General features: G+C 34.9%; 335 protein-coding genes, 1 tRNA gene and 14 pseudogenes (1 of these 350 only partly in view). 87 read left to right on the plus strand and 263 right to left on the minus strand.

All coding sequences use genetic code 11. From position 1 onward, the window contains the following. From DN392_RS12715 to DN392_RS12885, 37 genes are all read right to left on the minus strand, one after another. Positions 1-4,547 carry the 5' portion of a phage tail protein gene (locus DN392_RS12715; RefSeq protein ID WP_149238031.1) on the minus strand. 634 nt of this gene lie to the left of the window's left edge, so the window shows 4,547 of its 5,181 coding nt (coding positions 1-4,547); it begins with the start codon at positions 4,545-4,547; its stop codon lies beyond the left edge, outside the window. Positions 4,548-4,550: 3 nt separating this feature from the next. After that, positions 4,551-6,509, minus strand: coding sequence for a hypothetical protein (locus tag DN392_RS12720; RefSeq protein WP_149238032.1), 1,959 nt, complete (start codon positions 6,507-6,509; stop codon positions 4,551-4,553). A gap of 11 nt (positions 6,510-6,520) precedes the next feature. Continuing rightward, entirely contained in the window at positions 6,521-7,348 is an 828-nt protein-coding gene (locus DN392_RS12725; protein ID WP_064470339.1) for a phage tail domain-containing protein, read from the minus strand. Positions 7,349-7,350: 2 nt separating this feature from the next. Beyond that, positions 7,351-10,986 carry a phage tail protein gene (locus tag DN392_RS12730; protein ID WP_149238033.1) on the minus strand — a complete coding sequence of 1,212 codons (3,636 nt, stop codon included), beginning with the start codon at positions 10,984-10,986 and terminating at the stop codon, positions 7,351-7,353. Positions 10,987-11,001: 15 nt separating this feature from the next. Then, the gene (locus tag DN392_RS30780; RefSeq protein ID WP_223697466.1) at positions 11,002-11,190 is read right to left on the minus strand and encodes a hypothetical protein; all 189 of its coding nucleotides are present in this window, start codon (positions 11,188-11,190) and stop codon (positions 11,002-11,004) included. A gap of 26 nt (positions 11,191-11,216) precedes the next feature. Next, positions 11,217-11,573 carry a hypothetical protein gene (locus tag DN392_RS12735; RefSeq protein ID WP_149238034.1) on the minus strand — a complete coding sequence of 119 codons (357 nt, stop codon included), beginning with the start codon at positions 11,571-11,573 and terminating at the stop codon, positions 11,217-11,219. A gap of 4 nt (positions 11,574-11,577) precedes the next feature. Next, positions 11,578-12,174, minus strand: coding sequence for a major tail protein (locus tag DN392_RS12740; protein WP_149238035.1), 597 nt, complete (start codon positions 12,172-12,174; stop codon positions 11,578-11,580). Next, positions 12,175-12,504 carry a hypothetical protein gene (locus DN392_RS12745; protein ID WP_149238036.1) on the minus strand — a complete coding sequence of 110 codons (330 nt, stop codon included), beginning with the start codon at positions 12,502-12,504 and terminating at the stop codon, positions 12,175-12,177. It abuts the gene before it with no gap. Continuing rightward, on the minus strand, positions 12,504-12,845 hold the full coding sequence (locus DN392_RS12750) for an HK97 gp10 family phage protein (protein WP_149238037.1): 342 nt from the start codon (positions 12,843-12,845) through the stop codon (positions 12,504-12,506). Before DN392_RS12750 ends, DN392_RS12745 begins: the two co-directional genes overlap by 1 nt. 1 nt (position 12,846) lies before the next feature. Then, positions 12,847-13,200 carry a phage head closure protein gene (locus tag DN392_RS12755; protein ID WP_149238038.1) on the minus strand — a complete coding sequence of 118 codons (354 nt, stop codon included), beginning with the start codon at positions 13,198-13,200 and terminating at the stop codon, positions 12,847-12,849. A gap of 1 nt (position 13,201) precedes the next feature. Next, positions 13,202-13,495 (minus strand): hypothetical protein, encoded by a 294-nt coding sequence (locus DN392_RS12760; protein ID WP_149238039.1) that lies wholly within the window; start codon positions 13,493-13,495, stop codon positions 13,202-13,204. Positions 13,496-13,500: 5 nt separating this feature from the next. Continuing rightward, on the minus strand, positions 13,501-14,655 hold the full coding sequence (locus DN392_RS12765) for a phage major capsid protein (protein ID WP_149238040.1): 1,155 nt from the start codon (positions 14,653-14,655) through the stop codon (positions 13,501-13,503). A 3-nt stretch (positions 14,656-14,658) separates the two neighbouring features. Beyond that, positions 14,659-15,402, minus strand: coding sequence for a head maturation protease, ClpP-related (locus tag DN392_RS12770; RefSeq protein ID WP_149238062.1), 744 nt, complete (start codon positions 15,400-15,402; stop codon positions 14,659-14,661). Further along, on the minus strand, positions 15,402-16,547 hold the full coding sequence (locus DN392_RS12775; RefSeq protein ID WP_149238041.1) for a phage portal protein: 1,146 nt from the start codon (positions 16,545-16,547) through the stop codon (positions 15,402-15,404). The genes DN392_RS12770 and DN392_RS12775 overlap by 1 nt, the downstream gene beginning before the upstream one ends. Positions 16,548-16,555: 8 nt before the next feature. Next, entirely contained in the window at positions 16,556-18,223 is a 1,668-nt protein-coding gene (locus DN392_RS12780; protein ID WP_149238042.1) for a terminase TerL endonuclease subunit, read from the minus strand. After that, positions 18,220-18,531: a P27 family phage terminase small subunit gene (locus tag DN392_RS12785; protein ID WP_002128755.1), complete on the minus strand. Its 312-nt coding sequence runs from the start codon at positions 18,529-18,531 to the stop codon at positions 18,220-18,222. The genes DN392_RS12780 and DN392_RS12785 overlap by 4 nt, the downstream gene beginning before the upstream one ends. 123 nt (positions 18,532-18,654) lie before the next feature. After that, entirely contained in the window at positions 18,655-18,990 is a 336-nt protein-coding gene (locus DN392_RS12790) for an HNH endonuclease (protein WP_098849606.1), read from the minus strand. Further along, entirely contained in the window at positions 18,977-19,423 is a 447-nt protein-coding gene (locus DN392_RS12795; RefSeq protein WP_149238043.1) for a hypothetical protein, read from the minus strand. Before DN392_RS12795 ends, DN392_RS12790 begins: the two co-directional genes overlap by 14 nt. Positions 19,424-19,459: 36 nt before the next feature. After that, the gene (locus DN392_RS30380) at positions 19,460-19,615 is read right to left on the minus strand and encodes a hypothetical protein (RefSeq protein ID WP_176547059.1); all 156 of its coding nucleotides are present in this window, start codon (positions 19,613-19,615) and stop codon (positions 19,460-19,462) included. Positions 19,616-19,918: 303 nt separating this feature from the next. Beyond that, complete coding sequence (locus tag DN392_RS12800) at positions 19,919-20,965, minus strand: GH25 family lysozyme (RefSeq protein WP_149238044.1); 1,047 nt, start codon at positions 20,963-20,965, stop codon at positions 19,919-19,921. 172 nt (positions 20,966-21,137) lie between these two features. After that, on the minus strand, positions 21,138-22,022 hold the full coding sequence (locus DN392_RS12805) for a M23 family metallopeptidase (protein WP_149238045.1): 885 nt from the start codon (positions 22,020-22,022) through the stop codon (positions 21,138-21,140). A gap of 319 nt (positions 22,023-22,341) precedes the next feature. Next, positions 22,342-23,358 (minus strand): lysozyme family protein, encoded by a 1,017-nt coding sequence (locus tag DN392_RS12810; RefSeq protein ID WP_149238046.1) that lies wholly within the window; start codon positions 23,356-23,358, stop codon positions 22,342-22,344. A 240-nt stretch (positions 23,359-23,598) separates the two neighbouring features. Then, positions 23,599-23,985, minus strand: a complete 387-nt coding sequence (locus DN392_RS12815; protein ID WP_098849647.1) for a hypothetical protein — start codon at positions 23,983-23,985, stop codon at positions 23,599-23,601. 37 nt (positions 23,986-24,022) lie between these two features. After that, positions 24,023-24,145, minus strand: a complete 123-nt coding sequence (locus DN392_RS12820) for a DUF3983 domain-containing protein (RefSeq protein WP_098849661.1) — start codon at positions 24,143-24,145, stop codon at positions 24,023-24,025. 444 nt (positions 24,146-24,589) lie between these two features. Beyond that, positions 24,590-24,889 (minus strand): hypothetical protein, encoded by a 300-nt coding sequence (locus tag DN392_RS12825; protein WP_098849648.1) that lies wholly within the window; start codon positions 24,887-24,889, stop codon positions 24,590-24,592. A gap of 27 nt (positions 24,890-24,916) precedes the next feature. Continuing rightward, positions 24,917-25,105: a Fur-regulated basic protein FbpA gene (gene fbpA, locus DN392_RS12830; protein WP_149238063.1), complete on the minus strand. Its 189-nt coding sequence runs from the start codon at positions 25,103-25,105 to the stop codon at positions 24,917-24,919. Between the two features lie 30 nt (positions 25,106-25,135). Beyond that, entirely contained in the window at positions 25,136-25,570 is a 435-nt protein-coding gene (locus DN392_RS12835) for a hypothetical protein (protein WP_179955923.1), read from the minus strand. Then, positions 25,570-26,043, minus strand: a complete 474-nt coding sequence (locus DN392_RS12840; RefSeq protein ID WP_098849651.1) for a hypothetical protein — start codon at positions 26,041-26,043, stop codon at positions 25,570-25,572. The genes DN392_RS12835 and DN392_RS12840 overlap by 1 nt, the downstream gene beginning before the upstream one ends. An 11-nt stretch (positions 26,044-26,054) precedes the next feature. Further along, positions 26,055-26,969: a DnaD domain protein gene (locus DN392_RS12845; protein ID WP_149238048.1), complete on the minus strand. Its 915-nt coding sequence runs from the start codon at positions 26,967-26,969 to the stop codon at positions 26,055-26,057. 93 nt (positions 26,970-27,062) lie between these two features. Continuing rightward, positions 27,063-27,401: a hypothetical protein gene (locus DN392_RS12850; protein WP_149238049.1), complete on the minus strand. Its 339-nt coding sequence runs from the start codon at positions 27,399-27,401 to the stop codon at positions 27,063-27,065. A 147-nt stretch (positions 27,402-27,548) separates the two neighbouring features. Further along, positions 27,549-28,262, minus strand: coding sequence for a hypothetical protein (locus tag DN392_RS12860; protein ID WP_149238051.1), 714 nt, complete (start codon positions 28,260-28,262; stop codon positions 27,549-27,551). A gap of 18 nt (positions 28,263-28,280) precedes the next feature. Further along, on the minus strand, positions 28,281-28,715 hold the full coding sequence (locus tag DN392_RS12865; RefSeq protein WP_149238052.1) for a replication terminator protein: 435 nt from the start codon (positions 28,713-28,715) through the stop codon (positions 28,281-28,283). 26 nt (positions 28,716-28,741) lie between these two features. Then, on the minus strand, positions 28,742-28,930 hold the full coding sequence (locus DN392_RS12870; RefSeq protein ID WP_149238053.1) for a hypothetical protein: 189 nt from the start codon (positions 28,928-28,930) through the stop codon (positions 28,742-28,744). Between the two features lie 11 nt (positions 28,931-28,941). After that, positions 28,942-29,706 (minus strand): ORF6C domain-containing protein, encoded by a 765-nt coding sequence (locus tag DN392_RS12875; RefSeq protein ID WP_149238054.1) that lies wholly within the window; start codon positions 29,704-29,706, stop codon positions 28,942-28,944. Between the two features lie 16 nt (positions 29,707-29,722). Next, a complete protein-coding gene (locus tag DN392_RS30385) occupies positions 29,723-29,878 on the minus strand; it encodes a DUF6906 family protein (RefSeq protein ID WP_179955924.1) in 156 nt (51 codons plus the stop codon). A 13-nt stretch (positions 29,879-29,891) separates the two neighbouring features. Continuing rightward, positions 29,892-30,164, minus strand: a complete 273-nt coding sequence (locus DN392_RS12880; protein ID WP_149238055.1) for a DUF771 domain-containing protein — start codon at positions 30,162-30,164, stop codon at positions 29,892-29,894. After that, positions 30,164-30,349, minus strand: coding sequence for a helix-turn-helix domain-containing protein (locus tag DN392_RS12885; RefSeq protein WP_149238056.1), 186 nt, complete (start codon positions 30,347-30,349; stop codon positions 30,164-30,166). The genes DN392_RS12880 and DN392_RS12885 overlap by 1 nt, the downstream gene beginning before the upstream one ends. A 270-nt stretch (positions 30,350-30,619) precedes the next feature. On the opposite strand from DN392_RS12885, the gene DN392_RS12890 reads away from it, so the two are divergent. From DN392_RS12890 to DN392_RS12900, 3 genes are all read left to right on the plus strand, one after another. Beyond that, on the plus strand, positions 30,620-31,042 hold the full coding sequence (locus DN392_RS12890) for a helix-turn-helix domain-containing protein (protein WP_149238057.1): 423 nt from the start codon (positions 30,620-30,622) through the stop codon (positions 31,040-31,042). 15 nt (positions 31,043-31,057) lie between these two features. Continuing rightward, a complete protein-coding gene (locus DN392_RS12895) occupies positions 31,058-31,483 on the plus strand; it encodes an ImmA/IrrE family metallo-endopeptidase (protein ID WP_149238058.1) in 426 nt (141 codons plus the stop codon). 66 nt (positions 31,484-31,549) lie between these two features. Then, positions 31,550-32,713: a site-specific integrase gene (locus DN392_RS12900; RefSeq protein WP_149238064.1), complete on the plus strand. Its 1,164-nt coding sequence runs from the start codon at positions 31,550-31,552 to the stop codon at positions 32,711-32,713. Between the two features lie 43 nt (positions 32,714-32,756). On the opposite strand, the pseudogene DN392_RS12905 reads toward DN392_RS12900, so the two are convergent. The 4 genes and pseudogenes from DN392_RS12905 to DN392_RS12920 form a co-directional block, all read right to left on the minus strand. After that, positions 32,757-33,536: pseudogene (locus DN392_RS12905) on the minus strand (anaerobic carbon-monoxide dehydrogenase catalytic subunit); the annotation flags it as partial. Between the two features lie 750 nt (positions 33,537-34,286). Beyond that, on the minus strand, positions 34,287-35,060 hold the full coding sequence (bla2, locus tag DN392_RS12910) for a BcII family subclass B1 metallo-beta-lactamase (protein ID WP_000742464.1): 774 nt from the start codon (positions 35,058-35,060) through the stop codon (positions 34,287-34,289). Positions 35,061-35,195: 135 nt separating this feature from the next. Further along, complete coding sequence (locus tag DN392_RS12915) at positions 35,196-35,933, minus strand: glycoside hydrolase family 25 protein (RefSeq protein ID WP_000727828.1); 738 nt, start codon at positions 35,931-35,933, stop codon at positions 35,196-35,198. A gap of 34 nt (positions 35,934-35,967) precedes the next feature. After that, complete coding sequence (locus DN392_RS12920; RefSeq protein ID WP_001028127.1) at positions 35,968-36,249, minus strand: MazG nucleotide pyrophosphohydrolase domain-containing protein; 282 nt, start codon at positions 36,247-36,249, stop codon at positions 35,968-35,970. A 117-nt stretch (positions 36,250-36,366) separates the two neighbouring features. Between DN392_RS12920 and DN392_RS12925 the strand changes: the two genes are divergently transcribed. Next, a complete protein-coding gene (locus tag DN392_RS12925) occupies positions 36,367-36,657 on the plus strand; it encodes a DUF3784 domain-containing protein (RefSeq protein WP_000151619.1) in 291 nt (96 codons plus the stop codon). A gap of 29 nt (positions 36,658-36,686) precedes the next feature. Here DN392_RS12925 and DN392_RS12930 read toward each other — a convergent pair whose 3' ends face one another. Next, entirely contained in the window at positions 36,687-36,968 is a 282-nt protein-coding gene (locus tag DN392_RS12930) for a hypothetical protein (RefSeq protein WP_000397706.1), read from the minus strand. Between the two features lie 133 nt (positions 36,969-37,101). Here DN392_RS12930 and DN392_RS12935 point away from each other — a divergent pair, with 133 nt between their 5' ends. Then, a complete protein-coding gene (locus tag DN392_RS12935; RefSeq protein ID WP_000819667.1) occupies positions 37,102-37,296 on the plus strand; it encodes a hypothetical protein in 195 nt (64 codons plus the stop codon). 111 nt (positions 37,297-37,407) lie between these two features. After that, the gene (locus DN392_RS12940; protein WP_001050180.1) at positions 37,408-38,445 is read left to right on the plus strand and encodes a serine hydrolase domain-containing protein; all 1,038 of its coding nucleotides are present in this window, start codon (positions 37,408-37,410) and stop codon (positions 38,443-38,445) included. Positions 38,446-38,481: 36 nt separating this feature from the next. Here the strand turns inward: DN392_RS12940 and DN392_RS12945 are convergent, their stop codons facing one another. The 3 genes from DN392_RS12945 to DN392_RS12960 all read right to left on the minus strand — a co-directional run bounded on the left by DN392_RS12945 (position 38,482) and on the right by DN392_RS12960 (position 40,179). Continuing rightward, positions 38,482-38,730 (minus strand): hypothetical protein, encoded by a 249-nt coding sequence (locus DN392_RS12945; protein WP_000666944.1) that lies wholly within the window; start codon positions 38,728-38,730, stop codon positions 38,482-38,484. 389 nt (positions 38,731-39,119) lie between these two features. Then, a complete protein-coding gene (locus DN392_RS12955) occupies positions 39,120-39,473 on the minus strand; it encodes a glyoxalase superfamily protein (RefSeq protein ID WP_000632387.1) in 354 nt (117 codons plus the stop codon). 13 nt (positions 39,474-39,486) lie between these two features. Continuing rightward, a complete protein-coding gene (locus DN392_RS12960) occupies positions 39,487-40,179 on the minus strand; it encodes a cyclic nucleotide-binding domain-containing protein (RefSeq protein ID WP_000754838.1) in 693 nt (230 codons plus the stop codon). Positions 40,180-40,287: 108 nt separating this feature from the next. Between DN392_RS12960 and DN392_RS12965 the strand changes: the two genes are divergently transcribed. From DN392_RS12965 to DN392_RS12975, 3 genes are all read left to right on the plus strand, one after another. After that, positions 40,288-40,734: a DMT family transporter gene (locus tag DN392_RS12965; protein ID WP_002107980.1), complete on the plus strand. Its 447-nt coding sequence runs from the start codon at positions 40,288-40,290 to the stop codon at positions 40,732-40,734. A 13-nt stretch (positions 40,735-40,747) separates the two neighbouring features. Next, the gene (locus DN392_RS12970; RefSeq protein ID WP_000965808.1) at positions 40,748-41,212 is read left to right on the plus strand and encodes a DMT family transporter; all 465 of its coding nucleotides are present in this window, start codon (positions 40,748-40,750) and stop codon (positions 41,210-41,212) included. A gap of 89 nt (positions 41,213-41,301) precedes the next feature. After that, positions 41,302-41,796: a hypothetical protein gene (locus DN392_RS12975; protein WP_074650912.1), complete on the plus strand. Its 495-nt coding sequence runs from the start codon at positions 41,302-41,304 to the stop codon at positions 41,794-41,796. Between the two features lie 40 nt (positions 41,797-41,836). Here DN392_RS12975 and aiiA read toward each other — a convergent pair whose 3' ends face one another. From aiiA to DN392_RS12995, 4 genes are all read right to left on the minus strand, one after another. Continuing rightward, positions 41,837-42,589 (minus strand): quorum-quenching N-acyl homoserine lactonase AiiA, encoded by a 753-nt coding sequence (aiiA, locus tag DN392_RS12980; protein ID WP_000216610.1) that lies wholly within the window; start codon positions 42,587-42,589, stop codon positions 41,837-41,839. A 338-nt stretch (positions 42,590-42,927) separates the two neighbouring features. Further along, positions 42,928-43,794, minus strand: coding sequence for a DUF4097 family beta strand repeat-containing protein (locus DN392_RS12985; protein ID WP_000608748.1), 867 nt, complete (start codon positions 43,792-43,794; stop codon positions 42,928-42,930). Next, positions 43,784-44,347 carry an HAAS signaling domain-containing protein gene (locus DN392_RS12990; RefSeq protein WP_000159076.1) on the minus strand — a complete coding sequence of 188 codons (564 nt, stop codon included), beginning with the start codon at positions 44,345-44,347 and terminating at the stop codon, positions 43,784-43,786. Before DN392_RS12990 ends, DN392_RS12985 begins: the two co-directional genes overlap by 11 nt. Further along, the gene (locus DN392_RS12995; RefSeq protein ID WP_001102638.1) at positions 44,334-44,663 is read right to left on the minus strand and encodes a PadR family transcriptional regulator; all 330 of its coding nucleotides are present in this window, start codon (positions 44,661-44,663) and stop codon (positions 44,334-44,336) included. The genes DN392_RS12990 and DN392_RS12995 overlap by 14 nt, the downstream gene beginning before the upstream one ends. A gap of 308 nt (positions 44,664-44,971) precedes the next feature. Here DN392_RS12995 and DN392_RS13000 point away from each other — a divergent pair, with 308 nt between their 5' ends. Beyond that, a complete protein-coding gene (locus DN392_RS13000) occupies positions 44,972-45,991 on the plus strand; it encodes a zinc-binding alcohol dehydrogenase family protein (RefSeq protein ID WP_000643746.1) in 1,020 nt (339 codons plus the stop codon). A gap of 47 nt (positions 45,992-46,038) precedes the next feature. On the opposite strand, the gene DN392_RS13005 is transcribed toward DN392_RS13000, so the two are convergent. Beyond that, entirely contained in the window at positions 46,039-47,430 is a 1,392-nt protein-coding gene (locus DN392_RS13005; protein ID WP_001284429.1) for an amino acid permease, read from the minus strand. A gap of 579 nt (positions 47,431-48,009) precedes the next feature. Next, positions 48,010-49,209 (minus strand): multidrug effflux MFS transporter, encoded by a 1,200-nt coding sequence (locus DN392_RS13010; protein WP_000758002.1) that lies wholly within the window; start codon positions 49,207-49,209, stop codon positions 48,010-48,012. Between the two features lie 364 nt (positions 49,210-49,573). Here DN392_RS13010 and DN392_RS13015 point away from each other — a divergent pair, with 364 nt between their 5' ends. Both DN392_RS13015 and DN392_RS13020 read left to right on the plus strand, forming a co-directional pair. Continuing rightward, positions 49,574-50,125 carry a DUF5823 family protein gene (locus tag DN392_RS13015; RefSeq protein WP_000570028.1) on the plus strand — a complete coding sequence of 184 codons (552 nt, stop codon included), beginning with the start codon at positions 49,574-49,576 and terminating at the stop codon, positions 50,123-50,125. A 106-nt stretch (positions 50,126-50,231) separates the two neighbouring features. After that, positions 50,232-50,660 carry a cytidine deaminase gene (locus DN392_RS13020; protein WP_000021272.1) on the plus strand — a complete coding sequence of 143 codons (429 nt, stop codon included), beginning with the start codon at positions 50,232-50,234 and terminating at the stop codon, positions 50,658-50,660. 111 nt (positions 50,661-50,771) lie between these two features. On the opposite strand, the gene bshB2 is transcribed toward DN392_RS13020, so the two are convergent. Both bshB2 and DN392_RS13030 read right to left on the minus strand, forming a co-directional pair. Beyond that, complete coding sequence (gene bshB2 / locus DN392_RS13025) at positions 50,772-51,434, minus strand: bacillithiol biosynthesis deacetylase BshB2 (RefSeq protein WP_000439469.1); 663 nt, start codon at positions 51,432-51,434, stop codon at positions 50,772-50,774. 15 nt (positions 51,435-51,449) lie between these two features. Continuing rightward, positions 51,450-51,800, minus strand: a complete 351-nt coding sequence (locus tag DN392_RS13030) for a YojF family protein (protein WP_000407039.1) — start codon at positions 51,798-51,800, stop codon at positions 51,450-51,452. A 251-nt stretch (positions 51,801-52,051) separates the two neighbouring features. Between DN392_RS13030 and DN392_RS13035 the strand changes: the two genes are divergently transcribed. Further along, a complete protein-coding gene (locus DN392_RS13035) occupies positions 52,052-53,377 on the plus strand; it encodes an ArsB/NhaD family transporter (RefSeq protein ID WP_000438012.1) in 1,326 nt (441 codons plus the stop codon). Between the two features lie 149 nt (positions 53,378-53,526). Here DN392_RS13035 and DN392_RS13040 read toward each other — a convergent pair whose 3' ends face one another. Continuing rightward, positions 53,527-53,754 carry a coiled-coil domain-containing protein gene (locus DN392_RS13040; RefSeq protein ID WP_001047301.1) on the minus strand — a complete coding sequence of 76 codons (228 nt, stop codon included), beginning with the start codon at positions 53,752-53,754 and terminating at the stop codon, positions 53,527-53,529. Between the two features lie 372 nt (positions 53,755-54,126). Between DN392_RS13040 and DN392_RS13045 the strand changes: the two genes are divergently transcribed. From DN392_RS13045 to DN392_RS13055, 3 genes are all read left to right on the plus strand, one after another. Beyond that, positions 54,127-55,014: an ABC transporter ATP-binding protein gene (locus tag DN392_RS13045; RefSeq protein ID WP_064057404.1), complete on the plus strand. Its 888-nt coding sequence runs from the start codon at positions 54,127-54,129 to the stop codon at positions 55,012-55,014. 125 nt (positions 55,015-55,139) lie between these two features. Further along, the gene (locus DN392_RS13050) at positions 55,140-56,108 is read left to right on the plus strand and encodes an ABC transporter permease (protein WP_345956187.1); all 969 of its coding nucleotides are present in this window, start codon (positions 55,140-55,142) and stop codon (positions 56,106-56,108) included. Between the two features lies 1 nt (position 56,109). Next, on the plus strand, positions 56,110-57,408 hold the full coding sequence (locus DN392_RS13055; protein ID WP_064057402.1) for an ABC transporter permease subunit: 1,299 nt from the start codon (positions 56,110-56,112) through the stop codon (positions 57,406-57,408). Between the two features lie 93 nt (positions 57,409-57,501). Here DN392_RS13055 and DN392_RS13060 read toward each other — a convergent pair whose 3' ends face one another. The 4 genes from DN392_RS13060 to DN392_RS13075 all read right to left on the minus strand — a co-directional run bounded on the left by DN392_RS13060 (position 57,502) and on the right by DN392_RS13075 (position 61,251). Continuing rightward, positions 57,502-58,053: a GNAT family N-acetyltransferase gene (locus DN392_RS13060; RefSeq protein ID WP_064449748.1), complete on the minus strand. Its 552-nt coding sequence runs from the start codon at positions 58,051-58,053 to the stop codon at positions 57,502-57,504. Between the two features lie 216 nt (positions 58,054-58,269). Continuing rightward, positions 58,270-59,178: an iron-hydroxamate ABC transporter substrate-binding protein gene (locus tag DN392_RS13065; RefSeq protein WP_048565945.1), complete on the minus strand. Its 909-nt coding sequence runs from the start codon at positions 59,176-59,178 to the stop codon at positions 58,270-58,272. 21 nt (positions 59,179-59,199) lie between these two features. Further along, positions 59,200-60,216 carry a FecCD family ABC transporter permease gene (locus DN392_RS13070; protein ID WP_048565944.1) on the minus strand — a complete coding sequence of 339 codons (1,017 nt, stop codon included), beginning with the start codon at positions 60,214-60,216 and terminating at the stop codon, positions 59,200-59,202. Then, entirely contained in the window at positions 60,217-61,251 is a 1,035-nt protein-coding gene (locus DN392_RS13075; protein ID WP_064449749.1) for a FecCD family ABC transporter permease, read from the minus strand. It abuts the gene before it with no gap. 275 nt (positions 61,252-61,526) lie between these two features. On the opposite strand from DN392_RS13075, the gene DN392_RS13080 reads away from it, so the two are divergent. Continuing rightward, positions 61,527-62,291 carry a DUF817 domain-containing protein gene (locus DN392_RS13080; protein ID WP_000965754.1) on the plus strand — a complete coding sequence of 255 codons (765 nt, stop codon included), beginning with the start codon at positions 61,527-61,529 and terminating at the stop codon, positions 62,289-62,291. Between the two features lie 127 nt (positions 62,292-62,418). Here the strand turns inward: DN392_RS13080 and DN392_RS13085 are convergent, their stop codons facing one another. Both DN392_RS13085 and DN392_RS13090 read right to left on the minus strand, forming a co-directional pair. After that, entirely contained in the window at positions 62,419-63,405 is a 987-nt protein-coding gene (locus DN392_RS13085; protein WP_000631194.1) for a DUF4003 domain-containing protein, read from the minus strand. 263 nt (positions 63,406-63,668) lie between these two features. Then, on the minus strand, positions 63,669-64,145 hold the full coding sequence (locus DN392_RS13090) for a DinB family protein (RefSeq protein WP_116891135.1): 477 nt from the start codon (positions 64,143-64,145) through the stop codon (positions 63,669-63,671). A 184-nt stretch (positions 64,146-64,329) separates the two neighbouring features. On the opposite strand from DN392_RS13090, the gene DN392_RS13095 reads away from it, so the two are divergent. Continuing rightward, positions 64,330-64,818, plus strand: coding sequence for a DinB family protein (locus DN392_RS13095; protein ID WP_000902419.1), 489 nt, complete (start codon positions 64,330-64,332; stop codon positions 64,816-64,818). Between the two features lie 204 nt (positions 64,819-65,022). Then, positions 65,023-65,480, plus strand: a pseudogene (locus tag DN392_RS13100) (GNAT family N-acetyltransferase). A 108-nt stretch (positions 65,481-65,588) separates the two neighbouring features. Here DN392_RS13100 and DN392_RS13105 read toward each other — a convergent pair. The 3 genes from DN392_RS13105 to DN392_RS13115 form a co-directional block, all read right to left on the minus strand. Continuing rightward, the gene (locus tag DN392_RS13105) at positions 65,589-66,065 is read right to left on the minus strand and encodes a DUF2690 domain-containing protein (RefSeq protein WP_000771045.1); all 477 of its coding nucleotides are present in this window, start codon (positions 66,063-66,065) and stop codon (positions 65,589-65,591) included. Positions 66,066-66,081: 16 nt separating this feature from the next. Further along, positions 66,082-66,594, minus strand: coding sequence for a DUF2690 domain-containing protein (locus DN392_RS13110; protein ID WP_000473729.1), 513 nt, complete (start codon positions 66,592-66,594; stop codon positions 66,082-66,084). Positions 66,595-66,895: 301 nt separating this feature from the next. Further along, positions 66,896-67,789: a LysR family transcriptional regulator gene (locus tag DN392_RS13115; RefSeq protein ID WP_000403925.1), complete on the minus strand. Its 894-nt coding sequence runs from the start codon at positions 67,787-67,789 to the stop codon at positions 66,896-66,898. 123 nt (positions 67,790-67,912) lie between these two features. On the opposite strand from DN392_RS13115, the gene DN392_RS13120 reads away from it, so the two are divergent. Further along, positions 67,913-68,878: a quinone oxidoreductase family protein gene (locus tag DN392_RS13120; RefSeq protein ID WP_149238059.1), complete on the plus strand. Its 966-nt coding sequence runs from the start codon at positions 67,913-67,915 to the stop codon at positions 68,876-68,878. Between the two features lie 50 nt (positions 68,879-68,928). Here DN392_RS13120 and DN392_RS13125 read toward each other — a convergent pair whose 3' ends face one another. The 4 genes from DN392_RS13125 to amyS form a co-directional block, all read right to left on the minus strand. Further along, entirely contained in the window at positions 68,929-69,639 is a 711-nt protein-coding gene (locus DN392_RS13125; RefSeq protein WP_000797119.1) for a histidine phosphatase family protein, read from the minus strand. A gap of 160 nt (positions 69,640-69,799) precedes the next feature. After that, entirely contained in the window at positions 69,800-70,324 is a 525-nt protein-coding gene (locus DN392_RS13130) for a GNAT family N-acetyltransferase (protein WP_000256484.1), read from the minus strand. A 6-nt stretch (positions 70,325-70,330) separates the two neighbouring features. Continuing rightward, positions 70,331-72,232, minus strand: coding sequence for an endonuclease MutS2 (locus tag DN392_RS13135; protein ID WP_001095198.1), 1,902 nt, complete (start codon positions 72,230-72,232; stop codon positions 70,331-70,333). Positions 72,233-72,759: 527 nt separating this feature from the next. Continuing rightward, positions 72,760-74,301 carry an alpha-amylase gene (amyS, locus tag DN392_RS13140; protein WP_064449751.1) on the minus strand — a complete coding sequence of 514 codons (1,542 nt, stop codon included), beginning with the start codon at positions 74,299-74,301 and terminating at the stop codon, positions 72,760-72,762. A gap of 216 nt (positions 74,302-74,517) precedes the next feature. Here amyS and DN392_RS13145 point away from each other — a divergent pair, with 216 nt between their 5' ends. Both DN392_RS13145 and pepF read left to right on the plus strand, forming a co-directional pair. Further along, positions 74,518-75,309: an arylamine N-acetyltransferase family protein gene (locus tag DN392_RS13145; RefSeq protein ID WP_000129223.1), complete on the plus strand. Its 792-nt coding sequence runs from the start codon at positions 74,518-74,520 to the stop codon at positions 75,307-75,309. Positions 75,310-75,427: 118 nt separating this feature from the next. Continuing rightward, entirely contained in the window at positions 75,428-77,215 is a 1,788-nt protein-coding gene (gene pepF, locus DN392_RS13150) for an oligoendopeptidase F (protein WP_000137561.1), read from the plus strand. 49 nt (positions 77,216-77,264) lie between these two features. Here the strand turns inward: pepF and DN392_RS13155 are convergent, their stop codons facing one another. From DN392_RS13155 to DN392_RS13190, 8 genes and pseudogenes are all read right to left on the minus strand, one after another. Next, the gene (locus tag DN392_RS13155; RefSeq protein ID WP_061672808.1) at positions 77,265-78,311 is read right to left on the minus strand and encodes an agmatine deiminase family protein; all 1,047 of its coding nucleotides are present in this window, start codon (positions 78,309-78,311) and stop codon (positions 77,265-77,267) included. 96 nt (positions 78,312-78,407) lie between these two features. After that, positions 78,408-80,150: an amidohydrolase gene (locus DN392_RS13160; RefSeq protein ID WP_071743462.1), complete on the minus strand. Its 1,743-nt coding sequence runs from the start codon at positions 80,148-80,150 to the stop codon at positions 78,408-78,410. 81 nt (positions 80,151-80,231) lie between these two features. Continuing rightward, positions 80,232-80,315, minus strand: a pseudogene (locus DN392_RS31180) (MerR family transcriptional regulator); the annotation flags it as partial. A 129-nt stretch (positions 80,316-80,444) separates the two neighbouring features. Beyond that, positions 80,445-81,575, minus strand: coding sequence for an RNA-guided endonuclease InsQ/TnpB family protein (locus DN392_RS13170; protein WP_000599316.1), 1,131 nt, complete (start codon positions 81,573-81,575; stop codon positions 80,445-80,447). 634 nt (positions 81,576-82,209) lie between these two features. Continuing rightward, positions 82,210-82,968 (minus strand): MerR family transcriptional regulator, encoded by a 759-nt coding sequence (locus DN392_RS13175; protein WP_000288085.1) that lies wholly within the window; start codon positions 82,966-82,968, stop codon positions 82,210-82,212. Between the two features lie 38 nt (positions 82,969-83,006). Then, entirely contained in the window at positions 83,007-83,984 is a 978-nt protein-coding gene (locus DN392_RS13180; RefSeq protein ID WP_000435527.1) for an agmatine deiminase family protein, read from the minus strand. Between the two features lie 377 nt (positions 83,985-84,361). Further along, positions 84,362-85,519 carry an agmatine deiminase family protein gene (locus tag DN392_RS13185; protein ID WP_000724910.1) on the minus strand — a complete coding sequence of 386 codons (1,158 nt, stop codon included), beginning with the start codon at positions 85,517-85,519 and terminating at the stop codon, positions 84,362-84,364. A 281-nt stretch (positions 85,520-85,800) separates the two neighbouring features. Continuing rightward, positions 85,801-86,928: a serine hydrolase domain-containing protein gene (locus tag DN392_RS13190; protein ID WP_000915182.1), complete on the minus strand. Its 1,128-nt coding sequence runs from the start codon at positions 86,926-86,928 to the stop codon at positions 85,801-85,803. A 262-nt stretch (positions 86,929-87,190) separates the two neighbouring features. On the opposite strand from DN392_RS13190, the gene DN392_RS13195 reads away from it, so the two are divergent. Further along, positions 87,191-87,421 carry a hypothetical protein gene (locus DN392_RS13195; RefSeq protein WP_064056690.1) on the plus strand — a complete coding sequence of 77 codons (231 nt, stop codon included), beginning with the start codon at positions 87,191-87,193 and terminating at the stop codon, positions 87,419-87,421. 109 nt (positions 87,422-87,530) lie between these two features. Here DN392_RS13195 and DN392_RS13200 read toward each other — a convergent pair whose 3' ends face one another. Beyond that, the gene (locus tag DN392_RS13200) at positions 87,531-88,763 is read right to left on the minus strand and encodes an MFS transporter (RefSeq protein ID WP_064449756.1); all 1,233 of its coding nucleotides are present in this window, start codon (positions 88,761-88,763) and stop codon (positions 87,531-87,533) included. An 85-nt stretch (positions 88,764-88,848) separates the two neighbouring features. Between DN392_RS13200 and DN392_RS13205 the strand changes: the two genes are divergently transcribed. The 3 genes from DN392_RS13205 (at position 88,849) to DN392_RS13215 (ending at position 90,974) form a co-directional block, all read left to right on the plus strand. After that, positions 88,849-89,691, plus strand: a complete 843-nt coding sequence (locus DN392_RS13205) for a LysR family transcriptional regulator (RefSeq protein WP_064449757.1) — start codon at positions 88,849-88,851, stop codon at positions 89,689-89,691. Between the two features lie 2 nt (positions 89,692-89,693). Beyond that, complete coding sequence (locus tag DN392_RS13210; protein ID WP_064449758.1) at positions 89,694-90,203, plus strand: DUF3916 domain-containing protein; 510 nt, start codon at positions 89,694-89,696, stop codon at positions 90,201-90,203. A gap of 93 nt (positions 90,204-90,296) precedes the next feature. Beyond that, positions 90,297-90,974 (plus strand): YdcF family protein, encoded by a 678-nt coding sequence (locus DN392_RS13215; protein ID WP_064449759.1) that lies wholly within the window; start codon positions 90,297-90,299, stop codon positions 90,972-90,974. A gap of 48 nt (positions 90,975-91,022) precedes the next feature. On the opposite strand, the gene DN392_RS13220 is transcribed toward DN392_RS13215, so the two are convergent. The 5 genes and pseudogenes from DN392_RS13220 to DN392_RS13240 all read right to left on the minus strand — a co-directional run bounded on the left by DN392_RS13220 (position 91,023) and on the right by DN392_RS13240 (position 96,152). Beyond that, complete coding sequence (locus DN392_RS13220) at positions 91,023-91,967, minus strand: glycerophosphodiester phosphodiesterase (protein ID WP_064056694.1); 945 nt, start codon at positions 91,965-91,967, stop codon at positions 91,023-91,025. Between the two features lie 537 nt (positions 91,968-92,504). After that, positions 92,505-93,296: a hypothetical protein gene (locus DN392_RS13225; RefSeq protein ID WP_000501776.1), complete on the minus strand. Its 792-nt coding sequence runs from the start codon at positions 93,294-93,296 to the stop codon at positions 92,505-92,507. Next, on the minus strand, positions 93,271-93,924 hold the full coding sequence (locus DN392_RS13230) for a hypothetical protein (RefSeq protein ID WP_000417242.1): 654 nt from the start codon (positions 93,922-93,924) through the stop codon (positions 93,271-93,273). Before DN392_RS13230 ends, DN392_RS13225 begins: the two co-directional genes overlap by 26 nt. Positions 93,925-93,940: 16 nt before the next feature. Further along, a pseudogene (locus DN392_RS31185) lies at positions 93,941-94,312 on the minus strand (WXG100 family type VII secretion target); the annotation flags it as partial. A 220-nt stretch (positions 94,313-94,532) separates the two neighbouring features. Beyond that, on the minus strand, positions 94,533-96,152 hold the full coding sequence (locus tag DN392_RS13240) for an FAD-dependent oxidoreductase (RefSeq protein WP_088321412.1): 1,620 nt from the start codon (positions 96,150-96,152) through the stop codon (positions 94,533-94,535). A gap of 508 nt (positions 96,153-96,660) precedes the next feature. Here DN392_RS13240 and DN392_RS13245 point away from each other — a divergent pair. From DN392_RS13245 to DN392_RS13265, 5 genes are all read left to right on the plus strand, one after another. Beyond that, on the plus strand, positions 96,661-97,065 hold the full coding sequence (locus DN392_RS13245) for an ArsR/SmtB family transcription factor (protein WP_048550281.1): 405 nt from the start codon (positions 96,661-96,663) through the stop codon (positions 97,063-97,065). A 110-nt stretch (positions 97,066-97,175) separates the two neighbouring features. Further along, positions 97,176-98,174 (plus strand): NADP-dependent oxidoreductase, encoded by a 999-nt coding sequence (locus tag DN392_RS13250; protein ID WP_064056697.1) that lies wholly within the window; start codon positions 97,176-97,178, stop codon positions 98,172-98,174. Positions 98,175-98,352: 178 nt separating this feature from the next. Further along, on the plus strand, positions 98,353-99,819 hold the full coding sequence (locus DN392_RS13255; protein ID WP_061672824.1) for a protein adenylyltransferase SelO: 1,467 nt from the start codon (positions 98,353-98,355) through the stop codon (positions 99,817-99,819). Positions 99,820-100,074: 255 nt separating this feature from the next. Then, positions 100,075-101,169 (plus strand): response regulator aspartate phosphatase, encoded by a 1,095-nt coding sequence (locus DN392_RS13260; RefSeq protein WP_061672825.1) that lies wholly within the window; start codon positions 100,075-100,077, stop codon positions 101,167-101,169. Further along, positions 101,166-101,354, plus strand: coding sequence for a Phr family secreted Rap phosphatase inhibitor (locus tag DN392_RS13265; protein ID WP_061672826.1), 189 nt, complete (start codon positions 101,166-101,168; stop codon positions 101,352-101,354). Before DN392_RS13260 ends, DN392_RS13265 begins: the two co-directional genes overlap by 4 nt. 73 nt (positions 101,355-101,427) lie before the next feature. Here the strand turns inward: DN392_RS13265 and DN392_RS13270 are convergent, their stop codons facing one another. The 6 genes and pseudogenes from DN392_RS13270 to DN392_RS13295 form a co-directional block, all read right to left on the minus strand. Further along, positions 101,428-102,027, minus strand: a complete 600-nt coding sequence (locus DN392_RS13270; RefSeq protein ID WP_061672827.1) for an FMN-binding negative transcriptional regulator — start codon at positions 102,025-102,027, stop codon at positions 101,428-101,430. Between the two features lie 143 nt (positions 102,028-102,170). Continuing rightward, positions 102,171-102,239 (minus strand): annotated as a pseudogene (locus DN392_RS30785) (GrpB family protein); the annotation flags it as partial. 23 nt (positions 102,240-102,262) lie between these two features. Next, a complete protein-coding gene (locus DN392_RS13280) occupies positions 102,263-102,610 on the minus strand; it encodes a DUF4260 domain-containing protein (RefSeq protein WP_001172043.1) in 348 nt (115 codons plus the stop codon). Positions 102,611-102,622: 12 nt separating this feature from the next. Then, positions 102,623-103,591: a bile acid:sodium symporter family protein gene (locus DN392_RS13285; RefSeq protein WP_000865830.1), complete on the minus strand. Its 969-nt coding sequence runs from the start codon at positions 103,589-103,591 to the stop codon at positions 102,623-102,625. Positions 103,592-103,595: 4 nt separating this feature from the next. Next, complete coding sequence (locus DN392_RS13290) at positions 103,596-104,987, minus strand: FAD-binding oxidoreductase (protein WP_000406953.1); 1,392 nt, start codon at positions 104,985-104,987, stop codon at positions 103,596-103,598. A 171-nt stretch (positions 104,988-105,158) separates the two neighbouring features. Then, positions 105,159-105,557 carry a DUF2871 family protein gene (locus tag DN392_RS13295; RefSeq protein WP_000737899.1) on the minus strand — a complete coding sequence of 133 codons (399 nt, stop codon included), beginning with the start codon at positions 105,555-105,557 and terminating at the stop codon, positions 105,159-105,161. A 255-nt stretch (positions 105,558-105,812) separates the two neighbouring features. Here DN392_RS13295 and DN392_RS13300 point away from each other — a divergent pair, with 255 nt between their 5' ends. Then, positions 105,813-106,316, plus strand: coding sequence for a GNAT family N-acetyltransferase (locus tag DN392_RS13300; protein WP_061672829.1), 504 nt, complete (start codon positions 105,813-105,815; stop codon positions 106,314-106,316). A 537-nt stretch (positions 106,317-106,853) separates the two neighbouring features. Here the strand turns inward: DN392_RS13300 and DN392_RS13305 are convergent. Continuing rightward, complete coding sequence (locus DN392_RS13305) at positions 106,854-107,687, minus strand: YwqG family protein (protein WP_061672830.1); 834 nt, start codon at positions 107,685-107,687, stop codon at positions 106,854-106,856. A gap of 194 nt (positions 107,688-107,881) precedes the next feature. Between DN392_RS13305 and DN392_RS13310 the strand changes: the two are divergent. Continuing rightward, a pseudogene (locus DN392_RS13310) lies at positions 107,882-109,313 on the plus strand (IS4 family transposase). A gap of 130 nt (positions 109,314-109,443) precedes the next feature. On the opposite strand, the gene DN392_RS13315 reads toward DN392_RS13310, so the two are convergent. Further along, entirely contained in the window at positions 109,444-109,746 is a 303-nt protein-coding gene (locus DN392_RS13315) for a hypothetical protein (RefSeq protein ID WP_000717601.1), read from the minus strand. A gap of 205 nt (positions 109,747-109,951) precedes the next feature. On the opposite strand from DN392_RS13315, the pseudogene DN392_RS13320 reads away from it, so the two are divergent. After that, positions 109,952-110,445 (plus strand): annotated as a pseudogene (locus DN392_RS13320) (DinB family protein). Positions 110,446-110,698: 253 nt separating this feature from the next. Then, positions 110,699-110,932, plus strand: a pseudogene (locus DN392_RS13325) (GNAT family N-acetyltransferase); the annotation flags it as partial. A gap of 328 nt (positions 110,933-111,260) precedes the next feature. Here DN392_RS13325 and DN392_RS13330 read toward each other — a convergent pair. Continuing rightward, positions 111,261-112,691, minus strand: coding sequence for an IS4 family transposase (locus DN392_RS13330; RefSeq protein ID WP_064056699.1), 1,431 nt, complete (start codon positions 112,689-112,691; stop codon positions 111,261-111,263). A gap of 227 nt (positions 112,692-112,918) precedes the next feature. Between DN392_RS13330 and DN392_RS13335 the strand changes: the two genes are divergently transcribed. The 6 genes and pseudogenes from DN392_RS13335 to DN392_RS31190 all read left to right on the plus strand — a co-directional run. Beyond that, positions 112,919-113,611, plus strand: coding sequence for a response regulator transcription factor (locus DN392_RS13335; protein ID WP_000277460.1), 693 nt, complete (start codon positions 112,919-112,921; stop codon positions 113,609-113,611). After that, positions 113,608-114,603 carry a sensor histidine kinase gene (locus DN392_RS13340; RefSeq protein WP_000765295.1) on the plus strand — a complete coding sequence of 332 codons (996 nt, stop codon included), beginning with the start codon at positions 113,608-113,610 and terminating at the stop codon, positions 114,601-114,603. Before DN392_RS13335 ends, DN392_RS13340 begins: the two co-directional genes overlap by 4 nt. 115 nt (positions 114,604-114,718) lie before the next feature. Further along, positions 114,719-115,480, plus strand: coding sequence for an ABC transporter ATP-binding protein (locus DN392_RS13345; RefSeq protein WP_000072383.1), 762 nt, complete (start codon positions 114,719-114,721; stop codon positions 115,478-115,480). Next, the gene (locus tag DN392_RS13350) at positions 115,470-117,317 is read left to right on the plus strand and encodes an FtsX-like permease family protein (RefSeq protein ID WP_000009437.1); all 1,848 of its coding nucleotides are present in this window, start codon (positions 115,470-115,472) and stop codon (positions 117,315-117,317) included. Before DN392_RS13345 ends, DN392_RS13350 begins: the two co-directional genes overlap by 11 nt. A 232-nt stretch (positions 117,318-117,549) precedes the next feature. Next, entirely contained in the window at positions 117,550-118,260 is a 711-nt protein-coding gene (locus DN392_RS13355; protein WP_048565930.1) for a TraX family protein, read from the plus strand. A gap of 307 nt (positions 118,261-118,567) precedes the next feature. Next, positions 118,568-119,354, plus strand: a pseudogene (locus tag DN392_RS31190) (MBL fold metallo-hydrolase); the annotation flags it as partial. A gap of 310 nt (positions 119,355-119,664) precedes the next feature. Here the strand turns inward: DN392_RS31190 and colA are convergent. After that, positions 119,665-122,580, minus strand: a complete 2,916-nt coding sequence (gene colA / locus DN392_RS13365; RefSeq protein ID WP_000679574.1) for a collagenase ColA — start codon at positions 122,578-122,580, stop codon at positions 119,665-119,667. A gap of 203 nt (positions 122,581-122,783) precedes the next feature. Further along, positions 122,784-123,461 carry an MgtC/SapB family protein gene (locus tag DN392_RS13370; protein WP_088321560.1) on the minus strand — a complete coding sequence of 226 codons (678 nt, stop codon included), beginning with the start codon at positions 123,459-123,461 and terminating at the stop codon, positions 122,784-122,786. Positions 123,462-123,764: 303 nt separating this feature from the next. Between DN392_RS13370 and DN392_RS13375 the strand changes: the two genes are divergently transcribed. Both DN392_RS13375 and DN392_RS13380 read left to right on the plus strand, forming a co-directional pair. Further along, a complete protein-coding gene (locus tag DN392_RS13375; protein WP_088321561.1) occupies positions 123,765-124,283 on the plus strand; it encodes a GNAT family N-acetyltransferase in 519 nt (172 codons plus the stop codon). Then, positions 124,280-125,197, plus strand: a complete 918-nt coding sequence (locus tag DN392_RS13380) for a hypothetical protein (RefSeq protein ID WP_000749722.1) — start codon at positions 124,280-124,282, stop codon at positions 125,195-125,197. The genes DN392_RS13375 and DN392_RS13380 overlap by 4 nt, the downstream gene beginning before the upstream one ends. Before the next feature lie 21 nt (positions 125,198-125,218). Here DN392_RS13380 and DN392_RS13385 read toward each other — a convergent pair whose 3' ends face one another. Together DN392_RS13385 and DN392_RS13390 are read right to left on the minus strand one after the other, a co-directional pair. Continuing rightward, the gene (locus DN392_RS13385) at positions 125,219-126,127 is read right to left on the minus strand and encodes a VOC family protein (RefSeq protein ID WP_000249892.1); all 909 of its coding nucleotides are present in this window, start codon (positions 126,125-126,127) and stop codon (positions 125,219-125,221) included. 189 nt (positions 126,128-126,316) lie between these two features. Next, entirely contained in the window at positions 126,317-127,228 is a 912-nt protein-coding gene (locus DN392_RS13390; protein WP_000488975.1) for a VanW family protein, read from the minus strand. Positions 127,229-127,590: 362 nt separating this feature from the next. Between DN392_RS13390 and DN392_RS13395 the strand changes: the two genes are divergently transcribed. Further along, on the plus strand, positions 127,591-127,932 hold the full coding sequence (locus DN392_RS13395) for a hypothetical protein (protein WP_306426526.1): 342 nt from the start codon (positions 127,591-127,593) through the stop codon (positions 127,930-127,932). 117 nt (positions 127,933-128,049) lie between these two features. Beyond that, positions 128,050-129,141: a DUF3900 domain-containing protein gene (locus DN392_RS13400; protein ID WP_000345047.1), complete on the plus strand. Its 1,092-nt coding sequence runs from the start codon at positions 128,050-128,052 to the stop codon at positions 129,139-129,141. 239 nt (positions 129,142-129,380) lie between these two features. Here DN392_RS13400 and DN392_RS13405 read toward each other — a convergent pair whose 3' ends face one another. The 9 genes from DN392_RS13405 to DN392_RS13440 all read right to left on the minus strand — a co-directional run bounded on the left by DN392_RS13405 (position 129,381) and on the right by DN392_RS13440 (position 134,504). Further along, positions 129,381-129,728, minus strand: coding sequence for a hypothetical protein (locus tag DN392_RS13405; RefSeq protein ID WP_000566109.1), 348 nt, complete (start codon positions 129,726-129,728; stop codon positions 129,381-129,383). Positions 129,729-129,758: 30 nt separating this feature from the next. Then, positions 129,759-129,920, minus strand: coding sequence for a hypothetical protein (locus tag DN392_RS30390; protein WP_000387289.1), 162 nt, complete (start codon positions 129,918-129,920; stop codon positions 129,759-129,761). A gap of 192 nt (positions 129,921-130,112) precedes the next feature. Further along, the gene (locus DN392_RS13410) at positions 130,113-130,958 is read right to left on the minus strand and encodes an exonuclease (RefSeq protein ID WP_000426515.1); all 846 of its coding nucleotides are present in this window, start codon (positions 130,956-130,958) and stop codon (positions 130,113-130,115) included. A gap of 189 nt (positions 130,959-131,147) precedes the next feature. Further along, positions 131,148-131,348 carry a cold shock-like protein CspB gene (gene cspB, locus DN392_RS13415; protein ID WP_001179147.1) on the minus strand — a complete coding sequence of 67 codons (201 nt, stop codon included), beginning with the start codon at positions 131,346-131,348 and terminating at the stop codon, positions 131,148-131,150. 216 nt (positions 131,349-131,564) lie between these two features. After that, positions 131,565-132,464: a WD40/YVTN/BNR-like repeat-containing protein gene (locus DN392_RS13420; RefSeq protein WP_000449522.1), complete on the minus strand. Its 900-nt coding sequence runs from the start codon at positions 132,462-132,464 to the stop codon at positions 131,565-131,567. A 16-nt stretch (positions 132,465-132,480) separates the two neighbouring features. Beyond that, a complete protein-coding gene (locus DN392_RS13425; RefSeq protein WP_001062770.1) occupies positions 132,481-132,924 on the minus strand; it encodes a flavodoxin in 444 nt (147 codons plus the stop codon). Positions 132,925-133,063: 139 nt separating this feature from the next. Continuing rightward, the gene (locus tag DN392_RS13430) at positions 133,064-133,684 is read right to left on the minus strand and encodes an acetate uptake transporter (RefSeq protein WP_000070936.1); all 621 of its coding nucleotides are present in this window, start codon (positions 133,682-133,684) and stop codon (positions 133,064-133,066) included. An 86-nt stretch (positions 133,685-133,770) separates the two neighbouring features. After that, positions 133,771-134,166: an NUDIX hydrolase gene (locus DN392_RS13435; protein ID WP_000620841.1), complete on the minus strand. Its 396-nt coding sequence runs from the start codon at positions 134,164-134,166 to the stop codon at positions 133,771-133,773. Next, positions 134,163-134,504: an ASCH domain-containing protein gene (locus DN392_RS13440; RefSeq protein WP_000639514.1), complete on the minus strand. Its 342-nt coding sequence runs from the start codon at positions 134,502-134,504 to the stop codon at positions 134,163-134,165. Before DN392_RS13440 ends, DN392_RS13435 begins: the two co-directional genes overlap by 4 nt. A gap of 140 nt (positions 134,505-134,644) precedes the next feature. On the opposite strand from DN392_RS13440, the gene DN392_RS13445 reads away from it, so the two are divergent. Then, positions 134,645-135,202 (plus strand): CatB-related O-acetyltransferase, encoded by a 558-nt coding sequence (locus DN392_RS13445; protein WP_000898179.1) that lies wholly within the window; start codon positions 134,645-134,647, stop codon positions 135,200-135,202. Between the two features lie 101 nt (positions 135,203-135,303). Then, positions 135,304-136,411 (plus strand): annotated as a pseudogene (locus DN392_RS13450) (IS3 family transposase). A 71-nt stretch (positions 136,412-136,482) separates the two neighbouring features. Here the strand turns inward: DN392_RS13450 and DN392_RS13455 are convergent. The 12 genes and pseudogenes from DN392_RS13455 to DN392_RS13510 all read right to left on the minus strand — a co-directional run. After that, positions 136,483-136,569, minus strand: a pseudogene (locus tag DN392_RS13455) (5-deoxy-glucuronate isomerase); the annotation flags it as partial. 13 nt (positions 136,570-136,582) lie between these two features. Beyond that, positions 136,583-136,822, minus strand: coding sequence for a hypothetical protein (locus DN392_RS13460; protein ID WP_000570181.1), 240 nt, complete (start codon positions 136,820-136,822; stop codon positions 136,583-136,585). Further along, positions 136,822-137,058 carry a hemolysin XhlA family protein gene (locus tag DN392_RS13465; protein ID WP_000348873.1) on the minus strand — a complete coding sequence of 79 codons (237 nt, stop codon included), beginning with the start codon at positions 137,056-137,058 and terminating at the stop codon, positions 136,822-136,824. The genes DN392_RS13460 and DN392_RS13465 overlap by 1 nt, the downstream gene beginning before the upstream one ends. A 78-nt stretch (positions 137,059-137,136) precedes the next feature. Then, positions 137,137-137,433, minus strand: a complete 297-nt coding sequence (locus DN392_RS13470) for a hypothetical protein (RefSeq protein ID WP_000185567.1) — start codon at positions 137,431-137,433, stop codon at positions 137,137-137,139. A 383-nt stretch (positions 137,434-137,816) separates the two neighbouring features. Continuing rightward, positions 137,817-138,779 carry a M23 family metallopeptidase gene (locus DN392_RS13475; protein WP_001051383.1) on the minus strand — a complete coding sequence of 321 codons (963 nt, stop codon included), beginning with the start codon at positions 138,777-138,779 and terminating at the stop codon, positions 137,817-137,819. Positions 138,780-138,885: 106 nt separating this feature from the next. Beyond that, on the minus strand, positions 138,886-140,004 hold the full coding sequence (locus tag DN392_RS13480; protein ID WP_088321562.1) for a lysozyme family protein: 1,119 nt from the start codon (positions 140,002-140,004) through the stop codon (positions 138,886-138,888). A gap of 399 nt (positions 140,005-140,403) precedes the next feature. Then, a complete protein-coding gene (locus DN392_RS13485; protein WP_071743449.1) occupies positions 140,404-141,456 on the minus strand; it encodes a glycoside hydrolase family 25 protein in 1,053 nt (350 codons plus the stop codon). Between the two features lie 132 nt (positions 141,457-141,588). After that, entirely contained in the window at positions 141,589-142,473 is an 885-nt protein-coding gene (locus tag DN392_RS13490; RefSeq protein ID WP_001051382.1) for a M23 family metallopeptidase, read from the minus strand. Between the two features lie 265 nt (positions 142,474-142,738). Continuing rightward, positions 142,739-143,755, minus strand: coding sequence for a lysozyme family protein (locus DN392_RS13495; protein WP_048565923.1), 1,017 nt, complete (start codon positions 143,753-143,755; stop codon positions 142,739-142,741). Between the two features lie 237 nt (positions 143,756-143,992). Continuing rightward, a complete protein-coding gene (locus DN392_RS13500; protein WP_000460741.1) occupies positions 143,993-144,379 on the minus strand; it encodes a hypothetical protein in 387 nt (128 codons plus the stop codon). Positions 144,380-144,479: 100 nt separating this feature from the next. Then, a complete protein-coding gene (locus tag DN392_RS13505; RefSeq protein WP_000510884.1) occupies positions 144,480-145,382 on the minus strand; it encodes a DnaD domain-containing protein in 903 nt (300 codons plus the stop codon). An 86-nt stretch (positions 145,383-145,468) separates the two neighbouring features. Next, the gene (locus tag DN392_RS13510) at positions 145,469-145,705 is read right to left on the minus strand and encodes a helix-turn-helix transcriptional regulator (protein WP_000527105.1); all 237 of its coding nucleotides are present in this window, start codon (positions 145,703-145,705) and stop codon (positions 145,469-145,471) included. A gap of 137 nt (positions 145,706-145,842) precedes the next feature. On the opposite strand from DN392_RS13510, the gene DN392_RS13515 reads away from it, so the two are divergent. Together DN392_RS13515 and DN392_RS13520 are read left to right on the plus strand one after the other, a co-directional pair. Further along, on the plus strand, positions 145,843-146,271 hold the full coding sequence (locus tag DN392_RS13515; protein WP_000580595.1) for a helix-turn-helix domain-containing protein: 429 nt from the start codon (positions 145,843-145,845) through the stop codon (positions 146,269-146,271). Positions 146,272-146,293: 22 nt separating this feature from the next. Then, positions 146,294-146,722 (plus strand): ImmA/IrrE family metallo-endopeptidase, encoded by a 429-nt coding sequence (locus tag DN392_RS13520; protein ID WP_000673783.1) that lies wholly within the window; start codon positions 146,294-146,296, stop codon positions 146,720-146,722. A gap of 74 nt (positions 146,723-146,796) precedes the next feature. Here DN392_RS13520 and DN392_RS13525 read toward each other — a convergent pair. Beyond that, positions 146,797-146,870 (minus strand) — tRNA-Ile (locus DN392_RS13525). A 28-nt stretch (positions 146,871-146,898) separates the two neighbouring features. Next, positions 146,899-147,078 (minus strand): annotated as a pseudogene (locus tag DN392_RS30800) (M4 family metallopeptidase); the annotation flags it as partial. Positions 147,079-147,507: 429 nt separating this feature from the next. On the opposite strand from DN392_RS30800, the gene DN392_RS30805 reads away from it, so the two are divergent. Continuing rightward, positions 147,508-147,636, plus strand: coding sequence for a hypothetical protein (locus tag DN392_RS30805; RefSeq protein ID WP_000789922.1), 129 nt, complete (start codon positions 147,508-147,510; stop codon positions 147,634-147,636). A 188-nt stretch (positions 147,637-147,824) separates the two neighbouring features. Here DN392_RS30805 and DN392_RS13535 read toward each other — a convergent pair whose 3' ends face one another. Continuing rightward, complete coding sequence (locus DN392_RS13535; RefSeq protein WP_071743447.1) at positions 147,825-155,297, minus strand: DUF7507 domain-containing protein; 7,473 nt, start codon at positions 155,295-155,297, stop codon at positions 147,825-147,827. Positions 155,298-155,413: 116 nt separating this feature from the next. Here DN392_RS13535 and DN392_RS13540 point away from each other — a divergent pair, with 116 nt between their 5' ends. Then, positions 155,414-156,163 (plus strand): (S)-benzoin forming benzil reductase, encoded by a 750-nt coding sequence (locus DN392_RS13540; RefSeq protein WP_149238060.1) that lies wholly within the window; start codon positions 155,414-155,416, stop codon positions 156,161-156,163. A gap of 35 nt (positions 156,164-156,198) precedes the next feature. Here the strand turns inward: DN392_RS13540 and DN392_RS13545 are convergent, their stop codons facing one another. The 6 genes from DN392_RS13545 to DN392_RS13570 form a co-directional block, all read right to left on the minus strand. Beyond that, positions 156,199-157,038, minus strand: a complete 840-nt coding sequence (locus tag DN392_RS13545; RefSeq protein WP_002107915.1) for a GNAT family N-acetyltransferase — start codon at positions 157,036-157,038, stop codon at positions 156,199-156,201. A 60-nt stretch (positions 157,039-157,098) separates the two neighbouring features. Next, complete coding sequence (gene argH / locus DN392_RS13550; RefSeq protein WP_074650939.1) at positions 157,099-158,625, minus strand: argininosuccinate lyase; 1,527 nt, start codon at positions 158,623-158,625, stop codon at positions 157,099-157,101. A gap of 82 nt (positions 158,626-158,707) precedes the next feature. After that, a complete protein-coding gene (locus DN392_RS13555; protein WP_064057557.1) occupies positions 158,708-159,817 on the minus strand; it encodes a serine hydrolase in 1,110 nt (369 codons plus the stop codon). A gap of 117 nt (positions 159,818-159,934) precedes the next feature. Continuing rightward, positions 159,935-160,867: a nucleoside hydrolase gene (locus tag DN392_RS13560; protein ID WP_000756435.1), complete on the minus strand. Its 933-nt coding sequence runs from the start codon at positions 160,865-160,867 to the stop codon at positions 159,935-159,937. 119 nt (positions 160,868-160,986) lie between these two features. Beyond that, the gene (gene panF, locus DN392_RS13565) at positions 160,987-162,426 is read right to left on the minus strand and encodes a sodium/pantothenate symporter (protein ID WP_001104813.1); all 1,440 of its coding nucleotides are present in this window, start codon (positions 162,424-162,426) and stop codon (positions 160,987-160,989) included. A 3-nt stretch (positions 162,427-162,429) separates the two neighbouring features. After that, positions 162,430-162,708, minus strand: a complete 279-nt coding sequence (locus DN392_RS13570; protein WP_000800717.1) for a YhdT family protein — start codon at positions 162,706-162,708, stop codon at positions 162,430-162,432. A gap of 272 nt (positions 162,709-162,980) precedes the next feature. Between DN392_RS13570 and dhaS the strand changes: the two genes are divergently transcribed. Next, the gene (gene dhaS / locus DN392_RS13575; RefSeq protein ID WP_000080285.1) at positions 162,981-164,465 is read left to right on the plus strand and encodes an aldehyde dehydrogenase DhaS; all 1,485 of its coding nucleotides are present in this window, start codon (positions 162,981-162,983) and stop codon (positions 164,463-164,465) included. Positions 164,466-164,516: 51 nt separating this feature from the next. Here the strand turns inward: dhaS and fabG are convergent, their stop codons facing one another. After that, positions 164,517-165,257 (minus strand): 3-oxoacyl-ACP reductase FabG, encoded by a 741-nt coding sequence (gene fabG, locus DN392_RS13580; RefSeq protein ID WP_000395032.1) that lies wholly within the window; start codon positions 165,255-165,257, stop codon positions 164,517-164,519. 133 nt (positions 165,258-165,390) lie between these two features. Here fabG and DN392_RS13585 point away from each other — a divergent pair, with 133 nt between their 5' ends. Further along, positions 165,391-165,540, plus strand: coding sequence for a YfhD family protein (locus DN392_RS13585; protein WP_001035806.1), 150 nt, complete (start codon positions 165,391-165,393; stop codon positions 165,538-165,540). A gap of 73 nt (positions 165,541-165,613) precedes the next feature. Here DN392_RS13585 and DN392_RS13590 read toward each other — a convergent pair whose 3' ends face one another. The 17 genes from DN392_RS13590 to fdhF form a co-directional block, all read right to left on the minus strand. Further along, positions 165,614-167,467, minus strand: coding sequence for a terpene cyclase/mutase family protein (locus tag DN392_RS13590; protein ID WP_000928141.1), 1,854 nt, complete (start codon positions 167,465-167,467; stop codon positions 165,614-165,616). Positions 167,468-167,566: 99 nt separating this feature from the next. Continuing rightward, positions 167,567-167,992, minus strand: a complete 426-nt coding sequence (locus DN392_RS13595; RefSeq protein ID WP_000447816.1) for a divergent PAP2 family protein — start codon at positions 167,990-167,992, stop codon at positions 167,567-167,569. 78 nt (positions 167,993-168,070) lie between these two features. Beyond that, on the minus strand, positions 168,071-169,012 hold the full coding sequence (gene rarD / locus DN392_RS13600) for an EamA family transporter RarD (protein ID WP_000535553.1): 942 nt from the start codon (positions 169,010-169,012) through the stop codon (positions 168,071-168,073). A gap of 91 nt (positions 169,013-169,103) precedes the next feature. Beyond that, entirely contained in the window at positions 169,104-169,352 is a 249-nt protein-coding gene (locus tag DN392_RS13605; RefSeq protein ID WP_000871327.1) for a DUF1294 domain-containing protein, read from the minus strand. Between the two features lie 158 nt (positions 169,353-169,510). Then, a complete protein-coding gene (locus tag DN392_RS13610) occupies positions 169,511-169,909 on the minus strand; it encodes a nucleoside triphosphate pyrophosphohydrolase family protein (RefSeq protein ID WP_000367290.1) in 399 nt (132 codons plus the stop codon). A 42-nt stretch (positions 169,910-169,951) separates the two neighbouring features. Then, the gene (locus tag DN392_RS13615) at positions 169,952-170,176 is read right to left on the minus strand and encodes a hypothetical protein (protein ID WP_000752392.1); all 225 of its coding nucleotides are present in this window, start codon (positions 170,174-170,176) and stop codon (positions 169,952-169,954) included. Between the two features lie 15 nt (positions 170,177-170,191). After that, a complete protein-coding gene (locus DN392_RS13620) occupies positions 170,192-171,241 on the minus strand; it encodes a P-loop NTPase (protein WP_000632628.1) in 1,050 nt (349 codons plus the stop codon). A gap of 60 nt (positions 171,242-171,301) precedes the next feature. Further along, complete coding sequence (moaD, locus tag DN392_RS13625) at positions 171,302-171,538, minus strand: molybdopterin converting factor subunit 1 (RefSeq protein ID WP_000628506.1); 237 nt, start codon at positions 171,536-171,538, stop codon at positions 171,302-171,304. A gap of 4 nt (positions 171,539-171,542) precedes the next feature. Then, a complete protein-coding gene (gene moaE / locus DN392_RS13630; protein ID WP_000529381.1) occupies positions 171,543-172,007 on the minus strand; it encodes a molybdopterin synthase catalytic subunit MoaE in 465 nt (154 codons plus the stop codon). Further along, positions 171,988-173,295: a molybdopterin molybdotransferase MoeA gene (gene moeA, locus DN392_RS13635; RefSeq protein WP_000442217.1), complete on the minus strand. Its 1,308-nt coding sequence runs from the start codon at positions 173,293-173,295 to the stop codon at positions 171,988-171,990. Before moeA ends, moaE begins: the two co-directional genes overlap by 20 nt. 18 nt (positions 173,296-173,313) lie before the next feature. After that, positions 173,314-174,330 (minus strand): molybdopterin-synthase adenylyltransferase MoeB, encoded by a 1,017-nt coding sequence (locus DN392_RS13640; protein ID WP_071743445.1) that lies wholly within the window; start codon positions 174,328-174,330, stop codon positions 173,314-173,316. A gap of 24 nt (positions 174,331-174,354) precedes the next feature. Next, positions 174,355-175,134 carry a formate channel gene (locus tag DN392_RS13645; RefSeq protein ID WP_002107908.1) on the minus strand — a complete coding sequence of 260 codons (780 nt, stop codon included), beginning with the start codon at positions 175,132-175,134 and terminating at the stop codon, positions 174,355-174,357. Positions 175,135-175,334: 200 nt separating this feature from the next. Beyond that, the gene (gene moaA, locus DN392_RS13650; RefSeq protein WP_000805854.1) at positions 175,335-176,351 is read right to left on the minus strand and encodes a GTP 3',8-cyclase MoaA; all 1,017 of its coding nucleotides are present in this window, start codon (positions 176,349-176,351) and stop codon (positions 175,335-175,337) included. A gap of 20 nt (positions 176,352-176,371) precedes the next feature. Next, positions 176,372-177,169, minus strand: a complete 798-nt coding sequence (fdhD, locus tag DN392_RS13655; protein WP_001068303.1) for a formate dehydrogenase accessory sulfurtransferase FdhD — start codon at positions 177,167-177,169, stop codon at positions 176,372-176,374. A gap of 16 nt (positions 177,170-177,185) precedes the next feature. Further along, positions 177,186-177,530 carry a Na-translocating system protein MpsC family protein gene (locus DN392_RS13660; RefSeq protein WP_000039582.1) on the minus strand — a complete coding sequence of 115 codons (345 nt, stop codon included), beginning with the start codon at positions 177,528-177,530 and terminating at the stop codon, positions 177,186-177,188. Between the two features lie 115 nt (positions 177,531-177,645). Further along, positions 177,646-178,128 carry a helical membrane plugin domain-containing protein gene (locus tag DN392_RS13665; protein WP_000729894.1) on the minus strand — a complete coding sequence of 161 codons (483 nt, stop codon included), beginning with the start codon at positions 178,126-178,128 and terminating at the stop codon, positions 177,646-177,648. A 12-nt stretch (positions 178,129-178,140) separates the two neighbouring features. Further along, positions 178,141-181,080, minus strand: a complete 2,940-nt coding sequence (gene fdhF / locus DN392_RS13670; RefSeq protein WP_001063660.1) for a formate dehydrogenase subunit alpha — start codon at positions 181,078-181,080, stop codon at positions 178,141-178,143. A 296-nt stretch (positions 181,081-181,376) separates the two neighbouring features. Here fdhF and DN392_RS13675 point away from each other — a divergent pair, with 296 nt between their 5' ends. Genes DN392_RS13675 through DN392_RS13685 form a run of 3 tightly spaced genes read left to right on the plus strand, consistent with a single transcriptional unit; the run spans position 181,377 to position 185,146 of the window. Further along, the gene (locus tag DN392_RS13675) at positions 181,377-182,915 is read left to right on the plus strand and encodes a spore germination protein (RefSeq protein WP_000534527.1); all 1,539 of its coding nucleotides are present in this window, start codon (positions 181,377-181,379) and stop codon (positions 182,913-182,915) included. After that, positions 182,912-184,009: an endospore germination permease gene (locus DN392_RS13680; protein WP_000166511.1), complete on the plus strand. Its 1,098-nt coding sequence runs from the start codon at positions 182,912-182,914 to the stop codon at positions 184,007-184,009. The genes DN392_RS13675 and DN392_RS13680 overlap by 4 nt, the downstream gene beginning before the upstream one ends. After that, the gene (locus DN392_RS13685) at positions 184,010-185,146 is read left to right on the plus strand and encodes a Ger(x)C family spore germination protein (protein WP_001252183.1); all 1,137 of its coding nucleotides are present in this window, start codon (positions 184,010-184,012) and stop codon (positions 185,144-185,146) included. A 78-nt stretch (positions 185,147-185,224) separates the two neighbouring features. Here the strand turns inward: DN392_RS13685 and DN392_RS13690 are convergent, their stop codons facing one another. From DN392_RS13690 to DN392_RS13710, 5 genes are all read right to left on the minus strand, one after another. Further along, a complete protein-coding gene (locus DN392_RS13690; protein WP_001116178.1) occupies positions 185,225-185,359 on the minus strand; it encodes a hypothetical protein in 135 nt (44 codons plus the stop codon). A 57-nt stretch (positions 185,360-185,416) separates the two neighbouring features. After that, positions 185,417-188,779 (minus strand): tubulin-like doman-containing protein, encoded by a 3,363-nt coding sequence (locus tag DN392_RS13695; RefSeq protein WP_088321563.1) that lies wholly within the window; start codon positions 188,777-188,779, stop codon positions 185,417-185,419. Between the two features lie 73 nt (positions 188,780-188,852). After that, positions 188,853-190,952: a vWA domain-containing protein gene (locus tag DN392_RS13700; protein ID WP_064471126.1), complete on the minus strand. Its 2,100-nt coding sequence runs from the start codon at positions 190,950-190,952 to the stop codon at positions 188,853-188,855. Between the two features lie 256 nt (positions 190,953-191,208). Then, positions 191,209-191,547, minus strand: coding sequence for a VOC family protein (locus DN392_RS13705; protein ID WP_000693977.1), 339 nt, complete (start codon positions 191,545-191,547; stop codon positions 191,209-191,211). Between the two features lie 70 nt (positions 191,548-191,617). Next, the gene (locus tag DN392_RS13710; RefSeq protein WP_000843273.1) at positions 191,618-191,953 is read right to left on the minus strand and encodes a hypothetical protein; all 336 of its coding nucleotides are present in this window, start codon (positions 191,951-191,953) and stop codon (positions 191,618-191,620) included. Positions 191,954-192,087: 134 nt separating this feature from the next. Here DN392_RS13710 and DN392_RS13715 point away from each other — a divergent pair, with 134 nt between their 5' ends. After that, on the plus strand, positions 192,088-192,477 hold the full coding sequence (locus DN392_RS13715; RefSeq protein WP_064460211.1) for a hypothetical protein: 390 nt from the start codon (positions 192,088-192,090) through the stop codon (positions 192,475-192,477). Between the two features lie 40 nt (positions 192,478-192,517). On the opposite strand, the gene DN392_RS13720 is transcribed toward DN392_RS13715, so the two are convergent. From DN392_RS13720 to DN392_RS13770, 11 genes and pseudogenes are all read right to left on the minus strand, one after another. After that, positions 192,518-193,237 (minus strand): class I SAM-dependent methyltransferase, encoded by a 720-nt coding sequence (locus DN392_RS13720; protein WP_088321564.1) that lies wholly within the window; start codon positions 193,235-193,237, stop codon positions 192,518-192,520. Positions 193,238-193,427: 190 nt separating this feature from the next. Further along, positions 193,428-195,134: a peptide ABC transporter substrate-binding protein gene (locus DN392_RS13725; RefSeq protein ID WP_088321565.1), complete on the minus strand. Its 1,707-nt coding sequence runs from the start codon at positions 195,132-195,134 to the stop codon at positions 193,428-193,430. Positions 195,135-195,437: 303 nt separating this feature from the next. Beyond that, on the minus strand, positions 195,438-197,144 hold the full coding sequence (locus DN392_RS13730) for a peptide ABC transporter substrate-binding protein (RefSeq protein WP_000728452.1): 1,707 nt from the start codon (positions 197,142-197,144) through the stop codon (positions 195,438-195,440). Positions 197,145-197,453: 309 nt separating this feature from the next. Then, positions 197,454-199,157 (minus strand): peptide ABC transporter substrate-binding protein, encoded by a 1,704-nt coding sequence (locus tag DN392_RS13735; protein WP_000727407.1) that lies wholly within the window; start codon positions 199,155-199,157, stop codon positions 197,454-197,456. Between the two features lie 349 nt (positions 199,158-199,506). After that, a pseudogene (locus DN392_RS13740) lies at positions 199,507-200,769 on the minus strand (dicarboxylate/amino acid:cation symporter). A gap of 193 nt (positions 200,770-200,962) precedes the next feature. Then, positions 200,963-202,000, minus strand: coding sequence for an LCP family protein (locus DN392_RS13745; RefSeq protein ID WP_088321566.1), 1,038 nt, complete (start codon positions 201,998-202,000; stop codon positions 200,963-200,965). A 17-nt stretch (positions 202,001-202,017) separates the two neighbouring features. Further along, entirely contained in the window at positions 202,018-203,016 is a 999-nt protein-coding gene (locus tag DN392_RS13750; protein ID WP_016135128.1) for a hypothetical protein, read from the minus strand. A 12-nt stretch (positions 203,017-203,028) separates the two neighbouring features. Continuing rightward, positions 203,029-203,562: an RNA polymerase sigma factor gene (locus tag DN392_RS13755; protein WP_000864725.1), complete on the minus strand. Its 534-nt coding sequence runs from the start codon at positions 203,560-203,562 to the stop codon at positions 203,029-203,031. Positions 203,563-203,689: 127 nt separating this feature from the next. Beyond that, complete coding sequence (locus DN392_RS13760; protein WP_001108393.1) at positions 203,690-204,061, minus strand: VOC family protein; 372 nt, start codon at positions 204,059-204,061, stop codon at positions 203,690-203,692. A gap of 50 nt (positions 204,062-204,111) precedes the next feature. Beyond that, positions 204,112-204,918 (minus strand): ABC transporter permease subunit, encoded by an 807-nt coding sequence (locus DN392_RS13765; protein ID WP_001041451.1) that lies wholly within the window; start codon positions 204,916-204,918, stop codon positions 204,112-204,114. After that, positions 204,911-205,804 carry an ABC transporter ATP-binding protein gene (locus DN392_RS13770; protein ID WP_000626596.1) on the minus strand — a complete coding sequence of 298 codons (894 nt, stop codon included), beginning with the start codon at positions 205,802-205,804 and terminating at the stop codon, positions 204,911-204,913. The genes DN392_RS13765 and DN392_RS13770 overlap by 8 nt, the downstream gene beginning before the upstream one ends. Positions 205,805-205,968: 164 nt before the next feature. Between DN392_RS13770 and DN392_RS13775 the strand changes: the two genes are divergently transcribed. Then, on the plus strand, positions 205,969-206,562 hold the full coding sequence (locus DN392_RS13775; protein WP_088321567.1) for a TetR/AcrR family transcriptional regulator: 594 nt from the start codon (positions 205,969-205,971) through the stop codon (positions 206,560-206,562). Positions 206,563-206,656: 94 nt separating this feature from the next. Here the strand turns inward: DN392_RS13775 and DN392_RS13780 are convergent, their stop codons facing one another. Further along, a complete protein-coding gene (locus DN392_RS13780) occupies positions 206,657-207,601 on the minus strand; it encodes a helix-turn-helix transcriptional regulator (protein WP_000750568.1) in 945 nt (314 codons plus the stop codon). 82 nt (positions 207,602-207,683) lie between these two features. On the opposite strand from DN392_RS13780, the gene DN392_RS13785 reads away from it, so the two are divergent. Beyond that, positions 207,684-208,127 (plus strand): VOC family protein, encoded by a 444-nt coding sequence (locus DN392_RS13785; protein WP_000171332.1) that lies wholly within the window; start codon positions 207,684-207,686, stop codon positions 208,125-208,127. 58 nt (positions 208,128-208,185) lie between these two features. On the opposite strand, the gene DN392_RS13790 is transcribed toward DN392_RS13785, so the two are convergent. The 8 genes from DN392_RS13790 to DN392_RS13825 all read right to left on the minus strand — a co-directional run bounded on the left by DN392_RS13790 (position 208,186) and on the right by DN392_RS13825 (position 219,149). Beyond that, positions 208,186-209,217 carry an oxidoreductase gene (locus DN392_RS13790; protein ID WP_000719730.1) on the minus strand — a complete coding sequence of 344 codons (1,032 nt, stop codon included), beginning with the start codon at positions 209,215-209,217 and terminating at the stop codon, positions 208,186-208,188. 229 nt (positions 209,218-209,446) lie between these two features. Continuing rightward, positions 209,447-211,870 (minus strand): DNA topoisomerase IV subunit A, encoded by a 2,424-nt coding sequence (gene parC / locus DN392_RS13795; RefSeq protein WP_061672854.1) that lies wholly within the window; start codon positions 211,868-211,870, stop codon positions 209,447-209,449. A gap of 1 nt (position 211,871) precedes the next feature. Continuing rightward, the gene (gene parE, locus DN392_RS13800; protein ID WP_001062189.1) at positions 211,872-213,836 is read right to left on the minus strand and encodes a DNA topoisomerase IV subunit B; all 1,965 of its coding nucleotides are present in this window, start codon (positions 213,834-213,836) and stop codon (positions 211,872-211,874) included. Between the two features lie 374 nt (positions 213,837-214,210). After that, positions 214,211-214,624 carry a CoA-binding protein gene (locus DN392_RS13805; protein WP_000151391.1) on the minus strand — a complete coding sequence of 138 codons (414 nt, stop codon included), beginning with the start codon at positions 214,622-214,624 and terminating at the stop codon, positions 214,211-214,213. A gap of 79 nt (positions 214,625-214,703) precedes the next feature. Next, positions 214,704-215,945 (minus strand): S1C family serine protease, encoded by a 1,242-nt coding sequence (locus DN392_RS13810; RefSeq protein WP_000542652.1) that lies wholly within the window; start codon positions 215,943-215,945, stop codon positions 214,704-214,706. Between the two features lie 202 nt (positions 215,946-216,147). After that, positions 216,148-216,825: a response regulator transcription factor gene (locus DN392_RS13815; RefSeq protein ID WP_001044675.1), complete on the minus strand. Its 678-nt coding sequence runs from the start codon at positions 216,823-216,825 to the stop codon at positions 216,148-216,150. 18 nt (positions 216,826-216,843) lie between these two features. Continuing rightward, the gene (gene nrdG / locus DN392_RS13820) at positions 216,844-217,296 is read right to left on the minus strand and encodes an anaerobic ribonucleoside-triphosphate reductase activating protein (RefSeq protein WP_000867065.1); all 453 of its coding nucleotides are present in this window, start codon (positions 217,294-217,296) and stop codon (positions 216,844-216,846) included. After that, a complete protein-coding gene (locus DN392_RS13825; RefSeq protein ID WP_064449865.1) occupies positions 217,293-219,149 on the minus strand; it encodes an anaerobic ribonucleoside triphosphate reductase in 1,857 nt (618 codons plus the stop codon). The genes nrdG and DN392_RS13825 overlap by 4 nt, the downstream gene beginning before the upstream one ends. 225 nt (positions 219,150-219,374) lie before the next feature. Here DN392_RS13825 and plsY point away from each other — a divergent pair, with 225 nt between their 5' ends. Together plsY and DN392_RS13835 are read left to right on the plus strand one after the other, a co-directional pair. Further along, positions 219,375-219,971 carry a glycerol-3-phosphate 1-O-acyltransferase PlsY gene (gene plsY / locus DN392_RS13830; RefSeq protein ID WP_000258967.1) on the plus strand — a complete coding sequence of 199 codons (597 nt, stop codon included), beginning with the start codon at positions 219,375-219,377 and terminating at the stop codon, positions 219,969-219,971. Positions 219,972-220,079: 108 nt separating this feature from the next. Beyond that, positions 220,080-220,370, plus strand: a complete 291-nt coding sequence (locus DN392_RS13835) for a HesB/YadR/YfhF family protein (RefSeq protein WP_001054449.1) — start codon at positions 220,080-220,082, stop codon at positions 220,368-220,370. 26 nt (positions 220,371-220,396) lie between these two features. Here the strand turns inward: DN392_RS13835 and DN392_RS13840 are convergent, their stop codons facing one another. Together DN392_RS13840 and DN392_RS13845 are read right to left on the minus strand one after the other, a co-directional pair. Next, positions 220,397-220,816: an acyl-CoA thioesterase gene (locus DN392_RS13840; protein WP_000495804.1), complete on the minus strand. Its 420-nt coding sequence runs from the start codon at positions 220,814-220,816 to the stop codon at positions 220,397-220,399. Between the two features lie 164 nt (positions 220,817-220,980). Further along, a complete protein-coding gene (locus DN392_RS13845) occupies positions 220,981-222,099 on the minus strand; it encodes an RNA-guided endonuclease InsQ/TnpB family protein (RefSeq protein ID WP_000978850.1) in 1,119 nt (372 codons plus the stop codon). A 317-nt stretch (positions 222,100-222,416) separates the two neighbouring features. Here DN392_RS13845 and DN392_RS13850 point away from each other — a divergent pair, with 317 nt between their 5' ends. After that, the gene (locus DN392_RS13850; protein WP_000614855.1) at positions 222,417-223,709 is read left to right on the plus strand and encodes a glycoside hydrolase family 18 protein; all 1,293 of its coding nucleotides are present in this window, start codon (positions 222,417-222,419) and stop codon (positions 223,707-223,709) included. Positions 223,710-223,777: 68 nt separating this feature from the next. On the opposite strand, the gene sspN is transcribed toward DN392_RS13850, so the two are convergent. The 4 genes from sspN to DN392_RS13870 all read right to left on the minus strand — a co-directional run bounded on the left by sspN (position 223,778) and on the right by DN392_RS13870 (position 225,879). Continuing rightward, on the minus strand, positions 223,778-223,912 hold the full coding sequence (gene sspN / locus DN392_RS13855) for an acid-soluble spore protein SspN (protein ID WP_000527987.1): 135 nt from the start codon (positions 223,910-223,912) through the stop codon (positions 223,778-223,780). A gap of 43 nt (positions 223,913-223,955) precedes the next feature. Continuing rightward, complete coding sequence (locus tag DN392_RS13860) at positions 223,956-224,099, minus strand: FbpB family small basic protein (RefSeq protein WP_001254698.1); 144 nt, start codon at positions 224,097-224,099, stop codon at positions 223,956-223,958. A 141-nt stretch (positions 224,100-224,240) separates the two neighbouring features. Next, positions 224,241-225,188 (minus strand): 3'-5' exonuclease, encoded by a 948-nt coding sequence (locus DN392_RS13865; protein ID WP_088321568.1) that lies wholly within the window; start codon positions 225,186-225,188, stop codon positions 224,241-224,243. Between the two features lie 115 nt (positions 225,189-225,303). Beyond that, the gene (locus DN392_RS13870; RefSeq protein WP_000269058.1) at positions 225,304-225,879 is read right to left on the minus strand and encodes a redoxin domain-containing protein; all 576 of its coding nucleotides are present in this window, start codon (positions 225,877-225,879) and stop codon (positions 225,304-225,306) included. 249 nt (positions 225,880-226,128) lie between these two features. Here DN392_RS13870 and DN392_RS13875 point away from each other — a divergent pair, with 249 nt between their 5' ends. Next, positions 226,129-226,386, plus strand: a complete 258-nt coding sequence (locus tag DN392_RS13875) for a hypothetical protein (RefSeq protein ID WP_001083870.1) — start codon at positions 226,129-226,131, stop codon at positions 226,384-226,386. A 32-nt stretch (positions 226,387-226,418) separates the two neighbouring features. Here the strand turns inward: DN392_RS13875 and DN392_RS13880 are convergent, their stop codons facing one another. Together DN392_RS13880 and acnA are read right to left on the minus strand one after the other, a co-directional pair. Further along, positions 226,419-228,059 carry an ABC transporter ATP-binding protein gene (locus DN392_RS13880; RefSeq protein WP_064469923.1) on the minus strand — a complete coding sequence of 547 codons (1,641 nt, stop codon included), beginning with the start codon at positions 228,057-228,059 and terminating at the stop codon, positions 226,419-226,421. 116 nt (positions 228,060-228,175) lie between these two features. Further along, positions 228,176-230,899: an aconitate hydratase AcnA gene (gene acnA / locus DN392_RS13885; RefSeq protein ID WP_064057576.1), complete on the minus strand. Its 2,724-nt coding sequence runs from the start codon at positions 230,897-230,899 to the stop codon at positions 228,176-228,178. A 291-nt stretch (positions 230,900-231,190) separates the two neighbouring features. Here acnA and sspO point away from each other — a divergent pair, with 291 nt between their 5' ends. After that, complete coding sequence (gene sspO, locus DN392_RS13890; protein ID WP_000518050.1) at positions 231,191-231,340, plus strand: small acid-soluble spore protein O; 150 nt, start codon at positions 231,191-231,193, stop codon at positions 231,338-231,340. Between the two features lie 41 nt (positions 231,341-231,381). Here the strand turns inward: sspO and pdaB are convergent, their stop codons facing one another. Continuing rightward, on the minus strand, positions 231,382-232,107 hold the full coding sequence (gene pdaB, locus DN392_RS13895; protein ID WP_096001630.1) for a polysaccharide deacetylase family sporulation protein PdaB: 726 nt from the start codon (positions 232,105-232,107) through the stop codon (positions 231,382-231,384). A gap of 45 nt (positions 232,108-232,152) precedes the next feature. Further along, positions 232,153-232,416: a hypothetical protein gene (locus DN392_RS13900; RefSeq protein WP_071743425.1), complete on the minus strand. Its 264-nt coding sequence runs from the start codon at positions 232,414-232,416 to the stop codon at positions 232,153-232,155. A gap of 121 nt (positions 232,417-232,537) precedes the next feature. Here DN392_RS13900 and DN392_RS13905 point away from each other — a divergent pair, with 121 nt between their 5' ends. Then, positions 232,538-232,660: a small acid-soluble spore protein P gene (locus DN392_RS13905; protein WP_000517650.1), complete on the plus strand. Its 123-nt coding sequence runs from the start codon at positions 232,538-232,540 to the stop codon at positions 232,658-232,660. Positions 232,661-232,792: 132 nt separating this feature from the next. Beyond that, the gene (locus DN392_RS13910; RefSeq protein ID WP_000516738.1) at positions 232,793-233,179 is read left to right on the plus strand and encodes an Hsp20/alpha crystallin family protein; all 387 of its coding nucleotides are present in this window, start codon (positions 232,793-232,795) and stop codon (positions 233,177-233,179) included. A 242-nt stretch (positions 233,180-233,421) separates the two neighbouring features. Here the strand turns inward: DN392_RS13910 and DN392_RS13920 are convergent, their stop codons facing one another. Both DN392_RS13920 and DN392_RS13925 read right to left on the minus strand, forming a co-directional pair. After that, positions 233,422-234,660 carry an MDR family MFS transporter gene (locus DN392_RS13920; RefSeq protein WP_071743422.1) on the minus strand — a complete coding sequence of 413 codons (1,239 nt, stop codon included), beginning with the start codon at positions 234,658-234,660 and terminating at the stop codon, positions 233,422-233,424. 65 nt (positions 234,661-234,725) lie between these two features. Beyond that, the gene (locus DN392_RS13925) at positions 234,726-235,133 is read right to left on the minus strand and encodes a hypothetical protein (protein ID WP_071743420.1); all 408 of its coding nucleotides are present in this window, start codon (positions 235,131-235,133) and stop codon (positions 234,726-234,728) included. A gap of 137 nt (positions 235,134-235,270) precedes the next feature. Here DN392_RS13925 and DN392_RS13930 point away from each other — a divergent pair, with 137 nt between their 5' ends. Beyond that, positions 235,271-236,473, plus strand: coding sequence for a serine-tRNA(Ala) deacylase AlaX (locus DN392_RS13930; protein ID WP_000435904.1), 1,203 nt, complete (start codon positions 235,271-235,273; stop codon positions 236,471-236,473). A gap of 44 nt (positions 236,474-236,517) precedes the next feature. Here DN392_RS13930 and DN392_RS13935 read toward each other — a convergent pair whose 3' ends face one another. Next, the gene (locus DN392_RS13935) at positions 236,518-236,961 is read right to left on the minus strand and encodes an NUDIX hydrolase (RefSeq protein WP_048565889.1); all 444 of its coding nucleotides are present in this window, start codon (positions 236,959-236,961) and stop codon (positions 236,518-236,520) included. Positions 236,962-237,065: 104 nt separating this feature from the next. Between DN392_RS13935 and DN392_RS13940 the strand changes: the two genes are divergently transcribed. Further along, the gene (locus DN392_RS13940) at positions 237,066-237,647 is read left to right on the plus strand and encodes a DUF6434 domain-containing protein (RefSeq protein WP_071743418.1); all 582 of its coding nucleotides are present in this window, start codon (positions 237,066-237,068) and stop codon (positions 237,645-237,647) included. A gap of 7 nt (positions 237,648-237,654) precedes the next feature. On the opposite strand, the gene DN392_RS13945 is transcribed toward DN392_RS13940, so the two are convergent. The 8 genes from DN392_RS13945 to DN392_RS13980 all read right to left on the minus strand — a co-directional run bounded on the left by DN392_RS13945 (position 237,655) and on the right by DN392_RS13980 (position 245,699). Then, positions 237,655-238,746, minus strand: coding sequence for an acetyl-CoA C-acyltransferase (locus DN392_RS13945; RefSeq protein WP_001077975.1), 1,092 nt, complete (start codon positions 238,744-238,746; stop codon positions 237,655-237,657). Next, positions 238,739-240,202 carry an acyl-CoA synthetase gene (locus tag DN392_RS13950; protein ID WP_088321569.1) on the minus strand — a complete coding sequence of 488 codons (1,464 nt, stop codon included), beginning with the start codon at positions 240,200-240,202 and terminating at the stop codon, positions 238,739-238,741. The genes DN392_RS13945 and DN392_RS13950 overlap by 8 nt, the downstream gene beginning before the upstream one ends. 65 nt (positions 240,203-240,267) lie before the next feature. Beyond that, positions 240,268-240,843, minus strand: coding sequence for a biotin transporter BioY (locus tag DN392_RS13955; protein ID WP_001093322.1), 576 nt, complete (start codon positions 240,841-240,843; stop codon positions 240,268-240,270). A gap of 123 nt (positions 240,844-240,966) precedes the next feature. Next, complete coding sequence (locus DN392_RS13960; RefSeq protein ID WP_064057581.1) at positions 240,967-242,580, minus strand: long-chain fatty acid--CoA ligase; 1,614 nt, start codon at positions 242,578-242,580, stop codon at positions 240,967-240,969. Positions 242,581-242,716: 136 nt separating this feature from the next. Continuing rightward, on the minus strand, positions 242,717-243,367 hold the full coding sequence (locus tag DN392_RS13965) for an ABC-2 transporter permease (RefSeq protein ID WP_088321570.1): 651 nt from the start codon (positions 243,365-243,367) through the stop codon (positions 242,717-242,719). Beyond that, a complete protein-coding gene (locus DN392_RS13970) occupies positions 243,368-244,219 on the minus strand; it encodes an ABC transporter ATP-binding protein (RefSeq protein WP_088321571.1) in 852 nt (283 codons plus the stop codon). A gap of 45 nt (positions 244,220-244,264) precedes the next feature. Continuing rightward, positions 244,265-245,053, minus strand: a complete 789-nt coding sequence (locus DN392_RS13975; protein ID WP_000505630.1) for a helix-turn-helix domain-containing protein — start codon at positions 245,051-245,053, stop codon at positions 244,265-244,267. 442 nt (positions 245,054-245,495) lie between these two features. After that, positions 245,496-245,699 carry a hypothetical protein gene (locus tag DN392_RS13980; RefSeq protein ID WP_000810209.1) on the minus strand — a complete coding sequence of 68 codons (204 nt, stop codon included), beginning with the start codon at positions 245,697-245,699 and terminating at the stop codon, positions 245,496-245,498. A gap of 152 nt (positions 245,700-245,851) precedes the next feature. On the opposite strand from DN392_RS13980, the gene DN392_RS13985 reads away from it, so the two are divergent. Both DN392_RS13985 and DN392_RS13990 read left to right on the plus strand, forming a co-directional pair. Further along, positions 245,852-246,664 carry a GNAT family N-acetyltransferase gene (locus DN392_RS13985; RefSeq protein ID WP_000104263.1) on the plus strand — a complete coding sequence of 271 codons (813 nt, stop codon included), beginning with the start codon at positions 245,852-245,854 and terminating at the stop codon, positions 246,662-246,664. A 171-nt stretch (positions 246,665-246,835) separates the two neighbouring features. After that, a complete protein-coding gene (locus tag DN392_RS13990; RefSeq protein ID WP_000160411.1) occupies positions 246,836-247,048 on the plus strand; it encodes a CsbD family protein in 213 nt (70 codons plus the stop codon). A 22-nt stretch (positions 247,049-247,070) separates the two neighbouring features. On the opposite strand, the gene DN392_RS13995 is transcribed toward DN392_RS13990, so the two are convergent. From DN392_RS13995 to DN392_RS14005, 3 genes are read right to left on the minus strand one after another with little or no spacing between them, the layout of a single operon-like run. Beyond that, on the minus strand, positions 247,071-247,322 hold the full coding sequence (locus DN392_RS13995; protein ID WP_001983516.1) for a DUF2164 domain-containing protein: 252 nt from the start codon (positions 247,320-247,322) through the stop codon (positions 247,071-247,073). 17 nt (positions 247,323-247,339) lie between these two features. Continuing rightward, positions 247,340-247,792, minus strand: a complete 453-nt coding sequence (locus tag DN392_RS14000; protein ID WP_000402951.1) for a peptidoglycan recognition protein family protein — start codon at positions 247,790-247,792, stop codon at positions 247,340-247,342. A 15-nt stretch (positions 247,793-247,807) separates the two neighbouring features. Beyond that, positions 247,808-248,611 (minus strand): protein phosphatase 2C domain-containing protein, encoded by an 804-nt coding sequence (locus DN392_RS14005; protein ID WP_064057583.1) that lies wholly within the window; start codon positions 248,609-248,611, stop codon positions 247,808-247,810. Between the two features lie 144 nt (positions 248,612-248,755). On the opposite strand from DN392_RS14005, the gene DN392_RS14010 reads away from it, so the two are divergent. Further along, complete coding sequence (locus DN392_RS14010) at positions 248,756-249,565, plus strand: YitT family protein (protein ID WP_000251343.1); 810 nt, start codon at positions 248,756-248,758, stop codon at positions 249,563-249,565. Between the two features lie 20 nt (positions 249,566-249,585). On the opposite strand, the gene DN392_RS14015 is transcribed toward DN392_RS14010, so the two are convergent. After that, a complete protein-coding gene (locus DN392_RS14015) occupies positions 249,586-249,957 on the minus strand; it encodes a VOC family protein (RefSeq protein WP_001246939.1) in 372 nt (123 codons plus the stop codon). A gap of 235 nt (positions 249,958-250,192) precedes the next feature. On the opposite strand from DN392_RS14015, the gene DN392_RS14020 reads away from it, so the two are divergent. Then, a complete protein-coding gene (locus tag DN392_RS14020; protein WP_048565880.1) occupies positions 250,193-251,725 on the plus strand; it encodes a BA3702 family sensor histidine kinase in 1,533 nt (510 codons plus the stop codon). A 47-nt stretch (positions 251,726-251,772) separates the two neighbouring features. Here DN392_RS14020 and DN392_RS14025 read toward each other — a convergent pair whose 3' ends face one another. From DN392_RS14025 to hutP, 11 genes are all read right to left on the minus strand, one after another. After that, positions 251,773-252,384: an alpha/beta hydrolase gene (locus tag DN392_RS14025; protein WP_000975462.1), complete on the minus strand. Its 612-nt coding sequence runs from the start codon at positions 252,382-252,384 to the stop codon at positions 251,773-251,775. Positions 252,385-252,408: 24 nt separating this feature from the next. Beyond that, positions 252,409-253,347, minus strand: a complete 939-nt coding sequence (locus DN392_RS14030) for a ring-cleaving dioxygenase (protein WP_000412753.1) — start codon at positions 253,345-253,347, stop codon at positions 252,409-252,411. A gap of 340 nt (positions 253,348-253,687) precedes the next feature. Continuing rightward, positions 253,688-255,166 carry a sodium/proline symporter PutP gene (gene putP, locus DN392_RS14035; protein ID WP_000687609.1) on the minus strand — a complete coding sequence of 493 codons (1,479 nt, stop codon included), beginning with the start codon at positions 255,164-255,166 and terminating at the stop codon, positions 253,688-253,690. A gap of 325 nt (positions 255,167-255,491) precedes the next feature. Continuing rightward, complete coding sequence (locus tag DN392_RS14040) at positions 255,492-257,060, minus strand: FMN-binding glutamate synthase family protein (protein ID WP_000005188.1); 1,569 nt, start codon at positions 257,058-257,060, stop codon at positions 255,492-255,494. A gap of 67 nt (positions 257,061-257,127) precedes the next feature. Continuing rightward, positions 257,128-258,255, minus strand: a complete 1,128-nt coding sequence (locus DN392_RS14045; RefSeq protein WP_000204417.1) for an alkene reductase — start codon at positions 258,253-258,255, stop codon at positions 257,128-257,130. A gap of 1,112 nt (positions 258,256-259,367) precedes the next feature. Further along, a complete protein-coding gene (locus DN392_RS14050; protein ID WP_170771247.1) occupies positions 259,368-259,829 on the minus strand; it encodes a CarD family transcriptional regulator in 462 nt (153 codons plus the stop codon). Positions 259,830-260,110: 281 nt separating this feature from the next. Next, positions 260,111-261,082, minus strand: a complete 972-nt coding sequence (hutG, locus tag DN392_RS14055) for a formimidoylglutamase (protein WP_048565879.1) — start codon at positions 261,080-261,082, stop codon at positions 260,111-260,113. Then, a complete protein-coding gene (hutI, locus tag DN392_RS14060; protein WP_048565878.1) occupies positions 261,061-262,332 on the minus strand; it encodes an imidazolonepropionase in 1,272 nt (423 codons plus the stop codon). Before hutI ends, hutG begins: the two co-directional genes overlap by 22 nt. Positions 262,333-262,344: 12 nt before the next feature. Continuing rightward, positions 262,345-264,003, minus strand: a complete 1,659-nt coding sequence (gene hutU / locus DN392_RS14065) for a urocanate hydratase (RefSeq protein ID WP_000416700.1) — start codon at positions 264,001-264,003, stop codon at positions 262,345-262,347. Between the two features lie 23 nt (positions 264,004-264,026). Further along, positions 264,027-265,544: a histidine ammonia-lyase gene (gene hutH, locus DN392_RS14070; protein WP_000631835.1), complete on the minus strand. Its 1,518-nt coding sequence runs from the start codon at positions 265,542-265,544 to the stop codon at positions 264,027-264,029. A gap of 103 nt (positions 265,545-265,647) precedes the next feature. Continuing rightward, positions 265,648-266,088, minus strand: coding sequence for a hut operon transcriptional regulator HutP (gene hutP / locus DN392_RS14075; RefSeq protein ID WP_000926520.1), 441 nt, complete (start codon positions 266,086-266,088; stop codon positions 265,648-265,650). Between the two features lie 194 nt (positions 266,089-266,282). On the opposite strand from hutP, the gene DN392_RS14080 reads away from it, so the two are divergent. Next, positions 266,283-267,338: a class I SAM-dependent methyltransferase gene (locus DN392_RS14080; RefSeq protein ID WP_048565877.1), complete on the plus strand. Its 1,056-nt coding sequence runs from the start codon at positions 266,283-266,285 to the stop codon at positions 267,336-267,338. Here the strand turns inward: DN392_RS14080 and DN392_RS14085 are convergent. Both DN392_RS14085 and DN392_RS14090 read right to left on the minus strand, forming a co-directional pair. Next, positions 267,244-267,816 carry a DJ-1/PfpI family protein gene (locus tag DN392_RS14085; RefSeq protein ID WP_074650964.1) on the minus strand — a complete coding sequence of 191 codons (573 nt, stop codon included), beginning with the start codon at positions 267,814-267,816 and terminating at the stop codon, positions 267,244-267,246. The two genes, DN392_RS14080 and DN392_RS14085, sit on opposite strands and share 95 nt — an antisense overlap. Next, positions 267,813-268,400, minus strand: a complete 588-nt coding sequence (locus DN392_RS14090; RefSeq protein ID WP_061672865.1) for an AAA family ATPase — start codon at positions 268,398-268,400, stop codon at positions 267,813-267,815. Before DN392_RS14090 ends, DN392_RS14085 begins: the two co-directional genes overlap by 4 nt. Positions 268,401-268,644: 244 nt before the next feature. Here DN392_RS14090 and DN392_RS14100 point away from each other — a divergent pair, with 244 nt between their 5' ends. Then, a complete protein-coding gene (locus DN392_RS14100) occupies positions 268,645-268,941 on the plus strand; it encodes a hypothetical protein (RefSeq protein ID WP_000262395.1) in 297 nt (98 codons plus the stop codon). 103 nt (positions 268,942-269,044) lie between these two features. Further along, positions 269,045-269,476, plus strand: coding sequence for a DUF2621 domain-containing protein (locus tag DN392_RS14105; RefSeq protein WP_000889390.1), 432 nt, complete (start codon positions 269,045-269,047; stop codon positions 269,474-269,476). A 71-nt stretch (positions 269,477-269,547) separates the two neighbouring features. On the opposite strand, the gene DN392_RS14110 is transcribed toward DN392_RS14105, so the two are convergent. From DN392_RS14110 to DN392_RS31195, 3 genes are all read right to left on the minus strand, one after another. Beyond that, a complete protein-coding gene (locus DN392_RS14110) occupies positions 269,548-270,054 on the minus strand; it encodes a CcdC family protein (protein ID WP_001028637.1) in 507 nt (168 codons plus the stop codon). A 90-nt stretch (positions 270,055-270,144) separates the two neighbouring features. Next, positions 270,145-270,852: a cytochrome c-type biogenesis protein CcdA gene (gene ccdA, locus DN392_RS14115; RefSeq protein ID WP_001152685.1), complete on the minus strand. Its 708-nt coding sequence runs from the start codon at positions 270,850-270,852 to the stop codon at positions 270,145-270,147. Between the two features lie 16 nt (positions 270,853-270,868). After that, positions 270,869-271,012 (minus strand): peptidase T, encoded by a 144-nt coding sequence (locus DN392_RS31195; RefSeq protein ID WP_087947101.1) that lies wholly within the window; start codon positions 271,010-271,012, stop codon positions 270,869-270,871. A 325-nt stretch (positions 271,013-271,337) separates the two neighbouring features. Between DN392_RS31195 and DN392_RS14125 the strand changes: the two genes are divergently transcribed. Together DN392_RS14125 and DN392_RS14130 are read left to right on the plus strand one after the other, a co-directional pair. Continuing rightward, entirely contained in the window at positions 271,338-272,246 is a 909-nt protein-coding gene (locus DN392_RS14125) for an EamA family transporter (RefSeq protein WP_000947035.1), read from the plus strand. An 88-nt stretch (positions 272,247-272,334) separates the two neighbouring features. Further along, a complete protein-coding gene (locus DN392_RS14130; RefSeq protein ID WP_000729787.1) occupies positions 272,335-273,480 on the plus strand; it encodes a M20 peptidase aminoacylase family protein in 1,146 nt (381 codons plus the stop codon). A gap of 38 nt (positions 273,481-273,518) precedes the next feature. Here DN392_RS14130 and DN392_RS14135 read toward each other — a convergent pair whose 3' ends face one another. The 3 genes from DN392_RS14135 to DN392_RS14145 form a co-directional block, all read right to left on the minus strand. Then, entirely contained in the window at positions 273,519-274,463 is a 945-nt protein-coding gene (locus DN392_RS14135) for an ABC transporter permease (protein WP_000482785.1), read from the minus strand. Next, entirely contained in the window at positions 274,456-275,367 is a 912-nt protein-coding gene (locus tag DN392_RS14140; protein WP_000180637.1) for an ABC transporter ATP-binding protein, read from the minus strand. Before DN392_RS14140 ends, DN392_RS14135 begins: the two co-directional genes overlap by 8 nt. 108 nt (positions 275,368-275,475) lie before the next feature. After that, positions 275,476-276,033, minus strand: coding sequence for a hypothetical protein (locus DN392_RS14145; protein ID WP_000050589.1), 558 nt, complete (start codon positions 276,031-276,033; stop codon positions 275,476-275,478). A 174-nt stretch (positions 276,034-276,207) separates the two neighbouring features. Here DN392_RS14145 and DN392_RS14150 point away from each other — a divergent pair, with 174 nt between their 5' ends. Further along, complete coding sequence (locus tag DN392_RS14150; protein WP_001220611.1) at positions 276,208-276,807, plus strand: hypothetical protein; 600 nt, start codon at positions 276,208-276,210, stop codon at positions 276,805-276,807. Positions 276,808-276,863: 56 nt separating this feature from the next. On the opposite strand, the gene alsR is transcribed toward DN392_RS14150, so the two are convergent. Beyond that, complete coding sequence (alsR, locus tag DN392_RS14155; protein WP_000423221.1) at positions 276,864-277,769, minus strand: acetoin biosynthesis transcriptional regulator AlsR; 906 nt, start codon at positions 277,767-277,769, stop codon at positions 276,864-276,866. A gap of 152 nt (positions 277,770-277,921) precedes the next feature. Between alsR and DN392_RS14160 the strand changes: the two genes are divergently transcribed. Together DN392_RS14160 and DN392_RS14165 are read left to right on the plus strand one after the other, a co-directional pair. Continuing rightward, positions 277,922-278,287 carry a CidA/LrgA family holin-like protein gene (locus tag DN392_RS14160; RefSeq protein WP_000872362.1) on the plus strand — a complete coding sequence of 122 codons (366 nt, stop codon included), beginning with the start codon at positions 277,922-277,924 and terminating at the stop codon, positions 278,285-278,287. Continuing rightward, the gene (locus DN392_RS14165) at positions 278,284-278,961 is read left to right on the plus strand and encodes an LrgB family protein (protein WP_000578955.1); all 678 of its coding nucleotides are present in this window, start codon (positions 278,284-278,286) and stop codon (positions 278,959-278,961) included. The genes DN392_RS14160 and DN392_RS14165 overlap by 4 nt, the downstream gene beginning before the upstream one ends. A gap of 12 nt (positions 278,962-278,973) precedes the next feature. On the opposite strand, the gene DN392_RS14170 is transcribed toward DN392_RS14165, so the two are convergent. Then, the gene (locus tag DN392_RS14170; RefSeq protein WP_000442959.1) at positions 278,974-279,387 is read right to left on the minus strand and encodes an NUDIX hydrolase; all 414 of its coding nucleotides are present in this window, start codon (positions 279,385-279,387) and stop codon (positions 278,974-278,976) included. A gap of 143 nt (positions 279,388-279,530) precedes the next feature. Between DN392_RS14170 and DN392_RS14175 the strand changes: the two genes are divergently transcribed. Next, entirely contained in the window at positions 279,531-279,731 is a 201-nt protein-coding gene (locus DN392_RS14175; protein ID WP_088321573.1) for a DUF3903 domain-containing protein, read from the plus strand. A gap of 315 nt (positions 279,732-280,046) precedes the next feature. Here DN392_RS14175 and DN392_RS14180 read toward each other — a convergent pair whose 3' ends face one another. The 15 genes and pseudogenes from DN392_RS14180 to DN392_RS14250 all read right to left on the minus strand — a co-directional run bounded on the left by DN392_RS14180 (position 280,047) and on the right by DN392_RS14250 (position 294,986). Beyond that, entirely contained in the window at positions 280,047-280,802 is a 756-nt protein-coding gene (locus DN392_RS14180; RefSeq protein WP_088321574.1) for a sulfite exporter TauE/SafE family protein, read from the minus strand. Between the two features lie 98 nt (positions 280,803-280,900). Next, positions 280,901-281,047, minus strand: coding sequence for a BC1881 family protein (locus tag DN392_RS14185; protein WP_000644411.1), 147 nt, complete (start codon positions 281,045-281,047; stop codon positions 280,901-280,903). A gap of 246 nt (positions 281,048-281,293) precedes the next feature. Then, the gene (locus DN392_RS14190) at positions 281,294-281,860 is read right to left on the minus strand and encodes a hypothetical protein (protein ID WP_081252631.1); all 567 of its coding nucleotides are present in this window, start codon (positions 281,858-281,860) and stop codon (positions 281,294-281,296) included. 6 nt (positions 281,861-281,866) lie between these two features. Further along, entirely contained in the window at positions 281,867-282,886 is a 1,020-nt protein-coding gene (locus tag DN392_RS14195) for a nuclease-related domain-containing protein (protein WP_064473176.1), read from the minus strand. Positions 282,887-283,094: 208 nt separating this feature from the next. Beyond that, positions 283,095-284,071 (minus strand): annotated as a pseudogene (locus tag DN392_RS14200) (GH25 family lysozyme). Between the two features lie 207 nt (positions 284,072-284,278). Further along, the gene (locus DN392_RS14205) at positions 284,279-286,042 is read right to left on the minus strand and encodes an ABC transporter ATP-binding protein (protein WP_000136741.1); all 1,764 of its coding nucleotides are present in this window, start codon (positions 286,040-286,042) and stop codon (positions 284,279-284,281) included. Beyond that, positions 286,042-287,793 (minus strand): ABC transporter ATP-binding protein, encoded by a 1,752-nt coding sequence (locus DN392_RS14210; RefSeq protein WP_000862360.1) that lies wholly within the window; start codon positions 287,791-287,793, stop codon positions 286,042-286,044. Before DN392_RS14210 ends, DN392_RS14205 begins: the two co-directional genes overlap by 1 nt. A 124-nt stretch (positions 287,794-287,917) precedes the next feature. Further along, complete coding sequence (locus DN392_RS14215; RefSeq protein ID WP_001123316.1) at positions 287,918-288,139, minus strand: YneF family protein; 222 nt, start codon at positions 288,137-288,139, stop codon at positions 287,918-287,920. A gap of 78 nt (positions 288,140-288,217) precedes the next feature. Next, positions 288,218-288,658: a sporulation inhibitor of replication protein SirA gene (gene sirA / locus DN392_RS14220; RefSeq protein ID WP_000860645.1), complete on the minus strand. Its 441-nt coding sequence runs from the start codon at positions 288,656-288,658 to the stop codon at positions 288,218-288,220. Positions 288,659-288,814: 156 nt separating this feature from the next. Beyond that, the gene (gene tkt, locus DN392_RS14225) at positions 288,815-290,815 is read right to left on the minus strand and encodes a transketolase (protein ID WP_061672869.1); all 2,001 of its coding nucleotides are present in this window, start codon (positions 290,813-290,815) and stop codon (positions 288,815-288,817) included. 223 nt (positions 290,816-291,038) lie between these two features. After that, the gene (locus DN392_RS14230) at positions 291,039-291,521 is read right to left on the minus strand and encodes a hypothetical protein (protein ID WP_048565870.1); all 483 of its coding nucleotides are present in this window, start codon (positions 291,519-291,521) and stop codon (positions 291,039-291,041) included. A 74-nt stretch (positions 291,522-291,595) separates the two neighbouring features. After that, a complete protein-coding gene (gene phnE / locus DN392_RS14235) occupies positions 291,596-292,399 on the minus strand; it encodes a phosphonate ABC transporter, permease protein PhnE (RefSeq protein ID WP_048565869.1) in 804 nt (267 codons plus the stop codon). Further along, a complete protein-coding gene (phnE, locus tag DN392_RS14240) occupies positions 292,399-293,193 on the minus strand; it encodes a phosphonate ABC transporter, permease protein PhnE (RefSeq protein ID WP_000996079.1) in 795 nt (264 codons plus the stop codon). Before phnE (DN392_RS14240) ends, phnE (DN392_RS14235) begins: the two co-directional genes overlap by 1 nt. Next, complete coding sequence (phnC, locus tag DN392_RS14245) at positions 293,190-293,963, minus strand: phosphonate ABC transporter ATP-binding protein (protein ID WP_000569233.1); 774 nt, start codon at positions 293,961-293,963, stop codon at positions 293,190-293,192. Before phnC ends, phnE (DN392_RS14240) begins: the two co-directional genes overlap by 4 nt. 84 nt (positions 293,964-294,047) lie before the next feature. Beyond that, a complete protein-coding gene (locus DN392_RS14250) occupies positions 294,048-294,986 on the minus strand; it encodes a phosphate/phosphite/phosphonate ABC transporter substrate-binding protein (protein WP_088321576.1) in 939 nt (312 codons plus the stop codon). A gap of 184 nt (positions 294,987-295,170) precedes the next feature. Here DN392_RS14250 and DN392_RS14255 point away from each other — a divergent pair, with 184 nt between their 5' ends. Next, positions 295,171-296,754, plus strand: coding sequence for a bifunctional metallophosphatase/5'-nucleotidase (locus tag DN392_RS14255; RefSeq protein WP_074650970.1), 1,584 nt, complete (start codon positions 295,171-295,173; stop codon positions 296,752-296,754). A gap of 39 nt (positions 296,755-296,793) precedes the next feature. On the opposite strand, the gene DN392_RS14260 is transcribed toward DN392_RS14255, so the two are convergent. Then, positions 296,794-297,033, minus strand: coding sequence for a DUF896 domain-containing protein (locus DN392_RS14260; RefSeq protein ID WP_001190582.1), 240 nt, complete (start codon positions 297,031-297,033; stop codon positions 296,794-296,796). A gap of 45 nt (positions 297,034-297,078) precedes the next feature. Then, the gene (locus DN392_RS14265; protein WP_000991476.1) at positions 297,079-297,735 is read right to left on the minus strand and encodes a YneB family resolvase-like protein; all 657 of its coding nucleotides are present in this window, start codon (positions 297,733-297,735) and stop codon (positions 297,079-297,081) included. A gap of 141 nt (positions 297,736-297,876) precedes the next feature. On the opposite strand from DN392_RS14265, the gene lexA reads away from it, so the two are divergent. Beyond that, on the plus strand, positions 297,877-298,497 hold the full coding sequence (gene lexA, locus DN392_RS14270; protein WP_000413737.1) for a transcriptional repressor LexA: 621 nt from the start codon (positions 297,877-297,879) through the stop codon (positions 298,495-298,497). An 87-nt stretch (positions 298,498-298,584) separates the two neighbouring features. On the opposite strand, the gene DN392_RS14275 is transcribed toward lexA, so the two are convergent. The 32 genes from DN392_RS14275 to hflX form a co-directional block, all read right to left on the minus strand. Further along, entirely contained in the window at positions 298,585-299,391 is an 807-nt protein-coding gene (locus DN392_RS14275; RefSeq protein ID WP_033658712.1) for a DUF4097 family beta strand repeat-containing protein, read from the minus strand. Further along, the gene (locus DN392_RS14280; protein ID WP_000032405.1) at positions 299,392-299,934 is read right to left on the minus strand and encodes a DUF1700 domain-containing protein; all 543 of its coding nucleotides are present in this window, start codon (positions 299,932-299,934) and stop codon (positions 299,392-299,394) included. Further along, positions 299,927-300,250, minus strand: coding sequence for a PadR family transcriptional regulator (locus DN392_RS14285; protein WP_001102620.1), 324 nt, complete (start codon positions 300,248-300,250; stop codon positions 299,927-299,929). The genes DN392_RS14280 and DN392_RS14285 overlap by 8 nt, the downstream gene beginning before the upstream one ends. Before the next feature lie 228 nt (positions 300,251-300,478). Beyond that, complete coding sequence (locus tag DN392_RS14290) at positions 300,479-302,275, minus strand: ABC transporter ATP-binding protein (protein ID WP_048565867.1); 1,797 nt, start codon at positions 302,273-302,275, stop codon at positions 300,479-300,481. An 11-nt stretch (positions 302,276-302,286) separates the two neighbouring features. Further along, positions 302,287-303,474 carry a nucleotidyltransferase domain-containing protein gene (locus DN392_RS14295; RefSeq protein WP_048565866.1) on the minus strand — a complete coding sequence of 396 codons (1,188 nt, stop codon included), beginning with the start codon at positions 303,472-303,474 and terminating at the stop codon, positions 302,287-302,289. A gap of 1 nt (position 303,475) precedes the next feature. Further along, positions 303,476-303,949 (minus strand): lasso peptide biosynthesis B2 protein, encoded by a 474-nt coding sequence (locus tag DN392_RS14300; RefSeq protein WP_048566292.1) that lies wholly within the window; start codon positions 303,947-303,949, stop codon positions 303,476-303,478. 48 nt (positions 303,950-303,997) lie between these two features. Continuing rightward, complete coding sequence (locus DN392_RS14305) at positions 303,998-304,291, minus strand: lasso peptide biosynthesis PqqD family chaperone (protein ID WP_000990396.1); 294 nt, start codon at positions 304,289-304,291, stop codon at positions 303,998-304,000. Then, positions 304,242-305,219, minus strand: coding sequence for an aldolase (locus tag DN392_RS14310; RefSeq protein ID WP_048565865.1), 978 nt, complete (start codon positions 305,217-305,219; stop codon positions 304,242-304,244). Before DN392_RS14310 ends, DN392_RS14305 begins: the two co-directional genes overlap by 50 nt. A gap of 103 nt (positions 305,220-305,322) precedes the next feature. Continuing rightward, positions 305,323-305,448, minus strand: a complete 126-nt coding sequence (locus tag DN392_RS14315) for a paeninodin family lasso peptide (protein ID WP_000711189.1) — start codon at positions 305,446-305,448, stop codon at positions 305,323-305,325. 14 nt (positions 305,449-305,462) lie between these two features. Next, positions 305,463-307,400 (minus strand): lasso peptide isopeptide bond-forming cyclase, encoded by a 1,938-nt coding sequence (locus tag DN392_RS14320; RefSeq protein WP_001274524.1) that lies wholly within the window; start codon positions 307,398-307,400, stop codon positions 305,463-305,465. A 274-nt stretch (positions 307,401-307,674) separates the two neighbouring features. Beyond that, the gene (locus DN392_RS14325; RefSeq protein WP_002107861.1) at positions 307,675-308,820 is read right to left on the minus strand and encodes a DegT/DnrJ/EryC1/StrS family aminotransferase; all 1,146 of its coding nucleotides are present in this window, start codon (positions 308,818-308,820) and stop codon (positions 307,675-307,677) included. 16 nt (positions 308,821-308,836) lie between these two features. Further along, the gene (locus tag DN392_RS14330) at positions 308,837-309,469 is read right to left on the minus strand and encodes an acetyltransferase (protein ID WP_048565864.1); all 633 of its coding nucleotides are present in this window, start codon (positions 309,467-309,469) and stop codon (positions 308,837-308,839) included. Beyond that, entirely contained in the window at positions 309,466-310,080 is a 615-nt protein-coding gene (locus DN392_RS14335) for a sugar transferase (protein WP_048565863.1), read from the minus strand. The genes DN392_RS14330 and DN392_RS14335 overlap by 4 nt, the downstream gene beginning before the upstream one ends. Before the next feature lie 245 nt (positions 310,081-310,325). After that, positions 310,326-312,656, minus strand: a complete 2,331-nt coding sequence (locus DN392_RS14340; RefSeq protein WP_048565862.1) for a right-handed parallel beta-helix repeat-containing protein — start codon at positions 312,654-312,656, stop codon at positions 310,326-310,328. A 264-nt stretch (positions 312,657-312,920) separates the two neighbouring features. Beyond that, positions 312,921-314,459: a lipopolysaccharide biosynthesis protein gene (locus DN392_RS14345; RefSeq protein WP_088321577.1), complete on the minus strand. Its 1,539-nt coding sequence runs from the start codon at positions 314,457-314,459 to the stop codon at positions 312,921-312,923. Positions 314,460-314,532: 73 nt separating this feature from the next. Next, positions 314,533-315,501 carry a glycosyltransferase family 2 protein gene (locus DN392_RS14350; protein ID WP_001068408.1) on the minus strand — a complete coding sequence of 323 codons (969 nt, stop codon included), beginning with the start codon at positions 315,499-315,501 and terminating at the stop codon, positions 314,533-314,535. Between the two features lie 22 nt (positions 315,502-315,523). Next, complete coding sequence (locus DN392_RS14355) at positions 315,524-316,702, minus strand: glycosyltransferase (protein WP_000832351.1); 1,179 nt, start codon at positions 316,700-316,702, stop codon at positions 315,524-315,526. Between the two features lie 140 nt (positions 316,703-316,842). Further along, on the minus strand, positions 316,843-318,042 hold the full coding sequence (locus DN392_RS14360; RefSeq protein WP_000727032.1) for a glycosyltransferase: 1,200 nt from the start codon (positions 318,040-318,042) through the stop codon (positions 316,843-316,845). A gap of 33 nt (positions 318,043-318,075) precedes the next feature. Beyond that, positions 318,076-319,257, minus strand: a complete 1,182-nt coding sequence (locus DN392_RS14365; protein ID WP_061672875.1) for a glycosyltransferase — start codon at positions 319,255-319,257, stop codon at positions 318,076-318,078. Between the two features lie 67 nt (positions 319,258-319,324). Beyond that, positions 319,325-320,527 (minus strand): glycosyltransferase, encoded by a 1,203-nt coding sequence (locus DN392_RS14370; protein ID WP_046957682.1) that lies wholly within the window; start codon positions 320,525-320,527, stop codon positions 319,325-319,327. Between the two features lie 62 nt (positions 320,528-320,589). Beyond that, a complete protein-coding gene (locus DN392_RS14375) occupies positions 320,590-321,738 on the minus strand; it encodes a glycosyltransferase family 1 protein (RefSeq protein WP_000476157.1) in 1,149 nt (382 codons plus the stop codon). A 42-nt stretch (positions 321,739-321,780) separates the two neighbouring features. Continuing rightward, positions 321,781-322,845 (minus strand): EpsG family protein, encoded by a 1,065-nt coding sequence (locus tag DN392_RS14380; RefSeq protein ID WP_000154271.1) that lies wholly within the window; start codon positions 322,843-322,845, stop codon positions 321,781-321,783. Positions 322,846-322,878: 33 nt separating this feature from the next. Beyond that, positions 322,879-323,772 carry a glycosyltransferase family 2 protein gene (locus DN392_RS14385; RefSeq protein WP_088321578.1) on the minus strand — a complete coding sequence of 298 codons (894 nt, stop codon included), beginning with the start codon at positions 323,770-323,772 and terminating at the stop codon, positions 322,879-322,881. Positions 323,773-323,777: 5 nt separating this feature from the next. After that, complete coding sequence (locus tag DN392_RS14390; protein ID WP_061672878.1) at positions 323,778-324,887, minus strand: glycosyltransferase family 1 protein; 1,110 nt, start codon at positions 324,885-324,887, stop codon at positions 323,778-323,780. Continuing rightward, complete coding sequence (locus DN392_RS14395; protein WP_046957678.1) at positions 324,872-326,029, minus strand: glycosyltransferase family 4 protein; 1,158 nt, start codon at positions 326,027-326,029, stop codon at positions 324,872-324,874. Before DN392_RS14395 ends, DN392_RS14390 begins: the two co-directional genes overlap by 16 nt. 33 nt (positions 326,030-326,062) lie before the next feature. Further along, positions 326,063-327,889 (minus strand): polysaccharide biosynthesis protein, encoded by a 1,827-nt coding sequence (locus tag DN392_RS14400; RefSeq protein ID WP_000222380.1) that lies wholly within the window; start codon positions 327,887-327,889, stop codon positions 326,063-326,065. A 288-nt stretch (positions 327,890-328,177) separates the two neighbouring features. Further along, a complete protein-coding gene (locus DN392_RS14405; RefSeq protein WP_000323607.1) occupies positions 328,178-328,840 on the minus strand; it encodes a CpsD/CapB family tyrosine-protein kinase in 663 nt (220 codons plus the stop codon). Continuing rightward, entirely contained in the window at positions 328,789-329,529 is a 741-nt protein-coding gene (locus tag DN392_RS14410) for a YveK family protein (protein WP_001031068.1), read from the minus strand. The genes DN392_RS14405 and DN392_RS14410 overlap by 52 nt, the downstream gene beginning before the upstream one ends. Before the next feature lie 471 nt (positions 329,530-330,000). Next, positions 330,001-331,335 (minus strand): type I glutamate--ammonia ligase, encoded by a 1,335-nt coding sequence (glnA, locus tag DN392_RS14415; protein ID WP_000135336.1) that lies wholly within the window; start codon positions 331,333-331,335, stop codon positions 330,001-330,003. Positions 331,336-331,383: 48 nt separating this feature from the next. Beyond that, entirely contained in the window at positions 331,384-331,773 is a 390-nt protein-coding gene (glnR, locus tag DN392_RS14420) for a transcriptional repressor GlnR (RefSeq protein ID WP_000656785.1), read from the minus strand. A 175-nt stretch (positions 331,774-331,948) separates the two neighbouring features. Then, positions 331,949-333,220 (minus strand): methionine gamma-lyase family protein, encoded by a 1,272-nt coding sequence (locus tag DN392_RS14425; protein ID WP_000460296.1) that lies wholly within the window; start codon positions 333,218-333,220, stop codon positions 331,949-331,951. Then, entirely contained in the window at positions 333,213-334,487 is a 1,275-nt protein-coding gene (hflX, locus tag DN392_RS14430) for a GTPase HflX (RefSeq protein WP_142292474.1), read from the minus strand. Before hflX ends, DN392_RS14425 begins: the two co-directional genes overlap by 8 nt. Before the next feature lie 92 nt (positions 334,488-334,579). Between hflX and DN392_RS14435 the strand changes: the two genes are divergently transcribed. Continuing rightward, a complete protein-coding gene (locus DN392_RS14435) occupies positions 334,580-335,203 on the plus strand; it encodes a trimeric intracellular cation channel family protein (RefSeq protein WP_000312271.1) in 624 nt (207 codons plus the stop codon). 99 nt (positions 335,204-335,302) lie between these two features. Beyond that, positions 335,303-335,440 (plus strand): hypothetical protein, encoded by a 138-nt coding sequence (locus DN392_RS30395; protein ID WP_000181498.1) that lies wholly within the window; start codon positions 335,303-335,305, stop codon positions 335,438-335,440. A gap of 30 nt (positions 335,441-335,470) precedes the next feature. Here DN392_RS30395 and spoVK read toward each other — a convergent pair whose 3' ends face one another. Then, positions 335,471-336,427 (minus strand): stage V sporulation protein K, encoded by a 957-nt coding sequence (gene spoVK, locus DN392_RS14440; RefSeq protein WP_000438186.1) that lies wholly within the window; start codon positions 336,425-336,427, stop codon positions 335,471-335,473. 262 nt (positions 336,428-336,689) lie between these two features. Between spoVK and DN392_RS14445 the strand changes: the two genes are divergently transcribed. After that, complete coding sequence (locus DN392_RS14445; RefSeq protein WP_000450306.1) at positions 336,690-337,655, plus strand: tyrosine-type recombinase/integrase; 966 nt, start codon at positions 336,690-336,692, stop codon at positions 337,653-337,655. Positions 337,656-337,768: 113 nt separating this feature from the next. Then, positions 337,769-338,412 (plus strand): collagen-like protein (locus DN392_RS14450; RefSeq protein WP_149238061.1); only part of this gene is annotated, 644 nt, incomplete at its 3' end.

Genomic DNA, 338,412 nt, shown 5'->3' on the forward strand with positions numbered 1-338,412 from the left:
GAGTTTTCATACATAAAGATACCGTTTGGCGCGCCTTCAATCCTATATTTTCTACCTTCCCACTCAATCCCTGTACTTGTTATAGAGGTATGCCAGCCTTGGCGTGGTTGGTCAATTTGAATAGCTGGTTTCCAATCTAAGTGCTGTACGTATGCTCTTGCTGAAATACTTTTTGTTTGTCCATTATCCATTACAGTAAATCCACTAGCTCCATAATTGGAATTATCATTACCCATATCAAATGATGCACCTAAGGCAGTTATTTCACCTCTATATTTTTCTTTCCCATCCGATCCGAACGTTTTAGCAAATAAAGCTCCACCCTCTAAACCAGTTTCAAATCTAGCTGTATTAAAGTTTGCTGGATCCGGAGTAGTTTTCCATTCTGAAAATATCCGTCCACTAGCTGTCATTTCGGCTTTCTTATTTCTATCATTCGGATCAATCGCTCTAATAGTAAGACCCTCTAGCAATTTACCTGCAATAGATTCTGCTGTAACAGCACCTCTTAGGTTAATTCTTTTTGCATCTAATTGAATTGTTTCTTTAGAAATGTTTATGGCAGCAATAACATTGCCTTCTTTAACAGAAAGATTGATATTTCTTTCAGCCACATCAATACGAGCTTCCATCGTTTTTACATAAGCAGTAGTTGCAAACGTTCCATTAGCTTCTACTCTCGTATATACTTCTGTTTTTTTAGCAGAAAGTCCGATACCCTCTTCATTAATTTTAAACCTATTATCAATTTCGGTTGTTTTCTTGTTATAATCTGCCGTGGCTACTTTATCAGCAATTTGTTTTAGAGCTTCCTCACGGTTTTTATCAACGGTATTCTTTAAAGCCGGAATTTGAAAACCACCAACATAATCTTCTACTTGCTTAATATTTACCTTTGCTTCAATTAATTTTGCTTGTTGATCTAATTTTGAATTGGCATCAGTAATTTGTTTACCTTGATTCGTAGTGGTTTGCGCAAGTTGCGAAACAGAATTAGAAAGACCATTTGCAGTTTGTTCCACAGTAGTCATGCGCTTTTCAAATCCAGATTGACTATTTTGGACACCTGTTACAGTAGTTTTAACGCCTTCCACACTCTTCTCAATCTCTGTTGCTTTTTTAGTAAATTCAGCATTTGTTACTTGATTTTCTGGAGCTGGTGTCCAGTCTTGCGGTTTATTACCTTTATACAAAGCAACCCATTCCACAACAGCTTTTGTAGTGTTACTTGGAAAGTTATACAGACTTAGCTTTCTTTCATTTCCACTTGTTGTTGCTACAGCTTTAAAAGTTACATAGGTAATTCCATTCGCATAAACACTTATTGCATATCCAACATGACTTGTGCCGACATTTTGCCAAATTCCAAATTTCTGCCCTTGCGGAACGCTGCCTTTAATTACGAATGTATATTCCTCACCTACTGAAAAGTTTTCAGATAGCATGTACAGATTAATTAAATAATCGTTTTTTTCATATTTAACATTTGAATCTAATAAAAGGTTACGACCTCCAGCTTTATCATTATTAACTTTTGTTTCTACACTAGTTAACTTTTCACTGATTTTTCCTGCTTGCTCTTTCATTTCAGTTGTAGTCTTTTTGAGTGCAGAAGTATCAGACTGTACATCGGAAATCGTCTTTTTTGTACCTTCCACAGTTGATTCAACCGTATTTAATTTATTACTAATATCAGTATCTTTCTTAGTTAACGATTCAATAGAAGTTTTAAATCCATCTGCGGTTTGTTCTGATTTGGTAACGCGATCTGTGAGCTTCCCTTGTTCATTTTGCACATTGGAAACAGTAGTGTTAATCCCCTTAATAGTCGTCTCAATCTCTACTGTTTTTTTATTGAAATCCGTTGTTGTTACTTGGTCTTCTGGTGCTGGTGAATACTCTGTAGCAACGGTCCCCACTTCCACTTTCCATTCTTTAAGTTCAACAGTACCTTTAAGATCACGAATTAAAGAATTTGCTGTGATAGATTCGATCTCCTTATCTTTCATTTGATGTGTAAAGTTATATGACTTCCAATCAGAATCCGCGGGTAACGTAGTTTCGGCACGAATACCTAACCAAGAGGTTTCGCCGTCTTTATATTTAACAGTAAGTTCTAATCCCGCGTATGGTTTTTCTGCGCCTTTAGAAACCCCTTTTGATTTAGCTTTTAAACTAATAGTAAATGATTTACCTCGTAATAGAAGGGGAGCGTCAGCAGTAAGCTTGAATGATTTACTTACAGAAACCGTCGGTGTAGTGTTGACGCCAGTTAGCACATTATCAGTATTTAATAAGATATTACGCACACTAATTACCGTATTATCAACTTTCGTTTTAAGTTCAGTAAGAGTCTGCTTCGTACCATCAGCCGTTGTCTTAATCTCATTCGTTGTTTTCTTGAGAGATGCTGCTTCCGACTGTATGTCAGAAATCGTCTGTTTCGTACCGTCAACAGTTTCTTCTACTTTGTTTAATCTGTTACTGGTAGTTCCGTTTGCTGTATTCAACGATTCAATAGATTTTTTAAATCCATCAGCAGTCTGTTCTGATTTCGTTACACGTTCACTGATCTTACCTTGTTCGGTTTGTATGTTTGTAACTTTTGTTGAAACGCCATTAATTGTCTCTTCTATTGCAGTGGTCTTCTTGTTAAAATCGGTAGCAGTTTGGCTTATTTTAGAGTCCACTTGCGAAATAGTACGTGTATTACCATCAGCAGTCTGTTTTGCTTCGTTAGCCACTTTTGATACTTGTGTTAGGTTGTTTCCTAAATCAGTAACACTTTCCTTTGTTGCAAGATGCTTAATTGATTCATTTGTTTGCACAACAGAAGTGCTGATTTCTTGGAACTTCTTAACGTTTCCCTGTTTATCGGTTTCATAGATTTGTTTACCAATGAATCCATTATTAATTTCATCTTTTGTAAAAACACCAGACTTATCAGCCTTACCTTTTATTTGCTCCTTAACAAAATCGCTATCGACCTTACCATTAATATCTTTTTGGATATTTAAAATTTGACCAGAAATTGTTTCTGTCTCATTTTTAACAGCAGCTACTTTTTCATCAAGGTTCGTTTGTACCTCTCGTATTTGCGTATTAACTGCATTCTCTGTCTCTGCTTTTAACTTTTCTACTTTTTTATCAAGGTCTTGTTTTGTAACCTCTATATCCTTATTCACTTGTTGCAACGTTTCATTTTTTATTGCTTCTACATCCGCAATAATAGACTCCCACGTTTTACCGTTCCATTTCTTTAAAATGCCCGGCTTGCCTTTTGATGTATCTAACCACAATGACTTTCCAGCTTCTAAATAATCTGTTGGTGGTACATTACTTTCAACTATAGTAGTTTGAAAGTTTTTTTGATTTTCTTTTACTAATTCAGCAAGTTCTTTTGCTGCTTCGCTTTCTTGCCGTACTTCTTCAACTTTTTCTTCAGTAATTTTATTAAGTCGATCCGAATAATCATTAGATTGTTCTAATAACTTTTTATCCAATTCTTTTACAACAGATAAAATGTCAGAAGTCCATTTCTTTTGTTCTTCTGTACGATCCACCAATTCATCACGCTTGTTGCTAAATTCATAGACATTTGGCGTTTGTTCAAAAGGATAACGTCTACGTTTTACTACACGTACATCGAAATCCATATTGTACTTATGATGTTGTAGAATTGCTTTGTCTCCTACTTTAGGTTCATTTGTATCATCAAAACTAGCTTCCTTATGATCTACCGTAATAGAAACAATAGGAATATCATTAACAGCTTCCTTACACCTTTTTAACGCTGTTTCCTTATCTTTAATTTTGTCATCTTCAATATTTTCAGCTTGTCGATGACGAATGAGTTCTGGCATTTGATATTTCAGTGGTGACTCATAATAATATTGAAATTGCGAACCGCCACCTTCTTCTTCCGAAGGTGTATGTCCTAGTAACAAAACAGAGAACGAACAATTGCTGTCATCAGTTGTCTTCTCGATTGCATTCACATTGTATCCAAACTTGTATAATTTATCTGTTGTTTTTCCAATACGATCCGCAAAAATAACGGTCATATTATCAAAAATACATTCGATATCGTATCGTTTGATTAAGTTCTGAATCATGCTCATTCTGTTTGCGCCACCAAAGTTTTCAAAATGTACCTGATTCTTTGGAGAACACTGGTTAATATATTTGAAATTACTCCCTTTGAAAATATGAGCAAGCCCTTCTTCAATAGAAAGATACCCTGTAATTTTTTGTTCTTGTGTTTGTCTAGACAGTTCTGCACCAACTTGAATCGCATCACAATCTTTAAACCCTAATTCATTTAATTTATTGACTAATAGAATGTAATACTGTCCTTCAAAAACAAGTAGGTTTCTGTCCTCTACATATTCAAATACCCTTTTATTATTTTCTGTATCTGGAACTTCAAAGCGAATAGAGGACGGTTCATTTTTGCCCTCTATCACTTCAAATACATTCATATCTACAAGGTGAAACTGTTCACCAGTAGAAAGTTGTTCGATTTTCGGTCTTTCCACTCGTTTCATGTATTACCAACCCACTTCTAAATAGTCGATTTTATTGTTGAAATCGTTTTCGTTATAAGTGAAACCGCCGCCTTTAACAATTACATTCGTAACAATACTGTCTTGAATTCCAGTTAACCATACGGTCCTTGCTTGACAGTTTGCAAGAATAGCTCGGAATGTTTTCTTTCCTCCACCTTCACCTATATGAATATCCGCACGCGGCCATCCTCTCTGATTGTTGTATTTTACGACACCGCCTATACAGCTCCAGTCTAGTGTGAAGTAACACCAAATCCCATCCTCTTGGCAATAGGAAACATCTGGATTCGTGATTCTTACACCATATCCATAATCTGTTACGATTCCAGCATTCATAGTCTTAATAACAGGATTTAAAATGCGCACCTGTTGATATTGCGGTGCATTGTCACCCTCTTTAGATTTAAACCAAACACCACGTGAAGATTCCTTGTTTTTTCCATTACGTATATTGATACCTTCTAGCGTAAAATCTTCACAGGAATCATTTAAAATTTGAAAAATCAATCCATTACCAATATCATTTGCAAAGACTCGTTCCGTACGGAAATAGGATACATTGTTAAAAAGTCCTACCTCTTCTGAAACATTTTCCGCCTGTACATTATAAGTAATGTTTTTATGAATCACTTTATCTATTACAGCAATTTCAACAAACCCTTTTTTTACATTCTTTAGTTTTAAATTTACCTTAATCCCGTCACACGGTGTTAAATCATAAGGCTTAGTATTTTGATTTGTGAGTGTGTTTTTATCATTGAATACATAAAGCCCCACTATAGCACCTATCGACGTTGTGGCGTTACAATCTAGAGCTTCTATATGTATTTCTGTGTCTTTCACAGCATTTAAAACGACATATGATTGTGATTCACCGCCATTGATAACTTTCGTATCGACTTTTACATCTTGGCAATGGGAGAGTACAAATGCTTTTGCATCTTTCACCTTTTTTAAATCAAACAATCCACCCTTAAAAGTGATACTTCTTGTCTTATCGTATCCTCCAATATTAACGGTATCTTTATTATTAAAAAATGTAGTGCTACCTGCTTTTAAAATAAAAATAGCATTCGGATCAGCCCGAATACTAATGTTACTTGGGATATTTAAATCACCAATCGTATATTTTCCTGCGGGAATATCTAATGTTTTTCCTTCTGATTCATCTAATGCTTTTTGAAATGCCGCATTATCATTACCATAATAATTGACACTGTTATACGGAATCAGCGCTCTAATCGCTGTATCCAATGAAGTATGAGCACCTTTCACCTTGTTGACTTCATTCTTGATGTCATCGTATGCGCCTTCAAAAGTGAACGTCTCCCATTTATTTGAAATACTGCCTTTATGGACAGTTTGTCGATACATCTTACCTGTTTCACTATCAATCGCCAACATAACAGTATGTTCAATAGACGAAAATGAATTGGCGATAATACACCCGACCTTACTACCTTGTGGCTGTCCTTTTATCCCGTCTCCGTATATGCTATAAGTGAAAAAACCACATTTACCTACAATCTCATTAATATCTTTTATACGTATTCCTATTCCGGTGTCATTGGTTAATTTAACTTGTTGGAACTTGTCTGTATTGTCCAATTTCACCTTCATTTTTTGGTTAAAATCACGTAATGTCTTTTCTCCTAGTCTTGCTGCGGTCACTTCATCAAAATTAGAGGGTTTTGATACAAGAAAATCTGTGATCATTTTTTCAACTACATTTAAAACATTCGTATCTCCATCTAGAATCATTTTTTCTAGGGCTACTTTGTCCATGCCATATCGTTCTAAAAATTTATTGAAGTCATCGACTAAATCTCTATGATTGATTGCGTTCTTTGTTATGCCTCCATAAATCAAATCAATTTCTTCGTTTAATTGCATTCGTTCATCAGCATTAATAGCACTATTAATATGATGTTTTCTTTCCACATTCTCACCCCTTACAAGTAATAGAATTTCGAGTCAATTTCACACCAATGGAATGAAGAAGATTCGATTTTAATTTGATTAATACCCGGCGCAAGATGAATTTCTCCAGCATCAGCATGACGAACTAAATTACGGCCATATTCATCTTCAATATGAAGTCCTTTTATAACAATGATCCCCTGTGATACTGCGCTAGGATTATAAATAGTCAATGCATCATTTGTTGTGAAGTTAGTAATTTTCACATAGCGTGGATCACATTTAATTCGCCATATAATATCGTGTTGAGATGGGTTAATTTCCATCGTCCCAATATTTTTGAAATAGAACATTTTATCTTTAAATGTATAATCGTATGCATCATCCCATTCTAAACCCATGCCCCATGCAAATTTATTCGCGTCCCATTCTTTTACATCTGTTGATCTAAAGATACTTTCTCCGAAACCATCTGGTATAGAGAATTCAATAACAATTTCAAACATTAAAGAACCGGACGGACGATTAATTTTCATGTCTTCATACTCAACACGTCGTCGTATGCTCGGTTCTCTTGAATAAATAATATAAAAGTCTTCTAATCTACCAAATAGGGCGTATAGTTCATTTCTTTTTTCATATACGCCCTCAATATCCCCTGTATTCACAAGAACCCTTAATTGACACCCTCGCTCTGTATAACTTTTATTGTAATGACGAACGCCGAATTGCCCTTTCATCTTCATCTTGTCCGACTCTTTCCGAGGTGGATCAACTATTAATTCTAAAGTTTCAACATTGTAATCTTTTCTAAGGGAGCAAGTTTGTCCATTCTTAAATAAAAGTATTGTATCCTGCATATTTATTGCCCCCTCTTTAAAAAGTTAATATTGTCTTCACGATAATTTTCTTTTTTAACAACACGCTGAACTGTGCGACCATCCACGATAACCGGCTGATCTACTACAACTTGTACAATCATATCTTGTGGAGAAGTAGGAACGGGACCACCTGCATTTATAATTGGAACACTCATTGCCCCTGCTTCATTTTCACTCATAGCTTGTCTACTATTTGACATATTTCCATATACACCACTCATAACGCTTTTCAGCCCTGATAATTGATTCATAGAACTAGCCATCATACGGCTCATATCACCCATTAATTGATTCATAGTTCCAGTAATACCAAGTGATTTTTCTTTTGATGATAAAGGTGTAACTGTGATGGAATTACCTTTTTTCGTAAACAATTCCGGGCCAGCTTCACCTGTAATAAATGAACCATCACCTACAGGTTTTCCACCTTTAGCAAGCATTGGTACATGTGGAATAGTTGGAGCACTAACACCTGGTATATTATTTAATAATTCCGCTGGTGTATTAAATCCATCTATGAATTTATTAATGATACGAATGATTCCATTGATAGCTGTACGAATGCCACTTTTAATACCATCCCATACACCTAATACCGCTGATTTCATCCCCTCGAACGCTCCGCTCACAGCATTTGTTACCCAGCGGACAGGAGTCATAATAGCATCTTTTAGTCCATTCCATACAGAAGATGCGGTGGATTTAATACCTTCCCAAATGTTTGAAAGCGTGGATTTAATCCCATTCCAGATACTACTACTTGTACTACTGATCATATTCCAAACAGTAGAGATAGCTTGCTTGATGTTATTGAATACCGAACTTGCTGTAGAAACAATTGAATTCCATAGACTAGAAAGATAACTTTTAATTGTATTCCATACCGCACTTGTAGTGGAGCTAATTGTGTTCCAGGTGTTTACAATCCAGTCTTTTATTGAATTAAATATTGGCGTCACAAAAGCAACTAATCCATTCCAACATGATTGTAAGAAGTTTTTCACTGCATTCCATACAGTCATTGTTGCTGAACTGATTGCATCCCAAACGGTTGTAATTGTATTTTTAATCCAATCAAATACAGTTGTCGCAATTGATACTATTCCATTCCAACAAGTCTTTAAAAAATTTGTAAGTGCATCCCACACCGCTATAGCTTTTTGCTTAACAGCTTCCCATACCGAAGCTAAAAACTCTCGTATAGATTCGAAAATTGGAGTGGCGAAATATAAAATTGCTGTCCAAATCGCTTGTAAGTATTGAGTGATAAAATTCCATACAGTTTGAATTACTGTGGAAATACCATTCCAAATCATAGAAAAGAAATCTGCGATTCCTTGTAAAATTGGAGTTAAAAAGGCAACTAATCCATTCCATGTCTCTTGGAAAAACGTTGAAATTGAAGTCCATACCTCAGTGAAGAAGGTTGCTATTCCCTGTAAGACAGAAGTAAGGTATTCGACAATTCCATTCCAAATTTCCATACAGAAATTAAAAATAGAAGTCCAAATACCAATGTATGCTTCTAGAATAGCGGTTCCCCAGGTTACAACAAACTCAACTATTCCATTCCATAAGGCTATTAAGAACTCCTTAATTGAATTCCAGACTTCCGATGTAGTTTCACTAATACTATTCCAGGTATCACTTGCCCATTGTACAATCCCATCCCATATTCCTACTAAGAACTCTCCAATTGCATTCCAAGCATCAATGGTCCATTGCCTTATAGAATCCCAATTTTGATAAATTAGAACGCCCAAGGCAACTACAGCGGCTACAACTACGGCAATTAGTGCGACCCACCCCATCATTGCAACCCCTATACTCGATATAACGACAACGATTGGCGCCAAAGCCATAAACGCTCCTGCAATTACTCCAATGGCTATTGCAATGGCTGCCAGTGTGGCTGCTAGTTTTGGGTTATTAGAAATCCAATCAGCAATTTTAGCAACAACATCAGCTATAACACTTAGAACTGGTTTGAGAGCTACTTGTAAATCTTGCATTGCTTTTTGAAACTTAACTGCTGGGTTTGCATCCATTTTCTTAACGGAATCATTTAATTTGTCCTGTTGCTTTCCGAAATCAACTGTTTTATCTTTCGCACCTAGCAAAGTATTAATAATATTTTGCCCTTGATCCTCGTACATCGTACCGAAAAATTTAACACCTAATTCATTACGCTTTGTTTCATCCTCAACTTCTGATAAAGCCTGTGCAATTTCAGTCATAGCTGCCGAACCATCTTTACCACCTTTAGCTACTGCTTGCCCCCATTTTTCAACTTGTTCCGCTGAAATTTTTGTGCCTTCAAGTGATTCTTTCATAGCTTTATCGACACCTTGACCGAACTCAGCTGCTTTGATACGCCCTTCTTTCAGTCCATCCAATAGATTGTCGATGTTCCATGTACCAGTTTCAACCCCAGCTTCCATAATTGCTTGTACTTCTTCAGCATTGTATCCTGCTCTTGTAAGTTGCCCACCATATTCAGCAATGATATCTAATTGTTCAGGCGGAAATCCTAACTTGAGTAAAGCGTCCGCCATACCAAGAGCGCCTTCTTGCGAAATTCCTAATTCATTGCCGATTTCATTTGTTTCCTGAATTAACTCAGTAAAATCTATACCTTCATAGGATTGTGCAATTGCGGCTGCTCCTTTTACAATTGCTGCATTCGCTTCATCGCTCACGCCTTTATTTAAAGCCCATTGTCGGCGTACACCCTCTAAAGATGCTTCAGCATCCACTCCATAAGCTGAAATTCCTCTTACAGCTTCTTCTACTGATTTTTTCGAGGATTCAGGGACATCAAAAGATATATCAATTTTCGTTTGTAACTTTGACATATCCATTGCTTTTTCAATTGCGGTTGCAATTCCCCCACCTGCTGCTAATCCGCCAATAACATTTTCTAACCCTATTTTCAGACCTTCAAACTTCTTCTCTGTTCTACCAGCCTCTTGTTGTAAATCTCTTAATTCATTTTGCACTTGCCGTATTGAGTTTCCGCCATCCACAGAACGAAGAGCACGTTGTAATTTATCAATATCTGTTCCTGCTCCTAATGCTTCACGACCAATAATTCCAATTGCTTGCTCTAATTGCTTACTTGTAGCCGTTCCATTTCGAATTGCATTCACAAGACGATTTCCTAATGCACCTGCAAAATCATCAACACTTTTCCCGGTTGCGCTAAACAATGTTTCTAATTGCCTTGTGGAACTCGCTACATTATCTTGTTCAGCCTTCATATTTCCAAGCTTATTTTTCAGACCATTAAGAGACCCTTCTGTAAATTCAATCTCACGCCTAAAAGCACGATATTGTTCCTCAGAAATTTTACCGTTTTGAAATTGTGCTTGAACTTGTTGTTCAGCTGCTTTTAATTTGTCTAGCTTTTGTGTTGTATTTTCAATTTGTTGTGTAAGTAACTGTTGTTTTTGGGCTAATGCTTCCACATTACCAGGATCAAATTTTAACAGCCGCTCAACATCTTTCAACTCTTTGGTTAAATCATTACTTCGTTTATTTACATCTTTTAAAGCATTCTGAAGTCCTGTGGTTTCTCCACCAATTTCAATCGTAATTCCTTTAATTCTTCCTGCCATTTTTTCACCCCTTTCTTAGAATGAATCGAAGTCTTTTTGATTTGCTTTTCTAACTTTTTCTTTATCTGGATTCTCCATTTCAGCAAATTCAGCGATGTAGTCAAAACAATCACCAATTGTCATAACTTCCAAATCCCAATGCGTTAATTTCGCTTTATAACAAAGAGCAAGGAACGTATCAGTGGTTAATTCTTCATCACTGATAGCTCCTTGCTCTCCATTACTTTTCTTTATTTTTTTTTTGCGCCCATCGTACTTTGAATCATGTCCATAATTTCTGGAAGAATCTCAGAGATAGGGAACTCATCAAAACCATCTAACCATGTAATTGGATCATCAATTTCTGGATTTGCTGTTTTTGCATATAACCAAACTAGATCATAAACAACCTCAAAATCTACTTTACTTAAATCCGCATTCGCTAAATCAATAGTAGCGCCAGCTTGAGGATTGGAAGGAGCAATAACGCCTAATTTGAGCATATCTGCAAATAAATCACGTCTAAATTGAGCTTTATAACGTTTAACTGTTGCTGCTGTACTTTTTAATCTGACTTGTTTTCCGTCTATTGTAATTGTCTTTTCCATTTACTTATGCTCCTTTTGGTTCTGCTGGTTTTTTAATGTACACTTCTTTGTACCAGTTATCGTAAATTGCTTGAGTCGTTTTAGAAGTTGTTTTTGTTTTAACCATTGGTCTTCCGCCAGGTGCTAAAATAATCGGACTAGATACAAACTTTAATTCATTTGTATTTGGTTCAGCTGAATTTGTTTTTGTTTTAGATGCGATTGTCGGACGACTCGCTGCACAGTTATACATAACGTGTCGAGTTGCATTTACATCGCCATCGAATTCAAATAGTAATGCAAATGATTTTCCTTTGGCATCAGCTAATTCATTTAATACACCGTCTGTTTCATCTAATTGCTCACCTAATGCATCGATAGCAAATTGCTCTGGAATAGTTGCAATAGATAGCGTTCCATCGTAACCTTGGTTATTACTTGCTGCGTAATAAAGCATGTCATCCGCATAGAATTCAATTAAATCACCGCGCGGCTCAAATGTTAGTTCCACCCCACCAGGTAATGGGATTGGCGTACCAAACTTTACTAAAAAATCTTGAATATCAATTGGGACATAATGTACATTTTTCAAACCAAACGTAACTTTATTTTCTTTAGGCATTTATATCAACCTCGTTTCATATGTTTTCTGATACATTTTTTCAGATTCAATAAAAGTCCCATACGAGTCATAAGGGATCTCATGATCGTCTAGGACTTTTTCAAGTTTTGCTTCTGCAACTAAATCTTTTTTAGCTGTGTAAAGCTCAATATTTGCATCATCTATCCTGTGATAAACCTTGTTATCAGCCATTAAATTTGCTGATCCATCCACAAGAATACAAATATAAGGTGGCGCCGGCACCGGCTTGCCTGGAGTTGCTATGAAATGCGAATAAGCCACAGGATAACCTGTAGCTTCAAGGATCTTTGTTAATTCACCTAATGTCATTATTCAAGCGCCCTTTCAATCCGTCTTGGTAATTCATTAATTACATACTCTTCAACTGGACGAATATGCACTTGAGCTGGAACACGTCCACCACCAACCTTTGCATGACCATTTTCCAAAAGATGCGTTAGTTGTCCTTTTGTATTGTGGACGACAACGCTATTACCTTCTTTTTTCTTACGCCACCCTTTACGATAAGCACCTGTTTTTTTAGGACCACTTTGTCTTAATTTACTTACAGCATGATCAGCTACTTCTTCTTGCGCTGTCAGTAATTCTTCTTCCACAACATTCGCATACCTTTGTAATTCTCTAGCAAGATCGCTCGCAAAATCGTTCATATTAAACATACTCCTTTGCGATAATAGTCAATGTTTGATACATTTCATCATCATTCATTGGCGGTTCGATAATGTCAAAGATACGACTCTTCATAGTAATTCGCATTAATTCTGTAATACCTGTTGTATAAGGAATTACAAACCTATAAATTCTTGTAGATTGTGAAGCCGAAGCTTCAATGTACTCCGAACCTTTTACCGTTTTTATCATTGCCCACGCTTTTTTAACTTCTTGCCAATTACCTGTTTCAACTTCTTGATTCAAATCATCTTTTATTACTTCAGGTTGTTCAATGATAATTCGATTTCTACAATCACCTGTATTCAGTGGTTTCTTGTACTGAAAAGGACGCATATTAATCACCGTCCAACTTAATTTCTTCTAAAGCTTTTGCAATACCAAAACTATTAATTTCGGTTAAAAAATTCTTAGTAAAATACTCAAGCGCATCGTTATAAACATAACGAGAACGTTCAAAAACTAATTCTTTGAACGTCTCATCTTCGCTTATGTCATATGATCCACAGTCTTTTATTAAAGCTTCATTGGATGCAAAAAGGATGCGTCTCAGGTTATCATCTTCATCATCACCTAAGTGCATCCTGTCTTTAAATTGCTGTAATATTTCATTCGAAATTACCTTATCCATTCACATCACCCTTGTGTTGGTGGGGTTACTTCTTCAAGTTTCAATGTGTAAACTTGTGAAGTGTATTTATCCTTTGGTTTACCTGTAGCGTATTGTTTGGCGATATAAAGCGTTGCATCTTCTAAAGCTAGTGTTTCTTCAAACTTTTTGATTGGCTCCGTTCCGCCCATCGCTGCAATATACTCTCCTTTAACAAAGAACACCACTTGTCCTTGAGGTACAAATACAGATTCTGTTGGGATTGGATTAAAAGGTAAGCTCATTACATATACACCTGCCGCATTTTGAATTGTAGCATTTGCTTGAATGTCAAAAGTATCGAATGGATTTGTTACCATAACTACTTTACCAGCTACATTTTTTGGTCTATCTGCATCTGTTTTACCATCAGGATTTAATTTTTTAGCCAATAATTTGACCACGCCTTTTAATTCATTAATTGTTTTACGACCAGGCTCGAAAGTTAACGTTCCAGCAACTTTTTTATCTGGATATACTCCATTCGTGACACTTCCACTAGGGTCTTTTAATAATCCAATAGGTTCATTTTTACCCGTACCAGCTACAAAACCACGCTCTAAACCTACCGACATTGCTTCTGTAATCATAGTACGAACATATCGTTCCACCCATACTGGACCAAGCTTCAACATATCATTTGCTAATGGAATAAATGCTGTTAATTTTAGTTGAGTAATTGATTCTTTTCGGAATGTAGCATTTAATTGTCCTTTAATATCACCAAATAGCGGTCCCCATACAGCTGCACCCTCTGGATCTCCATAAATAAATTCTGTCACGGCTCCTAAATTCTCTAAACCGATATGATCTAGCAACGGATGACCTTGAACTAAATCATCAAAAATTCTCTCTTGTGTTGTCTTAGGTAAAGTTTCAGTAGATTTAAAACCACCTTCTTCCACAACTGCATTAAAGAACTTCATTTCTTCACTTGTTAATACATTAGCGCCACGAGAATGCATAATAGAACGATCTACCATTGATTCATTTACTTGATTTAAAATATCAGCTCGTACATCTGTAGCAAGTGCTTCAATCATGGAATTTAAAGCTGCTGTTTGTTCTTCTGGCGTTCCTTCCTGCGTTGCTTTTGCAAAAGCTAGTTTTTTATCTTCAAAGTTATTAAATTTAATTACCATAATTTATTTTCCTCCTAAGTTTAAAAAGAGCGTACTCAGATTCTGTTTTGTTTTAACAGGCTCTTGAATAAGCTCTTTTGGTTTTTGATTATTTGGCTGTTTCGTATACTTAGCTACTAAATCTTCTTTAAAATTTTCTACAACTTCCTCTTCTTCCTCTTCCTGCGTATCATCTATTTCAATTTCATCAGCAATTTCATCAGCTAAACCAAGAGCAACTGCTTCCTCTGCCGTTAGCCAAGTTTCATCTTTTAAAAGTTGTTTTAATTCTTCATCTGTTCCAACAAAACGTTTCTTATAAGATGCTGCTAAAGCTGAATCAATCTTCCGTAGATCTCGTGCTGTTTTTTCAAATAGATCTGCATTTCCATATTCAAAGGTACTCGCTTGATGAATCATCATCATAGTATTACTAGGCATAATGATTTTATCACCTGCCATTGCAATTACAGATGCGGCACTAGCTGCCCAACCATCAATATGAACTATAATTTCTGCACTATGCTGCTTTAACTGATTACAAATTGCTACACCATCAAAAGCGGAACCTCCACCAGAATTAATATGAACGTGAATTTTTTCTGCTTTAACATCTTGAATTTTTCTTCTTACTGCTTCAGCATTGTTTTCACTAAACCATCCACCAATTGACCCATAAACAGTTAATTTGTATTCATTTTCACCTTTAGCTTCAAAACGAATATCTCGTTTTAAGTTCAAAATCTTATTCATATTCACATGCTCCATCATTTCTCACCCCCTTCAGATTCATTTAATTTTGTATAGTTCTTCGTAATATGATGGATATTTAGATTTGGATCATCCGACTCTTCATAATCTACTTCTGAACGAATTTCATTTCCTGTAAATGCACTTGAAGAAATGAGTTTATCAATACTTGTCGCAAGATCAAATATACTTTGATAGGAAACAGCCTTAACCTCAATTTTTCGTCCTAAAAGATATTCACTCATTTCAAAGAATTTAACGTTCGCTTCATCAGATAGCTTTTTTAATAATGGTCGTACTGTGAAAAGCATATAATTTTTCGTTTGCTTTTCTACATCAGCCATTTCTCCATATATCAGAGCTATAGGAATACCAATTGCCATAGCTACTTGATTCAAGAAACCATTTGTTACTTTATTGATTTCTTCCACACTTGGACCATTTGCAACACCATTGTATATCTCGTTATAATTAATACCTTTTTGCTGTGGAACAATAGCTATATCTTTCGAACCGATTGACTTATACATATTGTCTATAAACTCTTGTAACTTTGCTATTTGTTCCTCAGTTTTAGCACCAATCATATCCATATCAACCGTGCCACGAACTTGATTTTTACGTTTCTGTGAGTTTAATATTCTACCAAATAAATCACCGTAATCTGCAAATAATCCATCAATAAGTGGAGATAATTTATCATTTCGATACTTCAAATGAATAACTTCGCTTTGCTTAAAACTTCTCTTAAACGTATAATCTTTTACCCTTACATCAGTAAAAGTATCTTCAAACACAGCATACTCATTATGTTGAAATCCATCTGCAATAAGTAAATCACCATCATCTGCTTGTATGACTAAACACTCATTATCATAAATAAGTTTGCGAACAAACTTTTCCCAAAAGGTACTTGCGGTCATATTCTTGTTTGGTCTTACGTTTAATCGATAATACAGCTCATTCTTCTTAAATTCTTTACCATTTCTTACTCTAAATTCAGATTGACTAATCGTCCTTCCTAAAAATGAGACACATGTATCAATTGCCAAACGTTTCATATGAAGCCTGTTTGCTGTATCGGTTAATGCATCCAGATCCAACATAAATTCTAGTTCTTTATTTCTTCTAAACACTGAACCTAACCATCCAATGATTATCACCCCCTTTATTAGAATTTAATGTTGCCTATAACAAAGTCAGTTGCTTCTTGTATCTCATCCGCCCGATAAAGAGCGTGAACGAAACATTGGAACCCATCTGTTTTTCTACGAACAGGCTCTTTCTTTTCATATATTTTATTTCCATCACCTTTGATGACAACCAACACATTTTGCGTATACCAACGCATTAGCGGATTATCGTCAAACACAATTTGTTTATTTGCAAATGCCATTTCAATCCGTGGCGCTAATAAACTATGAATTGCTTTAGGGTTTCTTATAACTTCTATTTCAAACCCTTCTGCTACTAATAAAGGTCTTATCGCTTCCATTCGGAAGTTATCAGCTATAATTTTTTTAATGCCATATTGTTCACGCATTTTTACAAACCAATCAACAATGTGTTGAGGATTGATAGTTGGCTCGTCCACAACAGTTAGCAAGCCTTGTTCTTCCCATTCTTTTATTGGCGCAAACTTCTGTTTTTTGAACTCTCCTGCTTTTTTTGAATATCCATAATAGATATCAACAAATTCTTTTCGTACAAAGGAATGCGTTTTAAAAATATACTCTCCAGTTTGTCTAAATAAAAGACCACATGCCGCGAAATCTCGAATGCTTGCAAAGTCTAACGATCCAATGCATTCTTGTCCGTGTAAATCTGGAAAAGGTCGATCTGTAGCAAGAATTTCTGACCATTTTGCAACAGAGCGTTCTAAATTAGTAACAGGTAAGTTCATACGCTTTGTCATGAACTCTTCTCTATTACTAGGGTCGTCTTCTAAATCTTCATATTCCTCCTTAATTGTTTCAAGTAACCCTTCAGCATACTCACTTAAAGGCTTAGATAACATGGGATTCGCAAGCTCCCAATTATCAAGATCATCTACTTCAGTTTCGTCATTCAATTTACAAATAAAAGGAAAGACAGCATTCGGACGTGCTTCGCCGTTTAATACCTTCATTGCCTTTTCTTTTTGCTTATCTAAGAAACCGTCACGAACATATCCATCTGTACCAATGTAAAATTCACGTGGGTTTTTCTTTTTCCCTAAACCACTGATATGAACACGGACATCTTTATTGCTTTCGTATTGATGTATTTCATCAAATACAACCGCACCATCACGCAAACCATCTTTTGTATCTCCATTTGAAGTTCTAAACTTCAGTACACTTTCAGTAGCCTTTGAAACTGTTTGAGTTAACGTTGTTTTAAAGGCTCTTTTCAAGACCTCATTCTTCTTCACACATTTATGAACTTCGTCAGGGCTTGTTTTTGCTTGTTCTTCACTATTCGCTACAACTGAAATGTTATACTCTGAAATGCCATGTAATTCACTAATTAAAAAGTGAATAATAACAGAAATCAGACCGTTTTTACCGCCGCCACGTCCTAGCATCCATAGGAATTTACGATAAAATACACGTCCATTTTTCTTATAAAATAAAAAGACGAATGCTATTAAGAATTTTTGAAATGGCTGCAACGGAAAATACCACTTCTCACCAAAGTTGATACAATCCTCAATCATTTCATCATCAAAATACAAATCGTCTCTGTTTAAAACATATTTTTCTAGATATTTAATTAACAGTTCTCTTTCTTTATTGAACTTTACTTTCCCACTTCGATAAAGTTCAATATATTCTTCCACATACTTTTGCTTAATCATGTAAGATCACTTTTGCTATAACCTGTATTAGGGATAGTATTCTTAACAACAAACTTTATATCTCTCCCTAATGCAATTAAAGAACTGTTAATTTTATTCCTCTCACTTATAAGAGGGTGGGCCTTAACGAAAACTTGAGTTCCATTTTTAATTGTTACGGATTCCCCTTCTTTAGTTATCGTTTTATTAATTTTTCGAAATGCTTTAACTAGATCAATATAGCGTTCTACCTTTTCAACTTCAACTAAATCTGTCGTATCAATACTATTCATAAGCTGTTCCTTTAACCTTACAATACTAACAGCCATCTACCCCCCCCCCTTACGTGCGTAATTCCGAAAAAAACCTGACAGTTAACCCCCTCCTCCGGTGCCCCTTAGAGCAATTTTTGATGAAATATTTTAAGGGGGGGTATTACTATCAAAGCATTTTCACCACTTTTCATCGTGTTCCCATTTATTTTGTTTCTTCTCGTAAATTCTTCCGTGTTCTTTGTTGTGGCAATTAACACAAACTGTTTCAAGATTATCTATATCAAGTGCAAGCTCTGGATGATGTTCTAGTTCTTTTATATGATGGACAACGAGTTGAATCTTCTTACGCTTCGCACTCTCACTGTATTCATTCGTGTCTGTTTGTACTCGACCATTTCGTTTACACTCTTGGCACTCATAGTTGTCACGCTTCTTTACTTGTTCACGTATACTCTTCCACTCACCGCTGTCATAGAACTTACGCTTCTGTTGTTTAGTTTTATATTCTTTCATAACCGATAAGCTCTACCTGTTCTTCCACAATAGGATGATTGTGTTGAATGATTTCAGTATTGCAACGCTTATTATCAGATGGTACATGTTCAATATGAATGTATGTCCGATTAATCTTATCGATTGATTGTGTTTCCCAATCGAATGCAACCCGTACCTTTCTATCTATCTGTTTACCTTTGTACTGAACTATTGGTACAGAATCTATATCAGTTAATGTAATGATTAGTAATGGTTCTTCATTAGCCTTTATACCATCACATTGTTTGTACTTCTCTACTTTATACACATCTACAAATGCACCATTACATTTCGGACAAACAGTTACTTCTTGATATTCTTCTTTAACTGAACGATATACCTTATCTAGATAACCACAAACTAAACATCTAGAAGTGTTATAATATTTAATTTCTGTACGTACATCACACATATTCTTACACTCCTTTTCTTCCTTTATTGCCTTCAATTATGCAATTTCCTTTTCAACCATCTTATCGATAGGATCATAGAATTGTATTGTAGTTGGTTTTACTTGTTCACGATTAGTACCTTTGAATAATTGAATGGTATGTTGAAAAAGAGCAATCACATCATTCATAAACATTTTAAATATCCTAAACACACGAAAAACCACCTATGTAATTTTCATATAATAAAAGGCACTTCCTAAGAATTACGGTAAAATTAAAAGGCATGATTCTTTACAATACGAAGGTACTGAAAAAGTGATTGCTTTGAAAAAACAACATGTATTTTATCAGTATGTTGAAAATAGAAAGGGGTCCATCACCTGTATATAGTAGGTGATGGACCCCTTTTTCTTATGAAGTGGACTTTTTCAGTGGCCTCTACAATACCGGATTCATGCCCAAGAAGCTACTTATCTAACCTTTGGGTGCCACTTCAATAAGAGTTGTCTCTTTTATTATCGAATCCAACGGATGATTTTTTCGTCAAATTCTACCCAGCCTTTATCTTTAATGTAAATCCAGTTGTTATCTCTAAACTCAATTTCCCACTGACCAACACCTACACGATCACGTATGCCACTATTATAATTTGCATGATGGTAACACTCTAATCCATCCCATTCATTCCAAATAACACCTTTACTTTTACCGTCTTTTTCGATACGCATTGCTGTTTCGGGAATCCAATTGTCATTTGCAATTTTAAACCAAAATCTTTTTCCGTCCCATGCGTTCTCTAAATAAACATGACCACTGCCAAGAGGAATCTTTCCTACTACTTCCGCAAACTCATTTGGCTCTTTATATACCCAAGATTGGCGTTCCATACATTGCAGCCAACCTAAGTTATTGGTTAGCCAATCAGACGGTAGTGTCACATTTTTACGAGTATCTACATCCGTAGGATCAGAACCATTTCCTATGAACCATTCAATAGATTTATTTCCAACTAAGTAGTTTAAATCTACATTACCAGAATTACCAGATATGCCTGCAACGCTACCACTATCAGTATATTGCCAAATATCACAACTATAAGCAGGTTTACTGCCACCATAACGAGGAATCCATAGGAAATCTGCACTTACACTATTTAATCCATAACTTGTATACATGTGATGTGATACATAGAATCCAACTTTCCAACCTGCTGCACGGCAAGTATCAATGAAAGCCTGAGACGCTTTTGCCAAATTAGTTGGCCCACAACTAGCAAGGGTATCATCTTCTACATCCAATACAAGAAACTTTGCATCCTTGTCAGCACGTGCCATAAAATCATTTGCTTCTACAATAGCGTCCTGAACGCTTGAATAACAGCCATAAGCATAATGACCGAATGGAACTCCATATGCTTTACACCCCTGTACATATTCCTTATACTTCGAATCAATTTTATTAGATCCATACTGTACACGAATAATTACAAGCTCCAATTCTTTACTCGCTTCTGCCCAATTAATAGTTCCATTATAATAAGATATATCTGCTATTTTCTTCATTCTTACATACTCCTTTTCTCTATAGTCATCACCTCATGGAGAGGTCCACTTCGTATTTATTAACGTAAAATCCTTATATTCATATACTTTCTATAACAAAGCTATTTTTAAGTTTATTGTTATTATTGATGTATAATAACAAAGAGCCGACTCATAAGAGCCCGCTCCTTTTTTATCGAATCCAACGGATGATTTTTTCGTCAAATTCTACCCAACCTTTTTCTTTAATGTAAATCCAGTTGTTATCTCTAAACTCAATTTCCCACTGACCAACACCTACACGATCACGTATGCCACTATTATAATTTGCATGATGGTAACACTCTAATCCATCCCATTCATTCCAAATGACACCTGTACTTTTACCGTCTTTTTCGATACGCATTGCTGTTTCGGGAACCCAATTGTCATTTGCAATTTTGAACCAAAATCTTTTTCCATCCCATGCGTTCGCTAAATATACATGTCCACTTCCAAGAGGAATCTTTCCTACTACTTCCGCAAACTCATTTGGCTCTTTATATACCCAAGATTGGCGTTGTATACATTGCAGCCAACCTAAGTTATTGGTTAACCAATCAGACGGTAACGAGATATTCTGACGTGTATCTACATCTGTAGGATCAGAACCATTTCCATTGTTGCCACCGTCCTCTTTCCCCAAGTAATCTAACGGGTTCACAGCATTACTCTTACTAGCATTCCAGCGACCTTTATGCAATTCAAAATGTAAGTGTTGGCCACTAGACTGCCCTGTATTTCCCATAACTCCAATTGTTTGTCCTTGTGTAACATAATCGCCTTCTTTAACCGTTCGAGAACCGCTGCGCATATGGGCGTATACAGTTTCCCACGTAACTCCATCAATATTATGCACAATCATAATACATTCACCATAACTGGATGAAAGATAAGAACGACTAACTTGCCCGCTAGCCGCTGCATAAATCGGATGATCACCTGCTTCAGCAAGGTCTACCCCATGATGATCTGGTCTACTACCTCTAAAACCACTTGTTACTCTCATTGTATCTGTTGGATAAATAAATTTTGCCATATGAATCTTCCTTTCTATTTTTACACAATATAAAAAAGGTACTTACATGAGCACCTTCGTTCACTATCTATATTTATTATTTTTCGGATATATTATAGTCTTTCAAATCTTAAGATAAACAGAACGAAAAGCTCTCTGTCGTTACCTAATATCAAAATATTCTTCTTTTAACTACGTACTGTTTCCAAAATATAATATAGTTTATTCATACCAAGCTGCACTTAAAATAAGATACGGTGTTTAATCATTAATTACGCTACCCGTAAAATATCCACTGCCTAACCTTTAGGTGTTACTTCAATAAGAGCCGTCTTTTTTATTATCGAATCCAACGGATGATTTTTTCGTCAAATTCTACCCAACCTTTTTCTTTAATGTAAATCCAGTTGTTATCTCTAAACTCAATTTCCCACTGACCAACACCTACACGATCACGTATGCCACTATTATAATTTGCATGATGGTAACACTCTAATCCATCCCATTCATTCCAAATGACACCTGTACTTTTACCGTCTTTTTCGATACGCATTGCTGTTTCGGGAACCCAATTGTCATTTGCAATTTTGAACCAAAATCTTTTTCCATCCCATGCGTTCGCTAAATATACATGTCCACTTCCAAGAGGAATCTTTCCTACTACTTCCGCAAACTCATTTGACTCTTTATATACCCAAGATTGGCGTTGCATACATTGCAGCCAACCTAAGTTATTGGTTAACCAATCAGACGGTAACGAGATATTCTGACGTGTATCTACATCTGTAGGATCAGTTCCTCCATTAAAATCCACATATTGTTTAACAATTTCAGCATAGAAAAAATTTCCACCATTTTTATATTTATAGCCACCATTGTATGTCACAGCGATAGGGTGACTATATCGAACCATAGCACCAGTGTTATTTCCAAGAGATGGTGCAACAACAGTTTTAGAATACAGACCTGCCACCGGTAGTGAATGCTCTTTATTGTTAGAAGCTAACCAACGAATGTAAGCACGTCCAAAATTATATGCTTGAACAATAGCACTTAAATCAGTAATACCATACTTCTTTGCATCTGCAAAAGCTCCTTTTAAGTGCATTACTCCGTAATGAATTGACTCCTTAGGGTTGTCAATTGAATTCATAGGTCTTTCTTGGGATTCACTTGACTGCATAATATCGGGGGTCTTTTCAGCATCCCCATCACTTTCCACCATAATAATTCCAAGCACATAAGGTACTAACTCAGGTACACCTTGTACATTACATTCTTGTTCTACCATTGTATGCCATCGTAGAACCTGTTGCGGCAGATTAACGGTTTTAGCTGAAGCAACTAATTGATTCATTACTAAACATCTCCTTATTTTACCTATTATTTTCTGTCTACAAAACCTACTACTTTACTAAGTACATCTAACTGCTAAATGCCCATTTTTCTATAAAATTACTTCATGACACTCACCTTCTTTCACAACAAAAAGAGCAACCATAAAATAGTTGCCCTTTCGTGGAAACCTTATATTACTACTATAAATCATTTTTTCAATGGTTTCTGTACACCACATGTAACCTACAAAAAGGTAACATTAAAATTCATCTAGAAACTTGACAATCTTTTTTATTTCAGCATGCTTACGTCGGATATAGCCTGTACTATAATGCAAATCAAAAGCTATTTGTTCTAAAGTCATTCCGTCCACATATTTCATTTTTAGTATTCGATTTTCTAATCCTGTAAACTTATTAATCAAATACTTTAAATCATACACTTCATTCATCTTATATGCTAATTCATATTCAATCGTTTCAATACGTTCTTCTACCTTTGCACCTTCCGATTCAGCGGTTAAACGCACCTCTCGCAAATCACCACTGACCCAGCGTTTTAATTCAGCTTTTGTTTTGTCTAAGTTGTAATCTAAGTATGCGATTCGTTCCTCTAATTTCTGATAGTCTTTCAGCCAGTCAAACAAATGATGATTCACCTACTTTCTTTGGATCTTCCACAATCTAATTCACAATACCAGCTTTTACAAAGATGTTTCTCCATGATTTATCAGTTTGGTATTTATCAACGGCTTTTGCACGTTTAGCAAGATGTTTCTTTAATTTCTTTTTCTTATGATTACTCATGTTACTCACTCTCCTTCTATGTTTAATCCGTTGTCTTCTAAATGAATTAATACGTTGATATTTTTTTACCGCTCGTACTATTTCTCTTATATGATCCAAAAGTATTTTAATAAAATTAGTAACAGAATCCCATAAATCCTTCATCATAATATTGAACTGTTCCATTTCTGGACTGTTCATGATTTCTTGAACCATTTCCCTTTTCTTGTCTTCATCCCGTTCATTTAACACCAATATTATTTGTTCTTCCAAATCATCAAACATTTTCACACCTACCTTTCTACTAAGAAACTATAAATCTCATAAAACCGTTCATTTTCCTTTCTAAGACGTTTTAACATTCGCATGATAAATTGTATTAGGATTGAAAAACGCCTTAGTTTTCTCTTAATCTGAAGAGTCATTTTTCAGAAGATAGAATTAAAATAGCTTTTTTATTAAAAATTAGTCATTCCACTTAAAATGAATGTAATGTTCGTAGTAAGATCCACCTAAAAGGCTCTTCCTTTCTTCTTTCTTAAATTCAACTTTCACACCGTCCACCAATTCTTGTAACTTTTCTATAAAAATTTTCGAAAGCATCATATGCTTATCTGGGTCATCATAACGAATTTGATACTTATAACCTGAATATCCCTTTCCAGCACTTTCGATTATTGCAGCTTCCATTTCCTCTGCAAATTCCAATACTTTTTCATCAATGGCTTTTTCTTGTATTTCTTTCAAATTCTCCACTAAGGACATTTCCATTCTCCCTTTCTTAATAAAAATTCAAAATCTATTAAAATTACTATTTTGCTCACCCAACAAATCTAGTAATTCCTTCATAGATAGTTCATATAATTGTCTGCCATCATTAGCTTTATATATTTGATGTTTATCTATTAATTGGAATATCACTTTTTGTTTCTTAAACTGGTATCTATCTAACGTCCTAAAAACAATCATAATTACCAACATGGAAAATATTGAAAGTGAAAACAATTCGCTTCACCCTGCCATATCTTCTTTAAAAAACAATGGTTCTAACTCTTCTGCAGCAACTTGATATGTTTTAGTAGAATTAACAACACCTACTGTTACAATGTCATCATCTTGATATAGTACTGTTAGTGCATTTACATCATCCGTTACCCAGTCACCTGTAATAAACTTCCCTGGAACTCTTCCTTTACGTCTAAATACTTCACGCCAACTTTCCATATCAATTTCTTCTGCAGTAGCTAAACGGCACTGATCTATATGATTGAATCCCCATTCCCCTTTAATTGAACCTTCACTTTGCCAAAATCCCCATAGAGCCAATTTATTACGAACGTTATTGTTAACAGCTTTTTCAACCTTTGTAATTTGTGGTCCATCTTCCATTTCACAAATAACCCATTGCCCTTTAATTTCTTTTTGATTTGCTATTTGTAAGTTCATTAATTCTCGCTCCATTCTGCTTGTCCTAATGTAATAATCATTTTTCGTTCCAAAACATTTCCCATCACAGCATTCATCCATAAATGAGGATTAATTTTTCTCTTTAGAAATTCAACGACTGTAATTAACTCTTGAGTAGATAGTGATACAAATTCGCCTAAAGGTTCTTGATTAAACTTGCCACCACGTTTTTCTATAGTTAGAACCACTTCATTTTCAATAACGTATCTTTCTGCAGTTACTAAATTGAATTGACGGACCTTATCACGCCCAAACCCTCTTATTAATTCCTTTAGCAAATCGCAAATCAAGCGAAAATCTATTACTTTTAACGTTTGCTCTATTTGTCCACTACAACTTTTACACAATGTTTTCTCTAAACCATCAATGTACATATTTCTTTCATCAGTAGGCGGAATAGAATTACCGCAAATATCACACCATTCCCCTACATCAGCAAAGATATCTAACATGTAAATCACTCCTATGATTTATATTTGTTTAATACTTCTTGCAATCTCTCACGTTCTTTATCAGTAGATTGTAAGTTTTGTTTTTCTAATTCTTTTTTAGTTGGTTCAACATCTTCACGTAACCAATCTGGAACCATTTCTTTTCTATTCGAATGACCTGCACCCGATCTATTAGATTTCCTGTTCTTATTCATTTCAAAACGTCTATCTAACGCAGCGACATCATCTAACGTTTTTACTTTTTGCTTTTGCCAATTCTTCAATATTGCTTTTATGTAATTCCATTTAGGTGCATTTTCGTCAATTGCTTTATTTGTCGCATGTAGAATTAACTCACGACCAAACAAATCACAAAACTCTCCTAATTCCGTAATTGCAATTTCACTTAAAGGAATGCCTTTCTCTCTTAAAAAGTTGTAACTGATTTTAAACTCTTCATCGACTAATACATGTGATTTTGATTCATCCTTATCATCATGATGATGATTAGTATTTGGTATATTAGTATTTAGTTTATTAGTACTTGGTATATTAGTATTTAGTAGCTCGGGATTTCCCACCGGCGGATTTTCCACCGGTGGTTTTTCCACTGGTGGCTCTTCCACTGGTGGAAAATCCGCCAGTGGCTCCACTTGTGGAACTTCATGAATTACTGTTTCCCAACTGACAATTTTATTTTTATCGTTTCTAATTGGAAGTCGTTGTAAATATCCGTATTCTTTCAACTCTTTCATGCCACTTCTTAAACTATCCAGACCATCTTTCGCATGTGTAGCTAACTCTTCTCTATAAAATACCCAATCATCCGGAAGTGTAAGGATATACGCTAAAATACCTTTCGCTTTCCATGAAAGCCTTTCGTCTCTTAAACCGGTATTATTTACGACAGAATAATTTTTGTTCTTTTCTACTCTTACAATTCCCATATTCCCTACCTCTCCTGTTTGCAAAAAATCATTTAATTGCTATAATACATATTGTTGTTTTTACTTTAGGACCCGTTGCAGCGGGTTCTTTTCTTATGCATTTCTTCGAATCGCTTCAACAACTTCTTTTCTTCCACCTACTTTTTCTAAGCGATCTGCTACATCTAGAACATCTTTGCTCTTCTTAGAGGAATCATTCTTCAACTTCTTAAAGTACATAGCTGATAACTCTTTTGATACTTCTAAATATCGTCCGGTTTCTTTTTGGTATAATTCATGTAGCTCATAATAAACATTCTTGTCACCGTTTCGATTCGCTTGTTCCATTTGTTTATATAAAAACTGCTGATTTTGTATACTTTCCCTACGCTCTTCTTCTAATTTCATAGCTTTTTCTAGATGTTCTGGAAGTACTCTGTTTTCTGTCCCCATTATTTAATCTCTCTCTTTCAAGACGATCACTTTCATCAAACTTTTGTTCAATGAAAGTACCGCCTTTATAAATTCCATACGCAAGTATCACTATCCCTAATCCGAAGATGCAGACATTCGTTGTACTTTCTACTGCTGTAATGTCCATTAGGCTAATACAAACACCTTTTTAGACTCTATTTCTTGTGCTAGTTCGTTGTTTAAGTACTCTTTAATGTTATTCATTGCTTCTAACTTCCAAGCCCCACCATCGGCTTCAAACAAACCGCAACGTGCACCTTCACGCATTCTAAATACAAACCTACTTTCCGGTTGTTCTACTTCAACAAATGTTCTATATGGGCTTAATTGAACTGGATTCGGTACTTTCGCATTCCCTCTACTAGCAACTCCTGTTTTCACAGTTACAGCTTGTGATACACCATCATCTCCAATTTCCTTCACATCATTTTCTACGACAGTACCTACTACCTGTAAAACGATGTCTCGATGATTGTTTTGTACAAATCCTGATTGCAATGCAATATTAAATTCTTCTCTATCATAAAAGCTTCCAAAATTAAAACGTGGAATGGATGCTTGTGCTTGAATATATGTACTTCTAGCCTTATCTCCATTAACTGCAGTAAAGCAACTTACCGTTGTTGGATTTTCAATATGGATCATCAAAGGCTCTGCAGTATCAAATTCTGATTTCACATAACCTACCAAACCAGATAAACTACGTACAACAACTTCTGCAGGTGTTGGTTCTTGCACAAGGTGTAATCGTTGTGTTGAATATGTCTGTTCACCGATTTCGTGTGTTTTAATTGTTCCAATCTCTAATACTTTATCAATTGCATCTCTTGTCATAGTCATTTTTTATTTCCCCTTTTCTTAATTGGATTTAGTTTTCAAATAATCGATTACTACTGTTTGCTTCTCAGCAGCTTTATTTTGTTCTAACTCTTCTACTTCTGCTACAGGTTGTCCAACATCTGTTTTCACATCACCCTGTAGATCCATATAAAACTGCCCTTGGATTCCAGAAGCTAACTCTTGACCAACTAAATTTCCGTTTTGGTCCATATCTAATAGAATCTTAGACTCTACCGCTTCCGTTGGTGCTAGTTTCGAAGTTGCTTGAACCTGACAATTCCATACATCACGCTTTTTATCACCAGCAAACGAAAGTGTTAAAACAATCTTTCTTGCTTTTTTCGGATCAGTATTTAAATCCGCCATATTTTCCATTACGCGCTCAAACTCTTGATGAAACCTTTCAGCAAGCGCACCATCAGCAAACGTATTTAAATCAATCATGACTTCCATTTCTTCTCTCACCTAAACCTTTCTTATTAAAATTCAACATCCACTTGAATATCGATATTCATAGGAATCTCTTGTGTTACACGGATTAACTTTGGGCTGATTCCTTTTTTAATCAACTTTTTAACTTCTTCTTTTGCAGCTTCTTTTGTGTCGAATTCGCTAATCCCTGGAAAACCCGCGAAATTACTAGTAATCACTAAAATCTTTTGTTGCATGCTTTCTCCTCCTACTGAACTTCCGTCATATTTATTTGTGCATTTGTAGCTGTAATTTCTTCATCTAAAATGGTTGGAAGTGAATATTCTTCATTTATAATTTGAATAGCTCTATCTAAATGATGGCGTTTTATAGCTTTATAACTACTAATCCCAAACTCTCTATGTAATTGACTATAAATATCGCTATATACTTTCTTTCTAAGACTGACATCCTGATAAGCATTAGATCCTTTACCGCCTATTAAAAGAACGCCTAACTTTCTTACAGCCTTTGATACTTCATCACATTCGATAGCATATAAAGGAGCATTTTCACGTAAGTCCTTTACATCAGATTTAATATGCTGAATTTCTTGGGCTTGTCCTTCCAAGGCTTCAAACGTTAATTTCAAAACACTCATTGGATCTTTTGGTACTTTTTGCTGATTTTGTATGTGTTGTTTCATTCGTTTGAATTCTTCAATAAACTTAATTTTCATTTGAACAGCTTCTTTTGTGTTGTATCCCATGACAACTAATGTAAAAGCTTCTTCTGTTAGGTCGATTTTAGGATAACGACGTCCTCTATTTTCATAAGTTCGCTCCTTAAAATTTAGGAGTGAAAATTCTACCCCTGCATAATCCATTTGAGTTTTAATATCAGTCATAACATTGTCATGACGTTTATTAAATACTTCTGCAACCAGCAAACTATCTGTAACAACTTTTCCATTACTTTCAAATACCAGCTCATTATGTATTGGCATTTCATTCACTACAGCTATTTGATTCATTTTAATTTCCTCCTATTTATAAACTTGGAATAACCCTAGTTTTGTTCATATTCTGATGTACCAAATGTAATTCATTACTTACTTTTTTGAAGATTAACCAATTATCAGGATTAAGATTGTATGATTTGATTTGAGTTTTTTCCTTCTTAGTTGGATTTTTACCGTTCTTCAATTCCACTCGCCTCCTACAGCTCATCAAAAAATTTAGAAAGAAATTCTTTCATTTCTTTTGCCTTAAACAACCAACGATTATTTTTTTGTTTCGCAAATTCTTGTACACGAGGATCACAAACTACATATTCCATTAACCAGTCATAGCTGCGGCTAGTTTCATATTGAAGTCTTTTCATATCCCACCAAGTACCAACTCCCATATCGGCTAACCTTTCATTAACTTGACGAGAAACTTCTTTTTGCAAGTAAGTTTCATCAATAACAACTTGCACAGTTGCTGCCATTAACAAATCTCCTCACTTTCCAACATTCGATTTATTTTTTCTTTCACTTTTTTACCTTCTCTTTTACCGTGTAAAATATCAGAGAGATATGGACCGGAAACATTAAGCATCTTTGCTAATTCTCCTTGTTTCATTTCATTAACAAATAGCCACATTTTCACTTTCTTGCCAAAAGCTTTATCCATACCGACACCTCCTCCTATACATTTAGCTAATATTTTAGCTTTCTATTGACTATTTCTATCCGATTAGATAAAATTAAATCATAGCTAAATAAACCAAATTAAATTGCCTTTTAAACGTTGAGGGACGTGCAATATAGGCTTAATTTCTAATGGTTTGACGGCTAAATAATTAGCTTATGAACATAGTTTAATATCCAATTAGATAAAAGTCAATATTTTTGTATCCATTTGGATAGAAAAGTGTTCGTAGCTTTATTAAGGGTGGTTTAAATGTCTACATTCAACATAATTAAAGAGCTTGCGAACAAGAAAGGTATATCTTTATCTGATTTAGCGAAGCAACTAAACATGGGAGAGAATTCACTGTATAAGTGGAAAACTCAAAAACCTGCTATTGATAAACTTCAACTAGTAGCAGATTATTTCAACGTAAGTGTTGACTACTTATTAGGTAGAACAAACAAAGAGTATTGGGAACTTACCGAGAAGGATGAAAAAGATATACAAAAGAAATTAGAAGAATTAATAGAAGATATGAGTAAATCAGATGCTCTTGCTTTCTCTAAAGACTCAGAACCTATGTCAGAGGAAACTAGACAATTGTTAATTGTCTCATTAGAAAATTCTCTTAGATTAGGAAAGCAAATGGCTAAAAAGAAATTTACACCTAAAAAATACAGAAACGAAGAGTGATTGGAGTGGATCGTGTTGGTCTCAAAACAACAAATCAATTTAAAAATAGACGAACTACTTAGACGATATAATACCAGAGATCCATATCTAATTGCCGAAGAAAAAGGAATTATTATCATCACAGAAGACTTAGGGGATATTTTTGGATACTATCACAAAATATCTCGTATCCCCTTTATTCATATTAACGAACGACTTTCATATCAAAATCAAGTATTCACCTGCTTTCACGAATTAGGACATGCTATCTTTCATCCAAATGAAAATACACCAAAATTATCTAAGGTATCGCTTTGTTCTGAAATCCGTATAGAAGCCGAAGCGAATTATTTTGCGACAAGGTTTCTTATAGATGGAAGTCATCATGATTACTACATACAAACCAAACAAGAATTATTACAGCATTATGGAATACCTAAACAAATGGAAAGATTCATTTGAAAACCACTATATAATTTCACACCGAAAAAAGAACATTCTTACAAAAAATAGAATGGAGTGATTACAATAGCTAGTTTTAGAAAACGTAACGACAAATGGGAATATCGGATTAGATACAAAGAGATGGGAAAATACAAAGAAACCTCTAAGGGTGGATTTAAAACAAAAAAAGAAGCTCAATTAGCTGCCGCTAAAGTTGAAGAAAAAATAGCTAACGGAGTGGATGTAAACAGTCATAATATAACATTTAATGACTATATGTACGAATGGTTAAATACTTATAAAAAAGGAACTATTTCTGAACGAACGTATACAAATTACGAAAAGAATATCCGATTGTTCATATTACCTAAATTTAGTAATATAAAATTAAAAGATTTGACTCGTGCTAAATATCAAAAATTCATAAATGACCTTCTAAAGACACGCAGTAAGAAAACTGTAGCACAGATTAACTCTACAATGCACAATGCATTAGAAATGGCAGTTTATGAACTAGAAATTCTCACTAAAAATCCTACAAATAAAATTAGTATCAAAGAACATCAAGTAATCGACAAACGAGCAGAAATTAAATGTTTTGACATAGATGAATTAAAAGCATTCTTGGACTATGTTTTGAATGAACAGGCTTCTTTTAAATATTATTCCCTATATATGTTTTTGTCGAGAACTGGTCTACGAATTGGAGAATGTCTGGCTTTACAATGGGATGATATAGAATTTGATAAAAAACATGTCTATATCAACAAAACATTAATCACCACACATAGAAATCAACCTATTAAATTCGGACCACCTAAGAATAAAGGTAGTATCAGGACACTTACTCTGGATGATTCTACTTTGGCACTTTTAAAGCAGGTGAAAATAGAACAAGCTAAGAATACTTTAAGGAATGGGAAATATTACGAGGATTATAGCTTTGTATTTGCCAATGAAGATAACTCTTGTATATTGCGAGCTACAGCGCTAATATTTTTAAAAGAAACATGCAAAAAGGGTAAATTTGAATTTATTAAATTGCATGGTTTCAGGCATACACATGCTGTTCATCTGCTACAAAGTGGAGCAAATCTAAAATATGTTTCTGAACGTCTGGGGCATTCCACTATCAACATGACAGCGGATGTTTATCTACATGTAACACAATCTATGGAAGTAACCGCAGTAAATCAATACGATGAATTTTTAAAATCACGTGGGCAAATTGTGGGCGAGCGGTTTTGATAAAATATACAAACCGCTTGAAATAGAGGGATATAACCCTATATAATGATAATACTGTATTATGATGAAACCCTGTTACTAACTGTTCATCCGACTCCATATGTACTTCTGGAAGTTCTAGCGCCTTTTGAATCAACGGTGCAAAATCATCATTTTCAATTTTTTGTACACCCTCTAAACCTGCAATATCATATGAAAAAAATCGATCAGAGTATGATCCTTTAATTGGCATAACACAGTTCGTTGTCGCTAATATAGCACCTGTAAATTTTTCAAAAAGACGTCGTTGATCATACCATGCCTTACCAATGTTTCCTTTTAAATGTTTATATTTTTTCAGCTGCGGATAACCGTGTGCTGGTAACATTTCAGAATGCGTATAAATATTAATTTCTTTTCCTTCTGTTTGCTTTAATAACTCTTCTAACGCAAATAAATTATGACCAGTAACTACAATTGCTTTACCTTCTACATGGTTTTGTGTAATTTGAACAGGCTCTGGAACACCAAAGTGATTCGTATGTGCCTCATCTAACAACTCCATTACTCGTAAAGCCGATCTCCCTACTTTCATAGCCATATCAATATGTTCTTGTTCATTAAAGTTAGAATTGGTTAATGTCATATACAGTGCTTCTTGCGTTGTAGCATCTACAAATGCATCAGTATACCCTAGCTGAGCAGCATGCGTACGATAAGCTGCAATTCCTTTTAGCCCAAACACAATCGTATCTTGTAAACTTGCAATTGTTTCATTTTTACCGCAAACACCCATCACTTTACATCCACCTGTTGGCGTTTGTTCACATTGATAACAAAACATTATCATCCCACCCTCTCCCAATCATTCCTTACAAATCAAGCATAATACCCATTAGGAAAAAAGGATGTGATATCAATCACAATAATATGTATAAATTTGTGACAATTTATATTGTTTACATAATATTTTTATTGGCACCCAAAAAAAAAACCATTACATAATCCTGTTGTTAAAGTTTTCAAATAGCTAGACTATTACTGAATTACATATTTAACTTTCTAGTTCATAGTACGAAATGAAAATTTCGTACTATAAATCTCTTAAGCAAACAGAAATAGACATACAAAAACGCTATTCTTTCTTTTTATCATTCAACAGAAAGAATAGCGTTTTTTCGTTTTGAAGAACTATCAATTTTTTGATTAAGGATTTTATGAAAAATCACTTTTTTTACAATATATTTACACTATCTTTACAATGTTTACATTTTTTATATGATATATTTATATAGAATCTACTTAAGAAATTTCATGTACATTGTTATCTTTATAATCTCTGATCTGATTGATAAGAGATTATGTTATATTTTCATACCAGGGGTGAATTAGGATGACTGAAACTTTAAAAACACTTATAATGCTCGATATTACTTACGTTGTTATAGCAATTATGACGGTACTGGTATTTGTATACTTGGAATTAAAATCTCAGTAACGTATGCAGGCATAATTGATAGCTTCGCATTTAAATATAGCTAGAAGAAAGCGAGGAGAAAATTGTTTCTCCTCGCTTTTATATTCCCATAATTTCTTATTTCAACAAATCCAATGTATGTAAAAGTAACCCTCTGTCCCCTACTTCTCCATGACCAGGCACTACTGCATTTATGTTCCCATATCGCTTCAGCACATTTTCAATCGATGTAGACCATTCATTTACATAGGCATCAGCGACATTCCCTAAATTTTTAGCTTCCGCAGATTTCACTAAACAACCTCCAGCTAAAATGTTATATTGCGGTAACCATACAACGATATTATCTTCTGTATGTCCTTTCCCTGGATAAAACGTTTCTACTTTCATATTTTCAAACTTTAATTTCGTAATTGTTTGTAAATCTCCAAGTGGCTCTTCATATCCATTTTTCTTTGCTAATTCCGCAGTTAATGCCGTACTATGCGCTTTAATGCCTCTTTCTTTCAACGTTTTTATTCCGCCAATTCGATCAGCATGCGCATGTGTAATAATGACATCCGTTACGCGCTGCTTAAATTTCTTTTCTACCATCTCTATTAATTCCTTCGTTAACTTATCATCCCAAGAAGAATCGATAAGTACTAAGCCTTTTGAAGTAGTAAGAACTAGACCGTTCGAAGGAACTGCTTCTCCGTTAAAATAACCTAACTCCGTATGAACCCATACATTTTTGTTTAACTGAGAAATTGAAATAGTTCCTGTCTCATTTTTTATTACTTTTTGCTCTAGCTTTTGTTCCGCTTTCACAGAAGAAACTGTACTAACAAATTGAGTTGTTCCTAGCAAACTAACACATACCCCTAATTTTAATAATGTATTCTTTTTCATTTTCTCCACCCTTTCTTTCAAACGAAATAGTTATTACCTATATTAGACAATTCATCTCAAATGTTTGTTCCATCTTTTTTACATATTTTTCATACCATTAATAAAAAGCGCACAAAATTTTGTGCGCTTTAAAACTTAACCTTTTATTCCATAATTCTCAAACTCTTCCTCATTCCCATAAAATACATTCAAATCAATATACTTCTCTTTTCCATTATAACCATTTAATCTCCCGCGATTCGTGTATTGCCAAAACGTCCATTTTCTCTCATCAGATAAACTCGGTTTTGTAAAGACACTACGAATCCATATATCACATTGGGGATACGCATCCTTTATATACAGATCATATGCCTCTTGAGTTGCATACAATATTACTTTCTTACCGTAATGTTTTTCTAGCATTTCAATCATGACCGACAACTCTTTCGCAACATCTTCACGCTTAGGCGGATTATCTTTTTTATTAGCGTAAAACTCAACATCAATTACGGGTGGCAATGCTTGTTTATATTTTGGAACAGTTCGTATATATTGCTCTGCTTGTGTTTCACCCTTACTATCAAAACTAAAAAAATGATACGCTCCGACGCGCATACCTGTCTTATTCGCATTCGTCCAATTTTTCGAAAAGTACTTATCCACAAACGCGCTTCCTTCAGTAGCCTTTATAAACGCAAACTTCATATTTTGCTTTTCCAACTCTCTCCAATCTATATCCCCTTGATATGATGCAACATCTACACCTTTTATTTCATACTTATCCGAACTTATTTGATTCGGAATAAATATGCCTTGAAATACTAAGTAGGCGAAAACACTCATTACACTAATTAAGGTAAAGACTCCTCCTATAATAAGCTTCTTTTTCATTCGTATCCCCCATCTTTACACATTAATATTCCACTTACCATTCACGTTTTTTATTAATCATCATTTTTTCTTCAAATGCCTTATCTAAATCAATTTCTAACTTATTTGCTAAATCACATACATTCCAAATTACATCAAACATTTCTAAGCCAATCTCTCTTTTCGAATCTTGTATTTTATCACGCTTTAATATCACTTCCGCTAATTCACCCAATTCCGCCATCGTATACATCGTACGCTCTTCAATGGTTGTATCTTTAAATCCTTTTTCTTTACTGAAATTTGATACATATCTCTGGAATTCCACAATATTCATACTTAATCTCCCTTCATGATAAATACTCCGTTTTTCTATTACACTTAAAATCTATTTTGTTAAATTATAACATTCATACTATAATTTATTTATAGCCCTTTAACGGAGGTGTTTTCAATGACTATCTTCGCTTCCCCATCATTATTCATACTAGCAATCATTTCATTTGCACTAGCCTATTTCATCGGAGTTAAACAATACACTTGGCTCTTATCAGGATTCAATGAACGCCGTGTGCCAGATAAAGGTAAGTTATCAAAAATAGTTGGTCTTTATAATTTAACTGCTGGTATTATCGCCACAATTGGTAGTGTCTTCACTACTCCTAATGTCAAAATCTTATTTCCTATCATTATAATTGGCCACGTTATAATCGCTGCTTATGTAAATACACGTATGGTACAATGAAAAAAGACCATCCAATCGGATGATCTTTTTTATAATTTATCGACATATTGCTTCGCTTCTAGTAAAGAAAACCCAAAAGCCTCTCTTACTCTCTTAACTGCTGTAACTGTTTTACCTTCTTCCATAAGCTGACGCAACTCTTTATTAATTTCAGGTTCTCTATCTACAATTCCCATTTCTTTCGAAATTAGCTGTAATCTATCTTCCATCCTCTTTAAACGGGCATCCGTTTTCTTTTCGATTCTATTTAATTTTTCAGCAATATAAATAAATCCAAAGACCGCTATCGGTATGATCATCCAAAATTCCATGACTATTCCTCCTCATTAGCTTTCATTTGTTTTATTTCACTAACTTATGTAAATTTTACCACAAGACACATTTAATGTATAATAGTAATATACAACACTGTTGATAAAACCTTTTATTTTAGGGGGGCACTTCATGAAAAGATTTTTAAATACGCTACTACAATTTGTAGTTCTTTCAATGGCACTACATTTATTATTTGATATCGTTGGCTGGCTTGTTTTCAATGCGCCAATTCAAAACAAAGAAATCATTATCTCTTTACTAACAACCTCATGGCTTATGTACATGTACCGAGATAAATTTTTTAAAGCATTCACTTCGAATTAACTAAAAGAACTTCATCGATAAAAGATGAAGTTTTTTCTTTTTCTCTCATCCTCTCTATTAACTACTGTATAATAGAACTAATATTCTGTCTTTTATAAGAAAGGAGTCACTATGAACTTAAAAAGCAACACTATATACGAGAAAATGAACCAATATTCCGTTGCAGGTTTAAGCCTTGCCGTTATACGTGATGGTAAACTAGATGAAGCAACTGCCTGCGGAACACTTGAATCTGGAACTAATAGAACTGTTACTACAGATTCCATATTCAATTCTTGTTCTATTAGCAAATTCATCACCACAATTCTTGTACTAACATTATCAGATCAAGAAATCGTACATTTAGATGAAGACGTAAATGATAGACTCACATCTTGGAACATCCCTACCAATCTATTTACTTCACAAAAAAAGGTCACATTGCGAAACTTGTTATGTCACCAATCTGGAATCATTGATCCTCCTAATAGCTTTGAACATTATCTACTTGCACAAGGGCAACCAAACATGTCTGAACTCCTTGCCGGTAAAACATCATATTGTCCCGTACCGATAGAAATAGCTTATAAACCAGAAAGCGAATTTCACTACTCTGATGCAAACTTTTGTATTATCGAACTACTACTTGAAGATATAACTGGAAAACCATTCACCCTTTTACTTGAAGAATATATCTTTCAGCCACTCCAGCTAAAGAATAGTACGGTATTCTCTCCTGAAGATATAAATAAAATGGAGCCCTTTGCTTGCGGGCATAATAAAGATGGCACCATTACAAATGAGAAGTATCCATTTTATCCATTCGCAGCTGCTTCAGGCATTTGGACAACACCCACTGACTTATCAACTTTAGTAATTGAAATCATTCATTCCTTACAAGGAAAGGGCAAACTAAAACTTTCTCAAATAACAGTACAAGATATGATTTCTCCTCAAGGTTGCTCAAAATGGACTGGACTAGGTGTTTTTCTAGATGATTCTAACGAAGACTTACAAATGTATTCACTTGGCTGGGGCGTGGGATTTCAATGTATGATGGTATGCTATCCATACCGAGGTAATGGTGCCGTTATAATGACGAACGCCGACTTAGGTGTTCATCAAATGGAAGGGATTATTGGTGACGTTTTTAAAACGTTATCCTTATAATGAAAAGAAAGAAGCTGTTCCTTCCAGCTTCTTTCTTTATATTACATTTTTCGCAACAATTTTTATATGTTCTGGTGCGATAATCTCCGTTATACTTTCTTGGAAATCTTCCCGCAACAATTCTTCAATATGTTCTAGCTGCACTTCAACATGTGTGCATTCTAAATTATGTATATTTAATAGTGCATAATGATCTTTTTTCTTAATTACTAAATATTGATTTTCCTCTGTTACAAGTACCGATCCTAATCGGACTCCTAGTAGGCGTTGATCATCAAACTTCACAATCATTTCCCCCTTCCTTAATCCAAAACACGATTACTGTGTAATAAAATAACATTTTATGTAATCTATTCTTTATAAACTATATCACAATTTATTAAAATATAAATATCATATTTCCTTTTACTAAAAATCCCTATTCTTTTATATATTTCGATACAAAAAACTTTCTCAACATAAAATTAGAATTTTCAGTTTTTATTCTCATGAAAATCTATTATAATAAAGTTAATAAATGTTTGACCTCTCCTAATTCATGTACATATGGATGATCAGTAGTTGCTGCTACTGATCTATTTTTTTGCTCCATATCTCTAAGAGTAGTTCATTATTTTATTCGCCAAGCCATTCACTCACCAGTTCAATCTAATAGAGGTTTAGTAATGCTAATACTAAACCTTTTCCTCATAAAATATAATTCTATTTGAAAACGGATCAATCACAGTTAATTCCATTGTATCCCACGGTGTTCTCTCTATATCAGGTTTTGAATAAGCATAATCTTTACTTGATAAAATAGCATAATAACTTTTTAAATCCTCTATTTTCACCCGAATCGCACCGCCTGGCGAAGCATCACCATGATGTTCTGATAAATGTATTACAGCATCATGTAACGAAATTTGCATATATAATGGCATATGCTCCTCATACCGATGTTCCCAATCCAGTTTAAATCCTAAAAAATCTATGTAAAATAGCTTTGCTTTTTCAATATCAAAAATTCTAAATATAGGTGTAATCATTTATAATCTCCTCCTATTTATAAACATCTGCCGCCAGTTCCCTCAAAACATCCACATTTACTACTTCAAAGCAACCATTATTTTTCTTTATAATCTCTTTATCACAAAAAATATTTAATGTACGTAATAGGTGCCGATAACTAGTTCCTAACAATTCAGCTGTTTCCGTTAAATTCCCACTAAATACAATTCGATTTCCGTGCTGCACCGCTCGTTCCCCTGCTGCTAACATATAACTCGCAAGTCTATTTTCAAGTGGATATAATAAATTAATTGTACTATTTTTTGAAAGTCGGTTTAATTTATGTGCTAACGATCCACAAATACACCGTAAAAATTTCGCATCATGAAATAGTTGATTTCTCACTTTCCCTAAAGGCAAACCAACACAATATGAATCTGCCATTACTTGTACGTTTGAAGCAGTCTTTTGAGAATGAATTAACTCCACATCTCCTAACAGCTGCAAACTATCATAAAAGCATAGTAATACAGATTTCCCGTTACTTAATGTATTAAACGCTTTCGCTTTTCCCTCAACGAAGAAAAATAAATAATCTATCTCTTCATTTTCTCTACAAATAAACTCATTCTTTTTAAAAAATATTAATTCCATATACGGCTTCATATCATTAGTAAAAAATGCGTCAATATTATTTTGTTTCATATACTCTGCTAATTTAATAGAATTACATACTTTCTTCATAGTCCCCCACCTTTACAACTACTCCCCATTGTAATCAAAATTTTCTTCTTCCACTATGACATATGTCATAGTAATAGACAATTTCAGCATGATACAGTCATTACAAATATGAAATATAAAGGGGATATTACATTGTATAACTTTCTTTCTGTCTTTATTGGTGTGCTTATTGCCATTATGCTCCCATTGAATGGGATTTTATCTGAGTTAATTGGCAAGTATACCGCAAGCGTTGTCATTCACCTTGTCGGTTTAATTGCAGTTATTTTCGTTTTAATCATAAACAAAAATAAAATCCATTTTAATAAAGGGATTCCACTTTTCTTATATAGCGCTGGCGCGATTGGTGTATTCACTGTTCTTTTTAATAATATAAGTTTCTCCGTCCTTGGTGCCTCCATTACAATCGCATTAAGTTTATTCGGTCAATCCATTGCTTCCATCGTTATTGATCATTTTGGCTTATTAGGAATGAAAGTTTCAAAGTTTGAAAAGAAAAAACTAATTGGATTATGTTTCATCTCTTCTGGAATTATAATCATGACAATTTATTAATGGGGGCAAAAAAATGTTATATATTACTATCGCTATTTTAGCTGGTGTTTCTATCGTTGTTGCTAGAATTATTAATGCGAATTTAGCAGCGAAGATTGGAAATTGGGAAGGCACGTTTTTTAATTATATTACTGGATTATTTTTCTCTATGTTATTTTTACTTTTCAGTTCAGATTCATTGTATATTCCAATGCATACATTACAATCTATTCCTATCGCTGTTTACTTAGGCGGATTAGTAGGCGTTATCGTCATCTCATTATCGAACTATATCACTCCTAAAATATCAGCATTTTATTTAACGTTACTCATCTTTATTGGACAGTTATTTGCGGGGACTATCATTGATTTCATTTTGTCACACGAACTCTCAATGGGCAAAGTTGTCGGTGGCATTTTCGTATTAATTGGGCTCACTTACAATTTACTCGTAGATCGTCCGATAAAAACTGTGAAGCATAACCAAGTTCAACTATAATACTTTACGCTTACCTATCATATATTAATAGAAACGCTCTTCATACGAAGTAATAGAGAGGAGAATATTCTATTAAAAAAATCATTTTACTGCTTTGTAGCACATTGATTATTTTTGGTATCGTATGGTTTTTCAACTCAGAAAAATCTATTCAAGACTTCTATACAGCAAATAAGCCAAAGAAGAAAGCTACTATCATTTCAACTCAAAGAGACCCAAATGAGCCCCCTGTCTTTTTAGGAAAACAGGAAATAAAAGATATTCATGTCGAGTCAATTAAAACAAAAAAGGATATCTTTCTCACAAAAACAGATGAATTAAAAACGTTTATTAACAGTATGGATACCGCCAAAAAAGGCAAATTAACATTAGATGAAGAAGGATCAGATTTAATAGATTGTGATATGTGGATTACTTTCGAGGATGGAACTTATAAAAAATATTTCATATGGGTAGTTGATCATCACAGTAGTGAAGTGATGATTGCTCAGCAAGATACTCCCGATGATGTAAACCTTACGTACTATCAATTAAATGAAGATAGTTCAAAAAAAGTTTATAACTTATTCAAAAAAATTATTTAAACGAAAAAGTCATGAGCTCATTCGCCCGTGACTTTTTGCACTATATATATTCCGGGAACACTTTACATCCCTTTTCCTGCTCTATATCATGCCCAAAGAAAACAATCGGCTTCTCTTTTATCACAACTTCTTTTAAACGTTTAATTGAAGATAAAGCTAATTCTGGATCAAATCCAGCAAACGGCACTTCCTCTTCAAAATTCTCTTTCGTATAAGATGCATCAATCGTTAATAATACAGAACCGGATTTTTCCGTCTCAATTAATAGCGATTGATGCCCTGGAGTATGGCCTGGTGTATGCAATAATTGAACTCCTGATACGACTTCATAATCACCTTCAATGATTTTGTAGTTTAAATTCGGCAATATACATTCTTTCAAATATTCTTCGCTATGCTGCGCCGCCTCATATTCAGCACGCTGTACAATGATTGGTGTATTTATAAAAGCGCCATTTCCTCCTGCATGATCAAAATGCAAGTGAGAACTAATAATATAAAGAAGGTCTTCCGGCTCATAACCAACCCGTTTTAAAATATTCACGATTCTATCTTCTTCAGTCATTTTCGGTAAAATCTGCCCTTCAACAAATGTACCGTTAAAAAGACCTTCATTATTAACTGCACTTTCTGGCATACCTGTATCTACTAAAATAGGTCCTTCTTCAGTCTCCAAAAGATAACACCAAACCGGTAAGTCTAATAATTCTCCTGGTGTTAATGTACTATTAACAGACGAATGATCCAACATACAACGACCTGCTGGGACGAAATAAAGCTTCTTTACTGTCATTATGTATCCACCTTTAAATTTAGTTTTGAATAAAACAATACAGTAAAGAATTCCTCTTGCTAGAAATAAACTCCTTCTCACTTTTCATTGTTTCAGCTATTATTTTTGAGTCATTCACAAATTCTTCTTACACTATTAATTATTATTCGTTATTTTTCTAAGAATCCAGGGTAATAAATCAACTGTTTGTATTTTGAAATACGAAAAGGATACACACTTAAACGAAGGTTACATAAAAAAAAAAACCGACTACCTATATGTTGAAAAAAGGAGTCGGTTCTTTTTTATTTATTATTGCTCTTTATGTGCGACGAGCTGAGATTATAAAAGGTAATATGCTATTGGTTTTTCACTGTAATATTTCCGTTATGTGTGTTTAATTTAATTATATTTTCTCCCTTTCCAATAACCGTATTCCCGTTATATTTATTCAGGATATTCGCGCTGCCGTTGTCGACAGAAACATTAAATTGAACATTAGTTGGTTCTTTTTCGGTTTCAATATTAATTTTCCCATTATGAGTCATAAAATTGAGATTTCGATCCAGTTCATTCGTTTTAAGAGTAAGACTTCCATTTTTAGTTTGCCCCTCTATTTCACCTTCAACATGGTCTAGCATTATTCGTCCGTTGTTCGATTTCACATGAATATTTTGTGCCAATACATCTTTGAAATCCATAATTCCATTGTTTGCTTCTGCGATAATTTTTGGCGAATTGATTTCTCTTAATTCAACATGTCCATTGCTTGTATTGATATTAAAATGTGTTGCGTTTAGTTTTTTAGCAGAAACGTAGCCATTATTATTGGAAACTTTTAATGAATCATATTGTTTTTCAGGTAGATACACATTTAATGTTAATGGAGCCAATACTTCAGAAATATTAAAGTTGAACCAGCTCTGTTGTTTTTCTTTATAAGAAATGAGAAGCGTTGAATCTTCCTCATCCGTAGCTAATGTTCTTTTTACGTTTGGATTAACCTCGCCATCTAATTTTACTTTCACGTTACTATCTTTTGTAGGATTGATATTAACACGAACGTTATTTGTATCAATAATGACGCTTGACACATTATTATTATTAACGACCTTTTCTTCTGAAATTGGTACTGCAGCAATTGAACGATAAGTGAATAAACTTCCGATAATACCAATAATGAAAATAATACCTGCAATGATTGAAAGACTCTTTTTATTTATCATGCTTCAAACCACCTTTTACTAATGCTATATTGAACTTTAAATAACGAACAAATCCATTCTTTGCTAGCTTCGTTAAAAATAACATAGCAATAACAATGAAATATCCAAGTCCACAAAGTGCTAAAGAAACAAAAAGATTAAATAGCAAGAATGTATTTGGATGTATAATCGTATCAACTAAAACAAGTAATGGTGCGCCTAAAAATGAGATACCTAGAACCCATCCTGAAAAAATTAATGCCGCTAATGTAATTGCAGGTCCAAGCACGATTAACAAATTAAAAAAACCTAATCCAATTACTGCCCAAATTGCCCGAAAAACATTTCCTGTTGTTGCACTTGCTGTTACTTTCTCAATATGATAATCTGCTAATAACTCTTTGGCGATTTGAGCTGGAGAGCCTAATGAAGTTGCAATTTCTTCTTCACTTTTCCCTTCCTCTAATCCGAAAGTAAAATGTTCTTCATAATCTTTTAAAATTTCTGCACGCTCTTTATCAGATAACCTTTTTAGAGATACATTTAATTGTTGTAAAAATTTATCTTTCGTCATTACCTACACCTTCTTTAATTAATTGATTGACACCTTGTGAAAACTCATTCCATTCCTCCAAAAGTTGATACAAATACGTTCTACCTTTATCCGTCAGTGTATAATACTTTCTTGAAGGGCCTTCTGAAGACTCCTGTAAATACGTTGTAAAATATTCTTCCTTAGTTAGCCTTCGAAGAAGAGGATAAACAGACCCTTCTGATATTTCAATTCGATTGGAAATATTTCGAACTAATTCATATCCATAACGGTCTTGCTTATCCAGTAAGACAAGAACACAAAGTTCTAAAACTCCTTTTTTAAATTGTACATTCAATATTCATTCACCCTATTCTAATTGATATCCACTACTGTTTATTATTTAGTACTATTTTATAACTAATAACTACAAGTATAATATAACACTTGGTATTGTTCATTGCAAGGTACACTGGAAAAATAAGTATACCTCTCATCCGACGCTTATAAAATCAGAGTGATGGATGTTGCTCGCCAGTTACAAAGTTCTAAATGAAGTTGAAACAGCTCTTTTACAAAATGGAAAGAACTCAACTTTTTTACATAATGACGCTTTACCTACTATAATAAAAGAGAAAAACTCTTACTTTAATGGAGGGAATACAAATGAAAGCAATTGGTTTACATGAATACTTACCTATTGAAGAAGAAAACAGTTTAATTGATATTGAAGTTGAAAGACCTGTTGCTACAGGAAGAGATATACTTGTTAAAATTAACGCTATTTCCGTTAATCCAGTTGATACAAAAGTTCGCTCTCCGAAAGATAAAAAAGAAGATGTAGCGAAAATACTTGGCTGGGATGCTAGTGGTGTCGTCGTACAAACGGGCGAAGGTTGTACGTTATTTAAAGAAGGCGACGAAGTATTTTACGCTGGAAGTATTACGAGACAAGGTACATATAGTGAATACCACCTAGTTGATGAACGAATCGTTGGCAAGAAACCTAAAACGTTAAGTGATGCTGAATCTGCAGCACTTCCTTTAACAGCTATTACGGCTTGGGAAGGTTTATTTGAACGTTTAAGCATTGATTATAATAAGAAAGATGAGAATACATTCAAAAACATTTTAATTATCGGCGGGGCTGGTGGTGTAGGTTCAATTGCAATTCAACTTGCGAAATGGGCTGGACTGAATGTAATCACAACTGCATCTCGTAATGAAACGATACACTGGGTTGAAAAATTCGGTGCCGATTATATCGTTAACCATCACCAACCTTTACAAGATCAAATATTAGAATTCGGGATAAAAGATGTAGATTATATTTTCTGCTTAAACAATACAGATCAACATTGGCAAGCAATATGCGACCTCATTAAACCACAAGGAAAAATTTGCTCTATCGTAGAAAATGAACACCCTCTTGAGATGGGTATTTTAAAAAGTAAAAGTGCTACATTCGTTTGGGAATTTATGTTTACAAAAGCGATGTATGAAACTGGTGATATGATTACGCAGCACGAACTATTAAATAAAGTAAGCGAACTATTAGATGAAGGCATTTTAAAGACTACTCTAAATGAAACATTAACACCAATTAACGCTGAAAACGTAAAGAAAGCACACGCACTACTGGAAAGTGGGCGTACAATTGGGAAAATCGTTTTAGAGAAATTTTAATAACAAAAAGTCCGATTTCTTATTTGGAAATCGGACTTTTTTCACCTTTATTTACTTGAAATCTCTTGATCATTTTGAACGTCTAACGGAGCTCGTTTCCCTATTCCGAAAGCATAGAAACTAATTGTTACGATAGCTAAGAAAACAATACCTACAACTAGTGAAATACGCGTATCATCATTAAACCACATTCCAATTAATACCATAATTAAAAAGGCAATTGTTAAATAGTTTGTAACAGGAGCAAATGGCATTTTGAACGGATGATCTTTCATCTCTGCCCCTTTTGCTTTTCTAAAATTAATTTGACTAATTAATATGACGAACCATGGTACCATACCAGGAAGTACGCTCGCACTATATACATATACGAATAAGTTTTTCGGTGCGATATAACTTAATACAACACCGACTGCTAAACCGATAATTACACCAACTGTACCGAATAAAGGCACACCATTTCCAGAAAGTTTCGTGAAATACTTCGGTGCTTGTCCATTTACACCTAACGTATAAAGCATACGGCCCGCACTATAAATACCACTATTACAACCCGACATTGCTGCTGTAATAACAACGAAGTTAATCAGTCCAGCTGCTGCCGTAATACCAACCTTCGCAAAAGTTGCTACGAACGGACTACCAATTGTACTTAATTGATCCCACGGATACACAGTTACAATAACGAAAATAGCACCAATATAGAAAATTAAAATACGCCAAATTGTACTTTGAATTGCTCTTGTAAGTGTCTTCTTCGGATTTTTCGCTTCACCAGCAGTAATACCGATTAATTCCACACCTTGGTATGCACCAACTACAAGTGATAAAGCAAAGAAGAATCCTGAAAAACCACCTGTAAAGAAACCGCCATTTGACCAAAGGTTAGATATACCAATCGCTTCTCCGCCGTTACCAATTCCAAAGAAAATAAGTCCAAATCCCGCAATAATCATTAATAGAATTGTAACGATTTTAATCATCGCAAACCAAAATTCAAATTCACCAAATGACTTAACAGAAATTAAATTAGCTGCGCCAAGAATAACCATTGCGATTACACCTGGTATCCAAGCTGGTAAGTCCGGGAACCAATATTGCATATATGCTCCAACCGCAATAATTTCTGACATCCCAACGATAACCCACTGGAACCAGTTACTCCACGCTGTCATATAACCAGCTAACGGATGAATATACTTATGACCGAACGTCGCAAATGAACCTGTACTCGGCTCCATATACAACATTTCACCCATCGCACGCATGATGAAGAAGATAAAAATACCTGCAATTGCATAAGCAAGCATAACTGACGGACCTGTCCATTTAATCGTGCTGGCCGACCCCATAAACAAACCAACACCAATCGTTCCACCTAAAGCAATCATTTGAATATGACGTGCTTCTAAGCCCCTTTTCAATTCCTTGTTTGCCACTTCATTTCCCCCTCTTAGATGATTCATAGCCGCATTTTAAAACAAGATGCTTTCCCCTAATTCCTTTCGGCCCTGAAAATGGTGAAGCAAACGTCATTTTACACTAGCTTTAAAGCTATCCTAAAATCGTTTTTTGCCTCTTACAAAATTCTCAAAACCTTTCATCTTCCAATATTCTATAAATCTTAAAATTACTTACCTTATATTAATTCATTTATCTGAAAAGTTCAATTATTTTTTCAATAAATTATTATACATAAGTCTGATTAATTTTTAACTAAATTAACAATAAAATACATCTATTCAATATGATTCCGGTATGAATATTATTACAATATAAATAACCGAGGAGAGTATTTCTTCCTCGGTTTCACATCTCATGTACTTCAATCTTTATAGTTGATAACGCAATTTCCCACACGTCCGATTTATATACCAACCAGAAATTTAATATATTAATAAACTACTAACTTCTTTAATCCAGCCCAATTTTGAGGCAGGAATCTTGCTGCCTCAAAACAGCGGGATAAAATATAAAAGAGTCTCATTAAAAAATGAGACCCTTTTACCATTTCATATTTAACTCATTTTTGAAGTTTCTTTACCTAAAATAAACACTTTAGTAAACACCATCATGATAACTACAATAACCAGAAAATAAAGTGGCATCACGAGTAAAGAGCCCGTATGCAGCTGACTCATTCCCCAAATTGTTATCGTTACAATGACATAGTACCCTAAGCTAAACAAAGCTCCGGCTGTACCAATGACATCTTGAAAATCTACTAACGCTAAACTTAAACAGTTAGGTAGCGCTATCCCAATTCCTAATAGCAATATAAACATCGCTACTAAAAATACAATCATATATATTATATTCGGATTTGATCCAACCGAAGTAATAATAGATAAAGCGACTGCTCCCCCTGTCATTACAAGACAACCAATATATATAATTTTCTCTGGTTTATAAGTAGCAAGCAATCGTTTTGAAACTTTCGCTCCAATAATAGAAGCAGAAGCAACAACAATTCCTAAAAATCCATACATACTAGGCGATAACTGAAAGTATTCAATAAAGATAAACGGCGCTTCTGCATAATAGCTAAATAAAACACCATTCGCTCCTCCAATTAATATCCCATATGTTACTACTTTCGGATTTGTAATTAACCTCTTCAAGACTGAAAGCACATTTATTTTATTCGTTATTGAGTCCGTTTTTGTTTCCGGAAGAGAAACAAACGTATACAGAAAAATCCCGACACTCATAACTACTAAACTTAAAAATACGATTTTAAATCCAAACATTTGATCAAGAAAGCCACCAATTAACGGTCCTATCGCTGGTGTAAAAGCAATGACTGCCGAGATTTGAGCAAACATAACATGCCTCTTATGCCCTTCTACACTTTCACGAAGAATCGTTTGTGTAACAACAGAGCCAGCACTTGCTCCAAACGCTTGAATAAAACGACTTACCAATAAAACTTCAATGGAATTTGCAATAAAGCATAAGAAACTCCCAACGCCATATACGACTATTCCAAATAACATTGCCGGGCGACGGCCAATTATATCTGATAACCATCCAATAAAAAATACACCTAAAGCAAATCCAGCGAAATACACACTAAGCGTTAACTGTACCTCATTATTACTTACATGTAGCGCCTGTGAAATGTCAGGTAAAGACGGTGTGTAAATCGTTTCACTAATTTGCGGAAATGCCACAAGAATAATCATTAACAAAAGTGATGGTACTGAGACTTTTTTCATTTTTCATACCCTCCTATAACTTTGAAAATCTCAGAAATAAAAAGACTTTCCTAAGCTACGGAACAGGAGGGGCCATTATAGAAATTCGATCATAAAACAACAAAGAAAACACCTCAATTACGTATGTTAATACTTATAGGAGGGTAATATTAACATTGATTTTAATATATACTTTTTCAATTATATTACATATTGCGTTTCTTTTTCTAGTGCTAGGCCTTAGAGTATTTGTTAAAAAGATAACTTGATGCCACCACCTTTTTATGGAATAATTAGGAATAGTTTGAATTGATAGATCAAATTATTGCACGATAGACTAGCATATTTTAATGTCGCAAAGCTTACACACAGGAGGATTTTTGTAATGATTGAAATTTTGAGGACAGTAATAAATTTCCTGGTTGCTCTATTCTCAGGAGAATTACCAATTGTATATTATGTGTGGATTATTATCCTATTCCTAATTCAAATAAGCCAATCTACTCTGAATTATAAACTCTTTAACAAGAAAGATAATTTCAGCACTTATACATCGGAAGGATTACTTGCTTTTATTATTTTATTATTTGGAGGTATGTTAGTATCTAAGTTACTTGCTTACATAATAGACGATCCTACTATTAGTATGACAAATGTAACACATTATTTTATTTCTCTTATTATATTAACTATATTTGTCGTCATAAGCTGTCTTAAAGATTTTATAGAAACATCTATCAAAAATAAAAATGTGTCTCTTTTTAGCTTTTTAGTAGTTTCCTTAATAACAAGTATACTTTCATTCAAGTTTTTATCACCTTTAATCGAAGGTTCTTTTTCTCTTTCTAAATCCTTTATAACCACTTTAATCATTCTTGTAACTATATCAATTCCTCTATTAATTGCCTTAGAGGAAAAGTATGCAGATGAAAAGTAATTCTTGCATTTATAGTTTGAAATTGAATGTCTATTCTTTTTTAACGGTATTACTAAAAAAATAACAGTCATTGAATCGAAAATTAAGCAGAAATGAGGAAATACAATTGAGCATTGAACAACAATTATATGATGCAGTGAAAAATTTAATTGACCAAAGATATCCACATAATTGGGGCGGAGCTGCAGCAATCCGTGTAGAAGATGGATCCATTTATACAAGTGTGGCCCCTGACGTAATAAACGCTTCAACAGAACTTTGTATGGAAACAGGTGCAATTTTAGAAGCACATAAATTTCATAAGAAAGTTACACATTCTATTTGTCTTGCAAGGGAAAATGAGCATTCTGAATTAAAAGTATTATCACCTTGTGGTGTATGCCAAGAACGGTTATTTTATTGGGGACCAGAAGTACTATGCGCCATTACAAATTCTAAACAAGATATCATTTTCAAACCGTTAAAAGAGTTGCAGCCATACCATTGGAGCGAAGCATATCATGATGAATTTACAAAAGAATGGAGTACACGATAAAGTGAAGGTTACTCTCAAATAGCGGAGAATAAAAATTATTCACTAAAAAAGCACCGTCACAAATGACGGTGCTTTTTCTATGTAAGAGCTACTAGAAGGTTCCCTTCTAGCCTACTCCCATTTATAAGTCCAAAATTGTTCAAGTTGCAGCCATTTTAACGTTGCTGCATCTTTATTTTTTATTTTTGCATGTGTTTCTTCTAACATCGCTTCTGTTTGTGAACGATGCGCACCTAGTGCAGCTAATTTATGCTCGAATACTTCACTAATATTATTTACAACATCCGGCTCACCGAGTACTGCTTCACGATTTTTCGTAATCGCAACCGCATGAATAACTGGACGTTCTTCTTTTGACATACGTGATACAGCGCGAACTACAGCGCGGCCAAATGCATCATGATCTGGATGTACGCCGTGCTCTGGATAAAATGTAATAATTCGAGATGGATTTACTTCTTGAATGATTGCTTCAATTTTATCTGCAACGAAATCAACATCTTCAAATTCTAACGTTTTATCATGGAAACCAAGCATTCTTAAGTCTTGAATCCCCATCGCTTCACATGCATCTTTCAATTCTTTTTCACGGATATTTGGAATCGTTTCACGGTTAGCGAATACGTTTTTCCCCATATTACGTCCCATTTGTCCTAAAGTACCACATGCATACGTTACAGGTACTCCTTGATCTGTTAATAAGCGAATTGTTCCTCCCGCCGCAAATGCTTCGTCATCTGGATGCGGAAATACAACAAGTACATGTCTCTCCATAAGTTTCCCTCCTTCTTACTTAAATGGCGTTAAGCTTAACTCAAGTGCAACTGCTAAGCGACCTTGATTATCGTGCCCTGCAAGTAATAAACGCTCTTTATCGTCTACTTCCCAGTGCGTAATACCTTCTGCATATACCCAGCCATGATCCATTTTTAAACCAACTCGGTATGGATTTGTTCCAGTAATCTTCCCACGTTCAAAGCGAATAATTGCATTTCGAATGAATGCTCCAACTGTCATCATCTTTTCGTTAAAGTGTGACGCATACGCTCCGTTCGTTGTTTCTAAATGAATATATACATCTTTATTTACAAAACGTTCAATTTCATTTTGAATAAGAGAACTATCTTTTACTATTTCCATCGGAATTCACCTCTTTAAACCATTTTACGCAAAAATAATGTAAATTGCTATCTCTATATTAGAGGACAACGCCCACTTTTCCTAATAATTTGCACTGTGTTTCTTTATTTTTTTATATCATATGTAAAAAACACATTTTTTCCTTCACTTTGTTAAATAGTTTTCTTTCTTTTTTGAATTTGCTACAATATAAATTATGCAGAAGGATGCATGTTTACAATTGAATACATACTTTAAAGAAGGTGACATGATTGGAACAATCAGCACATGAAGTAGCAAATTGGCAATATTATTTTGCAATTGCCGTATTTTTAGTCACGTACGGATTTATTATTTCTGAGAAATTGAATCGTGCTGTAATTGCACTATTCGGTGCTGCTATTATGATTATTTTTGGAATTGTAGATTTACATACCGCTTTCACATCACATATTCAATGGGAAACGATCACCCTTTTAATTGGGATGATGATTCTCGTACATATTACGAGTCAATCAGGCGTCTTTGAATTTGTGGCCATTAAAGCAGCGAAGGCAGCTGGCGGAAAACCAATCCGCATTTTATTATTGCTATCCCTATTAACTGCTGTCGGTTCAGCATTTTTGGACAACGTAACAACCGTATTATTAATCGTACCTGTTACACTATCTATTACACGTATTTTAAAAGTAAATCCTGTTCCTTATTTAATTTCAGAAGTACTATTTTCAAATATAGGCGGAACAGCAACATTAATCGGTGATCCACCTAACATTATGATTGGATCAGCAAATAAGCATTTAGATTTTAATGCCTTTTTACTAAACTTAGCTCCAATCGTAATTATTATTTCTATCGTGACACTTGGCATTATTTACTTCCTGTATCGTAACAAACTAAAAACAACACCTGAGCAAATCAAAAAATTAATGGCATTAAATGAAAAAGATTATATTAAAGATCAAAGCCTCCTTTTAAAATCCATTTCGATTTTAGGACTAACTATTTTAGGCTTTGTACTTCATTCGATTATTCATGTAGACGCTGCGGTTATCGCGATGACAGGCGCTACACTTCTTATGCTAATTGGCGTGAAAGAACATGATATTGAAGATGTATTTGCCCACGTTGAATGGGTAACTATTTTCTTCTTCGCTGGACTATTCGTTCTCGTTGGCGGGTTAATTGATATCGGACTTATTTCTTCACTCGCAAAAGAAGTACTCGACGTAACGAATGGTGATATCGGTTTTGCCGCTATACTTATCTTATGGGTATCAGGCATCGCATCTGCGACAATTGACAATATCCCATTTGTCGCAACGATGATCCCACTTATTCAAGATTTAGCTACAGGGCTCGGACTATCTGTCGATTCTCCGCAAATCGAAGTACTATGGTGGGCATTATCACTTGGAGCTTGCTTAGGAGGAAACGGAACGTTAATCGGAGCATCAGCAAACGTAGTCGTTGCTGGTATTGCAAAACGTGAAGGACATGCTTTCTCATATATGGACTTTTTAAAAATTGGGTTACCGTTAACTATTATTGCATTATTGTTATCACACGCTTATATTTATTTACGTTATTTAATGTAAAAGTTGTAGTGTGTGAAATTATATCGATCGTTTCTTCGAATATATCAACGATTTTCTAATTATATCGACGATTCGACAGAAAATATCGACTTACCGACAAATAACGACACTAAAAGAGGTATGCAGCGTTAAACTGCATACCTTTTTCATCACCAAAATATACCGATAATTGCTAATCCACCTAAAATCATACCGCCAATTTGTCCGATGATTGCTGGTGATAGTTGAACACCCTTTCGCACTTCAACAACCGGTCTTTCGTGCCTTAGTTGCTGCACTTCGCTTTGAAGTTGATGTACACTTCCGTGCAATTCTTTAATTAGTTCCTTTAATTCAGCGACCTCTTCATTTACTGGTTTTGCTTTTTCTAAATTCATTTTGCATAGCTCCTTATAAATTCAATCAGTACACTGTAAATTTTCGCCAATAATTACTCTTTTCCTTTCTTTATCTGCTTATTTCCAAATTATTCTTATATTTAATTTCAAGCTTAAATGAATAATATGCATATTATTAAATCAAATATTTTGTTAGCTTCTCTCCCTTTTATATAAACATACAGAAATCTACTTTTTTAACTACATCCCTATTATTCTTACTCACTATAAATCTTTATTTATTAATACATAAAATACTTAGAACAAAAACTAAAATTAAATTTCTTTCTTTACTTAACTGAATTTTCAGTTATAATAAAAGGTAGTAATTACATTTTTTTGAAAAACTTCCAAAAAGAAGGGTGATTGTGATTGACTATTCTATCCATCAATAATTTATCCAAAAGTTACAAACATAAAAAAATATTAGATGGAATTAATCTCACCATCAACTCCCCAGGAATTTGGGCTTTAGTAGGTCCTAACGGTGTTGGTAAAACTACTTTTTTAAATGTAGTTACCAATCTTTTGCCCGCTACATCCGGAAATATTGAATTGATAGGAAAATCTAACAAAGATGTTTCAGTGTTTAAAGACGTTTCTTTTTTACAGGACAATTCTGTACTATATGACTATTTAAACGGCTACGATCATCTTGCATTCATTTGTGATGTGCAAAAAATTTCAAAAGAACGCATGAATGAAGTTGTAAAATATGTAGGAATGGAAAATTATGCGAAGAGGAAAATTAAAGATTACTCCTTAGGTATGAAACAACATCTTCTCTTAGCGATGGCAATCTTAAACAAACCAAAGCTTATGTTCCTTGATGAACCTCTGAATGGTTTGGATCCAACTAGTGCGATACTGATGAGAAACATTTTATTACGCTTAGTAGAAGAAGGTACAACAATCATTCTTTCTTCTCATAATTTATCAGAAATTGATCGTGTTACAAAGAAGATTCTTTTTTTAAAAGACGGCAAATTACTAGAAGAAGATATGGCAAAGTACGAAAAAATTTTTTATCACTTCTTATGTTCAGATTTAAAACACGCACAACACGTTTTATTAGAAGAAAACGTACAGGCAGTGTTAACTAAGAAAAGCCTTCGAATCCAAATAGAACACCAAACCATCCAAGACCTTATTAATATATTTCATTCTCATAAAATTAATATTATTGATATCCAAAAAGAAGTTATCGGTTCTGAAAAAAGATATGAAGAACTATTTAATGTACATGGTGATACGACATGAAAATATTTCTATTCGAACTAAAAAAAATGCTCTACTCTAATATTCTCTTTACTTTAATCATTGCTACTATACTAATCATCTGCGGATTATTTCTTCATAATGCGCTTAAAAAAGAAATAGTCCAAATGAAAAAAATCGAATTATTTTCTAAATATGAAACAGAAGTTTCTAATCAAGTTATAAGAGATCAAGAGGACTTAAAAAAAGAATCTAACGCAAAAATTGAATCTCGATTAGAGATCGGACTTCCGCTATTACAACATTTAAATCAACTTATACAAGAAGTAAAAGATAACAAGTGGAAAAATGAATTACAAACTGAAATGAAAGTGTATGACTTAGCTATGCGCTTTGAGCAAGTAGAAGGAGGTTTCTCAGCTAGCGAAAAAGATATGAAAAAAGCAATTCAACTGAATGAAAACTTATTACAACAAGGCTTACCAAAAGAAGACCTTGACCTTTCCATTCAACCATCTCTATTTATGAAAAAAGTAATTTCACTACTACTCAATGCCCCAGGATTCCTGATTTTACTGCTCTTACTAGGTACAGCCATTACGAAAGAATTTGAAGACCATACGATTAAGTTAGCCTATACTTTACCTATTTCTCGTAGTCACTATGTCTTAATAAAATTTTTTAGTTTACTTGTTGTTAGTCTCCTATGGATTTTACTAGTATTTTCACTGTCTTATATACTGCCGACAATATTCGGAAAATCTACCGGTAATATTTTTAATTATCCACTTTTCACAAAAACAGAAACTATTACTAGTTCAGGTACATACTTAAAAACAGCTCTCACTTACAGTCTATGTTATTCCACTGTGGCTATTTCCTTGTTAGTACTTATTGGATTTTGGATAAGAAATACTCTTGTTACATATTTAATTCTCACTTTTATTTTGAGCAGTGGTTTCATTTTATCAAAAATCGGCTTTAATCCGTTTCTATCTCCCCTTTCCTATCAACAAATAGATCGCGTCATTTTAGATAATAATGAATATTATCCATTAGGTGCAGTGGCGCTAATTGGAAGTACACTTTTGCTCTTACTATGTGCTATATGCATGAATCGAAAGCGGGGTGTGTAACATGAAACAACTCTTCCAATTCGAATTCAAAAAAGCTTTTAAGAAAAAAACAACATGGATCGCAGTACTAACCTCTATTCTTTTCATTAGTAGCTTATATTTCTTGAATTATTCTGTTGCGGAAGATATCCAGCGTGGGAATTTATCATTTGCACAAAATAGCGTTAACATTTCGCAACAAGTTTTAAAAGAACTAGAATTACAAAAGATTGAAGCTGAAAAGAATGGCGATGTTGAAAAAATTACAGAAAATAAATTAGCTATTCAAGAATATCAGCAATCTCTTTCAAAGAAGAACACATGGATTGCAAACTATTCTCAAGGTAATTGGCAAGAAATATATGAAGAAAATATAAATCATTTACAATTTATGTTTAAGAGTTCAAAAGGCTCAAACTCTTTCCCTCATGCAATTGAGAAACAAAATATTTCATTATTTACAGCACGGGCAACGTTGGAAGAATTATTATTACTGAAAAAAAATAAAGCTGAACCATTCATTCAAAATACCATTTATACACCCTATCTATTTACAATTTACGATCAATTTACAGGTAGTTCCTTAGAACAATGGGAAAAGAGTACTATGCGTTATGGTACAACTGGCTCTCTATTTTTATATCAAATAATCCAGTACTACTATATACCAGTACTCATTTTATTGGGATGCTTTATTTTCGGAAATAATATTTCTTCTGAAATGAATAATAAGAAGCGTGGTTTGCACTTTTACTATACTTTGCCTATTAAACGAAAATCATTATTTATAACAAAGTATTTTAGTGGATTCCTTTCTATACTTGTTTTCGTTTTACTAATGCTACTCATTCCTTTGTTATGTAGCTATTTCACGAAAGGAATAGGAAATTTTCATTATCCAGTCCTTGTATACGAAGGATCAGAGCCTAATCCATTTGGCAGTGAGTACAATAGTTTAAATCCCATTAAAGATCAATTTCACTTTATCACTTTGAAAAATTACTTCGGACAAGTATTATTACTAACTGTTGTACTAACATTTTTTCTATATTCTTTTTACTATATTTCATCACTTTTACTAAAAAGCCTAAGTATTACAACGTCTTTTGTAGGTATTATAGCTTTTATTGGAATGAAGAGTTTTTCTTCTCCTTACAACCCATTTACTTACGTGAATATTCACAGTGTTCTAACTGGCGAAACAGCGACTTTAGTTTTTAATCCTTCTATTAATCTTTCAACTGGGGTAATGTTAACATTCGCTTTAGGCTGCACCCTTTTATTCACAGGATACAAACTATTTATAAGAACATATAATTAGTAACAAAAATAAAAAAGGAAAACTAGTACCTACCTAGTTCTCCTTTTTATTCAATTATTCATAGTATGAATAATTAACTTGTTACCACCATTTTTATTTTTGTAGCTCTATCCACTCATCCCACAATATCCCCATAATGATACGATCAAAACACTTCCCATCTCTTTGAACCGCTTCTCTCATACAGCCTTCCATCTGAAAACCCATCTTTTTATACAACTCAATAGCAGCTTTGTTATAAGAAATCACATCCAGACCGATGCGGTGCAAATTCAATTCATGAAATGCATACTTTAAAATAAGATGAATTGCCTCTCTTCCATATCCCTTCCCTCTATCATTCGCATCTCCTATACCAATAGCTAATAAACCTGTTCTGTTATTCCACTCTATGCCATGAATCGCTACAAAACCAATTAAGCGATCTTCTTGAACTGTCCTTACCATGAAAGAAACACTGTTGGATCTCCGTCCTTTTAATAGCCCATCACTTGCTATTTCTTGTATCGATTGCGGGAATGCCAAATCTGTATCGACATTCCTTAAATACTCACTATCTTCTTGCCACATAGCCATTACTGCAGCGTCTGCTTCTCTCATAACTGATAATTTAATCGATTTATTTTGAAAAAGATTCATTGTCATTTCAGGCTCCCCCTTTTTTTATAACGGGGATACTTATTTTAGCTTATTTATCCCCTTGTTCCATAAACTGTTTCTTAAACGGGATACTTACAATAAGCGCTGACATTGGCACATCTCCTCTACATTAAATTACATTCATTGTATAATTTTTCATTTATTCTAACAATAAAAAAAGACCCTCAAAATTTAGAGGATCTTCCTAACAACGAATCGATATTATTTCGTAAACATTTTCTCCGCTTCATCCATTGCCATTTTGTTACCTAAAGCAGAATAGTCAAGCCATGGTTGGTCATTAATGATGTATACGTGCTTACCTTTAACTGCTTTTAAGTCTTTCCAAATTGGTGTTTCTTGAAGTTGTTTAAATGCAGCTTTTGCCTTATCGTCTCTATTTACAACAACGAAAATAGCATCTGCATCAAAGTCAGGTAATACTTCTTGTGAAATGACTTCGAAAGGACGGTTTCCATCAATTTTCTCTACACCGTTTGCAGGTTGTAATCCTAAGTCTTGGAATAAAATTGGTCCCATCGGTCTTTTCGTACTAAATACACGTAATTCTTTTGCAGTAACACGAATTGCCATTACTTTTTCGTTATTACCTAATTCTTTATCTATTAAACTTTTTACTCGTTTTGATTGCTCTTCGTAATCTTGAATATATGTATCCGCTTCTTTCTCACGGTTTACAAGTTTACCAACTTGTTTTAACTGATTTCTCCACGTACCTTCATCTAAATTGAAAGAATGTGTTTTTGCAATTTTTTCGTATTTCGCTAAATCTTTGCCCGCGTATTTTTCATCCACATAAATGTCAGTTGGCTTCAATTGAAGTAATGCTTCCATATTCGGATCTGTTACAACACCAAGTTTCTTCGTATCTTTCAACTGCTCTTTTGCATGCGGTAAGAAATCTTTTAAATCTCCACCAATAACAGAGCCTACAGGTGTAATTCCTAATGCCAGTAAATTATTCGTTAAGTGAATAGACATAGAGGCGATTTTCGGATCATTACTTTTTTCAGTTTTTTTCGTTGCCTCTTCATTAGATTTCGTTTGACCACATGCTGCTAATACTAAAATACACATCATGCTAAATAAAATAGTAAGTTTCTTTTTCATATGTTCTCCTCTTTGAAGTATTTATTTTGTTTTTGTAAGTAAATAAAGAAAATACGGTGCTCCTAAAGCTGCCACTACTACACCAGCTGGAATAGAATTTGGCTCGAATATAGAACGACCTATCGTATCTGCTAGTACTAAAATAATCATTCCGATAATGCCAGCAAGCGGAAGGAAATGTTGATAGGTAGTACCTACTAACTTTCTTGCAATATGCGGAGCAACTAAACCGATAAAACCAATTCCTCCTGCCATCGATACACTTGCGCAAGATAATCCAACCGCTGTAGCTAAAAGTAGTAACCGTTCTTTTTGAACAGAAACACCAAGCCCTGCTGCCACACTATCACCTAGTGACAATGCATTTAACGTTTTAGATTTTAGCCATGCATACGGGGTTAGTATGAAAATCCAAGGTAATAATGCTAAGACATGAATCCAATCCCTTCCCCACACGTTACCAACTAACCATCTAGAAGCGAATGTATACGTCTCATCATTTAACTTGAGGGAGAAAAATAACGAAATCGCACTAAATCCAGCCGAAATAGCAATACCAACGAGAATAAGTCTAATAGGAAGTAAACCTTTTGACCGATCATGCGCAAGTATAATAATTAAAAACGCAGCTAGTACTCCCCCGCCAAATGTAAATAACGGTATTAAAATCGATGCATTCTCATTAATAGAATGAAAGAAAGTAACGAATATAATTAGCCCGAAAGATGCACCTGAATGTAATCCTAAAATACCAGGGTCTGCAAGTGCATTACGTGATAGCCCTTGCAAAATCGCACCGGAAATCCCAAGGCCAATACCGGCTAACATTGTAATTATAATTCTTGGCATACGATAATCGTATAGCACTGTTGCGCTCTCAAAATCACCATAACCGAAAAGTGTTTGAATTACTTTGAGCGGTGCAATGCTCAGTGTCCCTGTATTTAAACTAATTAAAATGACAGCGATACTCATACAACCAAAAATTGTAGTTACAGTAATGGCTCTCTTTTTATCTGTGTTCAAAAGATCCTTCACTTATAGCTCCCTCCCAACTTTACGTGCTATATAGAGGAAGAACGGAACTCCAACAAGAGCTACCATAATTCCTATTGCAAGTTCTTTAGGAGGGTTTACTGTTCTTGCCCCTAAGTCAGCTAAAACTAATAACATAGCTCCTAAAAATGCTGACATAGGAATAATGAGTCGATAATTCACACCAACTAATTTTCTAGCAATATGCGGGATAACTAGTCCTACAAACCCAATAGAGCCAACAGCTGAAACAGATACACCTGCAAGGGTGACTACTATAATCATCCCTAGTATTCTCGTTCGGTTCGTTTTTACTCCTAAATTCGTAGCAACATCATCCCCCATTGATATGAGTGAAATAGATCGCCCTAACACTGTCGCAAAAACAATCGTTATGAGAATAATAGGAACTAAAAATTTCAAGTGTTCCCACTTAACCCCTGCAACACCACCAGCGTACCAAAATGCTAAATCTTGACTTAAATCATAATAAATTGCAACACCTGAGCTTAACGAATGCAAAAGCGCTGCCATAACTGCTCCAGCAATCGTTAATCTCATCGATGTTAATCCGCCTGATGTTGCTGATCCGATAATAAAAATGAGCACTGTACTTAAAACCGCTCCAATAAAGGAGACAATCATTAAATAGGAATACGGCATATGCGGGAAAAAGGCAAAACTAAGTGCTACTACAAACATCGCACCTGCATTTATGCCAAGCACACCTGCATCCGCTAAAGGATTTCGTGTTACTCCCTGCATAACAGCGCCAGCCACCGCAAAAGCCGCTCCTACAATTGCTGCACCAATTACCCTCGGGAGTCTTAATTCATAAATAATTTGGTGCTGCGTTAATTTCGGATTATAATCAAAAACCGCTGCCCATACGGTTTCCAAATGGATATCCTTTGCACCAAATGCAACAGCTAAAAATATAGAGCCGATTAAACATAAAATTGTTAAGCTCATGAAACATATGAACTTAATATGTAGCCAGCGATTATTGCCAGCATATACAGCAGGCTTATGTAACATGTTTCATTTCATCCTTTATATTCAGTTGTTTTTTATAAATATTTTTTATTTGTAATTATTATTGATAATAATTATCAATTTCATTTAGATATTATATCTCCACTTTTTTTAAATAGCAAACTATTTTTTCACTTCGCTAAATATTAAAATACCTATTACAACTTCCTTCCAAAAATTACAAATACACGCCAAATAGACTACTAGCTTATTTTTAAAATTGTAGTATACTTAGTCATTATTTTGAGTTTTCAAATAAAAATATCGAAGGTGACACAATGTTATATATAAAACAACTACTATACTTCACTTACGAGCAAGCATTATCTTGCTTATTCCCAGTCGTTATTTTCTTAACACTAGCCCTTTCAAAAATCATTTCTATCCCAGGGTTATACCGCTACGATTTCATACTCATCGTATGTCTTCTTATGCAGTGGTTTATGTATAAAACTGGACTTGAGACGAAAGACGAATTAAAAGTAATTACCGTCTTCCACCTCATCGGCCTTTTACTAGAAATATATAAAGTACATTTCGGTTCATGGAGTTATCCGGAAGAGGCATATTCAAAGGTTTTTGGAGTTCCATTTTACAGCGGCTTTATGTATGCAAGTGTTGCAAGTTACATATGCCAAGCGTGGAGAAGATTGCATTTGCAAATGCATCATTGGCCGAAAGCTATTTTTGCAATACCTCTAGGAGCAATGATTTACTTCAATTTTTTCACACACCACTTTACATACGACTTTAGATGGATATTAACTTTACTACTATTCATTGTTTTCTCTCGCACATTTGTAGAATTTTCATTACAAGGCGTTACATATAAAATGCCACTCGTTCTCTCCTTCTTCCTTATCGGTTTCTTCATTTGGATTGCAGAGAACATCGCAACATTTTTCGGAGCATGGCAATATCCAAATCAACGGGAAGCATGGAATCTCGTTCACTTAAGCAAAATTAGCTCATGGTTTTTACTCGTTGTTATTAGCATTATGATTGTTACACAACTCAAATATTTGAAGGAATCGAAAAGATAATGCTGATTATGTAAAAACAGTTAGCCCATCACTCATTAGAGAGTGATGGGCTTTTTTAATAATATTTTTTAAACCGCCCTTATCAAAGTAGTTATGAATTACAAGAGCATAAGCCATTCGTTGCACATTATGAACTACTACTAGCAGAAGATGTTGCTGCAGATGAAGCGGCAATCGTTGCCATCATAGCTGCTTGTTGTGCTTGTATAAGGACTTCTATCATAGTTTGTAAACCTGTGTTGGTAGCTTTACTTTCCTCACCTTTCTGACTTACGAACAGCTGAATAGCAATAAGAATATTTGTATCTGTATGCCAACGGAACAATTTCTCCCCCTGCAATTTTTCAATCAATGCTTTAATAGAATGAATCTCTTTTTCTCCATCTTCAAGTAACGCTAGTAGCCCGATAGCTGGATAATGCATCTGTTTCACTTTTACCTTTTCTTGTTTTAACAAATTCCATATGTTTGTACATGTTGCAACTAACATTTCTTCACGGACATCCTTCTTTAGTGAGAGGATATGACTTAAAAATTGAAGATCATTCCCTTTACGCAAACCAGCTTTCGCTAGTTTCTGATACAGACGTTCTACTCGGTCCATAAGTGTTTCTACATTCTCTGATTGTCCTGCTAGTAAAACCGCGAGCGGATAATCATTTGTACCTGTAAGAAAAAGATGATCCTCTTTCATACGTTTATATACTTGCATCGAACGCTGAATGTGCGTGCCATGCTGTTCATTTTCTTCTGTTAAAAGCACAGCTGCTGCGAGATAAGTAAATATACTTCGGCTAAAACCACCAGCGACCAATTGTTCATATAAATCTAAAAACTTCCGGAAAGCTTCCTTGTAATCTGTAAAGTGAATATCTAAAGTTGCGGCCACCACAAAGCGATGATAAGACTTCAAGTATGAAAACATCCCTACCTGATTCTTAATATAACTACTAATTTCTAAAAAACGTCCGAGATCAAACAATTTATCACTACCTGCATACATAGCAGCAATCATCATTCCTGTTCGAGAATCACTCGTTTTCCATTTTAGTTCTCCCTTTAACTGTCCATACGTATGTGTGTATTGCTCCAACTTTTGTTCTAATGTAATCATAGTATTCACCCCTATTTCTAGTTCTTCTCTATTATTATACTTATATTTCGTACGGCTTTTGCAACCTTAATTCTGTATTTCCTTCAATATTTTTCTATTATGTAAAACAAATATAATAACTATACCTACTTTATCAGTATCACGATGACAATCGTTCATAATTCTTTAAGCTCAACGACAAAAAGGATAGATAATAAATTATCTATCCTTTTTGTCATTATAATATTTCACAATATAATTTCGTTTTTTATATGCAATTACAACTAAAGAGCCTTAATAATACGTTCCATCGCCTTCATTTGTCCAATATGATCAGCTTCATGATAAAGCATCATACCGTAAAGCTCCCCTACTGTTTCCAATCCTAGGAATGGCTCTGGCAGTTTATTTTCAAATGCTTCTGCTGGAATTTCGTTAATACGTTTTGCTTGTTCTTTTAATTGAGTCGTTAACACTTCTAACGATGGTCCTTCTGTTTTCCATTTAGACGGTCTTGATCCATACCCAAACATACCTGGATATTCAGTTGGTAATTGTTTGAATTCTTTTCCAAACATGAAAACTTCTGCTGCCGTTAACACATGACCGATATGCCAACGAATTGTATTGTTAAAACCCTCTGGCTGCGTATCCGCAGTTTTATCATCTAACGTTTCAATAAATTTAACTAATGCCCCACGCGTTATTTCAAATTGTTTTAAACCAATTATTCTATTCATTTTATCGTTCCCTTTCTTCATGCACAATTTATTATGAACTAAGAATGTTCAACTTATTAAAGTTTCACCTTGTTTAATCTATCAGAAACGATTAAGAAAAACATCTAATATGCTTAGTAATAATATTTAAAAGGTTCACCCCTAATAAATATAGAATTACTTACTACACAGTTAGTTTAGTAAATAATAGAGGAGTGTCAATTACATGTTACATATTTTAAAACAACAATATAATCTTATTAGTTCTACAAGAGAAACTCTATTTACATTTTTGGGAGAAATCCCACTAGAAAAATTACATAGCACTGTTCCAAATTTCGGAAGCGGTAGCATTATAAAGACGCATATTCATGTAGCCGATTGCTACCGATACTGGCTTGGATCATTCGCATTCAAGCAAAAACGGGCAGATTTTTCATTTGCTAGTGATTATGAAATTGAGCATGCAGATATCGAGAAAGTCCGTGATAGATTTAAGTTAGTAGATGAGGTTGTAATACGTTTTTTAGATGAATACAATGACCGATGGCTCGAAAATATAGCAAATGAAGTGAAATGGCAAAAAGAGCCTTGGAGCACAACTCCGCTATGGCTTTTAACTCATACAGAGACTCATGAGTTTCACCATAAAGGACAAATTGTATCAATGACTCGTCACCTTGGATATACTCCTCCTGATACAGATCTTAGTTAATTCGACTATTAAAAAACTTGTTGATGCATTTTGTTATGTATAAAACTTTTATTATTTGTTTTAGGTATACCATATCATTATAAAATTCATGTAACATCAAAGTAAGACACATACTTTTCAAACAATACACAAAATAAAACTCTTCTTCCATGTAGAGCAAAAATATTTATATACTCTATCACCAAACTTAAGGAGAAATTTATAATGAGATTAGAGAGTGAAAGAATTTATTTAAGACCTCTTTGCGAACTAGATGCCCCAATTCTATTAGAAAGTACGATGGATACAGAGATACGTTATATGACTGGAACCAAACCTACTTTTTCATTGGAACAAATAAAGACACATATAGCTCATATAAATAATGATTCGAGTCGCTACGATTTCGCTATTTGTTTACAAAGCAATGACGAAATGATTGGAGAGTTGTCGATTTTAGATATCGATGAGGGTAACAAAAGAGCAGGCTTCCGAATATCGATGCTTTCTATGTCATTAACAGGAAAAGGCTATGGAACTGAAGCTATTAAATTAGAGCTTATGAAAAAGTTGGGTTTGTAAAAGAAGGAACCTTACGTCAATCTTTATTTTATAACGATACATACTCGGATGAAATTATTATGGCAATACTTAAAAGTGATTATAAAGATATATCATTGTAAATAACTGTTCTTAAACTATCAACAACTTGAAAGAACCTTACCACAATAAAATGCAGTAAGGCTCTTTCATTTTTATATCCAATAACAACTCTTAACTCATGTATTATATTAATACCAAATTGTCTCCGCATAATTATATGCATCACTATTCGGAATAGCATGTTTCCCTTGCGCTTGTGCCTTTCTTGGATCTAAATCATATACCATTGGCGTATAGCATGATGTTTGCCCTTTATTCACAACACCATTTCCTCCAGCACTCCCGCAAGTATATGCCTTTCCATCTGTTTTTCTTACGATTCTTGCATCAGCTTCGTTATTATATACTGCTGCACGAGTTACTGTAACTTTCGCCCATGCTGTCTTACACGTCGTGCTAAACTTTAATTCTACATAAGAATTGGAATCAATCCATTTCTTTTCTTTCGTTACAGCGGATTGATCACAGCTATTATAGTAAGGACTTTTCCCATCATACGAATGATCTTCTGCATATGCTTTATCGCTATTCGTCGTACTAAACACACTAGTTAAAACGAGCAATGATAGACAAAAACATGCGCTTAGCTTTTTTAAAAGTTTCAAAGTATTCCACTCCTTTTTAATAGCGTCCTGTTTTTCCATAACCGTTATTAAACGTAACCGCTTCAGCATCTGCTGTGTATCCGAAATCAGCAGTTAAATCAAATACCATTCCTGTATAAGTGCTCGTTTGACCTGTTTTTATTGTGCCGTTTCCCTGATTAGAAGTGACTGATTTTTGGAATACACCATTTTTGTATTTATTCACAACAGCGTACGCATACACTCCTCCAGAAACAGCTGGTGCTGGTTGATCTAAAACAAGCTTAGACCATGCTGCATGACATTTATTACTGTAACGTAAATACACTGTTCCTACTTTTTTACTACCTTCGTACACGGCTGTAGACTTTGCATTAAATCCATCAGCATCACACGTTGTACTTCCCCCGTATACCTTTGTTGTTGCTGGATTTTTTCCGTCATAATAACTACTTAAATCAGTAGCTGCAAATGTACTTTCTTGAAAACTAAATAATACCCCGACACTCACTACACTTAACGCACATACTTTCATTAGCTTTTTAAACATTTTAAATCTCCCCCTCAAAATAAGTACGTATAATAAAGACAATCTATCCCCTATGTACGCCCCTCCTTTCATACTTCCTAGAGGCATCTTACAGAAACCAATAAACGTTGTAAATTTCCTTATGATTATTGGAATATACGAAGAAATTTACGTATCCATCTAAGAAAAAAAGTTGAGAAATACACATTTTATAGCATCCTTTATTTAAAACATAAAAGAACCGATACTCGTTTCATGCAAGCATCGGTTCTTTATACAAAATTGCCATTTTTACTACTATATAAAATAAATATTTCTCCACTTAATCCGTTGTAAGAAACTCCCTCGTTACATCAATAAATTGCTGCAGTGGCACTGTCATCCATTTATCTTTATGCCAAGCAATTTGTGTATAAATCGGTGAAATTGCATTTTCTACATGTAACTCTTTTATCGTTCCCTCTCGTATATCTTTTTCTACTACTATCGCGGGTAAAACGGCTATACCTAAATCTGCAATAACACATTGTTTAATTGCCTCTACACTAACGAACTCAATTTTATTTGCTGGATACACATCTTCTGTACGAAGTAGCTCTTCAAATAAAGTCCGGTACGAGCACCCTAGCTCTGTTAGCAACAGCGTCTCACTTTCTAAATCTTTTGTAGAAATGGAAGCTTTCTCGAGTAAATGATGCCCTGAAGCAGCTACTATTTTTAATTCTTCTTTCATAAGCGGCTCCACATGTAAAGCATCTTCTGTTTTACATTCGTCCAAAATAAAGGCAAGATCGACTTTTCCCTCCATCAATTGTTCCTTCGCATCTTTATTGGAATGCGCTGGTTTAAATATAAGTTTTATTTGAGGAAATTGTGCTTTAAACCTCTTTAATATAGAAGGAAGTCTATATGTACATTGACTTTCCTGCGCACCGATTATTAATGTCCCTGCTATTCCCTCATCATCTTTCACAGCCATTTTTGCTTCGTTACTGAGTGCAATCATCTTGTCGGCATATAGTTGAAACTTCCTACCTGCTTCAGTTAAGAAAAGGCGTTTTCCTAATCTTTCAAATAACGGCGTACCTAGCTCAGCTTCTAACGTTTTAATTTGCGCTGTTACGCTCGATTGAGCAAAGTTTAATTTCTTCGCAGTTTGTGTAAAATTCAAAGTGTCCGCGGCTATTTTAAATGTAACTAATTGTTTTATCTCCATTTCTCATCCCTCTTTTCAATCGTAATTTTCGATTGATTTCATCGAAATAATCCTCTTTGTCTATCGATATTTGTATTGTATGATAAAGAGCATCGACAAACAATATAAATGGAGGTATTCCATATGAAAGCACTTTGTTTCGAACAGTTCGGAAATCCGGATGTACTACAATATAAAGAACTAAATGATCCAATCATAAATCCAAATGAAGTTCTTGTCCGTACGAAAGCAATCGGTTTAAATTTCGCCGACATTTATAGACGCCGCGGTGATTATCATCTCGCTGGCAACCCGCCGTATATATTAGGTTATGAAGGGGCTGGCATTGTTGAAAAAGTAGGAGCTGACGTTACGAATATTAATCCTGGAGATCGTATTGCATTTGCTGACGTTCCATTCTCAAATGCAGAATTAGTTGCCGTTCCATCTGAAAAAGCAATTACACTTCCAAATTCTATTTCTTTTGAAACAGCCGCTTCTGTCTTATTACAAGGATTAACAGCACATTATTTAACGAAAGATAGCTATGAAATAAAACAAGGTGATATAGCTTTAGTACATGCCGCAGCTGGTGGTGTTGGGCAACTTCTTATCCAAATAATTAAACTACTAGGCGGAACAGTAATCGGCCTCACGTCATCAAAAGAAAAAGCACAAATAGCTACATTAGCTGGTGCTGACCACATATTTTTATATACGGAAGCATGGCCGGCGAAAGTACTTGAAATAACAAACAGTAATGGAGTAAATGTTGTATATGAATCAGTAGGTTCTACATTAGAGGAAAGTTTTAGCGCTACTAAAACTGGTGGCACTATCGTATTTTACGGAATGGCCGGCGGTAACCCTGCGCCCGTTGATCCGCGTATGCTGATGGATACTTCAAAAACTTTAACTGGCGGAGACCTTTGGAATGTGCTTACTACTTTTGAAGAACGTAAGCAGCGCTCTACTCAATTATTTGATTGGATCACTACTGGAAAATTAAACATTGCGAATCCTACTACATTCGCCTTACAAGATGGTGCTCTTGCACATAATTTATTAGAGAGCAGAAAAAGTACAGGGAAGATTTTATTAATCCCGTAATTCACAAAATGAAAAGGAAGCTAGATTTCTCTATCTTCCTTTTCTTATTTTTATATTTCCACACTTTCTTTCCCTTTTGCAACGTAACTCATATCCCCAACAGACTCGACTGTATATGTTCCATCTTGATATACAATCTTTGTCACACTTGCATTTTCCACTCCAAGTTTTGTTTTACTACTGTCTAGCATTTCAATTAATGCAGTAATCAAAAGCCCATGAACGACAACTAAAACGTTGCCACCTCCATTTGCAGCAGCTTCTTCACTAACTTTATCAATCTCTGCTTTTATACGAGTAGAAAATAATTCCCAATCTTCCGCCTGTTTCGTAGGGTCTGCTGCTCTAATCAGATTAATCACTTCTTGAATAGAAAACTTCATAAGTTCTTCTGGTGATGCAACGCCTGCAGCTTTTCCAACCACATCCCACATATTTTCAAGTTTTTCACCTTCAAAAATACCAAAATTTAATTCTCGTAATTTTTTTCTTTTCTCAAGTTTTAACTTTGATTGCTCACTATATTTTAATACTAAATTAGCAGTTTCAATCGCTCGGCCGCTATCACTACTATACGCATTCGTAAAATGAACATCTTTTAATCCTGTTCCTAAATTAGAGGCAACTTCAACACCTTTTTCTACTAACGGGGAGTCTGCCCAGCCTTGCGCGCGATGATTCGTATTTAATATTGTTTTTCCGTGTCTTGTAACATATAACGTAACTACATTCTCATTGCTATCTGTTTCTCTATTCTTCATCCTTTTCTCTCCTTTTACATTTCTATATCAATTTTACCATCTTAATTATTCATTGAGCAAAATATACGTAAGTGAATTTGCTTAATAAAAAAAGCTATCTTTCTGTATATCTCTACAAAAAGATAGCATCTTTTATGATTACATTTCTTAACTGATATTCCTACTCAGCAAATGCACTCGAATACTGAACAACTCCTTCTACACCTTCAAGAGCATTCTCCCTTAATTCCATCACCATAAACACCTCTTCAGGCACTTCAAATGGTGCTTTTATATTCCACTTACTTGCTTTCTTAAAGCCAAATTTCGGATAGTACTCTGGATGTCCTAATACTACAACTGACCCGTATCCAAGTTCTTTCGCTTTTTCTAACGCAGCTCCAATAAGTTTTCCACCAATTCCTTTTTTCTGATGGCCCCTAGCAACTGAAACTGGTGCAAGTGCTAATGATTCTTCAGAAATCCCATCCTGTTCTATCGTAATTTCCGATAACATAATGTGACCAACGATTTCCTCATCTACTGCAACGATTGATAATTCAGGAATAAATGCGTCACATTCTCTAATACGTTTTACAAGTTCATGTTCCTTTTTATCACTAAATTCTTCATTTAAAAATGCTTGTTGTACAACTTCTTCTGTTTTTCTGTAATCATTTTTTTGTTCTTGTCTAATCGTTACCATTCTATATTATCCTCTATTCTTCCTTATTTCTTTTTGGATTTTACGAAGCGCTTTTTTCGATCCGCGCTCAATATCATGTTGCATTTTTCTTTCTTTATAATCGACAAATAGTGTATTTAAATCATATCCCTCTGGGTATAATTCCTTCGCCGCTACCTCTAAAGTAATACGTTTTACATTCACTTCAACAAATTCACCGTTATAATATACAACGACGTTATAGAAATTATCTATTTCCTTATAGATAATACCAAAATCATCATAATCTAATACATTTACACGATCGCCGATTTTGTACTCGTAATGATTTTCTCTTTTTCCTTGCACAAATTTCGGTTTTCTAATTTTGCTTTCATTCACTTTTTCTAGAGCGTACTCTTTATTTCCCATATACTCTTTCGCTCTTTGCAGTACACGCTCTCTTACGTTCATTTTATTCGCAATCCAAAGCGCATTACTTTCACCTGATTTACCGATTACTAATTTATAAAGTGGTTCTAGCGTCTCACTATTAAATTGCATCGCCGCATTCATAAAATCATCATGCATTTCTGAGAATCGTTTAATTTCACCATAATGCGTACTCGCAACTGTAATACATCCCGCAAGATAAAACTCCTCTAAAATAGAAATTGCAAGTGCTGCCCCTTCATTCGGTTCAGTCCCGCTTCCTATTTCATCAAATAATAGTAGCGTATTATTATTTGACATCCTCATAATTTCAGATAGATTTTTCATATGAGATGAAAATGTACTGAGTGCATTTTCGATACTTTGATTATCACCAATATCTACAAATACATTTTCGAAAATAGCAATTTCTGTTTCTTTATCTCCAGCGATATGCAATCCTGACATTGTCGCTAAAGTTAACAATCCGATTGTTTTTAATACAATTGTTTTCCCGCCTGCATTTGGTCCTGTAATAATTAAACTACGATAGTTTTGACCGATTTCAAAGTGTAACGGTACTACTTTTCCGCTTAAAAGCGGATGCTTACAATTTACTAAATGAATGTAGCCATGATCATTTAACTTTGGCTCTATTCCATCGATCGATTTACTAAACTTCGCTTTTGCAAATACCATATCATACTGACTAATTAATTCCATATTAATTTTTATATGATAAATATTTTCTACTACCATTCCTGATAAAGTCGCTAAAATTTGATACTCTTCCATCGCTTCTTCTGCTTTCAAACTAGCGAGTTCCGCATTTAACTTTGTAACAGTGTGTGGTTCTATAAATACAGTAGAGCCTTTAGCGGACGCTTCAACTATACTTCCCGCAACTTGATTTTTATAAGAAGATTTAATTGGAATTGTATACCTATCATCCTTCTTACTAATAAAGAACTCTTGAATATACTTCTTATTTGCACTACTATTTAAAAACTTCGTTAAGCGCTCTTTTATTTTTCCGTCTACAGAATCAATGTTATTTCGAATTCGTTTTAACTCTTTACTCGCAGCTGCATCAATACTATTACCTTTAATGGAAAAGTTGATTTCCTCTTCAATACTTTTATATTCAGTCATTGAATTCGCATAAGAAGCTAATACTGGCGCAAAAAATTCTTTATCTAACATAAAATTTTTAATCTTTCTACAGCCACGTAAAAAGTCTGAAACACTTACTAATTCTTCTGGATCTAAAATCATCCCTTTTTCTAATTTTTGAATTGTACTAGCAATATTTGAAATGCCGAAGAAAGGAACATGCCCTTCTGCATCTACTATAGCTCGTGCTTCTGTCGTTTCATTCAAGCGATTCCTCACTACTTTTATACTCGTACTCGGCTCTAATTTATTTAATAATTCTTTACCTAATCCACTTACACAATAAGATTTCACTATATCCTTTAATTCGTTATATTGTAACTTTTCAAAAGTCATCGTATTCATTTTGTTTCTCCTCACTTTGATTGATTTCTATCATAAATGAAGATACCTACTCATTAGATTCCAATGAGCCCTACATTATTCAATTACCATTTTTATACATTTAAAATATATACAAAAAAGCTGCGGGGATACCGCAGCTTTTACATTTACAAGGCATGAGTAATAACATATGAGGAAATAAGCCATAAAAACGGATGGCAATCCCCTTATTACACGCTTTATAAAGTATTGTAGGTATCTTCATAGGTATCGAAATAAATCCATGACAAAATTAGGGGTATGATATACATAAAAATCCCCTGGTCTTATCCGATTTATTTCATTAAATTTTTCCTATTTAGTACCTACCGCACTCACAAAAAGCACCTCTCATTAATTTATATTATAGTCATTGAAATCTAATTTACTGAAATCATCATACTATATGTTTTGTGAGAAGTAAAGGTGTCATACTTTTATAACTATACAGAATATAAAAAGAAGAGGAAACTTATATTTCAGTCTACCTCTTCTTTTTCAACACCAATTTACTGCTGAACATATATAGAAACTGAGCCTCCACTTACATGGAATTGCCCCCATCCATCCTTATTAATTGTTACAGTATTTGTTTGATTACCCGTAATATCGTACCATACTTCCCCTGCGTTATTCTCTCCAACTTCCATCCACTTTGCCCCTCCTGGTCCATCAGAGATTAATGTTGCTAAACCAGAATTAGCATGTACACTATCACCTTCTCTTGTCCAGCCAATCACATCTGGATGATCCAAATAATCACGCTGCGTACCATATGCAAAGTTTTTTCGTGCCGTTAAAATCGGATCAATTTTGTCCTTTAACGCTGGAATTTCATAGTTACTATTTCCTTTTGTACCATAGTAATCACCATAGAAAACAGAAGGATATCCCTCTGCACGCGTTAAAATAAATGCATATGCCAACGGTTTGAACCAAGGGCTCACTACAGATTCCAATGACTGACCAGGCTGTGAATCATGATTTTCAACTAGCGTAACTGCAAGTGTAGGATGATTCGCAACTACTGTTCCTTTTAAAATATTTCTCATATCATAATTCCCATTTCCTTTTGAAGCATAATGAAAATTATAATGAAGCGGTGCATCGAACACAGATTGATTATAATTGACCTTCGCTAAATAATTATTTAAAGTCTGGATATCATTTTGCCAATATTCAGCTACTGCAAACATTTCTTTCCCCGTTTGCTGTCTAACCTGATTTACCCAATCGCGTAAATATTCATGATCAATATGTTTAACAGCATCTAAACGAAATCCATCTAAATTTAATTCATTCGCATACCACGTTCCCCATTTTTTCATTTCATTCGCAACATCTGGATGATCAAAATCAAGATCCGCATACATCAAATAATCATAATTTCCATTCTCGCTAGACACTTCCCAGTCCCACGCTTTACCTATGCCCCTAAATTTATAAATTCGGTTTAATTCCCTTCCTTCATCCCAATCCGTTCCGTCAAAATGATACCATTTCCATTTGAAATTAGAATAAGAATCTCCGCGCCCCGGAAAGTTAAATCCCGTCCACGCACTAATTTCATAATCACCTGATACTTCAACATTTCGATTGCTCGGATCTACCTCAACTGCTGTGACAGTTTCCGTATAATCAGCCCCACCTTTATGATTCATAACTACATCACCGTATACATCGATGTTTTTCTTATGTAAAGCGTCAATTGCAGATTTCAATTGTTCTTTCGTCCCATATTTCGTCCGCACTGTTCCCTTTTGATTGAATTCACCTAAATCATATAAATCATATGCTCCATATCCTACGTCATTTTGCGTAGTTCCTTTATATGCAGGTGGTATCCAAACAGATGTAATTCCTTTTTGCGCTAAATTTTCAGCATCTGAATGCAAGCGATTCCAATGATTCCCATCATTCGGAGCATACCACTCAAAATACTGCATTAACGTTCCATTGTTAACCGTATCTGCATACACTTTACTTCCCCCATGTATACTAGGTAAAAACAAAACAACCGACAAGCCGACTACTGTTATTTTTTTTAACATATTTACAACATCCCCTTCTAAGAAAACGTTTGCATAGTTTATCGGAATTATTATAATATTCGTTCTAGAATTAGTAAAGTAGCAATCTCTCACTCTCCCACATTATTTTTTAATCTAACATCAAATATTCACCAAATACTGCACCGTAGTTTTTATTTCACATATTATTCAAGATTGTTTACAATTTATCTATAAACGCATAACGGAGGGATTTCTATGACGGACTTTCAAAAACAATTTTTTTCAAGATTACATATAGAAGAAAAACACAAAGTTTCATTTGAAGATTTACCTAACATTATGTGCGCAATGGCACAAACTGTCCCTTTTGAAAACTTAAATATTCTCGAAAACAGCTTTACACAAATATCAAAAGAAAATCTAAAAGAAAAAATTTTAGTAAACAACCGTGGCGGTCTTTGTTATGAACTCAATCCTACTATGTATTACTTCCTTAAAGACGCTGGATTTGATGTTCATCTCGTTTCAGGAACAGTGTACAATGCTGCAAATTCTATATGGGCTGTGGATTCTGGCCATATCGCAACTGTTTTAACACATCATAATGAACTTTATTTAATTGAAGTAGGATTCGGATCATACTTACCTCTTGCACCTGTCCCTTTCTCAAGTGAAGTCATTCACTCCGTTACAGGAGATTATCGTATTCGTAAAGAAATGACTGAAAAGGGAAACTACATGTTAGAGATGCGTAAAAATAATGAGTTTTTGGATCAATCTTCTGCTGATGATTGGACGTTAGGCTATGCATTTTATATAGAAGAAGTAGATGAAGAAAAAGCAAATGCAGCACAAAAAATTATCGTTGAACATGAGGGCTCACCATTCAACAAAGTACCTCTTATTGTAAAATTAACTGAAGATGGGCATGCATCTTTAACAAAGGATAGTCTGACAATAACGAAAAACGGTAAAAAAACGAAAGAAAACGTTACAGATGTGCAATATAAAAAGCTTTTACATTCAAAATTCGGCATTACATTATAATTTTTTAAGCCTTGCTATTTTTAGCAAGGCTTTTCAATTTTCAGCAGGGATTTTTTGCAATTTGTTGTATTTCATAGTTATATAGGAATATAACTACATATTTAGAAAGGAAATGATTATGACAGAACTTAAAGATCGACTACAAGTAGCTGATAAGGAGAAATGGGATTTAACGGATATATACCATAGCATTGAAGATTGGGAAAGCGATTTTCATAAAATTGAAGTATTAACGAAAGACTTACATGAGTTTAATGGCACTATTCACGACGGCAATAGCTTATTAGCTTATTTAACAAAGAGTGAAGAAATTTCTAGCATAATATCTTTAATGTTCGCTTATGCGCGATTACAATCTGACCTTGATACGCGCGATACTGACGCCCAATCTCTTGTCGATAAAGTATCACAATTACACGTGAAAGTAAGTGCGGCTAAATCTTTCTTTTCCCCATTCTTACTTAGCGTAGATGAAAACACATTACATTCTTACATAGAAGAAGCAGAAGGCTTACAATATTATAAAGAAGATTTATTTGAATTATACCGTTATAAAAAACACGTATTGAATAAAGACCAAGAAGAGATTTTATCACAAATGGGTGAAGCACTTTCCTCTCCGCAGCATACATATGGCATGTTAAATAATGCGGATATACTATTTGGTGAAGTGACTACTGATGATGGAGAAAAAGTTACTTTAACGCGCGGAATGTATGCAAAGTTAATAGAAGATGAGAATCGCGAGAAACGTAAAGAAGCCTATAAAGCTTATTACAAGCCATACGTTCAATTAAAGAATTCTATCGCTTCTACTTTATCTGCTGCTATTAAAAATAATGTTACTGTTTCAAAGCTAAGAAAATATCCATCAGCTTTAGAAAAGTCATTATTTGGCGACATGGTTCCGAAAGAAGTATATGAAAATTTAATTGAGACGACGAAAAAAAATATTCAATCACTACATACCTATAATGAACTTCGAAAAGAAAAATTAAATGTAGATGAACTACGTCAATACGACTTGGGCGTTGATTTAGTAGCGGGTGTAAAACAAGACATTCCATATGACAAAGCATTTGACATGATGATCGAATCACTAGCTCCATTAGGTGAAGAATATATTGAAACATTAAAAAGCTTTAAAGATAAACGCTATATCGACGTAAGAGAAACACCTGGAAAACGTTCCGGCGCTTATAACTTTGGTGTATACGGTGTTCATCCTTTCATTCTTTTAAATCATCACGATGATTTAAATAGCCTTTTCACTCTTACTCATGAATGTGGACACGGCATGCATACACATTACTCACACGGATACCAACCAAGAATTTCTGCACACTATACTATTTTTGTCGCAGAAGTTGCTTCTACAGTAAATGAAGTGCTATTAATTCATCATTTATTAAAAGAAGCCAAAGATGCTAATGTACGTAACCATTTAGTAAACCATTTCATCGAGAAATTTAAAGGCACTTTCTTTACACAAATCATGTTCGCTGAGTTTGAAAAAATCACACATGAAATGGTGCAGCAAGGTAAACCATTAAATGCCCAAGTCTTTAGCGAAGTTTATGAAAACTTGTTTAGAGAGTATAATGGCGACTCTCTCGTATTTGACGAAGAAGTAAAATACGGCTGGGCTAGAATACCGCATTTCTATCGTCCATTTTACGTGTACAAATATGCAACTGGATTCGCTTCTGCAATCCAAATTGCTGATAAGTTATTGAGCGGCGACCCAAATGCTCAAAAACATTATATTGAATTCCTTAAAGGCGGAAGTTCTGACTATCCATTAAACTTACTGAAAAAAGCTGGTGTTGATTTAACTACGCCAGAACCGATTGAAAGTGCATTAAACCGTTTTAGCTCACTTGTTGAAGAATTTTCAGCATTATAAAAAAGCATGCAGAGTATATACTCTGCATGCTTTTTTCATTTCGGTTACTTTATGCTAAATGTTGCTGCGTCACACAGTGAATCATGCCACCATACGCAAACAGTTCATTTACATAAATACCGACAATTCTTCTTCCCGGAAACTGCCCTTCAATGATTTGAAGCCCTAACTTGTCATGCTCATCTCCATATATAGGAACTAATACAACTTCATTTCCAATATAAAAATTCAAATATGAGCCCTTACAGTCTGCTTCTTTTACCATTTTTCTTGTCACCGGTACTGGTATGAGCTGAAATGGTTTTCCATCTATATTTCTTGCTTGTCGCAATTCTTGATAATGCTTTTCGTATGCTTCCAAAAGGTATGATTCACTTTCCCCGAAAGGATCATATTCATAAAGAATTGTATTTTCATTTACAAAACGCGCTGCCCCATCAATATGGTAATCTGTATCTTCATCATAATTATCCTCTCCGCGAATACCAGTTATCCATATAAAATTCGTTACTCCCAGATACTTCGTTAACTCTATTTCAATCTCTTCCTGACTTAGTGTAGGATTTCGATTTTCGTTTATAATAGAAGTTTTTGCCGCCATTAAGGTGCCATTTCCGTTTATCTCTATTCCCCCGCCCTCCAAACAGACACTAGATTTAACTTTTGGAATGCTAAACATTTCACTTATTTCCGCCGGAATACCCGCATCATTTTCATACGGATATTTCTCACCCCACCCATTAAAAATCCAGTGTGTTAAGCAGAGATTGCCTTCCTTATCTTTTACAAAAATCGGTCCATTATCCCTTACCCACACATCATCCGTCTCTTGAACTAAGAAATCAATTTTATCCATATCCACTTTCGCTTCCATTAACTTCGATTGGACATGTACTTTTTCTTCTTCATCATATACAACAATATGCACAATTTCTCCGTAATGAAGCTCCTTTGCCATCGTTATCCAAATATCATCTAGCTTAGCTCTGTAACCTCCACCTCTATGAGCTTTATCATGAGGCCATTGGAGCCATGTCCCCCCATGCTTTTCCCACTCAGCTGGCATATAAAACAAACTATTTTCCATATTTCTCATACATGTTCACCCCTTCTTCGAATGTAAGTTCAGTCTAAACTTTGACATCGTGTTAAGGTCAACAGAAATATATTAACTACTTCATAAACTGATTCTTTATTTCCCCTTGTGATACACTACTTCTCCTTGTAAAACCGTCACTAAAACTTTCGCATTCGGAATCTTATCGGCACTCATTTTAGTAATATCTTCATCTAGTAATACCATATCGGCTGATTTACCTACTTCAATTGAACCAGTAATAGTATCAAGACCTAATGCTTTGGCGGGCTTAATTGTATATGCATCAATAGCTGCGTATACATCAGACAAGCCCTTTTCATCAATACTTAGCGCATTCGAAATCGTCACAAGTGGATTTAGTTCATTTACATCCCAATCACTACTAAGCGATACGTTTGCTCCTGTTTTCCATATGCGTCCTAACGGCATAATTCGTTTCATCTGTTGATCTGAAAAATACGTACTTGCCCAGCTTTGTTTAGGATCTTCTGCAAAATCATGACCTACTTGGAAATCAGCACTAATACCTAACTTAGCAAAACGATTTATATCACTATCTGCTACCATCTCAACATGCGTAAGCGTATAAGGCTGATTCGCCCCTTCTTTTTTCGCTGCTTCAATTGCATTTAAACTCTCTCTTACCCCGCCATCTCCAATCGTATGAATGAGTGCACCGTAACCAAGTTTATTCAGTTCCGTCAACCACCATTTCATTTTTTCTTCTGGAATATAGTTCAAACCGTACGGTGTTCCTTTAAACCACTCAAATTTATATTTTTCTAGTATTTTAGCTGTACTGTTAATGCTAATTCCATCACTATACATTTTCACTTGATTAATAAGCATTCGAGATGATACATCATCACGTTTAATTTTTTTGAAATACTCCATTTGTTCTGCTTCATTTAAGTTCGGATATACCCACGGACGAAGTACTACTCGTGATGTTAACTTTTTCTCATCATTAACTTTATTCCAAACATCTAACCAGCCTCGTTTCCAATAGAGACGTCCATCGCCGACTGTAGTAATTCCATTCTTCGCAGCCTCATCTAAACCGTCTAACAAACCGTCATAATTTTTTTCAAAGAGATTAGGTTGAGAATTCCATGCTTTTTCCATTACGATATCCCCTGCTGTATCATACAGAATTCCAAAAGGTTCTCCTGTCTCTGGATCCCGGATGATTCTTCCGCCTTGCGGATCTTTCGTCTCTTTATTTATTCCCGCTACTTCCAATGCTTTTGAGTTAACCCATACAGAATGAGAAGTTCTTTCCATAATTAATACTGGGTTATTGGGAAATAGCTCATCAAGGACTTGTAATGGCGTTTGATGTTCTGATTTTTCATCCATATCTTTTAACAGCTCTTCTAAACTGAATCCTGTTCCGCTTATCCATTCCCCTGTCTTTACATCTTTTTTACAAGCTTTTAAATACGATCGTTGTTCTTGCAGCGCAGCATCCGGTGAAACACTACAATTCCCTGCTGCTGGTGATTTTGCTTCAAAAATATGATTATGGTTATCCACAAAACCAGGGAGAATAAAACGTCCTTGTAAATCCACCACTTTCGTATCTTCATTTATAAATCCTTCTACATCTTTGTTTGAACCAACAAATGTAATTTTCCCTTCTTTAACGGCCACAGCCTCTACAATGTCTTGCTTGCCATTTGAAGTATAGATCGTACCATTTTTAAACACTACATTTTTGGGCAACTGATTAGGTAGAACAAAGCTACCATTCTCACCTTCTCCTACTCCAGGAGTACAAGCTGAAACCCATGTCACACTTAGAATCAGACAAACAATCATAATTGTTCTTTTCATATTTTTTCTCCTTTTTATTATGATGAATTGCTTACATAAATAGAATAAGGATTGACATAGTGTTAATGTCAATCCTTATCTTCAGTCTATTTTCATCACTAAAAAACAAATTTGTGTCACATATTCCTCTACTAAACAATCACATTCAGGTCCGATACGATAAACTTAACTAAATCTATACAATTCAATCAAATTTACACAAGTTAGTGCTTCATCGTGTTCTCGCAGCCCCAAAGGGACGAGGGGTATAACACTCCACACGAGGCAGTATCGTTACCTCCTATTATCAAGCATTTATTTTACCCATCTTGATAAATTTATCGCAGCATTTACATCCCTATCGTGATGGCTATTGCACCCAACACAGTCCCATTCACGAATCTTTAAACTCCACTGTCCTTCTGGTTGAACTGAATGGTCGTATTTACCTCCGCAACATGAGCAAATCTTGCTTGAAGCGAACCATTTATCAGCTTTTACATACTCAATGCCGTACTTCTCACACTTGTATGATAAACATTGAAAGAAGAAGTTTAATTTTTGAAAGGAAAATGCTTTCGATAGTTTTTTGTTTTTTAACAGGCTTGAGATAGATAAGTCTTCCACAACAATCCTCATTGGTTTGGTTTTCACCAATTTAGCTGTTGCTTGATGGATATGGTTATTTCGGATATTCGTAATTTTCCTAGATAACCGCAGGTGCTCAGCTTTCGCTTTTTCATATCCGGCAGATTGAATTTTTACACCTTTTTTAAATCTCCTAGACATATCTCTTTGTGTTGACTTTTTCCTTTTCAAAAGTTTTTTAACCTTGGCATCTTTGTTTATATTTCGTTCTTTCATACCATTAGAAGCTACAAACAGCTCTTTTAAACCAACATCCACACCGATCGACTCATTGGTTAGTTCTTGTAATTCAAAGTCTTCTTGGAATCCTACACTCATCCACCAGTGACGACCGTCAAATGTAACTCTTGGATTGGATGGTTTTTTGTTTCTTGGTAGTTGTTGGCTTGTTTTCACTTCTCCAATAGACTGAATATGAACTACTTTCTTTCCTATAATCAGTCTTTCATAATTGGCATAAAATCCTTGGATTAAATCTTTTTTAGATTTATAAGAAGTATGATAACCATTTTTGTACTTTTTGAACGAATTTTTCCTCGCCGTATCAAAATCTTTTGAAGCCTGTTTAGGAACTTGTGCGTTGATGTCATTTAACCACTCATATCTCTTTTGCTTCTTGATCTTTGTAAATCGTTTCTGTAAAGCTAACTGTGAAACAGATTTTCCAAATAGCTTATAATATCTATCACTCATTCTTTTACAATAGTTATAAGCGAATCTTGCAGCACCAGCATGGTTTCTAAGCACTTTTTCTTGTTCAGGCGTTGGAATTAGTCTGACTTTCTTCGCCAATATCATCAGAATGTAACTCCTTTAATGAAAGATTTGTTCTTCTGAATCGTAGCGTGTTCCACCAGCATTCTCCTGAGACCCCTCGGATGCAAACCTGTTAATTCTGATACTTGACTAACTCGTAAAAATTTCATTATTATTCTTACCTCATTGAACCTAACGTAGCACATACGTTCGATACATTCAATGAGGTTTGATAGATTTAATTAAATGTATCTCGTTCAACTAAGGGCGCAATTCCTTAGCCAGTTCTCTTATGAACTTCTCATGTTTTCACATGAGCGCAGACTATATGTTTATCTCTTTAGAGATAGAGGATTTTTCCACCACCATAGGCTTGTGGTGTACTCTCGTCAGTTATACGAGATAGTCGTTGAACGTTCATCTTATCCATTTTGACTTAGATGATTCGAGGCGGAAGACCCATTGTTCTAGTGTTTAGGATTTAACCTTGCACGATCTGATTGATTTTTTCTGCTTTCGCGACATTCACGCTCGCTATTTCTAGCCACGTTGTAGTTCAATCAGCTTTAGGGATTGCCCGCAGTTAACCCTCACTACTAGCCAATCACTTGACTAGCAGGGCTTACTGATATATTTAATTAACTTTCTTTATAATTGGTTAAATAAATCGTAACAGTTAGTTACCCTTTACGTAAACCTCATATGGCGAATCCTCTATTACATAACCATTTCTTTCAATCCATTTTTCTAACGCAATATATGCGTAACCTATATAGTCATAACTTCCATAATGCATAGTAGTAACAATTTGATGCGGATTTAGTTTTTTTATTTCATATTCTTGTACTACATCTTTATTGTTCCTATGCATGACCGGAATTCTTAATTCAATTTCGCTCTGATTTGGAATATACTCTTCATCATAAAAGACTGTAGAGGGCGAACCGACTATTTGAAAGTTACTCTTTTGTACTTTTTCATATAAGTCATAAAAATAATCATCCATATCATCTATATTTATTTGCAGTCTTTGAGCAATTACTGTTATTTCATTTCTCATTCCAATAAATATATCGTAATTTCTATTGCGAGCGATATTTAAACCATTATTCATACTTACCATTTCATTCATTTCTGAAATAACCTGTAAATTTTGTTTCACCTCATGAGATAACTCTATAATTTGTGCTTGCATATGTTTCACAAACGAATCTTGATCTGACGACTGAAGAATGATTTTAATTTTTGGTAGCGGGAACTTATACTCCCTTAACTTTTTTATTTTCAACGCTATTTCTAACTGACCTTGCTCATAATATCTATACCCATTTTCCGGGTTCACATATGCTGGTTTTAATATATCCTCTTTGTCATAATGCCTTAGCATCCGTGTACTCATTTTACAAATCCGTGAAAACTCAGTAATTGTATACATATACTTACCCCTTGAATACATTTTCTTATACGCTTATTTTAAAACCAATCAAAAATCTTCCTTACTGAAAAATCTCCATTCTGATTTTTCAAGCTCTTCATTTTTGAAGGTAGCAAATGATGAGGACAGTACCACGTTAAACAATTTATTGCGCCTCCCATTGTTGATATTTCTCCTACATGAATTTGAATAGCTTGTTTCTCCGTATGTTGTTGAATATATCGTAAAACTTCCCTATCCTTAGCTAATCCAAACTTAGGAACGTAAATCGTTTCACATGTTTCTAACATATTTATATACAAACCTTTTGCCGATGCTATTTCTTGATCATATTGCCCCTTTTCTGTATATGATGACGGAACAACTATAAATTCAGCTTCTGGCATTTGCTCTTGAATAATTTCTTGAACATTATATCTAAATTCATGATCCCCTAAAAAATCACTAATAAACATTGTATGTTCATCAATAAATTTAACCATTCCGTCTGCGTGTGCAAGTACATCTCCTTCTTCAGCAGGAATAATAATAACTCGACTCACATCTAAATCCCATTCCAGTTGCTCTATAATTTCTTCTTCCGTCCACTCATAATTATCATCAAATATGCGTTCCGTTAATATAACAGTATCTTTTTTATTCCAAATCAGATTTCCACCATCTAATATCAATGGAGATTTCACATATTCAAAGTCATTCTTTTTCAACCATTTATTAAATTGTTGATCTAAATATCGCCCTTGATCTTTCGGTAAATAATTTGGGCGATATTTAAATTTAACTAGATGACTTGTTACAACTGGCGCAACATCTCTTAGCCAAATATCATCATACTCAAAAGAGCTTGTATGAAAGCCTTGCTCTTCAACAGATAAAGATATAAGTTGATCAGTAAATGCTTTATTTTCATTTAAGTATTCATTAAAATAAATCAGGTCTTCATAAAATGGACGATAATATGCATTTGATTTATCTGGTATTGCAGTAAAAATAATTCCATTATGTTTTTGTTCCATACTATTTACCTCGCTTTTTAATAATGGTTGAATAACTAATTTCACTATGTCAACTATTTACCTTTTCATAACAATTTTCGAAACGTGCACATTTCATGAATGGATTATAGCACGGAGAAATATTATATATTTATATAAATATATATAGCCGTGGTTGAGCGGAAAATTGACTCTTGACAGGTTTTTAAAATACAATAATAAAAATTTATATGAAAGTATGAAATTTAATAATAGAATCATAAGCCCTATCATTAGGAAACTAGTTAATATTATTCCTTTCAATGCCCTTGCTCCTTTTTACAAAAAATAAAACATGACAAAATAGATAAAGGTAACAATGTACCTATTTTGTCGGAAGGTTGCTGAATTTCAATCGATTATTTCAATTGAATCGGTTGTTGCTGTGTAACACAATGAATCATGCCGCCATTTTTATAAAGCTCTCTCACATCAATACCAACTACTTTACGATCTGGATATAACTTCTGAATCGTATCGTTTGCGATTTTATCATTCGGATCATTATAATTAGGCACCAATACAACTGTATTCCCAATATAATAATTAATATACGACCCCTTATAATCGAGAACTTTTCCATTTTCTAAAGTAACTTTATCTTTACTAAGAGGTAAGTATTCATACTTATATTTCTGTCCTGACGCATTTTTTGCATCTAACAATGCATCCATATCCTTGTTTGACAAACCCCATTCGGCTAGGTCATCTTCTTTCATCGTTACAATCGTAGATTTACCATGGAATTTAGCAAATCCATCAATATGAAAGTCAGTAATATCTAAATTAGGCACTCCGTCTAACCAAATAAAGTTTGTTACCCCAAGATCACTAATATATGTTTCAATGTCCTTTTCTGATAAATCAGGATTTCTATTTTTATTCGTCACAGCACTCCGGGTTAATAAAGCAGTCCCATTACTGTCTAATTCAATTGCACCACCTTCAAGGACAAACTTTCCCCAATCAATTCTTTCAATCCCTGATTGTTTACTAACATTCTCACGTATACGAGCATCATTTTTATAAGGAGTTTTCTTCCCCCAACCATTAAATGCTGGATCTAATATTTTGAGATTTTTATTATTGTCATAAACAAAAATTGGTCCACTATCCCTTGCCCATACATCATCAGTAGGCGAGATAAAGAAATCAATTTTATCCATATTCAGTCCTTTATCTATCAAAAGCTTATTAATGCGCTCTTTCTCCTCCTCATCGTATGCAACAATGTGGACTTTTTCACCTTCAGTTAATGCACTTGCCATCTTAATCCAAATCGGTTCCACTTCCTGCTTATACTCTTCACCATATGTAAATTCATGAGGCCATTGTAGCCATGTACCTTCATGTTTATCTTTTTCATCTGGCATCGTATATTTCCCAGCATTTTTCTGTACCTCTACTTTTTCACTCTCTTTCCCTTTAGCATTTTCATTATTCCCCTCAAAAGAGCATCCACTAATAATCGTTGTAGATAATGTAGCCATTAAGCAAAACTTTACTATTTTTTTCATTTTGTAAACCTCCTGTTCTTGTCTCCAATAATGTAAAGCTTCACATAGTGTGAAGCTCAAGCTTTTTTGTAGATGTAAAATTTAACAATTAATCTTACGCATAAATTCAATACGAACAGATGAACTTCACGCAGCAACTTTCCTATATTTAACATACATATCATTTAACTTCCTATATAAAATTATTCTAATAATCCCTCTTCATAGTTACTTCTTCATTGAAATTTCCCAAATAAAAAATCGGTATTGATAATTACATATCAATACCGATTTACAAATTATTATTTTCCTTCTATTAAATCATTCGCCATTTTCCTAAACTCCTGATTAAACGTATCATTCATATCATTTTGTACGTTAGAGAATAATATTACAAACGTTCGTTTATCCCGGTTAAAATTATTAAATGTATTCCAACCAGCTAATACACCATGATTATGATAATAATCTGGATTAGTATAGAAACTAAATCCATATTTTCTTACAGGTGATGCAGTAAACATATCTAATACACTTTGTTTAGACAGCAGTTTTCCATCCATAATAGCCTCATCTAATCTTTTCATATCTTCAACAGTCGTATACATTTCACCACACCCATACAACCAATTCATTTTTAAGCGGGGTGCAGCTATTAACTCATTATCTTTTTTCGTATAACCTTCTGCTAAGAAAATATCTTCAGGAAGGGTAGCCCCCATTCCTGATTCATGCATTTCAACAGGCGTAAAAATATTTTCTTTCACATATTCAGCGAGCGGTTTATTCGATATCTTTTCTACAATATACGCAAGCACCATATAATTATAATCTGTATATTTCCACCCAGTCCCTGCAGGAAATTGCAATTTTTGTGCACCAATCCACGTTACTAACTTTAATCGTGACGCCGCATCAACCCTACCTTGTCCCTGATCTGGCAACCCAGACGTATGTGTTAACAAATTTCGTAACGTAATGTTTTTATCTGCCGGAAATGAAGAAATATACTTATTTACATTGTCTTCAATGTTTAATTTCCCTTTTTCTTTTAGTTGCATAATAGATATTGCAACTACTGTTTTCGTAATAGAACCAATACGATATTTCGTTCTTGGCGTCGTGACTACTTTATCTTTCACATTCGCATACCCATAACCTTTTCGTAAAATCACATGATCTTTACTAGCTACAAGAACACTCCCATTAAATCCTTTTTCTTTTAAATATTGATCTAGTTTTCCAGCTACAACTTCATAGCGCTTTTTTTCATTTGCATCAACTTCTTGCATACCGTCCTTTTGCTTACTATTTAAATTAGAAAATGCCTTTATATCATATTTCTTACCTTTATTTACATGTATTAGTGCAACGACACTCCCACAAAAAATAGCAAAAATAAAGAAAACAATTAACCATTTCTTTAGCATAATAGGAACCCTCTTTTATCTAGTTTCACTTAACGCGCATCCATTCTATTCTATATCTTTTAATTTTCAAATATTTCATAATATTATCTATCTATTATTCACCTATTTAAACTAGATTCCTTTTTCTCATATTCAGTTTTTGGCTACTCTCTATTGTATTTCTTTCTTGCAAAATTTCCACCTTACAATCGGATACACCCTACTATAATTTCAACAGCTTATGTAACATTTGTTACACATAATAAGAAATGGAGTTGTTACGATGAAAAATACCGATAAACACAATCGTTTAAATGATATGATGTTCCATTACAGAGTAACAAAAAATAACATAGTTTTAATTGAATATTACGGAAAACAAATTAAAATATTAAAAGGAAATGATGCTGAAAAATTTTTAAACAAAATAAATCATGCACATAACGATACAGAAAAACAACTCATTATGGCTAAAGTAACAGGTAATTTCAAAAGAGGCAATGAACGTCATTGAAAACAAATCTCATTTATTTTTTGATTATATAACATATAAAAAAGAAATGTCGCACATTCGGCATTTCTTTAGATTTTCTTCATATAAAATTTACATTACTAACTTTCTTTTATTTTTTGTTTTTACTATATAAACTCACTGCCGAGATACATAGTAATACCACTATACATAACCACGCATACGTATAGCCTTTTTCATCTACAATATAACCAAATAAAACAGGTGCAACAATAATCGCAATTTGATTGAATGTCAGTGCCAAACTAACTGTTATTCCAACACGTTCTTCACTTGCCAATTCAGCAACTTCGACGATAAAAAGACTAAACCAACCAATCGAAAAGAAGCCTAACAATGCACTTATACCATATAATACTCCACTCGTTACTGTATGTATGCACATTACTAACAATAGAATCAAACCGATAGAAGCGCAGACAGCTATAAATAAAGGTATGTGCCGATTCCCCTTATAAAACAAATCACTAATAGCTGCTAATATAACACGGCCAATCATTCCAGAAAAAAACATAACCGAAAATATTGTTCCGGCTACAATAGATGGAATTGATTGTTCCCTTACTAGAAATTTCATAAAGTGCCCAACTAACACCATTTGCAATGAAATCATGCAAATCCCCGTTATATAAATTGGATACAACTCTTTTTTGCATATCACTACTTTTAGCTGCGTCCAAAAAGAAATTTTAATATGTTCTTTCCTTACTTCCTCCTGAGCATATGGCTCTTTATAAAACATAAAAAATAATAAACCTCCAATTATACAAATGCATGCCATACTATTTATCGCGTAAGTCACATTATATTGTATCGTAAGAAAAGGGATTAACACTCCCGCTAACGCACCACCAATCGGTATACCAGCTTGCCTTATTCCCATCGCTAATCCACGATTTTCTTTTGAGAACCATTTTAAAATCACTTTACTTCCTCCTGGCTGGGAAACACTATAAAACATTCCTACTAATAAAAGTACAAATAACAGTCCATTAAATCCACTTACTATATTGGTTAGTAAAAGCGAACCTCCTAGCAAAAATGAACTTATAGAAATTAACAACTTTTCATTATATTGATCAAGTAGCCGCCCAACAAAAAGCATACAAAATAATGGTCCAACATTTACAACACTTACTAACAATCCACTCTCCATATTCGTAAGCTCATATTCTTCTTTCCAAAATAACGCCAAAACTCCAACACCATACGTTATAAGTGTCGCTGTTGTTTGAGCAATCGTCGCAACAATTAACATCATCCACTTATAAGTACTTTTCATCCTTTCTTCGATTAACACAATCATCCCTCCACCCACTTCCATTGTATGAAAGTTCTGATATCATATAAAATAAAGATTCATCATATAATCCATCAAAAAAATTGATACCTTTTCGGAGGGATGATACGTGGACATAAAAGATTTAACTGTATTTTACGAAGTTGCGAAGGAAAATAATATTTCTCACGCAGCTAAAAATTTGAACTATGTACAATCAGGCGTAACAATGCGTATGAAACAACTAGAAAATGAATTAGGCGTGCCTTTATTTTACCGTAACGGAAAAGGTGTAACTTTAACTTCTAACGGTGAGATTTTATTAACATACGCTAAACAAATTATCCACTTAATGGATCAATCTATAAAAGCGGTTCAAAGTAATGGAACTGAGCCAAAGGGCACGTTGAAAATTGGATGTACAGAATCTACAACTGCGGTAAGGCTTCCCTCTATATTAACGGCCTACTATGAGAAACACCCAAAAGTCGAATTGATTTTAGAAACAAATACGACCGAACAACTAATTAGGCTAGTGTTAGAAAGAAAACTAGACGGAGCGTTTATAGCTGGCTCTACTCAGCACGCTGAACTTCATACAAGTGTCTTTCGGGAAGAAGAATTAGTTCTCATTAGTAAAAAACCTTTATCCTCCTTTAAAGACATAGGAGACATGAATTTACTTGCCTTTAGTCACGGGTGCTATTATAGAAGTTTATTAGAAGACTGGCTTCAAGAAGAAGACATCTCGCCTAAACGAGTATTAGAATTCGGAACAATTGAAGCGATACTTGCATGTGTAAAATCAGGTATGGGCGTAGCGATTATGATGAAATCAATTTTAAAGGAGCATGAACATGACCTATCATTCAATCCTTTACCAAATAGATTCAAAAAAGTTCCTACTACTTTTATTACTAGAAACGATATATATCACTCAGCTGCATTACAAAAATTTATGGAGATGATTTAACAATGCGTGAAAAGAAAATACGTGGTATGAAGCGTAAAACTAACACGATGATAAAGCGAATTGAAGAACATACAAAAACGTTCCCTTCTGCTTTCTGTGACGATGAATATTGGTATATGCCCTTACCAGTTTCTCAAGCTTTTATCGAGTCTCATAAAACACCTAGAAAAGTAAAACGATTATGTATACAAACCTTAATAGATCGAGTAAATCATTTAATAAAAATAAAACCGAGTGATACACATACATATCGAGTTATTACTTTAATTTCTATAGAGAATTTATGGAGATCGCAAATTATCGTATTCAAAAACGATGACTACTTTCATAAATTTTTCACTAGAAATAATGAATTTCAAAAATGGATACTTCTTTCGAATGAAATTGATTTTTGGGAAACATGGGGAATTTCAATTTGTCCTACTGTCCAAATGTTACACTTTCAAGAAGTCATTTATGATGAGGATGCAATCTATGAAAAAGAGATTTGGTTTGTTGGAGAGTTATCTTAAAAGGGGAACTTTCAAATAAAAAGCTTCTCTTTTTCTACTTAATAAAATCGCTATATAATGAATTTATCATTTTACTATATAGGAGGTTTTCAAATGGTAATCCCTAAATATCCTGATGTCCCTACTCTTACGAAAAAACAAATCGATCAAATTACAGAAATCACTTTTCTAAAAGAAACCACACCACAAAAATGTGATGCCATTTTCGTTTTTGGCGGTTCTCATCCTGGCAATTGGCAAGCCCCTCTAAAAGCTTATCAACAAGGCTTAGGAAACCAAATTATCGTTACAGGCGGTACTAGTTTGCATGGCATGAAACATCCGAGCTGGAATTACGGGGATTTATCAGAAGCAGAAGTAATTGTAAATAAATTAATGGAACATGGCGTACCAAAAGACGTTATTATATTCGAGACAAACTCCCTCCATTCTATCGCTAATGTAATGGAAGCGAAAAAGATTTTTGATTTCACAAAGATTAATCGATTACTCTTTGTATGTAAAAGTTTAGGAGCTGGTCGACAATATAGAGTATTAAAAAAACATTTACCTAAAACAATTACTTGTATCCCATATACATTTGATACAAATTTCGATGGTGAGTTTATAATTAATAGATATAATTGGATGGAAAATAAGAAAAGCCGCTCTATGATTTTTGGAGAATACTTGAGAAATGTTTGCTACGGTAGAAAAGGCGGCATTGAGCCACCTGAAAAAGAAGTTCAAGGCTTAGAAGAATATGTATCCTACTACTATAATCTAGCATAATAGAAAAAGGTATACCACAACGTCGGTATACCTTTTATGCTATCTTACTTATCTTTCTTTTAACACACTATGTAATCGATCTGGATAATTTGTAAACATTCCTGTAGCACCCCATTTCATTAACAATCTCATATCTGGTTTCTCGTTAATTGTATACGGGTGAATTAACAGTCCATTTTTCCTAGCCATTTTCATATATGACTCATCAATAATTAATTCTCCGTTATCATTACGTAAGTTCGGTCCAATACCAACTGCATATTTTTTAATTTCTTGAAAATCATCATTCGTTACACTTTTCGGTTCATGTGTAATACCAGACCATTCAACAATCTCATTGTTTTCATTTGGATAATACCAAAGCAGTTGAACTAACGGAATATTTTTATTCATACTATGAATCTTTGTTAAACTGTCTTTACTAAATGATTGAATCATAACACGGCTAGAAGACATGTTTTGACCTACTAAATTATATTTTTTTAATAAAGCTAATAATTTCTCTTCCATTCCTGGATACACATCTGGTGATTTTGTTTCAATGTAATACTTCATGCTTCTTCCGTACTTTTGGAAGATTTCTTCAAGAGTCGGAACCTTTTGACCAACGTACTCTTGCTTAGCCTTTTCTGGATAAGCTTTATTGAACCAAGATCCTGCATCTAAGCTTTTTATTTCACTTAATGTTTTATCTCGTACTTCACCTGTTCCATTTGTAGTGCGATCAACTGCTGTATCATGCATTGCAATTAATTGGCCATCCTTAGTTAATTGAATATCTAACTCCAAATAATCCGCTTTCATTTTTTTCACAAGATCATAAGAAGCAAAAGTATGCTCAGGTGCATGTCCACTTGCTCCGCGATGTGCAATATTTAAAAACTTATTCGTATTCCACTCATGCTTTCCTTCTGCTTTCGCATGAACAGCTCCCCCAGCAAAGATACTTCCCGTCATAAAGAAAATAACTAACACGCTAATAATTTTTCTCATCCTTCTAACCCTTCCTACGTTGTAAATTTCAACAAGTTAATGAGATTTACACGAAATAGAAGATATATTTTCATTATTTTTATAAGCTTATATTAAAATTTCAGTCTTACGAATATACTTTCCTTATGTTATTAATATAGAAAACTATTTATTTTCTATACCCCTCCTTTCCACATGTAACTTCCCTATTGTGTACGGTTCATCCAATAAAAAAAGCCATAATTTATTTAGAGGACACTTCTGTACCCCTAAATAAATTTATGGCTTATCTCAAATATCTCCGGCCTCGATTAACTTGTCGAAATTAATCATACCAAACCTATTAAAATTTGTGAATATTATTTTTTCAGTACGGTAAAGCTTTAATCAGTATAAGTTATATATCTATCTTATACTAATTAGTATTTGAACACATCGAATTTTCTGTACAGCCTAATTCCTATCTAACTTCTTTAATTTCCATTCATACAAGATAAAATTCTATTGTCATTTGACGTGATATTTACGTAAATCTAGGTTTTACTTAATTACAAATTCTTAATTTCGTATATCCTTTCTTGCAAGTTTAGGTTTCTTTTGAGAATGTGGTATATTTACATGTCCCGAAGCAGCCACGGATTGTCTCCTTTCCTTCCTTGACAATTTAGGTTTCTTTTGAGAATGTAATTCTTTTAAATGTCCCGAAGTAATACCTTGTTTTCTAAAATCAAAGTAAAAATATACATGTGTACTTAGAGCTAAGAACACAACGGAAAAAAATGAGAAGAGAATGATTAATAAAATAGCCATAGCCTTTTGGCTCAAAATTCCAATACTAATTTGACCAATCATATAACCTAAACTTGAAAAAAATACAATTTTAGGGATTTTTACATCTTGATCCGTTGTCCCTCTTAAGCGGGCTGTAAAATATTTAATCCAGAATAATTCAGATTTATAAACAATTAAACTATATGCAATAAGCGATAAAATAAAAAATAAAGGCGACTCTATTTTTACGAATTCGTAAGCTAACTTTTGCACAGCTATAAAACTACAAAATGAAATACTTAATGAAACAAATCCAGAATATAGTAAATGTTGCAACTGAGACTGCCGGGGCTTATAAATGGAAACCCAAATCCCCCATAGATTACATATCACATAAAATGGTAAGGCTACGTAGGAGTATATATTGAACGGTGGAAATATGAATAAAATGATAAGTAGCATAAAATTCATGATAACCCACATAAAGGCCCCTACTACATTCCTTATATCAAATGGTATTAATATTCGTATACAATTCACTATGTTGTTGCCATTATATTTGTCCATTATGCATCCCATCCATTTCCTTCCTCTTCAAATCAACATATACCCATATGTATACGCCATATACACTACACACAACAGCCAATAAAGAAAAGACTAAAATTAAGACCGTCGCTAAACCGTTTTGTGATAATGTACCTATACATATTTGTCCAATAACATATCCCAATCCTGATAAATAAACAATTGGAGAAATTTTTATATTGTCATTTTCTTCATTGTTTAATCGCTTTAAAAAACTTTTCACTCCAATAGAAATCAATTTATAAATTGTAAAAATGTAAAGCACAAAAGTAACAATAAAAAACAGAGGTGTTTCAATTTCAATAAAAGTATATGCAATCTTTTGAATCACTATAAAGCTTCCAAAAGAAAAAGTTATTCCCATAAATCCATTATATAAAATGTGTACCAACCTTGGCTCATTTGGTTTACAAAAAAATACCCATCCCCCCCATATATTAGCAATGAAAAGAAAAGGTAAAATTACATATAAGTATATAGTAAAGGTTGGAGGAAATAAAAATGGGGTTAAAATCATAAAATTAATAACTACCCATACCATAACGACACTCGATCTTACACTGCCAGGCATCAATTTCTGAATAATTTGTTCCGTGCTCTTTCCGTGGTATTTTTCCATATTAATCTCCCAAAAACTAAAAAATTTTATCTAAAACTGCTCCGATTCCAGATTTAACTCTATCTTTTATCGAATCCTGTTTACCATCATGATTCCAATCACCTTTGTTAAACTTAATTCCATCTGTTACTATACTAGCTCCTATAGAAACACCAAAGCCAATACAAGCTCCAGCAACAGTTCCGATTGGACCTCCCAAAAAAGTTCCAACCAATGCACCTGCTTTGGCTCCCGCAAAGGCACTTACAGCAGTTGTACCAACCCCAATTGCTGCATAGCCTAAAGCACTTGTTTTTAATTTTAATCAATCTTTAAGAAATTCTTTTGGTGATAAAATATGTCTTTTTACATCGTCTATTTGCTTTACTTCGGCTAGAGGTAATGTAGTATGTAATCTCTAGGAAATATAATACAATAAAAAAATGATTCAATCTAGTAATTGCCAACACTTATATCTAAAAACTAAAAAAATTCTAATAACAACAAAAAGAAAGAGAATTAATTTACATATATTTTTATAATAATAATGTCTCTTCACTACACAATCTTTATTTTTTAAGCTAAAAAAAGAAGTATCGTCCTATAAAAGACAATACTTCCTTAGTTACTTAAAAATCACATAATAAATTAACCATTACCTCTTCAAGCACTACATCTAGATTTACTACCTCTTTTTCCGAACGCCATCCTATAAAGCCATCTGGTCTAATTAATACAGCTCCTCCATTCTCTATCCCATATAATTTACTAAAAATATCTTCTTGAGCAATAAAGTCTCCCCTTAAACCAACGCTATAAAATTTTATATTTATTCCTAATGTAGATGAAACATTCTGTACACACTCAGCCCAAGTACGATTTTCTGCTATAGTAAGTAATACAAAATCGTTACCCAATAAATCAAGTATTGAAATTTCTTTCCCATCATATGTTCCAAAAAAGTGTGGCGCTCGCGTTCCAGGTCTCCCGTTCAACTCTACGCTATCCATTCTATGTGGAGTGACTGAGTCATCTATAATCGCCTCTGAACAATACTGATATCCAACTGTAACAGCTAAACCGTCCATATTATTTAAACTACCTTCTTCTCTATTCGCCGCATGAAACAGTAAACTACTCGCATAATCTGTCGTTAATTTTGCAACAGGATATCTCTCTTTATGATATGTTTCTAACAATTTTGGATTTGCTTTCCCTTTTATAACAGCCGCTAATTTCCAAGCTAAGTTATGCGCATCTTGTATGCCTGTATTTGAACCAAATCCTCCAGTTGGCGGCATAATATGGGCAGAATCACCAACTAAAAAAATGCGATTATCTTGAAATTTTGTAGCAGTACTTTCAGTCGCTTCCCACGGTAAAACACTTACTATTTCTGGCTCAACATTTGTGCTTCCAATTGCGGTTTGAATAATTTGTTTACAGCGTTCTATAGTGAAATCCTCTGGTCCCTCTACTTTTAATGGATCGTAGGATACATGGTAAATCCATTTTCTTTTGTTATCAACTGGTATAAGCGCACCAAGTACTTCCGGATGAAGTACCATAGTAAAACCAAATGCATCTCCTTGTATAAACACACTTAAATCCGCTTCAAAATAAATATTCATATAATAGCCACCGATTGTACCTCGTCCCTCAGTACTTATCCCTAGTTGCTCACGTATTTTACTATTCGCTCCATCTGCTGCAATTACATAGTCACAATGTATGACACTTTCTTTTTCTGTTTCACGATTTCGAATCGTTGCTTTTACCCCGTTTTCATTTTGTTCAAATGAAACTAATTCATGATAAAAAGATAGTTGCCCGCCTAGCGTTTTCGCTTCTTGTAACATCATCTCTTCTAAAATTATTTGATAACACGCAGTTTGTTTTGATGGACTAATCTTTTCTATTTTTTGAAGTAACTCTTCATCGCTTCCGTATTGCGTCGCTCTCATTTGTTCCAATTCTTCTTTATTCGCCTCAGCTATTGTATGAACTACTATTCTTCCTCGGCAGTTCTCTAATGCTTTACCTTCCAATTTAATTCTTTGTTCCAAACCTAATTCTCGAAATAACTCCATTGTACGGAAAGTAAGACCGCCTGCTTTCGGATGAATGGCAGTAGACGGATGCCTTTCAATAAGTAAGTACTCCATGTTATGTTTTGCAAGGAATAGCGCAGATGCTAATCCTGATAATCCTCCTCCAACAATTAAAACTGGTACATCATTCGATTTCATAAATTTACCCTCCACATCATTGTTCTGAGCTCAGTGATATAAATATAATCAAAAAAAACATTAAAATATAGACTTATATTTCATTTTGAATTATCATATAGATAGATTACGCCCCAAAACACTTTTACATTTTCATACATCTATAACCCACCTAAATTGTGTCTGTATGAAAATGTAAAACAAAAGAACTTACTTTACGTTGAACCATGTTCTATCGTAAAAATCAACGATAATACAAATATTATAAGCTGTTGTAACCTTATGGATTATATAAGGTTACAACAGCTTATTTTATTGTTACATCATTTTTTGTTTTTAAAACTTCATCTATTGTGTTATGTAGTCCTTCTAATCCCTTTTCTATCTCCCTATAATTTTCAACATAAAAAATTCATTCGTCTCGATTTTCTTTCCCAATATTGCAGCTCATACAACAATCATGTAGCATTATCGTATCGAAGTAATGGTCCATCATCTTAAACCTTTCGACTAATTAGCAGGAGGTAAAGTGATTGAAATGAATAAACAAGAACAATTAAATATTATAAAAAGAGATTTTATTGATTCACAAAAAGTGTTATTGGCAATTGGTGATGAAACACGGCAAGCTATTTTGTTAGTTCTAATGGAAACAGAATGTCAAACCGGATTACGTGTAGGCGAAATTACGAAACAAACACATCTTTCTCGACCAGCAGTATCACATCACCTTAGAATTTTACGAGAAGCCGGTATTATTTTAATGCGAAAAGAAGGTACAAAAAACTTTTATTATATTGATATACGTACAAAATTAAGTTTATTAAAAAATCTTGTATTAGATATTGAAAAGCTATTGCACAACTTTTATCCCACTTTAACGGGCAGTAAGACCCCCACCTCAGAATTCAGCGAAAGCAAAGAATTTAGATAGGGGATCAACTGCCCATAAAAGTCCGATTGGTGAGGGCTAATAATCAGTGGGGGATGGAGAATCCCCCACTGATTAAAGTTTCACTTTATTGAAATTTGGAGGTATAAGAAATGAAAGCGATGATAATTGATAAGTACGGAAAAGTTCCAATGCGTATGGCCGAGGTACCTACTCCTGAAATAAATGAGTATGAATTGCTCGCAGAAATTCATGCAGCTAGTATTAACCCAATTGATTTTAAAATACGTGATGGAAAAGTTAAAATGTTACTGAAATATGAAATGCCTCTAATCCTTGGGAATGACTTTTCCGGTGTCATCACGAAGGTTGGATCAAAAGTAACTCGTTTTAAAGTCGGTGATGAAATATATGCTCGTCCAAGAAAAAATAAGATTGGTACTTTCGCGGAGTATATAGCCATTCATGAAGATGATATAGCTTTAAAACCAAAAAATTTAAGTTTTGAGGAAGCGGCGTCGATTCCACTCGTTGGCTTAACATCTTATCAAGCTTTACATGACATCATGCAATTACAAAAAGGACAGAAGATTTTAATTCACGCTGGATCTGGTGGTGTTGGTACTTTCGCAATTCAGTTAGCAAAAATAATGGGTGCTACCGTTACGACGACTGCTAGTGAAGCTGGTGCGAATTTAGTAAAGTCACTTGGTGCAGATGAAATTATTAATTACACAACAGAAAAATTTGAAGATATGCTAACAAATTATGATGCGGTATTTGATACAATCGGCGGGACAACACTTGAAAAATCATTCAATATTATAAAAAGCGGTGGCAACATTGTTTCTGTTTCAGGTATGCCGAATGCTCGATTCGGTAAAGAATTCGGTTCAGGATTTTTCAAAACACTCTTATTTTCATTAGCAAGTAAAAAACTTACTGCACTTGAAAAGAAGCATAATGCTCAATATTCATTTTTATTTATGAAGCCAAGCGGCGATCAATTACGCACTATTGCAAACTATATTGAAGCCGGAAAAATCAAACCTGTAATCGATCAAGTTTTCCCTTTTGAAGATGCTCAAAAAGCAATGGAATATTCAGAGGCCGGAAGAGCAAAGGGAAAAATAATTGTAAAAATAAAATAATAACAAAGACTCCATTTTCTTAAAATGGGGTCTTTATATTTACTGTTAAATAGACATAGTGCAGTGAAGTCCTTACAATAGATTGCAAGGGGAAATATCATATTATACTTTTAGCTAATTTTACAAAGAATACATACGTACAAATACATAATAAAAAAATAAACAAGGAGGAGATAAAATGACTACAAATAATGAAGCAGGTTGGAATTTAGACAATAGTTATGCGACTTTACCACATTCATTTTATACAGAAATCCCCCCTACTCCCGTAAGTTCACCGGAGTTAGTTAAGCTAAACCATTCACTTGCGATATCTCTTGGCTTTAATCCTGAAGAATTGAAGAAAGAAGCCGAAATTGCTATTTTCGCCGGTAATGCACTCCCAGAAGGAGCTCATCCATTAGCTCAAGCATATGCTGGTCATCAATTCGGACATTTTAATATGTTAGGCGACGGTCGTGCTCTTTTAATTGGTGAACAAATTACTCCTTCAGGTAAACGTTTTGACATTCAGCTAAAAGGTTCTGGCCCTACTCCGTATTCACGCCGCGGTGATGGTCGTGCTGCACTCGGTCCGATGCTACGTGAATATATTATTAGCGAAGCAATGTATGCACTTGATATTCCAACTACCCGCAGTTTAGCAGTTGTCACAACTGGTGAACCAACCTATCGTGAAACAAAATTACCTGGAGCTATTTTGACTAGAGTAGCAAGTAGCCATATACGCGTCGGCACATTTCAATATGCTGCAGCTCGCGGCTCAATCGAGGATCTTCAATCGCTAGCTGACTATACAATAAAAAGACATTACCCAGAAATTGAAGATCATGAAAACCGATATACTGCATTGCTACAAGAAGTCATCAAAAAACAAGCAAGCCTCATCGCTAAATGGCAACTTGTTGGATTTATCCACGGTGTAATGAACACTGACAATATAACAATTAGTGGAGAAACGATTGATTACGGCCCTTGTGCATTTATGGATAATTACGACCAAGGAACCGTATTTAGCTCTATTGATACACAAGGTCGCTACGCATATGGAAATCAGCCATATATGGCCGCATGGGACCTCGCGCGACTAGCTGAATCTTTAATACCAATCCTACACGAAGATGAAGAAGAAGCATTAAAGATTGCTCAAGATGAAATTTCAAAATTTAGCGTACAGTATGAAAAACAGTGGTTCCTTGGAATGAAAAAGAAATTAGGACTATTTAGCAACGAAGAACAAGATCACTCACTTATTGAGCAACTTTTAAAAATGATGGAGAAATATAAAGCGGATTACACAAATACATTCCGTTCATTAACTCTTGATACGTTAGAAAATACGCCTCTATTCGATAGCCCTGAATTTAAAGAATGGTATAAACTGTGGCAATCTCGATTAGAAAAACAAGAAGAATCGAAAGAAAATGCCTACGAAATGATGCAAAATAATAATCCATCAATCATCCCAAGAAACCATCGCGTAGAAGAAGCACTAGAAGCAGCTGTCACAAATGGCGACTATAGCGTAATGGAGAAACTTCTTGAGGCTCTATCAAATCCTTATGCGTATTCTACAGATCAAGAAGAATACTGCGTTCCACCTACGCCGACGAATCGCCCTTATCGTACTTTTTGTGGGACTTGATTGTTTAATATGTAAAAAGGTGTGTTCATACAAATTGTGTCAACGCACCCTTTTTATATACTCCCCTCTCAACTAAAACTTTAAAACGCTTCTCCCCCGATGCCCTTTCTTTAATCCAAAACATAATCCATACTATTCCAATAAATTTACTCATAAGCTTGTTAAACAAATATTGAGAAATAAAAATTCCATTTCTAAATATTGTTATTTTTGATAGTATTATTTATAAGAATATTCAAAAAGCGAGGGGATTTCATGAACGTTCAACTACAAGGTAATGAACAAGTTACGAAATTATTTAATGACTGGTATGCAGCTATGCTAAAACAAGATGTGTCCCAGGCGACAAACTTAAAGCATGAAATTGAGGAAAAGGAACTAAACTTTGAAGAAGAGGAAAACTTAGCATTATACAATTCTCTACTAAATTTTCGTTTCAAAGTTTTAACTGATGGTTTAAGCATCACAAAAGATAGTTTCAATAAGATAGATTCTTACTCGATTTCACCTAATCACCAACTTTCTTACTACTATCATTTATTTAAAGCGATTCATGCTACTTTAACAACAAATTATAATTTAGCAAGTGAACATTATGAAAAAGCTGAGAGACTACTGGTAAATGCCACTGATGATCTAGAAAAAGGGGAATTTAATTATCGAATGGCTATTTTCTATTATCATTTCTACCAGCCAATTGAGGCTATTGAATATGCAACCAAAGCGAAAGAATTCTTCATAAAAGCTGTAGGGTATGAAAAGAATGTCGCCTCTTGTGAAAGCGTATTAGGTGCAGCATTTGTATATTTAAAACAATACGAGCAAGCAGAGGAAAAATATAATTCAGCAATCAATATTTTACAGAAACAGGATGAAGAATCATTACTGTTAAGAGTGCGTAATAACTTAGGTTGGCTATATGCTAATCAAAACTTATCAACATTAGCTATTCGTCATCTATCTGAAGTGACAACAAAAATGCCTACGCATTTTAAAGCGATTTTCTTACAAGCAAGGGAACATTCTAAACTTGGTGAAATAAATATCGCTTCAGAATTTATTAAAAAAGGATTAAAAATTTGTACAGAACTTAACAATGAAGAATATATGCTTCACTTTAAAATTTTAGAGTCCCTTAACAATAACGAGTCAACTGAAGACTTAGAAAAAATTATTCTTGAAGGAATTACGTATTTCGACAAAGAATCTTTATATAACTATACTCAGGAATATTCAGAAAAGTTAGCTGTTAAACTTTACGATGAAAATAACCATATAAAAGCAAGTGAGTATTTTCATAAAGCGTTACAAGCAAAAGAAAAAACGTTTGAGAAAGGGGCTTTAAAATGATAAAAAAAATTAGTTCTATCGTTTTAGGATTATCTGTACTAGGTATTGTATCTATTGGTCTAAGTAGTTCATTTACATATCAAGCAGGCCATGCGGATTTCCCGGCACCACAAAGACCTGACCTTGTTCAATCCGTTGACGTAAGTAAAGACTATAACTCAACAACAGCTGTAAAAGCGCTTTAAAAAACGAAAGACCTTCAATTCAGAAGGTCTTTTTAAATACGCTTATTTAGAATATTTCCCTTTCATGTAGACTTTATTTTCTCATCAACTCCGCAATACCCCTACTCCCCTCACTACCAACTTTCTCAAGTTTCTCCACAACTAATTTTCTTCTTTCCGCAGAATGATTTTGACTTAACTTCGCTTTTCCTTCTATTTTACTAATCTTAATTTTAAAACCAACTATCCCTTTACTTAATCCTGCCATATAATTCGGATCTACATCATCAAGTGAATAGGTACTCTTTGGATTTTCATATGTATGTACTAAATCTTGAAGAGAATCTTTTAATTCCTGTTCACCCTCAACAATTTCCAACTCTCCATATACATGTACTGCAACGTAATTCCAAGTTGGTACTGCATTGTTCGTTTCATACCATGACGGCGATATGTAGCTATGTGGTCCTTGGAATACAGCTAATACTTCTTGATTCTCACTATCTTTCCACTGTTCATTCGGACGTGCGAAATGGCCATGTAAAGTTAGAGTCTCCCTATTTAATAACAACGGTAAATGCGTTGCATATGGTTCCCCATTATGTTGAGAAAATAATGTCGCAAAGCTATTTTGTTCAATTATTTCGTACTTCATCTCTTCATCTTGTATTGCGAAATATTTTGGTATGTACATAAGCTCCCTCTTTTCCGGTCTTTTCTATTTTATTTCTTATTATATTTAGTAATCGCAGCTTCCAACAGGGACAGTTTGTCATTATTTTATAGTGGCAGCTTTCAATAACGAAAAAAATAGGTCGCACGTAATCAAAATCAATGCGACCTTAGTTTATTAAATTCACTTTCCCATTTGGTGTTATATTCTTCGATAGTAATTCTCTGTTTCAATATATCCCTCTTCCCAATACAATTTACAACCTTTGAATATGAGTATCCTTAAAATCCGTCTCATATTTCAATCCATATCCAAACATTCGATCCATTCCAATATGCGCTGTCCATATTAACCCAATCATTATAACGGTATCTATCTTAAAATAGACACCTATGATAGCTATTAATATAGATATAATATATGTGTGACATAAATTATAAATGTTAGCACCAACACGATTATTTATACCGTACGCTAACATTGATAAATCCGGTGCTAAAAGGAATACCCAAAATATAATCCAACTAAATTCATATATCGAATACGTATAAATCGTAGCTAAGAAAACAACAAGTCCTTCAAAATGTACAATACGTTTTTGCATTCTTTATCATTCCTATTTTTCTATATTTACCGATACATTTTCATCACTGAAAGTATTCTTTGCATTTTTTGACCAGATGGTTGCTAATATCGGTCCTGCAATGTTATGCCATACTGCTGCTAATACACTTGGGAGTGCGGCAGCTGGTCCAAAATGTGCTGTTGCTAGCGCAACACCTAATCCTGAATTTTGCATTCCTACTTCTATTGAAATAGCTCTTCTTGTCCCTTCGTCTAGTCCAAGTACGAACGCTGTTATATATCCGAGTAAAAAGCCAAATGCATTATGGAGCATAACTGCGATAAAGATAAGAAGACCTGAAGAAGTAATGCTACTTACATTCGCTGAAACCACCGCTGAAACTATAATGATAATTGCTACAACTGATATTAAAGGAATAACAGTCATTCCTTTCGTAACAGTTGTAGGGAAAAACTTCTTCACTACTAATCCTAAAATAATAGGTATGATAATGACTTGTACGATAGAAAGAAACATAGAAATAGCATTCACTGGCATCCATTGTCCCGCAAGTAATAATAAAATAAGAGGTGTAGCAATTGGTGCTAGTAACGTTGATAATGACGTCATTGCAATAGACAACGCTAAGTTCCCTTTTGCTAAATAAACCATAACATTTGATGCAGTGCCACCCGGTACTGAACCGAGCAACACTAATCCAGCTGCTAATTCAGCTGGCAGATTCATAACGTAGGCTAGTACGTATGCGACAAGTGGCATAATAATAAACTGAGCACATACACCGATAATAACTGGCAATGGTTTTGTAGCTATGATTTTGAAATCAACAGCCTTTAATGTTAATCCCATCCCAAACATGACAACTCCGAGTAAAATCGTTATGTAACTAGTTAACCCGAGAAATGGTCCAGGAATGAAATATGCAATAGCTGCAATACAAATAACCCAAAATGCAAAATACTTTCCAGCTATATTACTTATCGCTTCTAGTACTTTCACCCCATCATCCCCTATCCTTCAACTGAAAAACTTTATTCGGATTCAAAATATTTTGCGGATCGAGAGCTTTTTTTATTTTTTTCATTACGAGTAATGCCGCCCCATGTTCTTCTTCTTGATACTTCCGTTTTCCGATTCCAACGCCATGTTCTCCCGTACACGTTCCCCCTCGTTTAAGAGCATATAAAACGATACTTTCATTTATTTCGTCCGCCTTTTCCACTTCTTCTTTATCGTTTGGATCAACCATTAAGAGCACGTGGAAATTCCCATCTCCTACATGACCAAGAATACCACCAACAAGGCCAACCTTATCTAATGTCTCTTTCGCATGTTGAATTGCCCCAGCCAATTCTGAAATTGGTACACATACGTCTGTACTCATAAGCTTTTTACCAGGATAACTATGAACGTAAGCGTATGCTAGGTTATGCCGTGCATCCCATAATTTATTTCTCGCTGCAGTTTCCGTTTCAAAAGCAACTTCTTTACATGTATGATCAAAAACAATTTCCTTCGTAAATTCAATATCTTGCTTTAGCCCTGCTTCATTACCGTGAAACTCTAAAAACAGTGTAGGCTCTTCTCTGTAACTTGTTTCATTATAATGATTTACTTGTTTCATAGATAATTCATCTACAAGTTCAATTCTTGCAATTGGAATACCCGCTTGTAGTATATTAATAACAGCTTCTACTGCATTATTTATAGTTGGAAACGATGCTCTCGCAGCCATAACATGTTCTGGTATGCCGTATACTTTTAATGTTAACTCTGTAAAGCATCCAAGCGTACCTTCTGATCCTACGAAAACACCATTTAAATGATAACCTGATGATGACTTCGCTGCTAAATTTCCAGTATGTATTACTTCCCCATCAGCAAGAACGACTTCTAAATCACGAACTTGATCACGCATTACCCCATACTTAACTGCTGTCGTTCCGCTCGCATTTGTGGCAGCCATTCCACCTAACGTTGCATCTGCACCTGGGTCTACACTAAAAAACAATCCATACTTTTTTAATTCTTTATTAAGCTGAGAGCGAGTCACTCCTGGCTGTACTCTTACAAGGAAATCTTTCTCTCTTATTTCGAGTATTTTATTCATAAGCGAAAAGTCCATTGTAATTCCTTTTTCATATGGAATAACATGTCCCTCTAAACTAGAACCTACCCCAAAAGGAACGACAGGTTTTCCATGCTCACTCGCTACTTTCATTATTCTACTAACCTCTTCGGTCGTTTTCGGAAAAACAACTACATCAGGTAAACTACTAGTATGATAAGATTCATCTTTACTATGTAACTCTCTTACTGTCGTATTCACAACTACTCGATCTTCGGGAAGTACACCCTTTAGTTCATTTACTAAACGTTCTACTGTTATCTCCATCGTACACACTCCTACTTTCTATAAATTAGAATTACAAAATATGTTAAGGGTTTTATACATAATAATCCGAAAAATTAAATAATTCAAGTTTTACATATACAAAATTCATTTCTTACTTTCGAATAAACAAAAAGAACTTGCAGCAATTGCTGCAAGTTCTTTTCTATAAAACTATATTTTAAACGACTTCTTTATTAACAACATAAACCAAACTAAAGTAACTGCCATTAACGAATGGGAAAATCCTACAATATAAGTTAACCCTTTAAAGTCCGCTCCATTTAGCTGAAGCAGCCCTCTCGCTGCCAATGAACCTAACATTAAAATTAATGCAATATTATGTAAAACAAACCACTTATTAAAACTTTTCGCTTCATGAAACGCGAATACTTTTGCTAATCCTAAAGCAATTAAAAAGAAGAAAAAGCCGAGTACAAGTGTATGTGTATGCAAAAGATTTAACAAAGTAGAGCCTACAATCCCCTTATACTTTCCATACTCCCTAGCGAAAATCCCTGATAATAAACCGATAATCAAATACGTAAACGATGCATTATATAATTTCTTCATTATGTACCTCCTTGAGTAGAATTTGTAGTGTGTCATATTTAGTAATAATGATAGTTATATAGTAAAAACTCCTAGTTACCTAGGAGTCATTGTATAAGTATCTCACTCTTTACAATCAATTCTAATTATAAAATATCCCTTTATACAAAACAAACGAACTTTATGTGAACAAGTAGAGCATAATTAAAATATGTTGCACTTTTGTATTTCGCAACCCATACTAATTGTTATAACTATTAAAGGTGGTGCAATGGATTGATAGTTCTTGAAACTGAACGACTCGTTCTTCGCTGGTTTGATATAAAAGACGCCCCATTTATTCTAGAATTAGTAAACGATCCTGCATGGATTCAGTTTATTGGTGATAAAAGGATTAAAAACTTAGACGATGCAAAAAAATACATCTTAAACGGACCAGTTGATATGTATAATAAAATGGGCTTTGGTCTTTACTTAGTAGAGCGAAAAGAAGATTTCACTCCACTTGGTATGTGCGGACTTATTAAAAGAGATTCATTAGAAGATGTTGATATCGGCTTTGCCTTTTTAGAGAAATTCCGTTCAAAGGGATATGGTTTTGAATCCGCTTCTGCTGTAATAGACTACGGTGTACAGAACCTAGGTATGAAACGAATTGTAGCCATTACTACTATTGATAACATCAATTCAGGAAAGCTTTTAGAAAAAGTAGGATTGCAGTTCGAAGAGATCATTTCAGACTCAGGGGAAGATTTAAAATTATTCGGCTATAACGCATAAAAAGGTTCGCCATTCATGGCGAACCTTTTTTACTAATTTTATAATAATATGTTACGTTACATGATAGTTCGCGTTAGTTCTTGTAATTTCCAATACCCCTTTCATATCACATTTTTGGTACTTTATAGAAATGACTCTTCCGCTTATAAATTTATTATATTAATATAATAAATAAAGGGAGTGAGAATAAATGGAACAACATGATATTAATTCTTTAGAACAACCACTTTTTTTCTAATTCTTCAATTCATTGCATTTATATTAATCATTTTTATCTTATAGGGGTCCTGCCGCATGCCCATCAAGCTAATATTTTGAGTACCCCCACAACAAAAATTTTATCTCTCCACAGTTAGTTGTCTATGAGAATTCAGTTCGTTTTTTATTTTGGGATATTTGCTTTTCTTAGCTTGATGGGTGTGGGATCACCATATTATTTGAGAGTGTACATATCCCTTGTTGTTTTTATTATGGATAGGATTAGGCTATTTAGTATGTTTCTCTACATCTAAACTACTATAATGGTTGTTTTATAAATTAACAACATTGCAAAATTAACCAAGTATTTTCGAAGTTTTTTTGTAATAAGTCTTCTTTTTTTATCCAAAAATATAGTCTACCAGAATCTCCCCAATACATTTCCAAATCATCATTGGTATCAATTTGTAAAAGTAACATCCAATCATGAGGGCTACCAGGCAAACGTTTTATCTCTTTATCTGAAGGATACGCATTTCCTAAATAAAATCCATTTGTAACAAGATGACACTCTTCAGCCATTTCTTCTGATTGTATAGCTTGTGCTGAACCGAGTAAATGATGAAATCCATCGTTCTCTTCTCTGACATATGATTCTTCTATTTCTTCGTAAAAATCCCATTCATCATCATCTGATAAACCTGTTTCTCCAATTTTTTCTTTTGCCAATGTCCATGTTTCTTCAAATGAAATTAATGAAGAAGGGAATATTTCCGTTGTGATTTCTCTTCGTTTTAGATTTTCTATATTTTCTGTATACAGAACACGATGTCCTCCAATATCTTTTGGGTCAAACCCCCATGGTTCTTCTTCTACATCATAAAAGAAATACAACATGCCCTTCGTAGGCAGTGGATTTCCTTTGTGATAGGATTGTACTTCCTCTAAATTCAGTTGTCCAATAAAATATAGAGGCATGTCATTTTGGGTTGGAATCTCTAATTCATCAGGTAAATCAGGAAAACCTCCGAATTTTGATGTTCCCACTGCTATTTTTTCATCAGCTTCTTGGCATAAGTGTATTTGAATCGTTGGTTCAAGTGTATCTAACATGCGCTTCTCTAGATGTACGATACCATACTTTTTGAGCACATTTTGTAGCATTTTTTTCATTATGTATCACCTCATTCTTATTGTACAACAACAAAGTTTTAATTCATCTTCAAAAAAGAAAAATAATAATATCGTTGATAATATTTAAAAAGAGATTCAGGTGCATCGTTATCAAGCTAAGATAAATTTGTATCCATATAATCAAAAGAACGCTATTCTTTTTGTAGAAATATACAGAAAGGATGGCGTTTTTAATGAACCCTATCATTTCAAATGAATTGAATCTTTTCGCACAAGAGCTACAATACTTTTTATCTCCAATAGTCCTACAAGATATCGCTAAACAAGTTGGTTTTGTACAGCGATCTAGTAAGTATCAAGCAAACGAACTCATTGCCCTTTGCGTATGGCTCAGTCAAGAAATCGCTAGCACATCACTTACACAATTGTGCAGTCAGTTAGAAGCTTCAACTGTAGTACTGATGAGCTCAGAAGGATTGAATCAACGCTTTAATTCAGCAGCTGTCGCATTTCTTCGAGAAGTTTTTACTTCTCTTCTCACACAAAAACTCTGTTCAAATCACTCGCTTTCCGCACACATGATCTCTACTTTCAATCGTATCCGTATTTTAGATGCGACAGTGTTTCAACTGCCTGATCATTTCGCCACTAACTATCAAGGTTCAGGTGGGAGTAGTAATACGGCAGGCGTGAAAATCCAATTGGAATATGATTTACTTAGTGGTCAATTTCTTAACGTGCAGCTTGGACCAGGAAAGAATAATGATAAAACATACGGTACCATCTGCCTTGAAACCGTAGAGGCGGACGATTTGTGTTTACGTGATCTTGGTTACTTCGATTTAGGAGACTTACAAACTATTCATGATAAAGGAGCTTACTATATCTCGCGGTTGAAGCTGAATACACGGATTTATATCAAGAACCATGAATCAGAATACTTCAACAACGGCACGTTAAAAAAGCAAACAGAATACATCCAGCTTGATATGACACAAATGATGTCGGGTCTAATCCCTGGTGAAACGATAGAAATTCCCGAGGCCATACATTGGCCAAAATCAGAAACTTCCAGCACGTGTCATTATCCATCGTTTAACCGATGATCAAACGCAAACACGCCTGAAAAACCAAGCGATACGTGAAAAGAAAAAAGGCATTGTCATGAAGGATAAAAGTAAACGTTTAATGGGTATGAATGTATATATCACGAACACGTCTCTAGAAGGAGTACCAACGAACTACGTGCACTCACTGTATTCACTTCGTTGGCAGATTGAAATTTTGTTTAAAACGTGGAAGTCATTTTTTGAAATTGATGAATGTAAAAATATTAAAAGAGAACGCCTAGAGTGCCATTTATATGGACAACTCATCGGCATTCTCCTCTGTTCTTCTACGATGTTTCAAATGCGACAGTTTCTGCTTGAAAAAACAAAGCAGGAGCTGAGTGAATACAAAGCGATTTATATGATTAAAGATTACTTTCCGTTACTGTTTCAAGCGATATCCATTGGCACAGAAGAACTTTTGAAAATTTTGCATCGTCTCTATCTACTGCTCAAAAAGAACGGTCGTAAATGTCATCGGTATAAGAAAATGACCATCTTTGATATTCTAGGGATTGTGTATAAAACGACGGTGAAGCATAGACAAGCTGCCTAGCGAAAAAATCAGATTTTAATAGGCTTCTTTAGTATGCCTACTTTTCTATCAATTGTTAGTTTTGAACCAAGGATCGTTCCATATCGAGTAAGTTACTTGGTTAGCTTGATGGGCATGGGGTGGGACCCCTTTATGAGTTATTAGAAAAATAATTGTCTATATAAGTCTTTATTTTTTCAAAATTCTTTTCCATAAATAAGATTGCTGGTACTTCAATTATTGGAAGATTATTTTCATTATCAAAAGCTGGACACGGTTTGGGAACTACCAAATAGTCAACTGAGTTTTTATCCCTAATATAATTAATTGAAACATCATAATACTCAGAAAAATATCCCTTCAAATCATCCTGTTTCCTTAAAAATGGTAGAGAAAATATTGAACCATAATTTATACCAGCGTCGACAATTAATACAAAGCATATTTTTTTCATGATACACCCTCCTCGTATAATAAGTTTTAAGTTAATAACTGTTCCTTGAAAATTAAATAGTTTTTATCTTCAAGAGCTACATCAAAAAAATGATGTATGGGTAAAATTTAGTCTTGGATAAGGTAACACTGATAAAAACAGGTTTCCTTTTTCTTTATATTCAATTAAATTATATCATTATTTTACATAAATTGGAGGGATATATATGATAGATTATAGAATATTTTCAAGAGAAAACTATTCAAATAAGATTGGAGAGCTTGTAACAATGCTTGAACATACAAGAGATGTTACATTGAGCGAAATAACCAAAGTGATTTAGATTTCTTACCAAACGGTAGTTCAAACACTATTGGTTCTCTCTTATCACATATTGCAGCGATGGAGTTTGTTCATCAAGTTATCTCGTTTGAAAAAAGAGATTTAACTGAAAGTGAATATCTAAAGTGGCGAATTTCTTTAGAACTTGGAGACAAAGCAAGGGAAGGAATAAAAAAGCAATCTTTAGATTATTATTTGAATGAATTATCACAAGTTAGAGAAAATACACTAACATATCTGAAATCAAAACAAGATAGCTGGTTATTCGAGGAAAACAAGTGGGATAATGGTGTGCCTTATAATAATTAATACTTGTGGTTTCACGTTATGGAAGACGAAATTAATCATCGTGGACAAATAAGAACAATTAAGCGATAGATGGGAATGAATAAATAAATCTTATTCACCCAAAGGGTGCTTTACTTGAGAAAGTCACTAGAAGAGTCAAATGATAACTATGAACTGCCCCCAATTGCTAGGTTTTGTTTAACAATTGGGGGCAGTTCATTTATAGCGCATAGGTAATCAGCTTTTTGTTAATCATGAGGTAGATATTTTTAACTAAAAAACCAATAATGGAAATATATTACATCTTATGACCCGTTTTTACACGTATCTCGGCTGAACCCCTGATAGGCTTTATGTTCATAAAGATTATCAAGGGAAAGGTATAGCTTCAGCTCTTGTTGATATGCTTGAGTTAGAGGCAAAAAGATTAAACTTTTTAGAGATTATCACAGAGGCCAGTATTACTGCCAAGCCATTCTTTAAACACAAAGGGTACCAAGTAATCTGTTCACAAATTATAGAACGTAAGGGCATTAAATTAACTAATTATCGAATGGCTAAAAAGATAATAGCATAATTTCGCTCTACTACTAGCTATATACTCTATAAGGGCATCCATATTTTGAAACCACAATTTATACCAAAGTAGCTGTTTGGCCCCAGGTTAAGAAAACAACTATAAATTCATCACTAAGCTAAAAACCGATTTCCTTAGCGTACAGGAAATCGGTTTTTTCTTTGCTAGAAGTTGCTTAGCGTATAATTTCCGCGTTTTGTCGGCAGGACCCCATGCCCATCAAGCTAACTAAATAAATTACTAGGTACGAATTGATCCTTGTTTCAAAACTGGCAAGTGATAAAAAAGTAGGCATGCTAAAGAAGCCTATTAAAACGCGATTTTTTCGCTAGGCAGCTTGTCTATTCTTCACTGTCGTTTTATACACAATCCCTAGAATATCAAAGACGGTCATCTTCTTATACCGATGACATTTACGACCGTTCTTTTTGAGCAGTTGATAAAGAGAATGCAGAATTTTTAAAAGTTCTTCTGTGCCAACGGCTATCGCTTGAAACAGTAATGGAAAGTAATCTTTAATCATATAAATTGCTTTATATTCACTCAGCTCTTGCTTTTTCTTTTCAAACAGAAACTGACGCATTTGAAACATCGTAGAAGAACAGAGGAGAATGCCGATGAGTTGTCCATATAAATGGCACTCTAGGCGTTCTCTTTTTATATTTTGACATTCATCAATTTCAAAGAATGACTTCCACGTCTTAAACAAAATTTCAATCTGCCAACGAAGTGAATATAATGAATGCACGTAGTTCGTCGGTACTTCTTCTAACGACGTATTCGTGATATATACATTCATACCCATTAAACGTTTACTTTTATCCTTCATGACAATGCCTTTCTTCTTTTCACGTATCGCTTGGTTTTTCAGACGTGTTTGTGTTTGATCATCGGTTAAACGATGGATAATGACACGTGCTGGAAGTTTCTGATTTTGGCCAATGTATGCCTTGGGGATTTCCATCGTTTCACCAGGGATTAGACCAGTCAGCATTTGTGTCATATCAAGCTGGATGTATTCTGTTTGCTTTTTTAACGTACCATTGTTGAAGTATTCTGGTTCAGGGTTCTTGATATAAATGCGTGTATTCAACTTCAACCGCGAGATATAGTAAGCCTCTTTATCATGAATGGCTTGTAAGTCTCCTAAATCGAAGTAACCAAGATCACGTAAACACAAATCGCCTGCTTCTACGGTTTTAAGACAGATGGTACCATATGTTTTATCATTATTTTTTCCTGGTCCAAGCTGCACGTTAAGGAATTGACCATTAAGTAAATCATATTCCAATTGGATTTTCACGCCTGCCTTATTACTACTCCCACCTGAACCTTGATAGTCAGTGGCGAATTGATCCGGCAGTTGAAACACTGTTGCATCTAGAATACGGATACGATTGAAAGTAGAGATTATATGTGCAGAAAGTGAGTGATTTGAACAGAGTTTTTGTGTGAGAAGAGAAGTAAAAACTTCTCGAAGAAATGCGACAGCTGCTGGATTAAAGCGTTGATTCAGTCCTTCTGGACTTATGAGTGTAGCTGTATTTGCATAAAGCTGACTACATAATTGAGTGAGAGAATCACTTGCTACGTGTTGACTAATCCAAATACATAAAGCGGCCAAATCTCGTGCGCCATACTTACTTTTACGTTTTACGAAACCCGTCTCCTGTGCGACCTGTTGAAGGATACTTGGAGATAGGAATCTCTGTAGTTCTTCAGCGAATAAATGAAACTCATCTTGAATCGATAGATTCATACAAAAACGCCATCCTTTCTGTATATTTCTACAAAAAGAATAGCGTTTTTTACTTTTTATGGATACAATTTTTTAGCTTGATGGCGATGGGGTACCTTCAAGATCTTAAGCTTGATGGACATTTGGTCCCAACCCATATAGTATAAGACTGCCCTCATTTTGAGCAAAAGCAATAATGGTTTAAAATAAGGTATGAGACAAAGTTAATAAATAAATCGGAGGATGAAATGTATAAATTATTGATTGTTGAAGATGAAATGAATATAGCATATACGCTAAAAAAACATCTTAAAAAATATGGATATCATTGCCTCATTGTAGAAGATTTTCAAAAGGTATTAGAAATTTTTCAAGACTTTCAACCCCACCTTGTCATAATGGATGTTACCCTTCCTGCTTTTGATGGTTATTATTGGTCCCGTAAAATAAGACAAATATCAAATTGTCCTATTGTGATTCTCTCTGCTCGTATGAGTGAGGCAGATCAAGTGTATGGCATTGAAAATGGGGCTGATGATTTTATTACTAAGCCATTTTTATTAGGAGTGATACTTGCAAAAATTAATGGACAAATTCGTCGTATATATGGCGAATATGCAAGAAATGTACAGGGGAAAATTATAAAAATAGGAAATACAGCTTTAAACCTGGACACTGTACGATTATGCACACCTAATCAGGAGGAGCTATTAACAATAAAAGAACTCCAGCTATGTACAATGTTCTTTGAAGCGTATCCTAATGTTGTAACAAGACAGCAACTACTTACAGCCATTTGGGATGAGGAAGAATTTGTTGAGGAAAATACATTAACAGTAAATATTGCAAGAGTACGAAAGAAATTAGAAGCCATTCATTCTACTTTAGAAATTAAAACTATACGAGGAATTGGCTATCAATTAACGGAGAAACTCACATGAAGTTATTTTTAAAAGACCATATGAGCTTTATTATTTTGTATATCATTACATTTATTAGCTTACCAATTATGATTCATCGATTAGATGGTTTTGAAAATCATTATACCTATTTTATATTTCTAGCCTTCTCTCTATTAATCATACTACTTTTTTGTCGTTATTTACGCCGTAAAAAAATGTATGCACATATTGAGAACAAGAGCATCCATACGGACAGTCTTATGATTTATCAGCCAATAGCTTCATACGAAAAAGCATACGCAGCTCAGTTGCAATATATTCAATCCTTATTTCTATCAAAAGAAGAGGAATATAAGAGTTCATTACATAATCAGCAATTAATGATTTCTCATGCTGTCCATCAAATGAAAACGCCACTTTCTGTCATTCAACTGCTTATACAATCTAATCAGTTTAAGGAACCAAATTCCCTTGCAGAATGGCAAAAAGTAAAAGTTGAGTGCGATAAACTAAACTTCTCTTTAAATCAGTTACTAACGTATAGTCGCTCTACTAAATTATTAGCAGATTTAAAAATAGAACCAATTCCGTTAAAACATATTGTGCAGGAAGTTATTAATGATTTAAAGGATTATTTTATTGAGGAAGAAATCTTTCCTAAGAGCACTATACCGGAGCATATATTTCTCTATTCAGATCGTAAATGGCTAAAGGTTGTGGTTTACCAGTTATTAAGTAACGCTGTTAAATATGGAGAAAAATACTCATCCATTATAATCCACTATGAAAATGGGCAGTTACTTATTAAAAATAAAGGAGAAACGATACCTGAAAGTGAAATAAAACGTGTTTTTGAATTATTTTACACGGGAACGAAAGGACGTACAAAAGGAGAAGCAACTGGTATCGGTCTCTATTTAGTAAAAAGTATTCTTACTACATTAAATCATCCATACCATCTATATTCTAAAGATAATGAAACAATATTTACAATAGACCTCTCAAGAAGTATAGAAACGGCTACCAAATAAGGTAGCCGTTTTGAATGTGACAATTTTGTCATATTGCTGTCATGTTGAAAGATGTTAAGAAGTAAAAGGCCCATCTATAATCAAATACTGAAAGATACAAAGGAGTGAGGTACTGATGTCAAACACCATTTTAAATGTAAAAGAGCTTCAAAAAGTATATACAGGAGAAATTTCCTATCAGGCATTGAAAGGTATTGATTTTAATTTAAACATGAATGAGTTTGTTGCGGTAATGGGGCCTTCTGGTAGTGGAAAAACAACTTTTCTTAACTGCATTTCAACAATCGATAGCCCAACTAATGGCTCAGTAACAATTAATTCAAAAAATCCTTATGAATTAAATGATAATGAACTAGCGAAGTTTCGTCGCAAAGAATTAGGGTTTGTCTTTCAAGACTTTAACCTTGTTCATACCTTAACAGTAGAGGAAAATATTTTATTACCTTTGGTACTTGATTCTGTAGAAGCTAAGGAAATGAGCAAACGTTTAGAGAAAGTTGCAATTTTTTTAGGTATTAAAGAAATTTTAAAGAAACGTACATTTGAAATTTCAGGTGGACAGAAACAGCGTGTGGCAATTGCTCGAGCTGTTATTCATGAACCAGGGTTATTATTAGCTGATGAACCAACTGGAAACCTAGATTCTAAAGCGGTAAATGATGTTATGACATTGTTTGAGTCAATTAACAAGACCTTTAACACAGCTATTTTAATGGTGACACATGATGCCTATGTTGCTAGTTTTGCACATCGCGTAATCTTTATAAAAGACGGTATTCTTTATAATGAGGTGCATCGAGGCAATAATAAACAGAAGTTTTATCAAGAAATTATGGACACACTTACATTTTTAGGTGGTGGACAGCATGAGTTTTAATCATATTGTCCTTCAAAACATTTTGCGCGATAAATGGACATATATTTCTTATTTTTTAAGCAGTGTATTTTCCATTTTGATATTTTTCTTATTTTCGATTGTAGCATTTCATCCTATGTTAGCAAGCATTCAAACAGGAAGCACACTTAGCCTTGTAATGATACTCACGAGCTTTATTGTGTATATTTTTTCATTCGTTTTCATCATTTATTCGATGTTTTCATTTTTGAAAAAGAAAACCAAAAGTCTTGGCATTTTTATGATTACTGGAGCATCTATGAAGCAAGTGCGTAGGATGGTGTTCAGAGAAAATATGCTTATTGCTAGTGTAGCAATTATAAAAGCGATTGTGCTTGGGCTTGTAATCGCCCCGTTGTTTTTAATGGTCACCAAAAGGGTGTTACAAGTGAATAGCTTTGGTATGTATATACCAATACAGGCTATCGCATTAACTATTATTTTATTTGCAATTTTATTCTGTATCGTTTCTAAATTTATAACACGTTTTATTAACAAAGAAGAAGCTGTACATCTGTTAAAAGCAGATGTAACACAGGAAAAATTAATTGTGCCTGCACCATGGAAGTTGTTACTATCAGTAATTACCAGCGTATTCTTAGCACTATCGCTCATATTAGAAATGAATTGGGTTGAATCATCTGGAACCATCCATTACATTTTACTATTTGTTAGTTCGCTATTAGCCATATATTTCATTATCACGCAGGGAATGTTTGTATCAATTCATGTATTACAAAAACGACCGTCGTATTACAAAAAAACAAATATGCTTTACGTTTCGAACATAAAGGCCAAAGGTCGCTCACATTCCCAACTTATCTATTTATTAACAGTCTTGTTGCTAGGTGTATTTTTATGTACAAATGTACTGTACAGTTCCTATTACAATATAAATACGAGAGCAGAATCAATAGATCCGTACAGCTTTGAATATATCTCACTCTCAGGTAATACACCTGAAGTTGAAAAGAAAGATATTTCATTTATTGAAAATGCATTAGCAAAACAAGGTGAATACGATGCATATTATTCTGCATTTAAAACAGATAAAAATCATAATATTGGCTTTATGTCAGTTTCAAATTATAATGCCCTTGGTTTTCATAAGACAATTTCACTAAAGGATGATGAATACTATGTTGCAGCAGGAAATAACTATGCTCTTCCAAATATAGAATTTATTCGTGACTACCCGTTTGGAAAACTTAAATATGCGGGCCTTGAGAAACGAAATATTTTAACTTCAGGTTTCCAAAAAATGTACTATATCGTCCCAGATGTTGTTTATGAAACTATTGACTATCCTGTATTTAAAGTATTTACTTATGAAATTGATAATTGGACAGAAAAACTCGACTTATCCGAAACGATTCTTTCCAAAATTTCAACAATACCAAATGAGCGCCTAATTTCTTCTAAAATTAATTTTTACGAGATTGAAAAAACTACAGTGAGTCTTCTATTCTTTATCGGTTTCATGTTGAGCCTTATCTTCTTGAGCGCGGCAATGAGTATTCTTTATTTCTATCTGCAAACGTCATTTGAAGAAGAAAAAGAAAAATATACAGGAATCCGAAAACTTGGCTTTTCTGTGAAAGAATTAGTTGCTGTTGTGACTAAGGAGTTGGCAACTTTAATTTTTGTACCGTTTACACTTGCATCTATTCTTCTATGTGGAATAATGCTTGCAATGCGTAACCATTTTTCATCAGCACTTTATGGAGTCACAGCAATAGGCGTAGGAATATTTTTATTGCTATTTGTTATAAGCTTTTTCATCATTCGACGAAGTTATTTGAAAAAACTTATGAATTAACAATGCATGTTTTTAATAATATAGGTGCTTGATCTAAAAATAACATAGAAATTATACCTGAAATTATACTTTTCAAGGGGTTCTTTTCATGAAAAAGAACCCCTTGGATAAATAAGAGATGCTCTTACTATAGAAACTTTATATAAGTATATCGTTGATGTAAGAAACAATATAGTTTTCCTAGAGGACTAATAGTATTTGAGTAATATATAAATTGGAGGTTTTATATTTTATGAAGTTAAATGCTTTTCAATTAAAGATTTTTGCAATGATTCTTATGGTCATTGATCATGTATATACTTACATTCCAGGTATGCCAATGTGGATGCATCATCCAGGGCGTATTGTAGCACCCATTTTCTTCTATTTTGTAGTGGAAGGATTTTTCTATACACGAAATCGTACAAAGTATGCTACACGTGTATTTATGTGGGCAGCGATTATGTTTGCTGGTTCAGCGATTATTCAATATATCTTCCCGACAGAGGCTGGATTATTAAATAATATTTTCTTATCACTTGGGCTTGGGATAGTATTATTATGTGCCATTGATTATACGAAACGTACAAAAAACTATTTACTCGGAATCCCAACTGCAATTATTGTGGGTACATTAGGAATGTTTACAGAAGCAAGTTTCATGGGCGTCATCATGACATTAATCTTCTATTTCTTTAGAGAAAAGAAAATGTGGTTAATTATCACATATGTATTACTTTCATTAATGGAAGTCCCAACGTTACTTATGGCGGGAGAGATTTTCACAGACATGGGTTTATTTGGTTTTAACAACCAATGGATGATGGTATTCGCATTACCATTCTTCTTTTTATACAACGGCGAACGTGGTGTGAATAATGCATTTACAAAATATATGTTTTATATTTTCTATCCGGTCCACTTATGGATTATCTATACAATTGGATATTTTATGAGTAAATAAAGATAAAAATAATAAATTTATAAGTTTCTAAATGAAGTTGTAGGGAATGAACCTTACAGAAAGTTTTTATTGGATTCAAATTTTTCTTAGAGTACAAAATTCGCATTTTGTTGGTACTACTTCATCACTATCAAGCTAACAAAACTAAATTTCCTTAATATGAAAAAATACGCTATTCTTTCTGTAGAATCATAGGAAAGGATGGCGTTTTTTAAATTTTATAGATACTTTGTGGTAGCCTCAAGTAGGAGGATTTAGCACAGGCAAACAATAATATCTTTTGTTTAGAAAGGAGAATGTTTTTTGAAATACACAATTAATGATTGATGGTTTTATTTCTAGGCCATCCTTACCAAAAATATTGTTCATCAATATAAAAACAGATGAAGATACTGTGGATAAAGTTTTTAATCAAATAGGGGTTGATAGTAATAAACTTAAGGGATTATTTATTGCACATACATATTATGATCATGCGTTTGATTTAGTTTATATAGCTAAACGAACTGGAACACATGTATATGGTTCAGAATCAGCAATTAACATAGGTATTGGTGGTAATATAAATACGAACCAGATGTCTGTATATGAAGTAAATAAGACTATGAAGTTTGGTGATTTTACTGTTACTGTCCTTCCATCGAAACATTCACCAACCTTTGATGAAGGAGAAAAAATAAAAAAAGACACTTAAACAACCTGCTAAAGCACTAGATTATCATGAAGACTCTTCTTATGATTACTTGATTACACATAATAATAAAACTTTCCTTGTTAAACCAAGTGCTAACTATATAGAAGGAGCATTAGATGATATTCGAGCTGATGTCTTGTTTTTAGGAATAGGGGTATTAGGAAAGCAGGAAAGTACTTTCCAAAATACGTATTACGAGCAATCTGTACGAAAAGTACAACCGAAGCTTGTTATTCCAATACATTGGGACGATTTCAACAAACCATTGACAGATACTCTTGAAGCAATGCCTAAATATGCGGACAATACCCAAAATGGATTAGATTTTATAATTCAAAGGACAAAAGCAGATAAAATTGATTTTCAAATACTTCAAGGTTTTAAAAGTATTTACTTCTAAAAAAGGGATCCACCACACCTCTATCAAGTTAAGAAACATAAAAAACGATAATAATGAACTTCCGCGCTAAAAAAGCCACAAAATTTTCGTTTAGGGGGCAATCTGTTCTGTTAGCTTGATGGGGATGCGGCAGGACCCCTTATATGGAATCTTGTATAATGTCGTACTGAATTTAAGTATGCCTAAATGGACTGCACATATGGTAGCTACGATACTTTCCCTTGGTATTGCCTATCAAACTTTTATAAATTTCATTTAAATTTTTTTATTATGCGTAACAAAAAGGTCGCCACTCACGGCGACCTTTTTACTATTTCACTTCTACCGTATAATTCCCTGTTCCCCCGCCATACTGATACACATGTAAATAATATTTTCCTGGATACGTGTAGTAACTTCCTACTAACTTATTTCCTTCTTGCTGGGCATACGTAACATAATTATTTAAATCCGCTTCTGAATAAAGAACCCAGTTTACTCCGATATTATTTTCCTTCGTTACATTAATTTGTAGGTTTTTCGCCGTTTCGATATTAATTTCAAAGTAATCACTCGTATCACCATTTCCTAAACTAGCACGTAAAACTTGATTTAATTGCAGTTTATTTGCTGTTTGGAATGAATTATTCGGCTCTTTTTCTACACTGTTATCTTCTTTCTTTTGAACCGTTACATTCGTTGTAACAGTATTCGTTAATCCTTTGTCGTCTGTTACTGTCAATTTTGCCGTGTACGTTCCTTCTGTTGTATACACGTGAGTTGGATTTTGTTCATTGCTTACAGTACCATCACCAAACTCCCATTTATAAGCAACAATTTTTCCATCTTCATCTTTTGATCCATCGCTTTTAAACGATATTGCTGCATTTACATTTCCGCTATATGGACCATTTATAATCGCAACTGGTGCTTTATTCACAGCACCTTCTTCTGTATTCATACCATGGAACACAATATCATATTCAAATTGCCCTGATGCATTCACACGATAATTCACAAAGTAAGCTGTTACTGTTTTGTAGCCTGTCCATTCTTTTGCACTTAAACGTTTTAACGTATCATTTACGTTTTGTGTAATTGTTTTCCAGTCTTCATATTCCCCTTTTGCAGTAGTACCTGTATACGTTCCTTGCAGTGTAAATGTATTAAAGAACTGTGATTTATTTTTCTTAACTGATACATTACTTAATTTTGCTTCTGCTGTAATTTCTGCCGCAATATCTGAAACTGGTTTTGGTACGTGAGTTGCTAAATAATCATCTGATACTAATGGAACATTAAATTTCTCACGGTTATCGACTAACATTTGCATATAATCTTGATACTCTTTATTTAAATTCGCATCTTTACTTAAAGTAGAACGGTATGCATCATATGCTGTTACATCATTTTTTCTAATAAGATCATGAACTTTGTCAAACATATCATATCTCTTATTGTACATATACGATTGTAAAGCGAAGGAATAATTATAGAAATCCCACGTTCCATACTTTGCATTTAACGTTCGCTCTGCCGTATAACGTTCTGCTGGATTTGAAGATATTCCTCCTATAATGCTCTTTCTCGGTACAACATTATCCGTTCTCGTTGCCCCCGCAAAAAACTCCGCATTCCCTTCTTCAAACCAAGATAATCTCTCATTCTCATACATCTTACCTTGTCCCCAAAGCCCTGGTACTTCATATCTACCTTGTAAGTAATGAGTAAACTCATGTCGGAACAATTCTTCTAAACTATAAATACTTTCTTCTGGCGTACGTTCATAAGTAAAGAACGTACCTGTTCCTTCTATATAAAGGCCACCGTTATTCGTTTCATATCCGTACAATTGACGATTAAATTGATATTCAGCTGGACTATTATAAATAACCATCGTTAATACATCATCAGGATTTCCTTTTTCTAAAGGTTGATCACTTTCAACTGTACGATGGAATTGTGCCTTTACTTCTTTTGCCGCCCAATATAGACGTTTTACTTTTTCTTCTGTCACTTTATCTCCAGCCTTTAAAACAATTGCCCCATCATCAAACGTATACGTTTTCGGCAAATACTTTTTCTTCCCGTCTTCTCGTATTTGATCTAAATTAACAACATTTCCATTTGCATCTTTCCCGCCATAATTCGTCGCGATTTGCTCAGCCGCTACGAAATATTGCTCTCCTAAATACGGATACATTTTCATCGCGTCTGTTACAACTTGCAATCCTTTCGTTCCTGTACTATGGAACGTACCAAGTCTACCTGTATAATAAATACCATTATTAATTAACCAACCATTCTTCTCTGTCACCGTTCCAATTAAAGCAAAACGACTTAATTCATTAATATAGCTATCAATTTTTTGGTACCATACTGTATCTTTCGGTGCTTTTCTCGTATCGTACAAATACGATTGAATGTCGTAATCAACACCTTGCATAATATCGTAAATCGCATTTCCAGCTGAAAGATTGTCTACCAATGTAGAAAAATTATCGTTATATTGTTTAAAAATCTTTGCAGCTGATGTTATCGTTTCCACATCACTCGAAGCATTTCCTATTAATTTTCCGTATGATGATACAACTCTATTTTGTTCTAACGTACCGAGTTTGAAATTCGGGTTATTCGCAATCGTTTTTAATGCAGGTAAGCATTTATCATGATAGCTCCGCTCATTTAGTTTACTTAATTCTGTATGATAAAATCCTAAATAAAACCCTGAACGTAATACTTCTACTAAAGTCTCAATCCCTTTGGAGTCATCTTTCGTATAAACTTGTCCTTGCTGCTTCAATTTATCAATAATTGCCTGCATCCTACTATCATTTTGATAGAATGCAAGACTATCCTTATTAAATTGAAATAGACCCGTAATTTGCTCCCAATCAATTGTTACAAGTAAATCTACTAACTGCTGATTGCTTAATTGATTTAGTTCAGCAATTGTATAAGTTTTCGCTGCAGCTAATTGCTTACTTTCTTTTTTTACTTCAGGTGGTCTTTGCGACAAATCAGCAAATTGTAGCCTTTTCTCAAAAGACTTATTTTCAAGCACTTTTGATGAATGAGCTAATTCTTGCACTGGCAGTTGCACACCAACTGGTTCCATTTTTAGCACATTCCGATAAGAAACTTGCTCTCCCTTTTTACTTTCTGCCAATGTGCTCCCTTGAAAACTCCCTAACATTAAACTAGCAAAACTTACCCCTACTAACACTTTTTTTGAATAGCCTTTCATGCTCTCCCCTACCTTACATTTTTTAGTGTCCCGCACCATTATTTTACTATTCTTACTTTTTATTCTGTATTGAGAAAAAATAAGGGAACGTTCACACATGTATCCATGCCTAGCAAAATTAACACTTGACTTTATGTGAATTTTATATCAAAAAAAGATAGATAATAGCGAAATGTCTGCTATATCTACCCTCGTTTTCAACGCTATGATTTTAACTTTATAAACGTAACTTCCGGTAATGTTTGCATATGCTGAATAAATTCATTCTTTTCTTCTGACGATATATTTTTCAGCTGCATTCCTACCTTATATACTATTTCTGCGCCTTGCTGTGAAGTCTCCACTTCATATGAAAGTATTGGAATGTCTTTCATATGAAGTATTTCTAATATTTGCTGTACCGCCTCATGTTTATTTATACACATTTGCACTGTTATATTTTGCGGAAATAAAAATTGCACCTTAAAAATACGGCTCACAATCTCTAAACCAATTAAAACTAGAATCGTCGCTCCAATGCCTACTACATACATGCCAGCGCCAATTGCTAATCCAATTCCTGCTGTAGCCCATAAACCAGCCGCTGTCGTTAACCCTTTCACCGCCTGTTTTTGAATAATAATTGTACCTGCACCTAAAAAACCTAATCCACTAACCACTTGCGCTGCAATACGGCTCGGATCAAGAGCCGTATGTTCTTCATTCATAATATCTGAAAAGGCATATTTTGAAACGACCATTATTAAAGCACTCCCTACCGCTACGAGGAAATGAGTCTTTAATCCCGCCTCTTTTGATCGAATTTCCCTTTCAATACCGATTATTGCTCCTAACAAACCCGCAACACCGATTCGTATAATCAAATCAAAATTTACACTCACGAGCCCTTCCCCCTTTCATTCATTATAGATAGATAAAACAAAAATTATCACACACATCCATTTATCGATATAAAAACATTTTATTAAAATATACTTAATATCCTAGGTGATTTATGTTAATATTTTCAATATTAACATAAATAGAATTCAGCCCACTTTTTATACGAAAAACCATAAACTTTACTTTCCATTTAAAAACGGGATATGGATTGCATAAAATGAGGTTGAGAAATTTTAGAAAACGCTTTCATTTTGTATCGTAATTTTTTATAAATACTACATAAATAAAGGAGCTTACTAACAATGAACGTCTCTTTACTTACACCTACTACCGATTTACAAGAAGAATACTTAGATTTTTATAAAGAATGGAAAGATAGCGGTGAAACAATGATTCCGTGGGTTATCTCAAAAGACCCCTCTAATTTCACGGCAATGATTCAAGAACTTCACGATGCGCATAACGGAATAAACCTCCCTGAATCTTGGGTACCAGACTCTACGTATTGGCTCGTTACAGATGAAAATAAAATTGTAGGAGCTGTTAATATACGTCATAGTTTAACCGAGCATTTATTTAACGCTGGAGGTCATATCGGTTATGGCATTCGCCCTTCTGAAAGAAGAAAAGGTTATGCTACGAAGTTATTAGAATTATCGCTAGAAAAAACGAAGGAATTAAACATCGAGAAAGTACTTGTCGTTTGTGACGAAGTGAATACAGGATCAGAAAAAACAATTTTACATAACAGCGGGCTTCGTGATGATGATTTCATCGAGGAAGATGGAAATGTAGTAAGAAGATTTTGGATTAAGCTATGAAAAAGTCATCCGATAAAAATAATCTTGTTATAGAGAAATATAGTAGAAGTAATGAGCTAAAAGTAAAACAACTTATTGATTTATACAATGAAGACTCTTATCTATTTAATTTATTACGAGATAATAAAACAAAATGTGCATATGTTGCCTACTATAAAAAAGATGTAGTAGGCACCTTTCTCACCTGGAATAATAACTTCCATCCATACTGCACATACTTTCGAATATATACGAACCCTTTCTATTCAGTGCTACACATAGAACAAATTTTTTTAACCGAGATTCTAAAACGAGAAAACTTCAAATTACCATTACAAACCTCTATATGGGAAACATCGGCTCATTTAAAAGCCTATTATGAAGAACATAATTTTACGGAAATCCGAAGAACATATATGCCGATATTAGACGTACGAAAAATCATAGCTATCGATACAATGCGTCATTCAAATTATCATGTACAAACCTTATCAAACATCGAGTCTAATAATAGCTTCTTTGAAAATCTAGCTCACTTAGTAAAAACGAATTATGAGGATACTCACTTAGCAAATCCCGTTGCCTCATACCCGCTCGAAACTTGGAAAGAACAGATCTTAACTGATGATGTGTTACTAGATGGGAGCTTTGTAATGATAGATGAAGAAAATAAAATTATTGCGTACTCTTTCCTCCATACATCAGAAAGAGATAATACGGTAGAACTAGGATGGTGTGGGACTCACACTACAGAAAATTTATCCTTACTGAAACTTCTCGTTTTCAAACAATCTATGTATGCAAGTGAACATGGTTATTCTTTCATTCAAGGTGAATTCGATTCAACGAGTATATATGCAATGGAGATATTAAAATCCTTTCCTTTCAATCCTTGTGCTACTTGGATTACGTATCAAAAAGAAGTCGGAAAGTGATTATACACCTTCCGACTTCTTTTATGCTGTCTCTATTTCAAACTGCACTGTAATACCACTAGGATCTACTACTGTAAATCCGTTTGTACTTTCGTTTACTTTATGTTGTTTTTCTATTAATCTTTCTTTCACTTCATCTAACGCTTCTTTATGCGGTAATACAATTGTATATACCTTAAGTCCAGTTGCATACGCTGGTGGATGTGGATTATTTACTCCGTTCCACGTATTTGCACCTATATGGTGATGATATCCTCCTGCAGAAATGAATAAGCAGTCATCTTCACGCTGTTGCACTTCAAATCCTACTGTCTCTACATAAAACTCGTGTGACTTCTCTACATCCGCTATTCGTAAATGTACGTGCCCAACGACAGTATTAGCAGGCAATCCATCAACCTCATAATCAACGAGCGTTGCCAGTTCTTTTAAATCTAGCGGCGTACTTCCTCCTGGTCCTTCTCCCCATTGATCACGCGGGCGGTCTGCATAAATTTCTATACCATTCCCCTCTAAATCTTGTAAATAAAACGCTTCGCTATATGTATGATCACTTGCACTATTAAACCTTGAGATCGGTAAAATTTCATTTGAATATGTATAACGTCCTTCTTGCTCATCCGGACTATCAATTACATTCTTATTACGAATCACCCCAAATAATGCCGAAGCAAAAGCCTCACGAGTTGGAACTAAAAAAGCTACATGATATATACCAGTCGTACGCGGCTCTTGCAATACCCCGTCCTCTAATTTTTCAAGAACAAGTAACGTGTTCTTTCCACCTTTTCCTGATAAATATGCTTTATTCTCCTCACGCTGAATTACTTTTAAGCCTACTACATTCTCATAAAAAGCAATTTGGCGCTCTAAATTTTGCACTTTAAATTCAACATGACCAATACGTGTTTTCGGATGAATTTGTACCATGAATAACTCCATCTCCTTATCCTTATATATTTCCAATACATATAACCGTTACTATGAAGGATACAACTAAAATCACCCTATGTAAATAAGAAAAGTCAGAATTTATAATCTTTTTTATTTCCATAATAAAAAAGCCCCCTCTTCTAACTTTCAGAAAAGGTGACTTTACGAAACAGTCTACTATTATTCTTATCTCATTTTATGTACTTCAGCAACTAACTTTCCACCTTGAATGCCCATATAAAGTTTCACAGGTGCATCATTCGTGTTTTCAAACACTAAGTCTAAGTATGGATACGCAATTGTAGCATCTCTTCCTTGTGGAACATAACCTACCGTTTTAGAATGTGTCGTTCTCTCTACCATTTTCAAACCAGCTTGATCTGCTGCATTGTATAATGTTGATGATGTTTGACAAACACCACCGCCGTATCCATCTACTAATTTACCATCTACAATTTCTTTTCCTAGTTGATATCCTTTATCTGGCGTTGTATCACCAATTAATGCATTGAAAGAGAAACTGTCTCCTTTTGCTAATACAACTCCATTTATGCCCGCTGCTGACAAGCGAATATTCTCAATACGGCCACCTGCTGAGCCACCTAAATTCGTTTCATATCTACCAATTACCGTACCACTTCCTTGCGCATCACTTAATGTTGCGATAGGCTTTTTCTCAACAATAGGTAATTGATATGAAGAGTCCCACATACCAACGTTTAATAATTTATCTACTAATTCTTTTTCCATTAACTCATAAGCAGGTTTTCCTTCTTGCCAACTTCCATCAGGTGCTACGCGTGAAGGAACCATCTTTTTATCAACGCTTTTCCCAACCTCACTAGCAACCTTCGTTACCGATTTTTTAAATTTTGCTTCATCTTCAAAATAACCTAGACTCGATAAATCTAGTTTTTTCACTTCCGTACCAGTACGACCATCTACTAAACTAATAGAATCCTGCACCTCTGCTTTAGCCTCTACCGTGTGGCCACCAATGTCACTTACTAATGCAACATCACTTACTTTTGCACCACAACCACTCACTATAGCTACACATAACACCCCAACTAATATACCCTTTACTTTACGGAACAATATACTCTCCCCTTTTTCCCAATATTACTTTTATGTATTATTTCATTTTTATGTATGTTTTGTTACAATCATTTTACAATATATTTATAAAATGTTACAAGTTATTTTTCACTCTATATAAATTACTCTTTTCTTTTCTAAATGTCTATACATATTTACATAAAAGTTGGAGTTCGATAGAATTGTAACCTTTATGTAACCTCACCTTTTTATCCAGTATATACCATAAAACGAAAGAAATACAAATGTAAAACTCCATATTCTTATTTATAAAGAAACACCTTGTGAACATAAATAGGTATTTGCCGTGCCACACTCCGCTTTCACACATACATTATGGTGAATTAACCTATTTTAAAGAAATGGAGGATATTTTTATGTACCCCTACAATCCATACGATCCATATAACCAAAATGGTTATCAACCTCAATATGATTTACAAGCACAATACCAACAATATATAGATCCAACAGAACAAGTTAATCCATATGATCAAAATCGACAATTCCAACTGCCAATCTCTTTTCCTGGTACTGGAAACCGTCAACTAGAAAGACGAGTAAATGAGCTTGAACAAAGAGTACGTCAATTAGAAAACACGGTTGAGCGTCATACACGTAGATTAAACCGCTTAAACCAGCGTTTACGTACAATAGAAAACAGACTAAACATTCCATTTTCAGCATTAGAAGACGGATTTTAATTTCGAAAGTAAAAAATATATAAAGGAAGGGGCTCCCCCTTCCTTTATATAAATTGACGAAAGTTTTTTCCATCTCTATACTGATAAGAGTTAATGAAATGAAACAAGGTGATAAATATGGATTTTGAAATAAATTATCTTTCCTTTTATGTTGTACAAGTAGAAGGAAAAGGTGAAGCTGTTGATAAACGCTACAAACATTTTCAAACGTTAGACGCTGAAGAGTATGAAGATAGCTCCTTAAAAGAATTTTTGAATGGTGAATTATTAAAAATTTCAAAGCGAAAAGTAGAACGTCATGCGAAAACAGAACAAGCTCCGACAAAGATTGGTCGCTTCATTGTAGAAGAAGGGCACGAACTTGATTCAAACCCTCATTACAACCTCTTTAATCGCATTCGCTTTGCGGAAACAAAAGAAAACTTCAAAGATATGAGTGAACCTCTCGTTTATACATATCTGGACACAAGTGCTGTACGCGGTGGTGTATTTTTAATTGCGCAAGCAAAACTACGCAAATACTTTGATGATCCATTCGTTTTCGTTATGAAATGTGACTTCGAACCGAAAGTCGCTTCTATTTCAGATGAATCCACACTGATTCGTAACGTTGAAATGGCCATCACAACAAAAAATATGAAATCTATCCAATATCCGTACATGCCTGAAGAAGGTATGGTCGAAGTAGGCGAACTAAAAATTCACCAAGCATCACACGCCCGCTACTTTGAAGACTTCTTAAAATTCGTCGAGTACGAACGCTCTATGCCTGAAATTATGAAAACACAAGTAATGGACATGGTATATGACCAAATTGAAGATGTATTTGAAGAAGGTACGGAAGAACGCGAACAATTCGACCAAGCAATGGAAGTATGGGCTGCCAGTCCGAAACGCGAAATTATGGAACAATTTTCAACTGAAGAAGTAATGGAGGCTACCGCTCAAATCGTCGAGCATGCTCCTGAAGTGGAATTAAAGTTAAAAGCAGATCATATCTCTGTGAAGGCCCTGCTTGCTGATTTCGGGGATCAAATACATATCGCAAAAGTAAATGACCGATACGTACTAATGATCGAAGCTGATACACTTACGTTTGAGAAAGGCTTCTCTCCGATTGAATTTCTGAAGCCAGATGAATTGCAAGATGTGATTGAGCGGATTGAGAATAAGCAGCAGTATTCTTATGATCCGAACGGGATTGAATAAATCCTTCCATATATCTATTTTTACTGAGCGCTTTTAATAAGCGCTCTTTTATTTTGAACTTAGTTGACCTTTATATTAAAAACCGATTCTTAGTAGAATCGGTTTTTCTGCTTTATAACAAAATATGTTTATTTTTAATCCAAGATAACAATTGTTGCAGAATCCAGTAGATTCCTTCCTTGTTGTACAAGCGTATTTCCATTAGAGTAGTCACTATGTATGTTGGTAAAATGAAAATTTCACTTCACTACCTCAAATTTATTGTACTCGTAAAAAGATAATTGAAAACGATATTCTGGATGCTCTCTTACCCAATCATAGGCTTCTTCTAAAATATCCATTTTGTTTTGCAAGTCATTAAGTTCACTACATTCGTCCCTTTTCTGTTTGCACAGAGGGCAGAATCCATTCACTATTTCGGCACTCGTCGCCCTAATAGTTTTACTTTCTAAGTCAACTACTAGACGAAGAATAAGAGAATGCTCAGCTTTTGTAGTCACCGTCATTTCAGCAAGCCCATCCTCATTCCAAAAGACACCGTTTAATTCCATCTGTACGGTGACGTCTTTAATATCCAAGTCTATCACTATCACACCTCCCTTGTATAAAACTCATATTTACTCTTCGATTTTAATCTTTAATACACCACGCTTTAAAGATATATTAAGCTTTTTCCAATTCTTCTTCTTTGCTATGAAAGGAAGTGTAATTACTGCTAATAGCGTGGTAAATATTATCCCAAAAACTAAAACTGTTACAATGTTAAAGATTGCTTCCATTTAACTCTACCCTCTTTCATTTCTATGGGCTCTAGTTTTATGAATGTATTTAAAAATTCTTACCCCACCTTAATTTTCAAAGCAATTATAATGGCCCAATCACAACAAATCAATTCCTATTTAATATGAATACTTTATTCATCCATCAATACAATGACGTTAAATTTATGTAGCTAGAAATAGAGGAGAATGTCATTTAACCTCTACATTCTCCTCCATCTCAGCCAAATACCTAATCTGTCTTTCCGCTTTTCTAACCGCCGTACGAAAATGCTTTTTCAAAAGTTCTACTGTAGCTTCACTTATATAATATCTTTCTGTTATACTTTCCCACGTGTCACTACTTTCAAATGCACTCCAAACGAAAGGACGCTCTGTATTTTTTCTCATTTCTTTAAATACCCATTTTCGCATCTTTTTTTTCGCTTTTTCTGTTAGTTTTCCGTTCTCTACAAGTTCAAGCTCACCATGTCTTTTGTACCGTTTATGAATGTCTCTCTCGCTATATACTTTAAGAAGTATATTCGCTGTATTCTCAGCATCCGCTAAAGCTCGGTGCTGCTTTCCTTCCCACGTTAAACCGAGCTGTTCTACTGCAAATTGTAAACTTGGTGTATGCTCAAATAACTCTTCATACGCTTGGAAAACAAACTTCTGCAAATCAAATTTGCTCTCTTTTTCCATACATGGGCATTCTACACCGTGTAACGTACAATCATGAGATAGAAAACGATAATCTTCTCTTCCCCATGAAACAAATACAGAGTCTTCTCCGATAAATTGAATAAATTTCTCTATAATTTGCGGGAATTTCTCCACACCAATTAAATCTTTCTTTGTAATTCCTGTTAATTTTGTCGTATGACGAGTGAGTCGTGCACTCGGCTTTACTAACTCCGAAAATTCTCCAATTACCTTCATTGTACTTGCTTCTATTTTTACAGCTCCGATATCAACTATCTCTGACGGATCTTCTGATTTATACGGCCTGAAATTTCTCTCTATATCGAACACAATAAAATGTGTAGCGTTTTCCAATTTATTTACCTCTTTCTAAATTCCTTTTCACACACATACTCTATTTTCAGTATTTATTTATTCATGCACTTTATGCATGAAATACTTCGTCTAATAAACGAAAATTTAATCTCATTATTATATGTACATAGGAGGTTATTCAATAAAAATGCAAAAAAAAAGAAGGGCAAGCCCTTCTTTTTTCCATAATTACTTCTTGTTAACGTTTGTAGCTTGAGGTCCACGGTTACCTTGTTCTACTTCGAAAGTAACTTCTTGACCTTCTTCTAATGATTTGAAGCCGTCGCCTTGGATAGCTGAGAAATGAACGAATACGTCTTCTCCGCCTTCAACTTCGATGAAACCGAAACCTTTTTCTGCGTTAAACCATTTTACTTTACCGTTTTGCATTTAAAAAATCCTCCTACAATGTACCTATATGTACATATTCATTTTCAACCACTTTACAATAATACTTCAAAAATTAAAAAACTGCAACCCCAGAGGAGATTTAACATTGCTATCCTCCTCGGAAGTTACAGCTCATTTAAATCTCTATATTATTAAAAGTAAAATGGTTTAAAGTAACTATATCATATCAATATAATAAAAGTAAAGTTTTTTTTGCTATATAATTTTTTTCTTCCATTGCATCGCTTTTGATTCACCTGATCCAGCTACAACATAACCCTCTTTTTGGTTAACGATGCGCCAGCCATGCCCTTTAACTGAGTCACATACTGTAACAAGTCCTTCTTCTAGAAGTACACGACAAACCGTACTAATCCCCGCCTTATTTTGCGTTGACGTTGTATATAGCACATGTTGATCTACACTCAAGGCTAAATAGCTACTTGCTTTCTGCTCACTTTGACATGTGTGCCAATATGTTTTTTCACTCTCAATACTTTCATCTATTTTACAAAAAGAAATATTCCCGCTAATCCCCTTGCACGATCCACTCGCTGCTACTATATAAGAATTGTGTACAGTCAACGCTGAGATCATCTGATTCATCACGATTTTAATCCTCTTTAATTTACGTGTCTCCAAATTAAAGAGCCAAACACCACCATATTTAGCATGTATTTTCGTACCAATAAATAAGTAATGTTTATATAAAAATAACGATCGAATAGATGGTGCCCCGCCACCATACTCAAGAAATGGATGAATGGTTTCCCATGTCGAACCAAAATCATTAGAACGATACAACGTTTTATCTCCATGAGCAATGACTGTTCCTTGTACATTACTACACACATTCCAACTCGTTGCTTTTGTTGGAAAACGCTGAACCGTCCAGTTCTCCCCACCATTCATACTACGAATAAAAATCCCTTCGTCACCTACACCATACACTACATTATCTTCGCTATGTAAATCCCTAATTCGTTTTTGAAAACCATTTAATATTTGTTTCCATTCTCCGTCTCGTTCAATAAATAAGCCATTATATGTAGTAGCTAACATAAGTTTTCCATCTCTTAACTTTGTAATAGCGGTCGCACTTAACATTGTCTCCACGTTGACACTCCCATTCTTAGAACTTCTCAGCAAATGCAATTGCAAAATTACTGCATTTTTCAACATCCTCTTCATCTTCTGGAGCTAGTTCGATTTTCAATCCTTCTTGTACAAGCTCTGCACCGCGTTCTACAAGTCTTTCTTCAAATATCGTTACCGCTTCACAAAATAGTTCATACGCCGTATCACCTGATCCGAATACCGCTACTTTCTTCCCTGATAAATCTATATTTTCTAAGTCCTCATGGAAATCTTCCGCCTCAAACGGTAATTCACCATCGCCCCACGTATAAGATCCTAAAATGATTCCATCATAGGCTAATAATTCTTCAACATCCATGCCTTCCATTTCTTGCAATACTACTTCATGATCAAAAGCATCTAAACTAACTTTTATTAAATCAGCAATACTCTCTGTATTTCCTGACATACTTGCATAGGCTATTAAAATTTTTGCCACTTCGGCATCCCCCTCTTACAATAAATGATTCTCATTCTCATTATATTAATAATGAGAATCAATTTCAATTATATTTTTCATTTTTATTTATTCCATATAAAAAAGCACAGATGACTATACAATCACCTGTGCTTTTTTATTACTTTTTAAAAATACCAAACGGCTTTCCAACTGGTAATACAACTTTACCGAAGTGTGTATTTAACACTGCTGCTGCTGAACCATAGAAAGATAATAATGAAATACATAGTTCAGAATACGCTGCTAAATTATGCATTGCATGCGGCATAACACCTAAAGTACTTAATGAAAGACCAATAAATAAGAAATCAATAAGGACGAAAATCATAAATAATACTTTATGTGTTTCCATTGCACCAATTGTCATAAAGATTGTGAAAATCAAATATCCAATAAAGGCTACACCCAGCTGTTTTGAATCTGCAGCTTGTGCTAATTTTTCGCCAAATACTCCAAGTTGAATTAACCAAGTCATTCCAACACCTAACCAAAATAGGCCGTAGGCACCGAATGCTGTTGTACCGAACGTATTGTTATGCTTTGCATCGTGAATGCACGCAAAGATTTGTGCAAATCCTCCTAAAAAGATTGCCCACGGTAATACAAGTGAAACGCCATCTGTTAAGCCTAACTTTTGAGATGATGCTACAAGTGTTACCATCGCTAATCCAAATAGACCAATTCCAGATGGATCTGCTGTTGTCATTTTCACATGATGTGTAGTAGTTTGATTGCTCATATAAACCTCCTGATTATAAACATACTCGAATACAATACTTAAATCAGAAGACTATGTCAATGGGTTTTTTTGTATGTTGTCAGACCTTACTTTTTATAATGATTACATATACTTCCGACCACTTCATACGGTTTTATACTCACTTTTTCCAACTCGTGTATCGGTAACCATAACGGAATATAACTCCCTCTATCTTTCAGTTTGAATTCTTCAGCTTTACCACTTCCGAAAACTCCATCTATAATATGGGCATTAAAATAATACTCCGTACCTTTATACTCCACCTTTGCAATCAGATGCTCCACTTTTATATGTACCCCTAATTCTTCATAAATTTCTCGCTTTGTTGCTTCTTCAGCTGTTTCTCCTTCTTCAATTCCTCCGCCTGGAAAAACATAATATGTTTCCCCTTCTCGAATACGTTTTATAAGAGCAATTTTCCCTTCCTGCACAATGATAGCCCCGCCGCGATTTCTTATCATTTTATTACCTCAATACGAATCGCAACTGTTCCCCACTTTTTTTCTTGTTCTTTCGTATATATTTTGTATGTACTTTCTAGCATTTCCTCTAAACTATCATTTTCACAATCCAATAATTTGTGATCAATTTGTTCGTACATTGCTTTAAAGCTTGCGTATCGTTTTATTTCCGTTACTTTTACAGTCATCGTTGCTGCTGTCGTAAGGTTCGTAAATACAATATTATCGCCTTGTTTTATAAGTTGACGTTTTGTATCGTATAAACGTACTTCATATACTTTTTTTCCTAATTGAATTGATTGAAAAGGTTTATTATATAATCCCATTTTGTATATCATTCATTCCACTCCTTTTTTATGTATTACGCCTACTACTATTTTTGTGCATTACCAATTCATACAACACAGTTCGACTTATTCCAAGTTGCATATAATGTTCCATATCCATTACTTGCTTTAGAGAGGATGCTAAATTTGTTATGTTATTTTTAAATCAAAAACCTGAATATAATAAATATGATATTGGTGATTATACTTATAGTAAAGTAGGTCCAACCATTTTTTCTTGGAATGATGAAACAAAATTAAAAATAGGTAAGTTTTGTTCATTAGGAGAAGAAGTCGTTTTTATACTTGGCGGTGAACATCGCGCAGACTGGATAACGACATACCCATTTAATGCATTTTTTAATGAAGGAGCACATATTACTGGTCATCCTTCTTCAAAAGGTGACATCGTAGTCGGCAACGATGTATGGATTGGTTATCAATCCTGCATTTTATCTGGTGTTACAATTGGTAACGGAGCCATTATTGGGGCAAAGAGTGTTGTTACAAAAGACGTACCTCCATATGCAATTGTAGCTGGTAATCCTGCAAAATTTGTTCGATATCGTTTCCCGCAAGAAACGATTGACAAGCTAGAAAATCTCGCATGGTGGGATTGGGATATTTCTGTTATAAAAGGAGCCATTCCATTTCTACTTTCCAACAAAATCAACGAGTTTTTTACCTCACCCGAAAATGAATCTATGTGATTAATACAAAAAGAGCATCTTATTCTGAACTGCACCTCCAATTGTTAGACAGCACCTCCAATTGTTAGACACAGTCTAACAATTGGAGGTGCAGTTTTTCTATGGCTAAATTTACAGCTGATGAAAAAATACAAATCGTTCTACGGTATTTGAACGGAAATGAAAGTTATCGAAAAATGGGTAGAGCGATCGGTATAAGTAACACAATTATTTTGAATTGGGTAAACCAGTATAAACAGAATGGTGTGGAAGCTTTTCTAAAACGTTGTACAAATTACACACAACAATTTAAACTAGACGTACTAAACTTTATGATTGAAAACGGTATGTCCTTATTTGAGACGGCAGCTATTTTTAACATTCCTGCCCCTTCAACGATTTCTGTTTGGAAAAATCACGAGACCAGACAAAGCGCAAGTAGTCTATGAATTAAGGCATAAATATTCGGTGAAGGCACTCGTGGAGCTAGCTAATATTCCACGAAGCACGTATTATAATTTAGTAAAGAAAATGAATCGTCCAGATGTAGATGCCGATTTGAAAGCTGAGATGAAAGCGATTTATGAGGAAAATGAAGGTCGTTATGGTTACCGTCGCATTCGTGATGAATTAACGAATCGTGGTCAGAAAGTGAATCACAAAAAGGTTCAACGCATTATGAAAGAGCTTGGATTAAAGTGTGTTGTGCATATGAAGAAATATAAATCCTATAAAGGAAAAGTCGGTAGAATTGCACCTAATATTTTAGAGCGTAATTTTTATACAGATGCACCGAATCAAAAATAGGTAACGGACATCACAGAGTTTACATTGTTTGGAGAGAAACTGTATGTATCACCTGTATTAGACTTGTATAATGGTGAAATTATTACCTATACAATTGGTTCTAGACCGACGTATTCACTTGTTTCAAAGATGTTAGAGAATGCATTAGAACATTTGCCTGAAAATCACCAACTACTGATGGATTCTGATCAAGAATGACATTATCAAATGAGACAATACGTCCGTACACTTGAATCAAGAGCTATTGTACAGAGCATGTCTCGAAAAGGTAACTGTTACGACAACGCAGTAATAGAGAATTTCTTCAGAATTATGAAGGCGGAGTTCCTCTACATAAAAGAATTTGAAAGTGTAGAGCATTTTAAAATAGAATTAGAAATATATATAGATTATTATAATACAAAACGGATTAAGGCAGCTTGATAAAATAACCGTGTCTAACTTTTAGGGGTCACTTCATCACTATAAATAGGAGTGCTCGTTTTTATTTTCGTCTATTCCTTTTCGGGCCAAATTTTCGCGTTTGGTTCTAATAACCACTTGTGTTCTTCTTCCATGATACGATCATTCCATGGGTTAATTTGGATTTCTTTTTCATTTCCTATTGTCATCCTTTTTTATAATTTTCGTATGGTCAAACAATCCACTTGCTGACAATCCGATAATCATTCCTTGAAATATATTCATTTTGATATCTTGAGACAAAAATAAAACACCCAGTATAATGCCAAGCGTCAAATTAAATATCGGAATATATTTTGTTTGCAATCCATTTGTTTTAGCAATTTGCGATAACCCTATAACAGCCCCAATCATTGCCGTAATTTCAATCATTACATACCGCCACCTTTCAAGAGGAAGGTCAGAGCTGCTCCAATTATTCCACCAATAATAAGGCGTAATATCCATGTTGTATTTGCACTAATCTTATCTAATTGCTTATTAATATTAATAATGTCTTTTTCATTACCTGCTGTCCTCATTTCTAGACCTCTAATCTCTAATCGTATATCTTTAATATCTTGTCTTATTTCCTGAACATCACCTTTCATCTCTTGCAAACCATCCATTATTTCCACCTCTCTCCTACTTCGTATTTAATTAAAAATTAAAAATCTTAATATGCATATATTTGTCTTTTTATCTCATTATTTAATCCCTTCTGGTTTAACGTCCACCTCAATTTGTCCCTCAATACTATCCTCGGTAACTACTTTTGTAGGAACCTCTGTTGCTGGGTTTCCCGTTTTTACAATGGAAACAGTAATTGGACTTCCTCTAAACAGCTCCACGTTGACGTTAAAATTGCTAGCGGTAATAATCCCAGCATTCACTAAATTATCCACAACGTCATCAATTTCCATAAATTGATTGTCATCACTTGGCATGATTTGATTTAGAATTTGGTTCTGAAATTGATTTTCCTCTGGATGTGTATTTGTCATATCTTCCTCTCCCGTTTTAATTTTGTTTATTGATTTTCTAACAATCTCATTTAGTACGTAAATTTTGCTATGTAGTTTGAAAAATAATATCTTAATTTAATTAAAGGAGTAATATTTACTCTCCGATTCGAAAGAATATTCAGATATTTAATGAGTGCAGTATTTAACAGAAAAACTACCAATTCGGATCACTTACGTCGTAACCTAATATCAAAAATATGTTTCTAGTAAACATATACTATTTCTAAAACACAACGTAGATTGTATACACTTAGTTCAGCTACACTAAAAACAAACGATTTGTGAATTTAAATCTTCTAATTATAAATTTTAATCCCTGTCTATTAGACAGGGATTAGCAGAATAAGAATCAGGCTTTTTATTTAATTAAATACTCCATTATTCGCACATCGTTGTAGAATGTGCACTAAAATTTCCTCTGTCACTTTTCCATGTGGATGTGAGTTCTCATCAATAATTCCTCTTTCTAATCCCCATTTCCATGCATCTCTCGCCCATTCTAATGGCTCTCCATTTTGGTAGCTCACATTAGAGGCGATTGACACTGTACTTCTAGTATCTGAGAATACTTTGTTATTGTATATACGTTGCAGCATGTGTACCAGGATTTCTTCCGTCACTTCTCCATGTGGATGAGAATTTCCATCTACAATTCCTTTTTCTAGTCCCCATTTCCATGCATCTCTCGCCCATTCCGATGGTTGCCCATTTCTATAACTTGTATCAATAGAAACCGATACTACGCTTCCAGTACCTAAGAATACTTTGTTATTGTATACACGCTGTAACATGTGTACTAAAATTTCTTCTAAAACTGTTCCATGCGGATGAGAATTTCCATCTATAATTCCTTTTTCTAATCCCCATTTCCATGCATCTTTTGCCCAATCTGATGGCTCTTTATTTTCAGAAGGATCAGGTCCTTTTCCTAAATGGTCTAATGGGTTCACAGCATTACTCTTATTAATATTCCAGCCGCCTTTATGCAGTTCAAAATGTAAGTGTTGGCCACTAGAATCCCCAGTGTTCCCCATAACTCCAATAGTTTGTCCTTGGGTAACATAATCTCCTACGTTCACCGTTCGAGAACCACTACGCATATGAGCGTATACAGTCTCCCATGTAACTCCATCAATAGTATGCACGATCATAATACATTCACCGTAACTAGATGAAAAATACGAGCGACTAACTTTTCCATTAGCCGCTGCATAAATCGGATGATACCCTGCTTCAGCAAGGTCTATCCCATGGTGATTTGGTCTGCTGCCTCTAAAACCACTTGTTACTCTCGTTGTATCTGTTGGATAAATAAACTTTGCCATACTAATCTTCCTTTCTTTTTTGCACAGTATAATCAAGGTACTTAAATGAGTACCTTCGTTTACTTTTTTATTTGACAAGAATCTTTATAATATGAAAATCTTATAATTACTTAAATACCCCATTATTTGTACATCGTTGTAGTATGTGTACTAAAATTTCCTCTGTTACTTTTCCATGTGGATGTGAATTCCCATCTATAGTTCCTTTTTCTAATCCCCATTTCCATGCATCTCTCGCCCATTCTGATGGCTCTCCATTTTGATAACTTACATTAGTGACAAATGCTCCTGAGCTTCCAGTACCTGAGAATACTTTGTTGTTGTATACACGTTGCAACATGTGTACCAGAATTTCTTCTGTCACTTCTCCATGTGGATGTGAATTTCCATCTACAATCCCTTTTTCTAGACCCCACTTCCATGCGTCTCTCGCCCATTCTGACGGTTCTCCATTCCGGTAACTTGTATCAATAGCGAAGGATACTGCACTTCCAGTACCTAAAAATACTTTGTTGTTGTATACACGTTGTAACATGTGTACCAAGATTTCTTCTACTACCGTTCCATGTGGATGTGAATTCCCATCTACAATTCCTTTTTCTAATCCCCACTTCCATGCACTTCTCGCCCACTCTGATGGTTCTTTATTTTCAGAAGGATTAGTTCCCCCATCAAAATCAACATATTGCTTAACAATTTCAGCGTAGAAGAAATTCCCTCCGTTTTTATATCGGTAGCCACCATTGTATGCCACAGCAATTGGATTACTATATCGAACCATGGCACCTGTTGTATTTCCAAGTGATGGTGCAACAACCGTTTTAGAATACAGATCCGCCACCGGTAATGAATGTTGTTTCTTGTTTGAAGCTAACCAGCGAAGGTAAGCTCGTCCAAAATTATATGATTGAACAATGGCACTTAAATCTGTAATACCATTTTTTTTCGCATCATCAAAAGCTCCTTTTAGATGCTTTACTCCATAATAAATTGAATCTTTAGGATTTTTAATTGTATTCATTGGCCACCCTTGTGATTCACTTGATTGCATAATATCAGGTGTTTTTTCAGAATTCCCGTCACTTTCCACCATAATGATTCCAAGTACGTAAGGAATTAACTCAGGTACTCCTTGTGCAGAACATTCACTTTCTACCATTGATTGCCAACGTAACACTTGTTGTGGCAAATTCTTTGTTTTAACTGAAGTAGCTAATATACTCATTACTAAACATCTCCTTATTTTCCCATTATGCTTGCCTAAAAAACTACTACCATATTAAATATGACTATCAGCCAAATACCCATTAATCTATAAAATTACTTCATGTTGCTCACCTTCTTTCACAACAAAAAGAGCAACCATAAATATAGTTGCCCTTTCGTCGAAATCTTATATTACTACTATAAATCACTTTTTCAATACTTTCTGTACACTGCATGTAGCCTACAAAAAGGTAACATTAAAACCCATCTAAAAACTTGACAATCTTTCTTATTTCAGCGTGTTTTCGTCGGATATAGCCTGTACTATAATGCAAGTCAAACGCTATTTGTTCTAAAACTATCCTATCGATATGTTTCATCTTTTTTAGTTTTACTTTAATACAAATAATTTTTTTAATTAGCGAATCCAGCGAATGATTTTTTCATCAAATTCTACCCAACCTTTATCTTTAATGTAAATCCAATTGTTATCCCTAAACTCAATTACCCATTGTCCTTCGCTTACTCGATCACGTATACCACTGTTGTAATTCGCATGATGGTAACACTCTAATCCTTTCCATTCATTCCAAATGACACCTTTACTCCTACCATCTTTTTCGATACGTATTGCTGTTTCAGGAACCCAGTTGTCATTGGCGATTTTAAACCAAAATCTTTTCCCATCCCATGCACTCTCTAAATATACATGGCCACTGCCAAGAGGAAGCTTTCCTACTACTTCCGCAATTTCATTTGGTTCTTTATATACCCAAGACTGTCGCTCTAAACATTGTAACCAACCTAAGTTATTGGTTAACCAATCTGGTGGTAATGATACATTCTTTCGGGTGTCTACATCTGTAGGATCAGGATTATTTGAATTAGAGCCCTTTCCTATAAACCATTCAATAGTTTTATTTCCTACTAAGTAATTTAAGTCTACATTACCAGTAATTCCTGCAACGCTACCAGTTTCAGTATATTGCCATAGATCACAGCTATATGCAGGTTTACTGCCACCATAACGAGGAATCCATAAGAAATCTGCACTCACACTATTTAGTCCATAACTTGTATACATGTGATGTGACACGTATAATCCAACTTTCCAGCCCGCTGCACGACATGTATCAATGAAGGCCTGAGATGCTTTTGCTAAGTTAGTGGGTCCACAACTAGCAAGTGTGTCATCTTCTACATCCAATACAAGGAATTTTGCATCCTTGTCTGCACGATTCATAAAATCTCTTGCTTCTACAATAGCGTCTTGGACACTTGTATAACATCCATAAGCATAATGACCAAATGGAACTCCATATGCTTTACAACCTTGGACATATTCTTTATATTTTGAATCAACCTTATTAGATCCATATTGTACACGAATAATAGCCAGCTCCAAATCATTACTCGCTTCAGCCCAATTTATATTTCCATTATGATAAGATATATCTGCTATTTTCTTCATTTATACATGCTCCTTTGTTAATCATTGATAGAAATCCTTTTTCTAGCTACATTGTTATTTAGCTTGTGATTCTAATTAATAAAAAATAAAGAAGAGTCGCTCCATAAGGACCTACTCTTCTTTTTAACAAATCTATCGAATCCAACGAATAATTTTTTCGTCAAACTCTACCCAGCCTTTATCTGTAATATAAATCCAGTTGTTATCTCTAAACTCAATTACCCATTGGCCTACACTTACTCGATCGCGTATACCACTGTTGTAATTTGCGTGATGGTAACATTCTAGCCCATCCCATTCATTCCAAATGACACCTTTACTTCTACCATCTTTTTCAATACGCATTACTGTTTCAGGAACCCAGTTATCATTGGCAATTTTAAACCAAAATCTTTTCCCATCCCATGCAGTCTCTAAATACACATGCCCACTGCCAAGAGGAATCTTTCCTACTACTTCCGCAAGTTCATTTGGTTCTTTATACACCCAAGATTGTCGCTCTACACATTGTAACCAACCTAAGTTATTAGTTAACCAATCAGAAGGTAGCGTCACGTTTTTACGTGTATCTACATCAGTAGGATCAGAACCATTTCCAGTGTTACCACCGTCTCCTTTTCCCAGATAGTCTAACGGATTCACAGCATTACTCTTATTAATATCCCAGCCACCTTTATGCATTTCAAAATGCAAGTGTTGGCCACTAGAATCTCCAGTGTTCCCCATAACTCCAATAGTTTGTCCTTGTGTAACATAATCCCCTACATTCACCGTTCGAGAACCACTACGCATATGAGCATATACAGTTTCCCATTTGACCCCATCAATATTATTCACAATCATAATACATTCACCATAACTAGATGAATAATAAGAGCGACTAACTTGTCCACTAGCCGCTGCATAAATCGGATGATAACCTGGTTCTGCAAGGTCTACCCCATGATGATCTGGTCTGCTGCCTCTAAAACCACTTGTTACCCTTGTTGTATCTGTTGGATAAATAAATTTTGCCATATTAATCTTCCTTTCTATTTTTCACACCATATAAAAAAGGTACTTACATAAGCACCTTGATTTACTATTTATATATTTTTGGCCTATATACTAATTTTTCATACCATAAGATTGATAGAAAAAAGTTCTCCGTCGTTACCTTACATCAAGATTTCCTTTAACCATGTATTGTTTTCAAAATATAATGTATGTTTAACACATCCAGATATACTTTAGTTTTCTCAGGTGACTTTTGTGAAGTACTTCAATAAGAGCACTATCTTTTTTAGCGAATCCAACGAATGATTTTTTCGTCAAACTCTACCCACCCTTTATCTGTAATGTAAATCCAGTTGTTATCCCTAAACTCAATTACCCATTGACCTACACCTACTCGATCGCGTATACCACTGTTGTAATTTGCGTGATGGTAACATTCTAGCCCATCCCATTCATTCCAAATGACACCTTTACTTCTACCATCTTTTTCAATACGCATTACTGTTTCAGGAACCCAGTTATCATTGGCAATTTTAAACCAAAATCTTTTCCCATCCCATGCAGTCTCTAAATACACATGCCCACTGCCAAGAGGAATCTTTCCTACTACTTCCGCAAGTTCATTTGGTTCTTTATACACCCAAGATTGTCGTTCTATACATTGTAACCAACCTAAGTTATTAGTTAACCAATCAGAAGGTAGCGTCACGTTTTTACGCGTATCTACATCAGTAGGATCAACTCCTCCGACAAAATCTACATACTGTTTAACAATTTCAGCATAGAAGAAATTTCCACCATTTTTATATTTATAGCCACCATTGTATGCCACAGCGATAGGATGACTATATCGAATCATTGCGCCAGTGCTATTTCCAAGAGATGGCGCAACAACAGTTTTAGAATACTGTTCTGCCACCTGCAGTGAATGCTGTTTATTGTTAGAGGCTAACCAACGGATGTAAAAACGCCCAAAATTATATGCTTGAACAATTGCACTTAAATCTGTAATACCATATTTTTTTGCATCTGCAAAAGCTCCTATTAAGTGCATTACCCCGTAATGAATTGACTCCTTAGGATTGTCAATTGAATTCATCGGTCTCCCTTGAGATTCACTTGACTGCATAATATCGGGCGTCTGTTCAGCATTACCATCACTTTCCACCATAATAATTCCTAATACATAAGGTACTAACTCAGGTACCCCTTGTGCATTACATTCATTTTCTACCATTGTCTGCCATCGGAGGACCCGTTGCGGCAAATTCTTTGTCTTAACTGACGCAGCTAACATACCCATTACTAAACATCTCCTTATTTCCCTATTATTTTTGGACCAAACACTACTATTTTACTAAGTACTTTTAACTTCTAAATACCTATTAACCTATTGAATTACTCCATAGTACTTAGCTTCTTTCACAACAAAAAGAGCAACCATAAAATAGTTGCTCTTTCGTCGAAATCTTATATTACTACTATAAATCACTTTTTCAATACTTTCTGTACACTGCATGTAGCCTACAAAAAGGTAACATTAAAACCCATCTAAAAACTTAACAATCTTTCTTATTTCAGCGTGTTTTCGTCGGATATAGCCTGTACTATAATGCAAGTCAAACGCTATTTGTTCTAAGGTCATTCCATCAACATACTTCATTTTGAGTATTTGATGATCTAGTCCTGTAAACTTATTAATTAAAATCTTTAAATTGAACACTTCATTCATCTTATGTCCTAATTCATATCCAATAGCTTCAATCCGGTCTTCTACTTTAGCCCCTTCCGATTCAGCGGTTAATCGTACATGTTGCAAGTCACCACTAGTCCAGCGCTTTAATTCCGCTTTTGATTTGTCTAAGTTATATTCTAAATATGTAATTTCTTCTTCTAGTTTCTGATAATCTTTCAGCCAGTCAAACATACAATAATCCCCCTACTTTTCTTTATTTAAATTCTGCTTTTATTGATGTAACCAAAGATAAACTAACCTTAATAATCAATTTAATCGGAAAAACGGATATTTATTGTGATTTGTATTTTCTTAATAAAGCTTTTAACCTCTCACGCTCTTCTTCAATCGTTACCTCATTAATATGTCTATGTTGTTCTCCTGAGTCTTCATCTTCCTTTTGATGTAACCATCCTGGTACCATTTCATTTCGTTTTGTGTATCCTGAACCAGATTGTTTTTTATTTTTACTAAGATCAAACTGTTCATCTAGTACAGCTACGTCATTTCGTGTTTTTACTTTTTTTGTTTCCCACTTTTTGAGAATCCCACGTACATATCTCCATTTCGGTACATTTTCATCAAGAGATCTATTTACTGCTTCAAGAACCAATTCACTTCCCAATACTCCACAAAATTCACCAAGCTCTGCGATAGCTATTTTACTTAACGAAATACCGTTTTTCAGCAAATAGCTATAAGCTATTTTAAAATCTTCATCCATCAATCTTTGTGATAGTGATTTATCTTGATTATCATGATGATAATTTGTATTTGGTATATCCGTATTTAGTTCTTTAGTACTTTGTATATCAGTATTTAGTAGCTTGCGGTTTTCCACCGTTAGGTTCCCAGCAACAGGATTATCAACAGGTGGGTTTTCCACTGGTGGAAAATCCTCCAATGGGATTTCGTAAATAATAGTCTCCCACCTAACAATTTTGTTTTTTACATCTTTAATAGGAAATCTCTTAATATATCCGTACTCTTTTAATTCTTGCATTCCAGCTCTTAAGCTATTAATACCATCTTTTGCGTGCTGCGATAATTCTTCCCTATAAAACACCCAATCATCTGGAAGTGTAAGTATGTATGCTAATATCCCCTTCGCCTTCCAAGAAAGCCTTTTATCTTGTAAACCCGTATTATTAATAACGGAATAATTATTATCCTTTTTAACTCTAAAAATCCCCATAATATCTACCTCTCCACTATTGTCAAGATCAAATACCTACATTCGAGATTCTGTACTCACTATCAATAACTTCCCCATGATGAAACCTACTTTTTATTCCTTTCAAACCAACACGACATTAAAAAGAACTTTAAGTTCGATTTATTACTAAAAAAAAGAGCATCTATACTCATATCAAAATACTTAGCAATCTTCTTAGCTGTTCCCATTGATGGAGTTCTTTCTTTTTGATCAACCATTCGAATATACCGTTCAGTCACTCCACAATAATGTGCAATTTCTTTATATAAATTCTTTTGCGGATCGTACATTTTATTTCCCATTATCCCACTTCCGAAAGAACAATTAGTTCTAAATATAGATTACAGAACTAATTGTTCTGTGTCAATGCAAAAAAGAACAATTTGTGCTAAAATAAATTCAAAAGAGAACAATTAGTTCAATCAGAGAGGTGAACAATGTGATAGGAGTTAGAATAAAATCCTTACGAAAAAAAGAAAATTTAACACAAAAACAATTGGCTGAAAAAATTGGAGTATCCCAAAGAATGATAGGCTACTACGAATCAGAAGAAAGATTCCCTCCACATGATGTTCTAACTAAATTAGCGGATTGTTTTTCAGTTTCAGCTGACTATTTACTAGGACGAGCTGTTACGGACGAAACTAAGAAGCAATTAACGCCAAAAGATGAGAAAGACATAGCAAAAAGAATGGAAGAAATAAAAAAAGACCTTCAAGGAGAAGATGGCTTAATGTTCTCTGGTGAACCTATGAGTCAAGAAGCTGTAGAATCACTATTAGATGCAATGGAGTATATTGTAAAACAAACGAAAGTAATCAATAAAAAATACGTGCCTAAGAAATATCGTAACCCAGACGATAACTGATGCGAGCTTAGGAGGGAATACATTGAAATTCGTCATTAGAGATCTAGTCCAACAACTTAGCAACAAATACAACACGACAAACCCCTATGAGCTTGCAGATTACTTAAAAATACATGTACTAACATGGGATTTACATGAAGAAATAAATGGTTTTTATAAATATGAAAAAAGAAATCGTTTCATTGTTATTAATACTAATTTATCTCCATCTATGCAGAGAACTGTTTGTGCTCATGAATTAGGACATGCAGTCCTACATACTCATGCAAATACACCTTTTCTGCGTAAGAATACATTCTTTTCCGTTGACAAATTAGAGATAGAAGCAAATACGTTTGCTGCGCTTTTGTTAATTGACCAAAAGACCATTCAGCCTGGTGATACAAAAGCATGTATAGCATACAAAAATAATATTCCAGTTGAACTCTTAGAATTTTATAAACCTTGCTAAAGAAAAAAAGACATTTTATTTATTAAAACAAGGAGAAAGCCCCCATTTGAGTGCTTTCTCCTTGTTTTTATAAGTGGACCTTGTAGGACTCGAACCTACGACCGAACGGTTATAAGCCGTTTGCTCTAACCAGCTGAGCTAAAGATCCAGAGCATAAATTTTACTTTATAGGACGTATTCACATATACTACTTCTTTGATCTCAGGTTCCTCAACAAATTTAAGATCTTTCCCGTATAGATTAAAAATCTGGTTCTTTGCATCCTCTTTTGATAGAGTACTAGACTGATTTAAGTCTCCCTGTTGCTGTAAATCTTGAGCACTATCTCCTGAAATACTTGTAAGTACACCTTCATCAAAATTATTAAGTACTCTTAATATGTTTAAGTTAAAAACAAATCAAGCTATTTATAGCGTAACAAAACATTGAACTCAAGTCATTGAATTTGTATTTCTATATAATAATTGAGTTGCTTATGATATTGAAATTAAATTATTATAGTTATGTTTCAAAAGAATTGGACAAACTAATTCTTAAACTAAATACGGTAAAAGTAGAGGCTTATTTCAATTGCCTAATAGCTTCTTTCCTAAGATCTGTTTCTATATGCTATACTGACTCTTAATTACTTGTAGAAGAAATGATAAAAATAAAGGTTTTTTTATCTATTATTTTGTTTAGTTCTCCTTCAATTAAGTATCTTTCTTTACATTATATTGACTGTTAATCATTATATTCTATATTATAAATATAATGATATAAATAATACCAAGGAGGTTTACAACATGAAAAACATAATGGAACTCCTCAACAATCCATATATTAAATATCCATTAATTGTGATTTCAGCTATAGCTATAATAAAAACAGGTTATGATTTAGGTTCATTTATTAAAAAATTAAAATATTTTTAAATTTTAAAAATCATTTGACTTTTTTTAACAATAGATCCATTGCTTTAAATGATATAGAAAAAGCACTACGGATTAAGGCAAAATTAAAAATGAGCCCGGTACATACCGGACTCACTTTTATCAAGCTGCCTAATGAAATAACCGTGTCTAACTTTTAGGGGGCACTTCACAAAATGCTCTTTTTTGTTTTATTTTTTATGTTCGTGCAAATGATTACACGGAGAACATTGAAATGGAATTCTATCTAAGCAATTAAAGTTTGTTTCACAAATTTGTTCGATCGTTGGGACGAACGGTATGACCACAATATTACTTTCTATTATTTGTGTAACAGGCGGTAACACTGTACCTACTTGGTGTTCGAAGCGAATACTCGCTTGATTTATATAATTTCCTGAACCACTTGGCGCGCTCTGAACTACTACTTGGAACGAGACTGTGCGTGCTTCACCTGGATTTAAACTTCCTATAAGAAATCCTGATATTGGGTTTACATTTGGCACTGGCGTATTATCAACCGTTACACTTCCAAGGACAAATTGAACACTACTATCTAACATATCTTGAAAACGAATATTTTGTATTACAGTATCACCCGTATTTGTAATAACTGTCGTAAACGTAATAACATCTCCTATTGTTGCTGTTTGATGGTCTGCCGTTTTTACGACTGTCGTTGAAACATTTTGAGGAATAAACGGGATAACAACTGTATTGCTATCGCCTTCAACTACTACAGGCGGTTCATTTGGATTCACAATTGCAAGCCCACTCGCCGTAGCTGTATTTGTAACTAAGTTATTTATTTGCCCGCCTGTTATTACAACTTGGAAATTAATAATTGCCGCATCATTTGGCTGAAAATCCCCTAACGGAATACCAGTATTCGGATTGGCAAACGGAAGAGGTACATCATTTACCGTTACCGTGCCATTTATAAATAACGTATTCGGATCAATGATATCCGTTAAAACAATATTCGTCACAGGAACTGTACTATCATTTATAACAGCAATTCCGTAAGTGACAACATCTCCTACCATCGCTACTTCAAAATCCGCTCCTTTTGCAACAAATAAAATTGCAGTATTTACTGTTACAATAACAGTATTACTCGTGTCCATTACTGTAACCGGCGGCTCTCCTGGTACTAAAATATACTCTGCTAACGCCCCAGCAACGTTCACTACTGTACCACCATCTGGAAAACTTGTAATTGTAGCTTCATATGTTACAAGTGCCGTCTCACCGACTGGGATGTCTGGTATCGTAAATCCAGCCTGTGGATTTAACCCTGGCTGCGGAACTCCATTTATCGTTACACTATTTGGAACAAATTCAGCTTCCTGAGATAACACGTCTATAAATTGAACATTCATCGCATCAGCAGTACCTGTATTTAATATACGAACAGTATACGTTACCGTTTCTCCTACTCCAACAATCGGATGATCTACTTCTTTCAGCATATCTAAACTGCCTCTATTTACTGGTGTGACTGTCGTATTACTTGAGTTCGTAATTGTAAACGGTGGTTCTCCTGGAATCAATTCGAAATCACCAGTTACTCTCGCTGTATTCATAATGCTACTAGAAGGTGGAACCGCGATTACATTTACTTCAAATGTAATTAATAAGCTATCCCCTACTGCAAGATCTGGTAATGAAAAGCCTACAAATGGATCTAAACCTACTTGCGGAATTCCATTTATTTGCACACTTCCAGGAACGAATTCTAAACTAGGTGACGGAACATCGATAAACTGAACATTCGTCGCTGTTACCGTTCCCGTATTTGTAACTTGCACACTATAAGTTAACGTATCCCCTAATCGTGTTGCTTCTTTATTTACGGTTTTTATAACATTAAATCGTCCTCTATTTACCCTTGTTATTGTCGTATTACTCGGCTCTGTTACTACAACTGGTGGCTCTCCTGGTACTAAAGTAAAGTTTCCCGTTATATTTGCAACGTTCGTAATGGTTCCTGATGACGGGATGTTTGTAACTGTCGCTTGAAACGTCACGATAACTGTTTCTCCAACTGGTATATCTCCAACTCCAAAGCCAGTAATCGGATTTAAGTTTGGTTGCGGGGCTCCATTTATCGTTACACTACTTGGTACAAATGACGCTCCTGCTGAAATTGTATCAATAAACTGAACATCATTAGCTGTTACTGTTCCTGTATTCGTTATTTGAACTGTATACGTTAATACATCTCCAACGAGAGTAGCAGCCCTATTTACTTGTTTAATAACATTAAATCGTCCTCTATTTACAGTTGTAAGTGTTGTATTGCTCGGTTGGTTTACTACAACTGGTGGTTCTCCTGGTACTAATATAAAGCTTCCCGTAATATTTGCAGTATTAGCAATTGTTCCGTTTGATGGAACACTGACAACTGTTACTTGGAACGTAACTTCTACACTTTCACCTGGAGTTATATCTGGAAGCGGGAATCCATTATTAGGATTGAATCCAGGTTGTAACACACTATCTATCGTTACACTATCTGGGACAAATGTGATCGAGGACGGTAATACATCACTATATTGAACATTCGTCGCTACCACTGTCCCTGTATTTTGAACTACTGTTGTATATGTGATTATATCGCCTACTGCAACAATCGGCTGACTTACTGATTTTAATACATTCAGACCAGGTTCATTTATTTCTGTTAATGTCGTGTTACTTGTCGTCGTCTCTGTAATAGGTGGTTCTGTTCCACTTACAGCAAATGTAGCTGTAACGTCTACAAAGTTAACAATCGTTCCACCTTCTGGTATGCTTGTAACCACTTCCTGATATGTGACAAGTACAAAATCATCTACAGGTATATCTGGAACTGTAAAACCTATGAAAGGATCTAATCCTGGTGCCGGTACCCCGTTTATGCTCACACTTCCTGGTACAAATGCTACACCAGTGGAAGTAGTATCGATAAATTCAACATTCGTCGCTGCCACTGTTCCAAAGTTAAAAATCAATACATCATACGTTAATATTTCTCCTACAGTGGCTACTTCTTTATCTACTAGTTTTAATGGGAAAATCGAAGCTATATTAATTGTCGTAACGACTAAATTCGTTAATATCGTTTCCGTAATCGGTGGTTCCTGAGGATTTGGTTGTGAAGTAAACGTAACGTCTGCATCATTTAATATGACTTCATTATCTGGAATTTCTGTAATCGTCACTTGGAACGTTACCTCAATATTTCCACCAGCAATTAATAATGGAGTAACTGTAAATCCTATTTCTGGATTTAAACCAAGTTGCTGCACTCCACCTATCGTTACACTATTTGCTACAAATGTTGTTCCTTCTGGAATGACATCTTGGAAGAACACATCTGTAACAGGGATAATCCCTACATTCGTTATTAGCACAGTATACGTTAATACATCCCCAACAGCCCCAGTTGCAACATCAACTGTTTTTGTTGCTGTTACTTCACCAGGAGGAGGTAACGGGATTGTAACTACCGTTGTATTACTTGAGTTCGTTGTTGTTACAGGTGGTTGTAAAGGATTTAATAAGAAAGTGGCTGTAACAGATGCTGTATTTAATACTGCCCCACGTGTAGACGGTGCAACTACCGTAACTTGGAACGTTACTGTCAATGATGTTCCAGCTGCAATATTAGGAAGCGGGAAACCAATATTTGGGTCAAATCCAGGTTGTGGCGCTCCATTTATCGTTACACTATTTACTACAAATATTGTTTCTAAAGCAATTGGATCAATAAAAGAGACATTCGTTGCTGTTACTGTGCCGTTATTTCGAATGACAATAGAATACGTGTAAGTTTCTCCAAGTGCTGCTTGTTGTACAGATGAAGATTTTTGTATATTTAACCGAGCTGTATTTACTTGCGTCACTACAAAGTTACTATTCGTAACAGTCGTTATAGGAGGACCAGCCGGATTTATAAGAAAACTTGCAGTTACATTCGATTGATTTCTTATATTCCCACCACTCGGCACGCTCGTCACTGTAACTTGAAACGTAATTGTAGCAGTTTGCCCAACTGGAATATTAGGTACTGGGAAACCTGCCATAGGATTCGCGCCTTGTTGAACAACTCCATTTATCGTCACACTATTTGCTACAAACGCAGTACCAGACGGAATTGGATCTTGAAAAATAATATTCGTTGCAGGAACAGTTCCTGTATTTTGAATAAGAATCGTATACGTTAACGTATCTCCTACTCCTGCTTGTGGTGTATTTACACTCTTCATTACATTAAGTGATCCTACATTCACTCGCGTCACAACAATATTACTAATCGTTACGATTGTAATTGGCGGCTGGAGAGGACTTACTTGGAAATCCGCAGTTACATTCGCATTATTCGGAAGAACTCTATTTGGTGGTACACTCGTGATTGTCACTTGAAAAGTAACTGTTACCATCCCTCCTACTGGAATATTAGCAAGTGGAAATCCAGTTGTTGGGTTTAAACCTGGTTGTGGCGCTCCATTTATCGTTACACTATTTGCTACAAACGTTGTTCCAGTAGGAATCGGATCAAGGAATGATACATTTGTTGCTGCTACTGTTCCACTATTCTGTATACGAACTGTATACGTTAACGTATCTCCTACTCCTGCTTCAGTAGCACTTACACTTTTCATTACATTTAATCCTGAAGAATTCACGACTGTCATAACAGTATTACTTGGTACTGTTACAGTAATCGGTGGCTCTGTTGGATTTACAAGGAAATCACCAGTTACATTCGCATTATTTACGACATTATTTCCTTGGGGAATTTCATCAATTAATACTTCAAACGTAACAATTACACTCGCGCCAGTAGGCAAATTATTTAATTGGAATCCAAGTTCTGGATCTGCCCCTTCTAGTAAAACACCATTAACAACTACACTATTTTCAATAAATAATGTCCCTTGTGGAATTGAATCTTGGAAAAATACATTTGTAGCTGGTACACTACCTGCATTTATGATTTCGATTGTATATACTAAAACATCCCCTACAGTTGCAACATCCGTATTCACTGCTTTCACAACTTCAAAGCTCCCTGATTGTACAGTTGTATTCACAATATTACTCGGAACATTGATTGTTACTGGCGGTTCGCTCGGATTCACTTGAAAACTTGCTGTTACATTTGCTTGATTTAAAATATCTTCATTTTCTGGATCCTGTACAATTAATACGTCAAATGTCACTACAACTGTTTGAGCCGCAGGAATATTTGGAAGAGTAAATCCTGTATTCGGATTCAGTCCACTTTGCGGTACTCCATTAATTGTTACAGAATTTGCAACGAAAGAAACAGCGGAAGAAATAGTGTCTTGGAAAAATACATTTGTTAACGGAACGTTTCCTGTATTTTGAACGGCAATCGTGTACGTTAAAGTGTCACCGACTGCTGCTTGCGTTGTATTCACTTCTTTTATTACATTTAAACCACCTGTATTCACTTGTGTCACAACTGTATTCGTTTGCCTATTAATCGTTACTGGTGGTTGATTCGGTTTAACGACGAAATTAGCAGATACATTTCCGCGATTCGCAATCGTACCTCCTGATGGCGTAGATGTCACCCGGACTTGAAATGTAACCGTCCTACTTCCACCTGGAGAAATATTTGCTACTGTAAACCCAGTCGCTGGATTTGCTCCAGGCTGTGAAGCCCCATCCACAGTCACACTATTTGCGATAAAAGTCGTTCCAATTGGGATTGGATCTTGAAAAATAACGTTCGTTGCAAGTACATTTCCTGTATTTTCAATTGTTACAGTGTACGTAAGAATGTCATTTACTGTCGCAAAAGCTCTATCTACTGTTTTTCTTGTTCTTATGTCAGCTATATTAATAGTAGTAAATACAGTATTACTTGTCGCTTGCCCGGAAACTGGTTGTTGACCAGGTACTGGAGTAAAGGTAAATGTTGCACTCGCACGGTTCGGAATTGGATTGACAAGAGGATTAGATGTTACTCGAACTTGAAAGCGCACTACCGTCGTTTGCGAAGCATTAATACTTCCTAGATTAATACTACTTGCTGGATTTGCTCCTGGACGTCCTACTCCATTTACCGTAACGCTGTTTGCTACAAATGTTGTTCCTGCAGGAATACTATCAACAAAAATAACATTATTTGCGGTAACGTTTCCATTATTCGTCACATTAACCGTGTACGTTAATACATCATTAAGCGTTGCCGTCTGTAAATCTACAGATTTTTGCATACTTATAGTTGCTTGATTCACTGTCGTTTGTACTGTATTGGAAGAAGAGGTACTTGTAATAGGTGGACTACCGACGAAAGGACGGAATTGATATGACACCATTGCACGATTTGAAATAGGATTTGGATTCGGGAATGATGTTATTCGAACTTGAAATGTAACAATTCTTTGCGTGTTATTTGGGATTGTACCTAAATTAATTCCATTAGCAGGGTTTGCATTCGGCTGCGTTACTCCCCCTACCGTTACACTACCTGCAACAAACGTCGTTCCGCTCGGAATACTATCACGTAATACAACGTTTTCTGCGCTTCCTGTTCCTGTATTCGGGACCGTAATCGTATAGGTGAGAGTATCCCCTACCCCTGCGACTGTTCTATTGACCGATTTAACAGGATTAATAATTGGCCCCGTTGCATCAATTTGAACACCAAAACCAGCTGCAGCGTATCCATCTCCATTTGTAACGAAGCGAACCGTTGCTGACGTTTGATTGTTTATTAAAGATGAAGAGGCATCTACATTCGTAATATCCCACCCTTGTCTTCGGACAGCCAAAGCTACCCCTAACGGCTGATTCAAATCTCCAAATGTACCGCTCGTATCTAAATTTCCACTGTCATTACAAATTTGTGACTGAAAGAAATTATTCGCGGGATTTCTTGGTCCGAATAACGCAACTGTAGTATTCGCATTCGGCCCAAAGCGAAGCTGATCTCCAGAAATGTTAGAATCACCTTCTTGGGCAGTTACAAGTACCCTTCCTGTTACAGCTCCTGTTGCCGGAGTAGCAAATCCAGAAATAGTAGCATCAACTGGTGGTGATGAAGCATCGATAATTTCTTGACCTGCATATACTGACAAATTTCGAAGCGGTAAACTTGCATTTTGATACACAACCTCAAGCGTCCAGCCAGCTGAACGACTAATTGTTGGATCAGCTGAAGTTCTTGTAGCCGGTACGGCCCCTGTCGTATAAGTTCCTGCCCCACCTGCACTTACAAGATTCGTTACATTAGCAGAGCGAGCATAATAAAACTGGTTTCCTACTGAACCTTGCTGCGCGGTAGCAGGGTCTGGCGTAACTGAAAACGTTCCTGCTGGTGTTGTAAATGTAATATTATCATTTAAAAATGGTAAAACATCTTCCGTATCAGTCCGAAAAGTACCAGCCCAAACCAACTCTGCATACAAAATACTACTCCCTGCCGGAAGGTTTAAAATTGCACTTGAAGAATTCAATTGCCAGTCATCTGTTGTCCCTGCTGGGAATCCTGGTACTTGCAGCGCTGTATTTACTGTCGTAAATACAGCAAGTGTACCAAAAATATTACCTGGCGCAGGCGATGTAGGACTAAGTCCCAACGTATTCCCAGTGAACGTGACGGCACCAGTTACTGTTGTCGTAAAGCGATTCATAAAAGGCACACAATCATCTCATTTCAATTATAGTAAAAAGTGCTCTATACTATAAAATGTAGACAAACTATACAATGTACGTTGTCCAACAAAATTCCGCACATACGAAAGGAGTTTATAAAACTATGCGCTATGTTATCGTAACAGGAACTTCACAAGGTTTAGGTGAGGCAATCGCCGCGCAATTATTAGAGGAAAACACAACCATCATCTCTATTTCTAGAAGAGAAAATAAAGAGCTTACTAAACTTGCAGAGCAATATAACAGCAATTGCATTTTCCATTCCTTAGATCTTCAAGATGTACATCATTTAGAAATTAACTTTAACGAAATCATTTCATCCATTAAAGAAGACAATGTATCTTCTATTCATTTAATTAATAATGCGGGTACAGTTGCACCTATGAAGCCGATTGAAAAAGCAGAAAGCGAACAATTCATTACGAACGTTCACATTAATTTACTTGCCCCTATGATTCTTACATCTACATTCATGAAACATACGATAGGCTGGAAAGTAGATAAACGTGTTATTAACATTTCATCTGGTGCAGGAAAAAATCCTTACTTTGGATGGGGCGCTTATTGTACAACGAAAGCTGGTGTAAATATGTTTACACAATGCGTAGCGACTGAAGAAGAGGAAAAAGAATATCCAGTAAAAATCGTCGCTTTTGCACCTGGTGTTGTGGATACAAATATGCAAGCACAAATTCGTGAAACAAATAAAGAAGACTTCACTAATTTAGAACGATTCATCACACTAAAAGAAGAAGGAAAGCTATTATCACCTGAATATGTGGCAAAAGCTATTCGTAGCTTACTAGAAACTGAGAACTTCCCGCAAGGCGAGTTTATTAGAATTGATGAATAATAAAAAGGCGTGCTAAAATAGCACGCCTTTTTATTCTACTTCTCTAAAAATATGAGCACAGACTCCGCAATTTGTTCATAACCAATTTCTTGATAAATTTTATTAGACGTAGGGTTCGCTAGATCAGTATATAACGTAGTCGTCTTATATCCTTCATCTAACATACGTTGACTAAGTGCAGCGACACAACTAGATGCGTACCCTTTTTTCCGCGCTTCTTTCGGTGTATATACGAAATTAACTGTTATATTGTTTGTAGTCGGTCTCGTTTTTGCAGCTACAGAAACAAGCTTCCCATCTACATCTAAACCAAATAGCCGACGGTTCGTAATTAATGTATGAGCGGTTTGTTTCGCTTCTTCTTTCGTAGTAGGAAGCCTTACATCTTCGCAAAATTGATAAATCCACTGTTCTATTAATGGTAGCTCATCACTACCTATTTCTCGAAAAGCCCCATCCTCGGTCCACTTCTTCTTAACTTGTTGTAATGCATACACACCCTGTTCCATTACAACATTCGTTTTCTTATTTTCTAACACGGCAATCTCTTCCGCTAATCTCTGTACAGTTTCCTTATTACCGATCAATCCAGGAATGTCTGGATATACTTTCGATAACTCTTTTGCAAGTTTCACTATATCTACTTCCGGAATTTCAGAAGTTGCAACAATCATTTGTATCTTCTCTTCTGTTTGAAGAAATACAATTGCAATTTCTTCTCCTCGTTTCGCTACGCCCATAAACGTCGGTTCTTGAGCTACTTGTAATATACCTAACATTAAATTATTTTCCTGCTCATTCTTTTCTAAAAATGGTGTAACATCTTCTTTAAAATGAAGAATCTCTTTATATACGTGTAATTGAATCATCGACAATCTCTTCTCTCCATCTATATTTTAATTAAGTATTGGCGATTAATTCATTAAATCCTTCTTTTACGATTCAATATAATTCGAAGTGAACATATTCAAATCAGTTTCAGCTTGTAAAATTCTCTGTTTTTCTTTTTCAAATACCTCTTCTTCTTTTTGAAATGACTCTTTTCGATTTTTAATCATACGCTCCATTTCTTTTTTACTCGGTCCACCGTATACATTCCTTTTTTGAATAAAAGCTTCTGGCGATACAATTTCTTCCCACTCTTTTTCTAACAAATGTACTTTAAATTTTTCTTGTAAGTATATATTTACATCTTTGAAATGTAATTCATGTAGCTCCTTTTTCTGCTCCAATGACATATTCGCAATAACACTCGCTGCATGATGCGCATGCCGAAATGGAATGCTATAGTTTTTTGTTAAAACATCTGCGAAATCAGTTATCGTAATTGCATGTTTATAAGAACGACTTTTTAACGTTTCTTCTTCTACTTTCATTGTTCGAATAACTGCATTCATAATACAAAAAACACGAATGGTCTTTTCAATTCCTTTATATAAATACGGCTGCAAATCATCTTCCGTATCGACAATATCACCAAATGGTGTATTATGAATCATTTGAAATACTGTAAATGCTTCTCCTAAAGCACTACTCGTAATCGCACGGGCGTGTTCAATGGAAACTGGATTTCGCTTTTGCGGCATAATACTACTTATTTGTACATATGGCTTTGCAACAGTAATACCATCATATTCTTTCGTCGCTAATAGTAAAAAGTCATGAATCCATCTACTCGTATTCGTCATAATTACCATAAGTAACGAGCTAACTTCTAATAAATAATCCGCTCCAGCAACAGCATCATATGAGTTCTCAATTACATTTGTAAACCCAAGTAAATCGGCAACTCGCTCTCGTTTAATTGGGAAACTTGTGGTAGAAAGAGCGGCGGCTCCCATTGGAGACTGATTTAAAAGTTTGTACGTTCGTTTCATTCGTTCTAAATCTCTCTGCATCGTATCATAAATCGCTAACGTATAATGACCAAATGTTGTGGGCTGCGCTGGTTGTGTATGTGTATAAGCTGGCATAATCGTTTCCTTATGATCAGCAGCAAGTTGTAGTATACTTTCTTGCAATAACAAATGATGCTCCATTAATCGTAGTACATATCGCCTTAAACTCATACGATACATCGTTACCCCCATATCATTTCTACTTCTACCAATATGCATATTACTTACAAAATCGCATTTCGCTTCTTGAGAAATTAAATGTTCAACTAGAAAAAAGAGATCTTCATGCTGCTTTGTATATAGCAATTGATCTTTTGGAATTCCCTCTACCTTTTTAAGAGCGTTTAATATAACTTTAGCTTCTTCCTTTTTCATTAGACTTTCTTCTGTTAGCATCACAATATGCGCTTTATGCACTTGAAACATATCTTTCAATAAGTAATTTCGCTGAAAATGAAATACATGTTGTAATACGCAATCCACATATGTTTTCCCAGGGAAATCAGCGCCTTCACTCTTTATAAAATCTTCTTTACTTTGTTTCATCACCTTTTCCCCTCTCACCTAAGTATTACTACCCATCATACCCAGAGATAGGAAAAAAGTGCTTGTACATAAAAATAAACTCGGTGCTCTCTGCACCGAGTTACTTAATAAAAGTCGCATCATACTTATCACTTTGCAACACTTGAAAATGTAAGTTTGCTAAATGTTTCCGTATTTCTGCACTGTCGTCTTCATTTAAATCATTTGCTAAGAACACTATTTCTGTACAGTTCCCGCGTTTATCCATCGCATAAACTGCTTTTGTAACAGTCCATGGCGTATAGCCATTTTTTTGCCCTGCATGTCTAAATGTTTTACGATATTTCTTAGCACTCATATCTGTTTCAACGATATTCGCCCACACTTTTTCTTCGGCTTCTGTCAGTCCACCTTTATGATTTGCCTTTTGAAGCAGTACCATATAATCGTTTGCAGAAGCTGCTGGTAATCGATCTGACCAAATTTTATCGTAACGTTCCTCTAAATAAAGAGGTATTTCCTTCTGTAATAATGGCCCCTTCTTTTTTAAGCGTTCATGAATAATCATCGCATATTCACGATATTGCTCTTGAGACATTTCTTTTAACTTTTTCTCTATTTTATATTTCGGAACATGTAGTTCTTTATGCAAATATCCAGGGATGTATAAAGATGAAACAATCGGAAATAGCGGCTGATGTGCTGGAAGCGATAAACTTCGTAAATTACGATTAATATTATCTAATCCTAACACTTCCATCAAATATTCAGCATTCGCATTCGAACTAAACTTAACCATTCCTTTTGCCACTTCTTCTAAAGAAACTGCCCCTTCTGTTATCTTGTCTGTCTTTTGCAAATACCTTTGCCATCTATCTTGTGCACCTCCATCTGTATTCGGCACATAATAACGATTTATATCATTAATGGAAACGAAACTAGACGGATCAATTTTCCCTTCCGTAACTTGTTTCGTATATTCAAGCGCCACAATTAACTTCATCGTACTAGCAACTGGCAATACAACATTTGGATTTACAGAATAAACAACTTTATCATTTCTCTTCACGAGAAGCGCACTATTTTTTTCATCTTTATGTTCTTCAATAAAGGATGCGATATACTGTGCATCATCATTATTTGAACTCCACACTTTTTTCACTAAAAAATTACCCGATATTAGCAAAACGAAAATACCCACAATCACTGCGCATACTATAGTTTTTTTCAAGTAAAATTCCTCTCCTATTGTATAACTCTTCTCTATCTATCTCTTTCAAACAAAATAATGGAGATGATTATTTTAGTAATCATCTCCATTATTTTAACTTGTATTCTCCTATTATGTCTACGTCATAATTTTCACGAAGTCTTCGAGAAATTTTTTATAATGTAATGACCAACCAATTCGCACCCAATTCTTTAAGGATTTTGCATCAGGTTGTGGACGGAAATCCGCAATACTTTCTCCCTTTGCAATCCCTACTGTATCCACATCAACACGACGGTACACATAATCCAAAATAGACGGATTCGCCGCAACCATCATTGTAACAACGTCATGTACTGGGCTACCTGTTATTTTCGGATTTAACTTTTTATACGCTTTATAATAATACGTAAATATCGGTTCAATTAATTTATTAAAACTCGTTTTAGAGTGTTTCGTAATATATTTCACCATTTCTGGCGTAATAATTGCTTCAGATGTAACGTTAAGTGGCACTAATGTCACATTCTTGGCATTTTGCATAACTAATTGGGACGCAATCGGATCACCATGGAAATTCGCCTCTGCGACTGGTGTCACATTGCCGGGCATTAAAAAAGCACCACCCATTATATAATATTCTTTCACATACTTCATCATCGGCTTTTCTAAAATAAATGCTGTCGCTAGTGTCGTTGACCTACCAGCATCAACAATGATTAATTCTCCTTTATACTTTTCAAGAATATCAAAAAAAGCACAAAAAGGTTTTATATTTGGCGAAAAAGCTTTTGGAGGTTTAATTGGTCCTAAACCGTCTGCCCCATGAATTTCTGGATAATACGTTGTAACATCTCCGGATAAAGGAATTTTCGCACCATTAATAACAGGTATATCTTCCCGCCCTGCCATTTGTAGCAAATATGCTGCATTACTTGTCGCCTTTTCTTGTGTTACATTTCCATATCCGGTTACAACACCAACAATATCAATATCAGGATGCATAATTCCGTACATGATGGCTAAAGAGTCATCAATTCCTGGGTCTCCCAAAAATAATACTTTTTTCATCGACCTCAACTCCATCCCCTCAATTGTTATTAATTTATGAATAACCTTACATATACAGAATAAAAAAGAATAAATTCACACAAAAAAACGTAGTCCTCTATAAGGACTACGTTCTTCCTCTAACCTATACTGTTTTTCTTCACAGCACCCATACTTCCAATGATATAAGCTATAAACGCAAAACAAATTGGGAAGACAACTGTATGTATACCGAACGGATTTGGATAGAAAAGATGAATACACATATATGACCCTACCCCAACTAAAATAGAGGCAAGCGCTCCTGTTGCATTTCCTTTTCTCCAATATAACCCTAATACGATTGGCCAAATGAATGCTGCTTCTAACCCACCGAAAGAAAATAAATTTAACCATATTAAAAAATCTGGTGGCTTAATTGCTGCTGCATAAACGAGTAGCCCTACGATACCAGTAATCCACAAACTTCCTTTTCTGATCGTACTGTCTGCTGCATCTTTATTTATGTAATTTACGTATATATCTTTAATAATTGATGAACTTACAAGTAACAATAACGAGTTTACTGTAGACATAATTGCTGCCATTGGCGCGGCTAAAAAAACTCCGGCTAACCAAGGTGGTAACACTTCCATCGCGAGTAGCGGCATTACTTTATCTGGTACCGTTATACCCGGAAGTACGACTCGTGCAAATACACCTGTTAAATGCATACCAATCATAATTGTACCTACAACAACCGTTCCAATTATTAATGCTTGATGCATAGCTTTTGAATTTTTATAAGACATGGCACGCACGCTAATTTGCGGTAAACCAACAACACCAATTCCAATTAAAATCCAAAATGATGTCACATATGATTTCGTTAAACTACCATCCGCTCCGAATGGTGTAATTAAATTCGGATTGATTTGAATAAGTTCCTGCATAATCTTTTCAATTCCACCACCAGCAATGACAGTAGCAATTAAAATGATTGTCGTTCCAACTAACATAATAATTCCTAATAACGTATCTGATAAAGCAACTGCACGAAATCCACCAATTAATACGTACACAAGTACAGAAAAAGTAAATAAAAATAGTGCTGTTGTATAAGATAGACCCGTTAGTGATTCAATTAATCGGCCACCGCCGACCCATTGAGCTACTGTTGCTGAAAATAAGAAGATAATAATACATAACGCAGAAAGTATAACAACTGCTTTATTATTGTATCTTCCCTTTAAATAATCGATAAGAGTAATGGCTTCCATCTTCCTAGCGATAATTGCAAACTTTTTACCGATAACCGTTAAAACTATATACCCTGTTACAACTTGAATCGCAGATAATAATACCCATCCGAGGCCCATATTGTACGCAATACCTGGACCACCAATAAAGCTACTAGCACTACCATACGTAGCAATCATTGTCATCGCTAATAATAAACCGCCAAGTTCACGCCCACCAAGAAAATATTCTTGTAAAAATTTATTATGAGCAGTCGCTTGTACGCGTCTTGAAGCATATACACCAATTAAAAATACAACGATAAACGAAATTATCATTGGAATGATTACATACCAATTCATCTATTATTCCTCACTTTTTTCTTCCTCATCGAGTGAAATATCTTGAAATACAAAACGAACAACTAAACTAAGTAAAATAACCATAACGATAAATCCAACGATACAGCTATAAAAAAACCATGCTGGAAAACCGAATACATATGTATATTCACTTGGATTTTCACTACCAAGCCCATAAGCAAATCCGTACCATATTATAAAATTGATAATAGCAAGTCCAAGACCAATTAACGCTTCTCTATGGGCAATTCGAAAGCGTGGATCATCATGATAATTCTTCATTTTCTCCCTCCTCTCACGATGTATTATTGTACCATTGTTCTTCTAGTTTTTCCTACTAGAAAGCAAAAACAAGCAGGATTTTTTATAATCATATAGAAGTTTCTCTTACATTACATATTTTTTACAATTGTAACACAAATGAAATTTGAATTTTCAGTATTTGTTAATTATGATTAAAATTAGAGGCTTTCCATCTAGTTCCCACATCCTTGATTTCGGAATAAACGCCGTCTCGTACTGCGTTTACATTATATTTTCAAGGGGGTTATACAATGAGTCAACTAGCTGTAAATCTTCATGAAAAGGTAGAAAAGTTTCTTCAAGGTACAAAAAAGTTATATGTGAATGGATCCTTCATTGAGAGCGCTTCCGGAAAAACATTTAAAACACCTAACCCAGCAACCGGCGAAACACTTGCCGTCGTTTCTGAGGCTGGTCGAGAAGATATTCATAAAGCTGTCGTTGCAGCTCGCATGGCTTTCGACGAAGGTCCTTGGTCTCGCATGAGCACTGCTGAGCGAAGCCGTCTTATGTACAAGTTAGCTGATTTAATGGAAGAACATAAAGAAGAGCTTGCACAGCTCGAAACATTAGATAACGGAAAGCCAATCCGTGAAACAATGGCAGCAGACATACCACTTGCAATTGAACATATGCGCTATTATGCTGGCTGGGCTACGAAAATCGTTGGTCAAACAATCCCTGTTTCTGGTAATTACTTTAACTATACACGCCATGAGGCTGTTGGTGTCGTCGGTCAAATTATTCCTTGGAACTTCCCACTTCTTATGGCAATGTGGAAAATGGGAGCAGCGCTTGCTACAGGATGTACAATCGTTTTAAAACCTGCAGAGCAAACTCCACTATCTGCTCTATACTTAGCTGAATTAATTGAAGAAGCTGGATTCCCGAAAGGTGTTATTAATATCGTTCCTGGATTCGGTGAATCAGCTGGACAAGCTCTCGTTAATCATCCACTCGTTGATAAAATTGCATTTACTGGTTCTACTCCAGTCGGTAAACAAATTATGCGACAAGCATCTGAATCATTAAAACGCGTTACACTTGAGTTAGGCGGTAAATCACCAAATATCATCTTGCCAGATGCTGATTTATCTCGCGCGATTCCTGGTGCACTTTCTGGTGTTATGTTTAACCAAGGACAAGTATGCTCTGCTGGATCACGCTTATTTGTTCCGAAGAAAATGTATGATAATGTCATGGCTGATCTCGTCCTCTATTCTAAAAAACTAAATCAAGGTGTCGGTCTTAACCCTGAAACAACAATCGGTCCTCTCGTTTCCGAAGAACAACAAAAACGTGTAATGGGCTACATTGAAAAAGGGATTGAAGAAGGCGCTGAAGTACTTTGCGGAGGAAGCAATCCATTCGATCAAGGCTACTTCGTTTCTCCTACAGTATTCGCCGACGTAAATGACGAAATGACGATCGCAAAAGAAGAAATTTTCGGTCCAGTTATTTCTGCAATACCTTTTAACGATATTGATGAAGTAATTGAACGTGCAAATAAATCACAGTTCGGCTTAGCGGCTGGTGTGTGGACAGAAAATGTTAAAACAGCACACTATGTTGCAAGTAAAGTACGTGCTGGTACTGTATGGGTAAACTGTTATAACGTCTTTGATGCAGCATCTCCATTCGGAGGTTTTAAACAATCTGGTCTTGGCCGTGAAATGGGATCTTACGCATTAAATAACTATACAGAAGTGAAGAGCGTTTGGCTCAACTTAAATTAACGAAAAAAGAACCTGGCCTATCCGGTCAGGTTCTTTTCATTATGTATTCCTTTAAACTTGTAGTCCTCCGCTCACATTCAATACTTCTCCTGTAATATAGGATGCGTATTCTGACGCTAAAAAGGCAGCTGCGTTCGCAATATCTTCTGGCGTTCCAATTCTACCAACTGGAATCGCGCCAACCATCTTTTCTTTCACTTTATCTGGTATCGTTTTTGTCATATCTGTATCCATAAACCCTGGACAAATCGCATTGCACGTAATGCCGAAGCTTCCAACTTCTTTCGCCGCTGTTTTCGTTAAACCTACAACTCCTGCCTTTGTAGCAGCATAATTCGCTTGACCTATGTTTCCTTCTCTACTAATTGAAGATATATTAATAATGCGTCCATACCCTTGTTGTCTCATGTAAAGAAGCGCTGGCTGCATACAATAAAAAACACCTGTTAAATTTACTTGCAGTACTTGTTCCCATTCTGGTTTCTCCATTTTATGTAACATAGCATCTCGCGTTATTCCTGCATTATTTACTAAAATGTGCAGTGTACCAAATGTTTGGACAGCGTATTCAATTAAGGACTTCGCATCATTTTGATTACTCACATCACAACGATACTGCTTCACTTCATATCCTTCATCTGATAATTCACGTGTCGTTTTTTGTAGCTTCTCTTCATTTACATCGCTAATTAATACTTTAGCCCCTAGTTTTGCATAAACCCTTGCAATCTCTTTTCCAATTCCCTGTGCAGCTCCTGTTACTACAGCTGTTTTCCCATTTAAAAACTCCATCCCTATCCCCCATTTCTATTACTTATACTGTATATTTCGGCTCTTTGCTTCCCAATTCCTCTTTGTATAAAAAAGTCTATTTGTGTCAAACTAACTTTGCAACGTCGCATAAAACACAAGGAGATTGTGTCGAATGAACAAAAAAAATTTCAAGCAAAACAAAGCTGCTGATGGCATTGATGTTGAGTTCTCTCGTGAACTCGCTGACCACAATGACTTAGAAGCAAACGCACGTGCAAATGCCGCTGATGCACGTCAAAAACGCCAGTCAACAGAAAAATAAAGAACGCACAACCTTATTCTTTTCAACAGGGACCTACTACCCAACAAAATAAACCGAGAGATATCCTCTCGGTTTATTTTCTATATTTTTTTATATAATGTGCCAAAGTAAGTAGCGGATATATATAGGCATAGCTATGATAACGAATATAAAACCCACCTGGCAAACCTGTTCCGGTAGGATATTTTTCATTCACATAAGGATTCGCAAGCAAATATGAAATACCTTTTCGAATAGCTGGTGTTTCTTCATCATGGTAAGAAATGAGAGCATCTAACGCCCATGCTGTTTGGGATGGTGTACTAAATGGTAAAGTAACGAACCTTTTTTCCACGCTACTTTGGCACGATTCCCCCCACCCACCATCTTCATGCTGTATATGTTCTAACCATAAAGCTGCTCTTTTCATTGATGGATTGCTAGATGGAATTCCGAGTGACCGTAAACCCGTCATAACAGCCCACGTACCATATATATAACAAATCCCCCATTTCCCATACCATGATCCATTTTCCTCTTGCACATTCATTAACCAATTTATCGCACTTTGTTTTTGTTTCTCAGGCAATTCATTTTGCGCGTATGTCCCGAAAAGCTCTAACACTCTTCCTGTAATATCTGGTGTAGAGGGATCTGTAATCATATCGCTTGCATTTTCGATTGGTAAATTTGCTAATAAATTACTCGTCACACCTTTTTCAAACGCTCCCCAACCACCATCATTATTTTGTAATCCTTTAACCCAATTGACCCCTTTCTTCCAAGCATTATCTACATTTTCGTTCCCTCTACTTCTTGCCAACGCTCTTAGCACGGCTGTTGTATCATCGACATCTGGAATTGTCGTATTCACATCTGAAAAACCCCAACCGCCTGGAGTCAGCGCCGGAGCATGTACGCTCCAATCAGCTTTTTTTGTATGCTGTTTTTTTAATACATACGCTGCTGCATGTTGAATCATCTTATTATCTTTCGAAGCGTGGGCCTCTTGTAACGTATAGCTGAGTAAAGCCGTATCCCATACAGTTGAAGGAGAGTTTTGCAAATGATTCCCTCTTTCCATCTTCCATATATAAGATGTTATCCCTGCTATAGCTTTTTGAATCATTGATGATTGAAGAGAATGTCCTAACGCGAGTAAAGCATAAATCATATAAAATGAGGCAGTTGCGTAACTATATAACGTTCCATTTTCATCAATACGCTCTTTCATAAAACGTTCGACTTCCTCATATCCTTTATGGTGTAAAGAAAGTGGATACGATATGATTTGTTTTACATCACTTAATAACGTTTGAAACAACGGAGACCGTTCCTCCCGAAACCATTCCCCGCCCCCGCCTGCGATATGATTTAAATTTGGCAGTAACTTTTTTCCTACTCGAAATCTTTTATTTAAACAAACCATCATCGGAATTAAATGGATACGTGCTGAGCTACTCAATTCAAATATACTGAGGGGTGAATCATTTTGCAGAAACATAATCGGTGTTGGCAAATGAAAGAGCGAAGGGTATTCATATTCTCCATGAATTGCTAATAAAAACTTCGTCATAAAATGAGCACGCGCCACGCCTCCACGTTCCTTAATAAACATTTCGGCTCGCCTCATATTCGCATCTTCTTTTGTATATTTTTTTGAAGCTAGTAAGGCCGCATAAGATTGAATTGTAGCAGATAAATTGCCACCCACTTCATCTTCATACAATTTCCATGTTCCTTCATTTGTTTGAAGTGATGCTAATCTTTTTACAAACGGTTCTATCTCTTTATCTCTACCTAATAATTTTAATAAAAAAATCATATGGCAATCTGTTAATGGTGCTCCTTCAAAACAAAACTGCCACGTACCATCTTGCCGTTGCATCGTTTGAAGTGCAGTTGTTCTTCTCGCTATTTCTTCATGCACTTTTTCATATAATAACAAGTTACTCACCCACCCTTTCGAAATCCGTATAACGATATTCAAAAAGGTAGCTAAATATGTATGAAAACAAAGAAAAACAGAACATATAAAATGTTCTGCTCATAAGCAATATCCCACTCCGACAATAATCCCTACTAAAGCACCGACTACTACTTCATACGGTGTATGCCCGACAAGTTCATTTAACTTCTTATATTCTGTTTGTCTACCGTGAAAGAACTCATTCAATATTTTCGCTTGTTTACTAACTGCAAGTCTTACTCCTGAAGCATCATACATAACAATTATTGCAAAGATAGCAGCAATAGCAAATAAGGTACTTTCCACACCTTCCACAACGCCAACACCTGTCGCAAGTGCTGTAACAGTTGAAGCATGAGAACTCGGCATCCCACCTGAAGCGAAAAACTTTGCAAAATCAAATTCACCCGTTTTGAATAATTTAAAGACTACTTTCGTTAATTGTGCTAGAAACCATGAAATTACAGCGGCCATAAGCGGATCATTATGTAAAATTGTTTCCACGTTCTCAGCTCCCTACTGACTATAATGGAAATCTATATAGTATCAGTATAAAGAAAAATGCGTAGAAAATACTACGCATTATGATACTTTTGCTGATTTATTTTTTATAAATTTCGGTTGCTTCTGCACTAAAAACTTTGTTTTCGCTATTGAAAACACAAATAATGCAACCCATATACAGAAAAATGCCATCATATGAGTAGATGTGAAATGTTCACCAAATACGAATACACCTAAAATCAAACTAATCGTTGGTGCAATATATTGTAAAAATCCTACCATATAAAGCGGAATAAGTTGTGCTCCTTTTGCAAAATAAAAAAGTGGTAAAGCTGTAACAATGCCTGCTCCTATTAATAGTAACGTCGATGACATGGAAATAGATCCAAATGAACCGAATCCATGCGCTCCTGTCATAACGAGATAAATAATTGCAAACGGCGTCACTAACATTGTTTCCATCGTAAGACCAATTGTCGCATCATAGTTTAACAATTTTTTCGTTAATCCGTATAATCCAAACGAAAAGGCAAGTGATAAAGAAACCCACGGAATAGATCCGAAACGGACTGTTAAAATGATAACCCCTATTCCAGCTAAACCAACTGCAACATATTGCCAAAAGTTTAACTTTTCCTTTAAAACGACTGTACCAAGTAAAATACTAATAAGCGGATTAATATAATATCCAAGACTTGCTTCAATAACATGATTATGATTAACGGCCCATATGTAGACAAACCAGTTTCCGCTAATCAAGACTGAAGCTATTGTTAATGACATTAATAATTTAGGTCGTTTAAAAAGGTTCACGAACTCCCCAATAAACTGACGAAACCTCTTCGTAACACCTAATACAAGTAACATAAAAACAAACGCCCAAACGATGCGGTGTGCTAATATTTCATCTGCTGGAACTTCCTCAACCCATTTCCAATAGATTGGTAGGATTCCCCACATCGTATAAGCACCAGCTGCATATATAATCCCTTTTTTTTGCTGTGCTGATTGACTCCCCATCTTCCCTTTTCTCCTCTTCTCATTTTTCTCCATTATACGGTCCCGCATGCTCACTTTACCAATAATCAATCTGCAATTCTTTCGACATTTCTCATACAACAAAAAGTAAACATACTGTTATAACGACAAGTAATGGTATACCGAAAACAAATTTCTTTTTATGTGTTTTATGGTGAAACATATACATACCGATCCAAGCACCAACTGCGCCTCCAGCTGCCGCTGATAAAAACAACGTACTTTCTGGCGTTCTCCACTGTTTCTTCTTCGCTTTTCGTTTATCAAGCCCCATAAGGCTAAAAGCTATAACGTTAATAATAATAAAATAAATCCATTTCATCGCTTTCTCTCCCTATGAAAAATTCGCTTAATGGTAACATGAAAAAACGATGGAAACAACTGAAGAACACTTTTTATTAATTAGTTACCTTTATATTTAAATAATGAACTAAAATCGCAGTTAAAGCAATTAAATAGAAAGATGTTATAAGCAGAATCTTATATTGCATTCCCTTCATCCACTACCATATCATCGAAAAAACTTCTCTCAATCTCTTTTTCATCAAAATGAAGAACTACAATTAGTCCTACATATAAAGAAACGAAATTTAGAAACCATTCCCCATTATCATCTTTCTTAGCTAAACATTTAAATATCTCTTGAAATTGCATACGTTCATCTGCAGCAACAACCGGACGCACACCAAAATATTTCAATACGAGATTCAGCTTCAGCTGCACGGATAATGATAAAATATATTTTAATATCTCCGTATACTCCGCACTATCTTTTTGACTATACAACTTCACAAGCTTTTGATGTAAAGTAGAAATCGATAATTCTTCGTCAGTCACTTTAGTTGCTTCTATCGTTTCAATCATCTTTTTCATATCCATTACATTCACCCCTTCTGCAAAAAAACAAAAGCCAAAGCGTATTTATTTTATAATCAGCAATAATTGAATATTTCTCATCTCTCGTTCTTCTTTACTAACTAAGTCATACTTTTTTAAAAGATGAAAGATATCATTTAATATTTCCTGTGAATGATTACCTTGCAAAAATCCCTTCAATCCTGTAAAAATCTCTTTAGGCAAAAAACTCTTTTGACTTTCAAGCTTATTCATTACATCTTCCATAGAATGATCGATATTACACGCCATACTAAACTTCCCCCTCTATCCTCTATAAATAATATCCTCCGCTAACGATGTAAACACTTCTCCTACAAGAGACTCTTCATCATATACAGATGAACCGTTATTTTCTTCTCGTTTTGCAAAAGGTATTTGTGCAATCACTTCTGTTTGCAATTGTTCTGCAAGCATTTCGCCGCCACCTTTTCCGAAGAGATAATTTTTCGATCCATCTTGTTCTTCATAATAAGCCATATTTTCTACAATCCCTAAAATCTCGTGTTTCGTATGTTTTGCCATAACACCTACTCTAGATGCTACGAATGAAGCTACATTGTGTGGTGTTGTAACGATAATTTCTTGCGCCTGCGGGATCATTGCTGCAACATCAATAGCTACATCTCCTGTGCCAGGTGGTAAATCAAGAAGTAAATAATCTAATTCTCCCCAGTGCGTATTCGCGAGGAAATTTTGAATCCATTTATTTAACATCGGTCCGCGCCACATAACTGGGTTATTTCCTTCCGTAAAAAATCCCATCGACATAATTTTAACACCGTGACTAACAACCGGAATTGCTGTTTGATCAATCATCGTCGGTTTTTGATTCGTTTCCATCATAGCTGGAATGCTAAAACCATATATATCTGCATCTAATATCCCCACTTTTTTGCCCATACGAGCTAAAGCAGTTGCAAGGTTAATTGTCACCGTTGATTTTCCAACTCCACCTTTACCGCTCGTTACAGTAATAAATCGTACCCCTGAATCACGGTGAAGCATGCTCGGCATACCAGTTTCTGTTCTACTATTTTTCTTTAATTTCTCTGTTAGCGCAGCTCGTTCTTCTTGTGTCATAGAACCAAATGTCAAATCTACTTTAGATGCACCAATTGCCTGAAGAGACTCTTCCACATCTTGTTGAATTTTTGCCTTTAATGGACAACCTTGAATCGTTAGCACTACTTCAAGTTTAACCTCTGTTCCATTCATTTGTATATTTCTAACCATATTTAATTCTACAATACTTTTGTGTAACTCCGGATCCTCTACATGTTTTAATGCGTTCATTATTTGTTCTTGAGTAATCATAGAACTCATCCCTTCTCGTATTCGAATTTATATACAACATCTTCTTGGCGAAAAAGCTTATTATCCCCCACTAACGGGCGGGATTAATGCGACTATATCTCCAGCTTTTATCATCTCTTCATCCGTTACAAACTCTTCATTAACAGCCACCATCACTCTATCAAACGATTGTAAGCAATAGCTTGCTTTGAGCCATTCTTTTAATTGCTGAACTGTCATTTCTTGCTTTTCTAAAATTACTAGTCGATTCGATCCGACTTCCTCACGTAAATTTGCGAACAATAAAATTGTAATCATCTTCTCATTCTTCCTTCTTCGGTTTTCCATCCGGATATGCCGTATTTTCAAGTTGATCTCCAATCCACATCGTTCCATCTTCCCAAAATTCTTTTTTCCAAATTGGGACGATTCGTTTTATACGTTCAATCGCGTATTCATTCGCTTCATACGCTACTTTACGATGCGGTGATGAAACTGCAATAACGACCGCAATATCCATGATTTCTAACCGCCCTACTCGGTGCGTAATTGCTACTTTTGCATCCGGCCATTTTCCATTCATTTCTTCACCAATTTTCGTAAGTTGTTTTACTGCCATCGGTTTATATGCTTCATACTCTAAATGTAATGTTCGTTTTCCTTTTGTTAACTCTCTCACCGTACCAATAAAAGTTGTAATTGCACCTGCTTCTCTTCTTGCGACTTTATTCGTTACTTCTTCAACTACAATCGGTATATCTACAATCTCAAATAGCGCTTGTCCCATTAGAAACACCTCTCACTTTATAAAATGCCCAAGGCCATTCACTACCTTCGTTATCTTCCAGCAAGAGAACATCTACGAACATATCTTTTTTATAACCTCTCGTACCACCTGGAAGTACAATAAATATATTTGTCTCTGCTAGAGAAGAAACCGAGCTAGATTTATCAAACCCTGACGGATAAGCAATTAATTGCCCTTCGTTATATGTCAGTTTTGCTCGCACAAATCTTGTAAATGGATTTGGTTTTAAAAAATCTTCTCCTAATAACGCTTTTTCTCTTTTTACATGTGCTTTTTCACTAAACATATACGTCCGAATACACGGTCTTACAAATAATTCAAATCCTACGTAACAAGCAGATGGATTTCCTGATAAACCAAATAATAACTTGCCATTTAATTGCGCTACAGTCGTAACACTTCCTGGCCGCATTGCAACTTTATTGAAAAGAACCGATGCACCTAACTTTTCGTAAATAGCTGGTAAATAATCGTAATCCCCTACTGATACACCGCCTGTTGTAATGAGCATATCCACTTGGCTTAACGCTTCTTTTACAGCTGTGAAACATGTATGAAAATCATCGCTAAACTTCCCAAAATATTTTACTCTGCCGCCCGCTCTTCGAATTTGAGACAATATCATATACGTATTACTATTTCGGATTTTCCCTGGCTGTAACGAATCATTTACATCCAGTAATTCACTACCAGTCGCTAACAATCCAATTACAGGCTTTCTCGCCACTGGTACCTCACTATATCCGAACGTAGCAAGAAGAGCTGAAATCCCTGGATGAATGTATGATCCTTTTTTTGCAAGAACCGTTCCTTTACGAGCATCTTCACCTTGAAAAGAAATATTGTCGCCCGCTTTGAACGATCGCTTCACTTCCATATAATTGTTGCCAGCTTCCTCATATTGACGAGTCAGCTCTAACATAACAACCGCATCACACCCATTCGGAATTTGTGCTCCCGTCATAATTCGAACCGCTTGAAACGGACCTACTTTCTCATCGAATAGCGATCCTGCGCCAATTTCACCAACTACTTTAAATACAATTGGCGTTTCATAACCCGCTAAATTCGTATCTTCTGCTCTAATAGCAAACCCATCATACGGTGAACGATTGAATGAAGGTACATCATGGTCAGCTACTAAATCCTCCGCTAATATACGTCCGTAAGCTAATTCAATAGGTAGTAGTTCCTTTAAGCCGTTACTAGCAAATCCCATTACTTTACGAACAGCTTCTTCAACCGTAATTGGCACTCTTCTTTCCATTATTGACAACCCTTTCTATTAACCGAATACGCGATAATATAATTGTTTCGCTTTCGAAATATCATTTGTACCATGAATGAAAACACGACCATCTCGAAAAATAACGACGCGGTAATCATCTAGTTGGCAAGATAGTAAATACGGATTCCGCTCTACTTCCCCCAGTTTTTTTAATACTTTTTCTATATCGTCAAAATCGTACTTCCTATTTTCTATCGGCCTAATTTGCACTGTATTTCTTCCGCATAAAACAGCCACCTTCGTTTGGTGTTCGTATGATAAATAAGGATAAGTTCGATTCAAACCGCACGAGGGGCAATCGTCTGTTTTGATTTTCCCTAGTTTTATAAAATGGTTTTGATTACTCCATATATCAAACATGAAAAATGTTTTTCTAATTGCTGAGAAATCTCTGACTAAAATTTTGAGTGCTTCCGCCACTTGATATGCTGCGACGATTTGAACAGTCGGGCTAATAATTCCAGCGGTATCACATGTCACACCTGTAACAGGAACGTTCTTCAGCACACAATGTAAACACGGTGTCTCTTGCGGAATAACCGTATAACTCATACCGTACGATCCAACGCAAGAACCATATACCCACGGGATATTATGTTTTTGTGATAAGTCATTTATTATAAATCGAATATCAAAATTATCTGTTGCATCAATTATTACATCTACATTTTTTAATAGGTCCTCCATATTTTCTGCAACTGCATCCATTATGAAAGCATGTATTTGTACTTCCGAATTAATTTGTTCTAGCCGATTTTTAGCAGCGATTGCTTTCGGCATTTTCTCTCTCACATCTTGTTCAGAGTACAGTTGTTGCCTTTGTAAATTACTCCATTCAACGTAATCACGATCAATAATCGTCAATTTGCCAATCCCTGCACGTACGAAACTTTCGGCACTTGCACTTCCTAATGCGCCTGCTCCTACAATTAACACATGTTTATTTCGAATTTTTTCTTGCCCTCTACTCCCAATTGGTTTGAACAACTGTTGTCGTGAATACCGCTCAGCCATTACATATCCTTCCTCTCACGAACTCTATTTCATATTAGAATGTTGTTTTTGATAACAAGCAAAATAAGCAAATCCAACAAATCCAGCTCCCCCAATTACATTTCCGATAAAAACAGGAACAAAATTTCTAGCAAGATCCATCCACGTCAGATGACCTGCAAAAATAACTGCTGAAATAACAAACATATTTGCTACCACTTGCTGAAATCCAATCACTACAAATGCCATAATTGGAATCCAAATTCCGATTATTTTCCCGACAAAATCACTCGTCCCATAAGCGAGCCAAAGCGCAAGACAAACGAGCCAATTACATCCAATCGCTAAAATTAAAGTTCTCCCAAACGTTTCATGTAACTTTCCTTCTGCTATCGCTACCGTTTTATTTAAATAATCTCCCTCTGTTAATCCGCCAAGATGACCGAAACAATACGCAACAAAAATAGCTCCCACGAAATTCATGAAAGTAATCCAAACCCAGTTATTTAGTACACTTACCAATGTAATTTTCTTTGCATAAAGCGCCATAGAAAGTGACATCATATTTCCGGTAATTAATTCACCTCCTGCTAATACGACGAGCATTAATCCAACAGGAAAAACCGCTCCTCCTAAAACATTGACCAAACTACCCCAGCGCTCTGGTAAGTTACCTAAAACGCGAATGTTAAGTAAAAAACCGAGCGAAATAAACGCTCCTCCTAAAAAACCGAGAATAAGCATTGCTGGCAACGTCTGACTTACTTTTTGAACACCGGCCTCAATTACAAGCTCAGCAATTTGTTCCGGTTTATGAAATGCCATTACTAATTCCTCCATTTTCTCCAAATAAAAAAGCAGCTTCAAAAAACCTCCTCAAAATAAAGGTTTTTGAATGCTGCTTAATTTCTCTGCACATCTTTTACAGAGATATCAATCATCACTTTTACTATAAAATAGAAAATCTACAAACGTTGCATACTTTCCATTTTGTATATACTTCCTCAAAGCGTCACTTTTATATATCAACCACCAATATGTGACATTTCAATTTTAGGTATTCTTTTTTTACTTGTATTATTTAAGCGTTCATCTGAATACCGATCTTCTCGATTGTTCCATATATCGCGTACGATATATGTTATTTCCTCGTCAGTGTATCCAGATCGAAGTAGTTCTCTCAAGTCATTTCCTTTAGAAGCGAACAAACAAGTATATAATTTTCCTTCTGCAGAAATACGTGCTCTCGTACATGATGAACAGAAGGAATCTGTTACTGATGAAATAATACCTATTTCTTCATCACTTCCAATATAACGATAGCGAGTCGCAACTTCACCTGCATAATTTGCTTCTATCCGTTCTAATGGCATAACTTGATGAATGGCATCTACTATTTCTTGTTTCGAGACGACCTCTCTTAATTCCCAACCGTTATAATTCCCAACGTCCATATACTCAATAAAACGAAGAATATGCTTATTTTCCTTAAAGTATTGCGCCATCTGCAAAATATCTTGTTCATTTTTCCCTTTTTGAACGACCATGTTAATTTTAATTTTCATACCAACTTCAGCTGCAGCCTGTATTCCTTCCAGGACCCTTTGCACTTTGCTTCTATTACCATTCAAATAGAAAAACCGATCTTCTTCTAAGGAATCTAAACTAACTGTCACACGTGATAAACCCGCCTTATATAAATCAGGAGCAAACTTTTTCAGTAGTGATCCATTGGTTGTTAAACCGATATCCTCCACACCATCTATTTTATTAAGGCGCTCAATAAGCTGCGGAAGACCTCTTCGAAGTAACGGTTCTCCGCCCGTAATTCGTAACTTTCTTACACCTAAAGAAACAAAAATACGTGTTATCCTTTCAATCTCATCAAAAGATAAAATTTTATCATTAGACAAAAACGAATAATCCGGACCAAATATTTCTTCTGGCATACAATAGCGACAGCGAAAATTACAGCGATCAGTAACAGAAATACGTAAATCCTTTAAAGGGCGTTGTAGTTTGTCTAATGTGACAGGTTTCATCTTTATTGCCTCGCTTTTACTTATTTTATATTTATAACACGCTCTGGATGGGTATATACATTTAAGGATTCATTCCGAATAAACCCTATCGTAGTAATACCTAGTTCTTCTGCTAGCTGCAAAGCCAACTCAGTTGGAGCTGATTTTGACAGTATAATTTCACAACCAATCTTTGCAACCTTCAATAATATTTCCGAAGAAATACGACCACTAAAAACAATGATTTTATCTTTTATAGAAATATTATTTTTTAAGCAATAACCGTAAATTTTATCTAATGCATTATGTCTACCGATATCCATTCGGCTTAAAATAATACCATTCACATCACACAAAGCTGCATTATGAACGCCACCTGTATGACGAAACGTCTCCGCAGATTGCTGCATTTCTTTCATTAATCGAAAACAGTCTTCTGCAGCAACCTGTACATGGACTCCATTCATTTTCTTTGCGCTTAGTGCATCATTCGCAAAAACAAACCCTTGTCTACTCATACCACAGCATGAAGTAATATATCGTTTATTTTGCATTTGTTCGTAATATGGATTCACTTTTGCCGTCGTGACATGTACAAATCCTTCTTTCTCTTGTACCCATATGTCATCAATCTCTTCATACTTCCGAATGATTCCTTCAGATGCTAAGAAGCCTATTACCATATCTTCTATATATTCTGGAGTACTAACCATTGTAACAAACTCCTGTCCGTTCATTTTAATCGTGACTGGAAACTCTGTTACAATACTGTCCTCTATATGTTTAAACGCCCCATGTTCATAACGAAAGATTTCTCTTTCTACCTGTATCGGGTTCACGATCAGTATCCTTCTCTCACGTTATATTTTTATCAAAAACAAATACCGAAACTGCAATATCCTCTTCTACTTTCATATCTGAAAATAAATTCACTAATTTCGCTCCAACAAGTTCCTCCAAGTGTTCACGGGAATTCGCAGCATACACTTCTTGAATCATTTTCGTTCTAGCCATATGAACCATTTCCGCACCGTCCATCGTACTTGAAATGAATTTTTCAGTAGGTGTTAAGTTTCCATAAAGGGTCGCAATCGCCATATTTTCAGCAAATACAGTATGAATTCTTTCTGGCCCTTTTCCGAAAAGTTCTTTTCGAAGTTTTCGTATCATATCATTAAATTCATGTACTTTTTTTGACATACAATTATACCTCCCAAAAGCCTCATTTTACTTTATTATATATTTTACCAAAATGATCCTTCCGCCCAAACTATTTCGTACAAACATTTGGGCGAAAAGGTTCACTTCATGAAGTTTATTCGTCTTTTAACCCTTTCCCCATACCTTTTAAGAAATGAAGTCCAAACCCGATAGCACGGTTAATGTCTGGGTCTTTCAATACTTTCATAAGATCGAATACCCCTACTTTTTTGTTACTCTCTAGATGTTCATTTCCTTCTTCTAGTCCTACTAATAAGCTACCTATAAGCTTTTTCGTAAGTTCCGGATCAAGTTCTGTTAAAGCACCCGCAGCACCCATCATATTATTAATTAAATTTGTAACAGGCTCACGAGTCACTTGGCCAAGAACAATCTTTGCGATTGGTTCTTTCGCCTTTAGCATAGAATTTGCAGCTTCTAGCATTCCGATGTCATTTAATTCCCCAACAATATTAAACATTTGATTTAAAGCTTCTTCATTATTAGCTAGGAGCTCTTTTAAATCATCTAATTTTTGCTGTTTTATTTCTTCCTCAGTTAATTCTTGTTTTTGAATCATTTTTATAGGTGCAGCCATATTTTTCTCCTCCTACTTATCCGTTAAATGCACATACCCTGGACGTGCCCACTTACGATTCACCTCAATACCAGCTTGAGGATGACGTTTTTTGTTACGCGGGTTCGCTTTTGGCATCGGATTTGCGCCATCAACTTCTAGCACTTCCATACGCACTTTCGTCTGTTTATAAGCAGGTGTGTTCGTACGTACGTCCACAGCAGGACCTGTTAAGAAATTAATTGCTGTTTCATTATCTGTAGAGTTCATCGGTAAATATAACTCATTCGCTTTTACACGGTCTGTTACAAGTGCACGTAATTTTAATGCTCCATAAGGAGAGACAAGACGAACTAATGAACCTGTTTTCACTCCACGTTCTTTTGCAAGTGCTGGAGAAATTTCAACAAACACACCAGGTACTTTCGTTTGAATACCTGTTGATTTATTTGTCATATTCCCTTCATGGAAATGCTCAAGCATACGACCGTTATTAATGTGAAGATCGAACTCCGCTGGGAATTCAGCTGGACGTACCCAGTCAGCAATCGCAAAACGAGCCTTTTTATCCGGGAAGTTAAATCCATCTTGGAACAGAAGCGGCGTATTCGTGCCATCGAAACTTCCCCAATGGAAACTATTCCATCCTTCAAGTACTTCATAGTTTGCTTGTGAGAATAGTGGTGATAAACTTGCCATTTCAGCAAAAATTTCACTTGGATGACTATAACTCCAGTTTGCACCTAATTTATTCGCAACTTCTTGCACGATCCACCAGTCTGGCTTCGCATCTCCAAGTGTAGGAAGAACTTGATATAGTCTTTGTACACGGCGTTCTGTATTTGTGAAAGTACCTTCTTTCTCAAGAGATGGCGCTGCCGGTAATACAACATCTGCATATTGAGCAGTTTTAGATAAGAAAACATCTTGTACAACGAAGAAATCAAGGCTCGATAACACTTCATGTACATGGTTCGCATTAGAGTCTACAAGAGCCATATCCTCTCCGACAAGATACATAGCTTTCATTTTCCCTTCGTCAATTGCGTGAAGCATTTCAATATTATTAAGACCTGGTTTACTATTAATTTTCACTCCGTAAGCCATTTCAAATTTCGCACGTTCCATATCGTTCGTAACGTGCTGATATCCTGGGAGCCATCCTGGTAAAGTACCCATATCACAAGCACCTTGTACATTATTATGACCTCGAAGTGGATATGCACCAGCACCTGGACGACGATAATTACCTGTTGCAAGAAGTAAGTTTGAAATCGCAGCGGAAGTATCAGATCCACCTGTATTTTGCGTTACTCCCATACCCCAAAGGATACATGTACCATCTGCATCACGAATCATTTCAGCCATTTGAATAAGTGTTTCTTTAGAAATACCAGTCATTTCTTCTGCATATTCAAGTGTATATTCTTTCAGACTCTCTTTGAAATCTTCAAAGAAGTTTACATTCTCATCAATAAATCGTTGATCGTGCCAGCCTTGGTCAATCATATATTTCGTAACAGCCATTAACCATACTTGATCTGTTCCTTGTTTTGGACTAATAAAGACGTCTGAACGCTCTGCCATTTCTGTTTTACGAAGATCAGCCACAATTAATTTTTGTCCGTGTAATTTATGCGCACGTTTAATACGTGTAGCTAAAACAGGATGACCTTCTGTCGGATTACAACCTACAATAATAACAAGACCGGATTTTGCAATATCTTTAATCGTTCCAGCATCTCCGCCCATACCAATTGTACGGAATAATCCGTCTGTCGCTGGCGATTGACAATAACGTGAGCAGTTATCAATATTATTCGTTTCAAATACTTGTCGAGCTAACTTCTGAATTACATAATTGTCTTCATTCGTAATTTTAGATGAAGAAATAAAACCGACAGCATCTTTACCGTATTCTTCTTTAATAGATCCTAATTTACTTGCAACTACATTTAGTGCTTCTTCCCATGTAGATTCAACAAACGTTCCATTTTTACGAATTAAAGGTTTTGTAATTCTTTCTTTAGAATTTACGAAATCCCAACCGAATTTTCCTTTTACACAAGTAGAAATTGCGTTAACTGGCGCATCAGAAGAAGGCTGTACTTTAAGGATTTTACGCCCTTTCGTCCACACTTCAAATGAACAACCTACACCACAAAATGTACATACTGTTTTCGTTTTCTTCGTACGAGTATCACGCATGGCCGCTTCCACTTCTGATACCGCAAAAATGCCGCTATATCCAGGCTCAACTTCTTTAATTAAATCTACCATCGGTTCAAGAATATCCGGTTTTAATCCCGTCATAAATCCAGCTTCACCGAGCATCGTTTTCTCCATTAAAGCGTTACAAGGACAAATGGTTACACATTGACCACAGCTCACGCATGAAGAATCATTAATATTTACTCCTTCATCCCAAATAACTCGTGGGCGTTCCGCTTCCCAGTCTATCGATAACGTTTCATTTACTTGTAAGTTTTGACACACCTCAACACATTGACCGCATGCAATACATTGATTAGGATCGTAGCGATAAAACGGATGCGTCATATCAACTTCACTTGCATCTACTTTTGGTTCATAAGGATATTTTTGATGTTCAATTTCCATTAATTCTGCTGTATTATGCAGTTTACAGTTCCCATTGTTGTTGTCACATACTGTACAGTATAATAAATGATTTTCTAGTAACCGATCCATTGCCTCTGTTTGTGCTTCTTTGGCATGAGCAGAATTACGTTCAATGTTCATACCTTCTGTCACTACTGCCGAACAAGAGCGCACTAACTTTCCGTCAACCTCTACAATACAAGTGTCACATGTTTGAATAGGATCTACTTCTGGCACGTAACAAATTTGCGGATGTTCAATCCCGTTCTCATTAATAACACCCAATATCGTTGAACCAGGCTCCGCTGTATACTTTTTTCCGTCAATTGTAATATGAACCATGTTGTTATTCATGGTCTTTCCCCCTTTTTGAGAATAAAAAAACTCCACCACGAAAATATACGCACCACATTTCGGCACGTTATTATCATGGTGGAGTAGTTTATTAGCACATCTTGCTAAAATACCAATCCATTTATTCATAAATAAAACGATAGATTCATAACAGATCATATCACGATTCCATCTTTAACACTGTAATTATAGCGTTAAAGCTAAAAATATACAATATAAAATTTAAACTACGCATATGTCCGCATGGAACTATCCATAATAACCCATATAAAACATAACAAGGAGTAAGCGAACAAATGGGGTCTTTTAATAAATGGATACGTGGTGAAAACTCATTCTCTGCACAAGAACAAGCTGATCACCTTTTAAATAAATCTATCTCTTCCTCTCTTTCCCTTAATCTAAAGCACTTGTCCAAACTCTTTAGCGGTATTCCAGAATTAATTACACGTACTTTTCCGTTAAAAAACGGAAAAGTAGCTGCAATTATATATATGGAAGGACTTGTAGACAAAACTGTTATTAACATTGATATTCTTCGCCCTCTCCTATTTAAAGAGTGGAATGAAGATAATTGTTGGGAATCCTCAGTTACAGTCGGGAATATAAAGAAAGTTCAGCAGTGGTCAGACATTGAACAGTCCCTTTTACATGGTAAAAGCATTTTATTTATAAATGGACAACTTACAGCGTTAGAACTAGATACGCAATCGGCGCCAAAAAGAAGTATTGAAGAACCTACAACAGAAACTGCCATAAAAAGCTCACACGAAGGATTTAATGAAGTAGCGAGCGACAGTCTTGCACTTATTCGTCGATATATTCCAAATCGCGAATTGAAAGTGAAGGAATTCACTGTTGGTGAACGAGCTACTTCAAAGGTTTTTTTGCTGTACTTAGCAGACGTTGCAAACGAAGACGTTGTACAAGAAATGGCATGCCGCATCGAATCAATCAAAGTGGATGCCATTATTACTACCGGAGAATTAGAAGGGTTTGTTGAAGATAATTCCTATACTCTCTTTCCGCAATTATCAATAACCGAACGCCCTGATACAACGGCCCATCACATTTTGGATGGACGAATTGCTGTTATTGTAGACCGCTCACCCGGCGTATTAATTGGACCTATGACCTTTTCATCTTTTTTTCAGACGATAGATGATTACAGCTTCCGGCCAATGATTCCATCTTTCATACGACTACTTCGTTTTACCGGACTATTTATTGCAATATTTGCTCCAGCTCTTTATATTGCTATGATTTCCTTTCATTATGAAGTGATTCCACTTAAATTATTGTTAACAATTGGAGAATCTCGAGCTAAAATTCCTTTCCCCCCTATATTAGAAGCACTTTTGATGGAACTAGTACTTGAAATGCTCCGCGAAGCTGCGGTTCGGCTTCCTGGTCCCGTTGGACAAACGATTGGCGTCGTAGGAGGGATTGTCATTGGACAAGCTGCTGTCCAAGCAGGAATAGTAAGTAATGTTATGGTTATCGTCGTATCTATTACTGCAGTCGCTTCTTTTATCATCCCTAACATGGAAATGTCAGCAGGAATTCGGCTTCTTCGCTTTCCAATGATGATAACCGCTTCTTTGTTTGGGGTCATTGGAATTATGGTCGGGATGGCAGTTATCATCATCCATATTCTTTCTATGGAATCACTTGGTGTTCCTTATGGTAGTCCTTTTTCTCCGTCATTTGCTTCGGATTTAAAAGACATTCTTGTACGTTTACCATGGAAACTAATGAAGAAACGACCACTATCCCTTAACTTAAAACAAGAGAATCGACAACGCGATATAGAAGAAACGGAGGAAGATAAGTGACAAAGCGTGCAAAGAGGGAGATTAGTTTATTTCAATACATTTTAACGATTAGTGGTGTTCAAGTAGGGTTCGGTGTACTTACACTGCCACGTGAAGTTGCGCAAGGGGCGAATACAGATGGCTGGATGTCTATTATAATAGGATGCGCTATCACTACTTTAGTCAGTCTATGTATTGTAAAAATTATGGAAAAACATCCCGGGTATACTTTACTTGATGTGCTAACTCGTTATCTTGGGAAGTGGCTAGGAAGAGTAGGAATGATTTTTTGGATTTTATATGCTGTTCTTGCAGCTGTATCCTTAATTTTTTCCCTCTTATACGTTATTCACATTTGGATTTTACCTAGATCTCCAATGTTTTTAATCATGATGTTATTATCTATCCCAATGGTTATGCTCGCATGTAAAGGTGTTCTTATTATTAGCCGCTATGCTGTTTTTACTGTCTTATTTACACTCTGGATGCCATTGCTATTATTTATCCCACTTAAAGACGGGCATTGGGTTTATCTGCTTCCTCTCCTTAAAGAGGGATGGCTACCAGTTTTCAACACAGTAAAATCAACTATTATTGCCTTTCTCGGATTTGAGTTTGCATTTGTCCTTTATCCTTATCTCAGTAATAAATCATCTGCAAAAAAAGGAATCGTTATTGCAAATATGATTACTTTATTCGTTTACCTGCAAGTTACGTTCGTTTCTTTCGTTTATTTTAGCCCAGATGGTATAACTAAGTTTTTATGGCCCACTCTCTCTCTTGTTACACCATTTCACTTTTCATTTCTGGAACGGTTTGAAATTATCTTTTTGTCATTTTATCTCTTCATTATTTTTGATTCTTGCATTCCTTATATTTTTACTGCCTCAGATGGAATCAATCAGTTACTTAACAAAAAAGGGAGTTCATTACCTATTTGGTTTTTATTATTCGGGTGTGTTTTCGTTTTATTTTTTTATATCCCATCCTCGTATCAAATAAGTGCATTGCGGGAATTTTGGGGAACTGCAAGTTATTTTATCGTTTTTCTATTCCCAGTCGTATTTCTCTTATACATGACACTTTATCAGCATTGGAAAAGGAGAAAAATTTAAATGAGACGCTTTATTTTCACTATATTTTGCTTTCTCATAACCTTTTTAACAGGATGTGGAGGAGATCGGCTCGACTTAGAAAAACAATCCATTTCATTAATTTACGGGTTTGATGCAAAAGCAAAAGGAAAATTAATTGTATACCACGTAAACCCTATTTTTAATGAAGATGTGGAGAAAAAATACGAAACTCATGAAGCGACAGTACATACCCCTCGAGAAGCAAAAGCAACATTTAATAGTTCAAGTAGCGGTTTAGTATCTACAGAAAAGTTACAACTCATTTTATTTAGTACGAAATTTTTAAAACAAGAAGGAGCTATGCCTTACCTTGATGTTTGGTATCGCGACCCTAAAAATACTGGAAATATGCGCATGGTTGCAGTAGACGGTTCAATCTCTTCAGTTATATATAATAATTTTAAAGATAAGCCTGCACTTCCTGAATATTTAACAGATTTAATTAATACGAACAAACTATACAATCGAACCGCGTTTACGACATTCCATGAATTCCATAGGCAAACTTTTAATAAAGGTATAACACCTGCTATCTCAGAAATAAAAAAAGGTAAAAAAGATATTCTCGTTACCGGCTCTGCATTATTAACTTCTCGCGGAATCTATAAAATGTCTTTAAATCGATATGAAAGTGCCCTTCTTCTTCTATTACAAAAGAAAGCGAATATACCCGTTTCACTTACACTGAAAATCCCTTCTCATTCAGTTGAAAGTAATAGTCATCTAAAAGATACAGACGGCGACGACTTCGTAACAATAAATGTTCTTAGCATGAATCGTGACATTCACACAGGCTATAGCGATAACCGTTTCAAATTTAATATTGCAATGAATTTTAAAGTTTCCGTATCTGAACTTACATTCAACATGGATATAGACAAAGGTAGAAAGAAATTAACTTCACTTATTACAAAACAACTAAACAAAGATTTAAACGATTTAATCCACAAAATTCAAAAACAGCAACTTGATCCATTCGGGTTTGGTGATTATGCGAGAGCATTTCAATATAAAGAATGGAAAACGGTTGAAGACGATTGGCCGAGTGCCTTTTCAAAGTCTAATGTGAAAGTAGCACCTACTATTAAAATTTTAGAGAACGGGATTATTAAATAAAAAAACACGCTACTTGCTCTTATACGTGTAAAGAGTAAGTAGCGTGTTATCATTTTTATTTTGAAGCTTCCTATACAGTTACGCTTCTGTTTCTGGTTCTTCGTTTTCCGCCTGTTCCAATCTTTGCTGCTCCGCAAGTTCGGCTGAAATCATTCCATAATAAATTTCTGGATACAATCCAAATATTTGATATACACTTCCTAAAAACGGCATCGGAATCCCTCTTTTCTAAAGTTGTATTACCACTTTTAAGGATTCCCTATTCATTCATTATACATTCGTTTTTGGCGTTTCCTCTTCATCATGAACGCTTAATAAATTTTGCCACTTTTTATAAGGAGCACTATTTGGATCTACATAACCTTTCGCATACGAACGATCCCACAATTGTTTAATAAACATTTCTTTCTCTTTCTTTGCAACCATATCGGCACCTGTACCGTAATAGTTTTGGAAATACAACTCAATTTCATCAAGGAATAATCTTAATAATTCATCAGAAGTTTCTTCTAACGTTGGATCATATTTCGCCTCACGGTCATACATTAAAATCATATCTAAAATATTATGGACATGCTCTTTACGAAGCCATCTAATATCTTGAGCACCTAATACGAACGGATGTGTATATAAATGTCCGCCCTGTATCATAGCTTTTTCTTGTTCTTCTTCAAATCTGGACAAGATGTTTTCATAAATAAATGGGTTATGAAGCAACGCTCTATGCAATTTGTAACTTTCGCTTGAAATATTTTTCCCCATCGATTGAATTAAGAAGCTACGTCCAACGCCGTTATATTGATACACGAACTGCCCATCAACAGCAACTAAACTAATCCAGCGATACATATACGCGTATAGTAGAGCGCGATTACATTTATCGTAATCTAACTTCGTTTGCGTTGCATTTAAGTCTGGCATAAATGCTGGTAAGTGCCAATACTTATCTAAATGCGGCGTTAAACTAGATTTTTTACTATTCAACTTGTTTACACGGCGATAGTACGACTGAAAATAATCACCTTTATCATTCATAAATCCATTTGCGATATGTCCAGACGACAGCTTAGGAAAGTCTTGCAACGATAAACCGTAATGCGCACGATAACAAATGACTTCAAATGGCGAAAAAGCTTCATGTACTGTATCTTTTTCTTTAAACATTTCTTGAATTAATTCCTCTTGTAGTTCTTTCTTTAAAGATGGATGTATACCCCAATATTGTAATTCCCTATGATGGGAAACTTTCGGAACGAATGGACTTGCTAAATGGAACAAGTCTTCAATTTTTTCACGGACGTATTCATCACGATCACGCTTCTTATAATCCGCCTCTTTTCGTAACGCCTCAACGATATTCAGCTCTAATTTATCACGATAGCGTATTTGTAATTCATCGTAGCAATAACTTAGTATGTGCTCACGATAAAAGTCTTCCACCTTTTTCGATTGAATCTCTTCTGTTTTCGCATCTCGGCAATATTCCCCGTATAAACTCATATAAATTTCCGCAGAGATATCTTTCGGTAATACACCTAAATTTAAATGTTGCTGCATATCTTGCCATATCTTTTCTTGCAACTTCTCTTCAGCTAATACGTATACATTCGTTGGGTTTGTTTTCCCTTCAAATTCCTTGCTTCGTTTTTGAATTTCAAACAATAAATTTTCACGCGTTTCATGTAAATTATCAAAAAACCTTTCCCAATATTGAATCATTTTATTAACTGCTTGATAAAGCGATTGATAAACGAGTTCTAATAGCATTTCTTTACGATACTCGTTTAATTTGTGTACGTACTGCGTTACAATATCTTCAAATTCTTTTTTAAACAAACGCTGCTGATTATTCATCATTTTCCCAAACCAGCCTTGTTGCTGCGCGATTTCTACTCGGCGCACAGCTGTTACCGTTCCATCAATATTACTCACATTAAATTTCTTATCGTAGTTTTGAATTAAATTACGCTTTTGTTCATTATTTTCATGTAGTCGATTCATTTTTTCGACTAACTGCTTTCGAATTTCATACAACATAAAACGAGCTGATACTGGATGAACAGGATCTGTTTTCTTTAAAAACCATGTATTTAATTGATAGGACTGTCCCTCAGAACCACTTGGTGAAAAACGGTCTGATTCAATCATGTCATATAAAAGTGTCGTTACATGTTCATGTACACGGCTCGGAATCGCATACGCATATAAACGAACTGCATGATCCACCCTTGCTACTTCACCTTTCATTTGTTCCATCATTTTCAGTTTCGCAGCTGAAATTTTACACTCATGCTGTAGACGATTTAATTCCTCGTCTTTTTGCACCGTACGCTGTACATAGCTTTCTACAGCCTCTAAAAACTGTTTAGATTTCGCAACACCAACCTTACCACCTTCTGCTCCTTCACGCGTTTCATTGTACATTTGTCTATAGAAAATATGAGCCTGTTCTGGGCGAGTAGCAAGATGTTCTAAGTCTTCTAAATAACTTTTCCCACGCTCTGGCTTTTCACGCTGCATCCCGCGTTTGACGTCTTGGTCATATCTTTGCTTCTTCTCTTGAAACAGTTGATCTAAATGAAGCCACGATTCATCTAAACCTTGCACGGCCCATTTTAAGGCGCAATATTTTAACACGTGCTCATATGGATAAATAATCTTTGCCGTTCCTGCCCCGCAATATCGCCCTTTCCCGCTTGATTCTGCTAATTGCTGAATTTGATTATCTTCCTGCGCAAAATGATTTGCAGACATCGGACTAAATAACTGTAAATAAATCGTATTTGCCATTTGCTCCATATAATCTGATAAATTATGCAGATGGTGTCCATGTAAATTTTCGTAATCGTATAAGAAACAATAATTGTACGGTAAATGGTGTTGTTTAATCGTATGATTCGTTCTTCCGTCTTCATCTACTTGATCAGGTCGATATTCTAATTCAATCGTCACTCCGCCACGTTTTGATAATTCTCCAGTAGAACCGAGTGTAATGGCATGTAATTCTTTTAACGATGCATAACCATTTGCTTGCACCGTTTCAAACTCTTTCCCACTAACCGTTCTCGTCTTCACCAACACATCCGGCATTAGAAACGCACCACGTATTAAAATGTTATGATGCTGCAGTTTTTTTCGAAGCATTTCACGTAAATATAATGCAATTTGCAGAAACATCCCTGAGCCTGTTCCGCCCGCTAGTGATGTTACGATAATGACACGCACACCATATTCCGTTTGATCACTTGTAACCGGAAAAATCTTCTCAATTTCTTGCCAAAAGGACGTCAATTTATCTTCTTTCATCGCAGCACGTAACGCTAAACGGGAAATGACACGTAACTGCCCTGCCCCTTCTGTCAGTGGTTTATCAAGTATAGTCGGGTCCATCGGAAACCACTCTGGAATCGTTGGATCTCCTGCAATATACTCTCTTGGCGTTTTACTAGAACTCGTTTGCGTCTTAAACTTTCGAATATGATCAAATTTACTCAATGTATTCACATCTGTATCAAATACGTGCATTGCTACCTTTTTTCGGCGCTCCTCAGGTAGCCTTTCATATATTTGATGTGTCACAGTACTACCGATTCCACCTAAACCAATTAATATCGTTGGAACTTGTAACGTCATGTGAACCACCTTCCTATTCTTGCTTGTTTGAAAAGAGGAGAGAAAGATAAGACTCCCTCCTTTTCTCTACCTACTATTCACACTCATATTTGTAAATTTCTTTACCATACCCTCTATCAATTACTAAAAGTTCATTTGGATATAGCGTCTTATGTTCCATTCCAACCTCATCTTCTGTTATAAACATCCCATCAATAATCATTCCTACTACTTGTGACTCTTTCGCTACAAATATTGATTTCGATCCTTTCTTTGCTATAAACGTAACGGATTGCACAGTCTTTCTTTCTGCTCGGAATGGAATACCAAAATAGTGCTTCCACCATTTATTTTTAAGTAATTCTGGCTCAGATTGATATAACCAATCTTTCGCTACCTCTTGATCCCATTCGTAATACAATAGTGCTTTTCGGTGAAATCTTGGACGAGCAATCCATCCTAAAACGATTATTCCTACTACTAACAATAATAAAGTGATAGGAATAACAAACTTAAAAATAAGCGCATATTTTTCATAGAACGGTGCATTTTGAATATGAAGTGATATATTTTTCTTTACTTCTTGTAATTTTGAATCTTGCACTACGATGGTAGCTTCTACGGTGCCGGTATCTGTGAAATTGAATGTGTCGGAGTAATGAGGGCGAGGATAAATGTAAATTTGATTATCCTGTTGTTTTATTTCATAGTTGATTGATTGTTTAGATGTGACACCAGTAGATTTTAATAGTTTCTTTACAGCTTCTTCTGTCATCGGCTTACCATCTAACTGTGGTTGTATAATAAACGGTTTACTATTCTCTAAATTCGTTACTTTTTCCTCATAATCTTTCGTAATAGTTTGCAATGATAATTTGGGTTTTTCAGTTACTTCGATTTTAAATTCCTTCGTCTGTCTGTAAAACCCCTTTATGTTCATATGAACTTTCCCGCGCACTAACCCTTTATCGATCTTCGTTTCGTAGTAAAATACGTGTTTTTTATCGTCCCACTTCATCGGGTACTGTTTTCCGTCTATTTCTACTTCTGACTGAAAATATGAAGACTGAATTGGTAATTCCGTAGGCTTCGCTTCAATAACAGCAGTAACACCTTCGTACATTTTCTCCACATTTTTTTGACTACTATCGTCTTTGTCATAAGTAGAAACAGTATAGTTAAGCGCCGGTTCAACTAGTACTTGTAATCCTTCTTTCTCAATATCTCGATCCACTTCTATCGTATAAGTTCCTGGTTTAATAACTCCCTGATTTTCCGTACTTATATGAACTATATTTCCGAACAATTTCGCTTCTCCTGGTGCATGTATGGAATAAGAAGATTGTAATTGTAATGGTTTAGAAATTTGTGTGACCTGATAATTAGACAAAGAAGGCGATTGTCGTACAAGCGTCATACGCTTTAACGGAAATGGCGTTGTAATCTCTACTTTCTTCCCTACTACTTTCGTTTTTACAATCGTTTCAACCGAGGAGAACGGATCACGATTTGCAACTAATGCTGCCACTTGATTGACGCTTTTTACAATACCATCCTCTCCACTAGATGGCATCGTAACGCCATTTATCTCTTTCTTCCATATTTCTTTAAACGTATTTAGTTGTGCCTTTTCTTGCTGCCCTAAATCCTCTTCCATCGTAATTAAAATTGGATGTAACGATATCTTTTTTGCATCCATTTCTTTCTTAAACTGTGCTAGCTTCTGTGTAATTTGTTCTTTTCCGCCAACCTTATCTTTCTCTAAATCATTAAATGCCCCGTCAGTTAAGACAATAAGCCAAAATTCACGTTTTCCATCTATATCTGCTTCCTTTTTTATAGATTGCATCGCCGTCTCTACTGCGCTAAACGGAGTATTTAAATACGTTTTCCATGCTCCAATTCCCTCAATTTCTGTTTGTCTCTTATCCTTCGTTAACGAAATGTTTAATGGATCATTCGGCTTGCTCATTGGAACATAAGAGAATTTATCTTTTTCATCTAATAGCGCAACTAAACTTTGCAAAGCATAATTGGCATATTTCCAGCGATCGTTATTTCTCATGCTGCCCGAATCATCATATACAAGTGAAACGACCCTTTCCTTTGCCTCCTCTCCTTTTGCAAAAGTCCAAAAAGGATGTAACCATATAAATAGAAACAACATGAATGTGGCACAAATTCGAATTTTCATGATGAGGCTTCGCCACCTTTGTAGACAAATTCCTATGTTTAAATTTATGAGAGGATACAAGATATATGACTTGTATTTTAGGACAACTAGCACAGCATAACTTTATTATGTAAACAGATATATATACTGAATATGATTCCTTCTAGCGTTTTCTATCCGATACTATAAGTAAAAAAGCCTGTTTAAGCTCTACACTTAAAACAGACTTTTCCTACTTTTCATATTGAAAACACATAACAAAAAGTTTGATTTTAAATTAACACATTACTTCAATTGTAAATCCACCAGGTGCTTCCACATAAAACGTATACGCATGTGCACTTTTAGGAGCCTCAACCAAAAATCCATCTTCCTTCAACCTTTGATTTATCTTATCTACTTGTTCATTATTTTCTTGTGGAAATCCTACATGAAATGTTTTTGGATAATGTACGTCTTTCCCTTTCATTAACGTTAATATAAACCCATCATTATCACGCATAACCGCAAAGCCATTTCCCCTTGCTCCGCTACAAGTTAAACCGAAATATTTTTCTAAAAACTCTCTAGTAGCTGCTACATCTGAAACTGTTAAATTAAGATGTTTAATTTTCAAACCATCACCAACTTTCTTAATTTTCTAACATTTTACCATACAATGAAAAAACACGCCTTCACAGCGTGTTTTATTGCTTCACATACACTTCAACAATTGGATTATCTTTATGATCCGCATGTAAGCGTAAATTCTCTTCACTTGTACTATAAATACTAGCTAATAACATAATCGTTAACACATTAGGAGTTTTTGCATCGCTCCCATATTTCCTTTCCAGCGCTTCCTTATATTCAAAATCCAAATCCCCCTGCACATATGTATACACTTCAAAACCATCTTCTAAATTGCAAACTACTGTATCGATAATATCTGCCCCAACTTGCTTCTTCATTTCCTCTCGCAAAGCTTCAATAAACTCTTCCCACGGTACTTCATATGTCTGAAACTGATTTGTAGATTTCATGCCATTTCCTCCTTATATATCCTCTTCCTATATTTCCCCTTTCCTATAACAATTATGATAGATAGGACATTCGTACAAGCCGCACTTGTCCCCGTTACATATCGTATTACTGTAATGGGGAAGGAGGAAAGAACATGCATAGACAAAAATGTTACGATACGTGCCAACGTTATTTCGGTAAAGTCGTTCGCATTGAAGATCGTGATGGTCGCATTCATTTAGGCAAAATAATTGATGTGACAAAAAGCTCTGTATGGATTGAACCAGTGCAACAGCGCTCATCTTTTGATACAGGATTTGGATACTATGACGCATATGCAAACGGTGGCTGTGACCTTTGCGGGGGCCTTAGCAGATGTGATAGTTGTGGATTTGGTTGTGGTGGTGGATTCAGCGGCTGTGGATGTGGCGGTCGTGGTTGCGGTAGTTGTGGCGGCTGGGGAGGCGGCGGTTGTGGATGGGGTCTTGAACTCGGATTTGGTTTCATCTTCGGAATTACATTAGCTGCATTATTTTTCATTTAACATAGTAAAGAGTTGACTATCTTTAGTCAACTCTCTTTCTTTATTTTTCACATATAAAAATACGATGACCTAAAATATGTTGGTACATAAGCCGTACATTTTCATGTTGCACCCATGCCTCATATAACTCATTCGGAATAAATTGTGATACATTCCATTCCGGCTCTTCTATATAGCCCGAGATCGTTTCTGCAATTGTGCCACCGCCAGCAATTGTAATTCTTTTTAAATTTGCTTTCTGAAATAATTGTACCCATTCATTCTCAGTTAATAGTTCTTTCATCCCGTATAGTTGGGCAATTTTTTCTTCCTCACTCTTCTCAATGTGCCTATCAATAATCATTTCAATGACAACAAGTTTACCCTCTTTCTGTAGTACACGATAGCACTCCGGGATAACCCTTTCTTTCTCTGTAAAAGCGAGTATTGATTCTCCGAGTACGAACTCAAATGAGTCATGCAAACAAGGTAATTGCTCTACATTTCCTTCAATTAATTGGATGTCTATTCCTTCAAACGACCATCTATCTTTCGCCTTTTGAATCATAATCTCATTCTTTTCAACCGCCGTTACTTTATAACCATATTCTTTTGTCATATATGCCGCTGTTTTCCCCGTACCACAGCCTATCTCAAGGACATTTGCTCCATATTTAAAAGGTAGTTGTGCTAACAATTGTTTTGTTAGCGTAAAACCACCAGGATGAGCACTTCCTATTCCGTAATAAGCTAGGAAATCGATGTAAGTATTTCGTTTCATGGGATTCTCCCTTTTTTATTTTATATATTCGAGGAAGGAATAAAAGTGCATAGAAAAAGCATTTTCAAGTGCTCTAATACCGCAACTTGAAAATGCTTTTTCTTTTATCCCGCTATTTGCTGGGTAGCTCAATTGGTGAGGACTAATAATCAGTGGAAAATGGAGCCCCACTAATTAAAGTTTCACTTTATTATTTCTCTTCTACATAAGCCCATTTAAAGCTATATTCCGGACTAATATTATGTTTCACAATCCCCTTTACATTTGGTTTCATAACATATGATCTACCACTTTGATATAAAGGTACAAGCGCTACATCATCTTCAAGTAACAATTTTTCTGCTTTCCCTAACTCTGTCCAACGTTTTTTGGCATCCGCCATCCATTCTGTCTTACTTTTATTAATAATGTCATCATATTTTGAATTTGAATAGCTCATCTGATTCTGCGAATTTTTTGTTTCAAACATATCAAGGTATGTCATTGGATCCGCATAATCTGGATTCCAGCCGCCATATGAGAAATCATAATCTTGGTCTGATTCTAATTTTAGTTTTTGCTTAAATGGTTGCAGTTTAATATTTACTGTTACACCTTTTAAATTCTTTTCAACTTGGTCTTTTACATACTCCCCAACTTTTTTCGCATTACCAGTATCATAATTTAATAACTCTATTGTTATTTGATCTTTTCCAAGTTCTTTTTTCGCTTCTTCCCAAGCTGCTGCTGCCTTTTTGGAGTCTTGTTTTAAACCATTCTTGAACGTTTCTGCGAAATCTTTACCGTCTGGTCCACTCGCTAAACCTTTTGGTACTAAGTAATCCACTGGTTTTGAACCATCATTTAAAATAACATTCGTTAAAGCTTTCTTATCAATTGATAATGCAATTGCTTCACGTAGTTTTTTGCTCTTTAACGGTGTATCTTGCCCACCACGTTTTTGGTTTAGACGTAAGTAAAACGTACTTGTTTCCGAATATGCGCCAAACTCTTCTTTATTATTTCTATACTTATCAACAAATTCACCTGATAAAAGTGTGAAATCAATCGCACCTGTGTCATATAAATTTACTCTAGTAGCTGGTTCTTTTACTACACTATAATTGATTTCTTCTAGTTTTACAGTCTTTTTGTCCCAATACTGCTCATTTTTCTTTAATTTCCAACCTTGCTCATGCTTCCAATCAGTAAGCACAAATGGACCATTATAAATTGTTGTATCAGACTCTAAACCGAATTTATTCCCTTTTTCTTTCACGAACTTTTCATTTAATGGATAGTAAGACGCAAATGCCATTAAGTTCAAGAAATATGGTACTGGTCTTTCTAGTTCCACTTCAAGCGTATAATCATCTACCGCTTTTACACCTAATGTAGAAACTTCTCCTTTTCCTTGATTAATTGTTTCCGCATTTTTAATATAGTAAGCGATAAATGCATACTCAGCAGCTGTTTTTGGATCTACTAGACGTTGCCATGCAAATACGAAATCTTTCGCTGTTACTGGATCATCGTTTGACCATTTTGCATCTTTACGTAGTTTAAATGTATATTTTTTACCATCCTCGCTTTTTGTGCTAGATTCTGCTACAGCTGGGATTGGCTTATTATCTTTATCAAGGCGATATAAACCTTCCATTGTATTCCCTAAAATTTGTGAGCCAAGTGTATCTGTATTTTTGGAAGTATCCATCGTCGGAATTTCATTCGTTTCTGTACGATTTAGCACTTGCTTTGCCGCATATTTAATATCAGATTTCTTCTCTTCTCCACCATTATTAGATGTCGTTGTCGTTTTCTTCTCCCCACCAGAAGATCCAGAACACGCTGTTAACGCCATACTCATCGCTAAAACTGGCACTACAACCGCCGTAAACTTTTTCATCTTTTTCTTCATTCTTGTACCCTCCCCAATTATATGTACGAAACTAACTTTGAGAGATTTCTAAATTAAATTATCAGAAAATTATTACTAATTATCATTCTACTAATTTTCCTTGAATTGTAAAGTATTTTTAAAAATATTCATAATAATTAATTTATTTTATTCAATAACAATCTATTACTACTATACGAATTCTCCCCCATCTACTATATGTAAGTACCACTTTTCTTATTCTTTTCTATTTATTTAAATTTAATTGAATAGTAAAAGAGCGTTTTAAAAATAAATAATATATTTTTTAAACGCTCTTTTTTCTTATTTCCCTTCCGTTACATACGCCCACTTAAAGCTATATTCTGGACTAATGTTATGTTTCACAATTCCTTTTACATTCGATTTCATTACATACGCTCTTCCTGTTTGATATAAAGGAACTAGTCCAGCATCTTCTTCAAGGAATAATTTTTCTGCTTTCCCTAACGTTTCCCAACGCTTCTTCGCATCACCCATTAATTCATTACCTGCTTTTTGTACCATTTCATCGTATTTTGCATTTGAATAACTCATTTGGTTATATGGGCTCTTCGATTCAAACATATCAATAAATGTCATTGGATCCGCATAGTCTGGACTCCAACCTGCATAAGAAATTTCATAATCTTGTGCAGTCTCTAATTTTAATTTTTGTTTGAACGGCTGAATTTTTGTATTAATCGTTACACCTTTTAAATTTTTCTCAATTTGATCTTTAACATAATCAGCAATCTTTTTCGCAGTTCCATCATCATAACTTAGTAATTCAATTGTAACTTGATCTTTTCCAAGTTCTTTTTTCGCTGCTTCCCACGCTGCTGCACCTTTTTTCGGATCATATTTCAGACCATTTTTAAATGTATCTTGGAAATCTTTACCGTCTGGTCCTGTCGCAAGCCCTTTTGGAACCAATTGATCCGTTGCTTTTGAACCGTTATTTAAAATAACATTTGCTAAACCTTTTTTATCAACTGATAATGCGATTGCTTCACGAAGCTTTTTGCTTTTTAACGGTGTATCTTGTCCGTTACGCTTTTGATTTAAACGTAAGAAGAATGTACTTGATTCTGCATACTCGCCATATTCTTCTTTGTTCGATTTATATTTATCTACAAACTCTCCTGATAGTAGTGTGAAATCAATTGACCCTGTATCATATAAGTTTACTTTCGTCGCAACTTCTTTTACTACACTATAGTTAATTTCTTCTAATTTCACAGTCTTCTTATCCCAATACTTATCATTTTTCTTTAGCTGCCATCCTTGTTCATGTTTCCATGAAGACATCACGAACGGCCCGTTATACACCGTTGTATCTGCTTCTAAACCGTACTTATCTCCTTTTTCTTTTACGAATTTTTCATTTAACGGATAGTATGACGGGAATGCTAGTAAATTCAAGAAATATGGTACTGGCTTTTCTAATTCTACTTCTAGTGTATAATCATCTACTGCTTTTGCCCCCAAATCTGTTAGAGGTTTTTCACCTTTATTAATTGCTTCTGCGTTTTTAATATAGTAAGCAATAAATGCGTATTCTGACGCTGTATTTTTATCAAGTAAGCGCTGCCATGCAAATACGAAATCTTTCGCTGTTACAGGATCACCATTCGACCATTTTGCATCTTTACGTAGTTTAAATGTATATTTTTTGCCATCCTCGCTTTTCGTACTAGATTCTGCAGCAGCTGGGATTGGCTTATTATCTTTATCAAGACGATATAATCCTTCCATCGTGTTCCCTAAAATTTGTGACCCTAACGTATCAGTAGATTTAGACGTATCCATCGTCGGAATTTCTTGATTCTCTGTACGATTTAATACTTGTTTTGCTGCGTATTTAATTTCGGATTTGTTCTCTTCCCCACCACCATTAGACGTCGTAGTTGTTTTCTTCTCCCCACCTGATCCAGAACACGCTGTCAACGCCATGCTCATCGCTAAAACTGGCGCTACAACCGCCGTGAACTTTTTCATCTTTTTCTTCATTTTTGTACCCTCCCCAATTATATGTACGAAACTAATTTTGAGAGATTTTCTAATAACTAGTTATCAGAAAATTCTTATTAATTAATATTCTACTAACTTTTCCGTTTTTGTAAAGTTATTTTTAAAATATTCTAAAAATTATTTTTTTGTGATAGTAAAAATTATTTTTTACAATTACCACTATACAAATTCTTCCTATTTACTATATAAGTAGCATTCCCCTTGTGCTTATTGATTTGTTTACAATTTAATCTCATAATAAAAAAGCATTCCAAAAGTAGTCTACTTTCGGAATGCTTTTTTAACTTATTATTTTTCAGTTACATAAGCCCATTTAAAGCTGTACTCCGGACTAATGTTATGTTTAACAACACCTTTTACAGTCGGTTTCATTACATAAGATCTAGCATTTTGATATAAAGGTACAAGTGCTACATCTTGCTCAAGTAATAATTTTTCAGCTTTTCCTAGTTCTTCCCAACGTTTCTTCGCGTCACTCATTAACTCTCCGCCAGCTTTTTTAACCATTTCATCATACTTCGCATCAGAGTAGCTCATTTGGTTGTGAGAGTGACTAGATTCAAACATATCTAAATATGTCATTGGATCTGCATAGTCTGGGCTCCATCCACCATACGAAATATCATAATCTTGCTCTGATTCTAATTTTAGTTTTTGTTTAAACGGCTGCAGTTTAATATTTACTGTTACACCTTTTAAGTTTTTCTCAATTTGATCTTTTACATATTCCCCAACTTTTTTCGCATTACCAGTATCATAGTTTAAGAACTCAATTGTAACTTGATCTTTTCCAAGCTCTTTTTTCGCTTCTTCCCATGCAGCAGCTGCTTTTTTCGCATCTGGCTTAATACCATTTTTAAACGTTTCTTGGAAGTCTTTTCCGTCTGGTCCATTTGCTAACCCTTTAGGTACTAAGTAATCAGCCGGTTTCGATCCATCATTTAAAATAACATTTGCTAAATTCTTTTTATCAATCGATAAAGCAATTGCTTCGCGTAATTTTTGGCTCTTTAATGGTGTATCTTGCCCACCACGTTTTTGATTTAAACGTATGAAAAATGTACTTGGTTCTGAATATGTTCCAAACTCCTCTTTATTATTTCTATATTTGTCAACGAATTCTCCAGTCAATAAAGAGAAATCAATTTGGCCACTATCGTATAAATTCACACGAGTTGCTGGCTCTTTTACAACACTAAAGTTAATCTCATCTAATTTCACAGTCTTTTTATCCCAATATTGATCATTCTTCTTTAGTTTCCATCCTTGTTCGTGTTTCCAATCAGTAAGAACGAATGGACCGTTATAAACTGTTGTATCAGATTCTAAACCGTATTTATCCCCTTTTTCTTTGACGAACTTTTCATTTAGTGGATAATATGACGGGAATGCTACTAAGTTTAAGAAGTATGGTACCGCTTGTTCTAATTCTACTTCAAGTGTAAGATCATCAACCGCTTTTACACCTAATGTAGAAACTTCTGCTTTCCCCTGGCTAATTGCTTCTGCATTTTTAATCGGGAATGCGATAAATGCATACTCAGCAGCTGTTTTTGGATCTAATAGACGTTGCCATGCAAATACGAAATCTTTCGCTGTTACAGGATCACCATTTGACCATTTTGCATCTTTACGTAATTTAAATGTATATTTTTTACCATCCTCACTCTTCGTGCTTGACTCTGCCGCAGCTGGGATTGGTTTGTTTTCTTTATCTAATCGGTATAAACCTTCCATTGTGTTCCCTAACATTTGAGAACCTAAAGTATCTGTACTTTTCGAAGTATCCATTGTTGGAATCTCATTCGTTTCTGTTCGATTTAGCACTTGTTTCGCTGCTAATTTTTCCTCTGATTTACTATCTCCGCCAGAGCTAGAATTTGTGCTTGTCTTCTTATCTCCACCTGATGTAGAACATGCTGTTAATGCCATACTCATTGCTAAAACTGGTGCTACAACTGCTGTTAATTTTTTGATTTTTTTCTTTTTCACTTTCTGTACCCTCCCTAATTCTTAACGCTCTCATTTAAGAAATTTCTGATAATTCTGTTTTTCTTTATATATTTATCAGAAGATTCTTATTAACTATTATTCTACTAATTTTTTGAGTTTTGTAAAGTGTTATTATTGAAAATTTTTAAAAAATTATTTTTTTACAGTAATATTCATAAAAATTCCATAATCTTTTGAAACACTATATCTCATTGAATTCTATGCATTGATTTAATAGTCTTTATATCCCCTCACTATAAAACACTTGTAAATTATTGTTAATAAATAATGTATATCGTAACAAACCTCTTTTCTACAAAAATAAAAAAAGTCAGCAAAGCTGACTTTTTTATCCGGCCATTTTCTCTCTTTTCATTTCTTCTACTATCCTCTTATACTTCTCATCATCAAATTCATTTTCAATTTTTGCAACAACTACAGTCGCAATACCGTTACCAATTAAGTTGACGATAGCACGTGCTTCTGACATGAAACGATCTACACCAAGTAATAGTGCTAACCCTTCTAATGGAATAACATTCATTGCAGATAGAGTAGATGCTAATACAATAAACCCTCCACCTGTTACTGCTGCTGCACCTTTAGATGTAACTAACAAAATAGCTATTATAGTTAATTGTTGACCTAGTGAAAGATCGACGTGAAAGACTTGAGCTAAAAATATAGTAGCCATCGATAAATAAATCGTTGTTCCATCTAAATTAAAAGAATATCCCGTCGGAATGACTAAACCTACTACCGGCTTCGAACACCCGAAGTCTTCCATCTTTGTCATCATTCGCGGCAGTACTGATTCTGATGATGATGTCCCGAGAACAATGAGTAATTCTTCTTAAATATGCGCTAAATATTTCCACAAACTAAATTTATACAGTTTACAAATAAAATTTAAAACAATAAAAACAAATAATGCCATTGTTGCATATACACAAATCATTAATTTACCGAGTGGAATAAGTGTACTTAAACCATATTTGCCAATTGTAAACGCCATTCCACCGAATGCTCCAACCGGTGCTAATTTCATTACAATTGATAAAATGTTAAAAAATACTTTCGATAATCTTTCAAAAAAGTCGATTACCGGTTGTCCATTTTTCCCTAACATCGTTAACCCTGCACCGAATAAAATGGAGAAGAACAAAACTTGTAAAATGTCACCTTTTGCAAATGCTTAGAACATGTTAGACGGCACAATATGTAAAAAGAAATCCATCCATTTCATTTCTTGCCCGCTTTGTACATATTGTGAAACATCTCCGCCCTTTAGTTTTGAAGGATCTAATCCATCTCCTGGACGTACAACATTCGCTACGATGATACCAATAAGTAAAGCCGCTGTTGTAACAATTTCAAAATACAATAGTGCCTTCCCGCCAACACGACCTACCTTTTTCATACTTCCCATACTTGCAATCCCAAGCACAATTGTTAAAAAGATTATTGGTGCAATAACCATTTTAATCATATTGATGAACGTTTCACCAATTGGCTTCATCTCTTGTCCAACACTAGGCCAAATGGCCCCTACTGCAATACCACAAATAATCGCCACAATAACTTGGAATGTTAAATTCTTTACAATTCTCATTTTTATTCTTTCATTTCTCCCATACGATTTCAATAATTGCTAATGATGTATTTTATGTAATAGCCCCCCTGCTATTTAACTTAAATCACATTATTATGTTACGCTATTATCCATAATTCGAAAATAGTATATAACATTTAATTTAAAATGTCATACTATTAAACGTAATAAAAAAGCAGACATTATGCCTGCTTTAATTCTCCTCAATCTGCTTTTCACTTAATCCTAGATGTGTTCTAAGAGTATTACTCAAACTCTGTAGATCTTTTTTATTAGGGTTATAATAATATACACGATTCCCATTTGGACCGTTAGGTAAGTATAAATCATCACCAGCTAATTGTATTTTTTCAACTGAACCGTTTAAACCGTATTTATAAAAAGATAAAATATCATCCATTACTAAGTTTGTTTTAAAATCGCCGTCAACTGCCTCAACTATTTTTTCTAGCTTCGTAATTGATCCTACACTTTTTAATTTACTTAACATCGCTTCAATAACAAGCTGTTGACGCTGACCTCTCATTGCATCACTATCAATATGACGCGTTCTTGCCAGTGCAAGTGCTTCTTCCCCTGTTAATGTTTGTAGTCCTTTTTTCAAATGGATTGCGTCAGGTTCATCTTTACTATTTTGCTCTGTAAATTCAACTGGGACATTTACTTCAATCCCATCTAATCCATCCACAATTTTAGTAAATGCATTAAAATTAAACTTCACAAAATAATCAACAGGCACTTGTAACAATTTTTCTACCGCTTCCACTGAAGCTTGCGGTCCTCCATCTTTACCATTTTTAACGAAACCACTTCCATATGCATGCGTTATTTTATCTTTTTTCTTTTCTACTGGTACATATGTATATGTATCACGTGGTATGCTCGTTAATTTCACAGTCTTATCATCTTTATTAAAAGTAGCTAACAGTAGTGCATCTGTATGAAATGCACCATTATACTCCTTTTGTCGTTCTGGATTTTCATCAATTCCCATAATTAAAAGTGAAACATTATTGGTGATCGGTTTTACAGTTTCCTCACGTAATTTTGATTTTTCACCACGTGCTAAATTAACATTTGATTTTTGTACGAGATTAGCAGTTTTCATATATACGTAAGTACCATATCCAACTCCGCCAAATAGTAATATTGCTAACAATACACTTATTATTGTTGTCTTTTTATATTTTCGCTTATTTTTCTTTTCTCTTGAAGAAGGGTGATTCTCCATATCGTTTCCTCCGTTTTCTATTCATCTAATATATTTTTCAATTTCTCATAATTAGCGCTTTCCTTTTGAAATGCATTCTCTTTCAATCCTTTGTTTATTTGTATCCATTCGGTCGTGATTGAATATTGAATCATACCTTCGTGGAAACTAAGGAACTTGAGCATAATCCCTGTATTTTTCTCTACAACCATTTCAAATTTCCCTCTTAAATCTTCAGATGTACTTACAGGCATTTCTATATTTATTGTCCCTTCTATTTTGTAGCAATCCAGTCCAAGATACTTCGTTTCTTTATAATTCCAATCTTTATATCGAATTAATAGATCCGCAAATTCTGATTGAATACTATACTTCGCGAATCCCACATATTCATCATCATATCTTTTTTTCTCACCCGATTTTCTCAATAACCTTTCCGTAGGATTTAATTTTAATAGTTCATTGTTTCTTTCTTTCGAGCTCCATTTTGTCTCTTTATATGTATACTTCTCATCATCAAATTCTTTTTTCTTGCCCTCGTTATATATAAGTGTTCGTTTTTTCGATAGCTTATCTTCTTTCGAAGAGATACCTCTTTGTTCCTCCGTATCAATCGTATATTTGTATGTTGTAGCAATTCTTGACGAACTAGAATATTCCTCAAATTGTCCTGAAATATTTTTAAAATGATCAATGGAATCTAGCATCTTTTCATGAATCTTTTCTTTCTCTGGATAATTTACGTTCGATTTCATTTCCTCTTCATTTTCATAATCAGAAAACGCCTTTTTCTTTACATATTCAAATACTCCGCCGTTTTGAGCAAAAATTTGATCAGAAAACTCCGACATAGACACAATAGAAAGCGCTAGAACAGCAGCACTTATAACCATCATATAAACTCTGTAACCTTTCTTTTTTACCGGAAGATTATGTAGTGTACCATTAATCTTTTCATTTAACTCTGGCGGCACTATAACATTCTCTTCTTTTATTCTCTTTTTTAATTTCTCATCAAATAATTTTTCATCATCCATCCTTTGCACCCCCTATTCCATCTTTAATCGTTTCTGTAGTTGTTCCCTCGCGCGCGACAATCTCGATTTCACTGTTCCTTTTGGTATTTCTAAAAGCTTCGCAATGCTATCTTGATTCATATCTTCATAGTAATACAGCACCGTAACAGCTCTTAATTCTTCATGTAACGATTGAATCGCATTACACAAATCTATATCTTCATACTGATCACACGCGCTCATATTGTAATCATTCTCTTCTATCACAATTATATTTTTATACGCTCTAATAATATTGTTACACTCATTCATTAAAATTCGAATTAACCAAGTTTGAAAAAACTCTTCTTTCTTTAATTTTTTTATATTTTCATAGGCTTTTAAAATTGTCGTCTGTATCGCATCCTCTATATTTGTCTCATCACGTAACATAGCCTTTGCTATTCGGTACATCTTCACTTTTTCTGTATGTATAAGCGCCATAAACGCTTCATGATCACCTTTTTTCGCTAAAGAAACATCGGTTTCTTCTTTTATAATCATTTTATATAAAGGGATTACTTTCACAATTGCTCCTCCTGTTTCATCCTCACTTCAAATTTAACTTTACATGTATTAGACGGATGAGCCTAGAAAAAGGTTCATTTTTTTGAATATTTCCATAAAAAAAGGTAAACATTCTTCATGTTCACCTTTACTCAGACGTAATCCTTAAGAAATATCCATCTGGATCTACAACTTTAAATCCTCTCGTCTCCCATGAATATGTTTGAATCTCTTCTTGTATCTTGCATCCCTTCTCTTTACAACGTTCATATACATCTTCAAGTCGGTCGACAACGATAATTAGTTCAAAGCCATTTCCCTTCATTTCTTTTCGATTGTAAAAATAGTGATTTTCATTCAATGTATAATCATTAGCTAGTAATAGAGAAAACTGATCGTGATTGAATCGTGCTGCATGCTCACTTCTTTTATACAATTTTAATCCAATAATTGTTTCGTAAAACAATACTGACTTTTCAATATCATGTACATATAACTGAACCCGGAACAAATAATTCATTCGTTTCCTCCTCATCAAAAAAAGTCCACTTATATAGTGGACTTTCTACTCTATAACGGTAAATCCCTCTTCCTAAACACCACAATCGCTACGATGAAAATACAAAGAGCTCCAGCAGTTAAACCTATACTTACCGGCCATATATTATACGTTCCTTCAGCAATTTCTTTCGGACGAAACAGTGTAAATAACGATAGACTTTTCATCCACTCTAACTTATCACTTAATTTACCTACCATATCTAATGCGAAAAATAAGATAGTTAAACTTGCTGAGTAGCTAAGTGCCTTTCTTTCGTCATTACATATACAAGAAAAGAAAAATGAATAAGCACTAACGACTAAAAATATGAGCCCTCCGACTACGTTTATCCTCAGGAATAATTCTTTATTTAAGTTATTATCTTCTAAAAACCATTCTGCACCTACTATACCCGCTACATACGTAACAGCTACAATTATCAGTAGTCCCAATATAAGAATAGCCGCTTGCGTGATTGCAATTTGCACTCTAGATACAGGTGTTGCTAACAAGTATGCCATTGCTCCTTTATCTACATGACGAGCAATTAAATGCGTTGCAACTGTTACACAAAAAATTGTTAAAATAATAATAAATAATAGACTATAATATTCGCCAGCTAAAAAATCCATTACGTTTTGAATCGGACTTTCCATACCAACAATTTTTTTCACACTATCAGGCATAGCACTTATTAATTCATTTAACCCTTTCGCTGATACCATTGAAGGGAATATCCAAATTAATAACCATAAATAAAGAGCTGCACCAGTTGCGTAACTCAAAATACTTTTTTGTGTCTCTTTCAAACTAGCTAAAAACAATTGCTTATTCATGCTTTACCCCTTCTTTCTTATCGTAATAATGCATAAATAAATGTTCTAAATCCATTGCTCTCGTTTGAAGTGCCGTTACATTATAGTTTGAAAGTGTTTGTAAAACCGTTTGATAGTTTCCTTGTACAATAATCGATGCTTCTCTACCTTTCACCGCTTCAAATTGCAAATCACACTTTGTAAGAGACTCAATTTCTTCTTGCGACGATACTGTTACATCTATCACTTGTCGTCTCATGCTTTGTAAATCATGAATATTTTCAACTGTTACAAGGCGCCCATCTTTAATAATCGCTACTCGGTCACATGTACGCTCAATCTCCGTGAATATATGTGAAGACATAAGAATCGTTTTTCCTCTTTGCTTTTCCTCTAATATTAAATCTATAAACACTTGCTGCATAAGTGGATCGAGTCCCGATGTCGGTTCATCTAAAATTAACACTTCCGGATCATGCATAAAAGCAGCAACAATTCCTACTTTTTGCTTCATTCCTTTAGACATTTTTCGAATCGGTGTTTTCACATCGAATTGCAGACGTTCTATTAGTTCATCACGTCTTTTCGTATCCTTTAGCCCACGCATTCCTTGCATTAACTTTAAAAACTCTAATCCGTTCATTCCTTCAATAAAAGAAATTTCTCCCGGTAAATATCCGACTTGTCTTTGAATTTTCGCTGCTTCATTCCAACAATCTAATCCGAAAATTGATGATTTCCCAGCTGTCGGTTTTATAAATCCCATTAAATTACGAATTGTTGTGGATTTCCCGGCACCATTTGGTCCTAAGTAGCCAAAAACTTCCCCTTCTTTTACATCAAAGGTTATATGAAACAAACCTTTTCCATTTGAAAACTGTTTTGTGACATTTTGAACTGAAATCATAATTCCACCTCATTTTTTGAAATATTTAATATGTGATATTTCAAAATTATTGTACTCCTCATCTTTCATATTCGCAACAACTTTTTGAAATATTTATATGTCCATATTTCAAAAATATTGTTTTCATCTATATTTTCTTGTATATTTTTATTGAGGTGATTGTATTGAACGGCTTTGAAAAAGTGAAAGAAAAGAAAAAACGTGCCATTAAAGATGCGGCCTTTAAATTATTTTCAGAACGTGGATTTAATGAAGTGAAAATAGAACTTATTGCAAAAAAAGCTAACGTTTCTCAAGTTACCATTTATAATCATTTTGGAAATAAAGATGCGTTATTTAGGGAGCTTATACAAGAATTTATCATATCTGAATTTCAATATTATAAAGAGCTTGCTGAAGAAAAATTACCTTTTCATGATATGATGCAAAAAATGATTGTAAGAAAAATGAATACTGGCGGGTTATTTCAGCCTGATATGTTACTACAAATGATGAAAAGAGATGAAATTCTCCGAGAGTTTATTTATAGTTATCAAAATGAAAAAATACTGCCATGGTATTTAGAAATATTAGAACAAGCACAGCGCAATAATGAAATTAATCCCCATCTTACTAAAGAAATGATGTTACTTTACATTCAAATGTTTACTAAATTAGGTGATGATTTCGGGGCACAGCTTCTTGAAGGAGATCGTGAAAAACATATACAAGATATCGTTACGATGTTCTTTTATGGACTGTCCGTCCCAGAAAAATAATTTTTCCTACAGAACAAATAAAATCACCAAAAAGCCCTTTGGATATTGAAATCTCAAGGGCTTTTTCATGTCAAAAAAACGACTAAAACAAATTTTAACTTAAAAAAGTTAAATGCTGCTTAATAGATAACACCTTATTGTAGATTAACTCTTTTAGCATAACAGGCTGAATTGAAATAATCGTTTCACCGAAATTCAGAAAATAACTTGAAATAAAATCAAATTCTTGCTTGTTAAAATAGCCTGTTATAGTATAGTTTTCATTTTCTTTTTGTATCCTCATAGAAGGATAATTCTCTTTATCGAAAATATCTTTTCCTTTTTGATTAACGATGACACGAAAATCAATTGCATCAGGCTTTCTGTGAAAAGTAGTAAGGTAACTTAGTAATTCTTCAAGATTTTTTGAATTCGTATTGCTTGTTTCCATAATAGAAAGAATTTTATCACATCTAAGTATTTGAACATTATTTGTCTCAAAATTAAAGATTTTAGCATACCACTGGCCAAATTTAGATTCTATTCGAATAAATTGGGCGACTAATACTTTCTCCTCATCTTTTTTTAAATATGTTAAATGATAAACTTGCTCAGCAAAAATCCCCTGTAAAATTTCTTTTAAGAACGGACTAAAATTACTATGATTTGTTACTTCAAAAGAAAGCGTTCGTTCCATAATTGAAATATTTTTACGCACATTATCAGGTAATACATGTTTAAATTTATTTTCAAGAGCAATACTTTCTATATTGAATGGTTTTGTCTTGTATCCATTTAATGTAAGAATCGAAAAGTATAACGCATACATTTCATCCACACTAAAATAAATTGGTGATAACACACTATTTTCTATAATTTTATAACTTCCATTTCTACCTAATTCAGAATATATTGGCACACCTATTTCTTCCAATGATTGAATATCTCGTAAAGCAGTACTTTTAGAAATATCATATCTAGCCATTAAATCTTTTAAATTAAAATATCTTTTATTATTTAAGAAAATAAGCATGTCATTTATTCGTTCCGTTTTTTTCATATTCCCCTCCTGAAAGGTGTCATGTATTGAAACCTTTTTAGTCTATATTATAATTATTAACTAATAAAGGAGCTATAAATTTATGACATTAGAAATAGCTATTTTTCTTTCAATGAATGGGCAAGCAAAGGCGGCAATTAACTTTTATACACGTAATTTAGAAGCAAAGAAGCTAATGGTTGTTACGTATGAAGAATTGGCCAAAAGAGATCGTTCTTTTAAAATTACAAGTGAAAATAAAGATTATATTGCTCACTCTGTTTTACAAATCGGGAATACAAAGCTAATGATAGCAGAAGATACAATGAAGCCTAATGAACGTTATAACGTTGGAAATAACATGTCGCTTTGCATTCAAAGCGCTAATTTAGAAGAAATACAAAGATTTTATAATAATTTAATTTCTAATAAGCATGTGAAAATAATCTCTCCGCTAGAAAAAAATATATTTAGTGAAGCATATGGGATTATTGAAGATCCTTACGGCATACAAATTCAGTTAATGTATGACAAGCGATTAAACTAAATAATTAGTCATATTCACATATGCCTAATAAAAAAAGACACGAAATTCGTGTCTTTTTTTATTTTACATTGATGACTCTACCCGTTTCACTACTTTCAATCGCTAATTGAATAAGTCGAATAACTTCCAAGCCTTCTTGTGCTGTTACAGGTGGTTTCTCACCATTTACAATACTATCTCTTACACCTTTATAATACATGTCATAACAGCCAACTTCTGTCGAAATACGCTCTAGCTTTTCTTCCGTATGTAAAGTAGCAAAATTCTCTTCAGCGTCTACTCCATAACCGTTATCGCCTGGCTTCATTCCATTTTTTAATTGTTCTTCCTGTGAATCCATACCGTATTTCACGATAGAACCTTTATCTCCATGCAGTGTAAAGTGTGGACCTGCTTGCTTTACGTAACTGCTACTATGTAAAGTGACACGTTTAACACCGTAGTGGAGTATAACATGGAAGTAATCATCAATTTCTGCACCTTGTCTTTGTTTGATTACATCTGCACTTATCGCATCTGGTTTCCCAAATAATGACAATGCTTGGTCAATTAAATGCGATCCTAAATCATATAATATACCTGATCCTGGTAAATTCTTTTCTCTCCAGCGATCACGTACATTCGGGCGAAAACGATCGAAATGCGCTTCATATGCGTATAGATTCCCTATTCTGTTTTCTTCTAACAATTTCTTTATCGTTAAGAAATCATTATCAAAACGGCGATTATGATATACGCTTAACACCACATTATGCTGTTTTGCTAATGAAATTAGTTCTTCGCCTTCTTCAATTGAAACAACGAATGGCTTCTCCACAACTACATGCTTACCATGTAAAATTGCTTCTTTTACATATGGAAAATGAGTTGTATTCGGTGAAGTAATGACCACTAAGTCAATATCAGCACGATTTACTAATTCCTCAATTGTGCCAACAACTTCAGCATTTGGTAATGCTTGTTTCACGAGTTCTTCTTTTGATGATAAAATAGCACGAATATCATATTCTTCTATCGTTTGTAATAATGGAATGTGAAATGTTGTACTAGAAAATCCAAACCCTACAATTCCTACACCTATTTTTTTCATGTTGCCCCTCCATTTATCCCGCTTTAACGGACAGTAAGACCCCTACCTCAAAATTCAGCGAAAGTAAAGAAGTTAGTTGAGGAATCAACTGCTCGTAAAAGTCCGATTGATTAAAGTTTCACTTTATGAGAACGATTTCATTCAGTTATTATAACAAGATTATTATTATTTACATAATAATTTGCCTAGAAAAAAGCATCTTGCCATTATTCATAGCAAGATGCCTTTTTTATTCCGGTCGTTTTTTCGTCCACGTTTCAATAACTTCACCTGTATCGTTAACATCTAGCACTAAACTACCGTTACTATACCGGTCTTTATTTCGATACGCTTTTGGATCAATTTCTTCTACGATGTGCTTCTCTGTCTTCATGTAAACTAGTTCATCGTCTCGAACAATTTCAATACCGACAATACGGTATGGATTACGTTTTAACTCTTTGAAAATAACAAGACCTCTCTTCGCCCTCGTTGATTTCTCAATTTCTGATGCTTTTAGACGTTTTACAGCACCGCGCTGCGTTACGAGAATAAGTTGATCTTTGTCACCATTTAACGGTTTACCAGAAGCGACATAGTCATCTTCTTTTAAGTTAATTGCTTTCACACCAGCGGCCCTTACACCGACTGGACTTACTTCATCTTCATGGAAAATAAGTGCATATGCACCATAGGTTGCAAGAACAATATCACTCGTTCCATCTGTTGCAAATATATCTACAACATAATCATCTTTTTTCAAATTCACAGCGACGAACGCTCTTGAATAACGCTGAACTTTATATTGGTTTAATTCTGTTTTCTTAATCATACCATTTCGTGTAACAAATACGATAAATCGTTTTTCTTCTTCAAAGTTCGGTACGACGGTCGCCCAAATAATCATTTCATCCCGCTCGAGTGAAACGAGATTCGCAACGTGTTGACCTAAATCTTTCCAACGAATTTCTGGCATTTCATATACTGGCAGATATATATAGTTTCCTTTATTCGTAAATAAGAGGACTGTCTCTGTCGTATTCGTATCGAATCGCTCCAGTAAGATGTCACCCTCTTTCATACCGAAGTCTTTCCCGTTCGATGCATTATGTGAACGCCAACCTGTTCGTTTCACATATCCTTCTTTCGTTACAGTAACGATGACATCTTCCTGCGGAATCATAACTTCCACATCGATTTTAATTTCCTCAATTTGTTCTTCAATAATAGCACGGCGATCATCACTATATGTTTTCTTTACTCTCTTCAAATCTGTTTTAATAACTTGAAGAAGTCTTTTTTCACTTTGTAAAATTGCCTGTAATTCTGCAATTTTTGTACTTAATTCATCCGCTTCTTTTTCTAGTGCTGTAATATCTGTATTTGTTAAACGATATAATTGCAACGAAACGATTGCTTCTGATTGTGCTTCTGTAAAGCCGAATTTAGCACTTAAGTTATCTTTCGCATTACGCTTATCTTTAGAAGATCTAATCGTTTCGATTACTTGATCTAAAATTGATAATGCTTTCATTAAACCTTCAACAATATGTTGACGATTTTCCGCTTTTCGTAATTCATACTGAGAACGCTTTGTTACAACTTCTTTTTGGTGTCCAATATATGCATCCAAAATTTTTGGTAACGTCATAAGTGTAGGACGACGATTATTTATCGCAACCATATTAAAGTTATATGGAATTTGTAAATCTGTATTCTTATATAAATAATTTAAAATACCTTCAGCATTTACTTCTTTTTTTAACTCTACAACGATACGAAGACCTGTACGATCTGTCTCATCACGTACTTCAGCAATTCCATCTAGTTTTTTATCTAGACGTAATTCATCCATTTTTTTAACAAGGTTCGCTTTATTTACTTCATACGGAATTTCTGTAATAACGATTTGTTGCTTACCACCACGAATCGTTTCAACTTCCGCTTTTCCGCGAATAATAATTTTACCTTTTCCTGTTTCGTACGCTTTTTTAATACCATCAATCCCTTGAATAATACCACCGGTCGGGAAATCTGGCCCTTTCATAACTGTTAATAAATCATCAACAGTACTATTCGGCTTATCAATACGCATCATCGTCGCATCAATTACTTCCCCAAGGTGATGCGGAGGAATTTCTGTTGCATAACCAGCTGAAATCCCTGTAGATCCGTTCACTAATAAGTTCGGGAACATTGCTGGTAATACAACAGGTTCTTCACTCGTATCATCGAAGTTTGACACAAATTCCACTGTTTCTTTATCAAGATCACGTAATAACTCAGATGCAATTGGTGATAATCGCGCTTCCGTATAACGCATTGCCGCTGCTGGATCGCCATCAACACTACCATTATTACCATGCATTTCAACTAAAACATTACGTACTTTCCAAGTTTGACTTAAACGTACCATCGCCTCATATACAGAGGAATCACCGTGCGGATGGTAATTACCAATAACGTTACCGACTGTTTTAGCTGATTTACGAAACGCTTTATCATGTACATTTCCTTCTACATACATGGAATATAAAATACGTCTTTGTACCGGTTTTAAACCGTCACGCGCATCTGGAAGCGCGCGATCTTGAATAATATATTTACTATAACGTGCAAAGCGGTCACCTAACACGTCTTCAAGCGGGAGGTCATGAAACTTCTCTGCCTGCATGTTATTCCACCTCCGTCTCCATAATCATTTCATTTTCTAAAATGTTTCCTTCTTCTTGCATACCAAATTGTACATTTCGTTCGATCCATTTACGGCGAGGTTCTACTTTATCACCCATCAATGTCGTAACTCGGCGCTCCGCTCTTGATGCATCGTCAATTTTCACACGAATCAACGTACGTGTTTCAGGATTCATAGTTGTTTCCCATAATTGATCGGCATTCATTTCGCCAAGTCCTTTATAGCGCTGTAGCATGTAGCCTTTACCGACCTTTTTTGTTACACCATCTAATTCTTCATCAGACCATGCATACTCAATCACTTCACTCTTACCTTTTCCTTTACTTACTTTGTATAAAGGAGGAAGTGCAATAAATACTTTGCCAGCTTCGATAAGTGGTTTCATATATCTGTAGAAGAACGTTAATAACAATACTTGAATGTGCGCACCATCTGTATCAGCATCGGTCATAATTACAATTTTATCGTAGTTAATATCTTCAACAGCGAATTCATTCCCTACACCACCGCCAATAGCGTAAATGATTGTATTAATTTCTTCATTTTTAAAGATATCAGCAAGTTTTGCTTTTTCTGTATTGATTACTTTACCACGTAACGGTAATACCGCTTGGAAACGTCGGTCTCGACCTTGTTTCGCGGAACCACCCGCAGAGTCACCCTCTACTAGGTACAGTTCATTTTTTTGCGGGTTACGTGATTGTGCTGGTGTTAACTTACCACTTAATGTACCTTCTGATTTCTTTTTCTTTTTACCAGTACGCGCTTCTTCTCTCGCTTTACGAGCAGCCTCACGTGCCTGCGCTGCTTTAACTGCCTTTCTCACAAGAAGTGTAGCAACATCCGGGTTTTCTTCTAAAAAGTAAGCTAAATGCTCAGATACAATTGCATCAATTGAAGAACGAGCTTCACTTGTACCTAGTTTCCCCTTCGTTTGTCCTTCAAACTGAAGTACTTCTTCTGGTACACGTACAGAAACGATAGCCGCTACACCTTCACGAATATCTGTACCTTCTAAGTTTTTATCTTTTTCTTTTAATAGTGAAACTTTACGAGCATACTCATTGAACACACGAGTCATTGCTGTCTTAAACCCAGCTTCGTGTGTTCCACCATCTTTTGTACGTACATTATTTACAAACGAAAGAATATTTTCTGAGTAGCCATCGTTAAATTGAAATGCTAGCTCTGCCTCAATTCCATTTTGTTCACCAGTGAAGTATACAACCGGATGGATTGAATCTTTTTCTTCATTTAAGTATGAAACGAAAGCTTCGATTCCTGTTTCATAATGAAAGACATCTTCTAAATCATTTCGCTCATCTTTTATTGAGATTTTCATCCCTTTTAATAAGAATGCAGATTCACGTAATCTTTCACATAATGTTTCGTAATTGTAATTTGTTGTGCTGAAAATCGTTGTATCTGGTTTAAAATGTATTGTCGTACCAGACTCTTTCGTCTTCCCGATCTTCTCCAGTGTCGTTGCAGGAATACCACCATTTTCAAAGCGTTGTTCATAAATATTTCCATCACGTTTAATCGTCACTACTAACCATTCTGACAAGGCATTTACAACTGATGCCCCAACACCGTGTAAACCACCACTTGTTTTATAGCCACCTTGACCAAACTTACCACCGGCATGAAGTACAGTTAAAATAACTTCAGGTGTAGGTTTCCCAAGTTTATGCATTCCCGTAGGCATTCCTCGCCCTTTATCAATAACGCTAATACTATTATCTTTATGTATTACGACAGAAATTTCGTCGCCAAATCCCGCTAACGCTTCATCAACGGAGTTATCTACTATTTCATATACTAAATGATGCAATCCACGGCTATCCGTACTCCCGATATACATACCCGGGCGTTTTCGAACGGCTTCAAGTCCTTCTAGCACTTGAATTGCATCTTCATTATATTGGAACTGATGCTTCGCCAAACTCCTTGCCCCTTTCCTAATTAAATCAGAACATATGTTTCTATTATAGAATAACGCCTCGACTATAGTTTTGGCAAGTTATCTTATCTCTTTTATATACCATTTTCAATAGAAAAATCCTTGTTTTTTCACAAGGATTCCTCTAGGCTACTATTTCAGAAAAATAATCGTTTGTCAACGAGAAATGGATATGTATGCCAAGATTATACATTCCAAACCTTTATCATGATCCAAATGATCAATATCCAAAATGGGATAACGAGTAATAATCCCCAAAAACAGCCTTTAAAAAATCTCATGATGAACACCTCGTTCATCGGCCCTACTTATCTATAACGAGGGCTGAATTAATCTTTCTCTCTTTAAAACCTATACTACTTTGTCATCGCATGTTCTACTTTAATACAACGATCCATTATTACAGTATAGCCTTTTTCTTTTAAAAGTTTATATGTATCTTCATCTTGTACTCCTAATTGTGCCCAAAAAACATCTGCATCAATCTCTACAAACTCTTTCGCAACATCCATTAAAAATTCTGAACGGCGGAATACATTTACAATATCAACATGTTCCTTAATATCCTTTAGTGAAGAAACTGCTTTTTCTCCAAGCACCTCATCTACTGTTGGGTTTACTGGAATAATGCGATACCCAGCATCTTGCATTGCTTTTGAAACCATATACGATGTACGTTCTGGCTTATCTGATAATCCAACAACTGCAATCGTTTTGCTTTTCTTTAATACTTCACCAATTTCCGTACGAGTTGGGTTTTCAATTGTCATAATTTATCCCTCCTATTCCTTTAGTATAGCCGATAAAGAAAGTCTCTTTCAATATGAAAGAGACTTTCTTTTATTTCAATTATTGATTCTTTGTAGCTGAATTATCTGCTAAAGTAGCTGTTTTCGTCATTTTTTGACCGTTACGATAGAATGTAACTTCTACTTTCTCGCCTACTTTTTTCTTTTCATATAAATATTTACGGAATTGAAGTGAATTTTCTACTTTTTGATCATCTAATGATACTACAATATCATATTGCTCTAAACCAGCTTTTTCTGCAGGTGATATTGGATAAATTTTACCTAATACAACGCCGTTTGTTACTTCTTTCGGTACTTTCAATTGATTTACTGCATAAGCTTGCACATCTTCTAATGAAACGACACCTACTCCAAGAGCTGGACGTTTCACTACTCCGTCTTTTTCAAGTGATTCAATAACTGGCTTTGCAATATTAATTGGAATAGCAAATCCAATTCCTTCAACTTCTTGTTGTGCAATTTTACTTGAATTAATCCCAATTATTTCACCGTTTTGGTTAAATAACGCACCACCACTATTACCTGGGTTAATCGCTGCATCTGTTTGAATAACTTGAGCATTCCAATCTGCACGCTTATCGCCATCAATATCTACTGGAATTTCACGTTCTTTGCTACTAATAATACCTTCCGTTACACTTCCATCAAAACCTAGTGGGTTACCGATTGCAATCGCTTTTTCACCCGCACGAAGTTTACTTGAATCACCTAAAGTGGCAACTTTATTTACATTAGATCCATCAATTTCTACAACCGCTAAATCTAACCAAGGGTCTTTCCCTACAAGCTTTGCTTCTACCTTTTTACCATCACTTAGTTTTACAGCAAGTTTATTTGCTCCATCTACTACATGGTTGTTCGTTACAATATACGCTTTATTTCCTGCTTTTTTATAAATAACACCTGATCCTGAGCCAGCTTGTTGCTCTTGGCCTGTCGGTTGCATTGCAAATGGATCAACACTTTGTTGCATATTAATAACACCTACAACAACATCTTTCGCGCCTTCAATCATACCAGGTAAATCAGTTTCATTTTTTGCTTTATTGACAACAGGAACTACAGTACCTTCAACTTTTGAATCCGAACTGAATGATGATACAGCCGCTCCATTATTTTGAGCCCATGGCATATATGGTGCCGCAAAACTAATTGTGACAGCCCCAACTACAGCTCCGACTAAACCTGTGAAAAAATAACCTTTTTTACTACCTGATTTTCTCACTTCTCTCGTTTCACTATGCTCTTCATTTAAATTTGGTCCGTCGTAATATCCCATGTTTACTTCCCCTCTCTGGTGAATTCGTATTTTCAGTATAGTCACGTTTTGTGTCCTTCTTGTGAACTCATCGTGAAATCCAATTAAAAAAATACTCTTATCTAACATTGTAGACAAGAAAAGTATTTTTTGTACATTCCACCTACAAAAGAGAGTATAAATTTGCTATATCCCAAAGCCAAAGCGCATAGTAAATTAAAGGTTATTCTTCAAATTTATAACCAACTCGAATAACAGTACCGATATGCTTCGCTTTATCTCCTAGCTTATTTCGTAGTTTTTTAATATGAGTATCAACCGTTCGGTCATCACCGTAGTAATCATATCCCCATAACTGATCTAATAAATGTTGACGTGACAACACAATTCCTTTGTTCTCCATTAAATAAACAAGAAGTTCAAATTCCTTATGTGTCAATATAATTTCTTCTCCATCTACTAACACAGTTCTAGATAGACGATTTACTTCTATTCCAGCCAAGGACATAGCATTTTCTTCCGCTACTCCTACCACGCCATCCGCACGTTTCAATAATGTCTTCGCGCGAGCTACTAACACTTTCGGGCTGAAAGGTTTCGTTACATACTCATCTGCACCTAATTCGAACCCTAGTAATGTATCATCCTCATCCGAACGGGCTGTCAACATAATGATTGGTACTGCTGATTCTTTTCTAATTCGTCTGCAAACAGACCATCCATCTATTTCTGGTAACATTATATCTAACATAATCAAATCAATTTCATGCTCTGCAAATAATTCTAACGCTATTTTTCCGTCTTCTGCTTCGATTACTTCAAAGCCTTCATTACGAAAATAATCACTAACGATTTCACGTAATCTTCTTTCATCTTCAACAAGTAATACTGTTTTATTCATATCATCTATCCCGCCTTTTTACTCTTTCAATCGAATAATACGTTGATTGGAGCTTCCGCGAAATGGAAGTGTTAAATCTTTTTTCTCGATTTCAAATCTTCCATCGACTAAAACATCCCCATAATGTAACAACTCTATCATATCATTATTTTGAGAACTCTGTATCTCTTCTAACGTATAACCTGTATACATCCAAAGATTTTTTTTCAAGTCTTTCACAGCTTTTGCTACTTTTTTCACTTCAGCAGCTTGAAAAAATGGATCTCCACCTGAAAATGTTACATCAGTTAATGTATTACTTGCAATCTCTTTCACAATTTCTTCTACTGTCATTTCAGTTCCATTACAAATATTCCACGATTTCGGATTATGGCAACCGAAACAACGATGCGGACAGCCCGCAAAAAACACGACTGTCCGCAACCCTTCTCCATCTACTACACTATCATGAATGATGTTCATCACTTTCATTTATGCTTCACCCGATCCATCTCTTCACTACGTTTCGCACTATTCCACTTCGACATATCTCCTACAAGATAACCTGTTATACGTCGAATTCTTTCTATATTGGCCTCATCTTCATTTCCACAGCTTGGACATTCATTTCCGATAACTCCGTGATAGCTACAGCACTTACAACGGTCAACAGGATGATTAATTGAACCGTATCCAACGCCATGATCTGCCATCGCTCGTACAATTTGTTTTAACGCCTGTTTGTTATGCATAGCTGCTCCGTCTAGCTCAATATACGTAATATGTCCCCCGTTACATAGGGCATGGAAAGGTCCTTCTAAACGAATTTTATTTATCGCTTGAATGCTATAGTAAACTGGGATGTGAAATGAATTCGTATAATAATTATGGTTCGTTATACCGCTAATCACACCAAATTCTTCTCTATCTTTTTTCACAAACTTCCCTGATAACCCTTCTGCAGGAGTTGCAATTACTGAGAAATTCAGTTCATGTTCTTCCGTCGCTTTATCCATTTTATCTCTCATAAAGGAAATGATTTCATACCCGAGTTTCCATGATTCTTCATCTTCTCCATGATGCTTTCCTGTTAAAGCTACTAAGCACTCCGCAAGACCGATAAAACCAAGACTTAACGTCCCTTGCTTTAAAATAGATGCTACAGAATCTTCAGGCTGTAACTTTTCTCCACCGCGCCATACACCTTGTGAATATAAAAATCGAAAATCTCTTGCTCGCTTCGTACATTGATACTCAAATCGTTCTAATAATTGCTTAATTCCTAAATCTAAGTAATAGTTTAACGCTTCAAAAAACGCTTCTTTTGAACCACTAATTAACGCTAATTTCACTAAGTTAATAGACGTAAATGATAAATTCCCTCTTCCAATCGCCGTTTCTTCTCCATGTATGTTAGACATAACACGGGTACGACATCCCATGTAACATACTTCACTTTCCGGTCGTCCGTCATAATGCACTGCATTAAATGGCGCATCTAAAAATGAAAAATTAGGGAATAATCGTTCAGCCGTTGTCTCTAACGCTAATTCAAATAAATCATAGTTCGGATCACATTCTTCAAAGTTCACACCTTTTTTCATTTTAAAAATTTGAATTGGAAAAATTGGTGTTTCTCCTTTACCAAGACCAGCTTGTGTCGCTTTTAAAAGTTGTCTAACTAATAACCGTCCCTCTTTTGATGTGTCTGTTCCATAATTAATAGAAATAAACGGTACTTGTCCCCCGCCCCTACTGTGCATACTATTTGAATTATGAACGAAAGCTTCACACGCCTGATACGTATCATTTTCTGTTTCTTTCCATGCAAATTCTTCTATTTGTTCTTTCGTAAGCGGATATGACTGTAATCGTTTCTTATGTCTCGCTACTGTTTTTCTCACATATGGAGCTAAATCAATATCAAAGAGTGCAAATGATTGACCACCGTGCTGCATATTTTGATTCGCTTGAAAAATAATAGACGAAAGAGCCAATGCACTTTTAATATCCTGCGGTTGTCTCATATGCCCATGTCCGGTATGAAAACCGTTCGCAAGCATTTGCGCTAACGGAATTTGCGAACAAGTCGTCGTTCCTGTCGCATAAAAATCTAAGTCATGTGGATATAATATATTTTGATTTATCGCTTTTTTCACTTGATCTGACAATAAATTTTCAACTGCATAATATTTCGCACTCTCTGATGCGAACGTTCCCATTACTCCCATTGGAGAGCGACCATCTACATTTGCATTTTCTTGCATTAAATCTTGCTCACTACCGTGGACAATCGTTTCAAACACTCTCATTAATTCTTCTCCACGTACATTTCGTTGTAACATTTATAACCCTCCACCAATATGTTGTTGTCTTTTGATTAAAATGTTACTACATATAGTCTTGATGTTTCTGTGAGAAATGTAACATTCCTGTGAAATTTTTTTCACGAAATAATGAATTTTTCATTTACAAAAAAGAAATGTGCTCTTTACAAATGTATGGTACAATATACGGGAAAAACTCTTTTTACCCTTTATCAACACATTTGAATAAAGGAGACTGAACTTATGGTTACTACATATCTTTTATTTATCGTTGCCTACTTACTTGGCTCGATTCCATTCGCACTAGTCGTTGGAAAAATCGGCTACGGAATCGATATTCGTGAGCACGGAAGCGGTAATCTAGGCGGAACAAATACATTCCGCACACTAGGGAAAAAAGCAGGTTTTATCGTTACAATTGCTGACATTTTAAAAGGTACATTAGCAACAAGTCTACCGATTATTTTCGGATTAGATGTTCACCCACTATGGTTCGGATTAGCAGCTGTTCTTGGACATGTGTATCCGATTTTCGCGAAATTCCGTGGTGGTAAAGCTGTTGCAACTTCTGCTGGCGTGCTATTATGCTACTCTCCAGTTGTTTTTGCAATATTAGCTGTTGTCTTTTTCAGCCTTTTATTTACAACAAGATACGTATCACTTTCTTCTATGGTAACAGCCGTCGTTGCTGTTATTGCATCCATTGTTAGCGGGGATAAAATCTTCATTATTGCGATGTGTTTATTAGCAGGTATGGTTATTTATAAACACCGTGCAAATATCGGACGAATTATAAATAAAACTGAACCGAAAGCAAACTTTTCAAAAAAGCAAAAATAAGATCGTAACCCACATAACGCAAAAAGAAAACGTGAAGCATATTAATAGCGTCTTTTTGCGTTATTTTTTATACTAAAGAAAAAGCAACATAATTTGGAGGAACTATACATGAATCTTTCCGTAACAAAAGAAGCAGCACAATGGTATAAAAACGAATTAAACTTACAATCGGGTGAAACACTACGCCTTTTCGTACAATACGGCGGTTGCAGTACTGTGCAAAAAGGACTTTCTTTAGGTATTCGTAAAGATGATCCTGCACATCCTGCTGTTCAAACTCAAGAAGAAGGTATTAACTTCTTTATTGAAGGCGATGATGAGTGGTTCTTCGATGGACATAATTTATCTGTTACATTTAACGACGGTGATGATTTCCCGCAATTTAATTATGAAAAATAAAAAAACGTGGCTTCTGCCACGCTTTTTTATTTTTTCTTAATTTCCTCATATTTCGCATACCACTCAGGATATAACTTTTTAAATGATACGGGCCTGAACCCTTCTTTTTTCGCGCAAATATTCGTCGTACTTGCAGTAATACAAAGTTCACCTTCACCGTTATATATTTCATAACCATATACAACGCGAAGCGGACTAACAGTATCAATCCACGTTTTCACAATTGCTTTTTCTCCGTAACGCATCGCTTTACGATATGAAATTTGCAAATCTAACACAGGAGAAATAATTCCCTCTTTCTCCATTTCAACATATGAAAATCCTAAATCTTGTATAAGTTTCGTGCGACCTAGTTCAAGCCACACCAAATAGTTTGAATGGTAAACAACACCCATTTGATCTGTTTCCGCATAACGGATTTCAACTTCATGTTCTGCTACAAACATATGTATTCGCCGTTGCCATAAACTTATAAAAATCTATAAATTTTGTTTATTTCCCTGTTCTACGTGTCCGATTTCACAGAAGCTACTTTCGTTTGATGTAACACTCCGAGGGTGTAAATTCGGATACAACGAATCCTACATATTAGCCGTAACTTTTTTAGATGTTAACTGGCTAATTCATACCGTGACAAATTGATAGCCGCATTTAAATCCCTATCCATTTCGTGACCACAAGTGCATTTGTATACACGGTCAGAAAGTTTTAGTTCTTTGTTGATGCTTCCACAACTGGAACACATTTTTGAAGAAGGATACCATGTATCAGCTTCTACAAATTCAATACCATATTTTTCACACTTGTATTGAATTTGTCTTTTGAACTCATATAAACACTGCTTCGCAATCGCTTTAGCTAGGTGTCTATTCTTCAGCAGACCTTTCATATGCAACGTCTCCATCACAATGCGAAATGGCTTGGTTTTCACAATTTCGCTCGTGGATTGATGAAGATGATTCTTTCTGATATTTGATAACCTTCTATGTAGTTGTCGTATCTCTTTCTCGATTTTTATAATGTTGCTTGTTTTGACAAAACGGTTTCCCTCCTTATTCATTTCATATTTACGAGAAACTTGACGTTGCAACCTACGAAGGCGTTTCTCTGCCTGTCTTACCATTTTTGTTTTGTTGATATTGTTCTTCCTCTGCCCATCAGAACAATATGCTAATTCTTTGATTCCAATATCTATTCCTAACGAAACAGCCGTTAACTTCTCTTTTGTAAACTCCTGTTCAATACCGACAGACAAATACCAATACTTACCGTCAAAGCTAATGCGTGGATTAGAGTACTTAACCCCTACAGGTAACTTTTCGGATGTTTTTACCCAACCAACTTTCTCAATCAAAACTTGTTTTTCTTTTACTTTTAACTTGACATTATCATTGTAAAAAGAGAGGTTTGCTTTCCTTCTGCTTTTGAATCGTGGTTTATCAGCCAGTCCCTTGAAAAATCGCTTATATGCTTCACAAGCATCTTTAATCGCTTGTTTGGCTATATTATTTGAAACATCGTACAACCAAGCATATTCTTCAGTCTGCTTTAATACAGTTAATTCTTTCCGTAAAAAACCGTCTGATATGAACTTTCCGCCATTCTTGTAATTCTCTTCTTGCTTCGCCAGTGTCCAATTATAAGCCCATCTTGCCGTACCAACAGATTTCCAAAGTTGCAATTCTTGTTCTTTATTCGGCTTGATTCTCACTTTCTTCGCAAGCATCATTTTCCAGCAACCCCTTAACCATCTTCTTAGCTTATTTCCCCTTGAAGATGGCAATTAGTTTGTTCTATCCTACCTGCCTTTTTTGCAAAATCACCAATTGAATATACTTTCATATTTTTCATCCCATGAAACTACTTTACCCCGGCGACAATTTTTCATCTACAAATATTTTATCACTAATTATATATTTTTGTAGATATACACTAACTGTTTCTTCCCTTCTTTCACTTCTGCTACCTTGCATACATTTAATCATAATACAGTGAAATCAAAAATAAAATAAAAACAGTGAATCTTTTACTGAAAGGAGCAAGCATATGATTCAAATTGTAACTGTTCGTAGCGGTGATAGCGTATATAGCTTGGCATCAAAGTATGGATCAACACCTGATGAAATAGTAAAGGACAATGGACTAAATCCAGCTGAAACACTCGTTGTAGGTCAGGCACTAATCGTTAATACGAAAGGGAATAATTATTATGTACAGCCTGGCGATAGCCTATATCGAATCTCTCAAACATATAACGTACCTCTCGCTAGTTTAGCTAAGGTTAATAACTTATCTTTAAAATCTATTCTCCATGTCGGACAACAATTATACGTACCAAAAGGTACAAAACGAGCTGTAGAATCCATCGCTTATTTACAGCCTTCCACTATACCGATTAAAGAGAGTTTAGTTAATGCTACACGTGCCATCAATCCATTCTTAACATACTTAGCTTATTTTAGTTTTGAGGCAAAAAGAGATGGCACATTAAAAGAACCTACTGAAACAGCTAAAATCGCTAATATTGCAACGCAAGGTAAAACAATCCCTATGCTCGTTATTACAAATATTGAAAATGGTAATTTCAGTGCCGATCTAACATCGGTTATTTTACGCGACGCAACGATTCAAAACAAATTTATTACTAACATTTTGCAAACAGCTGAGAAATATGGCATGCGAGACATTCATTTCGATTTCGAGAGTGTAGCACCTGAAGACCGCGAAGCGTATAATCGTTTTTTACGAAATGTAAAAACACGCTTACCTAGCGGGTACACATTGAGCACAACTCTCGTACCGAAAACAAGTTCAAATCAAAAGGGAAAATTTTTCGAAGCTCACGATTATAAAGCGCAAGGGCAGATTGTTGATTTCGTCGTCATTATGACATATGACTGGGGATGGCAGGGCGGGCCACCGATGGCGATTTCTCCTATCGGTCCGGTGAAAGAAGTACTTCAATATGCAAAATCTCAAATGCCTCCCCAAAAAATTATGATGGGGCAAAATTTATACGGGTTTGATTGGAAGCTTCCATTTAAACAAGGAAATCCACCCGCAAAAGCAATTAGCTCTGTCGCAGCTGTTGCACTAGCTCGTAAATATAATGTTCCTATTCGTTATGATTTCACAGCCCAAGCTCCTCATTTTAATTATTTTGATGAAAATGGTGTTCAACACGAAGTTTGGTTTGAAGATTCACGGTCTGTTCAAAGCAAATTCAATTTAATGAAAGAACAAGGTATAGGCGGTATTAGTTACTGGAAGATTGGCTTACCATTCCCGCAAAATTGGCGTTTACTCGTTGAAAATTTTACGATTACGAAAAAGGGCTGACATAAGTCAGCCCTTTTTGACTATTAAAAATCCGTCACAAAAAGAAGAATGACAACATTCTCCCTTTTTTAACCGTTATCAACAATCGGTTGTTTGCCTGTTTGGTCTTGCATTTGCTTTCCTTTATTGCCACCAGCTTTTTTTGATTGTGTTCCAATATGATTCGGTGCAAAGTCTTTTGAATTCTTTTTCGGATTACCCATTACTATCGCCTCCTTAACACTAGTATCGTACTAGTGTTAAGAATTATTCAGCTTGCTTAAAAAGTTGCATTTCATAACGTTTTTCAATACGCTCTTCAATGCGATCGATTGCATCACGATCACTTAATAATTGTTGTTTATTTTCTTTCACAAGTTCGTCAAATGATTTACGGCGACTTCTTCTCATGCTGTTCACCCTCTCTCCTTCGCATTCTTACTATACATAGTATGAGCAAATGAAAAACTCTTTAATCAGATTTGCAAGAAAATTTTATGTTTTAGTACTCCTAAAAAAACTCCGTGTACAACTTCTTGTACACGGAGTTTTTTATACCATTATATTTAAATATTTTTTTAGCTTTTCATCTGCATTCATTTCACTTTGTTTATACTCACTTAGCGCTTGCAGTACGAAATCATACTGTCCTAAAATATAACTTTCTAATTTCAGGACATCCTCTAAGCTATTAAGCATAATTCTCGTATTACCAACTTCACTTTTTAACGCGGGTTCACAATTTAAACTCGTACATATTTCTTTCACATCATCTTCTAATATCTCTGTTAATACATATTTCTTTCTCCCTCTTACTTTTATTCTCATAACTGGGTAAAAAGCTTTTATGTCTACATAGCTTCCTACATTCATACAACGAATCCATTCGATATCACGTTTATTTCGTACAAGTATCTTTTTTACTGCTTCATATACTGCTGTTTCATCAAGTACTTCCGTATTCGATTTCCTGTTTGTTTCTTCTTCAATAGATGCACATTTTTGATAAACAACTGCACACGTAATACAATCATCAAATGCATTATGAGAACTTAAACGAATTCCAAGCATTCGCTTTAACGTTTCAAGTTTATGATTTGGCGCGTGCTTCATATATTTCTTTGCTAAAAACACAGTATCAATCACTTTATTTTTAGGTTCCGGTAACCCAAGCATATTTACATTACTTTTCAAAAAGCGCATATCAAAAGATGCATTATGAGCGACAATTACATTTGTATGTAAAAATGCTAAAAATAAAGGTAATACTTCTTCAATCGTCGGTGCATCTGAAACACGGTAATTTGTAATACCTGTTAAACTCGTTATTCGGTCCGGAATTGAACGCTCTGGATTCACATAGGAAACAAATTGATCTACTAGTTCATGATTACGATATTTCACTGCTGCGACTTGAATAATTTTATCATTATAAGGGTTAAATCCTGTTGTTTCAAAATCAATTACAACATAATCTAACGGTAAGGATATATTCCCCACTCCAAACACTCCTTTACCTCTAAACGTTTATATTTCTTTTATCATAACATGCTGCTATCACTACGTGAAAAAGAAAAGGCAGAAATGGTAACTCTCCACCTCTACCTTTTCACCATTATTTTAATTTAGCAACCCTTTTCTCCATCTCTTTTTGCGTCATCGGTCCAATAAACTTATCTTGAATGACACCTTTCGTATCTATAAAATACGAAGTTGGGATCGTAATTACTTTATACGCTGTTGTCACATCAATGTTCTTGTCCAATAAAATAGGAAAAGTAATTCCTTTTTCCTTAGCAAAATTGCTTACCTTTTCTACTCCCCCGCCCTTTTCTGAAGGCGTATAATTTATTGCTAAAATTTCTACGTTTTCTTTATGTTCTTTATAGAAAGCTTCCATATCAGGCATTTCTTGCTGGCAAGGTCCACACCACGTTGCCCAAAAGTTTAAAATTACTTTCTTTCCTTTTAAATCCGATAACTTTACATTCGTTCCATCTAACTTCGTTAATGCAAAGTCTGGTGCACTCTTCCCTATTTCAATACCATTACTTGCAATCATCTCTTTCATAGCAGCTTCACTTTTTTCTTGCTCCCCTTGTACCGCCTGGTCTTTTTTACCAAACTGTTCATAAGCTGCATATCCCGCTAAACAAAGTAACACTACAATAATCGTAAGCTTCCGCCACATTTTATATCACCCTAACGTATTTATCTTCTTATTAACCTAATTACCCAAATACTATATACCTTATTTTAGCTTATACGGACAAGCTTGGAAATATTCACAGTCAAAATAATTAGAATATTCTTATTTAAAGTGCAATTTTTTCCTTTTTATCATATAATTAGAAAAACAAATGAAGTGCCGCTTATCTTCTTATCGACCCATTCACCTTTTTACTTTCTTATATAATCTTTAACAAAAGGGGGATCGTTTATGAATTCATTCGAAAAAATAACATTATATATTCTTAGTTTTCTTTTATACCCAATCGGTATTATTACATGGATCATTTCACTCTTTAGTAAAGATCTTGAAAAAAAGAAAATAGGGCGTATTTGTCTCTACGTCTCTCTAATCTCATTCGTCCTTTTTGTAATCCTCGGAATTGCCACTTTCCTTATGACCGCTACTTTTAACGTTGATCTGAATCACTCGGAATCTATCGAGTATCAAATAGATGACGCTGAATAAAGATAAGAGCGGTACTCTTATCTTTATTCACATCACTTGCAAAACGAATGACTATTTATTAATTTTTCAGGACTTCCACATGCAACAATACTTCCTTCTCTCATTATGACAACACGATCTGCTAGTATCGCTTTCTCTACATCATGTGTTGCCACAATTCGTGTTACATCTCTTCCTAATCCTTCTATCATATTCCAAACAGTTTCTTGATTGCTCGAATCTAATCCCGCAGTCGGTTCATCTAAAATAATAAGATTCGGATTTGAAACAATGGCACGTAATAATGCAAGACGTTTCCTTTCCCCTCCCGAAAACTCTTCTCCGCTTTTATGTAGTACAGTTTCAATCCCTTCTGATAAATCTCTAATAATCGATTTCACATTTACAAGTTCAATATTTTTTTCTAATTGATTTTCTAAATACTCTTCTCCGAAATGCACATTCTCTTTTACTGTGGTCCGAAAGAAACGAGGTTCTTGCCACACTGTAGCCATACGAGCCTCATTACCATAATAAACAATGCTACCGTTAGATGGTTTATACAAACCTGTCATTAATTTTAAAATCGTCGTCTTTCCTGCACCACTTTCTCCCACAATCATAACGAGTTCACCAGGATTAATTTGCAAATCAATGTTTTTTATCCTACATTTCTCTTCATCACTCTCCTGAAATGAAACATTCGTTACCGTCATCCCCATCGCTCTTTCTACATGACTATTTGCCACTCGTTTATCTAAAAAGAAGAAAACTCTACTTGCCGAAGCAACTGCAACTTGTGTCATCATTAATAAATCTCCCACATAGCGGACAGGGAAAAAGAGCATCTCTATTGTAGCTAACACTGCAACAAGTGAACCAACTTCCATTTCGCCCTGCATTATTTTTTGCGCACCTATAATGAGAACAACGATATATGCTCCTGTTTCAATCACTGTTCCAACTACTCCAATGCAATGTTGCATCATCGTCTTCTTTACTTCTGCTTTATAAGATTTTACTGTCACTCCTTTAAATAAGCCAATTGCCCAGCTCTCTTTTTGCAAACTACGTAAATCTTGTGCTCCTTTTACAAACTGTGACACCATCTCTACAACACTTGATTGATTCTTTTGAGCAATGCTTGCAATGTTTCTTACCTTTTTTCCCGCCAACATCGGAACCGTTGCACTTAAAAATAAAAACGGAGTTACCCACAATATGAACTGCATATCTATATGTTGTAGTGCTATGAGTGCACCAATAAATTGGGCAATAGCGTGTATATATTCTATTAATATGGATCCATATAATCTGACCCAGTTCGGAATATCAGACACGACTAATGTCTCTAACTCTCCTCCCTTAATCTTCTCACTCTCTTCAAACGGTAATGAGAAGAAATGACGCAATACCTCTATACGCTTCTCTCGTAATATTTGCTGACTCGCTTTTGAACTTACATAATCAAATGAAAGATTGTTCACCCACATCAACAAGCGGCTAGCTGCAAACAAAGTAATGTAAAGATACGCCTCCTTTAACTCTCGTTGAATAAGGTTATCTACAATTAATCCCATGAATAGTGGACGAGATAAATTTAAAATAGCAGCAAAGCATCCACTACATACAGCTGCTATTACTAATAATTTTTCTTTCTGTAACGGTAACAATATTCTTTTATATTCTTTCATGATGTTCCCTCCATTTTTATAGTAAAAAGAAAGGGATGAAACCAAATGGTTTCATCCCTTTCCATAAAATAAGGAAGCTAACAGTTGTTAGCTTCCTTATCGTTCATTTCAATTATTTAGTTCGACACTTTTGACTCTTCGATTTTCTCACGAAGAACCATTTGTAGGATACCACCGTGACGGTAGTAGTCAATTTCAACTTCACTATCGAAACGAGCTACTACTTCAAATTGTTTTTCGTTGCCATCTGCATCAGTTGCAACTACTTTTACAAGATCACGTGGTCTAACTGTTTTGTCAATTTGAATTTCAAATGACTCGTTACCAACAAGGCCTAACGTTTCAGCGCTATCGCCATCTTTAAATTGAAGTGGTAATACACCCATTAATACTAGGTTACTACGGTGAATACGTTCGAAGCTTTCTGCGATTACTGCTTTAATACCTAATAAGTTTGTACCTTTCGCAGCCCAGTCACGAGAACTTCCCATACCGTAATCTTTACCAGCAACAACTAGAAGACCTGTGCCATCTTCTTTATATTTCATAGCAGCATCATAGATTGATGTTACTTCACCAGTTGGCCAATATGTTGTGTATCCGCCTTCTGTTCCTGGTGCGATTTGGTTTTTAATACGGATGTTCGCGAATGTACCACGCATCATAACTTCGTGGTTACCACGACGAGAACCGTAAGAGTTAAAGTCAACAGGTTGTACGCCGTTTTCTAATAAGTAGCGTCCTGCTGGTGTATGCTTACCAATTGAACCTGCTGGTGAAATATGGTCTGTCGTTACAGAGTCTCCAAATTTACCAACTATGCGTAAATCTGATAACGTTTCAACTTCACCTGGCTCTTTAGATAATCCTTCAAAGAACGGTGGGTTTTGAATATAAGTTGAATCATTATCCCAAGTATATAAAGCTTCATTTGAAGTTTGGATTTCATTCCAGCGCTCATTGCTGTTAAATACTTGTGCATATTCTTTCTTGAACAGTTCAGATGTAACAACGTTTTGAACTACATCTTCAATTTCTTTAGCTGATGGCCAAATGTCCTTGAAGTAAACAGCATTGCCATTTGCATCTTTACCGATTGCATCATTTTTCAGGTCAATATCAACAGTACCTGCAAGTGCATATGCCACAACAAGTGGTGGTGATGCTAAGTAGTTTGCTTTTACAAGTGGATGAATACGACCTTCAAAGTTACGGTTACCAGATAAAACAGATGTTACTAATAAATCGTTTGCTGCGATTGCTTCTTCTAATTCCTCTGCTAACGGACCAGAGTTACCGATACAAGTCGTACAACCGTAACCAACTGTTTGGAAACCTAATTGATCTAAATATGTCGTTAAACCTGATTTATCTAAGTACTCAGTAACAACTTTAGATCCTGGTGCTAATGATGTTTTTACGTACTCAGGTACTACAAGCCCTTTTTCAATTGCTTTCTTCGCAACTAAACCTGCCCCAATTAATACGTATGGGTTTGATGTATTTGTACAGCTTGTAATTGCAGCGATTGCAATTGCACCTGTTTTCATCGTTACTTCTTTATCTTCTAATGTAACCTTCACTTCTTTATCGAACTCTTGCTCATTAAATCCAAGTCCTTGTGTTCCAACTGGTGCTACAACAGCTTTATGGAACGCATCTTTCATATCTGAAAGTGGAATTAAATCTTGTGGGCGTTTCGGTCCAGAAAGGTTAGATTCGATTGTATTTAAATCAATTTCAACAAGATCAGTGTAAATTGGATCTTTGCTGTCTGCTGTATAGAATAAACCATTTGCTTTACAGTATTCTTCAACAATGCGAATTTGCTCTTCATCTCTACCTGTTAAACGTAAGTATTCTAATGAAATATCGTCAATTGGGAAGAATCCACAAGTTGCACCGTATTCTGGTGCCATGTTTGAAATTGTTGCACGGTCAGCTAAAGGCATGCTCTTTAGTCCATTACCGAAGAACTCAACGAATTTACCAACTACACCTTTTTGACGTAATACTTGTGTTACTTTTAATGCAACGTCAGTTGCTGTAGTACCACTTGGAAGTGTACCAGTTAATTTCACACCGATTACTTCAGGTACTGGGAAGTATGAAGGCTGTCCAAGCATTCCTGCTTCCGCTTCAATACCACCAACGCCCCATCCAAGAACGCCGATACCGTTAATCATTGTTGTATGTGAGTCTGTTCCAACTAATGAATCTGGGTATGCAACTAAGTCACCTTCAGCATTTTTCACAGCATGAACAACTGGTGCTAAATATTCAAGGTTTACTTGGTGTACAATACCTGTAGCTGGTGGCACTGCGCGATAGTTATCAAATGATTTTTGTGCCCAGCTTAAAAATTTATAACGTTCTTCATTACGTTTAAACTCTAAGTCCATGTTGAATGCAAGCGCGTCTGCCGTACCCGCTCTATCAACCTGTACAGAGTGATCAATTACAAGGTCTACAGTAATTTCTGGATTAATTTTATCAGGATCCCCGCCCATATCTGCCATTGCTTTACGAAGCGAAGCCAAATCTACAACAGCTGGAACACCAGTGAAATCTTGTAAAATTACACGAGATGGTTTAAATGGAACATCGATATCTTGCACATCTTTCGTTCCCCATTTCGCTAAATTTGTAACATGTTCTTCTGTAATTACACGTCCGTCTACTTGACGAAGTACTGATTCAAGTAAAACTTTCACGGAATATGGTAATTGAGATACGTTGCCAACCCCTGTATTTTCAAGCGCTTTCAAATCATAATAATGATACGTTTTTCCATCTACTTCAAAAGTTGCACGTGATTGAAATGGATTATGTTTGACCATTATGTTTCCCCCCTGTTAAACGTGGCTAAGTTGTCTGAATATAAAATGTAGACAAACTTTTCAATACCTTACGATAATATCTTATTACAACTTTCTAAATAAGTAAATAATAAGAAACTTATAGATTATCATAAGTTTTCTTTATGTTTCTAAATTTGAATAGTGTTCACGCTCCTTATGAATACTATTACCATAAAGTAAAGTGCTCTATTAGTGCTTTACTTACAGTTCATACATACTATGAACTGCTCATCATTCAACATACAAAAAATATTATAGAGGTGAAATAAAATGGGTAAAAGAAAAGCAAATCATACTATTTCAGGAATGAATGCAGCATCTGCACAAGGACAAGCAACTGGTTACAATGAAGAATTTGCAAACGAACCTTTAACTCCAGCAGAGCGACAAAATAATAAAAAACGTAAAAAGAACCAGTAACGAAAAATCCCAAAAGGCATATTTTCCTTTTGGGATTTTTTCTAATGTTTATAACGTAGTAATTCCGAAACCGTTACAAATCGATATCCTTGTTTTTTCAGCTCAGGTAAAATTTTTGCTAGCGCTGCTACTGTTTGACTACGATCATTTCCTCCATCATGTAATAATACAATATCTCCACTTTTAGCATTTTTCACTACATGATTTACAATGGATTCAACCCCTGGATTCGCCCAATCACGTGGATCTTGATGCCACGACCATAGAACAGTTTGATAACCAGCTTCTTTCGCTGTTTTAAATACAGCATCGTTAATATATCCGCCAGGCGGACGGAATAGTAAAGGTTCTTTCACCCATTTTTTAAAAAATTTCTTTCCATCTAAAATATCATTTTCTAATTTTTCATCTGATGAATTACTCGCATACAAATGGTTCATCGTATGATTTCCAATTTCATGTCCCTCTTTTAACACTTGTTTCACTAAATATGGATTACGCTGAACTCGAAATCCAATCATAAAAAAAGTCGCTTCTGCTTTATATTGACGTAATAAATGTAAAATTTGTGTTGTATAAGTCGGATCTGGTCCATCATCAAATGTAATGGCAATAATCTTTTCATTATTAGGTACTTCCCATGTTACATAGCCAGTTGGTTCTAGCTCTTTTCTGAGCAACATTTTCGCTTCCACTTTTTCCACTTGAAATATATGTACTGCGCATAATAAAGAAAAAACCACTAAAAAAATTTTCTGTTTTAGCATAATGTTCATTAAAGTAGGAGGTTGTCGAATACACAACAACCTCATTTACTTTTCTAATTGATCTACATTTCGCATAATGTTTTGGAGATTATTTTCGTATTGCTCAAGTTGTGGACGTTGTGTTTCTGAAGCTACTTCTAACGCATTTTGAATCTGTTCATACGCTTCCTGAACCTCTTGGCGTAATTCTTTTAGATCATGACCGTAGTTTGGATCATTTTTCACAATGTTGTTAAATACATGTTCTGCTTGTGTAACTCCTTGCTGCGCTGCTTGAAAAGCTTGTTGTTTATCTTTATGATATGGCATTATATAATCCCCTTTCCATAATAGTTAGTCCCATTTATCTTTACCTTTTTTTCTAAAAACATTCTCGTATAAATTTGCAAACTTCTCTCATTCTAAAGAGAAAGAGGAGGTGTCACATACAATGGGAAAAAACAATCGTGAAGCGAAAGAAAAAAAGGGACAACCTGAACCATTAAGCGGATCTCATAAAGTAAAAAACCGTAACCATTCACGCCAAAAAAATCATGCACATCATGATATGTAAAACAAAAGGCTCACACTAGCTACCTTTGCCACATACAATGTTTATATTTTTATATTTTTCCATTTATTCTTCACCCCTACTTCATTCATGCATAACATAGTATGAATTGAGATTTTACGGAGGGTGTCTTACATGGGCAAGAAAAAGAAGGATTGTCTTTTTCATGTTGATGGTTTCGAAGAATGGATGGATCAATTTTGTTCTGATTCTTGTAGTAACTTTAGTTTCCCAAATCAAATTCATATTGATCTTTGCGAAACTGAACAAGAGTACATTTTGGAAACAGATGTACCAAATGTATCCGAACAAAATGTAGTTATTAAAAAGATGGAGACAGGCCTAAATATTTGCATACTTCATAATAATAGTTCTTTGCAACGGATCATTCCTTTACCCGCTACTATTATTTATAAGAAGATGCTAGCCTGCTTAGAGAATGGATATTTAGCCATTCATATTTCCAAAAATGAAGTTGCTAATAAACATGAAAAAAAAGTTCTTTTTCAAATTGAGAATTAAAATAAAGTAAAGCTTTAATCAATGGGAGTTTTACTGCCCGCAAATAGCGGGATAAAGTGAAACTTTAATCAGTGGGGGCTTCATCCCCCACTGATTATTAGTTGAACCAATCGGGCTTTTACGGGCAGTTGATCCCCCACCTAACTTCTTTGCTTTCGCTGAATTTTTAGGTGGGGGTTCTTACTGCCCGTTAATGCGGGATAAATACAAAAATAAGCCCCAGTCATCTGCTGGGGCTTATTTTATTTCGCATGTAATTCTAAATTACAATTTCTATCATATCTTTTTTTCAATAAACCTTTTGTAACTACAAGTACAGGAAATGCTACAGTTGAAAATATAGCTAGTGCTGAAAATACTACAAACCCATTTTGATACCCGTAGTAATCGAGAAGCACTCCCCCAAACCATGGACCAATTACTGCTCCAATCCCTGAAAATCCCATTGCTCCAAAATATGTTCCTTTTAAATGTGAAACAGCTATATCATCAATAAATACATCTGTCATGGAAAACATTAAAACTTCTCCAATTGTAAAAATAATTGTGCAGACAGCAGCACCTAGCGTAGATTCTACTATTCCAAATCCAAACAATCCTCCGCTCACAAATAAAGTTCCCACCATAATCGATGTTAACGGTGTATACTTTTTACATATTTGAATAACAGGGTATTGAATTACGACTACAACAATCGCATTTAAAGCTAATATATACGAAAACAATGTCACTCCATCCTGAAATATATGTGCATTTGCAAAATATTGAGATACTGTTGTCGTTAAGTGTGAAAAGCCACAATTACTCAAAATAATACCGACTAAAGCAACTAAAAATACGACATCCTTTCGCAATATACGAACTACATTTAACATTGTGACAGGCTTTTCTGTATTCACTTTCTTTTTTTCAATTGGATACTTTTTAAATTGGAACGCTAATATAGCTGTATATAGAATGTATACTCCAGCTGCTACTAAAAAAGGAATTGTAGATTTTGCACTTCCAATCTGTAACCCGACAAGTGGGCCAATCGCTACTCCAACATTTATTGCACCGTAACGCAAATTATATACGAGTAAACGATACTCTGGTTTCGTTAAATCTGATAATAATGCTCTTGACGTCGGCTCAAAAAAAGATCGGCATAATCCATTTAAAGCATTTAATAAAAAGAAACTTAAAACATGATTTGCAAATGAAAAACCTATAAATACAAACACCCAAACGATCATGGACCATATTATAATCATGTTTCGGCCGAATCGATCCGATAAATTCCCTCCGATAAAACTAGCAAACACTCCAACAAGTGCACTCGTTCCGATAATAGCACCCGTCATTCCAGCCGATACGCCTTTAACAGTCGTTAAATAAATTGCTAAAAAAGGAATACTCATTGACGTGGCGAACCTCGCAAATAAAGTACCTATTATAATTGTCATTCCAAGCGGATGAATCTGTTGTAACTTCCCCTTCATCTCTAACCTACTCTCCCTTTTCCTACAAAAAAAAGAAAGCAAAGGATCTGCTTTCTTTTCCCTTTTTATACTTGAGATGTTTGTACCCGAGCTGTTCTCGTTATGTCCATATCAATTCCATATGTAAACTGTAATTCCTTACAAACATCTTTAATTAAAATCACGACATTATACGTTTCATTAAATTGTAAAACTATGCTTTCTACTTCTTCGTATGTATACTTATATTCTCCTGTAATGACACTTTTTAAATCAAAGCATTCATTTATACAAAGTTGTACAAGCAGCTGGTCATATTTCTCTATTACATCTTCTTTCTTCCACAGTAACTCTTTTACATATAACCGATCAAACTTTACACTTTCTCGATTACAATCCGTTAAAATCCGGGTCATTTCATTTAATTCTCGATACAATTCAGAAATATTTTTGCTTAAACTAAGAAGTTTATTTACGCCGTTTTCATATAACATATTCATTCCACCCCCGCATTTTCTTTTTCTTATTATAGCAAGAAAATTCTAAAAATAGTTTCTTTCTTCTGAAATATTAGGAAACTAATTTCAATTGCTTTACAATGAAACTAGTGAACGCGAAAGGGGAAAGAAAATTGGAGCAAAAATTATATTACACTGACGCTTATAAGCAAGACTTTACTACAAAAGTTATAAAGCAAGATTATGATAAAGACGGTAACTTATACGTCGTTTTAAACGAGACCGCATTTTATCCGACAGGTGGCGGACAACCGCATGATACTGGCACATTAAATGATATCGATGTAATCAATGTAGAAGAGGTACATGGAGAAATTCTTCACTTCATTGTAGAAAAATTACATACAGAAGAAGTAGAAGGTAAAATCAATTGGGAGCGCCGTTTTGATCATATGCAGCAACATGCGGCTCAGCACATTTTATCTGCTGCTTTTTGGGACCATTTTAACATACCTACGATTGGATTCCATCTCGGAAAAGAAACGGTAACAATTGATTTAGAAACAGAAAATCTTCATGCGGAAACGGTTGAAAAAGCAGTACACATTGCAAACAAAATTGTATTTGAAAACCATCCAATCCGCCCCCTGTGGATGAACTTAGAAGAAGCAAAAGCATTACCCCTTCGTAAAGAACCGACTTTATCAGAAAATATACGTGTTGTAATTATCGAAAATTACGACTACAACGGCTGTGGCGGAACGCATCCGAAACGTACAGGTGAAGTAGGGCCTATACAAGTGCTTAGCTGGGAACGCAATAAAGGTGGCATACGATTAACGTTTATCGCTGGCTGGCGCACACTAAAGTTAATGGGGCATCAGCAACAAATTATAAAGGATGTTTCTAAACAATTAAACAGTAGCGAGAGTGATATTCCAGAAAAAGTAGCACAACTTCTTACTTCTCAAAAAGAAAATGAAAAAGCAATACAAACAATGAATGAAAAATTATTATTTGCAGAGGCAAATGAACTACTTCAACAGCCTACGGAAATACATGCCGGCATACTTATTTCTAAAGTATTTACAAATCGTTCTATGCAAGAAATCGCAAAGCTTTCTGCCATTATTACAGAACAACAAGAGCATGCCATTACATATTTCGTTATTGAAAATGAGGACAAACTACAATGCATCCTCGCTTGTGGAAAAACAGTCACGCTCGATATGAATGCTCTTTTAAAAGAGGCACTTCCTACAATTGAGGGAAAAGGTGGCGGAAATAAAAAGAGTGCGCGCGGCGGCGGAAAAGCGCTTATGACTGGGGACAAGTTTTTAAATCAGCTTGTTTCTTCTTTACAGTCGGCAGTATAAAACATGTTTATGAAGGATAGCTAACTGCTATCCTTCAACTATATTTACAAGCCTATATTTTGTTTCAAGCCTTGATAACTCCCTGCACTTGCAAAACCTTCACTTATAAGAGTTATAAAAGTTTCCGAAAAACCATATTGACTTAAATCTTTAATCGGTACCATTTGCACATCTTGAATTGGATTATGATCAAACTCATTAGAAGGTAGCGTAATTTCACCTTCAATCCTTTCAAGCAGAAACGTAATATGTAATAAAGATGGACTAGCATCTGGTTTATCACAAACATAGAGTAGCTTCTTAATTTTAACTTCTAATCCTGTTTCTTCTCTCATTTCTCGAATCATCGCTTCTTCTAACGTTTCACCATTCTCTACCCTTCCCCCAGGTAAAGACCAATTACGATTAGCAACTTTTTGCTTTACTAGCAATACTCTTTCATCTTCAATTAAAATTCCCGTAACACGAACTTGCATTACACTTTCCATATGTAATCTCCTCTTCCCGTTATATTTACAAATTAATCCTTCCACAAAAAGAACATATGTTTTATAATTAAAGAAAATTATGGAAGAAAGAAGTTGTTACATCTATGCGTCCACCTTTAACAAAGTCTATATCACTTGAAGATTTCCAAAACTTTTATTGGTTAAAAGCAGAACTCCAAACATTTTGTCGTGAGCATAGTTTGCCAGCTAGTGGCTCTAAGATTGAAATAACCGAGCGTATCTCACATTATTTACATACTGGTAAAATATTAAAAAACAGCTCTCGTCAAAAGGTGAGTAAAGCTTCCCTCTCTTATAAAGAACTTTCTCTTCAAACAATTATTACTAACAATCACCGCTGCAGCGAAGAAGTTCGTGCTTTTTTCAAAGAAAAAATCGGAACAAACTTCCGCTTTACAGTAGCTCTTCAAAAGTTTTTTAAAGAGAATGTCGGAAAAACATATGAAGACGCGCTAACGTTTTGGTATGAAGAAAACGAACGAAAAAAAGATCCTACATACAAAACAACTATTAGCGCGCAGTTTGAATACAATCGTTTCACTCGCGATTTTTTCGAAGATCCAAATAATAAAGGAAAATCAAAAGCTGATGCTATCGCTGCTTGGAATGAAATCAAAGCAAAGCCTGGTAGTAATGCTTATGTTCCTCAAAAAGTAGAAAACTAGTTCCTTGCTAGTCTTCTACTTTCTCAAATATTAGCGCAAGCCCTATTCCACCACCAATTCCTAACGTCGCAATTCCATACTTCATATGCTCTCTTTTCGCTTGATAAAACAAACGTGTCACAAGCATAGCTCCAGATGCACCGTACGGATGACCGAGCGCAATTGCACCACCATTTACATTTAATTTTTCGAAAGGAATTTGTAACTCCTTTGCACAAGCAACAACCTTTGAAGCAAATGCTTCATTTATTTCAAAATAATCAATGTCCTCTACTTTCATATTCATTTCGTTTAATAATTTGTTCACCGCAAATATCGGACCCGTCCCGGGAAGATTTGGATCCACTCCAACTACAGCACTACGAACGAAACGAAGAACAGGCTTGTATCCTAATTTTCGGGCTTGCCCCTCTTCCATTACAAGAACGGCACATGCCCCATCATTTACACCGCACGAATTGCCTGCCGTTACTGTACCATTTTGTAAAAATGCAGGCTTTGTTCTTTTAATCATTCTTTCATACTTCATTTCTCGTTTTATAGCTTCGTCTAAGGATCCATTAAACGAAAATATTTCATCTTGTAAATATCCATTTTCTAATGCTTGCAGTGTCCGTTTATAACTAAGACAAGCATACTCGTCCTGCATTTCTCGCGTTATATTATAACGCTCTGCAACATATTCAGCCGCTACTCCCATATTAGGATCTCCAATTGTTTCTGGTGAAAATCGCGCTCTATTTTGAAAAGGTGATGTACTTGTACTCTCTACTCCTCCTGCAATATAACAATTACCTGCCCCGCCTTGAATGAAATGACACGCGGTGCGAATCGCTTCCAATCCGGCACCACATTGCCGGTCAATCGTTACACCAGGAATATGATAGCCAAGTCCTGCTTCTAAAGCAGATAATCTCGCAACATTCCCTCCCGGCCCAACAACATTCCCTAATATAACATCGTCTATTTCTCTCTCAATTCCTTTACTTAAAAACGTAAGAAGCGGCGTTACTAATTGCTGAACTTCATAATCTTTAAACATCCCATTCTTCTTACCAATAGGTGTCCTTTTTGCTTCTACAATAACCGCTCTATTCATATATCTTCTCCCGGTGTTTAATCATATTTTTTGCTGCAATACGAGCGATTTTCCCGCTATCTGTATACGGTATTTCATCTACAAAATGCCATTCTTTCGGTATTTTAAACGAGGATAATCGTTGTAAGCAAAAACTTTTTAATTGTTGCCTCGTAGCACTTCCTTTTACGATGGCGACAGGTTTTTCACCCCAGTAACTATCTTTCACACCAATTACAACTATTTCATCAACAGCTGGGTGTTCATGTAATACACTTTCTATTTCTTCTGGAAAAATATTAATTCCTCCAAATAAAATCATGTTCTTCTCTCTACCCACTATGTATATAAAGCCTTCTTCATCTTCATAACCTACATCTCGCACTGTCATCCAGCCATCCGTAGTCAACTCTGGAACTAAAACCTTATCCAATATGTAGCCCATAAAAAACTGATCACTTTTCACATAAACAGTTCCTATCTCGCCTTTCTGTACTCCTTCTCCTGCTTCGTTACGTATTCGAACTTGCACATTGTGACAAGGTTTTCCTACTGAATTTGGCCTTCTATCGCTCTCTTCATCAACAAGTGCTGTTACAAAACTTAGTTCCGATGCACCGTAAAATTCATATTTTTGCGCATAAGGAAATATACTCTTTATTTTTTCTTTCGCTTCAGCTTCCCATTTCGCTCCTGACGAAATAATTTTCATCCCATTTTCTATTACTCTCTTTTCTTTATATAAAGATTCTAGCATTGTCGGAACTGTATACATGACCGAAATATTTTCTGTTTCTAACTTTTCCAGTACTTGATCTGGAATAAACTTTCTCATAATATGCACCGTTTGCCCTACATATAATGCACTTATTGCGCCGTATAAAAAAAGAGAATGAACGAGCGTCCCAGCTATGAAAATAGAATCTTCTTTTTTCATATGAAAGTCATGTATATTGCAATCAAAACTATGAACCCACGATTGTTGTGCACGTAAAAATGCTTTTGCCTTTCCAGTCGATCCTGATGTAAATCCCATATAAAACGGAGCATGTTGTACATCTTTTACAGGGGCATATGCAGGCAGAGAGTTCTCTATCATTCTTTTCCACTCATCAATTTCAATTACTCTTCCTTCTTTATCCGGTAAATCCTTTACCTTATATCGCTCTGTCACAATCATAGCCGGATTACTGATCGCAATTCTTTCTTTGAGCTCATTCTGTTTCCACTTTATATCTAACGGCACACAAACCCATCCGGCCATAGCAGCACCAGCAAATAGTTGTAAAAACTCCATACTATTTTCTAATACAATTGCTATCGTTTTATTCTGCGATTCTTTTTCATTCAACCAGTTTGCTACTTTACATACTGACTCAAACCATTCTTTAAATGTTAATACTCGATCATTTTCCTTTATTGCTATTTTATTTGTTTGTAAAGAGGCATACTTTTTATATTTTTTTGTAATCCCCATTTGAGACGTCCTTTCTTTACAAAATAATAAAAAGAAACACGCAATGAACGTGTTTCTTCTCTTTCTTATCCCGCATTTGTATATTTCCCACTCTTGAGAGCAGGCGTAATAATATGTTTCAATGAACGATGTAATTTCGTTACAAGAATTGCTGATATAATCGCTTTTATGCAATCACCTGGTAAAAATACGGCACTTACTTTCATCGTCTGCCATATAGAAACATCCATAAAGAAAGCTTGTACAATAATACCAAATACATAAACTACGAAAATACCACCAATTATATTAATACATAATACCTTTATTATAGAAACTTCACGTAAACGCTCAATTAAATAACCAATGACAAACGCTCCAACGATATAACCAAGTAAATATCCTGCACTTGGCCCAACAAATACGCCTGGACCACCGCGTCCACCAGCAAGTAATGGTGCTCCAACTCCAACTATAAGTAAGAAAATAAGCTGACTTAACGCACCAAGACGTGATCCTAACAATCCACCAGCAAGCATAACACCGAGTGATTGTAATGTAATCGGAACTGGTGTAATAGCAAGAGCAATTGGGGGTATTAATCCTAACACTCCCATAATAGAACTAAATAAAGCGACGAAAACTAAGTTTTTTGTATTCATATTTGCTTCTCCTATTTGTAAACTTAAAATGATTTTTAGGTAACATATTATAGGAGTTATATTATCTTTCTATTTAGTCTTTGTCAACTTATTTCAAATATAGGTTTACAAATATTTTTTCAATTATTTCTCTTTATGCAAATGCTCAAGTTCTTTCCGAAGCGCCTGTTTTAAAAACTTCCCAACAGATGTTTTCGGAATTTCCTGCATAAATACAATATCGTCTGGTAACCACCACTTCGCAAACTGTGGTTTTAAAAATTCATATAGTTCTTCTTTTGTAACAGTGCTATTTGCCTTTTGTACAACGCAGGCAACCGGACGCTCTTGCCATTGCGGGTGTGGAACTGCAACAACGGCCGCTTCAAATATAGCATCATGTGCCATTAAAGCATTTTCAAGGTCAACAGAGGAAATCCACTCGCCTCCGCTTTTAATAACATCTTTCGTACGATCAACAATCTTTACGCAGCCTTCCTCATCGACTGTGACAACATCTCCTGTATATAACCAACCATCACGAAAACCTTCGACCGTACGCTCATCGTTATAATAGCTTTCAGCGATCCATGGCGCTCGTAAACATAATTCTCCCATCTCCGTACCATCCCACTTCACTTCACCATTTGTACCGACTACTTTCATCTCTACACCAGGGACAAGATATCCTTGTTTTGATCGGATTTCTAATTGCTCTTCATACGATAATTCTGTTTCATAACTTTTTAAGCGTGCCAATGTTACTACTGGACTTGTTTCAGTCATACCGTATGCATGCACGAAAGGAACATTATATTTTTGTTCAAATGCTTTAATAATACTTTTCGGTGCAGCTGCACCTCCACATACTATTCGACTCATACTAGATAAATCATAACTATTATTTTCTAACTCTTGTAAAACACCGAGCCAAATTGTCGGCACACCCGCAGCTATCGTTACTTTTTCAGATTGAATCATTTCTAATAAAATTTTCGGAGTAAACATCGGCCCCGGAAGAACTTGTTTTGCCCCAAACCAAGTAGCAGCAAAAGGAAGTCCCCAAGCGTTCACATGAAACATTGGCACAATCGCCATTGCTGCATCACTTTCCGATAAAGCTGTCGTATCCGCTAACCCGAGTGCCATACAGTGCAACACCGTACTACGATGCGTATATACAACACCTTTTGGGTTTCCTGTAGTCGCTGACGTATAACACATACCAGCAGGTGTATTTTCATCAATATCTTTTACAAATTGGAAAGTTGGATCGCCTTCTTCTAATAGCTTTTCATAATGATATACAGGTTCTAGCGTAGTATTGGGAAGTTCATCTTTATCAGTCATAATAATGTAGGCTTGTACAGTTGATAATTGTGATTGAATATTTTCAACAAGTGGTACGAGATCTTCATCTATAAGTAGAATTCGATCTTCTGCGTGCTGAATAATATATGAAATATGTTGAGGAGATAAACGAATATTAATTGTGTGTAACACGGAAGCAATACCAGGAATAGCAAAATACGCTTCCACATGTCGATGATGATTCCACGCTAACGTTCCTATACGCTCGCCTTCTTTAATTCCTAATTTTTTTAGCGCACTTGAAAGTCTTCTCGTCCTTTCACCTAACTGCTTATACGTTAACGTCGTAACTGTATCATGTGTCCGTGAAACAATTTCTTTCTTCGAAAACAGTTTCTCTGCTCTTTCCATCATAGAACTAATTGTTAGCGGTACATTCATCATCATATTGGTTACATCCCCCTTTAAAACGTTTTCATTTTTTGTTTATTATAACAGACTTCTACAAATGATTACGACATTTTTCTGTATTTTCTGAATTATTTCTTTGGAAATAATTCAGAAAATACTAAGAGAAAATATATTAAAATTCCTTCTTACGATATATAAATACCGAAATGAAATAAGAGAAGATATATATGATAACGCCAAATATTGTATATAGAATTGAAACGTATACAGATGAATTTAAATTTGATATTGGAAATTGTTCTATTAGATATCCAATTACACCTTGTAATCCAAAATAAGTAACAAGTCCCCCACATGCGCCTCCAATTGTAATAGCATCAGATTTTTCTGCTCCAAAAACATAGAGAAGCGGATAAGCTATTGCTCCGGCATTAAGAATGATGAACGTCCCTAAAGAAACACTCTTAAATATACCATCATCAATTGGTGTATCTGAAACTAAACCATGTACATAAAATATGCCATACGATAATAAAGTACCAATAATTACAACTAAAAAATAGAAAAGATAGTGACTTTGTACAATATTATTTCTAGTAACCGGTAAAGTAAGTACATATTTTTCATACCCCGACTTACTCTCATATTTAATAACTTCAAGTGCAGGAATCGCAGCAAATAAGATAATGAACGTAGCAATTAAACGGTACATTGAAGCATTACCAAAATAAAAAACAAATCCCGCTCCTAATATCGCTATTCCCATGAACATAAAGAAAGTTCGATACACTAGATAAAAGTTTGTCAATAATAAACCTTTCATTTATTTTTCACTCCTCGTTAATAAAACACTTATTTCTTCTATCGAAATGGTTCTATGAGCAATCCCACTTGGTAATTTATGCACATCTGATACAAGTACATTGAAATAAGAACCATTATTCCTTTGCACCACAACTATATCTTTGTTGATTAAAGTTAGTTGTTCCTCATTAACATCTACAATGGCATAATTGTCCAAAACCTTATCCTTTTCTTCATTCAATAAAATTTCTCCATCTTTTATAACGATAAGGTGGCTAGCGATTTTTTCTACATCACTCATAATATGAGAAGAAAGTAATATACCACCATTACTTTTACTCACAAAATTTTTTAATTCCTCTAACACCTCCTCCCTAGACGAAGGATCAAGACCTCCTGTCGCTTCATCTAGAATTAATAATTTTGCATTATGCGACAATGCAACAACTATAGATAGTTTCATCGACATTCCACGGGAAAATCTACCTACTTTTTCATTAGTAGGTAAAGAGAAAGAATGAACTAATCGGTAAAAATTTTCTCTCTCCCAAGATTCAAACATCTTTTCAAAAACCTTATTTAGTTGTTTTATTGTAAGATGAGCCGGTAGATTCATAGCATCAAATACGACTCCAATCTTCCCCTTATTCTTGGCATCTTTATTTATATTTTCTTCACCAAATATTTTTACTGTACCGCTATCTTTAAAAATTAATTCTAGTACTGTTTTAAATGTTGTTGATTTACCTGCCCCATTGTCACCAATGAATCCAACAATTGCCCCTGATGGCACATTGAATGTAACATCTTTTAAAACAACTTTGCTTCCAAATGATTTACTTAAATTTTTAATTTCTAGAATGTTTGACATCATTTCACTCCCATCTTAACTTTTAATAAAATTGATTTTCTCCTATTAAAAATTATCCACTTTATCTCTCACTTTCTTTTTTAGTTTAAAAATAATACGATTGCTATATTCTTTATTTTCTACTAAAATTCGATACATCTCCCACACTCCTACAACACGAACAAAAAGATAGACTCCAATCGCAATAAGTACAACACAGTACGGATAATACTGCACTAATTCTCCTGAAGTGATATGCTTTTTCTCAAACAAAAACGGGATTGCGCCTGCGGCTATAAAACAAAATCCAACAATCATCACTGCCGCATACTTCTTCTTAATAGTCGCATATCTTTTTGTCAATTCTTTTAGAAAGTTTTGATCAAATAATAGTTCTTGCTTTGTCAATACATTGTATCGACTCTCTTCTATCGTTACAGGTACCATCATCGCTCCAATTCCAAGGACAGCAATGATAATAACAAGAAATGTCGACATTGTTGCACTTTCCTTAAATAGTAAATACGGTATTGTCGATAAAATGAGCAAGCTAAATCCTAACGCGATATATTTAGAAATTTTTTGTCCATACACTATATACCCTTCTGCCATTTCCTTACTTACGTAATAGCCATCCACATTTTCATTACTTTGCCCAGCTGTTTCTTTTAATAAATAGTCGAGTGATACTTCAAATACATTTCCAATCATTATTAACTTTTCAGTTTCAGGAAAACCTTGACCATTTTCCCATTTACTAACCGCTTGCCTTGTCGTGTTTAATTTCTCAGCTAACGCTTCTTGAGAAAGGCCCTTTTCCTTTCTTAATTTAAAAAGCTTTTCACCAAATCCCATATGTGTGCCCCCCTTTGTTTTCTTAACTAAATTGTATATAAACATTGCCCTTATCTCTATCTTTCTGCGGTTGCACTTTGTCAACTTACGGTTGCGATTGTGTTATTTAGCGGTTTTGTATACGATTTAGCTATTTTTCTTCTAAGATTATGGCGTTACTAAACCACCCTCTCCTAATAACCAATTATAACAATTAAAGGTAATTGTTGTTATAAAAAACTAAAAACTCCCTTATTTATTTAAAGGAGTTTTTAATATGAAATATTCCAAGAGGGGCTGTTTCTCCTTCCTCCTATTCTCTCACAATTTCTTCTATATATTTTTATGTGTCATATAACGAACTATGTACAGTATATGTTTTCATCTCTTTATCTGAGGCATACTCATATATATGTAAAATATTACTCTTATTAACTTCCCTAATAAAACCACTGCTCAAGAATCATAACGGCTTCTGCTTAAACTTTTCGTAATGTCGCACTTTTAATAAAAGGATATTCCCGCAATCTGTACAAATATAAGCATCTACTGGTGAAGATGTGAACATCGTCTCCTTTTTCCGTATTTGTGCATAACCGACAAACTCACCTTCTCCTATATTTTGAGAACCACAATTAGAGCATGTCTGCACGTCTTTCTGTTTCATGAGAGCACCACCTTTAATCTGTTTCTACTCCCTTCGACAGTCCACTTCCATTTCCCTTCCAAAAAACCTCTTATTCTCTTACATTTCAACAGGAATCTCCAAACAAACATCGTATATGTACTATGAAATATATTTATTGACGGGGGAATCTCATGAGTACAATTATGACAATCAATACCGCACAAGAAATTGAAAACGCAGAAATACATATGCTTTCTTCTAGATTAGCACTACTACAAGCAATGGACGGAAATCCAATGCAAGTACAAATAAAAAAGTTCGAGAGTGCCACTGCCTTTTCATCAAAAGTAATTGCTGGTCCTGCTTTTAACACAGTCAAAGGCGTTACCTTTATAAATACAGATGAGATAGATGCGATTATCTCTTATTATCAATCACTACAAATTCCTTGCCGTTTTGAAATTACACCAGCACAAGGTACAGCTGAATTATTTCAATACTTATCTGAAAAAGGATTTTACCAATCTAGCTTCCATACCGCTTTATATAGTAAACCAAAAGAAGATCCATCTCTTCTTCCTTCTAACATTTCAGTACGCAAACTAAAAGAAAATGAGTTTGATATTTTTGCTGACATATATGTACGTGGTTTTAACATGCCATCCTTTACAAAAGATGGCGTGCGCCAAAATAACGAAATTCTTTATAATAAACCAGGATGGCATTTTTTCATAGCTGAAATTCAAAACACTCCTGCTAGTATAGGAGTTCTCTTTATAAATAATGGTGTTGCTTCATTAGCTGCTTCTGCTACTTTGCCAGAATTTCAGCTTAAAGGCTGTCATACTGCATTAATTCAAAAAAGAATTGAGACAGCTATTGAATCCAATTGTCATTTAATAGTTGGGCAAGCAAGGTTTGGTAGCAGCAGTCAAAATAATATGGAACGTGCCCATATGAAAATTGCTTATACAAAATCCATATGGACTGCAAAAGACATGTAATTTACATTCTTTCTCCTTCCATTACAATCTTATACATTCTATGACAATTCCTTTTCTACCCTATTAATCATTTGAATATTCAAACTAAATTTGTTACGCTATTACTAGATACATCATTCAACTTGCAATATGAAAAGAGAATTCTAATCAAACTACAAGGAGGAGAAATGTATGACTAAACATGATCATGGTTTAAAAGAAAAAGTAGAAGGTGCCATTGATAAAGTAAAAGGCGAAGTAAAGGAAGTTGTTGGGAAAGTAACTGACAATAAAAAATTACAAGCTGAAGGAAAATGGGATAAAGTAAAAGGCACTGCTAAAGATACAGTTGGTAATGTAAAAGAAAAAGTCCATGAATATCAAGAACACAAGAAAGAAAAATAAAAAAGAGCCCATCGGCTCTTTTTTATTTCCCTTCACTCTTCTCTAACACATACAAATCTTCTTCAATATTAGATAGTTTCTCTGTTACAAGCTTTCTAGCATCTCCAATTGCTTGATTGTATGCAAATGGTCCTACTAATTTAATCATTTCTTCTATTAATCGCTCTGCTTGGAAACGTCCAATTTCATCTAAATCTTCTTCAACGAAAAATTGCTGAATTTGTGCCACAAGCTCTTCTTTTTTATCATTTGGTATTTTTATATTCATCATCATTTGTTACTCCTCTATATTTAAGTTAGTCCGTTTCTTAACTCTACCATAGAAAAACGATTTCCAGGACAACTTTTTGTAACGCCTTCTAGCTCCCTATGACCGAGTATATTTTCTTTCTTTATAGCAAACTGCTTCATAAACATTTTACATAAAGAATACAATGCATTCATTTGTGCAGAAGTTGGATCATATTTATCAAAATTACCCGTCATACATATTCCAATTGTATCTCTATTATTTTCTTTCGCATGTGCTCCAATATGTAAACCTCGCCCTTCAACTACAGTTCCATCTTCTTCAATAAAATAATTGTAACCGATCCCGCTCCACCCTCTTACTTTTTGATGAAATTCATGTGTTTTATACACATCCCATCCATCTTCGGATGTATGGTGGATAATCAGTTTATTAACTTTCTCTAAAGGAACTAATTCATCTTGAAATGTTAAATTAATACATTTAATTTCCATTCGAACATCCTCCCCTTACAAATCAATGATCATAATTGTTTTATCATCTGGTCTTATTCTCTTTTCCCCTTCTAGCTGTTCAATAATTGCTACATATTCACTTATACTATTCTTTCTTATATATGCAACAGTTTGTTCAAGTGGCCAATCTGGGTGGTATACTCCGTCTGAACAAATAAAAATCCCGCTCACTTCATCTATATGTAGTTCACCATGTTGTAAATAATGTATCGCTTCTTTCATTCCATTTGCAACGGAATATCCGCCCTGCATATTTGCAAGATAACGATTGTATTTTAACTGTTCTTGCACATCTTGAAAAACATGTTCTTCTGGTACAGATAACCCTTTTTTACGATCTTCTTCTCTCTTCTTTTTTGCTCGTTTACTAATTCCTTCAACCGTGTCTTGCGTTAATACTTGCATCGTTCCATTTTGAAGTATTGCAACAATCATACAGTCTCCTAACTGTGCGTATTCAATTTTCTCACCATTTATTTGAACTGCCGCAATACATGTACACCACAAATGCTCTTTCTTTCTCGTGTCTACTTCATATTCTAACATTTTGCTTTGCAATGCTTCATTTGCTTTTGCAACGGCAACTTGTAAACTATGAGTTTCTCGTAATGAAGTAAAATAACTTGCAAATAAATGTGAAGCGATGTATGCTCCATTATGTCCCTTTTCATCACGAAACGGGACGAGCGGTGTTGCACCATCACATACACCATACATCTTTTTTTCTTCATTACAAAAATAAGAATCCTCACATTCTTGCTTCAACGGGCTTTTCTGTTGATACGTTTTTATCCTCATATCTGTATCCCCTTTCAAATGATAAAATACTCGAATTTTTTTGATTAATCTAATTTTCCGAAATAAACTGTTTTTACCCAAAACTTTCAATATCATATATAATCTTGAAATAATATGAATTTTTTAGTGAAGGACGGGAAAGAGATGGTCAGATTTCTTGGTGTTATTATCGGTTCTATTATTATTGCGATTGCATTTAATCTTTTCCTTATCCCCCACAAAATATTAAGTAGTGGAATTGGCGGAATTGCTATTATTTTAGGGATTGTAACTCCTGTAAACACGGGTATTATTAACTTTGTATTAAACTTACCTATCCTTATTTTAGGATACATAGGTCTTGGAAAAAAAGTAATTTTTAACACTGTTATCTCTGTTATTGTATTATCTGTTGCATTATACTATGTTCCAGTGAAAGTCGTAGCAACAGACCCACTTTTATCATCTATCTTTGGTGGTGTCATTGCCGGAGCTGGTATCGGTCTTGTTTTTAACTGTAATGGCTCAACTGGTGGATTTGATATTATCGGTATGTTGTTATCTCGCAAAAGAGACATTAAACTTGGCGGATTCCTTATTGTTTTAAATGCAGTTGTTGTAATAATTGCAGGATTCTTCTTCACTTGGGATGTTGCTCTTACAAGCTTACTTTCCATTTATGTAACTGGTAAAGTCATCGATGCTATTCATACGAAACATCGAAAGGTTACACTTATGATTGTAACAAATGAAGCAGAAAAAATGAAAAAACAACTTCTTTCAACTGTTGTACGTGGAATTACATTACTTGATGGCGAAGGTGCTTATTCCAGCGAAAAAAAACGTGTACTTATGACCGTCGTTTCTCGTGAAGAATTAGCAAGTATGAAATTAACAATTTCCGAAATTGACCCTCATGCATTCGTTAACATTACCGAAACGGTTGAAGTATTAGGATTGTTTCGAAAAGGTTAAAAAACTAGGTGGATTTCCACCTAGTTTTTATTTTCCATAAATTCAATTCGATTTCCGAACGGATCTGACACATAAAATCTAATTACATCTGGCCGTGCATGATCATCTATTACTTCAATACCTTGCTTTATTAACTCTTGTTTAAATTCATCAATTTTTAAAACATAAAAAGCTGGATGCGCCTTTTTAGCTGGATTGAAGTTTTTCTCAACTCCGATATGAATCTCTTGATTTCCACACTTAAACCAGCACCCACCACGCTTCTTTAATTCCTCTGGCTTCGGTATTTCCTCCATACCAATTTTATTACCGTAAAACTCTCGTGCTTCTTCTTCACACCCTACAGGCGCAGCTACTTGCACATGATCGATACCTTGAATATAATTTCTCATTTTCTCTCCCCCTCTTCTACCCTAATGTTATAAAGAAAACCTACTCCTGTAACTTACAAAAGATTTATAAAACAATATAAGCTCCCCTTATTACGACCTTACACTCACTTTTCCAAAATAAAGAAAACAAAATTTATTATATAACTTCCATTTTTTATAGAAATACACATTACATCTATATTATAGTTATGGATAGACAAATCTTTTTAGATGCTATTTGTACGGAGGAACTATTATGAGTCGTAAAAAATATTCATCAACTCAAAGAAAACGTCATCCGAACATTTCTAGACGTTTGCGAAACCATATACAAGATCGTTCATTAACAGAAATGTACGCATCTCTGTTCGAACACAATCCTGATAGTATTATTTCATTAAATTTAGAGGGAGTTATTCTACATATAAATCCTTCTGCCGAAAGAATATTAGGTTACAATTCTTTAGAATTAGAACAGAAAAATATTACCTCTATTTTAGAAGCTCATATTTCTGAGCAAGTATTACAAAATATAAAGAATACTGAAGCGGATAATCAACAAGAGTATATTTTATCTATTTATCATAAAAATGGATTCTTATTAGACGTCGTGACAAAACTAGTTCCTATTTTTGTCCAAAATCGTCTAACTGGCGTATATACTATTATGAAGCCTCTTGAAAAATCAGAAAGAATTGAGAATATGCTAAAAGAAAGTGAGAAGAGGTTACGTACATTAGTGAACTCGATGCCTGCGTTTGTTATATTTAAGGATCATGAGGGGCGCTGGCTTGAGGCAAATGACTACGCACTTTCTTGTTTCAATTTCCATCATGTACCTTACCATGGGAAAAAAGATAGTGAACTCATTCAATATAACGAAGCGTACCGAGAGGCTTTTTTACATTGTGAAGAAGTCGACGAACTAGCATGGCAACAAAGACAAATTCTTCATGGCGAGGAATTTATTATTCATAGAGATGATTTTGACCTAATCTTAAGTATATCGAAAGTTCCACTTTATCATCCTGACGGCTCGCGAAAAGGTCTTATCGTAATGGGAAGAGACGTTACCGAGCTAAAAGAAACGGAAAAGTTATTACGAAAATCAGAAAAACTCGCAGTAGTCGGACAACTGACAGCTGGAATCGCCCATGAAATTCGAAATCCACTCACTTCTCTAAAAGGTTTTCTAACATTGCTACTCCCTGAAATAAATGAAGAGCAAAAATGGTATATCGATGTTATGTTAAGTGAGATTTCACAAATGGAATCTATCACAAGTCAATTTATGGCGATGTCTAAACCACAAGTATTATCAATCAAAACTTGTAACATACAAGCTTTAATTGAAGAGGTAGTCACATTTATTTTACCAACTGCTATTATGCATAGCGTTCATATCATTATGGATCATTTTGATTACGCACATGATATTCAATGTGACGGTAACCAATTAAAACAAGTTTTTATAAACATATTAAAAAATGCGATAGAAGCAATGCCAAATGGCGGAAATATTTTCATCCAAACAAAACCATTAGAGGATACTTTCATCTTAATACGTATTATCGATGAAGGTTGCGGTATCCCAGAAGATCGTATCTCTCGTTTAGGCGAACCATTTTATAGTTTAAAAGAAAAGGGAACAGGACTAGGATTAATGATGTGTTACAAAATAATTGAAGAACATCATGGTAAATTACACATTTCAAGCGAGTTAGATAAAGGTACGATCGTTGATATTCAACTTCCGCTTTCTTCATCTCATCTTGCAATTCAGTCGTAAAAAAAGAAGCATTTGCTAATTGTTAGCGGATGCTTCTTTTTTTACTTTTATAATACTGTATTGACATACCATTCTTTTGCTTTTTCTACTTCACCCATCGTTAATTGATGTCCTCTATTTTCCCAATGCATTGTAACAGTAGCATTTGCATTCTCTAATAGTACCTTCAATTCCTCTGACTCCGCTGAGGAACAAATCGGGTCATTTGTCCCAGCAGCGATAAATACGGATTTCCCTGCTAAATTAGGCAATTGTGTTCCTCTTCTAGGTACCATTGGGTGATGAAGGACAGCACCTTTTAATGCATTTTCGTAATGGAATAATAAGCTTGCAGCAATGTTTGCTCCATTTGAATAACCGATAGCTACAATATTATTTCTATCAAATTCATATGTTTTTGCAGCTTCATCTAAAAACTCATTTAATTCCTTCGTACGGAAAATCAAATCCTCTTCATCAAAAATACCTTCTGCTAATCGGCGGAAGAAACGTGGCATGCCTTGTTCTAATACATTTCCCCTAACACTTAATACAGATGCTTCTGGATCAATTATTTCTGCAAGTGGTAATAAATCTAATTCATTACCTCCTGTACCATGAAGTAATAACAACACTGGTTTTGACGTATCTTTTCCTTTTTGAAAAACATGTTTCATCATAATCCTTTTCCCCTTTCAATCACTTTAATCTAAATTTCTCACTTCAAATGGTAAAAGTGTTTGTTCAATTTGTTTTCTATGTGGTTCATATTGCTCTGGTAACTTTAATTCCTCACCCATCGTCTCTAACGATTCGTCATGAGCGAAACCAGGAGGGTCTGTTGCAATTTCAAATAAAATTTCCCCATGTTCTCTAAAATAAATTGCGTTAAAATAATTTCGATCTTGTACAGGAGTTACGTGGTATCCAAAACGAGACACATGCTCTTTCCAGTCGAGTTGATCATCATCGTTAGTCGCTCTCCAAGCAATATGGTGGACTGTACCAACACCCATTTGGCCACGCCCGATTGTCGATAGCCTCAAGTCAATAATATTCCCAATATCAGCAGAAGAACGGAATCGAACGAATTCACCTTCTTCTCCAAGTTTCTCAAGACCCATAACATGCTCTAACAATTCAGCTGTTTTTTGAGGTTGTGCAGATAAAAGAACAGCACCGCCAAATCCTTTAATTGCTACTTCTGGCGTAACTTCTCCAAAAGTCCAATTATTTAATTCGCCTTCTTCTCTTTCTACTAATTCTATATGCAAACCATGTGGATCATCAAATTCTAAATACTGCTCTTCAAATCGAGTCATTTTTGTATACGAAATATCGAATTTTTCTAATCTATTTTCCCAAAACTCCATTGCGCCCTTTGGTACAACATAAGACGTAATGCCTACTTGACCGTCACCAATAATTCCTTCACGAGCACCTGCCCATGGGAAAAACGTAATAATTGTTCCAGGCTTTCCTCCTTCATTACCAAAATAAAGATGGTACGTGCCTGGATCATCAAAATTCACTGTTTGTTTCACTAAACGTAAACCTAACACACCAGCATAAAAATCTACATTTTCTTGTGGGTGTCCTACGATTGCTGTCATGTGATGAATTCCCATTGTTTTCTTTTCCATTTTCTCCGCCCCTTTTTATTTCATTTTAAAAACTTTTATACATTAAAATTCATTATTCATTTTGTCCATACTGCAAAGTAAAATCCATCGTTATGATTTTATCTTCAATTCGAGATATAAGTTGTGAAATTACGCATTATTTTCTATATCACTGAATTAATCTCGAATTCGAGATAATTTCCAAAAAATATTTACTCCATCTGAAATCTTTATTCAGAAATAAATTATCTTGAACTCAAGAATTATTATAAGTTACTTACTTTTAGTTGTCAATAAGCACTTATTTTCATTTTAAATCAAAAGAGAGTAAATGCTAGTTAGCATTTACTCTCTTCGCTAATTATTTCGTTTCCTCTTCCAACACTGCTTCCATCTCATTAAATTCACGATGAATTGCTTTCACTGGTTCTTTCGTCAATAAACTTAGAACTATAACAGCTAATAAACTACAGAAGAATCCAGGTACCATTTCATACATAGTCGCTTTTAAACTTGGAATTTGTACCCAAGTAATAACAACTACTGCACCTACAATCATACCAGCAAGAACGCCCCATTTGTTCGTTCTCTTCCAATATAAACTTAATAAAATGGCGGGTCCGAATGCTGAACCAAATCCTGCCCAAGCATAACCGACAAGTGTTAAAATTGTATCACTTGGATGATACGCTAAAACAACTGCGATCATAGCTACTACTAATACTGACAGTCTACCGATAAATACAAGTTCTTTATCACTTGCGTTACGACGGAAAAATGTTTTATAGAAATCTTCCGTTACAGCACTTGAAATAACGAGTAATTGCGAGGAAATACTACTCATAATCGAAGCCAAAATAGCTGACAGTAAAAATCCAGTAATATACGGATGGAATAAAATGTTTGAGAATGTTACAAAGACCATTTCTGGGTCTTGTAATTTCTCATTATTTTTAGCGTAATAAGCAATACCAATTAGACCAGTAAGCATTGCACCTATAATTGAAATCGTCATCCAACCGATACCGATTCTACGAGAAGTTTTTAAATCTTTAACAGAGGTAATTGCCATAAAGCGAACAATAATATGCGGTTGACCAAAATACCCAAGACCCCATGCTAAAAATGAAATAATACCAAGAATTGTAGTACCTTTAAACATATCTAAATGCGATGCATCAACTTGCTTAATCGTATTGAATGTTTCTGTTACACCACCGACATCTGTAAAAGCTACAATTGGCACTAACACAAGAGCAATAAACATAATACAACCTTGCACAAAGTCGGTCCAACTTACTGCTAAAAAGCCACCGAATAATGTATAAGCAACAACGACACCGACAGTTACAAATAAACCAATTTTATAATCAAGATTAAAAGAATTCTCAAACAAACGTCCACCTGAAACTAAACCAGCTGACGCATAAAATGTGAAAAATACTAAAATGACGATAGCGGAGACAAAACGAAGTATTTTCGTACGATCTTTAAACCGATTTTCTAAAAAATCTGGAATCGTAATTGAATCATTTGCCACTTCTGTATACGTTCGCAAACGCGGGGCAAGAATTAAATAGTTTGCATAAGCACCTATTAATAAACCTATCGCAATCCATACACTTGATAATCCTGTTGCATACATCGCACCAGGTAATCCCATTAGCATCCAACCACTCATGTCAGAAGCACCAGCTGATAAAGCTGTAACTGCTGGACCGAGTCCCCTTCCGCCTAACATATAATCTGATAAATCGGATGTCTTCTTATAAGACCAATAACCGATATACAACATACCTGCCATATAAATAGCAAGCGAAACCATAATCTCGATCTTCACCAAATCTCTCCCTTAGTTACATAAGCCATTCAAAATTTCGAAAAATGACTTTTTCTATTTTCTTGTTTTCGCTTATGGTTCCCTACCTTAACAAACATTTTTTGTCCTTTCAAGTGAACAAGCCCTTTTCACTACATGTGAAAACCTTTATAAACGCCTTTATCCCAGTGGATTACCCCGGTTTTAAAATAAATTAAAGTAAAAATATTCAAAAAATAAAATGCCATTTTTTCACACCTTATTTTCATTCACTTATCAGACAAATTTCAAAAGAAAAAAGCCATACGAATGTATGACTTTTAATCTATTAAACATAGCTTATCTTCTATTTACTAGTAGGAAACAATTCCGAAAGAGAAACTACTCTCCCCATCTCATCTTTAAACACAATATGCTCTCTCGTTAAATGACGCGGACTCTTTACTCCCGCTGCTGCCGCAAGTGAGAACAAACTATATCTCATACTAACAACATAATTCATTACTCGCCATTTCTTCTCATACGGATCTAGCGCTTTTTGATAGTGCGGATTCGTCGTGGCAACTCCAGATGGACATTGTCCGGAATTACATTGAAGTGCCATTATACAGCCACTTGCCATCATAAATCCACGGGCTGAATTTACAGCATCTGCACCAATGGCTAAAGCAATTGCCACTTTATCTGGTGTAATTAATTTCCCTGAGGCAAACACTTTGAATTTGTCCCGAACACCATAATGATTCGCTGTATCAATACATGTCAATAACGCTGGAATAAGCGGCATCCCCATACTATCTGCCATCGATTTATACGTTGCACCTGATCCACCTTCTGAACCATCAACTGTAATGAAATCTGGATAAATGTTTAACTCTTTCATCGATTTGAATAAATCTTCCAATGGCTCCTGCTGTCCAATTACAATCTTCATCCCGACTGGTTTACCGCCGTTTTCTTGCAAACGTTGAATAAAATAAAGTGTATCTGCTGCATTCTTTAAAAATGGAAATCGATTCGGTGAATTAATCGTTTCTCCTTTTCGCACATTCCGAACAGAAGCAATTTTCTCATTTACTTTTTGTCCCTCTAGATGACCACCACGTATTTTCGCACCTTGCCCAAATTTCAATTCGAATGCTTTAATATTGCTTTCTTTTGCTTTCTCCATAAATTTCTCCATTGAAAAATTACCATCCTCATCACGGTACCCAAATAAACCCGGACCAATTTGCGCAACGATATTCGCACCTGTATGTAAATGTTCTGGAATAACGCCACCTTCGCCAGTATTAATCCACGATCCGCCAGCCATCTTCGCACCAAACCCGCTCGCTAAAATATAATTTTCGCCAATCGCACCGTAAGAAGTCGCAGATGCCCCAAACATGCCATGTAGTTTCCACGGATATTTGCGGTTTTCACCGACGATAATTGCATCGTCTTCTTCATATAACCAAAGATTCGTTGTATCCGCTGTCAATTTTTCTCTTCGTGAAAATAACCCTTCTTTATGAATCACATACTTTTTCCCTTCACGTTCTTGCGTTTCATTCACACTTAATTCATCTGTTAATATTGGAAATAATGTATTAGCAATATAATATCCAGATGCATCAAAATCTCGTTTTGATCCAAAACCGAGTATTTCTGAACGGTATTTTGCTAGAAACATTACACTTTGAAAATCATAACGTGAAAAGGGCTTTCCATCCGTATCATGATCAAACCAATATTGCCTAAATTCCGGTCCTATCTTTTCAAGTAAATAACGCATCCTTCCTAAGTATGGATGTAACTTTAATATAGAATGATGCGTCCGTTTTTTTATAAAAAATGTAATAATAAAAAAAATGATTAATAGTAACATCAATAAGAGCAATATACTAATAATAACGAGTAGCGTTTCACTCATACCGCTTCCTCCTATGAAAATCCATAATAAAAGGAGAACACCTGATGTGTTCTCCTTTTATCTTTATTCAAATTAATGTAGCAAGATGCTCTTTCGCATCATATTCAACTAAACTTTCAGCATTTTTAATTCGATGAACAAAATCTGGATTAGCTATTAAAGGTCTTCCGAATGCCACTACATCAATTGTTCCTTCTTGCAACGCTTCTTCAGCCTCTTTCGGATTTAAATTCCCTACTCCTACAATCGTACCCTCCCAATATTTTCTTACTAATTGATGAAAATTCTTTCCGTCAGCAATAACTGCCGTATAATTCATCGTTGAAGGGTGAATCATCGTTAATCCAACTTCGTTGAACATATTTACAAACATTTCAATTGCAAACTCAGGGTTTTCCCACATATAAGTTGGATTATCACCTTTGAAAGCAGAGAAACGAAGAAGTGTTTTATCAGCCCCAACAGCTTCTATTACAGCCTCCGTTACTTCTTTCATAAACGTTAGCCTTTGCTTTAAATCTCCGCCGTATTTATCAGTACGCTTATTTGCGAACTCATAAGTAAATTGATCGATTAAATATCCGTGTGCACCGTGTATTTCTACTCCATCAAATCCAGCTTCGATCGCGTTTTTCGCAGCTTGTGCGTATTGACCAATCACCTCTTGTATTTCTTCCAACGTCATTGCTTCTGGCGTGTCGAACGGTTTACGAAAACGCGGAACATTTCCCTCTGCAGCGATAGCAGACGGTGCTTGCGGCATTTGCCCACCAATTATCTCGTGATGACTCATACGGCCAACATGCCATATTTGAGCAATAATCGTTCCACCTTCTTTATGTACTGCCTCTGTAACAGGCTTCCACGAATCGATTTGTTCTTGTGTATAAATCCCCGGTACTCCTGGATTTCCTTTTGCTCTTGGGCTAATGACGATTCCCTCTGTAATAATTAAGCCAACTCCATCAGCTGCACGTTTTCTATAGTACTCGACTACATCAGTACCAACGATTCCTGTTTCATGATTCGCGAAACATCTCGTCATCGGTGCCATTGCTATGCGATTACGAAGAGACCAAGATCCAATTTGAATCGAGTCAAATAACTTCGTTTCTTCAATATTTTCAAAAGAACCCCAATCATTTATATTTGTTCCTTCATAAATACTTGCTGCTTTATTATTTGAACTTGTCATTTTTCTTCCCCCTAAAAAATTCTTACTATAATCGCATCATACTTACTTTTAGATAGTAACGTCAATTTATACGCTCTTATGTAGAAACATTCGTATAATAAAACGAACCGTTTTATTACTATAAGGGTTCTAGAATTCAAATCTCTACTGTCTATTCTTATATTCAGTAAGTGGATGAGGAAAATACTTGTTAAATGGATGTTTTCTTTTCTTCTAGTTTTATTACTATAGAATATATTGGTAATTGTTTTTCAAACTATTTACTAAAAAAACGATTTCCATTGTACTATATTCAAACTTACAGTAACGAGGCTTCAATCATTCATTTTGATTAAGCCGATTATCGTAATGGGGTAACATTTGTTTGCTTTCTCTTCATAACTAACATAAAAAAAGCCGTGCAAAAGCACGTTTTTTTTCCATATACGCACATCCGTCTCACCATTTATATCCTTTCGTGATCGATTTCTTAGTCCACATCGCCTAGTCTCCATCTCTGTCATTGCTCTAAAGAAGATAGGGAACAAATTCGTTTCCAATATGCAAACAACAAGCATTACGATAATAATTGCATATCTAACACGTTGTTTTTTCTATTTATCCGTTCCTAATCCCCATGAAAAAAAGAGCTGTCACATAGTCGAATTATCGACTATATGACACTCCTTTTTAGTTGACCGTATATGGCTAAAAATTCATTTATCTCTTTAATATAAAGAATATAAACAATTATTATCTCTTCACATATAAAAAATTACTTAGCAGTAGAAGTGAGAATGGTTCAGTATTCTTCTAAAAATAATAACTTATAAACCTAAAACAATGAAAGCCCTACCTCTCTTTCATCCTTACGGCTCCTCGTCCGTGCCAGTGTGAATCAGGATTGCAAAAATCAAGTAACTATTCTATCCAAGTGTTTAATTAAACTTCGAATATTCGTAAAGAACTTAAAAAATAAAAATGGATTTGATTGTAGTAATAACAAAAGAGGTTAATGCTCTAAAAGTGGTTTGAAAGAATTGAATGTCTTTGAAATGATTAATTCTCTATAATTATGTTCCCAAAAAATTCAAAACCTTTTTTGGGATCTAATACATTATTTGTAATGAATCTTAACAAAAGCTTTTTATTTGACTTTCTGTGATACCTTCAATTAATCCCAGTTCACTAATCAAAAATTCGTGTGCGTTATCTAACATTTTCTTTTCGCTTGCATTAAGTGCTTTTTCTTTCTGCATACGTAATAAATCACGTACAACTTCAGCACCTTCTTGTATTTTACCCGTCTTTATTTTATCAGTGTTCAATTTATACCTTTGTTTCCACGTAAGTAATCTATCAGATTCTCCATGTTGAAAAATATCCAATATGTGTGCTATTGCCGTTATATCCGTGACTGGTCGTATATTTGAGCTCAATATTCTCCCTGCCGGAATCATTACTTCCATATTACTACCCGACATTTTTATAACATAATATTGTTGTTTTTCTCCTGTGATTTCCTTCTCTTCTATGGCTTTAATTATACCTGCTCCCTGCATTGGATAAACTATGTTATCGCCAATTTGAAACAAATAATCCACCTCCATATATGGTAACCTTCTCAATCTTAACACACAATCAATTTTTTAGCAAAATTTTAATTTTATCATAAAATTATTTTTAATGTCAATCCTTTCGAACTAAGAAAATAATTTCGTAAAATATCATTAAAAACCCGCAATCTTATTAACTTTTCCACACATATATACATTCTAATTTCACCTTCTCTTTTTACATAAAAACACATTACTACATATAAGTAGTAATGTGTTTTTCATACGGAATCGTTAAACATTCCCTATTAATTTCACGCCTATATACTAACCTGCTTACGGACTGTCTCTCTCGCTAAAAGAAAACTCATAATCACTTGCGCAGCTACTCGACTCGTCATATCTCTGAAATCAAGGGTTGGATCAATTTCTACTATATCCATCGCTTGAACGAGCGGTTCTTTACCAAGAAATTCAATCGCATCAAGTAAAGTCGTACTATCCATACCGCCAGGACCAATTGCTGGACAACCTGGTGCAAATGCTTGATCTAGTACATCCATATCAAGAGAAATGTAAATAGAAGTCACGCCTTGCTTTCTTAATACTTCAATACTTTCTGTGATAATATCTTTGATTTGTCGCTCTCGTACATCTTTCATTGTATATACTGTCACGCCATGTTCTTTTGCATATTCATGGTACGCTCGTGCATTTGAAAAATTACGAATTCCGATTTGAACGAGTTGTTTTCCTGTAATTACATCATTTTCCAGTAGACTACGGAACGGTGTACCATTTGATGGGCCACCATCATCTAAATTACGTAAATCATGATGGGCATCAAATTGAATAATACCGACCTTCCCTTTACTATTTGCAAATCCTGTTATACTCGGAAAGCTAATCGAGTGATCCCCGCCAAGAACGATTGGTATCATGTTTGGATTTACTTTCGTTACATGACCAACTGTTTTCGCAATTCGCTTATGACTTTCTTTTATATCCGTCACATGCATCGTAATATCGCCGCAATCATATAAGACACTTTCTTTCATATCATGTTCTTCTGTAATTGCGTACGTGCTATATGCATCTAACATTGCACGAATTGTTTTTGGTGCAAAACTTGCTCCTGAATGACTAATAGATGGTTTAGAAAGGGGTGCTCCAATTAAGGCAGCACCGAATATTTCCAAGCCTTCCTCCCAATCTTTAATCATCTCACTCCATTTCGTCACTTCACGATCGATAAACTTTGCATTTTTCTTTAAATAGTGGCCGTGCTCCACGATTGTTCACCTCTTGTATATGCGATATTACCATTCTTCCATACTGTATTTACATGACTTACGCCGTAATGATACGGTACGTAAGCATAATTGTAAGCATCCCATAGAACTAAATCTGCCTTGCGACCAACTCTAATTTTTCCAGCTACATCACCACGATTAATTGCGTAAGAAGAGTTAACTGTTACTGCATTCCAAACTTCTTCTGGTGTCATTTTCAGCTTGAGCATTGCAATGCTCATAATAAGCTGAATGTTCTCAGTTGGACAACTACCTGGGTTAAAGTCTGTAGCCAAAGCAACTGCAACACCTTCATCAATCATTTTACGTCCACGAGCAAAGCTTTCTTTATTTAAATAGAAAGTTGTTCCTGGTAATAAAGTCGCTACTGTATTAGAGTTTGCAAGCATTTCAATTCCTTTATCAGAAGCGCCAACTAAATGGTCCGCTGATGCCGCACCAATTTCAGCCGCTGCTTCCGTGCCACCAAGAGGGTCAATTTCATCTGCATGAATTTTCACATCAAACCCAAGCTCTTTCGCTTTTAATAAAAACTCTTTTGACTCTTCAACAGAGAACACACCTGTTTCACAGAAAATATCAACGAATTCAGCTAATTGCTTCTCTTTCATTTCTGGTAGTAGGTCTAACATCCATTGTAAAAATTCTTTCGATCTACCTTTATACTCTTTCGGAACTGCATGAGCACCTAAAAATGTGGAAACTAAATCAATCGAGTGCTCTTTTTGTAATTGTGCAGTTGCCTCTAATTGTTTCCATTCCGTCTCATCATCTAATCCGTAACCACTCTTCGCTTCTACAGTTGTAACTCCGAAAGATAGCATACGGTCTAAATGGAATTTCGCTTTTTGAACAAGTTCTTCTTTCGACGCCTTTTTCGTTGCATTTACAGTTGAAAGAATACCTCCGCCTTTTTCTAAAATTTCTAAGTACGGAACTCCTTGTAATTTTAGTGCGATTTCATTTTCACGAGATCCACCAAATACAAGGTGAGTATGCGGATCAACAAGACCAGGAGAAACCATTTTCCCGCCGCAATCAATAACTTCTTTCGCTTGTAATCCTTTAGCTTCTTCCACTGTTCCAACGAAAGTAATTACGCCGTTTTCAATTCCAACCACACCATTTTCGATAACAGGAAGCGTGTTCATCGCTTCCCGTCTTAACAAGCCATCTTCTTGATCCATTGTTAGTAATTGACCGATATTTATTAGTAAAGTGTCCAGCATGTTTTCTCCTCCTTATTTCATCATCGGAATGTTAACGCCTTTTTCTTTCGCAGTTTCTACAGCTAAGTCATATCCTGCATCAACGTGACGAACAACACCCATACCAGGGTCAGAAGTTAATACGCGCTCAATACGTTTTGCTGCTGCTTCTGTTCCATCTGCAACGATAACCATTCCAGCGTGAAGTGAATAACCCATACCAACGCCACCACCGTGGTGAACAGATACCCAGCTTGCACCGTTTACACTATTAATTAATGCATTTAAAATTGGCCAGTCTGCTACTGCATCACTACCGTCTTTCATCGCTTCTGTTTCACGATTTGGAGATGCTACTGATCCGCAATCTAAATGGTCACGACCGATAACGATTGGTGCTGATAATTCACCATTTGCCACCATTTCATTAATAATGCGACCAAATTTCGCGCGCTCACCGTAACCTAACCAACAAATACGAGATGGAAGACCTTGGAACTCAACTTGCTGACGAGCCATACGAATCCAGTTACATAAATGCTCATTATCCGCAAACTCACGTAATATTACTTCGTCTGTTTTATAAATATCTTCTGGATCACCAGAAAGTGCTACCCAGCGGAATGGTCCTTTTCCTTCGCAGAATAATGGACGGATAAATGCTGGAACGAATCCTGGGAAATCGAATGCATTTTTCAAACCTTCATCGAAAGCAACTTGGCGAATATTATTTCCATAATCAAATGTAATTGCGCCTTTTTCTTGCATAGCAAGCATTGCTTCTACATGTTTTGTCATGCTTTCTTTTGATAATTGTACGTAACGTTCTGGATCTTCTTCACGAAGTTTCGCTGCTTCTTCTAATGTGAAACCTACTGGAATATAACCGTTTAATGGATCATGAGCAGATGTTTGATCCGTAACTAAATCTGGCGTAATATTGCGCTTCACTAGTTCTGGTAAAATCTCTGCCGCATTTCCTAATAAACCAATTGAAATTGGTTCTTTCTTCTCTTTATACTCGTTCGCAACCGTTAATGCTTCTTCTAATGATTCTGTATACATATCACAGTATCTCTTTTCAATACGACGATCGATGCTGCGCTTATCAACATCAATAGCAATGACAACACCGCCGTTCATCGTTACAGCAAGAGGTTGTGCACCACCCATACCACCTAAGCCAGCAGTAAGTGTTAATGTACCTTTTAATGAACCATCGAAATGTTGACGTGCCGCTTCGCCAAACGTTTCATATGTTCCTTGTAAAATACCTTGTGTTCCAATATAAATCCAGCTACCTGCGGTCATTTGTCCGTACATCATAAGACCTTTTTTCTCTAGTTCACGGAAGTGATCCCAGTTCGCCCATTTTGGTACTAAGTTTGAGTTCGCTAAAAGAACGCGAGGTGCATCTTCATGCGATTTAAAGATTGCAACTGGTTTTCCTGATTGAACAAGTAATGTTTCATCGCTTTCTAACGTTTTTAATGAATCTACAATCGCATGGTAGCTTTCCCAGTTACGAGCTGCACGGCCAATTCCGCCATATACAACTAATTCTTCTGGTTTTTCAGCAACTTCAGGATCTAAATTGTTCATTAACATACGAAGTGCAGCTTCTTGAACCCACCCTTTCGTTTGTAATTCAGTACCTCTTGGTGCGCGAATTGTTTGTTTAACTTTTTCCATTTCAATCTCTCCCTTTTCTCATTTTATAGTGCCGCGTTTACATCTAATCTTTCTTTTATCGAATAATTCGTTTTTAACCAGTGCGTAATATTTTCAATATCCGTTGAGAATATGCGATCATTTGTAATAGAAGGTACTTGTTGACGGCCTTGATGGTAGAAGCTCTTCGTCACTGTACTCATGTTTTCAATACCGCGATATTCTGCTGCTTGCATCGCACAAATCATCTCAATTGAAAGAACACGTCTTACATTTTGAATAATTTGATGTGCATGGCGTGAAGCGATTGTTCCCATACTTACGTGATCTTCTTGGTTAGCTGATGACGGGATTGAATCAACACTCGCTGGATGTGCTAACGTTTTATTTTCAGAAACAAGTGACGCTGCAGCGTATTGCATAATCATTGCACCAGACTGAAGTCCTGGTTCTGGACTTAAAAATGGAGGTAAATCATTTAATTGCGGATTTACTAAACGCTCGATACGACGCTCTGAAATATTTGCAAGTTCCGCCATTCCTACTTTTAAGAAGTCCATCGCAAACGCAATCGGTTGACCATGGAAATTCCCACCCGAAATTACTTTTTCTCCGCCATCAAAGATTAGCGGATTATCTGTTGCTGCATTCATTTCAATTTCTAATTTTTCTTTCACATAATTTAAAACTTGCCAAGAAGCACCGTGTACTTGCGGGATACAACGAAGTGAATATGCATCCTGCACTCGTAGTTCTCCTTGTTTTGTTGTTAATTTACTATCATGAAGGATGTCACGAATTCTGCTCGCTACTTCCACTTGCTCTTTATAACCACGTGCTTTATGAACATTTTCATCAAATGCATCAATAATGCCTTGTAATCCTTCAATTGTCATCGAAGCAATGAATTCAGCTTGATACGCCATTGCTTCTGCTTCTATATAAGAAAGAACTCCTTGCGCTGTCATCGCCTGCGTACCATTGATTAATGCAAGCCCTTCTTTCGCTTCAAGTTCAATCGGTTCAAGCCCTTCTTCTGTAAGAGCAACCATCGCATGAACGCGTTTCCCCTTATAGAACACTTCACCTTCGCCTAATAATACAAGCGCAAGATGAGATAAAGGTGCTAAATCGCCACTCGCACCAAGTGACCCTTGTTGCGGAACGACCGGGTGAATTTTACGATTTACAAACTCAAGAAGCATATTTACAACAAGTGGTCTAACACCAGATACTCCTTTAAGCATCGTGTTCGCTCGTAAAATTAACATACCGCGTGATACTTCTTCAGGGAATGGATCACCTATACCGCATGCATGTGACTGAATTAAATTGTGTTGAAGTGCCTTTACATCATCTTTTTGAATAAGCACATCACTGAACTTTCCAAATCCAGTTGTAATACCGTAAACGACTTTTCCGTCCTCTACAATTTTCTCAACAACTTCGCGGCACTCCGCCACCTTTTGCATACTATTTGGACAAGCTGTTACACCTTCCCCTTCAAGTAACAACCTCTTCATTTCTTCAATTGTCAATGTGTGTCCTGTTAACGTAATCATTCTTTTTCCTCCTTAAAAAGGCAAAAGGGGACCTTATCTTTTTAAGACAGACTTCTGTCCTAAAAAAGTAAGGCCCCCTTCTAACTAATAGACTATGGGCAAATCATATGTGATTAATTCCTAAACCAATCGCCTCATGCTCAGATCCTTTTACAGGTGCACCAATCGTTCCATATAATGCAACAGCAACCCATTCGCCTTCTTTTTTTCCGTCGTATGGTCTACCGCGCACAATCGCAAAGCGAAGTCCTACTGTACGAAGAACGTCTGCTAACTGAATTTGACCTCTCGTCACTCCGTACAAAGCTTCCATAATTGCATGATAAAGTGCATGTGTTTCTCTGTAAACATCTGTTTCAATAACTTGGGTGCTCTTAGCCGCTGTTTCCATTGCTGCTACAACTTTTTGCGAATTCATCGAACCCACTTTCCCCGTACAATACTTCCAACCTTTTGGAATAGATAATACAGGGCTTTCATTCTCATCCGCAAGTGCCAACAACATGGCCATACGACCAATTCGATGTGTTCCTTGAAGAAGCATGTGACTCTCTCATTTCTTTTAATTATTTGAATATTTCTTAATTTAAGAATATATGAAAACGGTTAAATCGTCAATAGTTTAAACTCACATTCGAACAATTTTTTCATCCCCTCCATTTGTGTACACAAATTATTTACACGAATTTTTCAGGCGTGCTATAGTCTCACTAACAGATGCAAAGGGGCGATATTTCAGTGACGAAGCGAAAAGATATTCATTTTCGAATTGAAGAAAAATTACTTGAAAGGTTTGAATCTGCACTCCATTACGAAGGTTTAAAGAAAACCGACGTATTAACACACGCGATTCAGCAATTTTGCACGAAGGTGGAATGTGAAAAAATGAATGATGTAAAACGCCAATATAACGTAAGCAACCATTTACAAACACGTATCGATACGCATAAACATTACGAAGAAAAACAAGTAAATTTAGATGAACTCGTCATGGAACATTTACAATTTCAAGGAGAAGAAAAAATATTAGAGGTTGGGTGTGCTAATGGAAATTTTCTTTCCCTTTTACAAACTAACGGTCATAAAGGCGAACTAACCGGTTTTGATCAATCAAAAACGATGCTTTCTGAAGCTGCAATAAAGAATAGCATAATTGAATGGAAACTAGGTGATGCTGGTAAACTTCCTTTTGAAGCTAATCGCTATGACTGGGTCATCGCAAGACATATGTTATATCACATGAAAGATGTCGAAAAAACAGTTCAAGGATTCCATAAAGTAATGCGTCCCGGAGGCTCACTTTTAGCTACAACAAATTCTGACGTTACATTACCTCATATAGTTGAAATGTGTAACCGCATGTTAGACGCATTTGATTTACCGAAAACAACATCATCAGTCACTCCATTTTGTTTAGAAAATGGTAAAGAGATATTACAGTCTGTTTTTCCAACTGTTGAAGAAACAGTTATTCATAATGCTCTCGTTTTTCATCATGCTACTCCGATTGTAAGCTATATTTCTAGCATGTTTCCATCGCTAAATATACCTGATAGTACATATCTTCACGCCGAAATGAAGGAATGGCTAAAAAAAGAAGTAGAAAATGAATTGTCACTTCATAACGGTATATGGCGCGACCCGAAAACGTTAGCCATTTATCGATGTCAAAAAGAAAAAAGCTATCCAATGCTAGCTTTTATACATTCTCATGTAAAAGTTTGTCCATCATCATATTGCCCTTTCCGCCATAAAAATTTATACTATGTTCGTTCGCTACTCCAAAATAAGTAGCAACTGCTATTCCGAATGGTACGAAAGCATGTCCTTGTGCAGTAATAATATTTGAGTGTTGTACAACTTCTTTATATACAAAATTTTCTACTGGAAAACAATCTAACTTTTGATAATCTATAGTCGCTGTATAAGAAATCCCTTTAAATAAACCTGCTCTTGCTAACGCATACGGTCCAGCACAAATCGCAGCTACTAATTTTTCTTTTTCAGAAAATTGGCGAATGACTGAAAAGAGAATATCTGCGTCTTTCATATGTACTTCGTCTCCCCCTGGAATGATAATCCCCTCATATTCATCTACACGCACTTCACTTAATTCTATATGCGGTTGTACTTGCAAGCCTGTTTCACTTATAATCAACCCTTTTGTTAAGCCCGCAGTAATGATTTCATATTTCTTTTTCAGTAATGCTGTTGCTACTGTAATTTCAAACTCCGCAAATGTTGGGTATACGAATAATAATATTTTTTTCATAGTCCTTTCTCCTTTAACCAGCCCATAAAATATGCTTCTAACTCATCCACTGTTAATGTATTCGTGTCCACATAAGTTACAGGAAATTGTTTATACCATTCTTTTTCAGTTTCTACTAATTTAAATTGTTCTTCGAATGTACTTCGATTTCTTGCCCCGTCATTATTTTTTCTATCATATAAATTTTCTTTCGAAACATCTAAATAAAAAATTGCATCCGAACGGCATTCTCTTAATTTATATAATTCATCTTTCAATTCAATTTCTATATCCCACTTTTCCCCTATAATCGTTGGATAAAAAATTGTATAAAACTCAATATCTTCTGGTCCACGATCAAAAATCACGACTGAATCTTTCACATTTTGAAACTCCTTTATTTTTGCTTCCATAAACATTTTTTGATTTATGATAAACCCTTCTTTTGAATTCATATCCAAATTTAATTGTTTTCGCTTTTTTACAATTGGATATGGATTTTCATATATAACTGAAAGCCCACATCTCTCTAACCTTTTAGCCAATGTTGTTTTTCCGCTTGCCATCGATCCTTGGAGTGAAATTACATATGCCATTCCTCTCATTCCCTTGCATTTTAGTATATCTATAATATACAGAATTTTAAAAACCATCAACAGAATATATATCATCTTGTTTCTTATTCTTATCTAACTTATAATAAAAATAGAGATTATGACGGACGCATCAATAATGTAAGCTTGGAAATCCAAGCTTACATTATTTTTTGCTTTCCCTTTTCTAATAAAAAGAGTATACTAGTTTAGAACGTATGTTCTTAATGATTACATACAGTAAGGAGATAGAACAATGGTATACGACACAAAAGCAATTTCTTGGAATGAGTCTTTAAAAAAACTTCAACGCCGCTATACAAACAAACAAGTTGATCGAAAAGAATTTGAAGATATTGAACTGATGGAATTCTTCCGCGATAACGACTACATTTCTTTACCTACACATATAAGCGGCTTATCAACAGTACGTTTTACTTCTTACTCTATTTTCACAACTAAAGATAAAGATCGTAAAGTTGGCACATTAATCATTGAATATGTAGAAGATGATAATAATAATTTATGTGTTGAACAACTATACTTTGTTTAAATGATAACGCTTGGTCAAAATGACCAAGCGTTCTTGCTTTCTATGAATCTCACTGTTTATAATATGAATAAAAGAAAACCGCAATCATTAAGGGGGGATAAGCTTGCTCGAAGGATGGTTCAGTTGGTTCATAGTGCTATGGACTGTTATTTTATTAGGACTTATGTCTATCGGTGGATACTTTATGTTCAGAAAATTCCTAAAACGATTACCTAAAGAAGATGGTATGTCCATTTTAGATTGGGAAGAGCACTATATTAATAAAACTAGACATTTATGGGATGAAGAACAAAAACAATTGTTAGAAGAGCTCGTAAGTCCTGTTCCAGAACTATTTCGCGATGTCGCTAAATCAAAAATTGCTGGCAAAATTGGAGAACTGGCATTACAAGAAAAAGCCTCTCAAATTACACAAGATTTAATTATTAAAGGATATATTATTGCTACACCGAAGCGTGATCATAAATTTTTAGTAAAAAAACTACAAGAAAAAGAGATTGATTATTCTAACTATAAATCTTTACTCGCAAAGTAACTTCACATTATTTTCAATAAAAAGGACAGCGCCTTTGACGCTGTCCTTTTTATTTTATACATATAACGTTTTCAAGTTAGCTTCATATCTTTTTCATTATAAAAACCATCTTCTTTTTCCATTTCCTTCTGTAATTTCGTAAAGGAACGGTACATAGCAATTCTCCATGACACAATCATCGCGAACGCCAGTAAGAAGAACATGCCACTAAGTTGTCCTAAATCAAGAGATTGACTTAAGTATGTTTTAAAAACAATCCGCACGACAAGTAATCCAATTAATATAAAAACAAATGCTTTTGAACGCTTCAAATAAATCTCTTGTCCTCTAATTTCAAATTTAGATGTTTTAATAAGAAAAATAGAGAAAAACAAACCGACGCCAATTGCTTCTAACATTTCTGCTGGAGTTAATCGAAATTCTGGAAAAACAAACATCAATGCTCCCGTACTCATAAAAAATGGTGGAAGTATAATTTTTTTCAATGTTGCCGGTTTCTTAGCTGCTTTTAAACGAATAAACATCGCACCAACAGCCATACAAACAGCAACGATACTGGATAAAACAACTATGTTCATATTTTCTCATCCTTTTTTGTGGCTATATGCAAAATATACTTTCATTATATGCTTTTCCGTTAGTATTTCCAACATTTTCACAGAATAATACTAAAAACCGGTAAAACCACCAAATAAACTTGAGAAATATACGATAATTTTCGTCATCCAGTTGAAATATAGGAAGATACCCATGACAATCATAACGTATCCTCCAATCTTCATGAATTTCATACTATTTCTTTTAATCCAAGACATTTTCGTAATAAAGAATGATAGTACGAAAAATGGGATAGCAAACCCAAGTATGTATGCTATCATATAAATCATTGCTGATTCTGGATTTGTTGCTGCTAATCCAATGACAGACACTAAAATAGGTCCAGTACAAGGCGTCCACCCTGCAGCAAAGGCCAACCCAATTAGAACGGATCCCAAATAGCCACTCGGACGATTTTTAAACGTAAATTTACGGTCTTGCATTAAAAACTTTGGCTTAAACACACCGACAATAATAAGACCGAACACGATGATAAATATACCACCTAACTGTCTAATTAAATCTTTATAATTTGTAAAGATGCCTCCAATAAAACTTGTACCAAATCCAATTGCAATAAATATAATTGAAAATCCAAGTAAGAAAAACGCTGTATGTATCATACTTCTTTTGCGAAGCATTGCATTTTCTTCTTTCAACTCAGAAACCGACATACCTGTTATGTACGATAAAAATGCCGGATAAAGCGGTAAGCAACATGGGGAAATAAATGATAAAAATCCAGCGCCAAACGCTAAAAAAATACTAATATCTTGCATGATTCCACTCCTCTCCTTACATATTGTAGCAAAAACACATAAAAATACTATGAACAATTCGTGAACTCACTTTAACAACGTGATAATAAGAAAAACTACCCTTACAAACAGTTTCTAATAAAACGTTTTTATTCCCTTCTATTATATAGAACAATATCAATTGGACTATGAAACTTCTCTAATTGTTATTAACATAACAAAGGTAATATAGTTTCTCAAATGATTAGCACACTATAATGGACTACCCTTCTATCTCCCTAAAAAATATTTTTTTCAAATGCTGTCTTTATACAATACGAAGCTGATTTTACAATACTTTTATTATTACTAATTTCAAGATTATGCATAAATATCATACTTTTATTATTATTCTATAAAATGTCACACTTTTCTTTTATTTGACCCTTTATTTTTAATTTTGTATACTTCCCTCTAGTTATATATGTCCGTTAGGAACAATTTCATATAGATGGGAGGAATTTTTCATGCTTCGTTATTCTCTTTTAGTTTTATTAGGAGCGTGTAGTTATGGGATTTTAGCTATTTTCGTTAAACTTGCCTATGCAGAAGGATTTTCACTTGGAGAGGTAATTGGCAGCCAATATTTGTTCGGTTGGATTATTTTGCTTGCTATTACTCTTCTATTTTCTAGACATCGTGTTCCATTAAAACAAGCGTTAATTTTATTCGTGGCAGGTACATCTGCAAGTTTTACTGGAATTTTTTATTATGCTTCATTAAAAACTGTACCAGCATCTATTGCAATTATACTTTTATTCCAATTCGTTTGGGTCGGAATTATTATTGAAGCAGTCACAACAAAAACATTACCTTCAAGAGAAAAGGTTATTTCCGTTATTTTCTTACTTGCAGGTACATTTTTATCAAGTGGTTTACTAGAGAAATCAGCAGGTGATTTCGATATGACTGGAATCATACTAGGTTTATTATCTGCTGTTACATTCGCAACATACATTTTCGTGAGCGGAAAAGTTGCTGTTGAAGTGCCTTCATTACCGCGCGGTGTTCTCTTAATGACTGGCGCTTTAACTTTAGTAATGATCGTATTCCCACCAACATTTATTTTTAGCGGTGCAATTTCTGAAGGACTTTGGAAATACGGTTTAGGATTAGGAACATTTAGTATCGTTATTCCTTCTATCGCCTTTACAATCGGTATTCCAAAGATCGGTTCTGGCTTAGCGACTATTCTTGGTGCAGCAGAACTACCGGTTACAACAATTATGTCTGTATTCGTTTTAAAAGAAGCGGTGCTATCTTCACAATGGATCGGTGTATCACTTATTTTAATCGGTATTGCAATCCCGCAAATTGCCTATGCAATGCGTGGACGTTATCGTAAACATCATACACACAAAAAATTGGCAGCATAAAACAAGAGAGGATTTTCATTTGAGAATCCTCTCTTTTCTTATTGTATAATTAATGTAAATACATTAATTAAGAAAGAAGGCATTATACGTGGCAGCAAATCTAGAGCAATTAACTGAGATGCTAATTTCTATTCGTCGAAATTTACATGAGCATCCAGAATTATCATACGAAGAATTTGAAACGACGAAGACTATAAAAAATTGGTTAGAAAAGAAAAACATTACGATTATAAATTCTAGTTTAGAAACAGGCGTTATTGCTGAAATTTCAGGGAATAATAGCGGACCAATTATAGCACTCCGCGCTGATATTGATGCCCTTCCTATTCAAGAAGAAACAAATTTACCGTATGCTTCAAAAATTCCCGGTAAAATGCATGCTTGTGGGCATGATTTTCATACAGCTGCTATTATAGGTGCCGCTTATTTATTAAAAGAAAAAGAATCTTCTCTTGGTGGAACTGTACGCTTTATATTCCAGCCAGCTGAAGAAAGTAGCAATGGTGCTTGCAAAGTAATTGAAGCCGGGCATTTACATGGCGTGCAAGCTATTTTCGGTATGCATAATAAACCCGATTTACCAGTAGGTACAATCGGTATTAAAGATGGTCCACTGATGGCCGGGGTCGATCGATTTGAAATTGAAATTCACGGAGTTGGTACACATGCAGCTGTACCAGATGCTGGGGTAGACCCTATTGTCGCGTCCTCTCAAATCGTGATGGCGCTCCAAACAATTGTAAGCCGAAATATAAGCTCTTCACATAATGCCGTCGTCAGTGTCACAAACATCCATTCAGGAAATACGTGGAACGTAATTCCTGAAAAAGCAACGCTGGAAGGAACTGTACGTACATTCCAAACTGAAACACGTGAAAAGATTCCCGCACTAATGAAACGTATTATTCAAGGGGTTTCTGATGCATTAGGTGTAAAAACAGAATTTCGTTTTTATGCAGGTCCTCCTGCTGTTCATAACGATACATCTTTAACAAACTTATCCTCTCAAGTTGCTGAAAAAATGAATTTAAATATCATCTCTCCTACCCCGTCAATGGCCGGAGAAGATTTTTCTTTTTATCAACAAGAAATACCTGGTTCATTCGTTTTTATGGGAACGAGTGGTACACATGAATGGCATCATCCAGCTTTTACAGTAGATGAGCAAGCATTACCTATCAGTGCAGAATACTTCGCTTTGTTAGCTGAAAAAGCACTTAAACAATTTGCATAAAAAAAGGAGCCGTTAGAAATACTTAACGGCTCCTTTTTTTATGTTAAATCACGTTTTAAAAATACTATATAGGAAATGCTTAAAAATACAAATAAATATAGTAATAACATACATGAAGCAAACGGGAATGTTACTCCATCAATAAAACTTCCATTCTTTGAAATACTGTATAAATCTGTGTTTGCTGGCAATAAATATTTCGCCCAATCATATCTAGTCGCTGCTAATAATGCAATGTTTCCTGATAAAGCAAGAAATAGTGAAATACCAATCGCGCCTCCACTAGATCTTGTTAATACAGAAATCATAAATGCAAACGCTGCGTACACAATCGTCGGCAACCACGATAAAATATAATACTTACTAGCTTCCACAAAAATATTTTGTTTTATAATATTTCCATCTTGGAAAATAAGCTCGCTCCATGCAGGCTGTTGGAATTTATAAATAACAAGTCCACATAAAGTGGAGAAAATCATATTAAATATAAACAATAACGCTGCAAATATCACAATTGCTAAAAATTTAGCTGTCAAAATTTTAAATCGACTCGCTGGTCGTATCGTTAAAAATTTATATGTTCCCCAGCTATATTCATTCGCAAAAATTGTACTTGCATACACGAGGATAAATGGGAGCAATATTGGAAATACGATAAAACCTGTATCTCTCATGAAAGAAAGCGGAGAACTGCTTGCCGGTGCTGTATCTGTATCTAAATGCTTCATCTTAAGCTGATATTCCTTTACAAGCTCGTCCCCAGATCGTTCTGCTAATATAGATTCTTTTTTCATACCTAGCTTTTTCTCTATTTCTACAGTTCGTTCTGTATAATCGGCTTTCCATCCTTTTGTTTCCGGTTCTAAATACTTTACCGTAACCCACCCTAATCCAATTATTAATACTGCAATAACTGCAAAGGGAATAATCGTTCGCTTTCGCTTAAATATTTTATACAGTTCGTTATACACTAAATTAAACAATATCTTTTCCCCCTGTTAATTCTAAAAATTGCTCTTCTAACGTTTTTCTTTCTTCATATACACGATACACTTGAATATTTTTCTCAAGCAATATACGAATAACATTTGGGATTTCTTCATCTTTTACATGAATAAGTAGATCATTACCTTTTATTAAAACATCTTGGTCTAACATTTCTGCTGCTTTATTCGCATCATCTACACGTATACGGATTGTCTCCATCTCTTCTCTTTGATTATGCTGAATATTTTGCGTCGCCACATATTCTCCATGCTGAATAATGATAACTCTATCACACATTAATTCAACTTCTGAAAGTAAGTGACTAGATACAAGTACCGCTTTTCCTTGTTCATGTGCAATTTTCTTTATGTACATTCTCATTTCATGTATTCCACTAGGATCTAATCCATTCGTTGGTTCATCTAATATCAATACATCTGGATCGTGAATAAGCGCTTGAGCAATTCCTAAACGTTGTCTCATGCCGAGTGAATATGCTTTTACTTTTCGGTCAATTACTTGTCCCATCCCTAACAATTTCACTACTTCATCGATACGTTCTTCCGTCACGTTACCATTCATTCGTCCGAAATATGTTAAATTTTCATAGCCGCTCAAAAAAGGATAAAATTCCGGTGTCTCAATTACTGCTCCAATTTTCGCAGCAGTACTTTCAAATTGCTGTTTTACAGATTGACCGTCAATCCAAACTTCACCCTCTGTCATACGAATCATGCCGACCATCATTCTCATTAAAGTCGTTTTTCCAGCACCATTTGGTCCGAGCAAGCCAACTACTTCACCCTTTTTAACTTCGAAACTAATATTTTCTACAAGTGTCTTTGAACCGATTCGCTTCGTTAACCGCTCAACCTTTACAATTGATTGTTCATTTGTCATACTATACAACCTTTCCTTCCCATTCTTTGTCAGGTCTTTACACTGTAACATGATTATTTTTATGTGTAAAATAAGAAAAGGCATGATTTCTCATGCCTTTTCCTTGAATTAAAACGAATTTTCATCTTGTAAACTTTGAACAAATCGAAAACATTGCATCATCGATAATAGGACGATCACAATCATAATTATACTAACAACTACTATTGCATATACTGTAATCGGTGCACTATTTATCCCTTGTATTCCTGCTATTTTCATAAAGATAATCGTAAATAATTTCAAAAATAACATCCCATTCACTAATCCAAAAACAAACGCTGCCCCATAAATAAATAATTGCTCCTGACATAATAAACATAGTACGTCATTTCTCTTCCTACTCTCTGCTACATAAGATTTAATTTCCTCTTTCCTCACTTGCAGAAGAGAAAACGTTATTTTATATGTAGTAAAAATACAAATAAAAATGAATACAATAAACAGCATGTAAAAGCTCATTTGAAATAAAAGTGTAGTCTCTAATTTCCCAATCGCTCCTTCATTAAATTGGAGCGATATCATAAAAAATAAAATCATAGTACTCATAGCAACCCACATGAATTGCTTCATCCTTTTGGCAGCAAATGTTCTTATATTTTTTCTCACTAACTGACATAAAGACATATGTTCTTCCCCTACCTTACTTCATACCATACTCATTCTATACTACTAGTGTATAAAAATATGACATTTTAAACATCGCACTACAATCTGAATTTGTTCTAAGTCTTTAGTCCTAGAAAATAAAATAGAAAATAAATCATATTAAGAATATATTTGTAAAAAGGAGGGGGTTGCATGCGCATAAAATTACTATCAATCTTATTTTTATTATTTCTCACAAGTTGTAGCTCACTTAAAAACAATGAGATCGCCATTGTTGAGCCATACAAATTAACAGAAGAGCAATCTTCTATTTTACAAATGACTCCTTTTCAAGAAGGAGACAGCATGTTTTATAACGTTACCCTAAAAAATAAAAAAGATGAAATACATGCTACAATTGATTATTATCAAAATGGTAAAAAAACAAACGTAATTGCGAATATAGCTACCTCCCATTTTCAAAAAAAGAAAGTAAAGCTTTCTTTTTTACCACCTCAATCCCAACTCGATAAAGATGTACAAGTGCAAAAACATTGGTATGTTAATATTGAAGGTAGTTCCATGCTCGCTCCTGAAGAAGCACCTCCAATCATAAATAGCTCTACCTCTACTACTCTTCAATCTGCTATAAACTTAACATACAATCAAAAGACGACTTTAGCAGCTATAATAAAAACGAATAAAGAAACCGTAAGAATTCCAATGCTTGAGGAAAAAACTGCTATTGACCAACTATTACAAGAAAACGAACATGTTTATCTCTTTAGTATAGAACTAAAAAAAGAACACTAAAGCGGAAATGCATGCATTTCCGCTTTAGTGTTTAACGAGGTGTACTTTTTAACAAATTAATTAATCTCATCCTCAACTTCTATTCTTTTCTTCTCTCTTGCAATTTTCAAAAACTCTAAAAGTTCTGGATTAGTATTCATTTTTTTGTACGCTACTGACATTTCTGCAACAAAATTCGAATCACATAACTCTTTATATACGACTTCGGTTTTATACAATTTATTCGCCGATACAGGTATTACCGTAATTCCGATTCCTGCCGCTACAAGTCCCATAACTGTTTGATATTCCGTTGCTTCTTGTACAATGTGTGGACTAAATCCTACGTCGCGGCAAAGTGATAAAATTGTATCGTATAACGCTGGCCATACCGGTCTCGTAATAAATACGAACGGTTCGTCTCTTAAATCTTCAATATGTATTTCATCCTTTTCAGCAAGTGGATGTGCCTTCGGTAAACATAACGTACAAGAAAGTTTTTGAATTGGTTCTAACTCTAGTAATTGCGTTGGAATTGGCGGACGCAAAAAGCCAATATCAATACGGTTATCGTGAAGTGCATGCACCTGATCCGGTGTTGACAGTTCATGTAATGCAACAGACACTCTCGGAAATTTCTTTCTATACTCCCTTACGATAGATGGTAAAATATCATATATCGCCGCACCTACAAAACCAATTGAAAGTGAGCCCACTTCTCCCCTTTGGGCACTTTGTGCAACTTCTACTGCTTTATCAATTTGTTCGAACGCTTTTTTTACTTCTTTTAAAAACATTTCTCCAGCTTCTGTTAATTCAACTTTTCTCTTCGTTCTTGAAAATAACATAACTCCCATTTCTTTTTCTAATTGCTGAATTTGTTGACTAAGCGGTGGTTGTGTCATTTGTAAACGAGCAGCTGCTCGTCCAAAGTGTAACTCCTCTGCCACTACAACAAAATATTGCAAATGCCGTAATTCCATTTTGGACACCCTTTTCACTTTCAATTAATACATCTAATATATTAATAACATATAATTTATATATTAGACAAATTTTTCGAATGAACGTATAGTAGAAATTGTTAATTCTTTTTTACAATTTTTATGTAAAAAAAGAAAGAGGTGGGTACTGTATGAAATGGTGGAAATTAAGCGGACAAATTTTATTATTATTTTGTTTCGCTTGGACAGGTGAATGGATTGCAAAACAGGCACACCTCCCAGTTCCAGGAAGTATAATCGGTATTTTTTTATTGTTAATTTCATTAAAATTTAACCTAGTGAAAAAAGAGTGGATACAGGACGGAGCAGACTTTTTATTAAAAGAACTTATTTTATTTTTCATTCCTTCTGCAGTCGCTGTCATACGCTACAAAGATACACTATCACAATATGGAATCGATCTCATTTTAATTATTATGATTAGTACACTTTGTGTCACTCTCGCTACAGGACTCCTAACAGAATTGCTACTAAAGCGGAAAGGATCAACACAATGATCGGCTTTCTTTGTTTACTATTAACACTATTCACATATTGGATATCGAAGAAAATGTATCAACGCTGGAATTGGAGCTTACTTTCTCCTCTTCTCGTCTGCCCTATTATTTTAATTGCTTTATTACTCGGACTAGACACACCTTATGAAACATATGAAACAGGTGGTCAATGGTTAACAGAATTATTAAAGCCTGCAACAGTTGCTTTCGCATGGCCAATCTATAAATACTTTGATTTACTCAAGAAACATGGAATAGCTATTTTACTTAATGTCATTGTCGGTTCATTTTTATCAGTTATTACTTCAGCACTACTAGCTAATTATTTTCAAATTGATTCATCGTTAGAACATAGTTTAGCGCCTCATATTGTAACGACACCAATTGCAATGGCCATTTCAGAAATGATCGGTGGTATGTCACAATTAACAGCTGTATTTGTTGTTTTAACTGCGTTAACAGGAGCATTGCTCGGACCTGCTCTCATACGTATATGCCGTATTAAAACAGCGCTCGCAAAAGGCATTATGTTAGGCACTAGCGCAAATGGAACCGGTACATCAAAAGCATTCGAAATCGGCCCTGTAGAAGGAACCATTGCAAGTTTATCTATGCTTTTAACAGCAGGAGCTAGTTTAGTTATCGTTCCGCTTTTCTTGTCGTGGATACATTGAAAAAGCAAGTGTTTAAACACTCGCTTTTTTATTTATATATTTATTTAAAACCTCATAATCCTCCGGGAAAGATAGCGTTAATTCCTTCATTTCATCTATCCTCTTCCAAGCAATTTCATGTATTAACTCATCAGGATCTTGGATTTTCATACTACCGCCTATTTTTTTAACGACATAATAATGAACGTATACAGGAACCCCGTATGTAATACCCTCTTTTTCGTATATTTTATTTACAACTTCCACATTGTAACCTGTTTCTTCCCAAACTTCTCGAATACAACATTCTTCTAGTGTCTCTCCCTTTTCAAGCCCTCCACTTGGAACAGACCACCTTTTTTCTTCACCCTTTTGCCCTTGCAACACCATTAAAACTTCATTTTTTTCATTTATACATACTGCTGCACAACCTATCCATCTTTCCATATACATTCCTCCCCCCTACAAAAATTCACCTTCTTTATCATTTTCTCCTTGAAAAAAGAGGAAAAAAGTAAACTAATGACGAAAAGTCACATTAACTTCATAGACAATCCCTTCTTAGAAATTAAAAACGGAAGGATGAAAATATGATTTCTAAATATGTTGTGGAATGTGTCTTTTGTGAAGAAAATCGAAAACCACGCCAAGCTATCGTAACAGTTCCCGCCACTACTCAGCTACTAGCCATTGAAAAATTGCGTGCGGAATGTAAACGTCGTTTCGGAAAAGCTTTATTATTGCAAACAGAAATTAAAGAAGAAATAGTTTTTGAACAAAAAGAAAGCTAACCATAAATTGGTCAGCTTTCTTATCCGATCATATTTTCACATGAAGATTAGGGGCATCCTCTTTAAGGATCGGGATTTTCCCATTATGTACGTTCCATAATGGTCATCGAACAATATATTTCTATGCAATTAATTATTGAATAGAATAGGGCAAAACTTGTTCGCATTTTTAGAAAAGGGATAGGGATATAATTCAAGTAGTACTTCGAATACTCGAACTTTACACTCATTATATTAAAGCAAATCCTTTTATATGGGAAATATGAATTACTTACATAATTCATTCGTAAAACATATTAGTTTGCTATATTATTTTCATTCCATCAATAACATACATCCAGCTACAACTGGTGTCATAATCATTGAAAGCTTCAAAAGCATACGTGGTGCATAATTTGTAAACTTCGCCCCGATATACGCTCCTAACATCGTGCCAATTAATACTTGCAATAACAGTATATAATCTAGGTAGCCTTCTGAACTATATCCTAGCCCACCTCCAATCGCAATCGGCAATATGACAAGCATTGTTGTTCCTACAGATTGCTGGATTGTTAATCCTAATAGAACCATTAATCCAAGTTGAATAAATGGTGCAGAACCAATCCCAAATGAACCAGCCATCATTCCAGTGACTAATCCGAGACATATACATTTCATTATATTTTCTTTCGAAAAATCTTTAATTTCTGTTAAAAGTAGTTCTTCCCTATTTTGAAACTTAATTAATTTAACAAACATAAAAATTGCAGATAAAAATAACATCCCAGCTGTAAACCAATGAAGAAGATGCGGTGGTATAAGTGAACCAAGCTTTGCACCAATATAAGAACCAAGTGCTCCACATCCACCAACAATCCCGCCTATAGTAACTACAACATTTCCTTCACGATAATGACTTATAACCCCAGATAATGTCGTAAATGCCATAGCAGTTAAAGACGTTGCAAGCGCAACATGAATAGGAATGCGGAATACTAAAGTGAGTATTGCGATAATAAAACCAGCTCCCCCTGCTCCAACAAATCCTAATAAAACTCCCATTACTAACATCGTTATAATAATTGCCACAGACTTTCCCTCCAGTAAAGCAATTATCCATCATATTCTTCCTTGCATACAAATAAAAAGCATCCTAGATGGATGCTTTTTATTTCAATAATATGTACTTAATCTTGATTAATCAAAATAACTGCAGGACCAGCGACTACTACTCCAGCTACTTCTATCTTTTCAAATTCTTTTACTGTAATAGATATAACTCCTTCTCTTTCCATTAATTCTTTACTCAGGACATCAGTCGGGATTGCTTTCACCGTCTTACCTCCTTTTCATTTATACAATATGATACAGTGAAACTTTAATCAGTTGCGATTTGGTCCATTCCGCACTGATTATAATCGGGCTGCTCGTTTATGCACGATAAAAACAACCCAATGCATCCATATATATGCATCACCTCCGCTTTCATTCCTTATTCCACTCAAAATCCTTCTCTCCCTTCCGTAACATATTGAAAAATAAAAAAGAAGCTATAACATATAGCTTCTCTCTAAATTTATTTAATCTCTTAGTATCTCATATTTCATAACTCTACCATTTCTATCAAATTGTAAAACAAGCTGTTCACTATCTATTGAAATAAAGCCACGTTCATTTCCAAGATAGTACGAAGTGGTAATCCCTTCTTCTCCATTTCTCGTTTCAGTAGGTGCTCCTAATAATTTTGTAATTTCTTCATTTGATTTCCCTGTTAATTTATATTTTTGCATTAGATCATCTACCATATGTACCCGTTTCTCTTCAGCATGTAACCACCGATTTTGATTAAACTTAGAAGTGTATGTATTCATACTTAATTGCGCAGTGCACACTATTAACGGAATGAGTGCTACTATTAATACTCCCGACATTTGCTTCTTTTCTTCATTACGATTTTTAGAAACATATAAGATAGATTTTTGAATCATGATTAATAAAGCAAATGGCATGATTACTACAAAAATACTCTTTACACTTAATAACGTATGAGTTATATCGATAATGTAAATAAACGCAAGATACATTAGTATATACAAACAAACATAAACATACAAAATACCCCTTAATATAGCACGCAGAAAGCCCACCTCTTTTTAATTCATTTTATAATTCATCCGATTAATGATTTCTCGAAGTTTTTCTAACTCTTGATCTGTATATATTACTTTCCCTGTTAAGATCTCATTTCTAAAGAACATTACAATTTGCTCTCTATCTTTTAATCTCGGCGTTTTTTCTTCAGACAGATCTAGCACTTCTTTCCCACTCTCATTATAAAAATATACAATCGGTTTTACGTTTTCCTTTACAATATCAACTTGTATTTCTTTCAAACAATTGTATAGAATATGGGATAGTTTCTTCGCTCTATATACTGGATTCCCTTCATTTTTTACTTGTATCGTTAATGAATCTTCACCTGTAATATATTCAAACGTCTCTTCTTTCTCTACTTCTTGTTGATACTTGCCAATTTCATCAATCATAAATGAATATATACTAGCATTTTCTTTCGTTAAGCCATGAATTAATTTCCCTGTCCATTCTTTCGTCTCAAGTACATACATACCCGTTTTACTTAAGACAAGATGATGAATGCGAAAATCATTTCCTCCGTGCTGACTTTTAATAAAAACATTCGGCATAATATGAAATTCATTGTCTAGTATTATGCCTTGTTCTACGAATCCACGCTTCATATAATGTAATGTTTCGTGTGTATTCACTTCAGCTCCATTTTTCGTATACTCTCGCAAATTTGCAATTAACTTTTGAAACATGTGTATTTCGTTACTATGTTTTTCTTGTATTTCACTTCGTTCTTTACTATGTTGCATAGCTAATTGATTTTTCATCATACGCATATTTTCAAGTTCTCTAGCTGCACTTATTTGTAAATCATTGTATTTCTTCTGTTCCATATTTTTCAATGTATTTTGTTGTTCTTTATGCTCTGTAACCGTAGCTGCAATTTCAGTTTCATACGTTTCAATTGCTTGTTTCTTTTCAAATTCTACTTGCTGACTCTCTGATTCTAGCTGTTTATTTTTATAGAACAGCACGAATACTACAGCTAATAATAATAAAATCACACCTATTAGCACATAATCCATATCTTTACTCCTTTATTCCATTTTCATTTATTTTTATAAACATCCATTATATTATACTATGCTTTCAATATACACTTTGTAAAAATTACATATTTTTATGAAGAGAGACTTTAATAAGCGATTTTTCTCATTCCCCACTGATTGTTTCAGGTTGCCCGCAAATAGCAGAATAAAAGGAATCTCAGGCGAGATACCTTTTACGTGCATTTTATTGTACACCATACTGAATATAACTTGAATCATAGTATATCCAGCCATTTCCACCTAAACCAAGCCAGAGCCATCTTGCTTACACCATACTCTATAAGCCTCACCGCGATGTAACTGTCTTATAACATTTCCATTTAATGATGGAGCATCCCGCAGATTCACATTATCACCAGTAATAGTCGCCACATAATGTTTATACTGAATGTAACTTGGATCATAGTATATCCATTCGTTTCCACCTAAAGCAAGCCAACCATCTTGTTCACTCAAAACTTCATACGATTCTCCTCTATTTAGCTGGCGAATTACACTAGATTGTAAAGATGGTCCACTCCGTAAATTTACATTATCGCCTTTAATTACAGCAACGCCGTAGACTGCAGTAGCAGTACTAGGTGGAGAAACATTTCCACCACCATTTGTTCCATTTCCTTGCAAAGCTTCTAATGAAACCGCTGCTGATACGTCACAATTTCCTACTACACCTGAAATTTTACCAGAATCTGTGTATTGCCATGCTGTCCACTCTGTCCAACCACCAGCATCAGCAGGCGGCGTACTAGAGTATTTAGAAATCCAAAGTGGAATATCACTTAACCCGTTAATTCCAAACTCATTAATATACCAAACTCCTGTATATAACATGACATCTTTTCCAGTAGCCTGTTTCACATAATTTATGAAACTCCTTGCCCAATTAGATATAGCAGTACCAGTTAAATTACTATTACTCGGATCTATCGGTGATTCTAAATCTAGAACTGGCATTAAGTCTGTCTGATTGCTTTGTAATATGTTCACAAAATGTTTCGCTTCTGAAATTGCATCATTTAGTTCTGGATGCGCAAAATGGTATGCACCGATTAATACATTCGCATTTCGCGCTGCTTGTACATTTTGAACCAAAGTAGGATCAAGATTATTCACACCTTCTGTCGCTTTTGCATACGCCGCTGAAATACCGGATCCTTTCAATGCATTCTAATCAATATTCCCTTCCCAATGAGATACATCGATAAACGTAATATTTGTACTAGATCTATCTTGCATATAAAAGCTCCTATCAGTTTTTTTCATTTCGTATACATACAATATGTACAACTTTATTAAAGGGTCACGACGTTTATACTATAGACATAGAGAGCAAACATATTTTATAAACAAAATAAAAAAGCCTTGTAATTACAAGGCTTTTTGTAAACTTCCTTTATTTTGTAGTAAATACATATTATAATACAATCCTTGTTCACTCAGTAATTCTTGATGTGTACCTCTTTCTACTATTTCTCCATCATGCATAACAAAGATTTGATCCGCATCTTGAATTGTAGATAACCTGTGCGCAATGGCTATCGTCGTTCTCCCTTTTCTCATTTGCTGTAATGCTGTTTGGATCGCATCTTCAGTTTCTGTATCAATATTAGCTGTTGCTTCATCTAATACTAATACTTTGGGATTCGTTGCTATCGTTCTAGCAAAAGCAATTAATTGGCGTTGACCGCTAGAAAATGCAGCTCCTCTTTCTACTACTTCTGTTTCATACTGCTCTGGTAATTTTTCAATAAACGTATTGGCTTGCACAAATTGTGCCGCTTCTTTTACTTCTTCATCCGTAATTTCTTCATTGTACATACGAATATTTTGTTTTACATTTCCCGCAAATAAAAATGCATCTTGCAATACGAGTCCTATTTTCTTTCTAATTTCTCGTTCTTCAAATTTCTCTAAATCCACACCATCTATTACAATCTTTCCTGACTTAATATTATAAAATCGCATTAACAAATTCATAATGGTACTTTTTCCGCTACCAGTGTGTCCAACGAAAGCAACCGTTTGCCCTTGTTTCACGTGAAAAGATACATTTTTTAAAACATCACGTTTTCCATCATACGAAAAAGTAACATTTTTAAATTCAATTTCTCCATTAACAACTTGAGGATTTCCATCCCCTTTTTGAACTGGCGCTAAATCTTTTTCATCCATTAAATGAAATACACGTGATGATGAAACAAGTGCCTGTTGGAAAAATGATAATTTCATCATCATCTCGTTTACAGGCTGGAAGAAACGATGTATATAGTTAACAAACGCATATAGAACTCCTACTTCAACAGGACTCTTCAAAGCATCAATTCCGAATAAACCAAGTACTAACGCAATAGCTACAATATGAACTAAATCAGTTGCTGGGCGTAAAAGTAACGCGTCTAACTTTAACGTCCGTCTCCCTGCACTATAATGTTTATTATTCACTTCTTCAAACTCTTTTCGCATACGCTTTTCTTGTCTGAACACTTGAACAATATTCATTCCTTGAATAGACTCATTTAACTTTGCATTTAACACGCTCAATTGATTACGTACTTCTAAATAAAAAGCTGCACTTTTCCGGCGATATAGCACCATAATTGCAAACATGATCGGAATTAATACGAGAGAAAATAGAGCTAGTTTTACATTTAATAAAAACATTGCTACTAAAATACCTATTAAAAAGACTACATTTTTGACAAATGTGGATAATACACTGACATAAAAATCTTTAATTGCTTCCGTATCATTCGTTATTCGCGATACGAGCGTACCAATCGGCGTACGATCAAAGAAACTTAATGACAACTTTTGAACATGATCATATACTTCAACACGCATATCTTGAACAATTTTAAAAGCGATATTTTGAAAATACAATAAGTCTAAATAAGTAAATAATACTTTTAATAAGTGAGCAATAAGATACACTACAAATAGAGTAACAAGTGCTGATTGATCAAAGTTACGTGGTACTAAATGTTCATCAAGAAATTGTTTAATTAAAAAAGGACCCATCATTTCAGTTACAGTTGCACCAACTAAAAAGATAAATGCTAAAGATAGCAACCCTTTATACGGCTTCATATAAGAAAGCAATCTACTTAAATCACTCTGCTTCTTCTCAGTCATCATACGCCTCCTTTCTCAACTAATGCTTCTAACTGCTGGCTCTCATACATCTCTTTATACCAACCGTTTTCTTCCATTAATTGCTCATGTGTACCTCGTTGCACAATTCTACCTTCATCCACAACAAGTATAAGATTAGCATGTTGAATTGCACTTAAACGATGAGCAGTAATAATCGTTGTTTTCCCTGATCTTTCCCTCTTTAATGCATTTAAAATCGTTTCTTCTGTTTTTGCATCTACCGCTGATAAACAATCATCTAAAATTAATATTTCCGCATTCGTTAATAACGCACGTGCAATAGAAATTCTCTGTTTTTGGCCTCCAGATAACGAAACGCCTCTTTCTCCTACTATTGTTTCATACCCTTCTGAAAATTGGAGGATATCATCATGAATACAAGCAATCTCTGCAGCGCGGGTAATTTCATTATATGTAGCATCCGCCTTTCCGAAGGCAATATTCTCTCCAATACTCGCCGAAAATAAAAAATGATCTTGCGGCACGTATGAAATGGCAGAACGGACACCGTAAAGTGTTACATCGCGAATATCCCGCTCCCCAACTTTTAATTCACCATTAAAATGGTCATACTCACGAATTAGACATTTTAATAAAGTCGTTTTCCCGGCACCTGTACGTCCGACAACTCCTAGTGTTTCACCCTTCTTTAAATCAAAGTGAACATCTATTAGCTGTAACAATTCATTTTTCTTATATGAAAATGAATCAACCGCAAATGTAACATCACCGCTCGCTATTGTATGCACAGCATCTTCTCTATTTACTACATCTGATTTTTGAGAGAGAATTTTTTCTACACGGTCATACGAAGCACGCCCACGCTCCATAATATTAAACAACCACCCAAAGGCTAACATTGGCCAAACGAGGGTACCTAAATACGTTGTAAATGTAACGAGATCACCTACAGTTAATTCCCCTCTCACAACTAATACTGACCCGTAACATACTGCAATTAAAAAAGAAAATCCAACGATAAGTGAGATTGTCGGATCAAACAACGAATCAATACGTGCGACTAACATATTTTTATGTACAACATCTTCTGACTTTTTTCGGAATGCTTGTAAATCTTCTTTCTCTTGTCCAATTGATCGAATTACCTTCATCCCACTCATACTCTCTTGCACTTTATCATTGATTTCCGAAAACGATTGCTGCGCTTTATGAAACCTTTTATGTAATAACGTTCCATAATAGTTTGTCGAAATCGCTACAATCGGCATTGGAATTAAGCTTAACAATGTTAACTTCCAACTAATTGTAAAACCCATCGCTACGAGTACACATCCCCCAACTGCTAATGAGTCAACCAATGTTAAAACGCCCGATCCAGCAGTTTGTTGAATCGCCTGAATATCATTAGTCGCATGCGCCATCAAATCACCCGTACGACGTGATTGATAAAAAGATGGACTCATCTTCGTAAAATGTTCGTATAAATTCTTCCGTAATTGACGAGCTAGTTTTAACGAAGATCCAAAAATCATAATACGCCATAAATAACGTAATATGTACATAGTAATCCCTACAACTACTAACAAAATAACCCACTTCAACAACTTTTCAGATGTTAATGTTCCATTATTAATTTCATCTACTACAATACCTAGTACTTTCGGGGCTACAAGTTCAAGAAGCGCGACACCAAATAACATAATAATTCCGATTATGTACGCTCGTTTTTCTTGTTTAAAAAACCAAGCTAAATTAATAAATACTTTCATTTTTATCCTCCTCCCTTAAAATGAGCGATGTTTTCAGTTTACCAAAAATACAGAATTTTTAAAAGCTTTAAACACTTCAAAAGTCCAATAGGAAAGGGCACTCTTATCGAGTGCCCTTTAGCGCTTATTTTGTTTGTTGCTTGCTCATCGCGCTCATCATTTGATTGATTTTCTTTTGGGAAGGTTTTTGTCCCATTTGCATCATCATCATTTTTAACATTTGTTCATTAATTGGTGGATTTTTTTCTAAGTAGTTCATCATGTATTTGCGGGCAATGAAAAATCCTAACGCCACGCCTGCTACTAGTGCTACTACGCCCACTAGAATACCTAACCAAATTGGCATATATTTTCCTCCTTCATGTTGTCTACCTTACAGTGTACTAAAACCTTTTCAATAAGACAAGATACAATTCGACATTTTTTACACATATGTTCGTACTTGTTTTAGAGGATTCAGCCATCCGTACTTTGTATTTTCATAATCCATTGCTAAAAATGTTAATTCACACTTCCTTAGTACTTCAAAGAAAGTCGTTTCCATAGAAACGTTTCCAGAGGTATTCATGCGAATGTAGTGCGGTTTCACCATTATTTCGCCGTATTCCGCTCCTGTATAAAGTGTATGTGTATGATGTGTTCGATCATATTTACCAAGAACGCGCAAAGCTTGTTCTAATTTATGGTGAATTTTCATTACTTGTAATGGCATCGTTATATACATCATTTGTTTATATAACACTTTTTTCTCCGAAAGGGACCCAGATTCTGAAAATCGAGCAAATAAATCAAAAAACAAATATTCACGACCAAAGTAAGCTTTCGCAATATCCTCTTGAATTAAATACAATTCATACGTTTTCATCTTTCGCCTCCCAATCTGGACAACCTTTTCCCTTCATTATATAGAAGAAATTTTGCAATGATTGTCTGACTGCGGAGAGATAAAAAACTTTTTCTGTCGAAAAAACTCATTTACATAGAAAAACCTCTCCATGCCGGAGAGATTTTTCTAAAATCATTAAAGCATTTCTTTTACTTTACGAACAACGTTCTCTACAGTAAATCCATACTCTTCCATAATCTTCTCACCAGGAGCAGAAGCACCGAATGTATCGATACCTAACACATCTCCGTCAAGACCTACGTAACGGTGCCATCCGAATGTAGCACCCATTTCGATTGCGAAACGTTTTGTTACTGCTTTTGGTAATACAGATTCTTTGTACTCAGCAGTTTGAGCTTCAAAGCGATCCATAGATGGCATGCTGACAACAGCTGCGTCAACGCCGTCTACTGCTAGCGCTTTTTGTGCTTCAACAGCTAGACTTACTTCAGATCCAGTTGCAAGTAAGATTACATCAGCTGTTTCTTTCTTGCTTGCAGAAACTACATATGCACCTTTTGCTACTTTTTCATACGTATCGTCTTTTGCACCTTCTAATGTTGGAAGGTCTTGACGAGTTAATACTAAAGCAGTTGGTTTGTTTGTAGATTCTAGAGCTAGTCTCCAAGCTGCAACAGATTCGTTACCGTCAGCTGGACGAATAACAGATACATTTGGCATTGCACGTAGCGCTGCTAATTGCTCGACTGGCTCATGTGTTGGACCATCTTCACCAACAGCGATACTGTCGTGTGTGAATACATACGTTACTGGCAATTGCATTAATGCTGCAAGACGAATTGCTGGACGTAAGTAGTCAGAGAATACGAAGAACGTACCACCGTAAGTTTTTAAACCGCCATGTAGTGCAATACCGTTCATTGCTGCACCCATTGCGAACTCACGTACACCGTACCAAATGTTTTTTCCGCTGTAATCATCTCTTGTAAAGTCTTTTTCGTTATTCATGTATGTTTTGTTAGAACCAGCAAGGTCAGCAGATCCACCGAAGAATGATGGTACAGACTCTGCAATTGCATTAATTACAGCACCTGAAGAATTACGAGTTGCTGCTTTTGATCCTAATTCATAAGTTGGTAAGTTTTGCTCCCAACCTTCTGGAAGAAGACCATTCATTGCCGCTTGTAATTCGTTTGCTAATTCTGGGTATGCTTGTGCATATTCACCTAGCATAGTGTTCCAGGCTGCTTGCGCAGTTTCACCAACATCTTGTACAGTTTTACGGAAGTTGTCATATACTTCTTCTGCTACATGGAAGTCTTGTTCAGCAGTCCAAGCATATGCTTCTTTCGTTAATTTTGTTTCGTCTACACCAAGTGGAGAACCATGTGAAGCTGATTTTCCTGATTTGTTTGGAGAACCGAAACCAATTGTCGTTCTTACTTCAATTAGCGTTGGGCGTTTTTCGTCAGCTTTCGCTTCTTCGATTGCTTTCGCGATAGCTTCAATATCGTTTCCATCCTCAACACGGATTACTTGCCATCCGTATGCTTTGTAACGATCTTCTACACTTTCAGAGAATGAACGATTTAAATCGCCATCTAATGAAATATCGTTTGAATCATAAAGCACAACAAGACGACCTAATTGTAAATGAGCAGCTAATGAAGATGCTTCAGCAGAAACGCCTTCCATTAAATCTCCATCACCACAAATAGCGTATGTATGATGATCTACTACATTATACGCATCACGGTTATATTTAGCCGCTAAATGTCTTTCAGCCATTGCCATACCTACAGCAGTTGCAATACCTTGTCCAAGTGGACCAGTAGTTGCGTCTACACCTGCTGTATGACCGTACTCAGGATGTCCTGGAGTTTTGCTTCCCCATTGACGGAAGTTCTTTAAGTCATCCATTGTTAGATCATAACCAGATAGGTGAAGTAGGCTGTATAGTAACATTGAACCATGACCTGCAGATAATACGAAACGATCACGGTTAAACCACGTTGGGTTATTTGGATTGTGTTTCATAAATTGAGTCCATAATGTATAAGCCATTGGTGCTGCACCCATTGGCATTCCTGGGTGACCAGAGTTTGCTTTTTCAATCGCATCGATGGATAATGTGCGAATCGTGTTGATAGAAAGTTGTTCGATTGAATGTGACATGCTATTCTTCCCTTCGCTTATATTAGTAAACGTTTTATACATTTATATGATAGCTTCCCACGCAAGATTATACAACATGTATCGACAAATATGTTGATATTTTTTTGGTTTTTCATAAAAAAATCAGTGATTTCGGGAATGTATGGGTATTCAATATGACATACTTTTTCATTATTTTTATTTTAAAAAGAAAGGGAATTATCTGTATATTTATTCATCATTTTCAAATTCCATAATGCAAAATATATCCTTCCCCATTTTTCACTCTGCAAAGCAAACGAATAAAAGAATTTAAATCTTGGCATAATTTATCTCGATCAAATACGTATCTTTCATATTCTCCATCAGTATTATTATCATTTTCCCATTGAAACTGCCCTGTCAGTTCGATTGTTTCTGGCGCTAGAGAAAGCATATTAACTAGCGAACAAAATAACTGTTCTGCTATCACTGCCCCTTGCTGTTCTATTTTCGTAATACCATAATAGTGAATTCCAAATCCTTCTGCTCTTTTCGCTGGATAATAGGTCGGAATCAAATGGGTAAAATCTAATAGATATACGATTAGCTCATCACTTAATACAACACACTCATCTATCGTTGCCTTTTCTTTATATAGAAAACAAAGTTCAATCCAATCTATACCTATAAAATCCAACCCTTTTTCTTCATTCGAAACAAATACAAACTCGTGCTGTAAAGCCAAATTATCCCCCCTATTGCTCACATTTATTATTCTTATTATATAAAAAAGCACCTTTTATAGGTGCTTAAAATAAATTATACAATTTTCTTCCGTATCGAACTTGAAATAAAATCAATGATAATTACCATTAAAATAATACCCAATAAAATAATCCCCACACGAGACCAATTGCGTGAACTCAGTGCAAAAATTAGAGGCGTACCAATCCCACCTGCTCCAATAACACCTAAAATAGCAGCGGATCGTACATTAATTTCGAACCTGTATAACGTATACGATAGAAAATCCGGTAATACTTGTGGCAATACTGCATACCAAAGTATTTGAAAGCGATTCGCACCTGTAGCTATTAACGCTTCCGTCGGTCCTTTATCTATATTTTCAATTCCTTCTGAATATAATTTCCCTAACATTCCGATAGAGTGTAATCCTAAAGCTAGAACTCCGGCAAAGGAACCTGGTCCAACAGCTTTTATAAATAAAAGAGCCATAACTAATTCAGGAAATGTACGAACAAAACTAAGTACAAATTTCCCAGTTCCTGCCGTTAATTTTCCACTGCTCATATTCGTTGCCGCCCAAAAAGCGAATGGAACAGATAAAAAGGCAGAAATAAATGTACCTAATATCGCAATTGCCAACGTATCAATTAAGCCATGTAATAAATCTTCACCATCTGGCAAAGATACATACGACCAATCTGGATTCAATACACCTGTCATAATTGCTTTTGTAATTTCTCCTGCCGTATCCTTTATTCCCTCTAGCGGGACTCCTGAAAAAGCCCATACATAAACAAATGCAAGTGCTATAAAAATAAACCAGCGATACACACTCGGTTTCTTCGGTTTTGGTACAATTATCGTCGTTTTACTCATTATAATTTCTCCCGCAACAATGTACTTACATAATCAATTAACAATACAACAACAAGAGTATAAATAATAATAGATGCAGTTTGTTGATATTGTAAAAATCCAAGTGTACGGTCATAATACAACCCAATACCACCCGCTCCTACTAAACCTAAAACAGCTGCTGCACGTACGTTCACCTCAAATGTATAAAGAACATAGGAGACAAAATGTGCTTTCACTTGCGGAATTACCCCATACACAATCCATTGCACTTTATTTGCTCCTACTGCTGTCATCGCCTCTAATGGACCTGGATCAATCGATTCCATTGACTCATACAACAATTTCGCCACGAGCCCAATTGAGAAAAAAGTAAGAGCTAAAATACCTGGAAGTGGTCCTATTCCAAAAATAGCTACGAAAATTGCCGCTAATAATAAATCTGGTATCGTTCGGATAAAATTTAAAACCAATCGAGCTGGACCGTACAAAAATGTACTAGTAAACACATTACTTGCCGCAAATAGTGCCAGTGGAATAGCTAAAATCGCTCCTAAAGTCGTCCCAATAATCGCCATACGTATTGTATCTAACATCGCTGTTGTAATAACTTGAAAATAACTCCAATCAGGCGGCACCATCTCTTTTAACAAATCAATCATATTAGGAAAACCAACTACTAGTTTTGAAAATGATGCGTCGACCTGTACACTACTTCCCCACAACAGTAAAATGACTAGAATAGCCGTTAACATATGTTTCAACTTACTCGGCGGCTTCGGTATCGATTTTGAATATATCGTCGCGTCATTCATTTAACTGCCACCTCTAATAATTCACTTTTCTGCGCTACGTCTCCATAAATTTCAGCAAATTTTTCATCCGTTGCCTCTTCTACTGAACCATCAAAAACAATTTCGCCTGCATGTAATCCAATAATGCGTGTCGCATATTGCCTAGCTAAATCAATAGAATGTAAGTTTACAATTGTTGTAATCCCAAAATCTTCATTAATTTTTTTCAAATCATCTAATACTTGCTTTGTTGTTAGCGGATCTAACGACGCAACAGGTTCATCTGCCAATATGATTTTTGCTTCTTGCGCCAACGCTCTAGCAATCGATACACGTTGCTGTTGTCCTCCTGATAATTCATCAGCTCGCGCATATGCTTTTTCTAAAATATTCACCCTTTTTAACGATTGAAAGGCAAGCTCCAAATCTTCTTTTGGAAATAGACCTAACGTTGTACGAAAAGTCGAATGGTATCCAACACGCCCAGCTAATACATTCTTCAAAACCGTTGATCGTTTTACAAGGTTAAAACTTTGAAAAATCATACCAATATCCCGGCGCATGCGTCGTAATTCTTTTCCTTTCGCAGCAGTAATAGACTCACCTTCAATCAAGATTTCTCCTTCTGTAATCTCATGAAGGCGATTTACCGATCTAAGAAGTGTAGACTTTCCAGCCCCCGACAGCCCTACCATTACAACAAACTCACCTTTTTGAATGTTCAAGTTTATATTATTCAATCCTTTTGTACCATTCGGATACATTTTGGAAACATTTCGAAATTCTATCACACATCTTACCTACCTTCTATGTATTCAAAATGGCAAACTAACTGGAAACATATGCCTTCCAGTTAGCTGCCATTTCCATATGTATTATTGCGTTTTTACTTTCTTTCCATATTCACGAACGATATCAAATTTACTATCATCAGATTTAACATATCCTTCATGTGAATATACTTCTTTAATGATTTTGTGACCTTCCTCATTCTTTCCTATTTCAATGAAAGCGTCCTGTAATTTCTTACTCCACTCTGCATTTAAATCAGAACGTACCGAAATCGTATCATTTGGAATTTTTTCCGTAAATTTCACTATTTTCGTTTGATCGAATATATTCGGATAATCTTTTTTCACAATATTACGAGCATCTTGGAATACAACAGATGCATCTACATCACCATTTAAAAGAGCAATCAGCGACTGATCGTGACCTTTTAATGTAACAGGTTTCACATCCTTTAGTGGATCAATTCCCTCTTTTAACAATACAGCCGCAGGCCATACATACCCCGCTGATGACGTTACATCTTGATAACCAATTTTTTTACCTTTTAAATCTTTTACACTGTTAATATTTGAATTTTTCTTAACTACAAACTCAGATTTATAAAAGTCTACTAAATCCTTTGTAGGAGCTCCCGTTTCATCATCTACTCCAAAACGTTGTGCTTGTAAAATTACGTTTGCAGCCTTTTTCTCATGCGCTAGCACATACGCTGTTGGAGGTAAAAACCCTACATCTACTTGCTTAGACGCCATCGCTTCTACAATTGTATTGTAATTCGTTGAAATGCTAACTTTTACCGGAATATTTAATTTATCACTTAATAACTTTTCCAATGGTTTTGCCTTTGCCTCTAACGTATCTGCATTTTGAGAAGGAACAAATTGAACATTTAAAGTCTTCGGTACATAACCTTTTTTCGTATCTTCAGTTTTACTTGCACTTGATTCTTTCGTTCCACAACCACTTAATAATCCCGCCGCTAGTACAACTGTCGTACTCATTGCAAAAACTTTTTTCAACATATTAATGCCTCCAATTTTGTTGTTATAAAATTGCCTTCCGTAAACATGAAGAAATATATCACACATTTTCACGTACAATTGCTTATTTACAGAATCTTTACACATTCTATACATTCTCATTAAAATTCTCTTCATATATTTGATATGCTTAATTAGTAGATAACAATAGAAAAGGTGAATGATATTGAATCCAAATCAAATTGTAACTTTAAACATTTTATTAACAAGTGATATACATGGCACTGTTTATCCAATTCACTACCAAGATAACTCCCAAGCTGAAATTGGTTTAGCCAAAATTTCTACTCTTATAAAAAAAGAACGTTCCCAAAATAGAAACGTTCTTTTAATTGATAACGGTGACTTCATACAAGGAACACCCTTCACTTATCATTACGCTACATACGAAGAAGATAAGAAAAATCCAATGTCTTTATTAGCGAACTATTTACGTTATGATGCTGCAGTTATTGGGAATCATGAATTTAATTATGGAATGGACATATTAAATAATGCTATTTCTACTGCAAACTTTCCGTATCTATCAGCAAATATTTTAGATAAAAACAGAAAAGAACCTTATTTCGGGAAACCATATATAATAAAACATATTGAATCAAATATAAAAATTGCTATTTTAGGGATGACAACGCATTACATTCCCAATTGGGAACAACCCCATCACATTCAAGATTTACAATTTGAAGATGCATTAGAAACAACAAAAAGATGGGTTTCTTACATTCGCGAACACGAGAAACCAGATTTATTAGTCGTAGCCTACCATGGGGGATTTGAACGCGATTTACAAACTGGGGTACCGACTGAAGTTTTAACAGGTGAAAACCAAGGATATGCAATGTGCCATGAAATTGAAGGTATAGACATTTTACTAACAGGCCACCAACACCGGGAAATCGCTCACACCGTAATGAATGGTGTAACAATTTTACAGATTGGATGCAATGGACACTCCGTTGGAAAAGTAACAGTAACATTCGAAAAAACAGAAAAAAAATGGAAAAAAAAAGAGAGTTATTCACAATTATTGCCCGTACAAGGAATTGAGGCTGACCAAGATATTCTTTCCTTGGTTGCCGATTATGAAGAAAAAACACAAAATTGGCTCGATCAACCTATTGGAGTAATCTATGGGGACATGCAAATTTCAGATGCTATGCAAACTCGTTTGCAAGACCATCCTTTTATTGAATTCATAAATAAAATACAGATGGATATAGCTAATGTTTCCATTTCTTGTACAAGCTTATTCCATAATACATCTCCAGGTTTCCCTAATCGCGTAACAATGCGTGACATCGTTTCTAATTATATTTATCCAAATACATTAAAAGTAATTAGAATAACTGGAGCGGATATAAAAGATGCCCTTGAACTCTCTGCTTCTTATTTCATATTAAAAGCAAATGGAACTATCATCGTAAACCCTACCTACATAGAACCAAAGCCGCAACACTATAATTACGATATGTGGGAAGGAATTTCGTACGTATTAAACATTTCCAAACCAATTGGCGAGAGAGTAGAATCCTTACAGTATAAAGGCGCTCCACTTCATATGAATGAAGAATATGACGTCGTTATGAATAATTATCGCGCAAGTGGCGGAGGGAACTTCTTTATGTTTCAAAATAAGCCCGTAATAAAAGACATACCAACAGATATGTCTGAACTTATCGCTAACTATATATTGAAGCACAAAAATATAGAAGCAACAGTCAATAACAACTGGAAAGTTATTAAATAACGGATATAATAAATAAAAAAGATGGGCTTCGCCCATCTTTTAGTTTAATTTTGCATTATCTTGCTTTTTTAAAGCTTTTAATTTCGCCGGTGTAACATCAGTACCTTCTTCGTTAACAACTTTAATTCCTTTAAGTTCGTTTAACATATTTTGACGAAATCCTTTTAAATATTGTTCACGTAGCGATTGGCGCTCACGTTGTTCTTCTTCAGTTAAGCCTTCAGCTTTTGCTTTTTTCGCTAAGAAGTTAATGCGTTCAATGAGTTCGTGACTTTGCATCTCGAATCCCCCTTTTACTCAAAACTGATTATTATCATACAATAGTTAGTCCTCTTTATCAAGCAATTGCTTTGTATATTCTACATATCTTCGATGTACAGTTGCTTTTGAAACATCATGACCAAAACCACGAAGTGTTGCTGCAATTTCTTCAAAAGTTAATTCATTCCGGCGTAAACGTACAATTTCCTCAATTGGCACTTCTTTCTTCTCTCGTCCTACGCTTAAATGACGATTCTTCAAATTATTTTCTGGACGATAACCTTTTTCTACTGCACGTTGCATACCACGTTTAATTTTTAAATTGTGGATCTTTCTTTGATACTCTTCAACAATCCCAATTATATCTAGTACCATCGAATCAGAGTCAGAGAGTTCTAATTCTCCATTATGCGTATGCGTATATACTTTTATTCCCTCTTTATGTAAACAGTGCATTAATGCAATCTTTGCATTCCCTCTACCAAGGCGCGTTTCATCTTGTATGAGAAGTACATCAACTTGTTCATCGCGAATTGTATCTAGCACTTCTAATATGCCATCACGTTCAATTGTATAACCACTAGCCTGCTCCTCAATCACCTTTACAACATTCATTTGATAGCGCTCAGCTAAATGCAATAATTCATCTTTTTGACGCAATAATGATGTTTCCTGTTCTTCTTTTGTTGTGCTCACACGCGCATAAATAATTGCATTCATTTTGAACCCTTCTTTCTCACTATATTTTCCTTATAGTGTATCATAAATTCGTCTTTCGTTCGAACTTATGTTTGTAGAATGTTTTTTCGCATGTTATACTTATTAATAAGAAAAATGAAAGAAAACGAGGTGTTAGAAAACATGGAAAAGTTAACGAAACGCCAGCAAGACATTCTCGACTTTATTAAGCTAAAAGTACAAGAAAAAGGATATCCACCTTCCGTACGTGAAATCGGTCAAGCAGTCGGCCTCGCTTCTAGTTCTACAGTGCACGGACATTTATCACGACTAGAAGAAAAAGGATATATTCGACGCGATCCAACAAAACCACGAGCAATTGAAATTTTAGGTGACAACCGAATGGATACAGAGACACAATCTGTTATTCAAGTTCCAATTGTCGGAAAAGTTACTGCTGGATTACCGATTACAGCAGTTGAAAGTGTAGAAGATCACTTCCCACTTCCAGCTAGCATTGTTGCTGGAGCAGACCAAGTATTTATGTTACGTATTTCCGGAGATAGTATGATTGAAGCTGGTATTTTCGATGGGGATTTAGTTGTTGTTCGCCAACAACAGTCTGCATACAACGGTGAAATTGTAGTCGCTTTAACAGAAGATAACGAAGCAACTGTTAAACGTTTCTATAAAGAAAAAGACCATTTCCGTCTACAACCGGAAAACTCTTCATTAGAACCTATCATTTTAAAACAAGTATCAGTTATCGGAAAAGTAATTGGCGTATATCGTGATTTACATTAAGAATAATAAAAGAAGATAATTACCTTATTTATATACGGTAATTATCTTCTTTTTTGTATTTTGATAGATTTTCATACATTCTATTTCTTATGAACGAGTTTCAATCGTCACATCGCCAGCAGCTGTTTTACCACTAATCTTTTTACTACCATTGCCAATTGTTACATTTTTATTTTCTTCATTAAAAATCATTACTTCGCCAGCAGCGCTTTGCCCCGTTATAACTGCATCTTGTGGTTTTTCCAATAAAGTTATATCTACATCACCAGCAGTTGAACTTGCCTCTACGTCATATTTAGGATCATGATCCATAATATGCACTTCCCCACTAGCCGACTTCGCTGTTACTTTCCCTATTACTTTTTTAAAGTTCACCTCACCAGCTTTTGTAGATCCCTCCACACTCTTAGCTGTGACATGTTTCAAATCTACTTCTCCAGCCATTGTTCCAACACTTACATGATCACTTTTCACATCACTTATTTCTATTTGTCCAGCGGATGAATTTACTTTTATCTCTTGGTAAGAACGTTCAGGCACGAGGAGAGTTATTGTAGACGTTTGAAATCTAAAATCGTAAAAAGAAAAATCAAATGAAGCACCTTTTTCTCTTTCCCCAATAATTTTTAATGTGTCACCATCTTCGTCAATACGAACCTCGTGTTTACGTACATCTCCTGATTGCTTTACATAAAAAGAAGAGTCGGGAGATTTTTGGACAACAATATCCCCAGCATCTAACTTAACTTCTATATTTTTTAGTGTTTCGTTTTTAATTACGTCTTCTTTATTTCCTTCTTCTGCAGTTTGCACTGCTTTTTCATATGTTTGTGAAATCCCTATTACTCCAATAATGATACAAGCGATAGCTACTAACAATATTTTCTTCATCATCTACTCCCCTTTTATCATTTTGAAGTTCCATATTACATAACGTACGCATAACTTTTTAAACCACTTCGTACTATAATAAGCGATAATACATAACAACAAACCTACTCCAACAAACGTTATACTAACGAATACATCCAACCATATAAAAGTACCCATAAATACTTTTCCAATAACGAAAAATGGTGTCACTACACTAGCAATTCCACCGAGCCAGAAGGAAAATATAAAAGCAATAATTGCAACTAACGGGCCTAACACAATAATAAAATTAAACAAACTAAGTCCAATCGCTGCCATAACAGCCCTTGTTATATTCGAAGTAGATGGGTCCTTTTTCATTTCATCAAAGCGATACAAAGCAAGTAAGTCTTTGGCAATTACTTTCGGAGAGCCAAGGCCTTTTATTATTTCCGATTCAGTTTTCCCCTCTTCTTTCCCAAACTGAAAATGCTCTTCATAATCAAATAAAATATCTTTCCTCTCTTCTTCCGGTAACTTTCTAAGATGACTTGATAATTCTTTAAGAAACTGTTCTTTACTCATCCCATTCCACCCCTTCAATAATTTCTTGTACGCCTTTTGCAAAATCACGCCACTCTGTTACTAACAAATTCAGTTGCGTTTCCCCTTGCTCAGTTAGTTGATAATATTTACGAGGCGGCCCCTCCGTAGATTCTTTCAAATACGTTTGAAAATACCCTTCTTTCGTTAAACGACGTAATAAAGGATACACTGACCCTTCCGATATTAAAAATTTATTTGAGATTTGCTGTACAAGTTCATAACCGTAACAATCTTTACGTTTCACAAGTGCCAAAACACACAGTTCTAACACACCTTTTTTAAACTGAACGTTCAAGGTCAATCCCCCTTTCTCATTTCAGTACTGTTCAATACACGGTACCTGTCATATCCATAATATACCACTTAGTATTATTCATTGCAAGGTACTCATTTATATTTACTCCCTAAATGTAGAAAACGTACAAATAAAAGCCTGAATAATGTCCTGTTATAACTGGCCATCACTCAGGCTTTTATTCGATTCGAACTGTATGAATACAAAAATTCATTCACTCTTTCCTCTCTAAGAACCAACTTCCATTTGTGACCTTAACAAATTTCGAAATACACCTTTTCTCTCTTTAGCCAATTGATTAAATTCACCTTTTTGAACAATTTCACCTTTTCCTAAAACAATAACTTGATCTGCATTACGGATCGTAGATAAACGATGCGCAATAACAACAATAATCATCGTTCCTTTCAATCTTTCTATTGCTGATTGGATTTTCACCTCATTTTCAGTATCTAATGCGCTCGTAGCTTCATCTAATACTAAAATGGATGGTTGTCTTAAAATAGCTCGAGCTAGTACAAGTCGTTGACGTTCACCACCTGAAAGTCTCACTCCACGATCTCCAATGAGAGTATCAAGCCCTTTTGGAAGCATTCGTACAAATTCAGCTGCCGCCGCAAAATCTAATGCAGTCCAAATTTGTTCTTCACTCGAATTCGGCTCAATCATCAATAAATTTTCTCTTATGCTTGCATTAAATAAAAAAGGATCTTGTGGCACATAACTAACAGCCCGTCTCAATGACAGTAAATTTTCACTTGTAAAAGGAGTTCCATCTATTAACACTTGACCTTTTTCTGGTTGAATCAACCCCATTAAAACATCGATTAATGTACTCTTCCCAGCTCCCGAATGTCCCACAATGGCCGTCATACTATTGATTGGTATTTGTACATTAATATTTTGAAGCGCATACAAAGGCTCCTTCTTATTATACCGAAAATAAATATCCTTACATTCAATACCCTGTTCTATACAAATCGGCTTTATATGTTTTTGCTGTATATCCTGCATTTCAATCGCTTCAATACATTCCCCTTGTAATTCCCATAATGACTTAAAAGCAGGAATGCTTGCCGCAAGCTGTTCTAAATTAGACTGAATTGTCATGAATCTTGGCCATAGTCTCGAAAAGATGAGAATGATTAATAGTAATTGGGTGGGCTGAGCTTTCAATATACTTACTGATAATAATATAAAAAATGCAATTAAAATAGCCATTGAAACTTTATAAAACAATTGAGAGTTCGATCTTATTCTCATATACTCCATTTGTTCGTTACTCATCTTTCCTGTTATAGTTTGTAACCATTCTAAACGTGATGCTTCCAAAGTATTACTCTTTATATCTTTAATTCCATTAAAATGATCTGTTATACCAGAAAGATAGCCTTGTGCCAATTTTGAGGTCTTACCGCCTAGTATTCGTGCTTTTTTTATAAAAACACGAGAAGCTACCAAGAATAATAAGCCAAAGCCCAAAACAAATATCGTTATTTTGGGAGATAATAAAAACGCAATCCCCACCTGTATGAATGTAAACAGAATAGCAGCTAACAATTGTAAAATTAAATTAACCCCATAACTTACGCGAGCTAATTCTGTAGTTAATATATTTATTAGATTTGTTTTCCTTTTCTCTAAAAAAAAACTCCACTTCGCTTTTAGAATCATACTATATGTTTCTATTCTTAATTCTCTTACAAAAACTTGTTGTGTTCTCGCATCCCTTAAGGTTATGTTTCTTTGTAGTAGATTTTGACCTAACACTATTAGTATATATATACCTAAAATAGAAATTAGACTTGTCGTTTTAGGAAAATCCTGCAAAAACCTATAGACAGGTGCAATAAAAGTAGACTCCTCGCCTATATTAATTACTCCAGTCATACTTATCATAGGAATTAATAAAATAATCCCTATCCCTTCAAGTAAACTTATTAAAACCATACCAAATAAATTCACATACAGTATTTTTCCCGCTGAAGAGTATAATTTTTTCATAAAATATATAATATGATTCATCGATGTCCCCCCTATAACAAAGCAAGCTTCTTTGTTTTCCTCCAAAGACATAAAAACGGACGTAAAGGAAAATATAAAAAATGAAGGAATTTTGGCAACGGTAATGTTTTTGCATCAATTGGATAAGGGTAAAGCTGGCTCAAAATAAATATAATTTTTTGTTGATTAGACATCAGTGAAAATAAATGTCTACTATGATAGGAAAGTACTTCTTCAGGAACAGGTTCTGAATGTAAATTTATCATTTTCTTGAAATAAAATAGCGCTTCTTGTGCTAACTGCTTCGAATGTTTCTTAGCTACTAATTCCGTCATGCTTTCATTTAGCTGTACACCTAGCAATTGTGACGCCAAAATTAATGCTTGTCCCCCTAAATGAAGCACTTGATATTTTCTCATTAATTTATGAATCTCATTCCAGTTAAGATCCTGACCGACAATTTTTTTTATATCTACTAACCAACGTAACCTGGACCAACCATGTCTAGCACCATGAGATACAAGAAATAAAAACAAGTCTTCTTTTCCTAACATATATACCGAATTACTCGTAAGTGTACTTTTTCTCTTTCGCTTCCAAAGCTCTTCAAACCCAGGTTCCTTACCCGGTCCGGGATTTAACCTCCAATGGATTTCAAGTTTGATCCGCCTTGTTGGATGGAAAAATGTTATATGGTGATGCCTCCATTTCCAATCACTTAATATCGTTTGAATATAATCATCTTTTACATACCCCTGCTCCCAAAGTAGCCCTTCTACTTTTTCTAAATTTTGCATCGGAATAAGAACATCCAAATCACAGGATGTTCTTAAAGAAATATCTCCATATAAATCCTGAGACAGTACAGGTCCTTTTAGAAAAATCATACGAATCTCATTTTCACTACATAGTTTATTTATTCGTTCCATTTCAGCACTTAAATAAAGCATTTGAAATGTATTTTTTTTATATTTTCTATTCAAGGTTTGTACAATATGCGAAGGAATTAGTTCTTCATCCACCTGTTTAAGTTTTTGATATATCACCGGATAAACGCGATGATGCACAGCTTGCTTAAGAAAAACCTCCCAATCAATATCTATGAACCATTCACTACTATAAGTTTGCATTGTCTCATCATCTTGTAACTTCAAAATTGTAAAAAGCAGTTTCAATTCCTTAGACATGAACTCTACATTAAGACCAAAATCTTTCTCCATTTTATTCTCCTTTAATAGTGTCCTCACTTAGCCTCTTTGCAAATGATCCAACGACAGTAAATTTCTCCATTCCTTCTGATCCAGTAATATAAAAAGAACCGCTCCGTAACCATGCATGCGCAATTAATTCACCATGACTATCCTTAGCAGTTCCTAAATAAAGAGTACTCTCAATGTGACGTTTTTCGAGCATTTTCATCCCAGCTATAGCTTTAACAAGGCACTGACTTTCCCAAAAAGTATAACGACTCATAATAGAAATAGCTTCAGACACCTTCTTTAGTGTATCTCCGTGTGGCTCAATTTGAGCAACTAATGTTTCATTCATATACTCCCCTAAAGAAGGTGCAACTTTGGAGAAGGTAATACTTTTTAATACACGCGCCCACCCTAAAAAAATAAAAGCCTCTAATAATAAAAGCTTTGTGTCCATGTTCAGTGATAAAAATACCCTTAACCTCTTCACAATATTCATGAATCCCATCCTAACAGTTCTCTTGACATTACGAATCTATCTATTAGATTAACCTTTTATTTGAATTAAACCTTCTTGAAATAAACAATCTAAAAAGGAAAGAACTTGCTCTTCGCAATCACTCCGTTCAATGTTGTACTTTGACAACAATGTACTAACAAGTTCAGTAACCATAATTGGAGTTTTTATTAGTTCCCAAATTTCCCCCCCTGTTTGTCCCAAATTATAATATTTCCCTTTTTGAACATTTAGCATCACTTTTTCCCCATCCATATCACTCACAATATTCTCTTCACTTTGCACAATCTGAGACTTTAGAGAAATTCTCTCTGTATACATCATCTATTACTCCTCCTTGTATAGTTTTTAATATAATTGATACAAGTTCATGCGCTGTAAACCTATTATTGGGACGTTTCAAATGAAACATATCTACTTTGTTTATCACGCTTGTAGAAGTAGTAAAATGCCACTCTGTTAATTTTAATTGCGCAATTAAAAACTTACGAAACGTGTGCAAAAATAATGTACGCAGTCGTTCAAGTCCTTCGATTCGAATCAATTCAACATTCTCATCCTCTGTTTTCGTTAACTCAATAATACCTGCAAGAGGTAATGGTTCAGAGAAAAAATGAGATTGTACAGGAACAGCATACTTTGTTTCTCGTTCAAACAACGGATTATAACTTGCCGTTCCCATTCCAAAAGCATTCAAACTTTCCGCCCATAATTTTTGTTGCGGATAAGATGGAATCACAATTGGAGTCTTATCTGACGAAACTGTCACAGCAATTACATCATCACTCAAAATTTTGTATCCTTTACTTAAAAAAGCCGATGCAAGAGTTGATTTACCTGCTCCTGAATCACCTACAAAGGCATAAACTTTCCCATCAATATTTATTGCACTACCATGTAATGGTAAAATCCCTCTTTGAATTAGCAAGGCACCCATACAAGTTCCAAGTATATAAAGACGAATCTTATCTTCACAAGCTTCTTTCATTGGTGAAACAACTATTTGCTTTCCTTCTTGTATAGAAAATATAGCTGTATCAGGAATACGAATCATAACTACGTTTTTATCAACTACAAAATTTTGTTCTGTGTTAGTAAATTCACTCCATTTCTGAAATAAATCAGCAGTTCGTATTATTACTTCTATCGTTTCTTCTTGTTCATTAATTCTAGGTAATTCTGGAAATTGAATTTCACTCAACACCCTTAACCCAAAAACTTTATACATATTTTTTTTTGTAGTTTTAATCAACTCTCTCACTCCAAATAATTATCAGCGTTGTTTTACAAATACCCCTTATACTTCTAATGTATAAGGGGATAGGAAACATAAGATCTAATTGCTACTCGATGAATTAACTATAGTGCACTACTTCATCAACATCTGGTTGAACAGCATCCGGTGTTTTAAGTCCCGGTCCAGCCATTGTCATATTAATATCAAGTACTTCCAGTGTAGGAATTGTCCAATCTTTTTTCATTATGTCACCTCCCTTCAAATAATTTTCTTCATAAATCGATATACTATTAAACTACGCATTAAAATTCGAAAATCTAAATCAAATGCATATTCTGGATGGGGTTCTTCTTTAATCTTAGAAATCGCAGTTCTAATAACCTCTATATCCAAGAATTCTGAAATTATAGGATCCTTACTAAGCTGCTCAAGCTCTTCAATAAATCCACTCCATTGATGCGTCATACGATAAACACCATCAGAACCTTGAACACCTCGAGTAAGTTGATTTAACCTTACTTTATCAGGCAAATAATTTTTGGTTGCTCTTCGAATTAGTGCCCGATCTACACCATTTTGAACGTATTGTTCTTCTGGAACAGCTAAACAAAATTTAACAACCCGTAAATCATTCGTTGGATCTCGATCCCATAAAGAATAGCGCAAAGATAATTTAGATCCGTATGTACCAGTTATATTCCAATAATATAACTGGTCAAATTGCCTTTTTTTTATTTCATATACATCTGTTATAGAGGTTCCTGTTATATCAACATCATGCTCTAGAAGCTTATCGAACACATTCATTCTATTTGCAAATTCTGGATTAATAAATCTTGGGAAAACGATTTGATTTTTCGATGAAGATATTCGATTCAAAAACGGAAATGCCTTTTTTTTCACTACTGAAAATACTCGCGATTTCTTTACACCAATATTTTTACTATACGAATATAACTCTTGCAAAAAGCGACGCAAATTCATCTTTTTCAAAAGCATAGCTTGATAGTCCACAGCCGATCCCCATGACACCGTCCAGTTTCCTCTCTGTCCATTTAAGAGTACTCCAATCCCCTGTAACCGGGCCTCCTCATAGATTCCCCTAAGCCAAAAAGTATTCTCGAAGAATTTGTATGGCATCTCTAGAATTTCAAGCCAATCATCTATTTCTGATAGAGGACTTCTTCCTTCAAAATCTAAATAATGTTCCTTAATATTTCCTACATGCTGTACAGTTGATTGAATAAAAGGTCGTTCATCAGCTATTCTACTTCTATGCGTCCAATCTACAAACCCCTTTACCGGGACATAACTATATGTATGTAGACGTTTATTTGCTGCACTTAAATCTCGTGCAGCAAAGCTAACTACAGAACCCGAGTCAAGTCCTCCACTCAAATGAGCCCCTACTTGATGATGAGTGCGTAAACGTGATCTTATCGCATTTTGATACACTTCCAAAAACGCTTCTTCATACTCTTCGTTCGATTTGAGTTGAAGCCTTTCTCCAATAATTGGTGTATGGTATCTCAATAACTTCACTTTCCCATTTTTTACAATAACAGCATGGGAAGGTGGAATTTGCTCAACAGTTTTATATACCGTTGAAGAAGGATCTACTGATTCAAAATTCACAGGTATTGCTAAAAATTCAGCAAGCCACTGTTCATTCAATTTTCTCTCAGCTTCTGGTAGAGAAAATAGTGGATTTATAATAGAGCAAAAAGCAAACCTTTCCTCACTACGATAAAAATAAAGAGTTCGGCTTCCCGAAAAATCCCTAGCACCAAAAAGCATTTGTTTTTTCTCATCCCAAATCATAAAAGCAAAATCGCCCACCAAATATTTCGGTGCTGCTTCTCCCCATTTCTGATAAGATAATAAAATCAATTCACTGTCTGTCATGTTTTTTCTATCTACATAATCTACTTGTAATTTTTCAAACAACTCATAACGATTATCAATAATAGCATCTGCGGTAATTGCCAGTTGTTTTTCATAATTATAGAATGGTAATTGTTCACCAACTGACTCGGGTGTAATCCATTGTGCGTGACACCCTAGAAAAGCATTTTCTTTGTGCCATATTTGAATATCATTAGCAGGATACTTTTGTAAACCACTCATTAATCGTGTTCCATGTTCAATTGATACAGGTTCATTATTAAAGTGAATAATGCCAGTTATAGCGCTCATTTTTCCCCTCCCTCCTATACAACAAGTTACTGCAAATATTTTGTTTTATTTATTTCATGAACCTTTCTCTTTCCAGTTATATTCTTTTTAAAGAACAATAATACACATTTCAATTCCGCACTCTAATTCACTTATAAATCAAGGTATATTTATGTTTAAATTATCATTACGTCCCCTTCTCGTCAATAACCAATGTTAATATAATCCATATTCAAGGAGTTATATTCTTAATAATGAACTTCGATTCACTTGTTTTTCTGTAAATTTTTGCTTGCTATATAATATTTACTATAGATTGAATAACTCTACGTTGATCCTCATCTGTCATATTGGATCCAGAAGGAAGACAAATCCCATTTTCAAATAATTTTTTAGATACATCATTATCTTTCTGATGAGAATAATACTTATATTCTTTAAAGAGCGGCTGCATATGTAGTGGCTTCCAAGTAGGACGCGCTTCAATATTCTCTTCAGCTAAAGTTGTTACTATTTTTTCAATAGAGATGCCAGATTCCTTTTCATCCATCATCATAGTTGTAAGCCAACGGTTCGAACGAGTATTTTCTAATTCTGGCATAAAACAAAATCCCGGTATATGAGATAACTCTTCATAATATTGCTTAAATATACGCCTTCTAGAGCTCACTCTATCTTCTAACACTTCTAATTGCCCTCTCCCAATACCAGCTAATATATTACTCATTCTATAATTGTAACCTACTTGACTATGCTGATAATGAGATGCTAAATCTCTTGCTTGAGTCGCTAAAAATCTCGCCTGTTCTAACGCTTCCACATCATCAGAAACTAGCATTCCACCGCCCGAAGTTGTAATAATTTTATTTCCGTTAAATGAATAAATCCCAAACCTCCCGAATGTACCACTTGCCTTTCCTTTATATGTAGAGCCTAGAGATTCTGCTGCATCCTCAATTATAGGGACATCATAGTGATTACAAAGCGAAAGAATTTCATCTAATTTTGCACTCTGACCATATAAATGAACAAGAATGACAGCCTTAGGTAATTCTCCTGCTTTATCAGCAGTATGCAACGCAAGTGCTAGAGCTTGCGGTGACATATTCCATGTTTCTGGTTCTGAGTCAATAAATACCGGTTCAGCTCCCAAATAAACAATCGGATTCGCACTCGCTACAAAAGTGAAACTTGAACAAAATACTGTATCTCCCTTTTGAACGTCTAATAATCGCAAAGCTAGATGAATGGCAGCAGTACCTGAACTAACCGCAGCCCCACCTTTAACTCCTACAAAAGAAGCAAGCTCTCTTTCAAATTCATCTACATTTGGACCAAGAGGTGCAATCCAATTTGAGTCAAAGGCATCTTTTATATATTTTTGTTCATTTCCGCTCATGTGTGGAGAGGAAAGATAGATTTTCTCCTTATTTTTTATCATCATTCTTCATCTCCTCTCAATTTACTACATTAATAACTTTGGCTGGAATACCAGCAGCAGTACAATTAGATGGAAAATCATTTATGACAACAGAACCAGCTCCAACAATCGACCACTTACCAATTTGAACACCTGGAATTATAGTAGCTGATGCTCCTATATGTGCCCCCTCTGCTATAGTGACAGAACCTGTAAGTGTAGCATGTGGTGAAATATGAACAAAATCATCAATTATATTATCATGTTCTATTATTGAGCCCGTATTTATTATAGTATGGTTACCGATGAAAGTATCCGCATTAACAACCACATTTGGCATAATTACCGTTCCGTTTCCTATATAAGCATTTGAACTTATAATGGCTGTTTTATGAATTAAAGTAGCATATATGCTACTTTGTTGATTTAATATTTCTGCAATTTCCCTTCTTATTTTATTATTTCCTATAGCAATAACGAGCTTTACATCATTAAAATTATTGATAATTTCCCTTGCATCTGCAATTGTTCCAAAATAAAGATTATCTACAATATTTATACCTGTATACAAATCATCTAAATAACCGACTATTTCATATCCTTCATTTGATAAGATTATATCCCTCACAACCTTGCTATGCCCACCACATCCTATTATTAAAATTTTCATTTTCCCTCCCCCTTTATTTCTATTTTCCCTCCAGTAAATCGCTCCATTGTCACATGCCCTACATGGTTTATTCCCTCTGTTTTAAATACTTTTAATATTGTAAGTACAATTATTTTCAAGTCTAATAAAAAAGAGCGATTCTCCACATACCATACATCCAATTCAAATTTTTCTTCCCAGGTAATCAAATTCCTACCATTTATTTGTGCCCATCCCGTAATTCCCGGTTTTACATTATGCCTTTTAGCCTGTTTACTAGAATATAGGGGTAAGTATTCCATCAATAATGGTCGTGGACCTACTAAACTTAAATCACCCCTTACAACATTCATAAGTTGGGGTAACTCATCTAAACTATATTTTCTAAGAATTTCTCCAAAAGTAGTCAATCTATTTTGATCTGGAAGTAATTCCCCATCGCTATCCTTCTTATCTAGCATAGTTCTAAACTTATAAACATTAAACGATTTTCCATGCAGTCCTGGACGCTGTTGTTTAAACAGTACAGGTGATCCTAATTTCATCCTAACTAAAATTGCTACAACAAGAATAGGAAGCAAACATACAAATAATAACAATAAAGAAATACATACATCAAAAATTCTTTTCATGTACTATCCTCCTTACTTATTTACGTTTAATACTCCTAACACGAAGGACCATTTAGAACTTTATATGCAATGAAACAAAACAAGGGGCAACTACAGTTAGTTACCCCTTGTTTTGTTTCATTACGTCATCTTTCATTAATTCTATCTCATCAAATAGTTTAAACATAGCTAGCCTATGTGAATATTCCCATACGGTATCACTACTTATTTACAAAGGACCTGTTACTCCATTAGTTCCTATAACTTTACATGTACGGATCAAAGACGCCATTAATATAATTATCCTTTTTTATATGTTCATCCCTTAACTTTATAACTACTGTCTCCACAATATTATCTTTAAAAATCAAAGTGATTGAGGATGAAATCTGATTTGCATTCACGCCTATCATACTTTTATTTGACCTAAATATATTATTTTCTATTAACATAAACTCACTCGTAAATGTTTCATTCCAAAAATTCATTATACTGTCTGTCGATTCCGAATTAAGGTATTCAAATGCATTATTACTAAATTCTATTCTTCCCCCAATGTCCCATAAAAAAAATGCTGAGCCCCATCTTCCCCCTCTAAAATTACTATTTTTCACTTTTAGCATCGATATCCTTTGAGAAGACTCAACAGTAAAAAGATTATAGGCATCCCAACTAAATGAACATCCATTAAATTCATATTCTGCTTGAGGAGTTTTTGTAACAAATGATATTGTACCGCTGTTCTCAAATTTACATCCCGTATATACTCCTGGCGGTAAATTCGTAATGATTCCTTGCGGGTGTTTCGTATCTATAAAAGAAATATTATTTAATCTCCATCCATTTTTCATACCAGGTGATACGCCTGTCAAACTTGTACCCTCTACAGCCCCTCCTTTAATAACACAATTTGATATAGTTTGCGGTTCTGCTGAAAAACCAATTATTGAACCTAACTGTGAAAAAGAATGAAATAAATCTCGATCACTAAAAAATTCACATTGGTTGACTTGAATACAATATGCTTTATCTCTTCCCATTAACAATGCGCTATTATGGAAAATACAGTTACCAATAAGCGCTTCCTTATCTCCTTGATCTATCGTGACTCGAGTAGCATACATTTGATTATTCGTAAAAGTTACTTCTCCGCTTAAAACACAACTTACTTCCCTTAAGTGATTATTGTTTATAATCACTTTCTCTACATTTTCACCTACTACTAATGAATTATTAGCTAATTTATTTTGAATGATATTAATATATCTACCACCGACTACAACAACGTTATATCCCTGATTATCATATATGTTATTACGCTCAATGTTTATATATTGATTTAATCGATATCCATCTTCAATATCTATTGCTCCCTGAGGTGCTGTACCTTTCATTTTGTAAATTTCACAATCTCTAATATAAATTTGTTTCGCTCCAGATACACTTACCCCAAGCCTTCTACAATCATGTATTTTACATTTTTCAATAAATACATTTCGGGGAAATTCCGGAATTCTAACAGTTATTTTACAACCGTTTTCTGTAGGTATTGTACCTTGATGAAGAACTATTTTTGCATAATCTGCTTCTTTTGGAACACTCACTTCTTCAAAAAACTTTACTCTATTCGCAGCCGTTACAAAAGTATTATCAGCTTTATAAAATAACACATCATATAATTCTGTATATATTTCTGAACCAATTCCACCATAGCCATCTCCATACAAACCGAAATATCCCCATTTTATAATGCTACTATGATGTAAATCTATTTTTAAATTGGATCTAATTTTATTATCATCTACTATTAGGGAACCATTGACATCACTAATCCCCCCCATTTCAAATGTACCGGCAAAATCATATTCTCCAATTTGTCCCCATGTACTTTCCATTGCTATCCCATCGCCAGTACAATTTAAAATTTCTATATTATCTATTGAAATATAATTCAAATTACTCCCCTCAGCAGGAGTGGTATTTCCTACTTCAATCCCATATCCCCATTCATGAGTATGAGGAATCGTTGTATAATCGTGTGTATCTTTATCTCCTTCAACCCTTCCATTGGTAACCCGAGAAAATTTTTGATTTCTTTGATATCGTACGATTGCATATTTAACTAATCCATTACTTCTTATTTTTAAAGTTGATCCACCTAAATTTAAAGTCATAAAGCTTTGTGGCTCAATTGGTGTATTTTCATCAATTAAATATGTCCCCATGGGTAAAACAACTTCTATAAATCCTTGTTGAGATGCCCATGATAATGCATTATTAATCCCTTTAGAAGTATTATCCGCGTCCGTTCCATCATTTTTAACATTCCATCTCTCTAACTCAAGAAAATACGTGCCCGAAACCACATTAGCAGATTCTGTTTCTCCAATCAGTGATTTTCTAGACTTAGAACTTCCAAATGTATTGCTTTTAAGTTTACTTACTAACCTCTCAAATTTATTCTCCGTTGATACTTTTACATTCCCTTTTTTCGTCCCAATAAATAACTCACAAGTATCTATACAAAAACAAAATTCTCCCTCGCTTAACACAGGCAGATTCCCTTTCAAAACACATGTCACTTGAAATTTTGCCATGATTTATATATAACCTCCAACTAAGATAGAAGTTGAATTTTGACAGAAAATTCAAACTCCTATCAGTGCATGGGGACAAATATTTTATATTATGCTTACATACGTATCCCTTTAATAGAATACTATGCATTATATAAATACTATGTTAGGGCTAATGATTCACGTTTTCTAATTAAAATCAAGTTTCATTTCATACTAACAGGCTTCAACAACAATATACTTCCTTAATAATTCAAACCAATATAATGTCCATACTTTTTATACCTAAATAACGTTTCGTTTCTTTTTAATTTGTAAAAACATCATACTAAAGATATTCCTTATATATTGAAATTCTGTGCTTTTATAAAAAATTAAAACGTATATTACATTTGGTACTAATAAGCAAATCAAACCTTTTTCGACTAACGAAATAAAGGTACTACCTTCTATAAAATAATTACATATACTTGTAGTAATGAAACCTGTTACGATAGTTAAAAACATATAAAATACATATGTTATAAAATACTTCCAAACTGATTTCTTAAAAAGATTTTTATATACAATATAAGGCTGAATCCAAAATACAGTAGCAATTGTACTAATCGCCGTTCCTATGAATATACCTACCAACCCAAACATGTTAGCTAATAGAATAGATAAACTTAAATTGATTATCGCTTCAACTAATGGAATATACTTATCTTGTACAAATAATCCCGCTTTATTTTTAAAAATAGCTATCGCGGTTCGCATCCCTGTTAAATAAAAGTTAATGAGTATCACTACAAAAACTATGTTATTTAATAAATACTTCTTATCAAGCCACCACCCTATAAATGGCTCTAACAGATTAAATAAAAATATGGTACAAAAAGAAAAGATCCAAAAATTCACTAAATAAGTCACTTTAAATATTGCATAATTTTTGTCATTATTCTCAGTTGCAATTAGATTTCCTACACTTGCTTCAATTCCATTTAATATAGGATTTACTACAGCTGCTAATTGATTTATTATCATTGTATAGTTCGAATATATCCCAACCATAGCAAGACCTACAAAAGATGAAATCAGTATATTATCCGTTCCAAATACAATATATCCTCCAATATTATGCAAAAACATCGCCTTTACATTTATAATTAATTTTTCTTTCGTATCATTATCTATAGAATACTTCTTTTTTGTCTTTATATAAGGATAGTTCTTATTCACACTCCTACCGTTTACGACATTTTGAATTACATATATACTCAACTCTATAATTAAATACAATATATAATTTTTTGTGTACATTAGTATAAATATTTTAAATATTGTAGTTACCACTTGGAATAAGAGATCCACCCTAGCCAATATGTATCCTCTTTGATCAGCTTGTATTAAAGACCTCTTATGAGCATTTAAATAGGTAACTACATTTTTCACCACGAATATCGAATAGATTATCGCAATATTCGATATAGACGCCCCGTCTTCCATTAAATAACTTAAAAAGGGATATATCATAGCACTTATTACTAAAATAATGATTGCTAAAATCTGATAAATTTTTTTATATAATTGAACAAGAGCTATAATTTTATACTGATTATTTTCTGCTAATGGTTTATACAAATTGTATACTATACTCGCTCCTATACCAGCTTCAATTAACACTAACATAGATAAAACATTAATTAACAAGCCATCTATCCCTAAATACTCTATTCCTAAACTATCCAAAAAAACCTTCCTAGATATAAATCCCAGAATAACAATAACCATTTGAGAAAATATACTTATTGATATATTCTTGATTGAATGCATCGTTCGCATGATTAATCCCCTTCATAAGTTAAACTAAACTATCGAGAGATGAATATTCAGATTATATTATTCTGGACGATCCTCATCCCCTTTTTGCAAAATTATTAATTAAAAATTTATACAATAATGGATGTAACTTGGTCGCCAATAATAAAAACTTTACACTTTTCCCATACTCTTTTAAACGCATTGTTTTATAAAAATAACGATTCAATATACCAATAACCTTATAATATTTACTCTTATGCTCATTAAGTCTTCCACTTAATGATATTAAATTTAATACTACCATCGAACAATTTCCTAGTTTTAATATAACTAAGTTATATAACTCCTTATAATATCGCTCCATAAATTTACACATTTCATCATAAATTAAGACTGAGTCAATTTTAATCTCTTTTACAGCCTGATCCATCATACTATTATCACGCTTTATATAATGATATTTAGGTTCTCCTATGAAACATACTTTGTTACACTTATGAATAACTTTATATGTAAATGCTGTATCTTCATATGACATACCTACTGGAAATTTAATACCCTCTAATAACTGTCTTTTGAAAAGTTTAGTCCAAACAACTTCATCATACAAATCCCCTTCTAGCATCGCTCTCATCGCGCTATATCTATCATGAATAACGAACGGTTGGCTGCTTGAAATTACCGTTTTATCATTGTAATGAATTTCACTACTACAAATAGCTATATCACACTCCTGTTCTACACACATACTATATAACAATTCATACATATCCACTTCTATCCAATCATCACTATCAACAAATCCTATATAATCTCCCTGCGCTATTTCTAATCCAGCATTTCTTGCAGAAGATAATCCACCATTTTCCTTATGGATTACTTTAATTCGGCTATCTTGAGTCGCATACCCATCACAAATCTCACCACAACTATCAGGAGATCCATCATCAATAAGTATCAGCTCAAACTCTTTGAACGTTTGCTTTAATATAGAATCAATACATTTATGAATATACTGCTCAACTTTATAAACTGGAACAATAATACTAATTTTAGGATTCATAATTGCACCCTTTCATTTGCAATTAACTTAGAAAACTATTTACCTTTTCTAAGTTGTTAAATTCCTCTTCTAACAAATTAGTCTTGACCTCTTCACGCACTCTTTGTTGATCTAAAAGATATTTTATCTTGTTATATAGACTTTCCTCATTACATTCAGCAACAAAACCATTATATCCATCTTTTATTTGCTCATATGCTCCTGTAAAATTAGTCGTTACAATAGGTCTTTTTAAGCATTTCGCCTCAGCTAACGTGAGGCAATACCCTTCATGCCTAGAGGTTTGAACATATATATCTGATTGATTTACATATGGATACGGATTTATTGCTGATCCTAATAATAGAAAATCCTGTTTCAAATTATACTTACATATTAATGTCTCATAATACTCTCTATCCTCCCCTTCTCCGATACAGTACCATCGTACTTCGTATCCCTCCTTACGTAGCATTGATAAAACTTTAATTGCAAGGTCTTGACCTTTTTCTTTTGAAAGTCTACCTACTGTTACTATCTTTATACCTTTATATCCATTATCAAACTCTACTTTTTCTTTCGCCATTTCATTTATTAAATCTGGAAGTACAATATTTAAAAAGACACTTGTCTTACTTTCTACTTTAGGAAATTTCTCTATTAAATGTTTTTGTGCTTCTTTAGAAACTACATATATATTATCCAACTGATCATATAATTTCTCATATAATTTTGTATTAATTTGATGTTGAAAAACATCGAAATGTATCCAAGAAATTTTCTTTTCTGAAGCTACTCTATTAACTATATAATAATCAATTATGTCAGTAGGTCCTTGATATGCTATTGCAATATCATATTTATTCTTATTGTGTGGAATGTCTTTAAAAATCTCTTTATAGAAAATATATCTATCCTTTAATTTTTTTGATACCACATAAGTGAGTAAAAAGTTTAAACCCTTAATATATCTTGTATTTTCGAAATACTCATTAATCGTTTTCTTTGGTGGTTGCATAATTTTAGGTTTTATATTTTCAAACCAAGTAACTTCTTCTATCTTTACCCAGCTTGGTAATTGTTTTAAAAATCCCCCTCGCTTCTCCAACATCAATACTGTGACATCATACTTTTCTTTTGGTATCACAGATAACAAAGAAAGAAGTGATTTTTCTACACCACCTATATTCATACTACTTACCATAAATAGCACTCTCTTCATACCTGTCTCCTTCTACCACCTAAAAGTTTTATAACAAAATAAAAAAACACCCTCTCAAAGATGTTTTCACAACAAACATAATTTATAATAATGAACCGTCCATATTTCTGTAATACGATAATAATACCTTCTAAAACAAGTTACACATTAGAATTTGCTATTTTATATAACTTTTTTAACTCTTCTCTCGTATCTACCACTTCCTTTTCTATATTTTTTCTCAACCGTCCTTCTAGCGATTTATCACTTAATATTTGTACAATAGAATCATACATTTGCTGCTCGTCAAATTGAACGATTAATCCATTGTGGTTATCGATTATCTGTTCACTTGCCCCTGTAAAATTTGTACTAATAATTGGATTATTAAAACATCTGGCTTCTGCAAGTGTTATACAGTATCCCTCATGTCGAGACGGTTGTACATATATATCACATTGTTTCATAAATGGATAGGGATTCGAAACTGCTCCTAAAAATATATAATCACCTTGAACATCGTAATTTTTCACAAGCTTTTCATACATTCCTCTTTCCTTTCCATCTCCTATACAATACCATTTAACATTGTAGCCAGCTTCTTTCAGCTTAGCTAACACAGATATTGTTAAATCCTGTCCCTTCTCTATACTCAATCTACCAACAGTAAGGATTCTTACTCCCTCAAAATCATCTACAAACCCAATTCCTTCATTTGCCATCTTACATATCATTTCAGGTGAAATAATATTAAAAAAAGTTTCTGTCTTATTTATCAATTCTGGGACAGTTTGAGTAAGTTTCATCTTTCCTAAATCTGAAACTACAAAAACATGTTGAAACTTTTTATATACTTTGTTAACAAAATACTTATTAAAATATATTTTTTCAATATCGAAATGGACCCATTGAACCTTTCGTCTAGCCTCGATTTTATTTGCCACAAAGTAACTAATAAAATCCATGGGTCCAGCATAAGCTATAGCAATATCATAATTTCTATAAACATCTTCATAATTTTGTAAACAATATTTTAAAATAACGCTCCGTTCTTTCATAATCTTAGAGATTACGTACAACACTGCCAGTTGCAACGCTTTTGTAATTTTTCGTTGTTTTATAAGATCCGCTATAACTAATCGTGATGGTCTATTTAATATATATTGCATTTCTTCATAATCCTTTACATATTCAATACGAACCTCCTTTGGAATAAAATTTAAAAAATCTCCTTTTTTCTCTAACATTAAAATTGTCACTTCATATTTGTCTTTTGGGATTTCTGCTACCATATTTAATAGGGCCTTCTCTGTACCACCTATATTCATATTTATAACCATAAAGAGTATTTTCTTTTTCATAGTTCCCCCTATTCTTTCTCTTTATAAAATCCTTTAATTGAAAGAAGCATATATCTTCTCAATTTCCTCTTCAGTTCCAACCTGCTCTTTCTTTAAATTTTCACACAACCGTTTTTTTAGCAAACCGTTTTCTATAATTTCTTTCACCCCTTCATATATTGCTTCCGAATCCATCTTCACTATTACACCATTCTGTCTATGTTTGATTTGATTATGAACTGTTATAAAATCGGTTACTACTATAGGCTTTTGAAATATTCTAGCCTCTGCTATTGCCAAGCCATATCCTTCATACCTAGAGGGTTGTACATATATATCACTTTGTTTTATAAAGGGATAGGGATTCTTGTATGTACCTAATAATATAAAAGTATCGTGTAAATTATATTTACTTATCCTATCCTCGAGTTCACTTTGAAGATTTCCTTCTCCAATTACATACCACTTAAATCTATACCCTTTTTGCTTTAACTTATAACAAGCTTCTATGGCCAATTCATATCCTTTTTCATACACTAACCTACCAATCGTTAATATTCGTAATCCCTCAAACTGATCACTAAATCCTTTACTCTCATTTGCCATCGATTTAATTAACGTCGGCGATATAATATCATAGACAACCTGAATTTTCGACTTTATTTTAGGAATTTCTTGAATCAATACTTCCTTACAAACATCGGACACAGCTACTATTTCATTAAATTCCTCATAATATTTCAAATCAAAATCTTTATTATATGCAGCTAACCTATAATCAGTATTCACCCAGGCAATTTTTTTGCATGCGTAAACCTTATTTGCCACAAAATATGTTGGCATTCCTTGACTATAAGCTATGGCAACATCATATTCCATCTTTAAACTATCCATCCCTCTAGACACCCATCTCCAAACTACTTGAGCTGCATGTAATTTTTTATTTATGTATGGATTTCTAAGAGATATAGAAGCCCCAACTCTAAGAAATAACTCTTTAAAGTATTTATGTTTAATTAAATAATTAAATTTCTCAGCCTGTCTTTTAATAATTTTCGGTACTTCTAAAACGTTTACCTGTTTTGGTAGTAATGGTAAATACAATCCACTAGCAGAAAACATTAACAAATCGACTTCATATTTCGTATAATCAAATAAAGAAAGTAAAGAAACCAAACTTTTTTCAGCTCCTCCACTTTGTAGCGAATCTATAACGAATAAAATTTTTTTCTTCATAACTATCACTACCCTAAAGTGTTTTTATTGAGCTCAAAATATTAAAAATCATTTACTAAATTTCCCTTTATGAAAATAATGCATATAATTTATTAATTTCATTACGATTTCCATACTCACCTTTAAGAGTATTTTCTACCAGCGCTTCCCTTAATTCTTTATCTTCAATAAGCCTCTTAATCCCATTAACTAACCCGTTTATCCCCATCTCAGTTATTAATCCATCAATTCCATCCTGTACCTGACTTTTAGCAGTTGAAAAATTAGTAATAAGTACTGGCTTTCCGATTATTTGTGCTTCCCGAACTGTTACAGCTTTCCCCTCATATCTTGATGGCTGCACATATATATCACATGCTTTTATATATGGATAGGGATTTGTCTTTTTGCCCAATAAAAAAAATTGTTTTTCCAGATTAAGTTCAGCTAATAACTTTCTAAGTTCAACTTCTTGTACTCCATACCCAACTACATACCATTCAATATCATATCCCTCATCTAACAACTTTCTTAAGGCATGCATAGCAATGTCTATTCCTTTTGCATATGATAACCGTCCTACAGTAACAAGCTTTATTTTTCCTGGTTTCATCTGTAATTCTTTCATAACATCTCCCTTGTCTGCTTGCTCACGTACGAACTCAGGAGATAATATATTTTCTATAATTTCAACATTCTTATTTACATTTGGTAAAATACTAAGAAATGAATCTCGACATCCTTCTGAAACTGCTACGATGTTATCCATTTTTCTCCACATTTTATACTCCATGTTTGCATTCAGATTTATATTTGAATAATCTGTATGAATCCAACCAATCTTTCGTTTCGCTCGAACTTTATCCCCAACAAAATAATGGGGCCATAAAAAACTAATTGCTACATCATACTCCTCTTCCAGTTTCGGTATAAAGGGTAAAGTTATTCTCCACCCATATTGAATAACGAAATATCCAACCTCTGCACTTTTCACATATCTCCCATGCACATCTCCTAAAATTTTCCCAAAAGTCCTTGCCACTCCAATTTTAATTTGCCCTTCTTGCAATATTTGCTTAATTGATTTTCTAAAAGTAGTATATTGTTTTACTTCCCTTAACAAATTAGGCAGTTTAGGTAATAAAAAAAGAAACTCTCCCTCATGTTTAAATAACATTAAATCTACATCATATTTGCTATAATCGATTGTATTCAACAAACCAATTAAACTTCTTTCTACCCCACCAATTGCCATATCAAATGATGTAATGAGAATTTTTTTCTTTTTCATTTCTTACTCCCTCAGCCGATTTATTTTACTAGTTTTCTTCTTATGAAAATAATTACATTTAACTATGATTCCCTATACTCTAATCCATATAATAATAGCCACTCTTGAATATTACTCTTTATATCAAAACCTAGCTTCGAGATTGTATCAGTTATTATTTCTGTATTTAATTTTTCTTTTTCCAAAACCTTTTGAATTTCTGCAGACCATATTTTAAGATTTTCATCCAAGCTAACAAATGATACTATCCCTAATCCCATATCAACATTTTTAGTTATTGTATTTGCCACTACACACGGAATACCTGCACACTGTGCTTCTAATGCAACAATTCCAAATCCCTCAAAAAGTGACGGAAAAAGAAAAACATCAAACATCCTTATAATTCTTGGAATATCTTTTCTTACTCCTAAAAATCTAACTTTTTCATAGATACCTAGTCTTTTGGATTCTAGCTCAATAGACTTCTGTAACGGACCATCTCCTACTAAAACAAGCATAAAATTAGGATCATATTTTAATACCTCATTGAAAACTTTCAATATAAATATATGATTTTTAGATTCAGAAAAACGCCCAATATGACCAATCACTTTCTGTTCAACTGGTATATTGAATTCATTCCTTATTTTATTATCATCCTGCATATTTACATTAATAAATTGATTAATATCTATTGCGTTTTTCATTATCTTTACCTTTGAATTATCAATGTTTTTTTGAAATAAAAAACGTGCAGATTCTACACTGCACGCACAATAATTTGTTCCTGCATAAGTAATAACTGTTCGTAAAAAACTCAATAAAACTTTCCCTTTTACCCCCGATCCCATCGGCCAATTATTACTATGTGAATGACAAATCCTTATTTTTATACCAGCTATTTTAGCAGCAATAGCCACAATCCCCCCCTGATAATCAGTATGTGCATGAGCCGCCACATATTGATTATCAGACATTACCTTAACAAGCTCTTTAATGTATGAAAGAGGGCCTAGCTGTCCTAAGCTAGATATTCGGTGTATTTTCCCACCTAACGCAATGATTTCCTTATCATAATCACTTTCTTCACTTTTATGGGAAACAAAATCAAATTGCACCATTTCTCTATCTATATTCCTATATACATTCATTAATAAGGTCTCAGCGCCACCTCGGTCCATCGCACTAACGATATGTAACACTCTTTTTGGTCGTTCTTGTTTAAACATTGAAAATTACTCCCATCTAAGAACGATTTTCAAATATATATTTTATCCCCAAAAACTACTCTTATAAACTATTCCTAAAGTAATAATATGTTCAAATACAAAGTAAACAAAATAACATAATATTACTGCATAGTAAATTAACTTTTGATCCTTTTCTATAAATAACTTTATAACCCACGATATCAATATCAAGTGATATAGCCCAAAATATATGGAAAATCTTGCAAAAATCCAATTTTGAGTTGAAATAATCATAAAAACTAGACCTAACAATGCCATATTTACGATATAATCACTTTCCGGAAAAATCTCTCTTAATTTATGTCTCCCAATATAAGCTAGAATGAGCGGTATTGCATCCACAGCAACCCGAAGAATATTAGCTCCTCCTTCTTGAAAATCCTTATAGTGACCATATTGTGTATCCCCTATAGTTGCAAAGAAAATTTCTGCAAACTGATTAAACCCTATTACTATAAGTACCGCAACAAAGAGTAGTATAAATGATATTGTCGACCATGCTTTTCTTCGGACTACAAAATAAATAGGAATTAATACAAGGGCGCTTTGATGAAAAGTAGAAGCAAATAGGACAATCAAAAAATATCTCTTCCAATTCCCATCTAAAATATATTTTGTAGCAGTAAAAATAATCGCTGCAGTTAAATACTGTCTTACTCCATTCATTGACACTAAATACATGCCGGATGCGATATACACATATAAACTTAATTCAATCATTCTTGAATATTTATATAGAACTGCTACTATTAATATATTTGTTAATAGAGCTGTTATCAAAATCAAAACTTGCGGATCATTCGTATATACTTTTAAAATCATTTGTAAAATACTAAATCCAACGTCCTTACTACTTTGAATATAATCCCAATTAAAATCAGTAACTGTAAAAGCATGCATATAAAAATACGTATCACCAATATTATTTCTAAAACCAGATACTAGTACAAGAGAGGTCGTCGCCATTAAAATCAAGAGTCGATTCGGTTTTAACATCACATTTTCTGAAGTTACTGGCATCGCAAAATACCGTGCAAAAAACGCTAGTACGAACACTATAAAGAAATTCATCCAAAGTATAGTCATTATTCTTCCCTCTTATCAATCCTAATTAAATTTCTATATATTTACTTTCATTCTTGTTTTCAATGTAATGTAACTATATAGAATAATCCCAAATGGCACTGCACAAAGGGTAAGCACTTTGCATGGTGACTCTTTTATAAATTTTTTATTCTCCGCAATAATGCTACTTGATACATAATGTACAGCTTGTCTATATTTAAACAATCTATTTGCAAATGGTAGCTTCATCAGTTCCTTACGATAAAAAGCAAAACCTTTTGGATTTTTACAATACTGACTTAGCATATTCATCGACGAACCATCAGGCATATATTCAACATAACAAAGTGCTTCGTTCATGAGTAACATCTCATATTTCTGATCCAACATATAGTATTTATATGCCAAACCTACATACTTTTCATTTTTAAAAACCGGATAAGGATACTTCCTAGTGAGTTCTGTTCGATATACTAATTTCTTATCTCCAGTTACACCATGTTTATTGTAAAGATTAAAAAGTGTAGAACGGTTAAGATTTAATGGTAGCTTTGAACCAATTACTGTCCCATCTTTATATAAATCAAGAGCAATAATTCCACTTACTTGGTCACTTCCATTTTCATCCCAAAATGAAATAATTTTCTCTACGGCGTCACTAGGCATTGAGTCATCTGAATCAATACATACATTAAGTTCTGTATCAATCATCTCGTAAGCTGCATTATGAGCACCATGCATCCCTTGATTTACTTGCCAGTAATACCGTATGCTTATGCAATCTTCAGAAATCCAAGATTGCACTAACTCCTTTGTATAATCATCAGACCCATCATCTATAATTAACCATATAAAATCTTTACACGTTTGCTGCTTCAAACTTTCATAACACCCCTGAAGACAATATGCTCGATTATATGTAGGGGTAAAAATCGTTAGCCTTTTCAATATGCTCACCTCGATACTGCTACATAAAATTTTTGGATAAACCTTGTAATATTTTTTATATCGTATCCTTTTTCAGCTAATACATTTTGTTCCACACTTCGCGATACCTGCTTGTTCGCTATATTTTGTAATGGACCTACCCAATTTCTTATTTCTAACAATGAACACTGTTCAACTAAATTCAACCCCAAATCCACATCTTGTGTAATAGTGTCCGATATAATACATGGCAAACCCGCCCCTTGTGCTTCAATAAGAGTAACTGGTAAACCTTCATAAATAGATGGAAATATAAATGTATCAAATGCTTGTAATAAACGATTAATATCACTACGTATTCCTAAAAATTTAACTTTATCTGTTAGATTCAGTTTCTCTACTTTTTTCTTCATTTCTAATCGAAGCGGCCCATCTCCAACTAATAGAAGAATAGAGTTCGGCCTGTATTCTATTAATTGAGCAAAAATATCAATTAAAAAAGTATGATTTTTTGGATGCGCAAATCTTCCCACGTGTCCAATCACAAAAACATCCCCATGAAGGTTGAGTTCTTTTCTTACCTGCGCTCTAATGTCTGGATTAAATGTAAATTCATCACATTCAATTCCATTTTTTAATATTTTTGTTGCACTTTCTCTATTAGCAAACAACCATTGCGCTGCAGCTACTGAACACGCTAAAAAATGTGTAGCACACGACGTAATAAATGCTCCTGCATACCATTTATATATTTTTGCTATAGCCCCACCCTCACTGCTTGTACTATGACTATGCGCAATCCTAACTGGCACCCTTGCTTTTTTTGCTGAACGAAGGACAAATCCGCTCATTTTATCCATATGTGAATGAATGATTTTATATTGTGGATGAGAGTTAAAGAAGGTATTGAGAGCCTTTATATAACCTCTATGACCAACATCTGTAACGTATGGAATTCTATGAACTTCCCCGCCCAACTTTACTATCTCTTCATCAAATACTCCCTCTTTACAAGTTAAAAAATCAAATTGTACTTTTGAGCGGTCTATATTACGATACAAATTCATAATTAAAGTTTCGGCTCCGCCTCTATTCATATTTACGACTACATGTAATACTCTTAATGGAGTGCCCAATTTAAATCCTCCATTTCATCCATATAACTTGTATAAATTTCTTTTTTCTCTTTCAATACTTCATTGACTGAATATTCATTCGCAATAATAGTACGTCCATACTGTCCAAACTGCGCTTGTAATTTAGTATTTTTAGAAATAGTATTGATTCTTTCAGCCATCGTCTTTATGTCATCGCGTTCTATAGTCCAACCATTTTTATTATTAATAATTAACTCCCTGTGCCCTCGGTTACTTGTAGCTACAACCGGAAGTCCACAAGCCATGGCTTCCATAATATTAACTGGCAAACCTTCCCTGTAACTGGATGCAACAGCTAGATCACACATCAGTAGCAAATGGGCTATATCATTTCTATAACCAAGAAAGTGCACCATACTACTCACACCTAGTTGCGTCGCTATTTTTTTGCACTCTTCCATTAACGGACCTTCTCCAGCAAGCAAAAGCTTTACATGTGGCATTTCATTTTTCAATTGTGCTAATACATGGATTAAAAAGCTTTGATTTTTATTCTTATTAAATTCAGCAGCATAAAACATTAAAAAATCTTTAGACTTATAACCATTTTTATGTCTTATTTTCTCCTTTTCACTTTCAGTAACAGGAACATATCGTTCTATATCTACCCCTACACCATGAACGAGTTTAATATCTTTAGCTTGAAAACGATGTTTAACCGCTAAATTGTAATCTTCTTGATTAATTGTTATGAGACAATCTGTAGTAGTAGCTAAACTTCTTTCGATTGGATAGTATAAAAGCCAATTTATAAACGGCGATCCTTTACAAAAGTGAAATCCATGCGCCGTATATATTACCTTTGTCCCTTCCCGCCGTGCTTTCCGGGCAGCTATTCGAGCAATTACACCTCCCATAGGCGTATGACAATGAATGATTTTATATTTATTTTGGTGAATAATTGATTTTAGTTTTTTATATGCATGAAGGTTTTGTATGCTAAGAGGAGATCTTTGAATAGGAATATTATATTTTTGAGTTACGTACGGAAGGTGCATATTCCCATTCGCTGCAACATGTACTTCCCAACCTTGGTCTGCAAACCATTTCAAATACGGTAAATGAAATGCTTTAAAATGATAATCCACAGTTGCACAAAACAGAACTTTTTTAGACACCATCCCACGCACCCGTCTTATTATAAATTTTTGCCTTTAACCTGATACTGGTATTAATAGCTTTAAAGTTTTACGCTGATTCACTAAATTTAACAATCGCTTTCTTAATTCTAATTCACTTAATACCGAATATTCAGAAATCAATTTTTCTATCTCATCTATACGAACATTCATTTCTTGCCCTACATAAATTCTCGGGTGGACTTGCTTTTCATTCATTTCATCTTCTTTTAGTAATTCTTCAAACAATTTCTCTCCAGGGCGTATACCCGTAAATTCTATTCCTATTTCATCCACAGAGTTTCCTGATAATCGAATGAGGTTTTTAGCAAGATCCACTATTTTTACTGGTTCTCCCATATCCAGTACAAAAATTTCTCCACCTTTTGCTAACGCACCGGCTTGTACTACCAGTCTAGATGCCTCCGGAATAGTCATAAAATAACGAACCATATCTGGGTGAGTAACTGTAACTGGCCCCCCTTTTTGAATCTGCTTCTTAAATAACGGGATAACACTCCCTCTACTTCCTAAGACATTTCCAAATCGTACAGTAACAAACTTTGTATGACTTATTTTATCTTTATGTTGTATTACCATCTCAGCTAATTTCTTTGTCGCCCCCATAACACTCGTTGGGTTCACTGCTTTATCCGACGAAATCATAACAAACGTTCCTACTCCATGTGTTTTTGCCGCCTCTGCTATATTCATAGTCCCAATCAAATTATTTTTAACTGCCTCTTCAGGATTGTTTTCCATTAATGGTACATGTTTATGTGCAGCAGCATGATATACAACATGAGGAAGATGTTTATTCATGATTAAATGCATCTTCTTTTCATCTTGAATATCTGCGATTTCTGGAATAAACACGCCTTTTTTATCATTATGTTTTTCATTTAATTCCATTTCTATTGAATATATACTGTTTTCTCCGTGCCCTAATAAAATCAATTTTTTCGGCTTAAATTTCGCAACTTGTCTACAAATTTCTGAACCTATTGATCCACCTGCACCAGTAACTAAAATGACTTTATCCGTTATATAATCTGAAATGATATCCACATCTAACTCTACAGGATCACGCCCTAATAAATCTTCTACTTGAACATCTCTGAATTCATTCACTGAAACTTTACCTGTTACTAAGTCTTCTAACATTGGAAGAATTTGCGTTTTTACATTTGTTTTTAAACAATCTTTTAAAATATTATTTCTATCTTTCTTGTTTAGCGAAGGAATTGCTAAAATTATCATTTCAATATTCAGTTTTTTGATAACGTAATCAATTTGGTTCGTACCACCAATTACCGGAATCCCCCAAATATCAAGATTATGTTTTTTGACATTATCATCAATAAACGCGACTGGCATTAATTCCGTAGCACTATTCTTCAACAACTGTCTTGCAACCATTGTCCCAGCGGATCCCGCACCAACAATTAACGTTCTTTTCTTATCTCCTTTTTTTACATAATAAATATCTCTGTACATTCTCCAAATAAAGCGAGAACCACCTATTAATAAAATATGAATCATCCAAGTAACAACTAACAATCGAAAATACATTTTCCCCATGACTAGTTGCTGCACAACCGCTGTAGTAAGTATAGAAAATGTAACAACCTTGCATATAATTAGCAATTCTCCTATACTTGCATATTCCAATGCCTTTTTATACAACTTATAAATAAAAGCAAACAAATGATGACTAACTAATAAAGTGATAGAGCTAATAACTGATGATAAAGTGATAACACTGAAGCTAGCATTTACAAAAAAATAACTAAAAAAAATAGCAGTTAATACTATCAGTGAATCCATTAAAAGCAATAACGATATCCTCCGGCGATACGTCATATAACTTCCTCCTTTAATCAATTCCTTACTTAACTCTTTCAAACTTAAAGTTTCTAACTATATTCTCTTTATTAAAAACACATAGTTAGAAACTTTAATAAAACATGGGCATCTAACCCTCCCTCACATTACACTTTTGACGACTGGCATCTAAGGTTGTTTTCACAACCCACAGCATAATCGAGTGCCTCCATTGATAGCGGTCAGGAGACATCACCACATCACGATTTTATTTTCTTCTTTATAACGAACAATTCCACTTGTGAAAGTTTAATTTAAAAATAGCTTTTATACTTTCCCATTCAAAATCGCACCCAACATTCTACTTTTCGTAAAACTTAGTGCCCTTTTCGTTTCAAGTGCGTCTTCGTTCACAGTGCGATTATATCGGATCACCAAAAGTACTCCTTCACACTTATCAGCTAATACGCTCGTATCTGTTACTTCTAATACAGGGGAAGAGTCAAATAATATGATGTCATACCGTTCCATCGCCTTTTGAATCAACATATCCATTTCCTCTGAACTAAGTACTTCTGACGGATTGAATGGTACTGGACCGCTAGTTAATACATCCAGACTCTCCATCCTTGTTTTTTTTACAGCACCTACCAAATTTGTTTTTCCGTTCAATATGTCAGTTAATCCAATTGTATTTTCTACTTCTAACATTTCATGAATCGTTGGTGTTCGTAAATTCGCATCTATTACCAATACTTTTTCACCTTTTTGTGCTATTGAGACTGCTAAATTTACTGTAATCGTTGATTTCCCTTCACCGTACCTCGGAGAAGTAATCACTATCGTCCTGATTTTATGCATAGACGAAGATAATTGAATGTTTGTTCGAAGCGAACGATACTGCTCCGAAATTTTCGATCTTGGGGCGGTATACGCAACTATACTCTCTCCTTTAACTTTATTTGTTTTCCGTCTATTTTTGTATGCCACTCCGTTCCCTCCCCCAATAACACTGTATTTTTCCCACTAAATTTATCTTTCATATTCTTCTTATTCATTTTAGAAATTCCACCCAAAACAGGGATATCTAACAATTGTTCAATTCGTCGTTCTGATTGGATTCTCTCATCCAATGAATCCAATAAAAAAATAAAACCGATACTGAGCACCATACCTAGCGTGAATGCGATTAGTATCGTCTTAAAGTGATTTATATTTATAGGCATAGAATTTTTTTGAACTGGATCCTCTGGTAATATACTTACATTATTAAAATTCAGTATATTTGCTACTTCTTGCTTATAAACAGCCGCTGTAGTATTTGCAATTTTATGTGCAAGCACAGGATCCATATCCACTACATTTATCCTCATAATTTGAGAGCCTTGTACACTTTCTGTACTTATTTGTCCACTTAATGCACCTGCTGATCTGTTTATATTCAATTCAGCAGCTACTTTTTCTAATATTACAGGCTCATTTACCATTGCTTTCAATGTATTCATCGTTTCGGCATTAGCTTGAACAATTACCCTTGCCGAAGAAGCATACAAAGGCGTTTTCATATACATACTATACAGGACTCCTCCTACCGTTGTGAGAGTCGTAAACAATAGTAGTATCCACACCCTTTTCCGCATTAAAGTGAATAGATTTTTCAAATTTATTTCCTTATTCATTACTTCTCCCCCTCATTTAATACCAATGAGATTTCAGTTGAGCATTCCATAAAAAAAACAAAAATAAGATTATTATTTTTATTTTTCGAATATACAAAACTTCCTAATTACTGTCATTTTAGTTCTTTATATAGAACGAGTCAATATAATTTATTTTTGTTTAATCACTTCTTAATTCCAGCTCAAAAATTACGACAATATTCTTCATAATTCACTGTAGATAAATGACGAAAACACCCTATTACTGCAGTATCAGGGTGTTTTTCTTTGTATTAAAACGGATTGTAGCAAGGCTTTTTAAAACTTTTAAATCGGTCGTATATTATAACTCACTTTTTCAATTGAAATTCATTTCACATTGGTATTAGCAAATACATTTTTGAATTTGTTTGCCCCTTTATATCCCCTCCTATAAAAATGTTTTGTAAATAAAAAACCCTCAACACATTATGTGTCAAGGGTTTAAGCCTCTTAGTATAGAGACATATATTGATCACGTTCCCATTGGTGAACTTGCGTTCTAAAGATGTCCCACTCAATCTCTTTCGCTTCGATGAAGTGCTCAAGTAAATGGTCACCTAGTGCACCACATACTACTTCATTCGATTGCAATGTAATTAATGCTTGCGCTAATGTTGCTGGTAAGTCAACGATGCCTGCTTCTTCGCGCTCTTCTTTTGTCATTACATAGATGTTACGGTCTACTGCAGCTGGTGGAGTTAATTTGTTTTTAATTCCATCAAGACCTGCTGCTAATAATGTAGCCATTACTAAATATGGGTTTGCAGCTGGGTCAACACTACGTACTTCTACGCGTGTACTAATTCCACGAGATGCAGGGATACGTACTAACGGGCTACGATTTTGTGCAGACCATGCTACGTAACAAGGAGCTTCGTATCCAGGTACTAAACGCTTGTAAGAGTTTACAGTTGGGTTTGCTACCGCTGTAAATGCTGGTGCGTGTTTTAAAATACCTGCGATGAAGTGACGAGCATCATCACTTAATTGTAAGTCACCGTTTTGATCGAAAAATACGTTCTCACCATTTTTGAATAGTGATAAGTTACAGTGCATACCTGAACCGTTCACACCATATAATGGTTTTGGCATAAATGTTGCATGTAAACCGTGTTTACGAGCAATTGTTTTTACAACAAGTTTGAATGTTTGAATGTCATCACATGAACGAATTGCATTTGCATATTTAAAGTCAATTTCATGTTGCCCTGGAGCAACCTCATGGTGAGACGCTTCGATTTCAAAGCCCATTTCTTCAAGTTCAAGAACGATATCACGACGACAGTTTTCCCCTAGATCCATCGGCGCAAGGTCGAAGTATCCACCGTTATCGTTTAATTCTAATGTTGGATTTCCTTTTTCATCTACTTTAAATAGGAAGAATTCTGGCTCTGGTCCAAGATTGAAATCTGAGAATCCTAATGCTTCCATTTCTTTTAATACACGCTTTAAGTTGTTACGTGGATCGCCATCAAATGGAGTGCCATCTGCATTGTAAATATCACAGATTAATCGAGCTACTTTGCCTTTTTCAGCTGTCCAAGGGAAAATTACCCAAGTATCTAAATCCGGGAATAAGTACATATCAGATTCTTCAATACGTACGAAACCTTCAATAGAAGATCCATCAAACATCATTTTGTTATCAAGAGCTTTTGTTAATTGGCTCACTGGAATTTCTACGTTTTTAATTACTCCTAAAAGGTCCGTAAATTGTAAGCGGATATACTTTACATTCTCTTCTTTCGCCAAACGGAAAATATCTTCTCTTGTGTACCTAGCCATTATAAATTCCTCCTTAGTCCCTCTAAACACCTTCAGAATCAGTTATCTTTAGTGAAAAAACCTTGAAATGTCACCTTGTCGCAATGAAGTCCGATTGAATCTACCTGTATGTTGTAGTTCATCTCGAAGTATTTTGCGAAGCTCGGTTTTTGAAATTTCTTTCGTTTCCTCTTTTACTTTCACTGTTTCTGTTTGATTTACTTTCATTAGTAACACTTGTTTAATACCAGCCATATTCAAGCCTTGATCTAATAAATCTTTAATCTCTAACAACTTATCTACATCGTTAAATGAAAATAATCTACGATTCCCCTTTGTACGGGTTGGAGAAACAAGATTATGCTCTTCATAGTAGCGAATTTGACGTGCAGATAATTGTGTTAAATCCATAACAATACCAATAGGAAACAGCGGGGCAGAACGTCTATCTTCTTTCATTGTTTCAGTTCCTCCTTCGCCTTAACTGCTTCTCATTTTATACCATGTTATGTTTAGTGTCAATAGATGTTAGCTTTTCTTACATGATTTTTTTATAAATTTTTTCATTCTTTTTTCTAATGAAATTAATCATTACTTTCATTAGAAAAAAGCTGTCGAAATCGACAGCTTCCCCTTAAGAAATTGTTAATAATTCTTTTTCAATTAACGCATCAATTGCAGAACAAATCGCAATCTTCACATGTGAATAAGTTAACCCACCTTGCACGTAAGCAACATAAGGCGGACGAATTGGACCATCAGCTGACAATTCAATACTTGCACCTTGAATAAACGTTCCCGCAGCCATAATTACATCATCTTCATAACCCGGCATATAGTTCGCATATGGAGTGAAGTGAGAATTAATTGGAGATGCATATTGAATCGCTTGGCAGAATGCAATCATACGATCTTTATCATCAAATTGAACAGACTGAATTAAATCTGTTCTTGGTGCATTCCATGCTGGTGATGTATTCATTCCTAACTTCTCTAAAAATGCAGCTGTAAAAATCGCACCTTTTAGCGCTTGTCCCGCTACATGCGGCGCTAAGAAGAAACCTTGATACATTTCTTGCAGACTGTATAAAGATGCCCCTGCTTCCGCACCGATTCCCGGAGATGTTAAACGATATGCACACGCTTCAACATACTGTTCTTTACCAACAATGTAACCACCAGTTTTAACAATTCCACCACCAGGGTTTTTAATAAGCGAACCTGCCATTAAATCTGCACCAACATGACATGGCTCTTGCTCTTCAATAAACTCACCATAACAGTTATCTACAAACACAACAACATCAGGTTTAATTTCTTTAACGAATGCTATCATCTCTTTAATTTGAGAAATAGTAAACGATGGACGAGTAGCATAACCTTTTGAGCGCTGAATCCCAATCATCTTCGTATTACTATGAATTGCAGCCGCAACAGCTCCAAAATCAACAAGCCCCTCTTCAGTAAGTGGAACTGCATTATAACCAATATTATATTCTTTAAATGAACCTACACCTTTTCCGCGTACACCAACGATTTCTTCTAACGTATCATACGGTTTGCCAGTGATATACAATAACTCATCTCCCGGACGTAAAATACCGAATAACGCTGTAGAAATAGCATGAGTACCTGAAATAATTTGCGGACGAACAAGACCAGCTTCCGCTCCAAATACATCCGCATACACTTTTTCTAACGTATCACGGCCAATATCATCATAACCGTAACCTGTCGTCGGGATAAAATGCGAATCACTAATTTTATGTTTACGAAAACTTTCTAACACACGAAACTGATTGCTTTCAATTACTTCATCCGCGCGTTTATGTACTTCTGTAATCTGGCTCTCTACTTCTTTTACGATTGGAGCAATTTTTTCTCCATTTTTCAAACGATCAAACATTTTTATTTTCTCCTTCTTCCACTAAAAATCTCTTTAATTGCACATTAAGCGATGAATGAGCAAAAATATACCCTACGCAATCATATACAAATTTTTCTTCCAGAAACTCCATCTTTGTTAATAGCGTTTCCGTCTTTAATAGCGTTAACAGCTTACCTTCACTCGGTGGAATTTCCACTTGATAACGATTCATTTCTTCCTTCATTTTCGTTTCTATCGCTTCTTTTATATGTAATAAATCACTTTGTTCAAAGGCACTAGTCATTAAGAAGTCACTTTTCGGAAACGGAATAAAGTTTTGATGTAATTCATCTTTTTTATTATATAACGTAATAATAGGAATATGACTAATTTCAAGTTCTGACAATAATCGTTTTACTGTTTTCTCATGCCCTACATAATTAGGATCCGCTGAATCAACTACATGTAAAATAACATCCGCTTCACCAGCTTCTTCTAATGTCGAACGAAAAGCAGCAATTAATGACGTAGGTAAATCTTGTATAAAACCCACCGTATCAGTTAGTAATACTGTATAACCTGAAGGTAAGGGCATCTTCCTTGTCGTCGGGTCTAGCGTTGCAAACAACAAGTTTCCTTCAAACGTATCTGCTTCCGTCAATCTATTAAACAGTGTAGATTTTCCAGCATTCGTATACCCTATTAATGAAACTTGAAATACTTTATTATCTTTTCTTCTCTCACGATATCTTTTTCGATGCTCCACAACACCCGCAAGTTGTTTCTTTATTTCATCAACGCGTGATCGAATATGACGACGATCCGTCTCAAGTTTCGTCTCACCCGGCCCTCTCGTTCCAATACCGCCACCAAGACGTGATAAAGACAATCCTTGCCCCATAAGACGCGGCATTGTATATTGCAACTGAGCTAATTCTACTTGAAGCTTACCTTCCCTCGACTTCGCACGTTGCGCAAAAATATCTAATATTAGTTGCGTTCGATCAATTACCCTCGCATCTAATACTGAGGATAAATTCCGAATTTGACTCGGCGTTAATTCGTTATTAAATACGATAACATCCGGTTCTAATTCTTCCGTTAACATTGTAAGCTCTTCTAATTTACCTTTACCTATATAAGTCGCCGGATGAAACTTCGGTCGTTTTTGCGTTGTAGACACTAATAATTCTGCTCGTGCAGTCTTCGCTAGCGATGCAAGCTCTTTCATGGAATGCATAAACTTTTCATCATCATCTTGTGGCAATTGACAGCCTACTAATATGACTTTTTCTTTTTCTTCCATCAAATATGTTCACTCATCCTTTTCGAAATTTAAACCTTCTAATATAATAGCAGAGGAAGCACATTTCATCTAGTTAGCGGGGGAGAAAATTCATGGCATGGGAGATTTTTAGCATCATAGGCACAATCGCTTTCGCACTAAGCGGAGCCATTGTTGCAATGGAAGAGGATTATGATATTTTCGGAGTGTATATTTTAGGAATGGCAACCGCATTTGGGGGAGGTGCCCTTCGTAATTTATTAATCGGTTATCCGATTGTCGCGTTTTGGCAACAAGACATGTTATTCCAAATCGCACTACTATCAATGACGATTATTTTTCTTTTTCCTAATAAATTAATTAGACACTGGAAAAAGTGGGAAAATATCACTGATGCTATCGGCTTATCAGCATTCGCCGTACAAGGAGCATTATACGCTCAAAAATTAAATTTACCAATTAGCGCTACAATCGTAGCAGCTGTTTTAACTGGTATTGGCGGTGGTATCATCCGCGATCTTTTAGCCCGCAGAAAACCTCTCGTCCTTCGAGCTGAAGTATATGCCTTTTGGACGATTCTAGCAGGTTTCTTAATCGGTGCTCAAATTATTGTTAGCGATTGGGCTCTATATACCTTATTCATTTTAATTGTTTGCTTCCGCATGGTTTCTATTCATTACAAATGGCATTTACCGCATAGACGTATCGATACAAAAGAGCGTTCAGTGCATAAATAGCAATCCAACCTCTTTACAGATCGTAAAGAGGTTTTTCTTTTCTAACGAGTTTTTCTTTACATAATGTTTATACTAATCCTCAAAGCGAGGTGAACACAAATGACAAACCACGTTAATAAAGGTGCTCAAAAAAGCTCAGTAGGTCAAATTGGACACGATTCTAATTCTGCACACGAAAAAAGCGCTAAAATGGAACGCTTCCATAAATCTTATCAAGAAAAAGCAAAAAAAGAGTAGCAGCACTTATACAAAAAACAGACGCACAGTTTACGTACTGTGCGTCTCCTCTTCAAGCATCAAATCACAACTTGATATCCCAATTAAATCATATTTATCATAAGTATCCTCTTGCAACAACCGCATAGCCTGTGTACGAATCGATTTTTCAACAATATTCCGTACATATCTTCCATTACTAAACGATGTAATTTGCGATGAGTACTTTACAGCATGTAAATGATCTCTAAATTTCCATTCAGCCTCTTTCGATAACTGGTATTCACGTTCTTCATACATCCTCTTCCCAATTTCCAACAGTTGATTCACTGAGTAATCAGAAAATTCTATTATAAACGGAAAACGTGATTGCAGTCCTGGATTTAATGAAAGAAAGTGATTCATCTCTCTTGAATAACCGGCTAAAATCAATACAAAACCGTGTTGTTTATCTTCCATATGTTTTACGAGCGTATCAATTGCTTCTTTCCCAAAATCTTTTTCTCCCCCTCGGGCTAATGAATACGCCTCATCAATAAACAAAATACCTCCCATTGCTTTTTTTATTAAATCTCTTGTTTTCTGAGCTGTATGACCGATGTACTCTCCTACAAGATCAGCTCGTTCAGCTTCAACTAAGTGCCCTTTTGATAGAATATTCATCTCAAACAACAATTTCCCTATCATTCTAGCAACAGTTGTCTTCCCTGTACCTGGATTCCCTTTAAACAACATATGGAGTACTTGCTTCTCAGATTTCAACCCTATTTCTTGTCTTTTTTTATTCACATAAATCCAAGCATATATTTCTTTTATTATCTTTTTTATATCATCCATCCCAACAAGCTTTCCCATCTCTTCTTCAATTCTTTGCAACATCTCATGTTTCGTAGTAGTTTCACTTGAAATCACTGTTTTATTTTCTGCGGCCGGTAAAGAAATTTTCTTTCGATGATTTAACACAATGTTAATTTGATTATTATTTTTCTTTCGCATCGATTGTTCCATACAATCACCTCATTTTATCCCGCATGAACAGGCAGTAAGACTCCCACCTCAAAATTCAGCAAATGCTAGGAAGTTAGCCGGGAGATAACTGTCCGTAAATGCCCGATTGGTTCAACTAATAATCAGAGGGATGAACAAAATCCCCACTGATTAAAGTTTCACTTTATCCACTCACCAAATATTATTATTCCGGTCTCCCTTGCAAATGATTATTTTCAGAAAAGTTTGCTATAATATAAGAAATAATGAAGGTGGTGGGACTATGGAGACAACGGAATTCCATGATACAATACAAGCCTTTTCTATTTTTTTATTGAATAAAGGCCGAAAACCTTCAACCATTAAACGTTATGTTTATGACATTGAAGATTTCGGACATTGGTTAGAAAAAAACAAAAAGCTCCCTTCCAGTAATATATGGGCTACACTTTGTACAAAAGACTACGAAGATTACTTTTCCGACCTAAAAAAGAATCGACATTACTCAGAGAAAACGATGCACCGTGTATTTATTGTATTAAATAGAATGCATCATTTTCTAAACATCCCTAACCCATTAAAGAACATGGAAATTTCTATTCAACCAGACCGCACACTTCGTAACGAAGATTTCATTTCATCTGATGAAGAAAAAAGATTGAAACATATAATCACTTCATTAGAAGGACTTTCAGAAAAACAACGTCCTGTGCGCCCTTTATTAATGGATCGTAATGTTGCTATTTTAAACTTATTAATCGACTATGGATTATCCTTACAGGAACTTACAGCGTTAACTATGCATCACGTTCACTTTGAAACTAACACATTTTCTATCCCAGCAACCGCAGGGGTAGAAAGAACAATTACATTAACTAACGAAGACAAAAAACAACTATATACTTATTACAAAAGCATCCCTGAACCCGTTCGTCCAAAATACCATAGTCATGACCCATTATTTATCGCATTTGATTTTAATCGCGGAACATACAGATGGGTATACGAAAATGATGCACCGAAGGGATTAACAGAAATCGCTATCCAAAAAATGATTCGCCTTGAAGTATCTAGAGCTAATTTACGCAAAGGAATCTCAGGACAACACTTTCGTAACACCTATATTTTAAACTTAATAAAAAAAGAAACTCCGGAGTCAGAAATTATAAAACTAGCTGGATTCAAATCAAAAGTTTCACTAAAACGATATTATCAATACGCAGAAAATAGAAAAAACGCCTTATCATGAGGCGTTTTTTCTATTTTTTCTTTAAACAAACGATTTTACTATGACCATTTAACTAATTTTTGCATCTACTATGATGAGTTTCATTCACATTCTCATGAGAAAGGAGAGATTTAATGTCTCGTTATGACGACAGTCAAAACAAATTCTCCAAACCATGCTTTCCAAGTAGCGCTGGACGAATCCCAAATACCCCATCGATCCCAATTACTAAAGCACAACTTAGAACATTTCGCGCAATCATTATCGATTTAACAAAAATAATCCCAAAACTTTTTGCAAATCCATCTCCCCAAAATATTGAAGATCTAATTGATACATTGAACCTACTAAGTAAATTTATTTGTTCACTAGAAGCTACTTCCTCCCTGAAAGCGCAAGGATTAGCTATTATTAAAAACTTAATAACTATATTAAAAAATCCAACTTTCGTAGCAAGTGCTGTATTTGTTGAACTCCAAATTTTAATTAATTATTTACTTTACATCACAAAGTTATTCCGAATCGATCATTGTACACTCCAAGAACTCCTTAAATTAATTGCAGAGTTACAAACTACTCTAGTTAATTCAGCTTCGTTCGGCACAGGTCCTACTGGGCCTACTGGACCTCGAGGTAACACAGGCGCTACTGGTGCCACTGGGCCTCAAGGTAACACGGGCGCTACCGGTGCTACTGGACCTCAAGGTAACACGGGCTCTACTGGTGCCACTGGACCTCAAGGTAACACGGGCGCTACCGGTGCTACTGGGCCTCAAGG

Source organism: Bacillus sp. BB51/4, assembly GCF_008368845.1.
GTDB lineage: Bacteria > Bacillota > Bacilli > Bacillales > Bacillaceae_G > Bacillus_A > Bacillus_A wiedmannii.

Bases quoted from the DNA above. Each gene is read 5' to 3' on its own strand.
- DN392_RS12725 (WP_064470339.1), bottom strand. From the start codon at position 7,348: ATGCAGGATACAATACTTTTATTTAAGAATGGACAAACTTGCTCCCTT.
- DN392_RS12730 (WP_149238033.1), bottom strand. From the start codon at position 10,986: ATGGCAGGAAGAATTAAAGGAATTACGATTGAAATTGGTGGAGAAACC.
- DN392_RS12735 (WP_149238034.1), bottom strand. From the start codon at position 11,573: ATGGAAAAGACAATTACAATAGACGGAAAACAAGTCAGATTAAAAAGT.
- DN392_RS12740 (WP_149238035.1), bottom strand. From the start codon at position 12,174: ATGCCTAAAGAAAATAAAGTTACGTTTGGTTTGAAAAATGTACATTAT.
- DN392_RS12745 (WP_149238036.1), bottom strand. From the start codon at position 12,504: ATGACATTAGGTGAATTAACAAAGATCCTTGAAGCTACAGGTTATCCT.
- DN392_RS12750 (WP_149238037.1), bottom strand. From the start codon at position 12,845: ATGAACGATTTTGCGAGCGATCTTGCTAGAGAATTACAAAGGTATGCG.
- DN392_RS12755 (WP_149238038.1), bottom strand. From the start codon at position 13,200: ATGCGTCCTTTTCAGTACAAGAAACCACTGAATACAGGTGATTGTAGA.
- DN392_RS12760 (WP_149238039.1), bottom strand. From the start codon at position 13,495: ATGGATAAGGTAATTTCGAATGAAATATTACAGCAATTTAAAGACAGG.
- DN392_RS12765 (WP_149238040.1), bottom strand. From the start codon at position 14,655: ATGGTAATTAAATTTAATAACTTTGAAGATAAAAAACTAGCTTTTGCA.
- DN392_RS12770 (WP_149238062.1), bottom strand. From the start codon at position 15,402: ATGGAGCATGTGAATATGAATAAGATTTTGAACTTAAAACGAGATATT.
- DN392_RS12780 (WP_149238042.1), bottom strand. From the start codon at position 18,223: ATGATTAAGCAAAAGTATGTGGAAGAATATATTGAACTTTATCGAAGT.
- DN392_RS12785 (WP_002128755.1), bottom strand. From the start codon at position 18,531: ATGGCTGTTAGTATTGTAAGGTTAAAGGAACAGCTTATGAATAGTATT.
- DN392_RS12790 (WP_098849606.1), bottom strand. From the start codon at position 18,990: ATGAAAGAATATAAAACTAAACAACAGAAGCGTAAGTTCTATGACAGC.
- DN392_RS12795 (WP_149238043.1), bottom strand. From the start codon at position 19,423: ATGTGTGATGTACGTACAGAAATTAAATATTATAACACTTCTAGATGT.
- DN392_RS12800 (WP_149238044.1), bottom strand. From the start codon at position 20,965: ATGAAGAAAATAGCAGATATATCTTATTATAATGGAACTATTAATTGG.
- DN392_RS12805 (WP_149238045.1), bottom strand. From the start codon at position 22,022: ATGGCAAAATTTATTTATCCAACAGATACAATGAGAGTAACAAGTGGT.
- DN392_RS12810 (WP_149238046.1), bottom strand. From the start codon at position 23,358: ATGAATCAATTAGTTGCTTCAGCTAAAACCGTTAATCTGCCGCAACAG.
- DN392_RS12820 (WP_098849661.1), bottom strand. From the start codon at position 24,145: ATGAGTAATCATAAGAAAAAGAAATTAAAGAAACATCTTGCTAAACGT.
- DN392_RS12825 (WP_098849648.1), bottom strand. From the start codon at position 24,889: ATGTCCTTAGTGGAGAATTTGAAAGAAATACAAGAAAAAGCCATTGAT.
- fbpA (WP_149238063.1), bottom strand. From the start codon at position 25,105: ATGTTGGTAATTATGATTGTTTTTAGGACGTTAGATAGATACCAGTTT.
- DN392_RS12835 (WP_179955923.1), bottom strand. From the start codon at position 25,570: ATGAACTTACAAATAGCAAATCAAAAAGAAATTAAAGGGCAATGGGTT.
- DN392_RS12840 (WP_098849651.1), bottom strand. From the start codon at position 26,043: ATGTTAGATATCTTTGCTGATGTAGGGGAATGGTGTGATATTTGCGGT.
- DN392_RS12845 (WP_149238048.1), bottom strand. From the start codon at position 26,969: ATGGGAATTGTAAGAGTAGAAAAGAACAAAAATTATTCTGTCGTAAAT.
- DN392_RS12850 (WP_149238049.1), bottom strand. From the start codon at position 27,401: ATGGGGACAGAAAACAGAGTACTTCCAGAACATCTAGAAAAAGCTATG.
- DN392_RS12860 (WP_149238051.1), bottom strand. From the start codon at position 28,262: ATGACTATGACAAGAGATGCAATTGATAAAGTATTAGAGATTGGAACA.
- DN392_RS12865 (WP_149238052.1), bottom strand. From the start codon at position 28,715: ATGGAAGTCATGATTGATTTAAATACGTTTGCTGATGGTGCGCTTGCT.
- DN392_RS12870 (WP_149238053.1), bottom strand. From the start codon at position 28,930: ATGCAACAAAAGATTTTAGTGATTACTAGTAATTTCGCGGGTTTTCCA.
- DN392_RS12875 (WP_149238054.1), bottom strand. From the start codon at position 29,706: ATGAATCAAATAGCTGTAGTGAATGAAATGCCAATACATAATGAGCTG.
- DN392_RS12880 (WP_149238055.1), bottom strand. From the start codon at position 30,164: ATGGCAGCAACTGTGCAAGTTGTTATTGATGAAACTTACTTGCAAAAA.
- DN392_RS12885 (WP_149238056.1), bottom strand. From the start codon at position 30,349: ATGGATAAAGCTTTTGGCAAGAAAGTGAAAATGTGGCTATTTGTTAAT.
- DN392_RS12890 (WP_149238057.1), top strand. From the start codon at position 30,620: ATGTCTACATTCAACATAATTAAAGAGCTTGCGAACAAGAAAGGTATA.
- bla2 (WP_000742464.1), bottom strand. From the start codon at position 35,060: ATGAAAAAGAATACATTATTAAAATTAGGGGTATGTGTTAGTTTGCTA.
- DN392_RS12915 (WP_000727828.1), bottom strand. From the start codon at position 35,933: ATGAAAAAGAAGCTTATTATAGGAGGAGTCTTTACCTTAATTAGTGTA.
- DN392_RS12920 (WP_001028127.1), bottom strand. From the start codon at position 36,249: ATGAATATTGTGGAATTCCAGAGATATGTATCAAATTTCAGTAAAGAA.
- DN392_RS12925 (WP_000151619.1), top strand. From the start codon at position 36,367: ATGACTATCTTCGCTTCCCCATCATTATTCATACTAGCAATCATTTCA.
- DN392_RS12930 (WP_000397706.1), bottom strand. From the start codon at position 36,968: ATGGAATTTTGGATGATCATACCGATAGCGGTCTTTGGATTTATTTAT.
- DN392_RS12935 (WP_000819667.1), top strand. From the start codon at position 37,102: ATGAAAAGATTTTTAAATACGCTACTACAATTTGTAGTTCTTTCAATG.
- DN392_RS12940 (WP_001050180.1), top strand. From the start codon at position 37,408: ATGAACTTAAAAAGCAACACTATATACGAGAAAATGAACCAATATTCC.
- DN392_RS12955 (WP_000632387.1), bottom strand. From the start codon at position 39,473: ATGATTACACCTATATTTAGAATTTTTGATATTGAAAAAGCAAAGCTA.
- DN392_RS12960 (WP_000754838.1), bottom strand. From the start codon at position 40,179: ATGAAGAAAGTATGTAATTCTATTAAATTAGCAGAGTATATGAAACAA.
- DN392_RS12965 (WP_002107980.1), top strand. From the start codon at position 40,288: ATGAAATATAAAGGGGATATTACATTGTATAACTTTCTTTCTGTCTTT.
- DN392_RS12970 (WP_000965808.1), top strand. From the start codon at position 40,748: ATGTTATATATTACTATCGCTATTTTAGCTGGTGTTTCTATCGTTGTT.
- aiiA (WP_000216610.1), bottom strand. From the start codon at position 42,589: ATGACAGTAAAGAAGCTTTATTTCGTCCCAGCAGGTCGTTGTATGTTG.
- DN392_RS12985 (WP_000608748.1), bottom strand. From the start codon at position 43,794: ATGATAAATAAAAAGAGTCTTTCAATCATTGCAGGTATTATTTTCATT.
- DN392_RS12990 (WP_000159076.1), bottom strand. From the start codon at position 44,347: ATGACGAAAGATAAATTTTTACAACAATTAAATGTATCTCTAAAAAGG.
- DN392_RS13000 (WP_000643746.1), top strand. From the start codon at position 44,972: ATGAAAGCAATTGGTTTACATGAATACTTACCTATTGAAGAAGAAAAC.
- DN392_RS13010 (WP_000758002.1), bottom strand. From the start codon at position 49,209: ATGAAAAAAGTCTCAGTACCATCACTTTTGTTAATGATTATTCTTGTG.
- DN392_RS13015 (WP_000570028.1), top strand. From the start codon at position 49,574: ATGATTGAAATTTTGAGGACAGTAATAAATTTCCTGGTTGCTCTATTC.
- bshB2 (WP_000439469.1), bottom strand. From the start codon at position 51,434: ATGGAGAGACATGTACTTGTTGTATTTCCGCATCCAGATGACGAAGCA.
- DN392_RS13030 (WP_000407039.1), bottom strand. From the start codon at position 51,800: ATGGAAATAGTAAAAGATAGTTCTCTTATTCAAAATGAAATTGAACGT.
- DN392_RS13040 (WP_001047301.1), bottom strand. From the start codon at position 53,754: ATGAATTTAGAAAAAGCAAAACCAGTAAATGAAGAGGTCGCTGAATTA.
- DN392_RS13050 (WP_345956187.1), top strand. From the start codon at position 55,140: ATGAAAAAAATCGAATTATTTTCTAAATATGAAACAGAAGTTTCTAAT.
- DN392_RS13055 (WP_064057402.1), top strand. From the start codon at position 56,110: ATGAAACAACTCTTCCAATTCGAATTCAAAAAAGCTTTTAAGAAAAAA.
- DN392_RS13060 (WP_064449748.1), bottom strand. From the start codon at position 58,053: ATGACAATGAATCTTTTTCAAAATAAATCGATTAAATTATCAGTTATG.
- DN392_RS13065 (WP_048565945.1), bottom strand. From the start codon at position 59,178: ATGAAAAAGAAACTTACTATTTTATTTAGCATGATGTGTATTTTAGTA.
- DN392_RS13075 (WP_064449749.1), bottom strand. From the start codon at position 61,251: ATGTTACATAAGCCTGCTGTATATGCTGGCAATAATCGCTGGCTACAT.
- DN392_RS13080 (WP_000965754.1), top strand. From the start codon at position 61,527: ATGTTATATATAAAACAACTACTATACTTCACTTACGAGCAAGCATTA.
- DN392_RS13085 (WP_000631194.1), bottom strand. From the start codon at position 63,405: ATGATTACATTAGAACAAAAGTTGGAGCAATACACACATACGTATGGA.
- DN392_RS13090 (WP_116891135.1), bottom strand. From the start codon at position 64,145: ATGAAGAAAGGGAACGATAAAATGAATAGAATAATTGGTTTAAAACAA.
- DN392_RS13095 (WP_000902419.1), top strand. From the start codon at position 64,330: ATGTTACATATTTTAAAACAACAATATAATCTTATTAGTTCTACAAGA.
- DN392_RS13110 (WP_000473729.1), bottom strand. From the start codon at position 66,594: ATGTTTAAAAAGCTAATGAAAGTATGTGCGTTAAGTGTAGTGAGTGTC.
- DN392_RS13115 (WP_000403925.1), bottom strand. From the start codon at position 67,789: ATGGAGATAAAACAATTAGTTACATTTAAAATAGCCGCGGACACTTTG.
- DN392_RS13120 (WP_149238059.1), top strand. From the start codon at position 67,913: ATGAAAGCACTTTGTTTCGAACAGTTCGGAAATCCGGATGTACTACAA.
- DN392_RS13125 (WP_000797119.1), bottom strand. From the start codon at position 69,639: ATGAAGAATAGAGAAACAGATAGCAATGAGAATGTAGTTACGTTATAT.
- DN392_RS13130 (WP_000256484.1), bottom strand. From the start codon at position 70,324: ATGGTAACGATTAGACAAGAACAAAAAAATGATTACAGAAAAACAGAA.
- DN392_RS13135 (WP_001095198.1), bottom strand. From the start codon at position 72,232: ATGAATACGATGACTTTTGAAAAGTTACAATATAACGAATTAAAGGAT.
- amyS (WP_064449751.1), bottom strand. From the start codon at position 74,301: ATGTTAAAAAAAATAACAGTAGTCGGCTTGTCGGTTGTTTTGTTTTTA.
- DN392_RS13145 (WP_000129223.1), top strand. From the start codon at position 74,518: ATGACGGACTTTCAAAAACAATTTTTTTCAAGATTACATATAGAAGAA.
- pepF (WP_000137561.1), top strand. From the start codon at position 75,428: ATGACAGAACTTAAAGATCGACTACAAGTAGCTGATAAGGAGAAATGG.
- DN392_RS13155 (WP_061672808.1), bottom strand. From the start codon at position 78,311: ATGAGAAATATGGAAAATAGTTTGTTTTATATGCCAGCTGAGTGGGAA.
- DN392_RS13160 (WP_071743462.1), bottom strand. From the start codon at position 80,150: ATGAAAAGAACAATTATGATTGTTTGTCTGATTCTAAGTGTGACATGG.
- DN392_RS13170 (WP_000599316.1), bottom strand. From the start codon at position 81,575: ATGATATTGGCGAAGAAAGTCAGACTAATTCCAACGCCTGAACAAGAA.
- DN392_RS13175 (WP_000288085.1), bottom strand. From the start codon at position 82,968: ATGTATACAATTACTGAGTTTTCACGGATTTGTAAAATGAGTACACGG.
- DN392_RS13180 (WP_000435527.1), bottom strand. From the start codon at position 83,984: ATGGAACAAAAACATAATGGAATTATTTTTACTGCAATACCAGATAAA.
- DN392_RS13185 (WP_000724910.1), bottom strand. From the start codon at position 85,519: ATGAAAAAAATAGTAAAGTTTTGCTTAATGGCTACATTATCTACAACG.
- DN392_RS13190 (WP_000915182.1), bottom strand. From the start codon at position 86,928: ATGCTAAAGAAATGGTTAATTGTTTTCTTTATTTTTGCTATTTTTTGT.
- DN392_RS13195 (WP_064056690.1), top strand. From the start codon at position 87,191: ATGAAAAATACCGATAAACACAATCGTTTAAATGATATGATGTTCCAT.
- DN392_RS13200 (WP_064449756.1), bottom strand. From the start codon at position 88,763: ATGGAAGTGGGTGGAGGGATGATTGTGTTAATCGAAGAAAGGATGAAA.
- DN392_RS13210 (WP_064449758.1), top strand. From the start codon at position 89,694: ATGCGTGAAAAGAAAATACGTGGTATGAAGCGTAAAACTAACACGATG.
- DN392_RS13215 (WP_064449759.1), top strand. From the start codon at position 90,297: ATGGTAATCCCTAAATATCCTGATGTCCCTACTCTTACGAAAAAACAA.
- DN392_RS13220 (WP_064056694.1), bottom strand. From the start codon at position 91,967: ATGAGAAAAATTATTAGCGTGTTAGTTATTTTCTTTATGACGGGAAGT.
- DN392_RS13225 (WP_000501776.1), bottom strand. From the start codon at position 93,296: ATGGGATGCATAATGGACAAATATAATGGCAACAACATAGTGAATTGT.
- DN392_RS13230 (WP_000417242.1), bottom strand. From the start codon at position 93,924: ATGGAAAAATACCACGGAAAGAGCACGGAACAAATTATTCAGAAATTG.
- DN392_RS13240 (WP_088321412.1), bottom strand. From the start codon at position 96,152: ATGAAATCGAATGATGTACCAGTTTTAATTGTTGGAGGAGGATTATCA.
- DN392_RS13250 (WP_064056697.1), top strand. From the start codon at position 97,176: ATGAAAGCGATGATAATTGATAAGTACGGAAAAGTTCCAATGCGTATG.
- DN392_RS13255 (WP_061672824.1), top strand. From the start codon at position 98,353: ATGACTACAAATAATGAAGCAGGTTGGAATTTAGACAATAGTTATGCG.
- DN392_RS13260 (WP_061672825.1), top strand. From the start codon at position 100,075: ATGAACGTTCAACTACAAGGTAATGAACAAGTTACGAAATTATTTAAT.
- DN392_RS13265 (WP_061672826.1), top strand. From the start codon at position 101,166: ATGATAAAAAAAATTAGTTCTATCGTTTTAGGATTATCTGTACTAGGT.
- DN392_RS13270 (WP_061672827.1), bottom strand. From the start codon at position 102,027: ATGTACATACCAAAATATTTCGCAATACAAGATGAAGAGATGAAGTAC.
- DN392_RS13280 (WP_001172043.1), bottom strand. From the start codon at position 102,610: ATGCAAAAACGTATTGTACATTTTGAAGGACTTGTTGTTTTCTTAGCT.
- DN392_RS13290 (WP_000406953.1), bottom strand. From the start codon at position 104,987: ATGGAGATAACAGTAGAACGTTTAGTAAATGAACTAAAGGGTGTACTT.
- DN392_RS13295 (WP_000737899.1), bottom strand. From the start codon at position 105,557: ATGAAGAAATTATATAATGCATCGTTTACGTATTTGATTATCGGTTTA.
- DN392_RS13305 (WP_061672830.1), bottom strand. From the start codon at position 107,687: ATGAAAAAAATGCTACAAAATGTGCTCAAAAAGTATGGTATCGTACAT.
- DN392_RS13315 (WP_000717601.1), bottom strand. From the start codon at position 109,746: ATGAAAAAAATATGCTTTGTATTAATTGTCGACGCTGGTATAAATTAT.
- DN392_RS13330 (WP_064056699.1), bottom strand. From the start codon at position 112,691: ATGAATCTATCGATTCAAGATGAGTTTCATTTATTCGCTGAAGAACTA.
- DN392_RS13335 (WP_000277460.1), top strand. From the start codon at position 112,919: ATGTATAAATTATTGATTGTTGAAGATGAAATGAATATAGCATATACG.
- DN392_RS13340 (WP_000765295.1), top strand. From the start codon at position 113,608: ATGAAGTTATTTTTAAAAGACCATATGAGCTTTATTATTTTGTATATC.
- DN392_RS13345 (WP_000072383.1), top strand. From the start codon at position 114,719: ATGTCAAACACCATTTTAAATGTAAAAGAGCTTCAAAAAGTATATACA.
- DN392_RS13350 (WP_000009437.1), top strand. From the start codon at position 115,470: ATGAGTTTTAATCATATTGTCCTTCAAAACATTTTGCGCGATAAATGG.
- DN392_RS13355 (WP_048565930.1), top strand. From the start codon at position 117,550: ATGAAGTTAAATGCTTTTCAATTAAAGATTTTTGCAATGATTCTTATG.
- colA (WP_000679574.1), bottom strand. From the start codon at position 122,580: ATGAAAGGCTATTCAAAAAAAGTGTTAGTAGGGGTAAGTTTTGCTAGT.
- DN392_RS13375 (WP_088321561.1), top strand. From the start codon at position 123,765: ATGAACGTCTCTTTACTTACACCTACTACCGATTTACAAGAAGAATAC.
- DN392_RS13380 (WP_000749722.1), top strand. From the start codon at position 124,280: ATGAAAAAGTCATCCGATAAAAATAATCTTGTTATAGAGAAATATAGT.
- DN392_RS13385 (WP_000249892.1), bottom strand. From the start codon at position 126,127: ATGGTACAAATTCATCCGAAAACACGTATTGGTCATGTTGAATTTAAA.
- DN392_RS13395 (WP_306426526.1), top strand. From the start codon at position 127,591: ATGGAGGATATTTTTATGTACCCCTACAATCCATACGATCCATATAAC.
- DN392_RS13400 (WP_000345047.1), top strand. From the start codon at position 128,050: ATGGATTTTGAAATAAATTATCTTTCCTTTTATGTTGTACAAGTAGAA.
- DN392_RS30390 (WP_000387289.1), bottom strand. From the start codon at position 129,920: ATGGAAGCAATCTTTAACATTGTAACAGTTTTAGTTTTTGGGATAATA.
- cspB (WP_001179147.1), bottom strand. From the start codon at position 131,348: ATGCAAAACGGTAAAGTAAAATGGTTTAACGCAGAAAAAGGTTTCGGT.
- DN392_RS13430 (WP_000070936.1), bottom strand. From the start codon at position 133,684: ATGAGCAATCAAACTACTACACATCATGTGAAAATGACAACAGCAGAT.
- DN392_RS13435 (WP_000620841.1), bottom strand. From the start codon at position 134,166: ATGATAAGAAATCGCGGCGGGGCTATCATTGTGCAGGAAGGGAAAATT.
- DN392_RS13440 (WP_000639514.1), bottom strand. From the start codon at position 134,504: ATGATATACAAAATGGGATTATATAATAAACCTTTTCAATCAATTCAA.
- DN392_RS13445 (WP_000898179.1), top strand. From the start codon at position 134,645: ATGTTATTTTTAAATCAAAAACCTGAATATAATAAATATGATATTGGT.
- DN392_RS13460 (WP_000570181.1), bottom strand. From the start codon at position 136,822: ATGATTGAAATTACGGCAATGATTGGGGCTGTTATAGGGTTATCGCAA.
- DN392_RS13465 (WP_000348873.1), bottom strand. From the start codon at position 137,058: ATGGATGGTTTGCAAGAGATGAAAGGTGATGTTCAGGAAATAAGACAA.
- DN392_RS13470 (WP_000185567.1), bottom strand. From the start codon at position 137,433: ATGACAAATACACATCCAGAGGAAAATCAATTTCAGAACCAAATTCTA.
- DN392_RS13475 (WP_001051383.1), bottom strand. From the start codon at position 138,779: ATGGCAAAGTTTATTTATCCAACAGATACAACGAGAGTAACAAGTGGT.
- DN392_RS13480 (WP_088321562.1), bottom strand. From the start codon at position 140,004: ATGAGTATATTAGCTACTTCAGTTAAAACAAAGAATTTGCCACAACAA.
- DN392_RS13485 (WP_071743449.1), bottom strand. From the start codon at position 141,456: ATGAAGAAAATAGCAGATATATCTTATCATAATGGAAATATAAATTGG.
- DN392_RS13490 (WP_001051382.1), bottom strand. From the start codon at position 142,473: ATGGCAAAATTTATTTATCCAACAGATACAACAAGGGTAACAAGTGGT.
- DN392_RS13495 (WP_048565923.1), bottom strand. From the start codon at position 143,755: ATGGGTATGTTAGCTGCGTCAGTTAAGACAAAGAATTTGCCGCAACGG.
- DN392_RS13500 (WP_000460741.1), bottom strand. From the start codon at position 144,379: ATGTTTGACTGGCTGAAAGATTATCAGAAACTAGAAGAAGAAATTACA.
- DN392_RS13505 (WP_000510884.1), bottom strand. From the start codon at position 145,382: ATGGGGATTTTTAGAGTTAAAAAGGATAATAATTATTCCGTTATTAAT.
- DN392_RS13510 (WP_000527105.1), bottom strand. From the start codon at position 145,705: ATGGGAAATAAAATGTACGATCCGCAAAAGAATTTATATAAAGAAATT.
- DN392_RS30805 (WP_000789922.1), top strand. From the start codon at position 147,508: ATGAAAAACATAATGGAACTCCTCAACAATCCATATATTAAATATCCA.
- DN392_RS13540 (WP_149238060.1), top strand. From the start codon at position 155,414: ATGCGCTATGTTATCGTAACAGGAACTTCACAAGGTTTAGGTGAGGCA.
- DN392_RS13560 (WP_000756435.1), bottom strand. From the start codon at position 160,867: ATGAAAAAAGTATTATTTTTGGGAGACCCAGGAATTGATGACTCTTTA.
- panF (WP_001104813.1), bottom strand. From the start codon at position 162,426: ATGAATTGGTATGTAATCATTCCAATGATAATTTCGTTTATCGTTGTA.
- DN392_RS13570 (WP_000800717.1), bottom strand. From the start codon at position 162,708: ATGAAGAATTATCATGATGATCCACGCTTTCGAATTGCCCATAGAGAA.
- dhaS (WP_000080285.1), top strand. From the start codon at position 162,981: ATGAGTCAACTAGCTGTAAATCTTCATGAAAAGGTAGAAAAGTTTCTT.
- fabG (WP_000395032.1), bottom strand. From the start codon at position 165,257: ATGGAGTTTTTAAATGGGAAAACAGCTGTAGTAACAGGAGCTGCACAG.
- DN392_RS13585 (WP_001035806.1), top strand. From the start codon at position 165,391: ATGAACAAAAAAAATTTCAAGCAAAACAAAGCTGCTGATGGCATTGAT.
- rarD (WP_000535553.1), bottom strand. From the start codon at position 169,012: ATGGGGAGTCAATCAGCACAGCAAAAAAAAGGGATTATATATGCAGCT.
- DN392_RS13605 (WP_000871327.1), bottom strand. From the start codon at position 169,352: ATGAAATGGATTTATTTTATTATTATTAACGTTATAGCTTTTAGCCTT.
- DN392_RS13610 (WP_000367290.1), bottom strand. From the start codon at position 169,909: ATGGATATGAAAAAGATGATTGAAACGATAGAAGCAACTAAAGTGACT.
- DN392_RS13615 (WP_000752392.1), bottom strand. From the start codon at position 170,176: ATGGCGTGTAATATCGATCATTCTATGGAAGATGTAATGAATAAGCTT.
- DN392_RS13620 (WP_000632628.1), bottom strand. From the start codon at position 171,241: ATGATTACTCAAGAACAAATAATGAACGCATTAAAACATGTAGAGGAT.
- moaD (WP_000628506.1), bottom strand. From the start codon at position 171,538: ATGATTACAATTTTATTGTTCGCAAATTTACGTGAGGAAGTCGGATCG.
- moaE (WP_000529381.1), bottom strand. From the start codon at position 172,007: ATGGGACAAGCGCTATTTGAGATTGTAGATATACCGATTGTAGTTGAA.
- moeA (WP_000442217.1), bottom strand. From the start codon at position 173,295: ATGGAAAGAAGAGTGCCAATTACGGTTGAAGAAGCTGTTCGTAAAGTA.
- DN392_RS13640 (WP_071743445.1), bottom strand. From the start codon at position 174,330: ATGGCTGAGCGGTATTCACGACAACAGTTGTTCAAACCAATTGGGAGT.
- DN392_RS13645 (WP_002107908.1), bottom strand. From the start codon at position 175,134: ATGGCATTTCATAAACCGGAACAAATTGCTGAGCTTGTAATTGAGGCC.
- moaA (WP_000805854.1), bottom strand. From the start codon at position 176,351: ATGAAACCTGTCACATTAGACAAACTACAACGCCCTTTAAAGGATTTA.
- DN392_RS13660 (WP_000039582.1), bottom strand. From the start codon at position 177,530: ATGTCAAAAAAAGTACATGAATTTAATGATATGATACGAAAACTTCGA.
- DN392_RS13665 (WP_000729894.1), bottom strand. From the start codon at position 178,128: ATGGCTGCACCTATAAAAATGATTCAAAAACAAGAATTAACTGAGGAA.
- fdhF (WP_001063660.1), bottom strand. From the start codon at position 181,080: ATGAATAACAACATGGTTCATATTACAATTGACGGAAAAAAGTATACA.
- DN392_RS13675 (WP_000534527.1), top strand. From the start codon at position 181,377: ATGGGGTCTTTTAATAAATGGATACGTGGTGAAAACTCATTCTCTGCA.
- DN392_RS13685 (WP_001252183.1), top strand. From the start codon at position 184,010: ATGAGACGCTTTATTTTCACTATATTTTGCTTTCTCATAACCTTTTTA.
- DN392_RS13690 (WP_001116178.1), bottom strand. From the start codon at position 185,359: ATGCCGTTTTTAGGAAGTGTATATCAAATATTTGGATTGTATCCAGAA.
- DN392_RS13695 (WP_088321563.1), bottom strand. From the start codon at position 188,779: ATGACGTTACAAGTTCCAACGATATTAATTGGTTTAGGTGGAATCGGT.
- DN392_RS13700 (WP_064471126.1), bottom strand. From the start codon at position 190,952: ATGAAAATTCGAATTTGTGCCACATTCATGTTGTTTCTATTTATATGG.
- DN392_RS13710 (WP_000843273.1), bottom strand. From the start codon at position 191,953: ATGAAATCTACAAATCAGTTTCAGACATATGAAGTACCGTGGGAAGAG.
- DN392_RS13715 (WP_064460211.1), top strand. From the start codon at position 192,088: ATGCATAGACAAAAATGTTACGATACGTGCCAACGTTATTTCGGTAAA.
- DN392_RS13720 (WP_088321564.1), bottom strand. From the start codon at position 193,237: ATGAAACGAAATACTTACATCGATTTCCTAGCTTATTACGGAATAGGA.
- DN392_RS13725 (WP_088321565.1), bottom strand. From the start codon at position 195,134: ATGAAGAAAAAGATGAAAAAGTTTACGGCGGTTGTAGTGCCAGTTTTA.
- DN392_RS13730 (WP_000728452.1), bottom strand. From the start codon at position 197,144: ATGAAGAAAAAGATGAAAAAGTTCACGGCGGTTGTAGCGCCAGTTTTA.
- DN392_RS13745 (WP_088321566.1), bottom strand. From the start codon at position 202,000: ATGGAGAATCACCCTTCTTCAAGAGAAAAGAAAAATAAGCGAAAATAT.
- DN392_RS13750 (WP_016135128.1), bottom strand. From the start codon at position 203,016: ATGGATGATGAAAAATTATTTGATGAGAAATTAAAAAAGAGAATAAAA.
- DN392_RS13760 (WP_001108393.1), bottom strand. From the start codon at position 204,061: ATGAATTATTTGTTCCGGGTTCAGTTATATGTACATGATATTGAAAAG.
- DN392_RS13765 (WP_001041451.1), bottom strand. From the start codon at position 204,918: ATGAATAAGCAATTGTTTTTAGCTAGTTTGAAAGAGACACAAAAAAGT.
- DN392_RS13770 (WP_000626596.1), bottom strand. From the start codon at position 205,804: ATGATTTCAGTTCAAAATGTCACAAAACAGTTTTCAAATGGAAAAGGT.
- DN392_RS13780 (WP_000750568.1), bottom strand. From the start codon at position 207,601: ATGAAAAAAACGGAACGAATAAATGACATGCTTATTTTCTTAAATAAT.
- DN392_RS13785 (WP_000171332.1), top strand. From the start codon at position 207,684: ATGACATTAGAAATAGCTATTTTTCTTTCAATGAATGGGCAAGCAAAG.
- DN392_RS13790 (WP_000719730.1), bottom strand. From the start codon at position 209,217: ATGAAAAAAATAGGTGTAGGAATTGTAGGGTTTGGATTTTCTAGTACA.
- parC (WP_061672854.1), bottom strand. From the start codon at position 211,870: ATGCAGGCAGAGAAGTTTCATGACCTCCCGCTTGAAGACGTGTTAGGT.
- DN392_RS13805 (WP_000151391.1), bottom strand. From the start codon at position 214,624: ATGACAATTGAAAACCCAACTCGTACGGAAATTGGTGAAGTATTAAAG.
- DN392_RS13810 (WP_000542652.1), bottom strand. From the start codon at position 215,945: ATGGGATATTACGACGGACCAAATTTAAATGAAGAGCATAGTGAAACG.
- DN392_RS13815 (WP_001044675.1), bottom strand. From the start codon at position 216,825: ATGAATAAAACAGTATTACTTGTTGAAGATGAAAGAAGATTACGTGAA.
- nrdG (WP_000867065.1), bottom strand. From the start codon at position 217,296: ATGAAAGTGATGAACATCATTCATGATAGTGTAGTAGATGGAGAAGGG.
- DN392_RS13825 (WP_064449865.1), bottom strand. From the start codon at position 219,149: ATGTTACAACGAAATGTACGTGGAGAAGAATTAATGAGAGTGTTTGAA.
- plsY (WP_000258967.1), top strand. From the start codon at position 219,375: ATGGTTACTACATATCTTTTATTTATCGTTGCCTACTTACTTGGCTCG.
- DN392_RS13835 (WP_001054449.1), top strand. From the start codon at position 220,080: ATGAATCTTTCCGTAACAAAAGAAGCAGCACAATGGTATAAAAACGAA.
- DN392_RS13840 (WP_000495804.1), bottom strand. From the start codon at position 220,816: ATGTTTGTAGCAGAACATGAAGTTGAAATCCGTTATGCGGAAACAGAT.
- DN392_RS13845 (WP_000978850.1), bottom strand. From the start codon at position 222,099: ATGATGCTTGCGAAGAAAGTGAGAATCAAGCCGAATAAAGAACAAGAA.
- DN392_RS13850 (WP_000614855.1), top strand. From the start codon at position 222,417: ATGATTCAAATTGTAACTGTTCGTAGCGGTGATAGCGTATATAGCTTG.
- sspN (WP_000527987.1), bottom strand. From the start codon at position 223,912: ATGGGTAATCCGAAAAAGAATTCAAAAGACTTTGCACCGAATCATATT.
- DN392_RS13860 (WP_001254698.1), bottom strand. From the start codon at position 224,099: ATGAGAAGAAGTCGCCGTAAATCATTTGACGAACTTGTGAAAGAAAAT.
- DN392_RS13870 (WP_000269058.1), bottom strand. From the start codon at position 225,879: ATGTGGCGGAAGCTTACGATTATTGTAGTGTTACTTTGTTTAGCGGGA.
- DN392_RS13875 (WP_001083870.1), top strand. From the start codon at position 226,129: ATGAATTCATTCGAAAAAATAACATTATATATTCTTAGTTTTCTTTTA.
- DN392_RS13880 (WP_064469923.1), bottom strand. From the start codon at position 228,059: ATGAAAGAATATAAAAGAATATTGTTACCGTTACAGAAAGAAAAATTA.
- acnA (WP_064057576.1), bottom strand. From the start codon at position 230,899: ATGGTCAAACATAATCCATTTCAATCACGTGCAACTTTTGAAGTAGAT.
- sspO (WP_000518050.1), top strand. From the start codon at position 231,191: ATGGGTAAAAGAAAAGCAAATCATACTATTTCAGGAATGAATGCAGCA.
- pdaB (WP_096001630.1), bottom strand. From the start codon at position 232,107: ATGCTAAAACAGAAAATTTTTTTAGTGGTTTTTTCTTTATTATGCGCA.
- DN392_RS13900 (WP_071743425.1), bottom strand. From the start codon at position 232,416: ATGCCATATCATAAAGATAAACAACAAGCTTTTCAAGCAGCGCAGCAA.
- DN392_RS13905 (WP_000517650.1), top strand. From the start codon at position 232,538: ATGGGAAAAAACAATCGTGAAGCGAAAGAAAAAAAGGGACAACCTGAA.
- DN392_RS13910 (WP_000516738.1), top strand. From the start codon at position 232,793: ATGGGCAAGAAAAAGAAGGATTGTCTTTTTCATGTTGATGGTTTCGAA.
- DN392_RS13920 (WP_071743422.1), bottom strand. From the start codon at position 234,660: ATGAAGGGGAAGTTACAACAGATTCATCCGCTTGGAATGACAATTATA.
- DN392_RS13925 (WP_071743420.1), bottom strand. From the start codon at position 235,133: ATGTTATATGAAAACGGCGTAAATAAACTTCTTAGTTTAAGCAAAAAT.
- DN392_RS13935 (WP_048565889.1), bottom strand. From the start codon at position 236,961: ATGGAAAGTGTAATGCAAGTTCGTGTTACGGGAATTTTAATTGAAGAT.
- DN392_RS13940 (WP_071743418.1), top strand. From the start codon at position 237,066: ATGCGTCCACCTTTAACAAAGTCTATATCACTTGAAGATTTCCAAAAC.
- DN392_RS13945 (WP_001077975.1), bottom strand. From the start codon at position 238,746: ATGAATAGAGCGGTTATTGTAGAAGCAAAAAGGACACCTATTGGTAAG.
- DN392_RS13950 (WP_088321569.1), bottom strand. From the start codon at position 240,202: ATGGGGATTACAAAAAAATATAAAAAGTATGCCTCTTTACAAACAAAT.
- DN392_RS13955 (WP_001093322.1), bottom strand. From the start codon at position 240,843: ATGAATACAAAAAACTTAGTTTTCGTCGCTTTATTTAGTTCTATTATG.
- DN392_RS13960 (WP_064057581.1), bottom strand. From the start codon at position 242,580: ATGATGATGAATGTACCGCTAACAATTAGTTCTATGATGGAAAGAGCA.
- DN392_RS13965 (WP_088321570.1), bottom strand. From the start codon at position 243,367: ATGAAAGGTTTATTATTGACAAACTTTTATCTAGTGTATCGAACTTTC.
- DN392_RS13970 (WP_088321571.1), bottom strand. From the start codon at position 244,219: ATGTCAAACATTCTAGAAATTAAAAATTTAAGTAAATCATTTGGAAGC.
- DN392_RS13975 (WP_000505630.1), bottom strand. From the start codon at position 245,053: ATGGGATTTGGTGAAAAGCTTTTTAAATTAAGAAAGGAAAAGGGCCTT.
- DN392_RS13980 (WP_000810209.1), bottom strand. From the start codon at position 245,699: ATGAAACAGAAAGACGTGCAGACATGCTCTAATTGTGGTTCTCAAAAT.
- DN392_RS13985 (WP_000104263.1), top strand. From the start codon at position 245,852: ATGAGTACAATTATGACAATCAATACCGCACAAGAAATTGAAAACGCA.
- DN392_RS13990 (WP_000160411.1), top strand. From the start codon at position 246,836: ATGACTAAACATGATCATGGTTTAAAAGAAAAAGTAGAAGGTGCCATT.
- DN392_RS13995 (WP_001983516.1), bottom strand. From the start codon at position 247,322: ATGATGATGAATATAAAAATACCAAATGATAAAAAAGAAGAGCTTGTG.
- DN392_RS14000 (WP_000402951.1), bottom strand. From the start codon at position 247,792: ATGGAAATTAAATGTATTAATTTAACATTTCAAGATGAATTAGTTCCT.
- DN392_RS14005 (WP_064057583.1), bottom strand. From the start codon at position 248,611: ATGAGGATAAAAACGTATCAACAGAAAAGCCCGTTGAAGCAAGAATGT.
- DN392_RS14010 (WP_000251343.1), top strand. From the start codon at position 248,756: ATGGTCAGATTTCTTGGTGTTATTATCGGTTCTATTATTATTGCGATT.
- DN392_RS14015 (WP_001246939.1), bottom strand. From the start codon at position 249,957: ATGAGAAATTATATTCAAGGTATCGATCATGTGCAAGTAGCTGCGCCT.
- DN392_RS14020 (WP_048565880.1), top strand. From the start codon at position 250,193: ATGAGTCGTAAAAAATATTCATCAACTCAAAGAAAACGTCATCCGAAC.
- DN392_RS14025 (WP_000975462.1), bottom strand. From the start codon at position 252,384: ATGATGAAACATGTTTTTCAAAAAGGAAAAGATACGTCAAAACCAGTG.
- DN392_RS14030 (WP_000412753.1), bottom strand. From the start codon at position 253,347: ATGGAAAAGAAAACAATGGGAATTCATCACATGACAGCAATCGTAGGA.
- DN392_RS14040 (WP_000005188.1), bottom strand. From the start codon at position 257,060: ATGAGTGAAACGCTACTCGTTATTATTAGTATATTGCTCTTATTGATG.
- DN392_RS14045 (WP_000204417.1), bottom strand. From the start codon at position 258,255: ATGACAAGTTCAAATAATAAAGCAGCAAGTATTTATGAAGGAACAAAT.
- hutI (WP_048565878.1), bottom strand. From the start codon at position 262,332: ATGCTGGACACTTTACTAATAAATATCGGTCAATTACTAACAATGGAT.
- hutU (WP_000416700.1), bottom strand. From the start codon at position 264,003: ATGGAAAAAGTTAAACAAACAATTCGCGCACCAAGAGGTACTGAATTA.
- hutH (WP_000631835.1), bottom strand. From the start codon at position 265,544: ATGATTACGTTAACAGGACACACATTGACAATTGAAGAAATGAAGAGG.
- hutP (WP_000926520.1), bottom strand. From the start codon at position 266,088: ATGCTTCTTCAAGGAACACATCGAATTGGTCGTATGGCCATGTTGTTG.
- DN392_RS14085 (WP_074650964.1), bottom strand. From the start codon at position 267,816: ATGAAAAAAATATTATTATTCGTATACCCAACATTTGCGGAGTTTGAA.
- DN392_RS14090 (WP_061672865.1), bottom strand. From the start codon at position 268,400: ATGAGAGGAATGGCATATGTAATTTCACTCCAAGGATCGATGGCAAGC.
- DN392_RS14100 (WP_000262395.1), top strand. From the start codon at position 268,645: ATGGTATACGACACAAAAGCAATTTCTTGGAATGAGTCTTTAAAAAAA.
- DN392_RS14110 (WP_001028637.1), bottom strand. From the start codon at position 270,054: ATGAACATAGTTGTTTTATCCAGTATCGTTGCTGTTTGTATGGCTGTT.
- ccdA (WP_001152685.1), bottom strand. From the start codon at position 270,852: ATGCAAGATATTAGTATTTTTTTAGCGTTTGGCGCTGGATTTTTATCA.
- DN392_RS14125 (WP_000947035.1), top strand. From the start codon at position 271,338: ATGCTTCGTTATTCTCTTTTAGTTTTATTAGGAGCGTGTAGTTATGGG.
- DN392_RS14140 (WP_000180637.1), bottom strand. From the start codon at position 275,367: ATGACAAATGAACAATCAATTGTAAAGGTTGAGCGGTTAACGAAGCGA.
- DN392_RS14145 (WP_000050589.1), bottom strand. From the start codon at position 276,033: ATGTCTTTATGTCAGTTAGTGAGAAAAAATATAAGAACATTTGCTGCC.
- DN392_RS14150 (WP_001220611.1), top strand. From the start codon at position 276,208: ATGCGCATAAAATTACTATCAATCTTATTTTTATTATTTCTCACAAGT.
- alsR (WP_000423221.1), bottom strand. From the start codon at position 277,769: ATGGAATTACGGCATTTGCAATATTTTGTTGTAGTGGCAGAGGAGTTA.
- DN392_RS14160 (WP_000872362.1), top strand. From the start codon at position 277,922: ATGAAATGGTGGAAATTAAGCGGACAAATTTTATTATTATTTTGTTTC.
- DN392_RS14165 (WP_000578955.1), top strand. From the start codon at position 278,284: ATGATCGGCTTTCTTTGTTTACTATTAACACTATTCACATATTGGATA.
- DN392_RS14170 (WP_000442959.1), bottom strand. From the start codon at position 279,387: ATGGAAAGATGGATAGGTTGTGCAGCAGTATGTATAAATGAAAAAAAT.
- DN392_RS14175 (WP_088321573.1), top strand. From the start codon at position 279,531: ATGATTTCTAAATATGTTGTGGAATGTGTCTTTTGTGAAGAAAATCGA.
- DN392_RS14195 (WP_064473176.1), bottom strand. From the start codon at position 282,886: ATGGATTATGTGCTAATAGGTGTGATTTTATTATTATTAGCTGTAGTA.
- DN392_RS14205 (WP_000136741.1), bottom strand. From the start codon at position 286,042: ATGACTGAGAAGAAGCAGAGTGATTTAAGTAGATTGCTTTCTTATATG.
- DN392_RS14210 (WP_000862360.1), bottom strand. From the start codon at position 287,793: ATGAAAGTATTTATTAATTTAGCTTGGTTTTTTAAACAAGAAAAACGA.
- DN392_RS14215 (WP_001123316.1), bottom strand. From the start codon at position 288,139: ATGCCAATTTGGTTAGGTATTCTAGTGGGCGTAGTAGCACTAGTAGCA.
- sirA (WP_000860645.1), bottom strand. From the start codon at position 288,658: ATGAAAACGTATGAATTGTATTTAATTCAAGAGGATATTGCGAAAGCT.
- tkt (WP_061672869.1), bottom strand. From the start codon at position 290,815: ATGTCACATTCAATCGAACAACTTTCTATCAACACGATTCGCACATTA.
- phnE (WP_048565869.1), bottom strand. From the start codon at position 292,399: ATGAGTAAAACGACGATAATTGTACCAAAACCGAAGAAACCGAGTGTG.
- phnE (WP_000996079.1), bottom strand. From the start codon at position 293,193: ATGAATGACGCGACGATATATTCAAAATCGATACCGAAGCCGCCGAGT.
- DN392_RS14250 (WP_088321576.1), bottom strand. From the start codon at position 294,986: ATGTTGAAAAAAGTTTTTGCAATGAGTACGACAGTTGTACTAGCGGCG.
- DN392_RS14260 (WP_001190582.1), bottom strand. From the start codon at position 297,033: ATGCAAAGTCACGAACTCATTGAACGCATTAACTTCTTAGCGAAAAAA.
- DN392_RS14265 (WP_000991476.1), bottom strand. From the start codon at position 297,735: ATGAATGCAATTATTTATGCGCGTGTGAGCACAACAAAAGAAGAACAG.
- lexA (WP_000413737.1), top strand. From the start codon at position 297,877: ATGGAAAAGTTAACGAAACGCCAGCAAGACATTCTCGACTTTATTAAG.
- DN392_RS14275 (WP_033658712.1), bottom strand. From the start codon at position 299,391: ATGATGAAGAAAATATTGTTAGTAGCTATCGCTTGTATCATTATTGGA.
- DN392_RS14280 (WP_000032405.1), bottom strand. From the start codon at position 299,934: ATGAGTAAAGAACAGTTTCTTAAAGAATTATCAAGTCATCTTAGAAAG.
- DN392_RS14290 (WP_048565867.1), bottom strand. From the start codon at position 302,275: ATGAATCATATTATATATTTTATGAAAAAATTATACTCTTCAGCGGGA.
- DN392_RS14295 (WP_048565866.1), bottom strand. From the start codon at position 303,474: ATGGAGAAAGATTTTGGTCTTAATGTAGAGTTCATGTCTAAGGAATTG.
- DN392_RS14300 (WP_048566292.1), bottom strand. From the start codon at position 303,949: ATGAATATTGTGAAGAGGTTAAGGGTATTTTTATCACTGAACATGGAC.
- DN392_RS14305 (WP_000990396.1), bottom strand. From the start codon at position 304,291: ATGATGTATACAGAGAGAATTTCTCTAAAGTCTCAGATTGTGCAAAGT.
- DN392_RS14315 (WP_000711189.1), bottom strand. From the start codon at position 305,448: ATGAAAAAAGATTGGACAATTCCTACACTGGAAGTACTTGATATTAAT.
- DN392_RS14320 (WP_001274524.1), bottom strand. From the start codon at position 307,400: ATGAGCGCTATAACTGGCATTATTCACTTTAATAATGAACCTGTATCA.
- DN392_RS14325 (WP_002107861.1), bottom strand. From the start codon at position 308,820: ATGATAAAAAATAAGGAGAAAATCTATCTTTCCTCTCCACACATGAGC.
- DN392_RS14330 (WP_048565864.1), bottom strand. From the start codon at position 309,469: ATGAAAATTTTAATAATAGGATGTGGTGGGCATAGCAAGGTTGTGAGG.
- DN392_RS14335 (WP_048565863.1), bottom strand. From the start codon at position 310,080: ATGAAAAGAATTTTTGATGTATGTATTTCTTTATTGTTATTATTTGTA.
- DN392_RS14340 (WP_048565862.1), bottom strand. From the start codon at position 312,656: ATGGCAAAATTTCAAGTGACATGTGTTTTGAAAGGGAATCTGCCTGTG.
- DN392_RS14345 (WP_088321577.1), bottom strand. From the start codon at position 314,459: ATGCGAACGATGCATTCAATCAAGAATATATCAATAAGTATATTTTCT.
- DN392_RS14350 (WP_001068408.1), bottom strand. From the start codon at position 315,501: ATGAATCCTAAAATTAGTATTATTGTTCCAGTTTATAAAGTTGAGCAG.
- DN392_RS14355 (WP_000832351.1), bottom strand. From the start codon at position 316,702: ATGAAGAGAGTGCTATTTATGGTAAGTAGTATGAATATAGGTGGTGTA.
- DN392_RS14360 (WP_000727032.1), bottom strand. From the start codon at position 318,042: ATGAAAAAGAAAATACTCTTTATGGTTATAAATATGAATATAGGTGGT.
- DN392_RS14365 (WP_061672875.1), bottom strand. From the start codon at position 319,257: ATGAAGAAAAAAATTTTATTCGTTATAGATTCGCTACAAAGTGGAGGA.
- DN392_RS14370 (WP_046957682.1), bottom strand. From the start codon at position 320,527: ATGAAAAAGAAAAAAATTCTCATTACATCATTTGATATGGCAATTGGT.
- DN392_RS14375 (WP_000476157.1), bottom strand. From the start codon at position 321,738: ATGTTTAAACAAGAACGACCAAAAAGAGTGTTACATATCGTTAGTGCG.
- DN392_RS14380 (WP_000154271.1), bottom strand. From the start codon at position 322,845: ATGACTATACTTTGGATGAATTTCTTTATAGTGTTCGTACTAGCGTTT.
- DN392_RS14395 (WP_046957678.1), bottom strand. From the start codon at position 326,029: ATGGTGTCTAAAAAAGTTCTGTTTTGTGCAACTGTGGATTATCATTTT.
- DN392_RS14400 (WP_000222380.1), bottom strand. From the start codon at position 327,889: ATGACGTATCGCCGGAGGATATCGTTATTGCTTTTAATGGATTCACTG.
- DN392_RS14410 (WP_001031068.1), bottom strand. From the start codon at position 329,529: ATGAATAAGGAAATAAATTTGAAAAATCTATTCACTTTAATGCGGAAA.
- glnA (WP_000135336.1), bottom strand. From the start codon at position 331,335: ATGGCTAGGTACACAAGAGAAGATATTTTCCGTTTGGCGAAAGAAGAG.
- glnR (WP_000656785.1), bottom strand. From the start codon at position 331,773: ATGAAAGAAGATAGACGTTCTGCCCCGCTGTTTCCTATTGGTATTGTT.
- DN392_RS14425 (WP_000460296.1), bottom strand. From the start codon at position 333,220: ATGTTTGATCGTTTGAAAAATGGAGAAAAAATTGCTCCAATCGTAAAA.
- hflX (WP_142292474.1), bottom strand. From the start codon at position 334,487: ATGGAAGAAAAAGAAAAAGTCATATTAGTAGGCTGTCAATTGCCACAA.
- DN392_RS14435 (WP_000312271.1), top strand. From the start codon at position 334,580: ATGGCATGGGAGATTTTTAGCATCATAGGCACAATCGCTTTCGCACTA.
- DN392_RS30395 (WP_000181498.1), top strand. From the start codon at position 335,303: ATGACAAACCACGTTAATAAAGGTGCTCAAAAAAGCTCAGTAGGTCAA.
- spoVK (WP_000438186.1), bottom strand. From the start codon at position 336,427: ATGGAACAATCGATGCGAAAGAAAAATAATAATCAAATTAACATTGTG.
- DN392_RS14445 (WP_000450306.1), top strand. From the start codon at position 336,690: ATGGAGACAACGGAATTCCATGATACAATACAAGCCTTTTCTATTTTT.